Annotated in this window: 410 protein-coding genes, 8 tRNA genes, 1 other RNA gene, 4 pseudogenes and 1 riboswitch (2 of these 424 cut by a window edge); of the genes and pseudogenes, 146 read left to right on the top strand and 277 right to left on the bottom strand. The window is 46.3% G+C overall.

The annotated features are described in order from the left end of the window. The 4 genes in view from GO003_RS07780 to GO003_RS07765 are tightly spaced (at most 10 nt apart) and all read left to right on the top strand, a layout consistent with a single transcriptional unit that may run on beyond the window. Window positions 1–815 carry the final stretch of a restriction endonuclease subunit S gene (locus GO003_RS07780; protein WP_206444598.1) on the top strand. Its footprint begins 949 nt before the window's first position, so the window shows 815 of its 1764 coding nt (coding positions 950–1764); the start codon falls outside the window, past its left edge; the stop codon is at window positions 813–815. A gap of 8 nt (window positions 816–823) precedes the next feature. Continuing rightward, the gene (locus GO003_RS07775; protein WP_206444599.1) at window positions 824–1033 is read left to right on the top strand and encodes a hypothetical protein; all 210 of its coding nucleotides are present in this window, start codon (window positions 824–826) and stop codon (window positions 1031–1033) included. Between the two features lie 10 nt (window positions 1034–1043). Further along, the gene (locus GO003_RS07770; protein ID WP_159653628.1) at window positions 1044–1406 is read left to right on the top strand and encodes a hypothetical protein; all 363 of its coding nucleotides are present in this window, start codon (window positions 1044–1046) and stop codon (window positions 1404–1406) included. Then, window positions 1403–1597 (top strand): hypothetical protein, encoded by a 195-nt coding sequence (locus tag GO003_RS07765; RefSeq protein ID WP_159653630.1) that lies wholly within the window; start codon window positions 1403–1405, stop codon window positions 1595–1597. The genes GO003_RS07770 and GO003_RS07765 overlap by 4 nt, the downstream gene beginning before the upstream one ends. 644 nt (window positions 1598–2241) lie before the next feature. Here the strand turns inward: GO003_RS07765 and GO003_RS07760 are convergent. The 5 genes from GO003_RS07760 to GO003_RS07740 form a co-directional block, all read right to left on the bottom strand. Continuing rightward, window positions 2242–2943, bottom strand: coding sequence for a zinc ribbon domain-containing protein (locus tag GO003_RS07760; protein ID WP_159653632.1), 702 nt, complete (start codon window positions 2941–2943; stop codon window positions 2242–2244). 191 nt (window positions 2944–3134) lie between these two features. Continuing rightward, the gene (locus GO003_RS07755) at window positions 3135–5747 is read right to left on the bottom strand and encodes a tetratricopeptide repeat-containing protein (protein ID WP_159653634.1); all 2613 of its coding nucleotides are present in this window, start codon (window positions 5745–5747) and stop codon (window positions 3135–3137) included. 225 nt (window positions 5748–5972) lie between these two features. Then, window positions 5973–7706, bottom strand: a complete 1734-nt coding sequence (locus tag GO003_RS07750) for a LytR C-terminal domain-containing protein (protein ID WP_159653636.1) — start codon at window positions 7704–7706, stop codon at window positions 5973–5975. Beyond that, the gene (locus tag GO003_RS07745; protein WP_231088865.1) at window positions 7703–9106 is read right to left on the bottom strand and encodes a toll/interleukin-1 receptor domain-containing protein; all 1404 of its coding nucleotides are present in this window, start codon (window positions 9104–9106) and stop codon (window positions 7703–7705) included. Before GO003_RS07745 ends, GO003_RS07750 begins: the two co-directional genes overlap by 4 nt. 290 nt (window positions 9107–9396) lie before the next feature. Next, complete coding sequence (locus tag GO003_RS07740; RefSeq protein ID WP_231088864.1) at window positions 9397–10089, bottom strand: hypothetical protein; 693 nt, start codon at window positions 10087–10089, stop codon at window positions 9397–9399. Window positions 10090–10987: 898 nt separating this feature from the next. Between GO003_RS07740 and GO003_RS07735 the strand changes: the two genes are divergently transcribed. Genes GO003_RS07735 through GO003_RS07725 form a run of 3 tightly spaced genes read left to right on the top strand, consistent with a single transcriptional unit; the run spans window position 10988 to window position 13279 of the window. Then, window positions 10988–11683 (top strand): hypothetical protein, encoded by a 696-nt coding sequence (locus GO003_RS07735; protein ID WP_159653638.1) that lies wholly within the window; start codon window positions 10988–10990, stop codon window positions 11681–11683. Then, window positions 11680–12180: a hypothetical protein gene (locus tag GO003_RS07730; RefSeq protein WP_159653640.1), complete on the top strand. Its 501-nt coding sequence runs from the start codon at window positions 11680–11682 to the stop codon at window positions 12178–12180. Before GO003_RS07735 ends, GO003_RS07730 begins: the two co-directional genes overlap by 4 nt. Beyond that, window positions 12155–13279, top strand: a complete 1125-nt coding sequence (locus tag GO003_RS07725; RefSeq protein ID WP_159653642.1) for an MBL fold metallo-hydrolase — start codon at window positions 12155–12157, stop codon at window positions 13277–13279. Before GO003_RS07730 ends, GO003_RS07725 begins: the two co-directional genes overlap by 26 nt. Window positions 13280–13498: 219 nt before the next feature. On the opposite strand, the gene moaA is transcribed toward GO003_RS07725, so the two are convergent. Continuing rightward, complete coding sequence (gene moaA / locus GO003_RS07720) at window positions 13499–14506, bottom strand: GTP 3',8-cyclase MoaA (protein WP_159653644.1); 1008 nt, start codon at window positions 14504–14506, stop codon at window positions 13499–13501. 220 nt (window positions 14507–14726) lie between these two features. Here moaA and GO003_RS07715 point away from each other — a divergent pair, with 220 nt between their 5' ends. The 4 genes from GO003_RS07715 (at window position 14727) to GO003_RS07700 (ending at window position 17914) form a co-directional block, all read left to right on the top strand. Then, a complete protein-coding gene (locus GO003_RS07715) occupies window positions 14727–15692 on the top strand; it encodes an ABC transporter substrate-binding protein (protein WP_159653646.1) in 966 nt (321 codons plus the stop codon). 7 nt (window positions 15693–15699) lie between these two features. After that, a complete protein-coding gene (locus tag GO003_RS07710) occupies window positions 15700–16461 on the top strand; it encodes an ABC transporter permease (RefSeq protein WP_159653648.1) in 762 nt (253 codons plus the stop codon). Beyond that, window positions 16458–17195 carry an ABC transporter ATP-binding protein gene (locus GO003_RS07705; protein ID WP_159653650.1) on the top strand — a complete coding sequence of 246 codons (738 nt, stop codon included), beginning with the start codon at window positions 16458–16460 and terminating at the stop codon, window positions 17193–17195. Before GO003_RS07710 ends, GO003_RS07705 begins: the two co-directional genes overlap by 4 nt. 473 nt (window positions 17196–17668) lie before the next feature. Continuing rightward, entirely contained in the window at window positions 17669–17914 is a 246-nt protein-coding gene (locus GO003_RS07700; protein WP_159653652.1) for a hypothetical protein, read from the top strand. Window positions 17915–18036: 122 nt separating this feature from the next. Here GO003_RS07700 and GO003_RS07695 read toward each other — a convergent pair whose 3' ends face one another. Continuing rightward, entirely contained in the window at window positions 18037–18315 is a 279-nt protein-coding gene (locus GO003_RS07695; protein WP_159653654.1) for an Lpp/OprI family alanine-zipper lipoprotein, read from the bottom strand. A 94-nt stretch (window positions 18316–18409) separates the two neighbouring features. After that, window positions 18410–18907: a L,D-transpeptidase family protein gene (locus GO003_RS07690; protein ID WP_231088863.1), complete on the bottom strand. Its 498-nt coding sequence runs from the start codon at window positions 18905–18907 to the stop codon at window positions 18410–18412. 117 nt (window positions 18908–19024) lie between these two features. Here GO003_RS07690 and GO003_RS07685 point away from each other — a divergent pair, with 117 nt between their 5' ends. Further along, entirely contained in the window at window positions 19025–20659 is a 1635-nt protein-coding gene (locus GO003_RS07685) for an alpha-D-glucose phosphate-specific phosphoglucomutase (RefSeq protein WP_159653658.1), read from the top strand. A gap of 122 nt (window positions 20660–20781) precedes the next feature. On the opposite strand, the gene GO003_RS07680 is transcribed toward GO003_RS07685, so the two are convergent. From GO003_RS07680 to rluD, 3 genes are read right to left on the bottom strand one after another with little or no spacing between them, the layout of a single operon-like run. Beyond that, complete coding sequence (locus tag GO003_RS07680) at window positions 20782–21612, bottom strand: ZIP family metal transporter (RefSeq protein WP_159653660.1); 831 nt, start codon at window positions 21610–21612, stop codon at window positions 20782–20784. A 7-nt stretch (window positions 21613–21619) separates the two neighbouring features. Beyond that, a complete protein-coding gene (gene pgeF, locus GO003_RS07675; protein WP_159653790.1) occupies window positions 21620–22354 on the bottom strand; it encodes a peptidoglycan editing factor PgeF in 735 nt (244 codons plus the stop codon). After that, complete coding sequence (rluD, locus tag GO003_RS07670; RefSeq protein WP_159653662.1) at window positions 22341–23285, bottom strand: 23S rRNA pseudouridine(1911/1915/1917) synthase RluD; 945 nt, start codon at window positions 23283–23285, stop codon at window positions 22341–22343. Before rluD ends, pgeF begins: the two co-directional genes overlap by 14 nt. Window positions 23286–23427: 142 nt before the next feature. On the opposite strand from rluD, the gene GO003_RS07665 reads away from it, so the two are divergent. Continuing rightward, the gene (locus tag GO003_RS07665) at window positions 23428–24267 is read left to right on the top strand and encodes an outer membrane protein assembly factor BamD (RefSeq protein WP_159653664.1); all 840 of its coding nucleotides are present in this window, start codon (window positions 23428–23430) and stop codon (window positions 24265–24267) included. A 45-nt stretch (window positions 24268–24312) separates the two neighbouring features. Here the strand turns inward: GO003_RS07665 and phoU are convergent, their stop codons facing one another. The 6 genes from phoU to GO003_RS07635 form a co-directional block, all read right to left on the bottom strand. Next, window positions 24313–25032, bottom strand: coding sequence for a phosphate signaling complex protein PhoU (gene phoU, locus GO003_RS07660; RefSeq protein WP_159653666.1), 720 nt, complete (start codon window positions 25030–25032; stop codon window positions 24313–24315). 13 nt (window positions 25033–25045) lie between these two features. Then, complete coding sequence (gene pstB / locus GO003_RS07655) at window positions 25046–25804, bottom strand: phosphate ABC transporter ATP-binding protein PstB (RefSeq protein ID WP_159653668.1); 759 nt, start codon at window positions 25802–25804, stop codon at window positions 25046–25048. Window positions 25805–25809: 5 nt separating this feature from the next. Next, window positions 25810–27462, bottom strand: coding sequence for a phosphate ABC transporter permease PstA (gene pstA, locus GO003_RS07650; protein ID WP_159653670.1), 1653 nt, complete (start codon window positions 27460–27462; stop codon window positions 25810–25812). Beyond that, window positions 27462–29741: an ABC transporter permease subunit gene (locus GO003_RS07645; RefSeq protein ID WP_159653672.1), complete on the bottom strand. Its 2280-nt coding sequence runs from the start codon at window positions 29739–29741 to the stop codon at window positions 27462–27464. Before GO003_RS07645 ends, pstA begins: the two co-directional genes overlap by 1 nt. A gap of 157 nt (window positions 29742–29898) precedes the next feature. Further along, window positions 29899–30885, bottom strand: coding sequence for a PstS family phosphate ABC transporter substrate-binding protein (locus GO003_RS07640; RefSeq protein WP_159653674.1), 987 nt, complete (start codon window positions 30883–30885; stop codon window positions 29899–29901). A gap of 124 nt (window positions 30886–31009) precedes the next feature. After that, the gene (locus tag GO003_RS07635) at window positions 31010–31534 is read right to left on the bottom strand and encodes a SixA phosphatase family protein (protein WP_159653676.1); all 525 of its coding nucleotides are present in this window, start codon (window positions 31532–31534) and stop codon (window positions 31010–31012) included. A 332-nt stretch (window positions 31535–31866) separates the two neighbouring features. On the opposite strand from GO003_RS07635, the gene GO003_RS07630 reads away from it, so the two are divergent. Beyond that, window positions 31867–33390 (top strand): CHAD domain-containing protein, encoded by a 1524-nt coding sequence (locus tag GO003_RS07630; RefSeq protein WP_159653678.1) that lies wholly within the window; start codon window positions 31867–31869, stop codon window positions 33388–33390. 3 nt (window positions 33391–33393) lie between these two features. Next, a complete protein-coding gene (locus tag GO003_RS07625; protein ID WP_159653681.1) occupies window positions 33394–34143 on the top strand; it encodes a ParA family protein in 750 nt (249 codons plus the stop codon). Here GO003_RS07625 and GO003_RS07620 read toward each other — a convergent pair. The 3 genes from GO003_RS07620 to sucC all read right to left on the bottom strand — a co-directional run bounded on the left by GO003_RS07620 (window position 34140) and on the right by sucC (window position 37990). Beyond that, window positions 34140–35765 carry an NAD+ synthase gene (locus GO003_RS07620; protein WP_159653683.1) on the bottom strand — a complete coding sequence of 542 codons (1626 nt, stop codon included), beginning with the start codon at window positions 35763–35765 and terminating at the stop codon, window positions 34140–34142. The genes GO003_RS07625 and GO003_RS07620 overlap by 4 nt on opposite strands. 192 nt (window positions 35766–35957) lie before the next feature. Next, complete coding sequence (gene sucD, locus GO003_RS07615) at window positions 35958–36827, bottom strand: succinate--CoA ligase subunit alpha (protein ID WP_159653685.1); 870 nt, start codon at window positions 36825–36827, stop codon at window positions 35958–35960. After that, window positions 36824–37990: an ADP-forming succinate--CoA ligase subunit beta gene (sucC, locus tag GO003_RS07610; RefSeq protein ID WP_159653687.1), complete on the bottom strand. Its 1167-nt coding sequence runs from the start codon at window positions 37988–37990 to the stop codon at window positions 36824–36826. Before sucC ends, sucD (GO003_RS07615) begins: the two co-directional genes overlap by 4 nt. Window positions 37991–38366: 376 nt before the next feature. Here sucC and GO003_RS07605 point away from each other — a divergent pair, with 376 nt between their 5' ends. After that, window positions 38367–39995, top strand: a complete 1629-nt coding sequence (locus tag GO003_RS07605; RefSeq protein ID WP_159653689.1) for a sensor histidine kinase — start codon at window positions 38367–38369, stop codon at window positions 39993–39995. Next, window positions 39992–41329, top strand: a complete 1338-nt coding sequence (locus GO003_RS07600; protein ID WP_159653691.1) for a sigma-54-dependent transcriptional regulator — start codon at window positions 39992–39994, stop codon at window positions 41327–41329. The genes GO003_RS07605 and GO003_RS07600 overlap by 4 nt, the downstream gene beginning before the upstream one ends. Window positions 41330–41426: 97 nt before the next feature. Here GO003_RS07600 and GO003_RS07595 read toward each other — a convergent pair whose 3' ends face one another. Then, window positions 41427–41939, bottom strand: a complete 513-nt coding sequence (locus GO003_RS07595) for a hypothetical protein (RefSeq protein ID WP_231088862.1) — start codon at window positions 41937–41939, stop codon at window positions 41427–41429. A 669-nt stretch (window positions 41940–42608) separates the two neighbouring features. Between GO003_RS07595 and GO003_RS07590 the strand changes: the two genes are divergently transcribed. The 3 genes from GO003_RS07590 to GO003_RS07580 all read left to right on the top strand — a co-directional run bounded on the left by GO003_RS07590 (window position 42609) and on the right by GO003_RS07580 (window position 43724). After that, window positions 42609–43064, top strand: coding sequence for a DUF6998 domain-containing protein (locus GO003_RS07590; RefSeq protein ID WP_159653695.1), 456 nt, complete (start codon window positions 42609–42611; stop codon window positions 43062–43064). A gap of 145 nt (window positions 43065–43209) precedes the next feature. After that, the gene (locus tag GO003_RS07585; protein ID WP_159653697.1) at window positions 43210–43443 is read left to right on the top strand and encodes an addiction module protein; all 234 of its coding nucleotides are present in this window, start codon (window positions 43210–43212) and stop codon (window positions 43441–43443) included. Continuing rightward, window positions 43428–43724: a type II toxin-antitoxin system RelE/ParE family toxin gene (locus GO003_RS07580; RefSeq protein WP_159653699.1), complete on the top strand. Its 297-nt coding sequence runs from the start codon at window positions 43428–43430 to the stop codon at window positions 43722–43724. The genes GO003_RS07585 and GO003_RS07580 overlap by 16 nt, the downstream gene beginning before the upstream one ends. A 208-nt stretch (window positions 43725–43932) precedes the next feature. Here GO003_RS07580 and ubiH read toward each other — a convergent pair whose 3' ends face one another. From ubiH to GO003_RS07565, 3 genes are all read right to left on the bottom strand, one after another. Next, the gene (gene ubiH, locus GO003_RS07575; protein ID WP_159653701.1) at window positions 43933–45144 is read right to left on the bottom strand and encodes a 2-octaprenyl-6-methoxyphenyl hydroxylase; all 1212 of its coding nucleotides are present in this window, start codon (window positions 45142–45144) and stop codon (window positions 43933–43935) included. Continuing rightward, on the bottom strand, window positions 45144–46454 hold the full coding sequence (pepP, locus tag GO003_RS07570; protein ID WP_159653703.1) for a Xaa-Pro aminopeptidase: 1311 nt from the start codon (window positions 46452–46454) through the stop codon (window positions 45144–45146). The genes ubiH and pepP overlap by 1 nt, the downstream gene beginning before the upstream one ends. Window positions 46455–46585: 131 nt before the next feature. Then, window positions 46586–47137 (bottom strand): UPF0149 family protein, encoded by a 552-nt coding sequence (locus GO003_RS07565; protein WP_159653705.1) that lies wholly within the window; start codon window positions 47135–47137, stop codon window positions 46586–46588. Between the two features lie 181 nt (window positions 47138–47318). Here GO003_RS07565 and GO003_RS07560 point away from each other — a divergent pair, with 181 nt between their 5' ends. From GO003_RS07560 to GO003_RS07525, 8 genes are all read left to right on the top strand, one after another. Beyond that, window positions 47319–47546: a TIGR02449 family protein gene (locus GO003_RS07560; protein WP_159653707.1), complete on the top strand. Its 228-nt coding sequence runs from the start codon at window positions 47319–47321 to the stop codon at window positions 47544–47546. Next, window positions 47543–47851: a cell division protein ZapA gene (locus GO003_RS07555; RefSeq protein WP_159653709.1), complete on the top strand. Its 309-nt coding sequence runs from the start codon at window positions 47543–47545 to the stop codon at window positions 47849–47851. The genes GO003_RS07560 and GO003_RS07555 overlap by 4 nt, the downstream gene beginning before the upstream one ends. A gap of 12 nt (window positions 47852–47863) precedes the next feature. Next, window positions 47864–48042: non-coding RNA, 6S RNA (gene ssrS / locus GO003_RS07550), on the top strand. A 412-nt stretch (window positions 48043–48454) separates the two neighbouring features. Further along, entirely contained in the window at window positions 48455–50092 is a 1638-nt protein-coding gene (locus tag GO003_RS07545; RefSeq protein WP_159653711.1) for an NAD(P)-binding protein, read from the top strand. Between the two features lie 3 nt (window positions 50093–50095). After that, entirely contained in the window at window positions 50096–53677 is a 3582-nt protein-coding gene (gene nifJ, locus GO003_RS07540; protein WP_159653713.1) for a pyruvate:ferredoxin (flavodoxin) oxidoreductase, read from the top strand. 11 nt (window positions 53678–53688) lie between these two features. Further along, window positions 53689–54702, top strand: a complete 1014-nt coding sequence (locus tag GO003_RS07535) for a dihydroorotate dehydrogenase-like protein (RefSeq protein ID WP_159653715.1) — start codon at window positions 53689–53691, stop codon at window positions 54700–54702. 139 nt (window positions 54703–54841) lie between these two features. Then, entirely contained in the window at window positions 54842–55090 is a 249-nt protein-coding gene (locus tag GO003_RS07530; protein WP_159653717.1) for a DUF2442 domain-containing protein, read from the top strand. Window positions 55091–55226: 136 nt separating this feature from the next. Then, a complete protein-coding gene (locus GO003_RS07525) occupies window positions 55227–55445 on the top strand; it encodes a hypothetical protein (protein WP_206444600.1) in 219 nt (72 codons plus the stop codon). Here GO003_RS07525 and GO003_RS07520 read toward each other — a convergent pair. From GO003_RS07520 to GO003_RS07480, 9 genes are all read right to left on the bottom strand, one after another. After that, on the bottom strand, window positions 55428–56300 hold the full coding sequence (locus tag GO003_RS07520; RefSeq protein WP_159653719.1) for a VPLPA-CTERM sorting domain-containing protein: 873 nt from the start codon (window positions 56298–56300) through the stop codon (window positions 55428–55430). The genes GO003_RS07525 and GO003_RS07520 overlap by 18 nt on opposite strands. 1070 nt (window positions 56301–57370) lie before the next feature. After that, window positions 57371–57547 (bottom strand): hypothetical protein, encoded by a 177-nt coding sequence (locus GO003_RS07515; RefSeq protein WP_206444601.1) that lies wholly within the window; start codon window positions 57545–57547, stop codon window positions 57371–57373. Window positions 57548–57666: 119 nt separating this feature from the next. Continuing rightward, the gene (locus GO003_RS07510) at window positions 57667–57879 is read right to left on the bottom strand and encodes an addiction module protein (protein WP_159653721.1); all 213 of its coding nucleotides are present in this window, start codon (window positions 57877–57879) and stop codon (window positions 57667–57669) included. A 125-nt stretch (window positions 57880–58004) separates the two neighbouring features. Further along, window positions 58005–60365 carry a xanthine dehydrogenase family protein molybdopterin-binding subunit gene (locus tag GO003_RS07505; RefSeq protein ID WP_159653723.1) on the bottom strand — a complete coding sequence of 787 codons (2361 nt, stop codon included), beginning with the start codon at window positions 60363–60365 and terminating at the stop codon, window positions 58005–58007. Beyond that, window positions 60362–60829: a (2Fe-2S)-binding protein gene (locus GO003_RS07500; RefSeq protein WP_159653725.1), complete on the bottom strand. Its 468-nt coding sequence runs from the start codon at window positions 60827–60829 to the stop codon at window positions 60362–60364. Before GO003_RS07500 ends, GO003_RS07505 begins: the two co-directional genes overlap by 4 nt. A gap of 232 nt (window positions 60830–61061) precedes the next feature. After that, window positions 61062–61865 (bottom strand): XdhC family protein, encoded by an 804-nt coding sequence (locus tag GO003_RS07495; RefSeq protein ID WP_159653727.1) that lies wholly within the window; start codon window positions 61863–61865, stop codon window positions 61062–61064. After that, window positions 61862–62497, bottom strand: coding sequence for a nucleotidyltransferase family protein (locus GO003_RS07490; RefSeq protein WP_231088861.1), 636 nt, complete (start codon window positions 62495–62497; stop codon window positions 61862–61864). Before GO003_RS07490 ends, GO003_RS07495 begins: the two co-directional genes overlap by 4 nt. 269 nt (window positions 62498–62766) lie before the next feature. Next, complete coding sequence (locus GO003_RS07485) at window positions 62767–63408, bottom strand: response regulator transcription factor (RefSeq protein ID WP_159653729.1); 642 nt, start codon at window positions 63406–63408, stop codon at window positions 62767–62769. Next, complete coding sequence (locus GO003_RS07480) at window positions 63405–67613, bottom strand: PAS domain S-box protein (protein WP_159653731.1); 4209 nt, start codon at window positions 67611–67613, stop codon at window positions 63405–63407. The genes GO003_RS07485 and GO003_RS07480 overlap by 4 nt, the downstream gene beginning before the upstream one ends. Window positions 67614–68266: 653 nt before the next feature. Between GO003_RS07480 and GO003_RS07475 the strand changes: the two genes are divergently transcribed. Then, on the top strand, window positions 68267–68416 hold the full coding sequence (locus tag GO003_RS07475; RefSeq protein WP_159653733.1) for a hypothetical protein: 150 nt from the start codon (window positions 68267–68269) through the stop codon (window positions 68414–68416). 322 nt (window positions 68417–68738) lie between these two features. On the opposite strand, the gene GO003_RS07470 is transcribed toward GO003_RS07475, so the two are convergent. The 18 genes from GO003_RS07470 to GO003_RS07385 all read right to left on the bottom strand — a co-directional run bounded on the left by GO003_RS07470 (window position 68739) and on the right by GO003_RS07385 (window position 86175). Further along, a complete protein-coding gene (locus tag GO003_RS07470) occupies window positions 68739–70013 on the bottom strand; it encodes a DUF2254 domain-containing protein (RefSeq protein ID WP_159653735.1) in 1275 nt (424 codons plus the stop codon). Window positions 70014–70032: 19 nt separating this feature from the next. Next, window positions 70033–70626, bottom strand: a complete 594-nt coding sequence (locus GO003_RS07465; RefSeq protein WP_159653737.1) for a hypothetical protein — start codon at window positions 70624–70626, stop codon at window positions 70033–70035. Between the two features lie 79 nt (window positions 70627–70705). Further along, window positions 70706–71299, bottom strand: a complete 594-nt coding sequence (locus GO003_RS07460; RefSeq protein ID WP_231088860.1) for a hypothetical protein — start codon at window positions 71297–71299, stop codon at window positions 70706–70708. A gap of 858 nt (window positions 71300–72157) precedes the next feature. Continuing rightward, a tRNA-Pro gene (locus GO003_RS07455) sits at window positions 72158–72234 on the bottom strand. 106 nt (window positions 72235–72340) lie between these two features. Further along, complete coding sequence (locus tag GO003_RS07450) at window positions 72341–72694, bottom strand: MerR family transcriptional regulator (protein ID WP_159653741.1); 354 nt, start codon at window positions 72692–72694, stop codon at window positions 72341–72343. Continuing rightward, window positions 72678–72974, bottom strand: a complete 297-nt coding sequence (gene ihfA, locus GO003_RS07445) for an integration host factor subunit alpha (protein WP_159653743.1) — start codon at window positions 72972–72974, stop codon at window positions 72678–72680. The genes GO003_RS07450 and ihfA overlap by 17 nt, the downstream gene beginning before the upstream one ends. Before the next feature lie 4 nt (window positions 72975–72978). Further along, entirely contained in the window at window positions 72979–75354 is a 2376-nt protein-coding gene (gene pheT, locus GO003_RS07440; RefSeq protein ID WP_159653745.1) for a phenylalanine--tRNA ligase subunit beta, read from the bottom strand. Window positions 75355–75367: 13 nt separating this feature from the next. Then, window positions 75368–76387, bottom strand: a complete 1020-nt coding sequence (pheS, locus tag GO003_RS07435; protein WP_159653747.1) for a phenylalanine--tRNA ligase subunit alpha — start codon at window positions 76385–76387, stop codon at window positions 75368–75370. Between the two features lie 134 nt (window positions 76388–76521). Continuing rightward, window positions 76522–76884 (bottom strand): 50S ribosomal protein L20, encoded by a 363-nt coding sequence (gene rplT / locus GO003_RS07430; RefSeq protein ID WP_159653749.1) that lies wholly within the window; start codon window positions 76882–76884, stop codon window positions 76522–76524. Between the two features lie 18 nt (window positions 76885–76902). Continuing rightward, window positions 76903–77100, bottom strand: coding sequence for a 50S ribosomal protein L35 (gene rpmI, locus GO003_RS07425; RefSeq protein WP_159653751.1), 198 nt, complete (start codon window positions 77098–77100; stop codon window positions 76903–76905). Between the two features lie 170 nt (window positions 77101–77270). Further along, entirely contained in the window at window positions 77271–77795 is a 525-nt protein-coding gene (gene infC / locus GO003_RS07420; protein ID WP_159653796.1) for a translation initiation factor IF-3, read from the bottom strand. 22 nt (window positions 77796–77817) lie between these two features. Further along, window positions 77818–79725, bottom strand: coding sequence for a threonine--tRNA ligase (thrS, locus tag GO003_RS07415; protein ID WP_159653753.1), 1908 nt, complete (start codon window positions 79723–79725; stop codon window positions 77818–77820). Between the two features lie 61 nt (window positions 79726–79786). Next, window positions 79787–79863, bottom strand: a tRNA-Val gene (locus tag GO003_RS07410). Window positions 79864–79977: 114 nt separating this feature from the next. Beyond that, a complete protein-coding gene (uvrB, locus tag GO003_RS07405) occupies window positions 79978–81975 on the bottom strand; it encodes an excinuclease ABC subunit UvrB (protein WP_159653756.1) in 1998 nt (665 codons plus the stop codon). Between the two features lie 407 nt (window positions 81976–82382). Beyond that, entirely contained in the window at window positions 82383–83414 is a 1032-nt protein-coding gene (locus tag GO003_RS07400) for a tyrosine-type recombinase/integrase (RefSeq protein WP_159653758.1), read from the bottom strand. A 913-nt stretch (window positions 83415–84327) separates the two neighbouring features. After that, on the bottom strand, window positions 84328–84639 hold the full coding sequence (locus GO003_RS07395; RefSeq protein ID WP_159653760.1) for a hypothetical protein: 312 nt from the start codon (window positions 84637–84639) through the stop codon (window positions 84328–84330). A 175-nt stretch (window positions 84640–84814) separates the two neighbouring features. Continuing rightward, complete coding sequence (locus tag GO003_RS07390; protein WP_159653762.1) at window positions 84815–84985, bottom strand: hypothetical protein; 171 nt, start codon at window positions 84983–84985, stop codon at window positions 84815–84817. Window positions 84986–85155: 170 nt separating this feature from the next. Continuing rightward, window positions 85156–86175, bottom strand: a complete 1020-nt coding sequence (locus GO003_RS07385) for a helix-turn-helix transcriptional regulator (RefSeq protein WP_159653764.1) — start codon at window positions 86173–86175, stop codon at window positions 85156–85158. Window positions 86176–86505: 330 nt separating this feature from the next. On the opposite strand from GO003_RS07385, the gene GO003_RS07380 reads away from it, so the two are divergent. Both GO003_RS07380 and GO003_RS07375 read left to right on the top strand, forming a co-directional pair. Beyond that, complete coding sequence (locus tag GO003_RS07380) at window positions 86506–87222, top strand: N-formylglutamate amidohydrolase (RefSeq protein ID WP_159653766.1); 717 nt, start codon at window positions 86506–86508, stop codon at window positions 87220–87222. A 473-nt stretch (window positions 87223–87695) separates the two neighbouring features. After that, window positions 87696–88010 carry a hypothetical protein gene (locus GO003_RS07375; RefSeq protein ID WP_159653768.1) on the top strand — a complete coding sequence of 105 codons (315 nt, stop codon included), beginning with the start codon at window positions 87696–87698 and terminating at the stop codon, window positions 88008–88010. Window positions 88011–88753: 743 nt separating this feature from the next. Here the strand turns inward: GO003_RS07375 and GO003_RS07370 are convergent. Then, window positions 88754–89898, bottom strand: a pseudogene (locus tag GO003_RS07370) (IS3 family transposase). Between the two features lie 637 nt (window positions 89899–90535). Between GO003_RS07370 and GO003_RS07365 the strand changes: the two are divergent. Further along, the gene (locus GO003_RS07365) at window positions 90536–93451 is read left to right on the top strand and encodes a DUF5906 domain-containing protein (protein ID WP_159653770.1); all 2916 of its coding nucleotides are present in this window, start codon (window positions 90536–90538) and stop codon (window positions 93449–93451) included. Between the two features lie 609 nt (window positions 93452–94060). Next, window positions 94061–94336, top strand: coding sequence for a hypothetical protein (locus tag GO003_RS07360; protein ID WP_231088859.1), 276 nt, complete (start codon window positions 94061–94063; stop codon window positions 94334–94336). A gap of 292 nt (window positions 94337–94628) precedes the next feature. Here GO003_RS07360 and GO003_RS07355 read toward each other — a convergent pair whose 3' ends face one another. The 14 genes from GO003_RS07355 to GO003_RS07290 all read right to left on the bottom strand — a co-directional run bounded on the left by GO003_RS07355 (window position 94629) and on the right by GO003_RS07290 (window position 117253). Further along, window positions 94629–96494, bottom strand: coding sequence for a hypothetical protein (locus GO003_RS07355; protein WP_159653772.1), 1866 nt, complete (start codon window positions 96492–96494; stop codon window positions 94629–94631). Between the two features lie 82 nt (window positions 96495–96576). Then, window positions 96577–98135, bottom strand: a protein-coding gene (locus GO003_RS07350) for an IS3 family transposase (RefSeq protein ID WP_231088858.1) whose coding sequence is annotated in 2 segments (ribosomal slippage) — window positions 96577–97673 and window positions 97673–98135 — 1560 coding nt in all. Because the reading frame shifts where the segments join, the coding sequence is not laid out codon by codon here. 9 nt (window positions 98136–98144) lie between these two features. Beyond that, window positions 98145–99824, bottom strand: coding sequence for a DEAD/DEAH box helicase (locus tag GO003_RS07345; protein ID WP_159652906.1), 1680 nt, complete (start codon window positions 99822–99824; stop codon window positions 98145–98147). Further along, window positions 99808–100581, bottom strand: coding sequence for a Hachiman antiphage defense system protein HamA (locus GO003_RS07340; RefSeq protein ID WP_159652904.1), 774 nt, complete (start codon window positions 100579–100581; stop codon window positions 99808–99810). The genes GO003_RS07345 and GO003_RS07340 overlap by 17 nt, the downstream gene beginning before the upstream one ends. 442 nt (window positions 100582–101023) lie before the next feature. Continuing rightward, the gene (gene brxL / locus GO003_RS07335) at window positions 101024–103075 is read right to left on the bottom strand and encodes a protease Lon-related BREX system protein BrxL (RefSeq protein WP_159652902.1); all 2052 of its coding nucleotides are present in this window, start codon (window positions 103073–103075) and stop codon (window positions 101024–101026) included. Window positions 103076–103091: 16 nt separating this feature from the next. Then, entirely contained in the window at window positions 103092–105326 is a 2235-nt protein-coding gene (locus GO003_RS07330) for an alkaline phosphatase family protein (RefSeq protein WP_159652900.1), read from the bottom strand. Between the two features lie 60 nt (window positions 105327–105386). Continuing rightward, the gene (locus GO003_RS07325; protein WP_159652898.1) at window positions 105387–105656 is read right to left on the bottom strand and encodes a DUF2442 domain-containing protein; all 270 of its coding nucleotides are present in this window, start codon (window positions 105654–105656) and stop codon (window positions 105387–105389) included. Between the two features lie 12 nt (window positions 105657–105668). Then, a complete protein-coding gene (locus GO003_RS07320) occupies window positions 105669–105938 on the bottom strand; it encodes a DUF4160 domain-containing protein (RefSeq protein WP_159652896.1) in 270 nt (89 codons plus the stop codon). Between the two features lie 25 nt (window positions 105939–105963). Further along, on the bottom strand, window positions 105964–109656 hold the full coding sequence (gene pglX / locus GO003_RS07315) for a BREX-1 system adenine-specific DNA-methyltransferase PglX (protein WP_159652894.1): 3693 nt from the start codon (window positions 109654–109656) through the stop codon (window positions 105964–105966). After that, window positions 109656–113297 (bottom strand): BREX system P-loop protein BrxC, encoded by a 3642-nt coding sequence (brxC, locus tag GO003_RS07310; RefSeq protein WP_159652892.1) that lies wholly within the window; start codon window positions 113295–113297, stop codon window positions 109656–109658. Before brxC ends, pglX begins: the two co-directional genes overlap by 1 nt. A 9-nt stretch (window positions 113298–113306) precedes the next feature. Continuing rightward, complete coding sequence (locus GO003_RS07305; protein ID WP_159652890.1) at window positions 113307–113858, bottom strand: hypothetical protein; 552 nt, start codon at window positions 113856–113858, stop codon at window positions 113307–113309. After that, complete coding sequence (locus GO003_RS07300; RefSeq protein WP_159652888.1) at window positions 113836–114642, bottom strand: BrxA family protein; 807 nt, start codon at window positions 114640–114642, stop codon at window positions 113836–113838. The genes GO003_RS07305 and GO003_RS07300 overlap by 23 nt, the downstream gene beginning before the upstream one ends. A 776-nt stretch (window positions 114643–115418) precedes the next feature. Next, complete coding sequence (locus GO003_RS07295) at window positions 115419–116507, bottom strand: tetratricopeptide repeat protein (protein ID WP_159652886.1); 1089 nt, start codon at window positions 116505–116507, stop codon at window positions 115419–115421. After that, window positions 116504–117253 (bottom strand): hypothetical protein, encoded by a 750-nt coding sequence (locus GO003_RS07290; protein WP_159652884.1) that lies wholly within the window; start codon window positions 117251–117253, stop codon window positions 116504–116506. The genes GO003_RS07295 and GO003_RS07290 overlap by 4 nt, the downstream gene beginning before the upstream one ends. A 1530-nt stretch (window positions 117254–118783) precedes the next feature. On the opposite strand from GO003_RS07290, the gene GO003_RS07285 reads away from it, so the two are divergent. The 3 genes from GO003_RS07285 (at window position 118784) to zapE (ending at window position 121670) form a co-directional block, all read left to right on the top strand. Then, window positions 118784–119965: a pyridoxal phosphate-dependent aminotransferase gene (locus GO003_RS07285; protein WP_159652882.1), complete on the top strand. Its 1182-nt coding sequence runs from the start codon at window positions 118784–118786 to the stop codon at window positions 119963–119965. A 149-nt stretch (window positions 119966–120114) separates the two neighbouring features. Next, the gene (locus GO003_RS07280; RefSeq protein ID WP_159652880.1) at window positions 120115–120492 is read left to right on the top strand and encodes a YajD family HNH nuclease; all 378 of its coding nucleotides are present in this window, start codon (window positions 120115–120117) and stop codon (window positions 120490–120492) included. A 29-nt stretch (window positions 120493–120521) separates the two neighbouring features. Next, window positions 120522–121670 (top strand): cell division protein ZapE, encoded by a 1149-nt coding sequence (zapE, locus tag GO003_RS07275; RefSeq protein ID WP_159652878.1) that lies wholly within the window; start codon window positions 120522–120524, stop codon window positions 121668–121670. A gap of 80 nt (window positions 121671–121750) precedes the next feature. Here zapE and fbaA read toward each other — a convergent pair whose 3' ends face one another. From fbaA to hxlA, 7 genes are all read right to left on the bottom strand, one after another. Next, complete coding sequence (fbaA, locus tag GO003_RS07270) at window positions 121751–122830, bottom strand: class II fructose-bisphosphate aldolase (RefSeq protein ID WP_159652876.1); 1080 nt, start codon at window positions 122828–122830, stop codon at window positions 121751–121753. Window positions 122831–122951: 121 nt separating this feature from the next. Further along, window positions 122952–123938, bottom strand: a complete 987-nt coding sequence (locus tag GO003_RS07265; RefSeq protein ID WP_159652874.1) for a transaldolase — start codon at window positions 123936–123938, stop codon at window positions 122952–122954. Window positions 123939–124131: 193 nt separating this feature from the next. Continuing rightward, the gene (locus GO003_RS07260; RefSeq protein ID WP_159652872.1) at window positions 124132–125574 is read right to left on the bottom strand and encodes a hypothetical protein; all 1443 of its coding nucleotides are present in this window, start codon (window positions 125572–125574) and stop codon (window positions 124132–124134) included. Between the two features lie 3 nt (window positions 125575–125577). Continuing rightward, window positions 125578–126267, bottom strand: a complete 690-nt coding sequence (locus GO003_RS07255) for a hypothetical protein (protein WP_206444589.1) — start codon at window positions 126265–126267, stop codon at window positions 125578–125580. Between the two features lie 124 nt (window positions 126268–126391). Beyond that, complete coding sequence (gene tkt, locus GO003_RS07250; protein ID WP_159652870.1) at window positions 126392–128386, bottom strand: transketolase; 1995 nt, start codon at window positions 128384–128386, stop codon at window positions 126392–126394. Window positions 128387–128516: 130 nt separating this feature from the next. Beyond that, window positions 128517–129050: a 6-phospho-3-hexuloisomerase gene (hxlB, locus tag GO003_RS07245; RefSeq protein WP_159652868.1), complete on the bottom strand. Its 534-nt coding sequence runs from the start codon at window positions 129048–129050 to the stop codon at window positions 128517–128519. 9 nt (window positions 129051–129059) lie between these two features. After that, window positions 129060–129701, bottom strand: a complete 642-nt coding sequence (gene hxlA, locus GO003_RS07240) for a 3-hexulose-6-phosphate synthase (RefSeq protein ID WP_159652866.1) — start codon at window positions 129699–129701, stop codon at window positions 129060–129062. Window positions 129702–130137: 436 nt separating this feature from the next. On the opposite strand from hxlA, the gene GO003_RS07235 reads away from it, so the two are divergent. Both GO003_RS07235 and dhaK read left to right on the top strand, forming a co-directional pair. Beyond that, the gene (locus GO003_RS07235) at window positions 130138–130986 is read left to right on the top strand and encodes an HAD-IIA family hydrolase (RefSeq protein ID WP_159652864.1); all 849 of its coding nucleotides are present in this window, start codon (window positions 130138–130140) and stop codon (window positions 130984–130986) included. Window positions 130987–131065: 79 nt separating this feature from the next. Then, window positions 131066–132055, top strand: a complete 990-nt coding sequence (gene dhaK / locus GO003_RS07230; RefSeq protein ID WP_159652862.1) for a dihydroxyacetone kinase subunit DhaK — start codon at window positions 131066–131068, stop codon at window positions 132053–132055. Window positions 132056–132088: 33 nt separating this feature from the next. Here the strand turns inward: dhaK and dhaL are convergent, their stop codons facing one another. Continuing rightward, on the bottom strand, window positions 132089–132721 hold the full coding sequence (gene dhaL, locus GO003_RS07225) for a dihydroxyacetone kinase subunit DhaL (protein ID WP_159652860.1): 633 nt from the start codon (window positions 132719–132721) through the stop codon (window positions 132089–132091). Between the two features lie 348 nt (window positions 132722–133069). Here dhaL and GO003_RS07220 point away from each other — a divergent pair, with 348 nt between their 5' ends. Then, the gene (locus GO003_RS07220) at window positions 133070–133969 is read left to right on the top strand and encodes a carbohydrate kinase family protein (RefSeq protein WP_159652858.1); all 900 of its coding nucleotides are present in this window, start codon (window positions 133070–133072) and stop codon (window positions 133967–133969) included. 7 nt (window positions 133970–133976) lie between these two features. Here the strand turns inward: GO003_RS07220 and GO003_RS07215 are convergent, their stop codons facing one another. After that, window positions 133977–134540 carry a thioredoxin family protein gene (locus GO003_RS07215; RefSeq protein WP_159652856.1) on the bottom strand — a complete coding sequence of 188 codons (564 nt, stop codon included), beginning with the start codon at window positions 134538–134540 and terminating at the stop codon, window positions 133977–133979. Window positions 134541–135322: 782 nt separating this feature from the next. Here GO003_RS07215 and GO003_RS07210 point away from each other — a divergent pair. Further along, window positions 135323–135553, top strand: a complete 231-nt coding sequence (locus GO003_RS07210; RefSeq protein WP_159652854.1) for a DUF1413 domain-containing protein — start codon at window positions 135323–135325, stop codon at window positions 135551–135553. 29 nt (window positions 135554–135582) lie between these two features. Next, window positions 135583–135948, top strand: coding sequence for a hypothetical protein (locus GO003_RS07205; RefSeq protein ID WP_159652852.1), 366 nt, complete (start codon window positions 135583–135585; stop codon window positions 135946–135948). A gap of 139 nt (window positions 135949–136087) precedes the next feature. Here GO003_RS07205 and GO003_RS26380 read toward each other — a convergent pair whose 3' ends face one another. Beyond that, complete coding sequence (locus GO003_RS26380; RefSeq protein WP_331001626.1) at window positions 136088–136423, bottom strand: hypothetical protein; 336 nt, start codon at window positions 136421–136423, stop codon at window positions 136088–136090. 88 nt (window positions 136424–136511) lie between these two features. Between GO003_RS26380 and GO003_RS07195 the strand changes: the two genes are divergently transcribed. The 3 genes from GO003_RS07195 to GO003_RS07185 all read left to right on the top strand — a co-directional run bounded on the left by GO003_RS07195 (window position 136512) and on the right by GO003_RS07185 (window position 137968). After that, window positions 136512–136970 carry a GIY-YIG nuclease family protein gene (locus tag GO003_RS07195; protein ID WP_159652850.1) on the top strand — a complete coding sequence of 153 codons (459 nt, stop codon included), beginning with the start codon at window positions 136512–136514 and terminating at the stop codon, window positions 136968–136970. A gap of 24 nt (window positions 136971–136994) precedes the next feature. Further along, window positions 136995–137561, top strand: a complete 567-nt coding sequence (locus tag GO003_RS07190) for a hypothetical protein (RefSeq protein ID WP_159652848.1) — start codon at window positions 136995–136997, stop codon at window positions 137559–137561. Between the two features lie 86 nt (window positions 137562–137647). Then, window positions 137648–137968, top strand: a complete 321-nt coding sequence (locus GO003_RS07185) for a transposase (protein WP_206444587.1) — start codon at window positions 137648–137650, stop codon at window positions 137966–137968. Window positions 137969–138129: 161 nt separating this feature from the next. Here GO003_RS07185 and GO003_RS07180 read toward each other — a convergent pair whose 3' ends face one another. Further along, complete coding sequence (locus GO003_RS07180; protein WP_159652846.1) at window positions 138130–139599, bottom strand: cobyric acid synthase; 1470 nt, start codon at window positions 139597–139599, stop codon at window positions 138130–138132. Window positions 139600–139848: 249 nt separating this feature from the next. Here GO003_RS07180 and cbiB point away from each other — a divergent pair, with 249 nt between their 5' ends. Continuing rightward, complete coding sequence (gene cbiB, locus GO003_RS07175; protein ID WP_159652844.1) at window positions 139849–140763, top strand: adenosylcobinamide-phosphate synthase CbiB; 915 nt, start codon at window positions 139849–139851, stop codon at window positions 140761–140763. Continuing rightward, window positions 140744–141751, top strand: coding sequence for a threonine-phosphate decarboxylase CobD (gene cobD / locus GO003_RS07170; RefSeq protein WP_159652842.1), 1008 nt, complete (start codon window positions 140744–140746; stop codon window positions 141749–141751). The genes cbiB and cobD overlap by 20 nt, the downstream gene beginning before the upstream one ends. Here the strand turns inward: cobD and bluB are convergent. The 11 genes from bluB to GO003_RS07115 all read right to left on the bottom strand — a co-directional run bounded on the left by bluB (window position 141707) and on the right by GO003_RS07115 (window position 151033). Beyond that, the gene (gene bluB / locus GO003_RS07165) at window positions 141707–142357 is read right to left on the bottom strand and encodes a 5,6-dimethylbenzimidazole synthase (protein WP_159652840.1); all 651 of its coding nucleotides are present in this window, start codon (window positions 142355–142357) and stop codon (window positions 141707–141709) included. The genes cobD and bluB overlap by 45 nt on opposite strands. Further along, window positions 142350–143075: an adenosylcobinamide-GDP ribazoletransferase gene (locus GO003_RS07160; RefSeq protein WP_159652838.1), complete on the bottom strand. Its 726-nt coding sequence runs from the start codon at window positions 143073–143075 to the stop codon at window positions 142350–142352. The genes bluB and GO003_RS07160 overlap by 8 nt, the downstream gene beginning before the upstream one ends. A gap of 96 nt (window positions 143076–143171) precedes the next feature. Beyond that, a complete protein-coding gene (locus GO003_RS07155; protein WP_159652836.1) occupies window positions 143172–143582 on the bottom strand; it encodes a TM2 domain-containing protein in 411 nt (136 codons plus the stop codon). 83 nt (window positions 143583–143665) lie between these two features. Next, window positions 143666–144706, bottom strand: coding sequence for a nicotinate-nucleotide--dimethylbenzimidazole phosphoribosyltransferase (gene cobT, locus GO003_RS07150; protein ID WP_159652834.1), 1041 nt, complete (start codon window positions 144704–144706; stop codon window positions 143666–143668). Continuing rightward, window positions 144694–145221: a bifunctional adenosylcobinamide kinase/adenosylcobinamide-phosphate guanylyltransferase gene (gene cobU / locus GO003_RS07145; RefSeq protein WP_231088856.1), complete on the bottom strand. Its 528-nt coding sequence runs from the start codon at window positions 145219–145221 to the stop codon at window positions 144694–144696. The genes cobT and cobU overlap by 13 nt, the downstream gene beginning before the upstream one ends. Window positions 145222–145226: 5 nt before the next feature. Further along, a complete protein-coding gene (locus GO003_RS07140; protein WP_159652910.1) occupies window positions 145227–145670 on the bottom strand; it encodes a universal stress protein in 444 nt (147 codons plus the stop codon). An 8-nt stretch (window positions 145671–145678) separates the two neighbouring features. Continuing rightward, entirely contained in the window at window positions 145679–146194 is a 516-nt protein-coding gene (locus tag GO003_RS07135; RefSeq protein WP_159652830.1) for a hypothetical protein, read from the bottom strand. Continuing rightward, complete coding sequence (locus GO003_RS07130; RefSeq protein WP_159652828.1) at window positions 146179–148083, bottom strand: ATP-binding cassette domain-containing protein; 1905 nt, start codon at window positions 148081–148083, stop codon at window positions 146179–146181. The genes GO003_RS07135 and GO003_RS07130 overlap by 16 nt, the downstream gene beginning before the upstream one ends. A 46-nt stretch (window positions 148084–148129) precedes the next feature. Then, window positions 148130–148651, bottom strand: coding sequence for a YcxB family protein (locus GO003_RS07125; RefSeq protein ID WP_159652826.1), 522 nt, complete (start codon window positions 148649–148651; stop codon window positions 148130–148132). A 170-nt stretch (window positions 148652–148821) separates the two neighbouring features. Next, on the bottom strand, window positions 148822–150129 hold the full coding sequence (locus tag GO003_RS07120; protein ID WP_159652824.1) for an NAD(P)/FAD-dependent oxidoreductase: 1308 nt from the start codon (window positions 150127–150129) through the stop codon (window positions 148822–148824). Window positions 150130–150142: 13 nt separating this feature from the next. After that, window positions 150143–151033 (bottom strand): SPFH domain-containing protein, encoded by an 891-nt coding sequence (locus tag GO003_RS07115; RefSeq protein WP_159652822.1) that lies wholly within the window; start codon window positions 151031–151033, stop codon window positions 150143–150145. Between the two features lie 81 nt (window positions 151034–151114). On the opposite strand from GO003_RS07115, the gene GO003_RS07110 reads away from it, so the two are divergent. Together GO003_RS07110 and GO003_RS07105 are read left to right on the top strand one after the other, a co-directional pair. Further along, entirely contained in the window at window positions 151115–151456 is a 342-nt protein-coding gene (locus GO003_RS07110; RefSeq protein ID WP_159652820.1) for a DUF2782 domain-containing protein, read from the top strand. A 952-nt stretch (window positions 151457–152408) separates the two neighbouring features. After that, window positions 152409–153167: a VPLPA-CTERM sorting domain-containing protein gene (locus GO003_RS07105; protein WP_159652818.1), complete on the top strand. Its 759-nt coding sequence runs from the start codon at window positions 152409–152411 to the stop codon at window positions 153165–153167. 307 nt (window positions 153168–153474) lie between these two features. Here GO003_RS07105 and GO003_RS07100 read toward each other — a convergent pair whose 3' ends face one another. The 8 genes from GO003_RS07100 to GO003_RS07065 all read right to left on the bottom strand — a co-directional run bounded on the left by GO003_RS07100 (window position 153475) and on the right by GO003_RS07065 (window position 166818). Continuing rightward, a complete protein-coding gene (locus GO003_RS07100) occupies window positions 153475–154908 on the bottom strand; it encodes a PQQ-dependent sugar dehydrogenase (protein WP_159652816.1) in 1434 nt (477 codons plus the stop codon). Window positions 154909–154963: 55 nt separating this feature from the next. Then, window positions 154964–155803, bottom strand: a complete 840-nt coding sequence (locus GO003_RS07095) for a VPLPA-CTERM sorting domain-containing protein (protein ID WP_159652814.1) — start codon at window positions 155801–155803, stop codon at window positions 154964–154966. Window positions 155804–155980: 177 nt separating this feature from the next. Further along, complete coding sequence (locus GO003_RS07090; protein WP_231088855.1) at window positions 155981–157000, bottom strand: hypothetical protein; 1020 nt, start codon at window positions 156998–157000, stop codon at window positions 155981–155983. 778 nt (window positions 157001–157778) lie between these two features. After that, entirely contained in the window at window positions 157779–159368 is a 1590-nt protein-coding gene (locus GO003_RS07085) for a fused MFS/spermidine synthase (protein WP_206444586.1), read from the bottom strand. 1320 nt (window positions 159369–160688) lie between these two features. Further along, window positions 160689–161543: an HDOD domain-containing protein gene (locus tag GO003_RS07080; protein WP_159652812.1), complete on the bottom strand. Its 855-nt coding sequence runs from the start codon at window positions 161541–161543 to the stop codon at window positions 160689–160691. Between the two features lie 309 nt (window positions 161544–161852). Then, window positions 161853–164621 carry an RNA polymerase-associated protein RapA gene (gene rapA / locus GO003_RS07075; RefSeq protein WP_159652810.1) on the bottom strand — a complete coding sequence of 923 codons (2769 nt, stop codon included), beginning with the start codon at window positions 164619–164621 and terminating at the stop codon, window positions 161853–161855. Window positions 164622–164813: 192 nt separating this feature from the next. After that, complete coding sequence (locus tag GO003_RS07070) at window positions 164814–165695, bottom strand: fructosamine kinase family protein (protein WP_159652808.1); 882 nt, start codon at window positions 165693–165695, stop codon at window positions 164814–164816. Window positions 165696–165732: 37 nt separating this feature from the next. Next, the gene (locus tag GO003_RS07065) at window positions 165733–166818 is read right to left on the bottom strand and encodes a TRAP transporter substrate-binding protein (protein ID WP_159652806.1); all 1086 of its coding nucleotides are present in this window, start codon (window positions 166816–166818) and stop codon (window positions 165733–165735) included. A gap of 789 nt (window positions 166819–167607) precedes the next feature. On the opposite strand from GO003_RS07065, the gene GO003_RS07060 reads away from it, so the two are divergent. Both GO003_RS07060 and lplT read left to right on the top strand, forming a co-directional pair. Further along, window positions 167608–169767: an AMP-binding protein gene (locus tag GO003_RS07060; RefSeq protein ID WP_159652804.1), complete on the top strand. Its 2160-nt coding sequence runs from the start codon at window positions 167608–167610 to the stop codon at window positions 169765–169767. Between the two features lie 27 nt (window positions 169768–169794). Further along, a complete protein-coding gene (gene lplT, locus GO003_RS07055) occupies window positions 169795–170949 on the top strand; it encodes a lysophospholipid transporter LplT (RefSeq protein WP_159652802.1) in 1155 nt (384 codons plus the stop codon). A 10-nt stretch (window positions 170950–170959) separates the two neighbouring features. Here lplT and GO003_RS07050 read toward each other — a convergent pair whose 3' ends face one another. Next, window positions 170960–171568 carry a TetR-like C-terminal domain-containing protein gene (locus tag GO003_RS07050; protein ID WP_159652800.1) on the bottom strand — a complete coding sequence of 203 codons (609 nt, stop codon included), beginning with the start codon at window positions 171566–171568 and terminating at the stop codon, window positions 170960–170962. A 264-nt stretch (window positions 171569–171832) separates the two neighbouring features. On the opposite strand from GO003_RS07050, the gene GO003_RS07045 reads away from it, so the two are divergent. Both GO003_RS07045 and GO003_RS07040 read left to right on the top strand, forming a co-directional pair. After that, entirely contained in the window at window positions 171833–172657 is an 825-nt protein-coding gene (locus GO003_RS07045; protein ID WP_231088854.1) for an N-6 DNA methylase, read from the top strand. Further along, window positions 172654–173172, top strand: a complete 519-nt coding sequence (locus GO003_RS07040) for a restriction endonuclease subunit S (RefSeq protein ID WP_159652798.1) — start codon at window positions 172654–172656, stop codon at window positions 173170–173172. Before GO003_RS07045 ends, GO003_RS07040 begins: the two co-directional genes overlap by 4 nt. 121 nt (window positions 173173–173293) lie before the next feature. Here GO003_RS07040 and GO003_RS07035 read toward each other — a convergent pair whose 3' ends face one another. Next, a complete protein-coding gene (locus GO003_RS07035) occupies window positions 173294–174805 on the bottom strand; it encodes an IS1182 family transposase (protein ID WP_231088853.1) in 1512 nt (503 codons plus the stop codon). 240 nt (window positions 174806–175045) lie between these two features. Here GO003_RS07035 and GO003_RS07030 point away from each other — a divergent pair, with 240 nt between their 5' ends. The 5 genes from GO003_RS07030 (at window position 175046) to GO003_RS07010 (ending at window position 180907) form a co-directional block, all read left to right on the top strand. Next, on the top strand, window positions 175046–175444 hold the full coding sequence (locus GO003_RS07030; RefSeq protein ID WP_206444801.1) for a restriction endonuclease subunit S: 399 nt from the start codon (window positions 175046–175048) through the stop codon (window positions 175442–175444). Window positions 175445–175635: 191 nt separating this feature from the next. After that, window positions 175636–176082 (top strand): virulence RhuM family protein, encoded by a 447-nt coding sequence (locus GO003_RS07025; RefSeq protein WP_231088852.1) that lies wholly within the window; start codon window positions 175636–175638, stop codon window positions 176080–176082. Window positions 176083–176136: 54 nt separating this feature from the next. Next, entirely contained in the window at window positions 176137–176661 is a 525-nt protein-coding gene (locus GO003_RS07020; protein ID WP_159658927.1) for a transposase, read from the top strand. After that, the gene (locus GO003_RS07015) at window positions 176654–179893 is read left to right on the top strand and encodes a type I restriction endonuclease subunit R (protein WP_159658928.1); all 3240 of its coding nucleotides are present in this window, start codon (window positions 176654–176656) and stop codon (window positions 179891–179893) included. The genes GO003_RS07020 and GO003_RS07015 overlap by 8 nt, the downstream gene beginning before the upstream one ends. Before the next feature lie 72 nt (window positions 179894–179965). Then, a complete protein-coding gene (locus tag GO003_RS07010) occupies window positions 179966–180907 on the top strand; it encodes a PI-PLC domain-containing protein (protein WP_159658929.1) in 942 nt (313 codons plus the stop codon). Window positions 180908–180966: 59 nt separating this feature from the next. On the opposite strand, the gene GO003_RS07005 is transcribed toward GO003_RS07010, so the two are convergent. The 11 genes from GO003_RS07005 to GO003_RS06955 form a co-directional block, all read right to left on the bottom strand. Beyond that, window positions 180967–181374: a BLUF domain-containing protein gene (locus GO003_RS07005; RefSeq protein WP_159658930.1), complete on the bottom strand. Its 408-nt coding sequence runs from the start codon at window positions 181372–181374 to the stop codon at window positions 180967–180969. Between the two features lie 264 nt (window positions 181375–181638). Continuing rightward, window positions 181639–182655 carry a hydroxylamine oxidation protein HaoB gene (gene haoB, locus GO003_RS07000; RefSeq protein WP_159658931.1) on the bottom strand — a complete coding sequence of 339 codons (1017 nt, stop codon included), beginning with the start codon at window positions 182653–182655 and terminating at the stop codon, window positions 181639–181641. Continuing rightward, window positions 182655–184343 carry a multiheme c-type cytochrome gene (locus GO003_RS06995; protein WP_159658932.1) on the bottom strand — a complete coding sequence of 563 codons (1689 nt, stop codon included), beginning with the start codon at window positions 184341–184343 and terminating at the stop codon, window positions 182655–182657. The genes haoB and GO003_RS06995 overlap by 1 nt, the downstream gene beginning before the upstream one ends. Window positions 184344–184518: 175 nt before the next feature. After that, window positions 184519–184863, bottom strand: a complete 345-nt coding sequence (locus GO003_RS06990) for a hypothetical protein (protein WP_159658933.1) — start codon at window positions 184861–184863, stop codon at window positions 184519–184521. A 659-nt stretch (window positions 184864–185522) separates the two neighbouring features. After that, complete coding sequence (locus tag GO003_RS06985) at window positions 185523–186167, bottom strand: hypothetical protein (RefSeq protein ID WP_159658934.1); 645 nt, start codon at window positions 186165–186167, stop codon at window positions 185523–185525. Window positions 186168–186221: 54 nt separating this feature from the next. Further along, window positions 186222–186878 carry a glutathione S-transferase family protein gene (locus GO003_RS06980; protein WP_159658935.1) on the bottom strand — a complete coding sequence of 219 codons (657 nt, stop codon included), beginning with the start codon at window positions 186876–186878 and terminating at the stop codon, window positions 186222–186224. A gap of 577 nt (window positions 186879–187455) precedes the next feature. After that, window positions 187456–187866 carry a hypothetical protein gene (locus tag GO003_RS06975; RefSeq protein WP_159658936.1) on the bottom strand — a complete coding sequence of 137 codons (411 nt, stop codon included), beginning with the start codon at window positions 187864–187866 and terminating at the stop codon, window positions 187456–187458. Then, the gene (locus GO003_RS06970) at window positions 187866–189611 is read right to left on the bottom strand and encodes an Hsp70 family protein (RefSeq protein WP_159658937.1); all 1746 of its coding nucleotides are present in this window, start codon (window positions 189609–189611) and stop codon (window positions 187866–187868) included. The genes GO003_RS06975 and GO003_RS06970 overlap by 1 nt, the downstream gene beginning before the upstream one ends. A 21-nt stretch (window positions 189612–189632) precedes the next feature. Then, a complete protein-coding gene (locus GO003_RS06965; RefSeq protein WP_159658938.1) occupies window positions 189633–190283 on the bottom strand; it encodes a nucleotide exchange factor GrpE in 651 nt (216 codons plus the stop codon). A 22-nt stretch (window positions 190284–190305) separates the two neighbouring features. Beyond that, the gene (locus GO003_RS06960) at window positions 190306–190617 is read right to left on the bottom strand and encodes a J domain-containing protein (RefSeq protein ID WP_159658939.1); all 312 of its coding nucleotides are present in this window, start codon (window positions 190615–190617) and stop codon (window positions 190306–190308) included. A gap of 16 nt (window positions 190618–190633) precedes the next feature. Then, on the bottom strand, window positions 190634–193144 hold the full coding sequence (locus GO003_RS06955) for a hypothetical protein (protein WP_159658940.1): 2511 nt from the start codon (window positions 193142–193144) through the stop codon (window positions 190634–190636). Between the two features lie 476 nt (window positions 193145–193620). On the opposite strand from GO003_RS06955, the gene GO003_RS06950 reads away from it, so the two are divergent. From GO003_RS06950 to GO003_RS06935, 4 genes are read left to right on the top strand one after another with little or no spacing between them, the layout of a single operon-like run. After that, a complete protein-coding gene (locus GO003_RS06950) occupies window positions 193621–195702 on the top strand; it encodes a peptidase domain-containing ABC transporter (protein ID WP_159658941.1) in 2082 nt (693 codons plus the stop codon). Window positions 195703–195707: 5 nt separating this feature from the next. Then, window positions 195708–197018 carry an HlyD family secretion protein gene (locus GO003_RS06945; RefSeq protein ID WP_159658942.1) on the top strand — a complete coding sequence of 437 codons (1311 nt, stop codon included), beginning with the start codon at window positions 195708–195710 and terminating at the stop codon, window positions 197016–197018. 14 nt (window positions 197019–197032) lie between these two features. Then, window positions 197033–198817, top strand: a complete 1785-nt coding sequence (locus GO003_RS06940) for a TolC family protein (RefSeq protein ID WP_231088851.1) — start codon at window positions 197033–197035, stop codon at window positions 198815–198817. A gap of 22 nt (window positions 198818–198839) precedes the next feature. Continuing rightward, window positions 198840–199250, top strand: coding sequence for a hypothetical protein (locus tag GO003_RS06935; RefSeq protein WP_159658943.1), 411 nt, complete (start codon window positions 198840–198842; stop codon window positions 199248–199250). 76 nt (window positions 199251–199326) lie between these two features. Here the strand turns inward: GO003_RS06935 and GO003_RS06930 are convergent, their stop codons facing one another. Then, the gene (locus GO003_RS06930) at window positions 199327–201501 is read right to left on the bottom strand and encodes a glutamine synthetase III family protein (protein WP_159658944.1); all 2175 of its coding nucleotides are present in this window, start codon (window positions 201499–201501) and stop codon (window positions 199327–199329) included. Window positions 201502–201737: 236 nt separating this feature from the next. Next, window positions 201738–202787: a DUF389 domain-containing protein gene (locus GO003_RS06925; protein ID WP_159658945.1), complete on the bottom strand. Its 1050-nt coding sequence runs from the start codon at window positions 202785–202787 to the stop codon at window positions 201738–201740. Window positions 202788–202962: 175 nt separating this feature from the next. Between GO003_RS06925 and GO003_RS06920 the strand changes: the two genes are divergently transcribed. Continuing rightward, on the top strand, window positions 202963–203259 hold the full coding sequence (locus tag GO003_RS06920) for an antibiotic biosynthesis monooxygenase (protein WP_159658946.1): 297 nt from the start codon (window positions 202963–202965) through the stop codon (window positions 203257–203259). A 5-nt stretch (window positions 203260–203264) separates the two neighbouring features. Next, the gene (locus tag GO003_RS06915) at window positions 203265–204458 is read left to right on the top strand and encodes an iron-containing alcohol dehydrogenase (protein ID WP_159658947.1); all 1194 of its coding nucleotides are present in this window, start codon (window positions 203265–203267) and stop codon (window positions 204456–204458) included. A gap of 280 nt (window positions 204459–204738) precedes the next feature. Here the strand turns inward: GO003_RS06915 and GO003_RS06910 are convergent, their stop codons facing one another. The 4 genes from GO003_RS06910 to GO003_RS06895 form a co-directional block, all read right to left on the bottom strand. Beyond that, window positions 204739–205296, bottom strand: coding sequence for a hypothetical protein (locus tag GO003_RS06910; protein WP_159658948.1), 558 nt, complete (start codon window positions 205294–205296; stop codon window positions 204739–204741). 340 nt (window positions 205297–205636) lie between these two features. Continuing rightward, window positions 205637–206653, bottom strand: a complete 1017-nt coding sequence (gene ilvC / locus GO003_RS06905) for a ketol-acid reductoisomerase (protein ID WP_159658949.1) — start codon at window positions 206651–206653, stop codon at window positions 205637–205639. A gap of 161 nt (window positions 206654–206814) precedes the next feature. Further along, window positions 206815–207306 carry an acetolactate synthase small subunit gene (ilvN, locus tag GO003_RS06900; protein ID WP_159658950.1) on the bottom strand — a complete coding sequence of 164 codons (492 nt, stop codon included), beginning with the start codon at window positions 207304–207306 and terminating at the stop codon, window positions 206815–206817. Continuing rightward, window positions 207307–209043 carry an acetolactate synthase 3 large subunit gene (locus tag GO003_RS06895; protein ID WP_159658951.1) on the bottom strand — a complete coding sequence of 579 codons (1737 nt, stop codon included), beginning with the start codon at window positions 209041–209043 and terminating at the stop codon, window positions 207307–207309. 292 nt (window positions 209044–209335) lie between these two features. On the opposite strand from GO003_RS06895, the gene GO003_RS06890 reads away from it, so the two are divergent. Then, a complete protein-coding gene (locus tag GO003_RS06890) occupies window positions 209336–210256 on the top strand; it encodes an isocitrate lyase/PEP mutase family protein (RefSeq protein ID WP_231088850.1) in 921 nt (306 codons plus the stop codon). Here the strand turns inward: GO003_RS06890 and GO003_RS06885 are convergent. The 3 genes from GO003_RS06885 to GO003_RS06875 all read right to left on the bottom strand — a co-directional run bounded on the left by GO003_RS06885 (window position 210220) and on the right by GO003_RS06875 (window position 211851). Next, window positions 210220–211047 (bottom strand): DUF2797 domain-containing protein, encoded by an 828-nt coding sequence (locus tag GO003_RS06885; RefSeq protein ID WP_159658952.1) that lies wholly within the window; start codon window positions 211045–211047, stop codon window positions 210220–210222. The genes GO003_RS06890 and GO003_RS06885 overlap by 37 nt on opposite strands. A gap of 110 nt (window positions 211048–211157) precedes the next feature. After that, window positions 211158–211613 carry a molybdenum cofactor biosynthesis protein MoaE gene (locus GO003_RS06880; protein ID WP_159658953.1) on the bottom strand — a complete coding sequence of 152 codons (456 nt, stop codon included), beginning with the start codon at window positions 211611–211613 and terminating at the stop codon, window positions 211158–211160. A gap of 4 nt (window positions 211614–211617) precedes the next feature. Then, window positions 211618–211851, bottom strand: coding sequence for a MoaD/ThiS family protein (locus GO003_RS06875; RefSeq protein ID WP_159658954.1), 234 nt, complete (start codon window positions 211849–211851; stop codon window positions 211618–211620). 115 nt (window positions 211852–211966) lie between these two features. Here GO003_RS06875 and moaC point away from each other — a divergent pair, with 115 nt between their 5' ends. Both moaC and GO003_RS06865 read left to right on the top strand, forming a co-directional pair. After that, window positions 211967–212452 (top strand): cyclic pyranopterin monophosphate synthase MoaC, encoded by a 486-nt coding sequence (gene moaC / locus GO003_RS06870; RefSeq protein ID WP_159658955.1) that lies wholly within the window; start codon window positions 211967–211969, stop codon window positions 212450–212452. Window positions 212453–212458: 6 nt separating this feature from the next. After that, the gene (locus GO003_RS06865; protein WP_159658956.1) at window positions 212459–213148 is read left to right on the top strand and encodes an ABC transporter permease; all 690 of its coding nucleotides are present in this window, start codon (window positions 212459–212461) and stop codon (window positions 213146–213148) included. 95 nt (window positions 213149–213243) lie between these two features. On the opposite strand, the gene sodB is transcribed toward GO003_RS06865, so the two are convergent. Further along, window positions 213244–213825 carry a superoxide dismutase [Fe] gene (sodB, locus tag GO003_RS06860; protein ID WP_159658957.1) on the bottom strand — a complete coding sequence of 194 codons (582 nt, stop codon included), beginning with the start codon at window positions 213823–213825 and terminating at the stop codon, window positions 213244–213246. A gap of 215 nt (window positions 213826–214040) precedes the next feature. Here sodB and GO003_RS06855 point away from each other — a divergent pair, with 215 nt between their 5' ends. From GO003_RS06855 to fdxA, 3 genes are all read left to right on the top strand, one after another. Further along, window positions 214041–214511, top strand: coding sequence for a CYTH domain-containing protein (locus GO003_RS06855; protein ID WP_159658958.1), 471 nt, complete (start codon window positions 214041–214043; stop codon window positions 214509–214511). Window positions 214512–214568: 57 nt separating this feature from the next. Then, window positions 214569–215258 carry a tetratricopeptide repeat protein gene (locus GO003_RS06850; protein ID WP_159658959.1) on the top strand — a complete coding sequence of 230 codons (690 nt, stop codon included), beginning with the start codon at window positions 214569–214571 and terminating at the stop codon, window positions 215256–215258. 83 nt (window positions 215259–215341) lie between these two features. Continuing rightward, window positions 215342–215665, top strand: coding sequence for a ferredoxin FdxA (fdxA, locus tag GO003_RS06845; RefSeq protein ID WP_159658960.1), 324 nt, complete (start codon window positions 215342–215344; stop codon window positions 215663–215665). 76 nt (window positions 215666–215741) lie between these two features. On the opposite strand, the gene rplQ is transcribed toward fdxA, so the two are convergent. From rplQ to GO003_RS06590, 51 genes are all read right to left on the bottom strand, one after another. Further along, window positions 215742–216125: a 50S ribosomal protein L17 gene (rplQ, locus tag GO003_RS06840; protein ID WP_159658961.1), complete on the bottom strand. Its 384-nt coding sequence runs from the start codon at window positions 216123–216125 to the stop codon at window positions 215742–215744. 20 nt (window positions 216126–216145) lie between these two features. Beyond that, window positions 216146–217150 (bottom strand): DNA-directed RNA polymerase subunit alpha, encoded by a 1005-nt coding sequence (locus GO003_RS06835; protein ID WP_159658962.1) that lies wholly within the window; start codon window positions 217148–217150, stop codon window positions 216146–216148. Window positions 217151–217171: 21 nt separating this feature from the next. Beyond that, entirely contained in the window at window positions 217172–217792 is a 621-nt protein-coding gene (gene rpsD / locus GO003_RS06830) for a 30S ribosomal protein S4 (protein WP_159658963.1), read from the bottom strand. A gap of 18 nt (window positions 217793–217810) precedes the next feature. Then, a complete protein-coding gene (gene rpsK / locus GO003_RS06825) occupies window positions 217811–218197 on the bottom strand; it encodes a 30S ribosomal protein S11 (RefSeq protein ID WP_159658964.1) in 387 nt (128 codons plus the stop codon). A 23-nt stretch (window positions 218198–218220) separates the two neighbouring features. Next, window positions 218221–218577: a 30S ribosomal protein S13 gene (rpsM, locus tag GO003_RS06820; protein WP_159658965.1), complete on the bottom strand. Its 357-nt coding sequence runs from the start codon at window positions 218575–218577 to the stop codon at window positions 218221–218223. 77 nt (window positions 218578–218654) lie between these two features. Next, window positions 218655–218768, bottom strand: coding sequence for a 50S ribosomal protein L36 (gene rpmJ, locus GO003_RS06815; protein WP_159658966.1), 114 nt, complete (start codon window positions 218766–218768; stop codon window positions 218655–218657). A 17-nt stretch (window positions 218769–218785) separates the two neighbouring features. Beyond that, window positions 218786–220087 carry a preprotein translocase subunit SecY gene (gene secY, locus GO003_RS06810; RefSeq protein WP_159658967.1) on the bottom strand — a complete coding sequence of 434 codons (1302 nt, stop codon included), beginning with the start codon at window positions 220085–220087 and terminating at the stop codon, window positions 218786–218788. A 21-nt stretch (window positions 220088–220108) separates the two neighbouring features. Then, a complete protein-coding gene (gene rplO, locus GO003_RS06805; protein ID WP_159658968.1) occupies window positions 220109–220543 on the bottom strand; it encodes a 50S ribosomal protein L15 in 435 nt (144 codons plus the stop codon). Further along, window positions 220544–220729, bottom strand: a complete 186-nt coding sequence (rpmD, locus tag GO003_RS06800) for a 50S ribosomal protein L30 (protein WP_159658969.1) — start codon at window positions 220727–220729, stop codon at window positions 220544–220546. After that, window positions 220722–221240: a 30S ribosomal protein S5 gene (rpsE, locus tag GO003_RS06795; protein ID WP_159658970.1), complete on the bottom strand. Its 519-nt coding sequence runs from the start codon at window positions 221238–221240 to the stop codon at window positions 220722–220724. The genes rpmD and rpsE overlap by 8 nt, the downstream gene beginning before the upstream one ends. A gap of 9 nt (window positions 221241–221249) precedes the next feature. Further along, window positions 221250–221603 (bottom strand): 50S ribosomal protein L18, encoded by a 354-nt coding sequence (gene rplR / locus GO003_RS06790; RefSeq protein WP_159658971.1) that lies wholly within the window; start codon window positions 221601–221603, stop codon window positions 221250–221252. A gap of 9 nt (window positions 221604–221612) precedes the next feature. After that, complete coding sequence (rplF, locus tag GO003_RS06785) at window positions 221613–222146, bottom strand: 50S ribosomal protein L6 (protein ID WP_159658972.1); 534 nt, start codon at window positions 222144–222146, stop codon at window positions 221613–221615. Between the two features lie 13 nt (window positions 222147–222159). Continuing rightward, complete coding sequence (gene rpsH, locus GO003_RS06780) at window positions 222160–222555, bottom strand: 30S ribosomal protein S8 (protein WP_159658973.1); 396 nt, start codon at window positions 222553–222555, stop codon at window positions 222160–222162. 32 nt (window positions 222556–222587) lie between these two features. Next, window positions 222588–222893 carry a 30S ribosomal protein S14 gene (rpsN, locus tag GO003_RS06775; RefSeq protein WP_159658974.1) on the bottom strand — a complete coding sequence of 102 codons (306 nt, stop codon included), beginning with the start codon at window positions 222891–222893 and terminating at the stop codon, window positions 222588–222590. Window positions 222894–222905: 12 nt separating this feature from the next. Beyond that, window positions 222906–223445 (bottom strand): 50S ribosomal protein L5, encoded by a 540-nt coding sequence (rplE, locus tag GO003_RS06770; protein ID WP_159658975.1) that lies wholly within the window; start codon window positions 223443–223445, stop codon window positions 222906–222908. A gap of 11 nt (window positions 223446–223456) precedes the next feature. Continuing rightward, window positions 223457–223774 (bottom strand): 50S ribosomal protein L24, encoded by a 318-nt coding sequence (rplX, locus tag GO003_RS06765; RefSeq protein ID WP_159658976.1) that lies wholly within the window; start codon window positions 223772–223774, stop codon window positions 223457–223459. A 12-nt stretch (window positions 223775–223786) separates the two neighbouring features. Continuing rightward, a complete protein-coding gene (gene rplN / locus GO003_RS06760; RefSeq protein WP_159658977.1) occupies window positions 223787–224155 on the bottom strand; it encodes a 50S ribosomal protein L14 in 369 nt (122 codons plus the stop codon). Window positions 224156–224192: 37 nt separating this feature from the next. After that, on the bottom strand, window positions 224193–224456 hold the full coding sequence (gene rpsQ, locus GO003_RS06755) for a 30S ribosomal protein S17 (RefSeq protein ID WP_159658978.1): 264 nt from the start codon (window positions 224454–224456) through the stop codon (window positions 224193–224195). After that, on the bottom strand, window positions 224453–224650 hold the full coding sequence (rpmC, locus tag GO003_RS06750; protein ID WP_159658979.1) for a 50S ribosomal protein L29: 198 nt from the start codon (window positions 224648–224650) through the stop codon (window positions 224453–224455). Before rpmC ends, rpsQ begins: the two co-directional genes overlap by 4 nt. Next, entirely contained in the window at window positions 224650–225063 is a 414-nt protein-coding gene (gene rplP / locus GO003_RS06745) for a 50S ribosomal protein L16 (RefSeq protein ID WP_159658980.1), read from the bottom strand. The genes rpmC and rplP overlap by 1 nt, the downstream gene beginning before the upstream one ends. A 16-nt stretch (window positions 225064–225079) precedes the next feature. Then, complete coding sequence (gene rpsC / locus GO003_RS06740) at window positions 225080–225751, bottom strand: 30S ribosomal protein S3 (RefSeq protein WP_159658981.1); 672 nt, start codon at window positions 225749–225751, stop codon at window positions 225080–225082. 8 nt (window positions 225752–225759) lie between these two features. Then, complete coding sequence (gene rplV, locus GO003_RS06735; protein ID WP_159658982.1) at window positions 225760–226095, bottom strand: 50S ribosomal protein L22; 336 nt, start codon at window positions 226093–226095, stop codon at window positions 225760–225762. 9 nt (window positions 226096–226104) lie between these two features. Beyond that, window positions 226105–226377 (bottom strand): 30S ribosomal protein S19, encoded by a 273-nt coding sequence (gene rpsS / locus GO003_RS06730; RefSeq protein ID WP_159658983.1) that lies wholly within the window; start codon window positions 226375–226377, stop codon window positions 226105–226107. A gap of 12 nt (window positions 226378–226389) precedes the next feature. Continuing rightward, window positions 226390–227217 (bottom strand): 50S ribosomal protein L2, encoded by an 828-nt coding sequence (gene rplB, locus GO003_RS06725; RefSeq protein ID WP_159658984.1) that lies wholly within the window; start codon window positions 227215–227217, stop codon window positions 226390–226392. Between the two features lie 42 nt (window positions 227218–227259). Further along, complete coding sequence (gene rplW, locus GO003_RS06720) at window positions 227260–227559, bottom strand: 50S ribosomal protein L23 (protein WP_159658985.1); 300 nt, start codon at window positions 227557–227559, stop codon at window positions 227260–227262. Then, window positions 227556–228176, bottom strand: coding sequence for a 50S ribosomal protein L4 (rplD, locus tag GO003_RS06715; protein WP_159658986.1), 621 nt, complete (start codon window positions 228174–228176; stop codon window positions 227556–227558). Before rplD ends, rplW begins: the two co-directional genes overlap by 4 nt. 3 nt (window positions 228177–228179) lie before the next feature. Then, complete coding sequence (gene rplC / locus GO003_RS06710) at window positions 228180–228830, bottom strand: 50S ribosomal protein L3 (protein ID WP_159658987.1); 651 nt, start codon at window positions 228828–228830, stop codon at window positions 228180–228182. 19 nt (window positions 228831–228849) lie between these two features. Next, entirely contained in the window at window positions 228850–229161 is a 312-nt protein-coding gene (gene rpsJ / locus GO003_RS06705) for a 30S ribosomal protein S10 (RefSeq protein WP_159658988.1), read from the bottom strand. 5 nt (window positions 229162–229166) lie between these two features. Continuing rightward, window positions 229167–230357 carry an elongation factor Tu gene (tuf, locus tag GO003_RS06700; protein WP_159658989.1) on the bottom strand — a complete coding sequence of 397 codons (1191 nt, stop codon included), beginning with the start codon at window positions 230355–230357 and terminating at the stop codon, window positions 229167–229169. A 23-nt stretch (window positions 230358–230380) separates the two neighbouring features. Continuing rightward, on the bottom strand, window positions 230381–232477 hold the full coding sequence (gene fusA, locus GO003_RS06695; protein WP_159658990.1) for an elongation factor G: 2097 nt from the start codon (window positions 232475–232477) through the stop codon (window positions 230381–230383). Between the two features lie 22 nt (window positions 232478–232499). After that, window positions 232500–232970, bottom strand: coding sequence for a 30S ribosomal protein S7 (gene rpsG, locus GO003_RS06690; RefSeq protein ID WP_159658991.1), 471 nt, complete (start codon window positions 232968–232970; stop codon window positions 232500–232502). An 18-nt stretch (window positions 232971–232988) separates the two neighbouring features. Further along, the gene (gene rpsL / locus GO003_RS06685) at window positions 232989–233363 is read right to left on the bottom strand and encodes a 30S ribosomal protein S12 (protein ID WP_159658992.1); all 375 of its coding nucleotides are present in this window, start codon (window positions 233361–233363) and stop codon (window positions 232989–232991) included. A gap of 175 nt (window positions 233364–233538) precedes the next feature. Beyond that, on the bottom strand, window positions 233539–237744 hold the full coding sequence (gene rpoC / locus GO003_RS06680) for a DNA-directed RNA polymerase subunit beta' (RefSeq protein WP_159659003.1): 4206 nt from the start codon (window positions 237742–237744) through the stop codon (window positions 233539–233541). Window positions 237745–237827: 83 nt separating this feature from the next. Beyond that, complete coding sequence (rpoB, locus tag GO003_RS06675; protein WP_159658993.1) at window positions 237828–241904, bottom strand: DNA-directed RNA polymerase subunit beta; 4077 nt, start codon at window positions 241902–241904, stop codon at window positions 237828–237830. 128 nt (window positions 241905–242032) lie between these two features. Then, on the bottom strand, window positions 242033–242401 hold the full coding sequence (rplL, locus tag GO003_RS06670) for a 50S ribosomal protein L7/L12 (protein WP_159658994.1): 369 nt from the start codon (window positions 242399–242401) through the stop codon (window positions 242033–242035). Between the two features lie 44 nt (window positions 242402–242445). Beyond that, window positions 242446–242940 carry a 50S ribosomal protein L10 gene (gene rplJ / locus GO003_RS06665; protein ID WP_159658995.1) on the bottom strand — a complete coding sequence of 165 codons (495 nt, stop codon included), beginning with the start codon at window positions 242938–242940 and terminating at the stop codon, window positions 242446–242448. 194 nt (window positions 242941–243134) lie between these two features. Then, complete coding sequence (gene rplA / locus GO003_RS06660) at window positions 243135–243827, bottom strand: 50S ribosomal protein L1 (protein ID WP_159658996.1); 693 nt, start codon at window positions 243825–243827, stop codon at window positions 243135–243137. Then, the gene (gene rplK / locus GO003_RS06655; protein WP_159658997.1) at window positions 243827–244258 is read right to left on the bottom strand and encodes a 50S ribosomal protein L11; all 432 of its coding nucleotides are present in this window, start codon (window positions 244256–244258) and stop codon (window positions 243827–243829) included. Before rplK ends, rplA begins: the two co-directional genes overlap by 1 nt. Window positions 244259–244352: 94 nt before the next feature. Next, complete coding sequence (nusG, locus tag GO003_RS06650) at window positions 244353–244886, bottom strand: transcription termination/antitermination protein NusG (protein ID WP_159658998.1); 534 nt, start codon at window positions 244884–244886, stop codon at window positions 244353–244355. A 3-nt stretch (window positions 244887–244889) separates the two neighbouring features. Continuing rightward, window positions 244890–245270 carry a preprotein translocase subunit SecE gene (gene secE / locus GO003_RS06645; protein WP_159658999.1) on the bottom strand — a complete coding sequence of 127 codons (381 nt, stop codon included), beginning with the start codon at window positions 245268–245270 and terminating at the stop codon, window positions 244890–244892. A gap of 39 nt (window positions 245271–245309) precedes the next feature. Continuing rightward, window positions 245310–245385: transfer RNA gene (locus tag GO003_RS06640), tRNA-Trp, on the bottom strand. A gap of 36 nt (window positions 245386–245421) precedes the next feature. Beyond that, window positions 245422–246612, bottom strand: coding sequence for an elongation factor Tu (tuf, locus tag GO003_RS06635; protein ID WP_159658989.1), 1191 nt, complete (start codon window positions 246610–246612; stop codon window positions 245422–245424). 43 nt (window positions 246613–246655) lie between these two features. Further along, window positions 246656–246731: transfer RNA gene (locus GO003_RS06630), tRNA-Thr, on the bottom strand. Between the two features lie 18 nt (window positions 246732–246749). Next, window positions 246750–246823, bottom strand: a tRNA-Gly gene (locus tag GO003_RS06625). A 21-nt stretch (window positions 246824–246844) separates the two neighbouring features. Continuing rightward, window positions 246845–246929: transfer RNA gene (locus GO003_RS06620), tRNA-Tyr, on the bottom strand. Window positions 246930–247001: 72 nt separating this feature from the next. Further along, complete coding sequence (locus GO003_RS06615) at window positions 247002–247607, bottom strand: 50S ribosomal protein L25/general stress protein Ctc (protein WP_159653045.1); 606 nt, start codon at window positions 247605–247607, stop codon at window positions 247002–247004. 48 nt (window positions 247608–247655) lie between these two features. Then, window positions 247656–248609 carry a ribose-phosphate diphosphokinase gene (locus GO003_RS06610; protein WP_159653047.1) on the bottom strand — a complete coding sequence of 318 codons (954 nt, stop codon included), beginning with the start codon at window positions 248607–248609 and terminating at the stop codon, window positions 247656–247658. Between the two features lie 39 nt (window positions 248610–248648). Further along, window positions 248649–248723, bottom strand: a tRNA-Gln gene (locus tag GO003_RS06605). Window positions 248724–248750: 27 nt separating this feature from the next. Then, complete coding sequence (ispE, locus tag GO003_RS06600) at window positions 248751–249617, bottom strand: 4-(cytidine 5'-diphospho)-2-C-methyl-D-erythritol kinase (protein WP_159653049.1); 867 nt, start codon at window positions 249615–249617, stop codon at window positions 248751–248753. Next, window positions 249610–250212 (bottom strand): lipoprotein insertase outer membrane protein LolB, encoded by a 603-nt coding sequence (gene lolB / locus GO003_RS06595; protein WP_159653051.1) that lies wholly within the window; start codon window positions 250210–250212, stop codon window positions 249610–249612. The genes ispE and lolB overlap by 8 nt, the downstream gene beginning before the upstream one ends. After that, on the bottom strand, window positions 250202–251932 hold the full coding sequence (locus GO003_RS06590) for a tetratricopeptide repeat protein (protein ID WP_164505704.1): 1731 nt from the start codon (window positions 251930–251932) through the stop codon (window positions 250202–250204). Before GO003_RS06590 ends, lolB begins: the two co-directional genes overlap by 11 nt. A gap of 245 nt (window positions 251933–252177) precedes the next feature. Between GO003_RS06590 and hemA the strand changes: the two genes are divergently transcribed. From hemA to GO003_RS06570, 4 genes are read left to right on the top strand one after another with little or no spacing between them, the layout of a single operon-like run. After that, window positions 252178–253437, top strand: coding sequence for a glutamyl-tRNA reductase (gene hemA / locus GO003_RS06585; RefSeq protein ID WP_159653053.1), 1260 nt, complete (start codon window positions 252178–252180; stop codon window positions 253435–253437). After that, a complete protein-coding gene (gene prfA, locus GO003_RS06580; protein ID WP_159653055.1) occupies window positions 253434–254519 on the top strand; it encodes a peptide chain release factor 1 in 1086 nt (361 codons plus the stop codon). Before hemA ends, prfA begins: the two co-directional genes overlap by 4 nt. 7 nt (window positions 254520–254526) lie before the next feature. After that, on the top strand, window positions 254527–255369 hold the full coding sequence (gene prmC, locus GO003_RS06575) for a peptide chain release factor N(5)-glutamine methyltransferase (protein WP_159653057.1): 843 nt from the start codon (window positions 254527–254529) through the stop codon (window positions 255367–255369). 36 nt (window positions 255370–255405) lie between these two features. Next, window positions 255406–255819: a Mov34/MPN/PAD-1 family protein gene (locus GO003_RS06570; protein ID WP_159653059.1), complete on the top strand. Its 414-nt coding sequence runs from the start codon at window positions 255406–255408 to the stop codon at window positions 255817–255819. Window positions 255820–255891: 72 nt separating this feature from the next. On the opposite strand, the gene GO003_RS06565 is transcribed toward GO003_RS06570, so the two are convergent. The 3 genes from GO003_RS06565 to ggt are packed head-to-tail and all read right to left on the bottom strand — an operon-like array spanning window position 255892 to window position 259030. Then, window positions 255892–256398, bottom strand: a complete 507-nt coding sequence (locus tag GO003_RS06565; protein ID WP_159653061.1) for a DUF192 domain-containing protein — start codon at window positions 256396–256398, stop codon at window positions 255892–255894. Continuing rightward, window positions 256395–257093, bottom strand: coding sequence for a 4'-phosphopantetheinyl transferase family protein (locus tag GO003_RS06560; RefSeq protein WP_159653063.1), 699 nt, complete (start codon window positions 257091–257093; stop codon window positions 256395–256397). The genes GO003_RS06565 and GO003_RS06560 overlap by 4 nt, the downstream gene beginning before the upstream one ends. Beyond that, window positions 257090–259030: a gamma-glutamyltransferase gene (ggt, locus tag GO003_RS06555; protein ID WP_159653065.1), complete on the bottom strand. Its 1941-nt coding sequence runs from the start codon at window positions 259028–259030 to the stop codon at window positions 257090–257092. Before ggt ends, GO003_RS06560 begins: the two co-directional genes overlap by 4 nt. A gap of 142 nt (window positions 259031–259172) precedes the next feature. On the opposite strand from ggt, the gene GO003_RS06550 reads away from it, so the two are divergent. Next, complete coding sequence (locus GO003_RS06550; RefSeq protein WP_231088849.1) at window positions 259173–260051, top strand: NAD(P)-dependent oxidoreductase; 879 nt, start codon at window positions 259173–259175, stop codon at window positions 260049–260051. Next, window positions 260051–260833 carry a hydroxypyruvate isomerase family protein gene (locus GO003_RS06545; protein WP_331001625.1) on the top strand — a complete coding sequence of 261 codons (783 nt, stop codon included), beginning with the start codon at window positions 260051–260053 and terminating at the stop codon, window positions 260831–260833. The genes GO003_RS06550 and GO003_RS06545 overlap by 1 nt, the downstream gene beginning before the upstream one ends. Window positions 260834–261064: 231 nt before the next feature. Here GO003_RS06545 and GO003_RS06540 read toward each other — a convergent pair whose 3' ends face one another. From GO003_RS06540 to GO003_RS06525, 4 genes are all read right to left on the bottom strand, one after another. Next, window positions 261065–261310 (bottom strand): YfhL family 4Fe-4S dicluster ferredoxin, encoded by a 246-nt coding sequence (locus GO003_RS06540; protein WP_159655416.1) that lies wholly within the window; start codon window positions 261308–261310, stop codon window positions 261065–261067. A gap of 4 nt (window positions 261311–261314) precedes the next feature. After that, the gene (coaD, locus tag GO003_RS06535) at window positions 261315–261794 is read right to left on the bottom strand and encodes a pantetheine-phosphate adenylyltransferase (protein WP_159655418.1); all 480 of its coding nucleotides are present in this window, start codon (window positions 261792–261794) and stop codon (window positions 261315–261317) included. A 156-nt stretch (window positions 261795–261950) separates the two neighbouring features. Beyond that, on the bottom strand, window positions 261951–263684 hold the full coding sequence (locus GO003_RS06530) for a potassium channel family protein (RefSeq protein WP_159655420.1): 1734 nt from the start codon (window positions 263682–263684) through the stop codon (window positions 261951–261953). Between the two features lie 23 nt (window positions 263685–263707). After that, complete coding sequence (locus GO003_RS06525; protein ID WP_159655422.1) at window positions 263708–264091, bottom strand: DUF6394 family protein; 384 nt, start codon at window positions 264089–264091, stop codon at window positions 263708–263710. A gap of 173 nt (window positions 264092–264264) precedes the next feature. Here GO003_RS06525 and GO003_RS06520 point away from each other — a divergent pair, with 173 nt between their 5' ends. Together GO003_RS06520 and GO003_RS06515 are read left to right on the top strand one after the other, a co-directional pair. Next, a complete protein-coding gene (locus tag GO003_RS06520) occupies window positions 264265–264612 on the top strand; it encodes a rhodanese-like domain-containing protein (protein ID WP_159655424.1) in 348 nt (115 codons plus the stop codon). After that, a complete protein-coding gene (locus GO003_RS06515; RefSeq protein ID WP_159655426.1) occupies window positions 264613–265005 on the top strand; it encodes an RNA-binding S4 domain-containing protein in 393 nt (130 codons plus the stop codon). Between the two features lie 2 nt (window positions 265006–265007). On the opposite strand, the gene GO003_RS06510 is transcribed toward GO003_RS06515, so the two are convergent. Genes GO003_RS06510 through GO003_RS06500 form a run of 3 tightly spaced genes read right to left on the bottom strand, consistent with a single transcriptional unit; the run spans window position 265008 to window position 265948 of the window. Continuing rightward, the gene (locus tag GO003_RS06510) at window positions 265008–265340 is read right to left on the bottom strand and encodes a TusE/DsrC/DsvC family sulfur relay protein (RefSeq protein WP_159655428.1); all 333 of its coding nucleotides are present in this window, start codon (window positions 265338–265340) and stop codon (window positions 265008–265010) included. Beyond that, on the bottom strand, window positions 265331–265618 hold the full coding sequence (locus GO003_RS06505; RefSeq protein WP_159655430.1) for a DsrH/TusB family sulfur metabolism protein: 288 nt from the start codon (window positions 265616–265618) through the stop codon (window positions 265331–265333). The genes GO003_RS06510 and GO003_RS06505 overlap by 10 nt, the downstream gene beginning before the upstream one ends. Window positions 265619–265621: 3 nt before the next feature. Continuing rightward, window positions 265622–265948, bottom strand: a complete 327-nt coding sequence (locus GO003_RS06500) for a DMT family transporter (protein WP_159655432.1) — start codon at window positions 265946–265948, stop codon at window positions 265622–265624. A 74-nt stretch (window positions 265949–266022) separates the two neighbouring features. Here GO003_RS06500 and GO003_RS06495 point away from each other — a divergent pair, with 74 nt between their 5' ends. Beyond that, window positions 266023–266739 (top strand): flagellar brake protein, encoded by a 717-nt coding sequence (locus tag GO003_RS06495; protein WP_159655434.1) that lies wholly within the window; start codon window positions 266023–266025, stop codon window positions 266737–266739. Between the two features lie 10 nt (window positions 266740–266749). Here the strand turns inward: GO003_RS06495 and GO003_RS06490 are convergent, their stop codons facing one another. Beyond that, window positions 266750–267220, bottom strand: a complete 471-nt coding sequence (locus GO003_RS06490) for a hypothetical protein (RefSeq protein WP_159655436.1) — start codon at window positions 267218–267220, stop codon at window positions 266750–266752. Window positions 267221–267306: 86 nt separating this feature from the next. Between GO003_RS06490 and xseA the strand changes: the two genes are divergently transcribed. Then, window positions 267307–268677 carry an exodeoxyribonuclease VII large subunit gene (gene xseA / locus GO003_RS06485; protein ID WP_159655438.1) on the top strand — a complete coding sequence of 457 codons (1371 nt, stop codon included), beginning with the start codon at window positions 267307–267309 and terminating at the stop codon, window positions 268675–268677. On the opposite strand, the gene thpR is transcribed toward xseA, so the two are convergent. The 6 genes from thpR to GO003_RS06455 all read right to left on the bottom strand — a co-directional run bounded on the left by thpR (window position 268665) and on the right by GO003_RS06455 (window position 273930). Then, entirely contained in the window at window positions 268665–269180 is a 516-nt protein-coding gene (gene thpR / locus GO003_RS06480; protein ID WP_159655440.1) for an RNA 2',3'-cyclic phosphodiesterase, read from the bottom strand. The two genes, xseA and thpR, sit on opposite strands and share 13 nt — an antisense overlap. A 13-nt stretch (window positions 269181–269193) precedes the next feature. Beyond that, complete coding sequence (locus GO003_RS06475; protein WP_159655442.1) at window positions 269194–269712, bottom strand: hypothetical protein; 519 nt, start codon at window positions 269710–269712, stop codon at window positions 269194–269196. Between the two features lie 203 nt (window positions 269713–269915). Continuing rightward, window positions 269916–270668: an HAD family hydrolase gene (locus GO003_RS06470; RefSeq protein WP_159655444.1), complete on the bottom strand. Its 753-nt coding sequence runs from the start codon at window positions 270666–270668 to the stop codon at window positions 269916–269918. Between the two features lie 160 nt (window positions 270669–270828). Continuing rightward, a complete protein-coding gene (gene sucD, locus GO003_RS06465; RefSeq protein WP_159655446.1) occupies window positions 270829–271716 on the bottom strand; it encodes a succinate--CoA ligase subunit alpha in 888 nt (295 codons plus the stop codon). An 11-nt stretch (window positions 271717–271727) separates the two neighbouring features. Further along, the gene (locus GO003_RS06460) at window positions 271728–272912 is read right to left on the bottom strand and encodes a malate--CoA ligase subunit beta (protein WP_159655448.1); all 1185 of its coding nucleotides are present in this window, start codon (window positions 272910–272912) and stop codon (window positions 271728–271730) included. A gap of 67 nt (window positions 272913–272979) precedes the next feature. Next, window positions 272980–273930 carry an HpcH/HpaI aldolase/citrate lyase family protein gene (locus GO003_RS06455; RefSeq protein WP_159655450.1) on the bottom strand — a complete coding sequence of 317 codons (951 nt, stop codon included), beginning with the start codon at window positions 273928–273930 and terminating at the stop codon, window positions 272980–272982. Between the two features lie 445 nt (window positions 273931–274375). Between GO003_RS06455 and GO003_RS06450 the strand changes: the two genes are divergently transcribed. The 5 genes from GO003_RS06450 (at window position 274376) to GO003_RS06430 (ending at window position 279668) form a co-directional block, all read left to right on the top strand. Beyond that, complete coding sequence (locus tag GO003_RS06450) at window positions 274376–274738, top strand: DUF805 domain-containing protein (protein WP_159655452.1); 363 nt, start codon at window positions 274376–274378, stop codon at window positions 274736–274738. Between the two features lie 241 nt (window positions 274739–274979). Continuing rightward, window positions 274980–276143, top strand: a complete 1164-nt coding sequence (locus GO003_RS06445; protein ID WP_159655454.1) for an aminotransferase class V-fold PLP-dependent enzyme — start codon at window positions 274980–274982, stop codon at window positions 276141–276143. A gap of 173 nt (window positions 276144–276316) precedes the next feature. Continuing rightward, window positions 276317–277288 (top strand): 2-hydroxyacid dehydrogenase, encoded by a 972-nt coding sequence (locus tag GO003_RS06440; protein ID WP_159655456.1) that lies wholly within the window; start codon window positions 276317–276319, stop codon window positions 277286–277288. A 429-nt stretch (window positions 277289–277717) separates the two neighbouring features. Then, window positions 277718–278602 (top strand): toll/interleukin-1 receptor domain-containing protein, encoded by an 885-nt coding sequence (locus tag GO003_RS06435; protein ID WP_159655458.1) that lies wholly within the window; start codon window positions 277718–277720, stop codon window positions 278600–278602. Between the two features lie 628 nt (window positions 278603–279230). Further along, entirely contained in the window at window positions 279231–279668 is a 438-nt protein-coding gene (locus tag GO003_RS06430) for a hypothetical protein (protein ID WP_159655460.1), read from the top strand. Window positions 279669–279754: 86 nt separating this feature from the next. On the opposite strand, the gene GO003_RS06425 is transcribed toward GO003_RS06430, so the two are convergent. The 3 genes from GO003_RS06425 to GO003_RS06415 form a co-directional block, all read right to left on the bottom strand. Beyond that, on the bottom strand, window positions 279755–280024 hold the full coding sequence (locus GO003_RS06425) for an MliC family protein (protein ID WP_159655462.1): 270 nt from the start codon (window positions 280022–280024) through the stop codon (window positions 279755–279757). A gap of 251 nt (window positions 280025–280275) precedes the next feature. Continuing rightward, on the bottom strand, window positions 280276–281826 hold the full coding sequence (locus GO003_RS06420) for an FG-GAP-like repeat-containing protein (RefSeq protein WP_159655464.1): 1551 nt from the start codon (window positions 281824–281826) through the stop codon (window positions 280276–280278). Between the two features lie 501 nt (window positions 281827–282327). Continuing rightward, window positions 282328–282768 carry a universal stress protein gene (locus tag GO003_RS06415; protein WP_159655466.1) on the bottom strand — a complete coding sequence of 147 codons (441 nt, stop codon included), beginning with the start codon at window positions 282766–282768 and terminating at the stop codon, window positions 282328–282330. Window positions 282769–283059: 291 nt separating this feature from the next. On the opposite strand from GO003_RS06415, the gene GO003_RS06410 reads away from it, so the two are divergent. The 7 genes from GO003_RS06410 to GO003_RS06380 all read left to right on the top strand — a co-directional run bounded on the left by GO003_RS06410 (window position 283060) and on the right by GO003_RS06380 (window position 291588). Then, window positions 283060–283749 (top strand): ABC transporter ATP-binding protein, encoded by a 690-nt coding sequence (locus GO003_RS06410; RefSeq protein ID WP_159655468.1) that lies wholly within the window; start codon window positions 283060–283062, stop codon window positions 283747–283749. After that, on the top strand, window positions 283746–286295 hold the full coding sequence (locus GO003_RS06405; protein WP_159655470.1) for an FtsX-like permease family protein: 2550 nt from the start codon (window positions 283746–283748) through the stop codon (window positions 286293–286295). Before GO003_RS06410 ends, GO003_RS06405 begins: the two co-directional genes overlap by 4 nt. After that, window positions 286292–287464, top strand: a complete 1173-nt coding sequence (locus GO003_RS06400) for a lipocalin-like domain-containing protein (RefSeq protein WP_159655472.1) — start codon at window positions 286292–286294, stop codon at window positions 287462–287464. The genes GO003_RS06405 and GO003_RS06400 overlap by 4 nt, the downstream gene beginning before the upstream one ends. A 422-nt stretch (window positions 287465–287886) precedes the next feature. After that, a complete protein-coding gene (locus tag GO003_RS06395) occupies window positions 287887–288468 on the top strand; it encodes a hypothetical protein (protein WP_159655474.1) in 582 nt (193 codons plus the stop codon). Between the two features lie 131 nt (window positions 288469–288599). Then, window positions 288600–289148: a transposase gene (locus GO003_RS06390; protein ID WP_231088848.1), complete on the top strand. Its 549-nt coding sequence runs from the start codon at window positions 288600–288602 to the stop codon at window positions 289146–289148. A gap of 449 nt (window positions 289149–289597) precedes the next feature. Further along, entirely contained in the window at window positions 289598–290563 is a 966-nt protein-coding gene (locus GO003_RS06385) for a calcium/sodium antiporter (RefSeq protein ID WP_159655476.1), read from the top strand. Between the two features lie 8 nt (window positions 290564–290571). Beyond that, window positions 290572–291588, top strand: a complete 1017-nt coding sequence (locus GO003_RS06380; RefSeq protein ID WP_231088847.1) for an FAD:protein FMN transferase — start codon at window positions 290572–290574, stop codon at window positions 291586–291588. Between the two features lie 114 nt (window positions 291589–291702). Here GO003_RS06380 and GO003_RS06375 read toward each other — a convergent pair whose 3' ends face one another. The 9 genes from GO003_RS06375 to GO003_RS06335 all read right to left on the bottom strand — a co-directional run bounded on the left by GO003_RS06375 (window position 291703) and on the right by GO003_RS06335 (window position 301584). Continuing rightward, entirely contained in the window at window positions 291703–291864 is a 162-nt protein-coding gene (locus tag GO003_RS06375; protein WP_159655478.1) for a hypothetical protein, read from the bottom strand. Further along, the gene (locus tag GO003_RS06370) at window positions 291861–293981 is read right to left on the bottom strand and encodes a sodium:calcium symporter (protein ID WP_159655480.1); all 2121 of its coding nucleotides are present in this window, start codon (window positions 293979–293981) and stop codon (window positions 291861–291863) included. The genes GO003_RS06375 and GO003_RS06370 overlap by 4 nt, the downstream gene beginning before the upstream one ends. A gap of 708 nt (window positions 293982–294689) precedes the next feature. Continuing rightward, window positions 294690–294911 (bottom strand): hypothetical protein, encoded by a 222-nt coding sequence (locus GO003_RS06365; protein WP_159655482.1) that lies wholly within the window; start codon window positions 294909–294911, stop codon window positions 294690–294692. 115 nt (window positions 294912–295026) lie between these two features. Further along, a complete protein-coding gene (locus tag GO003_RS06360) occupies window positions 295027–296346 on the bottom strand; it encodes a PepSY-associated TM helix domain-containing protein (protein WP_159655484.1) in 1320 nt (439 codons plus the stop codon). Between the two features lie 52 nt (window positions 296347–296398). After that, complete coding sequence (locus tag GO003_RS06355) at window positions 296399–296854, bottom strand: CopD family protein (RefSeq protein ID WP_159655486.1); 456 nt, start codon at window positions 296852–296854, stop codon at window positions 296399–296401. Between the two features lie 141 nt (window positions 296855–296995). Next, window positions 296996–298042: a TIGR03790 family protein gene (locus GO003_RS06350; RefSeq protein WP_159655488.1), complete on the bottom strand. Its 1047-nt coding sequence runs from the start codon at window positions 298040–298042 to the stop codon at window positions 296996–296998. Continuing rightward, window positions 298039–298221, bottom strand: a complete 183-nt coding sequence (locus GO003_RS06345; RefSeq protein ID WP_159655490.1) for a hypothetical protein — start codon at window positions 298219–298221, stop codon at window positions 298039–298041. The genes GO003_RS06350 and GO003_RS06345 overlap by 4 nt, the downstream gene beginning before the upstream one ends. A gap of 153 nt (window positions 298222–298374) precedes the next feature. Next, window positions 298375–300819: a spermine/spermidine synthase domain-containing protein gene (locus GO003_RS06340; protein WP_159655492.1), complete on the bottom strand. Its 2445-nt coding sequence runs from the start codon at window positions 300817–300819 to the stop codon at window positions 298375–298377. Window positions 300820–300822: 3 nt separating this feature from the next. Next, on the bottom strand, window positions 300823–301584 hold the full coding sequence (locus GO003_RS06335; RefSeq protein WP_231088846.1) for a protein-L-isoaspartate(D-aspartate) O-methyltransferase: 762 nt from the start codon (window positions 301582–301584) through the stop codon (window positions 300823–300825). 221 nt (window positions 301585–301805) lie between these two features. On the opposite strand from GO003_RS06335, the gene GO003_RS06330 reads away from it, so the two are divergent. The 5 genes and pseudogenes from GO003_RS06330 (at window position 301806) to GO003_RS06310 (ending at window position 309502) form a co-directional block, all read left to right on the top strand. Beyond that, entirely contained in the window at window positions 301806–301967 is a 162-nt protein-coding gene (locus tag GO003_RS06330; protein ID WP_159655494.1) for a hypothetical protein, read from the top strand. Between the two features lie 176 nt (window positions 301968–302143). Beyond that, on the top strand, window positions 302144–302317 hold the full coding sequence (locus tag GO003_RS06325; RefSeq protein WP_159655496.1) for a hypothetical protein: 174 nt from the start codon (window positions 302144–302146) through the stop codon (window positions 302315–302317). A gap of 513 nt (window positions 302318–302830) precedes the next feature. Further along, window positions 302831–308464, top strand: coding sequence for a PAS domain S-box protein (locus GO003_RS06320; RefSeq protein ID WP_159655498.1), 5634 nt, complete (start codon window positions 302831–302833; stop codon window positions 308462–308464). A gap of 18 nt (window positions 308465–308482) precedes the next feature. Continuing rightward, a pseudogene (locus tag GO003_RS06315) lies at window positions 308483–308818 on the top strand (response regulator); the annotation flags it as partial. A 75-nt stretch (window positions 308819–308893) separates the two neighbouring features. Continuing rightward, window positions 308894–309502, top strand: a complete 609-nt coding sequence (locus GO003_RS06310) for an HD-GYP domain-containing protein (protein WP_331001659.1) — start codon at window positions 308894–308896, stop codon at window positions 309500–309502. A gap of 467 nt (window positions 309503–309969) precedes the next feature. Here GO003_RS06310 and GO003_RS06305 read toward each other — a convergent pair whose 3' ends face one another. Continuing rightward, window positions 309970–310146, bottom strand: coding sequence for a hypothetical protein (locus GO003_RS06305; protein ID WP_231088845.1), 177 nt, complete (start codon window positions 310144–310146; stop codon window positions 309970–309972). Between the two features lie 236 nt (window positions 310147–310382). Here GO003_RS06305 and GO003_RS06300 point away from each other — a divergent pair, with 236 nt between their 5' ends. The 3 genes from GO003_RS06300 to GO003_RS06290 all read left to right on the top strand — a co-directional run bounded on the left by GO003_RS06300 (window position 310383) and on the right by GO003_RS06290 (window position 313028). Beyond that, window positions 310383–311423: an ecdysteroid 22-kinase family protein gene (locus tag GO003_RS06300; protein ID WP_231088844.1), complete on the top strand. Its 1041-nt coding sequence runs from the start codon at window positions 310383–310385 to the stop codon at window positions 311421–311423. Beyond that, window positions 311420–312316 (top strand): inositol monophosphatase family protein, encoded by an 897-nt coding sequence (locus tag GO003_RS06295; protein WP_159655500.1) that lies wholly within the window; start codon window positions 311420–311422, stop codon window positions 312314–312316. Before GO003_RS06300 ends, GO003_RS06295 begins: the two co-directional genes overlap by 4 nt. Window positions 312317–312557: 241 nt before the next feature. Further along, window positions 312558–313028, top strand: coding sequence for a winged helix-turn-helix domain-containing protein (locus tag GO003_RS06290; RefSeq protein ID WP_159655502.1), 471 nt, complete (start codon window positions 312558–312560; stop codon window positions 313026–313028). Window positions 313029–313197: 169 nt separating this feature from the next. Here the strand turns inward: GO003_RS06290 and GO003_RS06285 are convergent, their stop codons facing one another. Further along, the gene (locus GO003_RS06285; RefSeq protein WP_331001624.1) at window positions 313198–317157 is read right to left on the bottom strand and encodes a DUF1631 family protein; all 3960 of its coding nucleotides are present in this window, start codon (window positions 317155–317157) and stop codon (window positions 313198–313200) included. A 379-nt stretch (window positions 317158–317536) separates the two neighbouring features. On the opposite strand from GO003_RS06285, the gene GO003_RS06280 reads away from it, so the two are divergent. The 3 genes from GO003_RS06280 (at window position 317537) to GO003_RS06270 (ending at window position 320447) form a co-directional block, all read left to right on the top strand. Beyond that, on the top strand, window positions 317537–318943 hold the full coding sequence (locus tag GO003_RS06280) for a hypothetical protein (protein WP_159655506.1): 1407 nt from the start codon (window positions 317537–317539) through the stop codon (window positions 318941–318943). Between the two features lie 328 nt (window positions 318944–319271). Continuing rightward, window positions 319272–319808 carry a copper resistance protein NlpE gene (locus GO003_RS06275; RefSeq protein WP_159655508.1) on the top strand — a complete coding sequence of 179 codons (537 nt, stop codon included), beginning with the start codon at window positions 319272–319274 and terminating at the stop codon, window positions 319806–319808. Window positions 319809–319967: 159 nt separating this feature from the next. Beyond that, entirely contained in the window at window positions 319968–320447 is a 480-nt protein-coding gene (locus tag GO003_RS06270) for a nuclear transport factor 2 family protein (protein WP_159655510.1), read from the top strand. A 248-nt stretch (window positions 320448–320695) separates the two neighbouring features. Here the strand turns inward: GO003_RS06270 and GO003_RS06265 are convergent, their stop codons facing one another. Further along, window positions 320696–321175 (bottom strand): FKBP-type peptidyl-prolyl cis-trans isomerase, encoded by a 480-nt coding sequence (locus GO003_RS06265; RefSeq protein WP_159655512.1) that lies wholly within the window; start codon window positions 321173–321175, stop codon window positions 320696–320698. Between the two features lie 95 nt (window positions 321176–321270). Here GO003_RS06265 and greB point away from each other — a divergent pair, with 95 nt between their 5' ends. Continuing rightward, window positions 321271–321768: a transcription elongation factor GreB gene (gene greB / locus GO003_RS06260; protein ID WP_159655514.1), complete on the top strand. Its 498-nt coding sequence runs from the start codon at window positions 321271–321273 to the stop codon at window positions 321766–321768. Window positions 321769–321783: 15 nt separating this feature from the next. On the opposite strand, the gene GO003_RS06255 is transcribed toward greB, so the two are convergent. From GO003_RS06255 to groES, 3 genes are all read right to left on the bottom strand, one after another. Beyond that, entirely contained in the window at window positions 321784–322551 is a 768-nt protein-coding gene (locus GO003_RS06255) for a methyltransferase domain-containing protein (protein ID WP_159655516.1), read from the bottom strand. Window positions 322552–322649: 98 nt separating this feature from the next. Next, window positions 322650–324308 carry a chaperonin GroEL gene (gene groL, locus GO003_RS06250; RefSeq protein WP_159655518.1) on the bottom strand — a complete coding sequence of 553 codons (1659 nt, stop codon included), beginning with the start codon at window positions 324306–324308 and terminating at the stop codon, window positions 322650–322652. A gap of 56 nt (window positions 324309–324364) precedes the next feature. Further along, the gene (groES, locus tag GO003_RS06245) at window positions 324365–324652 is read right to left on the bottom strand and encodes a co-chaperone GroES (protein ID WP_159655520.1); all 288 of its coding nucleotides are present in this window, start codon (window positions 324650–324652) and stop codon (window positions 324365–324367) included. 144 nt (window positions 324653–324796) lie between these two features. Here groES and GO003_RS06240 point away from each other — a divergent pair, with 144 nt between their 5' ends. Continuing rightward, window positions 324797–325537, top strand: a complete 741-nt coding sequence (locus GO003_RS06240) for a HesA/MoeB/ThiF family protein (RefSeq protein ID WP_159655522.1) — start codon at window positions 324797–324799, stop codon at window positions 325535–325537. 74 nt (window positions 325538–325611) lie between these two features. On the opposite strand, the gene GO003_RS06235 is transcribed toward GO003_RS06240, so the two are convergent. Beyond that, window positions 325612–325821, bottom strand: a complete 210-nt coding sequence (locus GO003_RS06235) for a hypothetical protein (RefSeq protein ID WP_159655524.1) — start codon at window positions 325819–325821, stop codon at window positions 325612–325614. A gap of 286 nt (window positions 325822–326107) precedes the next feature. On the opposite strand from GO003_RS06235, the gene pqqA reads away from it, so the two are divergent. The 12 genes from pqqA to GO003_RS06175 all read left to right on the top strand — a co-directional run bounded on the left by pqqA (window position 326108) and on the right by GO003_RS06175 (window position 333113). Next, window positions 326108–326182, top strand: coding sequence for a pyrroloquinoline quinone precursor peptide PqqA (pqqA, locus tag GO003_RS06230; RefSeq protein ID WP_006892363.1), 75 nt, complete (start codon window positions 326108–326110; stop codon window positions 326180–326182). Window positions 326183–326291: 109 nt separating this feature from the next. Then, window positions 326292–327206, top strand: a complete 915-nt coding sequence (gene pqqB, locus GO003_RS06225) for a pyrroloquinoline quinone biosynthesis protein PqqB (protein ID WP_159655526.1) — start codon at window positions 326292–326294, stop codon at window positions 327204–327206. 21 nt (window positions 327207–327227) lie between these two features. Continuing rightward, on the top strand, window positions 327228–327962 hold the full coding sequence (gene pqqC / locus GO003_RS06220; protein WP_159655528.1) for a pyrroloquinoline-quinone synthase PqqC: 735 nt from the start codon (window positions 327228–327230) through the stop codon (window positions 327960–327962). Further along, a complete protein-coding gene (pqqD, locus tag GO003_RS06215) occupies window positions 327959–328231 on the top strand; it encodes a pyrroloquinoline quinone biosynthesis peptide chaperone PqqD (protein WP_159655530.1) in 273 nt (90 codons plus the stop codon). Before pqqC ends, pqqD begins: the two co-directional genes overlap by 4 nt. Continuing rightward, entirely contained in the window at window positions 328209–329336 is a 1128-nt protein-coding gene (gene pqqE / locus GO003_RS06210; RefSeq protein WP_159655532.1) for a pyrroloquinoline quinone biosynthesis protein PqqE, read from the top strand. The genes pqqD and pqqE overlap by 23 nt, the downstream gene beginning before the upstream one ends. 216 nt (window positions 329337–329552) lie before the next feature. Next, window positions 329553–330002 carry a hypothetical protein gene (locus GO003_RS06205; RefSeq protein ID WP_159655534.1) on the top strand — a complete coding sequence of 150 codons (450 nt, stop codon included), beginning with the start codon at window positions 329553–329555 and terminating at the stop codon, window positions 330000–330002. Between the two features lie 239 nt (window positions 330003–330241). After that, complete coding sequence (locus GO003_RS06200; protein ID WP_159655553.1) at window positions 330242–330895, top strand: hypothetical protein; 654 nt, start codon at window positions 330242–330244, stop codon at window positions 330893–330895. 83 nt (window positions 330896–330978) lie between these two features. Beyond that, on the top strand, window positions 330979–331146 hold the full coding sequence (locus GO003_RS06195) for a 3'-5' exonuclease family protein (protein WP_206444650.1): 168 nt from the start codon (window positions 330979–330981) through the stop codon (window positions 331144–331146). Then, on the top strand, window positions 331124–331852 hold the full coding sequence (locus GO003_RS26375; RefSeq protein WP_331001658.1) for a BRCT domain-containing protein: 729 nt from the start codon (window positions 331124–331126) through the stop codon (window positions 331850–331852). The genes GO003_RS06195 and GO003_RS26375 overlap by 23 nt, the downstream gene beginning before the upstream one ends. 90 nt (window positions 331853–331942) lie before the next feature. Then, entirely contained in the window at window positions 331943–332476 is a 534-nt protein-coding gene (locus tag GO003_RS06185; RefSeq protein ID WP_159655555.1) for a hypothetical protein, read from the top strand. A 119-nt stretch (window positions 332477–332595) separates the two neighbouring features. Beyond that, the gene (locus GO003_RS06180) at window positions 332596–332886 is read left to right on the top strand and encodes a BrnT family toxin (RefSeq protein WP_159655557.1); all 291 of its coding nucleotides are present in this window, start codon (window positions 332596–332598) and stop codon (window positions 332884–332886) included. Beyond that, window positions 332883–333113: a hypothetical protein gene (locus GO003_RS06175; RefSeq protein WP_206444652.1), complete on the top strand. Its 231-nt coding sequence runs from the start codon at window positions 332883–332885 to the stop codon at window positions 333111–333113. Before GO003_RS06180 ends, GO003_RS06175 begins: the two co-directional genes overlap by 4 nt. 132 nt (window positions 333114–333245) lie before the next feature. Here GO003_RS06175 and GO003_RS06170 read toward each other — a convergent pair whose 3' ends face one another. From GO003_RS06170 to GO003_RS06150, 5 genes are all read right to left on the bottom strand, one after another. Beyond that, window positions 333246–335999, bottom strand: coding sequence for an Hsp70 family protein (locus GO003_RS06170; protein ID WP_159655559.1), 2754 nt, complete (start codon window positions 335997–335999; stop codon window positions 333246–333248). Between the two features lie 101 nt (window positions 336000–336100). After that, window positions 336101–338089 carry an Hsp70 family protein gene (locus tag GO003_RS06165; RefSeq protein ID WP_159655561.1) on the bottom strand — a complete coding sequence of 663 codons (1989 nt, stop codon included), beginning with the start codon at window positions 338087–338089 and terminating at the stop codon, window positions 336101–336103. Next, the gene (locus tag GO003_RS06160; protein ID WP_159655563.1) at window positions 338086–338754 is read right to left on the bottom strand and encodes a DUF2760 domain-containing protein; all 669 of its coding nucleotides are present in this window, start codon (window positions 338752–338754) and stop codon (window positions 338086–338088) included. Before GO003_RS06160 ends, GO003_RS06165 begins: the two co-directional genes overlap by 4 nt. 375 nt (window positions 338755–339129) lie before the next feature. Further along, window positions 339130–339513: a hypothetical protein gene (locus GO003_RS06155; RefSeq protein ID WP_159655565.1), complete on the bottom strand. Its 384-nt coding sequence runs from the start codon at window positions 339511–339513 to the stop codon at window positions 339130–339132. 186 nt (window positions 339514–339699) lie between these two features. Continuing rightward, window positions 339700–340929: a pyrophosphate--fructose-6-phosphate 1-phosphotransferase gene (locus GO003_RS06150; protein WP_159655567.1), complete on the bottom strand. Its 1230-nt coding sequence runs from the start codon at window positions 340927–340929 to the stop codon at window positions 339700–339702. Window positions 340930–341353: 424 nt separating this feature from the next. On the opposite strand from GO003_RS06150, the gene GO003_RS06145 reads away from it, so the two are divergent. After that, window positions 341354–342184: an HDOD domain-containing protein gene (locus tag GO003_RS06145; protein WP_159655569.1), complete on the top strand. Its 831-nt coding sequence runs from the start codon at window positions 341354–341356 to the stop codon at window positions 342182–342184. A 252-nt stretch (window positions 342185–342436) separates the two neighbouring features. On the opposite strand, the gene murJ is transcribed toward GO003_RS06145, so the two are convergent. Continuing rightward, window positions 342437–343975: a murein biosynthesis integral membrane protein MurJ gene (murJ, locus tag GO003_RS06140; protein WP_206444653.1), complete on the bottom strand. Its 1539-nt coding sequence runs from the start codon at window positions 343973–343975 to the stop codon at window positions 342437–342439. 98 nt (window positions 343976–344073) lie between these two features. Here murJ and rpsT point away from each other — a divergent pair, with 98 nt between their 5' ends. Next, the gene (rpsT, locus tag GO003_RS06135; protein ID WP_159655573.1) at window positions 344074–344337 is read left to right on the top strand and encodes a 30S ribosomal protein S20; all 264 of its coding nucleotides are present in this window, start codon (window positions 344074–344076) and stop codon (window positions 344335–344337) included. Window positions 344338–344432: 95 nt separating this feature from the next. On the opposite strand, the gene proB is transcribed toward rpsT, so the two are convergent. From proB to rplU, 4 genes are all read right to left on the bottom strand, one after another. Further along, window positions 344433–345554 carry a glutamate 5-kinase gene (gene proB / locus GO003_RS06130; RefSeq protein ID WP_159655575.1) on the bottom strand — a complete coding sequence of 374 codons (1122 nt, stop codon included), beginning with the start codon at window positions 345552–345554 and terminating at the stop codon, window positions 344433–344435. Continuing rightward, complete coding sequence (cgtA, locus tag GO003_RS06125) at window positions 345547–346575, bottom strand: Obg family GTPase CgtA (RefSeq protein WP_159655577.1); 1029 nt, start codon at window positions 346573–346575, stop codon at window positions 345547–345549. The genes proB and cgtA overlap by 8 nt, the downstream gene beginning before the upstream one ends. A gap of 109 nt (window positions 346576–346684) precedes the next feature. Next, complete coding sequence (rpmA, locus tag GO003_RS06120; RefSeq protein ID WP_159655579.1) at window positions 346685–346942, bottom strand: 50S ribosomal protein L27; 258 nt, start codon at window positions 346940–346942, stop codon at window positions 346685–346687. Window positions 346943–346960: 18 nt separating this feature from the next. Further along, window positions 346961–347272 carry a 50S ribosomal protein L21 gene (gene rplU, locus GO003_RS06115; RefSeq protein WP_159655629.1) on the bottom strand — a complete coding sequence of 104 codons (312 nt, stop codon included), beginning with the start codon at window positions 347270–347272 and terminating at the stop codon, window positions 346961–346963. Between the two features lie 250 nt (window positions 347273–347522). On the opposite strand from rplU, the gene ispB reads away from it, so the two are divergent. After that, complete coding sequence (gene ispB / locus GO003_RS06110; RefSeq protein ID WP_159655581.1) at window positions 347523–348533, top strand: octaprenyl diphosphate synthase; 1011 nt, start codon at window positions 347523–347525, stop codon at window positions 348531–348533. 12 nt (window positions 348534–348545) lie between these two features. Here ispB and GO003_RS06105 read toward each other — a convergent pair whose 3' ends face one another. Beyond that, window positions 348546–350093 carry a sigma 54-interacting transcriptional regulator gene (locus GO003_RS06105; RefSeq protein WP_159655583.1) on the bottom strand — a complete coding sequence of 516 codons (1548 nt, stop codon included), beginning with the start codon at window positions 350091–350093 and terminating at the stop codon, window positions 348546–348548. Between the two features lie 611 nt (window positions 350094–350704). Between GO003_RS06105 and GO003_RS06100 the strand changes: the two genes are divergently transcribed. Next, window positions 350705–351280 carry a beta-class carbonic anhydrase gene (locus tag GO003_RS06100; protein ID WP_159655585.1) on the top strand — a complete coding sequence of 192 codons (576 nt, stop codon included), beginning with the start codon at window positions 350705–350707 and terminating at the stop codon, window positions 351278–351280. A gap of 287 nt (window positions 351281–351567) precedes the next feature. On the opposite strand, the gene hemL is transcribed toward GO003_RS06100, so the two are convergent. Further along, window positions 351568–352848: a glutamate-1-semialdehyde 2,1-aminomutase gene (gene hemL / locus GO003_RS06095; protein WP_159655587.1), complete on the bottom strand. Its 1281-nt coding sequence runs from the start codon at window positions 352846–352848 to the stop codon at window positions 351568–351570. Between the two features lie 367 nt (window positions 352849–353215). On the opposite strand from hemL, the gene GO003_RS06090 reads away from it, so the two are divergent. Further along, on the top strand, window positions 353216–353674 hold the full coding sequence (locus GO003_RS06090) for a hypothetical protein (protein WP_159655589.1): 459 nt from the start codon (window positions 353216–353218) through the stop codon (window positions 353672–353674). 95 nt (window positions 353675–353769) lie between these two features. On the opposite strand, the gene GO003_RS06085 is transcribed toward GO003_RS06090, so the two are convergent. The 17 genes from GO003_RS06085 to GO003_RS06005 form a co-directional block, all read right to left on the bottom strand. Then, on the bottom strand, window positions 353770–354579 hold the full coding sequence (locus tag GO003_RS06085; protein ID WP_231088843.1) for an HvfC family RiPP maturation protein: 810 nt from the start codon (window positions 354577–354579) through the stop codon (window positions 353770–353772). Continuing rightward, the gene (locus GO003_RS06080) at window positions 354512–355363 is read right to left on the bottom strand and encodes an HvfB family MNIO-type RiPP peptide maturase (protein ID WP_159655591.1); all 852 of its coding nucleotides are present in this window, start codon (window positions 355361–355363) and stop codon (window positions 354512–354514) included. The genes GO003_RS06085 and GO003_RS06080 overlap by 68 nt, the downstream gene beginning before the upstream one ends. A 219-nt stretch (window positions 355364–355582) precedes the next feature. Beyond that, the gene (locus tag GO003_RS06075; RefSeq protein WP_159655593.1) at window positions 355583–355972 is read right to left on the bottom strand and encodes a hypothetical protein; all 390 of its coding nucleotides are present in this window, start codon (window positions 355970–355972) and stop codon (window positions 355583–355585) included. A 174-nt stretch (window positions 355973–356146) separates the two neighbouring features. Further along, window positions 356147–356782: an endonuclease III gene (gene nth, locus GO003_RS06070; RefSeq protein WP_159655595.1), complete on the bottom strand. Its 636-nt coding sequence runs from the start codon at window positions 356780–356782 to the stop codon at window positions 356147–356149. Continuing rightward, the gene (locus tag GO003_RS06065) at window positions 356779–357468 is read right to left on the bottom strand and encodes an electron transport complex subunit E (protein ID WP_159655597.1); all 690 of its coding nucleotides are present in this window, start codon (window positions 357466–357468) and stop codon (window positions 356779–356781) included. The genes nth and GO003_RS06065 overlap by 4 nt, the downstream gene beginning before the upstream one ends. Then, on the bottom strand, window positions 357468–358106 hold the full coding sequence (rsxG, locus tag GO003_RS06060; protein ID WP_159655599.1) for an electron transport complex subunit RsxG: 639 nt from the start codon (window positions 358104–358106) through the stop codon (window positions 357468–357470). Before rsxG ends, GO003_RS06065 begins: the two co-directional genes overlap by 1 nt. Continuing rightward, entirely contained in the window at window positions 358103–359134 is a 1032-nt protein-coding gene (gene rsxD, locus GO003_RS06055; protein WP_159655601.1) for an electron transport complex subunit RsxD, read from the bottom strand. Before rsxD ends, rsxG begins: the two co-directional genes overlap by 4 nt. Further along, window positions 359131–360618 carry an electron transport complex subunit RsxC gene (gene rsxC / locus GO003_RS06050; RefSeq protein ID WP_159655603.1) on the bottom strand — a complete coding sequence of 496 codons (1488 nt, stop codon included), beginning with the start codon at window positions 360616–360618 and terminating at the stop codon, window positions 359131–359133. Before rsxC ends, rsxD begins: the two co-directional genes overlap by 4 nt. Next, window positions 360611–361144, bottom strand: coding sequence for an electron transport complex subunit RsxB (rsxB, locus tag GO003_RS06045; RefSeq protein WP_159655605.1), 534 nt, complete (start codon window positions 361142–361144; stop codon window positions 360611–360613). Before rsxB ends, rsxC begins: the two co-directional genes overlap by 8 nt. Window positions 361145–361251: 107 nt before the next feature. Then, window positions 361252–361833, bottom strand: a complete 582-nt coding sequence (rsxA, locus tag GO003_RS06040) for an electron transport complex subunit RsxA (RefSeq protein ID WP_159655607.1) — start codon at window positions 361831–361833, stop codon at window positions 361252–361254. Window positions 361834–362143: 310 nt separating this feature from the next. Continuing rightward, window positions 362144–363694 (bottom strand): complex I subunit 4 family protein, encoded by a 1551-nt coding sequence (locus GO003_RS06035; RefSeq protein ID WP_159655609.1) that lies wholly within the window; start codon window positions 363692–363694, stop codon window positions 362144–362146. Next, window positions 363691–365262 (bottom strand): complex I subunit 4 family protein, encoded by a 1572-nt coding sequence (locus GO003_RS06030; RefSeq protein WP_159655611.1) that lies wholly within the window; start codon window positions 365260–365262, stop codon window positions 363691–363693. Before GO003_RS06030 ends, GO003_RS06035 begins: the two co-directional genes overlap by 4 nt. A 6-nt stretch (window positions 365263–365268) precedes the next feature. Continuing rightward, complete coding sequence (locus GO003_RS06025; RefSeq protein ID WP_159655613.1) at window positions 365269–366831, bottom strand: NADH-quinone oxidoreductase subunit 5 family protein; 1563 nt, start codon at window positions 366829–366831, stop codon at window positions 365269–365271. 2 nt (window positions 366832–366833) lie between these two features. Continuing rightward, on the bottom strand, window positions 366834–370118 hold the full coding sequence (locus tag GO003_RS06020; protein ID WP_159655615.1) for a DUF2309 domain-containing protein: 3285 nt from the start codon (window positions 370116–370118) through the stop codon (window positions 366834–366836). Between the two features lie 3 nt (window positions 370119–370121). Beyond that, window positions 370122–371708, bottom strand: a complete 1587-nt coding sequence (locus GO003_RS06015) for a complex I subunit 4 family protein (protein ID WP_159655617.1) — start codon at window positions 371706–371708, stop codon at window positions 370122–370124. Window positions 371709–372014: 306 nt separating this feature from the next. After that, entirely contained in the window at window positions 372015–373142 is a 1128-nt protein-coding gene (locus GO003_RS06010) for a sodium ion-translocating decarboxylase subunit beta (RefSeq protein WP_159655619.1), read from the bottom strand. A 586-nt stretch (window positions 373143–373728) separates the two neighbouring features. Then, window positions 373729–375018, bottom strand: coding sequence for an ISNCY family transposase (locus GO003_RS06005; RefSeq protein ID WP_407942112.1), 1290 nt, complete (start codon window positions 375016–375018; stop codon window positions 373729–373731). 258 nt (window positions 375019–375276) lie between these two features. Here GO003_RS06005 and GO003_RS06000 point away from each other — a divergent pair, with 258 nt between their 5' ends. The 4 genes from GO003_RS06000 (at window position 375277) to GO003_RS05985 (ending at window position 383382) form a co-directional block, all read left to right on the top strand. Continuing rightward, on the top strand, window positions 375277–376494 hold the full coding sequence (locus GO003_RS06000; RefSeq protein ID WP_159655257.1) for a porin: 1218 nt from the start codon (window positions 375277–375279) through the stop codon (window positions 376492–376494). A gap of 489 nt (window positions 376495–376983) precedes the next feature. After that, window positions 376984–379275: a TonB-dependent receptor family protein gene (locus GO003_RS05995; RefSeq protein WP_159655255.1), complete on the top strand. Its 2292-nt coding sequence runs from the start codon at window positions 376984–376986 to the stop codon at window positions 379273–379275. Between the two features lie 672 nt (window positions 379276–379947). Next, complete coding sequence (locus GO003_RS05990; protein ID WP_159655253.1) at window positions 379948–382041, top strand: fused MFS/spermidine synthase; 2094 nt, start codon at window positions 379948–379950, stop codon at window positions 382039–382041. Between the two features lie 78 nt (window positions 382042–382119). Beyond that, window positions 382120–383382 carry a hypothetical protein gene (locus GO003_RS05985; RefSeq protein WP_164505715.1) on the top strand — a complete coding sequence of 421 codons (1263 nt, stop codon included), beginning with the start codon at window positions 382120–382122 and terminating at the stop codon, window positions 383380–383382. Between the two features lie 385 nt (window positions 383383–383767). Here GO003_RS05985 and GO003_RS05980 read toward each other — a convergent pair. Next, window positions 383768–383843, bottom strand: a tRNA-Phe gene (locus tag GO003_RS05980). Between the two features lie 400 nt (window positions 383844–384243). On the opposite strand from GO003_RS05980, the gene GO003_RS05975 reads away from it, so the two are divergent. From GO003_RS05975 to GO003_RS05965, 3 genes are all read left to right on the top strand, one after another. After that, window positions 384244–385128 carry a DNA-3-methyladenine glycosylase family protein gene (locus tag GO003_RS05975; RefSeq protein WP_159655251.1) on the top strand — a complete coding sequence of 295 codons (885 nt, stop codon included), beginning with the start codon at window positions 384244–384246 and terminating at the stop codon, window positions 385126–385128. A gap of 111 nt (window positions 385129–385239) precedes the next feature. Further along, on the top strand, window positions 385240–386043 hold the full coding sequence (locus GO003_RS05970) for a spermine/spermidine synthase domain-containing protein (RefSeq protein WP_159655249.1): 804 nt from the start codon (window positions 385240–385242) through the stop codon (window positions 386041–386043). Continuing rightward, window positions 386040–388187: a YgiQ family radical SAM protein gene (locus tag GO003_RS05965; RefSeq protein WP_159655247.1), complete on the top strand. Its 2148-nt coding sequence runs from the start codon at window positions 386040–386042 to the stop codon at window positions 388185–388187. The genes GO003_RS05970 and GO003_RS05965 overlap by 4 nt, the downstream gene beginning before the upstream one ends. Before the next feature lie 210 nt (window positions 388188–388397). Here GO003_RS05965 and GO003_RS05960 read toward each other — a convergent pair whose 3' ends face one another. The 20 genes from GO003_RS05960 to GO003_RS05865 all read right to left on the bottom strand — a co-directional run bounded on the left by GO003_RS05960 (window position 388398) and on the right by GO003_RS05865 (window position 416170). Next, complete coding sequence (locus GO003_RS05960; protein ID WP_231088842.1) at window positions 388398–389726, bottom strand: ATP-binding protein; 1329 nt, start codon at window positions 389724–389726, stop codon at window positions 388398–388400. Window positions 389727–389749: 23 nt separating this feature from the next. Next, window positions 389750–390034: a hypothetical protein gene (locus tag GO003_RS05955; protein ID WP_159651920.1), complete on the bottom strand. Its 285-nt coding sequence runs from the start codon at window positions 390032–390034 to the stop codon at window positions 389750–389752. A gap of 151 nt (window positions 390035–390185) precedes the next feature. Beyond that, the gene (locus GO003_RS05950) at window positions 390186–390533 is read right to left on the bottom strand and encodes a hypothetical protein (RefSeq protein ID WP_159651922.1); all 348 of its coding nucleotides are present in this window, start codon (window positions 390531–390533) and stop codon (window positions 390186–390188) included. Further along, the gene (locus tag GO003_RS05945) at window positions 390527–390694 is read right to left on the bottom strand and encodes a hypothetical protein (RefSeq protein WP_159651924.1); all 168 of its coding nucleotides are present in this window, start codon (window positions 390692–390694) and stop codon (window positions 390527–390529) included. Before GO003_RS05945 ends, GO003_RS05950 begins: the two co-directional genes overlap by 7 nt. A 33-nt stretch (window positions 390695–390727) precedes the next feature. After that, window positions 390728–393958, bottom strand: a complete 3231-nt coding sequence (locus tag GO003_RS05940; RefSeq protein WP_159651926.1) for a hypothetical protein — start codon at window positions 393956–393958, stop codon at window positions 390728–390730. Window positions 393959–393962: 4 nt separating this feature from the next. Further along, window positions 393963–395360, bottom strand: coding sequence for a contractile injection system tape measure protein (locus GO003_RS05935; RefSeq protein WP_159651928.1), 1398 nt, complete (start codon window positions 395358–395360; stop codon window positions 393963–393965). After that, window positions 395357–398986: a hypothetical protein gene (locus GO003_RS05930; protein ID WP_159651930.1), complete on the bottom strand. Its 3630-nt coding sequence runs from the start codon at window positions 398984–398986 to the stop codon at window positions 395357–395359. The genes GO003_RS05935 and GO003_RS05930 overlap by 4 nt, the downstream gene beginning before the upstream one ends. 14 nt (window positions 398987–399000) lie before the next feature. Beyond that, the gene (locus GO003_RS05925) at window positions 399001–402699 is read right to left on the bottom strand and encodes a hypothetical protein (RefSeq protein WP_159651932.1); all 3699 of its coding nucleotides are present in this window, start codon (window positions 402697–402699) and stop codon (window positions 399001–399003) included. After that, entirely contained in the window at window positions 402696–406463 is a 3768-nt protein-coding gene (locus tag GO003_RS05920) for a baseplate J/gp47 family protein (protein ID WP_159651934.1), read from the bottom strand. The genes GO003_RS05925 and GO003_RS05920 overlap by 4 nt, the downstream gene beginning before the upstream one ends. Window positions 406464–406466: 3 nt before the next feature. Then, on the bottom strand, window positions 406467–406904 hold the full coding sequence (locus tag GO003_RS05915) for a GPW/gp25 family protein (protein ID WP_206444566.1): 438 nt from the start codon (window positions 406902–406904) through the stop codon (window positions 406467–406469). Between the two features lie 2 nt (window positions 406905–406906). After that, window positions 406907–407176: a PAAR domain-containing protein gene (locus tag GO003_RS05910; RefSeq protein ID WP_159651936.1), complete on the bottom strand. Its 270-nt coding sequence runs from the start codon at window positions 407174–407176 to the stop codon at window positions 406907–406909. Between the two features lie 10 nt (window positions 407177–407186). Next, window positions 407187–408950, bottom strand: a complete 1764-nt coding sequence (vgrG, locus tag GO003_RS05905) for a type VI secretion system tip protein VgrG (protein ID WP_159651938.1) — start codon at window positions 408948–408950, stop codon at window positions 407187–407189. Further along, the gene (locus GO003_RS05900) at window positions 408947–409654 is read right to left on the bottom strand and encodes a CIS tube protein (RefSeq protein WP_159651940.1); all 708 of its coding nucleotides are present in this window, start codon (window positions 409652–409654) and stop codon (window positions 408947–408949) included. Before GO003_RS05900 ends, vgrG begins: the two co-directional genes overlap by 4 nt. Continuing rightward, entirely contained in the window at window positions 409654–409842 is a 189-nt protein-coding gene (locus GO003_RS05895) for a DUF5908 family protein (protein ID WP_159651942.1), read from the bottom strand. Before GO003_RS05895 ends, GO003_RS05900 begins: the two co-directional genes overlap by 1 nt. 31 nt (window positions 409843–409873) lie before the next feature. Then, complete coding sequence (locus GO003_RS05890; protein WP_159651944.1) at window positions 409874–410314, bottom strand: phage tail protein; 441 nt, start codon at window positions 410312–410314, stop codon at window positions 409874–409876. Window positions 410315–410319: 5 nt separating this feature from the next. Next, complete coding sequence (locus GO003_RS05885; protein WP_159651946.1) at window positions 410320–410757, bottom strand: phage tail protein; 438 nt, start codon at window positions 410755–410757, stop codon at window positions 410320–410322. Between the two features lie 42 nt (window positions 410758–410799). Next, window positions 410800–412782 (bottom strand): phage tail sheath C-terminal domain-containing protein, encoded by a 1983-nt coding sequence (locus GO003_RS05880; RefSeq protein WP_159651948.1) that lies wholly within the window; start codon window positions 412780–412782, stop codon window positions 410800–410802. A gap of 25 nt (window positions 412783–412807) precedes the next feature. Then, window positions 412808–413815, bottom strand: a complete 1008-nt coding sequence (locus tag GO003_RS05875; RefSeq protein WP_159651950.1) for a hypothetical protein — start codon at window positions 413813–413815, stop codon at window positions 412808–412810. Further along, window positions 413812–414447: a DUF4255 domain-containing protein gene (locus GO003_RS05870; protein ID WP_159651952.1), complete on the bottom strand. Its 636-nt coding sequence runs from the start codon at window positions 414445–414447 to the stop codon at window positions 413812–413814. Before GO003_RS05870 ends, GO003_RS05875 begins: the two co-directional genes overlap by 4 nt. Before the next feature lie 397 nt (window positions 414448–414844). Beyond that, window positions 414845–416170: a sigma-54 dependent transcriptional regulator gene (locus GO003_RS05865; RefSeq protein WP_159651954.1), complete on the bottom strand. Its 1326-nt coding sequence runs from the start codon at window positions 416168–416170 to the stop codon at window positions 414845–414847. Between the two features lie 142 nt (window positions 416171–416312). Here GO003_RS05865 and GO003_RS05860 point away from each other — a divergent pair, with 142 nt between their 5' ends. Further along, on the top strand, window positions 416313–416579 hold the full coding sequence (locus tag GO003_RS05860) for a BrnT family toxin (protein WP_159651956.1): 267 nt from the start codon (window positions 416313–416315) through the stop codon (window positions 416577–416579). Window positions 416580–416582: 3 nt separating this feature from the next. Continuing rightward, complete coding sequence (locus GO003_RS05855) at window positions 416583–416831, top strand: BrnA antitoxin family protein (RefSeq protein ID WP_159651958.1); 249 nt, start codon at window positions 416583–416585, stop codon at window positions 416829–416831. 107 nt (window positions 416832–416938) lie between these two features. On the opposite strand, the gene GO003_RS05850 is transcribed toward GO003_RS05855, so the two are convergent. Both GO003_RS05850 and GO003_RS05845 read right to left on the bottom strand, forming a co-directional pair. Continuing rightward, window positions 416939–417970, bottom strand: a complete 1032-nt coding sequence (locus tag GO003_RS05850) for a M14 family metallopeptidase (RefSeq protein WP_331001623.1) — start codon at window positions 417968–417970, stop codon at window positions 416939–416941. Next, window positions 417967–419406: a glutamate--cysteine ligase gene (locus GO003_RS05845; protein ID WP_331001622.1), complete on the bottom strand. Its 1440-nt coding sequence runs from the start codon at window positions 419404–419406 to the stop codon at window positions 417967–417969. The genes GO003_RS05850 and GO003_RS05845 overlap by 4 nt, the downstream gene beginning before the upstream one ends. 651 nt (window positions 419407–420057) lie before the next feature. On the opposite strand from GO003_RS05845, the gene GO003_RS05840 reads away from it, so the two are divergent. Continuing rightward, complete coding sequence (locus tag GO003_RS05840) at window positions 420058–420747, top strand: PEP-CTERM sorting domain-containing protein (RefSeq protein WP_159651962.1); 690 nt, start codon at window positions 420058–420060, stop codon at window positions 420745–420747. 67 nt (window positions 420748–420814) lie between these two features. On the opposite strand, the gene GO003_RS05835 is transcribed toward GO003_RS05840, so the two are convergent. After that, a complete protein-coding gene (locus GO003_RS05835; protein ID WP_159651964.1) occupies window positions 420815–423082 on the bottom strand; it encodes a M12 family metallo-peptidase in 2268 nt (755 codons plus the stop codon). Between the two features lie 79 nt (window positions 423083–423161). Continuing rightward, a riboswitch (cyclic di-GMP riboswitch) is annotated at window positions 423162–423247 on the bottom strand. A 520-nt stretch (window positions 423248–423767) separates the two neighbouring features. On the opposite strand from GO003_RS05835, the gene GO003_RS05830 reads away from it, so the two are divergent. Next, window positions 423768–424364, top strand: a complete 597-nt coding sequence (locus GO003_RS05830; RefSeq protein WP_159651966.1) for a YdgH/BhsA/McbA family protein — start codon at window positions 423768–423770, stop codon at window positions 424362–424364. Window positions 424365–424407: 43 nt separating this feature from the next. On the opposite strand, the gene GO003_RS05825 is transcribed toward GO003_RS05830, so the two are convergent. The 5 genes from GO003_RS05825 to GO003_RS05805 form a co-directional block, all read right to left on the bottom strand. Beyond that, the gene (locus GO003_RS05825; RefSeq protein WP_159651968.1) at window positions 424408–425121 is read right to left on the bottom strand and encodes a response regulator transcription factor; all 714 of its coding nucleotides are present in this window, start codon (window positions 425119–425121) and stop codon (window positions 424408–424410) included. Between the two features lie 131 nt (window positions 425122–425252). After that, window positions 425253–426221 (bottom strand): Tim44 domain-containing protein, encoded by a 969-nt coding sequence (locus GO003_RS05820; protein ID WP_159651970.1) that lies wholly within the window; start codon window positions 426219–426221, stop codon window positions 425253–425255. Window positions 426222–426708: 487 nt separating this feature from the next. Then, window positions 426709–427884: a bifunctional 3-hexulose-6-phosphate synthase/6-phospho-3-hexuloisomerase gene (gene hxlAB, locus GO003_RS05815; RefSeq protein ID WP_159651972.1), complete on the bottom strand. Its 1176-nt coding sequence runs from the start codon at window positions 427882–427884 to the stop codon at window positions 426709–426711. 106 nt (window positions 427885–427990) lie between these two features. Continuing rightward, a complete protein-coding gene (locus GO003_RS05810) occupies window positions 427991–429679 on the bottom strand; it encodes an MFS transporter (RefSeq protein WP_159651974.1) in 1689 nt (562 codons plus the stop codon). 307 nt (window positions 429680–429986) lie between these two features. Next, window positions 429987–430199 carry a cold-shock protein gene (locus GO003_RS05805; RefSeq protein ID WP_304896345.1) on the bottom strand — a complete coding sequence of 71 codons (213 nt, stop codon included), beginning with the start codon at window positions 430197–430199 and terminating at the stop codon, window positions 429987–429989. Window positions 430200–430556: 357 nt separating this feature from the next. Here GO003_RS05805 and GO003_RS05800 point away from each other — a divergent pair, with 357 nt between their 5' ends. The 6 genes from GO003_RS05800 to GO003_RS05775 are packed head-to-tail and all read left to right on the top strand — an operon-like array spanning window position 430557 to window position 436147. Then, window positions 430557–431681: an MlaE family ABC transporter permease gene (locus tag GO003_RS05800; protein WP_159651976.1), complete on the top strand. Its 1125-nt coding sequence runs from the start codon at window positions 430557–430559 to the stop codon at window positions 431679–431681. After that, window positions 431678–432445, top strand: coding sequence for an ABC transporter ATP-binding protein (locus GO003_RS05795; RefSeq protein ID WP_159651978.1), 768 nt, complete (start codon window positions 431678–431680; stop codon window positions 432443–432445). The genes GO003_RS05800 and GO003_RS05795 overlap by 4 nt, the downstream gene beginning before the upstream one ends. A gap of 8 nt (window positions 432446–432453) precedes the next feature. Further along, window positions 432454–433371 carry an MlaD family protein gene (locus tag GO003_RS05790; RefSeq protein ID WP_159651980.1) on the top strand — a complete coding sequence of 306 codons (918 nt, stop codon included), beginning with the start codon at window positions 432454–432456 and terminating at the stop codon, window positions 433369–433371. Next, on the top strand, window positions 433368–433934 hold the full coding sequence (locus GO003_RS05785; protein ID WP_159651982.1) for a hypothetical protein: 567 nt from the start codon (window positions 433368–433370) through the stop codon (window positions 433932–433934). The genes GO003_RS05790 and GO003_RS05785 overlap by 4 nt, the downstream gene beginning before the upstream one ends. 12 nt (window positions 433935–433946) lie before the next feature. Beyond that, a complete protein-coding gene (locus GO003_RS05780; RefSeq protein ID WP_159651984.1) occupies window positions 433947–434864 on the top strand; it encodes an ABC transporter ATP-binding protein in 918 nt (305 codons plus the stop codon). Next, on the top strand, window positions 434861–436147 hold the full coding sequence (locus tag GO003_RS05775; RefSeq protein ID WP_159651986.1) for an ABC transporter permease: 1287 nt from the start codon (window positions 434861–434863) through the stop codon (window positions 436145–436147). Before GO003_RS05780 ends, GO003_RS05775 begins: the two co-directional genes overlap by 4 nt. A 214-nt stretch (window positions 436148–436361) precedes the next feature. Here GO003_RS05775 and GO003_RS05770 read toward each other — a convergent pair whose 3' ends face one another. Then, window positions 436362–437690: an MFS transporter gene (locus tag GO003_RS05770; protein ID WP_159651988.1), complete on the bottom strand. Its 1329-nt coding sequence runs from the start codon at window positions 437688–437690 to the stop codon at window positions 436362–436364. Window positions 437691–437895: 205 nt separating this feature from the next. Then, the gene (gene dbpA, locus GO003_RS05765; protein ID WP_159651990.1) at window positions 437896–439326 is read right to left on the bottom strand and encodes an ATP-dependent RNA helicase DbpA; all 1431 of its coding nucleotides are present in this window, start codon (window positions 439324–439326) and stop codon (window positions 437896–437898) included. A 587-nt stretch (window positions 439327–439913) separates the two neighbouring features. On the opposite strand from dbpA, the gene GO003_RS05760 reads away from it, so the two are divergent. From GO003_RS05760 to GO003_RS05740, 5 genes are all read left to right on the top strand, one after another. Further along, a complete protein-coding gene (locus GO003_RS05760; RefSeq protein WP_159651992.1) occupies window positions 439914–440987 on the top strand; it encodes a ChuX/HutX family heme-like substrate-binding protein in 1074 nt (357 codons plus the stop codon). A gap of 147 nt (window positions 440988–441134) precedes the next feature. After that, window positions 441135–441677, top strand: coding sequence for a HugZ family pyridoxamine 5'-phosphate oxidase (locus GO003_RS05755; RefSeq protein ID WP_159651994.1), 543 nt, complete (start codon window positions 441135–441137; stop codon window positions 441675–441677). A 74-nt stretch (window positions 441678–441751) separates the two neighbouring features. Then, window positions 441752–442615: a heme/hemin ABC transporter substrate-binding protein gene (locus GO003_RS05750; RefSeq protein WP_231088841.1), complete on the top strand. Its 864-nt coding sequence runs from the start codon at window positions 441752–441754 to the stop codon at window positions 442613–442615. A 44-nt stretch (window positions 442616–442659) separates the two neighbouring features. Next, window positions 442660–443709 carry a FecCD family ABC transporter permease gene (locus GO003_RS05745; RefSeq protein ID WP_231088840.1) on the top strand — a complete coding sequence of 350 codons (1050 nt, stop codon included), beginning with the start codon at window positions 442660–442662 and terminating at the stop codon, window positions 443707–443709. A 1-nt stretch (window position 443710) separates the two neighbouring features. Beyond that, window positions 443711–444502, top strand: a complete 792-nt coding sequence (locus GO003_RS05740) for a heme ABC transporter ATP-binding protein (protein ID WP_159652000.1) — start codon at window positions 443711–443713, stop codon at window positions 444500–444502. A gap of 93 nt (window positions 444503–444595) precedes the next feature. Here the strand turns inward: GO003_RS05740 and GO003_RS05735 are convergent, their stop codons facing one another. From GO003_RS05735 to GO003_RS05720, 4 genes are all read right to left on the bottom strand, one after another. Beyond that, a complete protein-coding gene (locus tag GO003_RS05735; RefSeq protein ID WP_159652002.1) occupies window positions 444596–445333 on the bottom strand; it encodes a VPLPA-CTERM sorting domain-containing protein in 738 nt (245 codons plus the stop codon). A gap of 164 nt (window positions 445334–445497) precedes the next feature. Then, window positions 445498–445743 carry a pilus assembly protein gene (locus GO003_RS05730; protein ID WP_159652004.1) on the bottom strand — a complete coding sequence of 82 codons (246 nt, stop codon included), beginning with the start codon at window positions 445741–445743 and terminating at the stop codon, window positions 445498–445500. Between the two features lie 8 nt (window positions 445744–445751). Then, complete coding sequence (locus tag GO003_RS05725; RefSeq protein ID WP_164505699.1) at window positions 445752–448073, bottom strand: TonB-dependent hemoglobin/transferrin/lactoferrin family receptor; 2322 nt, start codon at window positions 448071–448073, stop codon at window positions 445752–445754. A gap of 90 nt (window positions 448074–448163) precedes the next feature. Further along, window positions 448164–448451, bottom strand: coding sequence for a hypothetical protein (locus GO003_RS05720; RefSeq protein ID WP_159652008.1), 288 nt, complete (start codon window positions 448449–448451; stop codon window positions 448164–448166). Between the two features lie 427 nt (window positions 448452–448878). On the opposite strand from GO003_RS05720, the gene GO003_RS05715 reads away from it, so the two are divergent. Next, the gene (locus tag GO003_RS05715; protein ID WP_159652010.1) at window positions 448879–453630 is read left to right on the top strand and encodes an EAL domain-containing protein; all 4752 of its coding nucleotides are present in this window, start codon (window positions 448879–448881) and stop codon (window positions 453628–453630) included. A gap of 532 nt (window positions 453631–454162) precedes the next feature. Here GO003_RS05715 and GO003_RS05710 read toward each other — a convergent pair. The 4 genes from GO003_RS05710 to GO003_RS05695 form a co-directional block, all read right to left on the bottom strand. Beyond that, window positions 454163–454693: an REP-associated tyrosine transposase gene (locus tag GO003_RS05710; protein WP_159652012.1), complete on the bottom strand. Its 531-nt coding sequence runs from the start codon at window positions 454691–454693 to the stop codon at window positions 454163–454165. A 236-nt stretch (window positions 454694–454929) separates the two neighbouring features. Then, window positions 454930–455484, bottom strand: a complete 555-nt coding sequence (locus tag GO003_RS05705) for a DUF4136 domain-containing protein (RefSeq protein WP_159652014.1) — start codon at window positions 455482–455484, stop codon at window positions 454930–454932. Window positions 455485–455509: 25 nt separating this feature from the next. Further along, window positions 455510–456760, bottom strand: coding sequence for a cation:proton antiporter (locus GO003_RS05700; RefSeq protein WP_159652016.1), 1251 nt, complete (start codon window positions 456758–456760; stop codon window positions 455510–455512). 265 nt (window positions 456761–457025) lie between these two features. Next, a complete protein-coding gene (locus tag GO003_RS05695) occupies window positions 457026–457388 on the bottom strand; it encodes a SpoIIAA family protein (RefSeq protein WP_159652018.1) in 363 nt (120 codons plus the stop codon). 159 nt (window positions 457389–457547) lie between these two features. On the opposite strand from GO003_RS05695, the gene GO003_RS05690 reads away from it, so the two are divergent. Both GO003_RS05690 and GO003_RS05685 read left to right on the top strand, forming a co-directional pair. Next, window positions 457548–458552 (top strand): Lnb N-terminal periplasmic domain-containing protein, encoded by a 1005-nt coding sequence (locus GO003_RS05690; protein WP_206444567.1) that lies wholly within the window; start codon window positions 457548–457550, stop codon window positions 458550–458552. Between the two features lie 132 nt (window positions 458553–458684). Next, window positions 458685–459629, top strand: coding sequence for a transporter (locus tag GO003_RS05685; RefSeq protein WP_159652020.1), 945 nt, complete (start codon window positions 458685–458687; stop codon window positions 459627–459629). Between the two features lie 120 nt (window positions 459630–459749). On the opposite strand, the pseudogene GO003_RS26535 reads toward GO003_RS05685, so the two are convergent. The 3 genes and pseudogenes from GO003_RS26535 to GO003_RS05675 all read right to left on the bottom strand — a co-directional run. Further along, window positions 459750–460064 (bottom strand): annotated as a pseudogene (locus GO003_RS26535) (sensor histidine kinase); the annotation flags it as partial. Window positions 460065–460223: 159 nt separating this feature from the next. Continuing rightward, window positions 460224–460844: pseudogene (locus tag GO003_RS26530) on the bottom strand (histidine kinase dimerization/phospho-acceptor domain-containing protein); the annotation flags it as partial. 209 nt (window positions 460845–461053) lie between these two features. Continuing rightward, window positions 461054–461373 carry the final stretch of an SAM-dependent methyltransferase gene (locus tag GO003_RS05675; RefSeq protein ID WP_159652024.1) on the bottom strand. Its footprint extends 712 nt past the window's final position, so only the last 320 of its 1032 coding nucleotides appear in the window; the start codon falls outside the window, past its right edge; it ends in the stop codon at window positions 461054–461056.

The raw sequence follows: 461373 nt of genomic DNA, 5'->3' as shown, positions 1-461373 counted from the left end.
TAGCGGTTTTAGGCTTGTTAGCAAAAGTAACAAGCGACCAGTCCGATTTAACGGAAATCATCTCTGCTTGTTCTACGTTACGGTCAGAATACGTTTCTTCAGGATTGATGAGAAAGCAAAAACTCATCCTAAATGTCGAACACGTCGAATTAAACTACCCGGAACATTGGGCTGTTATACCTTTTGACGAGGTTGCAGTCGTCATAGGTGGCGTAACCAAAGGTCGCGACTTGCGAGGCAAGGATGTGGTTACTTGTCCGTATTTGTCTGTGGCGAATGTCCAGCGAGGTTTTTTTAAGTTGGATCAGCTGAAGACCATTCAGATAACCAAAGCAGAATTAACGAAATATCAAGTTTTGGAAGGCGATTTACTGATTACGGAAGGTGGCGACTGGGATAAGGTTGGGCGAACGGCGATTTGGAAGGGCGGTATCGACAACTGTCTACATCAAAATCATGTTTTTAAAGCTAGGGTTCCCTCCGAACGGTTGTTAAACGAATGGGTTGAACTGATCTTTAACTCAGGTATCGGTCGAAATTACTTTGCCGGTGCGTCAAAACAAACGACCAATCTGGCATCTATTAACATGACCCAGTTGCGAAGTTTTCCTTTGCCAATACCGCCATTAGCCGAACAACGCAACATTCTGAAAAATCTGGACGTAATGACAGCTTTTTGCCAGTCATGGCGAAACCAGCTTGAACATAAGCAAAAGTTGGCCGCGCTTTTCGCTACAGCAGTTACTTCAAGTTTTACCGGCATCACTACCGAACCCGAGGAGAACGAACCCTTGAAAGCCCCAAAACCGAACTGATAGCCTCGTTGCGCCTGGGTACACCACCCAGCACCAAGGAACAAGCGCCACTGGCCGCGATACTCGCTCATCAAAAAGGCGAAATGGCCGCCAAGGATTTATGGCAACGCTTCGGCGGCGAAATCGATGCCTTTTATGCCCAGCTCAAGCTGGAAGTCGACAAAGGCTGGATACAGGAACCCGAAATGGCCAAAATGCGCCAACTGGAGACAACCTGATGCCGACCTGTTGGATCATCGCCGGGCCGAACGGTATACCCTTATACCGTCCGTCACCCCGGCATGGATTGCCGGGGTCCAGGCTGCATGGATAGCTCGAAACCTGCCATCCATGGCACTGGATACCCGCTTCCCGGAGGGTATGACGACATTTGTGTATAACGATTTGCCGAACGGGGCGGGTAAAACCACCTTTGCACAGGACTATTTGCCCAGGACCGCACATTGCCGACATTTTATTAACGCCGACCAAACCCGTTGTTTTATGAATCATGGCGACCGTCCCGAGTTGGTGTTTCGGCAACAGGCCGGCCAGCGTGAAATTTATCATTCCGAATTTTTCGAGTTGTTACAACAGGAGGCTCTGCAATGAGCGCACTCATACCCCCGACGCCAGATCAGGACTCGCAATCCATGCTCGATTGCTTGCGGCAAACCGTGACGATGACCTTGGAGGGTAAACGGCGCTTAGGGCAGTACGTCGTGATATGGAAGAACAATATGCCTGTTGTAGTCGGTGACGACGCGCCAATCGAACTGCTGGAAGCTAATCAACAAAGGTAGCTCTCTGCATGCATCTGCAACGCATAAAATCGGCGCATTCAAAAACCTTAAGGCAGTTTGGCAACGATATTTTGGAAGGCGATCCGCGCTTTGGTATGGGCATGGCATGTCGTTAGCAAGTTCATAGACAAATTATGACAAGTGGCCCTGGGCGTCTATTGACGCATGAACCATTAACGGAAACGCGTAGAAAGGTTTGAACAAAGGCTTCACGTTTGATTGAGCAATACCAAAAGCCAAAAGTTAACTTCTCCAGATAAGAGATATGAGCAGGCCCGATGCCGAGCTGTCGTCGGTTGCCAAGTGGTGCGTGTTATTGCGAAACGATCCGCAGTTGGCTAAGTTGTTGTCATGATCAATCCTGTTTTACGGGAGACAAACACCGTCTACTTTGCCCTATAGGACTATTGTTTTTCCTATACCAGCCCCTACCATCCCCCTGAGCGGAACAACAAAATAAAGGTGATGCACCGTGTAGGTTGCGATTGGCGATAGCCAACCTAACATTTCAAGCGGGCGAGTAGTTACGCGAAAAGCATGTAACCAAACCTGCGTTGAATAATTACAAAAAAACCAAGTGACTCATCGATACCGTTTTGACACTGAAATGCAGAAGTAAAATTCCGCGTATCCGCTACACAAACTCATTCACCATCAAAAAACACCTCAGTGTCCTTGCTGTCACCGGGATTGGTCGTTGCGCCGCACTGCCAGCAATACTTTTGATCCGGTGCCAGCGATGCGCCACAATGAATGCACGTCAGCGGTTCAACTGTTTTTTCTCCGCATTGGCTGCAAAACTTTGCTGATTTAGACAGCCGGTGACCGCATGAAGGGCATGGACTGGTAATAACCGCCATGACTTTCGCCAACGGATTACGAAACCTTTGTACTGCCTCCATCAAATAGGGAGCGGATTGGTAAGCTTTGAAGATCAGCCACCCGCTGGCGGCTAAAATCAGCAGGATGGCCGCGACAAAAAAGATCTTTTTGCCGGTCGAAGCTACAAACGGCCCTATCACTTGCCAGAGCAATCCCTGAGCGATGATGACAATCACTAAAATGGTTAGCGGTTTCCCAATATTGCGAACAAACGAACGAGCTCTGCCGTCCTCAACAATCGCAGCGATCGCATGTTCAGCAAAACGATAAAACAGAATCAAGGCCGTCATTTTTGTTGCAAACACAACGCAATCAGCCGCCATCAGTTTATGGGCCAATTTTATTTCAGTCATAACGGGTAAGAGACTGATTAACAACCCAACCGGCAACACTATCAGGATGGTAATCAGGTATTGTGCCGCCCGGCGGCAATCAGTTCCTGCTTTATATGAGACGGTTTTCATAGCCACACCTCCACGTTAAAACAAAATTAAGATGATGCAGCGCGTAGGTTGGGTTGGCGGGTAAAACCTAATTCAATCTACGCTGAAAATTACATCAAATTTAACAAAGCGCCGTCATGCCCATAGGGAAGCGCGGCATCCAGAGCCATGGATGGTCAGCTATCCGTCTCAAAGCTCAAACAACAGCCTCGCTATTTTTTGCCCAAATCAAGCAAGCGAACCAAACGTCCCCGGGCTAAAAACAACGGATCAAAAATAGCCAGATGCAACTTGGCCATGGCATAGCCTGTGAGTGCAATGGCAAACTTGATGACCCAGCTTCGTGCTTCTTCCTTCGGGTTTAACCACTTTAAAGCCGGAAAAAACAAAGCGGCGACAAAACCCAGCAAAGCAATCATGGCCTTGCCTACCGAGATAGAAAAAAGCGTGTTATCCCATTGAGAAATTACCATTTTAATCGATAGCCACGCGATCAAAACGAAGGCAGCACCCGATACTATTTTAAGCCAGGGTATCAATTGCCAGGCTTTAAAGAATAATTCACTGCCAACGCTTAATTGCAGTTCCAGATCTTTTCTTTTTTCTGACGCTTGCTCACCGGCTTCCTCAGCCAGAACATCTTTCAGTTTCAGGAATTCCCAGTCTCTTTGCTGTTCGGCATAAACCTTAAAATCCCCCCAAGTACCCGGTTTACCCTCATTTTTATGCTGCTGATCCAAGTCTTTTAATTGCTTGTCAGCCATCAAATAACCGCTGGCCATCAGCGCATAGGCTTCCACTTCGGTAAATGAATCCAGATCAGTACGCAGGCCTGCAATTTTCTTTTGCAAGTCCTTTGCAATGCCGTATGAGGTTACTTTAGATGTAGGAATATCAGGCTTGCGGTCCTGGCATCCTATCCAATCCAAAGGTTTGGGATCCAGTTCTTTTTGGGTATGAATAAAAAATACGCCCTGCAGTGATCGGCTATCAAGCCGTACTTGTAAATCCTGGTACTGAGATTCGCGAACCCTGTCCTGCAGCACGGAAACCGTGCGCAGTAAAACGCCGCCAGGATCTTCCGCAGGATCATAAGAGTCGGCCATTTGACCGCTGGCGTCGCTGCATAAAATCAGCGTACATCCTTCCGCGATTAAGCCTTGTACGCCCTGATTATCATAGACGCCGCCATCGACCAGCTTGACGGTGCGGTCTTCATAAAGCTTATCTAAAACCAAGGGTTCGAACAAACCGGGAACACAAGAAGAAGCGGCCGCCGCAGAACCCACCCGGAATTTTTTCAAATGCTCGGGCGCCTGATAATAATAAAGCCGCCGGAACCGCTCGTTGCTGTCTACATCGATCAAACCGGGCGGTTCGCCCATCCAGGCTGCAGTAAAGAACCAGTTGTGCCCGGAATTAAGCGACGTCGTATTTAACAACAACACCGGCACTTTGGCTACTCGCCGCCAGTTATGGGCGTTGGGCTTAAAACTGTCGCCCTGGAATCGACCTTGCACCGGCTTTACCAGCAAGTCAGGCATGGTCCTCGGCTGGTCACCTTTTCCGTCAGCAACCTTGGAATAAAGATTCCTTTCATATAATTCGCCCAATTTATGACTGCGTGAATAGCTGTTGGAAAATAGCATCCTCACATTGTCGGCAAAATTGCCAAAGGCGCGCATCCTGATATTGGTTTCGACGCCTTTGAGAAAATCATTTTGCAGTTTTTCAACGATATCCAGATAATCGTTCCGGCTCAATTTTTTTGGCGAATTTTCGAAAAGTTTCTGCACTTCCAGATAATACTGCACCCCCAAAATACTGCCGCCCGATACGGTAGACAAGACATCGACTCCGCGCAAAGCATCGACTTCGGCGAGCCGGGCCATGACTCCCAAATGGAAAAACGAGGCACGGAAACCCCCGCCGGATAAAGCCAGCCCAACTTTGCCGCGATGACACACCAAAGCTTCAGCCGTTTCATCACCCAGTAAATGCTGCAACGTTTGCCATGCTTCATGCCAGTCTTCAGGGTTTTGCGTTTCATCAGGAGCATCGATGTGTTGTTCCCGGGCGATCCCTACCCATTGCCGAAAGGTGGTTTGCAACTCCCACTCTTCGACACTGACTGACTGAGTCTTATCCAGCCATTGTGCGGCTTCGGCGTAAAGTCCCATGCCAAAGCAGGCTTCACCCAACGTCACTAAAAACCAGTAGTGACCGGCCAGTTCAGGATTTTTTTGCAAACAGGATAATAGTTGCTCGCGAACCTTGTTCCGCAGATCCTTAGCTTCTTTGCGAAACTTCGGCGCTTCTTTGGATTTTAAGCCGCTTCTGGTTTCCAGGCTTTCCGCACGCGCCGCCAGTAAATCCAGCAAATACGCGGCATTGATACCGCCATAACCCATGTCTTGCTCGGGATTTCGTTCGAAAGCCGCTCGATAAAAAGCCAGACTCTCGTAGAGAAACTCAAGTTGACCGTCAAACTCCCACATTCTCTTGTAAATGGCTCCGCCCAATGCCAGCGTTTCGGAATTTTTATTGTCCGCTCTGCGCAGTCCTATAGAATCCAGCAATTTCAGCGCCGTTTTAAGCCGGGTTTTTGGATAGAGTTCTTCATCTTTATAGGTACATAGCGCCAGTTGCTGTGTGATCCAGACTTCATCCGGGTATTCCCTGAGCGCTTTTTCAAGCAAATCACGCGCATCACCGAAATTTTGTTTGCCTTTATAGTCTTTGACCCTTAATTTTATTTCTTGAAGATCGGGTAGTTTCTCGCGATCAGATCCGGTTTGAGCGTTTATTTCATTTGAATTAGCCATTACATCCCCCTCATTTATTATTATGTTTCCTGGTAACTCTTCAGCGCGACGGACTGTTGTGCTTCGCTCTGATTGTACCCATCGTAGATCGAAATTCGGCACCGGGGTGCCCGTCAAAGGACGCCTTAAAACCATCCATGCTGGCAAAGCCTTTGCCGAACAACCCGTTGCCTCCTTAGGCACTGCCGAAATTTGAAGTGCGAAAGGTATAGTAACGTTTTCTGATTACTTAAACGCATCCGTAGCGAACCAGATTTCATATTGCCCCGGTGGTATCGCTTTTGAATTTTCAAAACCGGCAATGTATTTGGTGGTCACGTTCGGAATTTTTTGTTGCAGCAACACATCGGCAATAGCCTGAGCCTCCCCTGCTTCATTATTTCTGAAATACCTCACCTCCGTCGTTGAGGGCCCCGTTGCCAGTGTTTCTATGCCCGGCACCTTGTAATACCGGTCCACCAATAATTTCTGAATTTGACTGGCGGCTTGACGCTGGCTGTCATTTCGAATCTGCACATAAATAAGGGCCCCTTTTTTTATGCTGACAGGCCGGTCAGGCGGAGCAATCGTCTGATTTAATGGCACCAGGAGCTGATCGCGTGAACGTTTTGCAATGGCTTCGGCCGTCTGGATGATTAACTCGGTCTTGGTTGAGCCTTCCCAGTGTTGCCAGCCGCTAAACGACACAACCACAAATATGGCGGCTAATGCCAACAGCCAGGCGCGCTTTATTTCCTTTTTAACACGTCGGCGTTCTTTGGCCTTACGCACCACGGAAACCAGACGATCATGAATCAATTCCACTCGCGGTGTACCCAGTTGCTGATCGATTCGTAGCAACCGGTGCCGGTCGGTCAACTCGGTCAATTGTTTTTGGTTCAGCAAACCTTCGTCTAAAGCCAACTGAACGGGGTAACTGCTGCGATAACGGTCACCTTGAATTAACCGGGTTTCAATGAATTCAGCGACGGAACGGTGCATTGAGGCAAGCGCATTGGCGTAATAGCTCTCCAGAATTTCCTGACCTTCGTTACGCAGCAACTCCGCATCGATACACGGTGATTTTTTTACTTGCCGGCGCACATTTAACTGATAGCAGCACAAACTCAGTAAAACCGGCTCAATTGTAGAGTCTCCATCGGTCTTTGATTTATCAAGGTTGCCGACAAAATCAACGATTTCTTCAGCCGCACCCTCCGCCAGAATGGCTGCTCCCGACTGAGACACGGCGCGAATAGCGCGTTCTCTGGATAGGGGTTTTAACTGGCACCAGCTTTTGAGTAACGAAGGAACATCACGCTCCCAGTTTTTCAGTGCCGGCAAAAAGTCCTCACGAAAAGAAAGCACGACCCGGTAATGTTGCGTGAGTAAATCCAGTTTTTCGATCAACAGCTTGTCGAGATTCTGCTCGGCAAAATGAGCCGGTAATTTATTTTCTATCAAGTCGGCTAAGCCATGGCATAAAACCTGAGGCTCTGATAAATCCGGATTGGCTCCTGCAAAAACTTCTTCAAACTGATCAAAAACAAAAACCGGAGTCAATAATTGATTATCCGTACTCCAGATTTCCAGATCGCGCCGGTGCAGATAACACCAAAGATTTTCCCCTGCGGTAAAATCGGGACAGTCGGCTTTTGCGGACTTCAAGGCTTCCTGAAACCAATAGGCGGCCTGATCAAGGAAAGGCATCGCTTCCACATTGGCCTTATTCAGCCGGATATAAACCGGTAAAAAATGCTCCTGACGTAATTTGGGGAACAAACCCGCTTGCAATAATGAGCTTTTACCTAACCCGGACTTTCCGTACAGCACGGTCAACGGTGATAAACGGATTAATCGCAACAATTCCTGCGTCTCTTCTTCCCTGCCATAAAAGAAATGACGGGCGGTTTCATCATAAGTGGCCAATCCGGGCCAGGGATTTTGCGCATTCAACTGTAAACTCTGATGAGGCATCATGGTTTTTCTCCGCGGCGCAACTCGCGTATCAACTTGGTCAAATGTTGACGCGTGCGGGCATCGGCCAACCCTCCCGGCGCATGGCCGAAATCGATGGAGCCCGACCACTCTTGGGGTACGCGTTGATATCCTTGCGGGTTGTAGTCTTCATCGAGAATAACGGGGACGATAAATTCACGGCCGCTGATGCCTTTACTTCTGTCGATGGCGGCATTCCATTCACGGTAAAAGAATTTTTCGTCAAAGCGATCGGCAGCCGATGAAATCAGCGGTAAAAAGTAACGGCAGGTGCGAATTCCGTCATAGATCAGTTTTTGAAAGTCGCCGCCGGGCTCTATTGCCGTCCGGTCAAACCAGATTTCATTGTCGGACAATCCTTGTTCACGCAGGGTTTGATACAGCTTTTCCGCTGCAGGTAAATCCGTGGCACGCGAGTAACTGATAAAAAACGCTACACTTGCTGGATCGGGAAATTGAACGCGATTATCAGTGCCGGATGAAGGGGACGATGGCGTGTTTCTGGCCGACCAGCGGGCATACAATTCATCAACAAAGGCTTGTGGAGTGAGTTCGGTAATGATTTCAGTTTCCCGGCTGAAACCTTGCAAAAACAACGTCAATTCCGGCTGATTTTGCCCGTCATCCACCAGCCAGGCCCGGGTTTTCTTATCTGAAAGCCGGGTTTGATTGGTTAAGCGCAACAAAAATCGGCTGAACCAATCCGGGAAGTTCGTAGCGAGAAACAACAAGCCGCGTTGCTGCAACTCACCCAAAAAGCGAAGCGGCACATTGCTGCCCCGTGACAGCAGGTTATGCGTGTATTCCAGTGTATCTTCATCATGAATCGCAAATACCGGCGTCGATTGCATCTTTCCGAACAGATACAGCAAATTGACTTCACCCGGTTTCTTTAGCCAGTCAATCGTCAGATCGCCGGCTTCACTGGTGGGCAAATTCGGCGAATGCACTATTTCAATGACGGCGCTTCTTTTACGCAAAGCCTGAGCCAGTAATGTGTCCGGCGTCAAGGTCACCAGCAATCGAAACGAGGTGATGGCCGCAATCTTTTCAATTGCAGCGGGTAATTTAAAGCCGGGGTCATTGCGCACCGCTTCCAGTGCATCGGCAATATCGCCATAAAGATCTTGAAGATTGACGGTCGGTTTGAGCAGCGTGACGACTTCGTGCAGTTCTCTATGTGGCGTCAGCTTGGCAGGCGCATTTATGCCATAAAGAGCCAACAGGTGCTTGGCGATACGCTGCTGTAGCGTCTGAACCTGGTCTTGATCTTGCCAGACCAATAACTGGGAACCGATAACCGGCACGACCTGGCCTTCTTCGATGGCTTTCAGCAAGCGATTCCAAAAGCGATCGTCAAGATGATTTAATTTTTCCGCCACAATGGCCCCCTCAAGGGTTGCTATGAAAGTGCGCGATCAATACGAGAGTACTTTCATTTTTGGGGTAATGAAAGCATTTTGATACTATTCAGGTTATCAAATTAAAGCAGCACAGAACCCAAACGCATCTGTAATTACTCAGAGTAGATTGGGTTGCCTGCTTTTCGCAACCCAACAATTAAAACCCTGGCCTTTAAATGTTGGGTTGGCTATCGCCAACCGCAACCTACAGGGTGCACCACCTTTGCCTGGTTGTTCCGCTGAATAGTTACATGCATCTTTAACCTGCTTCACCACAATTTGCGAGTATCCAACCAATAGACTTGCCCCTTGCTCGATTTTACCTCATTCACCATATGCGCAGTCCCTCCCGGATCATTGCTGCCCGCACCATTCCACAAGCAGATAAACCGGACTTTATCGACGCCATAAGCCAGCGCACTATCCAGTAACCAGAGGTTGCAGCGTTCGTAAGGATCCATATTTTCAGGAAGTGCACCTAATTCGGCAGGTGCGGATTTGGTATGAACATGAGGTTTAATGTTCAAATAGCGCTCTTTCCAGCGAGTGCCGCCGGTAATAACCGATTTTTGAATGAACGTCGGTTCATCGAACGGTTGCAGCAGGATGAGCTTGACGCCCCGTGTCAAACAGGCCTCGGCAAACAGGATATCACCGCCGTTGGCACCCTGGGTTAAAGCCAAATCTTCCGGACCTGCGGACAGGCTCTCCAGAATTTCGGCAATTTTTTGGGCGGCAATGCCTTCCTTGTCGGCAGGAAAACGGGGCGTTGGCCGGTCAGGCGCGTCAATCATATGCCCGCTGAATAACAATACTTGCCGGGGACTCCAGCCGTTTTCGGATTTTTTAACGCCAGGCAGGCTCTCGACCGAACTTTCAATGTCGACTTTGATGTTGGTCATGGTTTCGTTAGTTTTTTGACTGGAGCCAAACGGAATGGCCGCAAAAATAGGTCGCTTCACCGGTTCTCCATCATGCCGCTGGCATATCAGTTGACTGGTTTTATAGAGTATTCGGAATTGTATCTTGAAAAGTTAAAGTTTGACAGAATGGAAAAAACTCATTGCTTGATGAATCCAATGAAAAGTCACCCTTACTCCTGCATTCAAAAGGTGATGACGCTCCGTTAATTACGGGCTTAATAGGATGTGCCGACGTAAGGAGGCGCATCGCTCGAGTACCAAACACAGCATGGCAGAATACCGACGTTTTTACCTACCAAAAGCCCTATGGTTTTTCACCGTCAATCTTGCCGAACGAAAAAACATTCACCTGCTGATTGATAATATTGATATAAGGAAGATTTTATAGGGCAATCGACCACTGCGAAAGAATTTAACAAAGCCGTCAAAAGCGCCGCGAGCGTGGAATATCCCCAAAGGACACAAGTGGCAACGACGATTTTGGGCACATTTGATTGAAGACCAAGACGATTACAATCGCCATGTTGATTATATTCATTGGAATCGGGTAAAACAGGGTCTGTAATCAATTGGCCTTATAACTTGAATCCAAGATGAAAACTACGAGATTGATGGTATTGAGTGACGCGAGCGATGCGCCTCCTAACGTCGGCACATCCTATTTGGCGCACCTAGTCGCGTTGTATACCTTACATTTGAACCGACAATTTTTCGAGAAGATCGCAGTCAGCTCACGACCCGTTGCAAACCTCTGTGCCTTAGACTTTAATGGCCGTACTAAAATTTATACCTGTCGTTCATAAGTATAAAATTTCTTGATTGAAACACCCTGTACCCCATATACTTCAAATCATTTTTACGCCTTTTCATCATCTATAATTCTTGCTTGACTGCGGTCAATTGATTGGGCATCAAAGCTAATGGGATCTGGGCGAGTATGAGCGATTGGGAAATTATCAGAGAAGAAGCAAGCATAGTTCTAATTGGGAGCATGAATCCTAAAATATTTCATCCGGAATGGTTTATCCGAAAAGAAATTGTTGAAGAATGGGATTATAGCCAAGACGAAATTATTAGCTTGCCTGATTTAGCCCAAATAGAATTACCGAACGAACGTAAGCTAACGGTTTTGTTGAACAAATTTTCAATACTCACACCACTTGCTACCGAATATCAATCAATAAAGGACTTAGTTACCCATACTTTTTCATTATTGAGCGAAACTCCGATCAATCAAATTGGCATGAACTTTAATTCTGTCATCAAAATTCCCGATCAGGAAAAATGGACACAACTTGGTCGCAACTTAGCGCCTGCAGACTGCTGGAAACAGGCGGCGGCCTTCGTAGGTGACATTGATGAAAGCAAACAAAAGGAATTTGGTCTATGGGATTTGACAATGAATTTTCCCAGACCAGATGATTTAGAAGGCTACATTCGACCTAAAATCAACGTGTTTCCTCAAGCAGGACTTTATACGCTACAATTCAGCATTAACAATCATGTTGAAGTGAAAGATTCAAACGCAAATTCCATGATAAAGGTGCTTGAGTCAAATTGGGATCAGTCTTTATTTTTTGCCAAAAATCTCACTAAGAACGTCATGGAATCTCAACTGAATCAAACCATATGAGTACTGCTGTAGCTAGCTTGTCAGAAAGAGATACTACAGATCATTATCAACAGGAACCAAACGAATACCTGTATGGTAAAGACGGTACAGATATCTTTTCTACCAAAGAACCAGATATTCGTCCGCGAAGCCAAAAACTGCCTTTCGATATAATTGATCTTACTCAGCCAAGAGAAGAAATCAGGCAGCGATGGCGCGGCGTCATAGTCAGTTCAAACGAGGAAGAATTAACCGTTCAATTAGAAGATCTCACCAATCCCGAAAATCCAAACGAATTAATTGTTTTATCAAGGGACGAAATAGATACTAAAGATCAACTACTTATCGAACCTGGTGCATTATTCGATTGGTACATAGGATATAGACAGGGGCAAAAATATAGCAGGGAACGGTTTTCGACTATCCGTTTCCGCCGCCTACCACCCTGGACAGCGACAGAAATCAAACAGGCTGAAAATTTGGCCGAGGAGTATGCTGATTTTTTTCTCGCCGATTGAAAATACACCACCGGATATCGCTTGCGCTGAAATATCCCTTTTCGGCCCCGGAATTGGTGAATGTGTAGTACTTAACTTTGGAGAAGGCCGCTGGTTTATCATTGACAGTTGCCTTTGCCCGAGTACCAAACAACCAGTTGCCCTTAATTACTTACAGTCCATTGGGGTGGATGTAAGCCGACAAGTGGTTGGTATCTTAATCACACATTGGCATTCAGACCATATCGAAGGGGCATCAGCCTTGTTAAAGGCTTGTCATAACGCAAAGTTGTATTGCTCCATCGCTCTATTGAAAAAAGAAGCTTTCCAACTCGCAGCACTATATAAAAAAGATTTCTTCGCTGATACCGATAAGGACATTCGGGAATTCAGAGAAATTATAGAATTTCTCATTGAGACAAAAGATAGAAACCGCTTTGCACCCGTCAAAAACAGACATACTTTTTTCGATTACAGAAATACGGTCCTATCACGTTTAGTTGCCTTATCACCTAGCGACGTTGCCGTCACCCAATCTATTGCAACCTTAACTCAATTGACACAAAAACAAGGTAAACGCCGCACTAGAAATGTTGTACCGACAAGCGAAAATCTCAATGCTGTGGCACTTCATTTTTCTTTCGGTAATTTTTCGGCCCTGTTAGGTTCTGACCTGGAGGAAACCGGCAACCCACAGACAGGCTGGTCTGCCATTTTCGAAAACAATATTATTAGCGAATTAAGTCTACCTGCCGCTTCATTATTTAAGGTTGCTCACCATGGCAGTGAAACCGGGTATCACGATAAGATTTGGCGGGAGCTGTTGATTAAATTGCCTTTATCAATGGCAACTCCCTACAATCGAAGCAGCTTACCAACAGCCAATAATATTAATAAGCTACAAACGTTATCTTCCCATTTTTTAATTACCAGAGATCCTCAAGCAAATAAAAGGATTAAACGGGAAAGCATGGTGGAAAGGGAACTCCGATCCATCGCCAAAGATAGAAAATCTATTAACGAAAAAATGGGCCATATTCAAATACGCTTTACGAGTAATGGTGATTTGAATATTTCGGGTAATGATCATGCGGTTAAATATACAACCACAGCCCTTTAGTGATGAGGTGGATTTGGACGAGAAGAATCCCCTAACAATGTTCTTTTCGACCCCCATGAGTATATTTTAGCGAAAAGAGAACTGCAAAAACACAAGCACGTCCCTTTGTTTGCCGCTAACCGAATAGCGTCCAATAATTTTCCTGCGGCATGATATTTGAATAATTCACGATAATTTGACTGCCTAACGCCAGTTACAATGGATTCGGGGTAATATTTACTATCCCCCCGTCATGTTCATGTGTCTGAACAGAACAGGTTGTTCATGAATACTGAACTCATGCTTTTCGGGTTTAATATTCATGGATTCAATAATGGCTTTTTTAAGTATATCCTTGTTGCCGGGATTTGCCCGCAGCACTTTTTTTAAATCCACCGAATGTTCATTTCCCAAACACAACAGCAAACGCCCTTCTACCGTGAGTCGAACTCGGTTGCATGTACTGCAGAAATTATGGCTGTGCGGTGAAATAAAGCCGACTTTCGTCCCAGTTCCGGCCACTTGAAAATATTTGGAAGGTCCGCCGGTTTTTTCAGTACTGGATAATAAAACAAATTTCTGTTCCAAATCAGCTTTGATGTGATCGCTTGAATAATAAGCCTCGCCCCGGTCATGACCGGTGACTTCTCCCAGTGGCATTTCTTCTATAAAGCTAATGTCCAGGCTGTTGGCAACGGCAAAATCGACTAAATCAGTGACCTCATCATGGTTTCGGTTTTTTAAAATAACGGCGTTAATCTTGATGTTTTGGAAGCCAGCGGCCTTAGCCGCTTGAATACCTTTTAACACCTGCTGCAAGTCACCGGTGCGTGTAATCGCTTTAAATTTGACGGCATCCAACGTATCCAGACTGATATTGATTCTTTTGACTCCGGCCGCTTTAATGGTCCCTGCCATGGTTTCCAATTGAGACCCATTCGTCGTCAATACCAGTTCCCGCAAAGCGGTCAGACGGCCTATATTTTCCAGCAATTGCAGGGCGCCTTTTCTGACCAGCGGTTCGCCACCGGTTATGCGGATTTTTTTAACCCCCAGCTCCGTAAAAACTTCGGCCAGCGTATAAATTTCTTCCAGTGACAGAATCTGTGCCCGCGGTAGAAACGTCATTTCCTCCGCCATACAATACAGGCATCGAAAATCGCACCGGTCGGTGATTGAAATTCTGACATAATCGACGACTCTTCCGAACCGGTCGATCAGTTGTGGTGCATTTGCAGATGAACTCATAAGTGAAAGGAATGACTAATCAACTAACGTGATCTTATTATGACAATCATTGCCGCTACAAGCCAGCGGTGCGGTAAAATGACTTCTTAGCGTCAACCCCAGGCTCAGTAACTGGCCATTGGAGTCACGGGATTGACGAGCGTAGACTGGGCTCAGGAGCCCCTAAACCGCTCTTTTGGAAAAAGTTACTTAACCCCCTTAAATAGCCGGATATATAACTATGACACTCATTCGCCTAGCATGGTTTACCCTGTTTCTTAGCCTTAACTGTTCGGCTACCGAAAAAACAGCTATCCGCTTAGGATTGCTCTCATTCGGCACGGTAGCTTGGGAAATAAAGGCCATGAAGCAGGCCCAGTCGGCAGAAACGGTCAGCTATAGTGTGACGGTCGTTCCGATTGCGAACCCCGAAGCAGGAAAAATCGCATTACAATCGGATACGGTCGATATTATCGTCTCTGATTGGGTTTGGGTATCCAGGCAGCGTTCTGCAGGTTCTGACTTAACTTTTTATCCTTACTCCACAACCTCTGGCGCATTGGTGGTACCTCAGGACAGCGCAATTTTGACCGTGAAGGATTTAGAAGGTAAACGAGTGGGTATTGCCGGTGGCGAACTGGATAAAAACTGGTTGCTGCTTAAAGCGCTTGCCAGACATCAAATTCAGCTTGATCTGGACAAAACGGTTGAGAAAACCTTTGCGGCGCCTCCGTTGATCAATCAACAACTATTGAGCAAGCGCGTTGATGCCGCCATGAACTACTGGAATTTTGCTGCCGAACTGGAAGTACAAGGCTATCGCCAATTAATGGATGGCCGTCAGATTATCAAAGACTTGGGCATAACGGAATCAGTGCCCACGCTGGGTTATGTCTTCAAAGAAAGCTGGGGTAAAGCGCATAAACAATCCGTATCTGAATTTTTATCCGGAACCCGGCAAGCCAGAAATCAACTTTGCACATCGGATCAGGCATGGCAAAACATCGCAGCGCTGATTCTAAACCAGGATGAACAGGTACGGTCACAATTACGCAATCGTTATTGCGCCGGTAATGTCAACGAATGGGGCCCCAAAGAACAGCAAGCTGCTGAACGTATTTATCAATTATTAAGAACTGAGAGCAACAACCGCCTAACCGGTGGATCAGAGCATTTACAACCGGGTACTTTCTGGGCAGCTGATTAAAGACATCATGACAGTTAGCTCTCTTTACGACAGCCCCCGGCTGGCAAGCCTTGTTTCTTCTATATTATTTTTACTGGTGTGGCAGCTTTTGGCGTCTCATCTGGACAGTACAACGCTGCCTGCGCCTTTGGCTGTTGCTCGCGTGATTTGGCTTGAAACGCTTTCCGGACAATTACCCTATCATCTTGGCGTAACGCTGCTGAGACTGGCATTCAGCTTTTCAATCGCGATGCTGTTGGGCTGTGCAATCGGCATCGCAATGGGCAGAAATGAAAAACTGAATCATTTTTTTGACAATTGGCTGGTTATTTTTCTAAACATACCGGCACTCGTCACCATCATTTTATGTTACGTCTGGTTTGGTCTGGTCGAATACGCCGCGATACTCGCCGTGGTCATCAACAAGTTGCCGAATGTGATAGTCACCATTCGCGAAGGTACCCGAACCCTGGACAGGGATCTGTTGGAAATGGCTAAAAGTTACCATTTCAGTAAACGAAAAACTTTTTTGCATGTTATTTGGCCGCAACTGTATCCCTTTGTCATGGGCGCAACACGAACAGGTCTCGCACTGATCTGGAAAATTATTCTTGTCGTTGAGTTGCTGGGTCGAAGTGACGGTGTAGGTTATCAACTGCATCTATTTTTTCAGCTGTTTGATGTTGCAGGAATCCTGGCCTACAGCATCGCGTTTGTGTGTGTGATTCAGATCATCGAATTTTCAATTCTTAAACCGCTGGATAAAAAAGCTCTCAGGTGGCGCCGATGAGCGCCATTCAAATCAACATTGCCAATAAAACCTTCCTTGGCGATGGCCGTGTGCATAATCAGACTATCGCCAATTTGCAGCTTTCGCTGGCTGAACACGAATTTATCTGCTTGGTAGGCCCTTCCGGCTGCGGCAAAAGCACCTTGCTCAACATTATTGCAGGGCTGGACGACGATTTTGAAGGTGAAGTAACACTCTCCCAACGACACCGGAAACCCAGCATCGGCTATGTATTTCAAAACCCTCGTCTTTTACCCTGGCGTACCGTAAGAGAAAATATCTTATTGGCGTTACCTGACGGTTATCGGTCAGCGCCTATTGATGTGATGCTCGAAACCCTGCAATTGACTGACGTCAAGGATGATTACCCGGAAAGGCTTTCGCTGGGCATGAGCCGTCGTGTCGCCATCATCCGCGCATTTGCCGTTAATCCCGATATCCTGCTAATGGATGAGCCCTTTGTGTCGCTGGACCCGCCCACAGCCAGACAGGTCAGGCAATGGCTGATCAGCTTATGGCTGCAACGGCCTCATACGGTTCTCTTTGTGACGCATGACTTGAGAGAAGCCATTGCTTTGGCTGACCGGCTGATTTTTTTATCCAAATCGCCCATGACGGCCGTCAGCGAAATAAAAGTACCTATACCAAGAAGCGAACGAAACGACGAAAAAGCAGTTGAAGCTTTCCGTCAAAGTCTGCTGGAAAACCATCCCGAAATCAGGTCATTGCTGTGAACTTTATCGTGGCTTAATCAGCATCTGTTGCGAATTTGAACAAAATACCGGATACTTTTGCCGCCTTTTGGCCTAGCGAATAAAATGAGTCCTGATTGAAAAGGGAAAGCATTAATCGCTAACTAAAGCAGCAGCTAAGAAGCTATAAATGGGCGTTTGAGAAATCAATTTCTACAGTGATCACCTTATAGCAAAGAACTATGTAAGCTTGGTCTGGTAAATTAAAGATTGAATGGAAGCGATGAAATTTCAAAGCTTCCGACAGCACAAGGAGGAGCTGCAAAATTGATTGTGTTAAACGATTGATTTTTTAGCCGGAAACTAACGATTCTCTTCCGGTGACCGTTAAATGATCCATAGATGGTTTTATTTAGCGTTCCACAAAGAAAATAATTACGCATCAATAAATCAAAGCCCCAACTTTGAGCTGACGCCTTAAAAATCGGGTAAATAATGACAACAGGAAAAATAAAATGAGAAAAACTCTACTATTAACTTTTAGTTTATCGGGATTATTAATCACTCAAATGGCTGTCGCTGAGAGCGATGATAAATATCCAGCCACTAATTTCCAGCCCAAAGTTATTTATATGGATAAAGACGCTGATACTAAAACAGCAAAATCGAACGGCAATTCGGCAAAAAAATCATCCACAAACTCAAATTTTGATCCTAAATATCCTGCTGCGTACTTTGAGCCCAAAGTCATCTATCCCTGATTGTTACAGGCAAACGCTTTTGGTGTCATGTCCACAAGCGTTAACCTTTCTACTTTCTGCCCAATAAAAAAGCCCGCCTGGCGAACCAGGCGGGCTTTTAAATTTCATTGAATCAATAAAAATTATTTCATCATTGATTTTTTGAACAAACGATCCAATTTGCTGTTTGCATCTTGTGCATAGCTAGCAGCACGGTTTGCAGCAGCTTCAGCAGCAGCAGCTCTTGCAGATGCATCAGCAGCAGCACTTTGTGCGCTTGCAGCATCAGAAGAAGCTTTAGATACTTTTGAGCTCAACGCATCAATTTGAGATTGAAGGTTTTCAACGTCAGAAGTGCTAGCACAACCTACAGCCAGACTTGCTGTAAGAGCAACAACTGATAATTTAGCTAATTTATTCATGATTTTTTCCTTTTATTTACTGTAAGAGTTGCAACTAAAACTAATTTTGAATGTCATATGATGACGTTTTTTTTTCAGAAATGCCAGTTTTATTTTATCTAACTTCAACGACCACTTCCTTCTTTATCCACTTACTCAACCTGTCAATTTGAGGATTGGTTAGAGCTATACAGCCATGAGTCCAATTCATTGTTTTGTGAATTTTTTCATTGCCACGCCCTAGCCCATGGATTCCTATTTGTCCGCCCAACAAAGTATTTTGAGGCGGCACGCGATTATTATTGTGTGCAAAAGCAATTGAGTCAAACGTAAAAGGATCAATCACCCCCTGTTTCAAAGCGATACTGGCGTCATCGACCGAAGGATAAGTCAAGCCGAAAAACCGGTAATAAGCGCTGCTTTGATTAATCCAGCCAATTTTGTAAGTCCCGATAGGCGTAATATTATCACCTCTGTGCATCTTGAGACCCGCGCCATTTCTGCCTATAGCGATATTTTCCAGCAGTTCAACCGTTTTTTCACCTTGTTTAACCTCAAGCGTAAACGCGTGAGTATCAACCAGTAACCATATATCATTATCTGCCTTGCTCATTACTGAAATAGTGCACAGACATAGTACTAAAAACTTTCTGAACATAATTAATTAAAATTGACCGCTAAATGACTGTAAGTTAAATTTCGTCTTTCTTTGTCCCATCAAGGCACACTTATGCAAATTACAACGATCGCAACTGTCCCATTTGAAGGTCAAAATCCAGGCACATCAGGATTAAGAAAAAAAGTAAAAACATTCACTGAACCAAACTATCTCGAAAACTTTGTACAATCTATTTTCGATTCCCTTGAAAACATCTCAGGCCAGACGCTGGTTATAGGGGGAGATGGCCGTTATTTCAACCGCCAAGCGACTCAGACAATTGTAAAAATTGCCGCAGCTAACGGTTTTTCCAAGCTTATTATAGGACAGGGCGGACTATTATCAACCCCTGCCGCATCAAATATCATACGAAAATACCAAGCTTACGGCGGCCTTGTGCTTTCAGCAAGCCATAATCCCGGCGGGCCTGATGAGGATTTTGGTATCAAATACAACGTCAGTAACGGCGGACCAGCCCCGGAAAAATATACAGAAGCATTTTACCGCCACAGCCAGGAAATAACATCCTACAAAATCGCTGACCTGCCCGATATCAATCTGGATATAGTGGGCACGCAGCAAATCGATCAATTGACCATCGACATTATTGATCCGGTCGCTGACTATGCCGAATTAATGGAATCGATTTTTGACTTTGATTTACTAAAACAAAGCATCGGCTCAGGCTATCTGAGTTTGCGCTTTGACGCTATGCATGCGATTACCGGACCTTACGCCAAAACCATACTGGAAGACCTATTAGGCGCTAAACCAGGCTCAGCAATCAATGCCGTGCCGCTGGAAGATTTCGGCGGTGGCCATCCCGATCCTAACATGGCGCACGCTCATGAATTGACGGAAGAAATGTTGGGTTCCGCCCCTCCTGTTTTCGGGGCGGCATCGGATGGCGATGGGGACCGCAACATGATCATGGGCGCCGGAATTTTTGTGACGCCCAGCGATAGCCTGGCAATCATGGCCGCTAATGCCAAACTGATACCCGCTTATGCAAAAGGTTTAAGCGGCGTTGCCCGTTCCATGCCCACCAGTCAGGCCATTGATCGTGTGGCAGCCAAATACAAGCTGCCTTGTTATGAAACGCCCACCGGCTGGAAGTTTTTCGGCAATCTCCTGGATGCCGGAAAAATTACCTTGTGCGGAGAAGAGAGCTTCGGCACCGGTTCAGACCATGTCCGTGAAAAAGACGGCTTATGGGCTGTACTTTTCTGGTTGAATTTGATCGCGAAAAAAAGACAATCCGTTGCTGACATCGTCAAGGATCATTGGCGAACATTTGGCCGTGACATCTATGCCCGACACGATTACGAAGCCGTTGAGACTGCAATCGGCAATGAGATCATGGATCATCTCAGAAACCAGCTACCAGGCTTAAAAGGACAAACGTTTGGCGAATACACGGTCAAATATGCCGATGAATTCAGCTATACCGATCCCATTGACGGCAGTATAAGCAAAAACCAGGGCATTCGTATCGGCTTTGAAAACGGCTCGCGCATAGTCTTCCGTTTGTCAGGAACCGGCACGGTTGGCGCCACGTTAAGAATTTATCTGGAACGCTATGAACCGGACGCCTCCAAACATGACCAGGATGCTCAGGAAGCGCTTAGCGGTTTGATAGAGTTGGCAGAAAAGCTCGGTGAAGTTAAAAAACGGACAGGAAGAACAGAACCTACCGTCATTACCTAAGGCTCATTAGCACAGGTCACAGACCTCAATCCGCAAGGCTTTAATCGTACAGGTGTGAATTCATTCGCACCTGTACGGCATTACCCTTCCAACAAACGTCAGAACGCCAAAACCATTTACCGCTACTCTTTTGAGCCGGGCATTTCAAGTTTTTCTTGAGTTGACTGCAATTCAACATCATGAGCCACATCATGTAAAAAACAGATCAAAAATACACCGGTTGCAATCAACGCGATTTGCTGTAATGACGTTTTGGTATCGGTTTTTTCATGTAACGAGGGAATCAAATCAGCCACCGCGACATAGATAAAACTGGATGCCGCCATCGCCAGAAAATAAGGCAGACTCCCGTGTAAATCTTCCAGGCAGAAAAAGGCTAAAATGCCGCCGATAACCGTCGAGAGACTGGCCAGCATGTTGTAAATGAGAGCTTTGCGCCTGCTGTAGCCACTTTGTAACAAGATCGCAAAATCCCCCACTTCCTGAGGAATTTCATGCGCCGCAACAGCAAGACTGGTAACAATACCCAGCTTGACATCGGTTAAAAATGCCGCAGCAATCAGTATTCCATCAACAAAATTATGGATACCGTCACCTAACAATATCAAGATCGCAGCAGGCTGATGATCGTGGTGATGATCACCCCCGGCTTCGTAACCGCTGTGATGACAATGCCGCCAGATCAGTAATTTTTCAAGTACAAAAAATACCAGAATACCGCCCAGTATGGTCGCGGAAAGCCCTTGAAACTGAGCCTTTTCAACCTCTTCAAACGCGTGTGGAATCAGCCCCCAAAAAGCTGCCGCCAGCAATGCCCCTATCGCAAAACTGATACCGTGAGGCAACACGTGCGCTCTTTGGCTCTCCGATAACAATAAGAATACAGACGCGGCAAGCACGCTCAAGACACCGCCTATGGCTGTAAAAATGACAATTAATAACAATAAACTCATAGCCGCCTTAAGCCCGCCATATCAGTGAGGCCATCCGCCCCGTTTGCTTATCCCTTCTAAAGGAATAAAAACGGTCCGCATCCGTCACGGTACAAAAGCCGCCCCCATAGACTTGATTGATTCCTACGGAAGCCAGATCGATACGCGCCAGCGCGTAAATATCGGCCAGCCATTTTCCGTCATGACTTTCAGTGAAAGCCGCGCCAAAGCGAATTGATTTCGCCAGAAACGCGCTCCTGACTTCTGCGCCAACCTCAAATGCAGCAGAACCTATCGCGGGACCCAGCCAAACCAACAGATCTTTACCGTGCAGGACGTTAACTGTATTGGTAATGACTCCGTCCAGTAATCCCCGCCAACCGGCGTGCACTGCCGCGACGCTCAACCCGTCTCTGGAACATAATAAAACCGGCAGGCAATCTGCCGTTAATACGGCACAGACAACGCCCGCCTGGTTAGTAAAACTGGCATCGGCAGCACTCAAGCCATCGGCTTGTGCGGCATCGATGACCGTATTACCATGCACCTGCTGCAGCCAGACTGGCTCAGCCGGCAGATCCAGCAGTTCGGAAATCCTGGCTCTATTGCGCATGACAACTTCGGGATTATCCCCAACATGCAGAGCTGGATTGAGACTTTGATAACCACCTTCACTGAAGCCACCGGTTCTCAATGTGGTCACAGCAAATACGTTACCGGGCACAGGCCATTCGGGGGTAAGCCAGTTTTTACTGTTGATCATTTTCACGAAAGGCCGCCAATAATTCTTTCATGTCCTCAGGCATTTCCTGAACCCATTCGCAATATTCACCGGTTAACGGATGCACCAAACCCAGTTTTTCGGCATGTAGGGCCTGCCGCTTGAAGCTGCGAAGGATTCGCTCCAGTCGCTCGCCGCATTGCGCCGGCATCTGGAAACGGCCACCGTAAACCTGATCGCCTACTAATGGAAAATGAATATGAGCCATATGCACCCTTATCTGATGTGTGCGACCCGTCTCCAGCTTAACCCTGATCAGGGTATTGCGAGAAAAACGCTCAACCACACGATAATGCGTTATCGCCTCCTTGCCATTCATTCTGACCACATACCGTATTCTGTCATGGGGATGACGACCAATCGGCTCGTCGACGGTGCCTCCTGCTATCATTCGTCCTTTGGTAACGGCAAGATATTCACGGTTTATCTCTCTTTCCTGCAACTGCCTCACCAGGCTAGTATGAGCCGGTAAGGTTTTTGCCACCATCAATAAACCGCTGGTTTCTTTATCGATGCGATGCACCAGCCCGGCTCTGGGCAGAGTATCCAGTTCAGGACAGTGACTTAGCAAAGCGTTTTGCAAAGTGCCGGTCCAGTTACCCACCGCAGGATGAACGACTAATCCGGCCGGCTTGTTGATAATCAACAGCGCCTCGTCCTCATAAACGATATCCAGCGGAATAGATTCGGCCACGCACTCGATAACGCGCTCGGCCTCCGCATCCACTTCAACATCCTCACCCCCTTCCAACCGGTCTTTAGGCTTTAAAACCCGGCCATTGACGGTGACTTTTCCTGCTTTTACCCAGGTCTGCAGCTTGCTTCGGGAATACTCTGGAAAAAGCTCAGCCAACACCTGATCCAACCTCATGCCCGCCATTTCATCGGGCACATTTGACGATAATCTAGTCATAACAAAATCTTCTGGTTAACCCACCGTATAAGTTATACTCGCCGCATAAAAGCGCAGTTAAATGCTGCGGCTATCAATCCGGCAGAGCAACTCACTGCGTTTGCGCAAAAAACCGATCATATTACAACGTGTCGTTAACACTATGCGATTATTTTTAGCAAAATTGTTTCTCATCATCAGCCTCGGGCTTATACAGTCTGGGTGTGAGACCTTAAAAAACTTTAATTTCGGCAGCGATAGCGAAACAGATGAATACGCTGACTGGAATGAAGAACAACTGCATACCTCGGCAAAAGAAGCCATGGAATCAGGCGGTTATCAAAAAGCCATCAAACTTTATGAAACCCTGGAATCGCGTTACCCTTTCGGCGACTTTGCGGCTCAGGCACAGCTGAACATTGCTTATGCCTATTTCAAAAATGATGATCCTGAGGCTGCGATTGCTGCAGCAGACCGGTTTATCAAGCTTCACCCGCGTAATCCCAGTGTAGATTATGCATACTATTTGAAAGGTCTTGTTAATTACAACCGGGGAATTGGCTTTCTGGACAGGTTCGTTCCCACTGATTCGACTCAAAGAGATCCGGGTAGCGCCAGAGATTCTTACGATAATTTCAATGAACTACTGACACGCTTTCCCAACAGCCAATATGTATCCGACGCGAAACAAAGGATGATAGCCCTGCGAAACAACATGGCCATGTATGAGGTCCACGTAGGCCGCTTTTACCTGAAACGCAAAGCTTATAATGCTGCTATCAATCGAGCCAAAGAAGTGATCGAAAAATACCAGCGCACACCAGCGATTCCTTATGCTTTGGAGATCATGAAAGAGGGCTATACCAAACTGGGTCTGACAGAACAGGCAAATAACGTTAATCGCGTCTATACCCTCAACTTTCCGAATGGGCCGCCCGTGCCTATTAAAGACACCAGCACAATGGCCGGAAAAGTGTGGGATTTTATCGGTCTGGACGAATGAGCCTGTTCAATTGTTCTTTTCAGGCATTCGTCCTTAAAAACTGCATTAGCCTTGTATCTTGCGCTCCAGTTCTTCATGACTGATGTGCCGCACATCTTCGCCCCTGACCATGTAAATCACATGCTCGCAAATATTGCAGGCATGATCGCCGATACGCTCCAAGGCTCTGGCCATCCATAAGACATCGAGTGCCCGGCTGACATTGCGCGGATCTTCCATCATTCTGGAGATCAGTTGCCGAATGATGCTGCTGTATTCCCGGTCCACTTTCTGATCCTGGCCGGTAATCGCAACCACCTGGTCTACATTCATTCGGGCAAACGCATCCAGCGCGCCGTGCAGCATCTCTTTCACCATAGACACAAGATGCTGGATTTCGTAGTAATCTTCACCCTTATGCTTATGATCCATGCCATTCAGGTGAATAGCCATTTCCGCTATTTTTATCGCTTCATCACCGGCACGTTCCAGATCATTTATGGTTTTTATCACCGACAACAGCAAGCGTAAATCAAAAGCCGCAGGTTGCCGTAATGCCATGATTTGGGTACATTCCTTGTCAATTTGCATTTCCAGCTGATTAACCAGACTGTCTTGTTGTATGACTTTTTCGGCCAGCTCCAAATCGCTGTTCATCAGCGCTGTGGCAGCCTGATCGATCTGGTTTTCGACAAGACCACCCATGATCATCACTTTATTGCGAATATCTTCTAGTTCTTCATTAAATTTACGGGAAATATGATGCCCGATTTTGCTCACATCCATCGTATTGCTCCTTTTAGCGATAGCGTCCGGTTAAATAATCTTCCGTCTGTTTTTTCGACGGGTTGGTAAATAATTGACTGGTAGTGCCAAACTCAATCAGTTCGCCCTTATTCATAAATGCCGTTACGTCAGATACCCTGGCGGCTTGCTGCATATTATGCGTGACGATGATGATCGTATACTGATTTCGCAACTCGCTGATTAATTCTTCTATTTTCAATGTCGAAATAGGGTCCAGCGCGGAGGCGGGTTCATCCAGCAACAAAACTTCAGGCTCTATGGCAATCGCCCTGGCAATCACCAGCCTTTGCTGCTGACCGCTGGATAGATTCAATGCGTTATCATAAAGGCGATTTTTGACTTCATCCCAGAGAGCTGCTTTTCGCAGGGCCAATTCTACTTTTTCATCCAGCGCCTTACGTTGATTAATACCTTGAATTCTAAGCCCGTAGGCCACATTTTCAAACGTCGATTTGGGAAAGGGATTGGGCCGTTGAAATACCATCCCCACGCGCCTGCGTAGCGCCGGAACGTTTGATGACCTGGCATAAATATCCTGAGTATCGAGAAATACGCTTCCGTCAATTTTTACATCTTCCAGTAAATCATTGAGACGATTTATGCATCTTAACAAAGAGGATTTACCGCATCCGCTTGGACCAATGAATGCTGTTACTCTTTGCCTGGGAATGGCCATATTGATCTTATGAAGCGCTCTTTTGGCGCCATAAAATAGTGATAAATTATCCACCTTGATAAGACAGTCATTCATTGAGCTTATTCCTCCATCGCCTGGTATTTTTTCCGTAGATAATTCCTGATACACACCGCCGTCAGATTAAGACTGATAATGACTATGACCAATAACAAAGCCGTGGCATAAACCAGCGGTCTTGCAGCTTCAATATGCGCGCTTTGAAACCCTACATCGTATATATGAAAGCCTAGATGCATAAACTTTCTTTCCAAATGCACAAAAGGGAACGAACTGTCCACCGGCAAAGCAGGCGCCAACTTGACAACCCCCACAAGCATCAAGGGCGCCACTTCACCCGCCGCTCTGGCAACGGCTAAAATCAATCCGGTCAACATCGCCGGACTGACTAACGGCAACACTGTCCGCCACAATGTCTCAGCCTGAGTTGCACCTAACGCCAGACTTCCCTCGCGTATCGATCTGGGCACACGCAGCAAGCCCTCTTCAGTAGACACGATCACCACCGGCAACGTCAACATTGCCATCGTCAGAGACGCCCAAAGTAAGCCTGGGGTTGCAAACACAGGGACCGGGTAGGCTTCAGGATAAAACAAGCGGTCCATTTCACCACCCAGCACAGTCACAAAAAACCCCAAACCAAAGACGCCAAACACCACAGAAGGAACACCCGCAAGATTATGCACAGAGATTCGAATCAATCGCGTGAAAAAGCCTTGTTTGGCATATTCTTGAAGGTAAATCGCGGCAACAACACCTAAAGGCGCAACGACGAGTGACATCACGATGACCATCATCACGGTGCCGAACAGTGCCGGAAAAATACCACCTTCACTGTTGGCCTCCCGGGGCTCCCCTGTTACAAACTCCGTAAACCGCGACCAGTAAATCCGGATTTTATCGCTACCGCTCAGCCTGTTGGGCTGATAAATTCGTACAATATTGGCCAAAGGGATTATTTGCCGTTGCTCATTCGCATCCCTGGCGACCAAGCTGTACTGTTTAATCAACGGGTACAATTGATCCAATTCATCCTGATAATGCTGGTATTGCTGTTCGAGGCCAGTTATTTCAGCATCAAGCAGGCTCAATTCCTCCGTCCGGGAAGCGTTCTCCCTCAACAAACGCTTTTTTTTGAGTTTTAATGGCTCAAGCTGCAGGCTGATTTTACTTATGGCATCTTTTTCAATCTGTTGAATTTTTTTAACGCGTTTTGAAGTTTCGTCCAGTTTAGCCCATAACACAGGCCACGCATCCAGATTGGTGGCGATGACGCGGCCCTGTTCGTTTATACTTTCTATAAATCCGTAATAATTACCCCATTCCTTGCGCTCTATCACCGTCGCTTGATCAGGATAATGCCAGCGCTCTATCATGTTGGCAGGCACCCAGTGAAAATCAAACCCGTTGACATCCCGGTTACCGGATTTAATCAAATATTGAAAGGGAACACGTCCGGCCGTTTCATCTCCAGCATCTGCAGATCCGGCAATCAGCGCGCCTTGTTGATTGGTTCCGGCTATTTCGCCGATGATCATTCGAACTTGGCCCTGTTCATCCCGGTAACTCATTTCTGTAACCGTTTTCGGCCAAAAATGACCCAATCCCTGGATGGCAATCAACAGCAAAAGCCCGAGCACCAATAACAGACTGATGCTGACAGCCGCCGCATTAAGCCAAATCCAGGGGTTATCGGTGCGCAGCCAGGACTTCATCACAAGGCGCTATAGTTTTTGCGTAATCGCTGACGAATCCATTCTGACAGTGTATTGACTGCAAATGTAAACAAGAAGAGCAGCAATGCCGCCAGAAACAACAACCGGGAATGGGTGGCGCCAGCCTCGGATTCGGGCATTTCAATAGCAATGGTTGCCGACAATGTTCGCATACCCTGAAAAATATTAAAATCCATCATCGGTGTATTTCCAGTAGCCATCAACACGATCATTGTCTCTCCCACCGCACGGCCAAAACCGACGATAACAGCTGAAAAAATACCGGGACTGGCCGTTAACAGCACGACTCTCATCATCGTTTGCCATCGTGTTGCCCCTAAAGCCAGTGACCCGATAGTCAGGTGCCGGGGAACATTAAAAATGGCATCTTCCGCAATCGAGAAAATGCCCGGAATCACGGCAAAACCCATAGCAATGCCCACTACCATGGCATTGCGTTGATCATATTCGATACCCCATTGTTGAGATAACCAGTCTTTTATACCCGCATCAAAAAACACAGCCTCCATCGGCCCGCCAAAACTTAAACAAAACCAAACCACAAGCATGATCAACGGCATTAAAAATGCCGCTTCCCAGCCGTCAGGTAGTGTGTGACGCCATGAAGAGGGCATATATTGCCAACTGTAAGCCGCCAGCAAAACGCTGATTGGCGTCACCCAAAATGTCAAGATAATGCCGAATAAGTGCGCTTCGATAAAAGGCGCCAGCCACAGCCCGGCCAGAAAGCCCAAAATAACGGTGGGTAGCGCTTCCATAATTTCAATGCCGGGCTTTACTATTTTCCGCATGGCAGGAGCCATAAAGTAAGCGGTATAAACGGCACCGGCCAAAGCTAGAGGCACTGCAAATAACAAAGCATAAAATGCAGCTTTCAATGTGCCGTAAACAAGCGGGGTCAAGCTGTATTTGGGCTCAAAGTCACTGCCGGACGATGATGACTGCCAGACATAATCCGGTTTTGCATAGCTTTCATACCTGATTTTTTGCCACAACGACTTTAACGAAACTTCAGGATGGTTATTGATTAGTCGCCATAAGGACAGGCTGCCGTCTTCCGACTCACTTAAAAGCGCTGTAGCTCGGGGCGCTAAAGCCATCGCCCGTATTTTGTTTTCGGACAAGCGGACTTCGAGTAATTTCCGTTCACTGGTTGAATAAAAAAGTGCCGCTAGACCTGCAGCATCAAGGGCAATAAAACCTTTCCGCCGTTGCTCGGATTCAATCGACATGACCGCTTGACCGAATACCTCAAAGGTTCTTAATTGTTGCAAAACCGGCTGACCCAGGGCGCCCAGCATCCAAGCCCACTGATTAACCGATCCGGCATCATCACCGGCCAGTAGCGACAAATGTCCGTTTAACAGCGTTACACTAATCAACTTTCGACCGGGACCGACAAGGTCTTGCCGACCTTGGGATAAAACCTCAAATGCCGGGTCAACCTTAAGCCAATTGAGTATGCCCGATGCTTCAACCAAATATACAGTCCGCCCGGCCTTGTCCAAAAGCAGATGCTCAATGGATCCTATAGGTAGCGTGTATTCTTTGCGTAACAGTTCAAAGCCGGAAGCACCCGGGGAAGAACTTTTTGCCGCCAGCCTGGTTAGCACCAGACGACCCGATGCCGTGATAGCCGCCAAACTGGCCTGCCCCTCTTCGCTGGCAACAGCCAGCCGGAATAAAGCTTTCCCGGACTCATCCAGCTTGATAGGCTTTTTACCGAAAGGGAAATCAATTGAAGGGATGATCGTGCGCCGATCATGCTCAAAAGTCAGCGCGTAATGCGGCTGAACCAGGAGGGCCTTGCCGTCAGAAAGCCCATAAACAACCAAAGACGGGTACCCTGCTTCATGGGTAATGCCTGTAATGGTGACATTTTCAGGAAGAGGAATTGACTCCGTTTTAATGATACGACCCGTTTCTGTCTCAAAAAAAATGACGCGCCCTTTATCCGTAAACCGAACGCCCAGCTTGTTTTGCTCATCCATGCCCAGCAGCCATGTTTTTCCTGCCGAGGAATCAGGCACCGGGTACCTTCCAACCTGTGTTATTGAAGCGCCAATAAACAAGGGCATCACCATCGCCACCAGGTAGAAGAACATCAGTGCAATCATCAGCATGACGCCATAACCGCCGGCATGAACGCAATAACGCAACAGTGCATCCTTTGTCATTCGCCATAAGCCATACCAGCCCCCACAAGCTTTGATGCGGGAAGCTAAAAAGGCAGGCCTTGAAATTTGCTTTTCGGTCATGCCGAGACTCAGAAATTCAACCGGATCATCTTGATAACAGACTGCCTATGAAAAAAGGAAATGAGGTGTCGCGACCCTGCACGTATTAAAGCGTGTTATGACTGAGCAAAAATACAGCACAGATTCAGATAAGCCTTTTTGCCGGGTAAAAACAGGATCAGCTCTTATCACCTGACTCAAGAGAATTAAAAACCTTTTCTATCATCTCTTTAGGCAAAGGAATGTAACCGTCCTTGATCACCATCTCCTGCCCGCGTCTGGATAATACTAATTTCAAAAATTCAAGTTCAATAGGCGCCAGCGGTTTATTGGGGTGCTTGTTCACATAAATATACAAATAGCGAGACAGAGGGTAGGTTCCGTTAACGGCATTAGCGGGCGTGGCCTCAACATAGTTCATGCCGGGCTTAATTGCCAAAGCTACACTTTTTACTCCCGATGTTGCATAGCCAATCCCTGAATAGCCAATGCTGTTTAAAGAAACAGAAATGGCTTGTACGACAGATGCTGAGCCCGTAAGCTCATTGACATTATTTTTGAAATCACCGTCACACAAGACCTGCGCTTTAAAATACCCATAAGTTCCGGATACTGAGTTTCGCCCATAAAGCTGTATCGATCTTCCCCGCCAGATTCCATCAAGCCCCACCTGACCCCATCGGATGATATCGGAGGAATGACCACATCTTCGGGTTGAAGACATCATCGCATCGACCTGGGGAAGTGTTAACGCTCTAACTGGATTATCTTTATTGACAAATATAGCCAAGGCATCGATAGCTACTGGCACTGCCAGCGGATTGTAACCGAATTTTTTTTCAAAAGCTTCCAGCTCTTTGTCCTTCATTTTGCGGCTCATGGGCCCCAAATTAGCGGTTCCTTCCGACAACGCAGGCGAAGCACTGGAAGAACCCAGCGATTGAAACTGGATATTGACATTGGGATAAACCCGCCTGAATTCCTCCGCCCAAAGTGCCATCAAGCTACCCAGCGTATCAGAACCCACGCTGGAAAGATTTCCGGAAATTCCGCCAACTCGCTGATACTCGGGTATACCGGGATCAATAACCGGAAGAGCGTTGGCCTGAGCAGCCAGCATGGCTAAAAAAAATCCGCTGACCTGTCTGAATTTGTCGAATTTCATCCGCCGCCCTCTTATCCAATACACATTTAAAAGCAAACCACGATTATAAGCCTCAAAAGCCCCACAAAGTCTTGCAATATTGCACTCTTCATGCCCTTATAGCTCCTACTGGCCAAGTCAGACTTTAATCCGGATCCTCTTCAGACCGTAAATCAGCTGCTCGAACAAGTAACAATAACTTTGCAGATGAGCGGGTTAACTGAGTCCAATCGTTCGGCATCTGGAGCCTTGCCAGTGTGGCAGTTGCGAATAATTTTCCGTCCGGCGGCACGTCTACCTTGTCAGCGAGATAGGTTAACAGCGCTTCCAAATCAGGATTATGCCCGACTAATAAAACCCTTCGGTAATCCTTCGAATGTTCGGCCAGGACATGCAACAATGAATTCACTTCGGCATCGTAAACCCGGGGATCTTTAATGACTGAGCGCCTGTCTATAGCCATGGCCTCACAAACCCATTCTGCCGTTTTCAGCGCCCGGACGGCGGGTGAGGTGATGATACAATCGGGAATAAGATCTTCCTGCTTCAACCATAAGCCCATTCGCAGCGCGGCTTTTTTGCCTTTTTTCTTCAACGGACGGTTAAAATCATCCGTTTCTATTCCCCAATCCGACTTGGCATGTCTTAATATCAATAACTCTCTTTGCATTATCCGGCTACCCATGTAACTACTCACCCACTTTGAATTAAGGGTGTAGGTGCTTGATTTCAAAGGACGCATCAATACGTCCCTGTAGCTCTCTACAACATTCCTGTTGCAGAATCCTTTTCAATCAACCACCTACACCCACTAAAATTGGAGGGGGTGAGCAGATACCTACCCATTTGATTAAAAAAATGGATGCATCTAAGTAACACAGAAACACCCGGCCCTTTGTCATGGTTTTTTAATATTAGCTTGCTAAAATCACAAATTTATGACATTAACCGTTTTGGTACAACCTACAAAACGTTTATTTTTAGTCATTAAACACACTTATCATGCCTTTACATTTTAAATTACCAGGTCATCTGAGCATCGATAAATTGCTGCTGGAACTTGAAAAACAGACCGTCATAGAACTGGTCTCGCAACATTTTGCCCTAAAAACGTTTTATGACAGTTTCGACTGGCGTTTATACAGAAAAAATCTGATCTGCGAATATGATCAGTCCCGCCTTTTGTCGACGCTTTTTATTAAAGAAGCGGATTCAGACAAGATCGTTCAATCAGTTCAAGCTGATCAAGTGCCTTCCTTTGCAGATGATTTCATTCAAGCTGAACTTCGTGAGTTATTGCGCCCTTTACTGGATATGCGCGCTCTAATGCAAATCACAACATTGGACTATACCCATTATCAGCTGCATATTCATAACAGTGATGCCAAAACCGTTCTGAAAATGACTCTTGAACATTATGATCCGATTCAATCCCGGGTCATTCTTGACCCCGTCAAAGGCTACGATAAAGCGTTGAAACGCATGTCAAAGCTCTTATCTAACCTGGGTTTGATGCCGACGCAAGAGCCTGTTTTAGTTGACGCGCTGAAAACACAAGGTCGAAAGCCCAAGGATTATTCCTCCAAATTAAATATCAAACTGGCCTCGGACATGCGTGCCGACATCGCCGTCAAATATATTTACAGCCATTTATTGAAGACGCTCAAACTCAATGAACAAGGCGTGATTGCCGATTTTGACAGCGAATTCCTGCATGACTTCAGGGTTGCCGTCAGACGAACCCGAACAGGACTGACCCAGCTTAAACAGGTTTTACCGGTCGCCCAGACCAAACGTTTCTCCCGCTATTTCTCCTGGTTAGGGCAAATAACCAGTGAACCGCGAGATTTGGACATTTATCTGCTTCATTTTGATACCTTTAAAAACTATCTGCCGGACGCCATGAAAGCTGATTTAGATCCGCTGTATAATTTTCTGGTGCAAAAAAAACGAGCTGTCCATGCCGGACTGAGCGATAAACTGAAGTCCATCGATTATTACGCCCCGTTGATTGAATGGGAGGATTTCATACGATCAGCGGCTATTAAAAAGCCTGATGAAACACAGGCCTTGCTCCCTGTTAAAGCCCTGGCCGATCAACGAATCTGGGTCATCTACAAAAAAGTAATTAAACAAGCCTGTGCCATTAAAGAAGACGCCAGACCCTCAGAATTGCATGAATTAAGAAAAACCTGCAAAAAATTGAGGTACCTGATGGAATTTTTCCAAAGCCTTTATCCTGAAACAACCCTAAAAATACTGATTCGCTCACTTAAAGAATTTCAGGAAATTTTGGGTACCTATCAGGATTTAGAAATACAACAACAAACGCTCAAAGAATTGGGCAAAGAAATGTACAGTCAAACTGATTCACCTCAAACCCTTTTAGCCATGGGTGCGCTGATTGAGGCCTTGGAAAAACAGAAAGTTGAAACGCGTTCAGCGTTTGACGGGCGGTTTAATGAATTTAATCAAGCGGATAACCGCACTATTTTCGAAACCCTTTTTAAATGCGGAGCGGCTTGATCGATGAAAACCATTGCGGCATTCAACATTAAAGGGGGCGTCGGTAAAACTTCCACGGCCGTCAATCTGGCATTTCTGGCCAGCAAACAAGGCTTTCGAACCCTGGTTTGGGATCTTGATCCTCAGGGGGCCAGCAGTTATTACTTTAGAATCAAACCAAAAATCAAAGGCGGCAGCAAAAACCTGGTAGCCGGTCAACTCGATCTGGATGACTTGATCAAAGGTACTGATTTTGAAGGACTGGATTTGCTACCGGCCGACTTTTCGTTCCGTAATCTGGACCTGATCCTGGACGGTAAAAAGAAGCCCACCGAACGGTTACAGAAATTACTGGCCCCTTTGAAGCACGACTACGACCTGATCTTTCTCGACTGCCCACCGACCATCTCGCTGCTGTCCGAAGCGATATTCGAGGCGGCAGACGTGTTATTGTCACCGGTGATCCCCACCACTTTGTCGCAGCGCACACTGGAACAGCTGAAAGTTTTTTTGCACGATAAAAAGCTGAAAAAACTCAAGCTGATGCCGTTTTTTTCGATGGTGGACAAACGCAAAAAAATGCATCTGGATATCATGCTCACCCTGCCCGTTCAACACCCGGAAATGCTGGACGCCTATATTCCTTATGCCAGCGATATAGAACGTATGGGCAGCGAGCGCATGCCTTTGGCTGCATTCAGTAAAAACAGCACCCGCTCGGTTCAGGCTTATCAGGCATTGTGGCAGGAAATCAGCCGGTTGATGAACCTTTAGCTCACGCCTTTGTATCCCGACGTAATAGGGTAACGCCTATCCCGTCCGAATGCCCTGGGAGTGATCCTGATGCCGGGCGGCGATTGACGGCGTTTGTATTCGTTTCTGTCTACCAGGCTGATAGCCCGGTAGACATCGTCCCTGGCAAAACCTGCCGCCATGATCTCCTCGGCCGACTGATCCCGCTCCACATAACGCTCCAAAATAGCATCCAGTTGATCATAAGGCGGCAGGGAATCCTGATCTACCTGATCGGGTGCCAGTTCGGCAGAAGGCGGCCGGATCAACACGCGCTCGGGTATAACCGGACTGACGCTGTTACGGTAGCGAGCCAATTGGTAGACCAATAGTTTGGGCACATCCTTGATAGGCGCAAAACCACCGGCCATATCGCCGTAAAGCGTCGCATACCCGACGCTCATTTCGCTTTTATTTCCGGTTGTGAGCAATAATTTGCCTTGCTTGTTCGACAACGCCATCAACACCACTCCGCGGCAGCGGGCCTGGATATTTTCTTCGGTTGTATCTTTGGGGCTACCGGCGAAGGCATGTTCCAGCATTTGGGCAAAGGCGGTGACCGCAGGTTCTATAGGAATAACGTGATAATTGACCCCCAAGGCCTGCGCTTCCAGCTCGGCATCCTCAATACTCATCATGTGCGTGTACCGCGAAGGCATCAACACCGCTTCGACCTGACCGGCGCCCAGCGCATCCACGGCTAAAGCAAGCACCAATGCCGAATCAATACCACCAGACAATCCCAGCAGCGCGCCTTTAAAACCATTTTTGGCGACATAATCGCGAATACCCAACACCAAGGCCTGATATTCACTCGATACCGGCTGATAAATCGGTGCACAAACCGATCTCAGCGGTTTATTGCCGGAAAATTCGACCACACTGAGCTGTTCCTGAAATTCTTCTGCGCGAAATACGACGGAACCGTCGCTATCAACCACGAACGAAGCACCGTCAAAAATCAATTCATCCTGCCCGCCCACCAGATTGACATAAACCAGAGGGATTCCGGCCGCTTTGATTTGATCGCAAACAATCTGCTCCCGCTGATGAATTTTTCCGGCATGAAACGGCGAAGCGTTCAAAGTCAGAATAATATCGGCACCGGCCTGCCGGTTTTTGGCAATCAACCCAGGCTGCCAGACATCTTCACAAATCGTCAACGCCAATGCTCTGCCTTTTACAGTAAACAATGCCGTATCCGATCCGGCCGAAAAATAACGCTGCTCGTCGAATACCCCGTAATTGGGCAGTGCGGTTTTCCGGTAACGCGCGATTATTTCACCCGACCGGCACACCACAGCAGTATTGTAGAGCTTGCCGTCGACTTGCTCGGGATAACCCACCACCACATCGATTCCGCTAACCTGTTCGGCAATCCTTTCTAACGCCTGTTGAGCCATGACAATAAAATCCGGCCGCAGCAGCAAATCCTCGGGCGGATAGCCGGTGACCGACAACTCGGGAAAGATCACGACATCGGCATCAAGCCGATCGAGGCTATACAAGGCCTGATGGATGATTTTAGCGGTATTGGCCTTGATGTCACCAACCAGAAAATTGGTTTGCGCAATAGCTAGTTTGAGAGTCGTCGTAGCGCTCATAAAAAATTGTTTTTAACCCTGGAAACAGAAGCTCTCGTGAGAGCGATCCCTTGATCGCGACTGACGCCTTGGAAACCTGCAGGCTGTTTTTATATTAACCTGCAACACAAGTAGTCTGCCTGAAGCAGAACCGGGGAATAAAACCGATCCCGGATTCCGCTTCATTGCTTTCGGACTACTAAGATACCGTTTTTAACCCAACGCTTTTTTCATTGCCACACCAATATCGGTTGGCGAACTGACCACGTCGACACCGGCTGCTTTCATCGCAGCAATTTTACCGCCGGCAGTGCCTTTGCCGCCGGTCACGATAGCGCCTGCATGACCCATGCGTTTGCCGGGAGGCGCGGTTTGGCCGGCAATATAGCCGACAACAGGTTTGGTGACATGGGCTTTAATATACTCGGCCGCATCTTCTTCTTCGCTACCGCCGATTTCACCAACCATGACAATACCCTGTGTTGCATCATCGGCCTGAAAACGGCTGATCACGTCAATGAAATTCATACCATGAATGGGATCGCCGCCTATGCCGACACAGGTACTTTGCCCCAAACCTTCACGCGTAGTTTGATGTACCGCTTCGTAAGTCAATGTTCCGGAACGCGAAACAATACCGACCTTACCAGGCTGATGAATGAATCCCGGCATAATACCGATTTTGCATTCGCCGGGTGTGATGACACCTGGACAATTAGGCCCGATCAAAACCGTGTCGGCTCCTGCCATAGCCGCTTTGACGCGTAACATATGCAGCATCGGTATGCCTTCGGTGATACAGACAATGACTTTGATACCGGCATCAAAGGCTTCAAGAATCGCGTCAGCCGCATAAAAAGGCGGCACATAAATTACGCTAGCTTCCGCACCGGTGGTTTGCACCGCTTGCTCAACGGAGTCGAAAACCGGCAAGCCCAGGTGAGTGTCCCCGCCACGGCCCGGCGTTACACCACCGACCAGTTGAGTCCCATAATCCAGCGTCTGCTGTGAGTGAAAAGTTCCTTGCTTACCGGTAAATCCCTGGCAGATAACTTTTGTTGCTTTATTGATTAATATGCTCATACACCCTCCGCCAAAGCGACAATTTGTTCTGCAGCAACGGCAAGATCTTCGGCTGCGATTAGATTAAGTCCTGATTCACTGAGTATTTTTCTTCCTGCCGGAGCGTTGGTGCCTTCCAGCCTGACGACAACCGGCACGTTAACTCCCACTTCTTTAACCGCCGCCAAAATACCTTCAGCGATAATGTCGCATTTGACGATGCCGCCAAAAATGTTCACTAAAACCGCTTTAACATTTTTGTCCGATAAAATAAGTTTGAACGCTTCGGCTACCCGCTCAGTGCTGGCGCCACCGCCCACATCCAGAAAGTTGGCCGGTTTCCCGCCTTTCAATTTGACCAGATCCATGGTGGCCATGGCCAGTCCTGCACCGTTTACCATACAGCCGATAGTCCCATCCAGGGTGATGTAATTGAGCCCATGTTGTTGAGCCTTATGTTCTTTCTCATCTTCCTGTCCTGCGTCGCGCATCGCCGTGATATCGGCATGAGCCGCCAGGGCATTGTCATCAAAATTGATTTTGGCATCCAATGCCAGCAGGTCGCCGGTATCGGTTGTCACCAGAGGATTGATTTCAATTTGATTTGCGTCTTTTTCCAGTAACAGCGCGTACATGCCGGACATGATTTTTTCGAGTTTCTTGAGCTGATCCCCTTTAAACCCGAACGCAAAAGCTACATTGCGGCATTGGTAAGGCTGAAGCCCTGCGGCCGGACTGACCTCAAAGGTCACGATTTGATCCGGCGACGTTTCCGCCACCTCTTCTATATCCATGCCTCCGGCAGAAGATGCAATAAAAATAACCCGCTCGCTGCCTCTGTCGACCAGACAACTGAGGTAAAATTCTTTGTCAATTTGACTGGTTTTTTCAACGAATACCATTTCAACCGGAAGACCCTCGGGTCCGGTCTGTTTAGTCACCAACTGAGTGCCCAGAATTTTACGGCTGAACTCGACTATATCGTCATAGCTTTTGGCTATCGTGACACCACCCGCTTTGCCCCTTCCTCCGGCATGAACCTGCGCCTTGACAGCCCAGGCACTCCCGCCCAGTTCCCGTGCGACTTGCTCGGCATGCACAGGTGATTCGGCCGGCAATCCATCAGGAACGGCAATACCGTAAAGCTTGAACAATTGTTTGGCTTGATATTCATGAATATTCATAGTTTATTTCCTGGTTGGGTAAAACTTTGGATAGCCCGAAGTCTCTCATTCTAAAACAACGGTGCTATGATTAAACAATTGTGCGTCAGCAGCGGCTGGCTTTTTTAAAGATGCAGAAGCAGGCAATAACAATAGGTTATTGATACGATTAATCAATAACCTCAATTTACCCAGTACAGATTTCACTATTTGAGCGCTAAGATCAAACAAGGCCGCTTCATATTAAGGGACGTTGGAGGATGCATGTTCTGACTATTGATGATCAGTACAGAATTGTCATGCTTATCATTTGTTACTCCTACTTCTGGCTTCTTTTCGAAAAATATGAACGTTATTTTAACCAAGTCGCGGCAAAACGCCATGTTTTATAAAGTTTATGTCTGAAAATACGCAAGAAAATATTTATCCCTGCCCTTTTTCAAAAAACTACGGCATACCCAGTCAGCAAGCCTGGCTACTGTTAAAAGTTTATCTCGTGTATCGCTTTGTTCTGGGCGGCGTATTCATTATGCTGTTTTACAGCCGGGTCGGACCTTCCATACTCGGCTCCCATGATCAATTATTGTTTGTCTACAGCAGTCTCTGTTATCTGTTTATCACCGTTGGCTCAGGTATCTGCGTTTTCAGGCGGCTGACGGCATACTCAGCTCAGGCGCAAATCTTAATTTTCACTGACATAGTGCTGTTAACCCTGATCATGCATGCCTGCGGAGGTATCAGCAGCGGCGTGGGCGTTCTGCTGGCTGTCTCGATTGCATCCGGAGGACTGTTGATCGGCGGACGTTGCGCCATGTTGTTTGCCGCCATAGCCAGTCTTGCCGTGCTGGCAGAACAGGTTTATTCCGTTCAAACCCATTTTACCGAAACCAGTTCCTATACCTATGCAGGGATGTTGGGCGCTTCATTTTTTACCATCGCCTTACTGTCCTATATCCTGGCTCAAAGAACCGAAAAAACGGTTCAGCTTGCCCATCAGCAACAACTGACGATTCATACCCTTGAAGAACTCAATCGATACATCATCCAGCATTTACAGTCCGGCATCATCATCATGGATACCAACCGGCAAATTCAGATGAGCAACGGCGCCGCCTTAAAGCTCACGCATCATACGCAAATGCCTCACCATCTGGATGATCTGTCTGAATCACTTAAACAGGCTTACGAACACTGGCTGGACGATCCTGAACAAGACTTTGCCCTGATTATGATGGATAACCAGACCGAAATTCAGATCCGTTTGATGCTGTTGCCAACCCAGCATGAAACCTTTCACATGATCATACTGGAAGACATCGCTTTATATAACCAGCGGCTACAACAGAGCAAACTGGCTTCGCTGGGTCAACTGACCGCCAGTATCGCACACGAAATCCGTAACCCTCTCGGCGCTATCAGCCATGCCGGCCAGTTGCTGTCGGAAAATCCCGATTTACCTCCCGTTGACAAACGTTTGACCGAAATCATCCAACAGCACAGCCAACGGGTAAACCGGATCATAGAAGATATACTTCAGTTATCGAAAAGAAACGCCTCGCTGCGCAAAAAAATCGAGCTGTCCAAATGGCTTAACGATTACCTTGCAAACTTTGTTTTGGAACAGGGCATCCAGGGTGATGCTTTTCATATTGCCATTGAAACAAAACCAGCCAATGCATTGATTGATCCGGGACATTTAAAACAAATTTTGGATAATCTGTGTCTCAATGCCCTAAAATATGGACGCCCTGAATTGGGCAAGATAACATTAAAAATAGGCATTCATCATGACATGTGGCAAATAGAAGTGATCGATCAGGGAGCCGGTATTTCGCCAGGGGACAAGATGCATTTGTTTGAACCTTTCTTCACGACCTCGTCTGACGGAACGGGCCTTGGCCTCTATATATCGCGAGAACTGGCCGAACTCAATCAGGCCAATTTAAGTTACCGGCAAACGGAAAGCGGAAAATCCTGCTTTCGCCTGAGTCTTCTCAATGCAGAACACACGCAAATCGAGATATGAAAAAACCACTTGCCCTTGTTGTTGATGATGAACCGGACATTCGCGAACTGCTCAGCATCACCCTTAACCGTATGGGCATCGACACGATATGCAGTGACAATATCAGCTCAGCCATACAATCATTGAAAGAAAATACGCTGGACCTGTGCTTGACCGATATGAAGCTTCCTGATGGAAACGGTCTGGCACTGGTTGAATATTTGCAAAACTCGGAAAAACCCATACCTATTGCGGTGATAACCGCTTACGGCAGCATGGATACAGCGATAAAAGCGATGAAAGCCGGCGCATTCGACTTTATCAGCAAACCGGTGGACTTATCTGTACTCAGGCAAATCGTCACCAAAGCTTTGCGGCTAAGCCCTGAAACCAACACCAAAGACAGACGAACCCGAGAAATCCTGATTGGCGAATCCGCTGTCATGCGGGCAGTAAGAACCAAAATCGACAAACTGGCCCGCAGTCAGGCGCCGGTCTATATCAGCGGCGAATCAGGCTCCGGCAAAGAACTGGTTGCCAGGCTCATTCATAAACAGAGCCCGCGCAGCGATAAGCCTTTCATTGCTGTCAATTGCGGCGCAATTCCCCCCGAACTGATGGAAAGTGAATTCTTCGGCCACAAAAAAGGCAGTTTCAGCGGCGCAGTTGCCGACAAAATAGGCTTGTTTCAGGCGGCCGAAGGCGGGACGCTGTTTTTAGATGAGGTTGCTGATTTGCCGCCTGCATTACAGGTCAAACTGTTACGCGCCATACAGGAAAAGAAAGTGCGTCCGGTTGGCGAACAGCAGGAAATTGCCGTCGACATCCGCTTATTGAGCGCCACCCACCGCGATCTCGCTGTCATGGTTCAGGAAGGCCTTTTTCGGCAAGATCTGTATTACCGCATCAATGTCATTGATCTTAATGTTCCGCCGCTGAGAATGCGTAGCGGAGACATCGAGCAATTGACGCGCTTTATCTTGACGGCGTTGACCAAAAACAGCGATTTGAAACCCCAAATTTCGGATGCCGCCATCACAGCCTTAACGCATTATTCCTTTCCGGGCAATGTGCGTGAACTGGAGAATATTATTGAACGCGCCATTGCTTTAAGCGACGGCAAACTGATTGACGAGGACGATCTTAACCTGCCTATAGAAGCACATGTGTTACCGGATTATCCCGAATTCGATCCGGCGGAAACATCACTTGAAAACTATCTGGAAAATATCGAACGCAAAGCCATTACCATGGCCCTGACCTCCAACCGCTGGAACAAGACTGCAGCCGCCAAACAATTGGGTTTATCCTTTCGTTCGTTCCGCTACCGCCTCAAAAAACTGGGGATGGAATAATCCTGATCAAACGGGCTTGTGGCTATAAGGATTCACCTTATTGGGAAGCACCCAAAACACCCATGAATCCTCATAAAACAGCGGCCGGTTTTTAAAATCAAACCCGGTATTGTTCCAGTTTGGCGAACTTAGTGAAGGCGGTTTTTATTTTTTTATTGGCTTTTTCATCCAACTCATCATTCTTATACACTTTTGGTAAAAGACCCTCTTTAACCAAAGCATCTTTCATCCAGCGTTTTGCAAAACGGTAGTTGTTTGGCAGCGCATTAACCTCGCCTGTTTCAGGATTTCGCACTTCAGACGGGGCTTTTGCTGCCGCTGGTTTTTTAGCCGCAGTAGCCGGTTTTCTGGTTTCGGCTTTTGGTTTGGCTTCGATTTTAGGTGCAGGTGCAGGTTCTGGAGTGGGAGCGACCTGCTCTGCTGTTGGAACTGCTTTGGCTGCAACGGCAACGCTTTCAGTTTTTGCCGCTTCGGGCTCCTTGGGTTCGCTGACTTGTGCCGCAGGCTGAATATCAGCTGCTACAGAAGATGGAACTGCGCTTTTTTCTGTAAACAATTGAGATACTTTGGATTTGATTGATTCAGCAGCACCCGATTTACTATCAGACATTTTTTCGCCAACAACCAAATAAACAACGTACGCTACATAAATAGTAGTGAGTATAAATAAGACCTCGGTCATAGTTCCCCCGTGAATTTAATTATTATTATTTTTTAAATTTATTCAGAAGCTCTTTGATCTGATCGCCAAGAACTTCATAAATTACATAACCGACAAAAACGGTTGTCAGCAAATAGATTCCGGTCGCCATCGTTCGCCCCTGATTAGAGTTATCGTTAAATTACTGTAAGAGCAACACCGTTTCCGGGAGCCCAAGCTGCCTTTATGAAACCGGTTGATAAATCTTACAAACACTGCGGAATATACCAGAAGCCCAACAAGACGGAAAATTTAAATGCTCAATCAAAAAGACTTCAACCTGAAAAGCGCCGTTAAAACGTTTCAAAATAGTCGAAATGATTGAAATTATCGGGCAAGGAGGCGCCCGCAAAAGATATGGCTCACGGTGAAACCTCCGAAGTTATCTGCTTGGAGAATAACGCGAACGATGAGGTTTTTTGCTCATCCTTTCTCTCTGAAGATATACCGATCTGTTTAAGGAGCGTAAAAGGTCAATTAAATGGTTGAGAAAATCGGGTGTTGGAGCTTGTTGTTGACAGTAAGACGAAAAGAAACGTACTTTAGCAATAACTTAGATAATTACTTTTTAAACGATATATGATCGATCACGATAAATTTCAGGCCCTAGTTAAGCAGTTATACGCCACGGTCAAAGAACTAGAAGGGATGTTCCCCGGAAGGCATTTCACTCCTGATGGACACATGGTTGGAAGTTTGGGTGAATGTTTGGTCGCCGACGCATACGATCTTAAACTTAAAACAGCATCAAACAAAGGACATGACGCGGTTTCAGAAAGTGGCTTGCAAGTAGAAATCAAGGCTACGCAATCGAAAACCGTTGCGTTCCGAAGTCAGCCGCAGCATACGATCATAATCAAGATACTACCTGACGGAACATTCGAGGAGGTCTACAACGGCCCAGGAGCACTGGTATGGGAGCAATTTAAAGATAAACGACCACCAAGTAATGGTCAATTTCAAATTTCACTTACTAAGCTCAGCGAGCTCAATAAATCAGTGGGTCAGTCAGACCGTGTACCGAAAGCCGTTTAACAAACCCGTAAGGCGGATTCGCCGATAGGCAATCCGCCATTGCTTTAAACAGTGTTGGCGTTTTGCAATCGAGAAAACACCCTATGTTGTCGGGTCGCTTGTAAACTTCGCTTTTGATTTTTAACGAAAGAATACAGTATCTATCATGAACAATATCTCTATTACCGATATTCTTGAGCTTCCGGTGCAGGAGCGCATTCGGCTCGTTGAGCTTATTTGGGACAGCGTTGCCGCAGTACCTGAAGCTTTGGAAGTATCACCGGAGCTTAAAGCCGAACTGGAACTGCGCATGATTGAGTTTGAGAAGAACCCAGAGGCTGGTTATTCGTGGGATCAAGTAAAATCACGCCTAAAAGATGGCTCATGGCGTACCACCTGAAGTTTTCTGCACGAGCCTTACGTGAAACGGGCGAAGCCCAAGAATGGTATGAGTCAAAGAGCTCAGGACTTGGCGAAGAATTTATTGTCGCAATAGAACTGCAGCTAAAACGGCTGGAGCAAGCTCCATTACTTTATGCTGAGATAATTCCAGGGGTTCGCCGCGCACTCATCCCACGATTTCCATTCGGTTTGTTTTATGTGGTGCGTAGCAATTTGGTTCATGTATTGGCGGTATTGCATGATGCCCGAAATCCGAATCGTTGGCCTAAAAGCCGCTAACAGATCTCTCTAACCGTAAGGCGGATTCGCCGATAGGCAATCCGCCATAGCTTTAAAGAGTGTTGGCGTTTTGCTATCGCGAAAACGCCCTACAGTTTGCCGGGCCCGTTTTTGTTTGCGGTATTGTTTTTTGATGCGGCTCGATCTTCACCACATCCTACAAAACGGCAATCTGGGGTATTAGCCCGTTTTGCGGGTCATGTCAGGCTCAACGGTTTTTGCCCAGCCGGGGCAATTGACTTGCCAGGCCCATCGCATGCCGGGTCAACAGGCTTTTTCCCGAAGGGGCAATATCAAGCAAAGCCAAGCCCAGATTTCTGACCAGCGCTAACGGTGCCCACTGATTTGAAAAAACGCTGACCAGCGTGTGGGTAAAACCGATCACTTTTGATAAATCCTGCTGCCGGGTATCCGCATACTTCTTGAGTACGTCCGGATCACCGATATCTCCGTTTATCTCAATTTGATGTAGCAGCGTGTCAGCCAGCTGAACCACATCCCTCAAACCCAGATTAAATCCCTGCCCCGCAACAGGATGCAATTGATGAACCGCATTGCCGATGATGACTGCTCGCCCGGAAACCATCGCTTCGGCACGAATCAGGCTTAACGGAAATGCCCGCCTCGGTTCAGACAAACTAAATTCACCCAGTCGGTAACCGAAACAATCGTGTAAGCGCTCGATAAATTCTTGCTCACCGCAGTCTTTAAGATATTCCGCTTCTTCGTGTTTGCGCGTCCAGACGAGAGCGCAAGTTTGACCTTTCATAGGCAATAAAGCCAAAGGGCCCGAAGACGTGAAGCGTTCGAAGGCGATATTTTGATGCGGCAAACTGCAGGTTATCGTGGCAACCAGAGCGGTCTGGCCATATTCGGTGATGTCTTGATCAATATCTAGCAACTTGCGTACCGAAGAATTGCCACCGTCTGCGCCTACCAGTAACGAAGCCGTCAACGCATGGGATTCGTTACCGGCTTTGACACTGACGCCGATGTCGAAATCAGTGCTCATCAATCCGGCAACGCGTGCCGGGCAAATCAAGGTGATACCAGCCTCATCGACCAGCTTGGCCACATGGGTTTCTATGTCTCTTGCTTGTATCACATAGCCCAGCGCAGCTACATTTTCTTTTTGAGCGGCCAGCCGTGTTTTTCCGAAATGCCCCTGATCCGACACATGAATATTAACGATGGGCGTGGCCATTTCACTGATGCCTTGCCAAATGCCCAAGTCACCCAACAATTCAACCGTTCCGCTCGCCAGCGCCAGCGCTCTGTCACCGGCAGGTGATTCATGAAGCTGTTTGCGGGTTTGCGCCTCGATAATCGCGATACTCAAGCCGGAATCTTTCAATGCCAGAGCTAGACAATTACCGGCTAACCCCCCTCCGGCAATCAATACATCGTAATCGCTTCTCATCAGGCAGCCTGCATCAGCGCTTCAATCGCTTCAACGGACTTGGGCACCAGACTGGTTAAAATTTCATGGCCGTCTTCAGTAACTAAAACATCGTCTTCAATACGGATGCCGATTCCTCGCCACTGCTCATCTACCGTCGCGCAGTCGCTGGGAATGTACAAACCCGGCTCAATGGTCAAGACCATGCCCGGTTCCAATATTCGCCATTCGTCATTGATTTTATAATCGCCGACATCGTGTACATCCATACCCAGCCAATGGCCGATCCGGTGCATGTAAAAAGCTTTGTAGGCTTCATCTTTAATCAGTTTGGCCGTCCGGCCTTTAAGCAGGCCTAATTTAACCAGTCCTTTGGTCAAGACCGAGACTGAAGCCTCATGGGCTATGTTCCAGGGATTACCCGGCTTGATCTCGGCAATGGCCGCATACTGAGCATCCAAAACCAACTGATACAACTGTTTTTGCGGCTCATTAAATTGCCCTGACACCGGGAATGTCCGGGTGATGTCGGCCGCATAATGGTCGCACTCGGCCCCTGCATCGATCAGCAATAAATCGCCGGCTTTAAGCGAATCTGCATTTTCTGTGTAATGCAAGGTGCAGGCATTCTTGCCTGCAGCGACGATAGAAGGGTAAGCCACTGCTCTTAAACCGTTGATCATGAAATGATGAACAATTTCAGCTTCGACTTGATATTCGAATAATCCGGGACGGCTTAATTGCATGGCCTTGACATGAGCCTGCGCTGAAATTTCCGCCGCTTTTCGCATAAGCTTAAGCTCGGCAGGGCTTTTTATAAGCCGCATTTCATGAACAATATGTTCCAGCGACACCAGCTCCATGGGTGCGCTGATGCCTGACCGGGTCTGACCACGTAAATGATTGATCCAGTCCATCAAGCTATGATCAAGGTCGCTGTCGCGTCCCATCGGATAAAAAACCTTGCCTTTGTTTTCCAGCAATCCAGGCAAAATGTCATCGATGTCATCAATCGGAAAAGCATCATCGGCCTGATAATCTTTAGTAGCGCCCATCAATCCGGCATGCGCGCCTTCCCACAAGGCTTTCTTTTCGTCAAATTCCCTGCAGAACAAGATGTACTCCCCCTGCGGTCTTCCGGGAATAAATACCGCCAAGGCTTCAGGCTCATTGAACCCCGTCAAATAATAAAAATCACTGTCCTGTCTAAATGGATAACTGACGTCACGATTGCGTTTCTGTTCGGACGCACTGCCTATCAGCCCGATATTTCCCTGACCGATCCGCTTCATCAAATGCTTGCGGCGTTTTTTAAATTCAACTTGTTTCATTTAGTTAATTGTCATGAGGGGGGTTAATGACGGTACCTGTAATAATCCGGTCGTTTTTCCTGAATAAAGTCCGGCCAAGCGGCCTGAGTTTCATCCAGGGTATCAGCAGAATACCAAGCGTCTGACTTACTTCAATGGGTAGCGCTTTCAGCCCGACTGAGAAATTCTTCGCGTATCATATAAACCGAGGCACGAAGATACTCGTTAATTTCTATGAAAGCAGCCTTGTCTTCTTCGGCTTTTGCGTCCAGATCCTCTTGATCGGCATCAGCACTGCTGTATTGTCCAGCTTCGATTTTGGTAATTTCAACAATATCCTTCAGAATTTCACTGATTTCTCCAGGCCAGGCACCTGAGCCTCCGGAATAACCGACGCCAAACAAGAAACCCTGACACCAATCGCGTAGGGCCTCGACCTGTTCTTCAAGATCATCTAGGTCATCCGGCAACAACAAGTCAAAACGGTAGTCGTCGCTGGTTATCGATGCGCGGGTAGCTTCAAAAAATTTGTTGAAAGCCGAAGAATCGCTGTCTGCATCCGCATCAAACAATTCGGTTAACCAATTGGCCGCGTCCGCACGCTCATCAACACATAACATTCCGGTTGCCAGGCCATGAGCCTCGGCGACCGAGCAATGGGTGCCGGAAGCGACAAAAAGAGATTCAAAAACGTGATAATCCATAGGTAGTGATTGGCAGTAGGGCTAAACTAAAATGCACTTGATTTTCTTACGAATGATACTTGAAAAGCCATAATTTTGTTACCATAGACTTCCTTTGATCGGCTTGAGTGCCGAATTAGTCTCGTGTAGTAATTGAGACGGTATATTACTTTTTTTCCAAGCTTTACAGACAATCACTGCCATGACACATCCTGAAAATGTTCAGTCTCTTGAATTGAAAGATCTGGAAGACAAGCTGGATCAACTAATAGAGCAATACAATTCATTAAAAAACGAAAATAACTCGCTCAAAATCAAACAAGAAGAACTGGTTCGTCAAAAAGCCAAATTACTCGAAAAAACCAGCCTGGCCAGAACCCGGGTCGAAGCTATGATATCCCGGTTAAAAGCAATGGAGCACGGCGCATGAACAAAAATGTATCAGCAATTACCATCAACATTCTGAGCAAAGAATATAAAATTGCCTGCGCACCTGAAGAACAAACCGGCCTGCTTGAGTCAGCCCGGCAACTCGACAATCAGATGCGCAAAATCAGAGATTCCGGCAAAGTGGTCGGTACGGACAGAATAGCCGTAATGGCTGCCCTTAATCTGGCGCATGAATTACACATTGCAGAAACCCGCAACCGGGAGCTTGAGAGGAATCTCACAGAAACTCTTATCAAATTAAGCGGAAAAATAGAAAACGTTTTGGAAAATTCAGAAACGCGCTAGAATAACCCCATGTATCTCCTACAGCGTTCGAGGATGTGCTGGGTGTTTCCTGAACCTATATTTACCCGGGGAGCTGATTTCTACATTGGTGTGCATACCCGTTTATTCGGGGAGCCTGATAAGTAGATTGAGTTCCCACTTGAACCGTCGGTTCAAGGACGATAGCGTGTTACGGCGCAGGTGGGAGATACTGCTTTATCGACTACAAAAATAGACAGACATTTTGATCTGTCAAACTACTTATACCCCTCTGTTTTAAATTGGATACCCAGGCAAACCCTTTGCTAAGTGACCCTTTGTTTTAGCCGAAAAGTTAATACACTACGTCAGTGCAGATCAAGTCGCGGTCCAATTAAGTAACCTTATAATTTATGTTACTTACATTCCCATTTCGTATGAATTAAACTCTCCTCTGAATTTATCGTTTTTCTGCTCTTCAGTTGATCTTTAAGCGGTCCTCTGATTGCGGGAATTATCGAACATTGCGAGTCCACCGGCAATGAATACCGGGTTCAGCTTTGATTAGCCCTATCCGCAACAAACTATTTCATGGAATCTTTTCCTAAAGCTGCTTTCTCCAAATCAAACAAATGAGCTGACCTAATGAGCAAGAATCCTTCTGATGTCACGCGTCCGGCTAATCTTCAAAGTCACGAATTGGGTACGGGTGCCATTCGCAGTCAACGGCCTGTTTACAAAGACTTTTTACCACCTTGTAACAATGCCTGCCCGGCGGGTGAAAACATTCAAGCCTGGCTTGCTTTAGTACAGGCCGGTCATTTTAAGCAGGCCTGGCAGGTCATCATGCAGGACAATCCATTGCCCTCTGTGCATGGCCGCGTCTGCTATCATCCCTGCGAAACCAGCTGCAACCGTTCACATTTTGATAGCGCCGTCAGCATTCATGCTGTTGAACGCTTTCTCGGCGATATGGCGGTAGCCGAAGGCTGGACCATTGAATCCGAGGCCGCACCCAGCGGCAAACGCGTGTTAATTATCGGTGCCGGGCCCAGCGGCTTATCAGCCGCTTATCATTTGGCGAGAAAAGGACATAAAGCGGTCATTTACGAAGCGGGCCCGGTCGCCGGCGGTATGATGCGCTTTGGAATTCCGACCTACCGTTTACCGCGTAAAGAACTGGATCAGGAAATTGCCCGCATAGAATCTTTAGGCGTCGAAATCATCCTTAATCGCAAAGTTAATAATCTTTTAGCCGATAAAAAGGAAGGCAATTTTGACGCGGTATTTGTTGCTGTCGGTGCGCATTTAAGCAAACGCGTCGACATACCGGCCAGGGAAGCCTCAAAAATGCTGGATGCCGTAACTTTCTTACGTGAGGTTGCCGCAGGAAATTCGCCCAAAATAGGCCGTAAAGTGGCTATATACGGCGGCGGTAATACCGCAATGGATGCGGCCCGAACCGCCAAACGACTTGGCGCAGAAGAAGCCTTGATTATCTATCGCCGCGACCGCGAACATATGCCAGCTCATGATTTCGAAGCGGATGAAGCGCTGGAAGAAGGCGTCAAAATCAACTGGCTGCGGACGATCAAGGAAATGGATGAGACATCATTGACCGTTGAGGTCATGACCATTGACAAGAATGGCCGCCCGCAACCGACAGGGCAATACGATACATTGGAAGCCGACTCACTGATTCTGGCGGTCGGACAGGAAACGGATACGGGGTTTTTACAAGCCGTGCCTGGAATTGATTATAAAGATGACGGCACCGTTATCGTGGATTCGACCATGCAAACCGGATCAAACGGCATCTTTGCCGGCGGCGACATGGTGCCCAGCGAACGGACTGTTACGGTCGCCGTCGGACACGGCAAAAAAGCGGCCCGGCACATTGATGCCTGGCTAAGCAACAGCCGCTATACCCAGCCACCAAAACATGACTTGGTCAGCCATGAGCACCTCCACACCTGGTATTCGACGGATGCCGATCAAAAAGCCCAGGGCATTCTGGACTCCGGGCAACGCGCCGGAAGCTTCACTGAAATTGTCTCAGGACTTACGACTGCCGATGCCACTTTTGAAGCGCAGCGCTGCTATTCTTGCGGCAATTGCTTTGAATGTGACGGCTGTTACGGCTCGTGTCCTGAAACTGCCGTGGTCAAACTGGGCCCCGGAAATCGTTACCGCTTTGATTATGAAAAATGTACCGGGTGTGCCGTCTGTTACGAACAATGCCCGTGTCATGCCATAGAAATGCAATCTGAACAGGGAGCTTAAGCAATGACTGAACAACAACTGGTTACTGTCGACGGCAATGAAGCGGTTGCGTATGTGGCTTATAGAACCAATGAAGTCTGCGCGATCTATCCTATCACGCCCTCGTCGACCATGGCCGAATGGGCTGATCAGTGGGCGAGCGAAGGCAAAACCAATATCTGGGGCAATATTCCGCTGATTGCCGAAATGCAGAGCGAAGGCGGTGCCGCCGGAGCCGTTCACGGCGCGCTGCAAACAGGCGCATTGACGACGACTTACACCGCATCGCAAGGCTTATTGCTGATGATCCCGAACATGTACAAGATCGCAGGGGAACTGACCTCGACGGTTTTTCATGTTGCCGCCCGTTCATTGGCCGCTCAAGGCTTGTCGATTTTTGGTGACCATTCGGATGTGATGGCTGTCCGCGACACCGGCTTTGCCCAATTAGGCTCCAGTTCGGTTCAGGAAGCACACGACATGGCTCTGATTGCCCAGGCTGCGACCCTGGAAGCACGGATTCCCTTCATTCACTTTTTCGATGGTTTTCGTACTTCTCACGAAGTTAATAAAATCGCATTGCTGGACGACCAGCAAATTCGCGCCATGATTGACCCGATAAAAGTCAGGGAACACAGAGCCAGAGGCTTGAATCCGGATAATCCGTTTATCAGAGGAACAGCGCAAAACCCGGATGTCTATTTTCAGGCGCGTGAAACGGTTAATCCTTTTTATCAGCAAACACCGGCCATCGTCCAAAAAACCATGGACAAATTCGCTGAATTAACCGGCCGCCACTATCAATTGTTTGAATATTCCGGCGCAGAGGATGCCGAACGCATTATCGTGATCATGGGTTCAGCCGCCGAAACGGTCAAACAAACCGTCAAGGCTCTCGTTAATCTCGGCGAAAAAGTGGGTGTGATCCATGTGCGCCTCTATCTGCCTTTTGACGAGAAAGCGTTTTTAGCGGTTGTACCCGGCACCACCCTTAAAGTTGCAGTGCTGGACCGTTGTAAAACACCCGGATCTACCGGTGAACCTTTGCTTCATGATGTTATTAACACCTTGACAGAAGCCTTCACTACCGATGAATTAGCCAACCTGCCCCGGACCATCGGAGGCCGTTATGGCCTGTCCTCCAAAGAATTCACTCCGGCCATGGTGAAAGGCATTTTTGACGAGCTTAGCAAAGACAAGCCCAAGCACCGCTTTACGATAGGCATCAACGACGATGTCGGCCATACCAGCCTCGACTATGACCCGGGTTTTAATATTGATCCGGACAATGTCATCTCGGCATTATTTTATGGTTTGGGTGCCGATGGTACGGTTGGCGCCAATAAGAACACCATCAAAATCATCGGCGATATCCCTGACTTTTTCGCTCAGGGTTATTTTGTCTATGATTCAAAGAAATCAGGCTCTCAAACAGTATCGCATTTACGTTTCGGCCCTGATCCGATTCACGCGCCCTATCTTGTCCAATCGGCACAATTCATCGGGTGTCATCAATTCAATTTTCTGTTCAAAACTGACATTTTGGCAAAAGCTGCAGAAGGCTCGGTCTTTCTTTTAAATTGCCCTTTCTCTGCTGAAGAGGTCTGGCAGCATTTGCCCCGCTATGTGCAAGACAAGATTATCGGCAAAAAAGTGTCCTTTTATGTCATCGATGCCACCACCGTAGCACGCGAAAGCGGCATGGGCAGCCGTGTCAACACCATACTGCAGACCTGTTTTTTTGCTCTTTCCGGGGTTTTGCCCAGAACTGAGGCCATCGCCAAAATTAAAGAAGCGATTAAAAAAACCTACAGCAGAAAAGGCGAGGAAATTGTTTTAAAGAACTACGCCGCCGTGGACCAGACACTGGCGCATTTATATCAGGTCACGGTTCCTGAGACAGCGACGAGCACACTGGCAATGCCGCCTATTATTCCTGTCGAGGCACCGGAATTTGTGCAAAACGTTACCGCAAAAATGATTGCCGGTTTAGGGGATGACCTGGCCGTCAGCGAAATGCCGATAGACGGCACTTACCCATCGGGCACGACGGCTTGGGAAAAACGCAATGTTTCCGATTTTGTCCCTGAGTGGAAACCGGAACTTTGCATACAATGCGGCAACTGCAGTTTTGTCTGTCCACATTCCGTCATCCGAGCCAAGTTTTATCATCAAAGCGCGCTGGATGTAGCTCCGGCAAGTTTCAAATCGGCGCCTATCAGTGCGCGCGGTTTTCCCGAAACCCGCTACACCTTACAAATCTATCTGGAAGATTGCACCGGCTGCAATCTCTGCGTCAGCGTTTGCCCGGCCTTAAGTCTTAAGGAGAGCGGCGTTAAGGCGATCAACATGAAAGATAAAGAACCACTCATGGTGTCTGAGAAAGAAAACATCAGCTTTTTTGAAACCTTACCGGTCAACGATAGAGCCAGAGTCGATTTTTCTTCCATACGCGGCGCTCAATTCCTGGAACCCCTTTTTGAATTCTCGGGTGCCTGTGCGGGCTGCGGAGAAACCCCTTATGTCAAACTCATCTCGCAATTGTTTGGTGACCGCCTGATCGTAGCCAATGCGACCGGCTGCTCTTCAATCTACGGGGGGAATTTACCGACCACACCCTGGACGAAAAATCATGAAGGCAGAGGCCCTGCCTGGTCAAATTCATTATTTGAAGATAACGCTGAATTCGGCTTCGGATTTCGGTTGACTGCGGACAAACACCATGATCTTGCGGTTCAACTCACCCGCCAGTTTGAAGCGGAATTGGGCGCCGGATTTATCCGCGACATCACCAACGCCAAACAGAAAACAGAATCTGAAATTCGCTTACAACGCGAACGCGTCGCTGAATTAAAAGCTGTGTTATTGCATCTGGATACAGAGCCTGCTCGTGATCTGTTATCGGTGGCCGATCATCTGGTACGCCGCAGCATCTGGATTGTGGGTGGCGACGGCTGGGCTTATGACATCGGCTCGGCGGGACTCGATCATATTCTGGCCAGCGGCCGGGATGTCAATGTATTGGTTATGGACACCGAAGTTTATTCGAATACCGGGGGCCAAATGTCCAAATCCACGCCCTTGGGCGCAGTAGCAAAATTTGCCGCCGCCGGAAAGACCGTTGCCAAAAAGGATATCGCACTGCAGGGCATCTCCTATGGCAATGTCTATGTTGCCCGTATCGCAATGGGAGCCAATCCGCAACAAACACTATTGGCCATGCGTGAAGCGGAAGCTTATCCGGGGCCCTCATTGATTCTGGCTTACAGCCACTGCATTGCGCATGGTATTAACATGCAAAACGGCTTGAAACAACAAGCGCTGGCCACCGCTACCGGCTATTGGCCATTAGTCCGTTACAACCCGGCACTCAGGCAGGCGGATAAAAACCCCTTCGTACTGGATTCGCCTAGACCTCGCAGAGCTTTTAAAGATTATGCTTACAATGAATTACGCTACAAAATGCTGCAACGCACCAATCCGGATGAAGCGGATAGGATGCTAGAACTGGCCCAACAGCTGGTTAACCAGAAATGGGATATTTACGAACAAATGGCAACCCGCAAAGGTAGCCAGTTTCATCCCGACGCCACCTTTTCCGAGTAGAGGCAACCTGTATGGACTTATCCACACGTTACATGGGACTAACTTTAAAACACCCGATTGTGGTGTCTTCCTGCCCTTTATCCGATTCTCTAGCCGGAATCAAGACACTCGAAGATTCAGGGGCCTCGGCTATTGTCTTGCATTCCTTGTTTGAAGAACAGATTCGCCGGGAAAACGATGCGTTCGATTTTTTCCTGGAATCAGGCTCGGACAGCTTTGCCGAATCACTTAATTTTTTTCCGCATATTTCCGATGCCCCTAAAGATTCTGACCGCTACCTCAACAATATCAGAAAAGCGGTAGAAAGCACCGATATTCCGATTATAGGGAGCCTGAACGGCATCACCAACAGTGGCTGGATTGATTATGCAAAGCTTATTCAAGATGCCGGCGCCCACGCGCTGGAATTAAATATTTACTTTTTACCCACGGATATCAACTTAACCGCTCAAGAAATTGAACAACGCTATTTTGAAATATTAAAATCCGTCAAAAAAGCGGTCACAATACCGGTAGCGGTTAAGTTAAGCCCTTTTTTCAGTGCCATCGGCAATATGGCAAAACGCCTGGATGAGACAGGAGCCGACGCCCTGGTTTTATTCAACCGCTTTTATCAACCGGATTTTGATTTGGATAAATTGCAGGTTGACCCTCGATCCAGCTACAGCAGTCCGGATGAAATCAGACTGCCGCTGCTATGGATTGCCGTATTGCATGGCCAGCTAAAGGCATCGTTAGCTGCCAGCCGAGGCGTGCACTCGCCGGTGGAAGTTATCAAATATCTGCTCGCCGGAGCCGATACGGTCATGGTGGCCTCCGCATTGATGAAAAACGGGCCGCAATTTTTGCAGGTACTCGTGGATGGACTGGAACACTGGTTAACCGCTCGCGGCTATCTATCTCTGGAAGAAATTAAAGGCGTCATGAGCAAAAAGAATGTGTCCGATCCCGGCGCTTTTGAAAGAATCAACTACATCAAAGTATTGGAAAGCTTTGAGAATCCATTTACCGCAGGCCACTATTAAGGATTTGGCCTCACTAACTTCGCGTAAAATGCGCCTTGAAGCGGGTTCGGTTATTCACTAGATTGACTGCTATTACTGCGAAATGAAAAAAATGTGGGATACCCAGGAATTTCATAAATTACCTCCATTGGAGTAAGTCATGCGATATCCAAAGGTCAAATCAGCATCGGCAATTGACGATCATACTCTACTTGTTGAGTTCGATAATAACGTAAAGAAAAAATATGATGTCACTCCATTGCTAAGTAAGGAGATGTTTTACCTATTAATGAATCCAGCCTTATTCAAATCTGTAAAAGTTGAACAAGGAGGATATGCTGTGGCCTGGAATAGCGAGATTGATATCAGCGAGTACGAACTTTGGAACCATGGTCAAGCAACGCCATAACAAAATGCAGCACACAATGAGGCTGGAGCATGTATTTTGAAAAGACGATGTGATTTAACCCTAGTCTTTAATGGTTGATTACAAGACTTGACCCCCTGAGTTTTCTCAGGCAGTGAACAACCATCTACACTTTTGTATGATGGCGTCAACGATCACCTGGCTTTATGCGGATCGCTTGAAAGCCGACCCGGAACGTCGGCATAAAGTGAAGGGGCGAACCAGTTTTGCCTTTTCGGATGTTCGGCGGCTTATCGCCGAGGCCGCACTCAATGATGATTTTGATAGGGTTTGCCCCAAACCAGGCAAACCCACGAAAAATTCTCTGGTAGCTGTGTTGCTACGCATGGTGGCCTAATGAATTTTTAGGAAACTTCAGTTCTTTAGCGACAACGCCCTTACGTCGCCCCATGCCCGCTAAACCGACTAAACCGCTACCCATTAACCAAATTGCGCTTGGTACCGGAACGGAAGATACCGCATATGAACCAACGCCCAAACTAAAGCCGCCCACGTCGGTGTATGCTGCCCCACCTAACATTCCCGCATTTCCAGGAGCCATAAACAAATCACCAGCCAAGAGCCAATTATTGGCATCGGTGACTGTCAAATTTAAATTGGCCAAATCGTAGACATCCAATGTGAAACCAAAGTTGTTATTAACATACCAACCGGATCTGCCGTTGCTGGTGCGAACAGGGTCAAATTCAAGGGAAAAATCTCCATTCGATAGATAACTTGGTTTGCCATTAAATTCGGGTATATAAAATCCATGCAGCCCCGTCATACCAAGCTTTTCCCCGGAAACACCTGCCAGAGTATCCGAGTCAATACTAAAACCGGCAGTAGTCGCTTGCACATGTCGAGATGCCTGTTGACCAGTAGGATTAGTCCCCACCGGAGTAAGGTCATGCACAAGATTGGTCGCCGAGATTTGATGCGGGCCAATAGTTGCACGAAAATCACTGCCAGAGACTAAAGTAGGATCCGATGCAGCAGTATTCGAAAACGAAGACAAGTAGTAGTTATTAGTGCCCAAAAAGCTGCCAAACGCGTAATTTCCTAAGGCGGTACTGTCTAAGTTAAAAGTAAAGGCTCCGCCGTTGTTTGCATACAAAGTGGTGGCACTGGCAGATAACGGCGCGAGTAAACTTATAGTAGCCAACGATAGTGCGGTTGCCAATTTTGATACTGAAACTACTGAGGGTGTCATAGTTGTTCCTATGGTTAAAAGATAGATAATTAATGCAATGCTTAATTACAGGCTTCAATTTGAGCCATTTTTATTTCCTGCCAAACTGATTTTTTTTAAATCAAAAACTCGATGCCGCTAAATAATTAACCCATTGCAATCAGTATTTCATTATTTTCGTTAATTTGACTTGCTCAACCAGTAACGTAAGATGTTGTCAGGATTACAATCTAATAGTATTAAAGCAATATTTAGACCAACTAAATAATGCTCTACATATCAATGAACTAAGGTTTTATTTAGAGCGATTCGGAAGTAAACGCAGAAAAAAGGTGAAATCACCTATTTTAGTGTGTGAAATAACGCATTCGCATCAGTTCGTAGGATCTGAACAACGTGAAGCGCATCGTTCATGATTGATGCACATCCTTACGTCGGCACATCTTTGTATGATGAAATTTATTGAAAACATACACCTGGGTAGCCTGGATGGAGCTTGCGGAATCCGGGGCTTTCGAGAAGCCAGAGTCAGGCCTTGCAAACAAGTATTTCTTTACTTAAATGCGCCGGGCAGTTGGATGCTGTATCGATAGGAACCGCATCAATCGTGAAAGATGCGGCTTGTTCCTCACTGCATCCTACAAGCGCACAATTCATGACGGGCCTTAAGATAAAGTTAGATTTTGCGATCAACAGAACAATGGCGCCAGGTTCCTGCCATCAAGCATTTTGAGAGAAGATCTATGTTCGATCAACCGGCAGTTTAATAAAGCACGACCAGGTAAGGTTCAGGATAAAGAATTCTTATTTTTGTAAAAAACTCCAATCGTCGGCCTTATTTTTCTTGATTAGCGACCTGCCCCCCTTCAATGCTCGAAAAAACTCTAGAAAGTGCCTGATTATAAAGAGGCTTCAGCTCTAACTCTTTTTCCCCAGCCGACCGTGTCATTTCGGCAGGGATTGCCGAAATCCAGACCGCATGGATAGCTCGAAGCTTACCATCCTTGGCACTGGATGCCCGTTTCCGGACGGGCATGACGAGCTTGTGGATTTAGCTGAAACAGCTTACTAATCAGGAGAAAGTTTAGGTCTTACTCTTTTTCCAATCTTCCCGCCAGCCATGCCGGACTTCTTCGGCAATCCAGCACGGCATAAACAATAATACCCTGCTTTTCGACGACATAATAAACCGCAAAAGGAAAGCGTTTGGAGAGTAATCGGTAATAGTTGCCGAAAAACTGCTGATGTATGCCGTAATAGATGAGCAAGGAATCAATATCCGAAAATAACGAATCCAGGAAATAACTTCCTAATCCCTGCGATTGTTTTTCATAGAATTGATAGCCATTGACTCAATCTTCATTGGCTATCGGGAGAATTTTGATATTCATTGCGTCCGTTGACGGATTGCATTTTTGGCATCTTGCCAGTCCATAGATTGTTCATGTCCGGCCCGTCGGTTTTCTTCCCTGATTTGCAAAACATCGCCATGCCAATCCGGTGATTGCACGTTTTGGTGCTGGCAGTGATCGTCCCATATTTGTTCCATCGTGGCGAGCTTCTCTTCCAAGCTCATGTTGCTGATTACGACCGCGTTCATAGTGTACCTATTGGCTTTGTAGATTTGTTGGGGATATTTTTGGCATAAATACAGGGCCGTAGGATGCGCCATTTATGACGGGCCTGACGAACAAGGTTAGATTTTGTCGGCTCGCCGTCGTCCGGTCAGTCTTTACGCAATTGATCGCGGATAGGCAACTGGCGAATACGTTGACCGGTTGCCGCAAAAATGGCATTGCACAATGCCGGCGCGATGGGCGGCACACCCGGCTCACCTACCCCGCCTAACGGCGTGTCATACTCGGCAGCCGGAAGAAGATGGACCCGGATTTCGCGCGGCGCATCATCTATACGGGTCAGCTGGTAGGCATGAAAATTATCCTGCATCACAGCGCCATCCTTGAAACTGATTTCGCCCAGCGTAGCTAAACTGACTCCCATAATGCAGGCTCCTTCAATTTGCGAACGGATACGTTCCGGATTAACCTGCGGTCCACAATCCACGGCTACATCAATGCGGGGTATGCTCAATTTGCCAGCTTCACTGACGGCAACTTCAACCACAACCGCAACGTATGTGACGAAACTATAATGAGCGGCAAGGCCTAATCCGCGGCCTTTGGAAAACTTGCCTCCCCAATTGGCCGCATCGGTAACAGTTTCTATCACGCGGCGCAGACGGCCGGTGTCGACCGGATACAACACCGGCGATTCGCCTTGATTCCAGGTATCGCCAAGGGTGCGCGGATCAATACGGCGCGGCGGACCGATCAGGTCGAGCAGATACTCCTTGGGGTCGCGTCCTGCCACCGCAGCCAGTTCGGCTACGAAAGACTGAATCGCGAAAGCATGGGGGATATTGGATACTGAACGAAACCAGCCAATGCGCGTATGCGCCTCGGCTTCCGGATTTTCAATGCGCAGATTAGCAATGGCAAAAGGCACATTGATAACCCCCATACCCAGTTCCGTCGGCATTTGGTGCTTGCTATCGGGACCAAAAGTCGAGGAAATGGTCGGCGCTACCGTCCGGTGCAACCAGGCTACCGGCTTGCCCTGAAGGTCCAGTCCGGCTTCCAGACGTTCAACTGAAACCGTATGAAAATAAGAGTGATGCAGATCGTCTTCGCGGGTCCAGGTCAGCTTGACCGGTTTGCCATCCATCGCCTGCGATAATAGCGCCGCCTCGATGACATAATCCGGTTTGGATTTGCGTCCGAAACCCCCACCCAACAACGTGACATGCACAGTAACATTGTCTTCCGTCAGCTTGAGCCATTTGGCCACGCGTTCCCGAGACACCTGCGGAGCCTGTGTGCAGGCCCAAATTTCGCATTTTCCATCAATGATCTGCGCGGTTGCTGCAGGAGGCTCCATCGGAGCCTGGGCGAGATGCGGGGCGTAATATTCGGCTTCCACACGCTTGACAGCACTTTGCAAAGCAGCATCGACATCGCCCTCGGTGCGAACCACTTTGCCCGGTTTACGCGCAGCTGCCTCGAGTTCCGCCTTATACGCCACAGAATCGTAGCTTCCATGGGGACCCTTTTCCCATTCAATCTTCAGCGCATTGCGCCCCTGGATGGCCGCCCAGGTATTACGGGCAATTACCGCGATACCACCTAACGGGTTGTAATCAGCAGGCGGAGGACTGCTTTTAAGCTCGATCACCTTGACCACACCCGGCACCTTGAGTGCTTCGTTGGCATCGTAACTTAAAAGCTTGCCGCCAAATACGGGAGGGCGAGCGATTACAGCATAAAACATGTCTTTGAGGCGGGTGTCGATGCCGTATTGCGCTCTGCCGGTAACCATATCCTGGCCGTCATAAATGCCGACCTGACCCTTGCCGATATAGCGGAAGTCTTCCTGTTTTTTCAGATGCAAGGTTTCCCGGACAGGTACCGGTAATTTTGCCGCCGCTTCGGCCAGTTGCCCATAATCGAGCACTCTGCCGGAGGCTGGGTGAAAAATTTGATGCTGCTTGGCAGTGACTTCCTGAACCGGCACTTGCCATTGAGCAGCCGCAGCCGCCTCCAGCATGGAGCGGGCTGCAGCGCCGACTCTGCGCATGGGCATAAAGAAATGACGCATGCTGCGGGAGCCGTCAGTATCCTGATTACCGTAACGCACTTCGTCGCCAGGCGCCTGCTCAACATGAACACGCTGCCAGTCTGCTTCCAATTCGTCGGCCACCACCATAGGGAGACTGGTGCGAACACCTTGTCCCATTTCTGACCGATGGCAAATAATGGTAACCGTACCGTCGGTTGCTATTGCTACAAACACCAGTGGATTATCTACCCAGCCATGCGGCATGGCGTCCGCGCCGTATTTCTGGGGGTCCGACGACACGGCAGTTTCTTCTGCTCTTGACAGCGAAGGGAATCCGGCAGCCAGGACAAATCCGGTGAGAGCCATATCCTTGAGAAAGGCACGTCGGCTGACATTGGCAATCTGTAAACTGCCGTCGTCTGCGTTTAAGGAATCGGTGCTCACTTCAGAACTATTCAATGACTTTTTCATGCGGTCACCTCCGTTATACCCGCGGCCTGCTTGATTGCAGCGCGTATACGGCAATAAGTCCCGCATCGGCAGATATTGCCGCTCATTGCCTTATCGATATCTGCATCGGTGGGTTTGGGCGTTTGTTTGAGTAAGGCCGTGGCCGCCATTATCTGGCCGGACTGACAATAACCACATTGCGGAACACCCAGCGACATCCAGGCGTCCTGTACCTTTTTTCCGGTCTCATCCTGAGCGATGGCTTCTATCGTCACAATATTTTTTCCTACGGCAGCCGAGATAGGTGTCACGCACGAAAGCGTAGGCACGCCATCGAGATGCACTTTACAAGCGCCGCATGATGCGATGCCGCAGCCAAATTTGGTTCCGGTTAAACCCACGAAGTCGCGTAAGGCCCAAAGGAGGGGGGTGTCCGCAGGCAAATCGATATTAATGGGCTTGCCGTTGATAGTAAGCGTGGTCATCGGTTGTTTCTCCCTCCAAAATTTGGAGTAAAAGGCAGTTACGCCTCAGGGTTTAATCGTGGCACGAGTGTCATTCGACATCTTACCCGGGCATTATCTGACAGTAAAGGCATCCGATTCAGGATTAGGGGCCGGATTAAATCGCTGTAAATTGTTGGGCAAATCCTTAGCAACCTGAACCTGTGCCGGGTCGACCCTAAATCGAATCAACCCAAATCAGCGCTCGCTGTGTTCATTGTTCTGTTACGCCGGACAACCCCTTGTTCAAAGGTTGCCCGTGCCCTCCCCGCCTTACCATGACCATTTCACTGACAATGGACAAAGCGATTTCTTCCGGCAGCTTTGCTCCCAGATCCAGTCCGGCAGGAGTGCGCACTCTGGCAAGACTGGACCCGGTGAAGCCTTCTTTCTCTAATCGCGCCAATACCAGACCCGCCCGTTTGCGGCTGGAAACCAGCGCGATATAGAGGGCGTCTGATTGCAAGGCACGGGTGAGGGAATCATAATCCCCCTTGTGATGGGAGGCTATCACAACGAAATCGCCGGGATTTGGCTGCAATTGCTGGTAGCGGCTATCGTCGCTGATGACACAGTGAGCAGTGGGAAAATTTTCCGTCGAAGCCTTTGAATCATTAACGATGACATCGAAGCCCAACCGGCAGGCGAAGTAGCAAAGACTTTCCACAATGCCTCCATGCCCCATTAGCCAAAGCACAGGATTTGGCATTACCGGCTCGACGTAGACCCGCATACTGCCCCCGCACGGCATCCCCGCGCCGAAAAATTCGTCATTAAGATCGATATCAATCACGCAGGATTCTCCGATTTCAAAACATTCAAGCGCAGCCTGGGACACCATCGATTGAGCACAGCCACCGCCAATCCAGCCTGCGATAACCTTGCCCGAAAAATCGATCAGCGCCTTGGCTGCCGGTTTGGCCGAGGATGAACCCAGTATTTCCACTACCGTGGCTAAAGCATAGGGACGGCGCTCTCTGCGAAGTTCGATCTGCAAATCAAGAATGTCCGGGATCATAATCGTTTTTTATAGTTTGTCATGAGGTTCAAATCTTCCGGTTTATCAATATCCTGAAGCACTCCCGGATCATCACAGTCAACAATCCGGATTTGCTTTTGATAAGACTGAATAACTGACTTTGCGCCGGCATCGCCGCTCAAAGCCAGAAGATCCGGGTATAACATCTGTGAAAAGCCAACCGGATGCCCGCGTTTGCCTTGCCAGACGGGCGCGGCGATTATTGCACCCATTCTAAGCGTATCCGCTACGTTACGGATGGTTGACGGCGCTATCCAGGGCATGTCTGCCAAAGCAATCAGCCAGCCAGCCGCATCAGGACGGGCCCGGATGCCGAAAACAAGACTTGCACTCATACCTTGTCCGGCCTCTGCGCATATCCGAACCTCAGCACCTTCCCCCTGTAACTGAGCTGCCAGTGCCTCGCATCCGGGACGCACAACGGCCAGTACGCTATCGGTTCCGGCTAATAAATTGCGGCAGGCACGCACCGCAATCAGGTCGCCATCAGGCAACCGTTGGGTCAGTTTGTCTGCACCAAAACGTTGGCTGGCACCCGCAGCCAGCAAGATACCGGCAATCGATCCCATCAGTCTAAACGCAAACAAGAGAGGGCGATTTGACTCTCCCATTTATGGATTATTAGGGTCATATCTGCAATTAAGTAAATCAGGGCAATGGACAGTACTTGGAATAACGTCCCGACTATAAAATTTTTTCAGCGGCGAACTCTAACGCCCTGAAATTGAATATGGACTGTTATTGCTTACCCAATCCATTGGACATTATCACCGCACTTATTGATTAGCAAGCGTCACGCTTCGCCACAATCCGGATTCAGGCAATCTCTGCCTAAATGAAGGCTTACAGCGAATCAGGATAAACAGCCTGAAACTGGCATTTATTTTGCCGCCGACGGCAGATCAGATCTCGACGAAAACTTGCAAGCTTCATACAAACGGGCTAATTCAAGGAGACTGGATGTACCGGTTTTCCTCATCATTCTCGCCCTGTGCACCTCAACGGTACGATGACTGATGCCCAACTGATGGGCAATGTCTTTATTGGAAAGGCCCGAAACCACCAATGACATGACATCCAATTCTCGAGCAGTGAGCTTGTTCAGGCGCTTACAGAGCGCTTCTTCCACAATTGCCTGCTCGTGCCTTTGGGATTCCTCTAGCAGAACAGCCTGAATCTTTTCAATCAGCAGCTTGCTGGCTACGGGCTTGGTCAAAAAATCCACCGCTCCGGCCTTGATGACCCGGACTGAGGTGGGGATGTCACCGTAACCGGTTAGGAAAATAATTGGCAAAGAACTCTTGCGGCGAATCAATTCGGCTTGCAATTCGTCGCCGGTCATATCCGGCATGTTGAGGTCCAGCACCAGACAACCCGGTTTTTCCGGGCAAAAAGTTTGAAGAAAGTGTTCGGCACTTTCAAAGGTCTGATACGAAAAGCCTGCCGTTTCCATGACATGTCCGAGGCTGTCGCGTACTGCATCATCGTCATCGACAATATAAACACAAGGTTGAATATTCATATCACGCGGGGCAAGGTAAAGTGAATACTGAGGCCGTTACCGGCATTTTGTTCCGCCCACATTTTGCCACCGTGAGCCGCAATCAAGGATCGACTAATCGCAAGGCCCACACCTAAACCCGCAGGTTTAGTACTATGGAAAGGCTGGAATATTTTTCTAAGCGCTGCCGCATCCGGAACACCGGTTCCGTTGTCACACACGGTTATCAGCAACATGGACTGATCGTCTTCGTAAACACGTGTTGTTACATTGATTTTACCGGCATTCAGATCCTGTTCCTGCAGGGACTCCAAACCATTACGCAACAGATTGATCAATACCTTTTGTATTTGCAGTGCATTGGCATTAACTAGCGGCAAGTCTGCAGCCAGATCAAGCTCAATGTTAAAGTCATTCAACAACCCGTCAGCGTTCATCAAGTCTATCGCTTCATGGACTGAGGCATTGATATCCATTGGCTCGCTAACAATTTCGCCTTTTTGTAACAGGGTCAATAATTGCCTTATTACTTTGCCGGCACGCTGCGCTTGCTGCGAACAATTTTGCATTAACAAAGCCAGTTTTTGCAGATTCGGTTCCCCGGTTTGCAAGGTGTGTAGCGCCACATCCGCATAAGACGAAATAGCGGTCAGTGGCTGGTTCAATTCATGCGCAATCGCTGCGGCTGTTTGGACCGCAACGTGCTGGCGAAACGCTTTTTCCATTTTATCGCGCCGCTCGCTGAGTTCCCTTTGCTTCATGTAGTCGGTAATGTCCAAATTGATACCCAGCATGCGATAAGCCTGATTGTTTTGATCGTTCAACAACACGCCGCGCGAATGAATCCAACGATAGGAGTTATCCCTGTGACGCAGGCGAAACTCCAGTTCATAGTTTGACTGAAGCCCCGATAGGCACTTTTCCATTATCCCCAGGACAAAAGTCCGGTCTTCCGGATGCAAACGATGTATCCATTCCTCTCGCCTGTCGAGTAATTCGCTGTCTTCAAAGCCGAGTTGCCGTTTTGATTCAGGCGATAAAAATAACTTTTGGGTCAGCAAATCCCAGTCCCAATACCCTGCTTTTACCTGATCAACGACCAGAGCGAGCCGGGCTTCGGAATTACGTAATTCCTGTTCGGCCTGGCGGCGTGCGGTGATATCTTCGGAAGAAATCATAATTCCCCCGATTTCGCCTGCCGGATTGGTCCAGGGATAAACCGCCCAGCGCGACCAATGCTGGCTGCCGTCGGCCCGTATCCATAAATCATCCTCGCTTCGCAAAAACTCGCCTGCCAGTGCTCGCCGGTAAACCTCTTTCCATTCAGCAGGTATATCCAGGTTTACCGCGTAATGGTTACGTCCGGTCAACTCTTCATATCCTCTGCCGAACTCCTCTATCCACCGGTGGCTGGTGACCAAATAGTTCATGTCACGATCCAACATGGCTATGCTGAGAGGCGCCTGCTCGACAAACAGCCTAAGCTGCAACTGACTCTTTTCTAAAGATTCTTCCGCTTTTTTAAGTGCTGTAATATCCAGAAAAGCGCCAACGGCTCCACGCGGCTTGCCATTTTCGTTGAACAGAGGCGATGCATTGCTTAAAATTTTAATCCATTGACCATCAGGTCGAATGATATCCATAACCAGATTGGTGACTAATTCTCCTCGACCGGCTCGTTGCATGGGTAACTCATTGATTGTCAGCTCTCGTTCATTTTGCATGATACAGACGGCCGCCATCGAAGCGCTGTGCTTGGAAAGATCAGCGCCTTCCGGTAAGCCGAACATCCGTTCACTCGCCGGATTCCCCCTGATATGGTAACCGTTCACGTCATTAGTGATAGCCAGTCCGATGGGTACCGTATTGAAAATAACCTCCATTTCCTCTATTCGATTCAACAAATTTTGATTTAATGTAGCGATCTTATTCTCAGCCTCCTTTCTGTCTGTGATATCGACGATATGCACAACGATACCCTTGACTTTGCCGCTTGAATCCTTATAGGGAATATAAGTGGCATGGACCCAGCGCGGCTTGCCGTTTCCATAAGGGATTTGCTGATCGAAATTCACCGTATCCCCTGCACGCGTCCGTTCCAGATAAGGTTGAACGATTCGCCAGGCCTCTTTCCCGATAATATCCTGAGCTTTTTTACCGACGATTTGATCGGCGGTGATATTGAACCAGTTTTCATAGGTCGCATTGACGCGTAAATAGCGGAAATCGGTATTGATATAGGATATGAGTGCGGGTGTTGCGTCCATGATTAGCCGTAGTTCGTTTTCCCGTTCAAGCAATGCAGCTTCGGCCAATTTACGTGCGGTAATATCACTTTCCGATCCGGCCATCCTGAGTACTTTTCCGGAACTATTTTTTTTTGCCAGGCCGCGGTCTAATACCCATTTCCACGAACCGTCTTTGCAACGAATGCGGTATTCCTCGCAAAATACCGGGGTTTTTCCGTCGAAGTGGGCTTGCACGGCAGCCATGATGCGCGTTAAATCATCCGGGTGAATATTTGTGCTCCATAAGGACTCGTCGTTGCAATCATCGGCTTCAGAAAAGCCGCGCAAGGCCTTCCAGCGCGATGAATAATGCACGCGCTTATTGATGACATCCCAATCCCAGATAGCATCTTGAGCACCCGCTAGCACCAGCTCATATCGCTCTATGCGTTCCTGAAGTTCATTTTCAGCCTGAATTCGTTCGGTAACGTCCTGAACATAACCGTGCCAGAGAATACTGCCATCCATCTCGCGTAAGGGCATGGAATAGCCTTCATGCCATACTTCACCCTTGGCTGGATGCTGGTATCGCCAAGTATCTCGCCAAGGGTGCTGAGTGCGAGCCGATTCGGCAATAGTGGCACGGATGTGCTCTATATCATCGGGATGAATAAGCGCAAAAACCGGACTAAAATCGTCAGCTAACGCTTCAGGACTGAATCCATAGAGGGATTCGCTGGATGGACTGGCATAAGGCATGCTGACCGAACCATCGGGACGTAAACGAAAAGAACAAATCAGCCCGGGTACCGATGCGGCAACTTTGGTTAATTGATCCTGTAATTCTATACGTTCTTTCAAAGCAAATTCGGCTCGCATGACCTCCGTCACATCGCGCAGAATAACCGTAAACGTTGACTCGCCCTCTACATCGCACTGAGACACTGAGGCTTCGATAGAAAACGCCTCCCCATTGACGCGCAATCCGTTTATAGCAAAACGACCTCCACCTTGAGTATCCGGAGAACCCGACGAACAGAAACCCGTTGTCTTTGAGCCATAAGAACATGACCACTCGGGAATAAAATGATCGAAAGAAACGCCAATCGCATCATCGGCTTTACAGCCGAACATTCTTTCCGCTGCAGCGTTAAATAATATAATACGTTGATGGTTATCGATTGTAACAATGGCATCCATTGCCGACTCGAAAACGCCTGAATAACGCCGCCGGCTTTCCAGCAATGCCTTCTCGTTTCGTTTAAGTTCGGTAATGTCCTGCGTGATGCCGAATCCTCCTAACAGGCTGCCCTTTTTATCGAATTCCAGCACGGCTTTTTCACGCACCCATTTTACTTGGCCGTCAACCACTAAGCGGTGTTCAATATCGTAAGGCTCACCCTTTAAACCTGATTGCCACAGCCTGTCGACACATTCACGGTCATCCGGATGCACAATGGATAGAAATTTCTCATAGTTCATCGGGGTACCTATGGGTATACCGAAGATACGGTGATTTTCGTTCGACCAGATCAATTCATTACAAGACACATTTAAACGCCAGCTACCGATCTGTCCGACAGTTTGAGCATAATCCAAATCTTGCTGACTTTCCCACAACGCTTTGGCAACCCTTCTATGAAAGTAGGTTGTGGCAACCATGACTATTGAGACAAAACAAAAGCCCGCATTCAATGTCAGAATGTCATAGGGTTCGGTTCCTGCCGGCAACAAAACAAGCGCATTGACAGCAATTAAAGACAACCCCGCAGCAAGAACACCCGGATAGAGACCGAGCCAGAAGGAGATCTGAATAATTCCAAAAAAAAACAACAGGAATGCAGCTCGTTCGCCAATCACCGGAATATAAATTGTCGCGATCGTCGTGACGGTAACAGCCAGAAAAGCCAGGCCATATCGTACTGAAACGGGTTGGGCGCTTAGATTGAATAAAATGGAATGGCTTTCGAATGGCATAAAGGTTTTATGATCAGGCATCAAATTTTCCGTAACGGCTTGAGTGAAATATTAGACTTCCAGTCGCTAATAACCTTTAAGACTAACTAAACTTATTTTGGATCCACGAACAAAAATTACGGTTAAATTAAACCCATCGTAGATCGAAATTCGGCACCGGGGTGCTCGTCAAAGGACGCCGTAAATTTATCCATGTAGGCTCTATGCCAGCATCCATGCTGGCAAAGCCTTTGACGAACAACCCGTTGCCTCCTAAGGCACTGCCGAAATTTGAAGTGCGAAAGGTATAGAGGCAGGCAGGAAATAAATTTATTGTTCACAGTCTACTTTGGTAACAAAAGTAGACCACTGCCTTTACTGAAGTTCAAACACAAGAAAAACGATTCAACTAATTAATTTAACAAGCCTGGTGAAAAATGCCCGCCCTGTTTGCATGCCTTTAACCCGCGGATAATTCTATTAATTTTCGTAAAGACTAAACCAAGACGATTACAAAATAAATACGTAGGAGCACGTAGTCTTTTTTTGTTGACAACGCTCATGGCGTGTGGATTTCTTCCTGGATTTAAATAACTCTGTTGCTCCACTGAAGCTTAATTTGTCATGTTCTGTTGTAGGTGGTTTTGCCTGATAAGGCCTAAACTGGCAATCGAAGCCGCAAGCGGAAATTATCAATGGAAACGACATCAACTGAACAAACGGCGCAGTTCGTGCCGAAAGGAACACATCATAAACCCGCACAAAAACGAACCTGGAGAGCGCTTTTAACCTACGTTCAAATTGATCCATCGTTTGAAGCACTGCTGAAAACAATTTTAGGGTGATTTGACTCTTCGGAACGCGCCGAATAGTGCATATTAAGGGTAGGTGATTATCTAAGAAATGAGATGTAACAAACTATAGAATCTCGAAGTGGATTTATCCACTGCTGCCGGAACTCAGATATTTTATTTTCTTTTGATGTCACCAAATTTGTAAACGCAAAAAAGCCAGCAATCAATGCGGTAAACATGGCACCCAACAAAATGAATGCATTCTTCTCAAATATTTTATCCAATCCCCTTACTGGCGATGGTAACCGGGCCGCCGCCAGAAGACTATGAACTCCAAGGTCGCATTTTCGATAACTCCTGTTCACCGCTTGCTTCAGCCTTTCCCGTCACACGCAAACTTGGCTACCTCTCGTACGGCTGTGAGATCTTCGGGAATCTTCAGTGCATTCTCGGCGCGAACCAGCGCGAGACGGGCGTGCCGTAGCGCGTTGTAGTGCATCGCAGCGTCCTCGGTCGCGGCAAGCGATTCGAGGGCCTTGAGCAGCCGCACAACCACTTCTACAGTGCCAGCCCCGTCCCTGGCCATCCCGGTAAAAGCGTCGTCGAACATGTCTGCTACGGACAATTCCGGCACCGCAACGCGGTCGAACTGCACCTTGGAAACGTCCTCCGCCTTGCCACACTCGGTCCACAATACGAACAGGCGGACAAGTGTGCCCGTGACGCAGATGGCGGTCCCCGGATCATTGACTGCAGGTGAAAGCGCGCGACTGGCGATCTCCGAAAGGACCAGCAGTCCGAACCGCGGATCCTGATCAAAGACCCTAGAGTTGCCAATCAAGAACGTGGCAGCGATTGCTTCGGCGTCCTCGTCGGACACACTGCCTGACGCCTCCCGGATCACCCACGCAACAGGGCGGTTTGGCGTGCAAAAGGTGCCAGGCAACGCCGCCACAACAATTCTCAGTTGCGACACCACCGCCCGCGCTTGTAACGCGGCGGTGTCAACACTTTCTACGTAACCGATGGCTTTTCCGAAGACCGCCCGACTCCCATTTGGGGGACTGAACGCCGCAACGCCCCCAAGGCGAGGCGCCGATTGTCGCTTCCGAATAGCCTGCGCGGCTGTCGCTTCCACCTTGTCAATCGTATGTTCCAGCCGGCCAAGGCGGGCGATGATATCGACCCACCGGATGAAGGTGATAATGATGATTGCGAACACAACTATTGTCAGTGAGAACAGAATGAACTGACTACCCCTTCCACCGTAAAGCCCGTTCATCAGCGCAACGAGCGCGACCACGCTGTATATAAACGCGCCGATGAACGCCGAGAGCGCATTCTGTGAAACGCCATCTGCAATGATCAGCGGAAAAGAGCGGGGCGTTGCGGACCTGCTTGCCGACGCATAAGCGGCCACCATAGAGGCCACCGCGAACGTAGCCATCATCAACATGTTCGACGCCATGATCTTGAGCAAAGTTTCGGTCGATTCCTTCGAAATCTTCGGCACGAAATGGCGGATTTCGGTCATGTCCATGAGATTAGCAAGAAAAACCGCACTAATGGACAGCACACATACGATGAGTGGCTTGATCCATAACCGCTCACGGAAATGCTTGATAACGAAACTCAGGTGATCCCACATCTTCGATTCTCCTGGCACATTAGCCGCAACGTAGTTGTCCGGCGTCAATTATCTTTACCGGTTTGACGTCAATTATCCTGGCCAGCATTAGCGCAGGCTGCAAGCCATCGGCCAAGGCCGAATAACTTTCCCCGCCCAACACGAGCTGGACATAATGCCAGCCACTATAGGCAAAGCGGAACTGGTACAAAAGATGGGTAAAGTCTTTGCCCTGGATGGTGATGGCCGTATTCGGATGACTGAAGTCCGATAAGCCTTGCTGACCGGCCGGCATAGCCTGGCGAAAGATAACGACTTTATCGGGTCCTTGGGTCGCTTTCCACTGATTTACCCGGCGCTGTAGGGTTCGCAAGACACGGTAGGGAAATTGACCAGCGCGTTCATCTTCCAGAAATTCCCAAAGCGTTAAGCCGGTGAGTTGAGGCTCTTTTTCTAACAGAGGCACCAACTCCTTTTCCCAGACAGTCTCGAACGGGTCTTCGCGTGTGCGCCAATGGCGTTCACCGGGAATCGATAGTCGCTGATCTTTTTCTATTCTGCGGCCGGAACGTTCAGATATAGCAGCCTGCGCTGCTGCGGCTTCTTGGCTTTGTCCTCGTTGACGTTTGTTCATATATAAACTCTCTTGATGTCGAGTGATACGTTTTCCAGGCAAGGGTTTGACTCCAAATAAATTGAAATCCACCGTTGTCCTAGGTATTGATCAACCGGTCAAGATAGTTGACGCCAACCGGACAGGATAATTGTCGCCGAACACCTTCCTGGACAGTGACTTTGGGCTCGCTGAACCAGCTTGTCGTTTTTAGAATATCCGCGATTCGTTGCATGATCTCGTCATCCTTGGCGACGGGTTGGACTTCGACTTTACCTGGGGGCTCGGGTTTGCCATCAGGCGCTTTCGCAGACACCGGTTTATCCTCGCTACCAAAGAACTGTTGGGCAGAAACTGGATTGACCGCAAGGATGCCGCAGCACAGGAACGTGGCGCAGATGAGTCGGGCTGGTCGAGACGAGGTAAGACCCCAAGTTCCAACCAAAAACTGTCCCTGATGTCGAGGAGTTCCACCGTGATCGATTGCTGACGCTGCCGGTGGTTGCCGGTAGCAAATCCGGCCAGATGTTCCTGGATGTTCTTGTCCGCTGCCTGCATGAAGGCGAGGCAGCTCTCGAACGTAGCTTCGCGACTTCCTTTCGTTCCCGGCAGGCCGTAAGAGCTTCTCAAGAGCTTCGCTGTTCGATTTATCCTGTATGCTGTCTCGGATCATTAGACCAGATATGTCGTCCATTAGCGTTTGCCCCTCCATCCGGGAGGTTGATGACGAAACTGACGTGATCCCATATCTTCGGCTCTGCTCGTACAAGAAGTCGCCCATTAAAAATAGACCATTCCGTTACCCCCGCGAAGCCTAACAAGTAAATATATAGGCCGTACATGTACCATAAAACCCTTTATACCAACAATAAATTTCTGATTTTATTATGTTTTACTATTCTGTATCATCTAAAATAAGTTGAATATTACAACTGGAGATCCGGTGAGGTAGAATGATTGGCGGTTCAGGAGTGTTGGCCCCAGTTCTCGGATCTTGTCGGTTTTGAAGTTTTTGAAGACAAAAAACATGACGATTTTGATTGGCTGATCAAATTTGCAGACATTCCACCGTCCGAGGCATTCTATTTAAATGCCATACTCTGATAATGGCCACCTGAGTAGCTGGAGGCTTCTTTTAGCTGAGCTGAATCGTTGCCGTATTCATAACTGCCGTAACCTAATCCGCTTCCCCAGAAAGCGATTTGAAATGCCGAATTAATCTCTTGAGCGAAATTAAAAATCGCGTATGAAAGCATCGTCAAACGTGATGTCCCACTCGAGGATATCACCTTCTTCGTAAAGGTGGGACAATAAAAGCACAATCGATTCAGATCGGCTCTGACTCGCATACGATTCGATGGATCTGACTATTCCGGAATAGATTTTGGTTACCAAGGCGGCTTCTGCTGGAAGCGAGGTTAAGGCGACTTATAACGTTAAAGGATTTTGAGCATTATTTGCTTTAGGTGTTTGAATACACTAAATTAAGTATCACCAAACTCTATTTTTCAAATTCTTTAAAAAACAGATTCTTCTAAGCCTTTGATTAAATTGGTCGGGACGAAAGGATTTGAACCTTCGACCCCTTGCACCCCATGCAAGTGCGCTACCAGGCTGCGCTACGCCCCGACTATTTGAAAGGATGTGAATGATACTGTATTTTGGACTGCTTGTGAACTGAAAACCCATTTAACTTCGGATTAATGCATCAGTCCACCGCTTTGACTGAATCGCTCTATTTAAGCAATTCCAAAATATCTTCTAATTCGCCAATCATTTGGTGAATCAGCTGTTTGGAACGGGTTGTATCTTCTTTGACATTATCACTGGACAAATGCGCACGAGCTCCGCCTATGGTATAGCCCTGCTCATAGAGCAAACCCCGGATCTGACGAATCATCAACACATCGTGCCGCTGGTAATAGCGCCGGTTACCTCTTCTTTTAACCGGAGCCAGCTCGGTGAATTCTTGTTCCCAGTAACGCAGCACATGAGGTTTTACCCCACATAATTCACTGACTTCACCGATAGTGAAGTATCGTTTTGCCGGTATCGGCGGCAATTCGTTATTATTACTCGGTTCCAGCATATGCTTCTACCCGTGCCTTGAGTTTCTGTCCTGATCTGAACGTCACAACACGACGGGCAGTAATGGGAATTTCTTCTCCCGTTTTGGGATTTCTTCCCGGCCGACTACTTTTATCTCTTAACTCGAATTTTCCGAATCCGGAAATTTTGACTTGTTCTCCGTTTTCAAGAGAGCCTTTGATTTCTTCAAAAAAGAGTTCAACTATCTCTTTTGCTTCACGTTTGTTTAAACCCAGTTCTTCAAACAATCTTTCCGCAAAATCAGCTTTCGTTAATGCCATAGAATCAATCCCTCAACTTTGCGCTAATCTCAGTAGTCAGTTTTTCTAACACCCGGCTAACTATAGCATCAATTTCCGGTTCTGTTAGCGTTTGTGAAAAATCCTGTAAAATCAAACCTAAAGCGACACTTTTATAGCCTGGCTCTATCCCTTGCCCCTGATAAATATCAAAGACGAAGACATCCTGTATTGCCGCTTCGGAGCAATCTTTGATATGCCCGACAATGTTCGCAACGGCACAGCTTTCATTAACCAGCAAAGCCAGATCTCTCCGTACTGATGGAAATTTGGACAAAGGACTAAAGGCCGGGATCTTTTTCTTCAACAGCAAAGTTTGATCGAGCTCAAACAGAAAGACTTGCGTGCCTATGCCCCACTCGTCTTCCAACTTTGGATGCAACATACCCAACCAGCCGATATGCTCGCCATCGGTAGTCTTAATTTCAGCGGTCTGACCAGGATGTAAAGCCGGGTGATTACTTTTGACAAAGCTCACTTCATTTCCGGTTAAAGCGAACAAACCTTCAACATCGGCTTTCATATCAAAAAAATCAGCTTTCCGGCGCCTCTCACTCCATTGTTCAGAATAAGCCTCGCCTAGCACCAGACCTGCCAGCATTTTCTGCTGAACCAGTTCGTCTTGTTTTTGTAAAAAACGTAAGCCGCTTTCAAACAATCTGATCCGGCCTTGTTGACGATTGATATTATACAAAGCCGCCTGTATGAGTCCACACCATAATGAACTGCGCATGACAGCGAGTTCCGATGACAAGGGGTTTTGTAATCTGACTACCGCCTCACCGGGGGTAATTGCCTGTTGCAGCTGTTCATCAACAAAACTATAGGTGATGACTTCTTGATAATCTCTTGCGACCAAGGCGTCCTTTACGGTGTCAAGCTCGACAACTGTTTCGGGTGCTTTGCTTAATTCCGAGCGCATCAGCAGACTGGTCTGTGGCAAACGATTGTAACCATAGACACGCGCCAGTTCTTCTATCAAATCAGCTTCTATCGAAATATCAAAACGGAAACCGGGCGGTGTAACCTGCCAGCCTTCATCACAGGATTCGACCGTCATGCCCAGACCAGTAAAGATTTTGATGATCTCGGCATCGTCCAGCGCTACCGCCAGAATGCTTTCCAGCTTTTGTCTGCGTAACGTGACCGGTCGACGTTGTGGTAAATGCGCTGTTGAAACTCGCTCGGCAATAGGGCCGGCCGATCCTCCCGCTATTTCCAGAATCAGTTGGGTTGCTCTTTCAATTGCACGTTCTTGTAGAAAAGGATCAACACCGCGTTCAAAACGATGGGACGAATCGGTATGTAAACCGTATTTACGCGCCTTACCCATCATCTTGTCAGGCGTAAAAAAGGCGCATTCCAGAAACACATCTTGAGTTTCATCGTTAACTGCCGAACTGCTGCCACCCATGATGCCGGCCAGCGCCAAAGCGCGCTGCTCGTCGGCAATCACCAAAGCATCCGTATCCAATTGAACCGACTGGTTGTTCAACAATTCCAGCGTTTCATCTTTATGGGCCCAGCGAACGTGAATTCCGCCGGACAATTTAGCCTGATCAAACGCATGCAAAGGTTGACCGATTTCCAATAACACATAATTTGTGACATCGACTAAAGGTCCCAGGCTGCGCAAGCCTGAACGGCGCAGACGCTCTTGCATCCATAAGGGCGTTTCAGCTTTTGCATCAACGGCTTTAATTAATCGCCCCAGATAACGCGGGCAGGCTTCTTCTGCAGCAACAGAAACAGGCAATTCGTCCGAATGAGTGATTGGCGCTTTAACTACCGGCAACGCAGACAAATCCATCTGATTCAGCACCGAAACTTCCCTGGCGATACCTTCTACACTCAGGCAATCGGCTCTATTAGGCGTCAAATCGACTTCTATCAAGTTGTCGTTGAGCGTCAGATAATCTCTTATGTCAACTCCGACAGGGGCTCCGGCCGCCAATTCCATTAAGCCGCTGGCCTCTTCAGCAAGACCCAGTTCTTTTTCGGAACATAACATGCCAAACGATTCAACACCGCGCAGCTTTGATTTCTTAATTTTAAAGTCGCCCGGCAAGACAGCGCCCACCAATGCGGCGGGAATTTTTAGCCCAACCCGTACGTTGGCAGCACCGCATACGATTTGCAGCGGCTCCTGCTCACCGGTGTTAACCGTACACACTCTTAAACGGTCTGCGTCGGGGTGCTGTTCCATAGCAACGACTTCTCCGACCACGACGCCGCTAAATACTGCGGCCGCCGGTTCAACCGAATCCACTTCAAGACCGGCCATTGTTAACTGTGCAACTAATTCATCCGTGCTTATCGCCGGATTTACCCGCTCTCTCAACCACGCTTCGCTTAATTTCATGCCTTATCACTCCCTATTTGAATTGCTGCAAAAATTTAAGATCGTTTTCAAAAAACAGTCTTAAATCATTGATTCCATAACGCAGCATCGTCAGTCTCTCAACACCCATTCCGAAAGCAAAACCGGAAAAAACCTCGGCATCAATTCCGACTGACTTAAATACTTCAGGGTGAATCATGCCGCAACCCATGACTTCCAGCCAACCCGTATGTCCGCAGACCCGACAGCCCTTTCCGTCGCACATGACACACTCGATATCGACTTCCGCAGAGGGTTCGGTAAAGGGAAAATAGGAGGGCCTGAAACGGACTTGAATATCCTTCTCAAAGAACGCACGTAAAAATTCATAGACCACACCTTTCAGATCGGCAAAACTCACATGAGTATCGACCAGAAAGCCTTCAACCTGATGAAACATAGGAGTGTGGGTAATATCGGAATCGCAACGATAAACGCGCCCCGGAGCAATCACTTTCAATGGCGGCTTCTCAGCTTCCATGGCGCGGATTTGTACAGGAGACGTATGCGTTCTGAGTACGGTGTGCGCATCAAAATAAAATGTATCGTGCATCGCACGCGCAGGATGATGATCCGGAATATTCAATGCGCCAAAATTGTGATAATCGTCTTCAATTTCCGGTCCTTCGACAACTTTGAATCCCACGCTGGAAAAGATCCTGGATATCCGCCTGAGTGTCACGGTTACGGGATGCAAGCCACCCACATGAAGACCACGGCCCGGCAATGTCACATCAATGCTTTCACTCGCCAAACGCTGTTCTAAAGCGGCATTTTGAAGCTCAAATTTCCTTGAATCCAGACTGTCCTGGAATTTATTTTTAGCATCATTAATGACTTGACCGGCTTCTCGACGCTGGTCAGGATCAAGCCGGCCCAGTTCTTTCATCTGTGAAGTAAAAAGTCCCTTTTTACCCAGATAATGAACACGGACCTGATCTAAGGAATTTAAGTCTTGGGCATTTGCAAGTTCGTTTAGTGCTTGCGCCAGAATATCTTGGAGAGTAGCCGACACTGCTCAGCTCGCTTTAGTAAGGGTTGGGATGGGATTTATAAAATCGATTAAAGGCTACAGAGGCAGCCTGGGCTTTGCCCTCTCCAATTAGGAAAGGGCAAATATATCGTAAGGCGACTGCCTTTTACGATACCTTAAGGCTTACTGCAATTGGCTTGCGCAATTTTTGCCAATTCGGCAAATGCATCCATGTCACGCACAGCAATATCAGCCAAAACTTTACGGTCAACAGCGACATTCGCTTTGTTCAGGCCATTGATAAAGCGGCTATATGACATTCCGCATAAGCGGGCAGCAGCATTGATACGCACAATCCATAAAGCTCTGAACTGGCGTTTTTTCTGTTTGCGGTCACGATAAGCATATTGACCGGCTTTAATTACCGCTTGTTTGGCAACTCGGTATACACGGCTTCTTGCACCGTAATAGCCTTTTGCCAGCTTTAATATTTTTTTATGTCTTGCTCTGGCGGTTACGCCACGTTTAACTCTTGCCACAACGCTTCTCCAATTCTATTAACTATACGGCATCATGCGTGCAGCCATGCGCACGTCAGACGGATGCAGAGAAGCTGCCTTGCGCAACTGTCTTTTTCTTTTAGTGGATTTTTTGGTCAAAATATGACGGCGATGTGACTGCTTGCACTTAAAACCGCCACCGCCAGTACGTTTAAAACGCTTGGCTGCTCCACGGTTAGTTTTTATTTTTGGCATTTGTTTTCTCCAATTATCAAAAAAAACGTCCCTGACATACTCAATTCAGCAAGGCAAAATGCATGGCCCTGAAGAATAACATTGCATCCGAAGATGCATTTTATTACCCCATCCCGGGTAACAAAAAAGGGCTATCCCGTCTGAAAGCATTCACTTTCGAGGAAACCCTGTTATTTTTTCTTTTTTGGTCCCATGACCATAACCATCTGGCGGCCTTCCAATTTAGGAAATTGCTCGACCAGTGCGATTTCTTCCAAATCCTTTTCAATCCGTTTCAGCAAATCCATGCCGATTTCTTTATGTGCCATTTCACGACCACGAAATCTCAGGGTAATTTTTGTTTTGTTACCCTCTTCGAGAAACTTGACCAGGCTTCTCATTTTAACCTGGTAGTCGCCTTCTTCAGTACCCGGTCTGAATTTTATTTCTTTAACCTGGATCTGTTTTTGTTTTTTCTTGGCAGCTTGTTGTTTTTTATTGAGTTCAAACTGGAATTTACCGTAATCCATGACTTTACAGACAGGAGGATCGGCATTGGGCGATATTTCAACGAGATCAAGATCTTTACTGTAAGCGAGCTGCTTGGCTTCCTCAATATTGATTATTCCAAGGGCCTCCCCTTCTGGACCTATGACTCTCACTCTTCTCGTAGTGATCGCATCATTCAGTCGTGTTTCATCTTTTTTAGCAGAAATACCCTAACCCTCCAAAACAATATTATTTTTTGTCTTCAACCGTTTGATTCAGCCGCATGATGAATTGATCGATTGTATGACTACCCAAATCCTCACCTTTTTGCGTCCGCACAGTGATTGAACTGTTTTCAAGCTCTTTGTCGCCGATAATTAGCAAAAAAGGAACTCGCTGCATCGAATGCTCGCGAATTTTAAAACCAATTTTTTCATTTCTCAAGTCAATTCTGATTCTAACACCGTGTTTTTCAAGGGTTCTCATCAGTTGAGTTGCATAGTCAGTGTGTCTGTCGGCGATAGTTAACACCACTACCTGCACTGGAGCCAGCCAAACCGGAAACGTACCCGCATGCTGTTCGATCAAAATACCAATGAAACGCTCCAATGATCCCAGTATAGCCCGGTGAAGCATCACAGGGGTTTGTTTGGAACCATCCTCGGCTATATAACTGGCACCTAATCGTCCGGGCATCGAGAAGTCGACCTGAATAGTACCACACTGCCAGACACGACCTATGCAATCTTTTAGCGAAAATTCAATTTTTGGACCATAAAAGGCACCTTCTCCGGGCTGCAATTCCCAATTCAAGCCTTTATTGTTTAGCGCTATTTCAAGCGCAAGCTCCGCTTTGTCCCATACAGCATCATCGCCCACACGATTTTCCGGCCGGGTTGAAAGCTTGATCAGCACATCGTCAAAGCCAAAATCCTTATATACCTCAAATAGCAGATCGATAAAAGTGGAGACTTCCTGCTGTATCTGGTCTTCGGTACAAAATATATGCGCATCATCTTGCACAAAACTTCTGACTCGCATCAGTCCGTGCAAGGTGCCGGAAGGCTCATTTCGATGACAAGAGCCGAATTCCGCCATTCTAATCGGCAGGTCACGGTAACTTTTCATGCCCTGATTAAAAATCTGCACATGGCAGGGACAATTCATCGGCTTGATGGCGTAATCGCGGCGCTCGGAATGGGTGGTAAAAATCATGTCACCGAACTTATCCCAGTGCCCTGATTTTTCCCATAACGATCTATCGACAACCTGGGGTGTTTTAACCTCCCCGTAGCCGTTGACGTTTAATTTGTTGCGAATGTATTGTTCAACCTGCTGATAAATGGCCCAGCCTTTTTCATGCCAAAACACCATCCCAGGCGCTTCTTCCTGAGAATGAAAAAGGTCTAACGTTTTGGCTAGTTTACGGTGATCCCGCTTCTCTGCTTCTTCCAGACGATGCAAATAATCTTTCAATGATTTGACATCACCCCATGCAGTACCATAAATCCTCTGCAACATTTCATTTTCAGAATTGCCGCGCCAGTAGGCTCCGGCTATCTTCATCAGCTTGAACGCTTTTAACTTGCCGGTACTGGGAACATGAGGTCCACGGCATAAATCGGTGAATTCACCTTGCGCATACAACGACAAATCTTCATTTGCAGGTATCGAGGCAATGATCTCGGCTTTATAGGCTTCGCCCAAATTCTTGAAAAAATGGACCGCTTCGTCTCTGGAAACGACAGTTCTATTGACCGGCAAGTCTGCAGCCGCAATTTGCTGCATCTTTTCTTCGATAGCGGCGAGGTCATCCGGCGTGAAGGGCCGATGATAGGCAAAGTCATAATAGAAGCCGTTTTCTATAACAGGGCCTATAGTGACTTGCGCATCCGGATAGAGCTGCTTAACCGCCTGAGCCATTAAATGAGCCGTCGAATGTCTTATGACTTCGATGCCTTCTGCGTCTTTAGAGGTAATAATCTGTAAAGCGGCGTCAGTTTCCAGCAAAGTCGAAGCATCGACCAGGTTACCGTTTACTTTTGCTGCAAGCGTTGCATTAGCCAAACCCGAACCAATCGATTGAGCAACTTCGAGCACAGTCACTGGCTGTTCGAAAATTCGCTGAGATCCATCTGGGAGACTAATGACCGGCATGATAAATCAACTGTTCTGGAATCAATAACAAAAAAGCACCGATATACGGTGCTTTGGAATTTGGTAGGCGCGATTGGACTCGAACCAACGACCCCCACCATGTCAAGGTGGTGCTCTAACCAACTGAGCTACGCGCCTGAAGTCTGTTTGTTCAGTCCGCACATTATAGTCAGCTGTTTTTTTTTTGCAACGAATAAATTGCTCTGTAAATTTCAGCCCTGTATTCGTTTGCCTAAAATGATCCCAAAGCTATCACACTTCTTCTTGCAACAACCGGATTTTATCCCTGATTTTGGCCGCTTCTTCAAACTCAAGATTACGGGCATGCTGATACATTTGCTCCTCAAGCTGCTTTAACTTTTTGGCTTTTTGCTTGGTAGTCAGGGTATTATACTCGCCAACCACCTCGGCAACCTTTGTTTTAGGTATCGCTTGAAAGCCTGCACCAGGAATTGAAACTTCCAGAATATCCGTTATGGACTTGAAAATGGTTGCCGGCTTGATGCCGCGTTCCAAATTGAACAAGCGCTGCTTCTCTCTCCTACGCTCGGTTTCCTCTATGGCTTGCTGCATGGAGCGCGTGATCTTATCGCCGTATAATATTGCCTTGCCATTGACATTTCGTGCGGCCCGGCCGATTGTCTGAACGAGCGAAACCACTGAACGCAAAAAACCCTCTTTATCGGCATCCAGAATGGCCACCAGAGAAACCTCCGGGATATCCAGCCCCTCTCTCAACAAATTGATACCCACCAGCACATCAAATTCACCCAGCCTCAAGTCACGGATAATCTCGACCCGCTCTACCGTATCAATATCCGAGTGCAAGTAACGTACCTTGATGTCGTGCTCTGCCAGATAATCGGTTAAATCTTCCGACATCCGCTTGGTCAGCGTAGTCACCAGCACACGCTCATGGACTTTGATACGTTTATTGATTTCCGATAATAAATCATCGACCTGCGTAGATGCAGGCCTGACTTCAACTTCCGGATCGAGCAAGCCGGTTGGTCGCACGACTTGCTCAACAAAAACGCCGGAAAATTTCTTTTCATAGGGGCCGGGTGTAGCCGACACGTAAATTCGCTGTCTTGCTCTTGCTTCAAACTCTTCAAAAGTTAACGGTCGATTGTCCAATGCTGAGGGTAATCTAAAACCGTACTCGACCAGCGTTTCCTTGCGCGACCGGTCGCCCTTATACATCGCGCCGATCTGCGGAATGGTGACATGGCTTTCATCCACGATAACCAGCGCGTCTTTCGGCAAATAATCAAACATCGTCGGCGGCGCCTCTCCCGGCCCACGCCCGGACAGATAACGCGAGTAATTTTCAATACCTGAACAGTATCCCACTTCCAGAATCATCTCTATGTCAAATAGCGTGCGCTGCTCAAGACGCTGGGCCTCGACCAGTTTGTTGACAGAATTGAAGTGGGCCAAACGATCTTTAAGCTCTATTTTGATGGAATCGACTGCCGCCAAAAGCTGATCTCGGGGAGAAACGTAGTGGCTTTTTGGGTAAACCGTATACCGGGCGATACGCTGCAGCACCTCTCCGGTTAACGGATCAAAAAGGGATAATCGCTCAATTTCATCATCGAACAATTCAATCCTTAAGGCCTCTTGCTCGGATTCTGCAGGGTAGATATCGATCACTTCACCGCGCACCCGGTAGGTTGCTCTGCGCAGTTCGACATCATTACGCGTATATTGCATCTCAGCCAAGCGGCGAAGAATAGTGCGCTGATTGATCAAATCACCTTTAACCAAATGCAGCACCATTTTGAAATAGGACTCCGGTTCTCCCAGGCCGTAAATAGCAGAAACGGTTGCAACAACAATGGTATCCCGTCTTTCAATCAACGCCTTGGTTGCCGACAATCGCATCTGTTCGATATGCTCGTTAAGCGAAGCGTCTTTATCAATAAACGTATCTGAAGCAGGCACATAGGCCTCAGGCTGGTAATAGTCGTAATAGGAAACGAAATACTCGACACTGTTTTCCGGAAAAAAATCCTTCATCTCGCCATAGAGCTGCGCCGCCAAGGTTTTATTCGGCGCCAGGATCATCGCCGGTCGTTGCACCCGGTCTATGACATTTGCAATAGTGAACGTTTTACCGGAACCCGTTACACCCAGTAAAGTCTGATGCACTTCGCCATCAGCAAGCCCTTCGATCAAGCGCTCGATTGCCGCCGGCTGATCCCCTGCCGGACTGTACCGGCTTTTTATTTGAAATGCTTTACTCACTGGACTAAAAATCTCATGCGCTATTTAATGGATAATGTGTTAGCAAGCCATTATACATGGGTTATAATCGCCGCTTAATGAAGGGTAAGTTGAGTCAAGGATTTACTGTTTACTTATAACCTTTGATCCCAAAGACTTAATCGTCATACTCAATTTTATCAACTCAAGGCAAAATGACTTCGCAAGCGGTTTTCAACACCCAACACTCACACAATACGTTACCAGCAGTTTTAAACCATCAATTAACGGAAAACTATGAGCGGGAGCATTATTTACTTTTTTATTAGACTTATCAAATACTTAAGGTATTTAATTGCTTATAAATGTCTATAATCACCACCAGATTTCTATCTTTTTTCTATCACTACCAACCTTCTTTAACCTTTTCTAACCATCTGATTTAATGATTATTTTTGATTGTATTGATTGATAATATTAGCAGCCTTAGAACTGGTAGCATTTTTATCTAAATGACTGTATATCATGGTGGTTGAAATATTTGAATGCCCCAATAGATAACTAACTTCCTGAAGACTTCCACCATTCTGAACCAACCTAGAAGCGTAGGTGTGGCGTAAGGAATGAACACATACGTTAGTTAGCCCTGCATTGTCTAAGGCACGTCTTATAGCACCTGATGGATTAATTCTATGGCTTGTTAAGCTTCTGTTAGGAAAAACCCAGGCCGTTGAACGATTTTCAAACCGTCTGGTTAATATATCTAACGTCCTGTCAGTCATTCCCAGCGTGGTTTCATTATTAGTCTTGGAACGATATAAATGTATCTGTTTGTTTGAAATATCAATGAAAGCCCACTCGAGTTTGCAAGCTTCATTCCACCTCATGCCTGTATCCAATAAAATCAAACATAAATCATAATTATCTTGAATGTCCCCCCAATGATTACCCTTACCCACACGGTTCTTTGGATTCAAATACTCTAACAGCTTGACTTCGTCTTCCTTGCTTAAAATACTTAAACGGCCTTTAGGCTTTGGTAAGCTAGGCATAATTAAATTAGGTATTTTATAGCCTAATAGTCCAGCCTTCTTAACAGCACCATTCAATACTGAAAATATATTACGTCTTGTTCCAGGGGATAAATGATTCAGTTTTTCGTTAAATTTATTAATGTCAACATTAGTTATTTCGTGAATATTTTTATTATCAAAGTAAGACTTAATATGATTGTTATTGCATATCAACGTTTTAATGTTGGAAGAATTTTGGCGTTCTTTTATGTAAAAACCTAATGCATCATATAGGGGTATTTTTGGTAATACCCCTAATACATCCTGATTAATCAAATCACTTTTAAGTTTATGCTCAAGGGCCACGGCGACCTTTTTGTCTTTACTATGGCTTGAATGAATGTAGTTCTTCCCTTTGTACATAAATTGAACAAAATATATACCTGACTCACGCTTATAAATTGCCATGATAAGCACCACATTATTTATTATAATTGGATTATAAATCTGAAGTTTCCCTGTTTTTTAAGGTTGTTCAGGCTTGTTAGAGAGCTTCTTTTGCATTATATAGTTACCGTCATTCCGGCAGGGATTGCCGGAAACCAGAAGCCATGGAAGGCAGAGCTGTAGCAAGTCCTTGTACCCTGGAACCAGGCGATCCCTGCCGGAATGACGCCTCAGCCTTACGCGAACAGTGCTTTATTAATATTTAATAGGTTTGCCACCGTTTACACAGACTCCATCGATAATTCCTGCAGCCCAAGCATAATGACTGTCCGTTTTTGAAATTATTGGGAAACTTCAGTTATATATTATTAATATACCTGTTGTCATATTACATTTTGAATACTATCCTATATACCCTATATTAATGTCTTATAAATAGCAAGATGAACAATTGCAAACATAAGTAAGGAATTTGATAATTAAACCATGTTATTTTAGCAAGAAATGCAAAGTAGGCGGGGGTCTGTAGATCATCTTACCGACACATTTTCAGATATACGGTTAAGTATATTAACTTTAAATAAAATAATTTAACTTGCTGCTCTCAATAAATAATTTTTTGAATTATTTATTGAATGAGAGACAGCTAAATAGTTAGTTTATATTTTTGGAAGAATGAAAAGACTCAAAGCTTAAAAAATCAGTTATCATCTAAACAAGCGATAAAATCAGAAATATAGTTTTTCTGAAATATTGAATTATATTTTATATAATCTTAATTTTAAGTATATTAAATCTATATATTTATATCAATGACTAAATTAATTAAGAAATTTGCCCATTAATCCAATTCCTAAATTTTGAAATACCGATAAACACATAATGCTAGAAAACTTCCCTCAAAACTAAAGTAATTTTTTAGCCAACGAGTCATTCAATATTCTGCATTAGGATCCCATGGATCGTTTTTGGAGGTAAAATAATAGGCTTCCATTGCGTTTAAAAAGCCAAGGTTTATTCTTATGCCAATACTGTCTCCAGTTACAGAATCAATACCGCATTCTGGACACCAAACAGTACCAACACCATCGTTTTCAAGAATAATATCGTCAGGATTAATACTTGATGATTTAAAAATCGATAAGCAATGGAAACAACCGCAAATATAAGAAGAATTGATGCTTGCTTCATTCCTAAAGCTGTGTTGATGAGCGTGTTGTAATTGTAATTCAGTCCATTTAGCCACAGAGTTTTCTCCAAAAAAATGACAATGCCCTAAGGAATGATGACCAGCAGGATTATTCTATCTCCGTTTATAGTCATCTTTCAAAACTTGCAATCTTAGAGAAATAGATATCGAAATCTGTCTCCATTTTAAAACGAGATTTAAGGTATTCGATGCTTATCATCAATAATTAAGCTTACAAGGCACGGCCAGCACTCGTGGCTCGATAGCCGTGGCATTGGCTTTCTGCGATCAGTTTTGCCGTTCTGTCGTTGGGTGCGCTCACTTGAATCGAGAGCGTTGCGTTAGGGCCGGCATGATGGTCGATGCGGATCATTTTTACCACATAGGTCTTATTAGTGTTCATCACGTTCTCCAATCAGAATTAAGGGTTGGTTTGTGCTCTCATTGAAAAATTGTAAAGCCAGTAAACGACATATTGTGCCGTTTATAATCGCGGGTTAGATGAATTGTTTTAGTGTGTGAATTGACTCACACAAGGTGGGTTTTGCCAGCTCTTGATTGTCAAAGTGTGATTCACCGGTTAATCCCATAGTGATTCGCCATGTTCTGAATCTTTTTGATAATCTCGTTTCTTAATTTTTGCGGGTGGATTATCTCGGCACGGTCGGCATGCTGAATCAGCCATGTCCTGAGCGAGTCGGTCACATAGAGGTTTGCAGTCAATAGCTTATGAGAGGCGTCATAGTCCTCAATGAGTTGATGGGGCGTTAAAGGCATGAGTATCAAGTGATCGGCAAGTCTGCGGTTAATACGCAGTTTTAACCGTATCCTTGGGGCGCTACCGCCTTCTATCCAATCATAATCCATCGCGTTATCATCGATCAATGCGTTTAAGTCATAATCGGCAGGGCCGTCGATGGGGGCTTTTTCGACTGTAGCCTCAAGGATTTGATGAAGCGGGAATAGTCTTATTTCTCCCGTCTCTACCTTGGTGGCAATTAAGTATTGTATTGAGCCGCGCAGAAGAAGGCCTAATGCATTTAATAGATAGCTTTTATTCAGGGTGCCGGTACGTTTGAAAATAATCTGGAGTTGGTGTTCGGTTATTAAGGCTTCCGACACTGCTTGGTGTACCGCTGGTTGAACGGTTGGCAAGGTCCTTGGATGAGGCGGATGGACAACCGCAATTTTGTTCGGCCATTTGCGTAAAGGGTTATCGTTGAGATTGTTCAATAATGCTTCAGCTTGCTCAAAAAAGGGCTGAAGTTCATTCAAAGTGGTCGAGGGAAATAAAGGGCTGAGAAATTTTTTAATCAAGCTGAACGATAGCGCTTGATGAATCGTCATGCCCGTCAAAGTTAACAACGGCGCATCGACCGACCAATACCAGCCAACACTGTGATCTCTGTAACGTTGGCTGATCAGACCTGTAAACAGCACACTCAGCGTTTCTATGTCGCGTTGCAGCGTTCGTAGTGAAACCTCAACGCCGTAATCAAGCATTTTTTGTTCAAGCTGATCAACGGTAATACGGCCTGGATACCGAGGGATCCATTGGAGGATTTGCAGTTTACGGTAAAACTGATCACTCATAACGCATTACCTCATCTGACGTAATAAATTGGGCTTAAGAAAAGTTATAACTTAGTTTATATAAACGACATATTATGACGATTATCTATTTAAAATAACCCTATCGATTAACAAGTATTTAAGATGTTAAATTCCCGAAAAATTGAGCTTGACTATTGGATTTACCCAAAGGGTGGTTAGAGAGGATCTTTGTGTTAAGTCAAATTCTTGTTGATCAGCGGTTTTTGTAAATACATAAAAGGGATGTATCAAATTGTGATGACAATCATCTTCTTCTACAAAGTAGAGATTATCAATAGGATTTAACGAAGTGCAAATTTGGCAAATAATATGATATTACATATTCCACATAGTGCAATTAAATTCCCAGATAGCATTAAGTTCTTAAAATGCATTGAAGAAGATTTGTTAAGAATGACAGATTGGCACACAGATGATTTATTTAGTCATGAAGCATCAGAGATTATTATGTTTAAATATTCACGATTATTCTGTGATGTAGAGCGATTTATTGTTAATGAACCTATGGAAGAAAAAGGACACGGCATTTGTTATACGATTGATAGTTTTGGCGGGCCGCTTAGAAATATATCTCATGAGGAAAGGGAACATATACTTAATCATTATTATATCCCTCACCACAAAGAATTAAATAAGAAGTGTAATTTATCATTAGAATTATATCATAAAGTAGTTATTGTTGATTGCCACAGCTTTTCTGACGAACCATTACCACATGAATTTGATCAAGATGTTAATAGGCCACATTTTTGTATAGGGATGAATGAATTTCATACGCCAGTAGAATTAATAAATTCAATTAAGAATTATTTAGAAAAAAAAGAATTTATTACACATGTCAACAACCCATTCTCAGGCACCATAGTGCCAATATTACATTATAATGTAACAAATAACTTAAAATCAATCATGATTGAAGTAAATCGAAAATTATACTTAGATAGGCCTGCTGAGGAATATAGTTATATAAATAATATAATATACAATGTATTGGATATAATAAAAAAATATGAAGCGAATAGTTAGTAGCATTAATAATTCATATTCTGGCTCAACCTAACACCGATTCAGTTTTTAAGCTAATTATTTTTTGTGACATTCCAACGATCGCTTGATCTTTATATTGAAAGTAAAATGGGCATTCATGTTGCCCATATTTTCTCGCATAGCAGTAAAATAATGCCCTGTATGGCATAGAGCAGAAGTTTGAATTCTATACTGCCGAAATTATTACCTACTCATGACGTGTACTTTAAAAAATATACTGTAATGTAATACGCATTGGAAAATATAGTGCAATAGATAAGCGAAATCACCCAGATATTTCTAATTTTACTACAATTCAATGGATCCAAAAGTTCTGTACTAAACGAAACATATCGCTAAATTAACACCTGGCAATGGATGAAATCAAAGGAAAACCAGACCTGAAAAATACTTTACCAGGTCGATTGACGGCTTTTCTTAAGAGCTAATGCTGAAAAGCGGGAAAATACACGATGTGGATTGTTAAAAAAGACTCTTTTTTGTCTATTGTTGCTGATCAAACCAACAAGGAAACTTTGTTAGTGAGGGGTAGATTGAAGGGAGATGTTGAGGCCGTTTTTCCACACGCAAAGGTAACAAAGACTCCGGATGCTGATTATTTTTATAGGGCCTTTCTACCTAGAAATGATGTCAGACAAGCAATTTCTGAGATTGTTGAGTCACTAGATTATCCGAATTTTAAAAGCTCAGTAAAAAGCAACTATCGGCACGATATTTACATGAGGTTATGGCAGGTAATGTTTGATGCGCAATCAATTTTAAATTAATCAGCCATCATGACCAAAGTCGAAGTATATGACGCAAATATTAAAATAAGACTTGCGGGATTTGCAAGCAATCTCTCGACCGGCAAAAAAGAGAGCGCCCCTACCCCAGCGGCTGTTTTAATACTCGCCACGCGTCCAGCAAAGTAGGTTGATCGATAATTTCTCGACCAGGAATTACGACCTTCGTGTTGATAATCGTCATTCTTACTTTACATAACACATTGACAACCACTAATCAACCATAGCGCTAAGTTATTAATTCGTATTGATTATTATGGTGGTTTATATCTGTATGCTAGGTTTTCGACATACTTAACCATACCAAAATAACAGCTCTTATTTACCCCAACTTATTGATTTAAATAAAATTAAAACAATAACTAATAAGAGTATAACAAATCAATAAAGAGGGTATCAAAATAGACCCCATTCGCAAAATCATGAAGCAAGGGAGTGGTGTTTTATATACATACCCCGTGATTGATATAAGTCAATTCTGAATCATTTAAAACCAAAGTTATTAGCCCACCGATATCCTTTTTAATACTCCGACAATTGTCAATAGTTCATTACTCCAAAAAATATTTTCCGGCAATTTTTGAAGTTGTTTTAATCATGCTGGCGCTGAATATTTAAATCAATGAGTCGTGCTGTTAAAGTGCCCTCATTGTCCAGACAAATTATTACTCCGTTTAAGATAGAGCCCTGTTCACACTCCAGCTGAAGGCGCTGTCCCAATTCTTCTACACAAGAGCTGACGCTTCCGTCGCCTCGTTAAATTTATCCACAATCTTGGCACCCCCGCCCGCGGCCGTTCGATACACCACCTCTGGCGTTTTGTAAGCCAACGATTGATGCAGCCGCTTCTCGCTGTAAAACATGAAGTAGCGAGCCAAGCCCATCAACAATTCCTGATGGCTACCGTGCCGCTTCAAATACACTTCTTCGTATTTCACCGTTGCCATAGCCGCTCGACAAAAATATTGTCCAGAGCCCGGCCTTGTCCATCCATGCTGATCGTAGTAATACCGTGCTCGATCAGTACGCCAGTGAAAGCGTCACTGGTGTCCCTGGTCACTATTGAAGATCTAGGGCATTCCATAGGCCTTGATGGCTTCTTCCAAACAGTCCACGCAAAACCCGGCATCCATCGTGTTCGACAATCACCATGACAGCATCTTGCGGCTGTACCCGTCGATGATCGCCACCAGATAGACAAAGCCGCGCGGCAACCGAATATAGGTGATGTCGGCACTCCACGACTGGTTGGGCCGAATGATGTCGACGCCCCTCAATAGATACGGATAAGTCTTATGTTGCGGATGCGGCTTGCTGGTGTTAGGGCCGGGCGCCATGTCTGCCAACCCCAGCGTTCTCATCAAGCGCTGAACCCGTTTGCGGTTCACCACATGTCAGCAGCTACAGAGGTACTTCGTCATCCGCCGCGAACCATAAAAAAGGTGCAGCGTATATTCTTCGTCGAGCAAGCACAGCAACAGACATTCATCTTCATCAATAGCTTTCAGCAAACGCATTTTCTGCTCGTACACCACGAAACGCGTGACCTTGAGCAATTGACATTGTGTGGATAACGCTATCTCGTCATCGGCTGCTATTCAGGTTTGAAGCAACTCTACAGGCTGATCCCAGACTTTTTTAGCCAGTCCAGTTCCATATTCAGCCGCCCTATCTTGGCATACAGACGATCTGGATCGTTATGCGCATTAACCGGCATTATCTAGCAATTTCTTTTTCCATTGACTGACTTGGGTGGGATGCACACTATCTCTTGGCCAATTTCATTGATCGTCTTCGTCCCTCTAACCGCTTCCAAAGCAACCTTGGCTTTTTGCGCGCCTGTAAATATCTTCCGTTTGCTTTCGCTCATTTCCTGCCTCTTATTTTCGACAGGGTATAGCTTAAACTACTGTCCGGATTTTAAGGCCCACTATAAATAATCTGGAAGCTATTTAAATTAAAGAAATAGTAACAAGATTTCTAAAAGCATTAACATATGCAAGAATAATCGAAACCTCTGAACTCCCATTATTGATTCCATGATTGATTTAACCTTCGAGAATGCCCAATTATATTTACCAACCTATAAATGAGGAAAATATAATTACTTTATAACATCTAAAATAATGGGATATTATGAAGAAGATCCTGTATCTTAATTCTATAAAATCGGGAGCATTAATACTTGATTATATTCATTATAAAGAATATAATGATACGACCTTGACTATTAATCAATAATTCTATTGTTAGCTCTAATTATCAAGGCAATTTAACCAATATTCTACATTGTTAGGTGATTACAAGGCAAAAAAAGCCATTGGTGAATATGACTTTAAATAATGATCTACAGGAGTAAGGAAACCAACCAAGCTACTTATATTTATTATCCTTCGAGGTCATCAATATCACGCAATTAGAACAAAGCCATTCGATTGGCAATATATAACCAATATTTTAATGGAAGATTCTGTTAAACATGTTGGCGCAAGAAAGGAAACTTAAAAATGACAAACAAAGAGGATATCAAACCAAAAATAAAAGAAATATCAGCTTATAATCAACCAATTAACACTGATAATTGCATAGATGATGTTATTACATTAGAACAATTTTATAATAGAATAATTGACCCTAATTTTAAGGTCATGAGTTATAAAATCGAAAATAAAGTAAATATTTCTAACAGTTGCAAAGAAATTAGGGATATACAAGCTAAAATCAATGAATTAAAGAACAAGGAAGAAACGGAAGAAATTAAGAATGAATTAGGCCAACTAAGTCTATATAAAAGGCTTCAAAAACTTAAACTAGGCGGTTGTTATATACAAACTTATAAACCAGTAAGCATGCCAAAATTAGGACTTGTTAATAATTATTTTACAGGCTTAATGGTGGTTGATTATGACGATTTTAATATTGATTATAAGCTCTCTCATGAATATATAAAAAAGATTCCATATGTTGTTATGTATTTTAAAACGCCTAGCGGTGGTTTTAAAATAATAATTGATACTAATTTAAATGAAATTTTTAAATCACCGACCTTAAAACAATTTGCCTTTCTTAAAGATGGCCTAAGTCGAAAGAATGAAGCCAATTTTAAAAATGCCTATAAAAATGCTTATCATGCAATGATCAATAAGTTTAAAGGGACTCTTTTTATAGAATCGGAGGGACTGGAGCAATTTGCACTTAGTACACTACTACCAAACGAGGATAAAAGTGCATATGAAAATATATTTTTAGTGACTTATTACAGCCATGACCCTGAGGCTTATTTTAATCCAAACTATAAAGCAGATTCTTATAATCCAAGCCCATTAACCTTAGAGGAAATGGATTTAGTTAATAAGGATGAAGGAGACGCAATATTAGCGGCAAAAAATAAGCAACTATTGGGGAATATAGAATCAAGTGAAAATAAGTTTAAATCTAGCACTACAGCTTCCAAAAAGAAAATTTCAGACGAATACATCACTGAAAACGAGGCAACACGACTCTTTATAGAGCATTTTGGCTCCATTTGGACTGAAACTTGCGAAATGATTAGTCGTAGCAGGGGCAATCATTTTGATTATACAAGTATGCGAAATACAACATGGTGGGTACGTAAGTTCACTATATGGACATTAGAAGATTGTAAAGCCAATGTAACTAATATTAGACCTACTGAAGACACATCTATTACACCTGATATTGTTGCTTCATTATGGGCTGAATATGACGAAAATAGAGCCCCTTTTGGCTTATTGTATGGCGTTGATATTTTAAGAAAATTTAATCCGTCAATTGTTAGAAATCATTTTTACCAATATGTTAAAGACGATACTGAACTAAAAATTGAAAAATTATTAGAAAATGAAGACATTTATTGGCTTCAATCGGATGGTAAGATTCATAGAAAAAACTCACAAAAACAACCAAATGGCGCGGTTTTTATTGATTACAAGCCTGAAGCTTTGGGTGATTTTTTACTTGGTAATTTATTAAAGTTTGAAGATCGTTTTACCTTGCTGAAAGTTTTAGACCGTCATGGTAGAAAAAAATTAGATTTAATCAGTTCATTTACCAACAATGACGAAAAATATCTGAACCTAACAAGCCGGGACAATTGGTTAAAACCCTCAGATGATAAAAATTATCATTATATGTTTGATGTAATTTTAGATTCTTTATCTGATGGAGATAAGGAAGCGAAAGATCACATTGAGCATTGTATTGCGCGAAAATATATTCACCCTGAAGATTACATGATCCCTTGCTTATCATTCAATGGGGAGGGCGAGTCCGGGAAGAATTGTTTTGTTGCCACAGTATTAAAACATATTTTTACAGACAATATGATAGGAGTCCCGAACACTTCGGTCTTTGGAACATTCAATGGTGAGCTGAGAGGTAAAGCTATTGTTATGATTGACGAGGGATCATTAAGTAGTAATAACCAAAATAAGCTCAAGGCGTGGTTAGGTAACCGTAAAATCATGATTAATACTAAGTATGGTGCCAGCGGTGAATATGATAATACCGCGATGTATATGCTTGCATCTAATTCTTTGAAAGGGTCCGTGCAGCTTACTGGATCGTCTTCTGATAGACGCTTTAGTATTTTTACAATTAATCATAATTTACCGTATTGGTATGCGAAAAAAAATAATTATCAATATGTTATGAATGAAAAGGATAAACAGGAAATTGTAAATAGAAATAATGAAATTGTTGATGAAATGAGAGAGGTTATTTCTGTAACTTTAGATCATGCTGATGAAGTTGCTAAATGGTTGGCTTACATTATTGAAAAACATGGCAAGAAGACTACACCTAAAGCTTTAAAAAATGAATATTATTCTAAAATGATTGAAACACAAAAAGACAGCTTTGAACTTATATTAGATTATGTATTCAATGACCCAAACTTTGAATATATTAAACTGAGTGATTTATATACCGTTTATGAATTATACAGTAAAAAAAATAAATCAAAGCACGTTATAGGGATTAAGAAGTTTGGGTTTGATGCAAAGAAGTATATTGAAAAAACGTGGGTTGAAGGAATTGATAGGGGAAGAGCTGTATGTGAAGGTGAAAAATGCAAAAATATATTTTATGTAAAAAATGGAATAAAGGCTGGAAGTTATAAATCAGACACTTCATCCTATTACTATAAAAAAAATAATCATGGCACAGCAATAGATCTGACTAGTTTTTATGAGTATGCTTGTGAATACGGAATACAAGAATATGAAGATGAACAAACTATAAAAACAGTTGTGCAGAAAGTTGGTAATATTAATTGTGATGGATCAGGTAATTTACCGCCCCCTTGTGAAGAAATCGATTCAATATGGCAACATATGAATCAAGATGATTTTTATGACTTCGTTCGTTATAGTGAATCACCTAATTCACCATTGCTTAATTAGTGATATTTTACTACTAGATGAAAGCTTGAAAAAAGGCCAGTGATACTTATTATTGGCCTTTTTTATTGATTTTAGGTATCTTCATAAGATACTTTTTTTATTATAAGACACCATAGGAAGACATGATTTATATGGGTTTGGTATTAAGGTATCTTTGGGCATTTTATTTTTAAAAGATTTTTATATAAAAAATGATTATTATAAAATATAACCCATCTATAATCGAATTTGGAAAAACTTTTTTTAATAAAAGATACCTTAAGATACCTTGATGTCACTACCAGTAATAACGAGGCTTCCAGCATCTTTATAAGATGCCTATGGGCATGTTATAAAGAAAAATAGATGAGGCAAAAATTTAAAAAGCCCAGCAAGAATTTGAAGTAATCGACCTGACGCTCCAGGACGAATTAACAGGTAGTTATTGGAATGAATCTGACGTCAGCTGGAAGAGGGTGTGCTTACTATACAAATCCACTATCTATTCCACTACAATCCCAGCCACATTTTGAACACTGGGTTTCTGCCAATTGCGGACGGCTAGATAATTGTCATGCTTAACAAGACTTGAATGGATAGTAGCCTGCCAGTTTAGCTATAGATGCTTGATTGCAAGACCTCGGATTCAAGGATAAAAACCTCATTATCCCTTTCGTCTTGAAAATAAGGGCTGCCAATTTTTTTCTCCTTTACCAGTCGAATGTAGTATACATCGAGTTTTGGGGCTACGATAACGATTCTAAATACCTGGCGCGTAAAGAGGAAAAACAGGCCATTTACAAGAAATACAATTTCAATTTGATTGAATTGACCGATGATGAAGTACTCAATCTGGATGATATTCTGCCGAGGTTATTGTTGAAGTTTGTGGTGCAGGCTTATTAAGGTGCATGATGGGAAGGCGGAGGATTTGCATGATTACCTGAACCTGACCGCGATCCGGGGCGAGGTGATGGTGCAGTTTTGGTTGAGGCCGGGGGAGTTGAGCTTTACCGCCGGTGGGGGAGGGAAGTCGTTAACTCGGGGGGGTGTTGGAGGGGATGTTTTAATGATTACAAGAAGGTGCTCACTGGGAGTGATCGGCCAGTAAGCGACGAATAGCCTTAGAAAGGTAACAACAATTATGGACCTTATAGCCGCCCTTTAAGGCCCAAGCTCTGCTGATAGGCATTACAATCTACAAGTTTGTGTCTTTAAATGGAGCGTTACCGGCCCCCCAAAACCTAATATCCAAATAATCGGTATTTTCGGCAATTACTGAATGATAAATACCTGTTTTTATTAGATCATAACGCAATTGAAGCAGCCCAACTTTCTCCCCATCGGATCGTAATACTTGGGTTTTACCACTATCTTGGTTTATTATTTTTACCAATGATCCAGCATGCGGAATATAATCTGATAACCAAGCCACTGGAATGTTTTCATTTACTACATTCCAAGTAGATTCAGTTGCTGGCTGATACTCCTCTCTAAATTTCCTCCATAAAGAGGATGTTTCGGGTGTTGGCCAATCAAAACCAATTTCAAGTTTAAAAACCTCATCAGAATTTAACCATCTTTTAAATTGGCGATTATTTGTGAAGGTAGCATTTGTTGAGCTAACCGCTAATATAGCCGCTTTTCTAGAATTGAATCCCGCCTGCATTAACAGTGCTGCACTTCGATTTAGAGTCCCATTTTCAATAGCTGGAACTACCAGTCCAACCTCATTATTTTCTATCGTCGTCCCATCGGCTATTACATCTTGATTAGCCTGAGCGCGAACTCTTATCGCTTCCAAGCCCCAGGGCAACCGGTAGATCAACCCGTCTTCTATAAACTGAAGGGCTTCATTAATGTCGATGAAATTACAGTCCGTAAGTGTTTCGCCTTTCAACCAGGCAGTCAGAATATATTTCCAATCATCAGGTAAATTACGTGGCGTAAAAGGTGCTATATCGAATACTAACTCTGCTAATTGTATTATTGTCGAAATTGCCAGTGGTTGATCATTAACGTCTATACAATGGTTTGCGATTATTAGTAGTTGATTTGCTTGTTGAGATATTGCATCTAGGCTCTGACCAGTCGCCAGACCCACTCCAGCAAGAAAATACCCTTTGCGCTGAAGAGAGGTTGTAACATTCCATATGTATTTGGCTCGTTGCGCTAACACTGAATTAAGTAATGCCTTAAGCTCTTCGCTGCGGCGATTTAGCCTTCTTTCCCACAATGATGATTGAAGGATCGTATCAAGTGCGTTTGGGATCTCAATTATTGAAACCTCTTCTTCTCCCAGCATACTTAGAAGAGCAGTATCTAGGCATACGATATGCTTATTCCATATTCTCAGCTGCACTTCTACTTGCTCTGCGGACTCATTAGCAACATCTGGAAAATCCCATGCTTGAGCATTATTTAAAACATATTCAAGAATATTGTTAATTTCTGCACTGCCTATACTTTCTGCCATTCGGCTTACCAGTGAGTGCACTAGAAGTGCTAAACCACTCTCCATATTTCTAGCATTTGCATCTTTTACAAGACTACGCCATTGTTGTTTCCGCCACTCATGTCTCTCAAATATAGGATGAAGTACCAATCCATGTGTATCCACGAAAGCTCGGCCAGCCCTACCTACAACATTTTTAAACTCGGCGGTATCAATTTGCTCTCCGGCCCTGTATAGAGAATGCACTATGACTGCGGTTGCAGCTAAATTAAGCCCCTGAGCCAGAGTAGGAGAAGATACAGTAACCTTCAATATTCCTTCCCTTAGCAATTTTTCCATTTCCTTCCGGAAAGGGGTTGGTAAAGCACCATGATGGATCGCAACACCTATATCCAAGCATTTTACAATAGGATGATTAGCTCCAAGCCACTCGCAGCCTAGCACTTTAGCAAGCTCTAACTTTTGCATTGGAACAGTTAATACCGAGACCAACGCCCCTCTTTTATGGAGGTCAATTATTGCTGTCGCGAAAGCATTTACAGAGTCTCTTTGTGGACAATAAATTAGAACGGTATGATCATCCTTAATTAATCTCCAAGTTGCAGCCAATGTTAATTCTTGGGCGTTTTTTGGAAAAGCTGTCCGTCTAATTCCCGGTAAATGTCAACGTAGTTGTCGCATGAGTTGAAAATTAATGAACGGTAGTGTCGGTATTTTTTACCGCACTATCGCTCGGTTTATCGGGATTTAAACAGACTTCTGCCTGCCATTCCCAGTTTCGGGTATTACGACTCCAGCGCTCCGGTTTTTTGGCTTTAGCGGCCTCGTAAACGGCCTTGCGTTGCTTCAGGATCGCCCGATCTTCACCCCTGTGGCGTTGCTCAGGCGTTACAAATTGAATGCCACTATGCCGATGCTCATGGTTGTACCAGGCGACAAAGTCGGTTACCCAGTCCCTGGCGGCGGTGACCGAGGCAAACGGTTGGGTCGGATACTGGGCGTCGTATTTCAGCGTTTTAAACAACGACTCGGAATACGGGTTGTCGTTACTCACCGCCGGGCGACTCCGTGAGGGTGTGACGCCAAGCTGCTGCAAGGTTGCCAGCAGCGTTGCCCCTTTCATCGGGCTGCCGTTGTCGGAATGTAACACCAACTGGTGCGGTGGAATCCCTTCTCGTTGGCAGAGATCCGTGATCAGATCGGCCGCCAGTTCGCTGTTTTCTTGTTCATAAACTTGCCAGCCGACAATCTTGCGACTGAAGATATCCATGAACAGATACAGATAGAAAAACTGGCCTTTGATGAGGCTGGTCAAATAGGTGATATCCCAACTCACCAGTTGTTTCGGTGCCGTCGCGATGAGGGCTTTCGGCTTACTACGCTCGACCGATGGACGGCAGGCATGACGGTGTTTGACTTGTTTCGCCTCGCGAAAAATGCGGTAAATCGTCGACTCCGAGGCATAATACTCGCCGCGTTCGGCCAACATCGGCACGATCTGATGCGGTGTTTTGTCTTTGAACTCATCGCTGTTGGCTAGGGCTAATACCTGAGCGCGTTCTTCGTCACTCAAACGATTACAAGGCACGTGTTGACGGCGCGTGCGACCGTCAACCGGCACGGCTTCGGGACGTTGCCAACGTTGTAATGTGCGTAGCGGTAGCCCCATCACCTCGGCAGCTTTGGCTTTACGGGCTCCGTGATCAAACGCTTCGTTAAATAAGGTGAGTAAATGGGTGCGTTCTGCAAGAGGGATCATGGCGCCTTTTCCTCCCAGAACGCGTGGCACTTTTTTTGAAGAATCAACAAAGCGGCGGCTTCTGCCAAGGCTTTCTCCTTGCGTTGCAGGTCTTTCTTCAGTTGTGCAATCTCGTTCTCCAAGGGTTTCAAGGCTTTCCTTGAGACTTGGCTGGGTTCGGTGGCCTCAAGAGGTTTAATAAAGTCTTGTTGCCACGTTTGCAGGTGATGGGTAAACAAGCCTCGTTCACGGCAAAAGGCATTGAGTGCTTCGCCTTCCAAGCCCGCGCTGGCTAGCAAGGCTTCAAACCGTTGTTCCCGAGTCCAGTCTTTAGGACGTTGTTGATTCATAGTGTTTGTTGTTGATTTGGATCGTGTCTGTTTAAGCCAGCCTTTCAGAGTAAACACACTGATAGTCAATTCATCGGCAATCGATTGAATACTTTTATCACCGCGTTGCAATACTTTACTCAGGGCTTGCTGTTTAAATTCTTCACTATAACGGGTTTGCATTTTGTACCTCTATAAAATTTTAGAGGCGACAACTATCCTGACACTGAGGGTTCCGGGATTGGGTAAAGGCGGCACAAAGGGTTGTATATAACCAGGAATAAAAGGCTTTTCTTCGCCAATAGTAAAATTGATTCGACCTGTGTTCGCTTGCCAAACAATCTCGCCGAACCTTAAATCTGTTGGTCGCCAATCAGATTGTACAGCTCCACCTTCCTTGTCCTGCCTTAACCAGCCAACAAAATCATCAAACTGATCGCCATCTGGTAAAATCGCTGAAAGGCAAACAATCCTTCTTTGATTTGCGTCGGCACGTTTTAACAGGCGCTGAATCTGCACCTCATAACTTATTTCTCGTTCGTTTAGGCCTATCATATGGCCTTCATCTAAAACTACTAGACCAACATCATCTATTAACGAAGGATCATTTCTTAAAGCAAAATCTAATTTTTCTGGCGTACCCACCACTATGTCTTGAGTTCTTAATACATCTTGCTCAAAGTCGCTTGTTCCAATACTGCCATAAAGCGATGAAACTGATTTACCTAAAGGCAGAAATGTTCTTCGCAATGAAGTCTCCGTTTGCGCTGATAATGCCCTGAGAGGTGTAATAAATAGGACTCGTTTTCCAATTGCCAAACAGCGGAGAATACATAGTTCAGCGATGCGAGTTTTGCCCGCACTAGTGGGTAGTGAAACGACAAGATCATCAAGGTCTTCAACTGCACGTCTAGCGCCTTCAAGTTGAGAAGGCCAAAGATCAATTTCTGCCTTATTACGCTTAAACAAAGATGCTATAAATAACCAACGAAGCAATGCCCAATCTTGACTATGCTCTTGATGAGGTGTGATAGGGATAACCTTATGAAAGCTTGATTCCCATAAATCATTTAACAGGTGCTTGGTTATCCTCAATACCCACCACTGCGGCAGCATATTGAGTTCACTACAAATAGACAAACTATTGTCAATTCGGCTTATTGCACCATCATGTAATACAGCGTTACCTGTTTCCAGTGCGAATAGAAACTCAAAAATGGCGGAATAATAATTATCAGTTATAGCTAGATCGACTACAGGCAATTCGATTGCACCTATACCAAAATCTTCAGACTGTCCCTCGATATTAATATTCTCGTTAAATTGATTGATTTCAGATTCTAGTTTTTCTGCTAAGGATACATCTGAGCCAAGACCAGAGGTTTTCCATTCTAAAATCGAGGTTTCCAGCTTATCAAACTGCCTTAAAATCAGTAATGAAAGCATTTTTTCCATACGGCTTAAGTTTTCGCTTTCAATACCGCTATGAATCAACGAATACGCTTTGGCTGAAAATCGGCCTAAATGATATGCAGAGGCTGCCAAAATCTTATGAAACCCTTTTTCTGAATCATTAGGGTTGCCATTGTGTATAACATCCGTTATTGCTGTGGCAGATTTTTCGAACGCTGCCCGACATAAATCAATATCGCCATTTAATTCCCTTAGCCGAATCCCGAGCGACAGTAGTGAATAGCCATAAGAAAGAAGGTCATAACTTAGCTTTTCTGCAAAGTTTGGAGCACCATCAGGCAATACACCATCAACCCAAATCATTGAACGCGCTAGACCACGCTCAAGTAATCTGCCTCTGAAACCTGTCGAGATCGCTTGTCGGACAATCGCTTCAATTTCCTCAACCGTCGAGGCCATCCATCACTCCTTGATAAACTTTCGAGATAAGTTCCTGGTGATTATTAACTCGAAATCCCACGGAAGTCTGTTTTATATTGCCGTCATAAGACTCAAAAGCCTCCTTTTGAAGAGTTGCAGGATCTGAAGCGGTAAATGTAAAAAGTAAGTGTTCAACTTGATTTTCTCTAATACCATTTACGAGCTGCATTTTTTCAATAAGATCAGCTAATTGATTGTTACCACTTTCTTTGAGCCTATCGATAACAAAACCAAGAGCATGAGGTGCTGGCAATCCTTCATCATTATCAAGCTCTTTTCTAGCCTTACCTAGAACATCTCGATTTAAGCCCCTATTAGCTTTAGCTTCAGCTTTTAGAAACCGCACGGATTGATTTTCTTGGTTAACATAAATACCAATAACATCATCCCCTCGCATCGCCATATCGCGGTGATCACGCCACCGAAGTTTCCGAATTGGCACTTTAAAATTGGTAAATTCTTCAATGTAGTCAGTTGTCATTACTTCACCCACATCACCTGAACGTATATTCTTTACCGTAGGTATTTTATCCCTTAGCTTTTTTGCAGCCGCACCTTTGCCAAGCCGATTGAGAATGTCCGCTATTGATTCTGGGGCAACATAGTGAGTTGGCAACAAATCAACTAATTCTGAAACAAGACTGTCAAACTCTTCCGGTTTTAATTTGATAACACAAAAAGTATGTCCATGAGAATTTTCACTAGATACTTCGGATTTGTTCGTTATGTTTAACAATGATGTCCCTTTTGTCGATTTATAGATTTATATGCTCTTTTGACCATTGAAAAGCAATATCAGAACCCTTAACATTTTTTGTGGGTTATTCACGATTTCAATATCGCCTTTCAAGAGATTGTAAAGCTTTCGTTTATTACCTCATAAATAAACGAATTTATGGCCTAAACCAGCTTTATAGCTTATTAGAATTTAACAACATACCAATCTGGATATTTTGGCATGCGAAACTAGTCATCAAATTTGAAGCGATTATTTAAAACTCTTTAATGGCTTTGCAGATGACTAGCAATGGTGGGCCGTGTCAGCTGGTTCGCTAGAATGGTCTGACTGCTTTTGGTGGGCTTGTTGTCAGTCGGTAAAATATGGGTTGAAACCGAAACAGACACCTACCTTCCATTACGCAAATTAATTACACTTTGTTTATTAATATTCCCCAAGATCAATCCAATAAAATTGCTTTTTGCATTAACATCTGATTGTTCTGGTAGAAAGGAATATCGGTATTTCCAAGAACTGAAGGCGGAATATTCGCTAACTCAGACAGATTATCCATTGGTACGATGACAACCTTGGCTCCATTTTCAGACAGCATAGTAACTTTATCATCAAAATTGATTGCTCGTTCGATGGCTCCACCGACTGAAATATTACCCAGTACTGCCAAACCAGCTTTAAGGTTCTTTTTGTAAAGAGCCGAAACGATAGCAATATAAACAGCTGAGCCTATGCCTGTAGATATGGCACCACCAAGCAGGTTGCTCACCTGAATCATAATGTCATAATTTTTAAGCGAGTGTTTATCACTCAAGATGGTTTTCTCATTGGCCCTTATATACTGATAAGTATTTTTTATATTTTCTTTGACAGCCGTAGTATTGGTCCCTGTTATATTCAGTTTTCCAGATCCCAGGACAGCAACGGTCTCAATCCGAACAAGTGCCACATTTTCACCATCGCTGGTACTGGTGTAACAAACGCCCGGTGAAAGTGGTGTGTTTTCGATAATGTGCGAACCTTTTTCTTCCGGCAAGCCGACAAAGAACTCTTCCTGCGTTTCTTTATCGATATAAGAAAAGTTGGTGTCCCAAAACTCCATTCCGCCTATGCGTTTGAGTTGTTCTTTTACACGTCGACGCATTTCCAGTGCAACAACAAGATATTCCCTGATATCCTCTTTTGTATAAACACCATCTGGATGCAAGAGCTTAATGAGACCAGACACAGTCTTTTTCACTGGCTTGGTGTCACGTTGTTTCAGATGACTCCCTAGAGAGAAATATTCCTCAAGCGCATCCGTGTAGGTTACACGTCGTAATGATTTCAACACTTCTGAGAAATAATCCGTACTGAAACCGAAATTCGAAGTAAAGTGTTTAGGGGCAAACTTGATCATTTCCCAACCGGGAAGATAAAAGTGAATACGATCAAGAAAAGCGGTATCGGTATTGACTTCATCTGATAGCGGACTGAAAAGATGGGAGGTTTGCAGAACGGTTTCTACCGGCTGATTAATATTTCCGTTCAGAATGATAGATGCTACACCGGTAATTTCACCTCCTGCACCCGCTCTGGAAAATGAACCGGACTCCATATAATCCTTCATCAGCGGAATAGCATCCCTGTCTTTAAATATTTTATCCGTTGCTTCGTCGAAACAGATGGCGTCCCATTGTCCGACCGCACCCACCTTACCGGTCGATCCATGGACAAAAAGCTTGGCAACAGTACCTTGCCCACCCGATATCAATACCGCATAAGGGGTCAGCTCCTTATAAACAAAGGATTTACCCGTTGAGCGGGGGCCGAGTTCAACAAAGTTAAAGTTCGATTCAACCATGGGTATTAAGCGTGACAGCAAGAGCATCTTGATACGCTCAGAAACATCTTCCGCACTGGGTTCATAACCGCAACTGCGCAGGAGAATATCCAACCATTCATTTTTGGTAAACTCTTTGCGTTTGTTGATAAGCTTGCTGTTATCAAAGGATGAAAGCTGAATCGGTTTGATTTCTGTGATTACAAACGGGAAGATAGCCTGCCCGATCATAATGCTCGGATCATATTCGACATCTATAATCGCCCAGATTCCTCCCATCAACATTTTTTCATGCTGCTTCACAAGGTTGTCGCTGATATTCCCATTTTTGATATTACTGTTCTGAAGCTTTGCCCAGTACATATCTTTTTTGGAATCCAGCTCAACCGATATTTTATCGATGATTTTGTAACGCCCTTTTTCCCTTATTTTGGAATGGATCAATGAGCTTTCTTCGGGATTTACATAATGCTCAGAAAGTATCTTTTTTACATTATCCATGCCCTTGCGAATCTGTTCTTCATCATCTGTGGAGCAGGAATTGGCAATAAGGTATTCAAGCACAAAGACGGGCACATTGGCCCCTACTTTTAAGGAGCGAACCAGGTCCTTTTTTACCACATAGCCTCTAAAATGCTCCAAAAGCTTGATATCTAAATCATTCAATACTGCCATAACACTTCCTTAGCTGTTAAAACAGACCGCCTAAATCCCGGTCCTTGTTTTGTTTTATTATTACCTTATCGAGTAGCTCTTTTGTTTGAGCATCCAGCAGATGGGCTTCTATTTCGGCGTTTCTGTCGAACTCGTACTCTTTCGCAATCAGCTCTTCTCTCTGAATGGTAAACACATCGCTTTTATTGATCTGTTTTTTATGACTGAAAAAAACCAGGTACACCTTCCGATTCAATGAGAATAAATCACCAGCGCTCTTATCCGCCTGGATTTTCAATTGAAAGAGCTCACCTGTTACACTTTTCAGGTCATCTTTATTTTGAATGGTGACTGTCAGAGTTTGTGATGAATCGTCAGCCCGCTCCCAACAAAAATAAGGCGTTATGAGTTCTTGTGGCGCAACACCGCCATGGGAAAAACCATAAACACCCGGTGTTTTGAACGGATTCATAGTTGTCGAAAAATAGAGGTAATTAAAGTGCCCGTATTTTTTCCCCGCTTCAATGTAGCTACCCGTTAAAGTAGGCTGCTGTTCAACCACCCGAATATAACGTTCTGCCTTTTCGGAAACTCCATCAAGTGCCACTGAAATCTTATCGGACTCACTTAATAACCCGGTCAAAACAAAGCCATGATCAGTGATTAAATAAACTTTTGCATAGCCGCTATTCAGCAGAATCGAAATCTTTGCAGCGAAATAATCAATGGTTTCAGGGAAATACTTCAAGGCTTTATGCTGCAATTTTTCACCCATATCATCGATATCCTTATAAGTGCAGATAAGGTAGTTCGCCGGTCTTGGTTCCTCATTAACTTCATCAAGTTTGATAAAATCGATGGCTGTGCCGGGGTTTTGATCGCGCAGATATTTTTCACGGTTACTTTGCACCTTTTCCGTTACTCCATTAGCCATGTAAATTCGGCTCATGTTGTTTTCTGTTTCGGAAGGAATATCTGCAAGCAAGTTGTTTTTGCTGAGTTTAAAGCCGTTATTGACCTTTACTGCCACTTGACAGGCCATTTCATACGCCACGCCATCGCCCACAATAACAGCCGTTTTCACGCTGTTTTCATCAATAATCCGTTGAAGTATGCCAGTTTGCTGTTCCTGATAGCCAGTAAAATACTTAAACCATTTATCCAGGAAAATGGCTACCAACTGTTTGTAATGCGCCTGAAAGGGTTCCAGCAAATTTGTCTTATTCAGAAACTCCGTGTAAAGGTTGCGGATGGCCGTATCAAGTTTATAAAAATGCTTGGTATAAAACTCAACGCACTCCGGGAATGAGCTGAGATAGGCAATATCTTTGGGATCAAATTCAAGCAGTATCTTTACATCACTCCAAAAAGAGATACCCAATGCCTTTGCCTGTTTGCTCTGGTTACGCTGAGATATTTTGCTTAGATAATCAGGAAGAGATTCTTTATTGCCGATATGTTCACCGATAATCTTTAGCCATTGTTCATCGACTGATCGGAATGGATGAGATGATTTAACAGACCAGATATCCATATCGGACGGCAGTGTATAGTTGCTAAGATAATTGGAAAATGAATCGCGATAACTGACTGAATCCAGCCAGTCGTAATAGACCGCTTCGAGTATCGGTATGGGTTTTCCGCAAGCCAGGCCGTCCAGTATTGCCTTTACAACCTCGGCGGCCAGGGTCTTCGCGGGTTTTGGAATATATTCCTGTTTCAGTAAGTCATTGACCTTACGATAGAAAGACTCTCTCAGTTGAGCATCATATTTATCGGCTTCAAAAGCCACCGGATCATGAATAAAAGGCAACAGTTCTTTTTTAAGATCGAAGATTTCCGTAGCGCCCTTGTGGCACACATCAAACCAGTAACCTTTGTCTTTGCCGATACTGACTTTAGCAGCCGTGATCAGCTCCTCTTTTGGCAAGTTGATATTCAGATTCAACGTCTGATGAACTTTGTCTTTGATGTAGTTTTGCAGAGTGCGAATTTCAAGACTGCCGTGGGTTTCGCAGTATTCCCGGACAAATTTCAGTTTATCCTTTGCCGTACTTGTATAAATCAAGTATTTCTTTGCCGAGGGTTGTTCACGTTCAATCAAATACTTGACATGCAATTCTTCGACTTCCGAATTTGCGCAAAAAACCGTGTAAATTTGTTCAAGTGTTCGCAATAAGAAATTCGCGTCACCCGACTCATCAATCAAAACGGCTACAGGATGCGTTGCAAAAATATTATTCAGATCGTTTTGTAGCCAAGTATCAATCATCGTCCATTTCCTATGAATGTCTCCATTCGTGATGCACAGTATGCTTGTCGAATTAATGAGTTAATTTAAAAGTTTCGCGGGTTCTTGGTCGGCAATTTTCACAAAATGGCCGCGTTCCAAAATTTGATCCAAATGAAAATCAAACTGATCGCTCCAATAAATCCGTTTATTTTTAAACTTTACCGACTTAAACAAGGCCGAGTCATAAAGTGGTTTGTAGCAGGGGATTCGATCCAATTCCGCCTTTACATCAAAATCAACTATCGAATCATCATCTAAAGAGATGCGCAAAATATAATTATCTTTCGGCTCTACTTTAATCAATTTCATAAACACCTCAACTTATCTTAACGGTTCAATGCGAAAGGGTTCTTGGCCTGATACGGCTAATTTCCAGTCGATCATTAAAGATTCTTGATATAACTCAATCCAGGCCTGAACCAAGCGGGTTTGTTTACGTGGCAAACTACCCGAAATCACCTCACCATCCAGTATTGAAAACACCGCCTCGTCATCCTGATATTCAGCGTGGATGTGGGGCATGTTGTGTTTTCCATTATCGTAAAAATACATCATGATTTGGATACCGTAAAAAATGGATATGGTTGGCATCTTTTAGTCCTCTAAGCGTTTGATTTTACCAGTCGGCATTCAAGTATTTTTTCAATTGCCCTGGATTTAATACTTCGTAGGGAATCATCTTCTTTTTCTGTAAGGGCGCAATGTTTTTACCTACGCCATCGTCAAGGATGGGATTGTAGCCTTCGGCCAGCAGTTCCTCGATTTTCACCTTGAAGGCGTCAATCTCCTTGAGCTGCTTGAAGATTTTATCTTTCTCGTTCTGAGCATCAGCGCTGTCGTTATTGGCCAGATCACTTTGACGATTCATCAAGGCTCTCTCCCGATGCTCTATATAGACCGAGCGTAGGCGCATCAGCTTATCGCGGCTCCACTTGTAGATGATGATGTAGCAGTCAAAGCCCTGTTCCGGACCGCTGGAAAGATGCCAGATAAAAGGTGTCGCTGGCAGTTGCTTAAATAATTTTAGGTGATCGGATAATTCTGCAAAGAAGTCTTTGTTTAGATATTCATTTAGCGGTCGTCCCAGCACAGAATCAAAGTTGGCAAATTGGGCTGTAGAAAAGCCTTTTTCCCGGAACTTCTCTTCGATACGATCCAGCAGGATTTTTTCTCCGGCATTGGGAACCAGCGAGACGATGCCGTCGTCATCCTCCATCAGGATTTCACGGACTATGTCTGCCAGAAATTCCATTGCCAAAATATTCATGCGCTGTTTGGGTATAACACTGCTCTGCTTAAACCAATACCAGACATTGATGGGATTGATTTGATGGCGGATGCAGAATTCTTCCAGAGTATTATTACCTTGGTATAATGTTGAAAACTCGCTTTCAACCGCTTCCCGATCTTCTGCCGTGAACTCTTTCTCCGGCAGAGCTTCGGCAAAATTCCGAATATTATCCAGCGGGAATTCTTTTGTTGCTTCTTCTTCGGCAAGATAGGCTGTGCGGGCTTCTGCGCTCACAGGCAGTCCACCGATACTTTCGCCTTCTTTGGCAAGCACCAAGGCTTTATCGCTTTCGGTTAAATCATAAACATCAAAGATTTTCTCGTTGATAATGGCTTCATTGAGTAGAACTTGAGTGAGGAGGTGGTTCTCATAGTTGAAATAATACCTAATACGATTATTTACTTCACCAGCTGTGGCAAATTCAACAAAAGGTGATTTTTGGAAACCAATTTCTATCACAGAAAATTTTTCCAAAAATTGATTGATATCGATATTTATTTTTGAAAATGGTGAAATGTAATCTAAGGCATTTTTATTTGGCTTCGGAAGAGGTATTCTTTTTACATCATTTGGCTGCTTGTTGACTGTTGGGTTTAGACAATCAGTGATGTAAGAAACCAATTTTGAGTTTAACGCTGCTATGGCGTAATAAAGATCAGCTTTAGGGAAAACAGCAGACGCCCCCATGTCATATAGAATATATTTTGACTTAAATCTGAAATTAATACCTTTTGAACCACTACCAGAATAGCTAATTCCGTCAACATAAGTGTATTTATCAGGTACCAAATTAAAGCTATTTTGTTTTCGAATATATGCTGCATTATTTTCATAATTTACACACAACCAATTATTCCCATACCATTTTTTAAATGGACCACCTTTCGTATATCTTACCCATTTTATTTCGTTCCCTCCGTCATATAGATCATCGGAGTTGATTTCCCACCAAAAGCGAAGGGCTCCATTATTATTGCCTGTTTTTACCCCAGATATTACATCAGCCTCTTTCTCAAGTGCGGCTCTCTTAAATTTCTCCCGAAACTCATCAGAAATCCAATAGATAAATGGGAAGGATTTGATTATTTTCAGCTTGAACTGAGGTGTGGAAAAAACATGCTTATCTTCAATTCCATGTATAAATTTCATGTAAATTTCAGAAAAAATATTTGGCTTATTGCTGTGGTTTTTATATGTTTTTAGGTCGAAAAAAACACCATTATCAGATTGATCACCTTTTTTAAGAACATACATACACACATCAACCTGAACATCCGAATTTGCAAAAACACCTCCTAAACCGAGTTCTGCAAGTAGATTTATGTTTGTTTCTGCTAAAATAAACTTTCTAACATCTTCAAAAGTCTTTATATACATAAATGTCAAAGGATGTAACATCGCAATAAAACCATCCTCACCCACAAACTCATAACACCGCTTAATAAACGTGGCGTAAAGGTTAGTGTTGAATTTATAAGGCTTTTTATAATTGTTCTCTATAAAGGTTTTTAAATCTGACCCAAAGTCGGAACTGTCTGTATAAGGTGGATTGGCAGTGGCTACATCATATTTAGTGGTGAGTAGTTCCAAGAACGTGATGGCATCTCTGGTTTTACTGGCAAGAAAGGTATTATTACGTAGTGCTTGGGCATACTGTTCCACGGCAGTTTTAAGATTATTAAAGAAAATGGCAGAGAAGCCTTTGTGCTCTGATATTTCAGAAGATATAAAAACATCATTTTGCTTTGATTCTTGCTTGGCTTCCAAGCTATTTAGTTTTGCCTTCAGTTTTTCATCCAAACGAATCAGCGAGCCAAACTTATAGGCATACTGTAGGTCACTCCAGATATCGGCAATCAATTCTTTCTGGTTTTTATCAAGATTAGTTCCCTCTTCAAAAATATGACGGCTCTCTGCATAATCGGGTAGAAAAAAGTCGGAGGAAACCACATTGAATTTCAAATTACCCATGGAGCGGCGCTTCTTCCTGGCTTTGATATAGAGTCCAAGCTGCGCCAACTGAACGGCACGGTCATCCAGATCAATTCCGTGCAGATTATTTTCGATGATCAGCTTTGGAATATCTGCCTCAGCGTAATCGGCACCGTAGTTTTCTATCTGATCCAGATATAAGGCATAAAAGAAATCAAAGGCATAAAGCAAAAAGTTTCCCGATCCGCAGGCCGGATCAATCAGCTTGATTTCATGCAGAGGCTTTGGTTTACGCTCTTGCGTTTTAGGGGCATTGGCAATTTTGTAGTGGGTTTTGATGGCAGAATCAGGATACATCTCCAGATAGAGCTTACCCAATGAGTTCTCGACCAGAAACCGCACTACCCAACGCGGGGTATAAACTTGGGATTGCAGTGAAACCTTGTCGTATTCGGTTTTTTCGTCGCTGTCTTTGAATGCTTGCTTTTTGGTATTGTTATAGCTCTCATAGAGCCAACCGAGAATATCATCGCTCTGCCAGATGTTGGCTTCCACCTGCGGGTCATTTTCTACCGCATTAAAGGCATCGATAATATCGTTAAGACTAATCGCATCGGGTAACAGCGCATAAGGAAACTCTTTGCTATATAGAGTTAAGGTTTCGCCCAACTCGTTAAAGGCATGCTTAATATATCCCCGGATGCCCTCAAGCTCTTCATTGCGCATATCTGGCCGCATTTCCAGCCAGGCTTTGTGACCAAACGAACGGTCGCCATGCTCTGGTTGTTTGGTGATGATCGGCGGAAAAAGGCTGGCTGCTTCCATGACCTTTATCGCGGCAATGCGGTTAAAAAGCGTAAAGGTCAGTTCATCCAGCAACTTTTCACGAGCATTTTTATAACACCCCGTCTCACCTACATGGTTTTCCAGCATCTCTTCAAAACGCTGACGTTTGTCATGTAACTCGGACGGTAATTTTTCCAGTTCAAGCTGTTTGCTTGCACCGATACCCAGTCGGGCAAATTGCTTGTCAAAGGCCCCCTCAATCAGGTTACGAAGTGTATCGACATGGTCTGACAGTTTCATTAATTTACCGACCCTTCTAACGTTTCTATAGCCAGCTCGATTTTTTCGTCAGACCTAGCAGAAGCTAATGCGGTTAACTGGGTCGTCAACAGGGATTTGTATTCCTGGACTGTCATAAATTTACCGGGTACTTGCAGCTTTATTTTTCGTGGTGGCTTTGGCGGCGTGGGTTTTTCCAGATCACTGTCTGGCTCAGGTTCTGGTGGTGCTTCAGCAATAAAACTGCTTTGAATAATCAGCAGTTCATTCTCTTTGGCAGGTGCCAGAGCGGTATAGTTGAGGATATCTGAAAGCGAATAACCACATTTGGTACAGGTGATGGAAAAATCCAGACTGGGTTCGCCAACCGTTCTATCAGTGCAATAGCGTTTCAGATCATCCAGTTTTTTCTGATTGTGAACATTTAATTCGCTTGGATAATGTTGCTTCAGCTGACGTATCGCGCTATCCACCTTGCCCAGAAGTAACTGATATTCGTGCGTCATTCCCGATGCGGCATTTTTGATGAACTTGAAGTAATTATCTTTTACCACCTGTGCTTGTTGCTGAAGCTGAGCAAAATTTTTCACCATGTCCTGTTGGTAAATCCGCAGGAATTCATCATTCGCTTCATTAATGCTGTTATCAGCACGATCGGCTTTCTTGAGTTCCGTTATAACATTTTCGATAAAACGCTTACTGTCTTTTACCGTAGAAAAATTCTTTTTATTAAATTTTTGGGCTTTGAGAATGGCTTGAACTGCTTCTTTAAAAGCCTCTTCGGTAGTGAGAAGATATTCCACTTTTTCAATGTAATTGCTTTCGGTCACCTTGCTGGAATAATTGAGCAGCGTTGTTTTTTGTGCAGCCACATTCGGAAAAAGAACCTCGAAGTTATCAATGCTTTCATTTAAGGTGGTCAGTGCCGCATCAAAATGATCGGCCAGGCCTTTGATCGCATCCGCCAATTCGAAGTCATTAATGTTCCAGTCTACTTTGCGCTTGGCATGGGCTTCTATTTCAAGATCCAGTAACAACTGCACAGCCTGGTTTTTCTGCGTTGCTGTCAGGGTTGCGGTAATGGACTTGAAGGAGGCTGATTTAAACTTGGTCGCATTGGTGAAGGCCTCATGGACTGCTTTCTGGTCATGCGAGAACCAGGTATCGCCATTGTATTTAACAGCAAGTCGGCCCGCTCTTAAAAGTGCGGCCAAGGTTGTCACAAGGGTACCGAAAGAATAGCCCCAGGGGGCTCCAGAAAGGTCGGATTCCAATGATTTTCCATCCACAAAACGAGATTTTATTTTGGCGTTGATCTCCTCGACAACCTTCAGGTGATCCCCGGTAAAATTGCCATGAGCATCATAAAATTTAAAGTCATTTCCCGAAAAAAGACCGCCGAGATTCTCTTTTCTGGAGCTGAAAATTTTAGGCACTAAGGCTTCCGATAGTTGATTAACAAGTCTCTTGGTGTAGATATTCTTAATCAGTTTTCTTTGGACTTCACTAATGGTGCCTTTAAAGGTGTCGGCATTGAGAAAGTGCTCGTCAAACATATAAATCAATGCGGCATTTTTATAGGCATTCTCTATGTTAATGCGCAGATTCTTTTCCTTCTCTTCTCTAATAATTGAAAAGTCCCTAATGATCTGCCTCTTGGCGGGGTCTGTTTCATTGGAGAATTTTTGTTCCATGTAGGTGTAACGGCTTATTTCGCCAATCAACTTATCTATCTGAGAAAAATCTTTGTTGTCAGGAATCAGGGTAATCAGGTCTTTGTTGTATTGAGTTTCCAGTTTGAGCTGCTCAATAAAGTCCTGTCTGTTTTCACTGATGTTAAAAAGGCTGTAGGCCGTCAATTTCAATTGCTTGCTGCCAGGACTGCACAGTTCATCATCCTGGTCTGACAGTACACTGAATTTGAAGGTGTCTGATCCCTCGTTGAAAGTGGCAATCGGTGTAAAAATTTTATAGTCTTTGAGGTAATTAATCAGTGAGCGCTTTTTACTGAACAGCTCCACATCAAATTCTTTCATTTCTTCAAGCAGCTTGCCTTCAAGATCTGAAGTGATTTTATAGTGGTTGTTAGCCAGTAAAAGGACTTTAGCTTCAACCAGTAAATTTAAGGCTTCTTCAATCTTCGGTTTAATATCGTAGTAAGTGGTTATATCCTGGATGTAACTCTTGGTAATATTCTCCACTGTCGCTGAAACGACTTCAGAATCAGCAAGCAGGTGAAGCGTTTTCAGGAGTTTATCCCCCTCTAAACTTAAGTTTTTTTCAGCAAGAATCTTGCGCGCGGTGTCATATTTATTAACCAGACCCACCGGCGGAGCTGTCTGGGCTTCGACACAAATGGCATGCCCAGGTGTAAAAGCATACAACGCCTGATCGCGCATTTGCTTTCTGAGTACATCAAACGTGGTAATAATCATGCCCCGCGCAGCAATTTGTGTTGCCACTAAGGCGTTGGAGCTGAAGAGGAACTTTTGCAAAATATCAAACTGATATTTATGAAACGGATAATAAGTCGCAAATTCCTGAGCCGTTGTCGTTTTCGTAGGAAAAGATGACTTCAGATTCGTTGCATCTGAAACAAGGCCTTCGTTTTTCTTGTAATAATCCAGGAGTTGATTGAAATACGTTTCTTTTTTCTGAAGTAAGCGACTGCGGATAATGACGTCCACTTCTGTGGCTTCGAGATGGATTTTTGTCTTAAACCGATCGGTGACTTTGGTGAGTTGGCTGCGATTAACATTGGCATTATTGATAACGTCATCGAGCTTTTCCTGTGCTATAGCAATGGTCCAGACTTTATGGCTGATGCTGGATAGCGCTTCGCTGATACCTTCCAGGTCAAGCAGCGTAAATTTCTTCTGACTGATCGCTTCGCTGGCTTCATCGAATACAAATACCAGGGTCTCATCGGTTTTAAACGTTAAGTATTTTTCGAGCTCGCCCTTAAATTTGCTGGCGGAAAAATCACTGATGGCAGCGCTGTAGACCGCGTAGGTATCGTTATAGTCGGCCTCGCTATAACCCATGGCCGAAAAGACTTTCCGCATCACTTTGGCGACTTGTCTATTGCTGGTTTTTAGCGCTTCCCAATCCTTACCCTCCAGCTCTTTTACTTTGTCTTTGAAAGCGCTGTATTTCCCGTCAATATAGAGATCAAATTCCATGTAACCATAAATATCATCCCGGAATCCGAGGTTTTTCAACAAATTTGCAAACAGGGTAAATGCCAAGCCACGATCTGTGTTTTGTTTGGCGATATCTAAAAAGACAACCCTATTGTTACTGGAATCCAATTTGCGTATCGCATTCTCAATCAGGCTTTCATCAGTAACACCTTTAATCCGGGGTATAAAGCGCTCTCTCGCTGGAGTGCCGTTAATCATAGGATTATCTATGATGTAGCCCAGCATTTTACCGAAGTAGGATTTACCGGACCCATAGAAACCGGATAGCCAAACACCCGTTTCTTTAATGTTTGAGGTGTACTGGTTAGTAAAATCGTAAAGGTGACGACCAATGCCTTCGGTGACTATATAGGACTCAATTTCCTGCTGAATTTCCAGTTCCGAGCGATCTTCAAGGTCAATGACATTCTTGATATCTTCTTGGAGATCCAGCGTTAATATTTCATTTATTTTTGTCACAAATAATCCTTATTTCACCAAAGTACAGCGGTATGTCGATGCTAATTTAAAATTCATAAAGTACAGATTGTCGTCTTCAAAACGGGACGGGTAAAAGATGACTAACGGGTGCGGCAAGTTCATCACTGCCCGATGCTCCATAATGTTAACGTTTTCTATACCGGTGCCATAGAGACAGCCGGTTCTGATTAAGAACGGAATTTTATTGTTTTGACAGGCGAATTCTATTTCACTAATGATCTGATCGAATAAATCATGCTCTTGTGCATCTTCATCATGAAAAACTTTATGCGCTGATAAATCCATCTGTTGATAATATTCTCTGAATGAATCCCAACCCTCCACGTCAATAAACTTTACAAACAATTGGCTGACATCTATGAATGCTACATTGTCCGGGTAAAGCTCTCGGGCTTTTTCAATATACAAACGCTCCTCATTGGGTAGGTATGAAAAGAGGATGCTATTTCCGCCGTTAGCCTGTCTTCTCAGTTGATCCTGATTTTCAATTTGAAACTTAAGGTCTTCGAATTGCTGTTTATGGTTTGTTATATAAGACATCGCAAATTCCTTTATAGCTGTGAGTTAACTCGATGTTCAATGCAACACCATTGAAATCCATATTAAAAAATCCTTTTAACGAAAGTTTCTTAAGCCGGTCCCTGATATCCTCGCTAACAATAAACGATAGGGGTAGCATCTCATTCTTCAAAATATTATTGGTATGAGGATCGTGTAATTTTGCAAAGTAGAGAAAAAGACTCAATGCTTCAGCAGTGGGCCTAATTGGCTTAAATGATTTTATTCTTTTGCCTTCAAGGAAGTTTAACTTGGTCATTAAATTCAGGTATTTTGTCGATAAGGTATTGATCGTGCTTTCAGACCAGTTCAGCTTCAATGCCTTATTATGGCTTACAAATTCTTTTAGATAGGCCGTGATGTCATCTTTCGACAGACCTGCTCTTCCCGACAGGTATGCCTTGATGTACACCAGGGATGAAATTTCACGAAACAGCCGGTTATTGAGTGCAAATTGCCAGAATAGAATCAACTCCCTTTCCGGTAAGGGCAAATTATGTTGAAAAATAGCCTGAATTAAATCTTTATGTTCCTGGTTATAGAACTGAAGAAATGACCGCCTTACTGCCAACTCTACGCGTGTCCTGCTTTTTTCAGTTCTAAGATTAAATTCATTTCTATTGGATGCCAAATCCCGGATAGAGTCGCCCTGACTAAAAAAGGAATCAATTGCTGTATATATAAGAGCGCAATCACTCAACCCGCCAATGATATTTATCGTGGTATCGTATTTACCATCCGTGGTATGACTGTTTAACTCCGGCATTTCTTATTCCTTTTCTGGCTTATCGGCAGTTTGTCCTAATGTCACTTTGTAAAGTCATTGTCAGCAGCATTCTAGACGCGAAATCTGTTTTGACGTCGAGTTACATTCAAGTTCATCATCTGTGTTTTCAATTTGTTAGTCATATTAAGACAGTCCGCCATTTTCTCTTCGTATGAAAATCGGCCAGAAACTGTATATTTTGATTGTTCACGCGATAAGGGAGTATGTAGTGGGTACCAGTCAATACGAGCTAGCGCGTTCCTTCTACTCAGGCACCGACACGACCCAATTGTGGCTGGGTTACATTTTACCTTGATCTCAGTCCATAAGGTACGAGCTGCTTTAGGATTATCTTCAGCAATGTATTCGAAAATGTAAATCCTGCCTGGTTGGTTCGGCCCATACGCGCTTCACTCTCGACCTTCTAGACTCCGGTCAATCAGTTCTTCCATTTCGCGCATAACATCACCCTTTTCAACCAGTTCGTCACGATCAGTGCCGGTCAAGTGATTCGGCAATATGGTCGAGCTGACGAAGGATATCGAGTTCAGTTCTGACGGTAAATGTGTCTCTGGTGGCCATAATTTAGAATACACATCAGTGGAGTATTTGTAATCTTTCCTTTTACCTTACTCAAACGCTCTTTCCCATCAACGGCTATGCCTTGTGTGATTTTCTCAATTTTTCAGGCGTGATGTCACAAATATTCCTTCAAGGCTTGGTTGACCTGATTCTTGCGCGATGGGTGTAAATCCAGCACTGAGCAATACAGACATTCAACCATTTTGGTTAAAAATCCTCAAAGCGGCTTCATACTCAGCCTTAATATCAAACCCGGCATCCTGTCCCGGCGCGATGCGTTCCAGCGCAGCATACATGATGCAAACGATATTAAGACCGGTGTAATTCCCCGGTATCGATCTGAGCGGGTAGGTTTTATTGGGATTGTTCACATCCAATCCGCTTTGCCCGAGCGTTGCGGTTTCGAGCGCTACGCCGGAAATCTCCTGGTCTGACATATCTTTGAATGTCTCCAGCGCTTTTAGACAGTAGTTGACGGCAGCTTGATTAAGGCCTTTGGTTTGGCGGAATTGGTCATAGGCAATGCCCCGCAAAATGTCCTCAGCACGCTCGGCCGCTTTCGAACCGGGTGCCGCTTCAATGACTTGAGTCAGCAACGCCGCTACCCGTTTTTTAATCGCTTCGTCGCTATGAATGGCCAACAAGTTTTCCGCCAGTGCCAATAACGCGATAGGGTCATTAGGACCCGCTCTGACCGCATTTTCCAGCAAGGCAGCGGCTTCGGGTTCGTTGAGCTTTGACGCAATATAACCGGCGGTTCTCAGGGCATACGGATCGCTCGGCGCCAGTTTGACTCCCGTTTGTGCTGCTTGGTTGGCTTCAATGATCTGCCCATGCCGCAGATAGGCAACGGCAAGCGCAACCCAGCCATGCACATAGTCCGGTTTGATGCGGGTCAGGTTGGCCAATAGCTCGATAGCGTTGGCAAAGTTGCCCTCATCGCTGTAAACCATGCCCAGGTTGTAAAGCACGATCGGGTTGGCGGGGTATTGAGCGTACAGCGCTTCAAAAATGGCGTGGCCTTTTGGGTAAAGGCCGCGCTGCAGGGCGTCCAGACCCGCCTCCGATTGTGCTTTTGCCTCGAGGTCTTCGGTAACGATCAACGTATCGTGATCAATGCTGACCTTGGGAAATAGACCATCGACACTGGACTCTTCGGTGATGTGTTTTATAAGGTATTCATTAAACCCTTCCGCATGCCGATCTTGGTAGGCTTCCGGCAAGGCCGACACATCATATTCGGAAATTTTGATCAACACGGTGCCAGGGGCAGGGGTTTTCATAGTGAGGGGGTTATCCATTCAAAACGGTCTGTTAAAGCCAGGCGCTTGAGCCACGCGTTGACGAGTTCGCTATCGGTGGCATCGGCCTTGCTGCCGGTCACGTCACCCACCAGTCCGGTACAGACGGCTTCAAAGCCACAGTGCTTATAGGGTTCAAAAAAATCGGTGCGATTAAACAAGTAATCAGAAGCCAGAGCCGTAGCCCCATTGATGGCTTGATGACTGTGTAACAGCCAATCAGGGAATTTTGCAGGCTCGATGTTTAAAGACTGTTCGCCCGCGTCTTTTTCCACTAAAAAATGCGTTAACTGGCTATCCCTTAACTCCGGATAGTCTTTGTGAATGTGTGCCGATAGCTTTATCAGCGGCGCCGCACTGCGAAGTTGACTGCCCAGCCCCATCAACATCTTGTCAGCGAACATTTTGGCAGTGTCGGCATCGTAACCCAGAGCTACAAACTCAGCTACCGTTTTAGCCAGGCAGTTTGCCGGGGAGGACAGGTGCTTAGACTCCCGTTGTTCATAATAGCGGATAGCCAGCGCGCATTGCACGCCAACGAGATACGGGATGTCGGGTCTTTTGGGATTGACTGAAATCCTTAACTGGCTGGACCACTGCGCTTCGCTTAAATGCAGCACCGCCCCGACGGTCAGGGTGTCGTCCCATGTCACCCGGACAGGTAAGTGGCTTATCTTTTCCGCCGCTTCAATGAGACCGGCCGCTTGTTCGTAAGTAGTATCGGGCATGCGCCTGTGCGTTTGTTTGAAATTAATGGCTTAGTTTATCTTTTTATGGCCTTGATGGCCTTATTTCCGTAAATAATCCTGCTCGGCATTTAATCCTGAAAGAGCCGTTGAAAGGGGGCAAAGTAACCTAACTGATTGAACTTATAAGAAGACGGCCGCTATACAAGAAATAACGACTAATAGTGCGTTTCAATAAAACATTTACATTTTTTAGAAAATTTGATCGAGGCTCATAGGCCCTGGAAAACATGAGCTACAGCAAGCTAATGGTGATTCTCTTATTGTAAGCATTTTGATGAAACGAACTACTAATCGATCGGGGCATGATGTCCGGTTTAAAATTATAGATAAGCCAGCATAGCAGTCCGCAGTCTCAGGACGACCAACCGCTGGGAGCATTATTAAGTCATCTGTTTTCAAGAATCACCAAGCAGGTTTGGTTTGATGATCTTCCTATAAGCCGTGTTTGGCTTTATTATGCGGAAAGCGCTACACCAAAACTAAATTTAATTACAAAAGGGTCAGGATCCAGAAAAAGAATTCATGTTCTTGAAGACAGTACAAAGTGCAACTTATACCAATGAGGATGATGATCAACAAAAGCAAAAAAATAACACCAGTTCCGATTCTAGCAATTTTGACCCAACTGAATCCTTAAGTGACTTTATAATGAATTAAACCTTATTTTTTCTGCTTCAAACTTTTCTTATACTTATCTCCATTTACCTACCTCTAAAGAATTAGCCTAAAATAAGAATCTTGAGCATGTTGTAGTTGTAAGTATTTAATTGCATGGCATCGTATTTGAATCCAACAATTCTGGCATTTAAAATCAAATGTTAATTAATAAATCCCACCAATATTATCACCATTAGTTTATTGTAAACGATTGGGTAAAACCCTTTAGGCTATTATATATATGGCTTTACAAGGCGGAAGTATATAGAGATCATAGAAATATAATAGAAATTGATAGAAACTTTAATACTTGAATCATTATATTTCCATTTACAGTAAATCTATGAAATCAATTTCAAGCCATATTATTGAGGGGCTTTGATAATCCATCCGCGGTTTTGTTTTTAACGTATGACTGTAAAATTTCAGAATCCTTCAGTTTTTATGCTTCAAAAAAATCAATAATCATGCCAACCTCATCAACGCACAGATTCTTCCCACTTGCTAAAGGAGAGCGAGTTTCACGCCCCCCTCATTAATAAATTAGGTTTTTGAAAACAGTTTTTTTATCTTAATTGATAAAAGAAAATGATGAATCACTAAAACGATAAGTTTATTGTGCTCCAATATTGAACACACAATGCACACCAACAATTGATTAAATTTAACACTAACTGGTTATATAATAGGACCATTAAGAGCCTGGATCCAACCTAGAACCACCATAATTACCTAAAATTCTATTATATTTCTATGAGTCTATTATTTTTATCGATTAAGACCATCTTATCTTATTGAAATATATAAACAATACGTTACCAGCAGTTTTAAACCATCAATTAACGGAAAACTATGAGCATTAAACTTTCAAACAGAGTCCAATCAGTCAAGCCGTCCCCGACTCTGTTAATCACAGCCAGGGCGGCTGCGATGCGCGCTGCCGGAAAAGATATCATCGGCTTGGGTGCGGGCGAACCCGACTTTGACACGCCTGATCATATCAAAGCAGCTGCGGTTACCGCGCTGGATAACGGCTTTACAAAATATACTGCCGTTGATGGCACACCCGGCCTAAAAAAAGCCATCATTAATAAATTCAAAAACGATAACAATCTGACCTATGAACCTAAACAGATTTTAGTTTCGTGTGGCGGCAAACAAAGTTCCTTCAATTTGACGCAAGCCCTGCTCAACCCGGGCGATGAAGTCATCATTCCGGCTCCTTACTGGGTTTCGTATCCGGATATGGTGTTATTAGCGGAAGGCGTGCCGGTCATTATTGAAACCACTCAAGCTCAGCATTTCAAAATAACTCCGGAACAATTACGAAACGCGATCACTGATAAAACCCGGTTGATATTCATTAACAGTCCCTCCAATCCGACCGGTGTTGCTTATACGCTGGACGAACTCAAAGCACTGGGCAGTGTTTTGAAAGACTTTCCCAATATCATCATTGCAACTGACGATATGTACGAACATATCATCTGGGAAAAAGGCAGCTTTGTTAATATTTTGAATGCCTATCCTGAATTCTATGACCGGACTGTCGTAATGAACGGCGTATCAAAAGCCTATTCGATGACAGGCTGGCGTATCGGCTATGCGGGAGGCCCTGCTGATTTGATTGAAGCTATGTGTACGATCCAGTCCCAGAGCACTTCCAATCCGACCTCCATATCGCAAGTAGCTGCTGAAACTGCTTTAAATGGCGATCAAAGCTGTATTGATACCATGATGGCAGAGTTTAAAAAACGCCATGACTATGTCGTCGCCGAATTAAACAAGATTGAGGGTATTGAGTGTATTCCAACGGATGGAACGTTTTACGTATTCCCTAATGTCGAAAAATTAATTTCACGGCTCGAAGGCATAAATGATGATTTGGAGTTTTCCGAATACCTGATCGAAAAAGCCGGAGTCGCCCTGGTTCCCGGCTCTGCTTTCGGCTGCCAAGGTCATATTCGCATATCGATTGCAACCAGCATGAAAAATCTGGAAAACGCTCTGGATAGGATAAGGAAAGCGATTTAACTTCGCTATCATCGCTCAAGGACGAGCAGACGACGGACTCGCAGGATTTATCCCAATCAGAAGACATTGATACTTTTGCATCAACCCTTGATTCACTCGCTTAATTCAAACATCATTCCTTTCCTGGCCTTTTCTTTGGAGGTAAAAAAATGTTAAAGGCAAAAAGCTTAGATAAAGACAAGCTCGATAAAATAGTCGCAGACGCTCGCCGCCAGAAAGAAGATCGTGAAAAAGGTTACAGAGAACAAGCGTTAAAACTGTACCCATGGATTTGCGGGCGATGTGCCAGAGAATTTACTCATACGAACTTGCGCGAACTGACTGTACATCATCGCGATCATAATCATGACAATAACCCCGGCGATGGGAGCAACTGGGAATTATTATGTCTTTACTGCCATGACAATGAACACGCCCGTTATGAACACGCGCATTTTAATACTAACAACAGCTCAGCCAAGGACAATGATACTAAAGCAACACATAATCCGTTTGCCAATCTTGCTGACTTGTTGAAATCGAAATAAATAACATCACTTCCGCCGGGTACCAGGCCATGTTTAAACGATTTATGCCGTTATCCCCCGTCACGGAAAACAAACCCTCCGGTAAACTGGAGGGACTGCTCTTAAAAAAATACGACGAATTGGTTGCGGGCAAACGGATTGACCATGATCCTGCTCAAATAGTAGTTTTGCAACATTTGCAGGAATTACTAAACCACGTTGTAAATGACAACCATGAAGCTTCAACAACCCGCTTCTACAGAAAACCTTCAAATGACCCGAATACGATCAAAAGTGTTTATATTTACGGGGATGTAGGACGCGGCAAGTCCATGCTAATGGATTTGTTTTTTGACAACTGCCCGATTCGTCAAAAGAGAAGAGTACACTTTCATACCTTCATGCACGAAGTGCATGACTATTCCCACCGCTGGCGTATTGATAAAAAAATCGATGTGTTAACAGCACTTGCACATGAAATCAACAAGAATACGCGTCTGCTTTGTTTTGATGAATTTCATGTCATTGATGTTGTTAATGCCGTAATTCTGGACAGGCTGTTTAGCCAACTTTATAGGCTAGGAACCGTTATCGTATCAACATCTAACCGTCATCCTGATGATTTGTATCAGGGAGGAATCACTCCTGAGCTGTTTTCAGCCTTTATTAAACTACTTAAAGAAAAGTCTGACATTCTTAAATTATCAGCTGAATATGATTATCGTCTAAATCATCCTCAGACTGATGACACTTTTTATATAACACCTAACGATGCAACGTCGAGAATACAGCTGGAATCACATTTTCATCGCCTGACCAACAACGCACCGATAACGCCACAGTCTATTGTTGTCTTCGGCCATCCTATTCCGCTATTGGCCGCTCATCATTCTGTAGCTCTTTGTTCATTTCAGGATTTATGTAGCCAGCCACTAGGACCGAGTGACTATCTAAAAATATCAACTACGTTTAAAACGCTGATTCTTTCAGATATTCCGAAACTGGTCCCGGAAAAGCACGATGATGCCAAACGATTTTCCACGCTGATTGATGCGTTGTATTTTCATAAAGTGAAGCTCATCTGCAGCGCTGAAGTAGCCATAAATGAATTATACAATCAGGATCTTAATGCATTTTTTCTTAAAAGGACCGTGTCCAGACTCATTGAAATGCAGAGTAATCAATATTGGCAGGAATAACTATCAACTAATTGGGTATAAATTCCGGTCAAAAAAAAGGCCGTCTAGTGACGGCCTTTTTCTCATGTGTTGCTTGAATATTACAAAGTATCTACCGCGTTAAGATCTTTAAATGCTTGCTCTAAACGCATTACCATTCCAACTTCACCGGCTCTTTGCCAGACGCGAGGATCGTAATATTTTTTATTTGGCTTGTCATCACCGTCGGGATTGCCAATCTGTCCTTGCAAATATCCTTCATTTTGAATATAGAATTCACGGATTCCATTCCAGGTCGCCCATTGTGTGTCAGTATCTATGTTCATTTTGACAACACCGTAGCTGATTGATTCTTCAATCTCTTCAGGAGTTGATCCTGAACCACCGTGGAAAACAAAATTTAACGTATTTGCAGGCACTCCGTATTTCTCGGAAACATACTTCTGAGAGTTATCAAGAATCTTCGGAGTTAATTTAACATTGCCTGGTTTATAAACACCATGAACATTGCCAAATGATGCGGCAATTGTAAAACGGTGGCTGACTTTGCTTAATCTTTCGTAAGCATAAGCTACATCTTCAGGTTGCGTGTAAAGAGAGGAATGGTCGACATCGGTATTATCAACACCATCTTCTTCACCGCCTGTTACGCCCAATTCAATTTCAAGCGTCATATCCATTTTGCTCATACGCTCTAAATACTTGGCGCAAATTTCTATATTTTCTTCAAGACTTTCTTCGGACAGATCCAGCATATGTGAACTAAAAAGCGGCTTGCCTGTTTCAGCAAATTGCTTTTCGCCGGCATCAAGTAAACCATCAATCCAGGGCAATAACTTTTTAGCCGCATGATCTGTATGAAGAATTACAGGAACACCATAGTACTCAGCTACTGTATGAACATGTTTTGCACCCGCTATAGCACCTAAAATGGCATTCATTTGCCCTTCAAGTTTCAAACCTTTTCCAGCTACAAATTGTGCTCCGCCGTTAGAAAACTGAACGATGACGGGAGATCTAACCTTGGCAGCAGCTTCTAAAGTCGCATTGATAGAGTCAGTATTGATGGCGTTAACGGCGGGAAGAGCAAATTTATTTGCTTTGCAGATAGCGAATATTTTTTGAACATCTTCACCGGTAACTACGCCCGGCTTTACTACGTCTAAAATCTTTTGTGACATATCGTCTATTATCTCTTTAAATAACGTACCTGCTTTTCCTCAAGCAGATACGAATTGTCATTTAGCCAGCATTGGTCTTTGCAATCATTACAAAGACTTAATTATGGATTGAATTTAAGACTTAAGCTTCCAGAGCCGCTAATCTTTCTGCCAAGAGCGCTTCTAAGCTCTCTAATGCTTTTTCAAAACCAAGGATACCTTCAGCCAACTTGTCATTTGCCATTCTGTTTTCTTGATGCATACTGTCGAATGTTGCCTTATCCATTGTAATCTTCTCAATAGACTCGCTCGCAGCGTGCTTTGGATCGAGCTTTCTAGGCAATTCACCTTCAGTCTCATGCAATTCAGCAAGCAAAGAAGGCGCTATCGTCAATAAATCACAACCCGCCAATTCAGTGATTTCGCCGACGTTACGGAAACTTGCACCCATGACTTCAGTTTTATATCCGAATTTTTTATAGTAATTGTAAATACTGGTTACAGATACAACACCTGGATCTTCAGCTGGTTCATAAGAATCGCGACCTGTGTCTTTCTTATACCAGTCAAGAATTCGACCGACAAATGGAGATATCAGGGTAATTCCGTTTTCTGCACAAGCAATCGCCTGGTGAATGCCAAACAACAAAGTCAGGTTACAAGCGATGTTTTCTTTTTCTAATACTGCAGCGGCTTGAATGCCTTCCCATGTTGAAGCGATCTTAATGAGAACGCGTTCACGAGATACGCCTTGAGCTTCATATTGAGCAATCAATTCACGGCCTTTCGCGATCGTTGCTTCGGTGTCATATGAAAGTCTTGCATCAACTTCAGTTGATACGCGGCCGGGGATGATTTCTAGAATCTTCAAACCAAAAGATACCGCCAAACGATCAAAAGCAAGCGAAGCTACTTCAGAAGCAGATGCACCAGCGCCTAAAGTTGCTCTTGCGCCTTTCAAAGTATCATCCACGATACCTTGATATTGCGGCATTTGAGCGGCTGCAGTGATCAATGAAGGATTTGTTGTCGCATCGCGTGGCTTGAATTTTTCGATAGCTTGAATATCGCCTGTATCTGCCACAACGACAGTCATCTCCCTTAATTGTTCTAATAAATTTCTTGCCATGATGAGGGTACCTTCAGATTGTTAGATTAAAAATTCTAGAGCTACAATACACCCGGTTTTAAATGTCAACATCCAGATTAACTGGAACGCTTCTTCAACGGGAATGTATTTGGTAATCGAAAAATAAACTGTTTTCCGCTAATTAAAATTTTTAGGGCCTGCTCTACTCAGGGCCCATATTATTTAATTTGGATTATGCTTTTTCAAGCAGATATTTTTCAACACCGGTTAAATTTAGTTTTTTATTATTTGCAATTTGTTGTTCCAGGTATCTTTCAACACCTGTTAATTTCAAATGCACGACTTCTTTCAAATCAGGAGCTTGCCTGTCAAGGTATTTTGACACACCTGTTCTCTGATGAATGGTAGTTTCCGGTTCAGCTTCAGCTGTTTCGATAGCTTCTTCATCGACGACTTCCGATGCCGGTATAAATTCCCCTTCAAGACAACGCTCAGCGAGATGTTCTAATGCAACTTTCGCATTTTTAGCTTGTTGTTCCAGGTACTTTTCTACACCGGTTATAGTTTCTGTAATTGTTTCTTTCGCATTGGCTAACCGTTCTTCCAAGTACTTTTCTACACCGGTTTTTTCACTCGAAATAGCAATGAGTTCAGCTCTTGTTATTTTTTTACCCAAACTTGGATTCTGCTTTTCTAATTGAGCTTGATTGCTTAGATATTTTGTAACGCTACTTACTGGTGGCTTATCTTTTGCCAAAATAGCCTGTTTTGCCAGGTATTTTGCAACTCCGGTAACTTCTTTTTTAACTTCAGGTAAATCAGCTTTTGATTGCAAATACTTTTCGACAGTAGATAACCTAATGTCTGGTTTGTTAATTACTTTTTGTTTTGCCAGATATTTGGATACACTTGAAAGCGAGGGTTTTTGACGCTCACGAATAATCTGTCCCGCTATGTATTTTGCAACGCCTGATGCAGCTGGCTTACTTTTTTTTAACTGTATATATCGACCCACACCGGTAGCCGGTGAAGGCTCTTCAATGGTTGGCTCAGTTGACTCCTGCTCGCCAATCAATGCTTTAAGTTCAGCTGCTTGGGCAGCATCTCTTGCAGACTTGGCTTCTTTTTCCTTATACATATCAATTAACATCTGTGCAGCGTTTTTCTTTTCCAGCTTTGCTTTTTCGAGCTCATATTTTGCTACACCCGTCAGCTGCTCAGATGCTTTTAATAACCGCTCCTGATTGAGCAGGTATTTTTGAACACCGCTTAAAGTGACTTTTTGAGTCAGCGCCTGCTTTGCAAGATATTTCGATACGCTGCTGGAGGGTGCATCTGTTTTTTCTTTTTTTTCAACGTATTTAGATACACCACTTACTAACGGTTTGTCTTTATCTGAAATCGCTTTCTTGACAAGATATTTGTTAACACCCGTTGCTGGTAACCGATCATTATGTTTAAGGTATTTCTCTACCCCTGTCGGTTCCGGAAACTGTTGTAAATATTTTGTTACGCCAGTTACCTTCGGCATTGCACTCAAGTATCTGGATACGCCGGTCATTCCTGTCGATTTCGAGGAATGAACCGGACGCTCAATTTGAATGTCCTGAACCTTAGACCGTTTGCCGAATGGAAATATTTCAGCGAAGAAATCGATCAAGTAATTCTGGTCCATTCATCACCCCCGGTCACGCAGGTACTTTTCAACTCCAGTTGCCTTTGAGACTGAATCTGACTTATCGGCGACTACTTTTTTTGCGAGGTATTTATCAACACTTGATTTTGGAGTGCTTTCCAGTTTTTCTATGTATTTGGCAACACTTGATGATCTTGGGTTCTTTTTATCAAGATATCGTGCAACACCCGTTAAACCACTTGGATCTCTTGTGTACGTTTTTGCTTCAACTGAACCAGTAGAAGCTGTTCCACGGTTTTTGTAGAACAAAAATCCGCCTACTGCTAAAGCTACCAAAGCAATCAAAGGCATAGAAGAGCTTTCTTTTTTTGCTTGAGATGACTCTTTAGCAATTTCTTTTATTTCTTCTTTCCAAACTTCAGTTGTGCCAGCATTGTTTTTTGATGCAGGCGCATCTACGATTTTAGGTGGCTTGTAATTTTCGTCTTTGTAAAGGACTTCCGGCTTGAAGTTAGCAGCCGGAAATTTTGAATTATCCTCTGATTCTACAGCAGCTGCGCTTGACTCAGACGCGGACTTTACTTCTTCAACAGCGGCCGATTTATATTCGCTGTCTTTGTACAAAACTTTTGGCTTGAAATCTGCGGCAGGGTAGTCTGATTCAGCATTAACCAACGGCGATGCGATTAAGATTCCTATAAAAACACTTTGCGTCAAATTATTTATTTTCACGTTTTTCACCTATGAGTCTTAACAAGCTTAAGGAGCCTTTCAAAAACGATTTATTTTCGTCCCTGAAAGCACTCCTTCCGCATTTTGCAAACAATATGTAAAGCTGTTAAATCTTCTTTGAAAATTAAAGAACAGCTTCTACGTTCTTAACTACATTTTCAACGGTGAACCCGAACTCTTTGAAAAGTTGGCCTGCTGGAGCCGATTCGCCGAAACGGTTAAGTCCTACAACCCTTCCGTTACTTCCAACATATTTCCACCATCCATCGGTAACGCCAGCTTCTACAGCAACACGCTTAGTTACGCTGGAAGGCAGAACCGATTCTCTATAGGCTTCGTCTTGTGCATCAAAAACATTCGTTGAAGGCATTGAAACAACTCTGACTTTTTTTCCTTTTGCAGTCAACTCTTCGCATGCTTTAACAGCCAACTCAACTTCCGAGCCCGTTGCAATAAGAATTACTTCCGGCTGACCTTCGCTGTCCTTCAGCACATATCCCCCTTTTTCAATTGCACTGATTTGTGCAGATGAACGCGGCATATGAGCCAGGTTTTGGCGAGAGAAAATCAACACAGACGGACCATTACTTCTTTCAATGGCGGCTTTCCAGCAAACTGCGGTTTCAACAGCATCACATGGACGCCAAACCTGCATGTTGGGAATCAGGCGCAAAGTGGCTATTTGCTCAACCGGTTGATGGGTAGGACCATCTTCACCCAGACCAATTGAATCATGGGTATAGACAAATAATGTTCTGATCTGCATCAGAGCGGACATTCTTAATGCATTTCTTGCATATTCTGAGAACATCAGGAATGTCGCGCCAAATGGAATCAAACCGCCGTGAAGCGCTACACCATTCATGATTGCAGACATACCGAATTCGCGAACACCATAATTGATGTAGTTCGCATCGGGCTTGTCGGCACGCATGGGTTTGTAAGTTGACCATTCAGTCATGTTTGAACAGCCTAAATCTGCTGATCCACCAAATATTTCCGGCAACAATTTCGCATAACCCTCAATAGCGGCCAGTGAAGAATGTCTTGTCGCCGTCGTTTTGGCTTGCTCATTGACAGAATCTACAAATTTCTGAGCATCTGCCGCCCAATTTGCGGGCAACTCGCCTGCCATTCTTCTTTCAAATTCTGCAGCAAGTTCAGGATGAGCCGCTTTGTAAGCTGCAAATTTTGCATCCCATTCTGCTTCCAGTCGAGCACCTTTTGATTTTGCATCCCAACCGGCATAAACATTATCGGGTATTTCAAAAGGACCATGATCCCAGCCTAAAGCCGCTTTGGTCAGGTTAACCTCTGCGTCTCCAAGAGCGGCACCATGACATTCATGAGTTCCTGCTTTATTCGGAGAGCCAAAACCAATCGTAGTTTTACAGCAAATCAGCGTTGGCTTATCAGTCATTGCTTTAGCCATTTCTATAGCTTTTGCAATAGCATTTGAATCGTGACCGTCTACATCGGCTATAACATGCCAACCGTAGGCTTCGAATCGCATCGGCGTGTTATCTGTGAACCAGCCTTCAACATGGCCGTCGATAGAAATTCCATTATCGTCCCAGAAAGCAACGAGATTACCTAAGCCCAAAGTTCCTGCTAAAGAACAGGCTTCATGCGAAATACCTTCCATCAAGCAGCCGTCGCCCATGAACACATAGGTCATGTGATCAACGATTTTGTGACCGTCTTTATTAAACTGAGCCGCTAACGCTTTTTCAGCAATTGCCATACCTACAGCGTTGGTGATGCCCTGACCTAAAGGTCCGGTTGTTGTCTCTACACCAGGAGCATAACCGTATTCCGGATGTCCAGGTGTTTTAGAATGCAACTGACGAAAATTCTTCAACTCTTCTATAGGTAATGCATAACCCGTCAAATGCAACAGGGAATAAATCAGCATTGAACCGTGACCATTTGACAATACAAAGCGATCGCGATTTGACCATTTCGGGTTGTTCGGGTTGTGCCGCATGAAGTCATTCCATAATACTTCAGCAATATCAGCCATACCCATAGGGGCGCCTGGATGACCAGAGTTTGCTTTCTGTACGGCATCCATGCTTAAAGCGCGTATGGCGTTCGCTAGTTCTCGACGCGAAGTCATATTCTTCTCCTTCGTTTCTAAATTATTATATTGTTAAGTTTAACGGCTTGAACAAGTGCTAATTATTGCCATTCGTTTGTTGACATTCGACAAAGCACGAACGAGTGGATTAACCACTCGTCCTCTTGTTTTACTCAAGGTTCGCGTGTCTTTCTCTCATGATTTCTTCTGGAATACCTTTCTCATGGATGAGGTGAGAAATCGTCGACTCAAGAAAGAGCAAGGTTGACAACTCAAATACAGTACCCATAGGCATTCCCACAACTTTTCCGTAAAGTTCTGGAGTACCAATTTGGAATACACCATCTGCCAGATCGCCAATAGTCGAACTGCTTTTTGCAGATATCAGCATAATGTCTGAGCCAATTTCTTTGGCTTTTTTAGTAAATGCTATGAGTTGTTCAGTTTCCCCGGAACCAGAGATGATGATCAACAAGTCACCCTTTTTGATACTGGGGGTGACTATTTCACCAACAACACTGACATCATAACCACTGTGAACCAGTCTCATGGCAAAAAACTTACCAATCAAGCCTGACCGACCTGCACCAGCGATAAAAATCCGCTTTGCCTGGTCAAGCATTTTCGTTAATTTTTCATCGTAGGAGTCGTCAGTAGCCTCAAGGATACCGGTCACTTTGTCTAGAATTAGCTGCTGATGCATGGTTTTACCTTAAACAGCGTCAACAAGTTCGCGAATTTCGCGCGCTGCTTCTGCAGGAGATGGCGCACCGTAAATAGCTGCACCTACAACAATAATGTTCGCACCGGCACGAACTACGTCTTGAACAGTTGTTTGCTTGATACCGCCGGCTACAGAAATTCTGATGTTCAAACCTAAACCAGCGATGTCGCTTAAATCACCAAAAGGAGTGTGACCCGCTGCTTGTGCGTCCAGACCTGTATGAACACCCATAATGTGAGCGCCGGCTTCCGCTGTAGCACGTGCAACAGCAATTTTATCGTCTACGTTGATCAAGTCGATTTGAGCTTCTGCACCGTGTGCATTAGCTGCCTTGATAACACCTACGCAAGTAGCAAGACCGGAAACACCCAGTACTGTACAGATGTCGGCGCCTGCAGCATAGAATGGAGTGGCTTCATATTCGCCGGCATCCATAGTTTTTAAATCAACTAAAATTAATTTGTCTGGGAATCTTGCTCTTAAGTCCTTAACCAAATTTACGCCGTTGTGCTTAATGCAAGGTGTTCCGATTTCAAAAATATCGATATGTGGCGCAACTGTTTCTGCCAGAGCGATAGTTTGGTTGTAATCTAATGAATCTAACGCCATTTGAATTAATGGTTTTGCCATGATATGTGCTCCGAATTGGTTATTTTAATTGTTGGTTACATACTCGTTTTTGCGAACGATACTGTAAATTAGAACAGGCTCCTGTGTCAATGCCAATTACGGTGCAAAACCTGTAGTGTTCGCGTTTGTTATAACCACGTTTTATGAGTTTCGTTACTTTTTACCACCACGCTATAACGAATCTTTCTCATTGCCTATTTTATTGCAAAAAATCTTAAATTTCATAGCCGCCCCGATGGCTTGACCACCTCACCAAGCATTTGTCATTGTTGATGAGTCTTCGCTATAAAATTCATTCCTTCAATGTATAATTTGCGCACACTATTGAACCCTGTAATGCTTGCAAGACAATTTTTCTAAGTGCCATTAATCAGTTTGATCAATCCGGAACATCAACTCTTGACTCATCCATCCACTTATAACTCAAACCAACTTGATGACTTACGCACCCGCCGACTTTTCTAACATACGCTCACTGATCATTGATATGGATGGTGTTTTATGGCAGGGCGACGCCCCCTTTCCCGGTCTGATCGAGTTTTTCAATACACTGCGTAACAAAGGCATCACTTTCGTTCTAGCCACAAACAATGCCAGCCACACCCCTGAACAATACGTCACGAAACTTGAGAAAATGGGTGTTAAAGTTGGATTGCGTGAGATCTTAACGTCGGCCATGGCTACCGCTTCATATTTGGCCGAGCGATACACGCCGGCCGATACGCGTGTTTTTGTCATTGGTGAAGACGGCGCCGTTCAGTCTCTGGCCGATCAAGGCTTTATTTTGACGGACGTTTGTCAGTTTACCGACCCGGAAGAGGCGAAATATCAACTGAACGCGGACATAGTGGTCAGCGGCAAAGACCGATCACTTACCTGGGACAAACTGGCTACGGCTACGATCAACATCCGCGCCGGGGCAGCCTTTTACGGGACCAATGGAGATACAACCTTGCCCACTGAATTTGGTTTAATTCATGGTAACGGCGCCATTCTTGCCGCTCTAGAAACGGCAACCGGTAAAGTACCTATCATCATCGGCAAACCCGAACCTACCATTTACCAACAAGCCATGGCTATTTTAGGCGCCGATCCCGGCGGAACCGTTGCTATAGGCGATAGACTGGAAACGGATATTCTCGGAGCTGTTCGCACCGGAATACCTAGCATTATGGTTTTAAGCGGCGTCTCTACCCTGGAAGATCTTAAAACCAGCGCCTATCAACCCACCTGGGTGATGAAGGATATCCGGGATATTACTGACGCATTAAATGCCACTGCATAACTGAACCCACCGCAATCCACCATTTATCGCTGTTTTAGCTACTTTATTGCGGAATCCAATTCAAACAGGAGCTGTTACCATGAAAAAATTTATCGATACCGCAGACAGTCTTCTCGATCAGAGCCTGAACGGTTTTGCCAAAGCCCATGCCGATATAGTTCAGCTCTCGGTAAATCCCCGTTATATAAGACGAACGACACCGGCCTTCACGGGCAAAGTGACTCTCATTTCAGGAGGGGGATCAGGGCATGAACCATTGCACACCGGGTTTGTCGGCAAAGGCATGCTGGATGCGGCTTGCCCAGGTCAGATTTTCACTTCCCCCACACCCGATCAGATGATGGCAGCGGCTGAAGCCGTCGAAAGTGGAGGCGGTGTATTATTTATCGTTAAAAATTATGCCGGTGATGTGATGAATTTTGAAATCGCATCAGAAATGGTGACGTGTGAAAACCAGACCGTTCTTGTTAGTGATGATGTTTCATTACCCAAATCACACAGCACTGGACGAAGAGGCGTCGCGGGCACATTGATAGTTGAAAAAATGCTGGGGGCTGCGGCAGAACAAGGCGCCGATCTTGCGGCATGCAAGCTACTGGGCGACCGTATCTGTCAAAACACGGCTTCGATAGGCGTCGCATTAACCAGTTGCACCACACCCGCTTTAGGCAAGCCCACTTTCGAATTAGGCGAAAACGAAATGGAAATGGGTGTAGGCATCCATGGTGAACGGGGCCATGACACCCAACCATTAGCCGGCGCGAAGGCTATAGTCGAGCAACTCGCAGACGCCATTAATAAAGAACTCGCACCCAAACAGGGTCAAAAAGTCTTGCTGCATGTCAACGGTTTCGGCGCCACACCCCTGATAGAATTGCATCTGATGTATGATCTGGCCGCCAGTTATTGGGAAAAACGCGGCATAGCAATAACGCGTTCATTAGTTGGCAATTACACCACTTCGCTGGATATGGCAGGTTGTTCTTTAACTCTCACCCTTCTTGACGATGAACTGACCCGGCTTTGGGATGCGCCGGTCCATACAGCCGCCTTACGCTGGGGATGTTAGTAAGTTTGAAAGCTGCCATATTGATGACAGGAATCACCTGACCTTCACTAATCGGTCAATCACTGCGCATATCATCAATTGACTGGTTTTCGCACCGGCATCAATATGACCGCGGCTGCGTTCTTCCAAAAAAGAAGCGCGGCCTTTGGTTGCGATCATATCGCGCGTTGATTCGACACCCGTTTCAGCGGCTGTCGCCAATTTTTTTAGCACTTCGCCCAAATCGCTCTCTGCTGATGCCGCAGTCAATGCATCGGCGACAGGCACTAACACATCAAGCATGGTTTTTTCGCCCGCCTCGGCGCGTCCTCTTTTTTTAACGGCATTAACCGCCTCATTAAATATTTCAGCAAAACCCTGACTATCCAAAGCATGTTGATTGCAGGCTTTGCTCATTGCAACGAACAACGTTCCAAACAAGGAACCCGAAGCGCCGCCCATAGTCGACATCAGTGTCATGCCGATTTTCTGCCAGGCTCCCGGCCAATCCAGCAACGATAATTCCTCAACCTGCCCCAACAAAGCAGTTATGCCCCGCTGTAAATTGATAACATGATCGCCGTCGCCGATAGCTTGATCCAATGCTGTCACTTCTTCAGCATTGGCATCAATGGTATCGGCGATGGCTTTGATTAAATCAGGTAAAAGCGTTGCACTGTAGGTCATGAAATTGTCTCCTTATCGAAGAATAAATAATGGTGATCTATAATAGACGCTCACGCTACCGGCCATACATAAATTAACCGGCTCATCTTCCTGTCTCTTTCATTACTCCTTTCTGATCTAAAATCCGTCTGGTTTTCAGGAGGTGCGGAATGTGTCAGACGAGGATGTCGGCAGCAAGGATGTTGCCGACATCCCCTCGGGAAGGGTTCACGGCGATACTGGGCAGGCACACCCGCACCTTTCACTGCAGATCGATTTTTGACCAGCACAGGAGTAACTTGAAAGTGAAAGACCCTAAAAGCGCGCGATTGCTCATCAGACTGAACCGTTGATCAAAAAAATCTTACTATGCTTAAAACTGCGATAGAAATTGATGTTCTTTGCGTCGGACATGCCTGTTACGATCTGGTTTTTTCCGTTCCCCACCATCCCAAGGCGGATGAAAAACTGGTTGCGGACAGCTTGATCAGTTGCGGAGGAGGCCCCGCTGCCAATGCGGCAATTACCGTTTCATTACTCGGCTTAAAAGCCGGATTTGCCGGCTATTTGGGTCATGATATTTACGGCGAAAAGCATGTGCAGGAATTGATAGAGAATCACGTCAATACCGACCTCATCATCAGAGGCACTAATCCCACGCCCTTATCGACCGTCATCGTAAAACCGGACGGATCAAGAGCATTGATCAATTTTAAAGGCAATACGCAAGCACTCGCAGCCGACAGTATAAATTTTTCAACGATCCGCCCGCGGGTCATACTTTTTGACGGTCACGAACCTCACGTGTCTATACCCCTGGCTCATCAAGCGCGTAAAGCCAGCATCACTTCGGTTCTGGACGCCGGCTCCGTCCATGAAGGAACGTTAGGCTTGATGCCGATAGTAGACCATTTGGTCTGTTCCGAAAAATTCGCTCTGCAATATGCAGGTGACACAGCTCTGGCTTTAAACCGTCTGGCCGAATTCGCCCCCTCTGTAGTGATTACCCTGGGAGAACAAGGCCTGATCTGGAAACAGGGGCAGGAATCCGGCAGCTTACCGGCTTTTCAAGTCAAGGCTATCGATACCACCGGTGCCGGGGATGCTTTTCATGGCGCATTTGCCGCTGGCTTATGTCAACCCATGTCCTGGCTTGAATTGTTGCGTTATGCCAGTGCGACTGGCGCCTTATGCACAACAAGAACCGGCGCCAGAACAGGCTTGCCTGATCAAAAGGCTGTATCTGCTTTGCTTGCCGTCACCGGATAAACGCTCGTCAACCCTCTTTCCATTTTATGTTGCACCCGATACTGGGCAATTGATTGGTATCAATCGGCTTTCCGGCCAATAAATTATCCAGTGCATGACGCAGATCCTCGCCGGTAAGTGGAACATCGTTTTTAGGTGTCGCACCGTCCAGACGCCCCCGATACACACACGCCAAATCCGCATCGAACAAATATATATCGGGCGTACAAGCGGCCTGATAGGCTTTGGCAACCGACTGGCTTTCATCATAAAGATAAGCGGCGAAAGGATTGCCCCATTCCGCCATCAATGCGTGCATTTTATCCGGCGCATCGTCCGGATAATTTTGAATGTCGTTGGCACTCATCGCAACAGTAGCGATGCCTTGCGACGCATACTCTTGAGCAATGGCGATTAATTGCGGTTTGATGTGCAATACATAAGGACAATGGTTACACATAAACACAACCAGTGTCCCGGCGGCTCCTTTCAGATCGCCAAGCGACTTGATTTCACCGGTTATCGTATCAAATAACGTAAAATCCGGGGCTATTGTTCCCAAAGGCATCATAGTTGAGGGTGTTGCAGCCATTGTTATCTCCTGGAGAGTAATAAATTTTGGTTATTCGGAATTTGGCGATGAAAAGTTAAAGTTTAACAGAATGAAAAAATACATCTCTTGTTGAAACCAATGAAAAGCCAATTTTAATCTGGGTCTTATCGAATGTTGAAATCCGTTATACCTGACATTCGTACCGACAGTTTTTCGAGAAGATCTCAGTCAAAAACGGCCAAAACCCGACCGACGAAACAAAAGCGTATATGGCAAATGTTCATCCAAAAGCAGCCGTAGGGTGTGGTGAGTTTACGAACCGCACCAATCACGACCGATGCGGTGCACGCTGTTTACCGCATCCTACGGGCTGAAGGCGCCGGCGGCGATTGAATAGTGCCGATCATTCGGTAATAAATCGCAATAGACCGGCGAGCCTGTTGTCTTTGCATATCGGATTAACCCTTGCTCTGCAATTTTTCGTCAAACCCGGCAAAACTAGCGGTAAGCTTCGGGTCCAAACTGTACTTATTGCAAAAATCCAGATAAAACCTAAGCCACTTATGAAAATCAGTGCGTTGCTGATCCGGAATATTGCGTAAGCAAAGCTGCGACTCGAACGTCTGACTTAAGGATGCGGTAACGATCAACATGACAACCTCCAATTTCACCTATTGGCTCAGTTTGGATGATATACGGAAGGGAAAAATCCTTGCAGATCAAAAATTTATTGTTGCGACTCTGGTTTCATGGTCGATATACTGTTAACAGCTTAATAACTTGTTGGGCAATTGAAGTCTCTCTCTAGGAGCAATCTCACTTTGAAAGCACTCTCACAGTCGCAAATCGACGAGGCACAGGCCATCATCAACAACACAAGGGCCGGCATTTATGAACTACGTGATATTTATGGCGACCTTTGGGATTCGGTTCAAAGTCCGACATCCTTCGGCATGAAATTTAAAGCAACTGTGGTCGCAGGCCTGCTTTCCAGTATCAAATTATGCAAAAAGAAAACAAATAATCATCACACGTACGAAGTGCTGAAATAATTCAATTTGCAATTTAGGATAGGAACGACATGAAAGACAAAGTTTTCATTTTTGTTGCAATTTGCTCGTCGCTCATTGCCACCGGGTGCGTATCGAACCAAGTCAAAAGCTACAGCAATAGCACATGGGATATTAAGGTTCAGAACTCAGGCTGTAGATTGGCCGGCGTGGTAGTTACCAATAAGACCAATAGCACTCAAAACTTCTTTCCAGACTTGTACGTAAAAAACAAAAGCATTCCAAACCGAACCTTCGGCCATTACGGCGTTCTCGACTGTATGAAAATTGCGCCAAATGAAACCAGAAGTTGCAGGTTTTATATTAGCAGTAGCGAGGTTTCCGCCTCCAACCTAGGCGGGCTAGGTTGCCCTGATATTGATTATGAATGGCGGTAATACAGCTGATATTTCTCTGTGTCTATTGGTAGCCAAGGCCCGGGAGCAGGATTTGAAAAAGTCGGCGCTGGCGGGACGGCATTTGCCTAACACTGCGCTCCAAGGGACGCTGCGCGATAAAGTCGAGAGACAATAGGGGTCAGGTCGAGGGAATAGCAATAGGGTCAGGTCTCGAATTAAGAATTCCCAGTTTTGAGCTACAGTTAACGCCATGACCAGACCTCTTAGACTTGAATTTCCAAATGCGCTCTACCACATCACTTCCCGCGGTGATCGGCGAGAAGATATCTACGAAGACGACAGGGTTATTTTTCTGAGCCTGCTGGGCAAGGTTGTTGCTGATTTCAATTGGCTTTGTCACGGCTATTGCCTGATGACAAACCATTACCATTTGATAGTAGAAACCCTTGAGGGCAATCTCTCCAAAGGGATGCGGCAATTGTGGACTAGTAGGGTCAGGTCTTGTAATTTGCATCAAGTCTCGTTTATGCAAGCACGTATTTGCAAAATACAAGACCTGACCCCTTTTTGCGCTTGACCCCTTTACTTGGAGTGGTATCAAAGTGACAGAACAGTATCAGGAGATTGTGAGAAAGCACCAGATGCTACTTTATGATTTGCTTGCATCGCAAGCTATAAAGTATTCAGATTGGCCTATGGGCGATGTTGAAGAGCTTAAACTTTGCTCAGGTATTTACCATTTCTATCAAGGTCATGATTGCCAACGGACATCAATCTATGTCGGAAAAGCAGCGATAAGTGAAAACGGCTGGAGTCTATACAAACGATTGTGTCAACACTTCCAGCCGTCTCAAAAGAATGCTCTTTTAGGCAAGGTCGCAAAACAAACTGGGAGAGGAGCGGAACAAATCAAGGAAGAATATATGAACGCAAACATTTACCTTCAGTGGTTACCTGTCACCTTTGATATGGCTGATAACGAGCTTGATGATAAAAGAGAACTCGTATGGCTCGAGTGTTTCTGTAAATCCATATTGAAACCAACATACACTGACCAGTAAAAACATATCTAAGGAACATCAGCTATGAAAACGTTATTTGTATGCATCAGCCTATATTTAACTATCCTTGTTGCATTGTTTCCGCAGCTAGCGGTAGCGGATGGGAAAGCTAACCTTGATGGCTTTAAAGAAATCAAATTCGATCTATCTGTCAAAGAACTAACAAGCCTTGGCTACGAATGCACGGATGGGACGTGCAAACTAGGCGATGGCGTTAAAAAGGAATATACGCTCTTCTCTCAGGAGGCGCGAGTAAGTGTAAACATAGAAGAAAATAAGGTGAACAGCATAGATGTGACTATTGATGTTACACCAGACAAAATGAAGGAGCTATTTTCAAAGTCTTTAGGCAATCCTAAAGTGCATAAATATGTATCATTAATGGGATACACAGTAGAACAGTATTACTGGTTATTTGCCAATGGCACATCAATAAGCGTCAGAAAGAACATGGATAAAAACACAACCAGTAATCTATTCGGAAACATTGTTCCAATTAATTTCTCAAGCGCGACATACAATGGCAAAAAGAAAACAGAGAAGCTCCTGGAGGCCGTAAAAAAATCAGCTGTAGATAAAAGCGATTTTTAGTTTGTGCAAATTAAGAAAACGCTAACACGTAGAATAGGGTCAGGTCTCGAATTAAGAATTCCCAGTTTTGAGCTACAGTTAACGCCATGACCAGACCTCTTAGACTCGAATTTCCAAATGCGCTCTACCACATCACTTCCCGCGGTGATCGGCGAGAAGATATCTACGAAGACGCAGAAGACAGGCTTATTTTTCTGACCCTGCTGGGCAAGGTTGTTGCTGATTTCAATTGGCTTTGTCACGGCTATTGCCTGATGACAAACCATTACCATTTGATAGTAGAAACCCTTGAGGGCAATCTCTCCAAAGGGATGCGGCAATTGAATGGCGAAAGACTAGGGTCAGGTCTTGTAATTTGCATCAAGTCTTGTTTATGCAAGCACGTATTTGCAAAATACAAGACCTGACCCCTTTTTGCCTGGAGTGATTCCCCCTGCTCGCATCCATGCAGTTTGGACCCCGGCATTCCACTTGTGCCCCAGAGGGTATGCCGGGGCGACGCCACCTTTAGAACTCATAGGATCGCACTATTTCAGTTTTGGCTGAAGCTTATACGTAATCAGGTACCTTATGACTTTACATAGCCATCCCAAAGCCGGTCAAGTAATGAAAAGTTGATATGCGTTGCCACTGTGTCGGCGATAAGATCAATCCCCTGCTCACGGCGCTGCCCCAAATCAATTGAAAGGGAATTTTGTTTATTTAAACCGGCCCAAGCCAGCAGAGCATCACAAGCAGCAGCCTGATCGAACAGACCATGCAGATACGTTCCGGTAATTTGATCATCAACAGAACAGGCTCCATCACCGCCTTCATCACTGGTAACCAAAGGCCTTGCCAGCGCCGGACCCTGCGATAGGCCGGCGTGAATCTCATAGCCTTGAACGGGAACGTTACCCAGACTCAACACACCGGATACCTGACAAAGCCGCTTGTCCTTGTTTAAGGTGGTTTCCATATCGAAATACCCCAACCCGTCACTGGATCCGGGCCGCCCTTCAAGCCCCAAAGGATCATGAATCTGCCGACCCAACATCTGAAAACCGCCGCAGACACCTATCAGCTTGCCGCCATATCGCAAATGCCGCTCAATGGCCTTATCCCAATTCTGCTGTTTCAACCACGCCAAATCGTCTCTTACTGATTTACTGCCCGGCAGTATCAGCAAATCGGCACCTTTCATTTGCAGAGGATCATGTAAAAACGCCAGGGTTACGTCGGGATGGTGTAACAGCGGATCAAAATCGGTATGGTTGCTGATTCTGGGCAAACACGGCACGACTATCCTGAAATCGGCATTTCGATTCGCTGGATTGGCCGATATGGCATCCTCGGCATCCAGATACAGCGAGGTTAAATACGGCAAAACTCCCAATACCGGCTTGCCGGTTTCTTGTTCCAGCCAGGTTAATCCCGGTGTTAACAAATCGATGTCGCCCCGAAAACGATTGATCACAAAGCCCAAAATACGGCGGCGCTCACTCTCAGACAGACAAGCCAGGGTTCCGATGATATGCGCAAACACGCCGCCCCTATCAATGTCGGCGATCAGTAACACGGGACAGTCGACCTGTTCGGCAAAGCCCATATTGGCGATATCGCCCTGACGCAGGTTTATTTCGGCAGGGCTGCCCGCGCCTTCAACAATCATCATCTGATACTGATTCGAAAGCCGCCCGTATGACTCAAGCACAGCATTAAAAGCGGTCGCTTTATAATCATGATAGGTTTTGGCATCCTGATTTTCCAATGCCTTCCCGTGAATGATGACTTGTGCCGTCCGATCGGTTGTAGGTTTAAGCAAAACGGGATTCATGTCGCTGTGCGAAGCCAGGCCGCATGCTGCCGCCTGAACCGCTTGCGCCCTGCCAATCTCGCCGCCATCGATGGTTACTGCACTGTTCAGCGCCATATTCTGCGGTTTGAATGGCACCACGCTAATCCCTTTGCGATAATAGTAGCGGCATAAGCCGGTCACCAGCGTGCTTTTGCCGGCGTCCGATGTAGTGCCTTGAATCATAAGGGTTTTGAATTTCATCTGGAATCATTGGGTTGAATACTTTCATTACTCCCTTTTGACCGAAAAAACGTCTAGGAATGGGAAGGTGTGGGGTATGCCTAGCGAGGATGTCGGCAGCAGGGAGCTGCCGCAAGCCCCCATGGACGGGTTCACGGCGTTCCTCGATAGGCATACTCCACACCAAACATACTTGAACGATTATTGAGTAAGAAGAGAGTATTAAAACATGCCGATCGCAATGCGCTACATAAAAACAGATTTTCTTAAATGAGTTTAACGCTCTATATCCTGTCGGCAGTTCTTATCGACCGGTGTTTGGGGGAGCCACAACGCTTCCACCCTCTGGTTGGCTTCGGCGCTTTTGCAAACTTCATCGAACAACGTTTATGGCATGCAAATGCGAGCCGTTTTGTGGGTTTGATCGCCCTGATATTAGCCGTCATCCCTATCACACTGCTTATTTACGGATTAGAGCGCTTCATGCATGCTGACGCCCTGATTCACCCGGTCTTATTATACTTTTGCATAGGTGCAACAAGCCTCAAGCAACATTCGGAGCGTGTTTTTGCCGCGCTTGACGGACAAAACATACTTCAGGCAAGGCATCAGGTTGCCCTGATCGTCAGCCGTGAAACCGCTAACATGGACGCATTGGCGGTCCGCCGGGCGGCTATAGAATCGGTTCTTGAAAACGGTGCGGATGCCATTTTTGCCCCGTTATTCTGGTTTATAGTTGCAGGCCCTGCCGGTGCTGTTTTTTACCGGCTAGTGAATACGTTGGACGCATTATGGGGCTATAAAAATGAACGCTATAACCGCTTTGGCTGGGCCGCTGCAAGACTGGATGACGGCTTGAACTACTTGCCGGCGCGATTGACCGCCTGCAGTTACGCTTTACTGGGCCAAACCCGAAAAGCCTTGAACAGTTGGCGCAGATACTCGACTCTGCTGGAAAGTCCGAATGCAGGACCGGTGATGAGTTCCGGCGCCGGAACGCTCAATATCAAATTAGGCGGACCTGCTGTCTATCACGGCAAACTCAAAAACAAGCCGTATTTTGGCGGAAACAACGAGCCCGCCGATCATGACATTATCAAAGCAAACCGGCTGATTGATAAAACCCTGTGGATATGGATCGTGTTAATTACATCAGGAGAAGCACTTGCTGGAACATGGGGGTAAACTGCGCAATGCCGCAACGCGTTATCAGATTCCGCTGGACCAATGGATAGATTTATCGACCGGCATCAATCCCAATGGTTGGCCGATTCCTGCCATACCGGGCGAATGCTGGGTAAGATTACCCGAAGCAGACGATGGTCTTGTTGAGGCCGCCAGGCGCTATTATCAATCGCCTCATATTTTACCGGTAGCCGGCTCCCAGGCAGCCATTCAGGCCTTACCATTATTACGGTCCGCGTCTGTCACCGGCATGTTGAGCCCCGCCTATGCAGAGCACGCCGCCAACTGGCAAAAAGTCGGCCATACCCTGATAAATTTGCATCCGGATACCCTCAGCGAAGTGATCGGCAAACTGGATGTATTAGTCTTGATTAACCCGAACAACCCTACCGGTTGGCGCTTCAGTCAAGCGCAGCTGCTAGCCTGGCACGAAAACTTACAGGCGCGCGGCGGCTGGCTGATTGTCGATGAAGCGTTTATCGATACGACCCAGGAATGCAGTCTGGCGGCCCATTTACCCAGACCCGGCCTGATTATTTTGCGCTCACTGGGGAAGTTTTTCGGTTTGGCAGGAGCCCGATGCGGATTCGTTCTGGCAGACGAGGCGCTACTTAGTAATTTGAATGAACAATTAGGCCCGTGGACACTTAGCCATCCTTGCCGTTATGTAGCAAAGCAAGCCTTATGCGACCGTGCTTGGCAAGAACGCACCAGTCTGGCACTAAAACTGCAGTCACAACGATTGAGGCTATTGCTGGAATCGCATGGACTCAATCCGGACGGCCATACAGACTTGTTCGTCTGGTGTAAAATCCTGCAGGCGCAGGCATTGCACGAACGTCTTGCCCGCCAGGGCATTCTGACCCGATTATTCGAAACACCCAGCAGCGTGCGATTCGGCCTTCCCAAAGATGAAATGCAATGGGAGCGGCTGGATATCGCGTTAAAAACCATCACGCCAGCTATTTTCGGAGACAAAATCGGCTAAGGGTCGCGCTTTGGCCCAGGCCTCCAATTCCAGCATGGGTTTTTCGTAAAAGGCCTCGACATGCCCAAGACACAAGACTGCAATGGGGCTGCCTCCTTCAGGAATTGCAAGCAATTTTGCCAGGGCCATGGGATCGAATAAAGACACCCAGCCCAGCCCCAAACCCTCGGCTCTGGCGGCCAGCCACAAATTTTGTATGGCGCAGGCCGCCGACGCTAAATCCATTTCCGGCAACGTGCGCCTGCCGAAAATATGTTTTTCGCGCTGATCCTGCAAGGCGACAACCAGCAATTCCCCGCAATCCAGGATGCCTTCGACTTTGAGTTTCATGAACGCGTCATTGCGTTCACCCATAGCCAGCGCTGTCTGCAGCCGTTCCTGCTCAACCAGCGCATGAATTTTTCGCCGCAATGCAACATCGGTAATTCTGATAAATCGCCAGGGCTGCATCAAACCGACGCTCCCCGCTTGATGAGCCGCTTGTAAAAGCTTTGTCAGTATTGCTTCATCAACCGGCTCCGACAAAAAGTGGCGCATGTCGCGTCGCGCTGAAATCGCCCGGTAAACCGCCGCTATTTCAGCGTCACTAAAACGATGCTCAGACATACATTGCCACCGCCGCCAGAACAGCGGCCTCCGACAATTCCACGGCAGCCCCATAAACATCACCGGTTACCCCCCCTAAACGACGAAGCGCGAGATAGCGTATTGCCAGCCAAACCAATAAGGCAACCAGCACTGGCATCCAGCCAGCAAACCATATTGCACAGATCAGCCAAGCGGCAAGACTTAATCTAGCGAGGGTGACGGGTAAATTGACGATCATTTTTTCTCCCAACCCGCCCGGACGGACATAAGGCGCAGTCAACATCAACGCCATGATAGCCAACCGGCCCAGCATCGGTACCATCAATAATGCCTCAGCGTCAGATTGTTTGACGATTTCAACCAAGGCCGCCCATTTCACCATCAACACCAGAATCAGCCAAATGACAGCGATTGGCCCGGCTGCCGGATCTTTCATAATTGCCAGACTGCGTTCAGGACTGCTCATCCCGCCCGCCCAGGCATCGGCGCAATCAGCGAGTCCATCCAGATGAAGTCCGCCGGTAATCCCTACCCACAGAATCAAAAGCATTGCCGCTTTAAGTGCTGGCTGTTCTGTTCCCAAAAGACCCAATGCCAAAACCAGCATCAAACCGATCAATAAACCGACAAACGGATAAAACAAAACCGAATGCCCCCATTGGCGCTCGCTGGGTTCAAAATAGACAGGCAGCGGAATCCGGGTTAAAAACTGTAGGGCTAATAGTAATGAATGCATGGCATGTTAAATAAAAAAGGCGATTCTTTGATCGCCTTTTGATGGGTTATCGAGATTGATCCGCGTTTATTCGCGTCTTTCCCGCAAAACATCGCGTTACTTTAACGGACGCCCTTTGGCATCTTTATCCATGTTTTTGCTGAGCAGCAGGGCAAACTCGAGAAACCCCCACAATACGCCATAACCGCCGGTCAAAAAAGTCACCACAATCTGACATAAACCGATCAGGTAAAAACCCAAATAAAACCGGTGAAGCCCAAATAATCCCAAAAAGAACGCTAGAAAAATCGCTATCTTACGGGATTTCACCGCTTTATTTTCCAGATAAGCCCCTACCAGCCCAACCGTAGTGACGGTTCCATCCGTTTGCTCAAACATCACATCGTCACCGGTTTCGGGCTCAGCAGGTGAAGTCCATTGGTCCAAATGAAATTCATAAAATGAATCATCACTTTTGATAACGCCTGTTTGCCTGCCTAAATCAAAGCTTTCTATGTGTCCTATCATGGTTCGTTTTACCTTCTTTTTATAATTATTAACGTTATCTGTAAATGATCTGCTTCGGTATCTGTTTCAGCGCAAAAGCCGGTTTACTCTGCACAGATACCAGCCTGCTCAAAAGTTGCCATTTCATTATGCAGCTTGCAAGCCATTTGTAAAACGGGCACCGCAACCAAAGCGCCGCTGCCCTCTCCCAAACGCATATCCAAATTCAGCAGAGGCCGTGCATTCAAAAATGCCAATACTCGCTGATGCCCGCGTTCCTGCGAAACATGTCCGTAAAAAAACCATTCCGCACACTCCGGAGCCATTTCAATGGCGATCAATGCGGCAACCGTGCTGATAAACCCGTCAACCAATACAGGCATACGCTGTTGAGCCGCACTTATGTAGGCTCCGGTCAATGCGGCAATCTCAAAACCACCCAAACATCTCAACATATCGAAAGGAGAATGTAATGCCGGCAGATGAAGTGCCAATGCTTCAGCTATCAGTGCGGCTTTTCTTTGGATACCTGCAGCATCCAAGCCGGTTCCCGCCCCTGTCAACTCGTGCGGACTGATCTTTAACACCGCAGCTGCCAGAGCACTGGCACTGGTCGTGTTACCTATGCCCATTTCGCCGCCTATGAACAAATGCACTTGCCGGAGAACCGCTCTGTCTACTGCACTTTTTCCGGCGTTTAGTGCCAATTCCAATTGCGCCTGCGTCATGGCCGGTTGCACCGCAAAATTTGCCGTCCCCGGACCCGCCCTGTCCACGATTAATCCGGTCAGATCCAGGGGAGCACGCAGTCCTGTATCGACAACTTCAAAACAAGCCCCCAAATGACGAGCCAACACGTTGGCTGTCGCGCCGCCGTTCACAAAATTAGTCACCATTTGCCCCGTCACTTCCTGAGGGAAAGCCGACACGCCGGCTTCGGCAATTCCGTGATCGGCAGCAAAAACCGTGACCTGAACCGATTCGATCATCGGACGTCCGGTTTGCTGTAATGAGGCCAGACGAACGGCAATATCTTCCAAAAAACCTAAAGAACCGGGAGGTTTGGTTAATGTTGTCTGTCTGATTCTGGCCTGCTCGGCAAAGGCTTCGCCTGCAGGCTGAATGGGCGCGTTTAGCCAGTCCATTTCAATACCTGCGGCAAACCCGCCGTAACCAGGACAACCTTATCGCAAAGTTGCGCGAGCTGCTGATGCAGACGCCCTGCTTCATCGACAAACCGGCGCGTGCCTTCACCGAGCGGAATAATGCCCGAACCGACCTCGTTACTGACCAGAATCAAATCGCCCGGCAGTTTGTCAACACACTCGATCAACGCGTTGACTTGTTGCTCAAAAAGGGTCCTCTGCACAGTGCCTTTATCATCAAACAAGATATTGCTTAACCATAAGGTCAGGCAATCGACCAAAATACAATGTTCAGAGTCTGCCTGCTCTTTTAGAACATCGGCCAATCTAATCGGCTCTTCAACTGTTTTCCAGTGTTGCGGGCGATCAGACCGATGCCTTGCAATACGCGCCTGCATTTCATGATCACCTGCGGTAGCCGTCGCACAGTAAACCACCTGCTTACCTGAATCCCCGGCACATTGCTCGGCATAACGGCTTTTACCGGAACGCGCGCCCCCTAAAATCAGAGTCACCACGCCTAATCGTCTTTAAGGCGAACAGCCAGCACATCACATTTTGCATAATGCAGCACGCCGTTGGCTGTAGAGCCCAACAGTAAAGCCAGACCATGCCGTCCGTGCGAACCCACCACGATCAAGTCCACCTCATTTTCTTCAGCAACACGCACTATTTCGAGTTTCGGACTGCCGAATTCCAGCCACTGACTGGAAGCGGGCACGCCCAGCTGGCCGGCTAATTTTGTCAGCCTGATTTTGGCCGCTTTCATCAATTCTTCAGTCAAATCGATATCAAAAGGAATATCCGGTCCATAGGCAGTATCCATTATCGGCAAATTGTCTACTACATGCAGCAGACTCAGTTTGGCTTTAAAACTGTCGGCCAGCGCTTTCGCGCGATCGGCAATCAAGTTACTGTTGTCCGAAAAATCAGTGGCTAATAATATATGAGCGTAGTTTTGCATCATGCCTCCTAGAGAGTGGCGGGGGGCGCTTCAGGGAAAAGAAACCCAACCAGCTGGTAAGAAGCCAGCAGATAAAGAAAAGAAACACCTAATCCGAATAACAATGATTGAGAGAGCGCATGGCGAAAAATGTGGCCACTCGCCAGCCAATGCCAAACGATGAATAACACCAGAGTAAACAGTGACAGGAGAGTAATATACCCTGACGCCATGGTCGCAATGCTGGGTAATGCAAGAAAACTGATAACGGCGTCGACGCCTAATAGCGCGCACGCCGTTTGTTCAAAGCGTTCAGGTTTACCCCAAAAAAACAACAGGGCTTTACTGAAGACGAGTATTAAAAAAACACCTAACAGTATTTGCAGCAGTGAATCACTGAACGTCTCGTTGATTCTCAAAACGAGAAAGCTGACAACCGAGTAAAACAGGATCAAATAGAATAACAATCCTCGGGTATAAGGAATATCCTGTGGTCCCTTTTTAAGCAGGGCAATATTGAACAACAGCTTTAACCACTCGTACATGCCTCTTGCGCCTCTTCAAGTTTACTTTCCGCCGTCAACCAGGCTTCCTCCGCACGCGACAAATCTCTGTCGACCTGCGCTTTTTGTTCCAACAACTGCTTTAAACGATTTTTTTCAGTCTCCTGGTAAATTGCAGGATCGGCCAATTGCTGTTCAATCAGAAATTGCTGTTGATGCAATTTTTCTACCGCCTGTTCCGTCCGTTTTATGGCATCGACTAATGGCTTGAGCTTGTGCCGGCGCTCGGCGTCCTGTTTTCTTTGATCTTTTCTGGAAACATTAACGACATTGCCTGCCTGCGAAGGCTCTTCCTCGCCTTTTTTCTGATCCGTCAGCCATTGACGATAGTCGTCCAGATCTCCATCAAAAGCCTGCACAGCACCATTGGCCACCAACAGCAGAGAGTCAGTGACCGAGCGCAGCAAATGACGGTCATGCGAGACGATGACCATGGCACCCTGATAATCCTGCAAGGCGACACTCAGGGCATGGCGCATTTCCAGATCCAAATGGTTGGTAGGCTCGTCCAGCAGCAGCAGATTTGGATTTTGATAAACCAGAAGAGCCAGCACCAAACGCGCCTTTTCCCCTCCGGAAAACGGCTCTACCGCTTCCATGACTTTATCGCCCTGAAAATCGAAGCCGCCCAGATAATTGCGCAGCTCTTTCTCTGTCGCGCGCTTATCCAGCGCTTGTAAATGCCATAGCGGACTCTGATCCACGCGCAATTGCTCGAGTTGATGCTGGGCAAAATAGCCTATTTTGAGCATGTCCGAGATCAGCAATTGCCCTGCTACCGTCTGCATTTGGCCGGCCAGCACTTTAATCAAACTTGATTTACCGGCTCCGTTAGGTCCCAACAAACCGATGCGGTCGCCGGGAGAAAGGGTTAAATCAACATTTTCGATAATGATTTTATCGCCGTAACCAATATTTGCCTGCTTCAGATTGATCAGCGGATTGGGCATTTTATCGGGTTTGGCAAACGTAAAATGGAACGGTGAATCCACATGCGCTTGAGCAATCAGCTCCATTCGCTCCAGCGACTTGATCCGGCTTTGCGCCTGTTTGGCCTTGGTCGCCTGGGCTCTGAAACGGTCAACAAAACTCTGGATATGGGCAATTTCCCGCTGTTGTTTTTCAAAAGCTGCTTGCTGCTGGGATAATTTTTCCGCCCGCATGCGTTCAAAATCAGAATAATTGCCAGTATAAATTTCAGCTTTATTGCTTTCGATATGAATAATGTGATCGGTGATGCTGTCCAGAAAATCCCGGTCATGGGAAATCAGCACTAGAGTCCCCGGATATTTACACAGCCAGTCCTGCAGCCAAATCACGGCATCCAGATCCAGATGGTTGGTGGGTTCGTCCAATAACAACAGGTCCGACCGGCACATCAGCGCCTGTGCCAGATTCAGTCTCATCCGCCAGCCACCGGAAAACGAACTGACCGGATTATTAAGCTGCCCGGGTAAAAAGCCCAGGCCGTTCATCAGCCGCGAGGCGCGCACCTGAGCGGTATAACCGCCGATATGATCCAGCGCGCCGTGCAGTTCTGCCAGCTTGATGCCGTCGTTAACTTGCTCGGCTTCAGCCAACCGCTTTTCTAACCGCCGTAATTCTTTATCGCCGTCGATGACATAATCGATCGCCGAAGAACTGACGCCTGGCGTTTCCTGAGCCACATGCGCTATTTCCAGATTTGGCGGCATCGAAAAATCGCCCTCATCCGGATGCAGCTCGTCTCTAAGCAAAGCAAATAAACTGGACTTACCCACCCCGTTGGCACCGGTCAAACCAATCTTCTGACCACGATGCAGAGTAAAAGAGGCACCGGAAAACAAGACTCGCGCGCCCCGTCTTAGAGCCACATTTCTAAAATTCAGCATATCGTTACCGTTTCAGGCACAGCAAAACAATCAAACATAATTCGCCTTATCCTAAACGATCGAGCATTTTTTCAGCTTGTTCGGCGAATTCATCCAGATTGCCTTTTTTTACCGTTTCTCTGGGAATGACCAATGCGGTATTCAATCCAATATAAATAAACACATAACGGTCGCTCTTTTCCACCCTCACTATCTCATCCCAAGGCATGGTATTTTTGCCGCTGGGCGACTTTTCAAGCAGTCCTTTAGGATCCAGCGTCAAGGTATAAGTGCCAAACATCCGCGATTTCTCTTTATAGGTGTAATTGGTGAGAATCTGGCGGCGAAAATCCAGCAACAAAATCTTGGGTGACAACCAGGCCCACAAAATAGCCAAAACGACGACGTAGGAAGCCGCCCGGATATCACCGTAATAAAAGTAATAAAAAGCCCCTATGATGAACATAACACCGGGCACTATGAGCCGGTTCTTTTTCAAGTTATGTTGAATGTCATCGGAGTTCAAATATTGCATTTCATTGAAGTGGATTAAATCTTCCTCCCGGAATTCGTATTCGATTTCAAACATGAGTGTGTTTATATAAAGTTAAAAGTTCAATTAGTAACAAAGAAAATCGCATCCAGGCTTTAGCCTATCAGCGTTGATCCAAATAAAAAGCGGTTTTTTACGAGAGGCTGACTGATTATGAGGCAGTTCATCGCTGCGAACAGAAAAACCGCGGCGTGATCAGTGGCGCCTCAATGCATTTTGATTTTGGCATGAGCACCGCGGCGAAACAGATTCGATAAAGTCAGCATGGCGGTTCTGAAATAGCCGTGAATCGCGACTTGATGCATTTTATACAAGGACAAATAAACCAGCCTCGCTATAAAGCCGCCGATGGTCACCGAGCCGATGAGATTGCCCATCAGGTTGCCTACCGTAGAATATTTTCCCAACGAAACCAGTGAGCCGTAATCCAGATAGACATACTTGACCGGCGGCTTGCCTTGTAGGCGGTTGATGATGGTTTTAGCCAGCGTTGTTGCCTGCTGATGAGCCGCCTGAGCACGCGGAGGAACATTATGCTCATGACCGGCCCAAGGACAGGCCGCACAATCGCCCAGTGCAAAAATATCAGTATCAGACGACTGCAAATACTCATCGACAATCAGCTGATTGATCCGGTTTGTTTCCAGGCCATCCAGTTGATGCATCCAGTCAGGCGCCTTGATACCGGCCGCCCAGACTTTCATATCTGCAGCTATAAACTCACCGTCGTGCGTTTCAATCCCGTCCTTGGTAACCTCAACTACACGCCGGCCCAGTTTCAGATCAATATTCAATTTGACCAGTTGCTGCTGCGTTGAAATGGCCAGTTTGGGTGGTAATGCGGGCAGCAATTGTGTCGCTGCTTCAATAATCGTAATTTTAACGGCGCCAGCCTGATCCATTCCATACACGGCGAGCAAGTGCGTCACTTCGTGCAATTCTGCCGAGAGTTCCACGCCTGTAGCACCGGCACCTACGATGGCTATGGACAACGGTTTATCAATTGAGGCGCTGCGACTGACATGGCGGCGAATGTAGAGTTCGACCAATTGTTTCTGGAATCTGAACGCTTGCGAGGTCGAATCCAGAAACATGCAATGCTCATCCACGCCTTTGATATTAAAGGTATTGCTGACACTGCCCACCGCCATGACCAGCGTATCGTAGGTGAATGTCCGGCTCGGTATCAGTTCTTCACCACTCTGACTGAAAGTTGGGCTGACATATACTTCCTTTTTTTCGCGGTTTAAGCCTTCCATTCTGCCCAACCGGAAACGAAAGCCGTTGCGATGCGCCTGCGCCAAATATTCGACTTGTTCAGTTTCATCCAGGGTTCCGGCCGCGACTTCATGTAACAACGGTTTCCAGATGTGCGTCGAAGAAGCATCGATCAGATATATTTCAGCCAGCCCTTTTTTGCCTAATTTTTGACCCAAACGGGTAGCCAACTCAAGACCGCCCGCGCCGCCACCCACAATTACGATTTTATGTCTGCCTTCATTTGTGTCAGTCATCGCTCCCCCTAAATCATTTACCTGCATTGGGTAAATTTAGAATCAGTCCGTCCGTTTTATCCCCCATAAATGTTTGAGGATAAGCGCCGTCCCATTTTTGAACTGCATTATAACGAATCAATTCCGTCGTGACCGATTTTGCTAACAATTGGTTGGCCTCAGCCTGCGCATGAGCTTCCTTGATAATCCGATACGCTTCTGCATCGGCTTCTGTCCGTTTGGCATTCGCATCAGCAATGGCTGCCATCTCTCTGGCCTCCGCTTTTTTAACCTCTTGCTGAGCCTGTTGCTCAACAATTTTTAACTGGGCTTTTTCCCGTTCCAGCTGTTCCTGACGTTCCTTGGTTTGTATGACGGCTATTGTCACTACATCCGGCAGCGTAATATCCCGAAACAAAACCGCTTTGATAACCAGACCTTTGGGCTCAAGGTACTCTTTTAGCCCCTCTTCCATATAGCTCTGTAAAGCTTGCTGAACATTATCCTGATAAAAATCCTGTGATTGCGTTACGGTTTTACCTGCCTCTCGTAATAATGAACGAACTTTGGGCGAAATATGTTTATCAACGACATCATTCAATTGCCCTGTTTCCTGCAAAATTTCAGGCGTTTTTTGAGCCTGCAACTGGAAAGTGATTGAAATATCCATGGAGGTTTTCAACTTATCCTGAGAGGGCACCTGAACCTTTTCCCAGGTATACGTTAATTGCCGCAAATCAAAACTGACAAAATTCAATAAAGGATTAACGATATGCAAGCCTTCACCGTAAGGTTCCGGCTGAACCCGGCCAAACAATGTTGCGACTTTATTATGTCCGGGCTCTACTGTCGTATAAGAATTCAAGACCACGACCAGCCCCAATAACAAACCGGCACCATAGCCCAAGTAACTCAGTTTTATCATCTCAATTTCCTGATTTTTATTAAGCATAAGAGATCAAACTGTAATAATATGTGCACAAACTCACCCTGACGATTGAATGCTATGCGCCCCTTGATCTTGTTAAGTCTGCTTGTCTATCCGGCTTTTCTGCTGGCGGAGCCACCGCCTATTCTGGACTCTGTCCCGGAACCGCCCGAACCGCCCATGCCGGTTGAAAGTGGTGAAGTCATGGAACCGGATATTACGATTATTCGTAAGGGAAAAAAAACGATACAAGAATACCGCATAAACGGTCAGCTTTACATGGTTAAAGTAATACCTGATATTGGACCGGCTTATTATCTGATCGATACCGATCGTGATGGCAATATGGATGTGCGAGGAACTGATTTGGACCGTGAAGGCATCAATATCAATCAGTGGAAAATTTTGGAATGGAATTGATTTTATGTTGATATTGAACCGTTCAACAATCAGGTTTAAACCGGCTAGTCACTAAAACGTATCATTTTTAGCTATTGGTTTAACAGTAAGCCAAATACCCTCGTAGATCGAAATTCGGCACCGGGGTGCCCGTCAAAGGACGCCGTAAAACCATCCCTGTAGGCTCTTTGCCGAACAACCCGTTGCCTCCTTAGGCACTGCCGAAATTTGAAGTGCGAAAGGTATAGCTCAAACACTTTACCCACCATCCTTCTCAACTGCTTTAAAACTCAAAGCCTTTCAGACACTCTCCTGACCTCAGCAATTCCCCGTTTGAACTTTTATGTGGCTTTGAGGTGAAGCGTATGGCTTGCGAGGAACGCCGTAGACCCCTCCAGGGGGGCTTGACGGCAACATCCCCGCAAAGCTTACGCCTCTCCCCTTGATCTTCAAACGGGGGTTTGCTGTTCTCAACCTACTCTATATTCTAAAAAGCACGGTCAATTGTTATACCCATCGTAGATCGAAATTCGGCACCGGGGTGCCCGTCAAAGGACGCCGTAAATACATCTAGGTAGGTTCTATGCCAGCATCCATGCTGGCAAAGCCTTTGCCGAACAACCCGTTGCCTCCTTAGGCACTGCCGAAATTTGAAGTGCGAAAGGTATAAACAGTCGAATAAAAATGCGTCATATCACATGCAACACAGTGATATGACTCTATAAAATCAATCCATCCTATTTTATATCATTGTTTTTAAACGTCTTTTTATATGGCGCATTATTTGCTGGGAATTTACTCCGAATAAATATAACAACAAACCAAATCGTTGAATGCTGTTAATCCGTAAAACCGAGCTAAGTTCATCAGCAAGATTGGGATTTTGTAAAAAATACAGATGATTTGCACCTAGCCGATTTTTCAGTTTCAACTCTTAATTTTATTAATTGATCGACACTTAATGGTTATCAATATGAAAAAAACAAAGTCTTTTACTACCTCGATTGGCATTTTTCTAGCCATGTCAGGTTCGGCATTCGCTCACGTTGATTACGCCGACTTGAACGCCTTCTCTACGCAGACCAATACTTTTTCAAGAATTGGCTGGTTCCGTGGAACAGATAACCCAACAAATGGCTGTAATCTTGACGGGACTGCGCAATGCTTGGGAGATAGCCATCAGTTGCAGTTCTTCAAATTTACGCTGGACCAGGACTCGAACGTGTCCCTCACTTTCACTTCAAACCAAACTGGACTGGACCCTGCATTCAGCCTCTACAAAGGACTTTTGCCCGATGAAGCTCATGACGACTCAGCAACCGATCCCTTAAATGCTGTAGACAGTAACTTTGAGCCGGTTCCCCACCCAACGGATTCCCATTACTGGAACAGCAATAACATTCGGGAAGGCCAGTTTAACGCACTTGGAAGCTGGAGCATGGCCAACGATGATGGTTCATGGAGCGAAATTGAATACCTTATCCATATGAACGACAATTCGCTGTCGAATGCAGGCGCTGTTGAAACCCTAAATTATTTTCTGAAAACCGGCAGCTATACCATCGCCGCAGCAGGAGCAAGCAGTTCCAGCGTTAATGCCTTGTTGAGCGGCACTATGTCATTCAACCCTACACCTGTGCCATTGCCCTCGGCTATAGGATTGATGGGCAGTGTTCTTGCAGGCTTGATCACTGTCGGCCGCCGCCGTAATTTCAGCAAACAGAAGACTTAACGCGAAATCCAAATTCCCGATGCCAGATATGCCACACATCGGGAATACTTTTACTCGCTTTCTTCACATGAAACTAAAGCCGGAATTTTCTGGAGTTGATTAAGATATTAAATTTCCTGCAGGAGTGTCTTTATTCGACCTGAATGATGTACTTGGAAAATTATTGCGGGCAACATTCTTGCTGACTACCGCTAATGGACATCACGACAGGCAGGGCATCTGAAGGATTTAACAAGTTACCACAGAATGATAACCACCCTGCTCACACTTTCAGTAAACAGGGTAGGTTTTTAATAGCAAAAACAGATTAGCAGCTGATTTTTCTAAAGAAGCCTCTTCGGCTGAAGAGCAGCAAACCACTGCCAAAAAGCCAAAACGCAGAAGGCAACGGCACAGGTGCCGCAAACTTGAAGATTTGACCGGTGGCGCCTCCAGGCCCTCTTTGACTACTCCCTAAGACATAAAGCTCACCTGCCGCATCCTGGCCAAAACCAAGAATCCACATCGACAAATCCATATTTCCGATATTCAGCTCTTCGATCGTGCCTTTAGTCAGATCACCAGCGAACAGCCTGCCACTCGGAAAGCCGAACGAACCCCAGTCACCGAAAACATATTTACCTTCCAGACCAGGTATGTCAGAGCCACGATATACAAAACCACCGGTTATCGAAAACCCTTCGGTATGATCATATTGCAATACCGGATCAACCAATCCAGACGGTAAACCGGCGAGATCGTCACTTACCAAGCCTGAAGCAGGATCGAATTTAAACTGCCCTTCCTTAAGATTCCATCCATAATTACCCCCAACAGAAATGATATTGACCTCTTCAACAGAGTTCTGACCAACATCGGCGGCAACCAACTGGCCATTCTGGGTATCGAAACTAAAACGCCAGGTATTACGTAAGCCGTAAGCAAATATCTCACCAGCTTTACTGGGATCGCTGATAAGCGGATTGTCTGACGGAATACCGTACTTGCCATTGGCACTATTACTACCGTTAGGATCGATTCGCAGAATACTACCGAGAACGTTTCCGGCATTTTGACCGTTACCTTGGGTACCGTGGCCGTTTCCGACATCGTTGCCCGCCCCGCCATCCCCTAGAGAAATATACAACTGCGTATCCGGTCCAAATGCCAACATACCTCCGTTATGATTCGATTGCGGCTGATCTATCCGCATCAGCTCACGGCGCGAACTGGTATTGATGATATCCGGGTTGAGCGCATCAACCTGCCACTCGGTTACCACAGACTGGTGATTATACGCAGTTGATGGGACAGTAAAATCAGCAGCCCCCGCAATACGCGGCTCACTGGTGTAAGTGTAAATTTTGCCGAAACCGGCACTGCCTTGAGTTGCATAATCAGGATGAAATGCCAAACCCAGGAGTCCTCGCTCATCATAGTTAGGATTCAGCGTCACCATATGCGAGCTAAGATCAAGAAAGGGGTCATCTTGCAATGCGCCATTTTTGATCATCCGCACAGTGCCTTTTTGGTCGGCGACAAACAATCTGTCGCTTCCGTCACCGGCATGAGTTAATAAATTGGGCGCCGTCAATCCGGAAGCCACTTGTTGCAAGTTAACATGAATAGATCCCTTACCAATCGCTTCCGGAAACGGATTGTAAGGGTCAAAGGGACTGGTATCAGCCTTTGCATCGGCAATGCCGGCTAAAAGGACAGCACAGGGTAAAAACAATTTGGTCAGCGAGTGTCTCGATTGCATCAGATAGGTCTCAACGGTTAGGTGTTATGGAAATTGATTAAACGACGGCGACCCATTAACTAACACTAGCCTGTCTGGCACGAATGAAACCGAAGCCTGCCAATGCGCTTCCGAACAACCAGATCGCTGCCGGCAGAGGCACGGGCTGAACGCTTAATGACATTGTGCCACTATAAAATGGGCTGATGCATGATGAGGCATCCGTGTTACATCTTTCTCCACCCGCTGCGATTGAATAGGTTCCGGGGGACAGAAAATAATTGGATAATATTTCCCCTGTGCCCGCAGCGGTATCATGATTACCATTCCCTCCCCAAATCAGGCCACGACCCGGATCAGAATCCGACGTGCCGGAAACGGCAATCACATACTGTAGCTTTACCCATTGCTCGGCGAAATTCGCCATACTCCAGTCACCAAACGCATCGAACTGACCCTCATAAACAATGTTCGCCGTATCCCGATAGCCTGAATGTTTCAGATAAAGGCCACTCGGGTCAGTATCAGTAGGACTGGCTATATAATTAAAGTTTTCGTCAACGGGATTGGTTTCATCAAACTCCGCCCAGTCGTGCGAACCGGTAAAAAAAGAACCTTTATAGAGTGTGAACGCGGGATCCAGACCCGCTGTGTTTTGAATAAAGCGGATGTCAACGTTTGCCGCTTGTGTCAATGTGAAACGATACCAGCGTGCCGATACGCCGCCTATAGCATGGCTGTCGCCCAAATCGGCATCAGTGCCGTCCACCCAGCCATAAGCTTTATAGCCATTCAAGGTGTGCGAAAACGTGGTAGTGGGATCAGTTCCCATGTCTGTAAAGGAGATATGGGCCTGCGCGATTTGGCTAAACCAAAGGCCGCAAAAAATGAGTATCAATCGTTGAAATTTGTTCATATCCTGGTTCCGGTTATAGTTATAAGAAGTGCCGGTGCGTCTATTACCTCACCGTCCGTACTTCTGAACTAAAATCACCGGACAGCGGAAATAGAAAAAGGAGCATCCCTGCTCCCGGCCTTCCTTGGCCGCGATTGTTCTCCAATGAGAAAAACCGTTAACTAAGTTCGTCCAAAGTTAAGCTGCAACCGCTTTCTTGCGACCTAAGCCGATCAAGCCAACCATGGCACTGCCTAATAGCCATACGGCACCGGGAACCGGGACTGGCTGCACATCCATGGCAATGTTGATATTGCGGGCGAGACGCAGGTTGGCATAGGCACCTTCGATAGTTGCATCACCTGGCCACGCAGTGCCGTTGCATCCTGGATCGCCGTTAAAGGCACAGGAAGTGGAATTTGGGCCAGGGACCCCCAATTGAACCGCAGTGAATAGGCTGTTCAGATCATTCAGACTGGCACCGCCGATTGTCAGCGTATAAGTGCCTGGACCGAGAATACCATTCCAGCTTACGCTGTTATCGACGTTACCATCGGCATACGCTCCGCTGGCCATATCGGCAACGGCATCAATAAATGTAACGCCGCTTACCAGGCCATTATTGTTGCCCATTTCAAAGTTACCGTCGGATTTGAATACACCCCATTTATCAAAGCTGGAGCCGCCGCCGTTGGCAACGATTTCGTCGTTGGCATCATAGAAAGGTGACCAGGAAGCATAGCCGGGGTGAGCTGCCAGGTAAGCATTATTTGCTGGTGTTTGCAAAGCTGTAATTGCATCAGGAGACAAGCCATTGGTATCGCCCACTCCATCATGAGAAGAAGCTGGCACCAGACCGCTATAAATAGACACGCCAGGATTTAAAATTGAAGCTCCGTTGCTGTTAATGCCGCCACTCACTGTGAAATTTACAGCCGACTGCTGAGTCAGAGTAAAGAAACGAAAACGGTTGTTGTGGGTATCGCCGAAGGTGTCCAGAGCCTCGGTCCGGTTAACACCGTTATCGCTCAAGCCGGATATCCAGCCTGCGTTACTCGATGCTGTCGGATTTAAGCCACCGGAACCGGCGCCTGCATAGGTATTGGTGGCTTGATCGTACAACGCGGTTCCGTAACCGACATGTGCAGAAGCCAAGTTAGTAAAAAGAGCCAAACTTACCGCTGAAACTGCTTTAAGCAGGTGTATTCTGTTAACCATATAAAATCCCCTTTTAAACTGGTAATGTTTTGATTGTGTTTTTTATTTTTTGTAGAACACGTCCGTATAGCTTTTGATACAAGTAAAGCAATAATAATTTCTACAGACTTATACATAACACTTTTTATGCCAAACAACACAAACAATTCAATATCAATTACTTATTGCCACCATACCAATAAAAAATGTGACCGTCTTCTAATTAAACTGTGTTAAATAACGTGCCCAATTGGCGATATATCCGTGTGTTTATGTAAAGATTTAAGCATCCCTGCTGTCCCAATGACAAGCCGGCTGATACCCATTTCCCGCGGTAGCGGTAAAAGCCTCTAAATCAAAATAATAGCAATCTGCACAGGAAATCCCCGCAATTCCCGGTTTGATGATTAAGAGGGAGAGGCTTAAGCTTTGCGGGCTTGACGGCAACCGTCAAGCCCCCATGGATGGGTCTACGGCATTCCTCGTAAGGCTTGCGCCAACCCTCAAAGCCACATTAAAAGTTCAAACAGGAAATTGCTGCAGGAAGTCCAGTTGCTGCTTAACGCAAAAGACTGAAGCAAATTATGAAGGAATACAGGATCGCAGGTAAGCGGGAGCTTATGACGAAAGGACTGAGCCGGGAAAAATCAAAACTAGGCAAAGCAAAAAAATCACTGTTTTGCCCCCCTTCAGCTGGAAAAGCCTCAGAAGCTGCAGCAACCAACTCCAGACAGCCGCCTGGAGATAATCCATGGAGGCGTGAAACATGAAAATCAGACGGCAATGTTTCTATGCATCACTACAGAATTTGCAACAATTCCGGGGCAACTCGCTGTATAAACACTTCACGATAATTTTCCGCCTTGCGTAATTGCATACTTTCTACCGGATTGTAATCGTCAGTGAATACGATGGCAGTTGGAGAGTCTTTAAAATGATATTCATGATCGAGCAGCCAACTCACCCTAAATTCGCTGCTATTTCTGTCCAATAATAAAGGTTCAGCCGAGGCTAAAAAAATAAAATCGGTGAATTCTTCTTTATCAGTAATGAACACTCGGATATTGGGCAGCACTGTCTGCAGCGTTTTATAAACTGATTGAACCGCATCGGACCCCTCGCCCTTGGTGAAACCGACATAGTTCAACGCCAGAATCCCGGACTTGGTCAGCAAACCACGCAACTGAGTCAACATTTCCTGAGTTAACAGATGTGTAGGCTCGGAACCGCCGGTAAAGCAGTCATGGATAATAAAATCATAGCGCTTGTGTAACTGACGGATTTCATATCTTGCATCGCCTACAATGAAATCTCCGGTAGGTTTAAAATTGAAATAATCCAGCGAAGCTTGAGCCACTGCCGAATCAATCTCGATGGTATCAGTTGTAACGCCTTTTGATTTTAGCTCCTTGGCCACATGGCCGCCGCCTAAACCAATCAGCAGCGCCTGTTCTGCCTTGGGTCGAAATTGCTGCAAACCACCCAAAACCCATTGATAACTCAACAAACTGTGACCGCTACGCTTGTCAACAGCACTCAATACCGACGCATCTGACAACAACATCCGGTACCCCTTGTTGACATCTTCGACCACCCGAACCCAGCCATAGATACTCTCCTCCTCATGCAGCATATTGAAGCCCGACGTCTTCCCTTCAGATTTTGCAAAACCGTTTGTAGCCATGACAACAGAGATTACAGCGATAATAGCCAGTGGCAGGATAGAACCGGAGGATTGTTTTTTCTGGCGATTATCCAGCACCACCCAAAATGCAGCCAGCATCAGTAACACCAGACTTAGACTGAACACAATTGTTCGTGAGCCAAATTGCGGCAACAGATAAAAGCCAAGCAAGACTGTTCCCAGTACGCTGCCGACAGTACTTACGGCATAGACTGAACCTGCAGCAGTGCCTACCCCCTTCAAATCCCTGGTAGCCATTTTGATGACGAAGGGCCCAAACATGGCTAAGGCCGTCAAGGGCGTCCCAAACAAGATAAAAGAAGAAACGAACGCACCGGCACGCAAACCCAATGGATTTGTCATCGTCAGTACCGGTCCACTGATAAACGGAATGATGACTGTGGCAAAAGCGGCAATCATGGCTACATGCGACAAACGCAAGCGCTGGAAACGGTCAGCGCAATATCCCCCGAGATAATAACCGATCGCCAGAGCAATCATGGTTACCGTGATCAAAGAGGACCAGACATAGAGACTGACTCCGTAAAAAGGCGCGATAATACGTGTACCAAGAAGCTCCAAAATCATTACTGCTCCCCCGCTGATCGTAACGGTTGAAAACAAAATGGCTTTATTGAGTCCTGGTGAACAGGTCTGCTGATTTGAAATCGCAAATGCAGACTTGGCAGATTTATTTTTGGTCATAATTTAGGGTGGGGGGCGGTCGAAAAGTGAAGAAAACCGGTGGAATTGATCCAAAAATCAGCGCCATTACTTCGGTCACGGTTCATTATTTTGTGCGTATGACTATGGCTTGGGAACAAGCAAACGACAACGTCATCCATGCCTGACATATAATTCAAATCAGCTGAATAGCGTTCGTATCACAGCAATGACGCTAATTCTTCTAAGTGAGCGGTCGACAAGACAGACGATTCTCAAAAGTCTACGCAAGGCCATTTGATGATGCCTCACCTTTCTTAACAATATCACTTCTACTTCAACCAATCCTGAGTCCGGACCACCCAACAGTTTGCTGGCTTTTTAAGCAATCTATAGGCCAAAGCCTTGCCAATCAACACGTCCGTCTATAAGCATGCGCTTAATCGACTCTATTGACGTCACTCACGCGGATTTTCACATTGAATAATCCGTTTTTACTGAGTTTGTCGAAGGACAAGCCACAAACGGCTCTTTTACTACAACCGGTCAAAACTCAATTGACTGGCTATTAGAGCTTTTTATCGTCGTTTAGGGGGCAAGGCAAGTTTGGCGAGGCACGCCGCCCCCCTGGGGGCTTGACGATAGCAATCCTGCTATCGACATCCTCGCCAAACTCACCTTACCCCTTCTTTGGTGTCAAATTGGGAATTATGGCTATCAGCGATACAGACTTGAAATAACGTCCCGATTACTAGACCCATCGTAGATCGAAATTCGGCACCGGGGTGCCCGTCAAAGGACGCCGTAAAACCATCCCTGTAGGCTCTATGCCAGTATCCCTGCTGGCAAAGCCTTTGCCGAACAACCCGTTGCCTCCTTAGGCACTGCCGAAATTTGAAGTGCGAAAGGTATAAATTTTTTTAGAGGCAATTTAAATCTTCCCTTGTTTGATCAAACTTAAAAAACCATAGGGCATATCACTCAAAACGTTAGACAATTTAAGTTATATGACATAATTCAGTATGTAAAAAAACTCTAATAAACTTATTTAAAAACAATGTATTACGCACCCGCATTGAAGCATATAATTAAACTATAATGAAGATTGAGCCAATTATTGATTGCGGAAAAAAGAGTATTGAAGTTCTAATCAAGAGATAGTGAGTACCGGCCGGCATGCCGCAGGATTCCGGTTTAGCTGAAGGTACTTTATAACCAGGAAAACAATAAGCGATTGACTTGCTCTTTTATGATGAAGAGTGTCCGGTATTTAGAGCAGGCATCACTTATTCGAAAAAGGCGTGCATGCGCTCAAATAAATCAGGGAGTGGGCTTCAGACAATGTCCGAAGATTGAATAGCCTCAAAATAAGTCATTGGCCATAGTCAGGAATTTATTGAATTTTGCCCCCAGATTTTCGTAGACCTCATTAAAATAGTGGGGATCGACAGCCAATTCCGTAAGGCGAGGCTCATCGGGCAAAGTTTCCTGGCCATCAAACAAATGCTGCACCGCCTGAACAACGCAACCCACCAGCGTTGAAACCTGCCAAAATTCCTCGTGATAAGCGGCTTCGTGATGGTGTCCCATAGCAACCACAAACACTTTTGGCAATCCCCATGCATTGCCGACCAGAGAACCGATTTCACAGTAGTCTGTTTTTGCCTTAAGCCGCAACGCCTCCATAATGGTCAGATGATCATGACTGACTGCCTGAAAAGCTTCATGCGTTTCTTTGGGCATCACGTCGGCCAAACACAGCAAGCCCAAGTTGTGGAGAAGACCCGCTGTCTGGGCCGTTTGATGAAACATCGCGTTATGTTCGTAGCCCAAGACACCTGCGGCTAATAAACCGGAACCTTCCGCTACCAGCATGCTACTGGCCCAAAATTGCTTTAAGTTAAATGCGGGACAATTGGCTGTATTAAACGGCGCAATAATGGCCAAGCCCAGACTGACGCTACGTACAACATTTAAGCCTAAGCGCGCGCATGCATTTTCAACCGTCAGAACCGGTATTACCGGCGCAGCCCAGGCTGAATTGGCTAAAGCCAGCAAACGCGCGGCAATACTGGGGTGTTGATTGACAACAATAGATAATTCCCGGAAACCGATATCTTCGCTGGTTAGCGCTTTTATCAGTTGCAAAGCAGAATTGGGTAACACCGGAATTCTCAGATGATGCGCAATGTGTTCTGCTATAGGATTATTTTCCATAAACGGCCTTAAATACTGTTAACCCTACATCTTAAAGGCAGCAAGACCGATTTTTTCAAGTAATCGTCTTGGAAATTGGTCATTAAGCGAGCCAATAATCGTCATCTATACACACACTGTTCCAGTAAAAAGAAAATAGAAAGGTTATCAACCCGGCCGCAACAATAGAAACCGGCTTAAATCCTGGCCCGTAATAAGTCAGTATAGATGCCTCGCCTTAAATAGGCTAAGAGTAAATCCGGCCATCCTGATACAAACTCAGAAAAACGGATTTACATTTACCTGTCAAAATACAATGACTGCGTAAGCTTAGCTTGTAATTACAAAACGAACTGCATCCAGCTTGATTTTCGCCTCTTGAATATGCTCATGTAACAATTCGGTAAAGTCTTTTAACTGCTCAATTTCTTCTTCCCGAATAGAGGGATTCACTTTTCTCAACCTGACCAGCCTTTTTATCTCAGACGTCAAGGTAGTCAACATCAGAAAAGTTGCCTTCTCAATCATTGAGTTCATTTCATGAGTTGCTTTTTGTTCCGCCAGATTCAGCAAATGCGTAATGGGCAAACGTTGATTATTGAGAAATGCGACGATTTGTCTTTTATCAAATTTAACGCCGGAATCGACAATCTGTTCGTGCTGAATAATGTTGGTCACATCATTTTTATTTTGATCGATCAACACGCGAATAGGCGCTGAGGGCAAAAACCGCCTCACCTGCAGCGAATCAGGCGCGCTGCATTCCACTACAAACAGGCATTCCAGAAAAAACCGTCCTGCTTTGACTTGATCGAGCTTGACCACACTGACGGCTGCATTACCTGTTTCACTGGATAACACCATATCCATAGACGCAGTCACCATGGGATGCTCCCAGGTCACAAACTGCAAATCTTCGCGCGCCAGACCAATAACCCGGCTGGTCGTCAGGGTAATGCCATCATCAGGAAGCCCCGGGAAATGGGCCAGGCGCAGATGTTCACTGGGCCGCAGGATATGGCAATCGTTGGAATGAAATTCTATATCCACGCCGTAACAATCAAAAACAGCCTCCAGATATGGCCATAGCGTTCCTTCATTATCGATGGCTTGCAACTGATCGATAAGCTGATGAGCGGATTCTTTCCGGCAGGAGTTCAACTCCAGTAACAAATCCCTGCCATTATGAAGCTCTATATCTATCTCCCTGGCCAATATCTGAGTTTTGGCGATCAATTGCTCCAGCTCTGCCTGATTCAGCGATTGTAAAACCGCAATCAATTCCTTGGTAAGAATAGCTGCGACCTGCTGCGCTGCGTGACAATTGACTCGAAATGCATTCAAGCCTTCGTCATACCATCGGTACAAAAAATGATCTTGTGTATCTTTGATATAAGGAATATGGATCTGTATCACGTGTTGTTGACCAATCCTGTCCAAACGACCGATACGCTGTTGCAATAAGTCCGGATTTGTCGGCAAATCAAAAAGAATCAGATGATGCAAAAACTGAAAATTACGTCCCTCACTTCCTATTTCCGAACAAATCAAAAGCCTCGCAGCACTTTCTTCATCCGCAAAATAGGCCGCCGCCCGGTCGCGTTCGATAATACTCATGCCTTCATGAAACACAGCCGCCGCAATTCCTGCACGGGTTTTTAAACTTTGCTCAAGCTCAATGGCCGTTTGAGCTTTTTTACAGATTAGAAGCGCTTTCCGACCGCGCAACGATTTGATGGTGTCGACCAGCCATAAATAGCGAGGATCATTTTCCATTTTCTCGGTAGCTTGACCTTCCAGCGGATAGCCCTGACATTGGCGTTCCGGAAAGCCCTTGACCGTTTGTCTGGAGTTTCTAAATAAAATCCGCCCCGTGCCGTGATGATCTAACAGGATTTTCAATAGTTCGGCCCGTGCTGTATCAGCCTGATCGGGATCATCCAATTGTTTTACCAGATTGCCGGCATTGTCATTCTGAAGTAAGCGGCTTAAATTTTCCCTCGCCTGTTCTGATAAGGGCTGAGCCTCGATCAATAACTTCGCTGCTTCTGCAACCGGCTCGAACTGCTTCTCTTCTTCCAAAAACGCGGTAAAGCTATAAAAACGATCGGGATCCAGCAAACGTAACCGGGCAAAATGGCTTTGCTTACCCAATTGTTCAGGCGTTGCCGTCAGTAAAATCAGGGAAGGTGAAATGCGCCCTAATTGTTCGACAAACAGGTAATCCTGGCTAGGCGCATCCTCGCTCCATTCAAGATGATGCGCTTCATCAACAATCACCATATCCCATTCGACGTCCAGCGCCTGTTGCTGGCGTTTTGGATAAGCTGAAAAAAAGTCCTGACTGCACAGAACAAGCTGTTCCGTCATAAACGGATTGTCTTCATGCGTTTCAAGGCAACGTTCTTCATCGAACAAACTGAAACGCAAATTAAACCGCCGCACCATTTCCACCAGCCATTGATGCAGCAGACTGTCCGGCACGATAATCAGCACACGCCGGCTCAAACCATTGACCAGACGATGATGTAAAATCAGGCTGGCTTCAATCGTTTTACCCAATCCCACTTCATCAGCCAACATAATTCTGGGGGAAGCGCGTCCGGCAGCCTCATGCGCAATATAAAGCTGATGTGCAATCAACGAAGCTCTGGCCCCTTGCAAGCCTTTAACCGGAGATTGTTGCTGCTGCTGCAAATGCCGCCAGGTTTCATAGCGTAGATGAAACCAGTTGCTGGGATCAAATTGTCCGGTAAACAAACGATCTTGGGGTTTATTGAACTGGATATGATGGCTTAATTCTATTTCTTCCAGTTCAATTTCCTGATGACCGTCATCACGGCCAAAGTAAGTGATCAATCCACCTTTTTCAGTCAGACCGGTGATGGTCATTTTTTGACCTTCTGCGGACTCTACGACATCGCCCACACTGAATTTAACGCGCGTCAATGGCGCATTATCCTGAGCATAGAGCCGCTTTTCGCCGGTGGCGAGAAACAATAAACTGACACGATTGTATGCAGCCTCTTCGACGATACCTAAACCTAATTCTGACTCGGTGTTGCTAATCCAGCGCTGGCCGGGAATAAATTCATTCATGGTTGATTAAAACAGTAATCTTGTAATAAAAATGAGTGGGGGGAAATGGTCTGTGAATCACCTGACTTAACTAACTTTGCATTATTTAATCGTCAGCGAACACAAGATTATTTGTAGAGTAGCTATTCACGTTGATAGCTACGATTATTTTTAGCTCGCAAGGGTAAAACCGTCATCAGCTGCAAAATTCCTTTATTTAAGTTCAGCTAGCAGCTGCGACATCATTGATTCGGCCTGACTCAAGTAACCGGCACCAAATAAATTGAGATGATTGAGAATGTGGTAAAGATTATAGAGAATCTTTCGCTGAGCGTAACCTGCATCCACTGGAAATGTTTCACGATACGCCGCGTAAAAACCGGCGCTGAAACCGCCGAATAACTCAGTCATGGCCAGATCGGCTTCATGATCCCCAAAATAACAGGCAGGATCATACAAAACAGGCTGCCCCAGATTGTCAGCCGACGCATTGCCCCCCCACAAATCGCCATGTAATAACGATGGTTTGGGCTGGTAAGACTCAAAGAAAACCGGTAATGACGCACTTAATTTTTCGCCTTTTTGTTGCAGACTACCTGAATATCCGTTTTCAGCGGCCAAACGCAATTGAAAACCCAAACGGCGCTCTCGCCAAAAAGTAATCCAGTCTGAGAACTGCCCGTTCAGTTGCGGCGTGCTGCCTATCGTATTATCCAGATGCCAGCCGTAATAGGCTTGCCGCTGCAAATGCAGGGTTGCGAGTTGCAGACCCAACCGTTCATCGGCTTGTTTCGATTTATGATTGAGATCCAGATATTCCAGCACAATGAATGCAGATTCCTTTGTCTTGCCGTAAGTAACCGGCGCAGGCACTCTGACACTCCGCGTCGCGGCCATCGCGGCTAGCCCGGCAAATTCAGCCGCAAACATGGCCTCGCGCTCAGGTCGATTCAATTTGACAAAATAAGACGTCTCTTCACCTTGCAGCCGGTAAGCCGCGTTAATGTCGCCTCCGATAACGGACAGCACGCGACGGATTCTGAACGGCTGGCCAATGGCAGCTTCAAGGTGTTGAGTAATAGGATCCCAATTCATAAGTTCAGGATTTTTTATCCTCTATTGAGTTTTAAAGTTAAAGCGCCCTGGCCTTCAAATAAGCCAGTTCTGAAATATCTCCCCAGCGTATGACTTGTTTTTTAAACGTCATGACCGATTCGAATACTTTTTTAGAAGCGGCATCCTTCTCGGCTAATTCGGTGACGACTTCTTCAGAAATACCTTTCAATGTTTTCAGCACTTCATCCGGCAATGGCAGCACTTTGACGCTGTGTTTGTTAATCAGCGTATCCAAAGCCTGGTTATTACGCGCAGTAAATTCAGCAATCATATCCATATTGGCCGCCTTGCACGCCGTTAACACAATCTGCTGTAAATCTTTGGGCAAGGTGTTAAACGCTTTTTCATTGATCAAGGCCTCAATCGTCGAACCCGGCTCATGCCAACCCGGATAGTAGTAAAATTTGGCGACTTTGTATAAACCAAAAGCCAAATCGTTATAAGGCCCCACCCATTCGGTGGCATCCAACGTACCTGACTGCATCGCTGTAAACAGTTCTGCGCCCGGCATATTGACCGTAGTGCCTCCGGCCCGGCTCAGCACTTCACCGCCTAATCCGGGAATCCGCATTTTCAAACCCTTGAGGTCATCCACCGTCTTTATTTCACGGTTGAACCAGCCGGCCATTTGCACACCGGTATTACCGGTAGGCGCCGGAATAATGCCGAAGGGTTTATACAATTCCCGCCATAATTCCAAACCGCCGCCGTAATACAGCCAGGCGTTCATTTCCTGCGCAGTCAGACCAAAGGGTACGGCGGAAAAAAATTGGGCCGCTTCCGATTTGCCTTTCCAGTAATAAGCGCCGGAATGACCCAGCTCTGCAGTTCCTTTGGAAACGGCATCGAACACTTCAAACGCAGGAACCATTTCCGCGGCACCGTATACTTTTACCTGTATCCTGCCGCCACTCATTTCACCAATTAAACCGGCCAACAAATTGGCATTCGTTCCCAGCACAGGAAAATTTTTCGGCCACGTAGTCACCATTTTCCAATTGAACTCCGCCTGTGCCATTGCGGCACGGGGAGCGGAAACCGACACGGCACCAGCCGCCAAGGAGGCTATGCCTGCCGATTTGATAAAGTTGCGCCTCTTCATAATGCTACCGTTACTCATTGATGCGATTGAATTAAAGCCAAAAAACGTGAGTGTTATAACATCAACAACCCAAAAAAGCCCTGTCGGTCAGGAGCTTGGTTCTTCAGTTATGCCATCCCGTTCACTTACTGCTCCATTCCTGTTCTTACTATTACAGTTAAAATGCAAATGCAAAATTTTGCTTACTTTATCACATGCCGCTAGCTGCGCGCGCATAAGCCTTCAGGTAACAGTAATTCCCAGTTTGAACTGTGAATGTAGCTTTGAGAGTTGGCGTAAGCCTTGCGCGGAACGCGGTAAACCCATCCATGGGAACTTGGCGGCAGCGTCATTTCGGTAGGGATTACCGAAATCCAGACCCCATGAATAGCTCGAAGCTTACCCCCCTTGGCACTGAATGCCCGTTTCCAGACGGGCATCACGAATTTATGGATTTAGCTGAAACATCTTGCTAATCAGGAAAAAGGAAACCTTGATTCAGATAGGGGTAAAAGCAATCCATAAGCTCACCTCTATGCAACAGCAGTTTTTTGATTTTGAACGCGGCTTTACGACTGCTTTTAGTTGAAACGACTCATTGCGATGAATATCCGATAGCGCCTCGTCATTTTAGAGCATCGTGACTATCCTTGTTCATCGATGGACAGACTCCAGGACAAAAAAAGTGATCATCCAAAAAGCTATAATATGTCCGATTAAATTTTTAATTGAACACCGTTCAATTATTGATTATAGTTTTCCGGCAATGCGTCTGACAATGTTTGTTAAGATGCCTACAGGAGGAATTTCATGTTAAAAAAAATCTTACGCAAGTTGTTGACCTTCGTCTACAAAGTCGAAGTCAAGGGTCTTGATAACTATCAAAAAGCGGGCAATCGAGTCCTTATCATATCTAATCACACCTCGTTTCTGGATCCTTTGCTGCTGGGAGCATTTCTTCCTGACGACATTACGTTCGCAATCAACACCCAAATTTCGGAACGGTGGTGGTTAAAACCGTTTTTGAAATTATCCCAAGTGTTTCCGATGGACCCAACACATCCGTTGTCGCTGAAAGAGTTGATCAACCATTTAAAGAAAGACACCAAAACCGTTATTTTCCCTGAAGGCAGGATTACCGTTACCGGCTCGTTAATGAAGATTTATGACGGCCCCGGGATGGTTGCGGACAAATCCGAAGCAATGATTTTACCGATACGCATCGACGGCGCTGAATATACGCATTTTTCCAGACTCAGAAACTCCGTCCGGTTGCGCCTGTTTCCTAAAATTACTATCAGGATTCTTTCGCCCACGCAAATCAAAGCACCTGATAGCTTACGCGGTAAAAATCGGCGTAAATTCAGCGGCCATGTTTTGACAGACATCATGACTGAAATGATGTTTGCCACCAGCCATTACCGGCAAACACTTTTTTCAGGATTGCTGGAAGCTAGAAAAATTCATGGCTGCTCACATACAGTGGCAGAAGACCTGGAGCGCAAACCACTCTCTTATGACGCGCTGATTACCCGTTCTATCCTGATTGGCGATCTGATCCGCGACATCACCCGTGAAGGCGAAAATGTCGGTGTGTTTTTGCCCAATTCCACTAAAACGTTATGCGTTGTTCTGGGTTTGCAATTGCATGGCCGCACCCCTGCGATGCTGAATTATTCAACCGGTTCGTCCGGCATGTTGTCAGCGTGTAACACCGCCCAGGTAAAAACAGTGCTGACCTCTCGCCGCTTTATCGAACTGGGTAAATTTCAAAATGAGGCTGATCAATTAAGCCAGCAAATGACACTGGTTTACCTGGAAGACATCGCAAGTGCTCTGAACTTATTCACTAAAGCGAAAGCGTATGTCAAATGCAAAACGGCCAGTTATTGGTATAAACACACACGATACAGCGCGGACAGTCCCGCCGTCATCTTGTTTACTTCCGGTTCGGAAGGCACTCCCAAAGGCGTGGTTTTATCCCATTCCAATATTTTGGCCAATCACAAGCAAATACAATCGCGGATTAATTTCAATGCGCAGGATGTCGTGCTTAATTTTCTGCCGATGTTTCACTCGTTTGGTTTCACCGTCGGTACGATGCTGCCCATCATGAGCGGCATGACGACCTTTTTCTACCCTTCGCCATTGCATTACGCGGTCATTCCTGAAATTGCTTACGAGATCAACGCAACCATCATGTTCGGCACCAATACATTTCTCTCCGCTTATGGCAAGAAAGCCCATCCTTATGATTTTTACAGTATTCGCTATGTCGTTGCGGGCGCGGAAAAATTACAGGAAGGCACTCGTCAATTATGGTCCGATAAATTCGGCATCCGCATCCTGGAGGGCTACGGCGCAACCGAAACCGCACCGGTAACCTCAGTCAACACGCCCATGGATTGCAAACCAGGTACAGTCGGCCGGATCATGCCGGACATGAATTATCATTTGGAAGCCATTCCCGGTATCGAAGAAGGCGGCAAGTTGCATGTCTCAGGTCCGAATATCATGCTGGGCTATTTGCTGGCCGATAATCCGGGCACACTCGTTCCGCCCGAGTCGATATACGGCAAAGGCTGGTATGACACCGGCGACATCGTCCATATAGATGAAGAAGGCTTTATCAGCATTCGCGGGCGCAGTAAACGTTTCGCCAAGATCGGCGGGGAAATGGTTTCTCTTACCGCTGTCGAGCAACTTGCCTCCAAAGCATGGCCGGGCGCCTTGCATGCAGCCGTCAGCATTCCCGACCCCAAAAAAGGCGAGCAGATTCTTTTGTTAACGACGCAAAAAAATGCCGTTATCCAGGACATTGAAGCCGTGGCAGCAGGTGTGGCAAAAATCGCCTTGCCCAGGAAAATTTTTATCGTCGATGCTATTCCGGTTATGGCGACCGGAAAGGTGAATTATCCGGCAGTCACTGATCTGGCTTACCGCATAATCGATTCCAATTCGACTCTTTAATTTTAATGTCACCATCGGCACCTCACCATGCATAAACAAATTTATCCTTTGCTGATTGCGCAGTTTCTTTCGGCTTTTGCCGATAATGCGATTTTATTTACCGTCATTGCCATGGTGATGCACTCGACGGAACTGCCAAGCTGGTATGTACCGGCCTTACAAAGCGTATTTATTGTTGCCTTCGTGGTATTGGCGCCGTGGGCCGGAAATTTTGCCGATACCCAAGCCAAATCCAGAGTCTTGATCATTGCCAATTTGATTAAAGCAGCCGGAGCGGGTTTACTGCTATTCAACTTTGAACCGTTGATTGCCTATTGCGTCGTCGGTGCCGGAGCCGCAATCTATAGCCCTGCCAAATACGGAATACTGCCGGAACTGGCCGGTCACGCACAATTGGTCAAAGCCAACAGTTGGATTGAAGGCTCCACGATTCTGGCCATCCTGACCGGCATGATTGTAGGTGCCAAAGTAGCTGATTTTTCTACCGTTTGGGCATTAAGCGGCACCATTGCGCTTTTTGTGACGTCTGCTGTGGTTACTTTATGGCTCCCTGTCACAACGGCACATCCAAAAATTCCAGGCTCAAAAATCGTGCTCTTCGGCAAACAAATTATCACCTTTTTTGATACGCCCCGGTCGCGATTCGCTATTCTCGGCGCTTCAATGTTCTGGGCGGCAGCAGCAACCTTACGGGTCATTCTGGTCGCTTGGGCGCCGCTGGTTTTACTCTCAAAAAATGCGACTGAAATCGCCGAACTCACCCTTTTTCTGGCGATAGGTATCGTTGCCGGTTCGGCTTTGGTTCCCAGGATAATTCCTCTGGAATACCTGCGCCGAGCGCGAATTCCGGCCTATTTAATGGCCTTGTTCATTTTGGGATTAAGCTTTATGGACGGCCTGTGGGAATCACGATCCTTTCTTTTCCTGATCGGCATGTCCGGAGGAATGTTTATCGTGCCTGTCAATGCCGCATTGCAGGAAATGGGGCAACAAAGCATAGGCAGCGGCAGCGCGGTGGCGTTACAAGGATTTTTTCAGAATGCGGCGATGCTGCTTGCGGTGGGCGGTTACACCTATGCCGCCTCTTTGAATATCAGCCCGGTTTTGGCCATGGCCTGGCTGGGTGTGCTGGTGTTTATTGTGACGTTTCTTGTGTCTATCCGTTTGCCTCAGAAAACTTAGAAGACAGGCCTTATTTTACGGCGCTGGCTTCCCAGCCTAGGATGAAATTCTCAACCAATAACAACAAGGCTTCTTCGGCATCTTCTACACCCACGGTATCCATTTTACCTGTCAGGGCCAGCAAACAGACGCCATGGATACCACCCCATAAAGCTCTGGCCGCCTGTTTGATCTGATGCTCAGTCAATCCAGCCGCCATTTGCCGCATAGGCTCTTCCAGAATTTGAAACAGTCTCTCGATTTTAACGGTGTACCAATCCGGCAGTGTTTCGCTTTCCGACAAACGATGCTCGAATAACATGGCCCAGCGATTGAAATTCTCACTGGCAAAAGTCAAATAAGCTTTAGCTAATGCGATCACTTTTTGATCCGCTTGCAGCTCCTGATTACCTTGTGTCAGCGCCTCAGCAATCGAATCCAGGGTTCGCGCTTGAAGGTGCATGATCAGGTCGGCCATGTTGTCGAAAACCATGTAGACGCTACCGACGGTATAGCCAATGTCCATCGCGATTTTGCGAACCTTCAATTCGCCATAACCGTCCTCAATCACAATATTTTCGGCGGCTTTCAACACCATATCTTTTATTTCTTCCTGACTGTGCTCGCTTCGTCTTGCCATTTCAATACTCTTTTGATTGATTTATTTAAACGCTTCTTAACCATACACTCCATAACGTCTAGCCAAGTTGCGGGTAGACCTGTATTTTCCTTCTTGAGTTCAAGAGTATAGCCAAAGGGCAGCTTTTAATCGGCTCAATCAGACAAAATCCAAAGCCCGTCAAAAAATCAATGATTTTAAATTATGTAGCAGAGCCTAAATTAACGAGTCGCAGGAAATGGCTCTTAACGAAGCTATCCGGAACGAGATCGACAACATGAGAACATGCTTACTTGCAAATGGTTATGGAACAACGAAGGCTCGTTTTTAAACGACGCGCATAAAGACCTGAAAGCCGATTTCATCATCGCCAATCCACCGTTCAACATCAGCGATTGGAGCGGTGAACTCTTGCGTACCGATGGCCGCTGGCAATACGGCACACCGCCCGCAGGCAATGCCAACTTTGCTTGGCTGCAACATTTTATTCATCACTTATCACCGACCGGCAAAGCCGGTGTGGTTTTAGCCAAAGGCGCATTGACCAGTAAAACCAGCGGTGAAGGCGTGATTCGGAAAAATCTGATCGCTGATGGCAACTTGATTGACTGTATCGTCAATTGTCCAGCCAAGCTGTTTTTAAATACGCAAATTCCTGCTGCATTGTGGTTTATGAGGCGGGATCGTAGAGACGCAAAATTTCGTGGAGACGCAAAATTTTGCGTCTCTACAGACCAACATCCAAACAATCGGCAAAACGAAATTCTGTTTATAGATGCGCGAAATCTAGGACATTTAATCAACCGTCGTACTCGTGAACTATCACATGAGGACATTCAGCAAATTGCGGATTCTTATCATGCCTGGCGGACTCGAGAAACACCTTACGAAGATATAAAAGGTTTTTGCGCCTCAGTGCCGTTAGAACGTGTCGTTGAACTGGATTACGTTTTAACACCTGGTCGCTATGTCGGTTTACCGGATGAAGAGGACGATTTTAATTTTGCTGAACGTTTTGCGGCGTTGAAAGCGGAGTTTGAGGCGCAGTTGCAGGAAGAAGCTCTACTCAATCAGGCCATTGCTGAAAATTTGGCAAGGGTAAAAATATGAGCGAGTGGCAAGAATGTATAGTGGAAGAAATAGCTATGCCTGGGAAGAATTCTCTTTCCACAGGGCCTTTTGGCTCAGCTATCAGTTCAAAATACTTTGTTGACACTGGTGTTCCTGTTATTCGTGGAGGGAATCTGAGTACCGAAATAGGTACCCGAATAATTGACGATTGCTTTGTCTTCGTTACAGAAGAAAAAGCTTCCGAATTTACACGATCAACTGTTCGCGAAGGTGATATTGTTTTTACTTGCCGGGGTACTATCAATCAAATTGGCTTGATTGATAAAAAGTCTAAGTATTCTGAATACATCATCTCAAACAAGCAAATGAAGCTAACTCCAGATACAGAGAAAACTGATTCTCTCTTTCTGTATTACCTATTTTCATCGCCAGAGAAACAGCAAGAAATCATAAATAATGGCATTGGTGCTGCTGTCCCAGGCTTCAATCTGGGACAACTTCGCAAAATGGTTTTGTCCTTGCCTCCACTAGGAGCCTGTCCGAGAATAGCATAGCGAGAGTCCCTATTTTTTGAATATTCATTAGAGCATTCGAATATTCATGTGTTGTTCCCGAATTTTGCACCTTTTAGCGCATAAACGAGCTTCTTGTCTTGCTAATGCTTTCTGTTTTTGCCTATGTGGCGGGATTTAATGCCCATTTCCCAAAATTTGGGCGCACTAATCCCGTACCCATCGCTTTGACCATTTTTTTAAGGTTGTGCGTGGCGCAGACCAGCGAGAATTCGCCGGCGACTTTGTCTTTGCCTCTGACACTGAAGCCCCGGAAACCGCTGTTCTTGATCTGCCCGAAGACCGGTTCGACAATGACTTTGCGTTGCCGGTAAACGGCCTTCGCAGCCGGTTGCCGCATTTTTTCGCGCATCTGTTGCCGCAACGGCTCTTGGGCGTCGGAGCTCAGCGTCCGCGCTTCGCCTTTTTGGGACTGACAGCAGCGTTTGAAGTAAGGGCATTCGGCGCAGACCGAGGCGTGGCCTTGATAGATCTTCTGCCCTTCGGCACTGTGCCGAACCACGGTGAGGGTTTGTTCGCCAGGACAGGTATAGGTGTCGTCCGCCTCGTGGTAGGTGAAGTCGGCTTTGACCAGTTTCCGCTCGGACGTGACCAAGGGGCTTAACGGCGTGGTTTCACCTTTTCCGGGCGCCAGATAAGCATCGACACCCTGTTGCGCGAAGGCCTCTAAATTATTGCCGGAGAAATAGCCGTTATCGGCACTCAACTGATCGGGCAGGCGCCCCGTGCTGTCTTGGAGCGCGGTTAAGGCCGGCTCGACTTCTTGCTGGTCGTTGGCATTAAGACTCAGGTGTTGGGCAACAATGATTTGCTGGTCAGCATCGACGCTGATTTGGCCATTGTAGCGGTAGTGAAAGTCACCCTTTTTGCCCATGATGCGTGCATCGGTATCGGCAAAGCTGATTTGTTTTTTGCCATCGATCGGCTGGTCCGGATTGAGCTCGGCTTCCCGGGCTTCGAGCGCTTGTTTGGCGGCTTTGATCTTGCTCAGTCGGCCTTGTTTGAACTGTAAGTCGGCCGGTAGTTCATAACCGGTTTGGTCGTGGTAGCGCTGATCTTCTTCCTGATCGCAACGCGCCGCTTGGGCGATCAGCGCTTCGATCTCGTCGGTTAACTGGCGTTCCTGTTCCTTGAGGTGCTGATAGCTCATCGCTTTGTGCTTGGACGTATTCGCTTTGAATTTCGAGCCGTCCAAACTGATATGAACCAACGAGGCCAGCTTTAACGCCAAGGCTAATTGGACGGTCTGCTTGAAGCAGGTTTGAAAGAACGCGGCATGGTCTTTTCGAAAGTCACTCAAGACTCGAAAGTTCGGACAGTGATTTTGCGCGATGAACAGGAACGACAAGTCTTCGCGGCAGCGCCGCTCGATTTGCCGGGAACTGAATACGCCGCGGCTGTAGGCATAGATCAGAATCGAAACCATCAACTTCGGGTGATAGGCGTGCTGGCCTTTCCGGCTATAGGTCCGCTCAACGCTAGCAGTATCCAACTGCTCGAACAGTTCGCCGTAGAGAAAGCATTCATGACCCTCCGGCAGGAGGTCAAACACATTGCCGGGAAATAATTGGTATTGATGAAACTCAACCGGTCGGGATTTGAAGGGAATCGTCATCGCTGCGCAAAGGTCTGTTATTTTTAATAATTATACCTTATCTTGTTGATATTGTTAAATAATATGACATAAAGACATCCAGATCTTGCGTTTCGTTCCCAGGGTATGATATGAACTTGTATCATACTAATTCAATTCTCGGACAGCCTCCTAGAAGAACAAAAAGCCATCGCCACCTTACTCAGCAGCCTTGATGACAAAATTGACCTGTTGCACCGGCAAAATAAAATCCTTGAAGCCATGGCGGAAAAGTTGTTTCGGCAGTGGTTTATTGAAGAAGCTAAGGAGGGTTGGGAAGAAATGAGTTTGCTTGATGTTGTTGAGTTGATAGGCGGAGGAACACCGAAAACATCAACACCAGAATATTGGGACGGAGAAATACCTTGGTTATCTGGAGGCGATATTGCCTCAAGTCACAAATCATTTGTTATTTCTTCAGAAAAAACTATAACTGAGGATGGTTTAAATAATAGTTCAGCAAAATTACTACCAAAATTTGCAACTGTCATTTCGGCAAGAGGAACAGTTGGGAAATATGCGTTGCTATCCAAACCAATGACTTATAGTGAATCAAATTATGGAGTGCTTCCAAAAGTTGATAATTGTTATTTTTTACATATTTACTTATTAACCATGTAGTTGGTGAACTCCGAAACACCCTGTTACCCAAACTAATGAGCGGCGAAGTGCGGGTTAAAACATCACTTTGAACTGTTGCAAAACATGCAATAATTCAACTACCGATAAATACTCGGTTGTTGATGGCACAGACTAATAAGTAGAGACGCAATATTTTGCGTCTCTACTGAAATTGGAATATGGAAAATGTTGTGACAATCGAAAATGAACAAATTGCCATTTATCAATCCGCTGACGGCCAAATTCAGATTGAGGTTTGCTTAGAACAAGAAACTGTTTGGTTGCGCCAAGAACAAATGAGCGTGTTATTCGGACGTGAACGCTCGGTTATTACCAAACACATCAATAATGTGTTTGCCGAAGGCGAATTGGATGAAAAAAGCAATGTGCAAATTTTGCACATTGCGGGTTCGGATAAGCCGGTTAAGGTTTACAACCTGGACGTGATCATCTCGGTGGGCTATCGGGTGAAATCTCAACGAGGCAGCCAATTCCGAATCTGGGCCAGCAATATACTCAAACGATACCTGATTCAGGGCTACGCGCTAAATGAGCAAAAGCTGCAATCGCAAGGCATTTTAGCGATCCAGGAAAAATACAGCCATGCATTGGCGGTGCTGGATGATTACGACCTTTAGAGACGCAAAATATCGCGTCTCTACCAAGGCAACCGATACAGATTAAAGAGTGCCGTGGAAAAATATAAAAATAAATACCGTGTTCAGTCAACCCGCCTGCCATATTGGAATTACGGCTGGAATGCGGCTTATTTTGTCACTATTTGCACCGCAGGCCGAATTTGTCATTTTGGCTCGATTGAGAATCAAATAATGAGCTTATCGGAATTGGGTCGCTGTGCTGAACGTTGCTGGCTGGATATTCCAAATCATTTCCCTTTTGTTGTTTTACATGAATTTGTGGTGATGCCCAATCATGTTCATGGCATCTTGGCTATCGATAAACCTGTAGAGACGCAAAATCTTGCGTCTCTACAGGAACGGCAAAATCGCTTTGGCCCACAATCGCAGAATTTGGCTTCGATTATCAGAGGCTATAAAATCGGTGTTAGCAAATGCGCTAAAAATCAGGGAATCAATTTCGCATGGCAAGCGCGATTTCACGATCATGTTATCCGCAGTGAAGAGAATTATTTGAAAATCGCCGAATACATTCAAACCAATCCACAGCGATGGCTGGAAGATACCTATTATGTCTAAACTCACTGAATCCGCCATTGAAGCATTTGCTCTTGATCCGTTTCAACAGCTTGGCTATAGCTATCTTTATGGCCCTAATATTGCGCCGGACGGTGAGCATCAGGAACGGCAGCATTACGATGCGGTGTTATTAGTTGGTCGTTTGCAAGCGGCGCTAAAACGCATCAATCCAACTGTATCGCACGATATATTACAAGCGGCATTAAAAGATGTGCAACGCGTCCACTCACCCGACTTGTTGGCGAATAATGAAACCTTCCATCGTTTGCTGACCGAAGGCGTCAAAGTCAGTTATCAGCAAGATGGCGCTGAGCGCGGCGGTTTAGTGTCGTTGATAGATTTTGCTAATCCTGACAACAATGATTTTGTCGTCGTCAATCAATTTACTGTGATTGAAATCCATCAGAACAAGCGGCCGGATTTGCTGTTGTTTGTAAACGGCATACCGCTGGTCATCATTGAGTTAAAAAACGCGACGATCAAGTCTGCCTATAAACAGCTGGAAACTTATAAACACACCATTCCTTGTTTGTTTACTTCCAATGCGTTGTTAGTGATTACCGATGGTTTGGAAGCGAAAGCAGGTTCTTTGTCGGCCGGTTATTCGCGTTTTATGGCTTGGAAAACCGCGGATGGCAAAGTGGAAGCGTCGCATTTGGTCAGTCAGTTGGAAACGCTGATTAAAGGCATGCTGAATAAATCGACATTGCTGGATTTGGTTCGTCACTTTATCGTGTTTGAAAAGAGCAAACGCGAAGATCCCGAAACCGGTGTGATCAGTATTCACACGGTCAAAAAAGTGGCTGCCTATCATCCGTATTACGCGGTCAATGCCGCTGTCGCCTCTACCTTACGCGCTGCCGGATTTGAGGGTAGAGACGCAAAATCTTGCGTCTCTACAGCAACCATTCAGGAAAATTTCGCCAGTTATGGTTTACCGGGTGTCACGCAACAACCGCGCGGTGATAAAAAAGCCGGTGTGGTATGGCATACGCAAGGTTCCGGTAAATCGCTGTGTATGGTGTTTTACACCGGCAAAATCGTGTTGACGATGGATAATCCAACAGTGCTGGTCATTACTGATCGTAATGATTTGGACGACCAGTTGTTTGATACTTTTGCTTCGTCTAGTCAGTTATTACGTCAAGACCCGATACAAGCGGAGAGTCGTCAGCAATTAAAAGAGTTGTTGCGTGTTGGTTCCGGTGGTGTGGTGTTTTCCACCATCCAAAAATTCCAGCCTGATGAAGGCAATGTTTACGAGCAGTTATCGGACAGACACAATATTGTGGTGATCGCAGATGAAGCGCATCGTACTCAATATGGCTTCAGCGCCAAAACCATCAGGGAGAAGGATAAAGACGGTAACGAAATCGGTAGCATGGTGGTGTACGGATTTGCAAAGTATTTGCGCGATGCGTTACCGAATGCCACCTACTTAGGCTTTACCGGCACACCGATTGAAAAAACCGATGTGAATACACCGGCTGTGTTTGGCAACTATGTAGACATTTACGATATTGCTCAGGCAGTTGAAGACGGTTCTACGGTGCGGATTTATTACGAAAGCCGTTTAGCGAAAGTGGGACTCAGTGAGGAAGGCAAAAAACTGATCTCTGAATTGGATGTAGAGACGCAAGATTTTGCGTCTCTACCGGCCACCCAAAAAGCCAAAGCGAAGTGGACTAAGATGGAAGCGTTGATAGGCAGTAGTCAACGCATCAGAAACTTAGCAAAAGATATTGTCAGTCATTTTGAAGCACGGCAAGAAGTGTTTGCCGGTAAAGGTATGATCGTTTCCATGTCGCGGCGGATTGCGGCGGAACTGTATCAAGAAATCATCCTGCTGAAACCCGAATGGCATTCCGATGATTTGAACAAAGGTGTAATTAAAGTCGTTATGACGGCTGCGTCCAGTGATGGCCCGGAATTAGCCAAACATCACACCAGCAAACAGCAGCGTAAACAATTAGCGGAACGCATGAAAGAACCTTTGGTAAAGACGCAAAATTTTGCGTCTCTACGCTTGGTTATTGTCGTTGACATGTGGCTAACCTGCTTTGACGCACCGAGTTTGAACACGCTGTATATAGACAAACCAATGAAAGGCCACAATTTGATGCAAGCCATTGCGCGGGTCAATCGGGTTTACAAAGATAAACCGGGTGGTTTGATCGTTGATTATTTAGGTATCGCCGCTGATCTAAATGAAGCGTTATCGTTTTACTCCGATGAGGGTGGTAAAGGTCATCCGACCTTAGCGCAAGAGCAAGCGGTACATCTTATGCTGGAGAAATTGGAAGTGCTTTCCGGCATGTATTACGGCTTTGCTTATGAGCATTACTTTGATGCGGATACATCGCAAAAGCTTTCGTTGATACTGGCCGCAGAAGAGCATGTGTTGGGGTTGGATGATGGTCGTAAACGCTATATCAACGAACTGAAGGCGCTATCTCAAGCGTTTGCTATCGCTATTCCGCATGAACAAGCGATGGACGTAAAAGATGAAGTGGCGTTTTTTCAAGCCGTTAAAGCCAGACTGGCCAAGTTTGATGGCACAGGTGAAGGTATCAATAACGATGAAACTGAAACCACCATCCGCCAAGTAATAGATCAAGCATTAGTCTCCGAACACGTTGTAGACATTTTTGATGCAGCAGGTATTAAGAAGCCGGACATATCCATTTTGTCTGATGAGTTTTTGGAGGAGCTGAAAAACCATCAATACAAAAACTTCGCACTGGAAGTATTAAAAAAACTGTTGAACGAAGAAATTAAAGCCCGTGCCAAAAAGAATTTGATCCAAAGCCGTTCATTGATGGAAATGCTGGAAAACCCCATCAAGAAATATCAAAACAAAATATTGACTGCTGCTGAGGTTATAGAAGAGCTTATCAAGATTAGTAAGGAAATTGTCGCCTCTGATGACAATACCAGAAACATGGGGCTGACGGATTTTGAATATGCCTTTTATACCGCTGTTGCGAATAACGATAGCGCCAGAGAACTGATGCAACATGAGCAGCTGCGGGAGTTGGCAGTTGTCCTGACGCAAAAAGTGCGCGAAAACGCTTCTATTGACTGGACGATTAAAGAAAGCGTCAGAGCCAAATTAAAAGTCATCATCAGGCGGACTCTGAGGTTTTATGGGTATCCACCTGATATACAATTACTTGCTACAGAAACCGTGTTGAAACAGGCTGAGATGATTGCGAGTGAATTAACTGCATAAATCGCCATTTCCACTGATTAACATCCAGGCAACTGAAGCAGTTGCCCCTCAAATTACAGCGACACTATACGAATGAAAGAGCAGTTGTTTACTTTTGAACAAATCCACATTGAGGTTGCACGAAATGCTTCGGATGACTTTAACCTGTTTCACGACAAGCACAAATGGTTGCAGATTACTCATAATCCGTTTAAAGGACCGATTGTGCTGGGTTTTCAGTTAAATACGCTGATCGAATATCAGATGCGCTTGTACCGCGAAGCGCATTATGAAGACCAGATCATTGCGGACAAGCAACTGCGATTCAGTAATTATCAGACGATTTTTGTCAACGCTTTGAGGCCGCGCCAGGAACTCTCACTTGAAATCAAAAAAACCCTGATCACCACCATTCCTCATTTGACTCTGACTAACCGTGTCATGATCAAATCACAAAACAAAACCATATTGCTGGGCTATAAAAAAGAAACCCAAACGCCGCTGTTTCTTGGCGATACCGATTTAAGCAATTTACCGGATCTGAATACGGTTGCTGATAAAACGCTGGTGCCGGGCACGGATTATTTTTTGATTCGTAAATGGCTGCAGAATGGAAATGTCAAAAATTTTCTGTCCGGATCATTGGTTGAGCAATCCGATTATTTTGACGAACTGGCCCATATTGCCCACTACCCTGAAATATTCCCCTGCAGTTTGACTTCGGGCGTTCTATTGGAAAAAGCCCAGCTTGAGAATCACGATTTCAAGGCAAACCCGATGGTGTACACCTCGCATGATATTTCGGTTGACCGTTTTTTGATCAAACAGCTCAAAAATAACGATAAAGTCTATATTCTGGTCAAGCAACTGCCGGAATCCAAGAATAATACGCTGAATAACACCAGCATCATGTTGCGCACTTACGAATGTTATGGCGTGCTGGATAATCAGGAAATTCTGTTCAGAATCAAACTGAATCTGGTGCCTTTAGAAGAAATTATTAAGAACCTAAGTTTAAAAGTCAGTAAGAATTGAAAGCGAGGAAGCGTATCGATAAGGACTTTTTCACTTATTCGATAGACACGGGTTGAGGATTAATGCTCGGCATTCAATCGCTTAACAAAATCGCGCATCGTTTCAGCAAAAACCTCCGCATGAACGGATTCAAGCCGGTGATCCAGCAGTTTTTTGATGTGCTCAAATTTCAAGGGGTTGGTCTTGATAACGCCCATGGACCAGTTTTTAAACATCCTTTCCTTCGCGTATGACATTTGCACGATCTGGCTGTTGCTATGCCTTCGATCATCCAGGATCTTAACATATAACCTGAGCACAGCTTGTTCATGACCTTCCAAGACCTGCATGAACATGTCACCACCGTAGATAAGAACGCCAGTGACGCCTATGATTGGGTTGTTTTTTCGTGACGACTGAAGGATGTTCTGTACCTGAGCATCCGATAGCCCGGGCGTGGCGTGACTAAAATAGAGAAGTCGAATCATTCTGCATTAACTCTTTTTAAAAACAGATACTGCCAACCTACGCGGTGTATCAACCTTGGTTTTTTGTTGCCCGCTGAATAATTACAAACTGAAGTTTCCAAGTTTTTATAGGGTTGTCCAGGCTTTTTAGGGAACTGTGTTTGCATTAATAGTTGCCGTCGTTCCGGCAGGGATTGCCACTGTATACGCAACCCTATCAATAATTCCTGCAGCCCTAGCAAAATGGCAGTGCGTTTTTAAAATTACTGTGGCTTGCAATGAGACCTAATGCGCTGTATTCGTGCTTTTGATAGCGTCCTGATCCAGTTGATAAACCGACAAAAAACCGCCCCACGTTGTTTGATAAATTAAATTTACACCGTCCGGCAGTTTTTTTAATGAATCCACAAAGGGCAATAGCCTGACCAATAAGCTGTTGTCTGCACCGTTCTCTTTTTTAACCGTCCAAACTCGATAAAACCGGTTTTCTTTTTGAGCAAGATAATTTCCTTCGCCTTCATCTTGAGACCAGCGTTTAACCTGAGCAATATCCCCATGCAGGTTATCACCCACCGGGAAGTTTTTGACGATTAAAGGAATTCGGGTTCCGCCATAGTCGGCAAATTCGGCTTGTCTTAACAACAGATCATTGCTCACAACGATATAGACAGGCCGCTTTTTCCCAAAGTAATCAGCCATTTCAGCCAAGGCCTTTTGGCTGTCCATCGTCAACCAGCCTGCCATTTTGGTTAATCGCAGTTGCTCGTCCTGATTGGCCTCAACCAGACGATCTTTAACGGCTTTCCAGACAGGGCTTTTGAACGTTTCTTTGCCCGGCTTTCGAATCCAGGCGTCCTTTCCGCTAAGAAAATGAACACGCTGTCCGTCATCCCACCAACTGACTATCAAGGCATCATCTTCTGCATGACGTGCAATAACCTCAGCCGCTGCCTGCCAAATCTTCTGCCTTACCCCGGTTTGCGTCGTTACAACCTCGGACGCGCTCTTTTCCTCGGGAAACAGGACCGCGCTTTGTGCCGCGCCGCCCTGATCTTTATATTGAGCCACTAAAAGATTGAAGGCATCCTTGCCATCTTCCTTAAATGTAAAACGATTAACTGCATCGGCCGGAAATTTCCCCTTGAGATCCACTCCGGTTTCCGGTGTTTGAATAAATGATAGAGCGTCCTGATTGAGGCTCTCCCTGGATGTTGACAGTTCCTTATAAAGCAGGGCGCTGCCGGAGACCAGCAACGCCAAGCTTAAGCCTATAAGTGAAACAGTCCTTGTTTGCTTTTTCATTAGACGGAATCTTTGTCAGTTTCCGATGTTTTTTCTTCAACCGTCTCGTCTTCTTGGGTACGGGCAGGCTTAAGAACGATATAGGCCACACCCAGTCCCAGGACGATCAGTAAAATGGCACTCATCAGGACATTATTACCGCTGTTTGATCCATTTGAAGAGGCAGCCGTAGCAGTCCCTTTATCAGGAGCAATAGTTTTAGCGGCCGCCGCTTCTCTTAAGCGCGTGTCCTCATCCATTATCTCAGCATAATCGCTCAGTAACTCCGACCATCCTTCGGTATAGGTAAAGCCTCCGGGATTAGCATGGAAAATACCTTTGTAGTGCTTGATAACATCATGCTCCCACATATTGGCATACACTCTTTCCACATGACTCGGGTTATTGCCTTTGGCCCAGAATAACTGGAAGAAGCCGCCTGCCGCATCTTTTTCAGGCGCAGGAGGTACCGGACGGTTGGTTTTTTGACCCGTCAGCAAGCCGTCTTTATACAGTTTTTCTACGACTTTCTTGGCTTCTTGCTCAACTTCCAAACCTTGTATCGTGCCTTTGTCAGCCGCATCCAAATAGGCTTTTGCGAAACTGGCCGAGTGACAGGTAGAACAGCTTTCCACCCAAGCCTGTTTGCGCTGTTCAAACCAGGGATGGCTCAAATTATCGGCAATAGCTGGTGTTGGATTGAAGGCCCAGCGCACTTTGCGAACCAGGTTATGAGAAAACTCACCTTTGTATTCAAAATGGCACAACTGACAAGTCGGGGCCGTATAGCCGCCTTTGGTAATGGCATCTTTTAAAGGCACTTCAAAATTCCAATTCGCTTTACCCAAGGTTTGATACTGGGTACCGTGCTTGGACGTCATGAAATTTTCGAATTCGTTGTGATCTGCACCGTTATGACAAGTGGCACAGGCTTCAGGTTGTCTGGCTTCAGCGGCAGAGAATGTATGCCGGGTATGACAGCCGTCGCATTTGTTTTGCTGGTAGTGACACATGTCACAACCTTGGGCGACTTCACGCTGGGACATCGCGGCCCAGATGGTGTTCTCGACATTCGCATCCCAATCAACGGCATGGGAAGGATGACCTTTACCCCATTGCTTTTGCGGCCACTCCTGTTCTTTTTCAGATTCGGCTTCGGCAAATTCGCCGACATGGCACGTACCGCAAGCCGCGCGATCCGGCATTACCAGATTTTCAGAGTGATTGATCTTGTCTTTGCCAACGCCGCCATGACAGTCGATGCAGCCGACCTGGCTCAACTGCTGACCGCTTGCTAGCACGCCTTGTTTAACCAGATTGGCTTCCACATCCGCAAGTTTTTGTTTTTTATAAGCCTTGACGTTACTGTCAGGCAGATTGCGGATTGCATTCAAGTCACTATGACTGCTGCTTTTCCAGGCATGATAAGCGCCGGGGGTCGTTGCTTGGTGGCAACCGATACAGCTGTCGCGATCGAATTCGCCTTGTACCGTTTTGGGTGGCGTATAAAAATCTTTGGGATTCCAGTATTTCTGGATAGGAATCGGCTCCCAATACTTCCCGTTAGAACCTTTACCCGGGTGGGAGTCATAATAATTTTTCTTGATTTGTTCAAAATCGGGGTCTTGCGCTAAGGCAAATCCGATTTGGCTGAATCCAATAGCTGTCAACACTAATGTCAACAACAAGCTAGGCAGCTTATTTTTCATGGCAGGTACCCCCTCAGTAAAGGTCGTTTTTTGTATTTTTGTTTCGTATCGAAACTTATTTTAGCGCAATCTTTCGCTCATTAAAACAAGCATCAACAAATTTCCAATAATGCGGGCATTCGGATTTACGATTATTCAATAAAAGCAAAGACCGGTTTCTTTGCCCAACGTTTCGTTAACTCCGGTTTTCCTGTAATTGCTCGATCAATTTTCTTTGCACATCAATGATTTCTTTCATCGCTTCAATCGTTTTATCTTTCTCTTTAAGCAATTCTTTCAGAAGCGCTTCTTTTTCATTAAACTCAACCACCGGTTGAGTTTTTTCTTTATTCTCAATAGGCTTGTGATCTAACGAGACAGGATGAGGGTCGTTCTTTGCCACGGTATTAAATACCGGCGCATCCATCTCCCATTTCATTTTGGGCTCTTTTTTAGAAAAAGCGCCAGCTCCGCCATCCAAATCAAGATCCAACTCTTTCTCGCCAGGCAAATTGCCAAATGATATTTTTGGGTCAGTCATAAAACCTCTTCGTTAATTGATGATTCAAGGCGCTGTTTTTAATCAACGACCGCAGATCGGTAGGAGTCAAACGTTGATCCAATAAACAAAATCATTAAAAAAGGGTATCTGCTCACCCCCTCCAATTTTAGTGGGTGTAGGTGGTTGATTGAAAAGGCTTCTGCAACAGGGATGTTGCAGAGAGCTACAGGGACGAATTGATGCGTCCTTTGAAATCAAGCACCTACACCCTTAATTCAAAGCGGGCGAGTAGTTACAAAAAATGAATGGTTCGCCCCTTTACTGAAGCGATGAAATAACTTTCTAAAAAGTTTATTAGAAACAACCTGTATGTCGCTGTTATTCTAATATTTTTTATCTAACTTCACCATTCATCTTTTTTGTTTTTGCTCACCCTCCCATTTTATTGGCTGTAGGTGGGTGATTAAAATGGCTTCTGCAACGGGGATATTGCAGAGTACTAAAGGAACGGCGGGTTCACGACGATTCTCGCCATGCACATCCTGCACTTTTAACCAGGTCAAGATATTTCAGCAGGAAAGGAATAAAGCGCGATTGAGGGAATTTTAAAAACCGAATCAATCAGCAACCGGAAAATCATGTGAACCTGCCGGCTGCGCCACTTCATCCAGCACGGCAAAAACTCGGGCTGCGAAACGTTATTTCAATTCTTGCATAATCACTTTCAGCTTCTGCAACACTTGCTGCTGCAGTTCCAGGGTCAATTTACCGAAGTCTTCTTCAAACTGAGCCTTCGAATAATCATCTGCCGTCATTTGCTGCTTTAATTCCGAAATACCGCAATCAGACAGCACTCGCTTGATGGGGACTTCTGCGCCGCTTAAACTGATTGAACCCGCCAGGACTTTTTTGATCAGGGTGGTTATGCGAACAAAGATAGTCTGGCCGGATAACATATCATCAATAATGATGGCGACATTTTCATCCGTATAACCCCGTTGCTTGGAATCATTAAATGTTTTCATTTTAAGAGCAACGGGGGAACGCTGGTCTATCTGATAATCCATATCAAAAGGCCTGTTTTGCGACGCGATCAAGGCATTGCCATCCACGACAAATTGCAGTTTGTTTTGCTTGCACATTATTTCCAGCCTGATGTTGTCGCTCAAGCCGCGCTGAGGTATGGGCGACCTGACAAAGCTATAGGCGAGGTTGGTTAACCGGTCTTTTTCCTGTTGATACGTCCATTCATTTAGTTCTGCCTGCACATTGACAGGTACTAAAAAGAAGCTCAGCCATAAAGCCAACATGAGGGGCTGGCCTGTTAATCTGTTTTGTTTCATTACTTGATCCTGAAAATCAATGAGGGGTATAAGCGCCCTAATACCCCCTTCACACTACTTTGCTGTTTTCGCGAAAAACTGAGCCAAAGCAACGGCTCTGTCCTTGCTGACCGCTTGCGCATGCGAACGACTTTCCACCGCGTGGATAAAAGCCTCAATTCCTGGGACGTGCGCGGCAACCAGATCCTGCCCATAGACCTTCTGTGTCGCAAATGAAACCAGTTGCAAATGCGGCCACGCCACCACATCGGCAGCGCTGAATTGATCGCCCAACGCATAAGGCGCCAACTTCATCAGCTTTGTCAGGCCTTTTAAGCCTGCCTCGACTTTGGCTTTAACTTCTGCTTTTGTTTCATCCGAGGCGGTGGCGCCAAAAAGCGCTTCGCCGTAAAGTCTTCGTGCCTGCAACTCCACATTTAATTCAATATGGTGAATCAGTTCCCGGCATTTGGCTCGCTCATAGGCATCTTTTGGATAAAGCGGATTCTCAGGAAAATAATCTTCAAGAAACTCCAAAATCGCCTGGGACTCCGACAAATATCCATGCTCTGTTTTAATAAACGGAATCTTGCCCAACGGAGACATCTTCAACAACGCTTCGTCCTGGCTGGGTGCTACAAATTCCTCCACAAAAGCAATCTCTTTTTCCAGCAACGCGAACTTGATTTTATTGTAATAATTGCTGATGGCAAAACCATATAATGTAATCACGACGTTTCTCCTGATAGAGTTAAAGTTTCTTAAATTCAGCGTTGGGTCTGGCGCTCCGGGCTAACCCAAACCTATGCGGGACAGTTCAACCAAGCCAAATAATTCAAATCGGCATGCCCCGTTTTCATTAAAACCCGGTAATGTGCAAAACCCGACATAATCAGCCAAGCATATTCCGTAGGTTGCGGTTGGCGAAAGCCAATCCAACATTTCAAGGCCATGGCGTTAATTGTTGGGTTGCGAAAAGCATGTAACCCAATCTACCCGCCGCATCACCTTCGTTTTGTTGATCCGCTGAAAAATTACAAAGTTTCCTGATAAGCCTTGTTTAGCCCCTGGCTTCGCTCAACGCCTCCAGTATTGCTTATTGTAATTCCGGAATCGGCTTAAATTCACACACTGTTCCTGAAGGGTACCACCTTATTTGAATACCCATTCGAATAAACACCCAAAAGCTTAGCGATTAAAGCCAATACCATCATGGAAAGCTTATGGGGAAACGCGGCTCTAAGAAGACCTACCGGTCATTTATCGCACAGAAGGTGAGCTGGAATTTCGGAGATTTTTATAACGATGATCAGCCTTGCCAATCCTGCACGGTCCCAGCATCCCCGACCGATAAAAAATCAATCAAATCCTGAAATCTTGAAAGGGATTCATTGTCGCCATGCAATGCGCGCAAAACGCCAAGCGTTCGGCGTGCGTTTTGCCAGTTGTGTTGAGCCAGACCCTCATAGAGCGCCCGGTATTGATGGTGGACTAAAAATTGCCGAAAAATCTGAGCCGCCTGGGTCTGCTTAAAACTTAACGACCGGTTGATCGCTTGTGCGGCAATATCCGGTTTATTGGCGCACATCAACCGCCAAGCGGTAGACAGCCATTCCCCGGCTAACTGTTCGCAGCTCATGACCCGGCCTAGATCGGCTCCACAGCGCGAACAGCCGGAGGCACGGCTCAAGCGTGCATTACAGCAGGGACACCGCTGCATTACGATTCCAGATAATAGATAATGTCACTCAGTTGCTCTACCGGTTCCTGCAAGCCCGCCTCATCGCCGGCATCGATACAGCCCCCGATTTTTTCGATCAAATCGATCATGTCTTCTTTGTCTTCAGCCGAAACCGAATCAAACAGAGCTTCGGCTTTTTTAATCAGCTTACGGGCCGCCGCGATGGACTCGGAGTCCGACACTGTTTCTACAGAGGTGTATTCAGCATCGCTTTGTCCGAATAAGTCAGAGATACGTTGTCTGGCACTGGTCAACTCCTCGGCCGCAAACCGGGAAATTACGTTGTTGATCGTAATTGACTTTTCCCGTCCGGTGGCTTTTTCCTGTGCAGAAACCTGCAACATGCCATTGAGATCCAGCGCCAAAGTCAGCGTGATGATATTCCCCGCAGGAACATTTTGTAGATCCTCTACCATAAATTCCCCGATTTTGATGTTGTTCAGCGCATCCGGATCTTCACCCTGGTAAACGGTAACCTCAACCATTTTCTGACCATCCTGATAGGTCATAAAGGCTTCGGACTTCCTGACAGGCAGCACGCTGTTCTTATGAATGATTGGGATGAACTGATAAGGGTAAACTTCGCCATCCAAATAACCCAGCGCACTGGTTCCATAGGTATAAGGCGTGACATCGACCAGCACGGTTTCAACTTGCTGGCCGTTGATCATCGCGGCCTGAATCGCGGCACCCATCGCAACGCATAAATCGGGATCCACTTCACTGTGCGGTTCGAAACCAAATTCATCAAATAGACGTTCGCGTACACAAGGCGTTCGCGTAGACCCACCGACCAGAATGATTTCATCAATATCCGATACCGTGAGTTTTGCGCCTTTGAGTGCGATATGAACAGCATTGATGGTCGCGTTGATGTAGTCTTCGATCATGTCCTCGTAGTCCATCCTGGATAATTCCAGCGTCAGATGGATCGCTGAGCCTTGATGTTCGAGTAAATATTCCTCATTGATCTGGGCATAGGGCTCATCGGACAACTGCATTTTGGCATTTTCGGCGGCCCGGTTAATCCGCGCAGAAGCCTTGCTATGTTCTGCGATTTCGATGCCGTGCTGTTGGCGAATATGATCCTGGATATAGCCGATAATCTGCTGATCGAAATCATCGCCGCCGAGATGATTGTCCCCGTGGCTGGATAAGACTTCCACGACACCCGATTGAACATTGACAACCGAGACATCAAAGGTACCTCCGCCCAGATCGTAAACCAGCATGCGCTTGGGCTCGCTTTGATCGGCGCCGTAGGTCAGCGCTGCCGCTGTCGGTTCATTGATCATACGCACCACATCAAGTCCGGCAATTTCGCCTGCTTCACGCGTGGCTTGGCGCTGGGCATCGGAAAAATAGGCAGGAACCGTAATCACCGCTTTACTAATGGCGTGTCCAACATACTGTTCGGCGATTGTTTTAAGGCGTTTCAGGATAATTGCAGAAATTTCCTGAGGAGAATAAGGGTTACCGGCCATCTCAACCCGGGTATCCTGCCCCATTAAACGCTTTATCGATTTAACGGTGCGCTCCGGATAGATCAGGTACTGATTACGCGCCGTTTCGCCGGTCAAAATTTCACCGTTATCACCGATGCCGACAAATGACGGCACTATTTTTTTGCCTGCCTCGGCGATCACATGCACTTTTCCGTTTTCTACAATGGCCACTTCGGAGTTAGTGGTTCCCAGGTCGATCCCGATAATAATTTCGTTCATAAATAATTTAGGAGTGATTTTTTAGAGTTTATTGACTTTGACTTCCGCCAGCCGCAAGACCTGGTCTTCAAACAGAAAACCTTTGCGCAGTTCCTCAAGCACGACGCCGTTTTCGAGCGCGGCATCATGCCCGATTTCCAAGGTGCGCATGGTATGGGCGTCAAACTGCTTACCGGCACATTCTATAGGATAAACACGTTGCCTTTGCAGCCATTGCTCAAAGCGCTTCAGCGTGATTTCCTGGCCTTGCCCAAAACTTTTGATAAAGCGAACATCCTGTTTTTTGGAATGCTTAAACAGCGCGTCCACCGGCTTATAGTTTTGCAAAATACGGTAACCTTCAGTCAGCCGGTCATAGATATCTATGATGTCCAAAAGCAGGGCGCGTTGCACATCCCGCTTTTGTTGCAGCATCCTTTCGGCAACCGCAGAGAGTTGAGCCGCCATCGCCTGATTATCGGTTTGCAGTGTCGTCAAGGCCTCACTCAACGTATCCAGCGTTGCTTTAAACTGGCGTGATTCGGCTTTGACTTCACTTTTTAATCCGGCCAGATCGCTAAACAAGCCGGCCAGGTCCGGCTGATCTACAGCTGTCAAATGAGCAAAATCGGTTTGTTCCAGATAGTGTTGCAAGGTATCGAGCAACTCGCTTTGGGAAGTATCAGTAGTCATGATTTTTTAGGCAAAAGAGCGTTTAGGATATTTTTTCCAAATGACCTGCAGTTAACAATTTGAAGAAATCGTCCATTGAAAACGGCTGCCAGGGGTTTTGCTGGCGGAAAGCACGGTTCAACAAACCGTCGAAATCCGCCGGATGCAAATTGAAGAGTGCGTAGTTTAAACGACTGTTTTCATCTTTGATGGTTTCATACGCTTCCTGAATCTGCTGAAAAACGGCCTGATCCCTGTCCGGCGGATTGCTTCTGACTTTTTGCAGATAGGCGTGTTTAATTTCTGCATCGGTTGCTTGCTCGGCAACTTCAAGTATCTCAAAAGGTGATGTCATGTGTTAACCGCTTTGCTTAAAAGAATGGAAACGAGGATTTCGGCAAATCACTTTCGTCGAAATAGGCCACAATGTCATCCATCGTTATTTCTACATCCATCTGCAATTCATAAGCGGCATAAAATAGCGCGGCGCATGTCACGAACAATTGATCACCCATCAAAAAGTCTTGTATTTTCGGGCTGATTTTTTTCCGGCATAAGCTAAAACAGATCGCTAAAACCTGATCCGGCGTTTTTTGCTTCATAATCAAAGCCAGTCTTTTATTGATTTTTTGTAGATTCGAATCCGGCAAATGGCCGAACAAGTGCATGATGGCATCATCCTGAATATCGCCTTGAACATCGTGCTCATATTGCTCAACGAGATCATCAATAAAGTTCAATGGATTTAAAAACTGTTCAATTCCGCTGTTGAAACGGCGGATTAAATGAGCGGTCCGCTGGTCGTTTGCCCTTAGCGCTTCATCATGACTCTCATTCAGCCGGTAAAAATCGAGCAGATCAACGCGCGCGGGATCACCATCGGCTCCCGCATAAATCTTATAAAATCTCCAAACCGGTTTATTCCATTGCCCTAAAGCCAATTTGGCGCAGTGCCTCAACAACTCGTAATGCTGAAGGCTATCCAGTACCTGGCTCCACTCCAATAACAATGCCTCGGTGTAATCTTGCTGCTGCACCGATTTTTTTATCAGCGCTTTGAATTTATCCAATGCTTTAATCAGGATCTTGCGATCACAGCCTTGCTCGTCATATTGCCTGATCAAACCGATCAACCGGGACAGGCCTTGCGCCGGCAGCAAATAATCCTTTACAGACGGCAGTTGTCTGGTGATCGTCGCGACTGGCAAATCCAATAACAAGGCTTCAATCGTTGCTTTAAAATGCATGGCAAGCGGTTCGGCATTCAACTTTTGCAGGGCATCGGCAATCTTTTGCAATCCCAGCTGCTTATCTTCCGCAGCAAACTCAAAAAATCCACGCATCAACTCGGCCTGAGCGCGCATTTTTTTATCGGCCAACAAGTTCCCGGCAGATTGAATTTCCTTGTCTACCAGATGATATTTCTTGGTTTTGATCAGCTTGCGGGCATGCGCAAGATGACTGCTGACCAGTGATTGCTTGGCCAGCGTGTTGACCGGATCGATTTTTAACAACTCCTTTGCGTACTGAGAGGCTTTTTTAAACGCATTTTTTCGCGTTGAAGCTTTAATTGCAAAGGTTAAAAAATCGGTATCCTCCGGAAACTGCTTGAGGCAGACATCCAGCCAGCGCTGATATTCGGCAGGATCCGGATTATGCTCATCATAGTATTTCAAGATTTTCAGAAAACTGTCCCTGTCATCCGGATCGTAATCCAGACTCTCAATTAGCAGCGTGACTGCGTTTTCAGGCAGCGCCACGACCGTCATATGCCTCAGAATCAGGGCTATTTTACGATCATTCTGATGGCCTTGATTTTTTAACGTCTCAATGCATTGCAGCCAGTGAAACGCTGCATCATCCTTCCTTTGGTTATGTTCGCACAATAATGCCTTAATGCGGTGTTCTTCAAACGGATTGCCGGAGCCGAAATGTTTCAGGTAATCCTTGCGTCCCGCCGGATAGTTCAAGAGCATGGCCTGGCAAAATCGTTGTACGGAATCAGCTCCAAACAGGTCGCGATAGCGAATCGCCAAATCGAATTGCAATTTGTCCGTCAGACGGTTGTGATTTTGGCACAGCGCATCAAGCAATTCGAGTTGCTTATTGCTCAACCCTTTCGCCTTAGCAATGATTTTTCGTTGCAGGGGCTCGAGTTGGAGTGCTGTATCGGTAAAGTCTTTACCCTCTTGCGTATAAGCCAGCAAAGCAACGGCAGCGGCACGATACGGCGACTTTTCAGGCAGCCTGTATAACAATTCCCGGGCCTGTTCAATTGACGAGGGAATGGACATTAGTACTTTCAGTAATGGCCGTAAATCACGGAATGCCGAGCGGAACGGCAGTTTTTTTAAAATGTCATTGAGCTGTTCAGAATTGTTTTCACGGCAAGCCTTCAAAGCTTCGCGGATTAATCCCAAGTGCGAGATAAAAACCGAGTCCTGCGGCAATTGCTCCGCAATTTCAGGCTGATCAGCCAGACAAAGAAAACCCAGCCAGACAGCCAACCCGGGATACTGCTGATCCAGCTGTTCCTTGGTTAGCAGAGCAATAGCCGCCAGGGCTTTCTTGATATTTTTGGTCGACAACAACCAGACGATGTAGTCATCAAAATTTGCCAGTGGGGGCTCGGCCAACTCAGCGTAATTTTCCCATAAAATGACGGCTTCCTTAATCTGCCCTTTTACCGCAAAACTCAGTGCTCTTTGTAAATAGCATTGCGCTAATTGCTGCCGCCAGTAAACATTATCCGAATGCTTGAGCAACTCTTTATAAAGATCGCTGGCTTCTTTAAAGCGATGCGACAAAAAGTGAACCGATGCTTGTTGCTCCAGGGCAGTTTGGGACAGGTCGGAATTGTCAGAGGGGCGTTTTATGTTCATTTGGAGGAAAATCTAAGGATGCTCAACCGGTTATGGTAATTGACCCTCCTATAAACGGGCAAGGCCGATATCAAGTCACGGGTAAAATATTATTTACTTGATCTTTTGCGTGGTTCTTACAATGCGCGTGCCCCCTTTTAGCTAAAGATGTTTAGGGGTCCGCCAAAAAGAACTTCCCGAAGTCACAATACCACTCGGCAAGACCTTTGTTATCCAAATCTCGATGGTAAAATGAGTGCATTTGCAGAGGCGACATACGGTAGAATCAATACTCAGGGCAATATCCGTTCGTAAGGAAAATGAAAGCCGCTTGAGGTATCTTGTTCAAGATATCAGGATAGGGTTTGAAATAGCTTTTTCAGTATTGGTCAAATCCTTAACTGCGACGCTTTATTTGATTTACGAGACATAAACCCAAGATAACGCATAATACCTTCTCTCAGATAGCTTAAGACGACCGTCACACTCAATTCACTATGTCTCAAACCAGATCCCCCGTATTTTGGACGCTGTTCGATGTGCTTCTCTCCGAAATGGGCAGCTCCGCGCATGAAAAAGGACTTCGTCATGATTATGAACTGACTTCCGTCAATTTATTGGAAGGCCTGGCCGAAACAGCCGCCACACTGGGGCTGGACATCAAAGAGTGTTTGTTAAGCTGTGAACAAGCCGTTGACGGCTCAGGCAATCTGACGCCGTTGATCAAACCCATGGAAAATAATGAGTGGCTGGTAATCTCGGGATTCAGCCGCGGCCGGATAAAAATTACCTTAATCAACGAAACCGAGGTCAACCGGCGTCTGGTCAATCTCAATGAACTGCAAACCTTGCTGAAAACCACGCCCGAGCGACTGCTGGAATGGTTTGCCGTTGAGCTTAAGTCGCCCATCGAAGCATCATCTCATCATGGTGAACACCATATGCCTCCCCTGCGGCGTCTTGTTGCGATGGTAAAAGTCGAAAAACACGATTTATGGCGAGTCGTGCTCTTAGCCGGTGCCTCCGGATTACTGAGCTTGGCAACGCCGGCCGCTGTTCAATCACTGGTTAATACGGTTGCCCTGGGCGGCATGATGCAGCCTTTAACCGTTTTATCGTTCATGCTGTTTATCTTTCTGACCTTTTACGGCGCCGTTTCAATTTTACAGTCTTATATTGTAGAGCTGATCCAACGCCGCGTATTTGTCAGAATGGCAGCGGATTTGGCTTATCGCCTGCCCCGGGTAAAGTGGTCAGTCTACGATGAAAAAAATGGTGCTGAACTGGTCAACCGTTTTTTTGATGTATTGACCGTGCAAAAAGCCGGTGCACTTTTAATGCTGGAAGGGTTCGCTATGGCTCTGCAAAGTATCATCGGACTCTTGGTGCTGGCGGCTTATCATCCGATGCTGATGCTGTTTGATGGGCTGGTGGTGGGCTGGTTAGTCATTGTCATTTTTATCCAGGGCAGGAAAGGCGTCGATACCTCTATTCAGGAATCAGTGACTAAATATGAGGTCGTCGGCTGGCTGGAAACCCTTGCCAGAAACGGCCAAATGTTTAAATTTTCCGGCGGCCCGGAATTGGCAAAAGAACGGACCGATAAACTGGCTTACGACTACCTGAATGCACGCAAATCGCATTATCGGATTTTACTCAATCAGCATATCAGTCTTTATGCGCTATATGCGGTAGCAGGCACGGCTTTACTGGCTGTTGGCGGTTTGCTGGTGATGGAAGGGCAACTCAGTTTAGGTCAACTGGTTGCAGCAGAACTGATCGTTTCGGGCGTGCTGTTGTCGTTTTCGAAATTAAAAAAGCAGTTGGAAAGCTATTACGACTTGATGGCCGGTGTCGATAAGTTAGGTCATTTGCTCGACTTGCCGGTTGAACGTGAATCAGGAGAAACCATGGCATGGTCGGGGTCTGGGCCGATTTCAATAGCAGTACACGATTTGACTTATGCCTATCCCAACGGTCACATACCGATACAGCACTTAACTTTTACAGTCAGCGCCGGAGAGACCGTAGCACTTACAGGAAAATTGGGCGCAGGCAAATCCACGTTAGCGGACTTATTGACCGGATTACGCCAGCCCATCAAAGGCCGTATTGAAATCAACCAATTGGATTTACGCGAAATTAAACTCGAAAGCGTTCGCAAGCAGATTGCCGTGATTGGACATAATGAAATCATTGAAGATACGATTCTGGAAAACATTCGTTTGGGTCGGCCGGAAATTACCGTTACACAGGTGCGCAGCCTTTTAAACCGCTTGCAGCTCATGTCCGAAATCACCCAATTCCCGGCAGGACTCTATACCCAGCTAAGTCCAACCGGCTCGCCGCTGTCCTCTTCTCAGGTCAAGCATCTCATGATTGCCAGAGCCGTCATAAGCAATCCCGGGCTGTTGATCATCGATGGCCTTCTGGATGATTGGCATAACTTCGGCAGCAGCGAGGCCAAACAAATATTGTTCAGTGCCGATGCAACCTGGACCTTGTTGGTACTGACCGGTTCCGAGACCATCATGCAGCTTTGCCAGCGCGTCATAAGTCTTCAACCCGCTAACGGATGACGAACATGTCTGATAATACCTCGCAACTTTCGGTGATCAGCGCCAGCCAAACACCCCGACTGGTCGGACGCATTGTTTTTATCTTTGCCTGGCTGTTCATCCTGGTTCCGGTTTTCACGTTGTTTCTGCCCTGGCAGCAAAACATCAACGGGTCAGGCGTAGTCTCTGCGTTTATGCCGGTAGAACGGCAGCAAACGATTGAATCACCGGTTTCAGGACGTATCATGCGCTGGCACGTTAAAGAAGGCGCAAAAGTCAAGAAAGGCGATTTACTGGTCGAAGTCAGCGACATCGATCCGCAATTACCGGAACGATTGAGACGGCAACGAGAGGCCAACGAGGCAAAATTAGTCGCCAAACAACGTGAATTTGATGCCTACCAGGTTCAGATCGAACAACTGGAAACCGTCCGTGACATGAAAGTCATCACGGCCCAATACAAAATGGACATGGCCAGACAAAAAGCACTCTCGGCAAACGAATCGCTGGCTTCCGCACAAGCTACACAGGAAACAGCGGCACAGCAGCAAAACCGGTTGACACGTCTGCTCAATGACGGCCTTGTTTCGCAAAGAGATTTCGAAGTGGCCGAGCGTGATTCGATTATAGCCAGACGCTCACTGAACAGCGCACAAGCCGCATTACAATCGGCCCAAGCCGAACAAAGCGCCGCCCAAGCCGATATCAATCAAATCCGCGCCGATGCGCAGGCCAAAATCGATTCGACCACCGCTTCGATCAGCAAAGTAAGCAGTGAATTGGCCGATATTCGAAACAGTCTGGTCAGCAACGACGTTACTATTTCACGGCAAAACGCACAGAAAATCACCGCCACGCAAGATGGCAGTGTTCTGCGCTTGTTGATGAATCCGCAGGGACACTATGTCAAACAAGGCGATCCGCTGATGATTTTAGTGCCCCATACTTCAGATCGCGCCGTTGAAGTCTGGGTCACCGGCAATGATGCGCCACTGATTTTGCCGGGTCATCATGCCCGGCTGATGTTTGAAGGCTGGCCGGCTGTTCAGTTTGTCGGCTGGCCGGAAGTGGCGGTAGGGACATTTGGAGGCACGGTTGCTTTTGTCGATGCGAGTGATAACGGTCAAGGAAAATTTCGCGTACTGATAGTGCCGGATGAGCATGATCATCTCTGGCCTTCCGAGCGGTTTCTGCGTCAGGGCGGCGCGGTAAAAGCCTGGATTTTGCTGGAACAAGTCAGTATCGGTTATGAAATATGGCGGCAGCTGAACGGCTTCCCGCCCATGCTGACACCGGAGCATCCTTATAAAGACCTTGGCAGAAAACCGTCCAAATAGCCTGCTAACAGATCATGCCTTTTAAAATTAGAAATACAACATCACCTATGCCTACCGATAAATCGCTTTCAGGTTATGTGACTGCTTGCACCCTGGTTTTATTATCAGGCTGTACTGCGTATTTCGATACCGGGCCTAAAGCCGATCTTTCCCAAAAAGTCGAGCGCCGCATGCAAAACGATGAAAGTCTACCGCTGCCCGAGTTGTCTAAAACACCGCCTAAAACGATGGAAACAGCCATCACAGAAGCCAAATCCAGGCAGCAAACGCTGAAACTGGAGGCACCGCCCGTTATTTTAGAAAAAACGAAAACTGGCTCCGGCGAGGAAAACAAGCAATTATCCATCGCCGAAGCCCGCAGTATGGCGCTGGAAAACAATCTGGACTTGAAAATCGCGCTAATAGAGCCGTCTATTGCCGCGACCTATGTCAGCGAAGAAAAAGCCAAGTTTGATGATCTGATTTTTGCCAATGCCAAATATGCCAACAAGAGTACGCCGTTACTTGACGGCGATGTCGTCAGTTTCAAACCGGTGGATAAAAACTCGCCGCTGAAGAATGAAATAGCCAAGCTGAATATGTTGCCGCAGGATACCGAACAACTGGACATTGAAGCCGGGGTAATTATTCCGTTGCGCACTGGTGGAAAAATAACGCTGTCCAGTCCGCTCAACAATAAAGATACCAGCCGTTATGTGCCATCGGATCAATACCTGGGGGCGTTACGCTTTTCAATGAGCCAGCCGCTGTTGCGCGATGCAGGAATTGCAACCAATGTGGCCGGCATTCGCATCGCCCGTTATGAACAGGACATTACCGATCTTAAAACCCGGCTGCAAAGTATTCGGGTATTGGCCGCTATCGATAAAGCCTACTGGTCTCTTTATGCGGCCTGGGGCGAGTTGGACATCCGCCGTCAGCAATATGAAATTGCCAGCCAGAATTTGGTGATGGTCAGACGCCGGGTTGCCGAGGGACTGACCGCTGCAATTGAAACGAACAGAGCCGAAATAGGCGTTGCCGAACGCATGGAGACTTTGATTGTTGCAAAAACCAAACTCAAATTGAGTCAGCGCAAACTGTTGCAGTTTTTAAATGACAGCCGCTACGACCTGGATACCGCCACAGTTTTGGTTCCCGCGACCCCGCCAACCCTGTTAAGTTTTGATTTCGACAGAAATGAATTGGCAAAAAAAGCCCTGGAAGGCCGTCTGGAATTACTGGAGATGGAACTCAAACTGGCCGCCGATTCAACCAAGATTGATTATCTGGAAAACCAGACCCTACCGATGTTCATGCTGGATTACAGCTATGGCTCACAAGGCCGCAACGATGATTTTGGTAACGCTTATTCGGATGCGTTTGGGGGGCAATATGATGACTGGTCTATTGGTTTAAAAGTCGAAATACCATTAACCAACGAATTACGTAAATCACGGTTGAACCGCGCGGTCCAGCAGCGCTTGCAACGCTTGACCACACGCGATCTGAAGGAATTAACGGTACGCAGGGAAATTTATGACGCGCTTGATCAAGTCGACCAAAACTGGCAACGGATTATCGCCAACCGGCAAAATGTGGTACTGGCGGGCTCAAACTATGATGCTGAACTGAAACAATTTAACGAAGGCATCAGAACCATGACCGAAGTGCTGGAAACGTTAACCAAACTGGGCGATGCGCAAACCAAAGAAGTCAAAGCCATTGCTGATTATCAGGTTGCGCTCATCGATCTGGCTTACGCCACAGGCACCTTGTTAGGCTACAGCAAGGTGGATATGAAGCAAGGTTTGCAATAACAAAACGGGCATCGTGAAGCAAATGACCATTCAACAACCGTTCAGGAACAAATTGATTGCCGCCACGCTGACCTGTCTCATTTCGCTCATTACCATCACACCGCTTTGCGGTTTTCTGTTTCAATGCGGCTGTAATTGGCCCTGGCTAGGACTGGATGACGGGTGTAATTATTACAAACCCCATGCTGAACACACCTGCCCCTGGTGTGCATCGATGATAACGGGCGTTCTGGCAACTGGATTGGCGACCCTTTCCGGAATGTTAGCCGCCACTTTCGCGCCTCTAACACAAATGAAACTAACCGACCCTATTGAAATCGTGGCAAGAACGTCATCAGGGTTGTCGTTGTTTTTTCTATTGGCCGTCATGACTGCCGCCATAGCGGCAGTCATGCAGGTTTATCCGCTGGGAATAGGACGGTACTTAAATTGAAAAAACGAAGGAAATGGCTGCATTAACTGATGCAGCCATTGTGCTATGAGCCGGTTTTTTATCACGTCTCGCGCAGCTATTTAACAAACAGCATTTCCTGATACGTTGGATAGGGCCACAATTCGTTAGCGATTTCACCTTCCAGAAGATCAGCAAATTTTCGAACTTCATCCATTATTGGACGGATAGTCTTGGCACAAAACTGCATGTGTTCTTCCGCGTTATCAAAGTCATGCTGTCCAATAGCCGCACTTAATTTATCCACGGCTTCCATCATTGAATTGACCAGCGTTGAAATCTCTACCAATCGTTTATTACAGAGCTCTGTGCCATTACTTTTCAAACTGCTGATAGTCGCAGAAATTTCGGACAAATACTTGATCGCACCTGGATAGATGCCGGTTTTAGCCATGCTGACCACAAGCTTGGCCTCTACTTCAATGGCAAGAATGTATTGCTCGGCATAAATTTCAAAACGGCTGGCAAGTTCAACGGGTGATAAGACGCCCAGTTTGTCAAACAAAGCCTCAATATGCGGCTCTTTTAAAACCGGCAAAGCATCGGCTGCAGTTTTAAGATTCGCCAGTCCGCGTTCTTCAACTGCCATTTTGTGCCATTCAGAGGAATAGCCGTTACCACCAAAGACCACCGCACCGTGTTGATCGATGATTTCTTTTAGGGTTTTCAGGATGGCAGTATCCAGATCTGAACCGCTGGACAGCAAACTTTCCAGGGAATCTGCAACCCAGTTCAAAGAGTCCGCCAAAATGGTGTTCATGGTCACTAACGGACCGGCTACAGATTGCCCGGAACCCACCGCCCGGAATTCAAAACGATTACCGGTAAAGGCAAAAGGCGAAGTGCGATTTCGATCACCCGCATCTTTATTAAACACGGGTATGGTATTTATCCCCAGATTCATAACGCCGGCATTTAGTGATCCGGTAATTTTGCCGTCCTTGATTTGCTCGAAAACATTATCGAGTTGTGTGCCCAAATAAACGGACATGATCGCCGGTGGTGCTTCATTCGCTCCCAGTCTGTGATCATTGCTGGCGGTAGCCACGGCGGCTCTCAGCAAGGGTCCGTATTTATGTACACCACGGATTACTGCGCCGCAAAACAACAAAAATTGGGTATTGGAGTGCGGTGTTGAGCCTGGATCCAGTAAATTTCCCTGAGTAACGTTTCCGACTGACCAGTTGACATGCTTACCGGAACCGTTAATGCCCTTAAAAGGTTTTTCGTGTAAAAGACAAACCAGACCGTGGCGTTTGGCGGTGTTTTTTAATACGGTCATCAATAATTGCTGATGGTCAGTCGCAACGTTGGCGGATTCAAAAAAAGGAGCAATTTCAAATTGTCCGGGCGCCACTTCGTTATGCCGGGTTTTGGCAGGAATACCCAATCGGTATAACTGCTCCTCAACATCCTGCATATAAACCTGGATGCGTTCAGGTATCGCGCCAAAGTAATGGTCATCAAATTGCTGGCCTTTAGCGGCGGGCGCCCCAAACAGCGTTCTGCCAGCCAAAAGCAAGTCCGGGCGACTATTGACAAAGTTGGTATCAACCAGAAAATATTCCTGTTCAGCACCGCAACTGGAATTTACGGGAGCGATATCCGTGTTTCCCATTAGAGATAAAACCCGTTGCGCCGCTTTGTTCATGGCGGCATTGGCACGTAATAACGGAGTTTTTTTATCTAAGGCCTCTCCGGTCCATGATATAAAAACGGTCGGAATACAGAGCGTTGCACCATTATCGGTCGCCATGATGTAAGCCGGGCTGCTGACATCCCAGGCAGTATAACCCCTTGCTTCAAATGTAGAACGGATGCCTCCATTAGGAAACGATGAACCATCCGGCTCGCCTTGCACCAACACTTTACCGCTGAATTCAGAGATAACAGAACCATCGCTTTGAACAGAAATGAAGCCATCGTGCTTCTCCGCTGTAGCGTTAGTTAACGGATAAAATACATGGGCATAATACAGCGCGCCCTTGGACAAGGCCCAGTCTTTCATCGCCAATGCCACTACATCAGCAATCGAAACATCCAGTTCAGCACTGGTTTCAATGGTTTTCTTTACTGATTTAAAAACTTCTTTAGGAAGACTTTCCTTCATTTTACTGAGCGTAAACACATCACTTGCCCATAAATTACTCAGCGGTTCAGGAGCTTTATGAGGGAAAGGCTGGCGGTTGGTGATATTTTGAACGGCGTGAAGACGTGCGGCATTTCCAGTCATACTTAGTTACCTTTAGAGACATTATTGGATCAATCGATCAAAAATCAGCAATAATTGAACCAACATCGAAGCAAGGCCATGAATAAGGATGAGAGTAGGCTTCGCTAAACCTGAAACGCATTATGAGATGGCTTGTTTGCAGCGTATTGACAGAAACGCAGTTCCCTTTTAGTGCACGTCTGTTTATTTGCCCCAAAATGAAGTTCGGAGCGCCGACTGCTTATGCAGGTAAAGACTCAGGGTGAGTTATCTGTAGCTCCATCTTTTTGACTCAGTTGTATATCGTACCTATCTCCGCTTCTGGTCATCACCTTAACTCTTACATGGCGTAACCGTAACTCACTGGGCAAATTGTTTGGAGCAACAGGAAACTTGGATTCAAACTTGGCAACATCCTGGGCGGTAAAATCCAATGGACTGTTTACTTGAGCTCGAATAATATTTTTGCCGTCATCATTGTCTATCCGTAAGGAAAGCAATTGTGCACCTTGATAAGCTTTTAATTCGTCCAGCAAAATTTTACGGGCATTGGTTTCAAACAGCATATTGCCTACCACCTCTTTGGTATTTGCTCCCAGCACAGCAAACAACAAAATCATCAACACAAGGGAGACACCGTTTAACCAGACAACTTTTTTACTGCGAAAAAACTCATCCGTGGCTTTACGAAACCCGCACAGCCAGAGCACGATTGAGAAAGAAAACTGAATGGCGACAATATTGGCAAAAGCCAAAAGGTAGGCCCCGAAAGCATTGTCCAGCTCGCCTCTTGCTAAAAAAATTGTGCCCGTACACAAAGGCGGAACCAACGCCGTGGCAATGGCGACGCCAACAACCGCGTTTACAATGCGTGGCGTGATGACAGCATAAGCGCCAACCGCGCCACCCGCTAAAGCGATCATCAAATCGAGATAATTGGGATGCGTTCTGCCTATCAATTCATTACCAGCAGGAATATCGGTATGCAAAACACCGATGATGAAGGCACACAACACTACAATTCCGGTACCTCCAAGTAATGACAGCAAAGACTGACGTAATAGCGCATGATTACCATCAACTAATGATAAGGACAAGCCCGCAATAGGACCTAACAGCATGGCGACCAGCATGGCGCCAATAACTCCGGATGAACTGTCTGCCAACAAGCCGTATGATGCAATGATCGCTGCTAGCGCATTCATAATAATAAAGGCCTTGTCAAACTGGGCATTCAGGGTAATTTCTGCCCTGGCTGCCTGGATATCAAGTAACTGAGAGTCTTTATCGCTGACGGATGTATCCATAAGTAAGATGCGCTTCGGGAAATGAAGGTTAAACGAAAAAAACAGCTTTATAGCATACAAATTAATGACGTGATGATTTTGAATTTATCGATTATCAAGCCGATGTCCAGTCAACCTGAAACGATGCTGCATACAGTATAATGCGAGCACTATCACTCGTTTATAAGGAGTCTTTATGCACGTTACGTTGGTTCATGTACAAGTAAAACCCGGTCATATTGATGAATTTATCGCCGCTACGCGCCTCAATCATGAAGCATCCATCGGCGAAGCCGGTAACCGGCGATTTGATGTGCTGCAATCACCCGAAAATCCGGGGCAGTTTATTCTGTATGAAGCCTATGCGTCTGCCGAAGATGCGGCGGCTCACAAGCAAACTGCTCACTACCTAACCTGGCGCGATCAAGTAGCTGACTGGATGGCTGAACCTCGTCAAGGTATCCGTTACGATGGCCTTTTCCCTCAAGAGTAACTCCTATGCAATTCTCTTCATTTTCAATTTCCCGGTTACCGCGCATTATCTTCGGAAGCGGACGTATCAACGAAGTCCCTGGATTAGCCGCGGGCTATGGTCAAACAGCCTTGCTGATAACCGGTAAACATTCATTTTGCAGCACACCCCGCTGGCCATCTTTCACCGGATCGCTGGAAGCGAAGGGCATGCACTGGCTGCATGTGACTGTTTCAGGCGAACCCTCACCGGAACTGGTCGACCAAACAGTCAGCCGGTTTCGCAGCGAAGCGATAGACGTTGTCATAGCAATTGGCGGCGGCAGCGTGCTTGATGCCGCCAAAGCGATAGCAGGACTTTTGCCCCACGGCAATTCGGTCATGGATCATCTGGAAGGTGTCGGCAAAAACATCACCTATCGCGGGCCCAGCAAACCTTTTATTGCCGTTCCGACTACCGCGGGCACTGGCAGCGAGGCAACTAAAAACGCCGTATTGAGCGAGCGAGGTCCCGAAGGCTTCAAAAAATCTTTTCGTGATGAGTGTTTGATACCGGAATACGCGGTGATCGACCCCGATCTGCTCGCGAGTTGCCCACGCGAACTCGTTGCTGCTGATGGCATGGATGCGTTTACGCAACTGCTGGAATCTTTCGTCTCACTCAAAGCAAATCCTTTTATCGACGCCCTGGCCTGGAGCGGCATGAGTGCTTTCAAGGACGGTTTTTTTGCCGCTTGGGAAGGCACTGAACCAACTGCCGGTCAGGGTCGCGCGGCAATGGCCTATGCAGCTTTGCTTTCCGGCATCACCCTGGCGCAAGTGGGATTAGGATCAGTGCATGGTCTGGCACCGCCCTTGGGTGCCTACTTTCCTATTCCTCACGGCGTCGTTTGCGGCACATTGGTGGCAGCTGCAACCGATATCAATATCCAGGCCATGCTAGCGCGCTCCCCCGACAATCCGGCTCTCCCCAAATATGCGCAGGTAGGACGTTTACTGACAGGGCAGACAGAAATGGATGATTCCGAGGCGCGCATATCATTAATCTCGCTATTAACCGAGTGGAGCGAAAAACTGCAATTGCCCCGCCTCAGCAACTACGGCATTACAGAAACTGATTTTCCGCTCATTGTCGCCAACAGCCGTGGAAGCAGTATGCAGACCAACCCGATAATACTGACTGATGACGAAATTAGTACCTTATTGGTACGGCGCCTTTGATTCATAGCTATGGCTTCACTACCGGTAAGCACTGGCGCTCAATAAGCAACAACAGCGAAGGATTAAAGTATACTTTTAGCTAGTGCGTAATCTAGATGAATCAATCAAGCATGGAGATAGGATGTACACACAGGACGAGGGGGCGAAAAATGTCTTATCGCTTAACTTTCATTTCGATTTCCCTGCATTGAAAATACTATCGACCGTGACAGCATGCGAGAAGGCTTGATTAAAGAGGAATATTTCCTCGAATACGTGCCTATGATTCCGCTAAACACCTTCAGTTAGGAATGTCCGGTTGCTGTTCCTGCAATTTCAAATAAGGAGCAATTTGCTGTTCAATACCGATAATGGCTCTGTTTAATTCAATAAGATTTTTTTCTTCAGTCATCTGAATTCCCATCGTATAGAAAATGGGTATCCAGAGAGGATTGATCAATATTCCCCCCAAAATACTCTTATAGATCCGCTTTAGATTTTTAAACGGATTAAACGAATCTGTTAAAGATTCCATGGGGTTTTTTATAAAAAGATCAGCTAACGGCTGTAATAAAGCGCGTTCTCTGGGCTTGAGCTCTTGCATAGCTACTGACAGTTTTTGGGCCATTTTATGATAATTGAATCTGGCCCATGAGGCGGAGCAGGCGAATACAATAGCTACGATGGGTAAAAGCACGATTGGCGGTGCAATTGGCGCGGCAGTGGACGATAATAAAACGGCGCAAAAGCCGAACATCAACACATCTTCTCCGCGCTCGACATCACTATCGATAGCCTTAAGTATCGCAGAAACAGCTTCATGATTAGCATGGTTTAGATAGCCATTTTCCAGTTGCATGTTTACCTCTACAATTTAATTTCCGTTATCTAACTCCCCTGCTTCGTTTTATGCTGGTGAAAATTCGATGCGGGGTACAACAAAACGATACAAAACAAACGATTGTTTTTTATGCTTTACCATGCGCATTCGGTTTGTCAAATCAGGCCGCTTTGTTGCCCAGTTCAAAGTATCGAGGTTACCACGCCTCTTTCCGTCATCAGAATAGACTTGTTCGAAAAAGACCGCCGTCATATTTGTTATTGAATCGTGGCCATTAAAAAAACGGTTTAGGCCAGTTCAGAAACAACTAAGGCCCAATTAAGGGCCTTAGTTTTAAAGTGCTGCTTTTAGGGCGGCTTTAGTTTTTGGATTTATCGACGATTTGGTTCGCTTTAATCCATGGCATCATGCTGCGCAGTTTTTCACCTACCACTTCAATCGGGTGTTCAGCATTGAGGCGGCGTCTCGCTGTCATTTCCGGATAACCGGTCAAACCTTCGAGAATAAACTTTTTCGCATACTCGCCTTTTTGAATGTTTTCCAGCGCTTCACGCATCGCGTAACGGCTTTCTTCGTTGATGATTTTAGGGCCTGTTACATATTCACCGTATTCGGCATTGTTCGAAATTGAATAGTTCATGTTGGCTATGCCGCCTTCATACATCAGGTCGACGATCAATTTCAGCTCGTGCAAGCATTCGAAATAAGCCATTTCCGGCTCATAACCGGCTTCAACCAGTGTTTCGAAACCGGCTTTGATCAGTTCTACCGCACCACCGCATAATACCGCCTGCTCACCGAACAAATCGGTTTCGGTTTCATCGCGGAAAGTCGTTTCAATAATGCCTGAACGACCGCCGCCAATTGCAGAGGCATAAGATAAACAAATACTTTTCGCCATACCGGAGGAATCCTGATGGATTGCGATCAGGTCAGGAACGCCGCCTCCACGAACGAATTCCGAACGAACAGTATGGCCAGGTGCTTTAGGTGCAATCATGATGACGTCCAAATCGGCGCGCGGAACAACTTGATTAAACAAAATTGAAAAGCCGTGAGCAAAAGCCAGTGCCGCACCTTTTTTAAGGTTAGGTTCGATTTCGGCTTTATACAGTTGCGACTGAAACTCGTCAGGCGTCAGAATCATGATGACATCGGCGCTGGCAACAGCTTCAGGAACCGACTTTACGGTTAATCCAGCCCCTTCGGCCTTGGCAACAGAAGGTGAACTCGCTCGTAATCCGACAACAACATCTACACCAGACTCTTTCAGGTTATTAGCGTGGGCATGACCTTGTGAACCGTAACCGATAATGGCTACTTTTTTTGCTCTGATGACTGAAAGGTCGGCGTCTTTATCGTAATAAACTTGCATGTTTTCTCTCGTTTCTTGTTATTTATAAATGTGAGACCGCCGATAACGGCTGCCTGGTAATTCTAAGTGTGCTGCCTGATGACTCGATACACGGTCTTTGACAGAGTTACATTTTTTGTCTTATTTTTATCGATCGTCAATTTTTAAGGCATTGTGAAACATTAAAGGTGCAGACCTTTCTCACCTCTGGAAATGCCGGTTGGACCGGAACGCACCACTTCAATGATTTTATCTTTGTCCAGCGCGTCAATGAATGCATCCAGTTTATCGGATGGACCTGTCATTTCAATAACATAGGTCGTAGACGTCACATCAATGATACGGCCTCTGAAAATATCGGCAATCCGTTTTATTTCTCCGCGTTCATGATCAGTTGTTTTAACTTTCAACAGCATCAATTCCCGCTCGACATGAGGCGCCCCGGCCAAATCGATCAGCTTGACAACATCAATCAGTTTATTGAGTTGCTTGGTAATTTGCTCAATGATTTCTTCACTGCCGCAGGTAACAATTGTCATACGGGAAAGACTTTCGTCTTCAGTTGGCGCAACGGTCAGCGATTCAATATTATAACCACGAGCAGAAAAAAGACCGGCCACACGCGATAATGCTCCCGATTCATTTTCGATCAATATGGAAATGATATGTCTCATTTATGCCAACTCCCTGTCTGTTGGTGTGCCTAACGCAACTCTTAATTTCATGTCATGATGGCCTTTTCCGGATTCAATCATGGGATAAACATTTTCTGTACGATCAGTAATGATATCCATAAATACGGTACGATCTTTCATTGCAAAGGCCTCTTCAAGTGCCGGTCTGACATCTTCCGGTTTATCAATATACATACCGACATGCCCATAGGCTTCCGCCAGCTTGACAAAGTCAGGAATCGTATCCATGTAGGAATGTGAATAGCGGCTTTCATAAGAAAACTCCTGCCACTGTCTGACCATCCCCATATATCGGTTATTCAAGTTGATAATTTTAACCGGAGTTTTGTATTGCAGCGCAGTCGACAATTCCTGAATACACATCTGGATGCTGGCTTCACCGGTTACGCAAGCAACATCAGCATCCGGAAACGCCAGTTTAACACCAATAGCCGCCGGCAAACCAAACCCCATGGTACCGAGACCACCGGAGTTTATCCACCGGCGAGGCTTGTCAAAATGATAATATTGAGCAGCATACATTTGATGCTGTCCCACATCGGAAGTGACATAAGCATTTCCTTTGGTCACTTCATACAATTGCTCGATAACATATTGCGGCTTGATCAACGGACTGTTTCTATCATATTCCAGGCATTTTATTGAACGCCACTTGTCGATTTGCTCCCACCAGGCTTCCAGAGCTTTTTTGGATGGCTTGGATTTACTGTCTTTGATAAGCTCGATCATTTGCTCAAGAACCGGCTTGACCTGGCCCACAATAGGAATGTCGACTCTAACAGTTTTTGAAATGGAGGCAGGATCTACATCAATATGAATAATGCGGGCATGCGGACAAAATTCGGCCAGTTTACCGGTTACACGGTCATCGAAGCGCGCGCCTACGGCTAAAATCACATCGCTTTCATGCATCCCCATGTTGGCTTCGTAGGTTCCATGCATCCCCAACATGCCGACAAATTGCGGATCAGTAGCAGGAAACGCGCCCAAGCCCATCAACGTATTTGTAATCGGATAACCTAATAAACGGGTCATTTCAGTCAGTTCATCACTGGCCTCACCCAGGATAACGCCACCGCCTGAATAAATCATGGGCCGTTGGGCTGACAGCAATAATTCGACCGCTTTTTTGATTTGCCCCTTATGGCCCATAACGGCGGGATTATAAGAACGCATCGTCACTTTACGAGGATATTTGTAAGGGACTTTTATACGCGGGTCGGTAATATCCTTTGGCACATCTATGACAACGGGTCCGGGGCGGCCAGTCATTGCAACATGAAACGCTTTTTTCATCGTTTCGGCAATTTTGGTGACGTCTTTGACCAGAAAGTTGTGCTTTACGCAGGGGCGGCTGATGCCGATCATATCGACTTCCTGGAAAGCATCGCTGCCAATCACTGGCGACGGCACTTGACCGGAAATGACCACCATCGGTATGGAGTCCATGTAGGCAGTTGCAATTCCTGTTATCGCATTGGTCGCGCCGGGTCCGGAGGTTACCAGAACAACGCCTGCTTTTCCGGTTGCGCGTGCGTAGGCATCTGCCGCATGGGTTGCGCCTTGTTCATGCCGCACGAGAATATGTTTCAGGTCTTTCTGCTGGAAAATGGCATCATAAAGATGCAGCACTGCTCCACCCGGATAACCGAAAATATATTCCACGCCTTCATCGATCAGGCTCTGAACTACAATTTGTGCGCCGTTTAGCTCCACACTCTTACCCTCAAATTAACTGACTGAAGCAATTCGTTTTTAGCTGATTTATAGCCTTGGCGAATTCATGACTAAATTACTAGGTTTTTTTTCAAAAAGGTTAGATAACCTAATGGTTTTGCCTGAATTCGTCAAGCATAATAAGGCCTTTTTAAATTGATATTCTTGAATATTTTGGAAAATAGACTTATCTTTGCAAAGTTTGCGACTTTTGAATCCAACATGGCAAGTCATTTCTCCTGAGTTTTACATATCCCAAACTTTATTGATTAAAATAATTTACTCGCCAATCATGAATATGTTCACACTTTCGCCCGCCGCCAAACTTCGCCAGCTCCTTGACCGTCCGGGCATTTTAGTCATGCCAGGATGCCATGACGCCCTATCAGCCAGATTATGCGAAATGGCGGGCTTTGAAACCGCCTTCATGAGCGGCTTCGCTGTATCTGCCAGCCGACTGGGCCTACCGGACACGGGATTGATTTCTTATGCCGAAATATTAAATCAAGGGCAAAATATCTGTAACTCAGTTTCCATTCCGATTTGGGGCGATGGTGATACCGGCTTTGGAAATGCAGCAAACATTAAACGGACCGTCAAAGGCTACGCGCAGGCCGGGTTTGCGTGCATCATGCTGGAAGATCAAGTCGCCCCAAAACGCTGCGGTCACACCCAAGGTAAATCGGTTGTCGATAGAAACGAAGCTTTCATGCGCATACAGGCTGCAGTTGATGCTCGCAATGAAGGCGCAGATATCCTTATCATGGCAAGGACCGATGCCAGAGCCACGCACGGCATTGATGAAGCTATAGATCGCGCCAGGATTTTTGACGTAATCGGCGCCGACATCAATTTCCTGGAAGCTCCGGAAAGTACAGCCGAAATGGAACGTTATTGCCGTGAAGTACCGGGATATAAGGTTGCCAACTTGATTGAGTATGGGAAAACCCCCTTATTACCTCATGATCAATTAGAGGCCATGGGCTATAAAGTTGCAGTTTATCCATTAACTTTACTGAACGCCTCCATTGTTTCAATGCAGGCCTCCCTAAATGCCCTCAAATCAGGCACGGCAGCTCCGCCTATTTTAAACTTTTCCGAACTGACCCGCATTGTCGGATTTGATGAATATTATCAATCAACCGAACGTTACCGGATTGATAAGTTTACAGACATTCAGGCAGCAGAATCCGGCACAAATTCGCACTCGTAACCGGTAAATTTTCGGATATTGATCACACCGGTATCCAATAGCAGATACTGGCCTTTAATACCTTGCAGCACTCCACTCACATTTGGATTTTTATCCAAATTAAATGAGGTCACCTTAGCCGGATAGCGAAGAACGGGGTAATGTATCCTGATATCCTGTTGATCAGGCAGATACTCGATTGCCTGATCGCCAAACCGGCGGGTTATTTCAGTAAAATCCTCCCGACACTGTTCAATCAGCTCATCGCGTTTGGCGATCAGATCAACCGGTTCATTCTCGTTTTTCAGCATTTTCTGCCAGCTGGTTTTATCGCTGACCAATTTTGCCAATGCTATCTCGGCCACACCGGATATATGCCGCGACTGCACCTTCAGAATCGGCAGCGCCTGAACGGCTCCCTGATCAATCCAGCGAGTCGGAATTTGTGTTTGCCGAGTAATACCTACTTTAATTCCGGAAGAGTTGGCCAGATACACATAATGAGTCTGATAACAAAACGCCTCACCCCAATCAGGCTCTCTGCAAGTCCCTTTATCGTAGTGACAGGTTTCAGGCTTCATGATGCACATATCACATTGCGCCAATGAAATGAAACAAGGATAACAATAGCCCTGGCTAAAACTTTTTTTGGTCGCCCGCCCACAATGAATACACGATATTTTGCCTGTAAAACGCAAGTTGACCTGTTTGCCTAAATTATCATTGAGATTGAGCAACTGATCACCCAGACACAACTGATAATTAACCGGCTCAGCCAGCTCCGTTTTCATTTTTTTTAGAATGCCCAACATTGATTTTGCCGTTTTAAATTGGAAGCCTTGGATGCGATAAATGCACTTGGCCAATGATTAACCGGTTATTACCAGCTTGATCGACCCCAGTTTGGCATGGAGAAAATGATTTACTTTGATTTTTGTAAATACCCATCGGTGTTTTTATCGACCCACCTGGCCTTGCCGTCCGCCAATATTTCTTTTTTCCAAAATGGCGCCTTCGACTTTAATGATTCCATAATATAGCGGTTGGCATCATAGGCATCGCCACGATGCGCAGCCCAAGTTGCCAGTAGGACAATGGTTTCCGAAGGCTCAATTTCACCGGTCCTGTGAATAAGCAATACATCCGAAAATAGCCATTGCTGTTTTGCTGCATCGATGATGTTGGCCAGTTGCTTTTCTGTCATACCGGAATAATGCTCTAACCGCATACTCCTGACACTGTTGCCATCATTAAAATCACGCATTGTCCCGACAAAAACACAGGTAGCCCCGGCCTGACTCAGTAAATTCCTATTCCCGGTTTGATAATTGACCAGTTCGGTCCAGGGATCAAAGCTATGCTCGCGAATTTGAATCATCCGTTCACCCCCCTGTTACCGGTGGAAAGAAAGCCAACTCATCACCATCATTCAACATATAATCAATATCAACGTAGTCAAAATTAACTGACGACAGCGTATTAACCGGCATGGGCTTATCGCTATTCACCTGTTGCCAGGCCTCCTTTACCGAGATGCGGACACTAAAGTTGAGCTCATCTTCTGAGCGTCCCACCCATAGTTTTAAACTGCCAAAATACTTGACCTTAATCGACATAGCTATTCACGCGAAATACAAAAGATTACATAATGAGTCACTATAACCGAATAACTATTCTTTTTGAACGAAACTTGCCCAATGAAACTGGGCATTGCGACTCTGGAATCTAGCCATGTCAAAACTTACACATTTCAATCAGTCAGGCGAAGCGCATATGGTGGATGTCAGCCATAAAGACATTACCCATAGAACCGCTGTCGTTGAAGGATTTATAGAAATGAGCCCCAGCACACTGTCTTTAATTCTTAAGGGTAATCACAAAAAAGGCGACGTACTAGGAATTGCCCGAATTGCGGGCATCATGGCCAGTAAAAAAACTGCTGAACTGATTCCTCTATGTCATCCGTTACCTATCAGCCATGTTGAAATCTTTTTTGAACCCGATCAGCCGCGCCATTGCATACGCTGCCAAACTGTGGTCAAGACAACCGGTCAAACCGGCGTTGAAATCGAGGCACTGAATGCGACGCAAATTGCATTATTAACCATCTATGACATGTGTAAAGCCGTTGACAGAGGAATGTGTATACAAGGCGTAAGGTTGCTTGAAAAAATGGGGGGGCAATCCGGCCATTGGCAGCGCTTTCAGAATAACTGACCGCTTATGAGTTTCTTTACTGAATCTTTAATTGAAGCGTTTAAGCTAATCATTCACTTTGACTCGTCAATTTATCAAATCGTCTGGACCTCATTAAAGATTTCGCTTATTGCAACAACTACGGCTGGCATCATTGCAATCGTGTCGGGCATTTATATCGGCATCAGCGAATTCCGGCTCAAACGGACACTGCAGCATATCCTGAATACACTCATGGCAATGCCGACCGTTATGATTGGCCTCGTTCTTTACGGTTTATTGAGCCGAAAAGGCCCGATGGGAGAGTTGGGGCTACTTTATACTCAACCGGCCGTTATTATTGGAGAAGCATGCTTAATCTTTCCAATCATCATGAACCTGACAATTGGAGCCGTTCATTCAAGTGACCAGCGTTTGAAAATGACCTTGCAATTTCTGGGAGCCAGCAAATACCAGCAAATTATGCCGTTAATCGGCGAACTCAGGGAAACCTTGGTAGCAGCACTGATTTACGGATTCGGCAGGGCTATTGGCGAAGTAGGTGCCGCCATGATGTTGGGAGGTAACATACAAGGAGTAACGAGAACAATGACAACAGCAATAGCTTTGGAAACAAGCAGAGGAGAGTTTGAGCTTGCCTTGGCCCTGGGCGTTTTTTTATTATCTATCGCTTTTTTAATCAACTTCTTTCTGCAGCTTTTAACAGAAAAGAATTGATTCCCATGTGTTGATACTAACTAACAAAATTCGATCATTAAAACCTGGGCTCTGACAGCAATATACCGCCAGAATCCAGGTTGATAAAGACCGCCTTACGCTTCGTAATTTGCTGATGCAAATTCCCAATTGACTAAAGCCCAGAATGCTTCCAAGTAAGCAGGACGGGCATTGCGATAATCAATGTAATACGCATGTTCCCAAACATCACACGTTAACAAAGGTACTTTACCGTCTGTTAATGGGCATCCGGCATTGCTGGTGCTGACCAACGCTAAGGTACCATCAGGATTTTTTACCAACCACGCCCAACCCGAACCAAATGTTGTAACTGCACACTTAGTGAAGGCTTCTTTAAACTCCTGGAAAGAACCAAATGTTCTATTAATGGCATTGGCCAAGCCACCGGTGGGTTCGCCACCACCATTTGGACTTAAGCTATTCCAGTAAAAGGTGTGATTCCATATTTGAGCGGCATTGTTGAAAATACCACCAGAAGACTTTTTAATGATATCTTCCAATGACAATCCGTCAAATTCAGTTCCTGGAACCAAATTATTCAGGTTTGTCACATAAGTTTGATGATGTTTGCCATAATGAAAATCAATAGTTTCCACGGATATGTGTGGAACCAACGCATCTTTTTCGTACGGTAACGCAGGTAATTCGTAAGCCATTTGCATCTCCTCTAAGTTGAATGGACAGCAAAAACGCTGACCAGTCGATATACCAAGTAAATTTGTAAGAATCTAACTTTATCACCGACAGCCTCTTTAATAAAGTCATGCCTATAACAAAATGAAAGTACTTGGTTTGCGTTAATTATGAAACATCGATAAAACAAGCGATTTGAATCAATCCAACCCCTTAACATAAAAAAATGAGGACAGTGATGGCAATAGAAATTGAACACAAGTTTTTACTAATGAGTGAACTATGGCGAAATGAAGTCAGTCATAGTAAAAAAATTAAACAAGGCTACTTAAGCTCAGCACCCACATCTTCAATCAGAGTAAGAACAGATGATCACAAAGCCTGGTTGAATATAAAAAGTGCAACCATTGGAAATCAGCGAGCGGAATATGAATATGAAATTCCATTAAAAGATGCCTATGAAATTTTAGCGTCGCTTTGCAAGAAGCCATTAATTGAAAAAACAAGACATTATGTTCCTCAAGGCAAACATACGTGGGAAATTGATGAATTTGAAGGCGACAATGATGGCTTAATTGTTGCCGAAATTGAACTTACTGATTCAAATGAAGCGTTTTTCAAACCTGATTGGCTTGGACCAGAAGTCACGCATGATTTGCGTTATTACAACAACAATTTATCATTGCATCCTTATAAAGAATGGAGTTAAATGACTGTTAGTTCAGTAGTTAATACTTTCAATCCTTGTAATAATTAAATTAAAACCATGAAGATTGTAACACTTGTTGCTTTTATGCTACTTACAAATACTGCCCACTCCAACAATGTGGCTTCTCAAATTGATTATCTTGAGAGCGAATGGGCAAAGATCTATTACTCGCCAAAGGGCTTAGATAAGGCATCAAGCTATTGTAAATTATTGAAGAAAACCCGTACTTTGAAAAAACAAAATGCAAAAACAGCCGATTTACTATTTTGGGAAGCAGTGGTTATTTCAAGTGCTGCCGAACATTCAGACCCATTGAAGGCTCTCACTTCAATTGAAACCGCTAGAAAATTACTATTGAAGGCGATTGAAATAGACCCCAATACCATGCAAGGTTCGGCTTACGTTACGCTTGGCTCCCTTTACTATCAAGCGCCTGGATGGCCCATTAGCTTTGGCGATAAAAATAAAGCTGAATTTTTTTTAAAAAAAGCGTTGGAGATTAATCCACACAGCCTGGATGCCAATTATTTTTACGCCGATTATTTAATTTCTCAAAATAAACCGATTAAAGCCATTCAGTACCTGAAAAAAACGTTAGAGCTTCCTATACGGCAAAATCAGAGTTTTGCCGATAACCAGATAAAAGCTATTGCTTTAAAATCAATTAAAACATTAAATGACGACCGAAGTAACCTACCTAAAAAAGCATGGGCAAATTTAACAACTACATTTCCTTTAAGCGAGTAAAATTACCCGGTTCAAACCTTCAAACCTTTCTGATATCATTAACGCAGAACGCTTTTCCTAACTAATAATAACTGGTAAATAATATGACTTTTGTAGTCACAGAAAATTGTATTAAATGTAAATTTACAGATTGTGTTGATGTCTGCCCTGTAGACTGTTTTCATGAGGGGCCCAATTTTTTAGTGATTGACCCGGATGAATGTATAGATTGCACTTTATGCGAACCTGAATGCCCTGCAGAAGCAATTTTTGCTGAAGATGAAGTCCCAGAAGGACAGGAAATTTTTATACAGTTAAATGCTGATTTATCTAAGAAATGGCCTGTAATCAGCGAAGTTAAAGATCCATTACCAGATGCTGACGATTGGAACGGAAAACAGAATAAAATTGAATTACTTGAAAAATAAATTTTATTTTAAAAGTAAACAAGCATAAAAAAAGCCGGTTTTTTACCGGCTTTTTTTATGCTTCAATTTATTGAAGTTAATCAATATCGGACTCAACAAAATCAGGCCTATCAACGAGCTCAACATAAGCCATCGGTGCTGCGTCTCCTGAACGAAATCCACATTTCATTATGCGCAGGTAACCACCAGGACGACTTTTATAACGCGGGCCTAACTCATTAAAAAGCTTTGTTACTGCATCACGGTCTCTTAATTTTGCGAAAGCATTTCTACGCTTCGCAACTGAGTCCTCTTTAGACAAAGTAATTAACGGCTCTGCATATCGTCTTAATTCTTTTGCTTTTGGCAAAGTGGTTTTAATCAATTCATGCTTTATTAATGAGCCAACCATGTTGCTAAAAAGCGCCTTACGGTGACTACTATCTATATTAAATTTTCTTCCGGATTTACGGTGTCTCATGACTTAAGACCTAATGTCAGTTAAATTATTGCTTGGTTTTGATCTAAATTTTCAGGAGGCCAATTTTCCAGGCGCATTCCTAATGATAATCCTTTAACAGCGAGAACATCTTTTATCTCAGTAAGTGATTTCTTTCCAAGATTTGGTGTTTTAAGAAGCTCGACTTCAGTCCTTTGTATGAGATCCCCTATATAAAAGATATTTTCTGCTTTTAAGCAATTAGCAGATCGTACTGTTAATTCCAAATCATCAACTGGTCTTAATAAAATAGGATCAATTGTTTCAGTTGGAGCAGTTGGCTCAACTTGAATAGCGGGTACAGTTACTTTTTCAAAGTCTACAAAGACCGAAAGCTGATCATGCAAAATGGTAGCTGCATGCTTTATGGTTTCTTCCGGGTCAACAGTTCCATTTGTTTCTAATTCGATAATAAGCTTATCTAAATTTGTCCTTTGCTCAACCCTTGTTGTTTCAACACTATAAGCAACCTTCATCACAGGGCTAAATGAAGCATCTACCTGAAGAGCTCCGACGACGTCGCCATCGGCTGGTTTTCTCATGGTAACAGGCTCATAGCCACGACCACGCTTAACTCGGATTCTCATCTTTAACTTACCAGCTTGAGTAAGATTTGCGATGACTAAATCAGGGTTGCGAATTTCCACATCATGAGGAAGCTCAATATCCAGTGCTCTTACGATACCTGGACCGTTTTTTTCTAAAGTTAGAATCACTTCATCCTTAGAATGTAAAACAACAGCAAGACTTTTTAAATTCAAAAGAATATCAATTACATCTTCTTGCACACCTTCAATGGTAGTGTACTCATGCAGTACACCATCTATTTCGACATCAGTAACTGCACATCCTGGTATTGAAGATAATAAAACTCGACGCAAAGCATTGCCCAAGGAATGACCGAAGCCTCTTTCGAGTGGCTCAATTACAATTCTTGAATGATTTGCAGATTTACTGACTACCTCGACTAATCGTGGTTTTAATAAGCCTGATATACAATTATGCATCTATATCCCGTAAGCTAACTATTATTTCGAGTAAAGTTCCACAACGAGCTGTTCATTTATATCAGTTCCTAAATCAACGCGATCTGGAAGCGATTTAAATGTACCTAACATCTCTTTAGGATTAACTTCAACCCATACAGGAAATCCATACTGCTCGGTCACAGTTAATGAATCTTGTATTCTCTGTTGCTTTTTTGATTTTTCCCTCACAGAGACTAAATCACCTGGTACAACTTGATAAGAAGGAATATTAATCAATTTTTGATTAATCATAATTGATTTATGGCTTACCAATTGACGCGCCTCAGCTCTAGTTGACGCGAATCCCATTCTATAAACAACGTTATCCAATCTTGATTCCAAAAGACTTAATAGGTTTTCACCGGTTGCACCTTTTTTCATATCTGCAACCTTGTAATAATTTCTAAATTGCTTTTCGAGCAATCCATAAATTCTTTTCAGCCTTTGCTTAGCTCTAAGCTGGTTTGCATAATCAGAAGTTCTGGTTCTTTTTGTACCGTGCTGACCAGGACGTTGATCTAATTTGCATTTGTTTTCCAACGATTTTCCTCTGCTTTTCAACAGAAGATCTGCACCTTCTCGGCGGCTTAGCTTGCATGTAGGCCCTAAATACCTTGCCATAAATTACTACTCCAAATCTTATACGCGACGCTTTTTGGGGGGGCGACAGCCATTGTGCGGTATTGGCGTCACATCAACAATGTTACTTATCTTAAAACCTAGATTACTTAATGAACGAACAGCCGACTCTCTTCCTGGGCCTGGTCCTTTTATCATTACATCGAGATTTTTCATTCCATATTCTAAAGCAACTGATCCAGCTTTCTCTGCTGCTACTTGAGCCGCGAAAGGAGTACTTTTTCTAGACCCCCTAAAACCAGATCCACCAGATGTTGCCCAAGATAGAGCATTCCCTTTTCTATCAGTTATAGTAATTATTGTGTTATTGAACGAAGCATGCACATGCGCAATACCATCAGCAACTTCTTTCTTAATGCGCTTTTTAGCACGATTTGGACTAGCCATTTATAAAACCTCTTAGGAATATCTTATTTTCTTATTGGCTTACGTGGACCTTTCCTAGTCCTCGCGTTCGTTCTGGTTCTTTGCCCTCTCAAAGGCAAACCTCTTCTATGCCGGATACCACGAAAGCAACCAAGATCCATCAATCGCTTAATATTCATTGAAACTTCACGACGTAGATCACCTTCCACTGTCATCTTTGAGATAACATCTCTAACAGTTTCAAGCTGTTCTTCGGTGAGTTCTTTTATTTTTAACGATGGTAAGATCCCCACCTCTTTACAAATATTATTAGCTGTTTGACGACCAATTCCATAAATAGCTGTTAATGCTATTTCTGCATGCTTATGGTCTGGTACATTTATTCCGGCAATACGCGCCATTTAGATACTCCCCTGAGTAATCACACTAAAGTTAAGCGCCGAATAGTAACATTGTCTGACTTTTGGCGCAACATATATTATCCTTGTCTTTGTTTGTGACGTCCGTCCTCACAGATGACACGAACAACACCATTTCTACGTATAATCTTGCACTTTCTACAAATCTTTTTAATTGATGCTCGTACTTTCATTTTTTACTCCAAATCATTTATCTTTTTAAATTTGCTTTTTTCATTAACCCTTCATATTGCTGCGACATTAAGTGTGTCTGCATCTGGGAAATGAAATCCATTACTACAACAACAATGATCAGTAAAGAAGTGCCACCAAAATAGAAAGGTACGTTCCAATACACAATTAAAAACTCGGGCAACAAACAAACTCCGGTTATATAGAAAGCACCAATCAAGGTTAAACGAGTCATCACTTTGTCGATGTAGATGCTTGTCTGAATTCCCGGACGGATACCTGGCAGGTAAGCGCCTGACTTTTTGAGATTATCAGCAGTTTCTTTAGAATTGAAAACTAATGCTGTATAAAAAAAGCAGAAGAATATTATAGCTGTAGCATAAAGCAGTACATAAACCGGTTGACCAGGTGATAACATAGTCGCTATATCCTTTAACCAGTTAAAACCTTCAGCATTTCCAAACCAACCTGCGACTGTTGCAGGAAACAGGATTATACTCGATGCAAATATTGGAGGAATGACACCCGCCATATTTAACTTAAGTGGCAGAAAACTGCTTTGCCCTGCATACATCCGCCTTCCTTGCTGCCTTTTGGGATAATTGATAATTATCCTTCGCTGCCCTCGCTCTACGAAAACAACCAAAGCAGTAACTGCAATAGCCAGAAGAAATAAAAGAATAATGAAAGCACCATTCATTTCGCCTGTTCTTGCCAACTCCAAAGTACCGCCAATTGCAGAAGGTAAACCAGATACGATACCTGCGAAGATAATCAGTGAAATTCCGTTTCCAATACCTCTTTCGGTTACCTGTTCACCTAGCCACATCAAGAAGATTGTTCCCGTTACCAGCGTAATTGCAGTAATCATGGTAAAGCTCATGCCTGGAGAAATAACAACAGGCAATCCACCAGCAGTTTGGTTCTGCAAAGCTAAGGAAATACCTATAGATTGAAATGTTGCTAAAACAACGGTTCCGTAACGGGTATATTGAGATATTCTTTTTCTTCCTGATTCGCCTTCTTTTTTTAACTGCTCCATTGCAGGTATGACAACCGTCATCAATTGCATGATAATCGATGCAGAAATGTAAGGCATAATACCTAAAGCAAAAATACTTAAACGCATCAAGGCACCACCTGAAAACATGTTAAACATGTCCAAAATGGATCCGCTCTGCTGTTCAAACATAAGGGCCAGTGCTTTTGGATCAATGCCTGGTACTGGTATGTGCGCACCTACTCTATAAACAAACAAAGCGCCCAGTACAAAAAGCAATCTAGATTTAAGCTCAGAGTTTGAACCTGTTTTATCCGCCATTTGAGCCCTTGATGTATTCACTTATACCTCAACTTTTCCGCCAACTGCAGTTATTAATTGCGCTGCACCTGCTGTAACCTTTATGCCCACTACAGTTACGGCCTTTTCAATTTTGCCTGACAATATTATTTTTGCTGATTTGGTAAATATTGGAACAATATTTTCATCAATCAAAGATTTGAGATCAATTGTTGTAGCAGTCATTGATTCAATTTCGCTTAAACGAACTTCAGCAGTAAATTTCTTTGTACGGGAATTAAAGCCAACTTTAGGAAGACGTCTTTGCAAAGGCATTTGTCCACCTTCGAAACCGACTTTATGGAAGCCGCCACTTCTGGACTTTTGCCCTTTATGACCCCTACCACTTGTCTTACCTAATGTTGAACCAATACCACGACCAACACGCTTTGCTTTTTTGCGGGAACCACTACTCGCTTGAATGGTATTTAGAAACATTTATATTTCCTCAACTTTCAACATGTATGAGACCTTATTAATCATCCCTCGTATTTCAGGAGTATTAATTACTTCGACTGAATGATTAATTTTTCTCAAACCTAGACCTTTTAGACAAGCAAGATGATTAGCCAAACGACCATTCTTACTTTTAATTAATGTGACAAGTAATTTTTTATCAGCCATTGTCTTGTCCTTTTATTTGCTCAACGGATAACCCACGTTTTGCAGCAATATATTTAGGATCATGCATCTTAGTTAAACCGGAAATTGTGGCTCTCACAACATTAATAGGATTGTTCGTTCCTATGCACTTTGCTAATACGTTGTGAATCCCAACTACCTCAAATACCGCTCTCATTGCACCACCAGCAATGATACCTGTACCTTCCGAAGCAGGTTGCATGTAAACTTTTGCAGCGCCAACAGTAGAAGTAATTGGATATTGAAGAGTGTCGCCTTTTAACGATACTTTTCTCATGTTTTTTCTAGCTTGCTCTAGCGACTTTTGTATTGCAATCGGAACTTCACGAGCTTTGCTGACGCCATAGCCAATGCGGCCATCACCATCACCGACAACTGTCAATGCTGCGAAACCAAATACTCTCCCGCCTTTAACAACTTTTGCTACTCGCCTTACGGAAACTAATTTTTCCTGTAAACCGTCTGTACTACCTTGAGATGGTGCTGTTGCCATTTTAATCCCCTAGAACTGTAAACCAGCTGCACGCGCAGCATCTGCCAATGCTTTAACTCGTCCATGATATTTAAAACCTGAACGATCAAATGCTACTACAGTTATGCCGGCTTCAATTGCTTTTAAAGCAATCTGTTTTCCAACTTCTGCTGCCGCTTCTATATTGCCTGTATTTTTTACAGTTGATTTAATTGTATTCTGAGTGGTCGATGCGCTAGCTATCGTAGATTTACCATCCTTACTCAGTACTTGAGCATAAATATGCTGCGAAGACTTGTGTATGGTTAGCCGGTTTGCGCCTGAGCTCTTGATTTTGCAACGCAATTTTAATGCTCGTTTTAAGCGAGATGCTTTCTTATCCATTACTCTACCTTACTTCTTTTTGGCTTCTTTACGCGCTACTTTTTCGTCTGAATATCTTACGCCTTTACCTTTATAGGGCTCAGGTGGACGATATGACCTAATTTCTGCAGCAACCTGACCTACTCTCTGCTTATCATTTCCTTTAATTAGGATTTCGGTTTGAGAAGGCGTTTCTATTGTAATTCCAGCGGGGACAACATAATCTACTGGGTGCGAAAAACCGAGAGAAAGTCCCAACGTCTCGCCCTTTGCCTGGGCCCTATAACCCACACCAACGAGAGTCAGTCTTTTTTCAAAGCCAGCTGAGACACCAGTAACCATATTGTTTACTATTGCTCGAGTTGTTCCTGCTTGAGCCTGTGCAATTTTATTTTCTTTGTTCCATTCTATTTGGACCAGATTATCAGTCACTTGTAAACTAATAGCTTTATGAAGCTCAAGCGTTAATTCGCCTTTAGCTCCTTTTACTGTAAGAGACTGACCATCTAACTTGATATCTACGCCACTTGGCAATTGAATGGGTGCTTTTGCTATTCTTGACATTGTGATCCCCGATTTAGCAAACAGTGCATACAACTTCGCCGCCATGACCTATCGCTCTAGCAGCTCTATCTGTCATGACACCTTTAGAAGTAGAAACAATCGCGATCCCCAAACCACCAAGTACCTTAGGCAATTCGTCTTTAGATTTATAAATTCTTAGACCAGGCTTGCTAATCCTTTTCACCTGCTCAATTACAGGCACACCGTTATGGTATTTAAGAACAACAGTCATTTCCGTATGACTACCTTTTGTTTCAGTACTATATTCTGTGATATAGCCTTCTTCTTTAAGTACTTTTGCAATGGCAATTTTCAGCTTGGAAGAAGGTAGTTTTACGTATTCTTTTTTAGCAGACTGACCATTTCTTATTCTGGTCAACATATCCGCTATTGGGTCTGTCATACTCATATCTTTAACTCCGATTTCATTCCAAAAGATTTCTACCAGCTTGCCTTTGATAAGCCCGGGACATCACCACGCATGGTTGCTTCACGTAACTTATTTCGGGATAAGCCAAACTTTCTGTAAAAACCATGCGGTCTACCAGTGATGTTACAACGGTTACGTTGTCTTGAGGCACTGGAATCTCTTGGTAATTTTTGCAGCTGGATATGAGCTAACTCTTTTTGTTCATCAGTTGTTTTTGGATCTCTGATGATTTCTCTTAATAACTCTCTTTTTTGGGAATATTTTTTTACAAGCTTAGTGCGCTTGTCTTCCCTCGCAATCATTGATTTTTTAGCCATTTTAGGGTGCCCTTAATTCTTAAATGGAAAGTTAAATAACTTTAACAAGGCCAAACCTTCTTCGTTTGTCTTTGCTGTTGTAGTTATAGTGATATCTAACCCACGTAAAGCGTCAATCTTGTCATAATCAATTTCAGGAAAAATGATTTGTTCCTTGACGCCCATGGAATAGTTTCCTCTTCCATCAAAGCTTTTTGAGCTCATGCCTCTAAAATCTCTAATTCTCGGAATAGAGATACTGATTAATCTGTCCAAAAACTCATACATCCTTGCACTTCTCAATGTAACCTTACAACCAATTGGCATGTCGTCGCGAATCTTAAACCCGGCAATTGATTTTCTAGCTAAGGTTACTATAGGTTTTTGGCCTGAAATTTTTTGCATATCACCAACAGCTGATTGCAATATTTTCTTATCAGCAACAGCTTCGCCTACACCCATATTTAATGTTATTTTTGTAATACGGGGGACTTCCATAACGGACTTATAGTTATATTGCTCCATCAATGCAGGCAATACTTTTTCTTTATATACAGTTTCTAGTCTAGCCATTTTAATGCTCCTTATGCGTCAACAACTTCTTTTGTTGATTTAAAAAACCTGACTTTTTTTCCATCATCTAGAAACTTTAAGCCGATACGATCTGCTTTTTGTGTTGCTGGGTTATACAAACCAATATTGGAAATATGAATTGGCATATCTTTTTCAACGATACCACCGGAAACCCCTGCATTAGGATTACCTTTTTGATGTTTTTTAACTTGATTTACGCCTTCTACCAAAACTTTTTCATTTGAAAGCACTTTAATTACTTTTCCGCGCTTTCCTTTATCTTTTCCGGTACGAACTAAAACTTCATCGCCTTGTTTTATCTTTTGCATTTTGACCCTCTCTTACAAAACTTCAGGAGCTAGTGAAATAATTTTCATAAATTTTTCACCCCTAAGTTCACGAGTTACTGGGCCAAAAATACGGGTACCCAATGGTTGTAATTGGTTATTAAGTATGACAGCAGCGTTGCCATCAAAACGAATAACAGATCCATCTGCTCTTCTAACACCCTTACGGGTACGAACTACCAAAGCATTATAAACTTCACCCTTTTTTACTCTTCCTCTCGGAATTGCATCCTTGACACTGACTTTTATAATGTCTCCAATGTTAGCGTAGCGTCTATGTGAGCCGCCCAGCACTTTGATACACATGACCTTTTTTGCGCCGCTATTATCGGCAACGTCAAGGTTAGTTTGCATCTGAATCATGATTAATTCCCAATTATTTCAGTTATTTCAATTGTATTTATTTGTTCGCACTTTCTAGGATATCAACAAGCATAAACGTCTTTCTTTTTGATATCGGCCTTGATGGAGTAATCGAGACAATATCGCCTTCTTGACACCGGTTAGATTCATCATGTGCTAACAACTTAGTTGATCGCTTTATATATTTTCCATATACAGGATGCTTTACGATCCGCTCAACTAGTACAGTAATTGTCTTATCCATTTTATTACTGACTACTTTCCCACTGAGCGTGCGTACCTTGGTATTTTGCTCTGTCATACTGCTGCACTCGCGCTTTCGTTGATAATTGTTTTAACACGAGCAATTTCGCGTCTTACTCTTTTTATTTCATTAGGTTTAGCTAACTGACCAGTCCCTTTTTGCATTCTTAAATTGAACTGTTCCTTAGACAGTTCAACTAAAACAGCGATCAGATCGTCTTTTGTTTTTTGACGCAATTCACTAGCTTTCATTACATTATCGTCCGAGCGGTAAAAGTTGTCGTTATAGGCAATTTTGCAGAGGCAAGCGCGAAGGCCTCTCTGGCTAATTCTTCAGGCACGCCTTGTATTTCATACAACATTGTACCTGGTCTAATTTGTGCAACCCAATATTCTACACTACCTTTCCCTTTACCCATACGAACTTCTAAAGGTTTTTTTGTAATGGGCTTGTCAGGGAAGATTCTTATCCATATTTTACCGCCACGTTTTACATGACGTGTTATTGCTCTTCTAGCGGCTTCAATTTGACGGGCTGTTAATCTGCCCCTTGATGTCGCTTTTAATCCAAATTCACCAAAGCTAACAGATGAACCGCGAACGGCTATTCCATTATTTCGGCCCTTATGTTGTTTACGAAATTTTGTTCTTTTAGGCTGAAGCATGACTAATTCCCTTCACCTATTTCTTAGGTTCTTGATTAATGGTTGCCTTATGGCTTTCGATATCAAATACTTCACCTTTGAATATCCAGACTTTTATGCCGATTATTCCATAAGTAGTATTGGCTTCTGCCGTGCCATAATCTATATCTGCTCGAAGTGTGTGCAATGGCACCCGGCCTTCTCTATACCACTCGGTACGCGCAATTTCGGCACCGTTCAAACGACCAGCAACGTTGATTTTTATACCTTCAGCGCCCAAGCGCATGGTATTCGTAACGGCTCTTTTCATTGCCCGCCTGTACATAATCCGTTTTTCCAGCTGCTGAGCTATGCTCTCGGCAACCAGTTGAGCATCCAACTCCGGCTTTCTTATTTCTTCAACGTTCAGTTGTACTGGAACACCGATCATTGCAGAAATTTCTTGTCTCAATTTATCGATATCCTCGCCTTTCTTTCCTATCACTATCCCTGGACGTGCAGTATGGACCGTTATGTGAGCATTGCTGGCTGGTCTATTAATTTGAATTCTACTAATAGAAGCATGAGCCAGTTTTTTTCTTAGGAATTCTCTTACCGTCAAATCTTGATGCAGAAATAAAGGGTAATCATGACTATTCGCGTACCATCTGGAATTCCAATCTTTTACAATTCCTAAACGGATACCTGTTGGATGTACCTTTTGTCCCATTTTCGCCTCTATTGGTGTTCTGCAACTTTGATTGTTATATGACAAGTTCTTTTCAATATATGATTAGCTCGTCCTTTAGCTCTGGCTTTGAACCGTTTCATGGTTCGCCCTTCATTTACAAATACTGTTGTCACACGTAGCTCATCTATATCCGCACTATCATTGTGTTCAGCATTTGCGATTGCAGACTCTAGAATTTTTTTAATTATCGCGGCTGCTTTTTTCGTACTGAAAGTCAAAGTTGACAATGCTTTTTCTACGGGTAAACCACGTATCTGATCACCGACTAACCTAGCTTTTTGGGCAGATAATGGCGCATTCTTTAATTTCGCTGAAATTTCCATAATTCGCCCCTACCTTGATTTCTTATCGGCAACATGGCCTTTGTAAGTTCTTGTTGGAGCGAACTCCCCCAACTTATGACCTATCATGTTCTCAGATATCAAGACAGGTACGTGCTGACGCCCGTTATGAATAGCTATTGTCAAGCCAAGCATTTCAGGGACGATCATTGATCTTCTAGACCAAGTTTTAATCGGTTTCCTATTATTTGTCTTTACGGCATCTTCTACTTTATTATGAAGATGATGATCTATAAAAGGACCTTTTTTAATTGAACGTGGCACGCTAATTCCTCTCTATTTCTGCTTACGGCGTCTGACAATCATATTGTCTGTACGTTTGTTTTTTCTTGTTTTGTAACCCTTGGTCGGTGTTCCCCATGGTGAAACAGGGTGCCTACCGCCTGATGTTCTTCCTTCACCACCACCATGCGGGTGATCTACAGGGTTCATTGCAACACCACGAACAGTTGGCCTTACACCTCTCCAGCGCTTGGCACCGGCTTTACCTAGCGAAGTCAGGTTATGTTCCGAATTTGAAACCTCACCGACTACAGCTCTGCAATCAGCCATTATTTTTCGCATTTCTCCGGATCTTAATCTCACCGTTACATGCGCACCATCTCTAGCTACCAATTGTGCAGATGCACCAGCGCTTCTGGCTATCTGAGCACCTTTTCCAGGTTTTAGCTCCAAGCAGTGAATGGTTGTACCTAAAGGCATGTTACGCAATGGCATACAATTACCGGGCTTGACTGCTGTCGTTTCAGCTGAAAGCACCTCTTGCCCTACAGTCATCCCCTTAGGCGCGATAATATATCTTCTTTCTCCATCCTTAAACAGGATTAAAGCTATATTTGCTGTTCTATTGGGATCGTACTCAAGACGCTCAACAACACCAGGTATATCAGATTTATTTCTTTTGAAATCAATAATTCGGTAGTGGTGTTTATGACCTCCACCGACATGACGTGTTGTTATACGCCCCTGATTATTACGTCCACCGTTCTTGCTGTTTTTATCTAGCAATGGAGCGAATGGCTTACCTTTATGTAATTCATCGTTCTTGACACGTACTACAAACCTAGATCCAGCTGATGTAGGTTTTGATTTTACAATAGCCATGTTTTCTACCGTTTCCTATTGATCTTTAATTCTTAAACTTTATTAAGCAGCAGAGAAATCTATGTCATGACCTTCTTTAAGCTTTACATAAGCTTTTTTCCAGTCTGAACGCTTTCCTAAAATCTGTCCAAATCTTTTACTTTTACCTTTAACATTCAAGACTCTGACAGAATCAACCTGAACCTGAAACATCAGTTCTACAGCTTTCTTGATTTGTGTCTTTGTCGCATTCTTTTGAACTTTAAACGCAAACTGTTTATTTGATTCAGCCGCTACCGTACTTTTCTCGGAAATAATCGGTGCCTGCAGCACGCTTGCTAGAGTGTAATTCAACATACTCATGCTAATCTCTCTTCTAATTGTTGTAAGGCTTTAGAAGTAATAATCACTTTATCTGCAGCTATCAAAGAAACAGGATTTATATTCTCAGATGAAATCACATTAACGTTGGGAATATTTCTTGCTGACAAAGCCAAGTTGAAATCGATCTCATCGGTAATGATCAAAATTTTTCTGCAATCCAAGTCTTTAAGTTTTGCGACTAATTCTTTGGTTTTTGGCGTTGTAGGCAAAATATCATTACTTACAACCAATCGATTTTGTCTTATAAGTTCTGACAAAATACTTCTGACTCCGACCCGAAACATTTTTCTATTAAGTTTCTGATCAAAAGAACGCGGTTTTGCAGCAAATGTAACACCACCAGTTCTCCATATAGGACTTCTTGTTGTGCCCGATCTCGCTCTGCCTGTTCCTTTTTGACGCCAAGGTTTTGCTCCTCCACCGCTTACTTCGGCACGAGTTTTCTGAGCTTTGGTACCTTGTCTAGCGCCTGCCAAGTATTTTGTTATTAACTGATGAACTAATGTTTCGTTATATTCCTGACCGAATATAGCTTCAGTTACTTCTACTGAACCTGCTGAATCCTGATTATTTAATGCTGGTATATTTAAAGCCATGTTTTAAACCTTATTACGCTTTTTGACAGCGGGAGTAATTATTACATCCCCACCTTTTGCGCCAGGAACCGCACCCTTGACCAAGATAAGATTTCTTTCTTTGTCAATTTTATGAATCTTCAGATTATCAACGGTCCGCGTGACTGCTCCCATTTGACCTGCCATTTTTTTCCCTTTGAATACTCGTCCGGGAGTTTGGTTTTGGCCAATAGATCCTAATACTCTGTGCGATAAGGAGTTACCGTGAGTTGCATCCTGCATGCTGAAGTTATAACGCTTTACACCTCCGGCAAAGCCTTTACCAATACTGGTTCCTTGAACATTGATAAACTGTCCTTCCGAAAAAATATCAACTGGTAATTCAGCACCAACAGAGAAATCTTCACCTTCTCCGTCATCTAGTCTAAATTCCCAGAGTCCTCTGCCAGCTACCATATTTGCAGCAGCATAATGACCTGAAAGGGGCTTTGATACCCTAGATGATTTTTTTTCACCAGCAGTTACCTGAATTGCACGGTACCCGTCTTTCTCTACATTTTTTATTTGGGCAATGCGGTTAGAATCTATTTGAAGTACAGTTACCGGAACTGAAGTACCGTCTTCACAAAATATTCTGGTCATACCACATTTACGACCAACAAGACCTATTGACATTTGCCAATTCCTCTACTTTCTAATTCAATTTAATCTGAACGTCTACACCGGCTGCTAAATCCAGCTTCATCAGAGCGTCAACGGTTTTTTCTGTTGGTTCAACTATGTCTAATAACCGTTTATAGGTTCTTAATTCATACTGATCCCGGGCATCTTTATTGACATGGGGAGATATCAAAATTGTAAAACGTTCTTTTTTAGTAGGCAGTGGAATGGGACCCTTAACTTGAGCTCCAGTTCTTTTTGCTGTTTCTACTATCTCACCAGCAGATTGATCAATTAATTTATGATCGAATGCCTTTAGTCGGATTCTGATTGTTTGGCTCGACATTCTGTTTACTCAATGATTGAAGCAACGACACCCGCACCCACTGTGCGTCCACCTTCACGAATTGCAAAACGCAATCCATCTTCCATAGCGATCGGTGCTATTAGTTTGATTTCTACGGTGATATTATCGCCGGGCATTACCATTTCTACACCTTCTGGTAACTGCACTGCGCCAGTTACGTCGGTGGTTCTGAAATAGAACTGCGGACGGTAACCGTTAAAGAAGGGCGTATGACGTCCTCCTTCATCTTTCGATAATACGTAGATTTCTGAATTGAAATGCGAGTGCGGCTTGATGGTGTTTTTATGTGCCAATACTTGACCACGCTCTACATCGTCTCTTTTCGTGCCTCTTAATAACACCCCCACGTTGTCGCCTGCTTGACCTTGATCCAGCAATTTGCGGAACATTTCAACACCGGTACAGGTCGTTGTCGTGGTAGGTCTAATACCTACGATTTCTATTTCTTGACCTACTTTGATGATTCCGCGCTCTATTCTGCCGGTAACCACGGTTCCGCGGCCTGAAATAGAAAATACGTCTTCGATTGGCATCAGGAACGGCTGATCGATTGCGCGTTCTGGCTCGGGTATGTAAGTATCTAAGGCCTCTACCAATTTGATTATTGAAGGAATGCCGATTTCACTGGTATCGCCTTCCAAGGCTTTCAAGGCTGAACCGACGATCAACGGTGTATCGTCTCCTGGAAATTCGTACATATCCAACAGCTCTCTGACTTCCATCTCAACCAGCTCAACCAACTCGGCATCGTCAACCATGTCGGCTTTATTGAGATAAACCACGATGTAGGGCACACCTACCTGTCTGGCCAACAAGATATGCTCTCTGGTTTGAGGCATTGGACCATCAGCTGCTGAACAGACCAGAATCGCGCCATCCATCTGCGCAGCACCGGTAATCATGTTTTTGACATAGTCAGCATGTCCTGGGCAATCTACGTGTGCATAATGACGTGCTTCTGATTCGTATTCGACGTGTGCTGTCGCAATGGTAATACCCCGTTCACGCTCTTCAGGTGCATTATCAATCTGATCGTAGGCTTTGAAGGTGCCTCCACGCAAATCCGCCATGACTTTCGTCAATGCCGCCGTTAAGGTCGTCTTGCCATGATCGACGTGACCAATGGTTCCTACGTTTACATGGGGTTTTTTACGTTCAAATTTTTCTTTGGACATGAGTCAATACCTGTGTTTATTCACTATGAAACTTTTTTTATAATTGCTTCTGCAACGTTTGCTGGTGCTTCTGCGTATCTTTCAAATTGCATACTATATGTTGCACGCCCCTGTGTTGCAGAACGCAAATCAGTCGCATAACCAAACATTTCCGCTAACGGCACTTCGCACGTTATTTGTTTTCCAGATGGCGTATCATCCATTCCATGAATTATACCTCGCCTTCTATTGATATCACCGACCACATCTCCCATGTAATCCTCCGGTGTCATCACTTCAACTTTCATAATCGGCTCTAGCAATACCGGATTAGCTTTTTTAGCGCCTTCTTTGAATCCAATTGATCCAGCAATTCTGAAAGCCATCTCACTCGAGTCGACATCATGATAAGAGCCATCGGTTAAACTAACTTTGACATCAACAACAGGGTAACCGGCTAAAACTCCATTTTCCAACTGCTCTTGTATACCTTTGTCAACTGCTGGTATATATTCCTTAGGAACAACACCACCCACAACTTCATTGACAAATTCATAACCTGTGCCTGGTTCTTTAGGTTCTATTCTTAACCAAACATGTCCATATTGGCCTTTTCCTCCAGACTGCCTTATAAATTTCCCTTCCTGCTCGACCGTCTTCCTGATCGTTTCTCTGTAAGCAACCTGGGGAGCACCTACGTTAGCCTCCACACCGAATTCCCTTTTCATCCTGTCGACTATAATCTCAAGATGCAGCTCACCCATCCCGGCAATAATTATTTGACCAGACTCTGAATCTGTATTCACCCTAAAAGACGGGTCTTCTTGGGCGAGCTTACTTAAGGCGACACCCATCTTTTCCTGATCCGCTTTAGTTCTTGGTTCAACCGCGACTGAAATGACCGGCTCAGGAAAATCCATCTTCTCTAAAACGATAATTGACTTCAGGTCGCAAAGTGTATCGCCGGTAGTAACATCCTTTAAGCCTATTGCAGCCGCAATATCGCCAGCCTGCACTTGCTTTATTTCTTCCCTGGAGTTTGCATGCATTTGAACAAGACGCCCAATGCGTTCTTTTTTCATTTTTGTAGCGTTGTAAACTGCATCACCCGAATTTAAAACACCGGAGTAAACTCTGAAAAAAGTCAATGTACCGACAAAAGGATCTGTTGCAATTTTAAAAGCTAGCGCTGCAAAAGGTTCCGCATCATCTGCATTTCTTACTTCTTCCGAATCCCCATCATCCACCAAACCACTTATTGGCTTCACATCCCCAGGCGATGGCATGTATTCAATCACCGCATCCAGCATGGCTTGAACGCCCTTGTTTTTAAAAGCAGAACCACATAACGTGGGCACCACTTCATTTCTAAGTGTTCGTACTCTTATACCTAGCTTAATCTCTTCATCTTCTAACGTTCCTTCGTTTAAATACTTGTCCATTAATTCATCATTTGCTTCAGCAGCAGATTCAACCAGATGTTCGCGCCATTCTTTACAAAGGCATTCCATTCCTACTGGTATCTCTTTTTCCTTAAATTCAACACCTTTTGTAGAATCATCCCAATAAATTGCCTTCATCTTAATAAGATCGACAATTCCTTCGAAGTTTTCTTCAGCGCCAATAGGCAACTGCAACGGAACAGCTTTGCTTCCTAAACGATCCTGGATTTGCTTAACCACACGCAAAAAGTCAGCACCCGATCTGTCCATTTTATTGATGAAAGCCAATCGCGGAACATGATATTTATTTGCCTGCCGCCACACTGTTTCTGATTGCGGCTCTACTCCGCCTACAGCACAAAATACCGCACAGGCACCATCTAATACTCTCAGCGATCTTTCTACTTCTATCGTGAAATCTACATGACCCGGCGTATCTATTATGTTTATTCGATGCACATGGAACTGCTTGGACATCCCACTCCAGAAACAAGTGGTTGCCGCAGAAGTAATAGTTATGCCTCTTTCCTGCTCTTGCGCCATCCAATCCATGGTTGCCGCACCGTCGTGTACTTCACCTATCTTGTGTGAAACACCTGTGTAAAATAGAATTCGCTCGGTTGTTGTTGTCTTTCCAGCGTCTATATGAGCCATTATTCCAATATTACGATAACGACTTATAGGGGTTATTCGGGACACCTGCGAACCTTATTTTATTTCATTACCAACGATAATGTGAGAATGCCTTGTTGGCATCGGCCATTCTATGCGTTTCTTCTCTCTTCTTTGCTGCAGCACCTCTATTCTCAAAAGCATCCAGCAATTCACCCGCTAATTTTGCCGGCATATTTTTTTCGTTTCTTTTTCTTGCTGCATCTATTAACCATCTCATAGCCAAAGCCGAACGACGGGAAGAACGCACTTCAACTGGAACCTGATATGTAGCACCACCTACGCGCCTTGATTTCACCTCAACGCGAGGCTGAACATTTTCCAAAGCTTTGGTCAATACTTCCAAGGGCTCTGCATGACCTTTTGTCTCAATGACATCCAAAGCACCGTAAACAATGCTTTCCGCCACGGACTTTTTGCCGCTAACCATAACCATATTCATAAACTTGGACAGCATGACACTGCCAAATTTAGGATCCGGTATGACATCTCTTTTTGCTGCAACTCTTCTTCTAGACATTCAATTCACCAACCGACATTAGGCTTTAGGTCTCTTTGTTCCATATTTAGAACGACCACATTTTCTATTTTTGACACCTGAAGTATCCAGACTACCACGCACTACGTGATAACGCACACCAGGCAAGTCCTTTACCCGACCACCCCTTATCAGGACAACCGAATGCTCTTGAAGATTATGCCCTTCACCGCCGATATAGCTACTTACTTCAGATCCGTTTGTAAGCCGTACCCGTGCAACCTTCCGCAATGCGGAATTTGGCTTTTTAGGAGTAGTAGTATATACCCTGGTACATACACCTCTTCTTTGCGGACACGCCTCTAATGCCGGCACATTGCTTTTTTCTATTTTTCTAGCACGCGGCTTACGAACCAATTGGTTGATCGTGGCCATAACTTTGACACTCCAATATTTAATTTACCTGTTTAGCAATAAAAATAACCGCTGAGCATAAATCTATGCGCAGCGGCCATGATGCTTAAACCTGATTTATCATGTTAGCTCATTCGAGCCAATTATAGTAACGCCTAACTTTTATCAGGTCAAGCCAATTTAATAAAAATGCTTTCTATTCAGTATTTAACGCTTGTTTAAGCGCCTCTTCTACTTCATCTGTATCTACAGAGGACATTGATTCACTTTCAATAGAAGGCTCGTTTAATGCGGTTTGTCTTCGCGCATGCCTTAGCTCATGATAAGCCAAACCTGTTCCAGCCGGGATTAACCGACCTACGATTACATTTTCTTTTAGTCCATGCAATCCGTCACTCAAACCTCTAACTGCTGCGTCAGTCAGAACGCGAGTTGTCTCCTGGAAAGAAGCTGCTGATATGAATGACTCGGTAGCTAACGAAGCTTTTGTTATTCCCAAAAGAATGGGTTCAATCGTTGCCGGAATTTTGCCTTCCGTTTCCATCTTTTCGTTTACTTCTCTTACTAATGAACGCTCAACCTGATCGCCTTTCAAGAAGTCTGTATCACCGGAAGACAATATCTCAACTTTTCTAAGCATTTGACGAATAATGGCTTCAATATGCTTATCATTGATTTTTACACCCTGTAATCTGTATACATCCTGTATTTCTTTGACCAAATAGTTAGCAAGCTCTTCGACTCCCCTCAATCTCAGGATGTCATGCGGAGTTAACTCGCCTTCTGCAATTGTTTCACCTTTTTCAACATATTCCCCTTCGAAAACCGTTATATGCCTCCACTTTGGAATCAAAGTTTCAAACTGCTCGCCGGTTGAGTCTGTTATGACAACCCTTTGCTTACCTTTTGTCTCTTTTCCAAACGATATAGTGCCACTTGTCTCGGCAAGAATTGCAGGATCCTTCGTTTTTCTTGCTTCGAATAAATCGGCAACGCGAGGAAGACCCCCGGTAATGTCCCGTGTTTTACTTGATTCCTGAGGGATTCTTGCTAATACATCGCCCACCCTGACCTTTTCTCCGTCTTTAATACCCGCAATCGCTCCGGTTGGCAAAAAATACTGAGCAGGTATATCGGTTCCGGGAATATTAATTGACTCTCCCGATTCAGCCAGTAACTTGACCATCGGCCTCAGTTCTTTACCAGCACTGCCTCTTTGTTTTGGGTCGATTACGACTAAAGAACTTAGACCGGTAATTTCATCTGATTGTTGTTGTACAGTTACACCATCAACAAAATCATTCAGAATTACAATACCCTCTACTTCTGTAATAACAGGGTGAGTATGTGGATCCCAATTTACAATTATTTGACCTGCGTTTACTTTACTACCTTCCTGCACAGATAATACCGAGCCGTAAGGTATTTTGTATCGCTCACGTTCACGCCCATAATCGTCGACAACGCCAACTTCGCCTGATCGGGAGACCGCAACCAGATTGCCTTCTCTATTGGTTACTGTTTTTAAGTTACTCAACTTGACTGTTCCAGCCGATTTAACCTGGACGTTGCTTATGGCTGCCGAACGTGATGCTGCACCACCGATATGGAAAGTACGCATGGTTAACTGGGTGCCCGGTTCACCGATGGATTGCGCCGCAATAACACCTACTGCCTCACCGATGTTGACCACATGCCCGCGAGCCAAATCGCGACCGTAACAAGACGCACAGACGCCAAAGCGATTCTCACAGGTAATGATTGACCGGACATAAACCTGATCAATACTGTTTTCCTCCAAGACTGACACCCAATGCTCATCAAGTAAGGTACCGCCCTTGACCACTACATTTTCGCCAGCAGCATCTTTCACGTCACTTATGATAACCCGGCCCAATACTCGCTCAGACAATGGCTCAACAACATCACCGCCCTCAATGATCGGCATCATCATCAATCCTTGATTTGTACCACAGTCTTCTCCGGTAATCACCAGATCCTGTGCCACATCGACCAAACGTCTTGTCAGGTAACCTGAGTTAGCAGTTTTTAAAGCCGTATCAGCCAAACCTTTACGAGCACCGTGCGTTGATATGAAATATTGCAGTACGTCTAGACCTTCACGAAAGTTAGCTGTAATGGGTGTCTCAATAATTGAGCCATCAGGCTTTGCCATCAAACCTCGCATCCCTGCTAATTGACGGATTTGCGCTGCTGAACCCCTAGCGCCGGACTCTGCCATCATGAAAATTGAGTTGAAGGATTTTTGTTTCAGTTTATTTCCTTTTGAATCAATTACCTCATCTTCACCCAGCCCTTCCATCATCACCTTGGCAACCTGATCATTGGCATGCGACCAAATATCAACAACCTTGTTGTATCGCTCACCGTCTGTAACCAGACCTGATGAATATTGGTTCTGAATCTCATTAACTTCGGCTTCAGCCATTTTAATGATATCGACTTTTTTGGCTGGAATTGCCATATCTTCAATACCAAAGGAGACACCTGAAATTGTGGCGTATCGGAATCCCAGGTACATCAGTTGATCAGCCAGTATGACTGTCTCCTTGATACCCAAATGTCGGTAGCAATAATTGATCAACTTGGATATATTCTTTTTGGTCATATCGCAGTTGATTACCGAATAAGGCACTCCTTCGGGGATAATTTCCCATATGAGACCACGACCTACAGTTGTATCCACTCTATAGGTCTTTGAAACCGTTTCGCCATCATCCGAAATCAGCTTTTCAGTAATTCTTAAATTAATCTTTGCCTGCAATTCAACTGACTTGCATTCAATGGCCTTATGTATTTCGGCTGTAGAAGCAAAAATACTCTTTTCACCTCTGGCATTAATCTTCTCTCTGCTGATGTAATACAAACCAAGAACAACGTCTTGGGATGGATTAATAATGGGCTCACCGTTTGCCGGCGAGAGAATATTATTAGTCGCCATCATTAATGTCCTTGCCTCGAGCTGAGCCTCGATAGACAAAGGAATATGAACCGCCATTTGGTCGCCGTCAAAGTCGGCATTAAATGCGCTACATACCAGTGGGTGCAATTGAATCGCTTTGCCTTCAATCAGGATGGGCTCAAATGCTTGTATACCCAACCGGTGAAGCGTTGGCGCTCTATTCAGGAGAATAGGATGCTCGCGAATAACTTCTTCCAGAATATCCCATACTTCCGTGCCCTCACGCTCCACCATTTTCTTGGCGGCTTTTATAGTTGTAGCCAGCCCGCGAAGTTGCAGCTTGCTAAAGATAAACGGCTTAAATAACTCCAAAGCCATTTTCTTTGGTAAACCGCACTGGTGGAGACGAAGAGTAGGACCCACCACAATGACAGAACGGCCCGAATAATCGACCCGCTTGCCTAACAGGTTTTGTCTGAAGCGCCCCTGCTTCCCTTTAATCATGTCTGCCAATGATTTTAAAGGTCTTCTATTGGTGCCTGTTATTGCTCTGCCGCGACGGCCATTGTCCAATAACGCATCAACGGATTCCTGCAACATCCGCTTTTCATTTCTTACAATAATGTCAGGCGCATTTAGATCTAATAACCGGTTAAGCCGGTTATTCCTGTTAATCACTCTACGATACAAATCATTTAGATCTGACGTAGCAAAGCGCCCGCCATCCAAAGGCACTAAAGGCCTTAATTCTGGCGGAAGCACAGGAAGAACCTGCATTATCATCCATTCAGGATGATTTTTTGAAGCCACTAACGACTCCATCAGCTTCAGTCGTTTTGAATATTTTTTAATTTTTGTCTCAGAATTTGTGCCGAGTATATCTTCACGAAGACGGGTAATCTCCATTTTTAAATCAATACTCTTCAAGAGCTCATAGACTGCTTCCGCACCCATTTTTGCGACAAAATCATCACCATGATTTTCAACCGCATCCAAATATTCGTCATCAGTCAGCAATTGACCTTTATTTAATGAAGTTGTACCTCCATCGAGGACAACAAAAGACTCAAAATAAAGAACGCGTTCAATCTCACGCAGCGTCATATCGAGCAGTAACGCAATTCTTGATGGCAGTGACTTTAGAAACCAAATGTGTGCAACGGGGCTTGCAAGTTCAATATGCCCCATTCTTTCCCTGCGCACTTTTGACAGAGTGACTTCCACTCCACATTTTTCACAAATCACACCACGGTGTTTGAGACGCTTATACTTTCCGCACAAGCACTCGTAATCGCTGACAGGCCCGAATATTTTTGCACAGAATAAGCCGTCTCTCTCGGGCTTGAACGTACGATAATTTATTGTCTCCGGTTTTTTTACTTCACCGTAAGACCATGAACGGATCATATCGGGAGATGCTAAACCGATTCGTATGGCATCAAAGTCTTCAGTACGACCTTGACGTTTAAGAAAATTCATTAAATCTTTCAAGAGCTAGTCCTCTTTAAATACAATTTAGCAAATGCTAAGAGCAAGAAACTGTAAAGCGATAATGCAAACAATCAATCACTCTCTAATTCAATATTGACACCCAGTGAACGTATCTCTTTTATCAATACGTTAAAGGACTCCGGCATACCGGGCTCCATTTTATGATCACCATCCACAATATTTTTGTACATTCGAGTACGGCCTGTTACATCATCCGATTTCACAGTCAACATTTCTTGTAACGTATAGGCTGCACCGTATGCTTCCAATGCCCACACCTCCATCTCGCCAAACCTTTGCCCACCAAACTGGGCTTTTCCGCCCAATGGCTGCTGAGTAACAAGACTGTAAGGTCCTGTTGAGCGAGCATGCATCTTGTCATCAACCAAGTGATTGAGTTTTAACATGTACATGTAACCTACAGTTACTTCTCTTTCGAAAGGCTCGCCTGTCAACCCGTCATAAAGCACAGTCTGACCATGTTCAGGAAGATCGGCTAAACGTAACATTGTTTTAATTTCTTCTTCAGTCGCCCCGTCAAAAACAGGACTTGCCATCGGAACGCCACCAACAAGATTCTTGGCCAACTCGAGAATTTCAACTTCGTTGAATTCATCCAGGCTTTCTTTACGCCCGCTGCTGTTATAGATTTTTTCAAGAAATGCTTTGATTTCTGCAGCCTGAGCTTGAGCTTCGAGCATTTTCCCTATTTTCAAACCCAATCCTTTCGCGCCCCAGCCTAAGTGTGTCTCAAGCACTTGTCCTACGTTCATCCGGGAGGGTACACCCAATGGATTTAAAACGATATCAACCGGATTGCCGTCAGCCGTATATGGCATGTCTTCTATGGGCCTTATCATTGATATAACCCCTTTGTTACCGTGTCTTCCGGCCATTTTATCACCTGGCTGGATACGTCGTTTAACTGCCAAATAAACTTTTACCATCTTTAAAACACCAGGCGCCAAATCATCACCCATAGTGATTTTTTTACGCTTGATCTCAAATTTAGCCTCGAAATCCTTTCTTCGTTGTTCAATTTGCTCAGCAATAGCTTCGAGCTGCAAATTTATATTTTCATCATCCAGTTTAAACAGCAACCACTGAGACTGTTTCAATTGATCAAGGGTATCTTGTGTAATCGTTTCCCCTGAACTTATTTTTCCAGGGCCTGACTCAATCTTTTTACCCACCAGCATTTTAGCTACACGTGAATAAATGTCCTGCTCTACGATCTTCAGTTGATCATCAAGATCTTTTCTATAACGTTTAATTTCATTTTCTTCGATTTCTAAAGCACGTTTATCCTTCTTAACGCCGTCTCTTGTGAATACCTGAACGTCAATGACAGTGCCTTCTACACCATTAGGAACGCGCAATGAGGTATCTTTAACATCGGCCGCTTTTTCACCAAAAATGGCCCGTAGAAGCTTTTCCTCTGGCGTCAGCTGGGTTTCCCCTTTAGGCGTTACTTTTCCAACTAAAATATCACCACCCTTAACTTCTGCACCAACATAAACGATGCCTGATTCATCAAGCTTGGATAAAGCTTCTTCGCTGACATTAGGAATATCTGCGGTTATTTCTTCAGGATTATGTTTGGTATCTCTAGCCACACAGGTTTTTTCTTCGATATGGATAGTGGTAAAGCGATCTTCCTTAACCACCCGCTCTGAGACCAGAATTGAATCTTCAAAGTTATATCCGTTCCATGGCATGAACGCCACAAGCATATTCTGACCTAAGGCCAATTCACCCATATCTGTCGAGGGGCCATCTGCCAAGATATCACCTTTATTAATGATATCGCCCGGCCTTACCAGTGGCTTTTGGTTAATACAGGTATTTTGGTTGGACCGGGTGTACTTGGTGAGATTGTAAATGTCAACCCCGGGTTCACCCGCCTCTGTTTCTGCATCATTCACGCGGACCACGATTCTTGCCGCATCAACGGCTTCAACGCTACCGCCGCGAGTCGCAACCACACAAACCCCCGAATCCTTCGCAACAGTTCGCTCCATACCTGTACCGACTAGAGGCTTTTCAGCTCTCAATGTTGGTACAGCCTGACGCTGCATGTTTGATCCCATCAATGCGCGGTTAGCGTCATCGTGCTCAAGAAAAGGAATGATTGACGCAGCAACCGAAACAATTTGTTTTGATGATACGTCCATATATTGAACAGTATCAGACATTGCCAATGTAAATTCGTCTTTATACCGGCACGAAACAAGCCCTTCAATCAACTTGCCATTCTCATCTACACCGACACTTGCCTGAGCAATAACATATTCGCCTTCTTCAATAGCGGATAAGTAATCGACCTGATCCGTCACTTTTCCATCTACAACCTTCCGGTAAGGCGTTTCTAGGAAACCATACTCATTGGTTCTGGCATAAACAGATAGAGAGTTGATCAAACCAATATTTGGACCTTCAGGTGTTTCAATAGGACAAACGCGGCCATAATGGGTTGTGTGAACGTCTCTAACTTCGAAACCTGCGCGCTCTCTAGCCAGACCACCCGGCCCTAAAGCTGACACACGGCGTTTATGCGTCACTTGCGATAATGGGTTGTTCTGATCCATGAACTGGGACAATTGGCTAGAACCGAAAAACTCTTTGACAGCAGCGGAAACAGGTTTTGCATTGATAATTTCTTGAGGCATCAATCCTTCTGAATCCGCCAATGTCAATCTTTCCTTGACGGCTCTTTCGACTCTTACCAGACCAACGCGGAACTGATTCTCTATCATTTCACCGACAGATCTAACGCGTCTATTACCCAAGTGATCAATATCATCAACAACACCGTTTCCGTTTCTGATGCTGATCAACTCTTTCAGTACATCAATGATGTCTTCTTTGCTAAGAGTGCTGGTCCCGAGAACTTCATGACGTCCCAAACGGCGATTGAATTTCATACGACCGACACTGGACAAATCATATCTTTCCTCAGTAAAGAAAAGATTTTGGAATAGATTTTCTGCTGACTCCTTGGTAGGCGGTTCACCAGGGCGCATCATTCGGTAGATTTCAACCAACGCTTCTAATTGATTATTAGTGGTATCCACTTTCATCGCATTAGAAATATACGGACCTCTGTCCAAATCATTGACATACAAGGTATTGATCTCCTCAACACCACTATCAATGATTTTTTGTAACAAATCTTCTGTCAATTCGTCATTGACATTTGCAACGATTTCACCCGTTGATTTATTGATCAAGTTATGGCTTAAAATTTTTCCATGAAGGTACCCTCTAGGCACCTCAATTTCAGACATACCAATTTCATTTAACTGACGAATATGCTTGGCAGTGATTCTACGGCCTTCCTCAATCAACACTTTGTCATTTAATTTAAAGTCAAAGGCTGCAATTTCCCCTCTCAAGCGCTCGGGAATAAGATGAAACAGGCATTTATCCGCTGAAAGTGTAAATCGGTTAGTTTCAAAGAAAATCTTGATCATTTCTTCGTTATCGTAACCTAGCGCTCTCAGTAAAATCGTGGCAGGTATTTTTCTGCGCCTGTCAATTCTGACGAAAACACAATCTTTGTGATCAAATTCGAAATCAAGCCAGGACCCTCTGTAGGGAATGACTCTGGCATTAAACAACAGCTTGCCTGATGAATGGGTTTTACCTTTGTCATGATCAAAAAACACACCTGGCGAGCGATGAAGCTGAGAAACGATAACTCGCTCTGTACCATTAATGACAAACGTTCCGTTGTCTGTCATGAGCGGTAACTCACCCATGTAGACTTCTTGTTCTCTTATATCTTTTACAACTTTTGCATTGGCTGGAGCTTCTTTATCGTATATGACAAGACGCACCAACACTCTCAAAGGCGCAGCAAAGGTAGCGCCCCTTTGTTGGCATTCCCTCACATCAAAAGTTGGCTCTCCCAATCTGTATTTCACATACTCGAGTACTGCATAACCTGAGTGGCTTTCGATTGGAAACACGCTTTTAAATGCAGCATGCAAACCAATACTTAACCTTTTTTCAGAGTTCAGACCGGATTGTAAGAAACTGGAATACGAATTAATTTGGGTCGCTAAAAGATAGGGAACTTCAAGTACTTCAGTACTTTTTCCAAAGTTATTACGAATGCGCTTTTTTTCGGTAAAAGAGTAGGCCATATTGCTTCCGTACCTATTTCATCAGGAATTAATTACTGGGATCATTTTCATGAAGCAGTAAAAGGCCGATGACAAAAATTGTCACCAGCCATATTTAAGGGGTTGTTGCCTTTCTTGAATAATCAATTTTACTTGATTTCGACACTAGCTCCGGCGTCTTCAAGTTCTTTCTTCAGTGCGTCAGCATCAGCTTTACTGATACCTTCTTTCAATACTGTTGGAACGCCTTCAACCGCATCTTTGGCTTCTTTTAAGCCCAGACCGGTGATGCTGCGAACCGCTTTAATCGCGCCAACTTTGTTAGCGCCTGCAGCTGTTAGAATTACATCAAATTCTGTTTGCTCTTCAACGACTGCTGCTGCTGCAACAGGAGCAGCCATCGATACTGCTGCCGCAGAAACGCCAAACTTTTCTTCCATCGCAGAAATAAGGTCAACGATTTCCATAACGGACATGTTCGAGACTGCTTCTAAAATATCTTCTTTAGAAATTGCCATTCTTTTTTTCCTCTAATAATAAATTTAATTGGGTAATGCAAAGGTTATGCGGCTTCTTTTTGATCTCTGATCTCTGCTAAAGTCCGCGCCAATTTTTCCACTGGAGCTTTCATAACATACATCAACAAGCCAATACCTTGGTCACGGGTTGGGAGTCGAGCAAGACGTTCTAGCTCAGATCCATCAAAAGCCTGCCCTCCGATCGCTACAATTTTTGTGACAAGTTTATTTTTTGTTTTCGCAAAATCACTTATCAAACGAGCGGCACTGCCTGGATCTTCCATTGAAAATGCCAGTAGCAGAGGACCTACCAATCTGCTTTGCATACACTCAAATTCAGTTCCACTGACGGCTCTTTTTGCCAGTGTATTTTTTACTACCCTTACATAAACACCTGTTTCACGGGCTGTTTTACGTAACTCAGTCAACTCGGTGACTGTCAGTCCACGGTATTCCGCTGCAACAGCAGAATGGGCTTTTGCGGCATATTCAGCAACTTCTTCTACGACAGCTTTTTTGCCATCTAAATTTAGAGCCACAGTTTACCTCCGGTACACTTTCTGATTTTTTATCAGAACTAACAAAATGCATCAATATTTTTGATGCCCCTTACGGTCCCTTTAACCATTTGCGGTTAAGCTCCCGTCTGCGCAGGAAATTAAGTTTAATAAAACACCTGCGGTCTTTGACGGTTGCCGCAGTCTATCCGGGCAACCCAAAGTTCTAATTCTTATTAACTGACTGAGCTCTGGTCAATCCAGATACCAGGACCCATAGTGGATGAAATTGTTATTTTTTTCATGTAAACGCCTTTTGCAGCGCTAGGCTTAGCCTTTCTCAAATCTGAAAGCAAAGCTTCCAAATTTTGTTGTATTGCATCTGCCTCAAAGGTCACCTTGCCAATAGTGCAATGAATGATTCCGGATTTGTCAGTTCTGTAACGTACTTGCCCAGATTTTGCGTTTACTACTGCGGTTGCAACATCGGGAGTTACAGTGCCTACTTTTGGATTAGGCATCAATCCTCTAGGACCTAATATTTGACCTAACTGACCAACCACCCGCATTGCATCAGGTGAAGCAATAACTACGTCGAAGTTCATCACTCCCTTCTTTACCTGATCAGCCAAATCTTCCATACCAACGATATCAGCGCCGGCTTGTAATGCTGCATCAGCATTTGCGCCTTGAGCAAAAACTGCTACACGTACAGTCTTGCCAGTTCCATTTGGCAGCACAGTAGCACCTCTTACGTTTTGATCTGATTTTCTTGGATCTACGCCCAAATTAACACTGACGTCTATTGATTCAACAAATTTATTGGTAGTAAGTTCTTTCAGTAATCCTACCGCTTCACTCACTGTATATTGCTTTGCTCTGTCAATTTTTGATTTAATCAACTTTGCTTTTTTAGATTGCTTAGCCATTACAAACCCTCCACATTAAGTCCCATACTGCGAGCAGTTCCCGCTACCGTTTTAACGGCCGCCTCTAGGCTTGCGGCATTTAAATCGGGCATTTTTGTCTTGGCAATTTCTTCCAATTGCTCTTTAGTGACAGTACCTACTTTGACTTTATTGGGCGTTCCACTTCCACCTTTTATGCCTGCCGCTTTCATTAGCAAAATTGCAGCGGGTGGAGTCTTTGTAATAAACGTAAAACTTCTGTCACTATAAACCGTAATAACAACAGGTGTTGGAAGGCCTTTTTCTAAATCTTGTGTTTTTGCATTGAAAGCCTTGCAAAATTCCATAATATTCACACCATGCTGACCCAATGCCGGTCCAACTGGTGGGCTTGGATTTGCCTCGCCTGCTTTTACCTGTAGTTTTATGTATGCATTAATTTTTTTTGCCATTTTTTTCTCCAGTGTGGGTTATATCGCTTTGCAGCTCCCCAATTAAAAAAATCTCGGGCGTATGCACGCACGAGATTTTATTTTTTCAGCCTGCTTAAATTTTCTCTACCTGATTGAAGTCCAATTCAACCGGTGTAGATCTACCAAATATCAGGACTGATATTCTTAATCTGTTTTTTTCGTAATTGACTTCTTCAATCGTTCCATTAAAGTCTTTGAAAGGCCCGTCATTTACCCTGATCACTTCACCAGCTTCAAATAGAATCTTGGGCCGCGGCTTATTCACGCCTTCTTCGACTCTGTTTAGGATTGCCATTGCTTCTTTATCGGTGATAGGAGCCGGCCTGTCCGAAGTTCCACCAATAAACCCAAGCACTCTAGGCACATCCCTTACCATATGCCAGGTTTCATCTGTCAGTTCCATTTGCACCAGTACGTACCCAGGAAAAAACTTCCTCTCGCTTTTTCTTTGTTGGCCCATCTTCATTTCAACAATTTCCTCTGTTGGAACGAGAATCTTGCCGAAATAATCGCCTAATCCTTCTCTTTTAATTCTTTCCTCAAGGGCTTCCTTAACTTTATTTTCAAAGTTGGAGTAAGCATGAACAACATACCATCGCAAAGCCATTAACTAGACTCCTTGTCCAGTCAAAAGACGTATACCCCAAAATAAAAACATGTCGAGGACCCACAAAATAAGTCCAACTATAAAAACCATAGCAAAAACAAGCAGTGTTGTTCTTATTGTTTCTTGTCTGTTAGGCCAAACTACTTTTCTTACTTCTTGCTTGGACTCCAACATAAATGCCCAAACACCTTTCCCAATTGTTGTAGTCAGCATTAAGCCTAATGCCAATACCACCACCGCGACCAAACCTAATACACGGTAAAGTAAAGGGAAGCTAGAGAAATAATAAAAAGCCGCCAAACCTGCAATCACAAACACAAGGGACGCTACTTGCTTTACAACATCGCCCATCGAGGATGCGTTTGGTTCAACTTGTGTATTCATTATTATATTTGGTTGTTTATATTTTTATTTTCTTCTGCCTGGCAGGCCAGGAGGGAATCGAACCCCCAACCTGCGGTTTTGGAGACCGCCGCTCTGCCAATTGAGCTACTGACCTATGCAGAAAAATAAAACTTATGATTCTTTTTATTCGTTACTCGATGATTGAAGCAACGACACCCGCACCCACTGTGCGTCCACCTTCACGAATTGCAAAACGCAATCCATCTTCCATAGCGATCGGTGCTATTAGTTTGATTTCTACGGTGATATTATCGCCGGGCATTACCATTTCTACACCTTCTGGTAACTGCACTGCGCCAGTTACGTCGGTGGTTCTGAAATAGAACTGCGGACGGTAACCGTTAAAGAAGGGCGTATGACGTCCTCCTTCATCTTTCGATAATACGTAGATTTCTGAATTGAAATGCGAGTGCGGCTTGATGGTGTTTTTATGTGCCAATACTTGACCACGCTCTACATCGTCTCTTTTCGTGCCTCTTAATAACACCCCCACGTTGTCGCCTGCTTGACCTTGATCCAGCAATTTGCGGAACATTTCAACACCGGTACAGGTCGTTGTCGTGGTAGGTCTAATACCTACGATTTCTATTTCTTGACCTACTTTGATGATTCCGCGCTCTATTCTGCCGGTAACCACGGTTCCGCGGCCTGAAATAGAAAATACGTCTTCGATTGGCATCAGGAACGGCTGATCGATTGCGCGTTCTGGCTCGGGTATGTAAGTATCTAAGGCCTCTACCAATTTGATTATTGAAGGAATGCCGATTTCACTGGTATCGCCTTCCAAGGCTTTCAAGGCTGAACCGACGATCAACGGTGTATCGTCTCCTGGAAATTCGTACATATCCAACAGCTCTCTGACTTCCATCTCAACCAGCTCAACCAACTCGGCATCGTCAACCATGTCGGCTTTATTGAGATAAACCACGATGTAGGGCACACCTACCTGTCTGGCCAACAAGATATGCTCTCTGGTTTGAGGCATTGGACCATCAGCTGCTGAACAGACCAGAATCGCGCCATCCATCTGCGCAGCACCGGTAATCATGTTTTTGACATAGTCAGCATGTCCTGGGCAATCTACGTGTGCATAATGACGTGCTTCTGATTCGTATTCGACGTGTGCTGTCGCAATGGTAATACCCCGTTCACGCTCTTCAGGTGCATTATCAATCTGATCGTAGGCTTTGAAGGTGCCTCCACGCAAATCCGCCATGACTTTCGTCAATGCCGCCGTTAAGGTCGTCTTGCCATGATCGACGTGACCAATGGTTCCTACGTTTACATGGGGTTTTTTACGTTCAAATTTTTCTTTGGACATTTTTCATTCCTGAGCAATATTAAACTCTTAATTCAAAACTTACTGGAGCCCATAACCGGATTTGAACCGGTGACCTCTTCCTTACCAAGGAAGTGCTCTACCTGCTGAGCTATATGGGCCTCAAATCGGGTTGCATATGGAGCGGGTGATGGGAATCGAACCCACGCGACCAGCTTGGAAGGCTGGAGTTCTACCATTGAACTACACCCGCGTACCTTTGTTGCTTCAATGATGGTGGAGGGGGGAGGATTCGAACCTCCGAAGGCAGAGCCGGCAGATTTACAGTCTGATCCCTTTGGCCGCTCGGGAACCCCTCCGTAACCGGAAAGTCGCCAATTATTTCAATTTATTCAGCAATTGTCAACGTTTATTAAAACTTTGTACCAATCCTAAGCGGCGCCTGAATCAGATACAGTCGGCGGTATTATTGTCACAACCGACACATCAGAATCATGATCACCAGCATGAGAAAGCGCTACAAATTCTACGCCTTTCGGTGCAGCAATTTGCGAGACATGCAATGACTCACCCACATTCAGATCTTTCAAATCGACTTCAATGAACTCAGGCAGATTTTCAGGCAAGCACATAACTTCAAGATCAACCATGCTATGCATAACGACCCCGCCTTGTTTGGCACCTACAGACTTATCTTCATTAATAAAATGAATAGGTACGTGCATTTTAATCTTTTCGTTTGCACTGACTCTTAAAAAATCCAGATGAAGAATTTTGGGCTTTGCAGGGTGCCTTTGCACTGCTTTAAGCACTGCTTTTTCTTTAATGCCGCCTACAGAAATATCCAGCACATGAGAATAAACCGCCTCATGCTCAAGATGCTTTCTTACCTCGTTATGACTCAGCGTAATCATCACAGGAGATTCCGTTCCACCGTATAGTATTGCAGGAACCCTATCTTTTCTCCGCACCGATCTGGCAGCTGATGTTCCCGACAATGCACGGGGCTCTGCAACGAATTCAAATACGCTAGACATTTTTTTCTCCAAACTTGCGCTCAAAACGCATTGATATCTAAAAATTAATTAATCAACATAGAGCGAGCTGACCGACTCACCTACAGCAATGCGCCGAATAGTCTCTGCCAACATCTCTGCAACACTCAATTGACGAATCTTACCTGTTTCCTCTGCTTCACGACTCAAAGGAATAGTATCGGTTACGACCAATTCATCAAGCACTGAATTTCTTATATTACTTACTGCCGGCCCTGACAATACGGCGTGAGTGCAATATGCCACTACTTTTACCGCACCATTTTTTTTCAGGGCATCAGCGGCATGGCACAATGTGCCTGCCGTATCCACCAAATCGTCAATCAGAACACAGGTCCGACCATCCACATCACCAATGATATGCATAATCTCCGACACGTTTGCCTTTGGACGACGCTTGTCGATAATTGCCAAATCCGCATCGTCAAGGCGTTTAGCTAGCGCTCTGGCCCTGACTACTCCACCGACATCTGGCGATACTACAATTAAATCTTTATATTTTTGACGCCACACATCCCCTAAAAGCAAGGGTGACGAATAAACATTATCGACCGGAATATCAAAAAATCCCTGTATTTGATCTGCATGCAAATCCACAGTTAACACTCTGTCTGCCCCAGCTTCACCAATCATTTTTGCGACCAGTTTTGCACTGATCGGTACTCGCGCAGATCGTGATCGCCTATCCTGCCTGGCGTAACCGTAGTAAGGCATAACAGCAGTAATTCTGCATGCTGACGCTCTCTTAAAAGCATCAATCATAACCAGCAGCTCCATCAAATTTTCATTTGTCGGGGAGCAGGTTGGCTGAATGACAAAAACATCCTTACCTCTTACGTTTTCCTCTACCTCGACTGCAACCTCTCCATCACTGAACCTGCCTACCGTAGCCATTCCTAGACGCATACTGAGCTTTTTAACGATTCCTTCCGCTAAAGCTCTATTGGCATTCCCGGAAAACACCATTAACGATGCATCACTCATTCCGGCACTCCCAACTTTGATAATTGATGATAGACAATATGGCTGGGCCGCAAGGATTCGAACCTTGGTATGCGGAGATCAAAACCCCGTGCCTTACCGCTTGGCGACGGCCCATTTATATTTTGATAATACTTGCTGTCTTTATTCGTTAAGACTCAAGTACAATGGAGAACTGTTCAATCCTTTTGCAAGATACACTTGCCACTTATCTTTTAACGCTAAACAGGCTTCCGCTGCCTTGGCTTCAGATTCAAATTGAGCAAAAACACATGCACCAGTCCCTGTCAGCCTGCCTTCAGAAAACTCAGACAGATCGCGCAAAGACACACCCACTGAAGGATAGAGCTTACGAACTATTCCCAGACAATCGTTGTTGTATTGCCCAGCAAGAAAGTCGCTTATATTGATAGATTTACTGTCTCTTGTCAAATCTTTTGATATAAATATTTCTCTCGTGTTGACATGACAATCCGGCTTGAGAATAACGTACCAGGATTCCGGGATCGTTATTTCAGACAGCACCTCTCCTACACCTTCAGCCCAGGCACTTTTTCCGAAAACAAACACCGGCACATCAGCTCCGAGCTGAAGACCCAACTGCATCAGCTTTTCTTTGCTCAACCCCAATTCCCAAAGGTGATTCAAAACAACCAAAGTGGTTGCCGCATCTGAACTGCCGCCGCCTAAGCCACCACCCATAGGCAGATTTTTTTCCACATCAATAGTTACGCCACCTGTGAAACCGGTTTCATTTTTAAGTAATTTTGCCGCCCTGACCGTAAGATCCTCTTCCTCAGCAACGTCAGGCAATGTGTTTTTTAACCTGACCTCACCGTCGGATCTGGGAGTAAAAATAATCCAGTCACAAAGATCCACAAAATGAAAAACTGTTTGCAATAAGTGATATCCATCGGTCCTGCGACCAACAATCCGCAACATCAAATTTAACTTGGCCGGCGCTGGCCAGCGCATTTCCCACTTACTAGCTAAAATAGCTATATCACTCATTTATAACCCACTGATCCACAATCAACTTAAGCCTAACAGACTCATTGGTTAAAAATACTTTATGGGGCATCAAGCCCACCTCTGTTTCCTGCATAGCTTTAAAAAGAACCTGCCATCCACTTTGCATAAAACCTTGGTCAATCTCAATCAAATCAATATCAGGATCTGCCAAGCCTCTCACCCAATAGACCAATGACCTTATCGGCACATAAAAGCCCAGCTCATTAACAATCGATTCCTCATCTTGGTCCGAATATTCAACGATACTCTCGCCGTCATTAATACTCAGATTGCCGGCCTTGACCTTGATCTCCAAGCCACCTTGCCCTAAGGGGCCTGAGATTTTAATGATCCCCAGCTCACTGCTCTGCACCCAATTAAGGGAACCGGACCATGAATCATCTTTTAAAATTACCGCGATTCGCCCTTCAAAATTCCAATTGTTTAACTTTTCTGCAGCACTTCTATCTGAAAGTGCAAAATCCGACGTATCCTTTACTGTGTCCAGAGTACAACCAACTAACTGGATAAGAAATACTAAAATTATGGTTCGCTCAACGCACTTTGAAACCAGTCTCAGGCAATCACCGACCATCTAACACTCGTTTTTTAAAATCAAGCAGATATTCATCGTCCGGTGCATTTTTAATCGTCTGGTCAAAAAGACGGATTGCCTCTTTTTTTCTCCCTAATTCCCAAAGAACCTCAATCAAATGAGCGGCAATTTCATTTTCCGGCTGTAACGCATAAGCCTTTTCCAAATACTCTAATGCTTTAGTCAAATTATTCAGCTTGAACTGCAGCCATCCGTAACTATCAAGAATAACCGCCTCGTCAGGTTGCAAACTCAATGCTTTTTCAAGATATTGCTGAGCTTCTACGTACCGGGTAGTTTGATCCGCAAGCGTATATCCCAAGGCATTTAACGCACTCACATCATCAGGATGATTCACTAAAATTCTTTTCAAATCCAGCTCAAGAATATCCAGCTTCCCCATTCGCTCAGCAACCAGTGCCCGGGTATATAGCAACTCCTTTTGCTCAGGCATTTCCTGTATGGCGTCATTCAGCATCTGAAAGGCTTCTTCGTAACGCTTCTGCTCATTATAGAGCTCAGATTTCACCAATATGCCACGCACCTTCTGCTCGGTAGTTTTTACCGGCAACCCTTCCAGGCGCTTACTTGCCGAATCAAATTGGCCCTGCTTTATCAAAAGCGATATGGCCGCAATTCGGGCATCAAAACTAAAAGGACCGCTGGCTACCTTATCAAACCAAACCAACCCCTCCTCATTGCGCTCTGCTCTAACGGCTATCCGGCCGAGGTAAAAACTGGCCTGATCTTGTAATTCAGGAACCAAAACCAATTCTTTAAATACTCCCGAAGCCTTTTCATCCTGTTCCAATTGCAGATAAACCAAAGCCAAAGAAAACTTTGATTCAACATCATCAGGACTGATATCGATAATTTCACGATAAATCTGCCCGGCGCCTTCGTAATCTGAAGATTTAATCAGCAACTGTGCCAGTAATTTTCTGACTTTGACGTTTTCAGAGTCTTTCTTGCTCAGTTTGGCGAGCAGGCTTTTGGCTTTCTCAACGTCATTTGACATGACTGCAATTTGAGCCTCCAACAATAGAGCCTTGTCCCATTCAGGGTTAATATCCAACGCTTTTTTTATCTTTTGCTCGGCCAACACATGACTGTTCAACTGCATAGCCAACATTGACTGTACAAAATAAACAGCGGCCTGATCAGGTTGCTGAATGGCGACTTCTTCCATGACATCATATATAAATGCAGCATTTGCTTTAGGGCCTAAAGCCTTAAAAAGCTCCATGAGTGTCCCTTCAAAGCCTTCAGGGTCTTTTTCAAGAATTTCCAGCGCATCTGCGACAGCCGTTTTTTTATCTTCCTTTCTCAGCGCTGCAAGCAAAGAAATTTTCCTGGCCGTTAAATTATTGGGCTCTTGCTTTAGCCATAATTCAACCGCTTCTTCCGCCTTATCTGTATTTTTAGTGTAGAGTGCTATTTTTGCCGCTCTCTCCGCCAGCCTAACGTCTTTTACACGCTTTGCCGCTTCAAGATAACCTTCCAGCGCCACATCGAATTGCTCTCTTTGCCCAGCAATTTCGGCCGCGAGCAGCATATACATAACATCAGGATCAATCGCAGTTTTTGAAGCATCGAGCTCGGGAGTAATTCCGTTTTCCCCAACCGCAGCCTCCGAATCAGTGCCATTTTTTTCTGACAATGACGAACAGCCATTTAAATAAACAAGCATCAGCAGTGGAAGCAACTTATTGATCAACACACAAATATCCTATGATTTTTCAAGACAACATCTACATAATAGATTAACAGAAAACGCGATCAAACTTGACAGTTGATTTATAACGTTTGGATAAACGCGCAACATTTCTTTAAAATACCGCTCTAAGCCCATATATTTAGAATTACCTGGCCAATGGGCTTATGCTTGTAACCGCTGAGACGCATCTGATAAAGCTAAGTTCAGTCCGTATCCATTAATCATTAAGACTCTGATACTTTTGACTCATGACACTGCTAGCCGTTGGAATCAATTACAATACAGCGCCGGTTTCAATTCGCGAGCGATTGGCTTTTCCTGCCGATATTCTGGAATCATCATTACAGGATTTATGGCGATTAAATGGCATTTCCGAAGCGGCCATATTATCGACCTGCAACCGCACTGAATTTTATTGCGAATCCCCCATAGAAAACAAACAAATATTAATCGATTGGGTTGCAGATAATCGAAACATACAATCAGCCGATTTCGCCCCCTATTTATACACCCACCAGGACAGCCAGCTAATTCGTCATATGTTCCGCGTCGCATGCGGACTTGACTCCATGGTCCTGGGCGAACCTCAAATTCTGGGGCAAATGAAAACAGCTTACCAGGCAGCATCAGAAGCCGGCACGCTTGGCAAATACCTGGGCAAGTTATTTCAATACACCTTTTCAGCCGCCAAAAAGGTCAGGACAGATACGGCCATCGGATCAAGCCCGGTATCGATTGCATTTGCAGCCGTTCAACTTGCGCAGCAGATTTTTGACAAACTCAGTGAACAAACCGCTATTTTAATAGGCGCCGGAGAGACAATAGAATTAACAGCACGTCATCTTAGCCAACAAGGCATCGGTAGAATCATTATCGCAAACCGTACTTTTGACAAAGCCCACGCACTGGCAAGTCGATTTAACGGCTATGCCATTTCATTAACAGAACTCCCTACGCATTTGGCCGAAGCCGACATCGTTGTATCGTCCACCGCCAGTCAACTACCTATCCTGGGCAAAGGGAGCGTGGAAAGCGCGATCAAAAAGCGCAAACACAAACCCATGTTCATGGTCGACCTTGCTGTCCCCCGAGATATCGAAGCAGAAGTGGAACAATTGAAAGACGTTTATCTTTACACCGTCGATGATCTCCAGAATACTATTGACCAAAATATGGACAACCGCCGCCGAGCAGCGCTGCAGGCTGAAGAAATCATCGATACGGAAGTCGAGCATTTTTTGTACTGGCTAAGGGCCCAAGGCGCGCAAAACACGATCAGGGATTATCGTGTACAGGCAGAATCAATACGTGACGAAGCCCTAACCAAAACCCTTAAAATGCTTAATAACGGCCTCTCTGCTGAAGAAGCACTCAATCGTCTGGCCCATAGCCTGACCAATAAACTCATTCACACGCCCAGCACCCAAATCAGAGAAGCGGGAGCTAACGAAAGGCACGATCTGATCGCGGCCGCGCGTGAAATTTTTAAATTATCCTCAACTCAATGAAACCATCCATAGCACACCGCCTAGACAGTCTCAGCGAACGCTTTGACGAAATTACCGCCCTTCTCGCTCAACCCGAAACCCAAAGCAATCAAAATAAATTTCGCGCACTCAGCCAGGAATACTCCCAGATCAAACCCATTGTTGATTGCTATAAGAATTTCGAACAGACATTGGCTGACCTGGAATCTGCTCATGAAATGGCCAAAGACAGCGACCCTGAGTTACGGGAAATGGCTAAAGAAGAAATATCCGCCATTGATAAACAACAAGCTGCTATAGAGCAAGAGCTGCAAATTCTGTTGTTGCCCAAAGACCCCAATGACAATCGCAACATTTACCTTGAAATACGAGCCGGAACGGGGGGCGATGAAGCCGCCATTTTTTCTGGCGATCTGGCCCGCATGTATCAGCGTTTTGCAGAAAAAAAAGGCTGGAAAACCGAATCGATCAGCGAAAGCCCCGGAGATCATGGCGGTTACAAAGAGATCGTATTGCGCGTTTCAGGACAGGATGTCTACTCACAATTAAAATTTGAATCCGGCGCACACCGCGTTCAGCGGGTTCCGGAAACCGAATCGCAAGGCCGGGTGCATACCTCCGCATGTACTGTTGCGGTGATGCCCGAAGCTGAAGAAGTTGATGCTATCGATATCAACCCGGCCGATTTACGCGTAGACACATACCGCTCCTCTGGCGCAGGCGGTCAGCACATCAATAAGACGGAATCGGCTATACGGATTACCCATATCCCCAGCGGCGTTGTCGTCGAATGCCAGGACGAACGCTCCCAACATAAAAATCGCGCCCGAGCCATGTCGCTGCTGCAGTCACGTTTACTGGCCGCCGAGCAGGAAAAACTGCAATCAGAGCAAGCTCAAAACCGAAAACTGCAAGTGGGCAGCGGCGATCGTTCAGAACGCATACGCACCTACAACTTTCCTCAAGGCCGCATGACCGACCATAGGATCAATTTGACGCTCTATAAGCTCGATGAAATTATGCAAGGTTCGATGGAACAAGTCATAGAGCCTTTGATTAACGAACACCAAGCCAAGCTGTTAACGCAACTGGGCGAAGAATAAGCCGCGCATGCTTACGATAAAAAATCTACTACTCAAGGGCTTACAAACACTGCAACCAGAAGTGGATTCACCGCAGCTTGAGGCGGAAATCCTGTTAAGTTTGGCCCTAGGTAAAAATCGCTCTTATCTTAAAGCCTGGCCGGAACGCGAAGTGAGCGGCGAACAAGCCTGTTGCTTTGATCACCTGATTCATAAGCGAAGCGAAGGGACACCGATCGCTTATCTGACAGGTCAACGTGAGTTCTGGTCACGAGATTTCGCCGTCAACCCTGACGTATTGATACCCAGACCCGAAACTGAATTGTTGATCGAAGTGGCACTAACCTTGATCCCTCAGACCTCAGCGTTCAAGGTCATTGATCTGGGCACCGGCTCCGGCATTATCGCGATTACGCTTGCTGCGGAAAAACCTTTGATTGAGGTCACGGCAGTCGATAACAGTAGCAGCGCATTGAAAGTAGCCCAAATTAATGCCCGGTCCCACAAGGCTGAAAACATTACTTTCATCCAAAGTCATTGGTTCGATCAGATAAAAGGCCACTCATTTGATCTTGTTGTCAGCAATCCGCCTTATATTGCCCCGGAAGACCCGCATCTTTTGACTGGAGACGTAAGATTTGAGCCTCAAAATGCATTGATCGCCGCTAACCGCGGACTCGATGATATCGAAGCGATTGCCGGTAAAGCCTTAAGTCATCTGCAACCGCAAGGCCATTTACTGATCGAGCATGGATACAATCAGCAAAATGAAGTTCAGGCTATTTTTCGTGAATTTCATTACCAAAATATACAAACTTACCGGGACTTATCGGGCCATCCCCGGGTGACTTATGGACAACGGCAGTCTTAATCACCGGCACACTTCACTTTATAAGGTTTTAAAACTATGCAACTCTTAGAAATTGCCATTCCACGAAAAATAACCAACCAGCTGCTGCATTTGGCGCAGCTTTCCCCAGATTCCGAAATATGCGGTCTTATCAGCAGCCACCAGGGCATAGCCCATCAATGTTACCCCATTGCCAATGCGGCAGAACACCCTGCCGATAAATTCCTTATGGAACCGGGGCAGCAAATTAATGCCATGCAGAACATACGAGAAAAAGGCGGGGAATTGTTTGCCATTTATCATTCTCATCCCAAAGCGCCAGCGCAACCGTCTGCAACTGATTTGGCGATGTCGGCTTATCCGGATACTCTCAATTTGATCATTTCGCTGAATACCAAAGGCGTTCTCGAAATGCGTGGCTTCAGGATCATTGACCAACAGGCACGGGAAGTGCCGTTGATACTGTCATAGTTAACCTGTCAGTCTCTCTCATAAGCCCCAAAAATCCCTGACACCCTCATGCCTTAGCGGCGTCAGCGCTAATTATTGTTTAATGGTTACCCTCACAGGATCACCTTGCCTGATATTCCAGCGTTCGGCATAGCCGGCATTAACCTCCAGCATATAACGCGCGGGAAGACCGGAATCATAGACATCACAGTCTTCATTGACACACGGGGATACATGAGGCAGCAGCGAAACGACTCTGCCCGCTGAGGAAATAAACAAAATATCCAGCGGCAACAACGTGTTTTTCATCCAAACACCGCGCAGCTGATCGTCAGAAAATACAAACAACATGCCTTTATCCGCCTCCAGATCATCCCTGAACATCAATCCTCTGGCCCTGGCTTCTTCGCTGGCGGCCACTTCCACTTCCAGCAAACGCCCCTGTGTTCCAAAGTTTACAAGCCCTTGCCCCAGCGGGGCCGGTTTATAGCCTTCTGCGGAGGCGCATTTAAAAACCAAAACGAACACCAAAGTCACAAGAGGGATAAGGCTTCCTGAAAAACGTGGGATTAATACTTGTCTGAAATTAAGACTTATCATAACCATTGCCTAATATTGAGAATAACGTGCTGCTTATTATGAACCAATGAACAACAAACCTGTTGATCTGCCAAATCAACAGCGGCGATCTGCCATTGAAAAGCGGGGGCGTATTGAACCGGTAAGCGTAACCACTGAAACGGCTGTCGCGTATCAATGACACAACGATCAAGACCTAACGCAATGCCTCGCCCTACCGCTTTGACAAACGCTTCCTTAGCCGTCCATAGCCGGTAAAACCCAATCAACTGCTGATCCTGGTTTAACGCCTGCCAATAAGTCTGCTCTTCTGCTGCAAAACACCGACTAGCCAAGCCCTGCAGATTATTTCTGGGCTTGATCGCTTCTACATCCACGCCTATGTCACAATTCCGGGATACCGCAACGACCAAACAATTAGCCGAATGCGATACATTGAACGCCAGTTCCGGATCGTTGATCAAAAAAGGTTTGCCGTATTGTCCTTTGGCGAATTTAAGAGCGGCGGGTGCTTCGTCCAAATACTGCGCCAAAATTTGCCGCCGCTTGGCCTGCATTTGTACATAGTTTGCCCTGAGACTCGGCTGCTTAAAATTTAGCAGGTTGGCGCGCTGAGCTTCATCCAGAATCGACTCATAATAAGGATTGGCAATATCAGTTGCCTCCAGAGGCACCCGCCACAGATCCACTTCGGAATCAGCTAAAATCCGGCTCATTCGTTACGTGTCAAAGACAAACCCTCGCCACGCGGGTCGCTGGCTGCATCAAATTGCCGGGTAGCTTTATCAAATTGCACGACCTGCATGTCTCCATATTGATAAGGTGCTTGCTTAACCGCATGCCCTAGCCGGGTCAAGCCTTCTATTTCAGTCAGACTCAACCCACCCGCTTCATATTGAATGACATCCGGCAAATATTGGTGATGAAAGCGGGGGACGCTGACCCACGATTGAGGCCCTTTACCTTCCGCAATATCCAGTACCGCCAGCAACACCATGGAAATGATGCGGCTCCCGCCCGGCGTGCCTATCACAGCCACTTTATGCTCGTCCTCGACAAATGAAGGCGCCATACTCGACAACATCCGTTTGCCGGGCTCTATGGCATTGGCCGCGCCTCCCACCAGACCATAGACATTCATGGCGCCCGGCAAACTGACAAAATCATCCATTTCATCATTCAGCAACACGCCGGTTCCATCCGCCACAAAAGCTGCACCGAAAGGGTAATTGATGCTGAGGGTTGCAGCCACGCGATTGCCTTCTGTATCCATAATTGAAAAATGTGTGGTATTGTCGCCGCCCGATTGGCCGCTCATTTCTCCGGCAAGCAGGCTGCTGGCCAAGGCTTTATCCGGTCTGAGCGAAACCCTGAGCCCCGCAGCATAGTCAGGATTGATCAATCGAGCAACCGGCACATCGATAAAATCAGGGTCCCCCAAATACATGGCCCTATCCCTGTAACTGCGCCGCATCGCTTCAACAATCAAATGCTTTCTCGTCGTCGAATCGGGCTTGGCCAAATCGTATTCACTTAGAATATTTAACGACTCGATGAGCCCTATTCCGCCCGATGACGGCAATGAAGCACTGGTAATGCGTAGACCATGAAAACGGCCTCTCACTGGAGCACGCTCAATGACCCGGTAGTTATTCAGGTCTTCTTGCTGCCAAATACCGCCACTGGATTTGACTGATTGAAGTAATTTTTCTGCAACTACGCCGGAATAAAATCCATCTCTGCCAAATTGCGCCAATCGCTCCAAGGTATACGCCAGTTCCGGCTGTTTTAAAATCCAGCCTTTTTTAGGCACTTGGCCGCCATCTAGAAAAATTGCCGCTGCCGTTTCTGATGTTTGTAATTCCTTAAGCCTAAACGTCACCAATTTGCGGTATTTATCACCGACCGGAAAACCTTCCCGTGCATAACGTATAGCGGGTTTTAAAGATTCAGATAAAGGCAGTTGACCATAATGTTCCGCCAAATGCGCCAATGCGGCGGGCACCCCCGGAATACCTGCCGAAAGGGCTCCAGTGATAGACAGGCCTAGTATTACTTTGCTGTCTTTATTCAGAAACATTGCTTTATGCGCTGCCAAAGGTGCTTTTTCACGCCCGTCCAGCATCGTTTCAAAGCCGTCACGTGCTCTATGCAACAACCAGAAACCGCCGCCGCCCAAGCCCGAACCCGAGGGTTCAACAACTGCCAATGCAGCACTGACTGCAACCGCCGCATCAAACGCATTGCCTCCTTGATCGATCACGTCCCTTCCGGCCTGTGTTGCCAGAGGATGTGCGCTCGCTATCGCCAGATTTGAAGCCTGGGCGTAAGCAAAAGGCTGCCAGCCCAAAACGATAAACCCAAAAATAGCAAAAATAAGGCCATAGGTTTTTACGGTAAACCGTGTTTTTACCGTCCGGCTTTGCGGGACAGCAGAAGCTAACAAGCCACCTCCTATCTGATAGAAAAAACGTCTGATTTTCAGAAAGTGCGAGGTGTTTGGCAAGGATGTCGGCAGCAGGGATGCTGCCGCCAAGCCCCCATGAACAGGTTCACGGCAGTCTTCGACAAACACTCCCGCACCTTTAAATAAAGTCGAACGATTTTTAAGTATGAAAGGAGTAATATTCAGTAATATCTTTTTTTCGAGCATGTCGCATCGGCTCCTGAAACCTGACCTTTTATCAGCCGTACAGTTGATAAAATGAATGATATGATTTGTTTATTACATCACAGAGAACTGACTCTCGTAGCTCAAATTTTTAAGACTTCCGTATTCCTCAGGATAGATAGTCATGCCCCAACAAAAATATACACTGGGCTTTATCGGCATTGGTCTCATGGGCAAACCGCTCACCTTACGTTTATTAAATGCCGGTTTTAAAGTCAATGTCTGGAATCGCACTCCGGAAAAACTGACCCCTGTCGTCGAGGCAGGCGCTGTTGCATTTACTGACAGCGGCGCGTTAATCGAGGCATCCGATATCATCATCTTATGTCTTGCTGATACCGCCGTTGTAGAAACAATCGTAAATCAGCACATTCTTCCCTGCGGACGGCAAGGTCAACTGATTATTGATTTGTCCAGTATACACCCTGAAACAACACGCGAACTCGCTTCGCGTGTCGAACACTATTGCGGCATGCAGTGGGTCGATGCGCCGGTATCCGGCGGCGTTGCAGGGGCTGAGCAAGGCAGTCTGGCAATTATGGCGGGCGGCAGTAACGAGGCGGTAGCAATAGTTCGCGAAGTGTTGAAGCCGCTGTATCAGCAACTCACCCACATGGGTGAAACAGGCAGCGGTCAAGTGACCAAAATCTGTAATCAAATGATCGTCAGTTGCAACGTACTGGTCATCGCTGAAATGATCGCTTTGGCCAAATCGGCAGGCGTTGATGCCGCCCGGATTCCAGAAGCGTTGGCCGGTGGTTTTGCCGATTCAAAACCCTTGCAGATCGTCGGACCGGAGATGGCAAACGAGACCTTCGAGCCGATAAAATGGCGGGTTAAAACCCTGTTAAAAGACCTTAACATGGCAATTGATATTGCATCCAGACAAGGTCATGCCACACCGATGTCAGGCCTGGCAGCACAGTTGATGCAACTGCACGGCAGCCATGGTTTTCTGAATCAAGATCCGTCAACGCTCATTAAGCTTTACAGCCAGCATTGATGCAATTTACCGCCAATTTAAGCCTGCTTTTCACAGAACTGCCATTGCTTCAACGCTTCAAAGCGGCGAAGAACAGCGGTTTTTCAGCCGTAGAAATCCAGTTTCCTTACGAAGAAACACCGGAAACCCTTCAAGCCGAACTGGTCAATAACGGTTTAAAACTGATTCTGTTTAACGTTGCGGCCGGCGATTTTCTGCAAGGCGGAGAGGGGTTGGCTGCCGTTCCGGAAAAAGCGCAGGCATTCAAGCAGGCTTTAGCTCAAACAGTCGAGTACATCAACATTTTAAAGCCCGAAGCCGTCAATGTCTTACCCGGCTGTTGCCATGATTCCGACCGCATCGACACTTACCTGAGCATCTTCAAAAGCAATTTGTCACTCGCCGTAACGACTTTTGCACCACTGGGTGTTAAAACGGTCTTTGAAGCCATCAACACCTACGACATGCCCGGATTTATCATCCACAGCGGGAAACAGATGCTGGAGATTATGGATGAACTCGGCCAGCCCGATCTGTTCATGCAATACGATATTTATCATATGCAGCGTATGGGGGAAAATGTGGCCGGATTCATTCGTCTGAACGGCAATAAAATTGGTCATATTCAATTTGCCGATTGTCCGGGCCGCGGACAGCCCGGCACCGGAGACATCGATTTTATCGAGGTTTTTTCCGCCATATCAGAGTCCGGTTATTCCGGTTGGGTAGGCGCCGAATACAGACCCGTCTCATCGACACTGGAAAGTCTGGATTGGCTTGATCACAGTAACAATTGCCAATAACCCGTCTTCATTAGGAAAGCCTTGCCATAAGATCGTTTTCTGCAAGCGTCAATTTATTTACGGGCAGCAATTCCCAATTTGATGATAAAAAGGGGGGAAGGCGTAAGCTTTGCGGGGATGTCGACAGCAGGGATGCTGCCATCAAGCCCCCATGGATCGGTTTATGGCGTTCCTCGCAAGGGTTACGCCAACCCCCAAAGCTACATAGAAGTTCAAACTGGGAATTGTTGGTTAACGGGTGAGCTTCAGATATTTTTGATACAAGCTATCGTGACTTTCGACATGCAGGGGATCTTTATCGATACAGTCAACCGGGCACACCTCGATACACTGGGGCAGACCATGATGACCGACACACTCTGTACACAGAAGTGGGTCAATTACATAAATATCTTCGCCCTGAGAAATAGCACCATTGGGGCACTCAGGCTCACACACATCACAATTAATGCATTCGTCTTGAATAATAAGGGCCATAATTCTAACTAAATTTTTTGATTAAACCGTTTAAAACAACATCAGGTACAAAACTCGAGACATTGCCTTTCAATCTCGCAATCTCTCTGATCATACTGGATGAAATAAATTCATATTGTTCGGCGGGTGTTAGAAAAACTGTTTCCAGATCGGGAGAAAGCCTCCGGTTCATGCCGGCCAGCTGAAATTCGTACTCAAAATCAGATACCGCCCGCAAGCCCCGTAAAATAACGTGAGCACCTTGCTCCTTGGCACAATCCACGAGCAGGTTGTCAAATCCGATAACATTCACATTGGCAAAATCGCAAGTAACTTCACGAGCCAGAGCGACGCGCTCTTCAATGGAAAATAAAGGTGATTTGTTATTGTTTTCGGCAACAGCAACGATGACCTGGTCGTAAAGCTTGGCCGCTCTGGCAATCAAATCCAGATGACCATTAGTAACCGGGTCAAATGTTCCGGGATAGATTGCGTTGATTTTCATAGTGTTGGAAGCGTGGCAAAAAGTCGCAAAGTATAAATGCTTATGGACTGATGGCAAAGTTTTTAAATGATTCGCTGCCAAATATACAACAAACCGGTTTTTTGATTATCAATACCCCTAACTAATTCCATATCCTGTTTTAATTCATTCTCAACTTTAAATCGTAAACAGCTGTCTGCGTGCAAACCACTGCATAACATAACCTCGAGGTAAGATTTCACCACTTTGCACATACGCCAGAGTGTACTCATTATTAAGTGTCGCATTCAATAGCCTCACAGCCGGATGCGTTCCGCACAGGAGTATTTGATCGTCCGATTTAATCAAATAATCATCTGAAGGCAGTTGAATTAGAGTATCACCGGATTTGATAATCAAAACAACAATAGGCAGTTGTTTGGTTAAATCAGCAGGATGCCTGATTAGATGACCCAATCTCAGCGAGTTTCCGCCTGTCAAAAACTTAAAGGCAGCATGACTGTAAGTCTCATTAATGAAGATAGTTTGCAGATGCGGCTGCCTAGTCCCAATTTTGTCATTAAGCCGATGGATAACGGCTAGTAATTCTTGCTGGCGATCGGGCTCATCAGCCACAAGATAGGCAAAAAAAGGTTTCAATAAAGGGGCAATCAACAGAAAAAGTATGCGTCTGGCAGTTACCATCGTTGGCTGCATGATCAAATCAATATTGGCAGCGGCAAAAGCAAGCCGGTTCTCATGCCGATTCTGCCGGACCAATGAAAATAAACCGGGATTAAGATTTCTGGCATTTAACAAGATACCCAGATTATGGCCATCATCATCGGTTCCAGCCAGAATCCCAACGGCCTGATCAACTCTTGCTTTCACCAGGGTTTTCGCCGTCGTTCTACCCACGATGTATTGGCTAGGTGATTCGGTATCGGTGGCTTCATGAGGATCGATAACGGTCGTATCAATCCCGTGCCGGGTCAGCACGCGATGAACTTCATGGCCCATTCTGCCGTAACCGCAAATGATCCAATGTCCGATTGGCGGTGCGCAAAATTTGTTCAAACTTGCGCCCGGCTCTTTGGCCAACCACCGGTTAAGACCGGAGTATTCGGGGTGTTTAAGTGCAGAACCCAACACTTTGGCAAAGGTTTTAAACGGATCGACCACATGCACTTCACCGCCCAAAGTTGCCAAGGTTTCTTCAAAAACTTCGACCTTGGACATGGCAATAATACCAATTTCGGGATTCAGCAACCGCGCCAACGCTGCAATTTTTAAATTGGTCTCCTCACAATTCGTAACAGCCACTACGGCTTTGCAATTGGGATGCTGAACACCGGCTTCCAAAAGATGCTTCGGCACACTGGCATCAGCACAAAATCCGGACATGGCAACGCGGTAATCGCGCAGTTTGAGCGCCTTAATCCGCTCTTCATTATCATCAATGATTACGGAGGGAAAGCAGTGATCACTGAGCCCGCGAGCCAACAGACTGCCTGTATCGCCAAATCCGCAGACTATAAAAAACGGTCCGGAAATGCGCTTGACCGCTTTCGTAAATTGCCGCTCTTCCAGAGCTCTGACAAAAAAAGGATTTTGAAATAAACGGACAATGCTGCCTATTGCATAAAACCAGGTAATAACGCTGACATACAGACAAGCCATTGCCCAAAACCGTTGGGCATTATTAAACTCATAGGGAATCTCGCCAAATCCGGTAGTCGTCGCGGTATAAGTCATGAAGTAAAGTGCATGAAATATGCTCATGTTATGCGTTTTACCATCAATGACGGGACCCGGAATAGAAACCATGACGAGAATAGAGACTGCATAAACCACAATTAAAGCGATAATCGGGCTACGCATTTCACGCATCACGATGAAGCTAACCCGGTTCAAATCAATAGATTCAGCCATGACAACCTCGGTGAAACAGTAATTTAAAGCCGCGACATCAGTGTCTCTGAGACCAGGATTACAACCGAAATAACATTGGCTAACAACGCGCCGCCGCTTAGCGAAATAATGGTGACCATCACATCCGGTGTAATGCCGGTTTCGGTGACATGGACAACGACAGTCCAATAGGTGGCCGCCGCAATCAACTCGAGATCGGCAACCAGACTGGTGGACAACAATACCGCGCCAATTTGAGATCGATCACCCAGTTTTAAAACCGTTGCAATGAAGTTAACCACAATCACAACAAACAATTCCATAACATTGTGATGATCTGGATTATTGATCTCCCCGAGAAAAAAGCCAAAATTTAAGGTTAACGACATAACAATGAAGAAACCGAAAATAACTTTCTCTAAATTCACAGTAACCGTCCTATCGTTAAACCAAAAGTGGGATTCTACCTCATTGTAAACTGACTAGGCGGGCAAATTTTTGCTAGCTTCGGCGTCATCTTAAAGCGACTCAGTCTAAAAAATCCTGGTTAATAAATCAGGATTATTGTTAACATTGCAGTCTTTTGGAAGGAGACTTATTGATGAAATTGACTGCTATGGACCTAGTTGCCGCCGCCAAACAAAACATCACTGAAATTGATGTACCCACTGCCAAAAAGGAATTATCCAAATTCATTGTTTTGGATGTCAGAACACCGGCCGAATTTATTAACGGCGCCTTGCCTGACGCCATCAATATCCCTAGAGGCATTTTGGAATTTAGAATTGAAAATCACCCGGATTTCAAAAACAAACATGATGCAGACATCCTGGTTTATTGTCAGACGGGCGGACGTGCTGCGCTGGCCACTGAAAATCTGCTTAAGATGGGCTACGAGAAAGCTGTGAGTCTTGCCGGCGGCTACCAAGCCTGGCTAGCATCCCAGTAAATGGAAGCCCTCACCTCAATCAGGCTTGATAAATGGCTTTGGGCTGCTCGTTTTTTTAAAACCCGCAAACTGGCTGCAGAAGCCATAGCCGGTGGGAAAGTGCACCTGAACAATCAACGGGCCAAGCCTGGCAAGGAGATTGGCGTGGGGGTTCGACTGGAAATAATGAAAGATCAATACCGCTGGGATATTGTCGTAAAAAACCTTAACAACCAAAGACGTCCTGCACCGGAAGCCTCATTGCTCTATGAGGAAACAGAAGAAAGCAAAAGCCGCCGTCAGGCTCTTATTATTCAACAAAAAGAAGAGCAATCGCTGCTTCCCCATTACGACAGACCGCATAAACCCAATAAAAAGGAGCGGCGTCTTATTCATAAATTTAAAGAAGGCTGACACTACAAACAGGTAGGCGGTTTCGGCAAACCTGCCAGTTTGCAAGCATATTTCAATGGCCCGTCCGGGAATAGCCGGTGTAAGTAACGGCTATTACCTTTTTGTTCACCTAACTGCTTTGCTATGGCCTTAGCAAACATGCGCGCATTAGGCAAATGCTTGTAACGGCGATAGTAATCCCTGATAAACCCTAAAATTTCCCAATGCTCGGGCGTTAATTCAATGTTATCCAGTTGAGCCAGTTGGTTCGCCACATCCTCGTTCCACTGAGTCATATCCATCAAAAATCCTTGATCCGTCGTCTCAAGGGACACCCCCTGTACGATCAGGACCATGAATGAATCACCTCATTGACGGTCGTTAAGCGGATCAAATCGGGGTAGCCGATAATTTTGATGTTATCTGGAAATTCGGAGCGGTGAATGCCGTGTATCAGCAACGCATCTTGTAACGCATACAATTTTATTTCGTTACTCAATCCTTTGATTTTTGCCTTAAAAGCCTGACTTATCAGCCTTTGTACCGACATACCCATAAACACAACAGCATCCCCTTTATCGACTCTTTCGAAAATAATCGGCTCATGAGAAGTTTCAAAAACCAAATGCAGCATAAATTAGTGAGAGATATCCGTTAATTTAAGACCCACAATACCTGCGAGCACCAATACCAGTGAAATGAGCCTGGGAACATCCGCAGATTCCTTAAAAAGGACTATCCCCAGTATGGCAACACCGACGAGTCCCATGCCGGTCCAAACAGCATAAGCGGTTCCCAAAGGTAGCGTTTTAATCGCAACCGTTAACAAATAAAAACTTCCCGCTCCAAAAACGAGCGTCATTAAACTGGGTATCAGCTTTGTAAAACCCATGCTGAATTTTAAGCTCAATACGAAGATGATTTCGGCAAAACCGGCCGCAAATAGAAAAAACCAGGCTGTCAATTTGAATTTCCTTGTTAAAATAAAATGAAGATTATCTTATAAAACCAATAATTAGAACAAAGTATAACGTTTCCATGGAAAATGAAATTGCGTATCTTCTTAAGGGCAAACAGCAGATCATTAGTAATCTGACGCTTTTGCTCAAACAGAAAACATTGATCACTGTTCAATTCGGAAATAATGAATCGTTTATAACAACGTTGATTGAAATTGATCCCGAAAAAGGGATTTTATTTTTTGATTACGGGCCTAAAGACTATTTGAATAAACAGCTTCCGCTTTCCACCGACATTGAATTTAAATGCAATTTTTCGGGCATTCGTGTCAGATTCGAAGGAAAAAAAATCAAACCTGTCAAGCTGATAGGAGAAGTGGTCTTTGCAATGCCATTACCGGAAAAGCTATTCTGGTTCCAACGGAGGCGATTTTATCGCGTCAAGTCACCCCTATCAAAACAAAGCTTCGTTAATTTAAGTCTGGAAACTGAAGAAATCTTAAAATTACGTGTTTATGATCTTAGCATCTCAGGCGTTTCATTCTTAGATGACAACAGTGAATATCATCATTTGTGGACACAGGGGCTTCAGTACGCCAACGTTACGCTTGATCTGGAAAACATAAGTCAGATTAAGGTCTCATTAGAAATATCCAACTGTATTCCGGTAAACAGTGATAAACCATATAAAATTCAAAAGATCGGTTGCAAGTTACTGGGGGTTTCAAACGCCATGGAATCAACCATTCAAAAGTACATGCAACTCATAGAACGGGAAAATAAGCTTAAAAGCTGATAAATAGACGCTATTTCATTTTAAAACCTTCTAGTATCGGTGGTGGATTGATACCTCTGTAAGGCTCATTTTTAGCAGGAACTGTTACTGAATCACCGCTGGTCTCTGCAAATGAACGAGGTTTTACGGCTTGGTAAGACGAATAATACCGGTAAGTAGTGAGTTTTTGATTCAGCATATCGAGTTTTTTGGACAGAACCAGTTTTTCTTTATGACTCAACTGGCCATCCGCTTTAAATCGTTGCTCCAATTGTGCCAACTTGGCCTGGCCTCTCGATAAAACCCTCAAGTCCTGACGCGTGATCAAGCCCTTTTTGTACGCTTTTTCAATTTTCCTTTGCTGCAATTGTTTTCTCGCTGCAAACTGATTCAGAAAATTATCATCCATTTGAGATTGAGACAGGCCGCCACCGTAATCGGCAAAACCGGATGCAGCCCATAAACTGCAGAAAAGAAAAGCAATCAATCTGACTCGATTCATAAAAATTCCTTATTGATATCAACGGCGCATATAATGCGCATCGCAAAATTAATAGTGACTTAACGAAAAAAAGATAATCCTCACTAATGAATAAAGATAGTACCGACTTTGATCAGAAAATATTGACTGTTTCACAGTTAAACAATGAAAGTAAACGCTTACTTAATGAGCATTTTTTAAGTATTCGCGTTGAGGGCGAAATATCCAACCTGACAACACCCTCTTCAGGCCATATTTATTTCACGCTTAAAGACAGCCAGGCTCAGGTTCGTTGCGCGATGTTTCGTTCGCAACATCGCAGGACTCATTTTAAACCGGACAACGGCATGCAGGTGATAGCTCGCGCACAAGTGACTTTATACGAACCCCGGGGCGATTATCAACTGGTTGTTGATGAACTTGAAGAGATTGGCGACGGCGCGCTGCGAAGAGCATTTGAAGCACTTAAATTCAAGCTGGGACAAGAGGGCTTATTTGATGCCCGGTATAAAAAATCAATCCCCTTGCTCCCATCAGCCATCGGCGTAATCACATCGGCAACAGGCGCCGCAATCAGAGATGTGCTGACCGTTCTTAAAAGGCGATTCCCGGCGATACCTGTCGTTATATATCCAACGGCCGTTCAGGGAGAAAACGCAAAATACGAGATCACCAAAGCCCTGAATACGGCGGCTGCGTCGGGCGATTGTGATCTCATTATCTTGGCTCGCGGAGGCGGCTCGCTTGAAGATTTATGGGCTTTCAATGAAGAGATAGTCGCCAGAGCCATTTTTGCCTGCCCTATTCCCATCATTGCGGGGATAGGGCATGAAATCGATTTTACCATCGCCGACTTTGTGTCAGATTTAAGAGCGGCGACCCCCTCGGCTGCTGCAGAACACGCTGTTCCGGATCAGCGAGAATGGCAAACGGCGTTCCAATCCTACGCATGGAAATTGCATCAACAACTGTCCCGTCAATTAGCGCAAAAACAGCAAAAAATGGAGTGGTTGGCCAAACGTCTGGAGCAACAGCACCCGGGACAAAAGCTGGCCCGCAATGCTCAACGGGTTGACGAAATGGAACTCAGAATGATGCGGGCTATAGGCAACCTGATCCATCATCACAAAAGCGCACTGGCCATTCAATCGGCAAAACTCAATCAACAAGTGCCATCCAACCTCGTCAATACACTAAAAATGAGGCTGGCGCATTCAGATCAGCGCCTGATAGCCGCTTTACGCGTCAAATTGGAACGGCTAACCCAGCGTCTTATCCAGGCAGGCCAAAACTTGCATGCCTATAGCCCTCTGACCACGCTGAATCGGGGTTACGCCCTGGTAACAGAAATTAAAACGGGAAAAGTGATAAACAGCTCTACGCAACTCAAAGAAGGAGACCGCATTCATACCCGCTTAGCGGAAGGCAGCCTCATCAGCGAAGTCAAACAGCTATCAGACAAAACTTATTCAGGATAAGCAGACCAGCACCTAAGAACCCGATACTCAACGCCCGAATCAGTCGAGCATGATTGAACCAGACAAAATGAATGAGCCGTCCATACAATCGGTTCAAAGGCTATTTCCACTTTATCTTTTACTCCTCTTGCTAAAGTCACATGCGGCAAATAAGGCCTTTCATCGAGCCTAATCCCCAAGCTGCGAGCCACAGCGCAGAGTTCGCCCGCCAAACGGGCTGCACCCAAATCACCCAGGCAACTGGTCAAACACAGTACCTTGGGCACCTTCCAAAAACTTAGTTGATCAAAGGTCAGACTGACCGGTTCCATGACAATCTCTGATGCTGCAGCCATTAAAGCCGCCTCACAATCACTATTGACCGAACCTAAAAAGCAGAGCGTAACGTGCACATTTCCGGCGTTAATGGGCTTCATCACCGATAAATCCAGCTTGTTGATCAGACCCGTACAGTGTTCACGCACAGATTCATCAGGCCATAGCGCAAAAAACAAGCGTTTCACGGGAGTATTCTGATTAAAAACACTGAAAATAATCCATCAACAATTCTTCACAATTGAAAAAAAGCCGAGGCAACGCCTTACTGATATAGAACCGCATCACGTATTCGATATAAGCGGATACGACCATCAACCGTGCCAAGGCAATCCAAAGCCGTGAACTTGAATGAGAAGAACCTCTCCAGACACCCAGTGTCCACCACAAAACCGGACCCAGCATCATGACATGAATGTTTGACCAACTGGAAACACTGATCATTCCTGACTGAACCAGTGCATCCGCCCCGTAAAGACCCGCATTAAAAACGATGAAAAAAGGCCAGAACAGCTTATTCAAGCCAAGCGCGCCATTCCAGATAGCAAGCAGGTATTGATACAGACTCAAGGTTTTGACGTCCGGCATCTCCCAATCCAATTCGGGAAAAGGAGCGCTGATAAAAATGACCCCGAATAAAGTACTAAAGATGATGAAAAACTCCAACGGACCTATCAGCTGGCTGGATGAAAATATAATCGGTAAGGTATTGGTAAACATGGAATGATTAGACCCGAAGCAAGTTTTAACTTTATCAGGTTACCACAAAGTTTTGATATTTAAACAAACCGAGGATGACTCGGCTTAACAAGTCAGAAGAAAGGTGATCCACCCGGAGGTTGCGGTTGGCGATAGCCAACCCAACATTTCAAGACCATAGTGTTAATTATTGGTATGCGAAAAGCATGCAACCCAGCCAACGACTAAATAATGAAATTCTCTATAGCCAGCAATTCAATTCCCTTACGCTCGGCCTCACCTCTATCCTGTTCAGTGTTGTAACCCCAGGAAGCCAGCAATAATTTGACGTTTTTCAATTGTGGATTTTTCTGCACATTCAACAAGGCGATCAATCGGTCTTCGATAAAATGCATGGATGCATCGGGAAAATAATTGACCAGATCAATCAAAATATCTTCTTTGCTTTTATTGCGGTCCAGGCCAAAAATCCGGTCGCCAGGAATAAAGATATGATTGGCCGTTAAAATGTGGGACACAAACCGTTCCTGTTTAGTCGTGACCACAAACCAATGCCCCTGATTCTCAAGGTTCCTCAATTTTTCCGTAATTCCCGGAAACAAAGGATTATAGGTTAGCCATTCGGGCAAATCATCATGGATCCAGGCATCTCTGATTTCGCCAAACAACTGTTTTAGACCGTCTATCGATTGGCCGGACTTTTCGATAAGCGTCGGTCTGATTTCAGCAAAATGTTCAAAAATGTAGTCACTGGACTCACCTTCATGAAGCAGGCGCATGACCAGAATAGCTTCAAAACCGGTTTCAATGATGGGTCTGACCCTTCGAAATTCATCAATCAAGCGTTGTCCAGGAAACACAGGCGTCATATCCGGCCACAACTGCAAGGCGGCTTTCCATCCGGTTATTGCAGTCTCGACCGCACTGTCACAGAGCACACCGTCAAAATCAAGTGCGTAGATAACGGGTTTATTCATGAGGGTATAAACATCCGGGAAGACTGAAGTTAAGATAGCTTAACTCGTTGACTGGCATTTTCAGCCGTTCCGGCAATGATTTGTAAAAAGACCATTACTGGAACGAAAACAGAATAACTTACGTGACTGAAGCAGACGATAAAATTAAAACTTATGAGCTTTAAGATTTTGCCAAAATTGCAGCAACCGTTTCACCCATCGCTGACGGCGTAGGCGCAATAATAACGCCCAAGTCTCTCAGCATAGCGACTTTTTCGGCTGCGCTCTCACCTGCAGAGGAAATAATGGCGCCTGCATGCCCCATCCGACGCCCTTCAGGTGCGGTCAATCCGGCAATATACGCTACCACGGGTTTACTCATGTGTTCTTTAGCAAAATGTCCTGCGTCTACTTCTTGAGGACCGCCGATTTCGCCAATCATCAAAACCACTTTGGTTTCCGGATCCTGCTCGAATTTTTCAAGGATATCCCGGTGAGAACTGCCGTTAATGGGATCACCTCCGATGCCTACCGAAGTCGAAATACCGATACCCAACCGTTTCATCTGATCCGCCGCTTCATAACCCAGCGTACCGGAGCGTCCGACGATGCCGACATTACCCTGCTTGTAAATGTGTCCTGGCATTATTCCCAACATCGCTCGACCCGGGCTAATCGTGCCCGCACAATTCGGTCCGGTCAAAACCATGCGCGCCTCGACAGGAAACCTGCGCAGAAAGTTTTTGACCTTCATCATATCCTGCGTAGGGATACCGTCTGTTATCGCCACACAATATTTGATTCCGGCTTCAGCGGCTTCCATAATCGAGTCGGCAGCAAATGCAGGCGGCACGAAAACGATACTGGCCTCGGCCCCCAATTGCTCAACTGATTCCTTAACCGTGTTATAGACAGGCAAACCCAAGTGCGTCTGTCCGCCTTTGCCGGGCGTAATGCCGCCCACGACTTTTGAGCCGTAATTGATCATGTCCTGAGCGTGAAAGCTGCCGATTTTACCAGTAAATCCCTGAACAATTATGCGTGTGTTTTCGTCAATCAAAATAGCCATTACTTTTCCTCTTAGCCGGCAGCATTAGCGACAACTTCATTACGAGCCTGAACAGCTTTTTCAGCCGCTTCCGCCAGAGTCTCTGCCATGATGATGGGCAATCCGCTTTCGGCAATAATTCGCCTTCCCTCGTCAACATTGGTTCCGGACAAACGGACTATCAAAGGCACTTTCATATCGATTTTCTTGACGGCTTGAACGACACCCTCCGCAATCCAGTCGCAACGGTTAATACCTGCAAAAATATTCACCAACATGGCTTTGACATTTTTATCCGCCAATACCAGGCGGAAAGCTTTTTCAGTCCGCTCCGGCGAAGCGCCGCCGCCAACATCCAGAAAATTGGCCGGTTCACCACCTGCCAGTTTAATCATATCCATAGTGGCCATCGCGAGACCTGCGCCATTGATCATACAACCAATATCGCCATCCAGTCCGACATAGCTCAAACCGCGATCAGCAGCGGCCATTTCACGGGGATCTTCTTGAGTTTTATCGCGCAGTTCGGCGATTCTGTGCCGGCGGAACAAAGCATTATCATCAAAGCCCATTTTGGCATCGAGTGCAATCAAGTCCTCTTTTGCCGTAATAACCAAGGGGTTGACTTCAACCATGCTGGCGTCATTGGCACGCATTGCCCGATAAATACCCTTGATGGTCTTTACCGCGGCATTCAACATTGACACAGGTATACCCAGCGCAAAAGCCATCTCTCTTGCCTGAAAATCCTGCAAGCCTACCGAGGGTTCTATATAAATTTTAGTGATGGCTTCCGGCTGCGTTGCTGCCAGGGTCTCGATATCCATCCCGCCTTGTGCGGAGCCGACCATGACAATACGCTCTGCACAGCGATCCACCAGAAGACAAAAGTACAATTCCTTGGCAATTTCGGTACCTGCCTCTACATATAACCGGTAACAGACTTTACCGGCAGGCCCTGTCTGATGAGTCACAAGCCGCTTGCCCAATAATTTACCGGCCGCAGCTTCAACTTCATCATGGCTTTTACAGATGATGACACCGCCTGCTTTACCTCGCGCACCGGAATGAATCTGGGCTTTAACCACCCAAACTGAACCCCCGATTTCTCTGGTACGCTGGACGGCTTCTTCAGGACTGTAGGCTAAACCGCCGTCAGCGATCTTCACGCCGTATTCCGCTAAAATTTCCTTCGCCTGATACTCGTGGATATCCAATGCATCACCCTCAACTATTTCAAGAAAATCATCAACGAAGGAGCAACCGCCCCCTCGACATTTTTATTTATTGGCTTTTAGCGGCAATCGCTTCTGCAGCTTTAACGACATTGTTAGCCATTTTTTCGGACGCCGCATCAATCAACCGGCCATCCAGTGCAGCAGCACCTTTCCCTTGTGCGGCCGCTTCTTTTAATGCCGCCAAAATGCGTTTGGCTTTGTCTATTTCTGCTGCCGGTGGTGTAAAGACTTCATTAGCCAATGCAACCTGGGAAGGATGAATCGCCCATTTACCCTCACAACCCAGCGCCGCCGCACGTCTAGCCGCAGCTTTATAGCCGTCTGGATCTTTAATATCACCAAAGGGACCGTCTATGGGACGCAAGCCGAAAGCACGACAAGCCACAGTCATACGGCTTATGGCGGCATGCCATTGATCACCCGGATAATCAGGATTCAAGCCGCCGATATTGGTCGTTCTTGCCCGATTGCTTGCAGCATAATCGGCAACACCAAAGTGCAGTGCCTCAAGCCGTCCTGATGCGCCTTGACGCGCAATATCCTCTACATTGGCCATACCCAGCGCAGTTTCAATTAACGCTTCGATACCAATTCTGTTTTTTAAGCGCTGCTGCATTTCCAACTGATTGACCATGGCTTCGACCATGTAAACATCGGAATAAACACCAACTTTAGGAATCAGGATGGTTTCTAACTTATGCCCGGCCTGCTCGACCAGATCGACCACATCACGGGTCATAAATTGAGTATCCAAACCATTAATACGCACAGAAACGGTAATCCCGTTCCCTTTCCAGTCCAGATCATTGATTGCCTCGATCACGTTTTTGCGCGCTTGAATTTTGTCATCTGGCGCTACTGCATCCTCGAGATCCAGAAACACAAAATCAACGCCACTTTTCAATGCTTTCTCAAACATATCGGGACTAGAGCCGGGAACAGCGAGTTCACAGCGTTGCACGCGTTGAACAGACGCTTCATATAAGGTATGACTCATTTTTTGTACGTTCCTAAACAGACAAGTTAAAAAATCAAAAAGTAAGGCCTTTAAAAAAGGCACTTGGCTAACCTCGGCTATCAAGGAACTGACCCGAGCGCAAAACAATCGGACATTTTACTTTTGAGGATGATAATGTCAATTTTTTAACTTGACGTTTCTTCGCAATCGGACTACTTGTTAAGCCATCCGGATAGTGGATTTATTCCGCCGCTTTCAGATATTTTTTTATTTGCTATTACAACGGTTACTATTCGCCCGCTTGGAATAAAGGATGTAGGCGATTGATTGAAAAGGCTTCTGCAACGAGTTTGTTGCAGAGGGCTACACAGACGTATTTATGCGTCCTTTGAAATCAAACACCTTCACCCCATAAAACTGGAGGGCGGGAGCAGGTACATTAAATGTTTATAATTGATTAACGAAAACTTTAGGAGAAAAAAATATGAATTGGTACCTTGAGGTTCTCAAAAAATATGCCGAGTTCAACGGCAGAGCCAGACGCTGCGAGTACTGGTATTTCGTCCTGTTTAACATGCTGATTGGTATTGGCATGGCGTTTATAGACGGACTGACCGGCACGTTTAATGCTGAAACAGGCGTAGGTCTATTCGGCGGCATTTACTCATTGGCGGTTCTTATTCCCGGTATCGCCGTTTCCATAAGAAGACTTCACGACACCGATAGAAGCGGATGGTGGCTGCTTATTGCATTCGTTCCTATCGTCGGCGTCATTGCACTTATCGTGTTCATGGTGCAAGACAGCAAACCCGGAGTTAACCGGTTTGGCCCCAACCCTAAACAATGAAGGCCTGATTTGCAGCGCATACTGACGCTTTGGTGATAGAGTGATGATGTGCTGCATCGACAACAAAGCCGCGAAAAACAGCTGATTTAGCCCTGCTGATAATCGCTTAAGTCGTTAGCCGACCTGACATAAACCGGGCTTGCTGATTCAAATCAACTGTGGGATCATTGTTGGCTTTTGGCATCAACGCCAATTTTCATTTTTTCATCCCATTTTAAACTGATTTAAAGAGGCACCCACAATGGCAGGTCGTAATCATTTATACGTTCCAGGTCCCACCAACATTCCGATAGAAGTACTGAGTGCGATGAATGTTAACGGTGAAGACCATCGCTCTCCCAAATTTCCTGACCTGTTCAAACCCCTGCTCGCTGATCTGAAAAAAATATTCAGAACCGAGGACGGTCATGCCTTTATATTTCCTGCAACCGGAACCGCCGGTTGGGAAATTGCATTGACCAATACGTTAAGCCCTGGCGATAAAGTATTGATTTACCGCTTCGGACAATTCAGCCATTTATGGGCCGCGATGGCGAACCGCCTGGGTTTTGATGTGACCGTGGTTGAGCGCCCCTGGGGTGAAGGCATTCCTTTGGATGACCTTGAAGCCAGACTAAAAGCCGACACCAAACATGAAATCAAAGCCTTTCTAGCGACTCACAACGAAACAGCGACCGGTGTCACCAGTGACATAGGCGGCGTTCGTAAAGCAATGGATGCAGCTAATCATCCGGCCTTACTGTTTGTCGATGGCGTCAGCTCAATAGCCAGCCTTGATTTCAGAATGGATGAATGGGGTGTAGACGGCGCAATTTCCGGATCGCAAAAAGGCTTCATGCTGCCTGCCGGTGGCGCTTTTGTTGCGTTCAGTCAAAAAGCGATTAAAGCCTGCGATACTGCTCGTTGCCCAAGAGCGTTTCTTGATCTTAAAGATCAACTCGCCGCCAATAAAGACGGCTACACGCCTTACACACCGTCCATTCCGATGCTTTATGGTTTACGTAAATCGTTAGACCTGTTGCTTGAAGAAGGCCTGGAAAATGTTTACGCCCGTCACCATAGACTCGCGGAAGGCACTCGCAAGGCAGTAGCCGCCTGGGGCTTGGAACAATGCGCCAAACCCGGATTTGAATCCAATACCGTGACAGCGGTTGTTGTTCCGGCTGATAAAGATGCTCGTGCTGTAATCAGCACCGCTTACAGCAAATACAATTTGTCTTTGGGCGCAGGACTGTCGGAAGTGGCAGGAAAAGTATTCCGTATCGGCCACGTCGGCGACATGAATGACGTCTCCATGTTAGGCGCGTTCGCAGGCGTGGAAATGGCATTGCTTGATAATGGATTTGATATCAAACCCGGCAGCGGCGTTGGCGTAGCCGTTGAATACTACCGCGCAACTGCATAAAGTTTTTCCTGCGTGTTAGCTTAAAACCGATCATCTCGCGACGGCTAATCCGGGCTCCAACCCGGATGAGCCCTCATTTGGATCATGCCTTTTGGTGTAAAAAACAATTCCATTCGTTTGGTACGATAACAGCCTACGTCATTTTCTGTAGCAACACCCTTCGAGAATAGCCCATGAGTAAACCCAAAGTCTTTGTTACGCGTAAATGGCCTTCCTCCGTCGAAGAAAAACTCAATGCACTTTACGATGTCACGCTCAATACCGATGACCGTCCCTTGACGGCCGATGAATTTAAAGCCGCCTTGCAAAACTATGATGCAGTCTGCCCTTCGGTCTGCGACGCGTTTCCAGCTGATGTGCTGAATGCAGCCGATAAACGCTGTAAAATTCTGGGAAATTTTGGCGTGGGTTTCAATCATATCGATATCCAGGCCGCCAAAGCCAACAACATCGTAGTCACCAATACACCCGGCGTTCTCACTGAAAGCACCGCCGATCTGGCCATGACCTTATTATTGATGTCCGCGCGGCGCGGCGCCGAGGGAGACCGCCAGGTCAGAGCAGGACAATGGACCGGCTGGTGCCCAACCCATATGCTGAGCAGCGATGTCACCGGCACCACATTGGGTTTGATTGGTTTCGGACGCATCGCGATAGCGATGGCACGTAAGGCGCACCATGGCTTTGGCATGAAAATCATTTATTTCAGCCCTCGCGCCGCCGATCAATCGGTAGTCGATGAATTAAAAGCTGAACGCTGCGCAACCTTGCCGGAATTGCTGGCAGCAGCCGATTATGTTTCCTTGCACTGCCCCGGCAGTCCGGAAACCAAACATCTCATCAATGCCGATTCGCTCGAATTGATGAAACCTTCGGCTCATCTGATTAACTCGGCCCGTGGTGATGTCGTTGACAGCCAAGCGCTGATTGACGCACTACGTCATCACAAAATTGCCGGTGCAGGACTGGATGTTTACGAAGGCGAACCGAATATCAACCCAGGGTTTTTAACGCTGGATAACGTGACCCTGCTACCTCATCTGGGCAGCGCAACCTTAAGCACAAGAACCGCAATGGGCAATCGCGTCCTCGCCAATCTGGCCGATTTTTTCGGCGGCAAAGAACCACAGGACAGGGTTGTTTAAAGCAATAGCGCGAAAATCCCGGTTAATATCGCTCACCGTTCAAGCAGGATTACTCACCTGAACATCTGACCTGCGTTGTTCGCCGCTTTTATTATTTCACCAGTCCTTTAGACAATGAAAAGACTATTGTCGTCGATTTTTTCTTCAACAATTTCAGTCAGCGTTTATAGGTAAAGAAGCTGGAAATGATTACATTTCCGGGTAAAAACTCTGGCAGCCTGTTTGGCAATCGCCCTGATCATGCTATCGCCATAAGCGACATTTTTAATTTTTGACATTGGCGACTTGGATACACCTGGCATCGCTTTGTTGATGAACTGTCGCTTGCGTTTCTGGCACCAAAAAGATGAAGCAATAACGAAACAAGCATTCGCGTTACAAAACCAAAAATGAGAATTCAACGTCAAGGTTGTTTTGGGGGAGCAAGTGATGAGCATCGTTTTTATTTCATACCGCCGTAACGATAGCGCCGGATACACTGGGCGTTTAGCGGACAGGCTGGCGAAAGAATGGGGTGAGGAATGGGTATTCCGGGATTATGACGACATCTCACCCGGTCAGGACTTTTTTATGACCATCAATGACAATCTGAACAGCGCAAACGTCATGCTGGTTATGATGGGTAAAGAATGGCTTATGTGTCTGGACGAGTCAGGCCGCCGCAGGATTGATGATCCGCAGGATCTTGTTCGCCTGGAAATTGAAACGGCACTGCAACGCAATATTCACATTATTCCTGTTTTAGTGAAAGGTGCACGCATGCCTGCGCCCAGCGACTTACCGGAGAGTATTTCTGCGCTGGCTTTTCGGCAAGCGATCGAATTGACCGATAGCAGGTGGGCAGCCGATGTAGAAAAACTGATCGAATCGGTCAATCCACTTCTTGACCAGAACCTTGAGAAACAAAAGCAAGTCGATGGGAAAAGTTTTAACCGTAAAAAAATAGCAGGCATTATCTCCTTACTCTTGCTTATGTCCGGCATCATTTGGGCACTTTGGCTGCCTGCCGATTTTTCCGGACACTGGTATTTTGATGGCGGCAACTATCTGAAAATCGTTCAGCAAGGCAGTCAGGTAAACATTGAACACATCGACCCTGTCATGCAAAAAGTGTATGAAACTGGCGAAGGCCGCATTAACGGACGATGGCTGGAATTCACCTTGAAGCCTGTTTATACCGATCGCTTCAGCTACAGCGGTCGGTTAAACAAGTCATGGAATAATCAGGAATTGCAGGGCGAATTAATAGAAATTTTGTCCAATGAAAAAAGCGTTTTAAAGCTGACCCATACTGATCCAAAGGCAACACGATAAGGTGCGTTTTCGTCAGCACACTGCATGACATTTTTCCTTCACAAAACTTTAATATACCCATCGTAGATCGAAATTCGGCACCGGAGTGCCCGTCAAAGGACGCCATAAAACCATCCACGTAGGCTCTATGCCGAACAACCCGTTTCCACCTAAGGCACTGCCGATATTTGAAGTGCGAAAGGTATAATTCAGCGTAGATTGGCTTGCATGCTTTTCGCAATTCAACAATTAAAGTAATGGCCTTGAAATGTTGGGTTGGCTATCGCCAACCGCAACCTAGACGGAGCAACACCTTTGCTTTATTGCTCCGCTGAAAGCTACCCAAAAGTTATCCTTTCATTTGCGTCAGGGCACGCAATATGCGCCATTTCACCCATAAAATTGTTTGTTGCTCACATCGAAAGCCTTGAAATCATTGATGGCATATTAAGTGCTCATTGCATCATGAGGCCGAGCGGGAGCAGTCATTTCAAGCGGTTTAGGCCTTTATAAAAAACATCTGCTTTTAGACAATTAAGTATGCCCCATCACTAAGGCAAAGACCGAATCCCTATTAAGAAGGGGTTGAAAATCATATAACAATCACATTGATCAACAATTTTCCAGACCTATAAACAGGGTAAATTTAATGAAAAAAATTCTTTTGTTAGCCGGCCTACTCATGCCCTATCAAATACAAGCCGGCCCTCATTGCCAGAACGTCCACTTAAACGGCAATTATGTCATGTTCCAAAACAGTGTCTCTCCAGCCAATCCTCATACCGGACGTTGCGAAATAGAGATTAAGAAGGGACTGGCATTTGGTTTGTGTGCCTTTAGCGTTTCTTCGAATGGTTCAGTCGTTCCTGGATTTACAGGACCGGTGAGTGGAACAGCATCCATTAATCCTGATTGCTCTGCCACATTGTCTCTCGATTTTTCCCCGGCACCGAATGTAACAGTCCAATCCGACTTTGAACTCCAGTTTAGTCCTGATAAAAACTCATTTATTGGCCAATGGGGTAACAATTTTGGCCTGCTTGGCACCACAGCCGGAACACGAGTTAAAAAAGACCGTCACGACTAAATCACAACCCATTAAAAAACAAGGCCATTAGGCATTCTTGCGGAAAACACTGCGAAAAGAGATGCGTCTCTTTTCGCAGCTATCTCTTAGGGCACTGATTTCTTGGCGGCTTGACGACAAACGCTGACATTCTTATCGCCTTTTCCCAACGTAAACTCGCCTTGATGCTCCCAAAAAGACAGTTGACCATCCGGAGTCTCGAATTTCGCGCCGCTGGCAGCAATTGCAGGGATCATTTCCACGGCATCCGTTTTCCCCGCTTTACTGATTTTTAAAGACAGCTTCAACAATATGCCTTCCGAATTAGGTGCATAGTAGATGGCGCTTATGTCATAACCATTATCACAGACCAGCACTAATCTGTTTTCTGTGTGCCTTGTTTCCGATCGAACAACAGAGTGTTCCTGAGCTTTACAGGAAAGTAATACAAGGCTGAATATTAGGTAAAACAAGCTACTTTTAGGCATGTAAAGACCTGAACGATTAGAAACCAAGATCCACTTTTTACCGATTTGGGTTTGACTTGCTTATAAACCGGAACAAACTCCAGATTATGATAAAAACAACGTAAAGCGATCATTCCCTCGTTTTTTCTTGAGATAAAAAATCAATACCAAAAGATTTGGGTAAGAAATACTTCTCCGCTACGGCTTCTGGCTACGCCTATCCCTGTTTTTCGATAATTTCCCACAATACTGGCATGATGAGCAGCACTCTTTAACCAGCCATCAACCGCTGTTGCTGCCGGATCGCCGTAACCCCAATTAGCAGCCACGTTTTCACCGGCGCTGCGATAAGGCAGTGCTTGAGCAATGGTTTGAATACGCGTTTGAAAACCGTCATGACCAAAAGAGACTGATCCTGACGCCATATTTTGGCTATGAATTCTTGCCACATCGCTGATCGTGTTGTCGGCAGTTAATAAGGCTAAACCTCGCGAAACACGGTAAGCGTTGATTTTCTGGAGGACACTTTGTTCAATAGCCGCCAAACCACCGTCCTGTTGACCGGGCGTTGGAGCGGGCGGCTGACTCACGGGCGGTGGCGATTGGCTATCTGACCGCTCACCAAACAGCATAGAGAGGCTGCCGTCATAATGGTTAGCAACCGCAAGATCTAATGCTTGGTCGCGATCGAAATCACGGGCAGCAATAGACGTCGGCCCATTACCCACTGCAAAAATTTCAGGCGCGGAAAAACGGCCGTCCCCTTTGCCTAATAATAATGTCACTTTGTTATCCGAAAAACGGGTTATTGCCAGATCAGGAATTTTATCGTTATTTAAGTCTTCACTCAGCAAAAACCGTGGGGTTTGCCCGACGGCAATAATGCCCATGGCTACGAAATTACCATCCCCTTTACCCAATAAGATGGAAACAGTGCCACTTTTGTAATTGGTTACAACAACATCCGGTTTGCTGTCTCTATTAAGGTCTGTCAATGCCAGTGAATAAGGGCCGGAACCTGCCGCTATTTTCTTTTGCGGAGAAAACAGGCCTTTACCGTCACCCAATAACACCGATACGGTATTATCTTTGTAATTGGCTACGACTAAATCTGTACGGCCATCTCTATTAATGTCACCCGCCGCGAGTGAACTGGGTTGTAGACCCACATTAAAACTACTGGCCGGTAAAAAGCTTCCATCTCCTTTTCCAAGCATCAGTGATATCGAGTTGGTACTGCTATTGGCAACGGCCAGATCGGGTATTTTGTCATTGTTAAAATCCGAACTGACTACCTGAATGGGCGTTTTTCCGGACAAATAGTTCCTGGCGGCTCTGAAAGAACCTTGCCCTCTGCCCATCAGCACTGAAACATTATGACTTTGGTAATTGGCGACAACCAGATCTGTTATGCCGTCACCGTTCAAGTCGGTTGAATGAACATGCATCGGTGCGTTGCCTACCCGGTAAAGCAATGGCTGTGATACATTTCCACTGCCGTTTCCGAACACAATCGAAAGGGTGCCATCATAGTAATTGGTGACTGCCAGGTCAGCTTTTTGATCGGCATTAAAATCACCTGCAGTAACAGCACTTAGATAATTTCCAACAGGCAAATCGTTTCCTGACTCAAATGCCAAAGCGCATTTCGAATTAAGCAGTAGTAAGCACATGACAGAAAATAAACATCTGACCCATTTTGTTTGAACCATAAATTTCTCCTAATTTAAACAACTGAAGAGTACTGCCCTGTCTTGAGTTTAATAGCCGGGGTAAGCGAAGTTCTGGGGGTATAAGCGAGCCAAGAGCGCTTGCTGTTAGCTCACAAATCAAACCAGACGATACAGGGAGTATCTTGATAGAACGAGGAGACTGTAATGGCAGTAAATTAAGTAGATCTTAATCAGCATCCGAAAGCCGTTTTCGAATTGCCAACGACCAACCAAAGTTTCATGAAGCTGTTTTTCATCACTCCGGAAAATTAAGCACCCGGTTTAGGGCGGACTTCGATTATGACGCAGCCTCACGCCCATCGCAGGTTTATTTTCATTAATCGTATCTGCTCACCCCCTCCCATTTTAGTGGGTGTAGGTGGTTGATTGAAAAGGCTTCTGCAACAGGGATGTTGCAGAGAGCTACAGGGACGTATCTATGCGTCCTTTGAAATCAAGCATCTACACCACCCTTAATTCAAAGCGGACGAGTAGTTACCATCAATCTTTCAAACGCACCGAAAGCACATCGCAGTGAGCATGATGTAACACAGCATTGGCTGTAGAACCCAGCAACAAGGCGATGCCATGCCGGCCATGCGAACCGACGACAATCAAATCCACATCTTTGCGGTCAGCAAACAATGTGATTTCACGCTTGGGCATGCCCCAAACCAGTTGGCAATTATCTTTGCTGATACCCAGATCTTTGCCCAGTTCTATCAGTCTGGTTTTTTCAGCTTCCAATAGCGTGTTATCGGACAACTCATCCAGCGGTATTATCGTGCCGTACTGCATTTGCGGCATGGGGATATTATCCAGTACATGCAAGAGACTGAGTTTAGCCTGATGCAGACTTGCCAGTTGCCGGGCTTTTTCTGCAACGATGCGGCAATGATGCGAGTAATCCACTGCAACCAAAATATGGCCGTATTTATCCATGTGATGCTCCTTAATTAAATATCTTCTCCGAAATCAGCCCGGTCTTAACGACTGCATCCGGATCTTGTTATCATGACAATTTTTTGCATTCTAATGTTTATCAAGGCGGCCGTCTTCTGTTTTGTCCCTCTGGATCTGATTTGCACAATCGCAGGTTCGATATAAATTAACCCCATCACTGATCAGGAAACAGGCGTAAAGTAACTTTTACCGATAATCGGCGTGAACTTGATATATAGCCTATTTGGGGCATATTCCGTTCCGTTTTCTCTCAACTCAACCCGTAAAACCATGGAAACAGCCATCTCACTCCAAGAAGTGACCAAAAGTTATTGGGAGTCAGGACTTGAACAAACGATTCTGGGTAATGTCTCGCTGAATATCCGTCAGGGCGAATTGATCGTGCTGCTGGGCAGAAGCGGCTCGGGAAAATCAACGTTGCTGAACCTGCTGAGCGGTATCGACCAGCCCAACAGTGGACGGGTCAACATCATGGGCACTGAATTGACCGCACTGCCGGAAAACGAACGCACATTGTTCAGGCGCAGGCATATCGGTTTTGTATTTCAGGCTTACAATCTGATTCCAACGCTGACCGTACTGGAAAACTTACTGCTGCCTTTGGAATTACTGCACCGCATTACCGATACTGATGTGGAAAAAGCCTTGAACCTGCTTGATAAACTCGACTTAAAGCCGCGTCAGGACAGTTATCCGGACCGTCTTTCGGGAGGCGAGCAGCAACGTATCGCAATAGCCCGGTCGCTGATCCATGAACCGGCCATCGTTTTAGCCGACGAACCCACGGGCAACCTGGATCTGGAAACCGGCAAGCAAGTCCTGGCGTTATTGGATACGCTGGTACGTCAAACCGGTAAAACCATGATCATGGCAACCCACAGTCAGGAAGTTATGGGGCTGGCCGATAGAGTCTTTACAATACGGGACAAAACGCTGGTTACCGTTGAAAAGAAATCATGAGCTCATTAATAAACCGCGCCAGCCGCAACTTTTTATTGAAACATCCCTGGCAACTGGCCTTGGCATTATTAGGCATTACACTGGGCGTTGCTGTCGTCATTGCTATCGATATCGCGCTGGAAAGCTCGCTGCAATCATTCACTCAGGCTGGACGCGCTATTTCAGGTACGGCAACGCACAGAATCATAGGCGGCGATGGCGGTCTTGATGAGCGTATTTATCGTCAACTCAAAATCGATAAGGGACTGCGCAAATTATCCCCGGCACTTCAATCAACCGTCATACTCAACCAATTTCCCGAGTCGCGCTTTACTTTACTGGGTATCGATCCGTTTGCTGAAAAAGGCCTTCAGGCTAGCTGGCAAACTGCATTGACCGAGGATCAATCGGCACTCGCCGGCCGCTTAATCACAGAACCGGATACCCTCTTGATCAGCGAGCATACCGCCCAAAAACTCGAATTGAAGGTTGATGACTGGCTGACAATCAGCACAGGCCAGGGTGAGCGGAAGATGCAAGTCATCGGTTTGATCGCACTCAGCGACTCGTTAAGCCGACACGCGCTGGATAACATGCTGATCACCGACATTGCCACCGCTCAGGAAGTCACCGGTTTATCCGGTAAACTGAGCTTCATTGATTGGGTGCTGGATGACAGTGATCACCAACCTTCCTTGATCGATGCTATCCGAGACAGCCTGCCGAATACCGCTGAGTTGATTGCCATGGAAACGCACAATCAGGCCATGCGGCAAATGACCGAAGCATTTTCCATCAATCTGAATGCATTGGGCTTGCTGTCGCTACTGGTGGGCATGTTTCTCATCTATAACACCATGACCTTTCTGGTGATTCAACGGTGGCGCTTGATAGGCAGTTTGCGTTTACTGGGCGTCAGTCGAAAACAGGTGTTTACAATGATTGTGCAGGAAGCCTTGTTATTGGCCCTGGCGGGCACCGGCACCGGTATTTTGCTGGGTATTATGTTAGCCCAAGGTCTCTTGCATCTGGTCTCGGCAACCGTGAACAGTATTTTTTTCAGGATTGAAGGCGGCGATTGGTTTGTCTCTTACTGGCAAATCGGCAAAGCCATAGGACTGGGTGTTGGTGCAACGCTATTGGCCGTCTTGCCGCCCGCTTTGGAAGCGACCCGATTGGCGCCTTCCACGGTGATTATTCGCTCGCAACTGGAATCGGGCATCAGACGCATCATCAAAATTGCGACCAGTTTAAGCGTGGTATTCATTTTTCTGGGCCTGGGCCTGGCCTATTTTTCCGAAACAAGCATCAGGCTAGGCTTGGCCTGCATCTTTATGCTGTTGTTCGGTTTTGCATTGATGACTCCCGGCATTACCTTGGTCATTATGAAAGGCGTCGAATGGCTAACGGGGCGCTTATTCGGTGTGCTGGGCAAACTGCCGCCCCGACTGGTGACGGCAGAGATAAGCCGGACCGGCATCGCCATTGCCGCCCTGATGATTGCCGTATCGGCAACTATTGGCATGGATTTGATGATTTCCAGTTTCCGTCAAACCGTATCGGACTGGCTAAAAATCAGCTTGCAGGCAGATTTATATGTGGCCTTGCCCGGGGAGAAACTGGCTGATAACAAAGCTGCGGTCGATCAGCTACTGAAAACGGCAATAGCTGAAATTCCGGGAGTATCCAAGCTCAGCAGTGTGCTGCACACGCGTATCAGAGGCGTGAACGGTTTGATTGATGCGTCTGTTTTCGAACTCAACGATCAAGCCCAACACGGCTTCCTTTTTACTCACCCGCCAAAAGCCGATATATGGCAGACCTTTGAACAACAAGGTGTTTTTATCACCGAACCTTACGCTTATCATCACGGGCTAAAACCCGGACAAGACCTGTTGCTGCACACCGCACAAGGTCAACAGGCCTTCAAAATACTGGCCATTTACAAGGATTACAGCGGCGACCGGGGGCATATTGCAATGAGCCGCACACTCTATTTACGCCACTGGCCTGATTTAGGCTTCACCGGCATCGGCATTTATGCCCAGCCGGATACCGATCTAAGCGCACTGGAACCGCAGATTGCAGGCTTGCTGAAGGGCGCTCAATCGGTTAGGTCCAACCGAGCTATTTATGAGGCATCGATGCAGGTCTTCGGGCAAACGTTTGCAGTCACCGAGGCGTTACGCTGGCTGGCGGCAGGAATTGCCTTTGTCGGCGTATTTGGCGCGCTGATGGCTTTGCAATACGAACGAACCCGGCAGCTGGGAATTCTCCGAGCGATTGGCGTAACGCCCAGACAATTATCGATCATGATCACGTCAGAAACCGGATTGATGGGACTGGTCGCCGGTGTTTTTTCGATTCCTGTTGGTTTTATCGTCGCCTATGTACTGATATTTGTGGTCTATCAACGCTCATTCGGCTGGACAATGGATTTTCATATGAATACGGCCTCACTGTTTCAAGGCTTGCTGCTGGCATTAATCGCAGCCTTGCTGGCCGGCATTCTGCCTTCCTTAAAAATGGCCAAAACCAGTCCGGCCATCGCCTTGCGTAACGAATGATGAAAAAGCCTGCCGTTTCAATCAGCATTTTGCTCATCAGCGCGTTGCTGGTGTTTGCAGGCGTTCGCTTTTTTCAGACGAATGAAAGATTAGCAATGCAAAGTCAGGATGCCGCAGCTAACGTATTGATGGCTGACGATAAAGGTTTTGCCAAAGCCTATTCTCCCAGACTGTTCGAATTTCCTGCCGACCATGGCGCTCATCCTGATTATCGGACCGAATGGTGGTATTTCACAGGCAATCTAAAAGATGCATCAGGGCGGCCGTTCGGCTATCAACTGACATTTTTCCGTTTTGCCTTGGCGGCAGAGACAACCGCCTCTGAATCGACCGAGCGCCTCATGTCAGAATCAGCCTGGCGGAACCGGCAGATGTATATGGCTCACTTCACTGTTACGGATATTCAAGGCAACACTTTTTATCATGACGAACGTTTCAGTCGTGCCGGACTGGATTTGGCAGGCGCTGAAGCTGAACCCTTTCGGGTTTGGCTTAACGATTGGTCGGCTGAAGGCAGCGGCCAAACTGTTTTCCCGCTCAAGCTGACTGCCAAAAACTCAACGGTGGCGATTGATTTACAACTGACGATGGACAAACCTTTAGTATTGCAAGGCAATCAAGGTCTTAGCCAGAAAAGTGAGCAAGCGGGCAATGCCTCTTATTATTATTCGTTTACTCGCCTAACGACGGCGGGTTCCATCCGCATAAACAATCAATCTTTTTCGGTATCCGGCGCCAGCTGGATGGACAGGGAATGGAGTACCAGTGCCCTGTCTGCAGAACAAGCCGGTTGGGACTGGTTTTCACTGCAATTGTCCGATCACAGTGAAATCATGTTTTACCGGCTTAGACGCAAGGATGGCAAGGCCGACACTTACAGTTCCGGCATCATCGTTGAAGCGGATAACTCCCAGCTTCGTCTCAACGCCGCCAGCGTCAATATTGACGTTTCCGAACAGTGGACAAGCCCGCATTCCCATAGCACTTACCCGGCCAAATGGCGGTTGACTATTCCGCAGCAGGGGATCAGTCTGGAAATCACACCCTTCCTCAACGATCAAGAGTTGAACGGGCGATACCGTTATTGGGAAGGCGCGGTCAAACTGACCGGAGAGAAAAACGGCCGTCCAGTTTCAGGACAAGGTTATGTTGAGTTAACCGGGTATTGATGGCGATTTATCTGCCGTGACCATTCAAAGAGCAAATAAGGTGATGCACCGTGAAGGTTGCGGCTGGCGATAGCGAACCCAACTTTGCAAGGCCATCGCGTTAATGGTTGGGTTGCGAAAAGCAGGCAACCCACACTGAAATTAATGTCTGCCCCTCCATTTAAGGCATGACTCATCCGTTGATCACGCTACTGCAGGAATAAACGGCTATATGCAAAATGAGGTTGGAATGAAGGCCAACAGTTTTATTATTGAAACGCGGTCTTTCAAGCTTTTTTTAAATGCGTGATCGCAAGACCTGACCCGTTGACCGTGGCTTCGTGGCTGTCACATTAATTTAATCTTAAGAGCGTAAGATGGTCATAAATTGGTGACCGATGGTTTAAGAGGTTTTCATGATTAAGGTGTGCAGCAGGGCTCGGGTGGCATTATGGCTTTTCTTGGGATTGTTAGCGATGCCACTGTCGGTGGCGGCAACGGTCTTTAATCCGATTGAGGATGTGAATTTTGAGTTAAACGGCGATACCGTTCTTAGCTATGACTTAGTTGTTGTGGCGGAGGGTGTAACGGTAAGTTTTACCGCTCCTGAAAATAGTCGAATCGAATTGGTGAGTAAGAGCGACATTTTAATCGAAGGAGTCATTAAAATGCCGGTTACATCTACTTTGACGCTAAATTCAAAGCGTGGAAATTTAGCGGTTACCGGGACTATATTTTCAGAAGGACTCTATTTGAAAGCCAAGGAAGGCAGTCTCGAATTCGAGTCCAAAAGTTTGATCACGCCTCGAGAGCCGATAGCGACAGAATCTGGACTCCTGCTTTCGAGCTTTTCGTGGTATTCAATTCAATATCATCCTGAGCCGGAATTCAGGTGGTCGAGTGGTTCTGTTAACAGTTGGGTTTCTTCTCCTGCTTCGAATGTTCCTCTTCCTTCTTCAGTTCTATTTTTTATAAGCGGCTTGTTGTCCGTGCTTGGAATAAAGACTCGATTTTTAGCAAAATAGGGCTTCGTTCGGTTATCAGCCTTTTTTAAAAGAGGAAATAGCAAGGAAATAGGGTCAGGTCTTGTAATATAGCAAAAATCGTCTGTGCTGTGATTTATGGCGAGACCACTTAGATTAGCGGGTTGTATCATGTGACTTCGCGGGGTAATGCGAGGAATGAAATATACCTTGACGATGAAGACCGAGTTAACTGGCTCGAATTGTTTAACGACGTTTGTTCGCGGTTTAACTGGGTTTGTCATGCGTATTGTTTGATGAGTATTCATTACCATGTTGTCGTGGAAACGATAGAGGGCAATTTATCCAAGGGCATGCGCCAGTTGAATGGCGTTTACACGCAAACATTCAATCGGCGACATAGAAGAGTCGGTCATGTATTTCAAGGACGTTATAAAGCCCTTTTGGTGAAAAAGGACAGTCATTTGCTTGAACTTGCTCGTTATGTGGTGTTGAATCCGGTCAGAGCGCAGAGGGTCAAAGAGTCAGCGGAGTGGCCTTGGAGCAGTTATCAAGCCACAATCAGTCAAGCATTGCCGTTAAGATGCTTGCAGGTTCATTGGTTATTGAGCCAATTGGGTTCGAATCGAGGGAAGCGATTACTCGGTATCAGGATTTTGTTAGAAAGTAATGGGGGCAGTTCTTTCAATCAAGCATGTAGGGCTAATTTGAAAGGCGGTTAATCATTCAATTACTGTCTCTCAAAATTATAGACAGCAGTCCGGTTTTGGCCGATAACGAGCATTCGCAGCCCAACCAACTTTTGCACATAACAAGTTGTTGCGCTTATCCACGATCCAACCAGGTTTTGCACAAAATAGCGCGATTAAAAAACATCAACCGTTCTGATCTCCAACCCTAGAATGCAAATAGCCGAATAAACCTCTACTTACACCCCTCGCCGTTTCAAGTCCTGACTTGCCCGGCACTGTCTTTCACCGTACTATGTGCGCCTTCACGAGCTCAATTCTGCATTCACGCCCAATCAGTGAATTCGTATCTACAACGTACAGATTTTTTAAGTCTTATACCGGGGCTGGATTATAAAAAACCAAAAACACACTGACCGCACCCGGTTGATCGGGCTTCATCGTTAAGCCGCATTATTTTTTTACATTTTTACGGAGAGTTTATGGCTTTGTCCATCGTTATGATTGTCTTGGGACTCGCTTTGCTGGTCTGGAGTGCTGACCGTTTTGTGGAGGGCGCGGCGTCCGTTGCCCGGCATTTAGGCATGCCGCCCTTGTTGATAGGCATGGTCATCGTCGGTTTTGGCACTTCTGCACCCGAAATGACGGTTTCCGCACTTGCCGCAATACAAGGCAACCCCGGCCTGGCTTTAGGTAACGGGTATGGTTCCAACATCGCGAATATTGCCATGATTCTGGGCATAACGGCACTGATCAGCCCGATTACGGTTCACTCTCAAATCATCAAAAAAGAACTGCCGATTCTTGCTGTCGTTACCCTGTTTGCATTATTTCAAATTTACGATGGCGAACTTAGCCGAATCGACGCAATCGGCTTGCTCGCTGTCTTTTTGCTCATTGTTGGCTGGTCGATTTACCAAGGCATAAAAAACCGCAGCGATGCCCTGGCTCAAGATGTTGACGCAGAACTTATCGAGCACCCCATGCCTTTCAAAAAGGGCATCATCTGGGTAGTCGTCGGCCTGGTTTTGCTGATTGTCAGCTCAAGAATGCTGGTCTGGGGCGCGGTTAATATTGCGCACAGTCTGGGTGTCAGCGACCTGATTATCGGTTTGACTATCGTTGCGGTCGGCACCTCGTTACCCGAACTGGCCTCTTCAATTATTGCCGCGCGTAAAGGCGAAGACGATATCGCAATAGGCAATATCATTGGCTCGAATCTCTTTAATACAACGGCTGTGATCGGTATTGCCGGTGCTATTCAACCCATGTCAATTCCTTCTGAAATTCTGACCCGCGATTGGCCTGTGATGGCTTTACTGACGCTGGCCATCTTTATCCTGGGCTATTCCAGAGATGGCAAAGGCAGCATCAACCGGATAGAAGGCGGCGTTCTGTTATCGATATTTTTGGCTTATACCGGTTTTCTGGCCATCTCGGCCTTGTGAGGTATACATTGAAAACGCTCACCCCCCTCTTTGTCAGTTTGTTTTTAATACTCACGGCCTGTTCGGGACCGTCCATCCAAAAGCTCCAGGGTATGACTCAAGGCACCAGCTATCACATCAGTTACTGGTCCGAGTCACCTGTTGATGCTGCCGCAATAAAAAAGGCGGTTGAAGCAGAACTGGCGCGTATCGATCAGCTGTTATCCAACTACCGCGATGATTCTGTCATTGAACATTTCAATAGAAATCCTACGACAGAAGCTCAGGAAACAGACAGCGAAATTATCGACTTGATCCGCGTCGCTCAGTCGGTTAATAAAGAAAGCCAGGGTTGTTACGATTTAACGATCAAGCCTTTTTTTGAACTGTGGGGATTTAGAGAAGACGTATTGGCAATTCCCACGGATGAACAAATTCAGCTCACATTGGCGCGCTCGGGTCTGGATAAACTGAAAGTCATCGATGATACCCATTTGCAAAAACTGCATCCGGAATTGACCGTTGATGTTTCGTCCATTGCTCAAGGCTACACCGTCGAAACCGTCAGCCAAATTTTCGAAGCGCAAGGCATAAAACACTATCTGGTCGAAATCGGCGGCGAATTAAAAACCAATGGTCACAAGCCGGATCAACAGGCTTGGCGAATTGCTGTTGAAAGACCGGTGCCCGGCAAACAGACCGTGCAGAAAATCATCACCACACCCAAGGATTTACCTACGGCCATCATGACATCCGGCACCTACCGCCATTATTTCGATGCCGGCGGAAAGCGCTACAGCCATATTCTGGATGGCCGCACAGGACGCCCGGTGACTCACGATCTGGTCTCTGTAACGGTAATACACCCTAACCCGACGATTGCAGACGCCTGGTCTACCGCTTTGTTGTGTATGGGACAAGAAGAAGGCTTGAAAGCTGCTAATGAACAAAAACTTTCCGCTTTGTTCATTGAACAAAAAGACGACAAATTAATTGAATCCCAGAGCCAATTTCTGGATGCTTCCATTTTCTCAACACCCAAGTAAAGTGGCTCGTAGCCTGGATGAAGCGCAGCGAAATCCGGGTTGAAAGCCGAAATATCAGTCAGTGCTTGGGACTCACATCAAAAATAGCCCAAGTGCCCTGATCTTGGATCCTTCTTAATCAAGAGGCGGATCCTTATCCTGCGTATCAATGTTCAACGGGGCATGTTCTTTAAGTGCACTCTGGGGATTGGTCAAGACTCTGAAAAAACAGAATATCATCAATACCGCCACTAAAAGATAGCTGCCTATCATCACAATCAAACCGGATAACGTCATACCTCCTCCTGTTCATGAATACCCTTCCTGCGCCAATTTTCTCCTGCCAATGACACCATCAACACCAAAAAAATCAGACTGATCACCAAATATAAAACAATCAGTAATACTTCAGGCTGAGACCGAACCGCCTCGATTTTTGCCGGAAGCGACTGGACCAGCCAACTGCCCAAAATAACTAATAAAAAGGCCGGGGTAATGTATTTGAAAACAAAACGAAAAGCTCTGGGTATCAATAAATCGGACCCTCTGTTGGCTTCGTCTATCCCTTTATCAACCCCCAAAACCCAGGAAAAGACAATCACTTCTATCGTCGCTAACAGAAATATACCAACAGTTCCTATCCAGTCATCCATTGTCGACAATGCAACCGCATTTCCCGAGAAATAAACGACCAGCAAAGCGCCGCTGAGCGTCATTAAACCTAATGCGGCAACACTGCCGCGTCGTTTCAGGCCAAAGCCTTCCTCAAGAAAAGCAATCGCCGGTTGCAGCATGCTTAATGAACTGGTGATGGCCGCTAAAAATAAAAGCGTGAACCATAAAGCGCCGTACCAGCGACCATCCGGCATACCGGCAAATACGGTAGGTAAGGTGTTAAACCCTAGGCCAAACGTCGAACCGGCGACCGCTTCCATGGTCAATGCGGTTCCGAGAAAAATAAAGGTCGCAGGAATTGCGACCAATCCGCCTAGACAGACTTCACAAAACTCATTGGTCACTGAAGCAGTTAAACCGGACAGTACGACATCGTCATCTCTTTTAAGATAACTGGCATACGTCAAAATAACGCCGAATCCTACCGATAACGAGAAAAAAATTTGTCCTGCCGCTGCCAGCCAGACGGCTGGATCCTTGAGTTTTTCAAAATCGGGATTCCACATGTAACCCAAGCCATTGCTTACGTTTCTTGGAAGCTCAGCCACTTCAAGAGCGGCTGAACGCAAAACCAGCGCATTAAAATTACCGAAGCTCTCAGCACCGTTGACCGAAGCTAACATAGCCGCTAACTGATCTGCTGGTTGTAGAGAAAGTTTTGAAAAATAGACTAACCGTTGCGTGTGAATCTTTTCTTGCTGTTCAGCTGAATTGTTTTTATCCGCTTGAAGCGCTTCTTTCTCTAAGGCTCTTAATGCCAATTTAGCCTCTTGATCCAACGCGTCTTTTGCCTTTTCCAGCCAGACTCTGTAAGCATTACCTTTTTGTGCTGACCTGATTTCAGCCATCGCCAAAGCGTAAGCCGCCTCTGTTTTGGCAAAACCTGCAGGCGGAACCAGCACGTTTTCCTGAGCAATACGAGTATCGGCAGATTTCAACTGATGATCGAGATAAGTGGCGATGGTATGTTCAACCTGCTCTTTCAATTCTGCCGGTAGTGTTTGTGGATTCAAGGCCAATTTTTGTAGGGCTTGCCACTGATTTTGACTGATCACTGCCGGTAAAACCGTCTGCCAAGGCTTGGGTACCGGCTGTTCAGGCAGCGTTAAAACCCGGAATGCAACCACTACGGCAGCAACAATCAACAGCGGAATCGCATATTTACAAAAGGTTTCAATACCGCGCGTCAAACCCCGGTAGATGAAATAGAAATTAATCAGAAAGGTAATGCAAAAAAACCAGAACACCGGTTTTATGCCGTCTTTAAATACGCTGCCATCCGCCTCCATACCGGTAAATTGATTGAAAAATGCACCGTAAACGGCCGGATTCCTACCCAGATCAAGGTCACCGTTCAGGTAGTACCAGGCATACGCCAGACACCAGGACTCGATGTACACATAATACATGTAGATAACGATGGGTATCAGCAAGCCTAACGCACCAAAGTATTTACTGAGCGGATGACGCCATAAAACTGAAAAGATGCCCGGCACCGAATTAAAGCCATGCCTTCCGCCATAACGCCCCATCGTCCATTCTGCCCAGCAAATCGGAATGCCGACCAGAATGAAGCAGATAAAGTAAGGCACCATGAATGCACCGCCGCCGTTCGCAGCCACCTGCCCCGGAAAGCGCAAAAAATTGCCCAATCCCACAGCCGAACCGGCGACCGCTAAAATCACTCCAAAACGCGAGCCCCAGGCTTCACCCCGGTTACAGTTGTCATTGGCGCTCATATAGACTCAAGCCTCACGTTCAATAATCTTAAAAATTTACCTGATTAAAAAGCTGTTTCAGCTCTAACTCTTTATCCGTTGTCGACCGCGTCATTTCTGCAGAGCCTGCCCCGGCCAGAGAATGCCGGGGGATTGGCGAAATCCAGACCCCTTGGATAGGCTAGCAGCTTGCCATCCATGGCACTGGTAGCCCGTTTCCGAACGGGCATGACGGGCTTATGGATTTAGCTGAAACAGCTTGCTAATCAGGAAAAATTATTTGATCCCCAAAAACACTCAACGCACGAAAATATTCAACGAGACACAAAAGACTGCCGCTGCACACTACTGCATATTGCATTTTATCTTTCATGCTTTCCGAAGACTAACTGCGAATTTCAGGATAATCGTTTTAGATAAAAGCCTATCATTTTTGCTGGAAATACACCAACAGGCAGCCATAGCTATTTGCTGATGAATCAGCCATTTGAAAAGGTATTGAGTGAATATTTCAGTGTGATAAAGTCAGATTCTGGCTTAGCATTATCTTTAGCCGAATAAGAGCCACTGGAATGAGTGGCAGACCGTACGTGCATTACAACGACTTAGCATGTACGGTCCGCTCCCTGAGAAATTCTGGCGCATCAAGAAAAATGAGGCAGTCCGGAACAATCTGCCTTGATTGTCAACTAGTAAAAAAATAACAGCGGGGGATGGCAAAACGAACCATCAGAGTGGCAATGTGATTCTTCCGCCTACAAAGCTGCGAACAAAGTCTTTAATAAAATCCTTGTCAGAGCGGTGTTGCTTTGTATAGCGGGTGAATAACTGAGCGGCATCATAGGCGCTCAAAAACGCGAAAGCGCCGTAGCCTCTTGATGAAAGAAATTGCTGGCACAATAATTCTGTAAAATCGGCTTGTGTGGCGGTTGCGGATGACATTTGCAGCATGGGGGTTCTCCTTTAAAAAACAAAGGTTACCGTATCATTTTCAAAAATAATTACCGTGAAAAACCTGGCAAATTTGGAATGAGCCTTTAATCAACTATTCACCAGGCAAAAAAGACTAGCGACGCAGACACTCAGCCCAGACCAAACTTATCTTGCGTGAAAAAGCTGTCAACGCCTTTAATACAATCGGGGTGGCGTAACGAATGAACTCACCCAACAAACGCCAGAGCATCAACATAACGCGTTGCAACTTGACTATTATTGTCAATGCGTGGGTTTTGAATTTCGAGAAATTCAGCGCTTGATCGCGCATCCAGCCATGACGATGTAACCAGCGCATAACGCCGCTGACATACAATAGAAAAAGGCTGATTCCGGCAAGAAACCAGATGAAGCGACCGGAGGTGCCTAATGCTTCGCCGGTATGCAACGGCCACATCCAGGCCATCAGCTTTTCACCCGTAGAAAACTTGGCCGGATCGCGTACTTCCTTGATATGGCCGCTCCAACGATCTATCCATACCATCGTAAAAGGGTGTTTTTGGTTAATTTCACTGTTCTGCCGAAGATTAACCTGAAAGGTTCCGTCAACACCGGAAGGCGTTGTAATTCGTCTTAATTCTGCTTTTGGAAACGGGGCTTTCGCGATGAATGCCGCTTCCGACAATCTTACCGGACGATTATTCGGCACAGCCGTACTCAGAATCAAAGGACCGTTACCGCCATGACTCATCCCTGTCGATCCGGTAAATGATTCCAGTATTTGCGGAAAACTCAAATTTAATCCGGTCAATGCCAGACTCAACAATGCCAGGGCACTCAATAGCCCTATCAATCGATGCGCATCAAACGCAAATTTGATCAGACTTTTCTGTTGAACTGAAAAAATCGCAAACAGCTGTTTTCTTGCAGGCCACCACAGATAAAGACCGGACAAAACGGATAAGATCATTAACAGACCCACCCCACCCACAATCTGCCAGCCTAATGCATCCCATGCCAACTGTTTATGCAAATCAAGTAGCCAGGTCATGGCGGTTTGCCCCCAAAGGCGGCTTGCCACCACTTCGGCCGTGTAAGGATTGATAGACACCATTAACGGCGCATAAATCTGCCCCGTTGTTTCATAGGGTTTTTCAAACCAGGCCGTCACGGTGTCATGCGAAGCATCCGGCATTTCAAGCGTCCAGGCACCGTGACGGTCCGGATGCGCTTTTTTGACGGCGTCCAGTAATTTATCCAGCGATTGATAATTGTCCTGCGAATGCCCAATTGCGAGCGCCGGATTGAACAGCGTATCCAGCGTATCCCGGTACAAAGACACACTGCCCGTGAGGCCGATGATCGCCATCAACAAGCCTGCGCTCAACGCCAAATAGCGGTGCAGCACTAGCCATCTGGCTCGAAAGGTAGCCTGGTATTTTATCAGCTGCATTGTCTTGCTTTACTTGATTCTTAAAGACGTATCATGAATTTCAAATCAACCCTTACCAATAGCGTCCCATAGAGGCAATCACAACAACCAGCAAACCCAGGCACAGGTTAATGCCAATCAGCATTCGGATCTGGCCCAGCTTAGCGCCACCCATCGCCCAGTCAGCCGTCTCAACAGCCTGTTTCAGGCGTTTGAAGGGCGCAAAATAGATGTGTCCGAAGATAAGCATCATGATGATGCCCAGCATTAACATTGTATGCACATGCATACCGGCTGATCCCATCCCGCCCAGCACTGAAAAAGTAATCCACAGTCCGGTCAATAAAAGAATGATGATCGAACCCCACACATAGGGAAAGAAACGTTCGAAGACTTGCGCCCACAAGGTCAAGCGCATGGGCGCCTCTAACAACTGGGCTGCAACGGGGCGCAACGCCATATAGGCGAAAAACATACCGCCCACCCAGATAACTGAGGCAAGAAGATGCAAAGTAATAGCTAAAGACATGTAAAACTCCGGAACATTGTTATAAATGAGCCTGCATTATAACGAAGGGCCTCCATCTTAGCGATGTTGAGCCTTGCTAAACAGTAATTCTCACTTTGAATTTTGCGGCTTTTAGGATTGGCGTAAGCCTTGCCATGAACATTATTTGGATGGATAAGCAAAAGGCCGGGCCAAAGGTTCTCCGACAAACACGCCCTGCCCCGGCATGCCGACACTCTTCCAGTAAGCTTCAATCAACGAACTGCCGCGCAGATAATTGGCCATCAGCACGCCCGGATGCGGAAATTTGGGCGGGAAATTACAGGGCTCGACCACCGCACCGTAACTGGCTGTTGCGCCTGCTTTTAACCAGTCCAGGATGTTCATCTGTTTGCTTCCGGAAAGAACGCCGCCTGCAGACGTCAGATGATCGGCAATCGCCCCAGGCGGATAACGGTTTTCATTGATGTAGGGCACTTGAGTCAATCCGGTAAAATAAAACATGACATCGTCCTGCCCTTTGATAAATTCCTTTTCCATATAAAAAACCGGCCATACCCCTTTAAACCCTTCCGCAATCTTGGGAAAAAAGACAGCGCGGGAACTGCGGGCTTTATCAGCCGTTTTCAACAAATAGGCCGACCCTTTAGGCTGGGAAAAGTCTGCAGCAATACCCCGGTCTATCAGCGCTTTGACATCCTTAACACTGTTTCCGGCCAGCATCATGGCGGGTCTCAAGTTATAATCTCGAAACGGTAGAGAACTGATCGAGTTGAAATAGGGATTTTTGCGCGTTAACTCACACCCTTCCGCACAAAATGCCTCGTCAAAACCCATCGCAAAAGCGGTGGTTATCGACATGCAATCGACCCGGTAAGGCTGCATCCAGGTCAGAACAAAGGCCTGAACATGTGCCGGCGTCTTTTCGTCCACCCGCTTTTTTTGCACGGCAAATTCCAGCCGGCTAAGCACCTTGGTCTTTGGATTAAACCGGATGTGAATCACCTGATCTGCCGGAACGCCGCGGCGCCGCTGGTAATAATCTGCAATTTGACCGCTCATTGGATCGGCATCATTGACGATAATCGCAATATCTTTTGCCGTTAAAGCAGATAGCGGCGCCAACATTGGATTAAGCGGCACCGCATTGACTGAAAGACTCAGGCAGGCTATCAGCAGCCCGCCAAAGAACATGATTATTTTATTCATTTAAAAAGCGCTCCGGTGTTAACGGTCGCAACAAGCTGCCAACCGAAAGATAATGCTGAGATAACGATTATAGCCATTACCTTAACTATCTCCTGAATATAAAGCTGCTTCAGCAATACCGCAATTCCTGCAGGAATTGCCGGAATCAAGTGCACAAGGAGGTTTTGTTCGCTTGTCATCCCTAACTCCTGGGGGATGCATGCTTTTCGCAACCCAACAATTAATGCCATAGCCTTGAAATGTTGGGTTGGCTATCGCCAACCGCAACCTACATGTTGTTCTGCACGATGGAAACTGAAAGCAACAGTTTTTGGGTAGGGTTGCAGAAATATTCAGCCCGCGCTGTCCGAACTTGGAAAACTGAACGCGGCCAGTCCGTAAAGACCCAATGCCATAAAGACCAGCACGGAAAAACCGAATTGCATCGCAATCAGCGTCGCCAGAATCGCGCTGATTACGGAGGCACAGCCATTCACACCCCAGGCCCAAGGGATCAATTCCGGCGAGGTCCGGCTCAGGCTCGCTATGCCCATAGGAAAAGGCATGCCCATACAAAATCCAAGCGGGGCGATCAATCCTGCACAACTGATAATTTTAGTGAGATCGCTCATTTGCAATAGAAAATTGATGATTTCTTCAAAACCCAAAATATAGAGCGTACTCAACAGCGAAATAGCGGCCACCGGCCGGATAATCATCGATTTATCGTTACCCTCAGACAGCTTTTTTGAATAGTGACTGCCGATTCCTGCACTGAGTAAAAACGTACTGACCACCCCAGTAATCGCATAAAGCGGATGATGCATGATCAAGATAAATTTCTGAATAAACGCAATTTCGATAAGTAAAAACGCCAGGCCTAAGCATGAAAAATACAACAAAATGCGTAAATGCTGGCGTGAACCGGCGGCAATACCCAGCTTTCGTTTCCACAAACCAAGCGGCACAACAATTAATAACACACTGGCAATACCGGCCTGCACCAGGCCGATCAGCAAAAGCAAATAGCCGCTTTCCAGTAATGAAATACCGCCTTGGCCCAATAAAGATAAAATTTCAGGCAGTGTCCGCCATTTAAAAAAATGGAAAAAATACGGGCGATCGTCCGTTGAAGGTTCAATATTGAATTTGTAGTCGGCGATGAAATTCTCACCCTGCTCACCCAGCAGTGCCGTTGCAGCTTGGTAATAATAGGGTTCCTGCATTATATTGAACCGGTTGATATCCGCCTCGTTAATCCCCGGATAATAATCGGTATCGAAACTGCGCTCTTCGCAAAAACGTTTTAACGCGGCAATTTCAGCGCCGGAAAAAGCTCCGTTTTTAACCAGTAACGTGCCCGTTTGCCAACTGCGGATCAACACGACAGTGAGTTCCGGATTGTTTACCTTTGCATTGTCTAGCACCTTCTTGACAGTTGCGATCAGTTTAGGCAAATCCCGTGGCGGCACTTTTATCCATCGCGTTAAACTGAGATATCCGCCCGGTTTTAAATGCCGCAAATACTCAGCTATCGCCTGCTCCGTATAAAGATACGTTTCTGACAGCGCATAAAGCCCGGCCGCAGAAGCGCCAAACCCATCCAGCAAGGAAATCGCGATCAAATCAAACTGCTCTTTGGACGTCGCGACAAAACCCCGTGCTTCGGCAATATGAACAGTGACATGAGCGGGATCATAAAGTTGACCGGCAAAACCGGCATATTTTTCTTTCACCAGATCAACTGTTTGCGGGTTCAGCTCGACCGCATCAATATGCGCAATCTCGTGGTAACGCGCCTGTAACACATCGCTACCGGTTCCCGCACCCAAAATCAGTACACTGCGCAGTTTTTGTAAATGGTAAGGCAAGGCCGACGTGGTCTGATCCAGATAACGTATTGTTTCAGGATTGCCGTCATACTGCGTGATGGCCGACATAGCGTCGGCATCGGTAAATACACCAAGCTGTGGCGGAGGCTCTGTATCTGCATTCAGACTGAGTCCCGGCGCATGCCGCAAAGGCATTTGCGAACTCTCGACCACGCTGAGTAAACCCAAGGGGCTGGAATGCTGCTCAACAATACGCGTTCCGGGTATTCTCAACAGTTGACTCAAGTCTTTATAAGGCGAGATAGTCAACGGCATGCCGCTTAACAGCCCGAATGAGCTGATCGCGACCAGCATGAACAGCGTCAACCGGAGACTGGTTTTACCAAACGCGCCACGAAAAGCAAACGCCATGACCAGCATCGCTGCGGCCAGCCCTGAACCGGCCAATACGAATAATATTTTACCCGGCAGCAGTACGAACAATCCAATGATGATACCCAGACTGCCGATACCCGCTCCGCAAAGATCGGCTGCATAGATTAATGACGCATCCTGTCGATACTGATAAAAAGTCAGTCCGATAACATTTGCGGCGAAAAAAAATGGCAGCGCCAGCAACACATAGATCGCGCACATAAACCAGAACTGCTGAATTGACCAGAGAATCTGTACCGAGTTGAATGGAATTTGCTGTGCGATCCAAAAACAACCGGGCACCGAGAGGGCGAACAAAACCAGATTCGCATAAATTGCCCGCGGATAAACAGCTTTCAGCCGCTCCCTGTTAAAGGCCAGAAATACCCCGCTGACACCGTAACCTAATAACGCCAGACTGATAATCAAATAAGCAAAATGATGCCATTGGATAATCGAAAACAACCGTATCAACAACACTTCATAAGCCAACGAACAGGCTGAGGTGATAAAAATAGCCAGCAACAATGAATAAGCCGGTTTCGCTGTCATTGCTTAATGTTGCCCGGTTAACGGCACGAATGAAACAGGCAATATTTGTCGGGTTGTCACTCTATTATCGTCATCTTTCGTGACCAAAACCAAATGCTGAACGGTAAAACGGCTGCCGACCGGAATGATCATTCGTCCTCCCGGCTTTAATTGCTTGACCAACGGCGGCGGTATATGACTGGCTGAAGCGGTCACGATGATCGCATCGAAAGGCGCCGCGGCCTCCCAGCCGTAATATCCGTCTCCCACCCGGGTCTGAACTGTCTCGTACCCCAAGCTTTTTAGAAGTCCGGCCGCTTTGTGGCCTAACGCTTCGATGATCTCAATGCTGTAGACATTTCCAGCCACTTCGGCAAGCACAGCCGCCTGATATGCAGAACCGGTTCCGATTTCCAGTACGCGGCTATTCTTGGTCAGACCCAGCAAATCCGTCATAATCGCAACGATATAAGGCTGAGAAATCGTCTGCCCTTGGCCTATCGGCAAAGGTTTGTTCTGATACGCAAAAGCTCTTAAATCCTCCGGCACAAACTCATGTCGAGGCACTTTGCGCAGAGCCTTCATAACGGGTTCGTCCAGTGCGTCTTTACCCAGAAACTGGCTGGTTAATCTGACATCCGCCTCGATCAAGTCGACCAGGCGTTGACGCTGCTTCATATAATCCGCTTCTTCGGCCATTACCGGCCGCATCAGGCAGGCCAGTAACAAGCCCTCCATTATTAAAACAGACAATAGACCGGTCAAAAAATGATTACTGATTTTCATGCTTTTCATCCTCCGGATTTTAGTAACTTCTGCCTTAACTATTTTCAGCAGAGCAACAAAACAAAGGTGATGCACCGTTAGGTGGCGGTTGGTGATAGCCAGCCCAACATTTCAAAGCCATGGCGTTAATTGTTGGGCTGGGAAAAGCGGCAACCCAATCTGAAAATAATCTGCTGTCTTGAACAGACGTCACTTGGATGAGTCATAGGGCACTTGTGATCATGATACAAAAATCTGAAGGGCACAACAAAATCCTTTCAGCCATTTCATACTCAGAAACATTTTTTGCACCCCACGCCGAGATATTGCCTTCGATGGCGCTCAATCAACTCAATATTTTAGAAAATGTTCCTTTACAAAACGGTCTTGCAACCGATCAATAACCCTTTATGTAAGCCCCATGGCCGAAATTATCGAGGCCATAGGGCTTCTCATACCCTTTTGAAAATCTTATAGACAGTCATAAAACAGATCGGCTGATTTAATCGGCGATTCCTTAAAGGAAAAAAGCTTCGCAAACTCAACTAGCACTCGGAAATCATTATTCTTGTAAAAAATCATGACAGGGCTAACAGAATTTATCGTTTTCATAATGATTGTGATCGAAATCTTCCTTGATGATGACATCCAGTTCGCCGCTGACTTACACGGCGTCGATCGCCCAGGCAGTTTGAAAAACGGAGAGACACAGAAAAGCGAGCATGAACGCGGCAAGTATGGATATTCCGTTTAGTTATTTAGAATGACTCATGACAACTACCTCAACAGAGATCGATGTTGGATACACGGAGCTCTTTAACACCAGTGAACGAAGGCCTCAGACCTGTCTAATGACCGGCTCAAAGACTCGCCTCTCATCGGTCTCAAATTGAGAACTTAACGGCAATTTACTGCGGAGCTTTTAGCCTATACCTTTTTCTTTAATGATGTTTCTCACAATCTGGTTCCATCTGTTTCAGGATTTTTATTTTGAGAAGTAAGGATCAGCAGTTACTTTTAAACACGTTTCTGTCCTACTTTTACAAGGCTCGCGGTAGCGCAATCGAATAATTCGAGATTAAGCCTGCTCTTAGCCTGTAATAAAAACTCAAATCAAACTATCTTTGTACTAATTCATTCTGCTATTACACACATACAGACGCTAGCCGATCCAGATATTCCCCTTTTACTGTGTCATGCAGACCTTTTAACGCATTTGGCATACTCTGAAAGACTGTGCCCCCCCTGATTTTGAATGAGGCTTACTATGTCAATGCACTTACTCGATAAGCAAGTTTTTCGCATGACAATAGCGGTCATCATTCCTGTTATCGCGGCATTCCTGCAGCGGCAGCTCATGCTCTATTTCCCCATTTCGACCTGGTTGCTGATGTATCCGGCTCTGTTTTTAAGTGCGTGGCTTGGAGGATTTCGGGGGGGGATTTTTGCTACGTTCATGGCTTCTGTTTTAGGGATATACTTTTTTATTCCCCAGCAAGACTCATGGTTGCTGAAAAATGTCGGCCAACTGTTTTCCATCGCTACATTCGCCACAATGGGCGTGATGTTCAGTTTCGTATTTGAAAAACTGAAGAAGAGTCAAATTGCATTACAAGAAGCCAACGCCAATCAGCTGAAAACGAATCAAGAACGCCTGTTACTAGCCCTGTCATCAGCCAAAGCGGCTCTATGGGAAAGGGATGTGCAAAATAACCACTGTTTTTGGTCGGACGATGTCTGGGAATTATTTGGGCTTGATCGCGCAATGCCTGCTTCCTTTGACAGCTGGTTATCCTGTGTGAATGCCGATGATCGAGCCTCGGCGGCGACTAGCCTGACTCGCTCTTTTGGGGCAGGCCTTGAAATCAATCAGGAATGGCGGATCGCCAATCTGCCCGGTAATCAAGTGCGCTGGTTGATGACCCGCGGCCAACCTGTTTTCGATGAGGAAGGAAAAGTCAGTTTATACCGCGGTATCGTGCTGGATATCACACAGCGCAAGCAGGCCGAATCAGAAAAGGCCCACATTGAAACGCTTTATAAGGCACTGGTAGAACAAGTGGCACCTGACGGCATATATATCAGCGATTACAACGGCCGCATTATCGAAGTCAACCAGATGGCGTGTGAAAACGACGGCTACACCAGGGAAGAACTGCTCAACATGAATGTAACTGATATAGAAACGGACTGTGATCTTTCGTGCCATCAGGCACTAGGAGGCCAAATTGGACCCGGTGTTATCGCTACTTTATTCGGCCATCATCAGAGAAAGGATGGTAGCCGGTATCCGGTAGAAACCAGATGTAGTGTATTGGATATTGATGATCAACGGCTCTATGTTGCTTTCGTGCGGGACATTACCGAGCGCCTGTTAGCGGAGGAAACGATACGCAACAATGAGCGTGAATTTCGCTTATTGGCTGAAGCACTGCCTCAGATTGTCTGGATTACTCGAGCTGATGGCTGGAATTCTTTTTTCAATCAACAATGGGTCGACTATACCGGCTTATCACCGGAAGAATGTTATGGACATGGTTGGCCTATTCCCATTCATCCGGATGATCGCCAAATGGCTTGGGATGCCTGGCAGAAGGCTGTCAACACACAACAAACCTATTCCATCGAATGCCGGTTTCGGCGGGCCGATGGCGCGTATCGCTGGTGGCTGACTCGCGGCGTGCCGGTGATGGACGAGAAGGGAATCATAATCAAGTGGTTCGGAACATGCACGGATATTCATGATATTAAGCTGGCAGAAGAAACCTTAAAACAGTCCGAAAACCTTTACCGCCAGCTATTCGCAGCTAATCCTTTGCCTTTGTGGATTTATGATCTGAAATCGCTCGCTTTCATTGATGTCAATGATGCCGCAATCGACAGTTATGGTTATAGCCGTGATGAGTTCCTGTCAATGACCGTCAACGACATTCGGTTATCCGAAAATGTGGATTTATCCCTGCGGCATGACAAAGAAGCTTCTGCCTGCCTGCATCTGCGTAAGGACGGCAGTGTCTTCCGGGTGGAAATCAACAGCCATACACTGACACTGAATGACCGCCCGGCGGAAATCATGCTGGCGCGTGACATCACTCAACAACTTATTGCCGAACAAAAATTGAAAGACAGTGAGGCGCGCTGGCAATTCGCGCTGGAAGGCAGTAATCAAGGTGTCTGGGACTGGGACATTATTAGCGGCAAGGTATTCTATTCCAGCCGCTGGAAATCGATGCTCGGCTTAAGTGAAGAGGAAGTGTCCGATAGTTTGGAAGAATGGTCAAAGCGAGTGCATCCGGACGACCTCAAGAAAACCATGAAAAATATCCAAAAACATTTTAGTGGTGAAACCCCGTTTTATCAAAGCGAGCACCGGGTCAAAAACCGCTCGGGCGAATATCTCTGGGTGCTTGATCGAGGCATGGTCGTCGAGCGTGACAGTAATGGCCAGCCTTTACGCATGATAGGCTCCCATTTCGACATGACCGAACGTAAACTCATCGAAAACCAACTTCGTGAAAAAAAGCAGCTATTGGCGGATTCGCAAGCTATAGCGCAAATCGGCAGTTGGGTGATAGATTTGCAGTCTCAGCAATTTGACTGGAGTAATGAAACATTCAGGCTTTTTGGCTTATCACCTGAAACAGACGCTTCGCCCAAAGTGGATCAATTTCTGCAGTTACTCCACCCCGATGATCGCTTTCCCATGAAAAAATGGCTGGACAGCTGTCAATCAGACAACAAGCCTCCCGGGCTGGAGTTCCGGATTGATGACAGCAAGGGAAATCATCGCTGGTTATTGAGTTACGGCGGACTGGAACGCAATCAAAACGGCGAACCCTCCCGCACAATCGGAACCGTGCAGGACATTACGGTAAGAAAACACCTGGAAATGGAACGGCAACGCTGGGGGGATGCCTTTCTTTATTGCGCACAGGGTATTGCTATAGGCGATCCTGTCAGTAATTGTATACAAGTCTGTAATCCGGCGTATGCCGACATGCTGGGTTATGCCTCGCCAAAAGAGTTGGTCGGCAAGTGGATTCCTTCGTTATATGCCATTGAAAATGGTGCTGACATTATTAAATTCTTACAGATTGCCGATCAGGTGGGGCAAAGCCGGTATGAATCTGTTTACCGCCATGCTAATGGTACGTCCTTTGAGGTTCAAGTCGATATAGTCAGTGTCAGAGACGCCAATAACACCATCATCTACCGGGTCGCCACCGCCCAAGACATAAGTCAGCGTAAGCGGAATGAAGAAGCCTTGCTGCTGCAAAGCAGCGCGCTGAAAACGGCTGCCAATGCCATTATTATCACTGACCAACACGGCGTTGTTCAATGGATCAACCCCGCATTCACCTCATTGACAGGCTATAGCAGCGAAGTTATTGGCCAGCGCCTGGGACCGTTAATCAATTCGGGCAAACAAAATCCGGATTTTTTCAAACAGCTCTGGCAAACAATCTCTAGCGGTAATGTCTGGCAGGGAGAACTCATCAATCGCCGCAAGGACAGAACTTTTTACACCGAAGAACAAGTCATTACGCCGGTATTTGATGAACAGGGCGTGATACATCACTACATTTCTATCAAACAGGACATTTCCGAACGTAAACAAAGTGAGATTGAACTGACACACTATCGCGATCATTTGGAACAACTGGTAAAAGAACGTACGGTGGCGTTGGAAACCGCCAGGCTGGAAGCCGAACGGATGTCTGAAGTTAAAAGCGCCTTTCTGGCCAATATGAGTCACGAAATCCGTACACCCATGAATGCTGTCCAGGGTTTTTGTTATTTGCTGGAAAAACGTACCCTGGATGACGAAACGCGGCAGTTGGTGCAAAAGATTCATAACGCAGGTCAATCCTTGCTAACCATTATCAACGATATTCTGGACTTTTCTAAAATTGAAGCCGGGCGGATTGAAATCGACTCATCGCCCTTCCGGCTCACAGAAATAGTGAACCAGATTGCCGAGTTGATGGCGAGTTTTACCAGCGGTAAAGCGATAGAATTACTCATCAAACCCCCTTCAGACATCGATAGCTTGATCGGCGATCGCTTGCGTTTACAGCAGGTGCTGATCAATCTGGTCAGCAACGCCATCAAATTTACCGAACAGGGCGAAGTTGAACTCCGCATCAGTGTTGAATCGGAAAACGATCAAAACCTCTTTTTACGCTTTGAAGTGCGCGATACCGGCATTGGTATCTCCGCCGAAAAGCAGCATGAAATATTTTCACCCTTCACTCAGGCCGATAGCTCGATCAGCCGCCGCTTTGGCGGTACCGGCCTCGGCCTGGCCATATGCCAGCATCTGATCCAGCTAATGGGAGGCGACCTACAAGTCAAAAGTGCCGAGGGTCAGGGCAGCAAATTCTGGTTTATATTGCCGTTACGGCGGGATTTCCACACAGCAGCACCTTCGCCCTTAATTGGCCTTGATGTCTTGGTGGCAGACGCTGGTCCGGCGTTAAGAGATACGCTGTATCGCACTGTCGTCAATCTGGGTTGGAAGGCCGATTTCGTGGATTCCGGAGAAACAGCTTATACCCGTTTTGTTGCCCGCTGGGAAAGCCGCAATCCCTATGACGTGATCATTCTGGACTGGAAAATGCCCGGTCAGGATGGCCTCGCTACGGCGGAGACAATTCAGCAACTTTTTAAACTCAGCCAAAACCGCTCACCCGTGCCGATTCTGATTATGGTCGCAGTCGATCAACACGATGCACTGCTTGCTCAGCCCGGCATAGTCTGCGCGAACCGGGTAATCACCAAGCCGGTGACTCCTTCGTCTCTCTTGGATACCGTTGCCAGTGTCTTGAGCCGGCATAAGCCGGATTGTGTTCCTGAGGTATCGACAGTTGCACCGGAAAGCCAACTGAGAATCCTGGGGGTGCGAGTGCTGGTTGTCGATGACAGTGAAATAAACCGGGAAGTGGCACTAAACATACTGGAAGCCGATGGCGCGATTGTAAGCACAGCTAATAACGGTGAAGAGGCCGTTAACTGGTTGAAGAATAATCCCGATGCAGTCGATATTGTTTTGATGGATATACAAATGCCGGTCATGGACGGCTATACTGCTACTCAAATGATCCGCCAGGATGAGCGCTTGCAACGATTGCCTGTGATCGCATTGACTGCCGGCGCGTTCGAATCGCTGAAGGACGCGGCCTACGAAGCCCGTATGAATGATTTCCTAACCAAACCCTTCAATGTTGAGCAACTGATTACTATAATTCAATGCCATGCTAGTAGTTATTCTGAAGCACCGGAATCCGAGCCTGGATTGGACGACAAACCGATTAGCTCAGAAAATTTAGCTTTACCCGGCATTGATGTTGACACAGGGCTCATACAATGGGGCAGTGAATCAGTTTTCCTGACCTATTTGAACAAATTTGCTGAGCGTTATGCCGATACAGGCCACGAGATCCGGCAATGCGTGGACCAAAACGATCATGCCGCAGCCAAGGCTTTGGCGCACAAGTTAAAAGGTGTTTCCGGTAATTTGTCATTGCCGGTGGTAATGGCTCAGGCACGAGAAGTTGATGATCTGCTGGCGACAGGTCAATTGACTCCGAAGGCAACGCAGGTATTACAGGAAGCTATCGATCAAGTGTGCTTATCGATAATCCAGTGGAAAAATAAAATCATCCGGATTGATGAAAGCCATCATACGGCTGAACTTGCGGAACTGCGCAAACAATTGGAACAACTGATTGAGGCGCTAAATCAGGATAATCCGGATTTTGCCGAACCACTGCTGGCCGAGTTACAAGGAAAATTGCCAAACGCCGACTTTAAGCGTATCCAAAGTCAACTGACTGATTTTAATTTTCGGGCCGCTATTACTTCAACACAGGAATTAATAATGAAATTGCAACCATGCTAACCCTCATTGATACCCTCCATGCCTTATAGACCGATTCTTATTGTTGATGACGAACCGGCTAATCTTGCTGCGCTACGCCAAATTCTCAAGGATGATTATCAGCTCGTGTTCGCGCGTAATGGCACAGAAGCTCTGGAAGCGGTAAGCAAACATCACCCCAGCCTGATTTAGTTGGATATACAAATGCCCGGCATGAATGGCTATGAAGTGTGCCGCCGACTGAAATCCAATTCATCAACGGAAGCCATACCGGTAATTTTTGTAACCTCGCTATCGGAACTGGGTAACGAAGAAGCAGGCTTTGCGACCGGTTGTGTCGATTATTTAACCAAACCGGTATCTGCCGGTATCGTTCGTGCGCGCGTAAGAACTCATTTATCGCTGGTTCTCTCAAGTCAGCTGGAACGCAGCCACCGGGATGCGGTATTCATGCTCGGCGAAGCAGGCCATTACAACGATAACGACACAGGCGTCCACATTTGGCGTATGGCGGCTTATTCACGCGCATTGGCAAAAAAACTGGGCTGGTCCGGGCAGCAATACGAGTTGCTTGAAATGGCTGCGGCAATGCATGACACCGGCAAAATCGGTATCCCGGATAAGGTTTTGCGAAAACCCGGTAAGCTCGATGCAGACGAATGGCGCATTATGCAGACTCATACGCAAATCGGTTACGACATTCTGTCCAAAAGCGATGCGCCGCTTTTCAAACTGGCAGCAGAAATAGCGCTAAACCACCACGAAAAATGGGATGGCGGCGGTTACCCTAACGGTTTGGAACGCGAAAATATTCCTGAATCAGCTCGAATTGTAGCCATTGCCGATGTCTTCGACGCGCTGGCAATGAACCGGCCTTATAAAGACGCTTGGCCGCTAGAAAACATCTTGGATTATATGAACGAAAGTGCCGGCCATCACTTCGATCCGCAAATACTCAACGCCTTTATGAGTGTTTTACCGGATATCCTCACGTTGAAAACACAATGGAATCTTTGTGAAATCAATGATCAAGCGGTTAATATGATCCCGCAGAGTTGAATCTATTTAGGCTCACAGTATTCAAAATCTATACCCGCTTCCAGCAAATTTCACCGTTCGTCCTGAGCCTGTCTAAAGTGATGGATGGAAATTTCTGGCCGCTTCGGCAGGACTTGACTCTAACGGCTAGACGAGTGTTGCAAACGTGTTAGCGTTGCCTGTGTGCGCTAATGCACCGACAGCCAAATCTGATAGTCACTATACTTTAACTACACTAATTATTCAGAAGATAGGGTGAGAAGATAACGGTAACCCACCCAACCCGCTGCATCACTTCCGTATTGTTGCTCCGCTGAATAGTTTCTAAATAAATTATTATCGGCCAGGAATCAGTCTGCCGATATTTAGAAAGTAGCCTTTAAATAGAGGTAGTCATGAGTAAAGCACAGAAAAGCAATAAAGAAGACAAGAAAAAACCCGCTCTTAGTCCGAAAGAAAAGAAGGCTGAGAAAAAATCAAAGAACGATTCAAAAAAATCGAACGACTTGTTTAAAAGCAACTAGCGATTCATCGGATTTATCTACTGCAAAAAAAACCGGCACAGCGCCGGTTTTTTTTTGGGCTATTTCCGCATTTATAGCTGGTGTCGCCCCGGCACGGATTTCCCGGATCCAAAAGCCATGGATGGCGTTGAACGTTAACATCTATGGCTTCTGGGTTCCGGCAGTCCCTGCTGCAACTATTAATGCAAACAAAGTTCTCTAACAAGCCTGGACAACGCTATAAAAACAGGGAAACATCAGCTAACAAGAACATAGCCTTTTTTTGCCCAAAATAACTCCCAAAACTTTTCTGAATATTGACTCTCCCATTGCCTTTAACGACTACAATCGTCACTTACCATCAGAATAATGTTTATGGCCCAATGAATTTTGATCAAATGTCATTTTTCAGCCTTTACCCCTGTCCTCTTATTCCTCTGATCATGAACCATCACTTTCAAGATATTATCCTTAAGGCAACGGCCACCAATGCGCTGTTTGAAATAGAAGTTATTCAGAGTCTGTGGAGTGGCTATGGGAAAATCGTGCGGTATGGATTAAAGGGCGGCATGGTGCCTAGCGTTGTCGTCAAACATGTCGAGGCATCAACCCAGGGCCGTCATCCGCGCGGCTGGAACAGTGATTTATCGCATCAGAGAAAAATGCGTTCCTACCAGGTTGAAACAGCCTGGTACGGACAGTGGAGCCGCCATTGCGATTCGACTTGCCGTGTACCCGCTTGTTTGGCGTTTGAAGCTCATGGCGATGAGGTTTTGATCGTGCTGGAAGACCTCAATGCCAGCGGATTTCCTGAGCGCCGATCGTCCGTCACGGCAAATGAATTAGCCAATTGCCTTGTCTGGCTGGCAAACTTTCACGCGGTCTTCATGAATGAAAATCCGCAGGGCTTATGGCCAACCGGCACTTATTGGCATTTGGAAACCCGTCCGGATGAATTACAGGCATTAAAGGATACTGCACTAAAAACTGCCGCCGGGGCAATTGACCGGAAATTAAGAAACAGCCCCTTTCAAACATTTGTACATGGAGATGCCAAATTGGCCAATTTTTGTTTTTCACGCGACGGCAAAAGTGTGGCTGCCGTTGATTTTCAATATGTCGGTGGCGGTTGCGGCATTAAAGATGTCGCCTACTTTATCGGCAGCTGCCTGAATGAAGACGAATGCCAGCGCAAGGAAGCACAACTATTAGACCTGTACTTTATTGCACTGAAAACAGCCTTGAAGTCCAGACAAAAACGCGTAGATTCTGATGCCGTTGAACAAAACTGGCGCGAGTTGTATCCCGTCGCATGGACCGATTTTCACCGCTTTCTGAAAGGCTGGAGCCCGGGCCATTGGAAAGTCAACTGTTACAGTGAACGATTGGCGCGGGAAGTCATCGCGCATGTGCAACTTGCTGAGCAGGAGAGCGCATGAAACTGTCCTTCAATGATCTGTTCCTGCTCAGTCAATGCGCGATTTCAGCGGCCTATCAAGCCGGACGCTTGATTGCAGAAAAATCGTATCACCCCATAAGGGTCAATACCAAGCAAGGCGTGGAAAGCCTGGCGTCACAAGTTGTCACAGAAGTTGATCACCTGAGCCAGGACATCATTTTACAAATCCTGCTGCCTACTTGCGAAAGATTTGACCTCGCATTGTTGTCCGAGGAGCGCCCTGATAACCGTCAACGGCTGGAAAAAGATTATTTCTGGTGCATAGACCCGCTGGACGGCACTCTCCCCTTTATCGAATCCATACCGGGTTATGCCGTCTCTATCGCGCTGGTTTCTCGTGATGGCGAAGCGCATTTGGGCGTGATATACGATCCGGTTGAACAAACGCTTTACCATGCGATAAAAGGCCACGGCGCATTTTGCAACAGCAAGCCGCTGAAACTGAACACCATCGATCTGGCATCAAACACAACATTAACCTTCATTACCGATAGAAGTTTTGCAGAATTTCCACTTTTCGATACGGTACGGAATGAACTGGACGTCATCGCCGGTGACCAGGGTCATGCCGGATCGGTCCTATTATTACAGGGTGGCGCCGCGATGAATGCCTGTCAGGTTCTGGAAGAGACGGCCGACTGCTATTTTAAATTCCCCAAGTCCCAGCCGGGCGGCGGCAGCGTTTGGGATTATGCGGCAACGGCCTGTTTATTCCGCGAAGCCGGAGCGGTCGCCTGCGATATCGCAGGGAATCCTTTGCCCCTCAATGGCCCTGATTCAACGTATATGAATCATTGCGGCGTCATTTACGCGAGTCATTCAGATTTGGCTGAGCGCATCATCAATCTGTATGCTCGGTTAAAGATAAATTAAGCAGGGCGAACTGAGAGTCAAGTGATTCTGTATGCTTGCTATTTCCAGCGAGAATAAACCCCCGAAACCATCAGCAAAAGCGATATCAATCACCTCGGACTGAGGTGATTGATCCACAATCCATCACAATAATTGCGAAGTTATTTCAAGTTATGGCCTTATTTCGACTAATATCGTTTATCTGTTTTTACTTATATTCAAAAACTCGCGTAAAATCGGCCTAACTGAAGGGAGTACCTTTATGTTTGAATGGTTGATACTATCTTTTATCCTCTTTATTATTTATATCATTATGAAAAAGCCAAAAACCACCACTGAAAAAGCAGTTCCTGTAGCTAAATCTGAAGAAACTCCGGTTGTAACCGCTGCGCCCAAAGCTAAAGCTGAAAAGCCCGTTGCAACCGTCGAAACCGAAGCAACGCCTAAAAAAGCCAGCCCTGCTAAGGCCCCGGCTAAAAAGGCAAAAGCCGAAACAGCCAAACCGATTGTTGTAGAGGTTGCACCTGAAATTTCTGTTGCTGATCGCATCGGTTTGACCGCTGGCAGCATCTGGAATTACGTGTCTGAAAATGGCGCGACCCCGGTCTCAAAATTGGTAAGGGAACTTTCTGAAGAAGAAAAAATTATCCAGCGCAGTATTGGCTGGTTAGCTCAGGAAGGCAAAATAACACTCGAGATCGTCGACCGTGCCGAGACCGTAGCGTTGAAGTAAGCACTTTCTAATCTGATGACGGCATTACCGGCAAATAGTCACTGCCGGTTTGTCGTCCAAGAGGCTCAACTTACACCGTTATACCCGCTAACCACGCGGGTGTTCGCGTAATGGGAGCAGGCAAAGTATGCGTTTCCCTATCAATACTTAAGCATGCAGGGCAATGTACTTAAAAGCCCCAGAAGTCATCAGCTTCTAACAATCCTTCGCTTCTGTTTTGTTTTTTATCGTCATCACTATCCGAATATGTGGCAGGGGAGTTCTTTTCAGTAAGGGTGTCAGCCTGCGGCTCCATCGTTGTATTAACAGTCAAGGTTTCCGGCGCCAGAGACTTCCCGCTTAACTCGCTTTTATTAACCAGTTCTGACAGTAATTTCGGTTTTTCAATGAAGTAGCCTTTCGCAAAATCAACGCCAATATCTCTTAAAATGTCGCAAATTTCGTTGCTGTCGACATTTACCGCAATGGTTTTCATATCCAATGAGTGAGCAATTTCGTTCATCGATTTTACAATGGCAACTTCGGCTTTGTTTTCGGCCATATCTTTGACGAAAGCACCATCGATTTTTAAATAATCAACGTTCAGATTTTTCAAATAGGCATAGGACGAATAGCCCGAACCAAAATCATCCAGTGAAAACCGACATCCATACGCTTTTATTTTGTGAATGAAATTTTTTACATAGACAAAACTATCGGCTGCAACCGTTTCGGTAATTTCAAACGTCAGTTTTTCAGCAGGAAACTTGCTGGAATCGAGGAGTCGGGTAAGGAATTCGAGAAACGCCTGTGAATTTAGGGATTGCCCGGAAAGATTAATGGCAAATCCGTCGATCTGATCAAAAAATACTCTATTTTCTTCAATCCATTTAAAAACATGAGTGATCACCCATTGATCTAAATCCTGCATGCGTTTGAGCCTCTCAACTGCCGGAATAAAATGATCGGGTAAAATAGTCTTCCCCGTTTCATCTTTAATCCCCAGAAGAATTTCGTAATGTAGATGACTGTTTTTTTCGGTTTCTACGGCGACTATCTTTTGACACCTTAAAAACAGCCTGTTTTCCGACAGTACTTTATCTATCTGCCCGGCAAATTCCTGTAATTTATATTGGTTTTTTAAATCTTCGTCTTCTTCGCAGAACAGTTTGATCTGATTATTTCCGGACCGTTCACTGACAATGCAGGCAGAAACAGCGTGCTGCAAAAATTGTTGGGCATCAAAGCCGTTTACTATAAAGGGAGCCAATCCCATGTTGATATTAATTGGATAACTTTTATTTTCCCAATCAAAATGGATTGCGGTGATAAGGTTGACTAATGACCGAGCCCGGTCCAAACCTTCTAGCTTTGTGCAGTTTTTTAACAAAATTCCGAACGTTTTATCACCTAAACGAGCTAGCATTTCGTTATTCGTTAAATGACGGGTCAACATGTGTGTAATGCTCATCAACAGTTGATTACCTGCTTCTAATCCGCACACAATGGTTAACATCTGGAAATCCTGGATTTCCAGATGACAAAGCAGATGCTGGTTGTCGCCTTGTCTTGCGAGCTCGTATTTCAACTGTTTAATAAACTCATCTCTTGTTAACAAGCCGGTAACAGCATCATGGGTTGCGTTGTATATGAGCTTTTCATGCATTTTCTGCAGCATTACCTGCGTAGTGCGGTCCATCAACGGCTCATCCGGATTTTCCATTGTGCTTGCCCCTCCGTTGCGCAGAAGTTCAGTCAATTCCATTTTGGTCAGTTCCGTTTTATTTAATCCATCCCTATCAACAAAGACTAAAATTTCCGGAAATTGTCCTTTCCACACGAGCTTAAGAGGCACGAATAAATCCGGCTTTCTAAACAAGGTTATCCATTCACCTGCTTCTAATTGCTCCACCTGAAGAGCCCAAAGATCCATAGGGCGGCTTTTGTTTGGGGATTCAGGTTGTAAAATCCTGTCAACATAGACTATTTCCAGGCGTTTTCTCTCGGCAAGCGATTCGGCACCTATCAAACAACGCCTTAAATCTTCAATGACTTTAAAGTGATTAAAAGCATTGGGTGCAAACGAACCGAGTTTCTCATCTATAAAAGTAATGGTTTGACTAATCGCGTAGTATTCAGCTTCAAGACCGGCATCTCGAAAGGACAGCCAACGGATCAAATCATCGACTACCCGGTAATTAGCCGATTTTTCCTCAGTTGATTTTTCCGTATCCAATTCAAGTAAAACCAATAAATGCTGCCATCCCGAATTCAACAACATCAAAACACAATTAGGAATTAATTTTCCGGCAATGCGCTTATCAACTTCATGCTGAACATGGCGCCTTGCCATCTCCAGTAGCTGCTGCCCTTCGTAAGGTTCGATTATTCTTTTGATAGTCAGATCTGACGATTTTTTGACCTGCTTTGTCACCTCTTGTAGCTCTTGCTCCACTTCTGCAAATATCGACGAATTAGTGCTCGCCTCCTGAAGTATTCGTAAGACCAGTTTGTCCAGCGTGTTTTTTACAGGCGTTCTTTTGATGACTCGATTCTCTTTTACTGCCGATTCCAAAGACGCTAATTGATTGAGTATGTTTCTGATAGGGTGCGAGTCCGCACTTAAAAAGTGGTTACCTTGCAGCGTTTGTTCGAGAAGCGATAGCTGCATACGTTCCATGTAAGCTTTGATTTCAGAGGAAATAGACACGTCATTGAATAAGGTATCGAAAAACTTTTCATAAACCTCGATATTATGGACATCGTGCTTAGAAAAAAACGCAGGTATTCCGGTAGTATCGTTTAACTTATCTCGAATGAGTGTGTGCAGTAAACTGCTTGTAACGGGCTCATTCCTGTCACCTACAGCTGTAGTTTTATACATTTTCGAAATCATCGCGATGACTTCTTCGGCGGAAAAACCCCCTTGAGACGCTGCGTTCCGAATTGATGATGTAGTTCCTGAATGAGGCTGGTTTTGGTTTAATAGGCCCGGCAACGTTTTGGACATTTCAACTGTTGCCGGCTTTTTTAGATCAGCATCTTCTTTAACAGCAAACGTTTTAACCAGCGTCCTGGCGATGTTGGTATCAAACTTAAAGACCGGATCTCCCAAATAACCATGGTCGATCGCGATCTGTTCAGGTTGCTTGACAATTTTGGCGGGCGCAGGCTTGGGAGCACTCAGTTTGGATAACAGATGCTCAAAATGCTCGTACAACGCCTCCAAATCCTTCGTTAATACTTTTTCAAACGCTGAATAAAGTGTTTGATTAATCGTGATTTCTAAATTTAATTGCAGGATAAGTTCGCGAAAGTGATCACATAAGGCATCCGGGCTGATTGGGTTTTTAACATCATGGGCCCAATGGCCAAATAACCGTTTCAATTGGTTGTTTATCTGATTAAGTGGATATTCAAAATGTTTTGTTAACCGTCTGATAGACGCCGACAGATTTAACCAATCTTCAAAATCATCCATTTCAACCAAAGAAAGCTTTTCCATAGTACCGGCATTTAACCTGTTTTCCTGAATGCTGGAACCGGTCATGCTGTCGACACCCAAAAAAACCGAATTACAAAATTCACTGGTAATTGAATCGTAATTAAATTTGAGCGTTGTTATCAAATCCTCAAGTGCTGAAGTAGAGATTTTATGAACCGATTTTTTAAAGTCCTCATCCAGTCTCTCAAAAAAATTGTTGAGCAACCCAACCAACTCTTTATCAAGCCAAATTTTTATTTGTTTTAAGTTATCCTGGTGCGGGTCTGCTTCGGTTGGCTCAATGTCATGTTGAGCTGTTCTGCCGGACACCTTAAAAACCTCATTTTTTAAGGCATTAAAAATTTCCTGGGGCATGTTTTTAATGAAAACACCGATGCCTTTGGAACTTGCGTGCATTACTTTGACTTCAAGTTGAAATTGCCGTGCATCGGACTCTCTATGCAACGAGAAACGAAGCTGGACTTTTTTGTTAGCCGAAAATTGTACTATCTGGCTTGATGGTTTAAGGCCTAATAAAAATCCCGAACTGCAAAAATCTTGGACTTCGCAAGAGAAATTTTGCCCATTATTCAAAACCAGTGTGGCGTCTAATTTGATCGCGTAACGAATGTGGCGACGACGTTTTGTAGGGCATCTAGAAGCCATGGTAAAAGTAAAATATTGGCAGCATGGTCATAAAATACGGAGTTGTCATATCAATAATAAATATAGTTTGGAAAAAATCAGATCTGATAAATTTTGATAAATTAACCCGTAATTTCTAAAAGCAATGTCTACTTCAACTTTTTTTGAGTGGGATGAGTGCTTTTAGATATCATTGCGGTGCTTAAGTTAAATCAATCTTATTGGGCAGACCAAAATTAGAGATTCCATGATTTCGGCACCGCCTGTACAGTCAAAACCTACGGCCTAGAATGATGTTAAACTGCTTTTCGATGCTTCCCAAACCCTGAATGGGATAGACATTTACCAGCAGAAGGCAATGTGGCTATTTATCAGAAATCACTTTGGGAGTTGATTCTTCATGCGCGGCGAGCTTAAGCCTTACTGTCCCAATAACCCTCAATGGGCATCTAAAGTCATTCTGCTTCTGGCGCTAACATTAAGTGCTAGCGGTTGCAATTTAATCAGAAGCACACTGGAATTGCCGGAAAAAGGCCTCTTCTCCCTATTTGCTATTAATCAGGGAAATGACGCACCCGATCCTGTTGAACTGCAATCCGAGTTACTCCGCTTTGCAGATAATGCCATAGAAGCGCTTAATAACGCTGCGCGTAATCTTCAGCGGGAAGACGATTCGGCGCCTAAAAAACTCAACCAGCTTAAACGACGCATCGCTATTACCACCGATTTATTAGCCATCGCCACAGGGGCCAACAGTTATGCCAATCTCCTCGACATGGTCATCTTTGCCAGCTTAAACCGGATGAATTTTGAAGACTTCTGGGCGCCCAAGTTCTCCGACGAATCAGCTGAACCTTATCGACACGCATCCGAGCAGGTGGAGAAAGAAATTTGGCGCATTGCCGAGACGGCGCTGAAAAAAGAACAGGTCACTGAACTGCGTGCCGCCATTCTTGACTGGCACAAGCAACACCCAGATGCTCGCTCCCCCAGAGATCTAGGTTCGCTGGGCTTCGCGTCCGAAATTTCGCAAATGAACCGCGGCCCCAAGGCAGGCATTACCAGCAGTGTGTTCAACCTGCTCTCCATTGACCCATTGGCAGGTCTGGACCCCGCTACTCGAGAACTGGCTAGCTCTCGCCTATTCGCAGAGAGAGGCCTGTTTCTGGCCAGACATATGCCGACGTTGATCCGCTGGGAAACCGAATTACTGATCATCCAAACGGTGGAAATGCCTCAGATGGAAAAACTGCTGACCAGTACGGCTCAAGCGGCCGAATCGGCAGACCGGTTAAGTCAAACAGCAGAAAGCCTGCCCGGCCTCATCAGCAATGAACGTCAGCAGATCGTTCAAGCGTTGAACGAACAACAACCCGGCCTCGTCAGTCTCGCCGCACAGACCGAAAGCGCTCTTAGTGCAGGCAAACAGATGTCCGATGCGTCAAAAGCAGCCCTGGAGTCTTTTCAAGGTGTCGTACAGCAACTCCAATCCCGCCCATCAAACCCGGACGCAGAGCCCTTTCGCATCAACGAATACACGGCAGCCGCTGCCCAGATCAACGCTACTGCACTTGATTTGGTGAAATTGCTGCAAACCGTTGATCAAACCCTGGCTACCGGTAAATTTGACGAACTCTCGGCTCGAGTAGACTCGCTAACCCGCCAAACTCAGGCTAGCGGCAAAGAGTTAGTGGATTATACATTCAAGCAGATCTTGTTCCTGGGTTTGATACTGATGGGTTCCGCTTGTGGAATGGTTCTGGCTTCAGCATTGGTTTTTTGGCGATTGAAAAAGAAATTTGCCTGAGCTTTCGTCAAATGACGTTTAAGCAGAAACACTGTAACCTTACTTTAGCCAATTGGATCCCTGTAGATCTTTAAACAAAAAGTTCCTGACCTGACATTACCGGCATTTGCAGCCATCAAAAATTCTACCCCTCCCCTATTGAAAAATTATGATGAATTTTTGCCGCTTTAATCGATCATTTCCATAAACATAAAAAATTAATTATTCATAAAAAACAGAACTTTAGGATTTAAGACAGGTTAATTCAGGTCTTCTTTTTTGGCAAATCGAATATATCTGGTAAATTCGCGAATACAACAACCCAATTTTTATTTTCCGGAAACTCATCATGCTAGCAATAAAAAAACAATTAAAACAGAATCTGGCTTTGTTTCTATTTAGCAGTCTGCTCCCTGCTATTCCTGCATTTGCGGCGACCGACCTCGAAGCTCAAGAAAGTTTCCTCAGAATGCGAGCGAAGAGCCAACAGACTGAAGCAGGCCATGCAGGACATGAAACCCCTATTGATAAAAGCATGGACTTTCATGGCGTTTTCTACGGATTTCTTCCTTGTAAAGATTGCCCGGGAATAAAAGCGACGCTATCTTTAAAACAAAAAAACAATTATCTGCTGGTGACTCAGCCTGCAAGAGAGTCCTCAAGGGAGTTTTATGAAAAAGGGAAATACACCTGGGATGAAGAGAGTCATACCGTTGTTTTAACACCCAAAAAAGGCGGGCAAAGCACGCGGCATTATCGAATTGAAAATGAAGGCACGCTCATTCAGATTAATGAAGACGGATCAATGATATCGAATGATGATGAGGACAGCTACGTTTTGAAACGAAGTGATATGGTTAAGTCACGAGAAGTGCATTTTCACTGACAGGAACGGAAGTTACAAACTGAGGCTCATTTTTTGTCCATCCACTTTGAAGATGGACAAAAAATCAATCCGTTGCCTTGGTTATAACATTTACGCTGCTCAAGAAAACCTATAAATGTTCATATCCTTAAACTCAACAAGATTAACAGGGAGTTTTCAATGAACACGACGCTTGAATCACGACCTCCGTTTCCGCCCTTCACACGCGAAACTGCAGTTGAGAAGGTCCGCATGGCTGAAGACGGTTGGAATAATCGCACTCCTGAAAAAGTTGCTTTAGCCTATACGACCGACAGCCAATGGCGAAATCGGGCTGAATTTCCCGTGGGGCGGGAACAAATCATCGACTTCCTGAAACGCAAATGGGCCACCGAATACGAATACCGGTTAATCAAAGAACTGTGGGCTTTTGAGGGTAACCGTATCGCCGTCCGGTTTGCATACGAATGGCGCAATGAAAATAATGAATGGTTTCGGTCTTACGGCAACGAGAACTGGGAATTTGATGAATACGGCTTAATGCGTCAGCGTTATGCGAGTATCAACGACCTACCTATCAAAGAGTCGGACCGCAAATTTCATTGGCCTCAAGGCCGTCGCCCTGAGAATCATCCAGGATTGAGCGATCTTGGACTCTAAAAACCTGTTTCATACAATTTACCGTTCAACTTTTAAAAGCAGCAATTACCGGTTTGATGATAAAAAGGGTAGGTTTAAGCTTTTCGCAGCCCAACAGCAAGCGGATGATCAATCGTCGGGTTGGCTATCGCCGCCAACCGCAACTTACGTTCAGGTCTGACCGATCATTCTTATTGCTAACGTGTTTGAATGTTCATTTGGCGTTGCCGCCCTAAAATCAGCGGGTGATTTTAGGGCAATAGCGGTTATTAATGACTGCATCCGGCACCATGCACGTGGCCGTGAGCCAATTCGTCCATTGTCGCTTCTCTAATATCAGTTATTTCCACGTCGAAAAATAATTTCATACCGGCCAGTGGATGATTGCCATCGATGGTAACATCATCACCTTCGACATTAATGACCGTCACGACACCGGGTCCTGAACTGACATCGGCATGGAACTGCATCCCGACTTCTATCACATCGATTCCTTCAAACATCTGACGCGGAATCACTTGAACCATGTCTTCATCGTAATCACCGTAAGCTTCTGATGGCTCTATTTCGACATTTAACTTATCGCCAACGGCTTTACCAAGCAGGGCTTGTTCCAGTCCGGGAATGATACTGCCCTGTCCATGCAGATAAACCAGCGCATCGCTGCCAATTGAACTATCCAGCGTTTCACCGGCGTCATTGGTCAATGTGTAATGAATAGAAACAGCCATATTTTCAGCTACTTGCATGAGGGGAACCTACTGTTGATAATTTAAGAAACGGCTATGATATAAAATAAAGCTTCTGTTGTCTGAAAATATTAAAAACCGGAATATAAAATCGCATGAGCCGCTGGAAACCACCCCAAGCCAAATCATCCCCGTATATCACCCAAGCCGGTTATCAAGTGCTGGAAAATGAATTACGGGGCTTATGGGACAAACGCAAGGACGTCACCGCCGCTCTGTCCGCCGCTGCCGCAGAAGGTGACCGATCGGAAAATGCCGAATATATTTATCGCAAAAAAGAATTACGCGGTATAGACCGGCGCATTCATTACTTGCAAAAGCGTTTGCCCTCGCTTACCGTCGTCACCCAAGCCCCTTCAGATCAGGATAAGATTTTTTTCGGGGCCTGGGTGACACTGGAAAATGAATCCGGTGAGCCGGTCACTTATCGAATCGTGGGGGCGGATGAACTTAACCCTGCGAAGAACTATATCAGTCTGGATTCTCCTCTCGCCAAGGTGTTGCTGAAAAAAACCTATGACGATGAAGTGACGATTGTTATCGAACAAAAACCGGTTCGGTATACGGTGCTCGATATTGCTTATAGTCAGTAAACCGGAACTGCTTGCTTACGCTCGCTGGACAACCAGATGCACATAGCGTCCCATGTCGCGGAATGTGGGTAGCCGGCAATAACGGCTTTCCAGCTCAAACAGTTCGTCAGCGTTGCTCTGCGCCAAGGTCTCGTGATTCAGATAATCATGAAAAACGCGTAACCCGGTATGAGTGATGATCTTAAAATGATTGTTTTCAAGGAACTCTATAACAGCATGCGGGTATTGCGGGTTGGGCGGGGTCATTTTGGAGCCTTTCCCCAGATAACTGTCGTCCAATACGTTTTTCCAGCGCCAGCCGCCTTTTAAAACGTTGCCGAAAACCATGGCATTCCGATTGTAAAACAACAAGGACAGGTGCCCGCCCGGTTTCACCTGCTCAATAACTGTTTGCAAGGTCGGCATAGGATTAGCAAGCCATTCGAGAACCGCATGAAACAAGATCAAATCATACTGTGGAAGCTTTAAAGCTAGATTTTGAGCTGAATCCAGATAAAACTCGGCGGTCACCTCTTCATTGATAAAAGCTTCTCTGGCGCGTTCAAGCATTTTTTCCGACAGATCGCAAAGCGTCAGATGATGCCCTCTTTTCGCCAACCAGAGACTGATTTGGGCAAAACCACACCCAGCATCCCATACCGTCAGTGCATCAGCGGCATCGTAAAAAGGCGTCAGATCTTCTTTTAATAGTTTCAGCCGCCATTCCCCTTTCGCGGTTTGGTAAATTTTGCGGTCGAATTTATCGATGAGCTGATCGAAATTCCGATCGTTAGCTTGAGTCATCTGTCATCGCGCGTGTTAAATAAAAATTATGCTCATAAAAAAGCCCCGGCTGAATCCAGCCGGGGCTTTGGTCAAGCGTAAAGAGCTTGGGTCAGCAATTACATCATGCCGCCCATGCCACCCATTCCGCCCATACCACCCATGCCGCCCATATCAGGACCGCCATGAGCTTTGTCGTCGCTTGGAGCGTCAGCGACCATAACTTCAGTTGTGATCATTAAACCAGCAACTGATGCTGCGTTTTGCAGAGCAAAACGAGTTACTTTTGCAGGATCCAGGATACCCATTTCGATCATATCGCCATAGACGCCTGTTGCGGCATTGTAACCGAAGTTACCAGTACCTTTAGCCACTTCATTCAGGACAACTGAAGATTCGTCTCCAGCATTTTTGACGATTTGACGCAATGGCTCTTCCATAGCACGACGCAGGATGTTGATACCCACATCTTGATCGTGATTGATACCTTTCAAGCCATCCAACGCTTTTAAAGCACGAATCAGAGCTGTTCCGCCGCCTGCGACTACGCCTTCCTCAACCGCTGCACGGGTTGAGTGTAATGCGTCTTCAACGCGAGCTTTTTTCTCTTTCATTTCAACTTCAGTCGCTGCGCCAACCTTGATTACCGCAACACCGCCAGCCAGTTTAGCCAGACGCTCTTGCAGTTTTTCCTTGTCATAATCAGATGTTGCGTCTTCAGCTTGTTTGCGAATTTGCGCAACACGGCTTTTGATGCTTTCTTCAGTACCTGCGCCATCGATAATAGTGGTGTTTTCTTTGGTAACTTGTACTTTTTTCGCAGTTCCCAATAACTCCAATCCGGCTTTTTCAAGGCTCAGGCCGACTTCTTCAGAAATTACAGTACCACCGGTCAATATAGCAACATCTTCCAACATGGCTTTACGACGGTCACCGAATCCTGGCGCTTTAACCGCAGCCACTTTTACGATACCGCGCAAGTTGTTGACAACCAGCGTAGCTAAAGCTTCGCCTTCAACATCTTCAGCAACAATCAATAGTGGACGGCCTGATTTGGCAACGCCTTCCAATATCGGTAATAAATCACGGATGTTGGAGATTTTTTTGTCGTACAGCAGGATAAAGGGGCTTTCCAGCTCAGAACTCATGCTGTCTTGATTGTTGATGAAGTAAGGCGACAGATAACCACGGTCAAACTGCATACCTTCAACAACGTCCAATTGGTTTTCTAAACCTGAACCTTCTTCAACAGTGATAACGCCTTCTTTACCGACTTTTTCCATCGCTTCTGCGATGATTTGACCGACTGACTCATCAGAGTTAGCAGAGATCGTGCCTACTTGAGCAATCGCTTTGCTGTCTGTACACGGTGTTGCAGCCGCTTCGATAGACTTGACGGCTACTTCAACCGCTTTATCAATACCGCGTTTTAAATCCATAGGATTCATGCCGGCAGCAACTGCTTTCAGGCCTTCGTTTAAAATTGATTGGGCTAAAACCGTTGCAGTTGTTGTTCCATCACCAGCAACATCGGAAGTTTTAGACGCCACTTCCTTAACCATTTGGGCGCCCATGTTTTCGAATTTGTCTTTTAATTCTATTTCTTTTGCGACCGATACACCGTCTTTAGTAATCGTAGGTGCGCCGTAGCTTTTATCTAAAACCGCATTACGGCCTTTAGGACCTAAAGTTACTTTTACTGCGTTTGCAAGAATGTTAACGCCTTGCACCATTAATGTACGCGCATCACTGCCGAATTTTACGTCTTTTGCTGCCATCTTAATTCCTAATCTATTGAATGTTATATGTTTATGATAAATCCAGTGTGTTGGACTTAACCCAAAATACCCATGATGTCGTCTTCGCGCATGATGATCAGTTCTTCGCCATCAACTTTGACTTCATTACCGGAATATTTACCAAACAACACCTTATCGCCAACCTTAACTTCCAAAGCGCGAACGGTACCGTTATCCAGCGCTTTACCTTGGCCTACGGCTAACACTTCGCCTTGGCTTGGTTTTTCAGCGGCTGAACCGGGCAGAACTATGCCGCCAGCGGTTGTCGTTTCCTCTTCAACACGTTTAACAACTACTCTGTCGTGTAAAGGACGTATTTTCATCAATATCTCCTGAAAAAATTAAAACAAAGGTAAAAAAAGGATTATTAGCACTCGCTATTAATGAGTGCTAATAATAATCAGGTTTTGCAGTCTGTCAAGTTCTTTGGCATCATAACTTTTAAAATTACATCAACTAAACAACTTATGAATGACGATCAACTCCTGCGCTTCAGCAGACAAATCATGCTGCCGCAAGTCGATGTCGAGGGCCAGCAGAAACTCCTGGCCGCTCATGTTCTGATCATCGGAGCTGGCGGACTAGGCTCACCGGCATCCATGTATCTCACCGCTGCCGGAGTAGGGAAAATCACCCTTTACGACAACGACATCGTCGATCTGTCAAACTTGCAAAGACAGATTGCCCATCACACGGCCGATATTGGGGCTAACAAGGCATTTTCAACCCTAAGCACGCTAAAAAACTTAAATCCTGGAACAGAAGTCAGCGCATTCAGTCAACGTCTTGAAGGGCAAGAATTAATGGACGCCGTCTGTAACGCGGATATTGTTTTGGACTGCAGCGATAATTTCACTACCCGGTTTGCAATAAACCGCGCCTGTGTCATGCAGCAAAAGCCGCTGGTATCAGGGGCAGCCATTCGCTTTGAAGGACAGATTTCCACGTTCACACCCGGCAGGGATAACAGCCCGTGCTATAACTGCTTATATTCGGATACCGGTGAAGAATTACAAAACTGTGCAACAAATGGGGTTATCGCGCCCATCACGGGGATTATCGGAAGCTTGCAAGCTTTGGAAGCAATCAAGTTAATAGCCGGCATCGGCAAAACGTTGACCGGCCGTTTACTGTTGATTGACGGTTTGACGATGGAATGGACTGAGATGAAATTGAGAAAAAATCCCAATTGCCCAACCTGCAGTTGAGGACACTGGGTTGGCTGAAATCATTCATGCAGGCTAACCGGACTGCATGAATGATTAACTGAATGAAAGATTGCTTATTTTTTATTTTTTTGTAAAAAACCTTTAAACATTTCGATGGCCTTTTCAGCCAAATCATTAACTTTGGAAGGGCTGTCGCCATGCGGCTCGGTCTCACCAAAAGGTTTACCATTATTGATGGTGAACTTATATATAAAGTAACCTAATGGTGCAAACGCAAAAGCAGCGACAACAAACATCACAATGAATAGCCAAGTAACACCCATATTTCCTCCTCAAGGATTTCTTTTTTAATTATTTTTAATATATGGTGAGGTTTGATAATAACCCTATAAGCCTTGACATTACAAATAATTGCATTCCCCTTAACAAAATCAGCCCGTTCTCTGTACAGCAATCACCTATAAATCAGTGTATTAAACTGGGCTCAAACTCTTTAAGATCCTTCCGCGGCAATAGTTGCGCAACCTAAAAGTTCGTCGTATACTCTTTTGAGCTTACTTGATCAAGCTAGCATAAGAACTATCAATAATACTTCTGGAGGTATTCATCATGAAATGGGAAACACCAAGCTACACTGACCTGCGTTTTGGTTTCGAAGTCACCATGTATATTTACAACCGTTAATTTTTTACCGGTAACGCAAAAAAGGGGTTCGAAAGGACCCCTTTTTTTTGCCTGATTTTTCTCAATACCGTATCATTGCGGCACTTTCTTACGCTATTTTTCGACTACCATGAAAATCAGAGTCTTAGGATCGGGAGCCGGTGGCGGTTTCCCTCAATGGAACTGTAACTGCGACAATTGCAGACGCTTGCGGCATCAACAAATGAACGGTAAAGCCCGAACTCAATCCTCTATTGCGGTGAGTACCGATAACAAAAACTGGCTGCTGTTCAATACCTCGCCCGATATCAGAGCCCAGCTGGAAGCCTTTCCAGCCATTCAACCCAAAGAAGGCATTCGCGATACCGGCATCAAAGCGGTTTTGCTTATCGACAGCCAAATTGATCACACGACCGGCATGCTGATGCTGCGCGAAGGCAAAGAACCACTCAATGTGTATTGCAGCGAAATGGTCAAACAGGATCTGACTACCGGTTTCCCCGTATTCAAGATGCTGGAACATTACTGCACGGTAAAACATCATCCGGTCCCCCTGGATGGCAGCAGTTTTACGGTAGAAGCAATTGATGACATCCGCCTCTACACCCATTCGCTCAAAAGTAAAGCGCCGCCTTATTCACCGCACCGTCATGACCCGCATGAAGGCGATAATATCGGCGTCATCATCGAACAAATATCCACAGGAAAACGCGTTTATTACGCGCCCGGCCTAGGCGAAATAGAGCCTCATGTTCTCAGCGCCATGCAAAACGTTGACTGCTTGCTGGTCGATGGTACTTTCTGGACGGAAGATGAAATGATAGCCTGCGGCGCAAGCAGCAAAAAAGCTCAGGAGATGGGACATCTGGCCCAATCAGGCCCCGGCGGCATGATTGAAGTCCTCAACGCCATTCCTGATACCCGAAAAATACTGATCCACATCAACAATACCAATCCCATTCTGGATGAGGATTCCGATGCATTCAAAATATTGAACCAAAACGGAATCGAGGTCTCCTATGATGGCCTGGAAATTGAACTTTAAAAAATTGCAGACGGGAAGACAATGACAGCTAGTGATAATACGCCTTGGAACCGGGAAGAATTTGAAGCGAAATTGCGTGGAATGGAAAAGTATTACCATATCCATCACCCCTATCACACGCTAATGAATGAGGGAAAGCTGACCAAGGAACAAATTCAAGGCTGGGTTGCCAACCGTTTCTATTATCAGGTCAGCATCCCGATTAAAGACGCCAACATTCTGGCCAATTGCCCGGACCGTAAAACCCGCGCCATCTGGATACAGCGTATCCTGGACCATGACGGACATCCCAACGATCCGGGCGGCATTGAAGCATGGATACGGTTAGGTATTTCTGTCGGCCTGACGCGTGATGAAATCACTTCGCTTAAATACGTTTTGCCGGGCGTTCGTTTTGCCGTCGATGCCTATGTCAATTTCGCCCGTCGTGCGGATTGGCATGAGGCCGCCAGCTCTTCGTTAACTGAGTTATTTGCACCCAAAATACACCAGCAGCGACTGGATAACTGGCCAACGCATTACCCCTGGGTTGAAAAAGAAGGCTACACCTATTTTCGTAAACGTCTGACCGAAGCGCGCCGCGATGTAGAACACGGATTGGAAATCACTCTGGAATGGTACAAAACCCGTGAACAGCAGGAGCGCATGATCGAGATTCTGCAATTTAAACTCAATGTTCTGTGGACCATGGCCGATGCCATGTACCTGGCTTACGTGAACGAAATGCCGCCTTATTTCAATATCGAAAAACAATGACTATTCAACCCGACAAGATCATCAGCTTCTCACCCACCCATCGGTTGCAATGGGAAGAAGCGCAGCAAAAAAACGTCATTTTGTACCCTGAAGGCATGGTTGAACTGAACACCAGCTCAGCGGAAATTTTAAAACTGTGTGACGGCACCCGTACCCTGGATCAAGTGATCAACGAACTTGAACAAAAATTTGAAACCACGGGCCTGAGCAACGACATCAACGCTTTTCTGGAAGTAGCACTGCACAATGGCTGGATTCGACAAGACTAATATCACACCGCCGCGTTGGTTACTGGCAGAGCTGACTTATGCCTGCCCGTTGCAATGCCCTTATTGCTCGAACCCTCTGGATTATGCCAAATATCCATCAGAGTTAAGCACCGAGGACTGGATGCGCGTGCTGACACAAGCCCGAAAAATGGGCGCCGTTCAGCTTGGTTTTTCCGGCGGCGAGCCGCTTACCCGCAAAGATCTGACAGAACTGGTCAGACACGCCCGCCAACTCGGTTACTACAGCAACCTGATTACATCCGGCTACGGCTTGACTGAAGAAAAAATCGTACAGCTCAAAGAGGCGGGGCTGGACCATATTCAAGTCAGCATTCAAGCGAGCACCCAGGAATTAAACGACCATATTGCCGGAACGGCCTCTTACCTCCATAAAAAAGAAGTCGCCCATCTGGTCAAAAAACACGGCTATCCCATGGTGTTATGCGTGGTGATACACCGTGAAAATATTCATCAAATGCAAGACATTCTGGAAATGGCGGAAGAACTGGGCGCCGACTATCTGGAACTGGCCAATACTCAATATTACGGCTGGGCCCATGCCAACCGTGACTTATTATTGCCAACCCGGGAGCAATTTGAAGAGGCGGAACGGATTGCCCAGGCTTATAAAGAAAAAGTCGCCGGTAAAATGAAAATTTACTATGTCGTGCCGGATTATTACGAAGACCGCCCGAAAGCCTGCATGAACGGCTGGGGAACGACCTTTTTGACCATTGCTCCGGACGGCGTAGCGTTGCCCTGCCACTCGGCCCGCGAACTACCCGGACTGGATTGTCCCAATGTCAAAGATTTCTGCATCGAAGAAATCTGGCACGACTCCAAAGCGTTCAACTTTTTCCGCGGTCAGGAGTGGATGAAAGAACCTTGCCGCAGCTGCGACGAAAAACACAAAGACTTCGGCGGCTGCCGCTGCCAAGCTTATCTACTGACCGGCGACATGTACAACACCGACCCGGTTTGCAGCAAATCACCCAATCATCAGGTTATAGATGCCGCCATTGCCTCGGCTGCAGCCGTCGCATTGGCACCCGATGAAAAGCCCTTACTCTTCCGTAACAGCAAAAACTCACGGGAATTCATGTAAAAGTGAGCCTCTAATTTATTGCATCCGGTAAATACAGTAAACCGCATCGTTCGCGATTGATGCGGTTCGTTCCTCACCTCATCCTACCGGGCTATGGTTGGCTGTTTACCTCTTCATAGCCGACTATTACCGCGGTAAAAAGAAACTGTAGAACGTGATCTACAGTTAATGTCCTGAACAGAGCTTATTGCCTAGAGTACGGCTATCAGGGATGATATGCCTAAACCATTTAATTACTTGTTCGCTAAAGATATGAACCTTCGTACACACGTTGAATTTATTTCCGATGCATTCCCCTCCTACCCGAATGAAGACGAGGAGATCAACCCTGGAATCTGGGGCAAACGTCTTGCGGAATATCTATGCTCTCAGCTTTCCCTTCATGGTATCACCCCAGAAGAACCCTATACCGAGGATTGGGGATGGCTGATACCCATAAAAAATGAAAAATTTAAGATGTTTATTGGATGTAGCAACCAGCTTGAACCAGGCGACAACCGTTTTCTTTGTTTTATAGAGCCCTCAAAGCCCGAGGTCAGAAAAGGATTATTCGGAAAAGTAGATGCAAGACCCGACATCAACCGAGTCGCCTCCGCTATCGACAAGGTTTTGACATCTCATCAAGATATTCATGATTTAAGATGGTGGAATGAAGATGAAAAGTGAAGGAACCATGCCGTCCACTCAACTCCCTACCTCCCGTAGGATGCGGTAAACATCGTGAACCGCATCGTTCGCGATTGATGCGGTTCGTTCCTCACCGCATCCTACCGGGCTAAAAATAAACTGTATATCGTGATCTACAGTTAATGTCCTGATAAGGTAACAGAGCTTATTGCCTAGAGTACGGCGATCAGGGATGATATGCCTAAACCATTTAATTACTTATTAGCCGTCACAAGACCATGTCTCCGGAAATCCAACAATTCCTAAACTCAAACGCAAGCGCGGTCTTTGGTCTTATTGGTGCGCTGGGTGGCGGGGTTCTCTCGTTCGTTGCCTCTCTTCTACTAAAGCGTCGCGAATTCAGCCTGCAGCTTCGATCAAAGATCATAGATAGACAGATTGCTGCTCACGAACGTATCCTCAAGCTTGCGCAAGACATGCGTGTAATGGGTTCGACTGGTGCGCTCGGCCTCGACGGTGAGGTATCGCGTGGCCCTTGCATCCTCCTTTCAAAGGATGAGTTTGAAAACTGGTTTGCTCGCTTCACAGAGCAGCAACTCGCTGGTTCCGCTTGGTTGACTACGGCAACGAAGCGCGAGGTGGCATTTGTTCAAGACTACCTTATCACCCTCCATATGCATTTGGTCGATGTACCGTCGGAAAAATACTTTGATCTTGCGCGATTGATTCGCCAAGACTTCATTGATTTATCGGGCAGTCTCGAAATGGCTGCATTCTCTTTCTTTGAAAGTGGCATACACCGAGCGAAGCTGGATCGTCTTTCGGCCTGGCATAAATACAAGAGGCCGGTTACTGAGCGCAGACTCACAAGTACTGCGCTAATTCAGAACATAGCCGAGTTTAGGAGCGCCCTACAGGAGCTTCCGAAATGACGGCTAACCCAGCAATTAACCGGACCTGCGCGAAAAGCCGCGCAGGCCTGTTATTTTGAACGTTATGCGAAAAAGGAGTGGTCATGGAATTTGTAGCAATTGACGTGGAAACTGCAAATGCAGATATGGCTTCAATCTGCCAAATTGGACTGGCGAAATATATAGATGGAAAGCTAGTAGATGAATGGTCATCACTAATTGACCCAGAAGACTATTTTGATTTTATAAATATCGATATTCGGCATTACTGAGGAAGATGTTGCGGGTGCTCCGAAATTCCCAGATGTTCTTCAGAATTTATCCATTTATTTATCTGGTAGTATTTGCGTAAGTCACACGCATTTTGACCGAGTTTCGATAGGCCGAGCGATAAATAAATATTCACTGAGCCAAATTGATACCGTGTGGCTTGATTCGGCAAGGGTGGCTCGCCGTGCTTGGGAGGATTGTGCATGGAGCGGGTACGGATTATCTAATGTTTGCAAAATTATCGGCTATGAGTTCAAGCATCATGATGCACTGGAAGATGCAAAGGCTTCTGGTCGAGTACTGATTGCTGCCATTGAAAGAACTGGTTTAGATTTAGATGCTTGGCTCAAGCGAGTTTCTCAACCTATAGATCCTTCAAGTTCGTCGAGCGGGGCAGCAATTAAAAGAGATGGTAATCCTGAGGGGGAGCTATACGGAGAAACGCTCGTATTTACAGGCGCATCGGAAATACCTCGACGAGAGGCGGCTGATCTAGCTGCATCTATTGGTTGCACAGTTGCGTCAGGAGTTACTAAAAAAACTACATTGCTAGTTGTAGGTGATCAAGATATTTCGAAGCTCTCAGGCAAATCTAAAAGTTCAAAACACTTGAAAGCTGAGGAGCTTGTAGCCAAAGGCCATAAAATACGAATAATTAAAGAAAGTGATTTTAAAGAGTTGGTGAATCAAGCTCATGAAATCGCATAACAAAGCCATAAAATTCGCTCCCTACGTTTGCCGGATGCTCGCAAGTTCGCGCCGTTTATGGCAGCTTTAGTTCTATAAATAGGTGGGCCAGTGATTGAATTCGAAGAAGGCGTTTCGACCCCAGAAAATTGGTTTAGGCAATCCTGGCAGATGTTTGAAGCTTCTAAATCTCTCTACGAAGTATTTTCAGATCGTGAGCAGATTCGGAGCGAAAAGGATAATTACCGCCATGTAGGTGCGATGAAGGGGGCAATGTTACTGCTTGGGTTCTCCGCTGAAAATGCTTTGAAGGGTGCTTTTGTATATAAGGCTAAACCAGATACTTCGAAAGACCGATTAGATCCGACGCAATTCCATGATACCGCACATGATCTTACAGACGTTGCGCGGAGGCGAAACTTGGAGCTCACTGATGTTCAGCTCGAGTTGCTTGATCGACTCACAATCTTTGTGCAATGGGCGTCTAAGTATCAGGCTCCGTTAAGGAAATCCGAACTTCAGCGAGCCAGTGGAAAAATCAAATTAATGTATCCATCTGACTATACAAACGTAGAGAAACTTATTTCTAGTCTCCAGATTAAATCTGGATTTGACGAAACACATGGCTGGCCTTACAAGAGCTAACAATCGAAGGCACAGCGATGGCTTTTTCGTTGCGGCTTCGCCTTCACTACAAATCCGCGCGTGCTGCGGGCGTTATGCCTCACAGTCAAGACCAGTGATCCAATAAGGGACTACCGGGAATGAAGTTTGAGTGGGATCCAAAAAAAGAAGAAATCAATATTCAGAAGCATGGTGTTACATTTGAGCAAGCATCATATGTTTTCGCCGATCCCTATGCGCTGAATAAATATGATGAGGGGCACTCAGAGGATGAAGATAGGTGGCTATTGCTTGGAAAATCAATGAATGAGGTTATACTCGTTGTAGTACATACATTCAAAGATCTAGACGGGATAGAGCATGTGAGAATTATCAGCGCTCGTAAAGCCACTAAGAATGAAAGCAAAGAATATCAAAGAAGGCATCCATGATGAAAGATGAATATGATTTTAGTGGTGCAGAACAAGGTAAATTCTATAGGCCAATCGAGGAACTTGATATGCCAATTTACCTTGAGAAAGAGGTAAAAGAGTTTTTTATGGAAAGACTTAAAGCCACGGGAAAAGATTTTTCGCTAAATCAAGTCATTAATGCACTGCTTAAAAAAGATATTGAAATTTCAAAGCAATTAAGCGGTCAAGGCATAACAAAAGCATAAGGCGCGATGTAAGGTGTATTCGCCGATAGGCAATACACCATGACGGCTTGATTTGGGGATTGCCCTCCCTCATGGCGGTTTGCTTCACTTCGTTACGCGAAACCACCCTACGTCTCGCTTTCAGGGCAATGACTACTGAATCAGTTTTAAACCGGGCGGCAAGGCTTCGCCGAAGATTTGCTTTTCTTCTTTTTCATCCAGTTGCTTGTGCGTTTCGACCATCTCTATCCAGGACGCAGGCGCTTTGGCCTGTTTTAATTGCTCGATAATGTCTATCCTGAGCTTTTCGTCGATATCGCGGGTGCGATCGCCGCTCATACGCGCAATTAACGTTGCGGCAAATCCGGCCTGAGGTATTTTCTTCCAATCAGCCTGCATCACTTGCTGCAGCCATTCTGAGGCCAGTTTAGGAGCAATGATTGCATGACTGCTGCCGTAAAAAGGCATGCGGGCACCGATACGGCCTAACGCCCACCAGCTTTGCTCCGACTCTCCGGGCTTACTCAATCGATTTAACAACCACTCGCCCAACTGGATTTTCTTGGGCACCGGCAACTTTTCCAGTACGGCAGCCAGCCTGACCATATCGTCATAACTCCGTGTTTTCATTTGCCTGGCAACAACCGGCTGCCGGGCAGAAGCCGGGTTTAAAAATTTGCCGATATCGTCACTGATCCTTTCCTGTGCGGCAACATTCAAACCACCGGCAACTCGCCGCCACAACGTCCACCATTCACTCCAGTTCTGCGTTTCATTGACAAATTGAATCCCTTGATCATAGATTTTCCATAACTGATCAACACGCCAGTCATCCAGAGGATACCCCAAGCCCGGACGAAGACAATAACCGGTCAGGCTCAACCAGACCCGTTCATGGTTTTCCGATCGTTTTCGGTATTTCATGCCGTCAAGCAACGCAGCAAACAAGCCTCTCAGCAAGGGGGTTTCCCATTCGCTGCGTGCAGAACCCAGTAATTTTTCAAGATCCGCGCGCAGACTTTTGACCGCTTTTGGATTGACATCTTTGGACCGTGAACCGAAGACAGTCTGGACCAATTCAATGGCTTTATTGAACTGTGGCGGCAAAATGGCTTGATCTGCCGTGCTCAGGTTATTTTTTCGCCTGATTTGGTATTCGACATCCCAGCGTTGATTGGGATCTTTGACCGATACGCACTGAATTTTCAGTGTACCGATTTCTGTCAGCGTAACGGCTAACTTTACAATCTCCTGCTCTGAAGAGGAGTGCTCAGTAGCAGCCAAAGCCACTGCCAAAGGGGGTAAAGTTTGAAACCGGTCATCGGTTATTGTGGCAATTTCACCCGGTTTAAACTCAGCGTCTCCGGTTGTAGAAACCAGATGAAATCGCACGGGCTGCCCCAAACGCAAGGCAAACTGCCGGTCTTGCAATACAATTTCATGCCCTTCCTCGCAGCCGCGCGGAAGAATGCAAACGCCTTGCTGACAATCGCCATCGGTATCCACCGCCAGGAAATAACTGCGCGCAGCCCCACCACCGATGCGCACTTGTTTGTTACGCCGGGCCAAAGCATAGCTGACGGCCCCTATCGCCACGGCCAGTTCCGGATGACGGTTATCCAGCAATTTAGGGGCCTTGCCTCGCCAGGCGGTTATCAAGTCCTGCACACGGCGCGTAATCGGCTCACTTCTGAACACTCCGCCATTAAGCAGCAATGCATCGGGAACTTTACCCTCGCCTTGCATGGCATCCAGCGCGGCCTGACTGTGCAACTTCAAAAACGCGGCAATATGTTTACTGATTGCCGGTTCCGCCGCATAAGGCAATCCGAATTCAACCACGCCGCTGCGTTTGCGATCAGGCAACTCGTTTAATTGCGATAACGGGAAAAAGCCGTCCAACGCGATCGACCTGACCTCATCTCGGGTCAGCACTACCGACCGGGCACTGCCAATCAAGCGTGAGCCCCCGCCCAGCAAGGTAACGGAAAGCTGTTCGGGCGCATCTTGCGCCAATAATTTTTCTTTAACAATGCGGCATTGTTCGATCAACTGAGACAAATCAGCCGCAGACAAGCGCTTGGTATCTGAAACAAGGCGTTGTTCAGCCAGATGCGCAAGAGCCAAATCAATATTATCCCCGCCCAGCATCAAATGATCGCCGACGCCGATACGCGTCAATTTGGGCTCAGGCTCTCCCGGCTCAACTTTAATCAATGTTAAATCGGTGGTTCCGCCGCCCACATCGCAAACCAGCAATAAGTGCACATCGGCCAATTGCTTATTGATACTGCCGGCATGACGTTGCAACCAGTCGTAACACACTGCTTGCGGTTCTTCCAACAATTTTACGCGTTCAAGCCCGGCAATTTTGGCCGCTTCGACGGTTAATGACCTGGCGCCTTCATCAAATGACGCCGGAACCGTAATCACAATATCCTGTTCTTCGAGTGGAGCATCCGGAAATTGATGTCGCCAGACCATTCGAATATGATCCAGATAGCCGGCACTGGCGGCTAAGGGTGACACCTTGACCACGTCTTCACTGCTACCCCAAGGCAGAATATCGGCCGTATGATCCACAGACGGGTGGGACAACCAGCTTTTGGCACTGGTAACGAACCGGCCTTGCGTTTTTGCGCCCAAAACCCGGGCCGCTTCGCCCATGACAGATTTGTCTTGAGTCGGTAAAAACGCGAGATCCGCATCGGAAAGCTCGCCTTCGGCCGGATGATACCGAACTGAAGGCAGCAAAGGACGGGCAGCGACTTCACCAGGCGCCACCAACTGCTCGATGAGGAATATTTTTATCTCAGCGCCGGGCTGATCGGCAGGGGTATAAGCAACGACAGTATGCGTAGTGCCAAGGTCTATGCCAACAAGATAACGGGGATTCGGTGTTTGCACGATGAACTATATAAATCAGGGCAAGGAAGTGATAAAACGGTGCAGACGACCGGATTAGCGAAATTTTGGCATGCATCCTTGCACTGGGTAAGCCTTTTTAATTAACTTTCTTCTCCGGCCCTGACCTCAAACTCGACTTTCCAGCGTTTGCCGTCCTGTCTTGAAACAGCATGAAGCTCCAAAGTGCCCACTTCGGTCACCGCTGAAGTCAAATGCACAGGCACTACTTCTCCGGCTTTTCGACCTTCTTCGGGCAGGGTGATTTCTATCTCGTCCAACTCATCCAGTTCGTCGCCGGTCCAATACTCCAACCGATCGCCCGCCTTATCCTCTCGACGGTTATTCGAACTGAAAAACCTGAAACGTACCGGCTCGCCGATGACCAGACCGAACTCATCATCCGGTAAAACCGCTTCCGTTCCTTCTTCCATGCCGAACGGGGCAATGCATAAGGCTTCGATTTCGGGCGGCATTCCTGGAACGGCAGGCATCGCGCTCTCGATACCGACATAATAGGAAGCGGCGGTACCGCCCCTGATTCTTACGCCCTTGCCTTTTCGGACAAAGCCATAATAGGCGGCGCCTCGCGCTACCGCGAGATCCAGATCGGCACCTTCCAACAGACGCGATTCCGGCGCTTGTTCTGCAGTAAGCCAGCTGTTTAAAACCTCCATCAACCGGCCCGCCAGCGCATCGGCTTTCAATACCCCTCCGTTAAATAGAACAGCCGAAGGATGGATAAATGTGGCATGTTCCGGCAACGTCACATCGCTGAGTTCGTCAGTTGCGCTAAGCTGTTTCGCTAAAAATGCAGCCAAGTGGCGTGTGATCGCGGCATCTTGTGCATAAGGCAATCCGGCGGTTCTAAGACCACTGCGGGGACGAACAACGGGCCTGTCTGCTGAGGCAACACGAGGTAAAAAGCCTTCGACCAAGACACGCTCGACTTCTTCACGGGTTAACTCAGTACGCAACGCACCGCCTATCAATGACGAGCCGCGATTAGGTACGACCAAAGGAATGGTATGCAAATCTATCTGGCTGAAGATTTTTTCCTTGGCTTCCCGGCACCCATGCATCAGCGCTTGAATCTGCCACGCTTCCAGACGCCGTCCATCCTGCTCCAGCTTGGCTTTTACAGTATAAGCCAAAGCCAAATCCATGTTGTCACCACCCAAAAGGATGTGATCGCCCACCGCAACACGGGTCAGCTCCAGATTACCGTCTTGTTGCGTCACGGCAATCAAAGACAAGTCGGTCGTGCCGCCACCGATATCAATCACTAAAATGATATCGCCGATCCGGACTTGTTTACGCCACTCTCCCTGACTTTTTTCAATCCAGCTGTACAAGGCCGATTGCGGCTCTTCCAGTAAAATGGCTTTCTCAAGCCCGACTGAGCGAGCCGCCTCCACTGTCAATTCGCGCGCAGCCGGATCGAATGATGCCGGCACGGTAATCGTGACATCCTGTTCTGATAACGGTTCACCGGGGTGTTTATTGGCCCAGGCATCGCGAATATGCTGAAGATAGGCAACAGTCGCCTGAAAAGGCGAGACCCGTTCAACTTCTTCCGGCGCTTCGGCGGGAAGAATGGCGGCTTTACAATCGACACCGGCATGACATAGCCAGCTTTTGGCGCTGGACACCAGGCGAATAGGCGATTTGCTGCCTAAATTCCGGGCGATTTCACCGACTAAAAAAGAAGGTTTTGCTGTCCACGGCAATGAAGTTGCCCCTTCAGCCAATTCTAAAGGGTGGGCCTGATATAAAAACGATGGCAACTGCAATAAATCCTCAACCGTTCCTGGCGAACTTAGCTGCGGTATAGCCATCACTTCCTGATGATAACTGTCTTCATCAGATACACTTAAATCGACATACGAAAGTACGCAATGTGTGGTGCCTAAATCAATTCCCACTGAATATCGGGGGCCATACGCATTGCCAGTCTGTGGCTGATCACTGCTTCCGGTTTCGGTATGAGGCGTGTTATCCGTTGTATTGCCTGAACTCTCAGGCTCTGCTGTATTCTGTCCGTGCCCTTCCCCGCCATTATTCGAGCCGGAATGACCAAACAAATTACTCATAATTCAACCTCAGCCGGTGCCAGTATTTTTACGTTATGACCCGACGTTAATTTTGGCAGATTCATGTCTGTGACCTGCCAGCCTTTATGAACCAGGACGCCGGTAAAAGGCGCTTCGCCAACAATATTGCCGGTCAGGCGTATCGACGACGCATCGAAACCTTTCGGTAACGTAACGGTTGCCCCTTCCTGCCCTTCATGAATGACGGCCAGCTTGAAATGCTCGTCCATCACTTTGGTACACCCTTCATGGACCACACGGGCTGCAACCCCAATATCGGCATCGCTGTAAGCGGTTATGTTTTCCATAACAAAATCAATAAAGCGCGCTTCTTTTTGCAACAGATTTAACAGTTGCAGTGCCGCATCGGGTGTCGCTTCTTTGAGAACGATCGGTTCTGGGGCCGGCGCTTGAACAATTTTTTCTACTTCAACAATTTTCTCAACGATTTTAACTTCAGGTTCCGGTGCTTTAGGCGGCACCAGTAAAGCAGACTGTTTTAGCGTTTCCACAATCAGCTTCCTTTTACCTCGGGCAACACTGACAAGTCCTGCCAATAGAACAACAATCAATATCAACCCCAACAAAACAACGGTGCCGGCCAAACAAACATGCCACAAATCAAAAGTTGTAGGCTTAAGGGTCAGGTCAATGGAGTAATTCATAATTTCTCTTGGGTAAGTCAATTAAAAGTAACGTCATCCCACCGGTTTGCTGGAGCACGACGGATAATGTCTTAAGTAATCCTCTAAACGATCTAAATTTTCACCTGTATCCGTGTAGCATACGCTTTGTTCAAAAAAGGGCACAGAGAGTAATGTATTATCCAGCCTCATTCCGCTGAAATCCATAGCAGGTAGTGCCAACTCATGTATTATCGCACTGCCGCTAAATACGCAGTTCATGTCAAACGATATAGGAGCAAAAAGTAATAATTCAACAACTCTGGTACATAACGCTTCCGAATTGCAGGGAACTTGGTCGAAGTTATCTGAGATCCCAACGATCCTTGTATTAAAGCAAAAACTGCGGTGCAGTATTTAAGGATTTTGTCCAGACTTCCTGATGGCATCAGCGAACATCATTTGTTTGAGAACATTGCGCGTTGTCTCTATGCGCATTTGCTTCAAATGCCGGTCGGCAATCACTTCAGGCACTTTTTGTTCGGTATAGACCTGACGCATCAAGGCCAATGAAGGCTCACATTTTTTTATGATGACTTCAGTGGCTCCGCGAACCTCCTGTTTGACATAAGCAGGACTTTTCAGCTCATCAACAACACATTTGTTGTATTGGTATTTTGCTTCCTGAATCTTTTTGATCGTTTCTTCAGTTAACGTCGTGTTATGCCACTCATTTTTCGGATCATCCGCATATGCTGCAAATGACGTCAGGGTCAGAATTAAGAAAACTATTTTTTTCATAAAATTACTCATTGTTTTAAATCATTGCTCATCAACAATAACGGCCAAGAAGCAGCCGCTCCAGTTGCCATTCACATATTCTCAGCGTTAACTTACCAAGTGATAGCGTCTACGCCAGTTGCTGAACACTACAAACTTTGAGATTGACTCAAAAATCCATCCCTGGATTTATAAAAGCCTTAACGCTTAATGAGCCGTATTGACTTTAGTTCCCTTGGTTTGTCCGATCTCTGCCAGTATTTGCGTAAACCAGGGAGCCTCAATATCGAACGGTTTGCCGCCTTTGATACGAGGGAATTCAATGGCACGCAGCACATTGCCCTTATCTTCATCATGACCGATAACGCCCGATTCGCGGCGTAATGCGCACTCTACCGCCAAATCTGCACAAGATTTGATCAAACGAATATCTTCGACATTCGATGCGGCGGCGCGGGCAAAATAACCTGATTTTTGCACCAGTGTTTTTTCAGCACCGAGCATTTGGGCGAATTGTTCACCAAACCATTTTCCCGGATTGACCGCATCCAATTTTACGTGACCAAACGCATCGCGCGGTACTTCCTGACCTTTCGCCTGCATTTCGGCAACAATGGACTCAACGCCGGCACCTTCCGATACAAAAATGTTAACGCAATCCGTTTTATCCATGACCGCGCTCAAGCGCTTTGCTTCGGCAGCAATATCGATAGCCATTTCCGGGATGAAAATAGCGTGCACTTCAAAAGCATTACGATCCAGGCCCAATTCGGGTAACCATTCGGCCCGATCCAATAATTTGCGGTATTCGACTGCGGTTGCCGCCGTTAACCAGCCGCAACTGCGTCCCATCACTTCATGCACAATCAACATGCGCGGGTTCGCATTATTTTCGGCCACTACGTTCCAGAAATAGTGAGCGCCCTGCTCAGCTGCGGTCCATGCACCTAATGATTGTTTAATGGGAAAAACATCGTTATCGATAGTTTTTGGCAGTCCAATGACGGTCAGACCGTAATTGTTGCTGGCAAGAAATGCCGCCAAATCTGCTGCAGCCGTATTGGTATCGTCGCCACCGATAGTGTGAAGCACATCCACGCCGTCTTTGACCAGTTGGTCGGCCGCCACTTTTTGAGGATTTTCGCCTTCTTTCACCAATCCACGTTTGACACAATCTTTAACATTGGTCAGCTTGACGCGGCTGTTACCGATCAGGGATCCGCCGAAACGATGCAATAAACCCGCTTTTTCACGGATTTCCGGTGTCACGGTATAAAAATCACCCAACAGCAAGCCTTTGTACCCGCTGCGGTAACAAATGATTTCAATGGAGGGGTCGATTTCAGTGTAACGTTCGATGAGGCTGCCAATGGCTGAGTTTAAGCAGGGAGCTAATCCACCCGCAGTAAGAATGGCGACTTTATTTGGTTTGTTCATGAGAAATCTGTGCTGTGAGGTTAAAGGTTAAAACGAATCCTGCCCGGCAAAACAGCAGCACGAATCAGTTTCGTCCCGTTCCAAAAGCCCCGAATCGTTTCAGGACTTTCGCTCATTATCGCGCCGAACTGCAATCTTCCGGCTATCGCGAAGGGCTGAGATTTTATCATAACCTTAATTCAGCATAATTTTATTTGTAACGTGCTGATAAAAGGTCATTTATTGTTAAAGCTCAACGATGTTATTCCCGCAAAGAGGCGATATTTTCACCTCCTTTTTTGGCTTTTGAAAAACAGGCTTTTGTGGCCTGACTTTCAAACGTTAAACGCCGGCTAAAAAATATTTTTAGACTTGACTTTATTTTTTCCGGCTTCTACTAAACTGAACACAACTTAATTTCGCATAAAAAAAGGGAGATCCTATTATGCAAATGCCTATGAACCAATTGTTTGATCAAATCCATAAAATCCCCCAAGTTCCCGAAGTTGTTAGAACGCTCATCGTTCAGTTTAATGACCCGAAAGTAGATTTCAACGCCATTGCTAAGAATATCGAGAAAGAGCAAATGATATCGTTGAAGGTGTTAAGACTGGTTAACTCGGCTCATTTTGGCTTGTCAAAGAAAGTCGGCACTATTCAGGATGCCATCGTGATGTTAGGCATGAACCAGCTCCGCACACTGGTTATCGCATCCGGCATCGTCAACTCAATTCCCAAAATTGAAAATTTTAACCTTGCTAATTTTTGGGAAAACAGCTTCCGTACCGCAACCTATGCCAAAGGACTGGCCAAAGAACTTAAAATCGATGCTGATCTGGCGTTTACGGCCGGATTAATCAGCGATTTAGGCGACATTCTGATTCACATGGGAGCCCCCAGGGAAGCTAATGAAATCGATCAGCATGTCAAAGCTGGAAATACCCGTTCGTCTATAGAGATGCGCAGATTGGGCTTTACCAGCGAGGATGTTTGCGCCGAGCTATGCCGCCGCTGGCATTTTTCACCTGAGCTGGTTGATGCTGTTGCCTATTGTGGAGAACCGTTAAAAACAGAAAACATCTCCCAGCATGCTTGCGTTGTTCATATTGCCCGCTACTTAAGTTATTGCCAACAAAGCGGTTTGAGCATGGATGACGTTTTCAGAACCTTCCCTTCAGAAGTTGCAGCAAAAATAGGCTTATCAGAAACGTTCATGACAGAAAATCTCCCTGAACTTCTGATACTGGAATCCGGCATGGAAAGTTTGGCCGCCTGATCCCAGCAATCCTCAGTTTGAACTTTTATGTAGCATTGAGGTGAGGCATTAGCCTTGCGAGGAACGCCGTAAACCCATCCATGGGGGCTTGACGGCAGCATCCCTGCTGCCGACATCCCCGCAAAGCTTACGCCTCCCCTTTTTTATCATCAAACCGGGAAATGCCGCCCTGATCCGACAGTCAAAGCTTAAGGCCGCTCTTTAATCATCAAGGAGCGGCAATCCGACTTCTGAACTACAGAAGCAAATTCTTCAAGCGTAGGGCTTTAACACCTGCTTCAATCTAAATCCCATCAGATATAAAGCCAGCAAATAAAATACTACCGCAATCACAATACTGCCCAATAATCCCAAACTTCTCGCCGCAACTCCCCATTCCAGCCATACCAACGGATTCATAACAACGATCAAAGCAAGCACCATTAGACAATTGGCCACAATCAGGCGAATAAAAAACGGCACCCATTGCTTTTCCGGTTTATAAAATCCACCCCTGATCAAGGTGGCGAGCAGTAATCCTGCATTAAGATAGGCCGCGATTGACGTGGCATAGGCCAGCCCCCCATGAGCAAACGGCACAACCAGAATCCAGTTAAGAATAAAATTTGCCGCCAACGCATACAATCCATAGCGCATAGGCGTCATCACGTCCTTGCGCGAAGTGAAAGCGGGCACCAATAGCTTGATTAACATGAAGCCCAACAAGCCAGACGAATACCCCTGGAGACTGGAACTAGCCTGACGCACATCATTGGCATTGAATTCATCATACTGGAATAAGGTATAAAGAATAGGCTCTGCCAGCATTATCAAACCTATCATACTGGGTAGTCCCACTATTAATAAGCATCGCAAGCCCCAATCCAGGGTTTTGGAAAATGCCTGATGCTCATTGGCCGCATGGTTTCTTGCCAGCTTGGGCAAAATGACGGTTGCCAATGCAACACCAAGAATACCCAGGGGAAATTCTACGAGTCTATCCGAGTAATAAAGCCAGGATACACTGCCCGTCACTAAAAATGAGGCCACAAAGGTATCCAGCAACAGATTAATTTGAGTAACCGATACGCCAAATAGGGCAGGCCCCATCATTTTTATAACCCGTCTGACCTCTGGGTCTTTTAGATCAAGTTGCAAGCGTGGCAGCAAGCCCAGGCGGGCCAATTCGGGAAACTGAATCAGCAACTGCAGCGCGCCACCCAAAAACACACCCCAGGCTAAAGCCACTATAGGTTCGCTCAGTAGCGGGGCCAAAAAGATGGCTGCAGCTATCATGACCACATTCAAAATAGCCGGAGTCAATGCCGGAATGCCAAATTTACCGAATGTATTGAGAATACCCCCGGCAAAAGCCACCGATGATATGAAAAACAAATAAGGCATCGTAATATGCAGCATTTGCACGGACAATTCATATTGCCGCGGCTCCCAGATAAATCCAGGCGCGAACAATAAAACCAGAACAGGAGCTGCGAACATGCCGGCAACTGTACCAACCATCATCAATACCGCTAAGGAACCGGCCGCCTTGTTTAGAAAAAGCTTGAGACCCGCTTGATTTTCATCTTGATCATATCCGGTAATCGTCGGCACAAAGGCATGAGCAAAAGCCCCTTCGACAAATAACCGGCGCAAAAAATTAGGTATCTTGAATGCGACAAAAAAAGCATCGGTTGCCGAATCAACACCAAAATAGCGGGCAATGAGCATGTCTCTGATAAACCCCAAAACCCGGGAAAAAAAAGTCATGCCACTGACGGTGAAAGTGGATTTTAGAATTTCCTTACTCAACAAAGCTCCCAACGTATTTTGAAATTTGACAAAACCGATATTCTACCAGATACTATTCAGTCTTTTTACTAACCTACTTTTTAAAGAATCGATACACTATGGCTAATACAGCTCAAGCGAAAAAGCGTGCAAAACAAGCAGAAAAAAACCGCACCCGCAATGCAGGTCAAAGAAGCAACCTACGTACTTTTATCAAAAAAGTCCTGGCCGCGGTGAATGCCGGCAACAAAGATCAAGCACAAGAAGCTTTCAAAACAGCAGTTCCTGTAATTGATTCAGCTGTCAACAAAGGCTTGATTCACAAGAACAAAGCCTCACGCAGCAAAAGCAGACTCAATGCAAAAATTCGCAGCCTGGTCTAGTCGACTTTAATACAAAAGCCGAAAATAGTTAACAGATCGGCTTTTGTATTCGCTTATTCTCAGCCGCTGGCTTCAATTTTTGAAGCCGCAAACAGCTAGACAATCACCATGTTGTCTCTGTGAATCAACTCGGATTCATCTGCATAACCAAGAATGGCTTCAAATTCTGCACTGGATTTACCGATAATCTTTTGTACATCCGAAGCGCCGTAATTAACCAGCCCTCGCGCAACTTCCAGTCCCGCTTCATTTACGCAAGAAATCAGCTCGCCCCGTTGGAATTTACCGGAAACGGACCTCACGCCCACCGCCAGCAAGCTTTTGCCTTCGTCTTTTAAAACCCGTGCAGCCCCCTGATCAAGAACCAACTTACCCTTAACCTGCAACTGCCCTGCCAGCCAGCGCTTTCTAGCCAACAGAGGCTCAACACCGGCCGTCAGATAAGTTCCGATCAACTCACCGGCAACAACACGCGAGATAACGTTGCTTTCGCCACCTGATGCGATAACAGTAGCCGCCCCCGACCGAGACGCCAGTTTTGCTGCGCGAACCTTAGTGAACATTCCACCTCTACCCAATCCACTTCGACTTCCGCCAGCCATGATTTCAAGCCCGGGATCACACGCACTGATTTCGGAAATCAACTCAGCAGCCGGATTTAAACTGGGATCACTGGTAAACAGCCCCTGCTGATCCGTCAATATTACCAATAAATCAGCCTCAACCAGATTAGCGACAAGCGCGCCTAAGGTATCGTTATCACCAAATCGAATCTCTTCCGTCGCCACCGCATCATTTTCATTGATAACAGGCACCACGCCAAACTGCAGCAAGGTTAACAAGGTACTCCGCGCATTCAGATAACGCTGCCTGTCCGACAAATCATCATGCGTCAACAGCACCTGCGCCGCATGCAATCCGTGCTGCTGAAAATTATTTTCAAATACTCGCACCAAACCCATTTGCCCGACAGACGCGGCCGCCTGCAACTCATGTAATGTTTTAGGCCGGACTTTCAAGCCAAGACGGCACATACCTTCCGCCACCGCCCCCGAAGACACCAAGATCACTTCAACTCCTGAAGCTCTCAATAAGGCCATTTGCCTGACCCATTCTGCAATAGCATCACGATTCAAACCTTGCCCGCCTGCAGTTAACAGCGCACTCCCAATCTTAACGACTACTCTTTTTGCCTTAGCAAAATCGCTTCTACTCACTCACACCCTGCCGTTTTTGTTCTAAAAATTCCATAATGGCGTACATCAACTCCCAGGTACCGCCACCGGTTAATGCCGATAATTTAAACACAGGACCCTGCCACTCAAGCTCATCGACAATTGCCTGACAATGACTTTCAACCTCATCCGGCACCAAACAATCAATTTTATTCAGTACCAGCCAGCGCGGCTTGTTGGCCAAATCATCGCTCCATGACTTAACCTCATTAATAATGACTCGCGCAGACTCTACCGGCGAAGCCATTGATTCGTAAGGCGCCACATCGACCAAATGAAGCAATAATCCGGTCCGCGACAAATGCTTTAAAAACTGCAAGCCCAAGCCAGCCCCCTCTGAAGCCCCCTCGATCACCCCCGGAATATCCGCCATGACAAAACTGCGCAGATCATCGACCCTTACCACACCCAGATTGGGGTGCAATGTCGTAAACGGATAGTCAGCAACTTTAGGTCTTGCAGACGATACCGCGCGAATTAAACTTGATTTTCCGGCATTAGGCAAACCCAGCAGGCCAACATCAGCAATCAATGTCAACTCCAGATCCAGCATCCGATGCTCTCCTGGCGTTCCCTTCGTAGTCTGCTGAGGCGTCCGGTTAATACTGCTTTTAAAGCGAGCATTTCCCAAGCCATGAAAACCACCTTGAGCGACCAAAAGCGTCTCACCCGGCGTTATCAATTCCCCCATGATCTCGCCCGTTTCAGCCTCCCTAACCAAGGTGCCTACCGGAACCGCAACAAAGCAATCTTCTCCTTTTCTTCCGGTACAATTGCACCCCATTCCATTTTGACCGCGCTGCGCTCTATGTACTGTTTGATATCGAAAATCGACCAGCGTATTGATATTTTCGGTAGCGACCAGATAAACACTGCCGCCATCACCGCCATCACCGCCATCCGGACCACCTTTAGGTATGTATTTTTCTCGACGAAACCCTACAACACCATTTCCTCCATCACCCGCTTCGACGCGAATGACAGCCTCGTCAACAAATCTCATAAACTACACATCTAAAAATTCCAAACTGTCATAAACAAAAAAGCCCCACCCGTTGGGCGAGGCCTTTCATCTTTTCCGACACCCCGCAAAAAGCAGGTAATCGTATTAATTAGGCAGCAACAACGCTCACAAACTTACGTTTGTTAGGGCCTTTGATCGCAAACACAACTTTGCCTTCGGCAGTTGCAAATAACGTGTGATCTTTACCACAACCCACATTATCTCCAGGATGAAATTTGGTACCACGCTGACGCACAATAATGTTGCCCGCCGCCACTTGCTGACCACCAAATATTTTTACACCCAGTCTTTTTGCCTGTGAGTCGCGTCCGTTCCGGGTACTGCCCCCCGCTTTCTTATGAGCCATTAGTCTATCCTCTATCTTTTAAGCCGAAATACCAGTGATCTGGACTTCAGTGTAATACTGACGATGCCCCATTTGTTTCATATGGTGCTTGCGTCTTCTGAATTTGATTATCTTGACTTTTTTGTGCCGGCCTTGCGATAAAACGGTTGCCGTAACTTTGCCGCCCTCAAGATAAGGCTGACCCACTTTTACAGCGTCGTCAGATTGAACCATCAATACTTTGTCAAACTCAATGCTATCACCCGCACCCAGTTCGAGCTTTTCTATTTTTAAGGTAGTACCTTCCTCAACCCGGTACTGTTTCCCACCTGTTTGAATTACCGCATACATCGGCGTCAGCTCCATCAAGCATAATCTGTTAAAAGTTAACCGCAGATTATATTTTTAAAAACAAAACCAGTCAATGTATTAAAATTACTTGCTGGCACACTTATAGCGCTTAAAATAACACAACTCAGCTATTGACACCAGACTACTTTATTCAATAGCATGTCTGACTATTTTTGACTCGTCTAAGCTGGCAATACTTTTTCATGGCTTAAACGCTGAAAAATTATTCATTTATGAAATTAATTGACTAATGGCATCACAATCAATCCCAAGCTCGACCCCTGAAGCACCCATAGATTTTAATTCAATAAAACGCCTGACGGCAGATGAAGCTAAAGCGGTTGACACCCTCATCATTAACGAGCTTAGCTCCGATGTCATTCTGATCAACCAGATGGGCCATTACATCGTGGGAAACGGCGGCAAACGCTTACGCCCGATGCTTTTATTATTGGCCGCCAAAGCGCTGGGTGAAGTCTCTCAGAATCATTTGATACTGGCCGCTGTGATCGAATTTATCCACACTGCCACACTTCTGCATGACGATGTCGTTGACGAATCCGACCTACGTCGCGGCCAGGAATCAGCAAACGCAGTCTGGGGAAATGCCGCGAGCGTCCTTGTAGGGGACTATCTGTATTCAAGCGCGTTTGAGATGATGGTTCGCACCAACAGTATTCGCGTCATGGAAATCCTGTCCAAAACGACGACTGCGATTGCCGAAGGCGAAGTGCTGCAACTGCTCAACTGCAACAACCCTGAAACCACAGAAGAAAAATACCTGGAAGTCATCGCCCGTAAAACCGCTATATTATTTAGTGCAGCAACGCGCCTAAGCGCTGTTCTGTCCGGATCCGATCAAACTACCGAAGACAATCTTGCCTTGTACGGGCAGCACCTGGGTATCGCTTTTCAACTGATTGATGACGCCCTTGATTACAAGGCAACCAAAGAAGAATTAGGCAAAAACCTCGGAGATGATCTCGCCGAAGGAAAACCTACTTTGCCTTTGATTTACGCCATTCAACACAGTAACCCGCAAGACGCTCAAGTCATTATCAATGCCGTCAAAAACGGTGACCGGAACGCATTTAATGAAGTCTTCGCTGTAGTCTTGGCGACAAAAGCCATCGCCTACACCGAGCAGCGCGCAGAACAGGAAGCTCAAAAAGCCATTGATGCCCTGCATGTCCTTCCTGAATCGACATTTAAAGACGCGCTCATTTCACTTGCAAAATTCTCTGTACAAAGAAATTATTAAAGCCTGTGCAAGCTAATGTCTATATTGACGCGGATCCAGGCGGTGTTTTTTTAACTTGCCGTAAACAGCTCTTGAGGTAAGACCCATGCTTTCTGCAATTTTCTTGACATCACCCTGATACCCCTGCAAGGAACCCAGCAAGAACGCACGCTCCGCTGAAAATAAAACCGATTCCCTGATATCACCCCAATCCTTAGCTAATGGCGCTGAATCAGGCAACTCCAGCACAGTAATTTCAGCATCTGCTGTAAATAAAACTGCCCTTTCCAGCACATTTTCCAATTCCCTGACATTACCCGGCCAGCGGTAGCTCCTTATTTGCTGCATGACTTCCCGACTAACTGTTTCAACTTGTTTATTGTATTTTTTATTTAAACGCTGGAGTATGGATTGAACCAAATAAGGAAAGTCTTCAGGCCTCTGGAATAATGGCGGAATCAGTAAATTGACAACATTGATTCGATAGTACAAATCTTTACGGAACACACCTTCCTCAACCAGCGTGTTTAAATCACGATTGGTTGCGGAAATGATGCGAACATCAATTTCCAGCGTCCGCTTACCACCAACACGCTCCAGCTCCCCTTCCTGTATCACCCTGAGCAACCTAACCTGAGCTGCCGGGGACAACGTATCAACCTCATCTAAAAACAAAGTGCCGCCATCGGCACGCTCAAAAAACCCCTGGTGAATATCAATCGCGCCAGTAAACGCGCCCTTTTCATGCCCGAATAATGCACTTTCAATCAATGTTTCAGGAATTGCGCCACAATTTATCGCCATAAAGGCATAATCATTGCGGTCACTCATGGCGTGAATGGCCTTCGCGACAAGCTCCTTACCCACCCCTGTTTCACCATTGATCAACACAGCCGCCATAGTCGGCGCTATTTTTTCAATAGCCCTGAGCACATCCTGCATAACTGAAGACTTTGCAACAATAACAGGCGGCTGTTTTTTTGCCTGTTTTTTGTGCTTTAGCCGCCAAATTTTTTGCATGCTTTCTTCAATTTGAGAATGCAGCACATCCGCAGCGCCTTTTTCCTCCGTATTTTTCTGCCGGCTATATTCCAGTCCCGGCCGATGAAGCCCCTTTTCAGGATTTAAATAAACCGAGACCTCACACCCTTCATCCTTGCGCGCAATACTTTTGGAAATCTCGACTTTTGCATAGCCAAAATTTCGAGCCGCGATGCCGCCAAAAACACTTGATGTCATCCTGCATAATTCAGGTGAACTGGAAACTCCCTCGCCAAACGGACAACAATTATTGACAACGCGAACACAATCCTTCTCTTTTGATAACAAAGAAAAGTCGCCGCCAATTTTATTTTTTAAACCGATAATCAGCCGGGCATATTGATCTTCATCCAAAAGCTCAGTCAACCCATGCTCACTTCTGTAGGTCTCTTCAAAAAATTGCCCCGCTGTCCTAGCGATATATTCAATGAGCTCTTCACTATGGCCTTTGCCTTGCTGCTCGCTGGCATGCATAAATTCGAGCACAAAGCGCTGCAGAAAAAAAACCGGCGTCAAATCCGAAAAGGAAAAATCGTTCATAAGCTATTTTTTTGAAAAATATTTTCAATAATTGAAACAAAGTTTCACAAAACTAGCAACATAAAAAACCAAGCTTATGTTTTTTATCGCTATTTTGTTACAAAATCATGGCATATAAAATGCAATAAGAGTCATTCGGATCCATCATGCTTTTGTAGGGCGCGAGAATGAAGCTGAAATCTACTGAAATCCCGATTCGATTAAAACGTCCTTATTAAGTGATATGAACGCCGAACCTAATTACGACAGAAATTCCCAGTTTGATGATAAAAAAGGAGAGGCGTAAGCTTTACGGGGATATTGGCAGCAGGGATGCTGCCGTCAAGCCTCCATGGAAGGGTTTACAGCGTTCCTCGCAAGGCTTACGCCCACCTTCAAAGCTACATAAATGTTTAAACTGGGAATTGCTGCTAATTACTACGCTGCAATCCACTTGTTCTATTGCGGACGGTATTATGCCGTGCGCTTGATAAACGAAATGAAATACCTTGTTTTCTGTTCGTATTTAAGATGGCTGCGAATTTCAAGGCAGTAATTGGATGCTTTATCCTATTCAATTTAATTGACTTATTGATAAATAAACTAAAAATAATAAAAAAGAGGAGATTTAAATGACTAGCGTACTCAATGAAGTTTTACTAGCCAACAGAAACTATGCCAATAATTTTGATAAAGGCGACCTTCCATTACCCCCAGGACGCCGATTTGCAATTCTGACCTGTATGGATGCGAGACTCGACCCTGCCAAATACGCAGGTCTTACTGAAGGCGACGCCCACGTTATTCGAAACGCAGGCGGACGCGCCAGTGATGACGCAATCCGTTCGCTGGTCATTTCTTATAAACTGCTGGGAACACGCGAATGGTTTGTTATCCATCACACTGATTGCGGCATGGAACTTTTCACCAACGACATCATGGGCGACCTTTTGGCCAGCAGCTTAAAAACCGCATCCATTGATAAAAACGGCTGGCATGACTGCTGCGAGGGCCCTGGTTGCACCGATGGTAAATACATCAACTGGTTAACCATCAAAGAACAGGCGCAAAGCGTTACCGAAGATGTCATCAGAATAAAAAACAACCCGCTGGTTCCCAAAGACATACCCATTTACGGATATGTCTATGACGTTAAAAGCGGCAAATTAATTGAAGTACCTGAAGCAACAGCGGCAGGTCAAGTTTAGCCTTGAGACTAAAATGATCAACCATAGCCATTGGAGCAAAAACATTACAAAATGCGCCAGACACACACGGCAAATGTTTTTTATTGTGCGAATGGCACGCGTTTACTTTAAAACCAGGTAAGCGCGCAACCTGGACTACAACGCCTTAGCGATATAAATGTCTGAGCATTTGTGAATATAATGTAGTGGGTCAAACTTGTTAGTTTTAATAAACAGGAATGATCCGCTACTCATTTCGCCATATAAAGCACTTTGATCTTTTGGTAAAAGTCGTGAAGCTAATTTCCTTATAATTTCCGCATAACCTCTTCGGCAATATCCAGCGTCCTGTCTATCACTTCGTCCGTATGAGCCGCTGAGACAAAGCCCGCTTCGAAAGCAGAAGGCGCCAAATAAACGCCATGATCCAGCATTGCATGAAAAAACCTTTTAAAAAGACCCTGATCGCACTTCATCACTTGCGCAAAGGTTGACACTTCCGGTTGACCGGTAAAGAACAATCCGAACATACCTCCGACGCTATTCGTCGTCAACGCTATCCCCGCACTTGCTGCTCGCGCCTTCATTCCTTGGGTAAGCTTTTCTGTTTTTTGCGTCAACTCTTCAAAAAAGCCCGGAACCGAGATTAACTCCAGCGTTTTTAATCCAGCGGCCATAGCCACCGGGTTTCCAGACAATGTTCCGGCTTGATAAACAGGCCCCGAAGGCGCTAGACAGGCCATGATTTCCCGTTTTCCACCGAACGCACCGACGGGCATCCCGCCACCGATGACTTTGCCCAGCGTCGTTAGATCCGGGGTAACACGGTAATAACCTTGAGCGCCCTGCAAACTGACTCTGAAACCGGTCATCACTTCATCGAAAATCAACACAGCTCCCGATTGATCGCACACGTCCCTAAGCGTCTCAAGAAATCCCGGCTGCGGCGGAATGCAATTCATATTACCGGCAACCGGCTCGACAATGATACAGGCGATTTGATCACCTATTTTTGCAAAGGTATCCCGCACTGATTGGGCATCGTTATAACTGAGCGTAATGGTATCTTCAGCCACTGACGCAGGAACCCCTGGCGAGCTTGGCACCCCAAAAGTCAACGCGCCGGATCCTGCTTTCACCAGCAGCGAATCGGAGTGACCATGATAACAACCTTCAAATTTAACAATTTTGTTACGCTGCGTATAACCTCTGGCCAAACGAATCGCACTCATCGTCGCCTCGGTTCCTGAACTCACCATTCTGACCATGTCAATGGAAGGCAATAGCTCACAGACCCTGGCCGCCATTGTTGTTTCAATTTCAGTAGGCGCACCAAAACTCAGGCCTTTTTCAGCCGCCTGCTTAACGGCTGCTATCACTTCCGGATGAGCATGCCCTAAAATCATAGGCCCCCAAGAGCCGACATAATCGATATATTGTTTACCTGCTGCATCAAAAATGAAAGGCCCTTTCGCATGATCGATAAAAACAGGCTCGCCGCCCACACCGCTGAATGAACGCACTGGAGAATTAACTCCGCCGGGAATGACTTGTTTAGCAGCTGCAAAAAGCTCTTTTGAATCTGTCATAGTTAAATTAAGGTTAAATAGTAAAAGGTTAAAGTAAAATCACTGGAAAACGCAAGCCAACCAGAAAAAGTCAGCAATTCCCAGTTTGATGATAAAAAAGGGTAGGCGTAAGCTTTGCGAGAATGTCGGCAGCAGGGCTTCTTGCCGTCAAGCCCCTCAATGATGTGCCTACGTCTTTCCTCACAAGGCTTACGCCTACCCTCAATGCCACATTAAAAGTTCAAACTGGGAATTGCTGAGGAAAAGACAGCGCAGACGGCCTGCCGTTGCATTTTAATCATCCTCAACTCTTTGTAGAATGAGGTCTTATAAAATGATAAAGTCCGCTGTTATTTCTACAACGCACCTGAATGTTTTTGGCATCCTTATGAAAACAATTACTCTTATAAAAAAAGTCAGTTTCTTCTCCCTGCTTTTGGTTACCCTTGCCGCTTTTGTTACCGGCTGTTCGGAAGACAAAAAAACCGAACCGTCCAAGCCCGCACCACAAGCCCAAGGTCACACTCAACATTCTTTTGATCATGCGCACGGATCGGAAGTCAGCGACCTGGAAAAACATAAATTCGAGCATGATTTCGCTGACCAGTGCGTAGAGCGCGAAATCAAAAACTCTAAAAACAAAGACGTTGATAGAGAGCGTTTTACCAAACCGTGTCTCTGTATCGCTACGTATCTGATGAAAGATCTGACTGCGAAGGAATCCGAATTATTTTTGGTTGAACATAAGAATACTCAATCTCTAAGAATCAAATTCGAAAGCGCGGCTTATCATTGTTTACAGGAAAAAGTACAACCGAAGTCACCGATGATATTCGGTAAACATTAATTTAATCGACTTGATGACTCTGATGGCGGGCCATAGATATTAAGGCATCAGAGTCTTTCTAATTGATTAAGCCCAAGCCAATCAATAAGGACTGATCAGTAAATAATACCTTTTTGAAATAACTCAAGGCAGACGGCCGCCCCATGAGTCAAGAACGCATCTTCATCCGTTGCCGCAGATTCTTTCGCCAATACCGATAACTGATCCTTCAACAGGTCACCTTTTTCTTCCTGAATGTATTCCAGTAAACGATAGGTCAGCGGCGTGATTTGGATAAAACCGACTTCGAATTCACTGTTGCGATAAACCACTAAAAAAGTGGGATCGGCGGGCATTAGCTCAGGGATGTTAGAAGGAGAAATCTGATGAACAGGGTACAAATAAACCAAAGGCCAGGCTAAACACGATAAAGACACTTGCGAATTTAACAGGTCGTCTTGGTGTAGCACGGAAACCGGACAAGTCTCTTTTGCAATGGTCAATGCCATTTCAACCCATTCATAATGAGCCAACTCCAACATGAACGGCAAATCAGCAGGATTTTTTCTTTCGTTTTGAAGATAAGCAAGAAACTCTTCGGGGATTTCCGAGAAATGGGGGGTGGCACATCCGTGACCAGCAAAAAAATCCTGCACTAATGACAGCCAATCAGACTCGCTGAGTAATGACTTTAAAACGGGAAAGTTACTCGCCAGAAACCCTTCTATATTATTGAAAAAAAGCTCCCTGTACATGAGCATACGCTCGATTTTGACATCACCCGGAGGAAGATGGTTATCAGGATCCCGGATATAATCAGCGAATTGTTGTTGTCTGGCTTTAAGATCCACGCTCATTTCAGGCTGTCTGAAGTTGATGCTGCTGTGCCCAGGCGTTTTGAATTGCCCTGATGGTTGCCACTTCATTCAATAATTCCGGCATCGGCGGGATATTAAAATCTCGTTCCAGCAAGGTGGGAAACACACCAAACAATTCATAGGCTTTACCCAACAACTGCCAGACCGGATCAATTACGGCCGCACCATGGGTATCCACCAAAAAGTCGTGATCCTCAACATAATGGCCGGCAATGTGCGCATAGGCAATTCGGTCCGAAGGGATGGCTCTCAAAAAACTTTCAGCATCGTAGCCGTGATTGACACTGTTGACATAAATATTATTCAAATCCAGCAAAATGTCACAATCGGCTTCTTCGACAACCCTGTTAAAAAAATCGATTTCAGACATCTCCTGACCGGGAGCGGCATAATAAGAAACATTTTCAACGGCTATTTTCTGTTCAAGAATGTCCTGTACACGTTTTATACGCGAGGCGACATGGTGGACCGCTTCATCGGTAAACGGTATAGGCATCAAGTCATATAAGTGGCCACCTTGGCTGCAATAGCTTAAATGCTCGCTATAGAAACTGATGCCGTGTTCGGCCATAAACTGCTTCAGATCACGAACAAAAACTTCATCCAGGGCATCGGTGCTGCCTAGCGAGAGAGAGAGCCCATGACAAACAAATTTAAACCGTTCGGTCATGGACCGGAATTGTTTGGCTAATTTGCCGCCCAGAGTGATCCAGTTTTCCGGCGCAACTTCATAAAAGCCTATTTCAGAGGGAGGATTTTCTGCTATTTCAGCCAGAAATGCTCTTCTCAGACCTAGACCGGCACCCGATACTGGAAATTGTCTGGTGATCATATTGCACTAAATCTTGGAAAATAAGTAGCTACTCGCCCGCTTGGAATAGAGGGTGTCGGTCATTGATTGAAAAGACTTCTGCAACAGGGCATTATTCATGCGTCCTTTGAAATCAAATACCTACACCCTATAAACTGGGGAGAGTGAGCAGATACGAAAATAATTTGTAAGGAGAGCTTGTTGGCAACTCTCCTTAACATTAAAGCACTGGATATCTGATTATTGTCCAGCCGCCTTATCTTTTTTGACAGTGTCGCCGCAGCTGCCTTCCTTACCTTTCATCATATCGCCGCAGGTTCCTTCCATGCCTTTTTTCATTTTATCGCCATCCATCATCGCGCCACATTTGCCTTCGCCGCATGCCGCTTCTTTTGCTTTTGTTTCAGCTGCTTTTTCGGTTTTCTTACCGGCACAAGCGCCTTCGGGTGTTTTTGGTTTTTCCATTTTCATCCCTTCGCCGCATGCCATTTCTGCAACTTGCATATAACCTGAAGAAAGTTCTTGTGCACCAAATGGATTGGCTTCTGCATGAACAGCTGTCATAGCCAGACTAGAAATTACAGCGGAACCTAACGCAGCGGCTAAAGGTGATTTAGTATTTTTTTTCATAGTGTATATCTCGGTGTGTTTTGTTGTAGATAAGCCAATCGGCTCTGAATCAGATATTAGTGTGACCTCATGAACCGGCAATGAACATGCGGCTGTTTCGATAATCCGTATGTGTGACCCTGCTGACTAATAAGAGTTCCTGAAAAGCCATCGGATTCGCGCGTAACAATACCATTAATCAGGCGTTTTTTCCTCAAATTCACACAGATCCGCAATGACGCAGCTCTGGCACCTTGGCTTACGAGCGGCGCAGGTATAGCGCCCATGGAGAATTAACAGATGATGCGCATCTTTTTTATGCTTATCTGAAACCCATTTTTCAAGCCCTTTTTCAACCTCAAGCACCGTTTTACCCGGCGCAATTTTCGTTCGATTGGAAACGCGAAAAATGTGCGTATCTACGGCAATAGTTTTATGGCCAAAAGCGGTATTGAGAACAACATTGGCCGTTTTTCTACCCACACCCGGCAAGGCCTCTAATTCGACACGCGTTTCCGGCACGGAGCCATGATGTTGATCAATTAACTGCTGACATAACTGGATGATATTGCGAGCTTTACTGTTGAACAAACCAATGGTTTTAATAAAATTTTTGAGACCCTCCTCACCTAAAGCCAGAATAGCTTCAGGTGAATTCGCGACAGCAAATAACTTTAATGTGGCCTTGTTCACGCTTTTATCTGTTGCCTGCGCCGACAAGACCACTGCGATCAACAGTTCAAAAGGTGTCGCATAGACCAGTTCTGTCGTCGGTTCGGGTATTGCTTCAGCTAACCTGTCGAAAATGGCCTGACGTTTTATCTTGTTCAAGATTCAGCGATCACCTGAACCGGAATCGCTTCAATGGCCGGTTTTCTTTGCTTGAATTTAGCGTCGATGACATTCTTCAAAGCAATTAAAAAACCCAAACCGATAAAAGCGCCAGGAGGCAATATAGCCAGCAGAACACCGGAATAATCATCAATCACAATGATTTTCCACTCTTTTGCAGCTGGTCCAAACATCAAATCGGCACCGGCTAAAAACGTTCCGGAGCCGATAATCTCTCTTAAACTGCCCAACAAAGTCAGGGCAAACGTAAAACCAAGGCCTATAAACAAGCCGTCCATCATGGCTTTTGGAACGCTATGCTTGGAAGCAAAAGCCTCTGCTCGGCCAATGACGGAGCAATTGGTCACAATCAATGAAATAAAAATACCCAGAATTTTATAAAGATCAAAAAACCACGCGTTCATTGCCAATTCGATAATCGTAACCACGCACGCAATCACCAAGACAAAAATCGGCAATCGAACTTCCGAAGGCGTAATTTTGCGTATCAATGATATTGCACTCCCCGTCAACATCAGCGTTAATGCGGTCGCCAGACCCAGACCCAAGCCATTGATCACCGTATTGCTTACGGCCAGCAAGGGGCATAAGCCCAACAAGGCGACAAATGCCTGATTGTTAAACCACAACCCTTCTTTAGCTATTTTGCTGTATTCGGAAAACATTAGTCTTTACCTGCCGTTTCGGATAAAGAAAATATCTTTTCTTTATTTTGTTTAAAATACTGCAGCGTCAGCTTGACTCTGTTGACTACCGCCCTGGGCGTGATGGTGGCACCTGCAAATTGATCAAACACGCCACCATCTCTTTTTACTGCCCATTCCTGGTCAGTAAGATTGATTAACGATTTGCCGCTAAATGACAAAATCCAGTCGCTTCGTGATGATTCTATTTTATCACCCAGTCCGGGGGTTTCTTTATGCCCCACGACTCTTACACCGGAGAGGGTTCCATCCTCTAAAACGCCGACCAGCAATTTTATATCGCCGCTATAACCATCCGGAGCAATCGCGGTAATGACTGCAGCAATAGGCTGGCCATTTTTTCTAGCCCGGTAAATGGCCGTAGGCGTTTTAAGGTGCGCATTAAGATCGCTTACCATTATGTGGTCAGCAACAATATCATTGTCGTACAAGTTCTCCGGCACCAGTTGCTTAAGACCCTGCAACAACGATTGCCTTTCGTTCATCGCGATTTTATCTTCTGTAGCACTGGATATCAGTGCAACCAGTCCCAAACCAAGAATTGAAAATGCACCAAGCGCTACCGCTGAAATGACGATTTTATTCAGTGTTTCATTCATGCCCGGTGTCCGAATACGCGAGGTTTAGTGAAATAATCCAGCGCTGGGGCAGCAAGATTGGCCAGCAACACCGAGAAGGCAACCGCATCCGGATACCCGCCCCAGACCCTGATGATATAAACCAGCACACCGATCATCATCCCGTAAATCAAGCGGCCTTTTACAGTGGTCGCCGCAGTGACAGGATCTGTCGCGATAAAAAAGGCACCCAGCATGGTCGCCCCCGCAAACAGATGAAACACCGGAGGCGCATACAGCTGCGCATCAATCAGATAGCAAATTCCGGAAATTACCGAGATGCCTAAAATAAGCCCGACCGGTATATGCCAATTTATGATTTTACGTACCATTAACCAAAGCCCGCCCAACAGATAAGCCAGGGACACCCACTCCCATCCTTTTCCCGCCAAATAGCCGAATACAGCACCCGATTGAGCTTCCAATACCGTTTTTTGTAAACTCAACTGGGTTTTTAATGCATCCAAAGGCGTCGCCATGGTTAAAGCATCATAATCGGCATTCTCTGGGATCCGCTCAAAGAATATCAGTTGAGCAATATCCTGAAAATTCAGCGTCATAGTGCCCAGCCCTGCCACTGCTGGCCAGGAGGTCATCGGCAGAGGAAAAGAAACCAATAAAAACACATACCCGACCATCGCCGGATTAAACGGGTTATAACCTAAGCCCCCGTATAAATGCTTGGCAATGACAATGGCAAACAGGATGCCGGTCACCGTCACCCACCAAGGCGCAATAGCCGGTAAGGAAATAGCCAAAAGCACCGCCGTTACAACTGCACTCAAGTCTTTAAGACTGACCCACACCGGCCGCCCTCGCACCAACAGAACCAACGACTCGGCCATCAAAGCGGTAATAACAGCCAGAACCACATTAATCAGAACGCCCAGACCAAAAAACCAGACCAGGGCAATAACACCCGGAACCAGAGCAACAATGACCTCAAACATGACACGGGTGACGCTGTTGACCGGTTGCACATGCGGCGATAACGCCGTGGAAAACTTCATTGAGTCACTCCCTCTTTCTCTGCATTGGCTTGCTTAACTTTTGCTAAAGCTTCTTTTTTCAATCTGGCACGCTCGGCTTTTTCAGCCTGCTCTTTGGCTTTGCGTTCCAGATGCATGTCATGGCGCCGCTTGGCAACAGCAGCCTTTTCAGCCTCTTTAGCTTTGGCAATCACTTTACTTTTTGCAGACCGGTAATATTGCACCAGAGGAATATGACTCGGGCAAACCACTTCACAGCAGCCGCATTCAATACAATCAAACAAACTGAATTCTTTACACTTGTCTAGGTTACCGGCACGGCTATGCCAATACAATTGCTGCGGGAGCAAATCTACAGGGCAGGCTTTGGCGCAATCGCCACAACGAATACAGGGCATGGCCTGCTTGCCGGTGTTAATATCGGCAGCGGTTCCGGCTAATATACAATTGGTCGCCTTGACGACAGCAATTTCGTCATCGGGTAAGGCGAAGCCCATCATCGGCCCGCCCATGATCAAGCGTTCGACATGCTCAGTGTAGCCGCCACATTGCTCGATGAGTTCGCTGATCGGCGTACCGATGCGGACATACCTGTTTTGCGGCTCTTTTACTCCACGGCCGGTGACGGTTATCACTCGCTCGGTCAGCGGCTTTCCATTACAAACCGCATCATAAACCGCCGATGCTGTACCGACATTCACGCATAACACACCGATGTCGGCAGGAATCCCTCCTGAGGGTGTTTCCTTACCCGTCACAACCTTGATCAGCTGTTTCTCTCCACCGGTAGGATAAATAGCCGGCACCTGAACAACGATTATGCGCGGGTCATTTAACGCAGCGACTACCTGGGTAAGCCGGGCATAAGCACGCTTCATATGATCTTCGATAGCGACGATACAGCGCTCTATATGAAGTGAATGCAGCAAAATCTGGGCTCCGACAAGCACCGACTCCGGTTGATTCTGCATCAGGCAATCATCACAGGTAATGTAAGGCTCACATTCCGCACCGTTTAAAAGCAAGGTATCGAGCTTTCTTTGCGGACCGGGATTGAGTTTTATCGACGTGGGAAAAGCAGCACCGCCCAAGCCGACGATACCGGCATTTTTAATCGCCGTGCGGATTGACGCAGGGTCCTGGCTCCTGAAATCGGCAACTCCTTGAGTTACCAGACTTTCATCCAAGCCATCGGTGGCGATGACGATACAAAGATCAGCCATTCCGGAAGGATGGGGTATCAAGCGCTCTTCAATAGCCTCTATCACGCCGGAACTGGCCGCATGAACGGGTGTTGCAAGCGGATGATCGGAATAAGCGATGACTTGCCCCCGCAACACCCGCTCCCCCACCTGAATCTTGGGATCTACAGTAACGCCTTGCCGCTGCATCAACGGATAAACCAGCTTTTTAGGAATGCTTGCCTGACGCAAAGGCGCCTGATTGGATAATTCCTTGTTGTTGGGCAGGTGCAATCCGCCATGAAATCGCGCTAAGTTAAGCATATTTTCTTTCCGGCTCCGGCCACTGCCAAGTACTGATAGTTTGTTCAATCGGCTCCATGACAATGCAGTCTACCGGGCAAGGCGCCACACAAAGCTCACAGCCGGTACATTCATTGGCAATAACGGTATGCATCATTTTCGCGGATCCCAAAATGGCGTCCACAGGACAAGCCTGAATACATTTTGTGCAGCCAATACAGTCCTTTTCGATAATCACGGCGACACTTTTTGGCTTGACTGCGCCAAATTCATCGTTCAAAGTCTTGGCTTCCAGGCCCAGCAAATCAGCCAGAGCATTGATGCCGTCCTGACCACCGGGCGGACATTGATTGATATCCGCCTCTCCCAACGCGATGGCTTCGGCATAAGGTCTGCATCCTGGATAACTGCATTGCCCGCATTGTGTTTGGGGCAATATCGCCTCAATTTTATCGACAATAGGATTTCCTTGAACCTTGAAATAAACTGCCGAGAAACCCAGCACCACACCAAAAACTGCAAATGTCGCGCAAATTATAAGTATCATTTTATTGTGTTCTAAATGATCGGTTGCAAACTACCCAGACCGCGCTGGCATCTTTAAAACTTCGGATTAGACCCGTGCAATCCTTTTTTTATTGCTTTCCTGAAAAACTAGACTCTGACCAGACCGGAAAAGCCCATAAACGCCATAGACATCAATCCAGCCGTAATGAGCGAAATGGCATTACCTTTAAACGGAACCGGCACATCGGCCACCTCAATTTTTTCACGAATTGTTGAAAACAGCGTCAACACCATTGAAAACCCTACCGCAGCGCCAAAGCCATACAATGCCGATTGAAGAAATCCATTTTGTGCCTGCACGTTAAGCAGGGCTACGCCAAGTACTGCGCAATTTGTGGTAATCAGGGGCAAATAGATACCTAACACCTGATAGAGCATGGGACTGGTTTTGTGGACAACCAGTTCGGTAAATTGAACGACAAACGCGATGACGACAATGAAGGTAATGGTTCTTAAATACTGCAATTCCAAAGGAATCAACAAATACTCATTCGCCAGATAGCTGCATACTGAAGACAGGGTCAGTACAAACGTAGTGGCAAAGCCCATACCCAGAGCCGTCTCAAGCTTTCTGGAAACCCCCATAAAGGGACATAATCCTAAAAATTTGACCAGTACAAAATTATTAACCAGGATGGTACTTACCAAAATAATTAAATAGTCTTTCATGTTTTAACCTCATCTCTGGATTCGGAAGGACTGTGGAATGCTTCCGTCTATTCTGAACTGCGTTTAACTTTGCCTGACTTATAGAAAAGCCCATAAGCGGTGTAATGACGAAAATAAGACCATTAGCCAGGAAGATAATTCCTGACTATTTTAATCAAGAATTAGTGGAAATAAAACATCATTTTTGATTTAAATGCAACAAAGCCCATTATATCCGCTTTCACCGGCAAGAAAAAAGCCCACACCCTTTATAAAAAAATTCGGGGCCTTAAACTCCTGTACCAGAAGGTCCAAAATTTAAAACTTTAAGCTATTGACTTGATCGAATCGGGGAATCGGGTGCAATAATTTTGGCCTTAACAGGACTGTTCAATTGAAGCAGCCATTTTTCGGCAGCTTGATAATGGATATTCAATATCAAATTTGGAAATAGCCCGAAGATCAAGACGAGCACGGCAGGAATGCACAGTATCGCCAGCTCACGGCTTTTCAGATCATCCGCATCAACTATACCGGCATTGACAACAGGCCCCCAAAAGGCCCGCCTCATGAAGTTAATGGTATAGGTTGCACCGATAATGGCTCCCAGCATTGCCGTAATCGCAAGACTGGGATAAGTATCGAGTACGCCAATGAACAACAATAATTCGGCCGGAAAACCGCTGGTACCGGGCACACCGATACTGGCAAAAGCGAATAAAAAGAACAGCGTTGCCAATCGGGGCATGGTTTTGGCCAAACCGCCAAGATGAATGATTTCCGTGCTGCCAATACGGTGCTGAATAAAACCGGCCATCAGCATCAGACAACTGGCAATCAACGTAAAATTCAATAATTGAAAAATGGCGCCCTGTATACCCTGCATATTAAAAGCGGCAATACCCACGATGACCAAGCCGACATGACTCAAACTCGCATAAGCTAAAATACTTCTTAAATTGGTCTGCTTAATCGCAATCAGACTGCCGTAAATCAGCGTGGTGACGCCGAGTATTCCAATTATCCAGCTGTATTCGATTGCCGCAGAAGGCGCCAAAGGCAAGGCAAACCGGAGAATACCGAAAACACCCAATTTTAAACCTGTCAATAATGCCGTCATTTGCGTCGGGGCTTCCATTGCTGTCGTAGGTAGCCAGGTATGAAACGGAATCAATGGCGCTTTGACGCCAAAACCTAATAAAAGCAGCAGCAGAATGACTGGCTGTAAATTTTCAGGAAGCGGCGTGCTCAGCAAAATGGGAAAGCTGAATGACAAATCTTCAGGAATGTGCCCGCCTGCATGAACAGCATGATTCATGCCCAGCATGATAATGGCGAATAATAATGGGACACCACCGAAAAGCATGTACAGCGTGTATTTAAGAGCGGCGGCGCGCCGATGCGGCCCCATGCCCCATAAGCCGATCAAAAAGAAAATCGGCGGCAGGGTTAATTCCCAGAACAGGAAAAACAACATCATATCCAACGCGCTAAAAACGCCTAGCGTAATGCCTTCCAGAACAAGCAGCAGCGCAAAATGAAAGCGAGTCAGTGTCGTGACAGAATTCCAGGAAGCTAAAATCGTTAATACCGTCAATAAGGCGGATAAAGGCAAAAACAGTAAAGAAATACCATCTACGCCCACAATAAAATCAATGTTGAGACTGGGTATCCATGCGTAATGCTCAACCCACTGAAAACGGCTGCCTTGATTGATATCAAATGCGCTCACCAGAAAGAGCGCAATCATCAGCTCAATGACGGCAAACCCTAAGGCCACTCGTTTGGCCGAATTCAGCTCTTTACACAATCCTGTAACAAGAGCACCCAGCAAAGGCAAAAGAATAAGACAGCTAAGCAATGGAAAACCGGCGGCAATCACGGCTGGTCTCCTGGGTTGTCAATGGATTCGGGGATCGGTTCATTAGCATGATGCGATCCGTGTTCGGGATAATGCTCACCAATAGCCGATGCGTCCTGGTCGATGTACTTTAACCAGGGCGTTGTATAAAAGCCGGTTCCGATCAACAGCAAACAAATCACCACGGTGATAATACGCTCAATGACGACGGGGTGATGAGACGTACTGAAAGGTTGATGCGCACGCTTGGGATTGGCAATAAATATCCGTTGAAAAGCCCGTAAAAGAAAACCGGCGGCCAGCACGTTACCGACCAAAATTGCGACGGCGACAAACCAGCCGTGCTCTTCTATCGTGCCTTCAATCAACAAGTGAGCCGCATCGAATCCCGGCGTTCCCGGCATGACCATGGTACTGAGCGAAGAAATCAGAAATAAAATGGCTATGGTTGAATTGGTTTCAAACAAACCGCCCAGCCTCGGCAAAAATGCGGTTCGGCTCCTTTCATAAATCAAGCCGACACTGAACAGCATCCCGGCCGTCGCAAGCCCGTAAGCAACAGACAAAAGAAGGACGCCTTCCAGGGCGTAATCGTTGAACGAAAATATGCCGATAACCAGCATGCCGGTATGACTGATGACTGCAAAAGCCATAAGCCGTCGAATGTTGATCTGCATCAACGCCAGCAGCGCACCGTAAAAAATACCGATCAACCCCAAATTGACGACAAATCCCGCCCATTGCTCAGCCGCGCCGGGAACCAGCGGCAATATGAAGCGGATCACCGCATAAATACCCAGCTTTAACCCCACCAGAAAAATCGCCGCACTGGCGACCGTGCCTTGTTCGGCAATCATCGGCAACCAGCCATGAAACGGGAATAACGGCATCCTGACTGAAAAGCCGTAAAACAACAGCATAAATATCAACGCTTCGTTATCCAGCGAAACGTTATGCTGCTTCAATGCCAGCCAATCGAAAGTCAATGGCATGCCGTTTTTTTCCAGTCCGAAAGATAAGAGCAAAAAACCGGTCAAGGTCATAGCAAGACCGAAAATCCAGAACTGCAAAATTCTGAAAATAATCCTGCGACGATTAAGACCTGTGCCCGCATAAATCGTTAAAAAAGTCACCGGCAACAATTCCAGTGCACTCCACAACCAGAATTGCAGTGAATTCAACGCCGAAAAGGCACCAATCAGAATGCCTTCATATCCCAGCAAACAGGAAATTAGCAACGTATCGTGAGCATGGCGGGTAATACGGGTATAAGTCAGCGCCAAAAGCGACACGACTGCTGTCAAAGGTATAAACAGGATATTCGTGCCGTCGACACCGACGCGGTAGGTCATGCTCAGCAGCTCGACCCTTTCAGACAAATGGATTCCCGCTGTTTCGGAATCGAAGATGATCAGCAAATAAATACCGAGCAGCACGTTAACGATTGTCGCAGTAAAACTGACTTTTATAGTAAGCGTCTCGGACTTGAACCCGCTGATGATTATGACTGCCAGCAAAGGAATAAATGTCATGACACTCAACACCGGAAATACCGCAGTTTCAGACCATGAAAATAATTGAATAGCCATATGCCCTCAGGAAGCGATCAGCAGGCTGATGAGCACAAAAATCACCAGATATCGGGGCATCTGTAAAATCTGCTCAAGTTTATTTGCAGATTTACCGAGTTTTCTACCGTATTTGATTGATTCTTTACCCACACCTCTCAATACAAAATGATATTCAAACCAGTTCACCAGACCCGCCGACCATTCGGTCAACTTACCCGCTAAACCGCTGCCTGTGGCGAAACGGTCCTCATCATTATCCAGACGAGCGCCGATTTTTCTTTCCTCGATTTGAGTCAGTGTTGAAATAGCACGAATGGCCGGCGCGGGCGATCCCAGCAAGGGGTCCACAAAGCGTATTTCAAAAAAACTCAGATCTCTTGCAAGCCGGCGGACCGGTTTCACAACCATCCATTCGATGGCGGGCTCCAGCCATAAGCGTTGCTGCGCAGCGGCAAATAGCCCCGGCCTGGCAGCCAAAAAGGAAGGGACACTGCGTACGGGATTATCGTGGGCATTATGTAAAATAGAAGGGGCTGTCAAAAACTGATAACTTCTCACCAACGTATGCGCGCCCAAGTGCCAGACTGCCAACTGCCAGAATCCCAACCCGCATTCCAAAAACATCAGACCGATTTGAGCCTGGACCGAAAAAACCAGCGAACTTTTGATATCCGTCTGCGTTAATCCGGCAAACCAGCCATAAAATGCGGTTAACAGCCCAACCACGGCAATCACGCCCATAGCCAACGGGGCTACTTCAAACAAAGGTTGTAAGGTAAGAATTACAATGACACCGGCATGGATCATAATGGCGCCATAGAAAACCGCGCTCGATGGCGTTGGTCCTTCCATCGCTCTTGCCAGCCAGGGTGAAAATGGAATTTGAGCGGACTTGGCAAACGCGGCTACTGAAAAACAGAGCGCTAGAATGACCGCATCATTTCCTAACAAATCGGCCGCACCCTCATTAATATCCTGCCAGTTGGCAGAGCCTATCCAATGCAGGCTCAAACCAATACCCATCAAAAACCCGGCATCCCCTACCCGGTTAGTAATAAACGCTCTTGCCGCATTATTGGCGGCCACCGGCCGGTCGTAAGCATAGGCAATCAACAGGAATGAACATATTCCGGCGATTTCCCAACCCATAAATGCGCTTAATGCTGAACCGGAAAGAACCAGCAAAAACATCGCTGCCGCAAACAGACACAAAATAGAAAAAAAGCGGTGAAATCCCCGCTCCTTATGCATGTAATTGACTGAAAACCGGGCAACGATGACAAAAATGATAGAAAACAATCCGGCCAGAGCCAGATTTAATGAATTAAAAGTCACTCGCAGCGGCAATTGTAAATCACCACTTTGCAGCCACACGAACTGGACATGCTCATCGGTTTGATAACCCGACAAAAATGCCATCAAGAGCCCTAACGCCAGCAAGCAACTGAGCGATAAGCTCCAGACCGCCAGTTTTGCCGTGATGCGCTCTGAAGCCAGTGACGGCAATAAGCCGGAAAAATAGCCCAGTCCTATCATCACAGCGGCTATCAAAGGAAACAACGGAATCAAACAAGCCCAATTTGCCATAATCACACTCCGTTTGAAATTAAGGGCTGTTTAATCAGCATGGGGGGAACCGCCTCTGTTTCCGTGCGATAACAATCTTCCGAACTTTCCCTTAGCGGTAATTTTTGTATCGCGGATTCCCAGGCAATAAAACCAGCACCCCGCTCAAATATAAAAAGCTGCCCGGTATCAGGATCTTGTGTACTCAGATGCACCCAACCGCCATCAATCAGCTCCCGTAAACCGGCCTGGCGATGATAAATTTTCTCGAGAATGCCGGGAGACGCCTCAGTCACAATCTGCAAACGCATCGCTTCATGAATTTCGACCATCTGCAAAGGCAGCCCTGTTCTTAAATCGCTAGATGCGCCTTCCATGACACCGAACAAACCGGTCACATTATGAGGAATTTTTGTCCCGCAACCGAAACGCTCGTTATTAACGCTTGAAAAATAGTATTCGAGATTGATTCCCGCACCGACGGGGCCTGCAGTCAATAAAATCGACTCCAGGACAGTTCCATCCGGATCCTGAGCCGGATCATAGGAAATCAGAAACATCCGCCGGTCCAGAAACAAACCTTGTGTCGCAGAACGTCTGCCGATATAGGCCGAGGCATTGGTGGCATGACCGAACTCGGGCCGAACCTGACTGAGATCATAAGACCGGGCTTCGACATGTCTCACTGCAGCTGCACCGCTTTTATCTTGCGCGTTGAAAAACCGGCGGCAGCGTTCTGTCACGGCTCTTTCCTTGGCCTTCATCAACTGTAATTCAAATATTTCGAAATCAGCCTTAGCAGTGACCGGCATCCGCTCCAGGTCATACCAGGTAATAACATCGTTACAGGTATCGTGTTGGGCGCCCACAAACCAGGTGTCATCCGGAATGGAAATACCGCGTTCAGGCAGCAGACGCCTGACCTCAGGGCGATTGGCCATCGCCGCAAACACACGGGCATTAGGCCCGCCTCTTCGTCCGCCGCACGCGCCGCAATCATGAGCCGCCTCATGAGGATTATTCTGGCTTGTCGAACCATGCGCCATCAAACACACAATACGGGCCAAGCCGTAACTCAGACCGGTCGTTTTTAACAATTGAGCAATACGGTCAGCTTGTTCATGATCGGTAAAACCCAACTGAGGTGCATCGCTCGCAGCCTCAGCGGATTGAGGAGTTGAAGTAAATTGAAGCCCGGTTGGAACCGTTTTTACAATGGAACTGTAAAGCCATTTTTCCAGCTTGTAGTTAACCGTCGGCAGTAACGATTTAATCAACAGCTTAACGATCAGCAGCGGCGCAAAGACATACAGCAAGGGATAGGCTGCAAACAGGTGGCTGCGCAGACTTTGATGCACCAGATTTATCCCCTTTTTGTAGAGGTCAAGACCTTTTAGATGCGCGTCCATTGCCGATTCAGCTCCTTCCACCGGCATTTCATTAACCTGGTGTACCGGTGTCACAACCACCGGGCATAACGGCGTTATCGCATGATCATCCAGGCCTTTGTAATTCATCGCAACACCAAAAAAACCGGCTGCGCCCAGGGTTTCTATTTCGGGATTTATTTCTTCAAGATGGCGACGAAAACTTTCCTCTCGCTCATCCATACAGAACATCACCTGCGCTTCAGGTCGTCGGGGCCTCGTTGCCCATCGCCCTCTGCCGTAATTGGCCTGCAACCCTTGAAACAAATTTTCCCGGAAATTATGTTCGTAGGCGTATAACCACACTTTATTGCGGTCAGCCACACCAAAACTGTCTAAAACCGTCAGCAGCTTCTCCAGATCGGCTTTATTCAGCGATTGAACGTGACGGGCGTTTAAACCTGAATGCTGACAAAGACAAAACAAGCGCCAGCCGCTGTCATAGAGCGTATGTTCTTTTGATTGGTTCCGATGGGCTAAAGGACTCGACTGCCATGTCCAAAGCTCTTCTGCCAGGCGCCACCAGTCTTTCCGGTCCTGCCGCTCAGTCCTGCTCAATAAAATCAGGGATTCAGCCGACTGACTCAGGTATTCGGGCAGCACGCCCCGGTAAAGTTGACGGCGCACCCAAAACTCGGCAAGATTTTTTTGGAAATACGAGATCAACCGGTCTAATTTGGCCTCTATTTTCCAGGTAACTTCACACAGACGATTGAGCCAGAGCCGATCCAGGGTCAATCGTATCGCCAGATAATCGGCTAGCGTGGGTTGAGCGCCGTTTGCTGTCTTGTAGTTTGGGTTGTGCTCACGCCAGTTGATGATGCCAGACCAGCCGGGCAATTCCAGCGCTAAGCGACGCAAATAGCCCGGCCATTGTTGCTGCGGAACTTGCAGGGCCGTTAAATGAAACACGATCGCATCCACAGCATCATCCGGCAGCTGCGATTCAAGAATATGCCAGTCCGGAAGTTCCTGAAAAAAAGGATTTGCATCGTATCTGGCGGTTAAGCGCCAGGCATCATAGAGACCCAGCCGCTTAACATCAGGCAATTGCCATGGCGCAAGCCCCTCGTCCAGCGCCGAAGCGCAGGTCCTTATCAGTAAGGGACGGACATCATCCAGAATATCCATACCGGTCAGCGCTAAAACAAATCCGCGTAAGGTAATGTTGTCACCGATCTCATCAACCAGGGCATCCAACGTATTTTTTGCCTGTTCCTGAATTTGTTGAACAACAGTCAGATTTTGAATTGCCGTTGGCTGCATCTTACTTCTTGCCAACCAGTCTTCGGCTTGCTCGGCCGTTATATCAAAGAGATTTTCCGGGTGCAGCCTGACGTCATTGATGCCCAGTTTATCCAGGAGAGTGCTCCAGAGTCTGTTGATCGCAACAGCTTCATCCTCATCTGCTACTAACTGCTCTCGCGCATGTTGAGACACACCGGGGCGCAGCAAATTGAGCCCTGCACACTCGGTTTGCAGCCAGTTGAAACGTTCAGGGCTCACCGGCTCCAATCCATGCAGCAAAACCGTATTAACGATCTCACTGATGCTGATTGTTTTGGTATCTACTTTGATAATCACCTGTCTAGGATCGAGACAGGTTTCATGACTCAGTGCAGCCAGTATGTCGTCATCGTTAATACGACCCTGCTGGTAAAAGGCTCGAAATTGGGTTTCCGGCAAATAACCGCTAATGCCGGTCAGGGCTTCAAAATCAGCCAAAGCCTGTTCAAAAGGCAAATGCTGGAAACCGTGTAAGGTGTTGTGGTGAACAAAGTTATCGATAGGCGCCTGTCCGGGAAGCACATGATCCAGATGATGCAAAACAGCCATCAGTTGTTCGCGCAAAGCGCCAATATCTTCAGAATGGTTAAGCATTGGTTACCTGACGATAACGGCGTCAATGCCATCATTAAAAAGCCCGTCGTCCCTGGTCAAGTTCGCACGTTGTTCCAAAGGAAGAAGCTGGCTGCTTAGCGATGAGCGGCTTTCGAGGTGATCAACACGGTGACTGATAGAATCAATCATATGGTTTATGGTGGCTGTCGAAAGATTGATCAGCGGCGCAGGAAATAATCCGAACAACAAAATACCGCTCACCAGAATACTGACTGAAACCAATTCAACGGGTTTTAAATCCGGAATATGCTGCATTTGAGGCTTGACGGGCCCTGTAAACAAAAGGCCGATCGTGCGGATCGAATATGCAGCACCTATCAAAATACTTAAACTGAAAAAAACCATCAAGCCCTGCCATTGCTGAAATCCGCCAATCAAAGCGTGTAATTCGGCAACAAAACTGACCGAACCCGGCAGACCCATTGCCGCGAGTAATGTCAGCGTAGTCAGCATGGCAAAACGGGGCGTGACTCTGATTAATGAACTGTAATCCTGAATATTACGGGTATGAGTTCGCTCATACAGTAAACCGATCAATAAAAACAGAGCACCGGCAACCAGTCCGTGAGCCGTCATTTGCAAAACGGCACCGGTCATACCCGAGTGATTCAGCGCGGTGATACCCAATAACACAACACCCATGTGACTGACCGAAGAATAGGCAATCATTGCTTTGAGATCGCTTTGACGCCAGGCAAGCAAAGCGCCGTATAGCATGCCGAACAAGGCCAGAAAAACCAGTAAAGGCTGTAAAAGTTCTATGGCTTCCGGCAACATGAAGGCAACCCTGATCAGTCCATAAGCGCCCATTTTAAGCAAAATACCAGACAGCAGAATACTGATGGGGCTGGGGGCTTCAACATGAGCCAGCGGTAACCAGCCATGAAGGGGGAAAACCGGCATTTTCACGCCGAAACCGATTAAAAAGCCCAAAAACACTAGGACCTGTTCATAGAGTGGCATATCCTCGGCGGCCTGACTCATTGAGGTCATCAGTGATCCGCCATGTTCAAGAACGTATTGACTGATCGCCAACAGACTGACCAGCATGAAAATCGATCCGCCCATCGTATAAAGCACAAAATTCATACTTGCAGCATGCCGTCTCTTACCACCCCAGCGATCGATTAAAAAGAACAGTGGAATCAGCGTGACTTCCCAAAAAATATAAAACAACGCCCAGTCCTGAGCCAAAAAGACGCCCAACATCCCGAATTCAAGTAACAAAACGCAGATGTAGTAGCCTTTGACGCTGCCGGAGATCGATGATGAAGCAAGCAGAGCAATTGATGTCAGAAGACTAGCCAACACCAGCATCGGTATCGACAACCCGTCGACACCCAAGGCATAGGCGCTGCCGAGTTTTGGATTGAGAGGATAATATTCGCTGAATTGCAAACCGGCATCCGATGCGTCATACCGGTAGGTCACCCAACAGGCCAGTAAAAGTGCGATAAAGGCAAACAGGTTACCCAACCCACGGATCAGTTGAAAATGCCTGCCCGGTGCCAATACCAAAAAAAGCACCCCCACTGCCGGTGTCCAAAGTAATGCACTGAGTATGATCATAATAAATTTCTTTTTATCTTGCTCGCCACAATGCTGCCTTGTACGACTCTGGCCTTTGGGAATCAATTTAGGGGACCTTGAACCAAATTGCTCAAGCGTTTTACAGGTATTTACTAAAATTGAGAGGCGCTGGAAATTTAATTTAAATGCTGCCTGCAGAAAGCTTTTAAACTAAACGATGTTCATGTTAAATCTGGAACGGTTTGTTAACGTTTCTGCAGTAAAAAACGCACACGGCCTATCCATCATCGTTACCACCGACACCGACAGAAATTCTGTGGGTACCGCGGACCATTGCCCGGTTCTTTAATGCACCAGACTTAACAGAATACCGGCGGCTACCGCAGAGCCAATGACACCGGCTACATTCGGCCCCATCGCATGCATCAGCAGAAAGTTATGCGGATTGCTTTCCAATCCTAACTTATTTGCAACTCTTGCGGCCATAGGAACAGCCGACACCCCCGCCGCGCCAATCAGGGGATTTATAGGCGTTTTACTGAATTTGTTCATTATTTTGGCCATCACCACACCCGCCGCAGTACCGATACAAAAAGCAATTGCACCCAATGCCAGTATCCCCAGCGTCTCATATTTCAAGAAGGCATCGGCACTCAACTTGGAGCCCACGGAAAGACCCAGAAATATAGTGACAATATTGATCAATTCATTTTGCGCAGTTTTACTTAAGCGTTCCACTACACCACACGTGTTCATTAAATTACCGAAACAAAACATCCCCACAAGTGGCGCAGCAGAGGGCAACAGTAGCGCGGTTAACAGTAAAAGCATCAAAGGAAAGACGATTTTTTCGGTTTTACTGACAATTCGAAGTTGCTCCATTTCGATCAGGCGCTCTTGTTCTGTTGTCAATGCTCGCATAATCGGAGGCTGAATTAACGGCACCAAAGCCATATAAGAGTAAGCCGCTACCGCAATTGCTCCCAACAAATCGGGCGCGAGTTTAGAGGCCACATATATAGCTGTAGGTCCATCTGCCCCGCCGATAATCGCAATTGCAGCCGCATCTTTCATGGTAAATTCCAATCCTGGAACCAGATTTAATGCAAGCGCTCCCAATAAGGTTGCAAATATCCCAAATTGAGCAGCCGCACCAAGAAAGAGTGTTTTTGGATTGCCCAGCATCGGTCCGAAATCGGTCATGGCACCGACGCCCATAAATATCAACAGCGGAAATAAACCGGTCTTGATGCCGAAGTAAAGGTAATAAAGCAGCCCGCCTTCTTCAGACATACCCGCAACCGGAATATTACTCAAAACCGCGCCGAAACCGATTGGCAGCAAGAGTAAAGGCTCGAAGCCTTTTTTAATCGCGAGATACAGCAGCAAAAAACCCACCGCCATCATCAGTGTCTGTCCCGGCTGTATGCTGTAGAACCCAGTGCTCTGCCAGAGCAACATTAAATTTTCCATAAATTGTCTCGACTTAATTAGTTTTAAACGGGTATCTCAATGTGGGCAAACTGTGGTGTAAAAGCCGCAAAACGCCTCTTACCTTCCCTTTTCCTATGGGAGACCTACCCGCACTAATCCAGGACTAGGTGCCAGCGTCTTATCTATTGGTCATTGCAATTGCAAGGGTCAACCAATAAGAATTCACTTATAGCATATCTGCCGGTCATTCGTGCTTTTAGGGAATTATATTGAACGAAACTCAATAGCTAAAGTTAATTCATTGAGATTAGCTAACATAACCCTGATAAGTCCTGATTTTCGATCGCCGTCTCTCTGCAAAAAGCAGTGTGTCGGCACAAATCAGTCAGAGCCGTTGATTCAGGCAAAAACAACAGGTTTGCACCAAAAGATGAACCGCACTACTTGCTGCACCAATTAAGAGCATTTTAACTCATTTTGTGCTCTTATTTTGTGCATAACAGCCTTATTAATTCAAATATCAAACCATGATGTTCTATTATTTCATAAGCTTATAAATTCGGCATGGATCCTGCTGCTGTCTAGACACAATGTCGTTTAAATCAGCAATTCCCATTTTAAAACCTTACGTTTTTCTAGGTATTTGATTTTCTCCATAGAGCATGAACCGCATCAAATGCTGCCAATTATCAAAAGGCATAAATTGAAGTAAGGTTCGGAATTGTTCGAAGAATGTCCGCCTGGAAGGTGCGGCATTGCGGACGGCACGGTAAGCCTCGTCGAGCCATTCAAGCACCGTATGAGTGAGGAAAGCCAATAAGTTGAGGGTTGCCAAGAAGTTGGACAACTGCTGTTTGCCGTGGGCAAAGTTATGCTCGAAATGATAGCCATGGTTCTTGAGGACATTGTTGTTTTCGTTCTCTATTTTCCAACGAGCGCGGCCCGCGGCGACCATCTCGATCACATTGTGTTCGTCGAGAGTGTGTGACGTTGCCCAGGCATTGCGGTAGACCACTTCTTGTTTGGCATTGAGGATCGTCACTTCGCACCAATTAACCATTAATGCATCGTCGCTATTGCGGAGAGGGACTTGATTGAAATACCGATAGCGTTCGGTCAATCGTTGTTTTCCGTTCCAACGGCTTTTCTCGAGCGTTTGAATCTCACCGATTCGGGTAAAATCGTCGAGCCATTCGTACAATAGCTCATGCGAATCAGGCTTGCAGACAAACAGAAAAGCCATGTTCTGCGCCCGCACGGCCTCACAAAACGGCTGGTGACAATATAAATCGTCACCCAGCACCGTAATGCCGCGGGGCGCGTAATGAGGCCCCCAATTCGTCAGCCAGCGCTTGGCCGCCGCCAGTTCGCAATCCTGTTTGTCCACGCCATCTTGGACGCGAACAAATTCCGGCGGCAAAGGCACTACCTGGCTTTGTCCGGGAGCCACAATGACCGGTGTCACCAACGTGTGACGGTATAAGGTCTGACCGTTTTTCAGCGTTTGTTGGGTACAGCATGGACAGGAAATTTTTTCCGAACTGAAGGAATCGGTGCCGTCCAGCGCCACCAACAAAGTACTGCCAACACTCACGAACGGCTTCAGGCAACCTTGTGTGTACAATCTGTCACCCACTTCGGCCAACACCGGATAGAGTGTTTCCGGTGCAATGGGATCCAGCAAGTTGCCGATTTGGCTGGTCGAAGGAATTTGATGAACACCAAAAATCGATTGTGCGTTATTTCGATTGTGGAGTTTTTCCATCCGTCGCTGATAATCCAGAAAAGACGGGCTTTGCGTGAAAAACACCGAGAAGGCACTCAGAACGGCATCTTCTATCCTGTATTTCTGATTGTTGCCGGGTTTACGGGAGTCCGGTAAGTCTTCGAAGGTGCGGCGTATCAGGTCAATTATTTCCAAGTCCATTTGTATCTACCGATGGCTTTATTAATGTTGCGATTGATTGATTTTAAGTGCCCCTTATTTTATCAGGGTTTTAAATTGGGAATTGCTGCGTTTAAATACTACAATTTGTCATATAAGCAACAATGACTATAATGAAATCAAACTTTTCATTAAGTTAAAAAATTAATTAACCTGACTACTTAAAAACTAAGGCTAACGCCTTGTTAGTTAAATAATTTTTAATTCAAACCACAGTAGGAATCACTTATGTCAGTAAAAAACAAAATGAACACGGGATTACAGGTTACGATCTGTAGCGCATTGCTGTGCTCCCCTTTATTAGCACATGCAGAAGGTGAAGGCGCCGTTGAAAGTCTGACAGGTGTTAACGTTAACTCCCTGAACGATATGGGCATAGAAGTTGGCGGCTGGGTTTCAACCGGTATTGCTGGTAACCCCGATGGCCCAAGAGACAACTTCAATGGACCGGTTACTTTTAACGACCGCGCCAACGAAATCCATATGAATCAGCTGTATGGCTATATTGAAAGAGCCGTCGATACCGAAGGCAGCGGCTGGGATTTTGGTTTCCGGGCCGACATTCTTTACGGAACAGATGCTCGATTCACCACCCAAAATAATTTTGATGATAATTTGGTTGGCTCCGGCACCTCTTTCTACAAGCTTGCTTTTCCACAAGTCTATGCCACAATATTTGCACCCATCGGCAATGGCATTACGGCCAAAATCGGCCATTTTTATACATTGATCGGCAATGAAGTGGTTACCGCACCGGATAATTTCTTCTATTCTCATGCCTACACCATGCAGTATGGCGAACCGTTTACGCATACCGGCGCGTTATTCACTTATCCTATTAACAAAAACATCAGTGTCACAGGTGGTGTCGTATCAGGGTGGGATTCATTCTTTCAGGAACCGGCCAATTTCTTAGGTTCGGTTTCTTATACGACCGACGATGAAAAAACCTCGGTTGCCGTTGCCTATATTGGTGGCGATCAGGGTGACTGGCAAGGGCAAAACGAGGATCACCGCTCCATGTACAGCATCGTGGTCAATCATGACATCACCGATAGCCTGCACTATACGCTGCAACACGATTACGGCACACAAGAAAACGGCCCCACCGGCGGCGCAGCTAACTGGTACGGCATCAATCAATACCTGACTTATGCCGTTAACGACCAAGTGTCTACCGGCCTGCGTTTTGAATGGTTCCGCGACGAAGACGGCGCAAGGGTTGCACCATTCGGCAGGGGTGAACCCATAGGCAGAAGCAACAGCTTTGTACCACAAGATAATCATTATTTTGCTTTGACCGCCGGCGTAAATTATTCTCCCCTATCATGGTTGACGCTTCGTCCTGAAGTCAGATATGACTGGGTAGACCAAGGCACAGCTTTTGATGACGACAGTGAAGACGACCAAGTATTGATCTCAGCTGACGCTATCATTCGCTTCTAAATTCCATAGCGAAACCTGATATTCAAACGGCACCTGCGGGTGCCGTTTTTATTTGATCCATTTCTGCTGCATCACATCTCTACACTATTCAATTTCGGATATTGATCTACCCAAGTAGATTAAAAGCCCGCTCTTCTCCCCAAGATAAAAGCAAGCTAGCGTTATAAAACGCCATTGAAACAGCTGTGTGAAACAAGCACCTACAATTAATAAAATCGGAAGGGTGAGCAGATACCCTCTCTCTTTTTATACAAAGTAATCGCCCGCTTTTCAGGCTTGAACACCACTTCGCTTAAAACAAAATGCGAACATGACAATCAGGTCCGCATCTCACTATTTCACACCCCCATAAACAGGTAAAAATTATCTGCAATGTTTATACGAATAACATTGATTATCATTTGCCTGTGATATAGGATATCAACAGTCTCAGTTTAAACTCAACCTTACCTAAACAGCTCTAAGAGCTTCTTTTTCAGGGGAAATAATATGTTGCAATCCAAGCGACTTTGTACACCGCTATCGCTGGCGATTCTTGCCTGCGGCCTTCCAACGCCCGCTCAAAGTGAGGAGAAAGCCGATGAGCCAAAAATTCTTGAAACGGTCAATATTATCGGAAGCCCTGACGACGTAAAAGATATGCCGGCCTCGGCTCAGTTTCTTGATACCGATGATATCCGCAGCCAAAGCTATAGCGATATCAACCGAATTTTACGCAAAGTGCCCGGGGTTAATATTCGGGAAGAAGATGGCTTTGGCTTATTCCCCAATATCAGCTTTCGCGGCGTCGATACCACGCGCAGTGCAAAAATTACGGTTATGGAAGACGGAGTATTGGTTGCGCCGGCCGCTTATTCTGCACCGGCAGCTTATTACAACCCGGCCGGCGGACGCATGAGCGGCATAGAGGTATTAAAAGGCTCCAGTCAGATCAAATACGGCCCGCATATCACCGGCGGTGTGCTCAACTATTTGTCTACCGCAATACCGGATACCGGCAAAGCCTATCTCAAAACTATCTATGGCAGTTATAACGAGGTAAGAACTCAGGGGTATGTCGGCGATACGATTGACACCGATCACGGCCGCTTCGGTTATTTGGTTGAAGGTTTTTATCGGGGTTCGGACGGCTTCAAATCGATCGATGAAACCGCTGATTTTCGCAACGGCGATGAAACCGGCTTCCAACAAGTCGAGCCCATGGTGCGTTTATCCTGGGAACCGGATACAGAGATGTATCAAAAGCTGGAAGTCAAATTCGGTTACTCCAGCATGGATGCCGATGAAACCTATCTGGGGTTAAGCGAAGCCGATTTTAAAAATGACCCTTACCGCCGCTATTCCGCATCACGTTTCGACAATATCGATTCGGAGCGATTTGGCGGTTTTGCGCGATATTTCATTTCTCCTACCGAAAACTTGGATATCGTAACGACCGCTTCCTACAGCGAATTCAGCCGAAATTGGAGCAAGCTGAACGATATTCGCCGAGATAGACTCAGCCTTGGCGGCCTAGGAGGTAATATGGACTTGTCTGCAGCCCTTTCGGGCGGGAGAAACGGCGAAGGACTTGCCTGCTTAAAAGGCAATCTGGCTTGCGGCTTGCGAGTAAGAGACAACAATCGCGAATATTATTCGGGTGGGATTGAGTCCATGGCCAACTATCGCTTTGATTTAGGCGTCACTCACCACGAAATAAATGGTGGCTTTCGGTATCATGAGGACGGAGAAAAGCGCTTTCAACACCAGATCACTTTTGATCAAAACAACAACGGTGTCATTGTCGGTAACAATCTCGGCGCACCCGGAACCCTGCCCGGTGAACAGGATGATAGAAGACAAGACACCCAAGCCTATGCTTTTTTTCTGAAAGACCGGATCGAACTTGGCAACTGGGGTTTTACGCCAGGTATTCGTTATGAACATCTTTACCAAAAAAACAAAAATAATTTGAATCAGACTCAAACAGGCTCTAGCTCATTGGACATGTATGCCGGAGGTGCCAGCCTGGATTACCGGTTCAACGAAGATTTTATGATGTTTGGTAGCGCTCACCGCGGCTTTTCACCTCCAGGTCCTCAGGACGCAGTTGTGGACGGTTTAAAAGAAGAAACCAGCAATGCCTACGAATTAGGTGGACGCTACAGCCACGGAGCATTTTCTGCTGAAATTACCGGTTTTTATACCCAATTCGAAAACTTATTGGTTATCGACAGCATAGGCGGCACAGGTAGCGACGCCAACCAAAACTTCGGTAAAGTCGACACGAGAGGCGTTGAAGTGGGCATGAATTTCGATGCCGGTGACGCTTTTGGCTGGGGCTTTCGTAACCCTTATTTCTTGTCCTTTACTTATACCGATACCGAACAGCTCAATGATGCTGCATCCACAGATGCTGAATCAATTTTCAGTTACGGCAAAAAAGGTAACCGCGTCCCCTATATTCCCGAATATTCACTCAGCTTCGGCAGTGGTATTCACTTTGATAAATGGGGCTTGGAAGTGGCCGCCAATTATGTCAGCGAAACGTTTACCAGCGCTAACAATACGGACGTTCAAGTCAACGGAGCGGGACAACCGGACTCGCGTTTCGGTAAAACGGACGATTACATTGTCGCCGACGTCTCGGCCTATTACCAGGTCACCAAAAACATCAAAATTCTCGGTGGCGTGCAAAATCTTTCCAACGAAGAATATCTGGTTTCAAGACAGCCGCACGGCCCTCGCCCAGGCATGCCTATCTTTGCCTACGGCGGTTTTGAACTGGACTTTGACATTTAAATCTCTCCCACCATGCCGATCAGGGACGATCCGGCCTGGTGTGTACCGATATGTAATAATTAAGTGCAAGAGGCTCAGGCTATAGCCATAATCCAACAGATAAACTTTAATAAAGTTGAGTACTTCGCTTGATGAGTCCCGCTCTGCTAAGCCAACCCAGCCGGTGCATCACCTTCATTTTATTGCTCTACTGAATTGCCAACCAACACCTCATCATCTCCATTCCATTACCCTCAGCAAAGCTGGAATTGCGCTACAAACAGTTGAGCATTCCTTAACCCTGGACAAGATGACGCGGAGATAGCACGCATTAAGACAAGCAAGGCTAACGCGTTTTGAACGCGGAAGGTAATGGAACGCTCACCGCAATAACTCATTTTCCGGCATCATCACCCTCAGCACGCCATTGGCGCCAACTCGTCATGGGTTCAGATTCAAAGACAACGCTTGACCAGGGATAATCTTCAACTCTGACAAGCACTTTGCCCGCAACACGATCCGCTCGACATAAAACGAATAAGTACTCATAAAAACGCGCCTTCAATTGGTTTCTGAATAGGGGAGCAGCATCCCCTTTAAAGTTCCCTATAAATCTGGTTAAATTGAGCTGATAGGTGCCCTGCTATGACGCATGATCAGTATTGAACTCAATGTGATTTTTTGGAGATAGTTATGCGTAGCTCATTATCCGCTGCGGGTCTTCGTTGGGGAGTGTATGCGTTTACCAGTTTTTGGGGCGCTTATTTGCTGTTTCAGCTCGAACCCGTTATTGGCAAATTTATCCTGCCGTGGTTTGGTGGCAGTCCTGCGGTTTGGATTACCTGCATGCTTTTTTTTCAGGTGTTTTTGTTGGTTGGTTATGCCTATGCACATCTCAACCTGGACTGTTTTCCTGTGCGGCGCCAGGGTTTGATTCATGCCGCTCTATTGTTGCTTGCACTGTTAGCGTTGCCGGTGACCCCGGAGCAATCGTTCAAACCCGAAAACAGCGATCAACCGACACTGGATATTATTTTGCTACTGATGAGCAGCATCGGTTTGCCCTATTTCATCCTGTCAACCACCAGTCCTTTGCTGCAGGCATGGATAGTTCGAATCAATCCCAATCGCTCTCCCTATACGCTGTACGCGCTGTCCAATTTTGGTTCTTTGCTGGCATTATTGAGCTATCCGGTTCTGTTCGAACCTTATTTTAAATTGGGACAACAGACGTTGGGCTGGTCCGCAGGCTTTTTCATTTACGTGTTGTTATGCGGCGGTGTCGCATTGGATTTTCGTCGCTTGGCAAAAGCAGAGAAAATTGTTGCCAAACCCGTTGCAATTGATGACGAAACACACATCTCCGATAGGCTGTCATCCTCTCTGTTGTGGCTGTTTTGGCTGGCATTGCCTGCGGCCACCTCGACTTTGCTGCTGGCTACGACCAATCAGCTTTGTCAGGATGTGGCGAGCGTCCCCTTTCTATGGGTGGTGCCGCTAAGCCTGTTTATTATGTCGTATATTTTTTGCTTCGCCCGGCATGATTGGTATCAACGGCGGATTTTCATTCCTGCCCTGGTGATTGCGGCTATCGCGTTGGTCGCGGTGCTTTACGGCGGAGGAAACTTCACGCTGGAAGCTCAAGTCGGCATTTACAGTGCAGGCTTGTTTTTCTGCTGTATGACGTGTCACGGAGAGCTTTATCGACTAAGGCCTCACCCGAGTCAGTTAACGGCTTATTATCTTGCGATTTCAGCTGGCGGGGCATTAGGCGGAATTTTCGCCGCCGTCGTGGCGCCCTTGCTGTTTACAATGTATTACGAGTTTCACATTAGTCTGTTTGCGTGTTGCGTGCTGACCTTTTATGCCGTCGCAGTGGACAGTCAGTTATCAGGGCAGAAGCGTCGTAAGCCACTGCTCTGGTTATTGGCAGGCGCAATGTTGATCTGGCTGGGAGTGAATCTGGCCAACCAGGCTTTTCAGGCGGCTTCCGGAAAAATCCGGGTCAGTCGTAATTTTTACGGCGTTTTGCGTGTGGAAGAACGTTCTTTAGAAAATCCGGATTTGGCCAAACGGGTGATGAGGCACGGTGCCATCGATCATGGTTTCCAGTTTTTGTCAGGAGAAAAAAACCAATGGCCTACTGCTTATTATGGCAATGATTCCGGAGTCGGGCTGGCCCTGACGCATTTTTCGAGAGAGCAAGGACGGCGAGTGGGCCTGGTCGGGCTGGGTACAGGGACTGTGTTGACCTATGGCAAACCGAATGACTATTTTCGTATCTACGACATTGATCCGTCTGTGGTCGAATATGCTAAAACTTACTTCACCTTCCTGAAAAATACCGCAGCCCGCTTTGACGTTGTCGTGTCCGATGCGCGATTGGCCCTGGAGCGTGAACCACCACAAGCTTTCGATTTATTGATTCTTGATGCGTTCAATGGCGATGCGATACCCATGCACTTGCTTACAGAGCAGGCTCTGCAATTGTATCTAAGTCATTTGCGCCCCGATGGCGTATTGGCAATCCATATTACCAATCATTATCTGGATTTGCGGCCATTGGTCAGCGGCATGGCCAAGCGTGCCGGTTATGACTATTTGCTGGTGCAATCTCAGCCCTCGGAAAATCGGGGCTGGTATCGTGCCGACTGGGCGTTACTCAGCAAAAACCAGTCCTTTCTGCAAGTGTCGGCATTACAACAAGCCAAAAACACTGGAGCAACTCCAGTTGAAAGTATCATTTGGACAGACGACTTTTCCAATATGTTTAGGTTATTGAAATAAATGTGAATGTCGCCTATCGCGGCGAATCAAAAAACAACCTCTTCCCACAGTGAGTTGATTGAAACAGGAGGTAGTATCATGAAAACAGCACTGGCGCTGACTCTGATTGGACTATTTTCATTATTGGTATTTTACAAAGCGGATACTGATGAAGCGGCATCAGGATATGATGTTTATCAGTATGTCAAAGAATGCAAGGCGGAGCTTGGCATCACCCGTGACTTGCCCGTACTGTCCTGTCTGGATGGTAAACAGGTTCCGGTCTATGTCAATAAACAGGAAATCAAAGCCGATAACTGGGGACTGCTTTCCAACAGCAAAAAATGTGATAACCCGCATTGGCTGGGCGGCGATCAGGGCTGCTGGACTTATTCGCATCTCCAGGTCTTGAATCTGGACGATCAAAATATCATGATTCTGAACTGCCGCCAAAAAGGCAACCAGCTTGATAAAAACTGGTTCCGCCAAACCAAAACAAATCTGGGCATGAATCAGGCGCAAAGAAAGGCGCACTTTGAAAACGCACCGTCGGCTGAAAAAAAAGAGCTCTATTACCTTTACAATACCTTTAACGATATCGGCATCATTCTACGAAACACCGTTACCGGCAAGAGCTGCTATGTCACGCAATATGGCGATGCAGTGCTGGGTTTCTTGCCGCCGCTGGATGCTCCACTGCCCTCAAAAGACCAATTTTTAAATAGCTTCAATTCTGAACAGGCAAAACCGCCGAAGGATTTTCCCCAGGAACTCTGGTACCGCGACGCCAACAAGGCATTCAAAAGCCCGGAATTTACAGCATCTGCCGGATGTGTGGGCTGCCACAATCCACATGGTGTCAAATACAGCCCCTATATCAATTCGAAAAACGGCTTGCCCGATATTCGGGTGATGGCCAAGCTGCCTTTTTTAGCGGTGGGCGAACCGTTTAAAAATTATTTTTACAGCCATAATATCCTTCAAGTCACGACCGAACCTATAGACGGCGTGAATCAACTCTGCACGCAGTGCCATAACATGACTACCTCAGGCACCTGTGGCTACCTGATTGATTCCGCGACAAATCATCCCAATACGGCCTTGAGTGCCTGGATGACCACCAGCTCAAGAAATAGCTGGATGCCGCCCATGCCTGTGGATTCGGCATTATTTAAAAAGCATGTGGCCGCCATGAAGTGTTGCTGTGAGAATCCTCACGCCCAAGGCTGTAAAACCCGGAAGTTTGGACCCACCTTGGCCGATTTGCCAGAAGGCTTTAGCGAGGGAAAGGGCTGGATTAAGGGACAAGAAACGGGGTTGTGCAAGAGCACTATGGAAAGTTTTCAATGGAAGGCTGACTGAAGCTGTGCCAAACCTGGATTATAGCGGGGACAACAAAACGAGGGTAGTGCATCGGGTAGGTTGCTGTTGGCGATTGCCAACCCAACATTTCAAGGCCATGGCGTTAATGGTTGTGTTGCGAAAGTCTTGCAATTCAATCTGCGCTAATATAACCATCGTAGATCGAAATTCGGCACCGGGGTGTCCGTCAAAGGACGCCGTAAATTTATCCATGTAGGCTCTATGCCAGCATCCATGCTGGCAAAGCCTTTGCCGAACAACCCGTCGCCTCCTTAGGCACTGCCGAAATTTGAAGTGCGAAAGGTATAAGTAATGGGATTGGAGAAAAAATTCGACTCAACAAAAAAGGCCCAAGAGTCAAAAACTCATGAGCCTTTATAATTTGTGGTGCCCAGGGACAGAATCGAACTGTCGACACGAGGATTTTCAGTCCTCTGCTCTACCGACTGAGCTACCTGGGCTCGCCTTGAAAGAGCGCGTATTAAACAGGATAAATCTAAACGAGTCAAGCGAGGCTTCAGATATTTTTAATCAAACTTAAATACACGTACAAAAGAAATTCTGATTACTAAAAAGCTTCAGCTAAAATCTAAACGTTATTGCTTCCCATGAATTTTGTTCATAGCGTCACCCCGGCAGGAATTGCCGGGGTCCAGGTTACATGGATGCGAGGCTTCAAAGTAGCAAAGGAACATGAGTACATCCTTATACACTGGATACCGGCAATCCTTGCCGGTATGACGAGCACTCTATTATTTGTTGGTTTGGCAGTAAGTGCTACGTAATCAGGAGTGAATTGAAGCATCCTGATTGAAATAATAAATTTTTTCCTACATGCGCACTTAACATAGGCATCTTAATTTGTTCCATACGATTGAGCTTCCAGCTGATTTCAGAACGGCAGATTTCCTTGCCTTTCATCGGCGTGATCTTCAATCAGTTGCTGAGCAGGTAGGAACCCGGTTCATCCGAAAAGGACTGATCTGGAACCATCAGCCTGCCTGTCTAACGATTCATTTCAGACATCAGACGGCCGAAGCCGAGTTGTCAGTAGACGGTTCCTGTGAGTCATACGGGCAGGATAAACTATCGGCCATGGTCAAGCGTATGTTGGGCCTGACTCAGCCTATTGATACATTTGAGCAGACTTACCGCAATCATCCGCAACTGGGCCCGCTAATACTTCGTAACCCCGGATTAAGAGTTCCGTTGGCAGCGACACCTTTTGAAGCGTTGACCTGGGCCATTACCGGCCAGCAAATCAGCGTGCCTGCCGCGATCTCTATTCGGCGAAAGCTAATTCAACGGACAGGTGTGAAACATTCCGACGGGCTGATGTGTTATCCCGATGCAGCCCAGATTGCGCTGTTAAATGAAATAACATTAAGAGAAACGGGCTACTCGCAAACCAAAGCCAGGACGCTACTTAATTTGAGTGCGATGATTCTGGAAAACCAGCTACCTTTAGACGAATGGATAGAAACCTCACTGCCGGTTGACGAAATCAGCGCTCGCTTGTTAAGCCTGCGCGGCATAGGGCCATGGACGCTCAACTACGCTTTGATGCGCGGTTTCGGATGGCTGGACGGATCGCTGCATGGCGACGTGGCTGTCCGCCGGGGTTTACAGGCATTGCTGGGCCACTCTGAAAAAATAAGCGAAGAACAGACCCGAGACTGGCTGATGCCTTTTTCACCTTACCGGGCTCTGATTGCGGCCCATCTTTGGGCTTTGTCTATCGAATAATGCTTGCTTATTTACCGGATTTTTTTCCAAACACAGACCTCATTTAATTTTCTTCAAGACATACCGGCTAATTTCAGACAAAATAGCTAGGTTTTTACCGCCACTAACTGTATGTACAAATACGAAGGGCTGCTCGTCTTTCAAAGCCATGACGATGAGGGCATCATTGAAATTGTCGAAACAATGGGAGTCCGCTCACTTCATTTCGGCACTTCGGCCAGACAAAGCAGCATGCTCATTAACAATCCCGATTGCCTGCATTCTATGTATGCCAGAGCGATGATGGGTTGGCTGTTGTTTAAAGACGACCCCGGCGAGGTGCTCATGATAGGTCTGGGCGGCGGCTCTCTGGCAAAATATATGTTGTATCAATTTGACGAGTGCAAGATCAAAGTGATCGAGTACCGCCGCAGCGTGGTCAAAATTGCCCGCAGCCATTTTGATCTGCCGCTGGATCCTCGCTTAAAAATCATCATTGGCGATGGCGGGCACTTTATCCGTCAACGCAGTCTAACGCACAGGGGTCAGTACGGCCTGCTGATGATCGATGCCTTCGATCATCAAGGCATGGCCGATTCAGTCTGTGGCGAGGCTTTCTTTGACGATTGCAAGGCCTTGCTTAACGAAGACGGCATCTTGGCCATTAACTTATGGGGCACCGATAAACCTTTGTTTCAGCAGGTATGCTGGCAATTAGGCAAAGTTTTTGATTGGCGGGTTCTGTATTTACCGGTACGCGGCCGGGGCAATATCATCGGGTTTGCCTTTAATCCCGGCATTGCCAAGATTTCTATAAAAACCTTAAGAGAACGCGCGGACCTTCTGCAACAACGTTTTGAATTGGAATTTCCTTTTTTTGTTCACGATCTTAAACGCAATAACACCAGCCTTTTTTCACGAGTAGTAAAATCATGACGTCTCTCGCTTTATCACCTTCCTCACCTTATTTGTTCGGTTATCGCAAATACTGGGCTCACCGTTACGGTATAGCACCCGAATTCCCGATGACACGCGAAGAAATGGATCAACTGGGCTGGGATTCCTGCGATGTGATTCTGGTCACCGGTGACGCCTACATCGATCACCCCAGTTTCGGCATGGCGCTGATCGGACGCTTATTGGAAGCGCAGGGATTTCGTGTGGGCATTATTTCTCAGCCGGACTGGACCCGTGTTGAAGACTTCAGACGTTTAGGAGCACCCAACCTGTTTTTCGGCGTAACGGGCGGCAACATGGACTCCATGGTCAACCGTTACACCTCGGATAAGAAAATTCGCTCCAACGATGCCTACACACCTAACGGCGAAGCGGGAAAACGTCCTGACCGGGCCGTTAATGTCTATTCGCACCGCTGCCGGGAAGCCTACAAAAATGTACCCGTCATCATCGGCGGAATTGAAGCCAGTCTTAGACGCATCGCACATTATGATTACTGGTCAGATAAAGTGCGCAAATCGGTATTGCTGGATTCCAAAGCCGATTTGCTGGTTTACGGTAACGCAGAAAGACAAATCGTCGAGATTGCTCACAGACTCGCTAGCGGCGAAGCCATAGCCGATCTGACGTTTATTCGCGGTACCGCCCATTTTGTCAAACAACTGCCCGAAGGTTGGGTGACCAAGGATTCCACACAAATTGACAAGCCAGGCCCGCTGACGCCCGCCCAAAACCCGTATCAGGAAGAACCGGCCTGTGCCGACAAACCGGATAAAGACAGCTCCGTGATTCGCTTCGAACCGCGCATCACCCGAGACAATCGCGCTCAGACGGTGATCCGTCTGCCCGACTACGAAGCACTCAAGGATGATCCTATTCTGTATGCTCACGCTTCCCGTGTCATGCACGGTGAAACCAATCCCGGCAATGCCCGAGCCTTGATTCAAAAACATGGAGACCGTGAACTGTGGGTTAATCCCCCACCCATTCCGCTAACGACGAGGGAAATGGACGGTGTCTACGATCTGCCTTATTCACGATTGCCGCATAAACTGTACGGCACAGCCAATGTGCCCGCTTTTGAAATGATTCAGCATTCGGTCAACATCATGCGCGGCTGTTTTGGCGGCTGCACCTTTTGTTCGATTACCGAGCACGAAGGCCGCATAATCCAGAGCCGCTCCGAAGATTCGATTATTCGTGAAATTGAAGCCATTCGCGACACATCGCCCAACTTTACCGGCCACATTTCCGATTTGGGCGGCCCTACCGCCAATATGTACCGCCTGGCCTGCAAGGATAAAGCAATAGAAACCGCGTGCCGCAGACCTTCCTGTGTGTATCCCGGCATTTGTCCCAATCTGAACACCGATCATGCACCGTTGATCAAACTGTACCGCCGCGCACGGACGTTGCCCGGCATCAAGAAAATTTTTATCGCGTCAGGCCTGCGTTATGACCTGGCGGTCGAATCGCCGGAATATGTCAAGGAACTGGTGACGCATCATGTCGGAGGTTATCTTAAAATCGCACCTGAACATACGGAGCAAGGTCCGCTGTCAAAAATGATGAAACCGGGCATGGGCTCTTATGACCGTTTCAAGCAAATGTTCGATCAGTATTCCAAGGAAGCGGGCAAAGAACAGTATTTGATTCCTTATTTTATCGCCGCCCACCCCGGTACCACCGATGAGGACATGCTGAATCTTGCCGTCTGGCTGAAACGCAACGGCTTTAGAGCGGACCAGGTCCAGGCATTTCTGCCCTCGCCCATGGCTATCGCAACAGCCATGTATCACTCCGGCAAAGACACGCTGCACAAAGTCAGCAGAAAAGCGCCCGATATTTCTATCCCCAAATCGATCAAACAACGCAGACTGCACAAAGCGTTTCTGCGCTACCACGACCCCAAAAACTGGCCGATGCTCAGAGACGCGCTTAAAGCCATGGGAAGAGCGGATTTAATCGGTAATGGCAAGCAGCATCTGGTTCCTCTGTTTCAACCCAAAGGCAGCCTGGATTCAACGCGTACAGAAAAAACGCTGCGCTTTAAAACCAAATACACAGGTTTGGATAATCAGCCGAAAAAAGCAAAAGCAGAGAAACGTTCGTACCGCAAATAGCGTGGATCAATGCTTGCCACCCCCCCGGTTTGAACTTTTAATGTAGCTTTGAGGGTTGGCGTAAGCCTTGTTCGGAACGCCGTCATTCGGGCATGGATGGATTGACAGAGCCGCGAGATCGCGTAAGCGAGTCCTGGACACAAGGATGTGAAATCCTCCAACGCCATCCAATGCTTCTGAACGCCGGCAATACCTCTGCACAATACTGGCCTAAAAAACCTTGCCTTCCTTGATCAATTCTCGCTGGATCGCCGTTTCCAACCGGTTTAAATTGATCAACAGCACGTCACCAGCCAGACATTGCAACGCGCAATAATGGGTGATGTTTAAAATGTTCGCGCCGGACAGTTCATAGCGGCTCGCCACTTTATCCCAATCCAAATCTTTATGAATCCTGATTTGTGCAGGAAACGTCTTTCGCCAGATTTCAGCGCGCTCTTTGGGTCCCGGTATAGGAAAATGAACAATGGCCTGAAAGCGCCTGACGAAAGCTTCATCAATATTACCCCGTTGATTGGACGCCAAAATCACCAAACCGTTATAACTCTCAATCCGCTGCAATAGATAGGCAACTTCCTGATTGGCGTATTTATCATGAGCGTCACGGATTTCGGTGCGTTTACCGAACAGCGCGTCAGCCTCGTCAAAAAACAATATCCAGTCTTTATTCTCGGCCTTTTCGAACAAACGCGACAGATTTTTTTCGGTCTCGCCAATGTATTTAGACACGACACGGGACAAATCAATACGGAAGACATCCTTGCCGGTTTGCTTGCCTAGCAGCGTTGCCGTCAAGGTTTTACCGGTACCGGGCGGACCGTAAAACAAGGTCCGATAACCGGGTTTGATTTTCTTCTTCATGCCCCAGTCATACAGCAACGTATCGTTGTATTGAATCCAATGCTCGATTTCCCGTATCTGCCGCAACGTTATCGGCGGTAAAACCAGATCGTCCCAGGTCATTTCAGTTTCTATGTATTCAGCCGGAAAGTCGATACTGAATCGTGGCTTGCTGACCGTACCTACCGTCAACAACTCAACGAGCTCAGGATCCAACACCAAGCGCCCGCTCATCGCCGGCTCGCCTTCGGCGGTTGGCTCCAGCCATAAAATACGATTCCGGTAAAACCAATGCTCGTTATTCAAAATACGTTGAACCACCAAACGCTTTTCCAGGTCATCGCCAGCCAAGATAAACTGCGCTGTTTCTCCGGTAGGCAAAATACCTCGGTGATGGACACCCTTGACGCCTCCAAATGCGGGAAAATCACCGCCCTCGGGTAAATATTCGGCAATGACTTCGTTAAAGAAATTAGGCATCACATGGGGAACCAGCGTCAACATTAAAATTACGAATTCGCCGTAAGTAGGATGATGGATTTCAATGAATTGAGCCAAACCCGATTCATCACCCTCCACCTCGAAAACACCTACTTCAAAATCGCCTTCTTTTTCAAAGTACGTGCTTAATACACCCACCATGACTTGCTTAAGCCAGGCGAATGCCGAGCCCAGAATGATGACTTGCTTGTTATGCATTACAGTGCCTAAGTTCGGGCATGTCAATACTCATTCCATCGGAAAATTTTGATCGAGTCATCGATTGCCCAAGCGCGTTTGCCATAACGTACATGTTCTTCAAGCTTCTGCCCGGCAAAATCGGGATGGCATGCATCCAAATGCTCTTGAATGGAACTGTTTCCACTGATATCACCTATGAATAAATTACGCAAATAACCAAAGAATTTCGAGTATCGCGTCGGAGCGGCCTGTTGAATGCCTTCCCGAGCAGCGGCCGCGAATGGAGTACGCGATTCGTCTATACAACCAGGCTGCTCCAGCAGCAATTGATACCCATCCTAAATCGAAATTCGGCACCGGGGTGGCCGTCAAAGCACGCCGTAAACCATCCATGTAGGCTCTATGCCAGCATTCATACTGACAAAGCCTTTGCCGAACAACCCGTTGCCTCCTTAGGCACTGCCGAAATTTGAAGTGCTAAAGGTATACCTTTCGATGCTTTTTTGTCGTTAAAAATTCGAATAAGCGGTCGATAGGATAGATAAAAATACGCTTGACCCGATTCCAGACATCGCCAAGATCGAAAATGTCGCTCCAACTCAATGAATCAACAAATTCCTTCAAAGAGCTGCCGATGTCGGCCAACGCCGCCAATTTCTGCTCCACCCGCGCCGCTGCTTTACTGATGACGCCAAGATTGTTCATCGACTGGGTAATGAAATGACCGCCCGGTATGAACTCGATCAAGGCGCGCAAAATATTGGCGGCGCTACGGTCGATCGAGCTCATGTTGATGAGATAAAAACCCAACAGAATGGTCAGCATTCGGAAACCGGCAATGTGATAGTCCTTGTCGACGAAATAATCCAGCGCATACCCGACGCGCCTAAGTGCTGAACCGCCGCCCCTTGTTGAAGGGTATGGGCCAGCAGTTGCCTGCCACCCGGCTGATACTGATCACGCAAAAAGAAATGATTTCTTTGCATTTACACCAACCTTGTGCAGTTCAATAAATGCGGCTACTCATTGGGTCCTTTAAAATTGATTCCGATCTCTGGCGTATACTCTTCGCCTCTGCTACCTAAGTGGAGGTTGAGCTTTAAAGACATTAGCGTGTAAGTCTTGGGATTGCGATTCCAGTTTTCCCGGGAGATTTGGCCGGTATTGTTGCCTTGTATTTTACTCCAGTGTTTGGCGATAGGCGGATCGTGGTCGGGTGAAGCCTCGGTGACGGGGACAACGGCTTTACCATTGATGACCGGATAACCTTGAGCCACCTCCTGAGCCACGGGCGCTTCACTAAAGAAGTGTTGGGCATCGGCATGATCCACTCGTAGATCAGGTAGCTTGTTTTTTACCATTTTCTTACGGCTGGAGGATGTGTCTTTATAAAACTGGGTCCGGATAAAATCTCCATTATGATATTTCGGCTTTAGCACAAACTTAGCTCCGTGGCCTGCCGGCATGACGTATTGGGAAGGGTGCGTAAAAGGAATAGGACTGCGTTTCCATTTAATGCCTTCATCCGCATACGAATGAGTTACCCTGCCGCCTTCCAGTTTATCGGTAATAAAGCTGGCAGCCTTAGATTCTCCGCTCGACGACCTTCTAATCACATTCACTGAGCTGATTACCCTCTCGTAAGCTCTCTTTTGCGTTTGGGGGTTTAGGATTTCAATCCAGGTACCTACAGCTAACAGCTTGTAAGCCGGATCTTTGGCTGTTTCGGTTTTTACCTGAGGTCCCTGCAATTCTCCTTTCGGATTGAGTTCATACGCGTAATACCAATACGCGTTTTTCTTGAACAGACGGATCGCTTTAAAAGAAAATTTTCGCCTTACGGCATTGACCGCCACCGTCAATTCCTCTTCGGTGGCGCCTTGTCTTATATAACCTTCTGTTACTTGCGCCAAGGCTTTTAATCCGGTGTTTACACGTTCCGATAAGCCGTTGTCGCCTTGCACCGTTTCGCCTTTAATCAACGGCTCCGTTTTGCTTTCCTTATTCGGAGCACCTTTCAAAGCAAGGGGATTGTTTTTGTTATTTCTGTCGTACATTTCGGCAACGACCAACCAATTATCGCCGGCTTTACGGGCAGAAATCGTGGTAAAATCGAAGCGTGAGCGCAACCTGTTCAACTCCCGGGTCAAGCCCATCTCATCGAACGGTTTTTTGTTGGCTTTTTGTGGCAACGGGAGCAACCCTTTGCTGACGGCATTCATCCATTTTTCGGTCAGCTTCGCGTCAGTAGGCGCTTTTTGTTTTTTGGATTTTTTGCCATCGCCGGCAATGCTGACAGTTGGTTGAGACAGTTCAGGGGGCGGCGCTTGACCCTTGATTTGGTCGGAAAACCGGTTTTTCGGAGCGCTAGAACGAGCCTGTTTCTTCGGCACGCTGTCATCAACCACATTATCGATAAACGCACTTCCATCAAATTGCGCTTTATTGAGGTCAACTTCCAATGGTTTGCCGGAACCCAGAACATAGCCCTCCGGACCGCCGACGGTTATCCCTATGCCCCAACCCGACCCCAACGGATATTCCTTATCGAGCATTGGCCACGTCCAGCGTTTATCGGGCGCGGGCGATAACCGGGGACTGTCCAGATCGACAAACAAATAACCCTTCAGCGCAAAGAAAGGCTGAGCGACGGCAACCGCGCTGCCCTTGATAAAAAACTCGCCTTTTTTACCTTGCTCGGGATCGGCTTTTTCCCGGTAACCGATGGTCGGCGTGCCCTCTACATAGGCTTTCAGCACCAACGCGCCTTTTATGCCGGCGCCGACATCGATATCGTGAAACAGAATCGTGATGCCGGCACTTGCTTCTAGCGCAAGTGCCAATTCCGCTTGAGCTTGAATATATAAATCAGCACTCAACGCGAATTGATTAAAGATTAGTGGGTCAGTCGAATAGGTGCCTTTTACGGCAATATTTCTCAATAATCCGGGCCCCAGCACCGCCCAAGCAGTTAACGCCACGTCGATACCGACGTGAATATCGGCGACATAAGGCACACCGTAACGGAATTTAGGTCCGGCGCTAAATAGGGTTTTCGGACCCGATTCGGGAAAAGCCTTCGGACGAAACAGAATCACCTCTTTTTGCGGCCTGATTTCCGACACGACCGTCACATGACCCTCGCCGTCAACGACCACCAAAGCCATGCCAGACAACCACTCGTTGAAAGCAAAATTCAACGTGCCGGTGCCGGCTATCGCGCGAGGTCCCGGTTTCGGTTCCGCGCTTTGGTCAGTAGACTGCAAACCGGCTTGATCCAGGGCGGTCTTGTTGAGTTGTTCAGGGGGAATCACGCCAAACGCGATCCCACGCGCGGTTTTTTGATCGGTGAGGACGATGTGAAAGAGGCCGGCTAATTTTTCGGTGCTGTAACGCACATCACCTTGGCCATCGATCAGCCCGTCGATAAACTTAAGTCGGACCGCCCCGCTGAAATTCTTAAACGTCACGCCAGTGCTGACTTCGCCGCGAATTTTCCCGTCCGATGCCAGAGCCACACGAAACGGAGTCGGTTGCAAGCCGGGAATGTTGGCTTGCCCGTTACCGTCGAACCGTAACCTGTCGTCGGTGAGACCAACAGAAAATTTGCTGTCCAAGAAACCGCCCAAGCGCACCGGAATATCATTTTGACTGAATTGCAAAGCTCCGCCACTGATAGCATTGATCGCGTTATCGGCGAAAGCTTTGAATTGCAGCCCTTGCCAACCGAGAATGTGCGTACCCTCCCCAAGCGTTTTTAGAAAACTTTTTTTCGAGGGCACACCTTTACCGGCTAGCGCGAGATAACCCTCGATCAGGTTTTTCTTGATTTTGACGGCAAGTATCAGGGGTATCCCCGCTTCTTGAAGCGGCTTTAAAACGGGAATCACAATCGGCAGTTGCCCGGTATCCACCGTTTCATATGCCTCCTGGTTTTTTCTGACTTTGATTTCCCCTTTTGCGAAAGTACCGAAACTGACCTTTATCACTGCGCCTTTGCGTTTGCCCGAGTCTATATGCCGCGCGGTGGCCGGTGCCGGCGCAAACAATGCCGATTTCAACGACGTCACCTCAGCGGGGGGTGGTACGGCGGTGCTCTGAGCCATTGTAAAACCTTGTTCCGCTACGCCGTTTTTTCTTGATGGCATAGCGGGTTCAAAAAATCCGGCCTCCCCTGCTTTCGCGATAAATGGCCGACTCGCAGCCATCGCTGGCATGGTTGCCGATGCTTTTTCCGATTTCGCTTTCATAAATTCAACTGCCCCACTCTACCCAAAGGAATTTCTGCATCCAGGGCAGTTTGAACATGCCGATACTCCAAGGCAGGCTATCCAGCAAGATATCGCAGGTTTGATGTTCGACCTGCAGCCGCCAATCCCCGTCTGCTTGTGCCGTCAATTTGCCCGGCCTCAATAAAAACGTCCCTCTTAAACTGTCGATGGACGTATTGCGCAGTGCCCCCCAATGTTTTATCACCGCTTGCAGCAGCGCATCCGCCTCCTGTCTTGCGTAGTCCGGTAATACGACTAGCGATGCAATCGGCGCAGACAAAGGCAGTTGACAAAGCAGTTTGGGTAAAACCAGTTCGTATTCCGGAGCCTTGTCCTGACCGGTAGCCAGGTAATGTAAAAGACTCAGCGCAAAATCAAGCTGACTTATCTTTTCGCCGCTGACAATGCCCACGGCTTCAAACAATTGCGGTAAAAAGGGATGAAGTAAAACCAGACCGGCATTGTCTATATAAAGACCTTCAACTAGATCCGCATCAGTGGAATCCTGCTTTAATGACACCTCAGCCGATGGCTCAAGCTTACGTTGGATGTCTTCACTTTTTCCCGGCCAGCATTCTTCCAGCCATTGCTGCCAAACTTCCGGTTTGTGTGCCTGATCAGTGAGCAAAATCCGGCTTTTATTAATCAACGCCGCAACCGAAAGCCTCTGATCCAAAGCGATCATGACCAAAAGCCTGTCTATCATGTACCTGATAAATGCATTCTTTTCGTCAACCGGCCTTTCAATCAAAACAAGCCTGTCAATCACTTCGTCAAAAACAGCTTTAGCCCTGTCTGATAAGCGGGTCAACAAGGCCTCGCAAAAGGCCAGAGAAAACTGGTTAAGCAAGCGGATTCTGACACTTTCATTTTTAAGCGCAGCCAATAATTCCCGGATGAAATAGCTGCCAGGCTGTTGCTCTGCTGAGTCTTCATCTTGCCATAATTCAAGCACCCGCTGCTCAAGACGCTGGTCCGGCAATAACTTAAAAGACCACGGAAGGCGTCCGGATACTAAAAAAAACAGCAATGCCTGTTCTACCGATTGCCGCTTGCTTTTGTAGTTCGTGATGCCGGCATCATCAGGTTTCAGTCCCGCATGCACAGACTCAAAATCCAGTAAAGATTTAGCAAGACTCTCGGCAATTTTCTCCGGCAACTCATGATCCAGGCGTTCATAGTCGATGGTACAGGCATCGATAACCAGACTATCAATACTTAAATGCCTATCCGGTGACGAACAGCGCTCAAAAACCTGTTCCAAAACAGGAATAATTTTACTGGCCGTCAACTGCGACAACTGCCGCTGCAAAGCGATACTTTCGGCTTCTGTGCCGGTCATCTCGGCTTCAAGACGGAATTGCCGTATGCTGTGGTTCATCTTGCCAACGAACTTTCAACACTGAAAAAACAACCGTCCGCTGTGATGACGGTCAGCTTGACCGGATCGGCGATTTTCTCGAATTCCACCTCGGTTTTTTCGCCCGTATACAAAGGCTCGGTGGGAACTGCATTGATAAAATCCCAGACCCAGGCGGCGATATCAGCTCGAGTTTCTCCGTCAATTTCGCCAATTAAAATAACGCGGCGATCTTCTGCCAGTTCTATCTGGATAACAGGTTTTAGTTCAGCGCTTTTGCATAAAGCTATGAAGGCGCTGCCCTTGCATTGATTGCGTTCACGGCAATCGAAAGCAGGCACCCTGCTTTCTTTTTCGCGCCTGCGATCAAGGAATATCAGGCCGTTAAAGTCAGAACCCTCTTCCTGTTTTTCGTTTGTGTAGCGCACGTTAATATCAAAGGAAGGGGCCGGTTTGGCATAACCGAAATCAAATTCCAGACTAAACGTTTCGCAGACGAAATAGTCGATATGAAATACGCTGAAAGGATAATCCGCTGAAGGCTTATAACCCAGCATTAAACGGGGCTTGTCCAAAACGCCGAAGGCCTGCACCAGAATCTCGTTGATCAATTGATTCAGCCTGTCTATAGCCTCGCTGATTGTTTTATCAAAATCCTGATTTAAGCTGGCTGCAGTCACTTCAGCAAAAACTTTTTCCCCCGGTATTTCAAAGTCCTTACCGTTAAACCGGAATCGGATAGTCTCGCTTCCGAGAGCGAAAAATTCATAAGGCATTTCGCGTTGTGGCGGCTGCACCCATAGGCGGTATGCACAACGGCGTGACATACCATCACACGGCAGATTACACACTGGCTCGCAACGATGCGTGACGACTACCGTCTCTGTGCACCCCAGGCTATCGGCGGCCTGGATAGTCAGCGGCGTGCCGCTGGCAACAGGTCCTGAAGTAAAGACATCACCCTCCAGGACCTTGCCGTTAACTGAATACGGAGGTGTGCCACCCTGAAGAGAGACGGCGGCAACATAGTTATTGCCGTCAACGCAATCAAAATCCGACTCACCCAGCATTAAAGGATCGGCGATCAGAATCGCCAAGGCAGCAGATTCGATGCCTTCTGCATCCTTTATTCTGAGGCTGTGTTCCCCGGCAGAGAGCAACAAAGGCGCCCCCTCAAATCCGGTGTAGTCTTGTTCATCCAGCTTAATGCGATAAGGCGTCACCCCCCCTTTGGGCGAAACCAACACCTCGGCGAGCTTGTCGCTGTTCGTACAACCGATATCCACACTGATAACCGGCGGCGTTTTAGGCAGAACAAATTGAACCGGCGCACAATCGGAGCAGCACAAATAAGGCAGATAAAAATCGGCAATAACGGCACCTTCCTGCAACTCTAGCAAAGCCGCTTCCACCAATTTCCCGAATTTAGACTGTTTACGGGGCACGAAACCGGCGCTCTTTTTTACAGACTCCGTCTCGTGATACACCAGAATAAAGGTACCGCCCGGCGTCACCCCTGCTTTATGCCTGATACCGGGATGTTGCTTGAGAAAATGACTCAGCCCTCTTTTTTTGCGCACTTCGTTAATGCGGCGCTTGATTTCATTTTTGATCAGTTCGAGCGCTTCCAGTTTGCATTCGCTGCTCAAGTTCAGCAAAGCCGATTCTAATTGCGCCCAATCAAGCTCACCTTCGGTGTCACCTGACTCTTTTTGCCCTGCAATTTCAGCTGTCCAGGTTTTAATACGCTCAATGTGTTTGACCGCAGCCTCGATATCAAGAGCTTCTGGATCATCCGGTAAAACGGCTTCGAACTGATCCAATAACGTCATGGAATAAATCGCCGCATTCAATAAAGCCGGTTGGCGCAAACCGGCGACCCGGTCTAGATCCGGTTTTTCCGTTCTGTTCTTGTAAAGCTCACCCAGGGTTCCACCGGTCTCTTTGGCATTTACAGCAGTGAGGGCATTATTTTCAGCCGTCAGCACCGCTTCATTGCTTTTTATTTTCTTGCCGCCCAACACCGATTTTGCTTTTCGAGCCGCACAGGCAATTTCCAGTTTGTAAGCCCGGTACAGGATCAATAAGTCGTCGAAATGACAGGACTCATCGGCAAAATCAACTTGATCTTGCTCGTCCGGTTCACCGGCTCTCAACGCGATGATTTCAACAGGCAGGCGATAGGATTTTTTTTGACTCAACAGAGCTTGCAATACCTGTTGATAGGGCTTTCCCAAATGGCCTTCAATACGTAGAAAATTATAAGGCTCCCAATCGTAGCGCAGCGGTTCAAGCACAAAAGGCTGGCTCGCATATTCGTCCGAGCGGTAACTCAGATTCCGGTCAGCCCGCTTCCGGCGAGTCAATAAGGGACTCCATAACTCAAACAGCGCTGGAATTCCGTCTTGAAGATAATAATAAGGAATGGCTTTGGCCGATAAAGCCACATCACCCAAGCGGCTGGGCGTAATGCGGATTTGCAGATCGATTTCGCCTTTTTTGACGACAGCCAGAGGCGGCTCATCGGTGAATTGCGCGATCATCCTGACCAACCGATTAAACAACCCTTGCAACGTATTGACTTGCTCCGCGCAGAGACTCACCGCAGGAGACGGTAAAAACCGGTGCCGGTACAAGCCGGGTTGAGTAACCGCCTCAGGGAAAACCAGCCCCAACATTAAATGGCGTGGGAACAAACCTTCCGGCGGACTGCACAAACAGAATAAGTCGATGGCTTGCCAGCGAAATTCGTTATACGCAGCCAGCAAATCATCAAAAAAATCGTAGTAATACTGAAGAAACCGAAGTTGGACCGTCGTTTGCGGCACCGTATTTAAAAAACCGAATTTGGCATCGAAGCCACCAAACGGGTCGCCGCCGTTCTGTTTATCAACAATCGGCTTGAAGGCCTGATAAGCAGCCGATAAAGCGTCGCGCGTTTGACTGGCAAGTTCATTGCCAAAGACTGCAAAAAATGCAGTCAACACATCTTCTGCGGACAACGGGTCCGTATTCGGCACATCGAAGGCGGGCAAATGTAAATCAGGCAGATTGAGGCGGGCGGCCAAGCGGGTTTCAAAATCCGCATCTAAGCCTTCATTTTCAGAACTGCCCGATTCCAGCGCCTTGTCCACATCCTCTTTACTGATCAGTAAGCGCCTGAGCGTCACGGTCACTGCCGAGCCTTTATCATCACAATTATTGGGACTGCAGTTGCGTAAACCGGCCTTTTTTAATTCCAGGAACAACAAAACCACTTTATTGTTCAAGAAATTGGCCGGTTGACTGATGGGCGTTGTGTTGGGCTCGCCCTCAGGAAACAGTTCCCACAGCGCAGCACCTGTGAAAGGGACATAGCTGAGTCCCTCCGGTAAGCTATAAGTCCGGTACGCAACCAGATCGACATCGTTGGGTTCAGCCAGCAAATACCCTTCCGAACTGATGCCCAGGCCTTTGGAAAGTTTGATAACAGCAGCCGGCGAGGCTTGATAGGCAACGTCAAGACCGCAAACAATCCCGATACCGATAAGATTTGCCCGCGTCAGGCGGTTTTGCTCATCCAAATAGTTGAAAACATCATTCAGATGCCGGTTACTCAGCACCTGATTTGCTTCGAAAATGGGGTAATGATCTTGTTTAGCTTGCATGGCGTTAAACCTAATCAGAGAGTTTCAAAAGGCCGTTGTGCCGAGCTGAGCGCACCTAATGCCGTTTTGTCCAGCAGCACCGGATTCAGGTCACTGCCGTCATCGCAATCATGCAGAGTCGCTTCGGGGTAGGTGTTTTTTAATGCGGCCAATAAATTTAAAACAATACGCAACCGGTAAGAAACTTCCGTATACGCGGCATAACGCTCTTTCAGCAGTGTCTCCAGCGCCTCTGCGGTTCCGGCTTTAAAATCTAGATCGGGGCATAGACTGACAGGCCCGGGTGTAAATGGCGGCAAATCCTCCAGCACCAAGCCGTCAATGATCGCGCTATCCAACCAGTGATAAAACAGGGTTCCGTATTCGGCTAAAACCCCGGCGGCGCAGCGGCATACAGCGGTTTCGGAACCGTTAATCAAACCGGCCTTTAAAAGCGCCGAAACACGTTCCTGCAAACGCTCGTCGGTCCAATCAAATGCTGCATTGGCCTGCAGCCAACGGCACCACGCGTCCTCAAATCGTTCAAACTGCCAGCCGTAGTGCACAACTTGCATGAAATAATCGATCATCTCATCGGTGATGCCGGTCCATAGCAGTGGTGTCAACTGCAGATTGCAACTTGGCGACGCGGCATCAATGGCATTAAACACTTCGCCTAGCCGCGCTTGCAATGCCTCGTCATGAAAGTAAACCAGGGTTTTATCGTCATACCAGATTTTAAAAACCTGACTGAACGCCTGGTAAATTGCAGCCGCGCAAGCACAGGCTTCAGACTCATCCGGTCTTTCACCATCGCCGGTGAGCGCTTGTGCCATCAACAAACCGGCCAGATCCGACACAACCGGATCGCAAGGATTTTCTATAAACCCGTTATTGCCAACCCAACAGATTTTGGCCAGCAAATGAGCCGGTGTTTCTTTGCGTATCGTACGGTCGGCAAACTGGCGCAGTTCCAGGTTTTCGTTGTAAGGGGCGACCCAGCCCGGCATGACCCAGGTCAATCGAAACGAATAAGGGTCTTCGCTGCCGCATGTATTACAGCCAGTATCCTGACAGACAGGATAAAGCGCATCGCCGGGAAATTTCGGCCGTAATAAAATATGCTCAATCAACAAGGCCCGTTCGTTGGCGCTCCAGGCCAATAAGTTTTGTTTGGCTAAAGCCGCACTGTCCTCAGATTCAAATAACCGGGTATGCACAGCAAAAACATCCCCTTCCGCATTGATCAGTTCCAGCCGGTAGTCTGCATTGTCCTGCTTGATTGTGTAAGTTTCAGTATCGATCAGGGTGTGCATCAAAGCGCGATAGGCCTGCTGTTCAGGCTCACTCGTGTCATTTGTTGTTAACGACCCGCTGATTAGCGTTGCTCCCTGGTATTCACCCAAGGTGAATGCCACGTCGACTTTTCCGCCCACAGCAGCAGACGGAATAAACTCAAACTGCCAGTCCGGATAGCCCAGCAGCAAACCGACGCGTTTTTTGATTACCGGGTACTGTCCGGCATAACAGGTCTTTTCACGGTAATGAAAAGACCGGTAGCGGTTCCGGCTGATCATCGGCAGTGCTTTTAGAAAAGCCAGTTTGGTTTCCAGCAGCCGCTCAAAGGCTTTCTGCTGTCCGGCCACATCCGTCAGCAATAATGTATATTCGGAAAATTGTTCGCCAAAGCGGGCCAAAAGATGATCCAGAAAACGGTTACGGCGCGCCAAAAACTCAGTCGTGGTTTCTACCAATTCCTGCAGCGATTTTTTATCCAGCCCGCTGAGTAAATCGTCGTAGCCGCCAAGCAGCTCTTCGTTGAACAGTCTGACAAAATAGGTTCTGTCTACACCCGCTTGCATCGAGAACAAATCTGCCGTGTTTGCCAGCTGGGCCAGCTGATTGCCCAATAATTGCTCAAATACCATCAGATAAGCTTTCAGTTGCAATGCTTGTGCTTTGCGTTGCGGCGAAGCCTGAGGCGGCAATCCTTCGGCGCCCACGCCATAGGTCAACGGCAAACTGTATTGGACAGGATAATACGCTTCAGGATTTCGAAACTCACCGGCGGGCAAGGGTAAATCGTTGACGGCATTTTTGATTTTTGGCCGTTCAGCCTCACCGCGCAACTGGGTCAAGGTATCCAGAGCCTCATCCGCTCTTGACTTAAAAGGCAGGCCGTTTTTATAAAACAAAAACCGCGATTGTTTGCTGTAAAAACGGGGCTGTTTGCGGTTGTCAATGAACAGTATCCATGATGCGCTGATTTTATTCGGATCAAACAACGGCGCCGGATGGCTGAAATCAGGATCGGCTTTGCCCTTGATGACGTGTCCTTCCGAATCGTAGCCGGTCAGCAGCAACTGGGTGACGGACAAAACCCCCTCAATGTCCATCAGGCGATTGATGATATCGGATGTTCTTAACTCGGTTTGCAGTTGGGCTTTGGCAAGCTCGTCAGCTTTGATAAAGCCATTGGCCAAAGCCGGGCCATTAAAAATGTCTTCAACAGCAATCCCTGCATCCTGCATGTCCTGCAGGCTGTAAAAATAAACAGGAGGGTTGAAGTAACGCTCGATCTCAAACCAGATCAACGCCTGGACACGATCGATATCGGCATCAGGCGCGACTTCCAGATCGGCACAGACCGCAACATCCTCAATCTCAACACCGTGTATATGACAGTAATCCTCATCCAGATTACGAACCGTGTGTAATAAGTCTTTGGTCTGGTTTACCGATGCGTTGACTGCAGCCAGCTTTCGCCGGTAAAGGTTGATAATTCCAGAAACGGAAGTATCGGCCAGCTGTTTTTGCAGCGCTGCGGCCGTCGTCAGCAACCTGGCGTTACTCTCGGCAAACAATCTCAATGCGGCATCGTTTATTGTGACACTTCCTACGCCCGGCGAGAATTCCAGAACAAAATCGGCATAAAACACATCCCGCCAATGTTTTTGCAAATAGCCGTCGCGCCCGGCATCGTCCAGCAATGGATCCGTCAGTACATCGTAATCTTGGGTCGCACCCAATCGCACAGAGAGCGTGAATTCGCCCTGCTGATCTAAAAGCAGCAGCCATTGTTTACGGTCCATTAGCTGCAAATCGGGAAAGCGAAGCTCTATTGTCAATGGATAGGCTTTACCGCCGGCATCGATTAAATTGACGGTACGCTCAATTTTCCTGTCGTTCAGATCGCCCAATTCAGGATCGGCTTCCAATTCCAGTAAGACATCATAAAGCCCCAACACGCCGACTTTTTTCGGCTCATGCACACTGTTTTGCGGCTTTTGGTAAGCCAGTGTGACCGTCTCGTTCTCGCAAACGGCGTAATAATTGACATCACAGGCGCATTGCTTGCAGAAAACCCAGGCATTGCGGACCTGCTCCAAATCAATCAATGAGCGTCTGAAATCATCCGGTGTAACCGGATTGACCGTTAAGATGTCCCTGGCAGTGAAAAAAGCCTGGCCCTCAAAAGGCTTTTCCGGGTCGGCTTCAGCCGGCGGCGGCATCAATATATCCTTGATGTCCCAGTTACTACGATAAGCCAGATCGGTTAGTGCATAGCACAGCGCTTCAAGCAGCGTGATCCCTGGATCGTGCGTGTTGTAGTCCGTCCAGAAACGGCTGCCCATTTCGGCTATATAACCGATACCCTCGCGGCGCAGTTCAAAAAAATCCTCTGCTGTTTTTTGCGCCGGTTGCTTTGCTATTGTGACGGATTGCTCGTTCATGATTCGCAGGGACAGGTTTCGCCGGTCGCTTGTGTACCGGCAGGGTTGAGCGCATCGATGCGGTGTTCGGCAGCCGAAACCAAAATGGAAACGGCAGTGGATCCTTCTGCAACATCTGTATCCGTATTGCTTTGGGTATCACCGATATCATGAAACATCAAAAAATCGGTAATGTAGTCAACGTAAGGCTGTTCTTCGACGAAATTGATCAACACCGATTTATGGATTTTTCCGCCAAACGAAGGCCTGGCATCACTGAAGAATGCCCAAGGCGATAAAAACCGGATAATCGCCTCTTGTAAGGTTTTTTTATAATACATTTCATCAAAACCCTCATAAAACCGCACTTTCAATGCGCAGCGCACCGCTTCGAATTGGGGATTTCTGACATGCAGCTTCACAAAACACGGCATACGCTGATGCAGAAATTTTTCGACGCTGGTCAGTAAGCCCAAGCTGGTAAAAGGCTTGAGCGGATCTTTGAAGGTGTGAAACTGCTGATTTGGAAGGGTCACGACCGTGACATGACCCGGCGCCAGTTCCCGGTAATAGCCATTGCCACTCTCACCGGGCTCGTAGTGCGTATGATTGAGACATTTGGCCCGATAAAGCGCTGGAAACGCATCCAGCACCAGATGCTCATAATCCCATAAGGCTACCGCCCGATCCTTATGGCGCAGCCGCTCACTGATCCGGGTATAAAAAGCCTCAGCTTCCTCTGCTCCTCGGCCGCCGAAACTTTCAAAGGGCTGATCGATTTTCTTAACCGCAGCGTGCGGGCGATCCAGTTTTGTTATGGTGCCTGCGGCCAAGACTTTTGCGGTAAAACCAGGCTCGCTGCCGTTATCAACAAACCCGGCTTTCAGTGCCTGCGCAGTCACTTTCTGTAAACGACAAACCGCCTCGCTGTCGGAAGAGACTGCGGCGCGCAGCCAATGCATTCCTCCAGGCAGCAAGGTATTGCCGGTATCGGCATCAACAGGCACGGTAAAGACAATGATGCCGGATTTAAGTAAACCGGCTGTATCGTCTTGCAACTCGCTAGGTTCGAAGGCTATCCATTCGTTATTGCGCAGATAACTCCATTGAATGTGCTGATCGGGCTTTACCGTCAATGGATCGGCCGTGCCATCGGCCACCTGAAACAGCAAAGCCAGATTTTGCGGCGGCTCGAGTGCGGTCAGGCCTATATAAAATTCCGCCGAACTGGGCACAAGGCTTTCTTCCCGAGCAACAACGAACTGGGGAAGCAAATAAACCGGTTTTACGGCAGGCAGCGTGGGATTCTGTAGCGCATGTCCGAAAGGCCCTACATGAAAAAACAAGGCTTGCTGATCAGTGCCCGCCGCTGCGCCCGACAGTGACAAGGTTTGCTGAGCGGTGTAATCCATAGTGATGCGCTCGGCAAACGGCCCGACTACTGGCGCCCCCGGATGAACGGGTGGTTTAGGATCAATATCGGCCAGGAAATGTGTCAGATCCACCAAGTATTGATTGAAGCCTATCTCGCCTTGAAAAACCAGGCGTAGATAACCGTTGACTGCTTTGACAGGGTAAGGAATGTTTGCCTGCATGCCTGCAAAATTGCCGGTGGTTTGCTGTGCCGGACCGGTCAATGAGAACGTATCGGTAGTAAAGTCAAAAGAACCCTCAGAATCACTCCACTCGCCGTCTTTAAGATAAGCCACCGCGATGGTGGGAATGTCATCATCTGTTGCAGCAATAGCGGCACTTTCGTCCTCAAAGAGGGTCACCGTCTGCCCGCCGCCGGGTGGCTGATTAATAGCATTAGCCGCCAAGGGCATACTGATCAATAAAGGGAAAAGGGTCGGCGTCCTGTAATAACGGGGCGGATTCTGCCAATCGAATGTCAATGAAGCAGACACCAGTTGCTTTTGAAAAACTTCTTGGGAACCCATGGTAAAACGGGTGCCATTAACCGGCTGAGCTCCGAATGGCTGAAACGGCTTTGATAAATCCACCGAACCGAAATCGTTGGATACCGCCAGTGATCGTAGGCCCTTGACACTGACAGTCAGCGTTATCGAGGTGATGATAAATTGTTCCAATTCAGGATAAACGAATGACACACCGTCACGATGCCGCAATTTAACCAGCAAGACAGGTAGCGCGGTCGCAAAACCGTAACCGTGAACTTTCTCCGAATAGGCGGTGACAGCGGCATCGGCTCCGCCCAGGACCAGGGTTAACGTCAGCTTATTGCCGTTACGGATAAAGGATGTAGCGGATTTTTCCAACCAGCCTTTCTCACCACTGAGCCAACAGGTGATGTCGTTTTTTAATTCAGGTCCTGAACCGCTATGGCTTCCGGCAAGCATAAGTTCAAGAGTGAGGGTCCGAGTCCCTTCAGCCATCCAAAGATAATGAGAGGCCACCACAAAGCCCAGTTCCGCTTCAGGCATGCTGATAGTTTGCAATTTTCCGTTTTTATAGACTTTATTAAAAAACGGATGCCAGGTGGGGTCTTGCTCCGGAAGTTTCTCACCCAAGCCATCTGCTGAAGCCGCTTCCGGCGAAGCAAAAAACCGGTTTTGATGCCTGTTCTCCGGCCCAATAAAACCCAGTTTTTCATCGTCATGCCGGTAAACCGTCTTTAACGCACCAACCTGCGTCCGGTTGGCAACAAAATCAGCTGTGGCGGCAAAAAACGCGTCTCTACCCCCGCCATCTTTTCCGGCTTTAAACAAGCTGCCTTGTTCCAGTAAATGGGCTTGCGTCTGCCGGGTCAATTCAACCAGCAGATGAACCTGCGAAGGTTCAGCGGGTTTTTCTTTGAGTTGCAGAATGTCCCGGTAATAAAAATCCAGATGCCTCCCGGTTATCGTGTTGATTTGCGCGCGAGCATGCTCGAATAACCGCAGGAATGCCAGGAACAGCGTGTAATGAGGATCATGACTGTCTTGTCCGGTAAAACTGGCTTCTAATGCGGCTTGCGCGTCAACAACCGTGCGTGCATAGACTTTAAGTAACTGATCGAAAACAGCCGTAAACAGATTATGCGTGGCAAGGTGATTAATCCGGTCGAACTCATCACCCGGCGGAAGGCCAAAAATGCCGGGATCGGCGTTGATCACAGCAAGATAAGCGGCCCAATCGTTTGCGCCGCTAATCCAGTCTTTGGACAAGCCTGCGGCCAGCACCTCACTGAATTTAACTGCGTTTACGCCCAACACAGAAATATCAGCCGGGATATCCGCCACCAAAGGATGGGGTAACGCTTGCGCCAAATCCGTTTTGTAATAACTGATCAGCCGTTTAAATGCGGGAGCCAGTTGAGTTTGTATCCGGTTTACCAGTGTGGCTTTCAACGCACTCTCTGCAGGCAACCCTTCTTTCAATCGATCCAGTTGGCCTGTCAGTGAACCGGCACAGGAAAATAACAGGCCTAAATTATTTTTCAGCTTTCCGGTTTCATTTTTATGACTGCGATCATTCAGATAATCGAACCGCTCTTTGACATAGGCGCGGTAATTATCGACATCCTGTACCGCCGCGACAGCCAATTGCACCGAAACGTCCTTACTGAAAAAGCTCTGCCAGTCACCGGATACGGTGGTATTGGACCCGTAATAATTTAAATATGCCGCATAGGCCTTGGCGAACACCATGCCGTGTTCCGGCTTATGTTCATTGACCGGCGCATAGTCCGGCGATAAGGCTGCAAGCAAGCGCGCATCCTGGCTGGTCCCCTCATGGATGAGTTTCAATGGATCGCGGTTTTGCTTGCAATCATCGGTCGCCATGGCTCAATCACTGTCAGGTAAAAGATTAACCGTTGCCGTCAGGTTGATATCGGTACCCTCCTGCTTGTAAAACGGATAAACAAAATTGAACCGCGAATTGGTCGTTTTCACCCGATAGGTCACCGATATCAACACCACACCCTCCAATGCCAGACTGTCATCCAAACTCACCTTTTCCAGCTCGATACGCGGTTCATGATACAAAATGGCCGACTCGACCTTATCGGCCATCAGCGTTTTCATGCGTGTATCCAGCGTTTCAAACAGCAATTCCTGCAAATTGCAGCCGTATTGAGGCAACATGACGCGCTCGCCTTGCGCCGTGCCAAGCAGAATTTCGAGACTGGCGACAATGTCGGCTTCCGCTTCGGTCATGTCAACCGTGCAGGAAGCAAAACTAAAGGAAGGAGGAAATGACCAGCCGCGCCCAAGAAAACTCATACTCAGCCCCCAATCAGCACAGTTACTGCGCCGGGCGGCATAACGGCCCCGCCGCCCGCTGTTGTATCGGTAATACGGGCTGCAGGCATACCGCCTATCGTCACCGTTGCCGAACCTTTGATGATCGCATCGGCGCCGCAGGTATCACCCAGTCTGGCGGCAGGCAATCCGGCGATCAAAACAGTCGGCGCGCCTGGCGGCAAGATGGGCAAAGGCGCGCCCTGCGTTGCTGCGCTAATAATCATGTCCGTCACTCTTGCGGCTGGAAGCATGGTTCAACCTCTAATTGATTTGCACGACGCCACCTTTGATGGTGGTGCTGGCACTGCCATTGATCGTCGTACTGGCACCGGAAATCTCTGCTGTCGCCGAACCCTCGGCCTTGAAACCCGTTTGGGCTTTGATTTCGGCATTCATTCCTTCGATTTTGACATCGCCCGTTGCTTTTAAAATGATGTCCTTGGCGGACTCCAGGGTGATGCCGTCACTGTCCAACGTGATCTTGTTGCCGTTTTGGTCCTCAACCAAAATAGCCTGTTCATCTTCAGAAAGCGTGATGCGGTTACCGCCCGGCGTTTCCAACAGAATGACTTTTTTCTCGTCATCAAACGTAAAGGCCATTTTCTCGCGGCTGATATAACCTTTACGGTGATTGTCATCTTTTGCAGATTCCGGCGCCGGTTTGGCGCTGCTGTGACACATACCCAGCACCACAGGATATCGCGGGTCGTCACCTAGAAAGCCGACCAATACCTCATCACCGATTTCAGGCCGGAAAAAAGTGCCTCGCTGATTACCGGCATCCAGTGTCGCCAGTCGTGCCCAGACGCCTTCATCAGAAGCACTGACCAAAGGCAAACGGATTTTGATCCGGTCTTCGCCGTCAGGATCGTTCTCCAGCAAAGTCACCACACCCATTTGCAGGCCGCTGACCGCAGGCAGCAAACCGGCAGCCGGTAACGGCCTCAACTGGTAAGTTTCGGCAAAAAGCTCAGGGCTTATCCCAAACTGCACATCGGTTTCCCAGTTACCACCCGCCACGGTGTGACGCACGCCTGAAACATAAACCGCGCCTTCAAAGCGTTCACCTATGCCGGTCAAGTCAATCACCTTTCCGGGCTGCACATCGGCAAAACCCTGAAACTTTGCCCGTCCCCTGATTTTGGCAAGCCGCTCTTTCAATAACCTCGCATCGGCCCAGGCTTTCAGTTCCGGCAACGTCAGCCCCCCGCCATGGCGGATTTCGCTGTCATCCTGCATAACTTCAGCCAGATCGGCATGAGCCAAATTACCGCTGTTCATTGCAGAAGGCTCAGCGGCCTCGGCCTCTATGACCTCCTGCCCGGCGGCATTCCAGGCAGTGGCTTTGAGGCTTTTGCTTTGCAAACGGGCATCGATTTCGGCATCCAGTTCCAGCAATGTTGATCCATAACGCACCTGTACCACCGGCTCTTCTCCGGTTAACGGTTTGCCTATCTTCAGGCTGTCGTCTGCGACAACGACGACATGCCCATTGGCTTCGGCACGGCACATCAGAAAGTCCCAATCACTGGCCTCGTATTGCACGACTTCTTTTAACTCCGGTTCTGTTGATTCAACATCATTAGCCAGCCCATACAATCCGATCAACTCTTCCATGATGTCGCTGTCTTTTTTATCTGTGTAATAACGGCTGTTGATGCCACCGGTCATTTTGACGGCCTGATGGCGGCATTCCAAAATCAGCAGACTTTCGTTTTTCCTGATTTTGATACTGTGCTTGACGATGACGCCTTTAAATACGGGGGTATTCTGCGAGCGATAACCCAACTGTATTTCAATGGACTTACCAGGAATAAAATAGGCCTTGTTACTAGCCGCAAATGTCGCTTTAGCCGCCTCTCCATCTTTCAATTGAAGCGTAGCCGAAGGGATTCGATTGATCTCCCTTGACACGGCTACTGTTAAAATCTGAAACTGCCCTGATATTTCCTCCCCGTCTATCAGCAAAGCCACCGTGCAGACATCCGGTGTCGCAGGTGTCGGAATGACCGATTCGTTGGTCATGATTTAACCGTCTTGGCGATGGGCGGAAAAAAAATTTCGGTGCCCGGCTGCAACTGGCGAAAATTGTTCAAGCGGTTTTTTTTCGCCACCTCCAGGTAATAGCGAGGATCACCGTAAATTTTGTAGCACATCAACGGCAAGGTATCGCCCGCCTTCACTTTGCGGCTATGGGTTAAATCAGGCGAACTTTTATTTTCTTTTGCCGCACGTTTTTGCTCTTCGATACTGCTTTTGAATTTGACTTTAACCAGTGCTCGAATCGGCGTTCCATCCGGCCTGAACAGCTTATAGGTGATGCCGACCTCTACCACCCTGCCTTTGAAAATAGAATTTTCACCCCAAACCAACTTGAAATGCCGGGGCTCATGCGCATCGCCTTTATAACCGGTCAGCACCTCTTTAAAATGTTTGAGGTCATCAGCGATAGAGTCGCGCGGTTTGCCGTCGATGATACCGGTGTTATCGAAAAGAAATTCAAAGGTGATTTCTTCAGGTTCGGTATATTCGAATTTTAATTGTTGCCCGCTGGTGCCATGCCCCTGCCCTGACTCGGAAAATTTGAGTTTGGTATCCAGCGTGTAAGTTTCCGGATTGATCAAAGCCTCAATAGTCTCATCAGCTTCCAATACCCCCCCGCCTTCCGCTTTCTCAGAATCGGAAAACGCCAGGATCAGCATTTTTTCAAGCTTTCCGTTATCGGCCATTAGCGCTCCCTTTTGTTATTGAGTATCTGCAAAACCTGCTCCACACATTCGGCGACGACAGCCTCTTTGTCTACCGCACTGTTTGACGCTTGCCCGGCAGATACCGATGCCCGCACTTTCTGAGCTTTAACGTCTTGCGGTGGATTAACCGTCACTTTAATGTGCAGTTCTTTGATCTCTATGGGCATTTTTTTCCTTTTTGCAGCGCGCTAAGTCCGGTTACGATTGCACAGTAAAATACCGGTAAGTCAGTTCCATCGTCTCGATGACGACAGCACTTTCATTGGCGTTAAAATCGCTGACTTGCCATTTTTTGGGTATCGCATGAGCGACTTTCCAGGTTCTTAACGGCTCGCTTTTTTCATTCATCAGAATCACATTCACTGAAGCCGGTTCAAAAGTGCGATCACGAAAAGCGTCGATAAACCACTTGATAACGCTGGAATCGGTCAACATACCGCGCTTGAGGACCAGATCGGCGTATTTGGTACGCACCGGCAATTTGTGCTCAAACCGGTTTTCACCGCCTTCTTTAAAGCTTTCGTAATCGTATTCAACCGTCAGCCCGGAAACGGTCTGAAAACGCACATCATTGCTCATCTGACTGATGCCGAATTCCACTTTGTAATAAAAGCCCAAAGGCGGATAGTAAGCGACCATGCTTGTTACACTTTCATCAACTTCAGCCCTTCATGCGCCACTTCTATGCTTTCGATGGCAATTTCGTTGGCATCGGATTTAAGATCGGGCGCGGTCACTTTTACCGGAAAACAACGGGTGGCTGCCCACGCCGCTACCGGTTCATGTTTTTCATTCATCAATCGAATGACAACGTCACGACGGCCATTGATGCGATCATTGGCAATTTCATCCATCCAATTGTTGTAGTCAAAGTCGCCTTCAAATTTGCCGCGTTTCATCGTCAAATTGCTCAATTTGATTAAACCGGGCATGCTGATTTTGCTGAAATCTTTGCTGTCGCTGTGCCGGTATTCGATTTTCTCACGCTCCATCACCAGACCGGTCACTTCGGTAAAACTCAATTTTGCACCGCCCCAGTCCACTTGAAAGTGAAATCGCGGTAGTGGATATTCTTGCGCCATGATTTTTCCCTCTTACTATGTAATGAATGTCAGCCGCTAAAATCAGGATTCAGGCATTTTGTGCGAGAATCTGAGGATGATGAATTCAGCGGGACGCACCGCAGCCATGCCGATTTCGATAATCATCCTGCCTTCCAAAATATCCAGCGGCGTCATGGTTTTACCTAATCCCACGGCCACATAAAATGCATGTTCCGGCTTGATCCCCTGCAAGGCGCCCTGCCGCCAGAGTACAGTCAGAAAATTTTCGATCATCGCCTGAACGCGCACCCAGGTGTTGGCGTCGTTGGGCTCGAAGACGAACGGTTCGGTCGCCTTTTTGACCGATTCTTCAACAAAATTGAAAAAACGCCGCACACTGACATAGCGCCATTCATTGTCATTACCGGCCAGCGTTCTAGCCCCCCAAACCAGTGTACCTTTACCGGTAAATGCCCTGATGATATTGACCGATTTGCCGCCGTTGACATCGACATTGAATTCGCCTTGCTGCTCATGAGAGATTGTTACTGCCGGAGCAGTAACGGCATTCAAACTGACATTGGCAGGCGCCTTCCAGACACCCCTGTCCCTGTCGATGGCCGCATAAACACCGGCAATCGCCCCTGATGGCGGTAATAAATTCAGCGCATCGGCCGCTTTGGACACCAGACTTTTATAAAGTCCGAATCCTGCCAACAAGATTTCGTTCAAGGCTTTTTCATAACTGAGTTGGGTCGATTCTAAAAAGTGGAAAAAGGTGATCGCTTCATTAACTCCGGACAACACTACACTGATTGCAACATCGCCTCGTTGCTTGACCGTGGACAAACCGTTGTAGCTGTCCGAAACATCGACAGAAGCGGCGCTCAACAAAGTCGCGCTATCAGTAAAGCCCAAAAACCCGGCCACCTCATCGAGATCGGCTCCGGTCGACAATAGCGGCATGGCATCCGGATCTGCTAAAGCGGCCAAGTGGATATGGTGATCAGCAACCGCTCTAAAGGCTGATTTGATCTGGCCGCTCTCAATATATTTTTCGATTTCGGTGCGTAACTTAAACCGTTCGGAAGCTGTTGGCGCTAAGTCATACCGTTCATCGATCGCGTTAATGATATCGACCATGAAGTCGGTTACGACTTTAATCGCTGCTTTAATGTCGGCAACCAGCGTTGCGGCATTGTAATTATCTGTCAGTTCCTTGCTGTGATCTTCAAGCGTTATGGCAGGGTCTCCGCTCAACGCGTCTTTGACCGTTTGGGCTTCAGAGACGAAATCCTCCACGATCAGTAAATCCGCGATAACGGCCTGGGTGGCTTCATCGTTGGTCAGATTGCCCAGTTGAATCGCCGTGTTGACACCCTCACGCAACAAAGTGATATTTCTGTGTAACAGCGTTCGCGGCAGATTGGCTCTGATCCAAGGCCCATAAGCCGCACCGTATTTGAGAAAATTGATGCCGATGCTGTTTCTGAATGCGGTAACTGAAGCATTAAAAGCGGTATTGGTGACGCTTTGGGTCAAATCACAAATAACAAACCGGTCCTGAAGTTTGTTGCATTGAACCAGCGCCTGTTTCTGAAACTCATAGGGGCCGTTCGTATCCGAAACCACATCCGGTGCCACTATCAGCGTCGGTTCATCTTCTTGTTCAAGCAGCAATAACGCAGCTTCCAGCGTTGCCGAAGAGACGCTTACCGGAAACGGACCTACCGAGACGATGTAGCACTTGCCTCCTCCATTGGCATAAAACAGCCGCAGACTGTCATACAGGTACAGCTTCGCAAACGCTTCCGAGCGCACGAACTGATTGTTGGTATCTAAAAATAAAGTGACATTCTGGGATGGCGAGCCGCCGAAATACAGTTCATATTCCGCAATGGATTCTATCCGAATCGGCTTGTTGATTAAGGTTTCGCCATCTCTTACCGCTTTTTCGGTATAGCCGATAAAAGCAGGAATAGCTGTCTCTACGGCAGCAATGGAAGGCGGGAATTTCGGTATTTCCTCGATGTAAACGCCGGGTGTCTTATACGCTTGTGCCATAGTAGTTACCGATTAATGTTGAGGATTAGACAAATATCTCCGAAACCAGCTTGATGACTTTTGAATTGCTGACAACGGGTTTTACCAAAGTTTCGGACGGTTTTCGTTTGCTTCCGGAATTGCCGAAAAAAGTTAACGGTAAAGGATCTGTTTCTTCAAATTCCAGCGAGCGCGAATTTTTATTGATGTATTGCCGGATGGTCGAGCGGTTTTTAAAGCGAATTTCAAAAACCGGCGGAATCGCTTTGGCGTGGCCCTGATTGTCGGTCAGGCTGAATGGGTTGTCGCCAGGCCGCTGAGCATGAAGTTGTATCAACGCAAAAACGTTGTCTGGAATACCGTCAAGCAAACGGACGGCTCGTCGCGTTTGACCTGAATCACCGGGCAGTGCCAGCACCGGCATGTCGCCTTGATGAACGTACACCGGATTTTTTTTGGCTTGAGTGGTTAATGTGTGCGCTGTCGCGCCGGGCTTATCGCCAGACAATTGCTTCAGCGTATTACCGGATAATACCAGGTACTCCGCCGAATCATTAGCCGATGCCGCAGGAATTTCTCTGGATAAAAATAAAACCCGATTGTTTCCTGTTCCTCGTGAAACTCCGGTCAGATTCGATAACACAGGGACATTTTCTTTATAGCGATGGACTTTTTGAGCATCGCCGGCTTGCATTTCGATAAGCCGCTGGGGTTTCAATGTCAATGCCGTGTAATTACAAAAGGCCTTATCACGGACCGTGACAATAAATTCGAACATCGTATTGCCGGAAATGACCGCCTGTTCGGGCACTGCGGTAATAAATCCCAACGCCGTTTTGCAAAAAACAGCACGATAGGCTTTTAACAGTTTTCGGGTTGCCGGAGACGGCGTAATCTCAAGTAATGGACGCACATCGAAATCCTGCAGCCGCTGCTCCTTTTTGCGAGGCACCGAGATCAAATCAAACGCGGTCGCACCTTGATCCAGCCAGTAATGATGCAACACTCTGACTTCAAAAAGACGTCGGTAAGAAAGCATGATGTGCTCGCTCATGAAAAATTGTCCGTCCCGGTTTTATGACGAAAATCGTGATCAATTTCAGTAATAAGTCCGCTTTCGCTTTGTACAGCACGAAATCTTAAATCCAGCATCCGCAGTACATACATCACGAAGGGGTATTGCTTGCCGCCTAAGGTGCCCCAAAGATGATTGACTTCCTCCATCGTCGGGGAATACAAATCGAAAATAAGCTTGAACGATTCAAGCTGATCAAGCGCATTACCGGGCGCATTGGCGGTGATCGAACCGGGATCAACAGTATCCTGCGTGAACACGTTTTGAGCCTGAAAAAACCGGATCGCCCGCGACAGCATCAATAACGCATTGGTGTAATTGCTGTGTGACGCTACGACTAAAATCTGGAAATTAAGAAAAGTGGGCGGGTTTTCGTATAAAGCCCGCAACGTAACGTCGTTGCGTGTGTAATGAGGCAGATTCTTTAGCGATTTTTCTTCCTTGATATTGACCAGCGATAAATACAGAACGTCACGGGGGTTAATGCCTCCGCTTCCAAATCCCTCGGCTAAATTACCCAGTCGGCCTGCATTCATCGCATCGGCCCCGTAGTTATCGGTTAAATGCCGGTTCAACTCATTCAACACAATCGTCAGCGCATGTGAAATCATTTACGGCGCCTCAAGATCGCATGAACATAAGTGCTTTTTGCCGCAAAATCTGACGATTCAACTTGCTTCAGTTCCATCTTGACACTCCTTTTTGAATACTGATTAACGGCGTTACCGTTAGCGAATCAGCCTTAGCTTATCAATAGCCAGCAAAAGCAGTGCCATTAACTTTCAGACACACGCCTTGTTAAGCTTATGAAAAATATCAACAAATAATGCGATGAGAAAACAAGCAGTCCGATATGTAACAACATAATGTTACACACTTACGATGGGTAATCAGCAGCGGAATCGATTAATGCTCATGATTTCGTGGTCCTTGAAAGTGTAACCCGGCTTGTTACACTTTGTATCAAAAAAGCCTTGTCTGTTACAACTTTGATCTGACTTTGGAACGTTAATTATCTCTAATATGGTATTTCTCCATTTTTCGGTACAGCGTCATTCTGGACCAGCTTAACTGCTCGGCTGCCCGGCTCTTGTTCCATTTGACAGCGCTTAATGTTTCGAGCATCCGCTCTCGCTCGCTTTTTTCAGCAATGTCTTCCAACGCCATGCCTTCACCGATAGGCTCAGGCAAGTCGTTCAGCGTAATTCGCTCAACGGGGCAGTTGATGAAAATGGATTCCAGTACATTTTTCAACTCGCGGACATTGCCCGGCCAGTGATAATGAAGAAAAGCCGCCAGCGCCTCGACACTGAAGCCGAGAAGATTTTGTCCGAACCGCTTATTGAAGTATTTAAGATAATAATTAAGCAGGTCGGGGATGTCTTCTTTGCGCTCTCTAAGCGACGGCAAACGAACCCGTGCCACATTCAGACGGAAGTAAAGGTCATCCCGAAATTCTTTGGTCAACAGCATTTTTTCCAGATTCCTGTTGGTCGCGGCAATGATCCTGATATCAAGCGGTACGCTCCTTTTTCCACCCAGCGGATAAATTTCCTTGGTTTCCAACAACCGCAAAATTTTGGCCTGAGCCAGGCAACTCATGTCACCAATCTCGTCAAAAAAAACAGTACCGCCGTGCGCCATTTTCAATTTTCCCATATGGTCTGATTGCGCACCGGTAAACGCGCCTTTTTCATACCCGAACAATTCGCTTTCCAGCAAACCGTCCGGCATTGCGGCACAATTGATGGCAACGAAGGGTTGATTTGCCCGTTTGCTTTGACGGTGTATGAATTGCGCAGTCAATTCCTTGCCGGTTCCGGTCTCACCGGTGATCAACACATGACTGTCTACGCCTGCGGCTTTTGGTAAATAGGATTTGAGATTAGCCATAGCCCGGCTGGAACCAATCAACTGCTGCATCCCGGAAAGACCCGAGGTTTCCACACTGCACGCCAACCTCCGGCGAATATCCAGGCAACGCGTCACCGCCTGAATCAGTTCGCAGGTTGGAAAGGGGAATTCGAAGTAATCCTTAAGACCCAATCTTAAGGCGGAAATTGCCAGCTTTTTGGAGCCGCTCGAGGTGACCAGTATGATGGGAAATCGCCTGTCACGGCTGCGAATAAGCTCAGCAAGTTTGAGTGTGTCCTCGCCATCGACCCAGGGAGATTCCAAAATCAATAACTGAAATTTGAGTAGGTCGTAATGCTGCAAAACATCGCGGTAACAGGATGCTTCAACAACCTGTGCAGACTGATTATGCAGGTGAGTATGGATGATCTGTTTAAGATCGGGATCCTGGACAACAGCTAAAATGACCGGTTTATTCATCGGAATTCCCTGTACTTATAGTTTGATAGCAGAACCACTCATCTCGGAAAGAGCAGCTTAATCTAAGCGGGCTACAAGCCCAATGGTCGCGTTGACGCAAAAATGATTGAAAATACATACATTATATGTACAATGAAAACTGATGAACATTACCAACGACCCCATCAAAAACCTATTAAATATCCAAAAGCATCAGATTAATCTGGCTGATATTGAAGGTGTTTTTTACGATGAACGCGCCATTACCGTTGAAGACCGCGACCATGACGAAGAACGCTTTGTGACACTGGGCATGGACGGCCTCGGCCGTCTTCTGGTAGTGACCTATCATTACCGGGGTGAGGATGAAATCCGGGTTATTTCTGCGCGTTCCGCTGAACCTCACGAGCGGCGCACTTACGAGGTCTAAACCATGAAAGACGAGTACGATTTTTCCAATGGCACACGCGGCGCAGTAGTTGAATCGCCAAGCAAAACCCGCATCACTATTTTTCTGGATGATGATATTCTCGCGGCCTTCCGCGAGCGCGCTACGCAAACCGGCAGAGGCTATCAAACTCTGATTAACGAAACCCTCCGCACCAGCCTGTCCCCAGAGTCCGCCCCCCTTACAGCTGAGGTTTTGCGGAAGATCTTGCATGAAGAATTACGGGCAGCATAACAGCCGCACAGTTACCAACGTCTCAAATGCATTAGGGTTCCTGTCGTTAACCTCAACATGAACCACACCCTTGTGTTGGGTTGCGATAAAACAGGCAACCCAACATTTCAAGTCGTTGGCGCTAATTGTTGCAGTCTTTCCATTAGATAGCAGAAACAATCCTGTCTGATCACGCGCTCATCCAATGTCAGCATTGACGGCATGGCTTTTCGAATCACCGACAATTCACCGCCCTGAATTTGGAAAAACAGAGTGCTTATATCGTGTCCACTTTCATCCAAAGCAATCAGCGGCATCGATAAAGAACCATTGACCCTGCCCAAAACAGTACCCGCTGAAATTTCATTAAAGTTCATTCGCTCAATGTCGGGGTCCAGCAGCAGATCTGATTCAGGTTCCTGAAAGCTGAATTTAACGGAATCGGCAACCTTGACTTGGGCCACGGTATGATAAACATCGATATCTTGTTCATGAACAGGATGATCGGGTAGCCCGGATAAATTAAGACAACTGTTCAAATACTCTAGCGCATGCTCGACGCCATGCAATTGGCCAGGTTTTCCGCATTCCAGCGTAACCGCCGGACACAACTCGGCAAACGCAGCCGATTGCACGCCTTTTGGCCGGGTAAAATACACAACCAGTCGACCGAAAAGAGAGGCCAGTTGCAAGAAGCGGTTGTCCAGCTTATTGATGCAGGCATAATGGGGATTTAGCCCGGTATTATTGTGAATATCAATACTGGCGAATACGTTTTTGGCCCGCATCACATCGACAATGTCCTGCGCAATCTTGGTTTCCGGTGAATCGGGCAATTCAGTTCCGGGCCAGATACGGTTGTAATCCGGTTGATCTTTCAGCCTTCTTAAACCTTCCCCGGCGGCATGAACATTGCCGAAAAAAATCGATATTGAACGCGGCAAACTGCGGTTTTGATATTTTTTTAATAAGGCTTGCACAGCCAGCAAGCCGGCTGGCTCATTGCCATGCAACAGTACCGAGACAAATAAAGGTGCGGCCTGTTTTCCGCTTAAATGAATCAGTGCCGGTTGAGGCAAGTGGTTGACTAATAATTCGGGCGTAGCATCCAAAACGCCTTCTGGCAGAAAGTCATATTGCTTTAATTCCACGTTATTCACGTTAACATCCATTCGCTTACGGGATTACCCTTGTTTTGGTTTGTGAGATAGCGCCGGGTCATGGCAGTGAAATCGTCCGGATTGTTTTTGATGAAATCACGCTGCCACTGCGAGCCGGTCTGACGGTTAGCGACGCGCTGCTGAATAATAGCCAAAAAATCTTCAATATCGCACCGGGAAATTCCGAACGACTTTAAGCCGAGTATCGCCCGGGGCAGCAACTCTGTTTTAAACAACTGGCGGATAGTATGCTCATTGCCGTCAAACCAAACTATCTTGCTATCCAGACCGAGGCGGGCGGCCTGATAAAAATTATCCTTGGCCTGACTAAAGCTGACCGGTAAACCCTTCTCAACCAGGTCATCGCATAAACTTTTGCTTAAACCGAAGAAAAATGCCGCATTGGCAATCGCATCGACAACGGTAGGCCCGGCTGCTGGCGTGCGGTGCTCGATACGAACATGCGGCGTTCCATCTTCATCAAAACCGATCAACGGCCGGTTCCATCGCCAGATTGTGCCGTTGTGCAGTTTTAAATGCTGAAAACTCTCCGTTGCTCCACCTAAATCTTCAGGCAACAGAACCGGGAAATGATCCAGATTTTCCTGAAAACATTCCAGAATGGATTTTCTTGCGAAACCGGTACCAAAGCCGACCCGCCTCACAGGGCCTTGAGCGGCTGCCGCATAACCTCCGGCTTGTATGGCTTGTTCAAAAACCGGAATTCTGGATTCATGCCAAAGGTTTTTGCCAAACAAAAAAGGGGCATTCGCACAGAGCGCCACCATGGGCGCGGAGGCAATGATCGAGGCATTGTAAAAATGATGTGCAATGGACAAAGACACTTGCGTGTGAATTTGAAAAGAAGTCGTCGCCGCTTCCAGCATGACATCATGATGATCCAGCTTAAGATGCTGAATCCCGACAATATCCAGATGAACCGGTTGACCACGAGCAAGCTGGATTTGCTCATTAAGCGCGTGGTAACGGTTAAGATCGGACATATTGCCCAAATTGAGGTCGGCTTGCTCCAGCGTGGGTAACGTGCCGATCATGATGATCCGGCTGTTCAAACTGTCAGCATGCCGGACCGCTTTATTCCAGGTCGATTGCAATTGATTTTTCAGGCGGCTGCACACATTGCCGGCCAATGGCGTCGGCGTGCTGTTGAGTTCTATATTGAATTTTGCCAATTCGGCACAGGCCAGCGGGTCATTCAATCCGGCCAGAAACTGATCATTAATCGGCGCAGGCCGCATGTCTTGATCAACCAGCCACGCCTCAATTTCAAAACCGGCGACCGGATGCCGGGTCGAAAACCCCTGTTGTTCAATTAAGTGAGCGAGCAGCGCCGTTTCTTCATGCAGCTTTTGATGAAAAAAGTCGAAATCGCCCAAGTCATAATGTGAAACCGAAATTTCCTGACCCATACGCATGCCCCCGTTTCTTTATTGTCATGGTAATTTCAATGGGGGCCAGGGGTCAACTGAATAGTTTTGGCGGAATGTATGAGCAACGGTTTAAACACTTTTGCCAAACCGGAAGACATTTGTTCATCGACAAGAAAGCGCATAAAAGATCTAAAGGTGTCAATAAATCTTACAACACCTAAATATGCCAACTTGTATTTTACTTAATTTAAGTATTATAAATATTTGTTTCTTAAATACTTATTTAGTAAATCAAATGACTTCTGAAAATCTCGTAGACCAAAATTCGAATTTGTGCAGATTAAGTGACAAATTAATTAAAAAATGTGAATTATTCCGCCAGCAAACTCCATGATTCGCAAGCCCAATAAAATCAACGGTATTTCATAAGATCTGCTTATTTTTCACAAATTCGATGTAAATTAAGTCATTTAATTATGTCAACTATTTTTACAATCTTAATCGTGACTAACATTATATCACCAAATAAAAACATCTTACTAATTGATAAATAAGTAATATTTTTCTATAGGTATATTTTTTGCGTTATAGTGAGCAGATGTATAATAAAACTTTTTGAAATCTTAGTTTAATAATTAAATTGTAAAAAAAATACTCTTCTCATTTATTAATAGTTTTTTAAAACTTGGAGTCGATATGAATAAAAAAATATTAGCGGCAGCATTGCTGCCATTTTGCATACTTACTGGTATTAATGCCAATGCGGCATACATAGAAACATCAGCAAGTAGCACCTCGTTTAGTGATTCTTATAGCTATACATTCAAGATAACAAACACTTCTGATTCTTCTATCTATAATGCAATCCTTTCAAATACTTCCACCAGCCCTAGCACTTCATTGATTGACTTATTAGCTTTCAACTTGAATCCGAATCTTGTATTGGGTACTGATTTCAACATAATCAATGTAAGTCCAGTTTGGAACTTTTCAGCTGCAAGTGGGGGCATTCAATTTGATTATCTTGGAGAAAGGTCAACACCTGAAAGCCGTCTATCTCCAGGAGAAAGTTTAACTTTTGATTTTAAGTTTTTAACTCTCAGCTTACTTCCAACGGATCCTTTTGATTTATGGCGCAATTCAGAGCGCGACAGAGGGACAGGTATTGGCGGAGGCGATGACTCAGGCCAAGTCGCAGTTTCTTTTCAACAACTTGGCTCAAATGGAAATTCAAGCGATTTGCTTGCATCAAATTGGGGACCAGTTAATCCCGATGACCCAAATGACCCAAATGATCCAAACGTACCAGAACCGACTTCGCTTTTACTAATGGCTTTTGGCTTGCTGGGTTTCGGCGCTTCTAGAATGAAAGGCAAAGCCGCTTAAAATCTAAATTTTGATCGAAACAAAAAAGGGCGCAATAAGCGCCCTTTTTTTTTCGTTTAAAAATTTGTTACTTTCTGTCTTTGACAACAGTGCCCCCCACTGTAATTGAAGTGCTGCTTCCTTTAACATTTCCAACTTTATCAAAAGCCTCAACGGTATAGGTCATCACACCTGTTCCAGGCTTATCGGTATAATTGGTGGTTGTAAGAGTGGCAATCCTAACTCCATTACGGCTTACTACATACCGATCAAGACCGGAACCTGAATCAGTAGAAGCGCTCCAGCTAATCGCTACTTGTGAGTTTCTTTTTATAGCCACTTTTAAATTGCCAGGTGCGGTAGGTGCGGTACCGTCAACAATGATGGTAGCTGATTTGGTTACGCTACTGTGTGAGACAGCAGATGCAGTAACCGACTTTGTGTAACTACCATCAATCGTTGGTGCATTTATCATCCACGATGTAGAAGTCGAAGCACCTGGAGATAGGGTATAAGACCCTATGGCTCCCCCCTCACTATTGGAAAGATTAAACAGGGTAGCGCCGCAAACAGAGGAATCCTGATTAGCCAAGGCTATATTAAAACTAACGGTTGCACCGGCCATTGTGTAAATAGCTGTAGGCGCCAAGCTTAGTGCCGGAGAGTTATTAATACAGGTTTGAGTGACTGCAGCTTTGGTTGTAGCGCTACCGATATTCGAATAACTTGAAGTACCGTTACTATTGTAGGCTCTTATCCGGTATTGATATGTCGTATTTGCAACAAGGCCCGCATCAGTAAAGCTGCGAACATTAACACCCACAACTGCAAATTCGGTCCAATTGACGCCATCCATCGATCTTTCTAATCTGAATCCGGTTTCATTACCAGAATTATCTGCCCAACTGATGCTAATTTCCTTATCTGACAACATCAAAGCCGCCAAACCACTTGGAGCAACAGGCAATGACTTATCAACAGTCCCTCGGAATGCTGCCACGATCGCTTTGGTATTGGTCATTGAACGAGCGTTATCTTCAGTAGCCGTTCCGGTATATTCACCATTGAAAGTCACTTTAGGATTCGAAAAATAGCCTACCCGGGTTCCGCCGCTGCAATCATATGACATGACGGTTCTGAATCCACCGGTTTGACATAAGCGGTAGCCGTAAGAGTAATCGTATGCAGGTGTTGAAGTAGCACTGGCACGATCATGATGACTGCCTTGATTATGACCTAACTCATGCGCCAATGTGTGATTGGAAAGACAAGCGTATTTGGAATCATCATGCACGACACTGAATGCATAAGATGCAAAAGAAGTACTGGGGCTACTCATTAAATAACCTGTTCCACATGCACTGGTGTCTGTTGTTATCAAAACAACCTGGTCGGCTCCATACTGATTACGTAATGTATGAACTGCATCCATCTTGCCGTCACTGGTGCCAGTGATATCAGATAAGCTTGTTGATGTTGATCCCGATTCTACATAGCTAACTTCAGCCATATGCACGAGATTAATTTGCATATCGATTTGACTGTTGATATAGGATTGATTGGCTTTGGCAACTGCGTTTACAATTTTAGCCTCGATACCGCTTTGCCCGTAAGCATTAATCCGTGATTGCGGCGTATACACAACCATAACATCAATTACTGTGCCTGCATTAATTTCGGCATTGGCTACTACCGGCTCACTAGAACCAGTGGTGTCAATCTCACCGCCCTCCGCAATAAAGTCTTCAACAGCTTTTGCGTCATCGCCGTGATCAGGATTTCTAGCAGGATCAACTTTAGTGATTTCATGCAGATCATTCGCACCTAGATTGATTTCATACAGATCATCCCCGATGCTCACAGTGCCTGACATATTGCTTCCCCGCACTGTCAAAAAAACTTCGCTGTTGGACTCACCCGCTACATGTCCTATCCAGGTGGTACTGCCTTTCACCTTATCAATCAAACGATCTCTTATCACTGTAACAACGACATCATCGAACAGCGTTAATGTTAAAGAATCTGACCACAGTATATCGGTATTTACTTTTACTGAGCGGTTTCGACCTTTAATTGCTTTGGTAGGCAACACTTTTTTTGTTGATTGAGTGATTCCAAAATCATCAAACAATTCAGGGGCAAAATGGCCTTTTTTCTGAATATTTTGCACACCTGCTTTTACAGGGTTGTTCACTTGTTGGGCGTAAGTAGATGTAAATGGAATCAGCGCGGATATAAACATGACTGCTGACATTTTTATATTAAAGTTCATTCCTTTATGTAGAATCGGATCTTGGCTTACACTTAATGAACTTGTTTGGTTTTTGTCACTGCTTCGGCTTTTAGATGAGTACATGACTCTTCTCCTATATAAATTGCCCGAAGGAGTTCCATGAATGTGAATTAAAATGGCCAAATCATTGTTTTTTTGCCATTTTAGCAATCCCACTATCATAGGAGTAACTCCGTTAGACTGGAAACTTTGCGTCACCACCTTTCGATGGTTTTGCCCTAATTTGAATCTTTAATTATTCGGATCTTTATGAATGGATTTTTTTCTTTTCTTGATCCGCTGGGGAAAGAGTTTAATAAAATCGGTTGAGTTTGATGTGACGGGGTTGGCAGAAAATCAGAAGTAGGTTTCATTTGATAAAGTTAGAGTCCATTTAATGAATCAACGCACACTTTTGAGCCTGTCCAGGAAGACAATGAGTAAAACTCAATCTCATCTGTATTAATTTTCCCCTTGTTGACTTAAAGCACTGACTCAAATATATGTACATGTGCGTAAGCTAAATCTTACAAAATTAAACTTATAAAAAGCTTAATCGGGCTTTAAGATGACTAAGTTCAGGTAAATAGTGGGTGTCGCCCCGGCACGGATTGTCGTTGGATGGCGTTGGACTTTCATACTTGTGACCTGGATGCCGGAATGACGGCTTTGATGACCTTTCAACTAATAACGCGAATAGTGCCTTTAAGAAAAAACATGGAATACTGATAATCTGTTTATAACCACCTAACTTAAAAAAGATACGCTCATGACATTAATCAGACTTTTTACGTTATTAACTTTAGCGCTAGTGATATCGGCCTGTTCAACCGAACCGGTTAAACCGCTTCCGGCCGAGGAGACAAAAATTGCACCACCCGTGCCTGAGGAAAAAGCGCAAAGCATTCCCCAATCCGAAGAAATGCCTCCTTTCAGTGTGCTTGTTGAGGGAAAAGAGTTGCGGCTTATCAATATGATGGATGGGGGCGCTTGCAAGAATGATAGGCAAGGTGTTCAAGGGGTATTTCTTACCTATGCATCACCCGGCGATATTGACAGGATCAAAAAGGCAGAAGGCGCGGAAGTGTTCAATGGTTTTGCTAAACAGATTGAATCGATTGCGTTAAAAGCCATGAAGCAGGCGGTCGATAAAACCGAGTTCGATTTTGATCCCTTTGCACTCAGTGAAATGGAAGCTCAACTCAAAATTACCGAAGAATGGATCAAGCATTTTGATCAGGCTGTTGAGGTTGATGTTAAGGCATTCATAAACAGAACGTCATTAACTATTGCCATTACGCCCTTTATCAAATCGCTGGTTTTTTATGGACAAGGCTGCGAGATTGTAGCGCCGAAAGAGCAATAGAATAGCCAAAGAGGATGGTCAGACAGTTGACAAGCTTTTCAGGTCAGTTCGATTCAGGAGCAACTAATCTAAAGCCCAATCCTTGCTGAGTTTCCAGTAAAGGATGCTCAAAAGGTTTGTCGATCGCTTTACGCAGCTTGTATAAATGACTGCGTAAAGTATCGCTGTCCGGTGTCAACTCGCCCCAAAGCTCTTGTTCCAATTGCTCACGGGTAACCAGATTGGGTGACTCGCGCATCAATATTCGTAAAATACGCAAGCAGGTTGGTGACAAATGGATCATCTGCCCGTTTCGCATGACCTGCATGGTGCGTGTATCAAAACTCAAATCATGGATTTTATAGACAGCCTCATCCAACTCCCCCCGCTCGCGCCTAATTAAAGCCACAATACGCGCTTCCAGTTCGGGCATATCGAATGGTTTGATCAGATAATCATCTGCGCCATGCTGAAAACCGGCCAATTTGTCTTGCAATTGGTCCCTGGCTGTCAGCATAAGAATAGGCGTTGACAAGTGCGCGTCCTGACGAAGGCGCAGGCATATCGTCAATCCGTCAATTCCGGGCAAAGAGATATCAAGGATAATCGCGTCGTAGCGCTGAGTTGTCGCCAAATGCAGGGCACACAGGCCATCATGAGCATAATCCATGATAAATCCGGCACTCTCAAGATAAGCGCCAACGGCCTCCGCCAGAGGTTTATGGTCTTCTACCAGAAGAATTTTGGCGCTGTTGTGAATTTTCAGCGTGGTGTACATCGTTTCGAATGCCGGGATGCGGGTCAAACACGAAAGAACTTACCCAGATGGAGCCCGTTTTTGGAGTGACAGGTTCGTAATCTGTCACTCGATCAACCAGGAGAATAACTACATTTTAGCTAGTTTTTGAATCAGTCTTCCAACTGCTGAATACCATCCAAATACCATTTTGGCTGAATGCTGTTCTTTGTTTTGGTGAAATGCCAGATTTCCCTGACTTGATTAGCCTGACTGTCATTATCTTCGCGCATGATCGCATCGAAAAGCACGACCGCTTCCAGATCTTGCCCGATTTCTCTTACTTCAAGCAACTCGGCATTCAATTTCAATATTTCCGTATGATTTTCATCGCTGCTGGCTTTCAATTGATCTTGAATCTCGCCGAATACCTTGTCGGTGGTTAGACTGCGAATTTCTGCCAAGTCTCTTTGATCCCAAGCTGATTGCAAACTCTTATAGGCATTTTTGGCGCCTGCAAGAAAATCCGCCTCATTAAATCCGGCAGGAACAATTGGGTTGTTAAAATCCGCATCCCGCTGAAAATTCATAACCGGATTAGCTGATTCTGCGGGTTTATCTTTTTTGAATAAAAGATCCGTATTAAATGCAGAAGAGCCGCTGGCAGCCTGAGGCTGAGTATTGTTTGCAGCATTGTCTGAACCTGTTTCATCATACCCGGATCGCTCGTAACTGTAGGCCGGCTTTCTGGCCGAACCCGCTTTGGCAGCAAAGAGCTTGTAAAGCACAAATGCGATACCTGCAAACATCAGGATATCGACAAAGTTAATGCCTTCAAATGCACCGCCAAACAGCATTGCGCCAAGTAAACCACCCAAAGCCAGACCGCCCAGCATTCCCATTAATCCGCCACGTTTGGCCAATTGTTGTTTAGCTGTTTGATTTTGGTTAGTGGCTTGCTGTTGCGAAGGGGATTTTGCAGGCTGCGCTGCAGAACGTTTATAAGGCATGCTGAAAGCCGATTTTCCACCAAATGAGCTGCCGCCTCCGAAGCGTTTGGCCTCAGCATCCTGAATGCCGCCCAAGCTTAATGAAAGACCGATTAACACAGTAGCAAATAAGCCGGTATATCTTTTTATCATTGTTCAATCTCTTTTTTCGTTAAGTTAAGGTTATTTCCCAGTTATTATCCAGAGTAGGTTGGGTTGCCTGCTTTTAGCAACCCAACAATTAACGCCATCGCATTGAAGTGTTGGGTTGGCTATCACCAACCGCAACATACACGGTGTATCAACATTGTTTTGTGGCCTCGCTGAATAGTTACATTGCCCAAAGCTATTTTATTATTTCTTCCAAAGGACAGCATAGAACGCAATCAGTTCATTCTCCTTGGATTTGATTTGAGTTGCAAGCCAACTCATTTTCGACCAGACAGGAGTAATAGAACCGACTGTGGAGATATTTTATTTTTCAACTTGGCTTCGGTGGTGCGATTGATCTGTCCGCAAGAAAGCGAATATCCGGTTCAGGAAGGAAAGCCATCCATGGCTTGTGTCCGGCAGCCTGCCGAAAAGATATCTTGAAAATATCAACTCTCCCGATTCAGGAGAATTTTGCCACTTCAAACCATTATTCAAGATTAGCGTGTCTTGATCTCATGATTTCTTCAGGAATGCCTTTCTCATGGATGATATGCGAAATTAACGCTTCCAGGAACCACAGGGTGGACAGCTCGAATACTGTACCCATCGGCATTCCGACCACTTTTTTGTATTGATCGGCACGGCCGATTTGAAAAACCGCTGTCGCCAAATCGCCAATGGTTGAGTCATCCTTGGCTGAAATCAACGCAATATCGGCGCCCACTTCTTTGGCTTTCTTGGTAAAGGCAATCAATTGTTCGGTTTCGCCCGAACCTGAAATCACAATTAACAAGTCACCCGGACGAATACTGGGCGTTACCACTTCACCGACTACGCTGACGTCGTAGCCGCTATGAACCAGACGCATAGCGAAGAAGCGGCAAACCAGTCCGGAACGGCCTGCGCCTGAAATAAAAATGCGTCTAGCGCTATCGAGCATATCGGTCAGTTGCTCATTATAGGCGTCTTGAGTCGTCGCCAAAACAGAGGCAATTTTATCCAGCACAAAATGCCGATGCGTAGCTTTACCGTCTGCATTTAAGCGAATCAGGCGTGCCGCAGATGCCGGCGATGCCGCACCATAAATCGCCGCACCAACAACGATGATATCCGCACCGGCGTCAGCAACCTCTTGTGCCGTTGACTGATTGATTCCACCTGCGACTGAAATTCTTACATTCAAACCCAGGCGGGCAATATCCTGAAGATCGGCAAAAGGCGTTTGCCCCGCAGCCTGTGCATCCAATCCGGTATGAACGCCTATAATTTGCGCGCCTAATTCGGCGGCTTGACGTGCGCATTCGACTTTGTTGGGTACGTTGATCAAATCAACCTGCACTTCTGCATGATGTGCTTTTGCAGCTTTAATCACGCCGCCGATTGTAGCCATGCCCGAGACACCCAGCACTGTACAAATATCGGCTCCGGCCGCATAAAATGGAGTTGCTTCGTACTCACCGGCATCCATTGTTTTGAGGTCTACGAGAAGCAGTTTGTTTGGAAATTTTGCTTTTAGCGCTTTGACTATTTCTATACCGTTAAATTTGATACACGGTGTTCCGATCTCAAAAATATCAACATAAGGCGCGGCTTGCTCAGCCAAATTGATGGTTTGATCGAAATCCAATGAATCCAATGCTAATTGAATTAAGGGCGATGCCATGCTGCTTACTCCTCTCTCATTTATTGTTATGGTTTATCGATAATGCACGATTACAGAACTCTAATTCAGCAGCCGAGCTCATGTCAATTCGGACGAGATTAATTGATCATTTTCCGTCTATTTTCGTCGCGTATTTTTCATTTAGAAAATAGCGCCGGGTGATATAGATGGCCAATAAAGGCATGGCCAGCCCCAAAAACATGACCGTAAATAATAACTCACCTAATTGGCTGTAATCGGCAGGAACTTCTATTGCGCCGGTCGTTGCGTCTTTAATTTCTCGGGTAATGATAAAGATTTTATTGAGCAACTTGGTGATGAGCTGAGATAACGATAGCGCAAGATTAACGAATGCCGCCATGACGGCAAAATAGGTTGCTTTTGTTTTTTCGGGTGCTGAACTGGCAATCCAGGCCAGCATTGGAATCATTGACACTTGCCCCAGCGGCGATTCCAGCGCCGAATCAAACAAGGCAATGAACCTTGCATCGACAACACCGCCGGTATGCGCAGCGGTCCATTCGTGTATCCCGTAATATAAACCGATATTAGGCAGGTAAAGTACCGTACCCGCTATGGTTAATACAGCAATGATATGGGTAATGGGGCGTTCGGCCATAAACCGTCTGAATAAAAACATCCCTAGCAGCGTCAGCGAACTGGTCAATAACGACAGTTGCGCCAGAAACTGTTGATCGAATGCCAGTTCATCAATCATCCACCAGGTTTCTCCTGCACCTGTCGTTGGAACGGCACGGAAAACAAAAATCACTAACGCGGTACCGAACAGGGTTTTTCGCGCGTGTTCGTCCAGTTCCAATGTCAAATATTTAATCAGAAATAATACGATAGCTAACGAACCCGCAAAGACGATCTCTTCTTTGTAAGGGATATTACTGAGCCCCATCACCAAGGCAAACAGAACAAATGTCAAGCTGCCGCCCAATATCCAAGGGTTCATCGAGGCAGGTTCCTGGTCATCACGGCCTAACAACTGCTCGATATGATCTTGCTCAAACCCCTGGGCAGCTAATCGCCATTCCTGTTGGGACCTGAGATAGGCTGCCAGAATAACGCCCAACACCGATACAATCGGAATCAGTAAAGCCCAATGGTATACCGACAGATAAACCGCTGTTTTCTCAGCTTCGGTCAATAACTCAACGCCATTAAATGCGATTACATTAGCGCCCGCGACCAATAAACTGCCACCTATAATGGCCACTCGCCCCAAAGTCTGCATGGTCGTGTGCCCCAGCATCATTTGCAATTCGGAAATGGGCTGACCTTGATCATCCACTCGGGGTACTGCTTCAACCGTCATGGCATCCGCCACCGTATCCTGAATGACATAGCCGATTGGCGCCAACAATGTCGCCAATACATACCAGGTTTCAGCAGGCATGATCCGTGTCATATAAGCCCTATCACCCAGCAGACTCGCCATGATGATCAGGCTGGCGGCGATCAGGCCGGCTCCGACATAAATAAAAGCCCCCTTATGGCGCCAATATCTATCCACCAGATGTCCCATGGGCATTTTCAGCGTCCATGGCAACATCACCCAGAAACTGAGGGTCGCCAAAAACTCGGCCGACAAACCAAGATAGTCTTTTACAAAAAAAGTCCCGACTATCCCTGTTAATCCGGAAATACCGGCGGCTAAATAAACCATCAAAGGCGGAACATAGCTTATTCGCATCTGTCTGCCCAGATCATAAACATTACGATCAAGCCAGTTTAGCCATCGGTTATACAGGCTGATGTTTGATGAATCTTGATTTTGTGTTGCCATGAGCTTGCCTTTCAAATGAAGTTTCATAGCCCCTGATGAGGCAGTCTGTAAAATGTAAACCCACACACAGTGTAATAAAGCAGCGTTAGGATAAGCTTTTTTAGATTTGAGGTTAAGCTTAATGAAACAAAACACTGGTGCAAAAGCGGCATCAGCTTGACGGCGGCAACCCCTGCCGCTTCAAAAACTTGCGGACATAAAAAAACCGGCAGTCTGTAAAAACAGTGCCGGTTTATTGTACTGGGCAGAGAGAGTGACTAACTTAAACGATTAGTCGACTTTTCTAAACCTCAGAAACTTTTATAACTTAGATAACGCTGACTTCTTCAGCTTGTGGGCCTTTTACGCCCATGCCAAGCTTGAATTTTACAGCTTGTCCTTCATTCAACGATCTGTAACCGCTGGTATCCAAGATATTTTTAAAATGTACGAAAACGTCAGGGCCTTGCTTCTGTTCGATAAAGCCAAAGCCTTTATCAGAGTTAAACCATTTGACGGTGCCGGTAGTCATTGTAGACATAATAAATCCTGAGAAAAATAAATATAAAGCCTTAAAAAGGCGGTAGAGCTGGTAAATTTGGAAATTACTGATGAAGAACAGGACGAAAGACTACAAACGAGGCATCGAGCGGTAAACAAAGGTAAAGTACATTTTCTAGCTGGAATGCATTGTAGGCTTATTATCAGTGTTGTCAATAATTATTTAAGGCCTGCCACGTTTCCAGCATGGACAGCTCTTTCCGATCAAATTTATGTAGGTTTGATTCTGCAGCCCATTTGAAGGATTGCCATTAATTTGCAGGTCGAAAGTTGCAAATAATCCGCTATGGGCATGACTTAGCGTTAGAATAAGCTTTTTAAGTTAAGGTTAAGCTCAATGGCTGAGAACGTATCCAGGCCACGTATTGAAATCACACAACAAAAAAATGTCCGTGTCGTACGTTTGCGCGGTGCCTGGACATTACTTAGCCTGAAAGATCATCCCTTCCTTGCCAAAGAGTTAAAGGCTTGCCAGGAGTTACCAGCCCCCCATTGGCATCTGACGGACATAGAAACACTGGATAGCGCGGGCGCTTTTGTCATTTGGCAGGCTTGGGACAAGACGATGCCCGAACATGCCCAACTCAAGCCGGATCATCAGAATCTGTTCAAACGCTGGCAGGAATGCCCTCCTATTCAGCGAATCAAAACGAAAAAAGACCTGACCCACCAATTACTCATGGTGAGTGAGCAAATAAGAGGCGCACTCAGACAGATAAACGATGGCGTCATCCTTATCGGCCAGCTGGTTCTGGATTTTTTGTATTTGCTCAGAAAACCCGGCGAAATACCCTGGGCTGAAATTTCTATGACTATTTTTGATGCCGGGGTTCGCGCCTTAGGAATTACGGCATTGGTTGGTTTTTTAATCGGTGTTGTCTTAAGTTATTTATCCGCACTGCAATTGCAAGCTTTCGGAGCGGAAATCTATATTATCGACATCCTGGGCTTGAGCATCTTGCGGGAACTGGGCCCACTGCTCGCGGCTATTCTCGTTGCCGGCCGTTCGGGTTCTGCCATGACGGCACAAATCGGCATCATGCGTGTAACCGAAGAACTGGATGCGCTTTCCGCGATGGGTATTTCCCATTCAGTCCGATTGATTTTCCCCAAAGTGATCGCTTTGTTAATTACGCTGCCTTTGCTGACGATATGGACCGACATTGCCGCATTACTCGGCGGCATGTTATCGGCCAACCATCAACTGGATATCAGCATGCAGCAATTTTTTGTGCGACTGCCGAATTCCGTTCCACTGGTAAATATTTTCATCGGCCTGTTAAAAGCTTCCGTGTTTGGCGTGCTGATTGCGCTGGTCGCCTGCCACTTTGGCTTTATGATTAAACCCAATACCGAGAGCTTAGGCAACGAAACGACAAACTCCGTCGTCGCGGCCATTACTATCGTAATCATGGTGGATGCCGTCTTTGCCATTCTCTTCATGAAAGTAGGGATGCCATGAAAGCCATACCCGCCATCGTTGTTGAAAACGTGTGGACACAATTTGGCAAAAAAATCATCCATCGCGATATCAGCTTCACGCTGGAAAAAGGCGAGATTTTGGGACTGGTTGGCGCATCCGGCTGCGGAAAAACAACGTTGCTGCGAGAAATAATAGGCCTTCAAGCACCCAGCCAGGGGCGCTTGTCAATACTGGGCCATGATATCAACTACCGGCAGCCGCATGCTTCAGGGCAACTTAAAAACCAATGCGGGGTTTTATTTCAAAAGGGTGCCTTATTCAGTTCTCTTGACGTGTTTGAGAACATCGCTTTTCCCTTGCGGGAACTTAAACTTAACAATCCTTCACTCATAGAACATCTGGTCAATTTAAAGCTGACTATGGTCGGCCTTGAACCGCAAGATGCCTGGCTGATGCCCGCAGAATTGTCCGGCGGGATGATCAAGCGTGTTGCGCTGGCCCGGGCGCTGATCCTTGAACCCAAATTACTGCTCCTGGATGAACCCACCTCGGGACTTGATCCAATTGCAAGCCAGGGTTTTGTCGATTTGCTGGATGCGCTGCATAATGAACTGAATTTCACTGTCGTCATGGTCACTCACGATTTGAATGTATTGAACGACTTGTGCACAAAAGTAGCCGTTCTGGCGGATCAGCAACTTATCGCCTATGGGCCGGTAAGCGCTGTGCTAAACTGCGATCATTCCTTCGCCCGGCAGTTTTTTCATAACAAAAATGCCGAAAAAATATTTATGCATCAATGAGGTAAAACTTGGGTAGAAATACACACGCGTTTATAACCGGTCTTTTTTTATTAATCTTGCTGACCGGCACCGCCGCAATTATTTATTGGCTCGGCAATTTTGAAAAAGAACGTGAGCTATATGTGATCTCTACGCGCGGCTCCGTTTCCGGCCTTAATCCGGAGTCAACCGTATTTTACCGGGGCATTGCTGTCGGTAAGGTAAGGCGTGTCTATTTTGATACCGAAGATCCGTTGACCATACTTATCCCCATAGAGGTTGAAAAAGGCCTTAACTTTACCCGCGGACTCTATGCCACACTGAGATTGAAAGGCGTCACCGGACTGACTCAAATTGACTTGCAGGACGCGGGCAACAACAAAGACCTGTTACCCTCGGGAGGCTTGAGTTCACGCGATTTTATTCCTCTTCTGCCCTCATTAACCGACCGGCTCATGGACTCAGGTCAGGATATCCTGGCTAAAGCCGAAAAATTAATGGCGCGACTCGATCATTTCTTAAGTGAAGAAAATGAAGCGGAAGGCGTGGCTATTCTGAAAAACCTGAATATTGCCAGCAGTAAATTGATCGGCATCGAAGACCAGCTCAGCGGCTTATTGACCGATATGCCGGAAGTTAAAAATAACGCTCAAAACACGTTTAAAAATATTGACAAGATGACTCATGACGTCCGAGACGCTGCAATCGGCATCAAAACACTCAGTAAAAAGGCCGACGGACTGATAAAAGGCGGCGATAAAGCCACTGAAATCCTGGTTGATACTACCCTGCCCCGGTTTAATGACATTATCACTGAGTTCCAATCAACCCTGCAGCAAGTCAAACGCCTGGCATCGCTGGTGGAAGACAATCCCCAGGCATTTATTCTGGGTCCACCGCAAGAAGAGCCGGGGCCTGGCGAACCAGGCTATCAGGAGACACCATGACACACATATCTTTGATCATTCGCGCAATCCTGCTCAGCGCCTTAATGACTGGTTGCAACGCGTTTAATAAACCATTAGGCACAGCGCAACATGATCTGGGACCTTTGACTGAGATAACGTCCCATGACGATCTCAATTCAGACAGGCGCCTGATCATCTCCGCACCTGAGTGGCTGAACGATACCCGGCTCCGCTATCGCCAACTGTACAAAGCACCGACACTTGTAAAAGCCTATTCACTGGATCGATGGGTAGCTCCACCCACCCAGTTATTAAGCCGATATTTTGCATCCCTTCCACTACCTCCGGAGAACCAATTACACTTACATGTGATCGACTTTGAACAGCAATTCGACAGCGCCCATTCTGCAAAAAGCCTGTTCAGCTTCTCGGTTGAATTATTCGGTAAAGACAAAAAAGCTATCAGTACCCGTTTTTTTCGCCTGGAAGAAATCAATGAATCCGCAGACGCCCAGGGCGCAATAAAAAGTTTTGTCTCGCTGACACGCCAAGCCAAAACCGAACTCATTAAGTGGCTCAGCCAAACTGCATCTGCCAACTAAACACCGCTTACGATGATTGCTGTCGACCACCTGATTTTTGAATATCCGGGCCTGCGGGCATTGGATGATGTTTCTTTTCGGATAGAACGGGGCAGCATAACCGCATTGACCGGGCCCAACGGCGCGGGAAAAACCACACTGTTGCGCTGCATGGCAGCGCTGGACCAGCCGATCAGCGGAGCGATTAGAATCGATGGTATTGATGTTCTGGAACAGCCGCGCGATTGCCACCGTATCATCGGTTATTTATCCGACTTTTTCGGCCTGTATCAACGGCTGACTGTCCGTCAGTGCCTGCATTATGTAGCCCGCGCCCAAGGGATAGACGAACAGGATTGCGACGCGGCAGTTGCCGATGCTTGCAAGCGTCTTCACATTCTCGAGCGGCTGGAGATGCACCCCGGCGAATTGTCGCGGGGACTGCGTCAACGCGTCGCCATCGCCCAGGCCATAATCCACCAACCACAAGTTGTCCTGCTTGATGAACCAGCGTCAGGACTGGATCCGGAAGCGCGTCATGAGTTGGCCGAACTCTTTCTGGATTTACAACAACAAGGCATGACGCTACTGGTTTCCTCGCACATCCTCGCTGAACTGGAAGCCTATTGCAGTGACATGCTGGTACTGCGTCAGGGACGGATTGTCGAACAGGTGGCAATAAAAAACCGCAATATCTACAGCACGCCCTACAAATTGTCACTGGCAACACCCATAAACAATCTCAAGGAAATACTGGAACAAGTGACCGGAATCAGTTTGTTAAAAATTGAAAACGATCAACTGGTCTGGCTGACAATCGACGGTGACGCCGTGCAGCAGCACCGTATCTTAAAACAGTTACTGGCACTCGATTTACCGGTATGCGAGTTCGCTCCCGCCCCCGGAAATTTGCAGGACGCTTATTTGGAAACCATTAAACAACGGCCATGAATATCAATCCTGAATTTCAGCGGCAGCTTTATCTGGAATGCTCACATGCGCGGCTGATCGGCATTCCGTTGATTCTCGGAGCTGTTTTCACGTTCAGCTATTTTGCGGATAACCACCGGTTGGCAAGCGGCAGCGCGCAAGCTGCTATGACTTTGTTTCTGATTATCACGCTGCTATGGGGTGTCCGGCAAACGATGGATAGCGTGGTAGAGGAATACCGCGACCGCACATGGGATACTCAACGTTTATCGGCATTAAGCCCATGGCAGATGACCTGGGGTAAATGGCTGGGCAGTACGATCATGGTCTGGTATGCCGGGTTGATTTGCCTGCTGGTTTATCTGATTGCCAGTGAACCGGGACAACCCCTGTTTTGGCCTTGTTTTTATGCAACCGGAGGCGCTCTGCTGGTACAAGGACTCAGCCTTTTATTGGGTCAGATCAGCGTTCGTCAGGGACACACCAAAACCGGGTCAACGCTATTAATCGTTTTATTAGGCGTGTTCATCATCGCGCCATGGAATCGCTTCGCCAGTTTTGGCTATTTTCAGCAAACGGCGGCGGTAACCTGGTATCACTTGCGCATCATTCAGCAGGATTTTGAACTGATCAGTCTGTTATTGGCATTATTCTGGTGCAGCGTGGGTAACTACCGGTTGATGTCACAAGAATTGGGAATAAGGACAACTCCCTGGTGCTGGCTGGCATTTGCGGTATTTTTGATCGTCTATTTGGGTGGCTTCCTGCCCGGCACCTCATACCCGTTTTCACTGATGGCTTTTATGGTATGCATCTCACTCGGCTATATCGGTGTTGTGATCGAACGTAACGAAGCCATTCGTATTAAACGGTTGTTGACTTATCTGCAGCAACACAATTGGCGGCGCAGCGCAGAAGAATTGCCCGTCTGGTGTGTTAGCTTGCTGCTGGCCACACCTTTCGCGCTGCTGCTCAGCTTGTCTGAACATCCTATGCGCAATCTGGGCAACAGCTTTCATTTTTATCCGCTGCCGGTTTTATTGCTGTTATTGCGCGATGTGGCTTTGTACCTGTTTTTCAGCTACGGCAAAAATCCACAACGCGCCTTAAGCCTGACACTGCTATGGGGCGTGTTGTTGTATGGCATCCTTCCGGGTATGTTCACCCTGGCGGGGCAAAATTGGCTGGCCGCGCTGTTTTTTCCGCTGTGGGCGGATTCGGCAAGTGGCGCTCTGGTTTGTGCGTTGTTACAAACCGCCTTGTTGTCGGCTTTACTCTACAGACGCTGGCAGGAGAACGTTTGATCCTAACGGTCATGAAGATGATTTCTTCACCCCCTTATATGAAAGTGCTGGTGGTTAGGCTGCGGTTACTCGTCAGACAGGACGCCGTATATACGTCCATGTAGACTTGACGGCGGCAATCCCTGCCGCCGACACCTGTCAGTCGAGCAACCGCAACACCTTAGAATCGCTCACTTTCATAGCTAAAAGAGTCAGAGAGAAACTCAATATCCAATTACCCGGCATCCGCTTGCTCAGCCAAGGCACGGCCTCTTGACTCATTGACATGACGGCTGAACAAAAACGCCGCGCCGAACAAGACAATACAGAATAAAATAGCGCTTTTCAGACCGACCAGTACCTGCAGCAGCCCAAGACCCAATAAACCGGTCATACCGGCCAGCTTCATCGACAAGCCCCAAAACCCGAAATACTCGGCTGAACGAGACAACGGCGAAAAAAGCCCTACCAGCGTTCGAGTGGATGACTGACAGGAACCTAGGCACAAACCCGCCAAACTCCCTACCAGCAAAAAGACATACTGCGCCTGCCAATCCACGCCAAAGTGTGTTCGCAGGGCATCGCTTATCGCAGGGGTCAAATAAATCAGCGCGATAGCCAGCATCCATAATACCAATGTCAAACGGTAGGTAAACATGGCTCCGAGGCGATCCTGAACAAAGCCGAAAGCTACCGCGCCAAGTGCTGCGGTAATCTGTACGATTATAAACATCCAGGTTCTGACCTGCTCGTCCCAGCCGATAATCTGCGCACCATAGATAAAGGCATAAGTGATGATGATGTAGATGCCGCACATCGAGAAAAAAATAGACACCAGCAGCACCGCCAGATCGCGGCGATCCTTGATATGCGCAATCGTGGAACGCACTCGACTGATGCCTAATCGCAAATAGCCGATTCCAGGCGGCAAAGGTCTGGACACGCCACGTTCCCTGACCCATAAAAAAGTAGGGATAGCCGTAACAAAGACGAAAAAAGCAGCCCAGGGCCCAACCCAGCGAATGCTCTCGAAATTTTCAGCACTCACCTCGCCCAGAACCAATAAGACGAAAACAGCCGAGACCATACCGCCTATATAACCTAGCGCCCAACCAAATCCGGAAATCTTCCCCAGATCCTCAGGAGGTCCGAGTTCGGGCAAAAAAGCGGCAATAAAGGCTTCGCCTATCGAATAGGCAAAATTGGAAACGATCAACAGCAACACACCCAGCCAGGCATAACCCGGAGCCACAAAATAAAGCGCGCCGGTACTCACCACTGTCAGCAGATAGCTGGCAAATAAAAAGCGTTTTTTGCTGGCCGTGTAATCCATCACGGCACCGGCAATCGGCGAAAGAATGACCACCCCCAAATAACCTAAAGCCAGTGATAGGCTCCAAAGAAAATTACCGAGGCGATAGTCGGGCGCATCGCCGACGATAACCCGGGTGAACAGATCACCGAATACGACCGTTATGATCAATAGGGTATAGGCCTGGTTAGCGAAATCAAACATCGCCCAGCCCACTATTTCTTTATTGGATGCTCTCAGGCGCTGACTCATAAATCTCTCCTGCCGAAACAAAACAAGTTTTATTTTAGCGGCTTTACTTGTAGAACGGGACAACTTGAGATGGGGCCAACACCACTGCCGTTAATTTAAGCTTATTTTGTATGAGCGGGCCATACCCGCGATTGAACCCGCTTAGGTCGCGGGCATGGCCCGCTCCTGCAATCCTGCCTATCGATTCATTGCGAATGGCATTAACTTAGTCCTTCAATATCCGGACTTTTACTTTTTTGCCCTTGATCTTACCTGCCGACAACTTGCGAACCGCTTCTCGGGCAATATCGCGGGCAACAGCCACAAACGTGGTTTGATCGGTTATCGTGATTTTACCGACTTGCTCACGGGTGAATCCGGCTTCACCGGTAAGCGCGCCCAACACATCGCCGGGACGGATTTTTTCTTTGCGTCCACCCAGAATCAACAGCGTTACCATGGGCGGCAACAGCGAGCTGTCTCCCCCGCTTTCCAATGATGCAAGACTGTGCCACTCCGGCTCGCTGTGGGTCATTTTTGCGATCGCGTTGACCCGGTTCCATTCTGAAGGACTACACAGGCTCAATGCCCAGCCATTTTCCTCGGCACGGCCGGTGCGGCCAATACGATGGATATGAATTTCAGGATCAGGCGTCACATCGACATTGATGACCGCTTCAAGTTGGTTAATATCCAGGCCGCGCGCAGCAACATCAGTCGCCACCAGCACCGAACAACTGCGATTGGCAAACTGGATCAGCACCTGATCACGCTCGCGTTGTTCAAGATCGCCGTTTAAAGTCAGTGCATGAAAGCCCTGTTTATGCAATACATCCAGTAAGTCACGACATTGTTGTTTGGTGTTACAGAAAGCCAGCGTGCTAACCGGGCGATAATGTCTCAGCAAAATGCCAACAGCTTGCAACCTCTCCTCGTTTTTGATCTCGTAAAAACGCTGGCGAATTTTGCTGTCCTCATGCTGTTCCAACAGTTTCACTTCCTGAGGATTACGCTGGAATTGTTTTGCCAGCCGGTCAATTCCCTCGGGATAAGTCGCCGAGAATAACAAGGTCTGACGTCCGGCAGGACAACGCTTGGCTACATAAGCGATATCGTCGTAAAAGCCCATATCGAGCATACGATCGGCCTCATCGAGTACCAGCGTATTAAGTGCTTCCAGATTCAGACTGGCCCGCTGCAGATGATCCATGATCCGGCCCGGAGTTCCGACAACGATGTGCGCCCCGTGCTCCAGACTCGTCATCTGCGGCCGCATCGTAGTCCCACCGCACAAAGACAGTATTTTGATGTTGTCCGCAGATCGGGCCAAACGGCGGATTTCCTGAGTAACCTGATCGGCCAGTTCACGTGTCGGGCACAAAACCATTGCTTGCACCGCAAAACGGCGCGGATTCAGGTTGTTCAATAGCGTCAATGCAAATGCTGCCGTCTTGCCGCTACCCGTCTTGGCTTGAGCTATCAAATCGTGACCCGCCAGCGTAATCGGCAGACTGGCGGCCTGAATCGGTGTCATGCTCAGGTATTCAAGCTGCTGCAGCGTCGCCAGCATAGCTTCCGGCAGTGGTAATTCGTTAAATGAGCGGCCTGCAGCGCTAACTGGGGACGAGGAAGAGAGAGTAGGATTAATAATATTCATAAGCCATTATCCGTAACTGGCAGGGATGTGTCTGCAAAAATTTTGATAACTTTTTGGACAATCAGAACACTTGCAGCTTTTCAGATTAGACAAAGAGGAATCAAATTATTATTCTTTCTCTTGCAAATAGGAATGATTCGCATTAGTATAAATTCAAACCGTTCCTAATTCATAAGGACAGCGGTAGATTTTTAGCTTTGTAGGGTAACCATCATGTTTAAAGCTGATTTCCAATTATTTTCTAATGTTGCGCAACCGGTTCAGACAATAAGAAAATCATCATCCAGTCCCAAAAAGGGTGGACTTGATTTATTAAAGGCAACTGGCAATAGCATCGTCCTTAGACTTTCCAGGCTTTGGCAGCCTTACCTATCGCTTAAATGGATACGAGAAAAAAAGACAAACACACCGTCCCATTCGGATGAAAAACGGATACAGGTGGCTATTAGGCCTGAAAAAATTCAGCAGTTATTGGCACATCATCACCTATGCGCCGCAGATTTATACCCGCTGGATCCCGACTCAAAACAGTGCGTCCGGATTATGTGTTTACACAACTGCATTTTTACTGATCAGAGATCATGCTCATGAATTTAAATCCCATCTACACCGACCCCTACTCACCTCAGGCTCTTAAACAAGAATGGACTGAACTGTGTCTTGCCATCCCGCGCCTGCGAATCAGGGAAGCAGCAGCAACGCTGAATGTGAGCGAAGCGGAACTGCTTGCAACGGGATGCGGCAGCACAGTGACGCGGCTTAACCTGGATTGGCCGGAGATATTTAAGGCATTACCGACAATAGGCACCGTCATGGCTTTGACACGAAATGACTTTGCCGTGCATGAAACAACCGGACTTTATACTGTAATTCACCATTCAGATGAAGGCTGCCGAGTAAAGAGCGACGCCGCTAATTTACAGTTATTGCCCCAAGTGATTCATGCCGCTTTTGGCGTGATGGAACCGTCCCTCAACGAAACTCGCTTCAGCCTGCAATTTTTTGCGGCTGACGGCTCGGCAATTCATAAAATTTATATGACGGCGGACAGTGATTTAAGTAGGTACCATGCACTGGTCAAGCAACTGACATCCGCCGATCAATCCCAGCATCAAACAATTGACTCGCCGCCTCGCTTTACCCGGTTTAACATCGCCACATTCAACTCCCGATGCGTAACGCAGACAATGCATCGCCACAGAGATAGCGAAGATTTTTATACCGGCCTGATGACCATGGGCATAGTGTCTAACCAAGTTGAAACTGACACATCAACCCTCGATTTTCTGACACCCGATTTATTAGAACCTCTTTTAAACAAAATAGCAGCGCAGGGTTTGAGCATCAGCATCTGCGTTAGAAATTTCGGATGCATTCAGGTTTATCAAGGCCCCATCCATAATATCCGGATCACCGGACCTTGGTTTAACATTTTGGACGAGCATTTTAGCCTCCACCTGAACACGGAAGCCATGTCCGGCTTTAGAGTGAAGACTCAAAGCACCGATGAAAAACAGGTGCTGAAGATCCTTGAGTTCGTCGATGCCAATCATCAGATCATCGCGTTGATGTTACTTAACGCCGACCAAGAAACGGGCAGCATGAACCTATGGAACGACTTGATTAGCGAGGAGGTTAGCGGAGGAAGCCGGTTAAGATAAGCGTCTTTGAAATTACGGCGCCCTAACTTTTAGCTCTGCATACGAATACAGGCTTATTTATAACAGTACTATCCTCATCACTTACCGACCGCAGCTGACTAAAGAGACAAACGATTCAGCCCTTACTGAGTAACCAGGAAACCCCAGATGAAAGACAAAACGATTGATATGAACGAAGTTCTCGAGAATTGCCAACAACTGCCGGAACGGTTTAACAGCTTATTGATGGCTACCGTCAGCCCGACAGGCTTCCCTGAAGCCAGCTATGCAGCCTATGTAAAATACGAAGGCAGTTTTTATGTCTATGTCAGCGAACTGGCCGCACATACACGCAATATGGCCCATAGCGGGCTGGCGGGCGTGCTGTTTATTGAAGATGAAGACAAAGCCGTCAATTTGTTTGCACGGCAACGCGTAACCTATCAATGCACTGCCCTGGAAGTGGCACGAGACAGCCAAGCGTTCGAAGAAATCATGTCACTGTTTGAAGCCAAATTTGGTGAGTTCATCAATTTCCTGAAACAGTTACAGGATTTTCATTTGTTCCGTCTTACGCCTCAAAAAGGTAATTTTGTTCAGGGCTTTGCGCGTGCATTCACTATCGAAGGCGACGCGATGGACCAGCTTCGCCCCATTAATGATAGGGGCCATAAGACAGCCTCAAACCGTTCTTCAAGCCAGTCAAATTGATCACGATGAGAGACTATCGACGATTGTTCATGTTACTGAGGTGCAGCGTGTTGCCAGTATCGGCAGCGCTCTTTTTGAGTTCGCACTTATCAGTGCAAGCAGCTGAATTGCCTCAGGTAACCGGAGAAAATGAACGTATCAGTGCCCACCGAATCATCTCTGCAGGAGGCGGGATCACCGAAATTCTTTATGCCTTGGGCGCAGGTCAACAATTGGTAGGTACAGACACTACCAGCTCCTATCCGGAAGCTGCAACAAAATTGCCCAGCGTGGGCTATCAGCGCAACTTGTCGGCTGAAGGCATTTTATCCCTGGCACCTGACTTGCTGTTAATCTCTCCTGTGGCAGGCCCACCAACTGTATTAAAGCAAATCAGCGCTGCAGGCATACCCGTCAAAACGATAGAGGAAGACTATTCAAAAGAAGGTCTCATCAAAAAAATCAGACATATCGCGGCGCTAGTAGACAAGCAGAACCAAAGCGAACCCCTGCTTGCCCGGCTAAGCGAAGACTTCGACACACTGGAAAAAACGCGCGGACACTCAGACCGACGGCCACGCATCCTGTTTTTATTGACGGTTTCACAAGGCAATCTGCTGGCGGCCGGCAGTGATACGCCTGCCGATGCCATGATTCAGTTAGCCGGCGGAAGCAATGCGATGAACAGCTTTACCAGCTATAAACCGCTAAGCACTGAAGCGTTGATAACAGCTGCACCCGACATCATTTTGTGTACCGATTTAACCCTCAACTCTGTCGGCGGCCTGGAAAATCTCTTGAATAGACCCGGCATTAAATTGACGCCGGCCGGACACAAAGACCGCGTTATTGTCATGGATACACTCTTTTTACTGGGTTTCGGCCCTAGAACCGGTCAAGCTGCCTTGGATTTAAGCCGCCAAATCCAAAGTTTTTCAGTTTTAAAATCTGGATTATGAGCATAGGCCGAATCGAATCAGTTAATCCTACGAACTCTCAAAAAGTGACTCAGCGATCGGATAGGCACTACGCATTAGGGTTATTGACCGGGTTAGTGATTATCACCTGTCTGTTGTCGCTGGGAACCGGTGCAGTAACCATTGAACCCTTACAAATCCTTGCCATCCTGGGCCATACCGCCGGAATTGATTTACCCTGGGATTTTACGCCTGAGCAACATGCCGTACTAACTGCGATTCGCTCACCCAGGCTGGTTCTGGGTTTGTTGGTTGGAGGCACCTTGGCCGTTTCCGGCGCAGCCATGCAGGGATTATTTCGCAATCCTCTCGCAGATCCCGGCTTGATCGGCATTTCCAGTGGCGCCGCCCTGGCAGCTGTTTCGGTCATCATATTAGGTCCGTTATTTTTACCGGCTCTGACTGGCTGGTTAGGCACAACACTGTTACCTTTAGCTGCGTTTTCAGGTGGCTTTGCCGTCACCCTCCTGGTTTACCGGCTAGCCACAGTCAACGGCACCGTCAACATCTCCACCTTGCTGCTGGCCGGCATTGCTATCAATGCCTTGTCGGGTTCGGTAACCGGCTTACTGGTCTATCTTGCCAATGACGAGCAATTACGAACCCTGACTTTTTGGAGCATGGGCAGTCTTGGCGGAATGACCTGGCCGGTATTGCTCAGCGGCCTGCCTTTTTTTTTATTGCCGCTGATCATGCTGCCGATGTTATCTCGCGCACTCAATGCCTTGTTGTTGGGCGAAGCTGAAGCCGGTCATTTGGGCTTTCCTGTAGAAACCGTCAAAACCGTAGTCATCATTTTAGTAGCGCTGGGAGTGGGCGTATCGGTAGCGCTGTCGGGCATCATTGGGTTCATAGGGCTGGTCACACCTCATGTGCTGAGATTGTGGCTGGGGCCAGATCATCGTATTTTGGTTCCCGGTTCAGCTTTGCTAGGGGCAACCCTGCTGCTGAGTGCCGATCTTCTGGCGCGCAGTGTTGCTGCTCCAGCCGAAATGCCTATCGGAATAATCACCGGCTTATTGGGTAGCCCCTTCTTCCTGTGGCTATTACTCCGGCTCAAACTCATGGGCGATTAACATGTTACAAGCAAACAACATCAGTGTGACGCTGGGCCGTGCGCCCATCATCAAAAACATCTCCTTAACGGTATCGCCAGGAAAATTTCTAGCGATCGCCGGCCCCAATGGAGCAGGCAAATCAACGCTGATGAAAGCCTTGTGCGGCGATCTGCCCACCTATGAAGGCCACATCTCCATGAACAGCAAGGCCTTACCCGACTGGCGACGCGCCGAATTAGCTAAAATCAGAGGCATTTTGCCGCAAAGCTCCAGTCTTGCTTTCCCTTTGACCGTCCATGAAGTGGTTATGATGGGCCGGAGTCCGCACTCGGATAAACGAGACCTTTGCCGCGATGAATGGGTGGTGAGTGAAGCACTTTCGGCCTGCGGTATTGAAGTGCTTCGCAATCGGAAGTACACCCAACTCTCCGGAGGAGAAAAACAGCGTGTCCAGTTTGCCAGGGTTCTGGCACAAATTTGGGGATCAGGCAATGATCAAGCGCGTTACTTGTTTCTGGACGAGCCGACATCGGCCCTCGATCTTGCCCACCAACACAGCATTCTGAGGATTGCGCTTCAACTGGCGAAAACTCAGGGAATCGCAGTGATCGCTATTTTGCACGACCTCAATTTGGCAGCGATGTATGCCGACCAAATCGCGATGCTTAAAAACGGAAAGATTATCGACCTTGATATACCCGAGAAAATTTTACGGCCCTCTTTGATTCAATATACCTTCGGATTTAAAGTAATGGTTACCAGACACCCTCAAATGAACGGATGTCCTATGGTTATTGCGACCCTGCATTAATTCAGATTCCTGATCAAGACGGGATTTCTAAACCCCGTCCCTAAAGTTTGGAGCGGATTAAACAATCCGCCCCGCACCAAAATCATATTTTGATCAGGCAGCAGAACGATTCTGTTTGCCAAAGCCCAGCAAACCCAGAATCGCTGACCCCATAAACCAAACAGAGGCAGGAAGCGGCACCGGCGCCGGCACTGCAGAGGCAATCGCACCAATATCGACAGCGACTTGACCGAGACTTGAATGAGGACCACTGCCAAAATTAAATACATAGTTGCCGTTTGCGGAAGGCTGGTTCAAATCCCAATAAAGCAGATGTTGAACCAGATCGACCGTACCGAAACTACTCGCATAATTCGGGTCAGAGAATTGAGTAGCACTGTATGAGGCAGTTAAACCGTTCATCGTAATGGCGGAATAATCCAACTGAGTACCCCAGGTTTCAATTTGCAAAACGGCTCTGGTTAACGCCGCGACTACTGAGCCAGCCACTTGAACTTGATAAGACTGCGGCACCGAAAAACTGTACAAATTTCCGGTACCTGCAGCAAAAGTTCCCGGACTCCAACCGATATAAGCATTCGTGATGTTAGCGCTACCCGCATCGGGCGCCGCATTGCGCAGTCCAGCATAAGAAGCATCATCAAATGTATCCCATTCAGCATAAAGGGTCCCGGCATCGCCTCTTGCCCATCCGCCCCAGGAGGCTTGTTGCGGAGAATCAAACCCGTAGCCTGCCACATAAGGATTTGGGCCGTTTGTAAAATCTGCCGTAGCAAGACCGGATACAACAGACAAAGCTGTGCTCAAAGTCAGTTTTGTTAACGCATTCATAACGTGCTTCCTATTTACTGTTAAGACCCTGCTCCTCGCCGCGAAAACGCAGGGCCGGTTGATTTTCTCTTGATAAACGCCACATTTCAGTCCCTAACTGTCAATCCGCGGCCTGGAGAGAGGTAGAATCGGCTACGGCGAAGCGTTGTAAAATCTGTTCCTCGCTATTTTGCTTCCTCGGTGTGGGTTACGTCTGGATAATCGATAACCGGCGCCTTCCTTGTTGAAGGGCTATCCGGGCGAAAATCCGTCACATAGCGGTATTGCTTGCCGCAATGCAGAATCACTTCCTTTTGCCCGCGTTTGAGAATGCGCATCTCCACACGGAGATCGGCATAACCCTCGTGAGTAAAAAGCTCATCGAAAAGGGACGACAATTTTTTTTTGATATCTTTGCAGGCCGTATTCATATATTTCCTCAAAAAGCAGCTTTGACCGTAATCCCGGCATTGCGTCCCGGACGAGAGTAACGTTCCCAAAGATCGGCATTGGCAAAAGTACCCAAATCCGAATGCGGGTCGCCGGAGCGGGTATTGACGTCTTCCCAGTCGATATAGGTTTTATCCAGAATATTGAACAGGCCGGCATTGATAGCGACATGGTCGTTGAACCGGTAATAAGCATTAAAATCGACAACACCGTAGCCGGAAGTCAAAAACTGTGTATCTTCCGGCGCAGTATCCGGCTTTTTTGCGCTGACCAGCGTCAGCATCAGTTCCGCCCCCCAGTATCCCGAAGCTTCGTCATAACGCAGCCCCACAACGCCCTTCATCGGACTGATAGTGCGCAACGCGGCATCGTTGACGGTGCCGGTATCCAGATTCCTGCCTTCCGCATAAGAGCCGCTCAGAATCAAGCTGGCACCGGATAATGGCGCGTAAAAACTGTTCAAATAAAGTTCGCTTTTAAACTCCACGCCCTGGATTCTCAATTCGTCAGCGCTGTTGACCTCCTGAAAAGTCAGGTATCCCCCGTAATCTGAGCAAGGATTAGCCAGTGTCGGTGTACACAGCGTGTCTGAAAATAAAAAGTTTTTATAATCATTACGGAAAAAGGTCAGATCAAATAATCCGGCCGAACCTTTCCCTCGCAGACCTATTTCGGCACCGGTGCTGGTTTCAGGTTTTAAATTGGGATTGGGCAAACTTTGGTAACCGGCGACCGTATTGACGAAACCGGAATTGGCATCGGAAAAATTGGGTCCTCTAAAACCTTCGGCATATTGGCCGTGGATTGAAAACATATCGGTTAAATGGAACAATGCGCCGAACTTGGGTAAAAATTGATGCTCATTGATTTTCGACGGGACAATACCCTCCGACGATTTTTCAAATAAAGCATCCGGCTCCGGAGAAAGTTTATAAAACTCCAGTCGTCCACCCGGAATAAGCTCAATCCGCCGGTCTAATAGCGAAAGTGTATCCTGCACGTACATACCGGCTTTAGTTACGGTACTGGCCGGAAAATCGCGCAACGGAAATGTTTCTACCGATACGGTCTTGGATACTTGACCGGGTTTATACCGGCCGTTTGATGTCCCGCTGGTATAGGTCATGCTGCCGTCGCGCTTTTGAATGATATCGTTCTGACTGTATTGCCCGCCAAACTCCAATGAATGATTTACAAACCCAGTGGAAAATTGCTTACCGAAACGAATTTCACCGCCGGTATCATCGTTATCGAAACTGAATATGCGATTGATCAAATGGCGACCCTCCAGAACACGGTTTCCGGTGCGATCTTGATCGGTAATTTGAGTGGTTGCAGACTTTTGCCGGTAAGCACGCCAGAACAAAGAATCGAATAATGCAAAATCGAGTCTATCCAGGGTATGATCCAATGAAATCCGCCAGCGAGTTTGACTATCATTGGTTATCAAGCTGTGCACAAACCGATTGGTATAATCCTTATCCCTGGCATGCAGGGCATCAATCTCCGATTGACTGTGCATCCATTCGCCCGTTAATCGCAGCACATTATTTTCGTCAAACCGGTAGAGCAATTTGCTCAAAACGTTATAAATTTCATTATCCTGCGGACTGGGTGCGGTACGTCTTGGATTTAACTCTTTGTTATCGCCTTGCGTGTCGGTTTCACTGCTTTCTGAATGAGTAAACAGCAGCATGCTTTCGACACCCAAGGCAGCTCCAGCCAGTGTTGCGGTCTTAAGGAAACTTTTATCGGTACTGTTATAACCGAGCTTGGTATCAGCGTAATAATCGTTGCCAAAAATATCGAGATAATCACGCGGATCTTTTGTGACGAAACTGACTGTTCCACCCAAGGCATCGCCGCCGTATTGCGCAGATCCGGAACCGCGCACAATATCTACCGATTTTAGCGCGTCCATATCAACCATATTGCGTGTTGCCGAGGCAAACGAGCCGATTGAAAAAGCATCGGGCAGACGCACACCGTCGATTTGCATCAATACACGATTGCCACCCAAGCCACGGATATTAAATCCGGACGCCCCAAATCGCTGGGGATCATTGCCGACATTCACTCCGGGCTCATAACGGATTAAATCCTTGATGTTGCGAACCAGCCTTTTTTCAATGGTTTCCGCATTAATAGAGGATACCGTTCCGGGCATATCCAAAGGCTCAACCGGTTGAACCTCCTCAATAACCATGCCATCCAATTTAAGTACAGGGTCCAGTGGTGATTGCTCCTGGGCCGATACCTGTGCAGTATGCAAGGCGGCATAAGCGAACACACAATGCTCTCCCAAGATCATTACCTTGTCCCACCGCACAGAAGCACAATAGCTTTTCATAGAACAGGAAATCATCTCGCAAATTGTGGCTCTGTCCATGAATTGATGGGATTAGTGAAGAATGACAGAGTCTTGTTTTTTATGTCTGGTGGCCCTGCGTTCCAATAACAGTTGCGTTGCTTGTTGCCAATGCTCCAGCAGCTGTAAATACATTGCCAACGAGTTTGGGCTGCCTGAGTTTCGGGTATGAGAAACCAGCCATTGGAGATGACTAACGATCATGTGTGCAATTTTTGGACACTGATGTCCACCAATAAACTGCGTCATAAGCAAGCAGGTTTTTGCATGCATTTGCTCTAATTCCTGCTTAACAATTGATATTTCATGGCTATCTGACATGCCGACCTCAATCGCAAGTAATCAAATATTAATGCGGGCAGTCATTGCATCAAAATAAAAGCTTCTGTAAACCCGCGGCTTATGATGGGGAGTTAAAAACACATCACGATATTAATGATAATGATTCTTATTTGTAAGTCAAGAAAAGAATGCCTCCTCTTCTTTTGCGCAGTCAATACTGAGCTTCCCTACATAACCATTCTCAAGCGTTTAAGTGACTGATTGAAAAGGCTTCTGCAACAAGGGTTACAAGGTCGTATTTATGCATCCTTTTAAATCAAACACCTACACCCAATAAAATTAGGAAGGCGTTAGCAGATACCTCCATTGAACAGTTACCAATGATTTAGAATTTGGAGTAAGGTCAACCGTTAGTCACTTTGCTATACTGTTCAGAATATTCCACTTATATATTCCGGTTTTAGGCATGACTCATCGCTCCGGCAAATATTTTATTGGCGAAGTCAACCGCCGCTTAACCCCCTGGATTTTTTTCAGCTTGGTGCTATTGAGCGGCTTAGGCATTACTACCACATTATGGCGGCATGCGGAACAACAACGCATCGAACGTTTGCGCCTCGCCTTTGAGTCTTCGAGTGATATGGCAACCCAAGTTATCCGTAGCCGGATCAACAACTATTCGGTTGTCATGCGAGGCGTTAAAGGCTTCTTTGAAGGCTCGGATTACATCTCGATTGAAGAATTCAGATCTTACATACAGGCTCTGAACGTACAAGCAAAGCTCCCCGGCGTTCAAGGCATTGGTCTGGTAACCCTAGTGCCTCACTCCGATAAATCCCGGCATATCGCTGAAATACGAAAACAAAATATCCCGGACTATTCGATCAAACCGGAAGGTCAACGCGCCGTTTATGCGCCAATCTCGCATATTGAACCATTGACCGATGACAATTTAAAAGCACTTGGCTTCGATACCTTTACCTTACCCCATGCACGAACAACCATGGAACTGTCACGGGACACGGGCGAAATTGCGATCACACCACGAATCACCCTGGTGCAGGATGCCGGCAAACAGGACGTATTTGCTTTTGTCATGTACCTGCCTATTTATAAACAGGGCGTAAAACTCAATACCCCAGCCGAGCTTAGAGCGGCTAATGCCGGTTGGGTTGATGTTCCTTTTAGAATGAACGATTTTATGGCCGGACTGCGCGGCGAGATTGATCCCGATCTGGATTTTGATATTCATGATCGCTCTCCCGATTACGACCCCATCCCCCTTTATCACTCTGACGCTGTATCTCATCATGCCCGGGCACTATCAGGTAGCTTACAAACCAGCCGTGAATTAGAATTCGGCGGCCGCAAATGGATACTGCAACTCAGTACAACCCCCGCTTTTAAGGATCGTATCTCTTCGGGCGATCATGCCCTACTGATAGCCACAGCAGGAATCGCTGTCACGCTGACGTTAAGCCTGCTGACGTGGCTTTTATCCTCCGGACGTGAAAGTGCACATTCCCGTTTCCGACTTTTGTTTAAGCAAGCCGGGGATGGGATTCTGCTGATATCTCGGGACCATCGTCTAATCGATGCTAATCCTGCGGCCCTCAAAATGCTGGGTTATAGCCGGAATGAACTCTTAGAACGGCGCTTGCCCGACATTGTGGCGACACATGAACATTCCCGTCTGGAATTTGATGTCAACCTAATGATGCCCGGAATCACTCATCTTGAAGAATGGATACATGTGCGTAAAGATGGAAGCGAATTTGCAGCAGAAGTGTGCGCGAGCCAATTGAACAGTCAATTTTATTTAACAATTTTACGCGACCTTACCGAACGTAAAAATGCCGAACAGCGCATCCTGCGCTTGACGCATCTTTACCAGGCGCTAAGCGAGACCAATCAGGCCATTGTCCGCATGATAGACGAAAGCGAGCTGTTTCCTCTCGTATGCCGATGCGCAGTCGATTTCGGCGGGATGAAAATGGCATGGATTGGACAACTCAATAAATCAGACCAGCGCATCGAACCGGTAGCCCGATATGGAGAGGGATTAGCCTTTCTTGACAATCTCGATTATTCTTCGCGCGGGGACCTCCAGTTGGATTGCGGCATCACAGGAAAGGCCTTGCTTGAAAATCGCCCGGTAATTGTCAAAGACTACTTGAACGATCCAATGACTCGTCATTGGCACGAGAGCGCCAAGACATTCGGCTGGCATTCGGCAGCGGCATTTCCCATTCAGCGCAATGACAAACCTTTTGCGGTTTTTTCTGTCTATCATGCACAAAAAGACGCCTTCGATAAGGATGCCATTAATCTTCTTAAGGAAATGGCTGACGACATCAGTTTCGCCCTGGACAATTTCGATCGTGAAAATCAGCGACAACTTACAGAAAAAGCCCTGTATAAAAGCGAATCCCATTTTCGTTTTGTCACGGAATCTTCTCAGGCGCTAATTTGGGTATCGGATACCGATAAAAAGTGCACCTGGTTCAACAAGGTCTGGCTCGATTTTACCGGACGGACGATGGAACAAGAGCTGGGTAATGGCTGGATGGAGGGCGTACATCCTGATGATATTCACCAGTGCAAAGACCTGTTTTTCAGTCAGTTCGATCATCAAAAACCGTTTAGCATGGAATATCGCCTTAAACACCATGACGGTCAATACCGATGGATATTCGACAATGGCGCCCCCTACTTTGACGATCAGGGTGTTTTTCAAGGCTATATTGGCTCTTGTCAGGACGTAACCGAACGAAAAGCGGCCGAACAGGCTTTGGCTGAAAATGAAGCTAAAATGTCGGCGGTTCTGGAAAATGTCAGTGCTTGTATCTATATCAAAGACGAAGCAGGACGTTACCAGTTTGTTAATCGTAACTGCCTGACACTTTGGAACCTGACAATGGACGAAGTGATTGGCGCTACCGATGAAAAATTATTTGATGAACAAAGCGCCGCACAAATAAGAAAAAATGACCGCTGTGTTTTGGTCGAAGGTAAAGCCGTTCAGACTGAAGAATCGAATATCGTCACATCAACAGGCAAAGCTGCAAGCTATTGGGCAGTCAAGATCCCCTTACGGCGAGAAAATGGAAGCATCTATGGTCTTTGCGGTATTTCAACCGATATTAGCGAACTTAAACGCCTTGAAATGTCATTGCGTGATAATGAAAAACTGCTCTCCGAATCTCAACGTATTGCACAAATAGGCAGCTGGCGTATTGACCTACCCGCTAATAATGTCACCTGGTCTGACGAGACCTACCACATTTTTCAAACAACCCATGACAACTTTGAACAAAACCTTGAAGCTTTTACAAAACGGATTCATCCCCAAGAGCGACCGGGCTTGCAAAAATGGCTCAACGGCATTTTGGAACATGAGACGGCCGGCCCGCATCAATTCAAATTGCTGCTGCCGGAGGGTAACGAACGGATACTCGAAATGCATGGTGAACTGAACTGTGACGCGAAAGGCAAGCCCATAGCAATAAATGGCACTGTTCAGGACATCACCGAGCGCTTGCAAGCAGAACAACAGCTACGCCTGAATGCTCAGGTCTTTGATTTCAGCCGCGAAGGCATCATCATCACCGATGCTCAAAACAAGATTGTTTCCGTCAATCCCGCCTACACGGAAATCAGCGGTTACTCGTTTCAGGAATCGTTAGGCAAAAATCCCAGACTGGTTTCTTCAGGAAAGCAAGACAAGGCCTTTTATGAGGATATGTGGCGGCAAATCCTGAATCAAGGCCATTGGCAAGGTGAAGTGATCAACCGGCGCAAAAATGGCAGTCTTTATCCTCAATGGCTTTCCATCAGTGTTATTCGCGACCCGAGTGGCCGCATTTCTCATCATATCGGTATTTTAAACGATCTCAGTGAACACAAAGCGGCCGAAGAACGTATCCAATTTCTAAGCAATTTTGATCCATTGACACATCTTCCCAACCGGGATTTGCTGCGCGATCGAACACAACTCGCCCTGGCTGCTGCGCAGAGAGCCAACAGTTCATTTGCGTTAATGTATCTGGATGTCGACCGCTTCAAAATAGTTAACGACTCAATGGGTCCCAGCATTGGCGACCAGTTGCTTAAAGAGCTGGCCAACCGCTTTATTGAACATTTACACCCGGATGATACCGTGTGCCGTCAGGGCGGTGATGAGTTCATTTTTTTATTGCCCAATACCGATGCGGAAGGGGCGGCGCATGTTGCCCAAAAAATGCTGGAACTGATTGCCCAGCCCTTTACTCTGGAAGGTCAGCGCATGACGCTAACCGCCAGTATCGGCATCGCGCAATATCCGCAGGACGGCAACGAACTCGAACAGCTTGCGCAATCCGCTGATGCCGCTCTTTTCCGTGCCAAACAAAATGGCCGCAACAATTTCCAATTTTTCACTCGCCAATTGCATCAGCATGCTCATGAAATGCTCCAGGTAGAAAATGAGTTACGTCAGGCATTGGAGCGAAATGAACTCATCCTTTATTACCAGCCGCAAATAGATGCGAAAACATCAAAAATTATTGGTGTTGAAGCATTGATACGCTGGCAGCATCCTCAGAAAGGCATGGTGCCACCGGGCCGTTTTATTCCTATTGCCGAAGAGAGCGGACTGATTGTCGACATTGGTGACTGGGTATTGCATACAGCCATCCGCCAAAATGTAACATGGCAAAGCGAAGGGCTGGATATCGTCCCTGTTGCGGTCAACCTATCCGTCGCACAGTTCCGGCAAGACCGGCTCTACCGGTTAATTGCCCAATCCTTGCGGGAATATAAACTGGACCCTGCCTTGCTGGAATTGGAGATGACTGAAGGCATCGCCATGGAAAACACCGAACAAACCATCAGTACGCTCAATCAATTACATGCATTGGGCGTCAAACTGGCAATTGATGATTTCGGAACCGGCTATTCTTCATTGAGCTATCTCAAACGGTTCCAGATCGATAAGCTTAAGATAGACCAAAGCTTCGTCAGAGACTTAGGCCGCGATACCGAAGACGCCGCTATCGTGACCGCAATTATCGGCATGGCGAAAGGACTGGGCTTCAAAACTATCGCAGAAGGCGTAGAAACACAGGATCAACTCGATTTTCTACGCGAAAAACAATGCGATGAAATTCAGGGATATTTCTTCAGCAAACCGGTTCCGCCGGAAGTATTCGCCGAAATGCTGCGAAAGGGCAGTATCTGATGAAAACGGGCGCTTTTATATCGCCACGATTAATAAAGTCCAAAACGTAGCTATTCAGCGGAGCAACAAAAATAAGGTGATGCATCGGGTAAGTTGCAGTTAGCAATAGCCAACCCAACATTTCAAGACCATTTCGTTAATTGTTGATAGAACATCAACGCCGTCATTTCGGCATGGATTGCCGAACAAGGTTTGCTGATAACCTTCTTTTTGCTCGCGTCTACGATATAAGCAAATTAAGTCCCTCACCGCCCGTAACAATGGAAATTTATTTCGCACCAAAGCCGTTCAATTGATGTTGACTGTTTGCAGCAAATCTTCATTGAGGTTAATCACATCGTTTTGTTTAGCAAGGGATAAACTGATTTCCTTACCGTCCAGGTCAGTCGAAAACCTGTTATCTGTTTATTCTTCCTTTCATTTCATTCAGCCCATCCTACGATCTGATTTTTCGTCATCATCCGAAAACCATCAATGCCGTAGGATGGGCTGAGCAAAGCCCATCGGTGTTGGGCAGCAGCTCCGTAGTTATTCAATCATCACCCTTAATCTCCTCAACGCCATCCGCCAACCAATCCAGCGGATAAACCCCCGCTTGCACGTAACGATGAAAACTGGAATACGGCCAATCCTGAGCCCTCTGAACCCAGCCGTGCTTGACCGGGTTCCAATGATTATAATCGACATGCCGGTTAAAATCGTCCTGATCGCGCAGGCAATGCTCCCAAAATCGCCGCTGCCAAATACCGCGTTCGCGTTTGCTCGCGCGGCTTTTGGAAACCTTTTCACCGCCTGGCAAATGGCGGGAAAAATAACCCTTGATCAAATTCCAGCGCGTGGAAAAATCCGCATCATCTTTTGGCAACGTCCAGATGCAATGCAGATGTTCCGGCATTATCGCTACCGCATCCAGCCGCAACGGGTGGCGTTGTTTGGCATAAGCAAACGCGGTGCTCAATACATCGATATGTTCCACCAGCAAACGATTACCCTGCCGCATTTCCAGATTCACGGTAAAAAACCACGAAGCACCGGGAATACACAGGCGGCGATAGTCGGTCATGATTGTTCCTTGGAAAAGTGTTGTTTATGTTGATGGGCTTCACTTTGTTCAGCCCATCCTACTAAATGTGTCGCGTAGGATGGGCTGAGTAACACGAAGCCCATCAAATCCACCAAACCGTTCATAACAACGCATTCACATCATCCGGAGTTTGCTAAAACAAAATATTGCACTCGGACGGGCATGACGGGCTTATGGGTTTAGCGGAAACAGCCTGTTACTCAGGAGTCCTTTACTTATTGTTTGATACCACCGGGATAGTTTTGGACTATTTTTTCTACGGCTTCACGGATGCGTTCGGCATTGGTTTCCGGGTCGCTGACCGTGCCCGTGGCAATGCCGCGGAAGACCAGTTTTTGAGATTTGGCATCCACAAAATCAAGAATCAGAGTCCCTACCGTGTATTGGGATACATCGGTATACATGGGCGGGGCTCCGGACCACATGCCGTAACGGCCGTAACGATAAGGCAGGCTCGTATAACTCAAATCGGTGGCTTGATGAACCACCAGCTTTTCCTGGGTCGAAATGTGCCGGACCACATGCAGATCAGCTTTCTCGTTAACTTCGGATATGCTGCGGGCTGCAAGCTGGGTCTGCAAGGTATCACGCAGTGCAGCTTCACTTGAAGGTGATAACCCGACTTGATCGGTTGAAGGCGCCAGGGTATAGGTTCGGTAGTGATCAAAAGACGTCGAATGATCGTAATCGGTCGTGACAGTTACGCTGGAGCAGGCTGACAGAGAGAGGCCCAAAGCAGCAAGCAGGCATAGTTGTAATAATGTAGACATGGTAAGTGCCCTTGTTGTGGGTAAATTAAGCAGGATTTTCAGGCTCGTTTTGCTGAAGTTCCGGAGCACCGGAATTCAGCGAGGCTATTTTTAAGGTATAACGGCGAATTCCCGGCAGCACGCTAAAGCCGTGCAAAAAGATACTCAGTAACACCGTCATCATGACTGAAAGTCGAATATCAGAATCGCCGGGTAAATTGGCATGCTGCTCAAGATAAACCAGTCCCAAAACAATAGAAGCCAGTCCCCGCGGCCCGAACCAGCCCATGAACAACACCGTGGACCGGCTTAAACCGCTACCTATCAAAGCCAGGGCCACAGGCAACATACGGACAACGGTCAGGCTCAACAAGCCGTAGATCATATGCACCGCAGCGAAGTCCTGCCCGGACCGGGCGAAAAGCAAGCCGAACAAAAAGAACACAAAAAAGTCGAATAATTGTCCCCAGGTTTCTGTAAATTCAACACTGTGTCTGCCCGCTTCCGAGAACCCGGCCTGAACGGCGAAACCGGCAACATAAGCCGCAATAAACATACTGGCCTCAGTAGCTTCGGAGGCCAACACACATAATAAAGGTAAAGCCACCAGCCCCAGTTGCTGCATGGGTTTAGCCATCCATTGCTTACGGCAAGCCAGCCCGAGCAGGAAGCCTCCCGCAAGGCCGATGCCACTCCCAATCAAAGAGCCGTAACCGATCTGTTCGATCAGAAACCGAGTCAATACTGTGGTGACGCCTTCATGACTGTACAACGCCAAGGCCGTAAAACACATTAAAAAGGGAACGGAAAGACCATCATTGAGTCCAGCTTCGATATTCAGCGCTTCTCGGATGCGTACCGGAACTAATGGGCTATTGACAATGACCACGCCCAAACCGGCATCGGTTGGCGCTAAAATGGCGGCGAGTATACCGGCTTCCAGCCATGTGAACCGTCCGAAAACGAGCATTGCGACGGCGGAACCCAGGACGATGGTCAACAACATGCCTGTGGTCAGCAAACGAACAGGCAGATCGCGGTTTGTTTTGAACCTCAAACTCTTTAAATTGAGATGTGCCGCATCGGTAAACAGCGTCAATACCAAACCTATTTCAGCAATCAGCAATAAACCGTCCCTGCTCAGTTCCAGTTGAGCATATTGAACCGGAAAGCCGATAAACAGACACATGCCGGCCAGCGTAAATAGTATTGGCGCGGTGAAAAGTGTGCGTTCCAGACGCCGGGAAACCAGGCTATAGAAAAACACCGTCAACAAATAAAAAGCAAAAAACTTCATATCATGAATCTCCGGGCGGCCCCGATGGGTGAGTGATTACCGAGCGTTTAAACTGAGGCGTGCAAAACTGCTGATTGCGTAACTATTTGGAAACTATTCAGCACGACGGACTCTTTCTTCTCCCTCGGGAGAAGATTAGGATGAGGGGGGATAAATTGAAGCCTATTTCCTTATTTCCAATTTCCCCTCACCCTGCCCTCTCCGGCTGGAGAGGGACTGTTGTGCTTCGCTGTGAATAGTTACACTTTATTGTTCTTAAGCCGGCTCAATCTTCTTTAAGCCATTGTTGGGCTTTCAGTAAATCGTCCGGTTGAAAATACTCTATGGGAAATTGCCTAAACCCCTTGGCACTGAACATCAAGGCCATTTCCTCCCATAGCTTTTCACCCACTATCGCCATTTTCTCAATGTAAGCATCGTTTTCTGTCTGAAACGTTAAATCGCCCCAATCACCCTCCTTTTCCCAGCCTTTAAAGTTTTCAGCAATAATCAACATACGGATATTGCCTTGCTGCCGGATAATACTGATGGCGGAATTCTGGATGGCGATCAGCTGCGGATAGCTCAACTTACCCGTTATTTTGACCGTGATAATGTTGTCAGTGTGATTTATGATTTCGGCAGTCATAGGTTTTGTCTCATGTCAGTTGATTGAATTTGGCAGCAAGCCCATAACATTAATAACATTAAATCGTGCCGGTCCGTTGATTCCTAAATTTGAACGGTATGCGATGATATATTAGTTATGTTGGCTATCATGGTCGATAGTTTAGCCTTATGTAGAATTATGAAAAAAATACTTAAACAACTTTTTTTGGGTTTGGTTCTGACCGGAACTACTGCCTGGGGAGCGCTGGCCCTGTATTACGGCGATTCCATGACAAGTTCATGGCAAACCGGCTTCGCAGTCCTCTTTGGTCTATCCGGCATTTTAGCCTTACTGGATGTCCTGGGGCTCTGCCAGCGTTTTCGATATTTTAGGGTGCATCTGACGCTGTTTATTATCGTCCTGATAGGATGGCTTTGCATTTCGCCCTCCAATGATCGAGTCTGGCAAAAGGATGTTGCAAAACTGGCCTATGCAACCGTCGATGGAGACCGGGTCACCCTGCATAATATCCGCAACTTCGATTATCGAAGCGAATTTGATTATGACCCGGCCTATTACGACAAAACCTATAACGTCAGCAAGCTCGAAGAGGTCGAACTCCTCGCTTTTTATTGGATGGGCCCGGCCATCGCGCATACCATCCTCAGTTTCAACTTTGGCGAACAGGGACGTTTGGCTGTTTCCATCGAAACCCGCAAAGAGATGAATGAAGAATATTCCACCATCAAAGGGTTTTTCCGGCAATACGAGTTAATTTATATCGTCGCCGATGAACGCGATGTCATTCGGCTTCGAACAAACTACCGCAACAACCCTCCCGAGCAAGGTTATCTTTTCAAGCCCACTGGCGGCAAAGAAAACGGCCGCCGTCTATTTCTCAGTTATATAGAAAAAATCAACGAATTGTACGAAAAACCGGCGTTTTACAATACCTTGCTGGACAATTGCACCGTTGCCATTTGGGTGAGAACATGGGTCAATGCCGAACATCTGTCCTTTTCGTGGAAGATTTTACTCAGCGGTTATTTGCCGGAATATCTTTACGAATCGAAACGGCTGGATCAAACGCTTCCTTTCGCCGAATTACAGCAGCGTGCCCATATCAATCCTCTGGCCAAGGCAGCCGGTGATGCGGATGATTTTTCAACGCGAATACGCGCAAATTACCCGCCGCTTGATTGACTGAGGATTCACATAAACCCTCCCAATTGATCTGGATGGCCGGCCTGGTAGTCAGTCAATTGATTTATGACGGGTGGTAGAAAAAACCGTTTTTGCTGAGCAAAGCAGGACATTCACTGGTTGGTTAAAGCTATGAGTCATTATGTTAGAGGCGCCTCATTCATCCTGTCTGGTTTCTTCAGACTGGCCGTGCCTACGCTAATTGGAATCCTGCCGTTTTCAGTAAGCGCGACGGACATTGAACCCCGATCCTACTCCAATATTCCCGTTGGTCTTAATTTTCTGGTGGCAGGGTACGCTTACACCAGTGGCAATGTCACTTTCGCGCCGTCGGTACCCATCACCAACGGCAAGTTAGAAACTCACAGCGCTGTCCTTGCCTATGTCCGTTCGCTGGATTTTTGGGGGCAGTCAGGAAAGATTGACATCATCATTCCCCATGCCTGGATATCGGGTGAAGCGGACGTATTAGGAGAAACAAGAACGAGAGAAATCGGCGGATTTGCCGATCCGCTGGTGCGTTTATACGTCAATATTTATGGTGCCCCCGCTCTGTCAATGAAAGAATTCGCCAGCTATCAACAGGATACCATTGTCGGCCTCAGTCTTGCGGTAGCAGCGCCTGGTGGGCAATACGACCCTACAAAACTTGTCAACATCGGCACCAATCGCTGGTTTATCAAGCCCGAACTGGGCATTTCCAAGGCTTGGGGGCCATTGACCGCCGAGCTCGCAGCCGGAGCCTTCTTCTTCACCGACAACGATGAGCCTTTCCAGGGACATGTCCTGGAACAAGATCCTATTTATTCGCTTCAAGGGCACCTGATCTATAGCTTCGGACGCGGCATTTGGGGCGCTTTCGACACCAATTACTATACCGGTGGAGAAACCACTAAAGATCAAATAGAGGGCAATAACCGTCAGGAAAATTGGCGTGTCGGCGGAACCCTTGCTTTCCCTCTCAGCAAGCAATTCTCCGTCAAACTACATGGGAATACCGGCGTTTACTCTCAAACCGGCAGTTACTTCGACATCGTCGGAATCGCTTTCCAGTACCGCTGGGGAGAAGGGCTGTAGAGAACAAATACCGGCCAACCCTAGTAAATTTAGGTCATTCCCTTTGACCACATCATTAGGTCAGTCATGAACGGCAACTCGGTAGGTTGGTGAGGAACGAACCACATCCTGCCGAATTAACTAACGCCTTCCGCCCACCCGTTTGGCTTTGGGAAAATAGACCGACACGCGTGTGCCTTCGCCGGGTTTGCTGCTGATTTTTAATTGCCAGCCAAAGCGGTTGCAGAGCCGGTTGACTATCGTCAAGCCCAAGCCGTGTCCCCGGTTGTCGTTTTGGGCCCGGTAGAAAGGTTCGAAGACTTGTTGCAGCTGGCCTTGTTCCATTCCGATTCCGGTATCGGAGACGGTGACGCGGTTTTCGTCGATGATAATGCTGATCGTGCCTTCTCGCGTATAGCTGAACGCATTTCGCAGCAGATTGGTGAACAGAATGTGCAGCACTTTTTCCGAAGCGACGGTGGACAACAGACAGTTTTGTTCAATTTCCAGGCGTAGATGATCCGAACCGGCAACGCGGTTAACTTGTTCGGCCAATGTCGCCAATAAATCGTTGATCAAGACATCTTCTTCCGGCAGCGGCGAAGATTCCTCCCGCGCTAACAGCAACAAGGTCTCGATGAGTTCTTCCATGTCTTTTAGCGTGTTTTCAATCACCGCCAGGGCATTGCGCTCGCTGGGCTGATAATCGGTATGTCGTTGCAGCAAAGCCAGGGAGCTTTTGATGACGGCCATCGGGGTGCGCAATTCGTGACTGGCATCACGGGTAAAATTTTGCTCACGCTCGATAAACAATTCCAGCCGTTCGGTGAAATGATCCAGTGCATCGATCAGTTTTGCGACATCACTGTCGCCTGAGTCGCGCAATTCGTTCAGATCCAGCTCAGCCAATCCTTGTTTTCTAAAATCAAACCGTTCAACCACTTCTGCCAGTTTGATAACCGGTGAAATGGCTTTTTTGGATTGCTGATAAGCAAGCCAGGCGAACAGATAAATCAGCACCAAAACCAGACTGAGCGGCACGGTACCAAAATAAAATGACAGCGCGGCAACCTGCTGCTCTTCAAAAGCCAGATATAGCCGATCTTTGCCTTGATTTTCTACATAAACAATCGGATGACGGCCTTCCACATTCGCCCGGCCAAAGCCTGGCGTCAGATGGCGCAGCGCAGGCGGCACCTCTGTGTCGTCCACCCCTTTGGCCAAATAACCTTTCATGTTGGCCGTATTGGGACGGGGGAAATCCGCATGGGTCTGGTATAACGACCAGAAATGCGTGGCTTCGCCTTGCAAGGCCTCCCTGACCAAAACATCTTCAACGATTTTGGCTGCAGCAAAAACACCGAGTAGCGTCGCGCCACTGATCAGTAAAATTTGCCACAAAAACGCTTTGATCAGTTTATAGTGCAGACCTTGTTTTGGCATGATTATCCTGTTTTGGCAAACCGGTAATGAGCCACCAGCCACTCATTACCGCCGCGATATCCAAACAACTCGGCACAAGCCATAAAAAACAGTCGCCAGCGCTGCACCCATAACGCGGCTTCCGTCTTTCCGTAAGTTTCACCAAACAACTGTAAAATAGCCTCTTTGTGGGTATCCACATTATTAAGCCAGGCTTCAGAAGTTTGCTGATAATGCCGCCCCGAGACATCCCACTGACATTCGATAGATAACTGTGTTTGAAAATGCAGCAGCGTATCGCGGGCGGGCATCATTCCGCCGGTAAAAAAATACCGTCCCATCC

The sequence above is a fragment of the Methylicorpusculum oleiharenae genome, assembly GCF_009828925.2.
Taxonomy (GTDB): domain Bacteria; phylum Pseudomonadota; class Gammaproteobacteria; order Methylococcales; family Methylomonadaceae; genus Methylicorpusculum; species Methylicorpusculum oleiharenae.
The sequence above is the reverse complement of the archived record's forward strand: the minus strand, read 5'-3'. Positions and strand labels throughout refer to the sequence as shown.

Bases quoted from the DNA above. Each gene is read 5' to 3' on its own strand.
- pqqC (WP_159655528.1), top strand. From the start codon at position 327,228: ATGACAGCTAGTGATAATACGCCTTGGAACCGGGAAGAATTTGAAGCG.
- hxlAB (WP_159651972.1), bottom strand. From the start codon at position 427,884: ATGGCATCGCCCTTAATTCAATTAGCATTGGATTCATTGGATTTCGAT.
- GO003_RS06375 (WP_159655478.1), bottom strand. From the start codon at position 291,864: ATGACGTTATCCGGTTTGATTGTGATGATAGGCAGCTATCTTTTAGTG.
- rplF (WP_159658972.1), bottom strand. From the start codon at position 222,146: ATGTCAAGAATAGCAAAAGCACCCATTCAATTGCCAAGTGGCGTAGAT.
- GO003_RS07105 (WP_159652818.1), top strand. From the start codon at position 152,409: ATGAAAAAAACAAAGTCTTTTACTACCTCGATTGGCATTTTTCTAGCC.
- GO003_RS06935 (WP_159658943.1), top strand. From the start codon at position 198,840: ATGACCATTCAACAACCGTTCAGGAACAAATTGATTGCCGCCACGCTG.
- groL (WP_159655518.1), bottom strand. From the start codon at position 324,308: ATGGCAGCAAAAGACGTAAAATTCGGCAGTGATGCGCGTACATTAATG.
- pstA (WP_159653670.1), bottom strand. From the start codon at position 27,462: ATGAAGTCCTGGCTGCGCACCGATAACCCCTGGATTTGGCTTAATGCG.
- GO003_RS07580 (WP_159653699.1), top strand. From the start codon at position 43,428: ATGGCGTACCACCTGAAGTTTTCTGCACGAGCCTTACGTGAAACGGGC.
- ubiH (WP_159653701.1), bottom strand. From the start codon at position 45,144: ATGAGAAGCGATTACGATGTATTGATTGCCGGAGGGGGGTTAGCCGGT.
- GO003_RS05715 (WP_159652010.1), top strand. From the start codon at position 448,879: ATGACTCATCGCTCCGGCAAATATTTTATTGGCGAAGTCAACCGCCGC.
- GO003_RS07485 (WP_159653729.1), bottom strand. From the start codon at position 63,408: ATGAATATTCAACCTTGTGTTTATATTGTCGATGACGATGATGCAGTA.
- GO003_RS06930 (WP_159658944.1), bottom strand. From the start codon at position 201,501: ATGACTGGAAATGCCGCACGTCTTCACGCCGTTCAAAATATCACCAAC.
- GO003_RS06855 (WP_159658958.1), top strand. From the start codon at position 214,041: ATGGCAATAGAAATTGAACACAAGTTTTTACTAATGAGTGAACTATGG.
- sodB (WP_159658957.1), bottom strand. From the start codon at position 213,825: ATGGCTTACGAATTACCTGCGTTACCGTACGAAAAAGATGCGTTGGTT.
- GO003_RS06495 (WP_159655434.1), top strand. From the start codon at position 266,023: ATGGAAAATGAAATTGCGTATCTTCTTAAGGGCAAACAGCAGATCATT.
- rpsN (WP_159658974.1), bottom strand. From the start codon at position 222,893: ATGGCTAAAAAATCAATGATTGCGAGGGAAGACAAGCGCACTAAGCTT.
- GO003_RS07085 (WP_206444586.1), bottom strand. From the start codon at position 159,368: ATGACCAAAAATAAATCTGCCAAGTCTGCATTTGCGATTTCAAATCAG.
- GO003_RS06455 (WP_159655450.1), bottom strand. From the start codon at position 273,930: ATGAGTCATACCTTATATGAAGCGTCTGTTCAACGCGTGCAACGCTGT.
- pgeF (WP_159653790.1), bottom strand. From the start codon at position 22,354: ATGATCAACAGTAAAAACTGGCTTACCCCCGAATGGCCTGTGCCCGGT.
- GO003_RS05950 (WP_159651922.1), bottom strand. From the start codon at position 390,533: ATGCTGACCATTCTGTTGGGTTTTTATCTCATCAACATGAGCTCGATC.
- GO003_RS06360 (WP_159655484.1), bottom strand. From the start codon at position 296,346: ATGCAGCTGATAAAATACCAGGCTACCTTTCGAGCCAGATGGCTAGTG.
- GO003_RS07325 (WP_159652898.1), bottom strand. From the start codon at position 105,656: ATGAAATTGATTAAAGTAGAGCCGAAAGATAATTATATTTTGCGCATC.
- GO003_RS06175 (WP_206444652.1), top strand. From the start codon at position 332,883: ATGATGAAAGATGAATATGATTTTAGTGGTGCAGAACAAGGTAAATTC.
- hemL (WP_159655587.1), bottom strand. From the start codon at position 352,848: ATGACAGATTCAAAAGAGCTTTTTGCAGCTGCTAAACAAGTCATTCCC.
- GO003_RS07490 (WP_231088861.1), bottom strand. From the start codon at position 62,497: ATGGGAGAGTCAAATCGCCCTCTCTTGTTTGCGTTTAGACTGATGGGA.
- GO003_RS06570 (WP_159653059.1), top strand. From the start codon at position 255,406: ATGCAACTCTTAGAAATTGCCATTCCACGAAAAATAACCAACCAGCTG.
- GO003_RS07100 (WP_159652816.1), bottom strand. From the start codon at position 154,908: ATGCAATCGAGACACTCGCTGACCAAATTGTTTTTACCCTGTGCTGTC.
- GO003_RS07040 (WP_159652798.1), top strand. From the start codon at position 172,654: ATGAGCGAGTGGCAAGAATGTATAGTGGAAGAAATAGCTATGCCTGGG.
- GO003_RS06990 (WP_159658933.1), bottom strand. From the start codon at position 184,863: ATGACTGACCCAAAAATATCATTTGGCAATTTGCCTGGCGAGAAAGAG.
- GO003_RS05960 (WP_231088842.1), bottom strand. From the start codon at position 389,726: ATGCATAACAAGCAAGTCATCATTCTGGGCTCGGCATTCGCCTGGCTT.
- GO003_RS07715 (WP_159653646.1), top strand. From the start codon at position 14,727: ATGACACTCATTCGCCTAGCATGGTTTACCCTGTTTCTTAGCCTTAAC.
- GO003_RS07590 (WP_159653695.1), top strand. From the start codon at position 42,609: ATGATCGATCACGATAAATTTCAGGCCCTAGTTAAGCAGTTATACGCC.
- GO003_RS06025 (WP_159655613.1), bottom strand. From the start codon at position 366,831: ATGGCAAATTGGGCTTGTTTGATTCCGTTGTTTCCTTTGATAGCCGCT.
- rplQ (WP_159658961.1), bottom strand. From the start codon at position 216,125: ATGAGACACCGTAAATCCGGAAGAAAATTTAATATAGATAGTAGTCAC.
- sucC (WP_159653687.1), bottom strand. From the start codon at position 37,990: ATGAATATTCATGAATATCAAGCCAAACAATTGTTCAAGCTTTACGGT.
- GO003_RS05940 (WP_159651926.1), bottom strand. From the start codon at position 393,958: ATGAAAGCGAAATCGGAAAAAGCATCGGCAACCATGCCAGCGATGGCT.
- greB (WP_159655514.1), top strand. From the start codon at position 321,271: ATGAGCCGCTGGAAACCACCCCAAGCCAAATCATCCCCGTATATCACC.
- rplU (WP_159655629.1), bottom strand. From the start codon at position 347,272: ATGTATGCGGTAATTCAAACAGGTGGGAAACAGTACCGGGTTGAGGAA.
- GO003_RS07235 (WP_159652864.1), top strand. From the start codon at position 130,138: ATGACTTACGCACCCGCCGACTTTTCTAACATACGCTCACTGATCATT.
- rpsK (WP_159658964.1), bottom strand. From the start codon at position 218,197: ATGGCTAGTCCAAATCGTGCTAAAAAGCGCATTAAGAAAGAAGTTGCT.
- pglX (WP_159652894.1), bottom strand. From the start codon at position 109,656: ATGAAACTGTCAGACCATGTCGATACACTTCGTAACCTGATTGAGGGG.
- rplC (WP_159658987.1), bottom strand. From the start codon at position 228,830: ATGTCAATAGGTCTTGTTGGTCGTAAATGTGGTATGACCAGAATATTT.
- GO003_RS05995 (WP_159655255.1), top strand. From the start codon at position 376,984: ATGTTGCAATCCAAGCGACTTTGTACACCGCTATCGCTGGCGATTCTT.
- GO003_RS05710 (WP_159652012.1), bottom strand. From the start codon at position 454,693: ATGACCGACTATCGCCGCCTGTGTATTCCCGGTGCTTCGTGGTTTTTT.
- GO003_RS06960 (WP_159658939.1), bottom strand. From the start codon at position 190,617: ATGACATCACCTTTTGAGATACTTGAAGTTGCCGAGCAAGCAACCGAT.
- GO003_RS07380 (WP_159653766.1), top strand. From the start codon at position 86,506: ATGATATTACATATTCCACATAGTGCAATTAAATTCCCAGATAGCATT.
- xseA (WP_159655438.1), top strand. From the start codon at position 267,307: ATGAATAAAGATAGTACCGACTTTGATCAGAAAATATTGACTGTTTCA.
- GO003_RS06300 (WP_231088844.1), top strand. From the start codon at position 310,383: ATGTCATTTTTCAGCCTTTACCCCTGTCCTCTTATTCCTCTGATCATG.
- GO003_RS06265 (WP_159655512.1), bottom strand. From the start codon at position 321,175: ATGCAAGTAGCTGAAAATATGGCTGTTTCTATTCATTACACATTGACC.
- nifJ (WP_159653713.1), top strand. From the start codon at position 50,096: ATGACTGAACAACAACTGGTTACTGTCGACGGCAATGAAGCGGTTGCG.
- GO003_RS07680 (WP_159653660.1), bottom strand. From the start codon at position 21,612: ATGAGTTTATTGTTATTAATTGTCATTTTTACAGCCATAGGCGGTGTC.
- GO003_RS07280 (WP_159652880.1), top strand. From the start codon at position 120,115: ATGTTAAAGGCAAAAAGCTTAGATAAAGACAAGCTCGATAAAATAGTC.
- GO003_RS06890 (WP_231088850.1), top strand. From the start codon at position 209,336: ATGAATATGTTCACACTTTCGCCCGCCGCCAAACTTCGCCAGCTCCTT.
- thrS (WP_159653753.1), bottom strand. From the start codon at position 79,725: ATGCCGGTCATTAGTCTCCCAGATGGATCTCAGCGAATTTTCGAACAG.
- rplB (WP_159658984.1), bottom strand. From the start codon at position 227,217: ATGGCTATTGTAAAATCAAAACCTACATCAGCTGGATCTAGGTTTGTA.
- pheT (WP_159653745.1), bottom strand. From the start codon at position 75,354: ATGAAATTAAGCGAAGCGTGGTTGAGAGAGCGGGTAAATCCGGCGATA.
- GO003_RS07140 (WP_159652910.1), bottom strand. From the start codon at position 145,670: ATGCAAAACTACGCTCATATATTATTAGCCACTGATTTTTCGGACAAC.
- groES (WP_159655520.1), bottom strand. From the start codon at position 324,652: ATGAAAATACGTCCTTTACACGACAGAGTAGTTGTTAAACGTGTTGAA.
- GO003_RS06325 (WP_159655496.1), top strand. From the start codon at position 302,144: ATGACAGGGCTAACAGAATTTATCGTTTTCATAATGATTGTGATCGAA.
- rpmJ (WP_159658966.1), bottom strand. From the start codon at position 218,768: ATGAAAGTACGAGCATCAATTAAAAAGATTTGTAGAAAGTGCAAGATT.
- rplX (WP_159658976.1), bottom strand. From the start codon at position 223,774: ATGCAAAAGATAAAACAAGGCGATGAAGTTTTAGTTCGTACCGGAAAA.
- GO003_RS07620 (WP_159653683.1), bottom strand. From the start codon at position 35,765: ATGAGCGCTACGACGACTCTCAAACTAGCTATTGCGCAAACCAATTTT.
- GO003_RS06330 (WP_159655494.1), top strand. From the start codon at position 301,806: ATGATACAAAAATCTGAAGGGCACAACAAAATCCTTTCAGCCATTTCA.
- GO003_RS06520 (WP_159655424.1), top strand. From the start codon at position 264,265: ATGAAATTGACTGCTATGGACCTAGTTGCCGCCGCCAAACAAAACATC.
- GO003_RS07005 (WP_159658930.1), bottom strand. From the start codon at position 181,374: ATGATTCGACTTCTCTATTTTAGTCACGCCACGCCCGGGCTATCGGAT.
- GO003_RS07305 (WP_159652890.1), bottom strand. From the start codon at position 113,858: ATGTCTTATATAACAAACCATAAACAGCAATTCGAAGACCTTAAGTTT.
- GO003_RS06920 (WP_159658946.1), top strand. From the start codon at position 202,963: ATGCACGTTACGTTGGTTCATGTACAAGTAAAACCCGGTCATATTGAT.
- GO003_RS06450 (WP_159655452.1), top strand. From the start codon at position 274,376: ATGAATTGGTACCTTGAGGTTCTCAAAAAATATGCCGAGTTCAACGGC.
- GO003_RS05820 (WP_159651970.1), bottom strand. From the start codon at position 426,221: ATGATAAAAAGATATACCGGCTTATTTGCTACTGTGTTAATCGGTCTT.
- GO003_RS06940 (WP_231088851.1), top strand. From the start codon at position 197,033: ATGCCTTTTAAAATTAGAAATACAACATCACCTATGCCTACCGATAAA.
- GO003_RS07080 (WP_159652812.1), bottom strand. From the start codon at position 161,543: ATGGAAAATAATCCTATAGCAGAACACATTGCGCATCATCTGAGAATT.
- GO003_RS06405 (WP_159655470.1), top strand. From the start codon at position 283,746: ATGAGCTCATTAATAAACCGCGCCAGCCGCAACTTTTTATTGAAACAT.
- GO003_RS05925 (WP_159651932.1), bottom strand. From the start codon at position 402,699: ATGAACGAGCAATCCGTCACAATAGCAAAGCAACCGGCGCAAAAAACA.
- GO003_RS07765 (WP_159653630.1), top strand. From the start codon at position 1,403: ATGAGCGCACTCATACCCCCGACGCCAGATCAGGACTCGCAATCCATG.
- GO003_RS06350 (WP_159655488.1), bottom strand. From the start codon at position 298,042: ATGAATAAAATAATCATGTTCTTTGGCGGGCTGCTGATAGCCTGCCTG.
- GO003_RS07555 (WP_159653709.1), top strand. From the start codon at position 47,543: ATGAACAAAAATGTATCAGCAATTACCATCAACATTCTGAGCAAAGAA.
- pqqD (WP_159655530.1), top strand. From the start codon at position 327,959: ATGACTATTCAACCCGACAAGATCATCAGCTTCTCACCCACCCATCGG.
- GO003_RS07345 (WP_159652906.1), bottom strand. From the start codon at position 99,824: ATGGCCTCGACGGTTGAGGAAATTGAAGCGATTGTCCGACAAGCGATC.
- GO003_RS05915 (WP_206444566.1), bottom strand. From the start codon at position 406,904: ATGAGTTTTCTTGGGCGCGGCTGGTCATTTCCTCCTTCCTTTAGTTTT.
- GO003_RS05840 (WP_159651962.1), top strand. From the start codon at position 420,058: ATGAATAAAAAAATATTAGCGGCAGCATTGCTGCCATTTTGCATACTT.
- GO003_RS07470 (WP_159653735.1), bottom strand. From the start codon at position 70,013: ATGTGGGATCACCTGAGTTTCGTTATCAAGCATTTCCGTGAGCGGTTA.
- GO003_RS06200 (WP_159655553.1), top strand. From the start codon at position 330,242: ATGTCTCCGGAAATCCAACAATTCCTAAACTCAAACGCAAGCGCGGTC.
- dbpA (WP_159651990.1), bottom strand. From the start codon at position 439,326: ATGAATATTATTAATCCTACTCTCTCTTCCTCGTCCCCAGTTAGCGCT.
- hxlB (WP_159652868.1), bottom strand. From the start codon at position 129,050: ATGCATCAGCAGCTAATTCTAGACAAAGTGACCGGTATCCTTGAGGCT.
- GO003_RS06030 (WP_159655611.1), bottom strand. From the start codon at position 365,262: ATGGCTATTCAATTATTTTCATGGTCTGAAACTGCGGTATTTCCGGTG.
- GO003_RS05780 (WP_159651984.1), top strand. From the start codon at position 433,947: ATGATTGCTGTCGACCACCTGATTTTTGAATATCCGGGCCTGCGGGCA.
- GO003_RS06340 (WP_159655492.1), bottom strand. From the start codon at position 300,819: ATGACAGCGAAACCGGCTTATTCATTGTTGCTGGCTATTTTTATCACC.
- rpsC (WP_159658981.1), bottom strand. From the start codon at position 225,751: ATGGGACAAAAGGTACATCCAACAGGTATCCGTTTAGGAATTGTAAAA.
- dhaL (WP_159652860.1), bottom strand. From the start codon at position 132,721: ATGACCTACAGTGCAACGCTTTTACCTGATTTAATCAAAGCCATCGCC.
- prmC (WP_159653057.1), top strand. From the start codon at position 254,527: ATGCTTACGATAAAAAATCTACTACTCAAGGGCTTACAAACACTGCAA.
- GO003_RS06160 (WP_159655563.1), bottom strand. From the start codon at position 338,754: ATGAATTACTCCATTGACCTGACCCTTAAGCCTACAACTTTTGATTTG.
- GO003_RS06865 (WP_159658956.1), top strand. From the start codon at position 212,459: ATGAGTTTCTTTACTGAATCTTTAATTGAAGCGTTTAAGCTAATCATT.
- GO003_RS07665 (WP_159653664.1), top strand. From the start codon at position 23,428: ATGCGATTATTTTTAGCAAAATTGTTTCTCATCATCAGCCTCGGGCTT.
- zapE (WP_159652878.1), top strand. From the start codon at position 120,522: ATGTTTAAACGATTTATGCCGTTATCCCCCGTCACGGAAAACAAACCC.
- GO003_RS06965 (WP_159658938.1), bottom strand. From the start codon at position 190,283: ATGACTACTGATACTTCCCAAAGCGAGTTGCTCGATACCTTGCAACAC.
- GO003_RS06080 (WP_159655591.1), bottom strand. From the start codon at position 355,363: ATGATCACCAGACAATTTCCAGTATCGGGTGCCGGTCTAGGTCTGAGA.
- GO003_RS07750 (WP_159653636.1), bottom strand. From the start codon at position 7,706: ATGATGCCTCATCAGAGTTTACAGTTGAATGCGCAAAATCCCTGGCCC.
- GO003_RS26380 (WP_331001626.1), bottom strand. From the start codon at position 136,423: ATGCAAATTACAAGACCTGACCCTACTAGTCCACAATTGCCGCATCCC.
- rpmC (WP_159658979.1), bottom strand. From the start codon at position 224,650: ATGAAAGCTAGTGAATTGCGTCAAAAAACAAAAGACGATCTGATCGCT.
- GO003_RS07710 (WP_159653648.1), top strand. From the start codon at position 15,700: ATGACAGTTAGCTCTCTTTACGACAGCCCCCGGCTGGCAAGCCTTGTT.
- GO003_RS06910 (WP_159658948.1), bottom strand. From the start codon at position 205,296: ATGCAACTGGAAAATGGCTATCTAAACCATGCTAATCATGAAGCTGTT.
- GO003_RS07095 (WP_159652814.1), bottom strand. From the start codon at position 155,803: ATGAACAAATTTCAACGATTGATACTCATTTTTTGCGGCCTTTGGTTT.
- lolB (WP_159653051.1), bottom strand. From the start codon at position 250,212: ATGGTCGGTGATTGCCTGAGACTGGTTTCAAAGTGCGTTGAGCGAACC.
- GO003_RS06255 (WP_159655516.1), bottom strand. From the start codon at position 322,551: ATGACTCAAGCTAACGATCGGAATTTCGATCAGCTCATCGATAAATTC.
- GO003_RS06310 (WP_331001659.1), top strand. From the start codon at position 308,894: ATGCTCGGCGAAGCAGGCCATTACAACGATAACGACACAGGCGTCCAC.
- GO003_RS06335 (WP_231088846.1), bottom strand. From the start codon at position 301,584: ATGAAAATCAGTAATCATTTTTTGACCGGTCTATTGTCTGTTTTAATA.
- GO003_RS07705 (WP_159653650.1), top strand. From the start codon at position 16,458: ATGAGCGCCATTCAAATCAACATTGCCAATAAAACCTTCCTTGGCGAT.
- GO003_RS07390 (WP_159653762.1), bottom strand. From the start codon at position 84,985: ATGAACACTAATAAGACCTATGTGGTAAAAATGATCCGCATCGACCAT.
- GO003_RS05705 (WP_159652014.1), bottom strand. From the start codon at position 455,484: ATGTCTACATTATTACAACTATGCCTGCTTGCTGCTTTGGGCCTCTCT.
- GO003_RS06420 (WP_159655464.1), bottom strand. From the start codon at position 281,826: ATGGTTCAAACAAAATGGGTCAGATGTTTATTTTCTGTCATGTGCTTA.
- GO003_RS06305 (WP_231088845.1), bottom strand. From the start codon at position 310,146: ATGTTAACGTTCAACGCCATCCATGGCTTTTGGATCCGGGAAATCCGT.
- GO003_RS06975 (WP_159658936.1), bottom strand. From the start codon at position 187,866: ATGCAGCGGTGTCCCTGCTGTAATGCACGCTTGAGCCGTGCCTCCGGC.
- prfA (WP_159653055.1), top strand. From the start codon at position 253,434: ATGAAACCATCCATAGCACACCGCCTAGACAGTCTCAGCGAACGCTTT.
- GO003_RS05990 (WP_159655253.1), top strand. From the start codon at position 379,948: ATGCGTAGCTCATTATCCGCTGCGGGTCTTCGTTGGGGAGTGTATGCG.
- GO003_RS07070 (WP_159652808.1), bottom strand. From the start codon at position 165,695: ATGAATTGGGATCCTATTACTCAACACCTTGAAGCTGCCATTGGCCAG.
- GO003_RS07030 (WP_206444801.1), top strand. From the start codon at position 175,046: ATGGCGGAAAAGTTGTTTCGGCAGTGGTTTATTGAAGAAGCTAAGGAG.
- GO003_RS06545 (WP_331001625.1), top strand. From the start codon at position 260,051: ATGCAATTTACCGCCAATTTAAGCCTGCTTTTCACAGAACTGCCATTG.
- GO003_RS05920 (WP_159651934.1), bottom strand. From the start codon at position 406,463: ATGGCGACCGATGATTGCAAGCAAAACCGCGATCCATTGAAACTCATC.
- GO003_RS07465 (WP_159653737.1), bottom strand. From the start codon at position 70,626: ATGAACAAACGTCAACGAGGACAAAGCCAAGAAGCCGCAGCAGCGCAG.
- GO003_RS07700 (WP_159653652.1), top strand. From the start codon at position 17,669: ATGAGAAAAACTCTACTATTAACTTTTAGTTTATCGGGATTATTAATC.
- ilvN (WP_159658950.1), bottom strand. From the start codon at position 207,306: ATGAGACATATCATTTCCATATTGATCGAAAATGAATCGGGAGCATTA.
- fdxA (WP_159658960.1), top strand. From the start codon at position 215,342: ATGACTTTTGTAGTCACAGAAAATTGTATTAAATGTAAATTTACAGAT.
- rplA (WP_159658996.1), bottom strand. From the start codon at position 243,827: ATGGCTAAGCAATCTAAAAAAGCAAAGTTGATTAAATCAAAAATTGAC.
- GO003_RS06925 (WP_159658945.1), bottom strand. From the start codon at position 202,787: ATGGATACATCCGTCAGCGATAAAGACTCTCAGTTACTTGATATCCAG.
- rapA (WP_159652810.1), bottom strand. From the start codon at position 164,621: ATGAATGAATTTATTCCCGGCCAGCGCTGGATTAGCAACACCGAGTCA.
- GO003_RS07560 (WP_159653707.1), top strand. From the start codon at position 47,319: ATGACACATCCTGAAAATGTTCAGTCTCTTGAATTGAAAGATCTGGAA.
- GO003_RS06385 (WP_159655476.1), top strand. From the start codon at position 289,598: ATGGCTTTGTCCATCGTTATGATTGTCTTGGGACTCGCTTTGCTGGTC.
- GO003_RS06835 (WP_159658962.1), bottom strand. From the start codon at position 217,150: ATGCATAATTGTATATCAGGCTTATTAAAACCACGATTAGTCGAGGTA.
- GO003_RS06445 (WP_159655454.1), top strand. From the start codon at position 274,980: ATGGCAGGTCGTAATCATTTATACGTTCCAGGTCCCACCAACATTCCG.
- GO003_RS06950 (WP_159658941.1), top strand. From the start codon at position 193,621: ATGTCTCAAACCAGATCCCCCGTATTTTGGACGCTGTTCGATGTGCTT.
- GO003_RS05725 (WP_164505699.1), bottom strand. From the start codon at position 448,073: ATGATCTTGGGAGAGCATTGTGTGTTCGCTTATGCCGCCTTGCATACT.
- GO003_RS07635 (WP_159653676.1), bottom strand. From the start codon at position 31,534: ATGCAAAGAGAGTTATTGATATTAAGACATGCCAAGTCGGATTGGGGA.
- hemA (WP_159653053.1), top strand. From the start codon at position 252,178: ATGACACTGCTAGCCGTTGGAATCAATTACAATACAGCGCCGGTTTCA.
- GO003_RS07320 (WP_159652896.1), bottom strand. From the start codon at position 105,938: ATGCCAACCATATCCATTTTTTACGGTATCCAAATCATGATGTATTTT.
- GO003_RS07090 (WP_231088855.1), bottom strand. From the start codon at position 157,000: ATGGTTAACAGAATACACCTGCTTAAAGCAGTTTCAGCGGTAAGTTTG.
- GO003_RS06985 (WP_159658934.1), bottom strand. From the start codon at position 186,167: ATGAAACAAAACAGATTAACAGGCCAGCCCCTCATGTTGGCTTTATGG.
- GO003_RS07220 (WP_159652858.1), top strand. From the start codon at position 133,070: ATGCTTAAAACTGCGATAGAAATTGATGTTCTTTGCGTCGGACATGCC.
- GO003_RS07460 (WP_231088860.1), bottom strand. From the start codon at position 71,299: ATGGACGACATATCTGGTCTAATGATCCGAGACAGCATACAGGATAAA.
- GO003_RS06015 (WP_159655617.1), bottom strand. From the start codon at position 371,708: ATGATCATACTCAGTGCATTACTTTGGACACCGGCAGTGGGGGTGCTT.
- GO003_RS06150 (WP_159655567.1), bottom strand. From the start codon at position 340,929: ATGAACAAACCAAATAAAGTCGCCATTCTTACTGCGGGTGGATTAGCT.
- GO003_RS07600 (WP_159653691.1), top strand. From the start codon at position 39,992: ATGAAAAAACCACTTGCCCTTGTTGTTGATGATGAACCGGACATTCGC.
- GO003_RS06075 (WP_159655593.1), bottom strand. From the start codon at position 355,972: ATGAAAAAAAATACTAAATCACCTTTAGCCGCTGCGTTAGGTTCCGCT.
- GO003_RS07260 (WP_159652872.1), bottom strand. From the start codon at position 125,574: ATGGACCAGAATTACTTGATCGATTTCTTCGCTGAAATATTTCCATTC.
- GO003_RS06410 (WP_159655468.1), top strand. From the start codon at position 283,060: ATGGAAACAGCCATCTCACTCCAAGAAGTGACCAAAAGTTATTGGGAG.
- GO003_RS06180 (WP_159655557.1), top strand. From the start codon at position 332,596: ATGAAGTTTGAGTGGGATCCAAAAAAAGAAGAAATCAATATTCAGAAG.
- GO003_RS07500 (WP_159653725.1), bottom strand. From the start codon at position 60,829: ATGACCACGCTTACTATCAACGGCAAGCCCATTAATATCGATTTGCCT.
- hxlA (WP_159652866.1), bottom strand. From the start codon at position 129,701: ATGGCAAAACCATTAATTCAAATGGCGTTAGATTCATTAGATTACAAC.
- GO003_RS06145 (WP_159655569.1), top strand. From the start codon at position 341,354: ATGCAAATGCCTATGAACCAATTGTTTGATCAAATCCATAAAATCCCC.
- GO003_RS05735 (WP_159652002.1), bottom strand. From the start codon at position 445,333: ATGAATGCGTTAACAAAACTGACTTTGAGCACAGCTTTGTCTGTTGTA.
- GO003_RS06165 (WP_159655561.1), bottom strand. From the start codon at position 338,089: ATGAGTAATTTGTTTGGTCATTCCGGCTCGAATAATGGCGGGGAAGGG.
- GO003_RS07120 (WP_159652824.1), bottom strand. From the start codon at position 150,129: ATGACTGACACAAATGAAGGCAGACATAAAATCGTAATTGTGGGTGGC.
- GO003_RS07585 (WP_159653697.1), top strand. From the start codon at position 43,210: ATGAACAATATCTCTATTACCGATATTCTTGAGCTTCCGGTGCAGGAG.
- GO003_RS05685 (WP_159652020.1), top strand. From the start codon at position 458,685: ATGAGTCATTATGTTAGAGGCGCCTCATTCATCCTGTCTGGTTTCTTC.
- GO003_RS07690 (WP_231088863.1), bottom strand. From the start codon at position 18,907: ATGAGCAAGGCAGATAATGATATATGGTTACTGGTTGATACTCACGCG.
- rpsT (WP_159655573.1), top strand. From the start codon at position 344,074: ATGGCTAATACAGCTCAAGCGAAAAAGCGTGCAAAACAAGCAGAAAAA.
- GO003_RS05860 (WP_159651956.1), top strand. From the start codon at position 416,313: ATGAACATTACCAACGACCCCATCAAAAACCTATTAAATATCCAAAAG.
- cgtA (WP_159655577.1), bottom strand. From the start codon at position 346,575: ATGAGATTTGTTGACGAGGCTGTCATTCGCGTCGAAGCGGGTGATGGA.
- GO003_RS06280 (WP_159655506.1), top strand. From the start codon at position 317,537: ATGCGCGGCGAGCTTAAGCCTTACTGTCCCAATAACCCTCAATGGGCA.
- GO003_RS07060 (WP_159652804.1), top strand. From the start codon at position 167,608: ATGTTAAAAAAAATCTTACGCAAGTTGTTGACCTTCGTCTACAAAGTC.
- GO003_RS05810 (WP_159651974.1), bottom strand. From the start codon at position 429,679: ATGGCAACACAAAATCAAGATTCATCAAACATCAGCCTGTATAACCGA.
- tkt (WP_159652870.1), bottom strand. From the start codon at position 128,386: ATGACTTCGCGTCGAGAACTAGCGAACGCCATACGCGCTTTAAGCATG.
- rsxG (WP_159655599.1), bottom strand. From the start codon at position 358,106: ATGAATGAAACACTGAATAAAATCGTCATTTCAGCGGTAGCGCTTGGT.
- dhaK (WP_159652862.1), top strand. From the start codon at position 131,066: ATGAAAAAATTTATCGATACCGCAGACAGTCTTCTCGATCAGAGCCTG.
- GO003_RS07285 (WP_159652882.1), top strand. From the start codon at position 118,784: ATGAGCATTAAACTTTCAAACAGAGTCCAATCAGTCAAGCCGTCCCCG.
- rsxC (WP_159655603.1), bottom strand. From the start codon at position 360,618: ATGCTTAACTTAGCGCGATTTCATGGCGGATTGCACCTGCCCAACAAC.
- rpsD (WP_159658963.1), bottom strand. From the start codon at position 217,792: ATGGCAAGGTATTTAGGGCCTACATGCAAGCTAAGCCGCCGAGAAGGT.
- GO003_RS06275 (WP_159655508.1), top strand. From the start codon at position 319,272: ATGCTAGCAATAAAAAAACAATTAAAACAGAATCTGGCTTTGTTTCTA.
- rpsM (WP_159658965.1), bottom strand. From the start codon at position 218,577: ATGGCGCGTATTGCCGGAATAAATGTACCAGACCATAAGCATGCAGAA.
- GO003_RS07330 (WP_159652900.1), bottom strand. From the start codon at position 105,326: ATGATTGATACTTGGCTACAAAACGATCTGAATAATATTTTTGCAACG.
- ispB (WP_159655581.1), top strand. From the start codon at position 347,523: ATGGCATCACAATCAATCCCAAGCTCGACCCCTGAAGCACCCATAGAT.
- GO003_RS06365 (WP_159655482.1), bottom strand. From the start codon at position 294,911: ATGCTGCAAATGTCATCCGCAACCGCCACACAAGCCGATTTTACAGAA.
- GO003_RS06105 (WP_159655583.1), bottom strand. From the start codon at position 350,093: ATGAACGATTTTTCCTTTTCGGATTTGACGCCGGTTTTTTTTCTGCAG.
- moaA (WP_159653644.1), bottom strand. From the start codon at position 14,506: ATGAGTTCATCTGCAAATGCACCACAACTGATCGACCGGTTCGGAAGA.
- GO003_RS06430 (WP_159655460.1), top strand. From the start codon at position 279,231: ATGAAAAAAATTCTTTTGTTAGCCGGCCTACTCATGCCCTATCAAATA.
- GO003_RS07535 (WP_159653715.1), top strand. From the start codon at position 53,689: ATGGACTTATCCACACGTTACATGGGACTAACTTTAAAACACCCGATT.
- GO003_RS07125 (WP_159652826.1), bottom strand. From the start codon at position 148,651: ATGTTTGAAATCGAATACGAATTCCGGGAGGAAGATTTAATCCACTTC.
- GO003_RS07640 (WP_159653674.1), bottom strand. From the start codon at position 30,885: ATGAAATTCGACAAATTCAGACAGGTCAGCGGATTTTTTTTAGCCATG.
- GO003_RS06610 (WP_159653047.1), bottom strand. From the start codon at position 248,609: ATGAGTGATGCATCGTTAATGGTGTTTTCCGGGAATGCCAATAGAGCT.
- GO003_RS05795 (WP_159651978.1), top strand. From the start codon at position 431,678: ATGAAAGCCATACCCGCCATCGTTGTTGAAAACGTGTGGACACAATTT.
- GO003_RS07400 (WP_159653758.1), bottom strand. From the start codon at position 83,414: ATGGCAATTTATAAGCGTGAGTCAGGTATATATTTTGTTCAATTTATG.
- GO003_RS06955 (WP_159658940.1), bottom strand. From the start codon at position 193,144: ATGAACATAAAACGCCCCTCTGACAATTCCGACCTGTCCCAAACTGCC.
- GO003_RS06850 (WP_159658959.1), top strand. From the start codon at position 214,569: ATGAAGATTGTAACACTTGTTGCTTTTATGCTACTTACAAATACTGCC.
- GO003_RS05935 (WP_159651928.1), bottom strand. From the start codon at position 395,360: ATGAACCACAGCATACGGCAATTCCGTCTTGAAGCCGAGATGACCGGC.
- GO003_RS07760 (WP_159653632.1), bottom strand. From the start codon at position 2,943: ATGAAAACCGTCTCATATAAAGCAGGAACTGATTGCCGCCGGGCGGCA.
- GO003_RS06020 (WP_159655615.1), bottom strand. From the start codon at position 370,118: ATGCTTAACCATTCTGAAGATATTGGCGCTTTGCGCGAACAACTGATG.
- rplW (WP_159658985.1), bottom strand. From the start codon at position 227,559: ATGAGTATGTTGAATTACACTCTAGCAAGCGTGCTGCAGGCACCGATT.
- GO003_RS05755 (WP_159651994.1), top strand. From the start codon at position 441,135: ATGAAAGACAAAACGATTGATATGAACGAAGTTCTCGAGAATTGCCAA.
- GO003_RS06995 (WP_159658932.1), bottom strand. From the start codon at position 184,343: ATGAAAAATAAGCTGCCTAGCTTGTTGTTGACATTAGTGTTGACAGCT.
- GO003_RS07755 (WP_159653634.1), bottom strand. From the start codon at position 5,747: ATGGCTAATTCAAATGAAATAAACGCTCAAACCGGATCTGATCGCGAG.
- rsxA (WP_159655607.1), bottom strand. From the start codon at position 361,833: ATGAAAGACTATTTAATTATTTTGGTAAGTACCATCCTGGTTAATAAT.
- pqqE (WP_159655532.1), top strand. From the start codon at position 328,209: ATGGCTGGATTCGACAAGACTAATATCACACCGCCGCGTTGGTTACTG.
- GO003_RS06540 (WP_159655416.1), bottom strand. From the start codon at position 261,310: ATGGCCCTTATTATTCAAGACGAATGCATTAATTGTGATGTGTGTGAG.
- GO003_RS06470 (WP_159655444.1), bottom strand. From the start codon at position 270,668: ATGAATAAACCCGTTATCTACGCACTTGATTTTGACGGTGTGCTCTGT.
- GO003_RS07375 (WP_159653768.1), top strand. From the start codon at position 87,696: ATGTGGATTGTTAAAAAAGACTCTTTTTTGTCTATTGTTGCTGATCAA.
- GO003_RS06085 (WP_231088843.1), bottom strand. From the start codon at position 354,579: ATGAAGTGGCAACCATCAGGGCAATTCAAAACGCCTGGGCACAGCAGC.
- GO003_RS07110 (WP_159652820.1), top strand. From the start codon at position 151,115: ATGCGCCCCTTGATCTTGTTAAGTCTGCTTGTCTATCCGGCTTTTCTG.
- GO003_RS07545 (WP_159653711.1), top strand. From the start codon at position 48,455: ATGAGCAAGAATCCTTCTGATGTCACGCGTCCGGCTAATCTTCAAAGT.
- GO003_RS07160 (WP_159652838.1), bottom strand. From the start codon at position 143,075: ATGCATTCATTACTATTAGCCCTACAGTTTTTAACCCGGATTCCGCTG.
- rplN (WP_159658977.1), bottom strand. From the start codon at position 224,155: ATGATTCAGATGCAAACTAACCTTGACGTTGCCGATAATAGCGGCGCA.
- GO003_RS07645 (WP_159653672.1), bottom strand. From the start codon at position 29,741: ATGACCGAAAAGCAAATTTCAAGGCCTGCCTTTTTAGCTTCCCGCATC.
- rpoB (WP_159658993.1), bottom strand. From the start codon at position 241,904: ATGGCCTACTCTTTTACCGAAAAAAAGCGCATTCGTAATAACTTTGGA.
- GO003_RS07135 (WP_159652830.1), bottom strand. From the start codon at position 146,194: ATGTACGAGTGGTTAAAGCTGTTGTTCAATATTGCCCTGCTTAAAAAG.
- GO003_RS05910 (WP_159651936.1), bottom strand. From the start codon at position 407,176: ATGCTTCCAGCCGCAAGAGTGACGGACATGATTATTAGCGCAGCAACG.
- GO003_RS05945 (WP_159651924.1), bottom strand. From the start codon at position 390,694: ATGCAAAGAAATCATTTCTTTTTGCGTGATCAGTATCAGCCGGGTGGC.
- GO003_RS07205 (WP_159652852.1), top strand. From the start codon at position 135,583: ATGAAAGACAAAGTTTTCATTTTTGTTGCAATTTGCTCGTCGCTCATT.
- GO003_RS05730 (WP_159652004.1), bottom strand. From the start codon at position 445,743: ATGAATACGGCCTGCAAAGATATCAAAAAAAAATTGTCGTCCCTTTTC.
- GO003_RS05855 (WP_159651958.1), top strand. From the start codon at position 416,583: ATGAAAGACGAGTACGATTTTTCCAATGGCACACGCGGCGCAGTAGTT.
- GO003_RS07625 (WP_159653681.1), top strand. From the start codon at position 33,394: ATGAAAACCATTGCGGCATTCAACATTAAAGGGGGCGTCGGTAAAACT.
- GO003_RS05805 (WP_304896345.1), bottom strand. From the start codon at position 430,199: ATGTCTACAATGACTACCGGCACCGTCAAATGGTTTAACTCTGATAAA.
- ggt (WP_159653065.1), bottom strand. From the start codon at position 259,030: ATGCTCGAAAAAAAGATATTACTGAATATTACTCCTTTCATACTTAAA.
- GO003_RS07185 (WP_206444587.1), top strand. From the start codon at position 137,648: ATGACCAGACCTCTTAGACTCGAATTTCCAAATGCGCTCTACCACATC.
- rplR (WP_159658971.1), bottom strand. From the start codon at position 221,603: ATGGATAAGAAAGCATCTCGCTTAAAACGAGCATTAAAATTGCGTTGC.
- GO003_RS05890 (WP_159651944.1), bottom strand. From the start codon at position 410,314: ATGGTCGCTTACTATCCGCCTTTGGGCTTTTATTACAAAGTGGAATTC.
- GO003_RS07735 (WP_159653638.1), top strand. From the start codon at position 10,988: ATGAGCGATTGGGAAATTATCAGAGAAGAAGCAAGCATAGTTCTAATT.
- GO003_RS05880 (WP_159651948.1), bottom strand. From the start codon at position 412,782: ATGGCACAAGCGTATAAGACACCCGGCGTTTACATCGAGGAAATACCG.
- ispE (WP_159653049.1), bottom strand. From the start codon at position 249,617: ATGAGTGATATAGCTATTTTAGCTAGTAAGTGGGAAATGCGCTGGCCA.
- GO003_RS07495 (WP_159653727.1), bottom strand. From the start codon at position 61,865: ATGATCCCGGACATTCTTGATTTGCAGATCGAACTTCGCAGAGAGCGC.
- secY (WP_159658967.1), bottom strand. From the start codon at position 220,087: ATGGCGGATAAAACAGGTTCAAACTCTGAGCTTAAATCTAGATTGCTT.
- sucD (WP_159655446.1), bottom strand. From the start codon at position 271,716: ATGGCTATTTTGATTGACGAAAACACACGCATAATTGTTCAGGGATTT.
- GO003_RS05720 (WP_159652008.1), bottom strand. From the start codon at position 448,451: ATGTCAGATAGCCATGAAATATCAATTGTTAAGCAGGAATTAGAGCAA.
- GO003_RS07630 (WP_159653678.1), top strand. From the start codon at position 31,867: ATGCCTTTACATTTTAAATTACCAGGTCATCTGAGCATCGATAAATTG.
- GO003_RS07730 (WP_159653640.1), top strand. From the start codon at position 11,680: ATGAGTACTGCTGTAGCTAGCTTGTCAGAAAGAGATACTACAGATCAT.
- rplD (WP_159658986.1), bottom strand. From the start codon at position 228,176: ATGGCTTTAAATATACCAGCATTAAATAATCAGGATTCAGCAGGTTCA.
- GO003_RS06530 (WP_159655420.1), bottom strand. From the start codon at position 263,684: ATGGCTGAATCTATTGATTTGAACCGGGTTAGCTTCATCGTGATGCGT.
- GO003_RS06400 (WP_159655472.1), top strand. From the start codon at position 286,292: ATGATGAAAAAGCCTGCCGTTTCAATCAGCATTTTGCTCATCAGCGCG.
- GO003_RS06440 (WP_159655456.1), top strand. From the start codon at position 276,317: ATGAGTAAACCCAAAGTCTTTGTTACGCGTAAATGGCCTTCCTCCGTC.
- GO003_RS05775 (WP_159651986.1), top strand. From the start codon at position 434,861: ATGAATATCAATCCTGAATTTCAGCGGCAGCTTTATCTGGAATGCTCA.
- GO003_RS07215 (WP_159652856.1), bottom strand. From the start codon at position 134,540: ATGGCTGCAACACCCTCAACTATGATGCCTTTGGGAACAATAGCCCCG.
- GO003_RS07510 (WP_159653721.1), bottom strand. From the start codon at position 57,879: ATGAACGCGGTCGTAATCAGCAACATGAGCTTGGAAGAGAAGCTCGCC.
- rluD (WP_159653662.1), bottom strand. From the start codon at position 23,285: ATGACTAGATTATCGTCAAATGTGCCCGATGAAATGGCGGGCATGAGG.
- GO003_RS05830 (WP_159651966.1), top strand. From the start codon at position 423,768: ATGACATTAATCAGACTTTTTACGTTATTAACTTTAGCGCTAGTGATA.
- GO003_RS07530 (WP_159653717.1), top strand. From the start codon at position 54,842: ATGCGATATCCAAAGGTCAAATCAGCATCGGCAATTGACGATCATACT.
- sucD (WP_159653685.1), bottom strand. From the start codon at position 36,827: ATGAGCATATTAATCAATAAAGCAACAAAAGTTATCTGCCAGGGATTT.
- GO003_RS07365 (WP_159653770.1), top strand. From the start codon at position 90,536: ATGACAAACAAAGAGGATATCAAACCAAAAATAAAAGAAATATCAGCT.
- GO003_RS05845 (WP_331001622.1), bottom strand. From the start codon at position 419,406: ATGCGTATGGGTCAGGAAATTTCGGTTTCACATTATGACTTGGGCGAT.
- pepP (WP_159653703.1), bottom strand. From the start codon at position 46,454: ATGAAACAAGTTGAATTTAAAAAACGCCGCAAGCATTTGATGAAGCGG.
- rplE (WP_159658975.1), bottom strand. From the start codon at position 223,445: ATGGCTAGACTAGAAACTGTATATAAAGAAAAAGTATTGCCTGCATTG.
- rpoC (WP_159659003.1), bottom strand. From the start codon at position 237,744: ATGAATTTTCTTAAACGTCAAGGTCGTACTGAAGACTTTGATGCCATA.
- rpsH (WP_159658973.1), bottom strand. From the start codon at position 222,555: ATGAGTATGACAGACCCAATAGCGGATATGTTGACCAGAATAAGAAAT.
- GO003_RS07505 (WP_159653723.1), bottom strand. From the start codon at position 60,365: ATGAAAAAGTCATTGAATAGTTCTGAAGTGAGCACCGATTCCTTAAAC.
- rplL (WP_159658994.1), bottom strand. From the start codon at position 242,401: ATGGCAATTTCTAAAGAAGATATTTTAGAAGCAGTCTCGAACATGTCC.
- rpsE (WP_159658970.1), bottom strand. From the start codon at position 221,240: ATGGCAACAGCACCATCTCAAGGTAGTACAGACGGTTTACAGGAAAAA.
- moaC (WP_159658955.1), top strand. From the start codon at position 211,967: ATGTCAAAACTTACACATTTCAATCAGTCAGGCGAAGCGCATATGGTG.
- GO003_RS05785 (WP_159651982.1), top strand. From the start codon at position 433,368: ATGACACACATATCTTTGATCATTCGCGCAATCCTGCTCAGCGCCTTA.
- GO003_RS06235 (WP_159655524.1), bottom strand. From the start codon at position 325,821: ATGGGTGTTACTTGGCTATTCATTGTGATGTTTGTTGTCGCTGCTTTT.
- rpsQ (WP_159658978.1), bottom strand. From the start codon at position 224,456: ATGACAGAGCAAAATACCAAGGTACGCACGCTCAGTGGGAAAGTAGTC.
- GO003_RS07480 (WP_159653731.1), bottom strand. From the start codon at position 67,613: ATGCCTGATCATAAAACCTTTATGCCATTCGAAAGCCATTCCATTTTA.
- rpsL (WP_159658992.1), bottom strand. From the start codon at position 233,363: ATGGCCACGATCAACCAATTGGTTCGTAAGCCGCGTGCTAGAAAAATA.
- coaD (WP_159655418.1), bottom strand. From the start codon at position 261,794: ATGAAAATCAACGCAATCTATCCCGGAACATTTGACCCGGTTACTAAT.
- GO003_RS06435 (WP_159655458.1), top strand. From the start codon at position 277,718: ATGAGCATCGTTTTTATTTCATACCGCCGTAACGATAGCGCCGGATAC.
- GO003_RS06615 (WP_159653045.1), bottom strand. From the start codon at position 247,607: ATGTCTAGCGTATTTGAATTCGTTGCAGAGCCCCGTGCATTGTCGGGA.
- GO003_RS07010 (WP_159658929.1), top strand. From the start codon at position 179,966: ATGAAAGAGCAGTTGTTTACTTTTGAACAAATCCACATTGAGGTTGCA.
- rplP (WP_159658980.1), bottom strand. From the start codon at position 225,063: ATGCTTCAGCCTAAAAGAACAAAATTTCGTAAACAACATAAGGGCCGA.
- GO003_RS07685 (WP_159653658.1), top strand. From the start codon at position 19,025: ATGCAAATTACAACGATCGCAACTGTCCCATTTGAAGGTCAAAATCCA.
- GO003_RS07525 (WP_206444600.1), top strand. From the start codon at position 55,227: ATGATGGCGTCAACGATCACCTGGCTTTATGCGGATCGCTTGAAAGCC.
- GO003_RS06155 (WP_159655565.1), bottom strand. From the start codon at position 339,513: ATGAAAAAAATAGTTTTCTTAATTCTGACCCTGACGTCATTTGCAGCA.
- vgrG (WP_159651938.1), bottom strand. From the start codon at position 408,950: ATGACCAACGAATCGGTCATTCCGACACCTGCGACACCGGATGTCTGC.
- GO003_RS07115 (WP_159652822.1), bottom strand. From the start codon at position 151,033: ATGATAAAACTGAGTTACTTGGGCTATGGTGCCGGTTTGTTATTGGGG.
- GO003_RS06240 (WP_159655522.1), top strand. From the start codon at position 324,797: ATGAATGACGATCAACTCCTGCGCTTCAGCAGACAAATCATGCTGCCG.
- GO003_RS07595 (WP_231088862.1), bottom strand. From the start codon at position 41,939: ATGTCTGATAGTAAATCGGGTGCTGCTGAATCAATCAAATCCAAAGTA.
- GO003_RS06415 (WP_159655466.1), bottom strand. From the start codon at position 282,768: ATGGATAAATACGGCCATATTTTGGTTGCAGTGGATTACTCGCATCAT.
- lplT (WP_159652802.1), top strand. From the start codon at position 169,795: ATGCATAAACAAATTTATCCTTTGCTGATTGCGCAGTTTCTTTCGGCT.
- ilvC (WP_159658949.1), bottom strand. From the start codon at position 206,653: ATGCAAGTTTATTACGATAAAGACGCCGACCTTTCAGTCATCAGAGCA.
- GO003_RS05885 (WP_159651946.1), bottom strand. From the start codon at position 410,757: ATGGCGCAAGAATATCCACTACCGCGATTTCACTTTCAAGTGGACTGG.
- GO003_RS07190 (WP_159652848.1), top strand. From the start codon at position 136,995: ATGAAAACGTTATTTGTATGCATCAGCCTATATTTAACTATCCTTGTT.
- nusG (WP_159658998.1), bottom strand. From the start codon at position 244,886: ATGGCTTTGCGATGGTATGTTGTTCATGCTTACTCCAACTTTGAAAAT.
- GO003_RS07385 (WP_159653764.1), bottom strand. From the start codon at position 86,175: ATGAGTGATCAGTTTTACCGTAAACTGCAAATCCTCCAATGGATCCCT.
- GO003_RS07725 (WP_159653642.1), top strand. From the start codon at position 12,155: ATGCTGATTTTTTTCTCGCCGATTGAAAATACACCACCGGATATCGCT.
- GO003_RS05690 (WP_206444567.1), top strand. From the start codon at position 457,548: ATGAAAAAAATACTTAAACAACTTTTTTTGGGTTTGGTTCTGACCGGA.
- tuf (WP_159658989.1), bottom strand. From the start codon at position 246,612: ATGTCCAAAGAAAAATTTGAACGTAAAAAACCCCATGTAAACGTAGGA.
- GO003_RS06285 (WP_331001624.1), bottom strand. From the start codon at position 317,157: ATGGCTTCTAGATGCCCTACAAAACGTCGTCGCCACATTCGTTACGCG.
- GO003_RS07475 (WP_159653733.1), top strand. From the start codon at position 68,267: ATGGAAACGACATCAACTGAACAAACGGCGCAGTTCGTGCCGAAAGGA.
- GO003_RS07065 (WP_159652806.1), bottom strand. From the start codon at position 166,818: ATGAAGAGGCGCAACTTTATCAAATCGGCAGGCATAGCCTCCTTGGCG.
- GO003_RS06945 (WP_159658942.1), top strand. From the start codon at position 195,708: ATGTCTGATAATACCTCGCAACTTTCGGTGATCAGCGCCAGCCAAACA.
- GO003_RS07300 (WP_159652888.1), bottom strand. From the start codon at position 114,642: ATGCCGGAGTTAAACAGTCATACCACGGATGGTAAATACGATACCACG.
- GO003_RS06195 (WP_206444650.1), top strand. From the start codon at position 330,979: ATGGAATTTGTAGCAATTGACGTGGAAACTGCAAATGCAGATATGGCT.
- GO003_RS06010 (WP_159655619.1), bottom strand. From the start codon at position 373,142: ATGGAAAATTTAATGTTGCTCTGGCAGAGCACTGGGTTCTACAGCATA.
- GO003_RS06000 (WP_159655257.1), top strand. From the start codon at position 375,277: ATGTCAGTAAAAAACAAAATGAACACGGGATTACAGGTTACGATCTGT.
- GO003_RS07050 (WP_159652800.1), bottom strand. From the start codon at position 171,568: ATGGCAAGACGAAGCGAGCACAGTCAGGAAGAAATAAAAGATATGGTG.
- fbaA (WP_159652876.1), bottom strand. From the start codon at position 122,830: ATGTCACAAAAGATTTTAGACGTAGTAAAGCCGGGCGTAGTTACCGGT.
- GO003_RS06090 (WP_159655589.1), top strand. From the start codon at position 353,216: ATGAAAACAATTACTCTTATAAAAAAAGTCAGTTTCTTCTCCCTGCTT.
- GO003_RS06205 (WP_159655534.1), top strand. From the start codon at position 329,553: ATGCCTAAACCATTTAATTACTTGTTCGCTAAAGATATGAACCTTCGT.
- GO003_RS05895 (WP_159651942.1), bottom strand. From the start codon at position 409,842: ATGCCCATAGAGATCAAAGAACTGCACATTAAAGTGACGGTTAATCCA.
- phoU (WP_159653666.1), bottom strand. From the start codon at position 25,032: ATGGATGTGAGCAAAATCGGGCATCATATTTCCCGTAAATTTAATGAA.
- cbiB (WP_159652844.1), top strand. From the start codon at position 139,849: ATGAGTTTAACGCTCTATATCCTGTCGGCAGTTCTTATCGACCGGTGT.
- pqqB (WP_159655526.1), top strand. From the start codon at position 326,292: ATGAAAATCAGAGTCTTAGGATCGGGAGCCGGTGGCGGTTTCCCTCAA.
- GO003_RS05700 (WP_159652016.1), bottom strand. From the start codon at position 456,760: ATGAAGTTTTTTGCTTTTTATTTGTTGACGGTGTTTTTCTATAGCCTG.
- GO003_RS06295 (WP_159655500.1), top strand. From the start codon at position 311,420: ATGAAACTGTCCTTCAATGATCTGTTCCTGCTCAGTCAATGCGCGATT.
- GO003_RS07155 (WP_159652836.1), bottom strand. From the start codon at position 143,582: ATGATAGGACACATAGAAAGCTTTGATTTAGGCAGGCAAACAGGCGTT.
- GO003_RS07565 (WP_159653705.1), bottom strand. From the start codon at position 47,137: ATGGATTATCACGTTTTTGAATCTCTTTTTGTCGCTTCCGGCACCCAT.
- rsxB (WP_159655605.1), bottom strand. From the start codon at position 361,144: ATGATACTTATAATTTGCGCGACATTTGCAGTTTTTGGTGTGGTGCTG.
- GO003_RS05800 (WP_159651976.1), top strand. From the start codon at position 430,557: ATGGCTGAGAACGTATCCAGGCCACGTATTGAAATCACACAACAAAAA.
- tuf (WP_159658989.1), bottom strand. From the start codon at position 230,357: ATGTCCAAAGAAAAATTTGAACGTAAAAAACCCCATGTAAACGTAGGA.
- GO003_RS06505 (WP_159655430.1), bottom strand. From the start codon at position 265,618: ATGCTGCATTTGGTTTTTGAAACTTCTCATGAGCCGATTATTTTCGAA.
- GO003_RS05740 (WP_159652000.1), top strand. From the start codon at position 443,711: ATGTTACAAGCAAACAACATCAGTGTGACGCTGGGCCGTGCGCCCATC.
- GO003_RS07290 (WP_159652884.1), bottom strand. From the start codon at position 117,253: ATGCCCGATACTACTTACGAACAAGCGGCCGGTCTCATTGAAGCGGCG.
- GO003_RS06915 (WP_159658947.1), top strand. From the start codon at position 203,265: ATGCAATTCTCTTCATTTTCAATTTCCCGGTTACCGCGCATTATCTTC.
- GO003_RS07450 (WP_159653741.1), bottom strand. From the start codon at position 72,694: ATGCTGGAACCGAGTAATAATAACGAATTGCCGCCGATACCGGCAAAA.
- GO003_RS07045 (WP_231088854.1), top strand. From the start codon at position 171,833: ATGCTTACTTGCAAATGGTTATGGAACAACGAAGGCTCGTTTTTAAAC.
- haoB (WP_159658931.1), bottom strand. From the start codon at position 182,655: ATGAAAAAGCAAACAAGGACTGTTTCACTTATAGGCTTAAGCTTGGCG.
- GO003_RS05965 (WP_159655247.1), top strand. From the start codon at position 386,040: ATGACGTCTCTCGCTTTATCACCTTCCTCACCTTATTTGTTCGGTTAT.
- GO003_RS06510 (WP_159655428.1), bottom strand. From the start codon at position 265,340: ATGGTCCTGATCGTACAGGGGGTGTCCCTTGAGACGACGGATCAAGGA.
- GO003_RS05875 (WP_159651950.1), bottom strand. From the start codon at position 413,815: ATGAGCGAGCACATCATGCTTTCTTACCGACGTCTTTTTGAAGTCAGA.
- GO003_RS05900 (WP_159651940.1), bottom strand. From the start codon at position 409,654: ATGGCCGATAACGGAAAGCTTGAAAAAATGCTGATCCTGGCGTTTTCC.
- rplV (WP_159658982.1), bottom strand. From the start codon at position 226,095: ATGGAAATTTCAGCGAAATTAAAGAATGCGCCATTATCTGCCCAAAAA.
- GO003_RS05835 (WP_159651964.1), bottom strand. From the start codon at position 423,082: ATGTACTCATCTAAAAGCCGAAGCAGTGACAAAAACCAAACAAGTTCA.
- GO003_RS05970 (WP_159655249.1), top strand. From the start codon at position 385,240: ATGTACAAATACGAAGGGCTGCTCGTCTTTCAAAGCCATGACGATGAG.
- GO003_RS05870 (WP_159651952.1), bottom strand. From the start codon at position 414,447: ATGATTTCACATGCGCTGACGATTGTGTTGAATGAGTTGAACCGGCAT.
- GO003_RS06560 (WP_159653063.1), bottom strand. From the start codon at position 257,093: ATGAGCCGGATTTTAGCTGATTCCGAAGTGGATCTGTGGCGGGTGCCT.
- pstB (WP_159653668.1), bottom strand. From the start codon at position 25,804: ATGAATGACTGTCTTATCAAGGTGGATAATTTATCACTATTTTATGGC.
- GO003_RS05865 (WP_159651954.1), bottom strand. From the start codon at position 416,170: ATGAATAAACCGGTCATTTTAGCTGTTGTCCAGGATCCCGATCTTAAA.
- GO003_RS07015 (WP_159658928.1), top strand. From the start codon at position 176,654: ATGTCTAAACTCACTGAATCCGCCATTGAAGCATTTGCTCTTGATCCG.
- GO003_RS06355 (WP_159655486.1), bottom strand. From the start codon at position 296,854: ATGTCTTTAGCTATTACTTTGCATCTTCTTGCCTCAGTTATCTGGGTG.
- GO003_RS06490 (WP_159655436.1), bottom strand. From the start codon at position 267,220: ATGAATCGAGTCAGATTGATTGCTTTTCTTTTCTGCAGTTTATGGGCT.
- rpsJ (WP_159658988.1), bottom strand. From the start codon at position 229,161: ATGTCGAGCCAAACAATCAGAATCCGACTAAAGGCATTCGATCATAAA.
- bluB (WP_159652840.1), bottom strand. From the start codon at position 142,357: ATGTCTGAGCATCGTTTTAGTGACGCTGAAATAGCGGCGGTTTACCGG.
- GO003_RS06290 (WP_159655502.1), top strand. From the start codon at position 312,558: ATGTTTGAATGGTTGATACTATCTTTTATCCTCTTTATTATTTATATC.
- GO003_RS05985 (WP_164505715.1), top strand. From the start codon at position 382,120: ATGAAAACAGCACTGGCGCTGACTCTGATTGGACTATTTTCATTATTG.
- rsxD (WP_159655601.1), bottom strand. From the start codon at position 359,134: ATGAAGTTTTCCACGGCGTTATCGCCGCATGTGCAACCGGTCAACAGC.
- GO003_RS05760 (WP_159651992.1), top strand. From the start codon at position 439,914: ATGAATTTAAATCCCATCTACACCGACCCCTACTCACCTCAGGCTCTT.
- ihfA (WP_159653743.1), bottom strand. From the start codon at position 72,974: ATGGCATTAACGAAAGCTGATTTTGCGGAAAGATTGTTTGAAGAACTG.
- GO003_RS07180 (WP_159652846.1), bottom strand. From the start codon at position 139,599: ATGAAATTCAAAACCCTTATGATTCAAGGCACTACATCGGACGCCGGC.
- GO003_RS06100 (WP_159655585.1), top strand. From the start codon at position 350,705: ATGACTAGCGTACTCAATGAAGTTTTACTAGCCAACAGAAACTATGCC.
- rpmI (WP_159653751.1), bottom strand. From the start codon at position 77,100: ATGCCAAAAATAAAAACTAACCGTGGAGCAGCCAAGCGTTTTAAACGT.
- GO003_RS07695 (WP_159653654.1), bottom strand. From the start codon at position 18,315: ATGAATAAATTAGCTAAATTATCAGTTGTTGCTCTTACAGCAAGTCTG.
- GO003_RS06550 (WP_231088849.1), top strand. From the start codon at position 259,173: ATGCCCCAACAAAAATATACACTGGGCTTTATCGGCATTGGTCTCATG.
- rpsG (WP_159658991.1), bottom strand. From the start codon at position 232,970: ATGTCTAGAAGAAGAGTTGCAGCAAAAAGAGATGTCATACCGGATCCT.
- GO003_RS06970 (WP_159658937.1), bottom strand. From the start codon at position 189,611: ATGAACGAAATTATTATCGGGATCGACCTGGGAACCACTAACTCCGAA.
- GO003_RS07295 (WP_159652886.1), bottom strand. From the start codon at position 116,507: ATGAAAACCCCTGCCCCTGGCACCGTGTTGATCAAAATTTCCGAATAT.
- GO003_RS06270 (WP_159655510.1), top strand. From the start codon at position 319,968: ATGAACACGACGCTTGAATCACGACCTCCGTTTCCGCCCTTCACACGC.
- brxL (WP_159652902.1), bottom strand. From the start codon at position 103,075: ATGGCAGTATTGAATGATTTAGATATCAAGCTTTTGGAGCATTTTAGA.
- GO003_RS07130 (WP_159652828.1), bottom strand. From the start codon at position 148,083: ATGCTGAATTTTAGAAATGTGGCTCTAAGACGGGGCGCGCGAGTCTTG.
- GO003_RS07265 (WP_159652874.1), bottom strand. From the start codon at position 123,938: ATGGCAAGAAATTTATTAGAACAATTAAGGGAGATGACTGTCGTTGTG.
- GO003_RS07605 (WP_159653689.1), top strand. From the start codon at position 38,367: ATGTCTGAAAATACGCAAGAAAATATTTATCCCTGCCCTTTTTCAAAA.
- GO003_RS05930 (WP_159651930.1), bottom strand. From the start codon at position 398,986: ATGCAAGCTAAACAAGATCATTACCCCATTTTCGAAGCAAATCAGGTG.
- GO003_RS06515 (WP_159655426.1), top strand. From the start codon at position 264,613: ATGGAAGCCCTCACCTCAATCAGGCTTGATAAATGGCTTTGGGCTGCT.
- GO003_RS05695 (WP_159652018.1), bottom strand. From the start codon at position 457,388: ATGACTGCCGAAATCATAAATCACACTGACAACATTATCACGGTCAAA.
- GO003_RS06065 (WP_159655597.1), bottom strand. From the start codon at position 357,468: ATGTTTTCCGAATACAGCAAAATAGCTAAAGAAGGGTTGTGGTTTAAC.
- rplK (WP_159658997.1), bottom strand. From the start codon at position 244,258: ATGGCAAAAAAAATTAATGCATACATAAAACTACAGGTAAAAGCAGGC.
- GO003_RS06880 (WP_159658953.1), bottom strand. From the start codon at position 211,613: ATGATTCAAATTCGCGAGCATAGCTTTGATCCCTGGACCGAACTGGTC.
- rplO (WP_159658968.1), bottom strand. From the start codon at position 220,543: ATGTTTCTAAATACCATTCAAGCGAGTAGTGGTTCCCGCAAAAAAGCA.
- GO003_RS05770 (WP_159651988.1), bottom strand. From the start codon at position 437,690: ATGAGTCAGCGCCTGAGAGCATCCAATAAAGAAATAGTGGGCTGGGCG.
- rpmA (WP_159655579.1), bottom strand. From the start codon at position 346,942: ATGGCTCATAAGAAAGCGGGGGGCAGTACCCGGAACGGACGCGACTCA.
- GO003_RS06565 (WP_159653061.1), bottom strand. From the start codon at position 256,398: ATGATAAGTCTTAATTTCAGACAAGTATTAATCCCACGTTTTTCAGGA.
- GO003_RS06345 (WP_159655490.1), bottom strand. From the start codon at position 298,221: ATGACAAGCGAACAAAACCTCCTTGTGCACTTGATTCCGGCAATTCCT.
- GO003_RS07035 (WP_231088853.1), bottom strand. From the start codon at position 174,805: ATGACGATTCCCTTCAAATCCCGACCGGTTGAGTTTCATCAATACCAA.
- secE (WP_159658999.1), bottom strand. From the start codon at position 245,270: ATGAATACACAAGTTGAACCAAACGCATCCTCGATGGGCGATGTTGTA.
- GO003_RS07520 (WP_159653719.1), bottom strand. From the start codon at position 56,300: ATGACACCCTCAGTAGTTTCAGTATCAAAATTGGCAACCGCACTATCG.
- GO003_RS06885 (WP_159658952.1), bottom strand. From the start codon at position 211,047: ATGTTGGGCATTCTAAAAAAAATGAAAACGGAGCTGGCTGAGCCGGTT.
- GO003_RS06370 (WP_159655480.1), bottom strand. From the start codon at position 293,981: ATGAGCGCCAATGACAACTGTAACCGGGGTGAAGCCTGGGGCTCGCGT.
- GO003_RS06320 (WP_159655498.1), top strand. From the start codon at position 302,831: ATGTCAATGCACTTACTCGATAAGCAAGTTTTTCGCATGACAATAGCG.
- cobT (WP_159652834.1), bottom strand. From the start codon at position 144,706: ATGGACTGGCTAAACGCGCCCATTCAGCCTGCAGGCGAAGCCTTTGCC.
- GO003_RS06475 (WP_159655442.1), bottom strand. From the start codon at position 269,712: ATGTTTACCAATACCTTACCGATTATATTTTCATCCAGCCAGCTGATA.
- GO003_RS06875 (WP_159658954.1), bottom strand. From the start codon at position 211,851: ATGTCGATTAAGGTCAAGTATTTTGGCAGTTTAAAACTATGGGTGGGA.
- GO003_RS05825 (WP_159651968.1), bottom strand. From the start codon at position 425,121: ATGTACACCACGCTGAAAATTCACAACAGCGCCAAAATTCTTCTGGTA.
- rpmD (WP_159658969.1), bottom strand. From the start codon at position 220,729: ATGGCTGATAAAAAATTACTTGTCACATTAATTAAAAGTAAGAATGGT.